Genomic DNA, 461,373 nt, shown 5'->3' on the forward strand with positions numbered 1-461,373 from the left:
GCGTCCTCCAGCGCGAGCGTCGTCCCCGCGCCGGTCGAGTAGTGCGTGGTGTGGGCGGCGTCCCCGAGCAGCACCACGTTGCCGTGGTGCCAGGCGCGGTTGGTGAGCGTGCGGAAGGCCCGCCAGCGCACCGCGCCGCCGCCCTCGTCGCCGGCGATCAGCGGATGCCCGTCGAGCAGCTCCGCGAAGTGCCGCTCCAGCAGGGCCAATGCGGCGTCCGCGCCGAGCCGGTCCAGCCCGAGGCCCCGCCACGTCTCGGGCCCGCACTCGACGACGCAGGTGGAGCGGTCGCCGCTGAACCCGTAGCCGTAGGCCCAGATCCAGCCGTGCTCCGTCTCGGTGAAGGCGAAGCCGAACGCGTCGAGGACCTTGGTCGTGCCGAGCCACGCGTACCGGTTGCGGCCGGTGCGCACCTGAGGGCCGAAGCGCGGCGCGAGGCTCTGCCGGAGGCGGCTGCCGGCCCCGTCCGCGGCCACGACCAGGTCCGCGCCCCGCAGCAGGGGGCTGTCGGCGTCGGCGACCTCCTGCTCGTACACGAGGCGCACCCCCAGGGCGCGCGCCCGCTCGGCCAGCAGCGCGAGCAGCCGGTGGCGGCCGATGCCGAAGCCCTCGTCGCCGCGGTGCACCGTGCGGTGGCCGCGCACGAGCGCGACGCCGTCGCTCCACCGCACCGAGGCCGCCTCGACGGCCCGCGCGGACTCCGGGTCGCCGGCGCGGAGCCGCTCCAGCAGCCCGCCCCAGTAGGTCACGCCCCAGCCGTACGTGGAGCCCGCCGGGTCGCGTTCGACGACGGTGATGTCATGGGACGGGTCCTGCAGCTTCATCAGCACGGAGAAGTACAGCCCGGCGGGCCCCCCGCCGACACAGACGATCTTCATGTGCGGCCCTTCGGTAGCGCTGTGCGTCCGATTCGTCGCGCACGGTAGCATCTGCCCGCGCGATGTCGGTGAGGCGCGCTAGCGTGTGGGGAGTGGTGGTCGAGAACCCACATGGCATACAGAAGTGTGGATCATGAGCGTGACCAACGTGGACCTGGACGACGATGTACTCGCCGAGGCCGCGAGGCTCCTCGGTACGAAGACGAAGAAGGACACGATCAACACGGCGCTTCTGGAGGTGATAAGGCGCTACCGCAGGCGCGCCGCGTGGGAACGCGTCGGCGAACGTGCCGCCCGTGGCGACTTCGACCAGCTGCGCCGAGACTGGGAGGCCCGCAAGGCCGCGCAGCACGGGAGCAGTGAGACGTGATCACGTACCTCCTCGACACCAGCGCTTACGTTCACCTGACGGGTGATCCCGCCGCGCGGCGTCGATGGGACGCCGAGATCGAGACCGGCGCTGTCGGGATGTGCGAAGCCACCCGTACGGAGATTCTCTACAGCGCCACCGGCCTCACACACAGGGATGAGACCGACGAGGAGCTGGAAGAGCTCTTCGAGCCGGTGCGCGTCCCCAAGGACGCCTGGCGCTGGGCCGGCAGCGCCCAGTACAAGTTGACCCAGCGGGGGCAGCATCGCGCGGCGGGGGTGGTCGACCTGCTCCTGTGCGCCACGGCCGTGCACCACGGCCTGGTCGTCCTGCACCGCGACGACGACTTCGCCACGGTCTCCCGGGTCCTCAAGGACGTCGAGCAGGAGGACGTGCGGCGCCTCGACGGCTGAGGGCGCGGCGCGTCAGGCGCGCGGTGCGCAGCCCAGGACATGGGCCTTGACCAGGCTGCCGATCGCCGGGTCCCGGCGGCGGAACGCGTCCACCAGCTCCTGGTGCTCCTCCGCGTACTCCTTCTGGACCGTGCCCAGCCAGCGGATCGACAGCGCCGTGAACACCTCGATGCCGAGGCCCTCCCAGGTGTGCAGCAGGACCGCGTTGCGGGCCGCCCGCACCAGCTCCCGGTGGAACGCCACGGTGTGCCGCACCTGCGCCGTGCCGTCCCCCCGGGCGTCCGCCTCGTACAGCGCCGCCACGTGCGGCTCCAGCGCCGAGCAGTCGTCCGCCAGGCGCCCGGCCGCCAGCTCCGCCGCGATCTGCTCCAGGCCGGCCCGCACCGGGTACGACTCCTCCAGGTCCGCCGCCGTGAGGTTGCGGACCCGCACCCCCTTGTTGGGCGCCGACTCGATCAGCCGCAGCGACTCCAGCTCGCGCAGCGCCTCGCGGACGGGCGTCTGGCTCACCTGGAGCTCCGTCGCGATCCGCCGCTCCACGATCCGCTCGCCCGGCTTCCAGCGGCCGCTGACGATCCCCTCCACGATGTGCTCGCGGATCTGCTCGCGCAGCGAGTGCACGACGGGGGGCGGGGTGGTCATGGAGGGGACTCCTTCGCTGATGCCGGTGAGGCCATTATTCCGCCCTGGGTGACCGGCCGGTACGACGGCGCCCCCGCCCTGGGTGACCGGCCGGTACGACGGCGCCCCCGCCCTGGGTGACCGGCCGGTACGACGGCGCCCCCGCACCGGTCGAGTGCCGGGCGGGGGCGCCGAGTTGCCGTGCGCGAGGAGCGCGGTCCTACAGGCCGAGGTCGACCTCGAACTCGCCGGCCTCCAGGATCGCCTTGACCGCCGAGAGGTAGCGGGCGGCGTCCGCGCCGTCCACCAGGCGGTGGTCGTAGGACAGCGTCAGGTACGTCATGTGGCGCACGGCGATGGTCTCGCCGAGCTCCGGGTGGTCCACGACGACCGGGCGCTTGACCGTGGCGCCGATGCCCAGGATGGCGACCTGGTTCGGCGGCACGATGACCGTGTCGAACAGCGCGCCGCGCGAGCCGGTGTTGCTGATCGTGAAGGTCGCGCCGGACAGCTCGTCCGGGGTGATCTTGCTGGCCCGGACCTTGCCCGCCAGGTCGGCGGTGGCCTTGGCGATGCCCGCGATGTTGAGGTCGCCGGCGTTCTTGATGACCGGCGTCATCAGACCCTTCTCGGAGTCCACGGCGATGCCGATGCTCTCCGAGTCGAAGTACGTGATGGTGCCCTCGGCGTCGTTGATCCGGGCGTTGATGACCGGGTACGCCTTCAGCGCCTGGGCCGCCGCCTTGACGAAGAACGGCATCGGGGACAGCTTCACGCCCTCGCGGGCCGCGAACGCGTCCTTGGCGCGGGCGCGCAGCCGCATCAGCTTGGTGATGTCGACCTCGACGACGGAGGACAGCTGCGCCTGCTCGTGCAGCGCCTTCATCATGTTGTCGCCGATGACCTTGCGCATGCGGGTCATCTTGACGGTCTGGCCGCGCAGCGGGGAGACCTCCAGCGCCGGGGCCTTGGCGGCGGGCGCGGCCTGGGCGGCGGCCGGAGCCGGGGCGGCGGCGGACTTCGCGGCCTCGGCGGCGGCGAGGACGTCCTGCTTGCGGATGCGGCCGCCGACGCCGGTGCCCTTGACGCTGCCGAGGTCGACGCCGTGCTCCGAGGCGAGCTTGCGCACCAGCGGGGTCACGTACGCACCCTCGTCGGTGGCGCGGGCGGCGGCCGGGGCCTGGGCGGCCGGGGCGGGGGCCTGGGCGGGCGCCGGGGCCGGAGCGGCGGGGGCCGGCGCCTGAGCCGGGGCAGCCTGGGCCGGGGCGGCCTGGGCGGGCGCCGGGGCCTGGGCGGCCGGAGCGGCAGCCGGGGCCGGAGCCTCCTGGGCCGGGGCGGCCGGGGCCTCCTGGGCGGGGGCAGGGGCGGGGGCCGCGGGAGCCGGGGCGGCGGCCGGAGCCGCACCCGCGGCGCCGATGACGCCCAGCTTGGCGCCCACCTCCGCGGTCTCGTCCTCGCCCACCGTGATCTCCAGCAGCACACCGGAGGCGGGGGCGGGGATCTCGGTGTCGACCTTGTCGGTGGAGACCTCCAGCAGCGGCTCGTCGGCGTCGACGCTGTCGCCGACGGCCTTCAGCCAGCGGGTGACGGTGCCCTCGGTGACCGACTCGCCCAGCGCGGGCAGCGTGACGTCGGTGCCCTGGGCGCCGCCGGACGGGGCGGCCGGTGCCTCGGCGGCGGGCGCCGGGGCGGCCGCGGCCTCCTGGGCCGGGGCGGGGGCCGCCTCCTGGGCGGGGGCCTCCTGCGCCGGGGCGGGGGCGGCCTCCTGGGCGGGGGCCGGGGCCTCGGCGGGCGCGCCCGTGCCGTCGTCGATGACGGCGAGCTCGGCGCCGACCTCGACGGTCTCGTCCTCGGCGACCTTGATGTGGGACAGGACACCCGAGGCGGGGGCGGGGATCTCGGTGTCGACCTTGTCGGTGGAGACCTCGAGCAGCGGCTCGTCGGCCTCGACGCGCTCACCCTCGGCCTTCAGCCAGCGGGTGACGGTGCCCTCGGTGACGCTCTCGCCGAGCGCCGGCAGGGTTACGGAAACCGGCATGGTTTCACTAGCTCCTAACAGATCTGTGCGGTAAGTGGTCGCGCCCGGTGACTGGTGCGTCAGTCGTGGGAGTGGAGGGGCTTGCCGGCCAGCGCCAGGTGGGCCTCCCCGAGGGCCTCGTTCTGCGTCGGGTGCGCGTGGATGAGCTGGGCCACCTCGGCCGGCAGCGCCTCCCAGTTGTAGATGAGCTGCGCCTCGCCGACCTGCTCGCCCATGCGGTCACCGACCATGTGGACGCCGACCACGGCACCGTCCTTGACCTGGACGAGCTTGATCTCGCCCGCGGTCTTCAGGATCTTGCTCTTGCCGTTGCCCGCGAGGTTGTACTTCAGGGCGACGACCTTGTCCGCACCGTAGATCTCCTTGGCCTTGGCCTCGGTGATGCCCACGGAGGCGACCTCGGGGTGGCAGTACGTCACCCGGGGCACGCCGTCGTAGTCCACCGGGACCGGGTTCAGACCGGCCAGCCGCTCCGCCACCAGGATGCCCTCCGCGAAGCCGACGTGCGCGAGCTGCAGCGTCGGGACGAGGTCGCCCACCGCCGAGATCGTCGGCACGTTGGTGCGCATGTACTCGTCGACCAGGACGTAGCCGCGGTCCATGGCGACGCCCTGCTCCTCGTAGCCGAGGCCCGCGGAGACCGGGCCGCGGCCGATCGCGACCAGCAGCACCTCCGCCTCGAAGGTCTTGCCGTCCGCCAGGGTCACCTTCACACCGCTGTCGGTGTACTCGGCGCTCTGGAAGAAGGTGCCGAGGTTGAACTTGATGCCGCGCTTGCGGAACGCGCGCTCAAGAAGCTTGGAGCTGTTCTCGTCCTCGACCGGCACGAGGTGCTTGAGCCCCTCGATGATCGTGACGTCGGTGCCGAAGGACTTCCAGGCGGAGGCGAACTCGACGCCGATGACACCGCCGCCGAGGATGATCGCGGACTCCGGGACCCGGTCCAGGACCAGCGCGTGGTCCGAGGAGAGGATGCGGTTGCCGTCGATCTCCAGACCCGGCAGCGACTTCGGCACGGAGCCGGTGGCGAGCAGGACGTGGCGGCCCTCGATGCGCCGCCCGTCCACGTCGACGGAGGTGGGGGAGGACAGCCGGCCCTCGCCCTCGATGTAGGTCACCTTGCGGGAGGCGACCAGACCCTGCAGGCCCTTGTACAGGCCGCTGATCACGTCGTCCTTGTACGTGTGGACGCCCTTGATGTCGATGCCCTCGAACACGGCCTTGACACCGAACTGGTCCGCCTCGCGGGCCTGGTCGGCGACCTCACCGGCGTGGAGCAGGGCCTTGGTGGGGATGCAGCCGCGGTGCAGGCAGGTGCCGCCCAGCTTGTCCTTCTCGATGAGTGCGACGTCCAGGCCAAGCTGCGCGCCCCGCAGGGCCGCGGCATAGCCGCCACTACCACCGCCGAGGATCACTAGGTCGAAAACGGTGCTGGCGTCGTTCGCCACGTCACGTCCTCCATGCATGTGCGCCGGTCGCCGGTCCTCAGTGACCTGCGGCGGCTGGTGTTCGGCCGCTGTCGATGTTCGGCCCTGTGGTGGGGGCCCTGTCCTGCCGGTCACCCATCTTCGCACTAGTCGGCCCACGCCGGGACGCGGGGCCGGGTCCTGAGACGGAGGATGATCCACCACCCGAGGTGGGGGCGGCGTACGCACGTACGGATTTCGTCGAGAGCGAACGGGGCGCCCATGGCGAAGGCCCCGGACGGGTGACGTCCGGGGCCTCCGCCCACGCTGCGGCCCGTACGGGCGGCTCGGCCGCGGGCCCCGTGCTGCCGGCCTGTCGAACAGGCCGGCAGCCCTCCCCAGGGCGGTGTGCGTCAAGCCGTACGCGGTGCCGGTGCGGGGTCAGCCGAGGTCGCCCGCCGCGGTGCGCTCCGCCAGCCGCACGAGGGTCCGCACGGACGAGCCCGTGCCGCCCTTCGGGGTGTAGCCGAAGGGGCCGCCCTCGTTGAAGGCGGGGCCCGCGATGTCCAGGTGGGCCCAGGTGATCCCCTCGCCGACGAACTCCTTCAGGAACAGGCCGGCCACCAGGCCGCCGCCCATCCGCTCGCCCATGTTGGCGATGTCGGCGGTCGGCGAGTCCATGCCCTTGCGCAGGTCCGCCGGCAGCGGCATCGGCCACGACTGCTCGCCGACCTCCTCCGCGACCTCGTGGATCGCGGTGCGGTAGGCGTCGTCGTTCGCCATGATGCCGAAGGTGCGGCTGCCCAGCGCCACCATCATCGCGCCGGTGAGGGTGGCCACGTCCACGATCGCGTCCGGGTGCTCCTCGGAGGCGCGGGTGATCGCGTCGGCCAGGACCAGGCGGCCCTCGGCGTCGGTGTTCAGCACCTCGACCGTCTTGCCGCTGTACATGCGCAGCACGTCGCCGGGGCGGGTGGCCGAGCCGGACGGCATGTTCTCGGCGAGCGCCAGCCAGCCGGTGACGTTGACGGGCAGGCCGAGGCGGGCGGCCGCGACGACGGCGGCGAACACGGCGGCGGCGCCGCTCATGTCGCACTTCATCGTCTCGTTGTGGCCGGCCGGCTTCAGGGAGATGCCGCCGGAGTCGTACGTGATGCCCTTGCCGACCAGGGCGAGGGTCCGCTGCGCCTCCGGGTGCGTGTAGGCGATCCGGACCAGGCGCGGCGGGTTCTGGGAGCCGGCGCCGACGCCGAGGATGCCGCCGTAGCCGCCCTTGGCGAGCGCCTTCTCGTCGAGGACCTGCACCTTGAGGCCGTTCTCCTTGCCGGCCGCGGTGGCGACGGCGGCGAACGCCTCGGGAGTCAGGTCGTTCGGCGGGGTGTTGATGAGGTCGCGGGCCCGGTTGACCTCCTCGGCCAGCACGAGCGCGCGCTCGGCAGCCGCCTTGTACGCCTTGTCGCGGGGCTTGCCGCCGAGCAGCGCCACCTCCGCCAGGGGGCCCTTCGCGTCCTTGCCCCGGTCCTGGTACGCGGTGAAGGCGTACGCGCCGAGCAGCGCGCCCTCCGCGACGGCCTGCGCGTCCTCCGGGGAGTCGACGGGCAGCCCGAACGCGGCCTTCTTCGTGCCGTGCAGGGCGCGGGCGGCCGCACCGGCGGCGCGGCGCAGCGTCTCCCGCGGGAACGCCGCGTCCTTCTCGGGCACCTGGCCGAGGCCGACGGCCAGCACGAGCGGGGCCTTCACGCCGTCCGGGGAGGGCAGCTTGACGACCTCACCCTCGGCACCTGACGCACCGAGGGTCTCCAGGACGGTGGCGAGCTTTCCGTCGAACGCCGCGTCCACGGCCTCGGCGCCGGGCGCGGCGACGAGCCCCTTCCCGCCGTCGGCGGGCTTGGCGACACCGACGACGAGGGCGTCCGCGCGCAGCGTCGCAGCCCCGGCGGTGCTGAGAGTGAGAGCAGTCACGGTGGTGAGATCTCGCTTCCGTTGAGTCATATGAGCGGTCGAGGGGTGGGCCGACCGTGCCCGCCGCATCGTAGACGGGCTTGCCAGGGCGTCACGGGGCGGCCCGGATGGAGCAGGGCTGAGCCTACGCGTGCCCGTCCGACTCGTTCAGGGGGCCGGATGTTCACTCTTCCGCGGTGTCTGCTTCATGCCGGACGGATAGGCCCCGCGCGGCCCCGGCCGGGGCCGCGCGCTCCTCGCCGTGCCGGGCGCGCGGCCGGCGCTCCGGCGGAGGAGTGCCCGGCCGGCCGGCAGGCGGGCTAACCGAGCGTCAGCGCGACCAGCGCCGCCGTCGCCGCGGTCTCCGCGACCGCGCCGAACACGTCCCCGGTCACCCCGCCGAACCGGCGCACGCAGCGGCGCAGCAGCACCTCCGCCGCGACCAGCGCCACCAGGGCGGCCAGCACGTGCCGCACCGCGTCGTACGCCCCCGGCAGCGCGGCACCGGCCGCCGCGCACCCGGCGAGCACCACCGCGGCGGCCGTGAGCGCGGCCCGCGGCGGGACGGTGCCCGCGACCACCGCGCCGAGCCCTTCCGGCCGCGCCGCGGGGACCGCGGTACGGGAGGCCAGGGTGAGCGCCAGCCGGGCGGCGGTGCCCGCGAGCACCGCGGCGACCGCGCCGCGCGCCCACCCCTGCCCGTACAGCTCGTACAGCGCGGCGACCTGGGCGAGCAGGCACAGCACCAGGGTGAGGACCCCGAACGGGCCGATGTCGGACTGCTTCATGATGCGCAGCGCGTCCTCGGCGGGCCTGCCGCTGCCCAGTCCGTCGGCGGTGTCCGCGAGGCCGTCCAGGTGCAGGCCCCGGGTCAGCAGCGCCGGCACCGCGACCGCCGCGACGGCGGCGAGCAGCGGCCCCGCACCGAGCACCAGCAGCAGCCCGCCGGCGGCCGCCGCGCACAGGCCCACCACCAGCCCCGCGACGGGGGCGCACAGCATTCCGGCCCGGGCGGCCTCCCGGTCCCAGCGGGCGACGCGCGCGGGCAGCACCGTGAGGGTGCCGAAGGCGAAACGCAGGCCGTGGAGGCGCGCGGGGGCGGGGGAAGTCGTCACCGCGCGCACAGTAGTCGCTGTCACCCGCCGCCCTCCGCCGGTAAATTGCGCGTACTGCCGCAAAAGGGACGGAGGTGGCATGGGTCACTGGTTCACCCGGAACATCGTGGAGCCCGGGAAGCTGCCGCTGCTGATCGCGCTCGCCTCCTTCCTCCTCACGTTCTTCGCCACCCGGACCGTCACCCGCATGATCCGCGCCGGCCGGGGCCCCTTCAGGAACATCAGCACCGGCAGCGGCGTGCACATCCACCACGTCGTGCCCGGCGTCGTCCTCACCCTCGTGGGCGGCTTCGGCGGGGTCGCCGCCGACCACCGCGGGGCGGCCGCGACGGCCTGCGCCGTGCTGTTCGGCATCGGCGCCGGACTGGTCCTCGACGAGTTCGCGCTGATCCTCCACCTCGACGACGTCTACTGGACCGAGCAGGGCCGCCAGAGCGTGGAGGCGGTCGTGCTGACCGCCGCCCTGCTCCTGCTCGTCCTGGCGGGCTTCTCCCCGCTGGGCGTGGACGAACTGACACCGGAGGAGCGGCAGAACCGCGCCGGTCTCGTCCTGACGCTCGCCGTGAACTTCGTCTTCGTGGCCGTCGCGTTCCTGAAAGGGAAGTTCCGGCTCGCGGTCATCGGGGTGCTGGTGCCGTTCGTGGCGCTGTTCGCCGCCGTACGGCTCGCCCGCCCCGGGTCGCCGTGGTCGCGCCGCGCCTACCGCCGCCGCCCCCGCGCCCGCGCAAGGGCGGGGCTGCGGGCCTACCGCCACGACCGCCGGTGGACGCGCCTCACCCGCCGTTTCCAGGACCTGATCGGCGGGACTCCCGACTGACGCGGGGCCCGTCGCCCGCGGCGGTGCCTGCCCCGGCCGAGGCCGCGGGCCCAGTTGCCGCCCCGGCCGAGGCCGCGGAGCCAGCCGCCGCCCCGGCCGCGGACCGTCGGCGCCACCACGCCGCCACCGCGTACGCCGCCGCCACGCCCGCGATCGCGGCGAGGTGCTCCTTGCCGGCCAGGTTCGGCTTGACGACCACCTCCACCACCATCGCCGCGACCACCAGCCACGCGGTGAGCCGCGCCCGGTGACGCCAGCAGACGTACACGGCCAGTCCGACCACCGCCGCGGACGGGCCGGTGTCCACCACCCGCGCGTCCGACGCGGGGAGCCCCACCGGGCCCAGCAGGCCGTCCGGGCCCAGCGCGACACCGACGCGGGCGTACAGCGTGCCCGCCAGCGTCGCCGCGTAGGCGACGAGCAGCGTCCGCCGCCGGCCCAGGCAGACCTCGGCGATGCCGAACACCACCAGGATCTGCGCCAGCGCGCCCCATACCGGCAGGTCCAGCGCGGGCACGAACAGCGACAGCGGCGTCCGGACCAGCGCGAGCCACAGGGGCTCCTCCGCCCGCACCGCCCCGACGGCCTGCACCGGGGCGTAGCCCCACGGCTGGTTCTGCACCCATTGGAGGAGCGACGTCAGGCACACCGCGGCCAGCGTCAGCGGGACCGCCCGCCACCCGCGTGCCGCGAGCCCCGCGCGCACCCTCCCGAACAGCGGCCCCCACTCGCGCAGGGCGAAGCCCCGCACGGCCGGCCCCGCGCCCCGCAGCGCACCGGCGCCCCTCTCGAACAGCATGAACCGCGGCTCCCACGTCGGTCGGTACGTCCCGCGGCCCGGCACGGCGACTCGCGACCGGGCGCACGCTCGAAGACCGACCGGGACAGCGCCGAGTTCAGCGCCCCGCGCGTGATCCGCGTCTCCCCGCCCTTCAGCCGCCGGGAAGCGGGCCCGGCGAGGGCGGCCGGGCCGCCGGCTCGGGGCGCGCGGCCGCGTCCCGTCCCTCCGAGGGCGCTCCCAGGCCCCGGCCGGGGCCGTGCGCCGACGGCAGCCGGGGGCGCCGGGCACCTGGCGGGAGGTGCGGCCCGTACGCGGTCCGGGCGGTCGTGTCGGGGAGCGGCCTCTGCGGCACGCCGGGCGGTCGCCGTATCGGGACGGGCCCCTGCGGGTGCTCCGCGCGCCGGGACGCGGCAGGCGCTGCGAGGGTCGCAGCGGGGGAGGCCCCGTCCGTGCAGCCGGCTCCGCGGGCTCCCGCGTACCGCCTACCCGCGCGCGCCCCGGAGGCCGTCAGCCCGCTGCGTCCTCCTCCGGTGCGCCGTCCTCCCGGGGCGCGCCGGGACGCTCCGGCAGTTCCGCCGCGAGCGCCGCGGCGGCCTGGACGAGCGGCAGCGCGAGCAGCGCACCGGCCCCCTCGCCGACGGTGACGCCGTGGTCCAGCAGCGGGACGAGGGCCATCCTGTCCAGCGCCTTCGCCTGCGCGGGCTCGCCGCCCACCTGACCCGCCAGCCACCAGTCCGGCGCCCGGAACGCGGCCCGCTGCCCCACCAGGGCGCACGCCGCCGACACGACGCCGTCCAGGACCACCGGCATCCGCCGCACCGCCGCCTGCAGCAGGAACCCGGTCATCGCCGCGATGTCGGCCCCGCCCACGGCGGCCAGCAGCTCCATCTGGTCGCCCAGCACCGGACGGGCCCGGCGCAGCGCGTCGCGGATCGCCGCGCACTTGCGCATCCACGCCAGGTCGTCGATGCCCGCCCCGCCCCGGCCGGTCACCACCGACGCGTCGGTCCCGCACAGCGCGGCGACGAGGGTGGCCGCGACCGTCGTGCCGCCCACGCTCAGGTCGCCCAGCACCACCAGGTCGGTCCCCGAGTCGGCCTCCTCGTCGGCGACCGCCATCCCGAGCCGCACGGCCCGCTCCGTCTCCTCCGCCGTGAGGGCGTCCTCGACGTCGATGCGCCCGCTGCCCCGGCACACCCGGTACCGCACCACGTCCTTCGGCAGCAGCTCCGGATCGCAGTCGAGGCCCGCGTCGACGACCCGCACCGGGACCCCCGCCCGCCGTGCCAGCACGGCGACCGGGCTCGACCCGTCCAGGACGTCCCGCACCAGCCGGTACGCCGTTCCCGCGGGGCGCCCTGAGACGCCCAGCTCCGCCACCCCGTGGTCGCCGGCGAACAGGACGACCCGCGGCCGCTCCACCGGTCTGACCGGTACGGCCCCCTGGGCGGCGGCCAGCCACTCGCCCAGCTCGTCCAGGCGACCGAGCGCACCGGGGCGCACGGCCAGCCGCTCCCTCCGTTCCTCGGCGTCCCGGCGGACCGTGCTGTCGGGCCGCTCGATGAGGTCGGAGAAGTCGTCGAGATTCAGGCTGCTGCTCATTCGCGGAACAGTACCGGGCACGCACCGGCGCGGGCATGGCCGCAGGTCCGCCGCTGCCTGGACGCGGTCAGGCGCGGTCAGTTGCCCGGACAGCGACCGCCCGCCGCCCGCCGCCCCGGCCGTACGCGCCCCTCCGCCCGCCGGCCGTACGCGCCCCTCCGCCCGCGCAGCGAACGCCGCTTACGCCCGGCGCACCTCCCGCACCTTTCGGCCCCACCCGCCCCACCCGTCCTACCCGCCCCGCCCGCCCCGCGTGCCGCCGGCCCGCGCACGCCCGTCAACCGCGGAGCACCAGCGCCTGCCCCGACACCACCAGCAGCACCTGCTCGCACTCGTCGGCGAACGCCGCGTTCAGCCGCCCCAGCTCGTCCCGGAAGCGCCGCCCCGCCGCCGTCGCGGGAACCACCCCCGCGCCGACCTCGTTGGTGACCGCCACGACGGTCCTGGAGGTGGTGCGCACCGCCGCCACCAGCTCCGCGACCCGCTCGCGCAGCGCCTTCCGGCCTTCCCGCGCCCATGTGTCGTCGTCCCAGGCCCCCACCCGGTCCATGGCGTCCGTCAGCCACAGCGACAGGCAGTCGACCAGCAGCGGCGGCCCGTCCTCCCGCAGCAGCGGCGCCAGTTCGCAGGTCTCCTCGGTACGCCAGGACCCCGGGCGCCGGTCCCGGTGGGTGCTCACGCGGTCCGCCCACTCGGCGTCCCCGTCCCGGGTGCCGCTCGTCGCCACGTACACGACGTCGGGGAAGGACGCGAGGCGCCGCTCGGCCTCCAGCGACTTCCCCGACCTGGCGCCGCCGGTGACCAGGGTGCGCCGCGGCACCCGCGGCAGCTCCCGGGACGCGCCCGCCACCAGCGTCGTCCCGTCCGGCACGGCCCGCGCCCCGGCCGCCGCGAGCCGCCGCGCCAGCTCCGCGCCTGGCGGCACGTCGTGGTCCAGGTGGACGGCCACGACGTCCGTGTCCGGGCCGACCGCCCCCAGGGCCCGCAGCCGCGCGAGTCCGTCGGGCCGCCCGCCACGTCGGCGACGACCGTGTCGTACGGGCGCGGCGGCGGCGCCATCCCCGCCGGGGCGCCCCCGCGCGGCAGGTACAGCAGCCGGCCGCCCTCCAGCGACACGATCTCGTACCCCGTGCCCGGCGCGTCCATGGGCACGGCACGCACCTTGTGCCCGCTGATGAGGGTCAGCTCGCGCCCGTCCGGCACGCGCCCGGCGTCGGGCAGCCCGGCGGGGACCTCCACCGGCGGCCCGTCGGACGGATGCGTCAGCAGCACCTGCCGGACCCCGGACAGGCTGCGGTCGGCGCGGGCGGCGGCCAGGGCCGCGCCCGGGGTGAGGTCGAGGAGCAGCGCGCCGTCCACGAGCAGCGAGGTCGCGGCCCGCGCGTCCGCGTCCCGCGCGGCGGCGCAGGCGGCGCAGGAGCAGCCGGGGCGGGGCAGCCCCAGGGGGGCGCCGGTGCCGAGCAGAGTCAGTTCCACCCCCCGATCTTCCCGCGAGCCCTCCCGTGCTGCTCGCCCGGCTAGGCTGCGGGCAGGAATGGGCAGGAAGGCCCTGTAGGCACGGCAGCTCGGGAGGCGCACCATGGCATGGACGTGGCGGTTCGAGAAGTCCGACGGCGCGGAGGTGGAACCGGCGGTCGCACCCGAGGAGTTCACCACCCAGGGCGACGCGGAGTCCTGGATCGGGGAGAACTGGCGCGACCTCCTGGACGGCGGCGCCGACCAGGTCACCCTGTTCGAGGACGGCGCGAAGATCTACGGCCCGATGCCGCTGAACGCGGAGGCGTGACGGGGCCGCGGCGGCGTCACATCTCGCCCAGCGTCACCGTCGCCGACCGCGCTTTGCCCTCCCGCAGGTACCGGACCGTCACCTCGTCGCCGGGCTTGCGGGAGGCGAGCGCTTCCAGCAGCGAGGTGATCGTGGTGATGTCGTCGTCGCCGAGGCGCGTGACGATGTCCCCGGCCCTGAGGCCCGCCGCCGCGGCGGCCCCGTCCTCCAGGACCCGTTCCACCGCCACCCCGGCGGGCTGGTAGGCGTCGTCGAGGACCGTGCGGCCCGAGATGCCGAGCGCGGCCCGCCCGGACTCGCGGACCTCGCCGTACTTCACGATCTGGCCGGCCACCGTCTGCACCATCGACACGGGGATGGCGAAGCCGATCCCGGACGCCATGCCGGCGCCCAGCTCGGGGTCGGCCGCCGCCAGGGTGGGGATGCCGATGACCTCGCTGTCCAGGTTGACCAGCGCGCCCCCGCTGTTGCCCGGGTTGATGGGCGCGGACGTCTGCACCATGTTGCCGATCGTGGCGCCCGTGCCGCCGTCGGAGCCGTCCGCGCTGACGGTGCGTCCGATGGCGGACACGATGCCCTGCGTGACGCTGCCGGACAGGCCGAGGGGCGAGCCCATGGCCAGGACGATCTGGCCGACCTCCACCTCCGAGGAGTTCCCGAAGCGGGCCGGCCGCACGCCCTCCGGCAGGGCGCGCTCCAGCTTGATGACGGCCAGGTCCTGCTCGGGGTAGCTGGACACCAGCTTCGCCGTCAGCGGCTGCTCCCGGGTGGCGACGGTGACCCGGAACGTCTCCGCGTCCCCGACGACGTGGGCGTTCGTCACGATGTGGCCCTCACCGTCGTAGACGATGCCGGAGCCGAGGCTCTGCCCCGCCTCGATGGTCACCACCGACGGCAGGACGTTCTCGATCACGGTCTGGTAGTCGTTCTGCAGGTCGTCCGCCTGCCGCCGCGGCGCCGCGGCCTGCGTGCTGGTGGCCCGCGCCTGTGCGCCCGGCCCGGCGGGCACGGGGGCCGGCACGGCCGAGCAGCCGGCCAGCAGAGCGGCCACGACCGCGGCACACGGACCTGACCACCACGGCGTCGGCGGGCGGTGGGGGAGGGCGTCCATGACGGGAGTATCCCCACGGAGGCCGCGCCCCGGCCTCCGGAACGCACCCGTTCAGGGGCGCGCACCCGGTGCCCGGCCGCTGCCGCACCGCGGCGGCGCCCGCGCCGGGGTCGGTCCCCGGCGCGGGCGGAAGCGGTCAGCCGCGCACGCCGCACAGGTGCAGCAGCGACGCCAACCGGCGGTACGGCTCCGTACGCCCCGCCCGGTCCTCGGCCGCCAGCAGCCGCTCCAGTTCCTCCGCGGGGGGCAGACCCTGCTCCGGGGGAACGTTGTCAGTGAAGAGCCGCACCCCGTACCACGCCTGGAGCGGCGCGGCGATGCCCGCGAGCGTGGCCGTCAGCGTGGCCAGCCGGTCCGCCCGCACGGGCTTCCCCAGCCGGCCCGTGTACTGCTCCGACTCGAACGCGGAGAGGGCACCCGACCAGTCCCCGGCCAGCCCCGGCCGCATCGCCAGGGCGTCCGCGTTCCGTACGACCAGGGACAGCAGGCCCCCAGGGGCCAGCATGCGGGCGAGACCGGCCAGCATCGCGTCCGGTTCGTCCACGTACATGAGCACGCCGTGGCACAGCACGACGTCGAAGCTGCCGGGCAGGAAGTGCACGCCCGTGTCCCGGCCGTCGCCCTCGATGAAGCGCACCCGCTCCCGGATCCCGGCGGGCTCCGAGACCAGCGACTCCCGGGCCGCCTTCAGCATCTCCGGGTCGGACTCCATGCCGGTCACGGTGTGCCCGGCGCGCGCCAGCCGCAGGGCCTGCGTGCCCTGCCCCATGCCGACGTCGAGTATCCGCAGCCGCTGCCCCACGGGGTAGCGGGCCGCTATCTGCTCGTCGAGCTGGCGGGCCACCAGCTCCTGACGGACCGTGTTGCGCAGTCCTCCGAGTCCGTCCATCCAGTCGGCCGGCGCCCCCAGAAACCCGGCGGACTCGGTGCTCAGGGTCGCTCTCCCCGTTTGACCTGCGGCTTCGGCAGCCGCAGGCGGCGGAGCTGGAGCGTGCGCATCAGTCCGTACGCCACCGCGCCGCGCTTCGGCTCGTTCGGGAAGCGCTCGTTCAGCTGCTTCTTCAGGCGGACCACCAAGCCGATGGAGTCCACGACGATCATCACGATGACACCCAGCCACAGCAGGGTGGCGATGGTCTGCATCTGCCCGACGCGGATCACCGACAGGACGAGGATCACCACGGCGAGCGGCAGGAACAGCTCGGCGATGAAGAACCGGGAGTCGACGAAGTCCCGTACGAACCGGCGGACCGGCCCCTTGTCCCGGGGCGGCAGGTAGCGCTCGTCGCCGCCGGCCAGCGCCTCGCGCTGGCGGGTCATGTCGGCGCGGCGCGCCTCCCGCTGGCGGCGCATGGCCTCCTTGCGGTCGAGGGGCGGGCTGACCGCGCGGCGGCGCTGGGACTGGGCCTCACTCCGCTTGGGAGTGGGCCGGCCCTTGGGGGCCTGCGGGTCACGGGGCTGCTTGGAGAGGTCCATGCCCGCCTGGTCGGCGGCGGCCTTCTCATCCTTCGAACGGCTACGGAACACAAAGCCCAAGGGTACGGGGTGCCGGGTGTGGACCCCACTCCGGTGGGGAACGATCCGGCAACGGCCCGCGTCCCCGGTGGGGAAGGCCCCCTGAGCTCCCCTCTACTCCCTGAGCCGGAGGCGGGCCGCCCGCAGTCGTCCTTGGGGAGGAGCACATCGGGGCTCGAACAGTGCGGTAATGGAAGCAGGGCCCGTACTGTGGGTTCTGTCGGAGAGCTGCAGCAGACTCGGTCAGAAGGGGGCGCGCGAAGCCCATGAGCGGTGTGATGAAGCGTATGGGGATGATCTTCCGCGCGAAGGCGAACAAGGCCCTGGACCGGGCCGAGGACCCGCGCGAGACCCTCGACTACTCGTACCAGAAGCAGCTGGAGCTGCTCCAGAAGGTGCGGCGCGGCGTCGCCGACGTGGCGACCTCCCGCAAGCGCCTGGAGCTCCAGCTGAACCAGCTGCAGAGCCAGTCCGCCAAGCTGGAGGACCAGGGCCGCAAGGCGCTGGCGCTCGGCCGGGAGGACCTGGCCCGGGAGGCGCTGACCCGGCGGTCGGCGCTGCAGCAGCAGGTCACCGACCTGGAGACACAGCACCAGACGCTCCAGGGCGAGGAGGAGAAGCTGACGCTGGCGGCGCAGCGGCTCCAGGCGAAGGTGGACGCCTTCCGCACGAAGAAGGAGACGATCAAGGCCACGTACACGGCGGCGCAGGCGCAGACCCGCATCGCCGAGTCCTTCTCCGGGATCTCGGAGGAGATGAGCGACGTCGGCGTCGCCATCCAGCGCGCCGAGGACCGCACCGCTCAGCTCCAGGCCCGCGCGGGGGCGATCGACGAGCTGCTGGCGTCCGGCGCCCTGGACGACCAGTCCGGCCTCGCCCGCGACGACATCCAGGCCGAGCTGGACCGGCTGTCCGGCGGCTCCGACGTGGAGCTGGAGATCCAGCGTATGAAGGCCGAGCTGGCGGGAGGCACGAGCCCGCAGCAGGCCATCGAGGGCGGCAACGGCACCCAGCAGGGGCAGCAGCAGTCCCCGCAGGAGTCCCGCCCGAGGTTCGACAAGAGCTGACCGCGAGCTGACCGAAGGGCGGCGCGTCATGATCGTACGGATCATGGGGGAGGGCCAGGTGAAGCTGGCGGACAGCCACTTCGCCGAACTGAACACGCTCGACGACGAGCTGCTCGCCGAACTGGAGAACGGCGACGGCCCCGGCTTCCGGCACACGCTGCACGCGCTGCTCGACCGGATCCGCGAGCTGGGCGAACCGCTGCCCGACGACTCCCTGGAGCCGTCGGAGCTGATCCTCCCCTCCCCGGACGCCACGCTGGACGAGGTCAAGTCCCTCCTCTCCGACACCGGCCTCATCCCCCCGGCCTGACCCGGCCCCGCCCCGGACCGCCGCGACGCGGTGCCGGGGCGGTCGCCCGGCGGGGCCCGGCGGGCCCCGTCAGGCGCCACCCCGCCGACGGCGCCACGGCCACCAGCGGCCGCGCGCCGTGCCGGCGGCGCACGGCCTGACGAGTACGGTCGGCCGCAGAGCGCCGTGCCGGCGGCACACGGCCTGACACGTACGGTCGGCCGCACCCGCGCCGTACGGAGGCTGCGGCTCCACCGCCCGGCCGCCGTACCGCCCGGCCGCCGCGCCACCTGGCCGCCGCGCCACCCGGAGGCCGCGGCGCCCCGCCTGCTCCCGCGCCCATGGCGGCGCCCGCCTGCTCCCGCGCCCATGGCGGCGGCGCCCACCTGCTCCCGCGCGGTACAGGGGCGGCGCCTGCGTCACGGTCCGGTGCGCACCCGGCACCCCTCCCGACGAAGGCCCGTCCGCGGCCGTGCGCAGGGGCGGCTGCCGGGCGGCCCCGCACACACGCACCCGCCCGCCCGACACGGGCGCCTCGCGGCCGCGGCCTCCCGCGCATCCGCCGCGCGCCTTCCTCACGCGGTCGGCGGGTGCCCGGTGCCGCTCCTCCCGCCGTGTGCGGCGCGCCACCACCGGGGAGGCCGGGGCCGCGGGCGCTTACGCTCGCGGGTGTGAGGTTTCCCGTCCGTGCCCGCGCCTGGCTGCGCGCCCACCCCCTGGCCGCCGACGCCGCCCTCGCCGTCGCCGTGCTCCTCGCGATGGTCCTCGGCTCCTTCGCGGACCCGCACGGCAGCCGCACCGGTCCCACCTTCGGCACCCGCGCCCCCGGACCCGGAAGCGTCCTCCTCATGGTGCTGGGCGCCGCCGCGCTCGTCCCGCGGCGCCGCGCGCCCCTCGCCGTCCTCGCCGTCACCAGCGCCGTCACCGTCGCCGAGTTCGCGTCGGGCGACCCCGCCGCGCCCGTCGCGATGAGCGCCGTCGTCGCCCTCTACACCGTCGCCTCCCGCACCGACCGCCCCACCACCTGGCGGGTCGGCCTGGCGACGATGACCGTGCTGACCGGTGCCGCCATGTGCTGCGGCTCCGCCCCCTGGTACTCCCAGCAGAACCTGGGCGTCTTCGCCTGGACCGGCATGGCGGCGGCGGCGGGCGACGCCGTCCGCAGCCGCCGCGCCTTCGTCGACGCGATCCGCGAACGGGCCGAGCGCGCCGAACGCACCCGCGAGGAGGAGGCCCGCCGCCGCGTCGCCGAGGAGCGCCTGCGCATCGCCCGCGACCTGCACGACGTCGTCGCCCACCACATCGCCCTCGTCAACGTGCAGGCCGGCGTCGCCGCCCACGTCATGGACAAGCGGCCCGACCAGGCGAAGGAGGCCCTGGCCCACGTCAGGGAGGCAAGCCGCTCCGCGCTGGACGAACTGCGCGCCACCGTCGGACTGCTGCGCCAGTCCGGCGACCCGGAGGCCCCCACGGAGCCCGCCCCCGGCCTGGCCCGGCTCGACGACCTGCTGGACTCCTTCCGCCGGGCCGGGCTCCCCGTGTCCCTCGCCCGCACCGACCAGGGCGTACAGCTGTCCGCGGCCGTCGACCTCGCCGCGTACCGGATCATCCAGGAGTCCCTGACGAACGTCCGGAAGCACGCGGGCCCGGACGCCACCGCCGAGGTCAGCGTGGTGCCGGTGGGCCGCACCATCGAGGTCACCGTGCTCGACAGCGGCAGCTCCGCCGCCGCGGCGCCCGGGCCCGCCGCGTCGGGCGGCCACGGCCTGCTCGGCATGCGGGAGCGCGCCACCGCCCTCGGCGGCGCCCTCACCACCGGACCCCGCTACGGAGGCGGCTTCCGGGTGCGGGCGATACTTCCGCTCAGCGCACGCACAGGGGAGGACGGGCCCGCATGACCATCGACGCCGCCGGGGAGCCGGAGCCCACGGGGCCCATCCGCGTCCTGCTCGCCGACGACCAGGCCCTGCTGCGCAGCGCGTTCCGGGTGCTGGTGGACTCCGAACCGGACATGGAGGTCGTCGGAGAGGCCGCCGACGGCGCCGAGGCCCTCGCCCTGGCCCGGGCCACCGCACCGGACGTGGTGCTGATGGACATCCGCATGCCCGGCACCGACGGACTCGCCGCCACGCGCGCCATCACCGCCGACCCGGCCCTGGACCGGGTGCACGTCGTCATGCTGACCACCTTCGAGGTCGACGACTACGTGGTGCAGTCGCTGCGCGCCGGCGCCTGCGGGTTCCTCGGCAAGGGCGCGGAACCGGACGAGCTGCTGGGCGCCATCCGGGTCGCCGCCGCGGGAGACGCCCTGCTGTCGCCCGCCGCGACCAAGGGGCTCATCACCCGCTTCCTCGCCCAGGGCGGCGGTGGCCCGGGGGACGGCCCCGGCGGCGCCGGGGCCGCGGCGACCCGGGGGACGGAGCGCCTCGCCCCGCTCACCGGCCGCGAACGCGAGGTCCTCGCCCTCGTCGGCGGCGGCCTGTCCAACGACGAGATCGCCGAGCGGCTGACGGTCAGCCCGCTCACCGTGAAGACACACGTCAACCGCACCATGGCCAAGCTCCGCGCCCGGGACCGCGCCCAACTGGTCGTCGCCGCCTACGAGACCGGCCTCGTCACGCCCGGCGCGGACTGACCCACCGGCTGCCCGCCGGGCCGCGGGCGGATTGCCGGCCGGCTGCCTGCCGGGCTGTGGACGGACTCGCCGCCCGCCGGCTGCCCGCAGGGTCATGAGAGGCGCACGATCCGGCGGCGGTCCGCTCGCGTAACTCGACGCGGCGGATCGGACTGCCGCCCGGCTGCCCGCAGGGTCATGGGAGGGCTGCCGCCCGGCTGCCCGCCGGGCCGTGGGCGGACTTGCCGCCCGGTTCCCCACCGGGCCGTGCGTGGAGCGGGGTCGGCTTCCCGCCGGGCCCGGGGACCGCCCCAGGCTCCGGCGGGTCAGGGGCGGACAGCTCCGGCCGCCCGGCCGCCCGGCCGCCCGGCGGGCCGCGGCCCGCCGGGTGACGACGGAGGGCGCCTGGGCGTACACCGACCGGTGTACGCCGAGACGCCCCTCGTAGGCGTACGGCGGCGGCCGCCACCGCGGCGCCGTGGTCCTTACGGCAGCGCCAGCATCCGCTCCAGCGCCAGCTTCGCGTACTCCTCGGTCTCCCGGTCCACCTGGATCCGGTTGACCAGCTTGCCGTCCGCCAGCGACTCCAGCGCCCACACCAGGTGCGGCAGGTCGATGCGGTTCATCGTCGAGCAGAAGCAGACCGTCCGGTCGAGGAACGAGATCTCCTTGCCCTCGTCGGCGAAACGATTCGCCAGGCGCCGGACCAGGTTCAGCTCCGTGCCGATCGCCCACTTGGAGCCCGCCGGGGCGGCCTCCAGCGTCTTGATGATGTACTCGGTCGAGCCCACGTAGTCGGCGGCCGCGACGACCTCGTGCCGGCACTCGGGGTGGACCAGCACGTTCACGCCGGGGATGCGTTCGCGGACCTCGTTGACCGAGTCCAGCGAGAAGCGGCCGTGCACCGAGCAGTGGCCGCGCCACAGGATCATCTTCGCGGCGCGCAGCTGCTCCGGCGTGAGGCCGCCGTTCGGCTTGTGCGGGTTGTAGACGACGCAGTCGTCCAGGGACATGCCCATGTCGCGGACCGCGGTGTTCCGGCCGAGGTGCTGGTCCGGCAGGAAGAGGACCTTCTCGCCCTGCTCGAAGGCCCAGTCCAGGGCGCGCTCGGCGTTCGAGGAGGTGCAGATCGTGCCGCCGTGCCTACCGGTGAAGGCCTTGATGTCGGCGGAGGAGTTCATGTACGAGACGGGCACGGTCACGTCCGCGACGCCCGCCTCGGTCAGCACGTCCCAGCACTCCGCGACCTGCTCGGCCGTGGCCATGTCGGCCATCGAGCAGCCCGCGGCCAGGTCGGGCAGCACGACCTTCTGGTCGTCGCCGGTCAGGATGTCCGCGGACTCGGCCATGAAGTGCACGCCGCAGAAGACGATGTACTCGGCCTCCGGCCGCGCCGCCGCGTCGCGGGCGAGCTTGAACGAGTCACCCGTGACGTCCGCGAACTGGATGACCTCGTCGCGCTGGTAGTGGTGGCCGAGCACGAAGACCTTGTCTCCGAGCCGCTCCTTGGCCGCGCGGGCGCGCTCCACCAGGTCCGGGTCGGACGGCGCGGGCAGGTCGCCCGGGCACTCCACGCCGCGCTCGCTCTTCGGGTCGGCCTCGCGGCCGAGGAGAAGCAGCGCGAGCGGGGTCGGCTGGACGTCCAGGGGCTGGGCGGTGGTCACGTCACGCACCCTTTCTACTGAGCTTCACGTGGCAGGCACTGCGCCTTCTCGTCTAAATGACGCTATCTATCATATCCGGTTCACGTCACTTTGACGATGTCCATAGTGTCGATGTGACACATTCGCCTTCCCCGTGGCGGTGCTTGCCCGACGGCCGGTGTGCGAGCATGAGGAGGGACAAGAGGCAGACGAGAAAGACGAGCGCTCGGCCCGGAATGAATCCGCGGCCCCGCCGGTTGACCTGACCGTCGGCAAGCAGTCTTCGTACAACCCGGGAGAGAAGCAGATGTCCGTATCGGACGAGAAGACCACTGTCAGTGACGGCATCCTCCTGACGGACGCCGCCGCGGCGAAGGTCAAGGCCCTGCTCGACCAGGAAGGCCGCGACGACCTCGCCCTGCGGGTGGCCGTCCAGCCCGGTGGCTGCTCCGGCCTGCGCTACCAGCTCTTCTTCGACGAGCGCTCCCTCGACGGCGACGTGGAGAAGGACTTCGGCGGCGTGAAGGTCGTCACCGACCGCATGAGCGCTCCGTACCTCGGTGGCGCCACCATCGACTTCGTGGACACGATCGAGAAGCAGGGCTTCACCATCGACAACCCGAACGCCACGGGTTCCTGCGCCTGCGGCGACTCCTTCAGCTGACGCCCGCAGGGAGTGACGGCGGCGGCCCCGGACCACCACGGTCCGGGGCCGCCGCCGTTCGCGCCCCGGCGCTGTCGGCCGCGCTGCGGCTGCCGCTGCCGTCTGATGCCCTCCGCGGGCTGCTGCTGCGTCTGATGCCCTCCGCGCCCGCCGCTCGCTGCCCGGCGCCGTCCGCGCCCGAGTCGGCGCACGCCGCTCGCGTTCCGGCGCGGTCCGCGCCTGCGCTGCCGCCCTCTGGCGCCTCCTGCGGACAGACGGCGCACCGCACCACCGGCCCACCGGGGAAACGCCCGAGCGGCCGCCCCGCCGGTCCAGGGCGGAACCGCTGGAGCGCCCCTCCGCCGACTCACCGCGGAAACGCCCGGCCCCTCCCCACCGGCCCACCCGGGCGCTGCCGCCGACGCCCTGCCCGCGGGGCTGCGGTGGTGCCGCCCCGCCGGTCCAGGGCGGAACCGCTGGGGCGCCCTTCCACCGGCCCGACCCGCAGACATCGGGCCCCTCCCGCCAGTCCGCCGCGGAAACAGCCGGTCCCTCCCCGCCGGTCCGCAGTGGGAAGGCCGGACGGCGCCCGCCCGTTCACCGGCGGGAGCGCGGGGCGCCGCCCCCGCCGGCCCGCTGCGAAGAGCCGGTCGCAGGGCCGCACAGGGGCGCCGCCCCGCCGGTCTTCCGCCGAAGCCGCCGGGCTACTTCCGGGGCACCGGCTCGCCGGTCACCGCGTCGACGACCTGGCGGTCGCCCAGCGGGGCCCGCAGCGTCACCGTGTCGCTCAGGTCCACGCCGAGCGCGATGCACGCCCGGTCCAGCTCGACCGGCGTCTCGTACAGCCGCACCTTCACCTGGGTGGCCGTCTCCTCGGCCCGCACCGTGTACCGGCTGCACACCCCGCCGGTGAACCACACCGTCAGCGTGCGGTCCCGCGCTTCGTACCGGTCGACCCGCAGGTGCCCGCCCGCTTCGCCGGGCTCCGGGGCCAGCCGCTCCACCGGCACCGCCGGGTAGGCGAACCGGTAGCGCTCCCCGTTCTCCCGCTCGGCGTCGAACAGCCACGCCGGGACCAGCGCCGGAGCGCCCTTCTCCAGCTGGCCGGCGAGACCGAAGGCCGCACCGCGGATGGTCACCCGCTCCTTCGGCGGCAGCGGTGTGCCGCCCGGCTCGCACGGCGCGGCCGGGTCCGTGCCGCCCGGGTTCGTGGCGCCCGGCTCCGCGCCGGCCGGCTCCGCGGCTCCGCCCATCACGTCCGGGGCCTGCGGCCCGCCGTTCGGCACCGGCGTCGCGCAGCCGCCGATCCGGCCGTCGCGGTGGCCGACGGCCTCGTTCAGCTCCCGCACCGCCTCCTGCGCGGTCATCACCGGGTACTCCGATGCCCGCACCGGCTCCAGCAGCCGCCCGCTGCCGCCGACGACCGCGCCCGCCGCTCCCACCCTGATCCCGGTCGACCAGTCGTACGTGGGCAGCCCGGCCACCACCGGGTCGGCGTTCACCACCCGGACGCCGTCCATGACCTGCGAGGCGTCCAGCCGGGCGTCGTCCAGGCCCAGGCCCTCCAGCACCGGGGCCGCCGCCCGCTTCGCCGCGTCCTCGCCCACCGGCTTCCCGGGCCTGCCCCCGTCCGGCGGGCACGCCTTCTTCCCCTTCGGGCAGTTGTCCGTCACCGGCCCGCCGACGTGGTACGTCCAGGTCGCCGGCGCCTGCGCGTCCACCCGCAGCACCGCGCCCGACCCGTCCTTCTGCGGCCCGACGTGCCAGCCGCCGTGCTCCTCGACCGGAGTGCCCGCGACCCCGAGCAGGTCCGCGAGGCGCGCCACGTCGTCCGCGTCCACCGACCCCTTCGGGCGGTACGTGTACGCCTTGTCGGGGCCGTCCGGCAGCGTGCCCTCCACGCGGTAGGTGGCACCGCCCGGGTCCGGCTCGCCGGGGGCGATCCCCGGGGCCGTGGCGCCGCCGTCACCCGCGGCCGGAGGCGGCGCCCCCGGTTGTCCGCGATGCCCGCCTGCTCGGCCCCTGCCGCGCCGCCCCGCTCGCCGCCCGCCGCGGCCACGGCCAGATACGTGCCCCCGCCCGCGAGCAGCACGGCCGCCGCCACCACGGAGACGGCGAGCGGCGAACGCCGCCGACCGGGGGCGGCGTCGACCTGGCTGACGCCTGTGGGTTCGGTCTCGCTCACCGCAACGCTCCTTCGTCGGTCTCTCCCCTGTCGTATCTCCTTTTGACCGGAGACACCGTTGGGACGGAGCGGACGGGCGAGCGGTTCCGTACATCCGGGGTACGGTCCCGTCCCCGTCCCCCGGGCGGCCCGGGGGACGGGACCGTGCGGCTCAGCCGCCGTACTCCGAAGCGGCGTCCATCATCCGCGCCGACGCCGCGGGCACCACCACGCCGTGGATCGCCGAAGGCGGCACACGGCCGGGCGCGTCCGCCGCGGGGACCACCCAGTGCGGGGCCATCCGTGCCGAGTTCCCGCACAGCTCGGCCAACGTCAACTCGGGCTCACGCCGCTCACGCGGCGCCTTGGTGTTCGACATACGGGCACGGTACGCACGCCCGACCGGACCGACAAAGACCTACTATCGGGTAGTTTCCGCTGTTCTCCGTCACCGGCCGCACCCGGTAGCGTGGACTGCCGCCCGTCGACCACTCGACGATCCCGTACGAGCGCCCTTCGCGCGTCCCGTCCAGCCGCCTCCCCGCAGGAGCATCCCGCCGTGCGTATCGCAGTCACCGGCTCCATCGCCACCGACCACCTCATGACCTTCCCCGGCCGATTCGCCGACCAGCTCGTCGCCGATCAGCTGCACACGGTCTCCCTGTCCTTCCTGGTCGACAACCTCGACGTCCGCAGGGGAGGGGTCGGCGCCAACATCTGCTTCGGCATGGGGCAGCTCGGCGCCCGGCCGGTGCTGGTCGGAGCGGCGGGCTTCGACTTCGGCGAGTACCGCGCCTGGCTCGACCGCCACGGTGTCGACACCGCCTCCGTACGGATCTCCGAGGTGCTGCACACCGCGCGCTTCGTCTGCACCACGGACGCCGACCACAACCAGATCGGCTCCTTCTACACCGGCGCCATGAGCGAGGCCCGGCTCATCGAGCTCAAGGCCGTCGCCGACCGGGTCGGCGGCCTCGACCTCGTCCTGATCGGCGCCGACGACCCCGAGGCGATGCTCCGCCACACCGAGGAGTGCCGGACCCGGGGCATCCCGTTCGCCGCCGACTTCTCCCAGCAGATCGCGCGGATGAACGGCGAGGAGATCCGCACCCTCCTCGACGGCGCCACGTACCTCTTCTCCAACGAGTACGAGAAGGGGCTCATCGAGGCCAAGACCGGCTGGACCGACGAGGAGATCCTCGGCCGTGTCGGCCACCGCGTCACCACCCTCGGCTCGCGCGGTGTCCGCATCGAGCGCGTCGGCGAACCGGCCGTCGAGGTCGGCTGCCCGGAAGAGGACGCCAAGGTCGACCCGACCGGCGTCGGCGACGCCTTCCGGGCCGGATTCCTGTCCGGCCTGTCCTGGGGCGTCGGCCTGGAGCGCGCCGCGCAGGTCGGCTGCATGCTGGCCACGCTGGTCATCGAGACACTCGGCACCCAGGAGTACACGCTGCGCCGCGCCCACTTCATGGAGCGCTTCACGAAGGCGTACGGCGACGAGGCCGCGGCCGAGGTGCAGGCCCACCTCCCCTGACGCCCGCGCCACCCGCCCCGGACCCCACCGCCCTGGCGGAGGGCTCGGGGCGGTGCAGGCCCGCACCCCCACCCGCTGCGCGCCCCGCGCTTCGCGGCCACCGCAGCCGCGGTCCTGACCGCGATCACCTGCGAGCCGCGACGGCCGCCGAACGGCGGACCCCCGCCACCGCGCACCCGGCCGACGGGCTCCGGGCGCCGCGGCGCAGGGAGCTAGGTCCGGCGGCGCACCACGTAGGCCGCGCCCCGCTCCGCGGGCTCCTCGCCGACGTACTCCTGGTCGCGCATCCAGCACCAGGCGCGGATGTCCAGCGCGGCCACCTCGTCATCGGTGACGACGCGCACCGTGCCGCCCACCGGCACGTCCCCGATCGCCTTCGCCAGCTCGATGACCGGCACCGGGCAGCGCTTCCCCAGCGCGTCCACCACCAGCTCCCCGGCCTCCCGCGCCGCCCCGGCCGGTGCGCCCGCCGCCGGGGCGCCCAACTGCTCCCGCACATCCGCGACCACACCCGGCAGCACGTCGAGGAAGCGCTCCACCTCCGCCTCCGCCACGCCGGCGGGCAGCGACACCCGGACGTTGCCCTCCGACAGCACCCCCATGGCGCGCAGCACATGGCTCGGGGTCAGCGTCGAGCTGGTGCAGGAGGAGCCTGAGGACACCGAGAAGCCCGCCCGGTCCAGTCCGTGCAGCAGCGCCTCGCCGTCCACGTACAGGCAGGAGAAGGTGACCAGGTGGGGGAGGCGCCGCAGCGGGTCGCCCACCACCTCCACGTCCGGCACCAGTTCGGGCACCCGCGCCCGGATCCGGTCCACCAGCCCCCGCAGCCGCTCCGCCTCCGCCGCCGCCTCCGCCCGCACCGCCCGCAGGGACGCCGCGGCGGCCACGACCGCCGGCAGGTTGGGGAAGCCGGGCGAGCGGCCCGACTCCCGTTCGTCGGCCGGACCGGGCGCGGCGAACCGCACCCCCTTGCGCACCGCCAGCAGCCCCACCCCCGCAGGACCGCCCCATTTGTGGGCACTTCCGGTCAGGACGGACCAACCGGCCTCGACCGGGCCCCATGCGAGCGACTGCGCCGCGTCCACCAGCAGCGGCACCCCCGCCGCCCGGCAGGCCTCGGCCACCTCGGCCACCGGCTGGACCGTGCCCACCTCGTGGTTGGCCGACTGGAGGCACGCCAGGGCGGTCTCCTCGCGCAGCGCCGACGCGTACGACGCGGGCAGCACCGCGCCCGTGCGCTCCACCGGCACCTCGGTCACCGCGCCCCCGCCCGCCTCATGGGCGGCAGCCGCGTGCAGCAGGGAGGAGTGCTCCACCGCCGACAGCACCAGGTGCCGCCCGTCCGCCGCCGGCCGGCCAGCACGCCCGACACGCCCGTGTGCACCGCGTGCGTGCCCGAGGGGGTGAACGTGAGCTCGTCGGGGCGGCACCCCACCGCCTCCGCCGCGGCCTCCCGCGCCGCGTCGAGCAGCAGCCGGGCGCGCCTGCCCTCCCGGTACAGCCGCGCCGGGTCCGCCCAGCCCTCGTCCAGGGACGCCTGGAGGGCCTGCCGGGCGACCGGGTGCAGGGGGGCTGAGGAAGCAACGTCGAAGTAGGCCACGTGGTCACGCTATCCCCCTCCGGCGGGTCCGGGAGAGGCCCGGAACCGCGCCGTCCGTACGGCTCTCACCTGCGGACACAACCCGAAAGAGGGGCGCGGCGGCGCGTTGGGCACCCTCCCCGCGCGGCGCCAAATAGCGTCCAGTAGGGTTTGGTCCGCATAAACATCCAAACCCCTGCCCGCGTCAGGGCCGGCGACCGACCAGCGAGACGGCCGCAGCCGACCCGCGGGCGAGACTCTCGGGAAGGCGCTACGTGAGTCCCAACGGCTCCGACCGCTCGTCGCGGCGCCCGATGCGGCGGAAGCTGCCGCAGGTGCTGACTGCGGGCCTGATCCTGGCTACCGCCTCCGGTTGCTCGTACAACTGGGAGGACTTCCCCCGCCTCGGTATGCCCTATCCGGTGACGGAAGAGGCGCCGCGGATCCTCTCCCTCTGGCAGGGCTCGTGGGCGGCTGCGCTCGCCACGGGCGTGCTCGTGTGGGGTCTGATCCTGTGGAGCGTCTTCTTCCACCGGCGCAGCCGCACCAAGGTGGAGGTTCCTCCGCAGACCCGGTACAACATGCCGATCGAGGCGCTGTACACGGTCACTCCGCTCATCATCGTCTCGGTGCTCTTCTACTTCACCGCGCGTGACGAGTCCGAGCTCCTCAAGCTCTCCGAGAAGCCCGCCCACACCATCAACGTGGTCGGCTACCAGTGGAGCTGGGGCTTCAACTACATCGAGAACGTGGACGGTGACGCCTCCACGGGCACCGGGGTCCCCGAGGAGCTCGGCGCCATTCCGGACAAGTTCCAGAAGCAGTTCCCGCAGGGTGCCGAGGGCGTCTACGACGCCGGCATCCCGGGCACGCGGGACCCGGAGACGAAGAACCCCGGCCCGACGCTGGTCCTGCCCAAGGGCGAGAAGGTCCGGTTCGTCCTGACCTCGCGTGACGTCATCCACTCCTTCTGGGTGGTGCCGTTCCTCATGAAGCAGGACGTCATCCCGGGTCACACCAACGTCTTCGAGGTGACCCCGAACCAGGAGGGCACCTTCCTGGGCAAGTGCGCCGAGCTCTGCGGCGTCGACCACTCCCGGATGCTCTTCAACGTCAAGGTCGTCTCCCCCGAGGAGTACCAGCAGCACCTGGAGAAGCTGGCGGAGAAGGGGCAGACCGGCTACATCCCGTCGGGCATCGAGCAGACGGACCCGGCCAGGAATGCGGAGAAGAACCAACTGTGAGCATCCTCAACGAACCCCAGGGTGCCGACAAGGCAGCTGACGGCTCGCGGGAGCCGTACGAGAACGAGCTGCCCGTCCGGCGCAGGCAGCCAGGCAACGTCGTCGTCAAGTGGCTCACCACCACGGACCACAAGACGATCGGCACGCTCTACCTGGTCACCTCGTTCGCCTTCTTCTGCATCGGCGGCCTCCTGGCGCTCTTCATGCGCGCCGAGCTGGCCCGGCCGGGTACGCAGCTCATGTCGAACGAGCAGTTCAACCAGGCGTTCACGATGCACGGCACGATCATGCTGCTGATGTTCGCGACGCCGCTGTTCGCCGGATTCGCGAACTGGATCATGCCGCTGCAGATCGGCGCGCCCGACGTGGCGTTCCCGCGGCTGAACATGTTCGCCTACTGGCTGTACCTCTTCGGCTCGCTCATCGCGGTGGCGGGCTTCCTCACCCCGCAGGGCGCCGCGGACTTCGGCTGGTTCGCGTACACCCCGCTGTCGGACGCGATCCGCTCGCCGGGTGTCGGCGCCGACATGTGGATCATGGGCCTCGCCTTCTCCGGCTTCGGCACCATCCTCGGCTCGGTCAACTTCATCACCACGATCATCTGCATGCGCGCCCCCGGCATGACGATGTTCCGCATGCCGATCTTCACGTGGAACGTGCTGCTGACCGGTGTCCTGGTCCTGCTCGCCTTCCCGGTCCTCGCCGCCGCGCTGTTCGCGCTGGAGTCGGACCGCAAGTTCGGCTCGCACATCTTCGACCCGTCCAACGGCGGCGCCCTGCTGTGGCAGCACCTCTTCTGGTTCTTCGGCCACCCCGAGGTGTACATCATCGCCCTGCCGTTCTTCGGCATCGTCTCGGAGATCGTGCCGGTCTTCAGCCGCAAGCCGATGTTCGGCTACATCGGCCTGATCGCGGCCACGATCGCCATCGCCGGCCTCTCGGTGACGGTGTGGGCGCACCACATGTACGTCACGGGCGGTGTGCTGCTGCCGTTCTTCGCCTTCATGACGTTCCTGATCGCGGTGCCGACCGGTGTGAAGTTCTTCAACTGGATCGGCACGATGTGGAAGGGCTCGCTGTCCTTCGAGACCCCGATGCTCTGGGTCGTCGGCTTCCTGATCACCTTCACCTTCGGTGGTCTGACCGGTGTGATCCTGGCGTCGCCCCCGATGGACTTCCACGTCTCCGACTCGTACTTCGTCGTCGCGCACTTCCACTACGTCGTCTTCGGCACAGTGGTCTTCGCGATGTTCGCCGGATTCCACTTCTGGTGGCCGAAGTTCACGGGCAAGATGCTGGACGAGCGCCTCGGCAAGATCACCTTCTGGACGCTGTTCATCGGCTTCCACGGCACGTTCCTCGTCCAGCACTGGCTGGGTGCCGAGGGCATGCCGCGCCGGTACGCCGACTACCTCGCCGCGGACGGCTTCACCGCGCTGAACACGATCTCCACGATCGCCTCGTTCCTGCTCGGCCTGTCGATCCTGCCGTTCTTCTACAACGTCTGGAAGACGGCCAAGTACGGCAAGAAGATCGAGGTCGACGACCCGTGGGGCTACGGCCGCTCCCTGGAGTGGGCCACCTCGTGCCCGCCGCCGCGGCACAACTTCCTCACGCTGCCGCGCATCCGCTCCGAATCGCCGGCGTTCGACCTGCACCACCCTGAGATCGCCGAGATCGACCAGCTGGAGAACCAGGGTCGTACGGAAACCGCGCTGGTCGGTGGCAAGGAGGCCGGCAAGTGAAGATCCAGGGCAAGATGTTCATCTGGCTGAGCTTCTTCATCCTCGCCATGGCCGTCCTGTACGGCGTGTGGGCGAAGGAGCCGGTCGGCACCACGGCGCTGTTCATGGCCTTCGGCCTGGCGATCATGGTCGGCTACTACCTGGCCTTCACGGCCCGGCGGGTGGACGCCATGGCGCAGGACGACAAGGAGGCCGACGTAGCGGACGAGGCCGGCGAGGTCGGCTTCTTCTCGCCGCACAGCTGGCAGCCGCTCTCGCTGGCCCTCGGCGGTGCCCTCGCGTTCCTGGCCGTCGCCCTCGACTGGTGGCTCATCTACTTCTCCCTGCCGATCATCCTGATCGGCGTCTGGGGATGGGTGTTCGAGTACTACCGGGGCGAGAACCAGAACCAGTAGGCGCCACGCGCCCCTGAAGGGCCCGGTGTCCTCCGTAAGGAGGCCGCCGGGCCCTCTTTCGTGGTCATCCTTTTGCAGTCATCCGGCGTGCCAGGGTCGACAGCCGTTCCTACGGTGTGCTTATGAGCCACACGCCAAGCATGCGCACCGTCCTCAGCTGCTCCCTGCTGGTCGTCGTCGCGGGTGCGGGCGCGACCGGCTGCAACGGCCCGGAGGGGCACCCGCTGTCCGCCCGCCCCTACGACGCCGCCGGCCAGATCACCTTCAACGGGCCCGGGGACGACCGCAAGGCGCCCCTGGACCGGCCCCTGGAGGTCACCAGCAAGGACGGCGGCGGCCGCATCACCGACGTCACGGCCGTCGACGAGGCAGGCCACTACCTGGCCGGCGAACTCGCCGCGGACGGCAGCCGCTGGCGCTCCACGGGCCCGCTGGCCGCAGAGGCCCGCTACACCGTCAGGATCGCCACGGAGAACGGCGACGGCGCCCCCGGCGTCCGTGTGCTGACGTTCGAGACCGCGGCGGCCCGGCAGCGGATGAAGGTCGAGTTCGGGCCCGAACCGGGCACCTACGGGGTCGGGCAGCCCCTCACGGCCGCACTCAGCCACCCCGTCACGACCAAGGAGGGCCGCGCCGCCGTCGAGCGGGGCCTCAAGGTCCGCTCCACGCCCGCCGTCACCGGCGCGTGGCACTGGGTCGACGACAAGCAGCTCCACTACCGGCCCAAGGAGTACTGGCCGGCCGGCACCCGGATCAACCTCACCAGCAACCTCGCGGGCGTCCGCGTCGCCAAGGGCGTCTACGGCACCCCCACCGACCCGCTCGTCCTCACCATCGGGGACCGCGTCGAGGCCGTCACCGACGCCGCCGCCCACCAGATGGTGTTCAAGCGGAACGGGAAGGTGATCAACACCATTCCCGTGACCACCGGCAAACCCGGCTTCTCCACCCGCAACGGCACCAAAGTGGTCCTGGAGAAGCAGTACTTCGTACGGATGCGCAGCACCACCGTCGGCATCGCCGAAGGCAGCAGCGAGTCCTACGACCTGCCGGTGTACTACGCGACGAGGGTCACATGGAGCGGCGAGTACGTGCACGCCGCGCCCTGGTCCGTCGGCTCGCAGGGGTACGCCAACGTCAGCCACGGCTGCGTGGGCATGTCGACGGGCAACGCCGCCTGGTTCTTCGAGAACATCCGCCGCGGCGACCTGGTCACGGTCGTCAACAGCATCGGCCAGGACATGGCCCCGTTCGGGAACGGCTTCGGCGACTGGAACCTGCCCTGGGACGAGTGGCGCCAGGGCAGCGCCGTGCTGGGCGGCACGCGGGACGGCGCCACGCCCGCGGACGGCGCCCGGCTCAGGCCGCGCGCCGCGTAGCCCGCCGGACGCCCGCGGCAGCCCGCGGGCGCCGCCCGCCGGGCCCCGCGGGGGCCCGGCCGCTACGCCTCCACCGACAGGCGGCCGCGCACCAGTCCGGCCAGCGCGTCCGCCAGCTCCGCCGGGTCCACCGGCAGCGTCACCGCCGCGTCCGCGCGGCTCCACGTGGCCAGCCACGCGTCCTGCGGGCGCCCCATCAGCAGCAGCACCGGCGGGCAGTCGAAGACCTCGTCCTTGAGCTGGCGGCACACGCCCATCCCGCCCGCGGGCACGGCCTCGCCGTCCAGGACGCACACGTCGATCCCGCCCTGGTCCAGGCGCTCCAGCACCGCGGGCAGCGTCGCGCACTCGACGTACTCGATCGGGGGGACGTCCGCCGCCGGCCGCCTCCCCGCCGCCATCCGGACCTGCGCGCGGGTGTTCGCGTCGTCGCTGTAGACCAGTACGGTGGCGGTCGACTGCATGCTGGGTCCCTCCGAGTTTCGTACGGCGTCGTACACGGTGAGTTGCTCGGTAACCGACGCCGCGGATGCTACTCCCTCCCGGGCCCCGTCAACACCGGGCAGACGGCTGTTCGGGGCGGTTGCCGCTGGGCCGTTCGGGTCGGCCGGGGCGCCCCGCCGGAGGGGGGACACTCCGAACGGCACCCCCCGGAGTGAGGGCGAGATAAGCGACCGACATAATGTCGGTCGTGGCGACAGCAACGACAGTAGATACCGGGCACGCGCACCCGCCGGTCAATCGACCGAACCTCACCAGCGTCGGAACAGTCATCTGGCTGAGTTCCGAGCTGATGTTCTTCGCGGCCCTCTTCGCGATGTACTTCACCCTGCGTTCGGTGACGGGTCCCGAATACTGGGCCGAGCAGGCGGGACACCTGAACTTCTGGTTCGCGTTTTCCAACACCACGATCCTGGTGCTCTCCTCCCTCACCTGCCAGCTCGGCGTGTTCGCCGCCGAGCGCGGTGACGTGAAGAAGCTGCGTGCCTGGTTCATCGTGACCTTCATCATGGGCGCGGTCTTCATCGGCGGCCAGGTCCTGGAGTACACCGAGCTGGTCAAGGAGGCGGGCATGTCCCTGTCCTCCGGTCCGTACGGCTCCGTGTTCTACCTGACCACCGGCTTCCACGGCCTCCATGTGACGGGCGGCCTCATCGCCTTCCTCCTGGTACTCGGCCGGACGTACGCCGCGAAGCGGTTCACCCACGAGCAGGCGACGGCCGCCATCGTCGTGTCCTACTACTGGCACTTCGTCGACGTGGTCTGGATCGGCCTCTTCGCCACGATCTACATGATCAAGTAGTCGGGTCCCACCCGACACGTCCAGCAAGCATCGACGCAGAAGATCCTGACACCGGGGTAATCCGTGAAAAAGCTCTCCGCACGACGACGCCATCCGCTGGCGGCGCTCGTCGTCCTACTTCTCGCGCTGGCGGCCACAGGGGGGCTGTACGCCGCGTTCGCGCCCGCGGGCCAGGCACAGGCCGACGAGACCGCCCAGTCCCTCGCCATCGAGGAGGGCAAGAAGCTCTACACCGTCGGCTGCGCCACCTGTCACGGCACCAACGGTCAGGGCACCTCCGACGGCCCGTCCCTGATCGGTGTGGGCTCGGCCGCGGTGGACTTCCAGGTCGGCACCGGCCGTATGCCCGCCATGCAGCCGGGCGCGCAGATCCCGCGCAAGCCGAAGGTCTACACCCAGGCGCAGATCGACCAGCTGGCCGCGTACATCGCGTCGCTCGGCCCCGGCCCGGTCACGCCGACCGAGGAGCAGTACAGCCCGGAAGGCGCGGACATCGCCAAGGGCGGTGAGCTGTTCCGCAACAACTGCGCGCAGTGCCACAACTTCACCGGCGAGGGCGGCGCGCTCACCAAGGGCAAGTACGCCCCGAGCCTCGAAGGCGTCAGCGAGAAGCACATCTACGAGGCCATGCAGACCGGCCCGCAGAACATGCCCTCCTTCCCGGACACGATCATGCCGGAGCAGGAGAAGAAGGACATCATCGCGTACATCAAGGCCGTCAATGGTGACGAGACCCCGAGCCCCGGCGGTTTCGCACTCGGCGGTCTGGGACCGGTCGCCGAGGGCCTCTTCGGCTGGATCTTCGGTCTCGGTTCGCTGATCGCTGTCGCCGTCTGGGTCGCGGCCCACACCGCTAAGGCCAAGAAGTCATGAGTAGCCAAGAGATTTCCGAAGAGAGCCTGCCGAGCGGGCAGGACAGCGCGCACGGCAAGGCGGTAGCCGAGAACCCGTTCGCAGACCCGGGGCTCCCGCCCCACAAGCCCCGCATCCAGGACATCGACGAGCGGGCCGCCAAGCGCTCGGAGCGCACGGTCGCCCTGCTCTTCACGGTGTCGATGCTCGCCACGGTCGGCTTCATCGCCTCGTTCGTCGCCTTCGACGTCGACCAGATCGTGTACATCTGGCCCCTCGGCCACGTGAGCATCCTGCACGTGATGCTGGGCCTGACGCTGGGCATCGCCCTGTTCTGCATCGGCGCGGGCGCGGTCCACTGGGCCCGCACCCTGATGTCCGACGTGGAGGTCGCCGACGACCGCCACCCGATCGAGGCGAGCCCCGAGGTCAAGGCCAAGGTCATGGCCGACTTCCGGGAGGGCGCCGCCGAGTCGGCGATCGGCCGCCGCAAGCTGATCCGCAACACGATGTTCGGCGCCCTCGCGATGGTGCCGCTCTCCGGTGTGGTCCTGCTGCGCGAGCTCGGCCCGCTGCCCGGGGACAAGCTGTTCAAGACGTCCTGGGCCAACGGCAAGCTGCTCATCAACATGAACACGAACGAGCCGCTGCGCCCCGAGGACGTGGTGGTCGGGTCGCTGACCTTCGCCAAGCCCGAGGGCCTGGAGGAGAGCGACCACGACTTCAACACCTTGATCGCCAAGGACGCCCTGATGATCGTCCGGATCCAGCCGGAGGACATCAAGGACAAGCGCGAGCTCGAGTGGTCCCACGAGGGCATCGTGGCCTTCTCGAAGATCTGCACCCACGTGGGCTGCCCGATCTCCCTGTACGAGCAGCAGACGCACCACGTCCTCTGCCCGTGCCACCAGTCCACCTTCGACCTCTCCGACGGCGCCCGCGTCATCTTCGGCCCTGCCGGCCACGCCCTCCCGCAGCTGCGGATCGGCGTGAATGACGAGGGCTTCCTCGAAGCGCTCGGCGACTTCGAGGAGCCGGTCGGTCCTGCATTCTGGGAGCGCGGATGAGCACCGCAACCACGCACACATCAGGCGCTGACGCACCGGGACAGCAGAAGGCGCCCGCCGGCGAGCGGGTCGCGGACTGGGCGGACGGCCGGCTGGGGATCTACTCCCTGGCCAAGGCCAACATGCGGAAGATCTTCCCGGACCACTGGTCCTTCATGCTGGGTGAGGTCTGCCTCTACAGCTTCATCATCATCATCCTGACGGGTGTCTACCTGACGCTGTTCTTCCACCCGTCGATGAACGAGATCGAGTACCACGGCGCGTACGTGCCGATGCACGGCGTCCGCATGACGGAGGCCTACGCCTCGACGCTGGACATCAGCTTCGACGTCCGCGGTGGCCTGCTGATCCGCCAGATCCACCACTGGGCGGCGCTGATCTTCATCGCCGGCATGTTCGTGCACATGATGCGCGTCTTCTTCACCGGCGCGTTCCGCAAGCCGCGCGAGATCAACTGGCTGTTCGGCTTCCTGCTGTTCGTCCTGGGCATGTTCACCGGCTTCACCGGCTACTCGCTCCCGGACGACCTGCTCTCCGGCACCGGTGTCCGCTTCACCCAGGGCGCGATCCTGTCGACGCCGATCGTCGGCACGTACATCTCGATGTTCCTGTTCGGCGGCGAGTTCCCCGGCCACGACATGGTGGCCCGGTTCTACTCGATCCACATCCTGCTGCTGCCGGGCATCATGCTCGGCCTCGTGGTGGCGCACCTGATCCTGGTCTTCTACCACAAGCACACGCAGTTCCCGGGGCCCGGCCGGACGAACAAGAACGTCGTCGGCATGCCGCTGCTGCCGGTCTACATGGCCAAGGCGGGAGGCTTCTTCTTCCTGGTCTTCGGCGTCATCGCGATCATCTCGGCGCTGTTCACCATCAACCCGGTGTGGGCCCTCGGCCCGTACCGCCCGGACATGGTGTCCACCGGCGCCCAGCCCGACTGGTACATGGGCTTCGCCGAGGGCCTGATCCGCGCCATGCCCGGCTGGGAGATCAACCTGTGGGGCCACACGCTGGTCCTGGGCGTGTTCATCCCGCTGGTCCTCTTCGGCGTGATGCTGGCCGCGATCGCGGTCTACCCGTTCATCGAGTCGTGGATCACCGGCGACAAGCGCGAGCACCACATCCTGGACCGCCCGCGCAACGCCCCGACCCGCACCGCGCTGGGTGTCGCCTGGGTCACGGCCTACATGGTCATGCTGGTCGGCGGCGGCAACGACATCGTCGCCACGCACTTCCACCTGTCCATCAACGCGGTCACGTGGTTCGTCCGGATCTTCTTCTTCGTCGGACCGGTCATCGCCTTCGTGGTCACCAAGCGGATCTGCATGGGCCTCCAGCGCCGCGACCGCGACAAGGTGCTGCACGGCCGCGAGACGGGCATCATCAAGCGGCTGCCGCACGGTGAGTTCGTCGAGGTCCACGAGCCGCTGAGCCAGGCCAAGCTGCACACGCTCACCGCGCACGAGCAGTACACCCCGGCCGAGATCGGCCCGACGGTCGACGAGAACGGCGTCGAGCGCAAGCCGGGCCGCATGGAGAAGCTCCGCGCCAAGCTCAGCAAGGGCTACTACGGCGAGGACAACCAGGTCCCCAAGGCCACCGTCGAGGAGTACAAGGAGATCAGCGCCGGCCACGGCCACCACTGATCCCCTGCCCCCTGACCGGGGGACCTGACAGACAGGTCGCACCCGCAGGTCGCCTCGGCGAGAGCCCCGTCCACACCACGGACGGGGCTCTTCGCCGTACCGGGGGATGGATAGGCTGGGAGCCGACGGAACCTCACACCACGTGAGCCCCACGACCCAGGAGCGACCATGAGCGCTGTGACCCCCGCTGGAGGACCGACCGCGGCGGGCCGCTCCTGGCCCCGGGTCCTGGACGCGCTGCTGACCGGGCAGGACCTCGACGCGGACGCCACGGCCTGGGCGATGGAGCGCATCCTCAGCGGCGAGGCCACCGACGCGCAGATCGCCGGCTTCGCCGTGGCGCTGCGCGCCAAGGGGGAGACCGTCGAGGAGATCACCGGCCTCGTCCGGACGATGTACGCGCACGCCCGCACCATCGAGGTGCCCGGCCCGTCCGTCGACATCGTCGGCACGGGCGGCGACGGCGCCAAGACCGTGAACATCTCGACGATGTCCGCGATCGTCGTCGCCGGCACGGGCGCGAAGGTCGTCAAGCACGGCAACCGGGCCGCGTCGTCCGCGTCGGGCGCCTCCGACGTCCTGGAGAAGCTCGGCGTCAACCTGGATCTCGCGCCCGGCCGGGTGGCCGAGGTCGCGGAGGAGGCGGGCGTCACCTTCTGCTTCGCCGTCAGGTTCCACCCGGCGCTGCGGCACGTCGCCGCCGCCCGCAAGGAGCTCGGCATCCGCACGACCTTCAACTTCCTCGGCCCGCTGACGAACCCCGCCCGCGTCCGGGCCCAGGCGACCGGTGTCGCCGACGCGCGGATGGCGCCCATCATGGCGGGCGTCCTCGCCGAGAGGGGCTCGTCGGCGCTGGTGTTCCGCGGCGACGACGGCCTCGACGAGCTGACCACCACGGCCACCTCCAAGGTGTGGGTCGTCCGCGACGGCGCCGTCCGCGAGGAGTCGTTCGACCCGAGGGACGTGGGCATCGAGCCCGTCCCGGTGGAGGCCCTGCGCGGCGCCGACGCGTCGTACAACGCGGACGTGGCCCGCCGCCTGCTGGCCGGGGAGGCCGGGCCCGTACGGGACGCGGTGCTGCTCAACTCGGCCGCGGCGCTGGTGGCCCTGGAGCCGACGGACGCGCCCCTGGCGGAGCAGATCCGGGCGGGCATGGCGAAGGCGGCGGAGTCCATCGACTCGGGCGCGGCGCGCGAGGCCCTGGACCGCTGGGTGGCCGCGAGCCACCGGTAGGCCCCTGCCCGCGCGGCTCCGCCCCGTGCCACCGCGCCGGCCCGTAGCGCAGCATCGGGCCCCTGTACGCGCGGCTCCGCCCCCGGCCCCTCCTCGCAGGCGCCGGGGGCGGAGCCGTCCTGCCGCCGTGTGCGCCGTCCGCTATCCGGACCGGGGACTTGCGCCACCGGGCGGGTGTGGCAGGATGCTGCACCAAGGTCATGAGTGACAGCGACCACGGCCCCGGCCCGCTGTCCGGCAACCCTCCGTCCGTGGCGGGGTGCCCCGGGTGAAGACCAGGCCGCAGGCAGCGAGGTCTACGGCAAGCGCGGACCCCTGCGACGCCCTGGGGTCCTGGTCCCGAGGGAGTTGTCCCGTGAGCAAGCGAATGCGTTAGGGCCTGGCCCCTTCTTCGGGCCGAGGCCCTTTTCCGTACCCGTGTGCGGGCGCCCGTCCGGGCAGCCCCGCGGGTTTGACCACCCTCGTTCGCCGTGACTCCCGGGAGAGTTCGCCATGTCCGCGTACCCGAACACCGCCACTGCCGCCGTCGCCGCCACTGCCCCTGCCGCCGCCACTGCCGCAGCCCCTGCCACCGCCGCCGGCACCTGTACCGAGCCGCTCCCCGTCCTCGGCCGGGACGTCACCGTCCCGCTCGTCACCGGCGGCGAGGTGACCTACGCGGCGCTGGACTACGCGGCCAGCGCGCCCGCCCTGCAGCGGGTCTGGGACGACGTCGCCGCCTACGCGCCCTACTACGGCAGCGTGCACCGGGGCGCCGGGTACCTCTCGCAGCTCTCCACCGACCTGTTCGAGCGCAGCCGGAGCACCGTCCACACGTTCCTCGGCTGCCGCCCCGGCGACCAGGTGGTCTTCACCCGGTCGACCACCGACTCACTGAACCTGCTGGCCAGGGCGCTTCCCGAGGGCTGCGAGGTGTTCGTGTTCGAGACCGAGCACCACGCCGCGCTGCTGCCGTGGCGCGGGCACCGCGTGACCTGCCTGGACGCCCCCCGTACGCCGGGCGAGGCGGTCGACACCCTGGAGCGGGCCCTGGCCGCCCGCGAGCCGTACGGTCCGGCCCTGGTGTGCGTCACCGGCGCGTCCAACGTGACCGGGGAGCTCTGGCCCGTACGGGAGCTGGCCGCCGCCGCCCACGCGCACGGCGCGCGGATCGTGCTGGACGCCGCACAGCTCGCGCCGCACCAGCCGGTGGACGCGGCCGCGCTCGACGTGGACTGGGTGGCGCTGTCCGGGCACAAGCTGTACGCCCCGTTCGGCGCGGGCGTGCTGGCCGGGCGGGCCGACTGGCTGCGCGCGGCGGAGCCCTACCTGGCGGGCGGCGGGGCCTCCGCAGCGTGGTGCGGCGCCCCGGCGGCGGGCTGGAGGCGGCCTGGCACGACACCGCGGCGCGGCACGAGGCCGGCTCCCCGAACGTCATCGGGGCCTACGCCCTGGCCTCCGCCTGCAGGGCGCTCACCGAGGCCGGGTTCGAGGCGCTGGCGGCCCGGGAGCGGGAGCTGGTGGCACGGCTGCGGGCGGGCCTCGCCGAGGTGCCGCAGGTGCGGGTGCTGTCGCTGTTCGGCGACGACGCCCCGCGGGTGGGTGTGCTGTCGTTCGTCGTGGGCGGCTGGAACAGCTCGCACTTCGCGGCGGCGCTGTCCGCCGAGTACGGCATCGGGGTGCGCGACGGCCTGTTCTGCGCCCACCCGCTCGTCCGCAGGCTGCTGGGCGGCGCCCCGCAGGCTCCCGCGGAGTGCGGTGCGCCGGACGCCGCGCCGGAGGACCGGCCGCTGAACGCGGTCCGGGTCAGCTTCGGCGCCGGCACGCCGGACGAGCACGTCGACCGGTTCCTGCGGGCGGTGAGGGAGCTCGTACGGGACGGTGCCCGGTGGACGTACCGCACGGAGGACGGACGCTGCGTACCGGACCGTGGCTGAACTGCGTTCGCTCGTACGGGTGATTCGGCCCTGGGGGCGGGACGCGCGGCGGCGCTACGCGTCGAGCCCGATCGCGAAGGCCGCCTCCAGGTCGTGCTGCGAGTAGGTGCGGAAGGCCACGTGCGTGTCGGTGGCCCGCACGCCAGGGATCTTGCTGATGCGGCCCGGGATGACGTCCGCCAGGTCGTCGTGGCGGCCCACCCGCACCATGGCGATCAGGTCGTACGTACCGGTGACCGAGAAGACCTCGCTGACGCAGTCGAGCGCGGCGATCTCCTCGGCGATCTCGGGGATCCGGTCCACGCTGGTCTTGATGAGCACGATCGCGGTGATCACGGTTGTCCCTCTCCCTCGGTGGCCGCTGCTGGCGCCTTCACTCTAATGCCCCGGTAGCGCGCCCACGCGTAGAGGAAGCCCAGGCCGAAGCCGATCAGGTGCGCCAGGTAGGCCACGCCGGGACCGCTGCCCGCGCCCCGCGCCGCGAGCCACTGCAGGGCGAACCAGAAGACGAGCACGATCCAGGCGGGGAAGCGCAGCGGCAGGAAGAAGAGGAAGGGGAACAGGCTCGTCACCCGGGCCCTCGGGAAGAGGTACAGGAAGGCGCCGAGGACTCCGGAGATCGCGCCCGACGCCCCCACGAGCGTCTGGTCGCTGCCCGCGTGCGCCACCGCGTAGCCGAACAGCGCCAGGTACCCGCAGCCCGCGTAGAACAGCCAGAACCGCAGGTGCCCCATCCGCTCCTCGGCCATCGCGCCGAACACGAACAGGAAGAGCATGTTGCCCAGCAGGTGCAGCCAGTTGCCGTGCACGAACAGCGCGCTGAACGGCGTGAGCAGCGCCGCGGGCGCCCCGCCCAGCAGCTCCGCCGGGATCACGCCCCAGCGCTCGAAGTAGGCGCTCTGCGCCGCGATGAGGGCGTCCCCGGTGCCGTAGGAGGTGCGCAGCCCGGAGGCCGGGCCGAGCACGAAGACCAGGGTGCACACCCCGATGACCCCGTAGGTCACCGAGGGGCCGGTGACGACCGTACGGACTGCTCCCCGCCAATCGATCATGCACAGATCATGACGTAAAGGGAGTGAGCAGGACAGAGCGCCTCGCCGGGCCGTCACCGACCGCGCCAGGCCGTAGGGTTACGGGCATGCCCAGGCCCGGGCCGGACGGCCGCGGCCCTGGGCGCCTCCGCAGTTCGACGGCGCACCGCGGACCCCCGCTCCGGCACGACACGGCCGGCCCGGCCCGGACCGATCACGAGAAGGACGACGGCACCCATGACGACGGTTCCCCTGCCGACGGACACCACCCGCTGGCGCTGCACGCTCTGCGGCAACCTGACACGCTTCGACGTGACGCGCTCCTCCAAGGTCGTGGAGTACGTCCATCTGGACCTGGCCGGCGAGCCCGCGGTCGAGGAGCGCGAGGTGGTCTCTGAGACCATCGAGTCGGTCCGCTGCCGTTGGTGCAACGCGGTGGACCAGGTCGAACTGGTGGACCGGCCCGGAGCCGGTGCCTGATCGAGACCTGATCGAGACCCGGGTGCGTGCGCACGGGTAGTACGCCTGATACGGCTGGAGCCGGTGATGCCGGCAGGCCGGGACGTGATGGGTAGTGGGGTGACGGATCGTGGCGGAGCCGGACAGCGGCGCCGAGTCGGCCGGCGCGGCCGGTGACGCCGCCGAGGCGCTCGACCGCCCGCTTCCCGAGGCGGTGCGGCGCCGGGTCGTCGCCCTCGTGTCGGACGCGTTCGGCGGCCTGACGGTCGCCGAGCTCCCGGCGCAGCTGCGGCAGTACGCGCGCTTCACCCCGACCCGGCGGGCCCGGTTCGGCGGCAACGCGATGGCGTCCGCGCTGGAGACCGACGCCGCGTTCCGCCGGCGGATCGCCGAGCGACTGCGCCGCGCCCAGCCCGAGTTGGCCGACGCCGTCGAGTCGGGCACGCCCCCGGCCGCCGCCGACCCGGTCGACGTGGCCGCCGCCGCCTGCGTGCTGCGCCCGCCCGGCTGGGTGAAGCTGGTCGCCGCCGCGGGCGAGGAGGTGCAGCGCGCCGACGCCGAGCGCGCCGGCGAGGAGGGCCGCCGCGAACTGGACCGCCTGCGCGAGGAGCTCGCCGAGGCGCGGGCCCACACCAAGGCGGAGACCGAGCGGCTGCGCACCGAACTGGAGGCCGCGCGCAAGGAAGCGGAATCGCTTCACCGCAAGCTGCGCAGCGCCCAGAGCGACGTCAAGCGCGGCGAGGCCGCACTGCGCCGGGTCCAGGCCGACGCCGAGGCCGCCAAAGCGGAGGCGGCGGCGCGGGTGTCGGCGGCCGAGAGCGAGACCCGCCGCCTCAAGGCGCGGCTCGGTGAGGCCGAAGCCGCGCTGGAGGCGGCCGCCGGGCCGTCCGCGAGGGCCGCTCGGCGGAGGACGTACGGCTGCGGCTGCTGCTGGACACCGTCCTGGAGGCGGCCCAGGGCCTGCGCCGCGAACTGGCGCTGCCGCCCGTGTCCGCGCGGCCCGCCGACTCCGTCGACGCGGTCGAGCCCGGCCGGCTCTCGCCCAAGGACGTCGCGGCCCGCGCGCTGTCCGAGACCGATCCGGCGCTGCTCGACCAGCTCCTCGCGCTGCCGCAGGCCCATCTGGTCGTCGACGGCTACAACGTGACCAAGACGGGCTATCCGACGATGCCCCTGGAGAAGCAGCGGCTGCGGCTGCTCGGCGGGCTCTCGGCGCTGGCCGCCCGCTCGGGCGCCGAGGTCACCTGCGTCTTCGACGGCGCGGAGCTGGCCGCCCCGGTGCTGCTCGCCCCGCCCCGAGGGGTGCGGGTGCTCTTCTCCAAGCCCGGGGTGACCGCCGACGAGCTCATCCGGCAGCTCGTACGGGCCGAGCCGCCGGGTCGCCCCGTCGTCGTGGTCTCCAGCGACCGGGAGGTGGCCGACGGGGTCGCCAGGTCGGGTGCCAGGCCGGTGCCGTCGGTGATGCTGCTGAAGCGGCTTTCGCGGCCGACGTGATGTTCTCGCCTGGAAAGCAACTCCTGCGCCGGATGTCTGCTTTGGGGAAGCGTGCGGGGGACGGTGCGTCAACTGCCCATGACGCAGGGTGGGACACGCGTAACGAATGCGGCTCCGCGGCGAGATTTTTCCTATGAGGATTTGAACTGATCACAACTTGGTCACTAGGGTCTGGCCTCGAACCTTCGCGCGGTTGACCGCTCACCCGGAGCGGCAGCGAAGGAACCGCCTAATCCGTGCAGTCCGGCCGAGTTCGCGGGGGATCCGGACGTGATGCGCGGAGCCGGGGCGCGACCCCAGCCCGGCCGGCGGCGTTGAGGAAGAAGGAGCTCGCCTCCGTGGCGTCCCACCGTCGACCCAAGCAGCCGAGCCGCGCCCGCGTGACCGTGCTCACCGCGACCGCCGCAGCGGCCGTCGCGCTCACCTCCCAGACCGCGTCGGCCACCCCGAAGCCGGCCGTGGAGGAGGTCAAGGCCAAGGTCGACAAGCTCCACCACGAGGCCGAGGAGGCCACCGAGCAGTACAACCAGGCCGACGAGCGCCGCGAGAAGCTCCAGGAGGAGATCGGCGCGCTCCAGGACCAGGTGGCCCGCGGCCAGGAGGAGCTCAACACCCTGCGCGACGGCATCGGTTCGGTCGCCGCCGCGCAGTACCGGGGCGGCGGTCTCGACCCGGCCGTCCAGCTCTTCCTCTCCTCCAACCCGGACGACTACCTCGACAAGGCGTCCGCGGTCGACCAGCTCACCGCCAAGCAGGCCGAGACACTGGAGTCCATCCAGGTCAAGCAGCGCACCCTCGCCCAGCAGCGGGCCGAGGCCACCGCGAAGCTCGCCGACCTCGAAGACGTCCGCAAGACCCTCGGCGAGAAGAAGAAGAAGTTCCAGGGCAAGCTCGCCGAGGCCCAGAAGCTCCTCAACACGCTCACCGCCGAAGAGCGGCGGAAGATGCAGGAGGAGGAGGACCGCAAGGCCCGCGAGGCGCAGCAGCGCGCCAGCCGCGCCACCGGCGGCGACCGCCCCGAGCTCGGCAACGAGGTGCCCGCCTCCCAGCGCGGCGCCGCCGCCCTCAACGCCGCCGCCACGCAGGTCGGCAAGCCGTACGTCTCCGGCGCCGAGGGCCCCAACTCGTACGACTGCTCCGGCCTCACGCAGTGGGCCTACCGCCAGGCCGGCGTCAGCATCTCGCGCACCACCTACACCCAGCAGAACGACGGCGTGAAGATCGGCCGCAGCCAGCTCAAGCCCGGCGACCTGGTCTTCTTCAACAACCTCGCCCACGTGGGCCTGTACGCCGGCAACAACACCGTGCTGCACGCCCCCAAGCCGGGCGCCAGCGTCCGCTACGAGTCGATGAACTACCTCGGCACGTTCCAGTTCGGCGTGCGCATCTGACGCCGGGCCGTCCGGCCGCAGCCGACCCGGACGCGTTGCGCGGGTCCCGCAAGCGGCCGCTCCCGGGCGGCCGTTGACCGCGGCTCCCGGCATCGGAGGGCGCGGGCGTCGGCCGTACGCGACCGTGCGGTCCTTCCTGGTCCGTGCCGTGAGGCCCGGACCCGTGCCACGCGGTCCGGGCCTGCCGTGCGGACCGGGCCCGCAGCGCCCGCCCGTTCGGCCCGAGGTCCGGGCCCGCAGCGCCCGCCCGTGCGGGTCCGTTCAGTCCGGTGCCCGGGCCACCCGTTCAGCCCGGAGCCCGGGCCCGCGGCTCCCGTGCTGCCTGACGCCCGCCGTCCGGGCGGCACATGGCCGGGCCGGTCGCCGTGCGTCCCGGTGGGCGGCGGCACATGGCCGGGCCTGCCCGCCGCGCATCTGATATGCGCGGCGCGTGCTCCAGACGCGCGAACCGCCCGCCACACGCGCCCGATCGGGCGAAATACCCGCCCCCGAAGTGACGCCCCGCCCCGCCGGTGACCTGTGTTTCCCGGCGGGGCGTCACTTTGTGCCCATTCTGAGGTCTTTGGCCCGGACGTCACCGCCCGGCTACTGTCTGCCGCGCACCAGCCCGCACCAGGCACCCGCCTGCGTACCGCTGAAGGGAGCGCGGTTCGTGGCGTCCCATCGCCGTACCTCACCCTCGGGCCTCGCCCAGAGCGCCAAGGCCGCCAGGGTCACCGTCCTGTCCGCGGCCGCCGCCACCGCGGCCGCCGCCTTCGGCGCCACCCCCGTCGCCGCGGAACCGGCCGAGCCCTCCGCCGACGCGACCAGGGCCCGCGTGGACCGGCTCTACACCGAGGCCGAGCAGGCCACCGAGAGCTTCAACAAGGCCGGCGAACGCACCGCCGAACTGCGCGCCCAGGTGGCGCGGGCCCAGGACAGCGTGGCCCGCGGCCAGGAGCGCATCAACCACATGCGGGGCGCGCTCGGAGCCGTCGCAGGCGCCCAGTACCGCTCGGGCGGCCTCGACCCGACCCTGGCGCTGCTGCTGTCCAAGGACCCCGAGTCCTTCCTCGACCGGGCCGCCGCCCTCGACCGGATGAGCGAACGCCAGAGCGGCGCCCTCGTCGAACTGCGCCGCGCCCAGCAGCGGCTGGACCAGGAGCGCGCCGAGGCGACCCGCGCCCTCGGCGAACTCGAGCGCAGCCGGGCCGCCGTGGCCCGCCACAAGCGCGCCGTCGAGAAGAAGCTCGCCGAGGCACGTGCCCTCCTCAACTCGCTGAACAGCGAGGAGCGTGCGGACTACGACCGCGCCTCCCGCTCCGGCGACCGCGGCGACGGCCCCGTGCCCGCCCCCTCCGGGGCCGCCGCCTCCTCCCGGGCCGCCCTCGCCGTCCAGGCCGCCCGCTCCGCGCTCGGCAAGCCGTACGTCTGGGGCGCCAACGGCCCCAACGGCTTCGACTGCTCCGGCCTCATGCAGTGGTCGTACGCCCAGGCCGGCGTCGGCCTGCCGCGCACCTCCCAGGGGCAGCGCAACGCCGGCCGGCACGTCCCGCTCTCCGAGGCCCGCCCCGGCGACCTCGTCACCTACCGCTCCGACGCCAGCCACGTCGCGATGTACATGGGCAACGGCCAGGTCATCCACGCCCCCTACCCGGGCGCGCCGGTCCGCTACGACCCGGTCGGCATGATGCCCGTCTCGGCGGTCACCCGCGTCTGACACCGGTGTCCGGCTCCCGGCCCCGGGCGGCCCGCCGGGCCCGTACGATCGGGGCGTGGCCGGCCGGGAACGCGGAGGTGGTGGCGGAGTGCGCCGAGGACGGCTCGTGGCGCTGCTCGCCGCACTGGTGTGCCTGTCCGCCGCCCTGGGGCTGACCGGCTGCACGGCACCGGGCACGGCCCCCGAGCGGGGCGCCGCCGACCGCGAGGACGTGCAGGCCGCACTCGACCGGCGGGGCGCCGACGTGCTCGCCGGGCGGGTGCCGCCCGACGACCCCGCGGCCCACGAGTTCGCCAACCTCGCCGGAGTGCCCCTCGGCTCGTGGTCGTACCGGGTCCTGCGGGTACGGCGGGACGGGCCCGACGCCGCCGCCGTCCGGGCCGAACTGGCCTACACGCTGGAAGGCCACGACACGGCCGGCCCCGTCACCGGGGAGCGCGACCTGGAACTGCGCCGCGACCCGGACGGCACCTGGCAGGTCCGCGAGGACCGGCGCGCCGGGGGAGCGGCGGCCCAGCTGTGGGAGCAGGGGCGCGTCGACGTGGTGCGCGGCGCACGCAGCCTGGTGCTCGGCGTCGGCCACGCCAAGGCCAGGCTGCGGGAGATCGCCGCCGAAGCCGACCGGGCCGTCCCCGGGTCGCGGACGCCTGGCCCGAACCGTGGGACCGGCGGGTCGTGGTGCTGGTGCCGCCGTCGCTGGACGCGATGGGGGAGCTGCTGGGGCAGCCGGCCGACGGCTACCGCGGCACCGCGGCCGTCACGACCGGCCGCACCGGGGACCGGGGCGCGGCGCCCGCCGACCGCGTGGTCGTCAACCCCGAGGCGTACGCGTCACTCGGCGCCTTCGGCAGGCGCTTCGTCCTCGCCCACGAGACCACGCACGTGGCCACCCGGGCGCACACCTCCGCGGCCACGCCCCTGTGGCTGTCCGAGGGCTTCGCCGACTGGGCCGCGCACCGGGGCGGCGACCGGGCGCCCCGGGACATCGCGCCCGCGCTCGGGCGCGCCGTGCGGGCGGGGGACGTGCCCGACGCGCTGCCCGCCGACGCGGACTTCGCCTTCGGCGGCGACCAGGAGGCCGTCGCCCGTGCCTACGAGGGTGCCTGGCTGGCCTGCGAGCTGATCGCGGACCGATGGGGCGAGGCGGAACTCGCCGCGTTCTACCGGGCGGTGGGCGCCCACCCGCAGCGGGAGGGAGCCGTCGAGGAGGCCCTGCGCACGGTCCTGTCCACCACGCCCGAGGCGTTCACCCGGGCCTGGCAGGACCGGATGCGTCAGGACTTCAGCAGCGCCCCGTCCCGCTGAGCCGCCGCCTGCGCGGGCACGGCGGCCGCCGCCTCCCGCAGGGCCGGCTCGGTCACGGTCTGCCGCCACAGCTCGCGGCACGCCAGCAGGGAGGCCGCCACCAGCAGCCCGTTGCGCACCAGCAGCAGGAGCAGGCCCAGGGCGTCGCTGGCCACCACGTGGGAGAACCAGATCGGGAACTCCAGCAGCGTCACCCCGGTCGCCACGAGCACCAGCACCGCGGGCTGCAGCATCCGGCTGCCCCGCCACACCAGGCACGCCGCCGCCAGACCCACCAGCCACAGCATGTACTGCGGGCTGATCACCCGGCTCGTCGTGGTGAACAGCAGCACCGCCGTGAACGCCGCGTCGCACAGCGTCGTCCTGCCGAACTCCCGCGCCCGCAGCCGCCACAGCACCAGCCACGCGAACGCCAGCACGGTCAGCGCCAGCGCGGCCCTGCTGACCAGCGGCACGTACGGGCCGAGGAACTCCACCGACCCGTAGTTGAGCCGCACCTCGCCGTCCCAGGAGCCGAAGAACCGCGCCATGTGGAACACCAGCGCGCCCAGCGACTCCACCTCGGTGCCGCGGTCCCGCTGGAAGGTGAGGAACGCGAGGGCCCCGGGGGCCGCGGCGAGGCAGGCCAGCAGCACGGCCGCACCCGTCGCGGCGGCCGCCGCCCACGACGTGCGGGTCACCCGGCCGCGGGCCGTGCCCGCCAGCAGCAGCACCGGCCACACCTTCAGCAGCGCGCCGAACCCGGCCAGCGCGCCCAGGACGCCCGGCCGGCGGACGCCCGCCAGCAGCGCGGCCACGGCCACCGCCGTCACCATCACGTCGTACCGGGCGTACGAGGTCGGCCCGAGCAGCGGCAGACCGACCACCCACACCCACGCGCCCGCCAGGCTCTTGCCGGGCCGCCTGCCCGCGTACATCAGCAGCCCGAACACCGCCGCGTCGCAGAGCAGCGCCAGCACGAAGAACGCGTGCGCGTACTCCAGGAACGGCAGCAGGGCGGGGGAGAGGATCGCGAGCGCGGCGGCCGGAGGGTACTGCCACGTCACGTCGTTCATCGGGTACGTGCCGCGCTGGAGCACCTCGTACCACTGGTGGTAGATCACCGACACGTCCGTGGTGACGTCCGGTCCCGGCACGAACACGACCCGGAAGGTGTAGAGCAGCAGCACGGCTCGGGAGGCGAGCCACAGGGCCGCGGGGAGCCGTCGTCCGCTCGTGTGCGTCATCGGTACCTCGTCCGGGTTCGGTTGGTGCTGATCGGCGGTGTCAGGGTGCCTCGCGGGGCGCCGCGGTGCGCGAGCGGAGTGCCGGGCCGTGCGGTCCTTCGGTACTGTTTCGGCCACGATGCACAAGACGCTGATCGTAACCAACGACTTCCCGCCGAGGCCCGGCGGGATCCAGGCATTCCTGCACAACATGGCGCTGCGGCTGGATCCCGACCAGGTCGTCGTCTACGCGTCCACGTGGAAGCGGGACGCGGAGGGTGTCGCGGCCACGGCGGCGTTCGACGCGCGGCAGCCCTTCCCGGTGGTCCGCGACCGCACGACGATGCTGCTGCCGACGCCCCGGGCCACCGCCCGCGCGGTGTCCCTGCTGCGGGAGCACGGCTGCTCCTCCGTGTGGTTCGGGGCGGCCGCGCCGCTCGGGCTGATGGCGCCCGCGCTGCGCCGGGCCGGGGCCCGCAGGATCGTCGCCACGACGCACGGCCACGAGGCGGGCTGGGCGCAGCTGCCGGGCTCCCGGCAGCTGCTGCACCGCATCGGGGAGACCACGGACACGATCACGTACCTCGGCGAGTACACCCGCTCGCGGATCGCCGCGGCGCTGACCCCGCAGGCGGCGGCGCGCATGGTGCAACTGCCGCCGGGCGTCGACGAGAAGAGCTTCCACCCCGAGTCCGGCGGCGCCGACGTGCGCGCCCGCCTCGGCCTCACCGACCGCCCCGTCGTCGTCTGCGTGTCCCGGCTGGTGCCGCGCAAGGGCCAGGACACCCTGATCGCCGCCATGCCCCGGATCCTCGCGCAGGTGCCGGACGCCGTCCTGCTGATCGTGGGCGGCGGCCCGTACGCGAAGGCCCTGCGCCGGCTCGCCGACGAGACCGGGGTGGCCGGTTCTGTGCGGTTCACGGGCGCTGTGCCGTGGGAGGAACTGCCCGCGCACTACGGGGCGGGGGACGTCTTCGCGATGCCCTGCCGCACCCGGCGCGGCGGCCTGGACGTCGAGGGCCTCGGCATCGTCTACCTGGAGGCCTCCGCGACCGGCCTGCCCGTCGTCGCCGGCGACTCGGGCGGCGCCCCCGACACGGTCCTGGAGGGCGAGACGGGCTGGGTGGTCCGCGGCGGGTCCCCCGAGGAGGCGGCGGAGCGGATCGTCCCGCTGCTCAAGGACCCCGCCCTCCGCCGCCGCATGGGCGAGCGGGGCCGCACGTGGGTCGAGGAGCGCTGGCGCTGGGACCTCCTGGCGGACCGCCTGCAGCACCTGCTGTAGGAGAACGGGCGCGCCTACCGCCCGGGCTCCGGTCGGGCGTCAGCCCCGGGGCGCGGCGGCCCGGCGGTGCGGACGCGGCGGGCGGGGCGAGGGCTGCGCCGCGTCGGCGGCCCGCGACACGGCACGGACCCCGCCCCCGTGACACGGCCCCCGCGACACGGACCCCGCCCCCGCGGCACGGGGGCGGGCGGACGGGCCCTACGAGCGGTAGATCGCCTCGATCTCGTCCGCGAAGTCCTTCGCCACCACGTTGCGCTTCAGCTTCAGCGACGGCGTGATGTGCCCGGCCTCCTCCGTGAACTGGGACGGCAGGATGCGGAACTTCCGCACCGACTCCGCCTTCGACACGGCGGCGTTGCCGTCGTCCACGGCCTTCTGCACCTCGGCCAGCAGTTCGGGGTCGTCCCGCAGGGACGCTGCCGTCGACCCGGCCGGCTTGCCGTGGTCGGCGGCCCAGCGGCCGAGGAACTCCTCGTCGAGGGTGACCAGCGCGCCGACGAACGGCCGCCCGTCGCCCACCACCATGCACTCCGCGACCAGGGCGTGGCCGCGGATCCGGTCCTCGATCACCGCCGGGGCGACGTTCTTGCCGCCCGCCGTGACCAGGATCTCCTTCTTCCGGCCGGTGATGGCCAGGTAGCCGTCCTCGTCCAGCGTGCCGATGTCACCGGTGTGGAACCAGCCGTCCGTCAGCGCCTCCGCCGTCGCGGCCTCGTTCTTCCAGTAACCCGTGAAGACCTGCTCACCGTGCAGCAGCACCTCGCCGTCGTCGTCGATGCGCACCTTCGAGCCCGGCAGCGGCTGCCCGACCGTGCCGATCTTCTGCCGGTCCCACGGGTTGAACGCGGTCGCCGCGCAGGACTCCGTGAGGCCGTAGCCCTCCAGCACGGTGAAGCCGATGCCGCTGTAGAAGTGGCCGAGCCGCTCGCCCAGCGGAGCGCCGCCGGAGATCGCGTACTGGCAGCGGCCGCCGAGCACCGCCCGCAGCTTGCCGTAGACCAGCACGTCGAACAGCTTGTGCTTCAGCCGCAGGCCCAGCGACGGGCCGCCCGGCCCGGCCTTGGCGCGGCTGTAGTCGATCGCCGTCTGCGCGGCCCGGTCGAAGATCCGGCCCTTGCCGTCCGCCTGCGCCTTGGCGCGCGCCGAGTTGTACACCTTCTCGAAGACCCGCGGCACGCCCAGGATCAGCGTCGGGCGGAACGTCGCCAGGTCGTCGGTGAGGTTCTTGATGTCCGGGACGCAGCCGAGCCTGATCGGCGCCAGCACCGACGCGACCTCGACCATCCGCCCGAAGACGTGCGCCGCGGGCAGGAAGAGCAGCACGGACGACTCGCCCGTCCTAAACAGCGGCTTCAGCCGCTCCACCACGTTGCCGCACTCCGCGAAGAAGTTGCGGTGCGTGAGCATGCAGCCCTTGGGGCGGCCCGTCGTGCCGGAGGTGTAGACGATGGTGGCCAGGTCGTCCGCCTTCGCGGTGGATCCGGCCGCGTCCACCGCCTCGTCGGAGACGTCCGCCCCGGCCGCGGTCAGCTCCGCCACGGCGTCGCCCTCGATGATCCACACGTGCTTCAGGTCGGGCAGCTCGGCCTGCACGGAAGCCACCGCCTTGGCGTGCGCGTCGCCCTCCACGATCGCCGCGACCGCGCCGGAGTCGCCGAGGATCCACCGGATCTGCTCGGGCGAACTGGTCTCGTACACCGGCACGGTCACCGCGCCCGCGCTCCAGATCGCGAAGTCGAGCTGCACCCACTCGTAGCGGGTGCGGGAGATCAGGGCCACGCGGTCGCCCGGCCGGACGCCCCGGGCGATGAGGCCCTTGGCGGCGGCGCGCACCTCCTCCAGGAAGCGGGCGGCGGTGACGTCCGTCCACGTACCGCCCGCCGCGTCCTCCTTGCGGGCCATCACGGCGACATCTGGGTGCTGCGCGGCGTTCCGGCGGATGAGATCCGTCAGGTTGCCGTCCGCGGGGACCTCGTACAGGGCCGGAAGGCTGAACTCGCGCAAGACTGCTGCTCCTCATCGGGCGCCGACGCCACGGCTCTGTGTGAGTGCGCCGGTTTGCGGTCCTTGACAGGCCGCGCTCAGTGGGGGTGAGCACGACTGGACTGCCCGGACGTTACCCAGCAGTAGGCGGTTCCCGATAGGGGGTCCTGGCCAGATGTTCCGTGCGTCACACGTGGTGGTCGTACTGCGCGCACAGTAGTCCACACCGGTCACAACGGAAAAGTAACCGCAGGTCCGGCCGGTGGGCGCGCACCCGTAAGGTGAGGCGGCATGCGACTTCATGTGGTCAGTGACGTGCACGGCAACGCCCGGGACCTGGCCAAGGCGGGGGACGGCGCCGACGCCCTGGTCTGCCTCGGCGACCTCGTCCTCTTCCTCGACTACGCCGACCACTCCCGCGGCATCTTCCCGCAGCTCTTCGGCGAGGCGAACGCCGACCGGATCGTCGAGCTCCGCACCGCGCGCCGCTTCGAGGAGGCCCACGCCTTCGCCCGCGGCCTGTGGGCCGAACTGGCCGAGCGGGGCGTCGACCGGGCCACGGCCATCGAGTCGGCCGTCCGCGCCCAGTACGCCGAACTCTTCGCCGCCTTCCCCACCCCCACGTACGCCACCTACGGGAACGTGGACATACCGGCCCTGTGGTCCGAGTACACGCAGCCGGGCACGACGGTCCTCGACGGCGAGCGGGTGGAGATCGGCGGCCTCGTCCTCGGCTTCGTCGGCGGCGGCCTCCCCACGCCGATGCGCACCCCGTACGAGATCCCCGAGGAGGAGTACGCGGCGAAGGTGGAGGCGCTGGGCGAGGTCGACATCCTGTGCTCGCACATCCCGCCGGACGTCCCGGAACTCACCTACGACACGGTGGCCCGCCGCTTCGAACGCGGCAGCGGCGCCCTGCTGGACGCCATCCACCGGGTGCGGCCCCGCTACGCGCTCTTCGGCCACGTCCACCAGCCGCTGGTGCGGCGCATGCGGGTGGGGGCGACGGAGTGCGTGAACGTGGGCCACTTCGCCTCCTCCGGGACGCCCTGGGCCCTGGAATGGTGACGGAGGGCCACGCGGTAGCCTTCCCCCACGTACCGAGCCCCCGGAGGAGCCACAGCGATGGCCGAACACACCAGCTCAAGCATCACGATCGAGGCCGCGCCGGCCGACGTCATGGGCGTGATCGCCGACTTCGCGCGCTACCCGGAGTGGACGGGTGAGGTGAAGGAGGCCGAGGTCCTGTCCCAGGACGGCGGCGGCCGCGCCGAGCAGGTGCGCCTGGTGCTGGACGCCGGGGCGATCCGCGACGACCACACGCTGGCGTACACGTGGTCCGGCGACCGCGAGGTGAGCTGGACGCTGGTCAAGTCGCAGATGCTGCGGGGCCTCGACGGTTCCTACCGGCTGGCCCCGCTGGACGGCGGCGCCCGCACCGAGGTCACCTACCAGCTGACGGTCGACGTCAAGATCCCGATGCTCGGCATGATCAAGCGCAAGGCGGAGAAGGTCATCATCGACCGGGCGCTCGCGGGTCTCAAGAAGCGCGTCGAGTCCCACCCGTAACACCCGCCCCCGGACCGGGGCAGCCCGGCCCGTCCTCTCCGCCGGCCCCCTTCCACCACCGGCCCCGGCTCCTCGCCGGCCCCGGCTCCTCGCCGGCCCCGGCTCCTCGCCGGCCCCGGCTCCTCGCCGGCCCCGGCTCCTCGCCGGGGCCGGACCGGAGCCGGAAGCGCGGCCCGTCCCAGGCCATGGCCGCGCGGCCTACCGGACCGGCGGCCCCGCGGGACCTGCCTGCCGGGGAGAGGCCCCCGTTCAGCGGCGCCGCACCACCGGTAGCGTGCCGCTATGCGCATGCTCCTCGTCACCGGGACGGGCGGCGCCGGCCGTACCACCCACGCCGCCGCCACCGCCCTCGCCGCCGCCCGCCAGGGCCGCAAGGTCCTGCTCGTGTGCGGCGACCCGGTCGACTGGCTGCCGCAGCAGGACGGGCTCGACGTCCGGTGCGTCGACCCCGGCGCCCACTTCCGCGCCGAACTCCTCGCCCTCCAGGAGCACGCCGCCCCCGCCCTCGAACTGCTCGGCGCGGCCCGGCTCGACGGCGAGGAGCTCACCGAACTCCCCGGCAGCGACCGGTACGCCTTCCTCAAGGCCCTCCGCGAGGCAGCCGACGCCGACGCGGACCTGGCCGTCGTCGACCTCCCGCCCCTGCACGACGCCGTCGCCCTGCTCGCACTGCCCGGACAGCTGCGCCGCTACCTGCGCCGGCTCCTGCCGACCGAGCGCCAGGCCGCCCGGGCGCTGCGCCCCATGCTGGCGCAGCTCGCCGGCGTCCCCATGCCCGCCGAGTGGCTCTACCGCACCGCCGCCCGCTGGGACGCCGACCTCGCCGCCGTACAGGAGCTCATCGACGCCCCCGCCACGGGCGTACGCCTCGTCGTCGAGCCGGGTCCCGCCGCCGCCGAGGCCCTGCGGACGGCCTCCGCCGGGCTCGCCCTGCACCGGCTGCCCCTCGACGCGGTCGTCGCCAACCGCGTCCTGCCCACGGCCTCCCCGACCCGTGGCTCGCCGCCCTCGCCGCGCGCCAGCAGGACCACCTCAAGGAGCTGCGCGACGCGCACGCCGTGCTGCACGAGGTGCCGCACACCGGGCGCGAGCCGCGCTCCGCCGACGAGCTCGCCGCCCTCGGGGACGTCCCGGACCTGCCGCCCGCCCCCGCGCCGAGTGGACCGTCGAGGACCGCCGCGCCGACGACGGCGTCCTCGTGTGGCGCATCCCGCTCCCCGGCGCCGCCAGGAGCGACCTCGGGCTGGTCCGCCGCGGCGACGAACTCGTCCTCACCGTCGGCCGGTTCCGGCACATCGCCCCCCTGCCGTCCGCGCTGCGCCGCTGCACCGTCTCCGGCGCCGCCCTGCGCGGCGGCGTGCTCAGCGTCCGCTTCACGCCGGACCCGGGGCTGTGGCCCCGCACCCCCTGAACAGCGCCCCGCCCTTCGGGTACCGTCGAGTGCATGAGCGACCCCACGACCGACCGCCCCGGACCCGACGCGGACGCCTGGGCGCGGGCCTGCGCCGAGGACCTGGCCGCCGAGCGCGCCCGGCGCCGGGGGGACGGGACGCCGCCGCCCGGCACGGCGGCCGAAGAGCTGCGCAGGCTCGTCGACGCCGTCGCCGGCAAGGTGGCCGAGCTCGGCGGCCCGCTGCTCGGCGAGGGGGCCCAGGGCGCCGTACGGCACTTCGTGGACCAGGCCAGGTCCGCCGTCGAGCCGGTCATCGAACGCAACCCGCAGGTCTTCGACCACCTGGCCGCCGCCGGCAGCGAGCTGCTCGCCGCCTACCGCTCCGCGGTGCAGGGCCACGAGCACCGCTGGACCCACGGCACCGCGGGCACCACCGGCACCACCGGTGACTCGGGTACCACCGGCACCACCAGCGCTCCCGGAGGGAAAGACGACGGGAACGGCGGGGACCCTTCCGGGAACGAGCGGATCGACCTCGACTGAACCCGCGGGGAACAGGGCGGCACCCGCCCTCGGGTACGGTTGGCCATAGCGGGGCTCGACCGAATACTGAGGGACACATGGGACTCACCATCGGCGTCGACATCGGCGGTACGAAGATCGCGGCCGGCGTGGTCGACGAAGAGGGCACCATTCTCGACATCCACCGGGTGCCCACCCCGCCGACGCCCGAAGGCATCGTCGACGCGATCTGCACGGCCGTCTCCGAGGCGGGCAGGGGCCATGACGTCGAGGCCGTCGGCATCGGCGCCGCCGGCTACGTCGACGACAAGCGCGCCACCGTCCTCTTCGCACCCAACATCCACTGGCGCCACGAGCCGCTCAAGGACAAGGTCGAGCAGCGCACGGGCCTGCCCGTCGTCGTCGAGAACGACGCCAACGCCGCCGCGTGGGGCGAATACCGCTTCGGTGCCGGCCAGGGCCACGACGACGTCATCTGCATCACCCTCGGCACCGGCCTCGGCGGCGGCATCATCATCGGCAACAAGCTGCGCCGCGGCCGCTTCGGCGTCGCCGCCGAGTTCGGCCACATCCGCGTCGTCCCCGACGGCCTGCTGTGCGGCTGCGGCAGCCAGGGCTGCTGGGAGCAGTACGCCTCCGGGCGCGCCCTCGTCCGGTACGCGAGGCAGCGCGCCAACGCCACCCCCGAGAACGCCGGCATCCTGCTCGGCCTCGGCGACGGCACCCCCGAGGGCATCCAGGGCAAGCACATCAGCGACGCCGCCCGCCAGGGCTGCCCGGTCGCCGTGGACTCCTTCCGGGAGCTGGCCCGCTGGGCGGGCGCGGGCCTCGCGGACCTCGCCTCCCTCTTCGACCCGTCCGCGTTCATCGTCGGCGGCGGCGTCTCCGACGAGGGCGAGCTCGTCCTCGACCCCATCCGCAAGTCGTTCCGCCGCTGGCTCGTGGGCGGCAACTACCGCCCGCAGGCCCAGGTGCTCGCCGCCCAGCTCGGCGGCAAGGCCGGCCTCGTGGGGGCCGCGGACCTGGCCCGCCAGGGCTGAGGACACGCACCCGCGCGCCCGCCGCGTCCCCTGGGGACGCGGCGGGCGCTGCCGTATCGTGCCCGGCATGGCGTCGCCGCTCCCCCCGCTGCCCGACTCCCGCACCGAGCCCGACGGTTCGGCCGTGATCCGCGTCCTCGGCTACAACATCCGGTCCCTGCGCGACGACGAGGACGCCCTGGCCCGGGTCGTCCGCGCCTGCGCGCCGGACGTGGTCTTCGTCCAGGAGGCGCCCCGCTTCTTCCGCTGGCGCAAGCACGCCGCCCGGCTCGCCGCCAAGAGCGGTCTGCTCGTGCTGGGCGGCGGCGCCACCGCGGCCGGGCCGCTGCTGCTGTGCTCGCTGCGCGTCACCGTCGAACGGGCCGAGGACCTGCTGCTGCCCCTCACCCCCGGCCTGCACCGCCGCGGCCTGGCCACCGCGGTCGTCCGGATCGGGCGCGCCCGGCTGGGCCTGGTCTCCTGCCACCTGAGCCTGCGCCGCGACGAGCGGTACACCCAGGCCGGCCTGCTGCTCGACCGGCTGGCCGCGCTCGACGTGCCGCACGCCGTCGTGGGGGGCGACATCAACGAGCGGCCCGGCGGCCCCGCGTTCCGGCGGCTGGCCGGCGAACTGCAGGACTGCCGGGCCGTACGGCCGTGGGGAGGCGAGCACACCTGGCCCGCGCACGCCCCCGACCGGCGGATCGACGCCCTCTACGCCACCAAGGGCGTCGAGGTGCTGGGCTGCGGCGTGCCCGCGGGTCTGCCGGGCGTCACCGGCGCGGACCTGGCGGCCGCCACCGACCACCTGCCCGTGCTGGCCGCCCTCCGCATCCCCGCGGGCCCGTGACCGCTAGACGACCGCGCCGCGCCCCGGGTCGTCGTACTCGTCGTCGTCGCCGCGCTTCATCCGGGCGACCAGGGTCGCGAAGCCGCCCAGGAAGCCGCCCACGCACAGCGTGGTCAGCCACCACGTCATCTCCCACTGGAGCAGCACCGCGAGCAGCATGAGCACCGGGCCGCCCACCACGCCCAGCCAGCCGAACTTGGTGGCCGCGTCGGCCTCCGGCAGCGGCGGCGGCTCCGGCGGCACGAAGTGCCCCTCGTCGCCCTCGCCGCCCTGGCCGGGCCCGTCGTCCTCCCGCTCCTCCGCCAGCTCGTAGTCGCGCGGCCCCGCGGGGCCCACACCCGGAGCGAACACGACCGAACTGCCCGGCGCGGGCTTCTGGCCGCCGGCCGGTGCGCCGCCCCCGCCGCGCCGGTCGCCGTCATGCCCGTCGGGGTCGTCCTCCTCCAGCAGGGCGAGGTCCTCCACCGAGCGGAACGGCCGGGCGCCCGGCGGGTCCGGGGCTCCTGGCCGTAGGCCGCCACGATGGCGGCCCAGGCCGCGTCCTCGTCCAGCGGCGACCCGCCGGAGCTTTCCCCGGACTTCCCGGAGGGCTTCCCGGCGGGCTTCGCGGACGGCTCCCCGGCAGGTTTCGCGGACGGCTCCCCGGCCGGCCCCCGGCGGGGCGGTCCTCCCGCTGCGCCCGCCCCTCGCCCTCGCCCCGGGCGCCGCCCTCGGCCGGGGCGCCGCCCTCCGGCAGCGCCTCGCCGTCCGGCTGCGCGCCGCCCGCGGCCGGGGCGGTCCCGCCGCCCTCCACGCGGTCCTCCCCGCGCTCCTCGTCGCGGTCCGCGCCGTGCTGCTCAGACAACGCTCTCGTTCCCCTCGCGGCTCACGCCCGCGCTGAGGCGCTCGATGAAGGCGTGGCTCTCCTCGAAGATCCGCTCGGCGTCGTGGTCCAGGGTCGCCACGTGGTAGCTGCGCTCCAGCAGGACCTCCGTGACGTCCGTCGAGGAGATGCGGCTGAGGATCCGGGCCGAGTCGGAGGGCGGCACGACGTGGTCCTGCGGGCTGTGCAGCAGCAGCACCGGCTGCGTCACCTGCGGCAGCTCGCCGTCGACCACCCGGAAGAACTGCCGCAGGGAGTGCGCGGCGTGCAGCGGCACCCGGTCGTAGCCCACCTCCTGCACCCCCTCCTTGGCGATGTCGCTGGCGATCCCCTCGGTGGACGCCACGAAGTGCCGCACCACCGGCAGCGCGTGCGCCATCACGCCGTGCACCTTGTTGCCCGGGTTGACCAGCGCGATGCCGCGGACCGCGTCGCCGTGCCTGGCCGCCAGCCGCAGCGTGAGCGCCCCGCCCATGGACAGGCCGAAGACGAACACCCGGCCGCACCGCTCCAGCATCACCCGCAGCTCGCGGTCCACCTCGGCGTACCAGTCCTGCCAGCTGGTGACCTGCATGTCCTGCCAGCGCGTACCATGCCCGGGCAGCAGCGGCAGCGACACGGTCAGACCGCGCTCCGCGAGGAACTCGGCCCAGGGGCGCAGCGACTGCGGCGAACCGGTGAAGCCGTGGCAGAGGAGCACGCCGACATCGCCGCCCTCGTGGCGGTACGGCTCGGCTCCGGGGAGGACCGGCACGGGGGTCTCCTGTTCGGGGTCGATGGACGGTCGGTGGACGCGGAACGTCCGGTGGTGTCCGGGGACTACGGGAAACGGGAACTGTGTGGTTCACCGTACGCGACCGCGCTGACACCGACCAGGTCCGTCGCCCCGCCCGGGCGGGCGGCGACCGCCGAAGGGGTTATGGTCTGATCGACGGACCAGAGGACGAAGAGGGACCCAGTTGATCTACGGCGCCATGAAGTTCTCCATCGGGGGGCCGCTGAAGCTCGCCTTCAGACCCTGGGTGGAGGGCCTGGAGAACATCCCTGCCGAGGGCCCCGCGATCCTCGCGAGCAACCACCTCTCGTTCTCCGACTCCTTCTTCCTGCCCGCGGTCCTCGACCGCAAGGTCACCTTCATCGCCAAGGCCGAGTACTTCACGACGCCCGGCGTGAAGGGCAGGCTCACCGCCGCCTTCTTCAAGGGCGTCGGCCAGCTGCCGGTGGACCGCTCCGGTGCCCGCGGCGCCGGGGAGGCGGCCGTCCGCAGCGGTATCGAGGTCATCGAGCGGGGCGAGCTGTTCGGCATCTACCCCGAGGGCACCCGCTCCCCGGACGGCCGCCTCTACCGCGGCAAGCCCGGCGGCCTCGCGCGCGTGGCGCTGGCCACCGGCGCGCCGGTCATCCCGATCGCCATGATCGACACGGAGAAGATCCAGCCGCCCGGCAAGGTCGTCCCCAAGCTGATGCGCCCGGGCATCCGGATCGGCAAGCCCCTGGACTTCAGCCGCTACCAGGGCATGGACGGCGACCGCTTCATCCTGCGCTCGGTGACCGACGAGGTCATGTACGAGATCATGAAGCTGTCCGGGCAGGAGTACGTCGACATCTACGCGACGGTCGCCAAGCGGCAGATCGCGGAGGCGCAGAAGGCCGCCAAGGAAGCCGCGAAGGGGCGTGCGGCCAAGGGCGCCGGCGACACGCCCTCCGGCGCCTGACCGCGTCCGCGTCCGCAGGACGGAGTGGGGGGCACATGGCCAGGCGTGAGCGTGTCGTGCGCATGTCGGTGGAGCAGCCGCTGTGGCGTGCGCTGACCGGGTACCGCGTCCTCACCATGGGCTACGCGGTGCTCATCCACGTGCTGGGCCGGGACGAGCTCGAACGGCCCTGGCTGGCCTACGCCTTCCTCGCGGTGCTGGCCGTCTGGACCCTGGCCACCCTGCCCAGGGTGTCCAGTGCCGCTCGGTGCACCAAGCGGTTCCTCGTCGCCGACCTGGCCATCGCCCTCACCGGCATCCTCCTCACCCCGCTCGCCGACGCCCACGCCCAGCTGGAGGACCGGCCCACGCTGCCGAGCATCTGGACGGCCGGCGCGGTCCTCGCGTACGCGATCAGGGGCGGCTGGCGCTGGGCGGGCTTCGCGTCCTCCCTGGTCGCCGTCGCCAACCTGATCGCGCGCGGCGCGCCCACCGCGGACACCGTCCACAACGTGCTGCTCGTGTGGGTGGCCTCCATCGCCATCGGCTACGTCGTGGAGGTCGCCCGGGCCTCCGAGCGCACCCTCGCCCGCGCCCTGGAGATCGAGGCGGCGACCCGCGAGCGGGAGCGGCTGGCCCGGGACATCCACGACTCGGTCCTCCAGGTGCTGGCCATGGTGCAGCGGCGCGGCACCGCCCTGGGCGGTGAGGCGGCCGAGCTCGGCCGCATGGCGGGCGAGCAGGAGGTGGCCCTGCGCGCCCTGGTGGCCGGCGGCCTGGACCGCCCGTCCCCGGACGCGGCCGCGCGGGTGCCCGGCGCCCGGCGGGACGCGGCGGCACGGGAGGCGGACGCCGCGGCGGAACTCGACCTGCGCGCGCTGCTCACCGCGCACGCGGGCTCCCGGGTGACCTTCGCCGAGCCGGGCGCACCGGTCCTGCTGCCCGGCCGGGCGGCGCGCGAGGTGGAGGCCGCCGTCGGCGCCGCCCTGGACAACGTCCGCAGGCACGCCGGGGCGGACGCCAGGGCGTGGATCCTGGTCGAGGACTGGCCCGACGAGGTGACCGTGACCGTACGGGACGACGGGCCGGGCATCCCCGAGGGCCGCCTCGCCCAGGCGGAGAGCGAAGGACGCCTCGGCGTCGCCCAGTCCATCCGCGGACGCCTCCGCGACCTGGGCGGGACGGCCGAGTGGATCTCGGTGCCCGGGCAGGGCACGGAGGTGGAGTTGAAGGTTCCCCGGGGGAAGGCGGCGCAGCAGTGACGGAACAGCCGATCAAGGTGATGGTGGTCGACGACCACCCCATGTGGCGGGACGCCGTGGCACGGGACCTCGGCGAGGCCGGGTTCGACGTGGTCGCCACGGCCGGCGACGGCGAGCAGGCGGTGCGGCGGGCCCGCGCCGCCGCACCCGACGTGCTGGTCCTCGACCTGAACCTGCCGGGCAAGCCGGGCGTCCAGGTCTGCAAGGAACTCGTCGGACCCGGGTCCGGGCCGCGGGTCCTCGTGCTGTCGGCGAGCGGGGAGCACGCGGACGTGCTGGAGGCGGTCAAGTCCGGGGCGACCGGGTACCTGCTGAAGTCCGCGAGCACCCAGGAACTGCAGGACGCGGTGCGGCGCACGGCGGCGGGCGACCCGGTGTTCACGCCGGGGCTGGCCGGCCTGGTCCTCGGCGAGTACCGCCGGCTGGCCGCGGAGCCCGCCCCCACCCCCGACCGGCCGAAGGCCCCGCACCTCACCGAGCGCGAGACCGAGGTCCTGCGCCTGGTCGCCAAGGGCCTCAGCTACAAGCAGATCGCGGAGCGCCTGGTCATCTCGCACCGCACGGTCCAGAACCACGTCCAGAACACCCTCGGCAAGCTCCAGCTCCACAACCGTGTGGAACTGGTCCGCTACGCGATAGAACGCGGACTGGACGAGGTGTAGCCCCGCGGGCCCCGCCACGGGCGGGCGGCCGCGGGGCTGGGGCGGCTGCCCGCCCGCACCGCTCGGCTGCCTCCGCAGCCTTCCGCGGACCACGTCCCGCCTCCGCGGCCCGTGCCCCTCGGAAACGGCTGCCCGGCGCCTTCGCCCGGTGCCCGCGGCCTCGGTCGGACGGGTGCCCGGCGCCTCGGCCCGGCGCCCGCCGTCTCCGCCGTACCGGCGCCCGCCGTCTCCGCCGTACCGGCGCCCGCCGTCTCCGCCGTACCGGTGCCCGCACTGCCCTTCGGCGCGGCCCCCGCAGCCCCGCAGTCCCAGCGCGCACCTCCGCTCGGCCTCTCGGACCGGCGCCCGCAGCCCCCGTCGCACGGGTGTCCACCCGCACCCGCGCCCGTGGCGGTCTCCGAGCGGCGGGTCCCGCGGGAGCGCTCCGCGGCCGGGCGGCGCGGGACCTTCGGCCCCGGGCGGGGGGTCCGGCGGAGACCTATAGTCGGCTCGTCGGCGTATCGCGTAGGCCCGGCCCTCAGGAGGAGGCCCCGTGGACGTGCTCGCGTTCGGTGTGCAGGCTGACGAGAAGCCCCTGCTCGAAGAGGCGTTCGCGGGGAGGCATGCCGTGCGCTGCCTCGACGTGTTCCTCAACGCGGACACCGCCCCCATCGCGGCCGGTTACGAAGCCGTCTCCACCAGCGTCAACGCCGACCTGAGCGCCCCCGTCCTGCGTACCCTCGCGGCGGGCGGCACGCGGCTGGTCGCGCAGCGGTCGACCGGCTTCAACAACATCGACCTCGACGTGGCCCGCGACCTGGGCCTCACCGTGGCCCGGGTGCGGTCCTACTCGCCGTACTCCGTCGCCGAGTTCGCCTGGGCCCTCGCGATGGCGGTGAACCGCCGCATCGTGCGGGCCGCCACCCGCACCCGCGACTTCGACTTCCGGCTCGACGGGCTGCTCGGCCGGGACATGCGGGGCCGCACAGCGGGCGTGCTCGGCACCGGCAGGATCGGCACCGCGTTCGCCCGGATCGCCCACGGCTTCGGGATGCGGCTGCTCGGCTGGGACCTCGCCCCCAGCCCCGACTGCCTGGAGCTGGGCATGGCGTACGTGGAGAAGGAGGTGCTGTTCCGCGAGGCCGACCTCGTCAGCCTGCACGTCCCCCTCCTGCCCGAGACCCACCACCTCGTCGACGCCGACGCGCTGCGGGCCATGAAGGACGACGCCCTCCTCGTGAACTCCAGCCGCGGCGGCCTCGTCGACACCGACGCCCTCGTCGCCGAGCTGCGCGCCGGTCGGTTCCGCGGCGTCGGGCTCGACGTGTACGAGGCGGAGGCCGGCCTGTTCTACCTGGACAAGTCCCTCCAGGGCGTCGACGACGACACCCTGGCCCGGCTCATGACCTTCCCGAACGTGCTGGTCACCTCGCACCAGGCGTACTACACCGCCGAGGCGCTGGCCGAGATCATCGCCACGACGGTGCAGAACGTCAGCGACTACGCGGAGGGCCGCCGCAGCGGCAACGTGCTGGTGCCCGCCCCGGCCTGAGCCGCCCACCCGGCCACCAGCTCCCGCACGAGGGCGGCGCCGTCCAGCGTCAGCACCGACTCGGGGTGGAACTGCACGGACGCGAAGCCCGCCCCCCGCAGCGCGTGCACCTCGCCGGTCGCCGGACAGCGGCTCACTTCCACCCCGCGCGCCGCGAGGCTCCGCGCCGCCTCGTCGTCGCAGCGCGCCACGAAGCTGTTGTAGAAGCCGACGGTCTCGGTGCGGCCGAACAGGTCGACGGCCGCCTGCGTGCCCTGATAGGGCACCTCCCTCCGGACGATGGGCAGCCCCAGCTCCGCCGCGACCAGCTCGTGCCCCAGGCACACCCCCAGCACCCCGTGGCGGTGGCCGGCCAGCACCTCGGCGGCCAGGCCGCGCAGGAACCGCATCCGCGGGGACGACAGGTCCCCGGGGTCGCCGGGCCCCGGTCCCAGCACCACCGGCCCGGTGTGCGCCGCCACCGCCTCCCGCAGCCCCGGCTCGTCGTACCGCCGCACCGCCACCTCAAGGCCCGCCGCGCGCAGCACGTGCGCCAGCATCGACGTGAAGGTGTCCTCGCAGTCCACGACCAGGGCCCGTCCCCGCAGCTCCGCGCCCGGCTCCTGCATCCGCAGCCAGAACGGCGCCAGGTCCGCACGCCGCGCGTCCAGCGCCGCCCGCACCCGCGGATCGTCCGCCAGTCCGGCGCCTACGGGACCGGTCCCGTAGGCGGGCGGCCCGGCCGCACCCCGAGCGCCGCGAGCACGCCCGCCGCCTTGGCGTGGGTCTCGGCGACCTCGCCCGCCGGGTCGGAGTGCCGCACCAGCGTCGCCCCGACCGGCACCCGCAGGGAGCCGTCGGCACCGATGTCGGCGGTGCGGATCAGAATGGGGGAGTCCAGGGTCTGCGCGCCGCCGTCGCCGGTTCCCAGCAGGGCCAGCGCGCCCGCGTAGTAGCCGCGGCCGCCGCGCTCGTGGCGCCCGATGACCCGGCAGGCGTTCTCGACGGGGGAGCCGGTCACGGTCGCGGCGAACATCGTCTCGCGCAGCACGTCCCGCACGTCCAGCGTGGACCGGCCGCGCAGCTCGTACTCGGTGTGCGCCAGGTGGGCCATCTCCCGCAGCCGCGGCCCGACGACGACCCCGCCCCGGTCGCCGACGGTGCACATCATCTTCAGCTCCTCGTCGACGACCATGGACAGCTCGTCGGTCTCCTTGCGGTCGGCGAGGAAGTCCAGCAGGCCCTCGACCGTCGGGCCGCCGGCCGGGTAGCGGTACGTGCCGCTGATCGGGTTCATGACGACGGTGCCGCCGGACATCCGCACGTGCACCTCGGGGCTGGCCCCGACGAGGGTGCGGTCCCCGGTGTGCACCACGAACGTCCAGTACGCGCCCCGCTCCCCGGCCAGCAGCCGCCGGAACAGCGCCAGGGCGTCGGCCCGCCCGAATCCGGGGATCCGGCCGCCGTAGGTGCGGCGGATCACGAAGTTGGCGCCCTCGCCGTGCCCGATCTCGTCCTCGACGACCCGCCGCACGATCCGGGCGTACTCCTCGTCCGGCACGTCGAAGCCGCCGCCCTCCACCCGCACGCCGTGCGCGGGGAGCCGGTCGAGGGCCTCGGCGAGCGGCAGCTCGTACGACTCCTCGGCGACCAGCACGGACAGCGGGGTGCCGTCGTCCGGTACCTCGAAGCCGCGCTCGCGGAGCTGCCGGAACGGCACGAGGGCGAGCGCGGGCCGCCCGCCGGCACCGCCGACGGGGAGGTCGGCCAGGTGCTGCACCTCCCGGACGGGGCCGGTCAGAACCTCGACCGTGTCGCGGTCCCGGCCGGGCGTGCGGCGGCGCAGCAGGGCGAAGGGCTGCCGCCCCCGGGGGGAGCGGGGGTCGAGCAGATCGCTGAGGTGCATCCGTGGTGTTCCTTCCGAGTGGGGAGGAACGGCCCGCGCACAGCAGGAAGGCCGCCCCTCGGGCGGCCTTCGCGATGTCGGTGGGTACGCGCAGTCAGTGGGCCGCCGGATGAGCGGTCCACCACCAGTCCAGGATCGTCTGCGCGAACACGGGGGGATCGTAACGCAACCGCCCGCGGCGCGCGGCGCGTCCCGGATACCGGGACGGCCGCCGTGCCGCGGGCGGGCAGGGCCTGGGACTGCCAGGCGGGTCGGCTGCTCAGGCCGGATCAGATGACCAGGTCGTAGATGTTCCAGCCGTCGGCGAACTTCTTGCCGGTGGTGAGGGGCGTGGTCGCGTCGCCGGTGCCCGGGTAGAGCCACATGCCGCCGTTCGCGTCACGGGCGACCACGTCGGGCCTGCCGTCGCCGGTGAGGTCGCTCGGCCCGACCAGCGAGGTGAACCCCTGCCAGCCGCTGCCGATCTTCCGGCCCTTGGTGAGGGGCGTCGTCGCGCTGCCGCTGCCCGGGTAGATCAGCAGGCTGCCGTCGGCCGAGCGGGCGAGCATGTCCGGGATGCCGTCTCCGGAGAGGTCGCCGGCGGGGAAGAGCGCGGTGTAGCCCTGCCAGCCGCTGCCGATCTTCGTGCCCCGGGTGAACGGGGTCGTCCGGTCTCCGGTCGCCTTGTACAGCCACAGGCCGCCGTCGGAGGAGCGGGCGATGATGTCCGGGTGGCCGTCGCCCGTGAGGTCGCGGGCCCCGGTGAGCAGGGTCCAGGTCTGCCAGCCGCTGCCGATCGAGACGCGCGAGCGGAAGGGCGCGTCCGGATTGCCGGTGCCCCAGTAGATCCAGAGCGTGCCGTTGCTGTCACGGGCCACCAGGTCGCCGGTGCCGTCCGCCCGCAGCACGGACAGCGGCGTCACGTCGTAGCCCTTCCAGCCGCTGCCGACGCGGTAGCGGCTGAGCAGCGGCGCCGCGGCGTCGCCGGTGCCCTGGTACTGCCACAGCACGCCGGAGGAGTCGCGGGCGACCATGTTGTAGCGGCCCTCGGTGCCGACGGGAGCGGTGCCGGGAACCTCCACGATGTCGCTCTGCTTCACCCAGGTGATCTTGTGGTGGAAGCGGATCGGCACGAACATCGTGCTGCCGATGACGTTCTTCTGGGCGGAGCCGAACCAGTCGTCGCCCTTCACCGCGGGGCCGGCCGTCGCGTAGGCCTGGCCGGAGGCGAAGGTGAACTTCGACAGCGGGTCGTTCTCGTCGCCCGGGTTGTCCAGCCCGGCCGCGGTGTACGCGGCGGTCTCGGGGAAGGAGCGGCCGAAGACCTTGGTCGAGGCCAGCCCCGCCCGCAGCTTCACGGCCGTGGCGCCGGCCACCGGCACGGTGTACTGGCCGCCCGGGTTGTGGAACCAGGCCTTCTGCCCCGCGTACCAGATCGCCGTCCAGTCGTTGCGGGCCTCGGCGACCACGTACCTGCCGCCGGCGCGGACCTTGTTGCCGTAGTTCGAGCCCTCGCTCCACAGGGAGGTGAAGTAGGGGTCCTTCAGGGTGCTCGCGCCGGTCGACGGCGACGTGTAGAGGTAGCCGAAGTTCGACGGGCGCGGCGTGACGGCGTTCCCGCCGACGGTCAGCTTCGGCTGGTTCGCCGTGGTGAAGGGCGGCACCACGCGGACCACCTGGCCGGCCTTGAGCAGGCCGCCCGCCCCCTGGTCGCCCTGCGGGGCGCCCAGCAGCTTCATGTAGTGGTTCCAGTCCCAGTACGGGCCCGCGTCCCAGTGGAGCTTGCTGACGCCCTTGTCCGTCTGGAGCGCCACCTCGTCGTGGCCGATGATGTGCTCACGGTCCAGCGGCACGCCGTACTTGGCGGCCAGGAACTTCACCAGCTCCGCGGAGGACTGGTACTGGGACTCCGTGTACCACTTGCCCTCCTTGATCGCGTAGCCCTCGTGCTCCACGCCGATCGAGTGCATGTTGTGGGTCCAGTTGCCCGCGTGCCACGCCAGGTGCTTGTTCTCGATCATCTGGGTGACGAGACCGTCCGAGGCGCGGATCAGGTAGTGGGCGCTGCCCGGGACGTCCGGGTTGGTGAGCGCCGCGAGGGAGCCGTCGTAGCCGCCCTCGGTGTCGTGGATGACGATCTGGCGGATGTCGACGCCCTGGTGGGGGCGGTCGCCGAGCGTGTAGTTGCGCTTGCCCGTGCTCGACGTGCGGGACGGCACGAAGTTGCAGTTCAGGCCGGTGGGGCAGTCGGGCGTCGGGGTCTGCGTCGTGGTGGCGTGCCGCACGGCCAGCGGCACCTTCGCCGGCTTCACCGGCTCGACCGACGGGTCGGCGGGCAGGCTGACCTGCTCGCCGTCCAGCGTGAGCTCCTTCTCGCCCGTCTTGATCGACTCGAAGACGCGCTCGGCGAAGAGGTCCGCGCCCTTCTTGTCGGGCGACTGGCTGTAGCGCGCCACGGCCGGGTACCAGTCGCCCGGCTCGTCGGACAGCGGTCCGCCGGCCTGCTTCTGGTACTCCGCGAGGAGCGCCGCGCCCGCCCGGATGGACTGGGAGCTGTCGTTCTGGACCTCCTCGGTGGAGGCGTCGATCAGCTTGGCGGCCTTGTCCAGGGTGTGCAGCCGGGGGTCGCTGGTGTCGACCTCCGCCTTCTCCAGGATCCGGCGGACCTTGGCGGGGTCGAAGGTCTTCTCGATCTCCCGCTTGCCGCTGCCGTTGAAGTGGGCGATGGCCTCGTCGTCGTGGTGCTCGTCGTGCCGGATGTCCTCGGGGTCGACCTTCGTCAGCCCCATGACGTTGTACGCACCGGTCACACTCGGCTCGCCGTCGTGCGACTCCCAGCGGGTCTGCCGGTACGACACGGCCATCAGCACGCTCTGCGGCACGTCGAACTCGCGCGCCGCCTCGGCGAACCGGGCCTGCAGCGGGACGTCCTCCCGGCTCTTGCCGGCCGGGGAGTCCAGAAAGCCCGGTGACGCCACCGCGATCGTGCCGACCACGGCCGTGGCGACGACACCCGCCGCCGTGCCGAAGAGCAACCGTTTCCTCTTCAGATCCCTGCGGTGCCTGCGTGCCACGCCCCACCCCCTGGTTGAAACTCTTAAGTTCTTGTAAGGGCCGCACGTTAGCAGCACGGCCCACGCTGCCCTGCACCCAGGGACGGCCGAGGCGCCGTCTCAGCCTCTGGTCACCGACAGGGATGCGCCTGCGGACCCCGTAATGTGGTGGTGTGACCGTGAACGCTGATTCCCACGCCGTCGCCGCCAAGGCGACCTGGCGAGACCTGCCCGCGGCGCAGCAGCCCGAGTACCCGGATGCCGAGGCTCTGCGCGATGTGATCGCGGACCTCGAATCGTATCCGCCGCTCGTCTTCGCGGGCGAGTGCGACCAGCTGCGCGCCCGGATGGCGGCCGTCGCCAGGGGTGAGGCGTTCCTCCTCCAGGGCGGCGACTGCGCCGAGTCCTTCGACGCCGTCGGCGCCGACGACATCCGCGCCAAGCTGAAGACGCTGCTTCAGATGGGCGCCGTGCTGACGTACGCCGCCTCGGTGCCCGTCGTGAAGGTCGGGCGGATCGCGGGGCAGTACTCCAAGCCGCGCTCCAAGCCCACCGAGACCCGCGACGGGGTGACCCTGCCGACGTACCGCGGCGACTCGGTCAACGGCTTCGCCTTCACCGAGGAGGCCCGCGTCCCGGACCCGCAGCGGCTGAAGCGGATGTACCAGGCGTCCGCGTCGACGCTCAACCTGGTGCGCGCCTTCACCACCGGCGGCTACGCCGACCTGCGCCAGGTGCACGCCTGGAACCAGGACTTCGTGAAGTCCTCGCCGTCCGGTCAGCGCTACGAGCAGCTCGCACGCGAGATCGACAACGCCCTCAACTTCATGAAGGCGTGCGGCACCGACCCGGCCGAGTTCCGCACGGTCGAGTTCTACGCCTCCCACGAGGCGCTTCTGCTCGACTACGAGTCCGCGCTCACCCGTGTCGACTCCCGCACCGGCGACCTGTACGCCACCTCCGGCCACATGCTGTGGATCGGTGAGCGCACCCGCCAGCTGGACCACGCGCACATCGAGTACGCCTCGAAGGTCCGCAACCCCGTCGGTATCAAGCTGGGCCCCACCACGACGGTCGACGAGGCGCTCACCTACATCGACCGCCTGGACCCGGAGCGCGAGCCGGGCCGGCTGACCTTCATCGTCCGCATGGGCGCCGACAAGGTCCGCGACCGGCTGCCGGAGCTCGTGGAGAAGGTCACCGCCTCCGGCGCGACGGTCGCCTGGGTCACCGACCCGATGCACGGCAACACCTTCGAGGCCGCCTCCGGCCACAAGACGCGCCGCTTCGACGACGTCCTGGACGAGGTCAAGGGCTTCTTCGAGGTCCACAAGGCCCTGGGCACCCACCCGGGCGGCATCCACGTCGAGCTGACCGGCGACGACGTCACCGAGTGCGTGGGCGGCGGCGACGAGATCTTCGTCGACGACCTGCACCAGCGGTACGAGACGGCCTGCGACCCGCGGCTCAACCGCAGCCAGTCGCTGGACCTGGCGTTCCTGGTGGCGGAGATGTACCGCGACCAGTGATGTCGGCCTGAAATCGCCTTGACGCGCATGGGGCGCGGATCCGTGTGATCCGCGCCCCATCGTCGTACGGGCGGGCCTCCCGGGCTTTTGCGTCATCCCCGCTGTGGGTAAGGTTAGGTTAGCCTCACTGATCAGGGCGGGGCGCAGAGCCTGTAGGGAGGTGACCCGCGTGTTCGTCTGCTCGTGCTTCGGTATCACGGAGAAGCAGGTCAAGGAGCACGCCGACGCGGGCGCCTGCACCCCCCGCCAGATAGCCTCCGCCTGCAAGGCCGGCACGGACTGCGGTTCGTGCGTACGCCGCATCCAGGCCATCCTCGGCCGCGGCGCCTGCCCCCGCCGGGACCTGCTGGACCAGGGCGCACCCGCCCTCGCAACCCTCGGGGAGTCGTCCGAGCCCGTCGCCGCCGAGCGCGCCGTTCCCCAGCCCGCCGCGGCGTAGACCGGCTCCGCGCCGCCCCCTGCACCGCCGCCCGGCCGGGCGGTGCCCGGCCGGGCGGAGGGGGTGCTGCGAGGAGCGCTGCCTAGCTCTCCGGCTGCTCGATCACCTGGGCGATGTAGAGCGCCTCACCGAGCTTCTCGACCAGTTCCAGCTGGGTGTCGAGGTAGTCGATGTGGTGCTCCTCGTCCGCGAGGATCGACTCGAAGATGTTCGCCGACGTGATGTCGCCCTTGCTGCGCATCAGCTCGATGCCCCGCTTCAGGCGGTCGATGGCCTCCACCTCGATCTGCCGGTCGGCCTGGAACATCTCGGTGACCGTCTGCCCGATCCGGACGTGGAAGAGCCGCTGGTAGTTCGGCAGGCCCTCCAGGAAGAGGATCCGGTCGGTGAGCACCTCGGCGTGCTTCATCTCGTCGAAGGACTCCGCCCGGGTGTATTTCGCGAGCTTCGTCCAGCCGTTGTTCTCCTGCATCTTGGCGTGCAGGAAGTACTGGTTGATCGCCGTCAGCTCGGCCGTCAGCTGCTCGTTCAGGAACTCGATGACCTCGGGGTCGCCCTGCATCGCAGAGGCTCCTTCCACACGTGAAGGGGGCGGATGCGCGCATCCTCGCACCGGTCCGGGGAGTTCGTCCAGTAAGTGCAGGCTTAGTGGTAGTTGTCCGATTAGGGCTGTCAGGGTGCACGGCGGGTCGGCACCGCACGGACCCGGGTCGTGACCATCCCTTGCCGTCTGTCACCATGGAGACATGGGTCAGCCGGAGAGCGGGGAACACCGGACAGCAGGGGAGTCCACGCTTCCACCGGGGCAGCGGCTGCAGCGCGGCTGGCCGGTCACCCACTACGGACCCGTTCCCAAGTTCCGGCCCGAGCGCTGGGAGTTCCAGGTCTTCGGAGCGACGGCGGACGGCGGCAAGCACAGCTGGAACCACGCGGCGTTCTCCGCCCTGCCGTTCTCCACGGTCGTGGCCGACCTGCACTGCGTGACGAAGTTCAGCATGCTGGGCGCCGAGTGGGGCGGCGTCCTCGCCCGCCGCGTCGTGGAGATCGCGCCCCCCGCCGCCGACGTCACCCATGTGATGGTCTGGGCGGAGTACGGCTTCAGTGCCAACATGCGCCTGTCGGACTTCACCTCCGACCGCACGGTTTTCGCCACCCACAAGGACGGCGAGCTCCTCACCGCGGAGCACGGCTTCCCGGTCCGGCTGATCGTCCCGCACCTGTACGCCTGGAAGGGCCCCAAGTGGGTGCGCGGGGTGGAGTACATGACCGCCGACCGCCGCGGCTTCTGGGAGGAGCGCGGATACCACAACATCGGCGACCCGTGGGCGGAGCAGCGCTACTCGTACCAGGAGGAACCGGGCGACGGCCCGGAGCTGTGAGCGCGGGCGGCGGGCCCCGGCCCTCCTGATGCCCGCCGGCGGGCGGGGCGGCGGGCCCACGTCCTCCTTGCCCGTCGGCGCGGCGGGGCGCCCCTTACGGGGGTGCCTCAGGTGTCCCGCAGCGACTTCAGGCGGGCCACGTCGGCCGCGTGCCCCTCCTTGCCGCCGGGCGTCTCGATGACCAGGGGGACGCCCTCGGCGGCGGGGTGGCGCATCAGGGCGCGGAACGGCTCCTCGCCTATGTGGCCGGCGCCGATGTTGGCGTGCCGGTCCTTGTGGGCGCCCACCACGTCCTTCGAGTCGTTGGCGTGCACCAGCCTCAGCCGGCCGGGCCCCACCGCCCGCACCAGTGCGTCGAGCGTCTCCGCCACGCCGCCCGGGCCCGCGAGGTCGTGGCCGGCCGCGAAGACATGGCAGGTGTCCAGGCAGACGCCCAGCTTCGGATGGGCGTCGAGCGCCTCGAAGTACGGTCCGAAGTCCTCCGCCAGCGAGCAGATCGACGCGCCCTGCCCGGCCGTCGACTCCAGCAGCAGGTACGGGTCGTCGTCGTGCGTGAGCTCCTCCAGCAGCGGCAGCAGGTGCTCCCGCACCTGCGCCAGCGCCTCCTCGCGGGGGCGGCCGCCGGTGGCCGAGCCGGTGTGCACCACCACGCCGAGCGCGCCGATCCGCCGGCCCCGGCGCAGCGAGTGCCGCAGCGACTCCACGGACCGCTCCACGGTCGCCGCGGTGTGCGAGCCGAAGTTGACCAGGTACGGGGCGTGGACGTACGCCGGGATGCCGGCAGCCGCGCACTCCGCGCGGAACAGCTCGTCCTGCGCGGGGTCGCCGGCCGGGGTCGCCCAGCCGCGCGGGTTGGCGACGAAGACCTGCACCGCCTCGGCGCCGATCTCGCGGGCGTACGCCAGGCCGGTCTTGGCCAGGCCGCCGGCCACGGGGACGTGGCTGCCGACAGGGGTGGTGCGCATGTGCGGCTAGATTCCCTTGGTCTTGATGGTGATGGTGCTGCCCTCCGGTGCCGTGTCGCCGCCCGCGACGGACTGGCCGGCCACCGTGTCGCTGAGGAACGGGAAGCTCTTGCTGACCTCCACCGCGAACCCGGCCGCCTCCAGCTCCCGGGTCGCGTCGTCGACGCTCTTGCCGGTCACGTTCGGCACCGGCACCATGCGCGGGCCCTTGGAGAGCGTGAGCGTGATCGTGTCGCCTTGCGCGGCCCGGGAGCCCTCGGCGAGGGACTGCGCGGCGACCGACCCGGCGGGCTGCGCGGAGTGCACCCGCTCCGGGGCGGTCTCGACCACGAGCCCGGCGCCGGTCAGCGTGCGGCGCGCGGCGTCGGCCGGCTGCCCGACGACCCCGGGCACCTCGACCGGGCTGCCCTTGCTGACGACCAGCGCGACGGCGGAGTCGGGCCGGCGCTCGGTCCCGGCGGGCGGGTCGCTGCTGATCACGGCGCCCTTCCGGACGGTGTCGCTGAACTCCTCGGTGACGACCCCCACCGCCAGGCCGGCGCCGCGCAGCGCGTCCTTCGCCTCTCCGAGCTGCCTGCCCTCCAGCGCCGGGACCTTCGCGGTCTCCGGGCCCCGGGAGACGACCAGGGCCACCTCGCCGTTGTCCCGGATGCGCTCCCCGGCCGCCGGGTCGGTGGCCATCACGGTGCCCCGCTCGAAGGCGCTGCTGAACTCCTCGCGGACGGTGCCCACGGCGAGCCCCGCGTCGGCGAGCTTGCGCTCGGCGTCGGCGCGGGTCGCGCCCAGGACGCCGGTCGGGACGCGGGTGAACTGGCCGGAGCCGATGTACCAGACGCCCGCGCCGAGTCCGAGGACGAGCAGGACGGCGGTGACCGCCGCGAGCACGCCGCGCCGGGCCAGGGGACCCGACCGGGGCGGTGCGGGCGCGGGCTGCGGGCGGGCGTCCGGCGGCACGTCGAGCCGGCTGGTGTGCTGGACGTCCCCGCCCCCGTCCGCGGTCGGCAGGGGGCGGGCGATGACACTGGTCACAGCCTCGGAACCGGCCTCGGCACCGGAGTCGCCGCCGGGCGCCCGGCCCTCGGCCGACGGGGGTACGAGGTCCAGCTGGTCGTCCGTGAGCGCGGTGCGCGCCTCGCGGACGAGGGCGAGCAGCGCCACGGCGTCGTGCGGCCGGGCCCCGGCGTCCCGCGCGGTGGCGGCGGCCACGACGCCGTCCAGCCCGGCGGCGAGGCCGGGGACGGCGTCGGAGGGCGGGGGCACGTCCGCGTTGAGGTGCCCGAAGAGGACCTGGGCGGGGGTGTCGCCGGTGTGCGGCTTGGCGCCGGTCAGCATCTCGTACAGCACGACCCCGCACGCGTACACGTCGGTGCGGGTGTCCGCGGTGCCGTGCTCGATCTGCTCGGGCGCGAGGTACGACGCGGTGCCGAGCAGGGAGCCGGTGGTCTGGGTGGCGGAGCCGACGGCCCGTACGAGCCCGAAGTCGGCGACCTTGACCCGCCCGTCGTCGCCTATGAGCACGTTCTCCGGCTTCATGTCCCGGTGGACGAAGCCGGCGCGGTGCGCGGCGCCGAGCGCGGCGAGCACCGGCTCCAGGACGTCCAACGCGGCCCGCGGTGTCAGCGCGGTGCGCTCCCGCAGCACGTCTCGGAGCGTGCAGCCGGCGACGTACTCCATCGCCAGGAACACGTACGGCCCGTCGGCGCCCTGGTCGAAGACGCCGACGACGTTCGGATGGGAGAGCCGCGCGACGGACTTCGCCTCCCGGATGAACCGCTCCACGAACGACCCGTCGGCCGCGAGTGACGGGTGCATGACCTTCAGGGCGACCGCCCGGTCGAGCCGGGTGTCGAGCCCCCGGTAGACCGTGGCCATTCCCCCGACGGCGATGCGCGCGTCGACTCGGTAGCGGCCGTCGAGCATCTGGCCCACCAGCGGGTCGTGAAGGGTCGTATCCACGGCGTCGAGTCTACGAGCCCCTCACGCGCCCCCTGTCGTCCTGTACATGACCGTCCCCGCAGTGCATCCGACTTGTGACACTGGCAGGCCCGCGGCCTGCGGCGGGCCGGGCGCCCGACCGTGCGGGCCCGGGGTCCGCGCTGCGGGGCGGCTCAGAAGGCCGGGCGTTCCGGGTCGAGGGCCGGGCGGCCCTCGGCGGGGGAGGAGGCGCGGGCGAAGTGGCGGCGGGGGATGCGGCCGGCGCGGTGGGCGAGGCGCCCGGCGGCCACGGCGTGCCGCATGGCCTCGGCCATCAGGACCGGCTCCTGCGCGCGGGTGACCGCGGAGGCCAGCATGACCGCCGCGCACCCCAGCTCCATCGCCGACGCCGCGTCCGACGCCGTCCCCGCGCCCGCGTCCAGGATCACCGGCACCCCGGCCTGCTCCACGATGAGCTGGAAGTTGTGCGGGTTGCGGATGCCCAGCCCGGAGCCGATGGGTGAACCCAGCGGCATGATCGCGGCGCAGCCGACGTCCTCCAGCCTCCTGGCCAGGACCGGGTCGTCGCTGGTGTACGGCAGGACCGTGAAGCCGTCGTCGACCAGCGTCTCCGCGGCTTCCAGCAGCTCGACCGGGTCCGGCAGCAGCGTGCGCTCGTCGGCGACGACCTCCAGCTTGATCCAGTCCGTGCCCAGCGCCTCGCGCGCCAGCCGGGCGGTCAGCACGGCCTCGCCCGCCGTGAAGCAGCCCGCCGTGTTCGGCAGGACCCTGATGCCCAGCCTGTCCAGGACGGACAGGACGGAGCCGTGGACCGTCGGGTCGATGCGGCGCATCGCCACCGTCGTCAGCTCGGTGCCGCTCGCCACGAGCGCCCGCTCCAGCACGTCCAGGCTGGGCGCGCCGCCCGTCCCCATGATCAACCGGGAGTTGAACGCGGTGCCGGCGATGGTCAGCCGGTCGTCAGCCATGGTCAGCCTCCTTGTACGGCGGTCAGGACCTCGACCCGGTCCCCGTCGGTCAGTTCCGTCGCGGGCCACTCGGTGCGCGGGACGACCGTCTCGTTCACGGCCGCGGCCACCCCGCTCGGCGCGGTGGTGAGCGTGGCGACGAGGGCGTCCAGCGTCAGCGGCGCGGCGAGCGCACGCGGCTCGCCGTTCACGGACACGGTCACGGTCGGTGCGTGGGCGGTCATGACACTCCTACGGGGGTGAAACGGGCGGGCGTGAAGGCGTGGGCCTCCTCGGGGAGCTCCCCGGTGGCGAGGAGCGCCCCCATCACGTCCCCGGTCACCGGTGTCAGCAGCACGCCGTTGCGGTAGTGCCCCGTCGCCAGCAGCAGGCCGGGCAGCGCCGAGGGCCCCAGCAGCGGCGCGTTGTCGGGCGAGCCGGGCCGCAGCCCCGCCCTGGTCTCGGTCAGCGGCAGCTCCGTGATGCCCGGCACCAGCTCGTGCGCGTCCCGCAGCAGCTCGTACACCCCGCCCGCGGTGACGGTCGTGTCCCAGCCGAGCTCCTCGCTGGTCGCGCCCACCACCAGCTCGCCGCTCTCCCGCGGCACGAGGTACACATGGCTGCCCCGCACCACGGCCCGGACCGTGCGGCTCAGGAACGGCGCGTACGCCTCCGGCACGGACAGCCGGACCACCTGGCCCTTCACCGGCCGCACCGGGGGGAGGACCTCCGGCGGGACGCCGGCGAGGCGGCCGCTGCGGCTGCCCCCCGCCAGCACCACCTGCCCGGCGGCCACCTCCGTGCCGTCCGCGAGGACGCGCCGCGCGCCCGGTCCCCGGCCGCGGACAGCCGCTCCGCCCAGGCGCGGTGGAACACGACCCCGGCCCGCCCGCACGCCGCGACCAGCGCCGCCGCCAGCCGCCGGGGATCCACCTGGTGGTCGCCGTCGACCCGCAGCCCACCCCGCACGCCGGGCGCCAGCATCGGTTCGAGGCGGCGGCACTCCCGCCCGCTCAGCCATTCCGAGCGCAGCCCGCAGCGCTGCTGGAGCGCGTGCAGCTCCCGCAGGTGGGCGCGGTCGTCGGCGTCCAGCGCCACGGCGAGCGTGCCGCACGCCCGGTAGCCGACGTCCCGCCCGGTGGCGTCCTCCAGTTCGGCGACGAAGTCCGGGTAGCGCTCCGCCGAGGCGAGGTTGAGCCGCAGCAGGGTCTCCTCGCCGTAGTGCAGCTCGGTGACCGCAGCGAGCATGCCCGCCGCGACCTGGGCGGCGCCGCCGCCGGGCTCGGGGTCCGCCACGGCGGTGCGCAGACCCCGCTGCGCCGCCCGCCAGGCCGTGACCAGGCCGATGATCCCGCCCCCGATGACGAGGACGTCTGGTGTCGTACCTGCGCTCGTGCGCGACATGGGCGTCCAGCCCCTCCCTTCGCCGGCATGACCCGGATCAGGTTCGTACGGTCGGAGGCGGCGGCAGCCTCCCTCTCAGCCCGGTGCCCCGGGCTCCCGCGAGTGCGTTGGCGGCCAGACTAACCCCACCCGGCCGCGGGCAGTAGGGCCGCCCGCCGCGGGCGCGCCCGCCCGGCGGCACGCCGCCGGCTGTCCTGACGGGCCGTCAGGTGCGTAAGGTGGCGGGGTGAGCGAGCGCCAGAGCGAACCGACGCGGCAGAGCGGGCAGAGGCAGGAGCAGCAGGCCGGGGAGGCCCCGCGGACCGCGGCGGAGAACCCCGCCGAGCGGACCGTCGTCATCGCCGGCGCCGGCATGGCGGGCGTGCAGACCGCCGTGGCCCTGCGCGAGCAGGGGTTCACCGGACCCGTGCGCATCATCGGCGCCGAACCGCACCAGCCGTACGACCGGCCGCCGCTGTCCAAGGCCTACCTCCTCGGCAAGGCCGAGGGTTCCGCCTTCGACGTGGACTTCGAAGCGCTCGGCGTCGAACTCCGCCTCGGCGTGGAGGTGTCCGCGCTGCGCCCGCGCGACCACGAGGTCGACACGGAGGCCGGCCCCGTCCCGTACGACGTGCTCGTCCTCGCCACCGGCGCCGTGCCGGCGACCCTGCCCGGGGCGGCGGGGGTGCCCGGCGTCCACCTGCTGCGCACCCTGGACGACGCGGAGCGGCTGCGCCCGGTGCTGGCGGCCGGGCGCGACGTCGTGGTGGTCGGCGCCGGCTGGATCGGCGCCGAGTTCGCCACGGCCGCCCGCGAGGCGGGCTGCGCGGTGACCGTCGTGGAGGCGGCCGGGCACCCCCTCGCCGGGGCGCTGCCCGCCGAGGTGGCCGCGCCGATGGCCGGCTGGTACGAGGAGAGCGGGGCCCGGCTGCTGACGCACGCGCGCGTGGCGCGGGTCGAACCGGGCCGGGTCGTGCTGGAGGACGGCCGCGAGCTGCCCGCCGAAGCCGTCGTGGTCGGGATCGGCGCCCGACCCGCGACCGGCTGGCTGGCCGGATCCGGCGTCGAGCTCGGCCCGGACGGCTCCGTCACCGCCGACGACCGGCTGCGCACCTTGGTCCCGGACGTGTACGCCGTCGGCGACTGCGCCTCCTTCCCGTCCGCCCGCTACGGGCGGCGGCTGCTCGTCCACCACTGGGACAACGCCCTGCAGGGCCCCCGCACGGTCGCCGCGGACATCCTCGGCGCGACCGGTGCGCCGTACGACCCGGTGCCGTACTTCTGGTCCGAGCAGTTCGGCCGGTTCGTCCAGTACGCGGGGCACCACGCGGGCGCGGACACGGCGGTGCGGCGCGGCGACCCGGCCGACGCCGCCTGGTCGGTGGCGTGGCTGCGCGGGGACGCGCTGGTGGGGCTGCTCGCGGTGGGCCGGCCGCGCGACCTGGCCCAGGGGCGGCGGCTCATCGAGTCGGGGGCGCCGCTCGACCCGGCCCGCGTCGCCGACCCCTCGGTGCCGCTCAAGGCGGCGGTACGCGGCTGAGCCGGGCGCTCGGCGCCGGCGGCGCCCCGGTGCTCCGCGGCCGAGTCCGGTGCCCGGCACGCGGGGGCCGCACCGCCGGCGCGGTCGGCTGCGGAGGGCGGTCGGCTGCGGTGGGCCTCCGGGGTCGCGCTGTGGGCCCCGGTCCGGGGCTGCACGGTGCCCGGGCGGTCATCGGAGGCCTGGCGGGCGAGCGGTGGCCCGGCCCCGGGGTGGGCGTGTGTCCGGCGCGGGAGGGGCGGCCCCCGGGGCGCGGCGGGGCGGGGTGCACGGTCGGCTGCGGAGGGCGGGCAGGGGGCGACGTGCGCCGGGCGGCGGCGGCCTGCGGTCCGGGGCAGCCGGCGCGGTGCCTCGGAAGGCCCGGCCCGGCTACCGGCTGTCAGCGGGGGATGGCAGGCTTGTCGTGTGACCGAGATTGACGCGAACATCGATGCGCTTGTCCCCGCCTGGCTGCACCTTCCCGACATCGCCGAGCTCCTGGGCGTCGAGGTGACCCGGGTGCGGCAGCTCGTCAAGGAGGGCCAGCTGATCGCCGTGCGCCGCGGTGAGAACCGCACGCTCCAGGTGCCCGCCGCCTTCATCAAGGACGGCCGGGTCGTCAAGGGCCTGTCCGGCACCCTGACCCTCCTGAGGGACGACGGTTTCACCGACGAGGAGATGCTGGAGTGGCTCTTCACTCCGGACCCGTCCCTGCCGGGCACGCCCGCGCAGGCCCTGGCGGAGAACCGCGGCACGGAGGTGAAGCGCCGCGCCCAGGCGCTCGCCGTCTGATCCGGAACCGACCCAGCACACACCGACACACCGGGCGGTGCGCGGTCGGGGCCCTGTGCCCCCTGCCCGCGCACCGCCCCACCACCGGGGGGAACACCGCCTGATGTCCACCACCGCCTCCGCCGCAGCCGCCTCCGGCAGCGCCCGCGACCGCCTGGCCGACGCCCGGCTGTACCTGTGCACGGACGCGCGCACCCGGCAGAAGGACCTCCCCGAGTTCCTCGACGCCGTGCTCGGTGCCGGCGTCGACATCGTGCAGCTGCGCGACAAGGGCATGGAGGCGGGCGAGGAGCTGGAGCACCTGGCCGTCCTCGCCGACGCCTGCCGCCGGCACGGCAGACTGCTCGCCGTGAACGACCGCGCCGACGTGGCGCACGCCGCCGGCTCCGACGTCCTCCACCTCGGCCAGGGCGACCTGCCCGTCCCGGCCGCGCGCGCCATCCTCGGTGACCGGGTGCTGATCGGGCGGTCGACGCACGCCGAGGCCGAAGTGGACCGGGCGGTCGCGGAGCCCGGCGTGGACTACTTCTGCACCGGACCCTGCTGGCCCACCCCCACCAAGCCGGGCCGGTACGCCCCGGGCCTCGGCCTCGTCCGGTACGCGGCCTCGCTCGCCCAGGACCGCCCGTGGTTCGCCATCGGCGGCATCGACGCGGGGAACCTGGACGAGGTCCTGGACGCGGGCGCCCGCCGCGTCGTGGTGGTCCGGGCCATCACGGAGGCCGACGACCCGGCCGCCGCCACCGCCGAGCTCGCCCGCCGGATACGGGAGCGCGCCGCCGGGTAGGCGGACCGGCCGCGGTGCCCGTGGATCCCCGGTGTCCATATGGTGGGACGCCGGGGGCTCCGAACTGGCCATTTCGGGCGCTCACCGTCCACTCCGTGGACAAGATTCCGGCAAGTCGGATAAATCCCCCTGCTCTGGTTGGGTGAGCGATCCACCGGTGGCTAACCTGCCGGTATGGCCCTAGGCACACCCTCCACCAGGACGGATCGCGCACGCACCGTGCGCGACCTGCTCGCGAACGGCACCACGTACTCCTTCGAGTTCTGGGCGCCCAAGAACGAGAAGGGCGAGCGGAACCTCTGGAACGCGCTGCGCCGCGTCGAGGCGGTGGCCCCGAGCTTCGTGTCCGTCACGTACGGTGCCGGAGGGTCGACCCGGGAGGGGACCGTCAAGGCCACCCAGGACATCGCCGCCGACACCACGCTCACCCCGGTCGCCCACCTGACCGCCGTCGGCCACTCCGTCGCCGAGCTGCGGAACATGATCGGCCAGTTCGCCGACGCGGGGATCCGCAACATGCTCGCCCTGCGCGGCGACCCGCCCGGCGACCCCATGGGCCCGTGGGTGCCCCACCCTGAGGGCCTCCACTACGCGGCCGACCTCGTCCGCCTCATCAAGGAGGCCGGCGACTTCTGCGTGGGCGTCGCCGCGTTCCCCGAGATGCACCCGAGGTCCGCGGACTGGGACACCGACGTCCGCCACTTCGTCGACAAGTGCCGGGCCGGCGCCGACTACGCCATCACCCAGATGTTCTTCGACCCCGAGCACTACCTGCGGCTGCGCGACCGGGTCGCCGCCGCGGGCTGCGACACCCCCGTCATCCCGGAGGTCATGCCGGTCACCGCCGTACGGCAGCTCGACAGGCTGCCACAGCTCAGCAACGCTCAGTTCCCGGCCGCCGTGAAAGAGCGGATCCTCGCGGTCAAGGACGACGCGGCGGCTGTACGCTCCGTAGGTCTAGAGTTCGCGACGGAGTTCTGCGCACGGTTGCTGTCCGAGGGTGTGCCCGGACTGCACTTCATCACGCTCAACAATTCCACGGCGACGCTCGAGATCTACGAGAACCTCGGACTGCACACGCAGTCCTGACCGGCCGCACCCGTCAGTCCCCCAGGCTGCGGCCGAAGGAGAGGGGCGGGCATGGATTGGTGGACGGTCCTCTACGTCGCGTTCGGCGTCGTCGCGCTGTGGCTGCTCGGCGAGGTGCTCCTGCAGTACAAGGCGCGGCTGCGCTGGAGACTGGTCGCGTTCTTCGGCTTCCTCGGCGTCGTCGCCGGCGTCCTCGCGTCCTCCATCCCGCTGATCATCGCCGGGGCCGTCGCCTTCGGGATCGGCCAGACCTGCGTCACCCTGTCGTTCCTCCGCGGCTTCTCGACCGGCTGGGCGCTCGGCGGCCGTCCCGGCGCCAGCCGCCGCCGCAGGACCAGGCCGAAGGACGCCGGGCCCACCCTGGAGGTCTCCGGCCTGGAGGTCTCCGGCCTGGAGGTCTCCGGCCTGGAGTACGCGGACGACGACCGCGACGGGGCGGACCGGGACTCCCGCCCCGCGCGGGACACCGATGACGACACCCCCGCCCAGGACGCCCCGCCGCAGCCCGAGGACACGGGCGCGTACGGCCCGTACGGTGCCGGCACCGCCGACCCGTCCGCCGCCACGGCCGCCTACGGCGCCTACCCGGACTACGGCACGGGCGAGTACACCGGGGCGTACGGCTACGGCTACGGCGGCGAGCAGCAGGGCTACGCCGCCTACTCCGACCCGTACATCGGCACCACCACGACCGCTGCGGGGCAGCCCTACGGTTCCCCCGCCCACGACGGCTACCCGGTCGGGCAGCAGTACGCCGGCCCCTACACCGGGCAGTACGGCATGGACACCCCGCCCGGCGGGGTCTGGGTGCCGCCGCAGCGCGACGCGGAGCAGCCCTACCCGCCGCAGCCGCAGGACCAGCCGGGCCCGTACGACTACGACCAGACCGGGCACACGTACCGCTACTGACCCCCGGCCGCTGCTGACCGGCGCCTCCGCCCACCCGCAGCCCCGCCCTGGCCGTCGGTGTCCCCGACCGGTGGACCGGCGGGCTGCGGGTGCACGTGCCTCGCTCCCAACGCCCGCCGGGACCGCGCACGCCGGACCGACCGCCCCGCGCTGCCGCGGGCCCCCACCGGAGCGTCCCGCCCGGGGAGGGCGCCGCCGGCAGCGGGACCCGCGGAAGTCCGCGCCCTCCACGATCAGGCCCGCCACCAGCGCCCCCGACATCCCGGCGTGCGCAAGACCGCCGCCCGGGTGGGCCCATCCGCCCGCGAAGTACAGCCCCGGCAGCGGCGCCGGGTTCGCCGCGGGCAGCAGCGCCCCGCCGGCACCCGCCAGGGCCGGGCCCGGCACCGCGTGCTCCCCGTCTCGCGGAAGGTGTCCGCCGGCGTCCGCACCGCGCGCCACAGGATCCGCTCCCGCAGCCCCGGTACCGCCGCCTCGGCGGCCGCCACCATCCGGTCCGCGAACGCCTCGACTGCCTCCGGGGCGAGGCCCCCGCCGTCCCACAGGCCGCCCGCCGGGACCGCCGCCGTCACCGTCACCGCCTCGTGCCCCTCGTCCGGCCGCAGCGCAGGGTCGTCCGGGCGCAGCACCGTCACCGTGGGCCGCTCGGGCAGCCGCCCGCCCTCCGCGAGGGCCGCCGACTCACCGCCCGCCGGCGGCGCGTGGACCACCGTCCTGTGCGCGGCCTGCGCGTCCCGCGCCCCGCGCAGCGCCAGGCACACCACGACCCGCCCGGTCCGCGCGCCCCAGGCGAAGCGCGGCCAGTCGTCCTGCCGCTCCCACGCGGCGACGTGGTCCCGGTACAGCGCCGGCACGGGCGCCCCCGCCACCACGTGGTCAGCTTCGACGAGGGTCCCGTCCGCGAGCTGCACCCCGGCGGCCCGCCCGGCCTTCTCCACGACCTCCGCCACGGCCGCCCCGAACACGAACGCGACCTTCCGGGCCAGGCACCGCCCGTACACCGCGTCGGCCAGCGCCCGCAGGCCCCCGCGCACGTACCACGTGCCGAACGTCTGCTCCATGTACGGCAGGACGGCGGCGGACGGGGGAGCGGAGACCGGGGCCAGACCGTACGCCAGCGCGTACCCCTCCAGCAGCGCCGCGAGCCGCTCGTCACCCAGCTCCCTGCGCCCGACCTCCGCCAGCGTCGCGGCCCTCCGGCGCAGCAGCCCGGTCGGCGGCGCGGGGTACGGGTCGCGGGAGAACGGCGACGGGTCCGCGGGCAGCGGCTCCTCCAGCAGGGGCCGCCGCGACCGGTCCCACGCCTCGCGCGCCCGGTTCAGGAACGCCGCCCACCGCTCGCCGGAGCCGGCACCGAGCGCACCGTCCAGGGCCGCGACGACCCCGGCCCGCGAGGCGTTCGGCAGGGACACCGCCGTGCCGTCGGCGAAGACGTGCCGGCTCGCCGGGTCCACCTGCGCCAGCTCGACGCACGCTTCCAGCGGCTCCTTGCCCGTCTTGACGAACAGGTCCCGGTAGACGGCCGGCAGGTGCAGCAGACCCGGGCCGGTGTCGAAACCGAAACCGTCCCGCTCGAACCGGCGGACCGACCCGCCGTACGTCTCCGTCCGCTCGTACACCGTCACCCGGTGGCCCGCCACGGCCAGCCGGGCGGCAGCCGCCATGGCGCCCATCCCGGCGCCGATCACCGCAATCCGTGCCATGCCAGGACTCTATAAGCCGCCGTCGGCAGCCGGTCCCGGCAGGTGCCGGGAGCGCGGACGGTGCCGGCAGCGCGGATGGAGGCGGGCGGAGGTCGGGCGGCTCAGCCGGCCGGGGAGGCGGGAGCGGCCCGGCCGCGGCCATGCGCTTCTCGGCCCGCCGCTCCGCGCGCCTGCGCCGGAACCGCCGGATGCGGCTGACCAGGAACAGCACCGTGGCCACGCCGAGCACCAGCAGCACGGCGGCGATGACGGCCGCCGCGACCGGGTTGAAGACCGCGAAGGTGATGAGCCCGGCGACGCCGAGGTCCTCGGCGAGGCTGACGGCGATGTTGCTGACCGGCTCGGGGGAGGTGTTGACGGCCATGCGCGTGCCGGCCTTGACCAGATGGCTGACCAGCGCCGTCGAGCCGCCGACCGCGCCAGCCGCCAGCTCCGGGAGTGATCCGCTCTCGCCCGCGAGCAGGGCGGCCACGACGGCGCCCGCCAGCGGCCGGACCACGGTGTGGACGGAGTCCCAGGCGCTGTCGACGTACGGGATCTTGTCGGCCACCGCCTCGACCAGGAAGAGGACGCCGGCCGCGATCAGGACGTCGGGGCGCTGGAGCGTCTCGGGGACGCCCTCCGCGACACCGGTCGCGCCGAATATGCCGAGGAGCAGGACCACCGCGTACGCGTTGATCCCGCTAGCCCAGCCGCTTGTGAAGACCAGGGGGAGTACGGACACGAGCGACGATCGTAGTCAGCGGCGCGGGCACTGAGTATCCGTACTCATTCCGCGGGATGAGTAGCGATGCGGATGGGCCGAGGCCCGCCGGGACGGGAGAGTGGGGACCACGGAAGGACGCGGCGCCGGCACCGCCGACACGGGGCGGCGGAGCAGGCGCCGCGTACCGGCCGCACGGGGGAGACGGGGGAGACGGGGGAAGACCGGGGGAACAGCGCGCCGGTCCGGCGGGGCTCGGGGGGATCGAGCCTCGAAGGACCGGCGCTTTCCCGTACCCGGCAGCGGTGCGCCGGGTCGGCGCCCGACCGCCGGTCAGGCACCGGCCCGGCCGCTGCGCGGCACCCGCGGCGCCCTTCCGGCGCGACCCGCCCGGCGTGCGCCACCCGGCGGTGACCTTCCGGTGCGACCCGGCCGGTGAGCGCCATCCGCGGCGCCGGTCGCCGGTCGGCTGCCCTGCCGGTCGGTGTGCGGTACCGGCGTGCCCTGCCATCGTTCGGACGTCCCGCCGCCGGTGCGGGCGGCACGCGGTACGCGGCCGCAGTGCCCGGCAGCGGTCTCCGCACGCGGGTTCCCGCCTGCGGTCCGCGGTCGGCGGCGGTCCGTCGGCTGTGCCGCCCCGGCGCTCGTCAGCGCCCGCCGCTGACCCGCCCGTGCAGGAGCCGGGACAGCGCGGCGTGGACGTCGTCCAGGGACCGCTCACGCTGGAACGCCTGCCAGTCCAGAGCGGCGACGAGCACCATCCCGACCAGCGCGGCGGCGGTGAGCGGGATGTCGATGTCCCCGCTCAGCTCGCCGTTCTCGACGCCCTCCCGCAGCACGTCCTCCACCACGGCGACCGCCTCCTGGCGCACCACCAGCAGCGTGGACTGCCAGGCGCGGTTCGTGCGCCACAGCTCGGCGACGTAGAGCTGGGTGAAGGCCGGGTAGCGGTCGATGAAGACCAGACCGGCCCTGATCATCGCGTCCAGCGCCTCCACCCGGGTCCCGCCGCGCTCCGCCGTCTCGTCGGCGGCGGAGCGCAGCGAGGCCGTGAGCAGCCCGACGCCGTGCCGCAGCAGCTCCTCGAAGAGCTCGGTCTTGCTCTTGAAGTTGTAGTAGACCGTGCCCTTGGCGACCCCCGCGCGCTCGGCGATCTCGTCGACCGTCGTCGCCGAGAAGCCCTGCTCGGCGATCAGGGTGACAGCCGCCTCGTACAGCTTCGTACGGGTGGCCTGCCGTCTGGGGCTCTGCGTGTCCATGGCGTCGATTCTCACAGCTCGGATGGTCCTTCCTGCACGTGACAGGCTCAGCGGCCTCAGAGGCTCAGCTCGGGGTGCAGCCGGTCGAACGTCCACACCTGCTTGCGCCGGGCCGACAGGGCCGTCAGGGCGAGGGCGCCCACGGTGAACGCGGTCAGGACCGCGCACGCCTGCCAGACCGGGCCCATGCCACCGCCCGTGATGAGCCGCCGCAGCGCCTCGACGACGTATGTCATCGGCAGGTACGGGTGGATCGCGTTGAAGAAGCCCGGGCTCGTCTGCACGGGGTACGTGCCGCCCGCCGACGTGAGCTGCAGCATCAGCACCGCCAGTACGAGGATCCGGCCCGCCGCGCCGAAGCGGGCGTTCAGCCACTGGATGATCGCGGCGAAGCAGCCCGTCACCAGGGCCAGGAAGGCCACCGTCCCGGAGGCGCGGGCCATCTCCAGACCGAGCCCCCAGTGCAGCACCGACATCAGCGCGGCCACCTGGAGCAGCCCGATCGCGGCCACCGGCAGCCAGCCCGCGAAGGCGATCCGCCAGGCGGAGGCGCCCGCGGCGAGAGCCCGCCGGTTCATCGGCTGGATCAGCATGTACGCCACCATCGCGCCCACCCAGAGGGAGAGCGGGATGAAGTACGGGGCGAAGCCGGTGCCGTAGTTGGCCGCCTTGTGCAGCGACTGCGAGGCCAGCTTGACCGGGTCGGCCATGACCTCCGTGCGGCGGTCCCGGTCCTCCTTGCCGTAGTCGGGGATCTGCTCGACGCCCTTGTCCAGGCCGCTGGCCAGCTCGTTGGAGCCGCCCTTGAGCTGGTACAGGCCGCCGCTCAGGTCGTTGGCGCCCTTCTTGATCCTGCCGAGGGCCGAGTCGAGGCCGACGGCGCCGTTCTTACTCTTGGTGATGCCCTTGTGCAGCTCCGACATGCCGGTGGAGACCTTCTGCGCCCCGGTGTTCAGCTCGTTGATCTTCGCGACGGCGTAGTCCACGTCGCTGCTCAGGTGCGGGGCCCGCTTGGCGAGGTCGTCGGCCTTCTTCTGGAGGTCCTTGAGCTGCGCGTCGAGCTTCTTCAGGTCGCCGCCGCTGTCCTTGGCGATCTCCGCGAGGTCGTCGGCGATCACGGCGACATCGGCCGCGGCGACCTTGGCGTCCTTCAGGTCCTCGCACAGCTCGGGGGAGGGGTCCACCACGCCCTCGCCCTTCTCGCAGTACTTCGTGTGCGCGGCGGTGAGCCGGTCGGCGGACGCGTGGGCGACGGTGCGGGCCGCGGGTCCGCGCTCGACGATCCGGTCCAGGTTGTGCTGCGCCGCCTTGGAGGTGTCGGAGACCAGGCGCGCCGTGTCGCCGATCTTCTTGCCGTTGTCCCGCAGGTACGGGCGGGCCTGCGCCGCCGTCCCGTTGACCCGGTCGGCGAGCTGCTGGGTGCCCTGGGCGATCTCGCGGGTGCCGGTCGCGAGCTCGGAGGCGCCGGCGTCGATCTTCTTCAGGCCCGTCGCCAGGTCGCTGCTGCCGTTCTTGGTCTTCCCGACGCCGTCGACGAGGTCGTCCGAGCCCTTCTTGGCCTTGCCGACGCCGTCCTTCAGGTCGTTGGCGCCCTTGGCCGCCTTCTCCGTCGCGTCGTGGATGTCGGAGAACGAGATGAAGATCTTGTCGAGGAACGAGCGGGACGACTTCGTCGAGGCCGCGGTGCGGACCTCGGAGAACACGGAGCGGGAGATCTGCCCGACGATGTAGTTGTTCGCGTCGTTGGTCCGCACCTCCAGCGCCCCCGTCTCGGGGGAGTCGCCCGAGCTGGAGGAAATGCGCGCGCTGAAGTCGGCGGGCATGGTGAGCGACAGGTAGTACGTGCCGTCCTCGACGCCTTCGCGCGCCTTCGCGTCACTGACCTCGTGCCACTCGAAGACCGCGCTCTCGCGCAGGCCCTCGGTGATGTCGTCGCCGGCGTTGACCTCCTTCCCGTCGACGGTCGCACCCCGGTCGTCGTTCACGAGCGCCACCGGGATCCGGTCGAGCCGGCCGTACGGGTCCCAGAACGACCACAGGTACAGCGCGCCGTACAGCAGCGGCAGCAGCAGAATCGCGACCAGCGCGGCGCGCGGCAGCTTGCCCCGCCCGAACCGCCTGAGCTCAAGCGCGGCCAGTTTCGGCGAGCGCATCAGCCGCCCCCTCCTTGGTGTCCCCGGTCTTCTTCGTGTGGGTGCGCCGCCTTCCGGAGGCGCTGCCCCCGGTGTCCTTGGTGCGTGTCTCCGCGGTGCCGGCGGAGGTCTCTGCGCCGTCCCCGGCGCCGCCTTCCGTGCGGATGACGGTGTCGGCCTGCCCGGGGGCCTCCGTGCAGACGGCCAGCACGGTGACGCCGCTGTCGGCGACCGCGCGCAGCGCCGTCCACGCGGCCGCCTCGTCGGCCTCGCCGAGCTTCAGGTCGGTGTCGTCCACGGCGAGCAGGCGCGGTTCGCCGACGAGCGCCAGCGCGAGCGACAGCCGCAGTGCCTCCAGCCGCTCCAGGTCCCGCACGGAGGTCCGCTCGCCCTTCGGCAGGCTCTGCGGGTCCAGGCCCGCGACCTCCAGGGCCGCGTCGATCCGGCGCCGGTTCTCGGCGACGCGCTCGGAGCGCGGTCGCAGCAGCGCGAGCGGGGAGCCGTCGAAGCGCCGCCGCAGCAGCGCCGCCTCCCGCAGGTGCTCACCCACGGTGAACGCCTGGTCCAGGTCGGACACGCCGGGTACGTGCGCGAGGGCGCTGATCCGGCGGACGGCCGCCATCTTGCGGGGCAGCCGCAGCCCGCCGACGTCCGCGTGGCCCTCCTTGATCCGCATCCGCCCGGTGAGGGCGAGCAGCAGGCAGGTCCTGCCCGTGCCCGACGGACCGGCGAGCGCCACCAGCGATCCGGGAGCCGCCGTGCCCGACACCCCGCGGAACGCCCACCCGCGGGGCCCCTGCACCCCGAGTCCCTCCACGCTGACCGCGGCACCCCGCTGCGAGGCGCCGGTGCCACCTGCGGTCCCGGTCCTGCGGAAGCGGCCCTTGCCGCCCGCCCGGCGGGCGGAGACACCGGCGGTGCCACCTGCGGCCGCTGTGCTCTCGGCCGGTGTCCCGGCGGACGCGGTGCCGCCGCCCGGGGCGCGGGTGGCCGGTGCGTCGGCGGCCACTGTGGTCCCGGGTGCGGAGGTGCTGCCGTCCGGGGTGCTCGTGTCCGCCGTGTCCCGGCCGCTGCCGTCCTGTGCGGCGGCCGGCGCCGAGGATCCCGTAGCGGCGCCCCCGCGGTACCCGTGCCCTCGGCGCCCCCTGTGGTGCGCGCGCCCTTGGTGCCCCCTGCGTTGCGCGGGCCCCTGGTGCTTCTCGCAGCGGCGGGGCCGCCGTTGCGGGGAGCGGTGTCCCCAGCGGCGGCGGGACCGGCGGCGGTCTGCCCTGCGGTGGGCTGCCCGGCCGGGCGGTCGGCCGGGGCGGCCGGCGACGTGTCTCCTCCGGCGCGGCCGCCTTCGGCAGGGCTCTCTATGTCCGGGCTCTCCACGGACCTCCCCCAACTGTTTTGAACTGACCAGTCAGTCCAAAAGCTACAGCCTGTCGAAGATCATGGCAAAACCGCAGGTCAGCTGGATTGTCAGTGGTGGGGCGCACCATGGACGCAGACGATCGACGTGCCGTCACCCGACGCCAGGAGGTCCGCCATGGCGAGCGACGTCCACCCCGTGCCGCGCCGCGCCACCGCACCGCCCGCCGCACTCGACCTGCTCGCCCAGGCGCGTGCCGGCCTGGCCGAAGCCGCCGCCCTCGACACCCCGAACGAGCGGTACGCCACCGCGCACCTCGCCGCCCTGCGCACCGCCGCCGCGGTGATCGCCGTACGGGGCCGCCCCGAGCGGGACCCCCGCGGCCGCCGCCGCATCCGCAGCGCCTGGGACGTGCTGCCGGAGACGGCGCCGGAACTCGCCGAGTGGAGCGCGCTCTTCGCGGCGGCGCCGCCCGCAGGGCCCGCGCGGAGGCCGGCATACCCGGCGCGGCCACCGCCAGGGACGCCGACGACCTGATCCGCGACACCGGCATGTTCCTCCGCCTCGCGGAGCGCCTGCTCGCGCCGGGCGGGGCACCGCGGCCGAGGACCTCCCCGGAGGCCATAGGCTGGGACGGTCCGTAGACCGTCACCGAGGAGTCAACTGCCGTGTCGGACCCGCAGCGCCCCCGCGCCTCCCTCCGTACCGCCGTGGTGTGGGACGTTCTTGAGGACGCCCTCGATCGCAGGGTCAAGGCCACCGGCAAGGACAGGCTGGACGTCCTCGACACCGGCGGCGGCAGCGGCCACTTCGCCGTGCCCGTCGCCCGCCTGGGGCACGTCGTCACCGTGGTGGACCCGAGCCCGAACGCGCTGTTCGCGCTGGAGCGCCGCGCCGCCGAGGCGGGGGTGGCCGACCGGGTCCGCGGGGTCCAGGGCGACATCCACGACCTGTTCGACGTCGTCGAGCGCGACGGCTTCGACGTCGTGCTCCTCCACGGCGTGCTGGAGTACGTCGACGACCCGGCCGAAGGCGTCCGCCTCGCCGGCGAGGCCCTGCGCCCCGGGGGCGCCCTGAGCCTGCTCGCCGCGGGCCTCGGCGGGGCCGTCCTCACCAGGGCGCTGGCGGGACACTTCACGGAGGCGCACCGGGCGCTCGCGGACCCGGCCGGGCGCTGGGGCGAGAGCGACCCCGTGCCGCGCCGCTTCACCGCCGAGCAGCTCTCCGAGGCCGTCACGGCCGCCGGGCTGGACGTCGGCCCCGTGCACGGGGTGCGGATCTTCTCCGACCTTGTCCCCGGCGTCCTCGTGGACACGGAACCCGGCGCCCAGGAGGCCCTGCTCCGGCTGGAGGCGGCCGCGGCCGAGCTGCCGGCCTTCCATGCGGTCGCCACCCAGTTGCACGTGCTGGGTGAAAAGCGCGCCTGAACCCGGAAGGCGCCTGATCAGCGGCGCAACCGCAGATGGAGTACGCCACAGGCGCCCCGTTCACGCCAGGATCCCCGTATGATCGAGGGACACCATCCGGCATGACGGTTCGGACGACGGGGAATCAACGCCTCACCAGCCGAACCGGCATCGCGGTCCGATCGGCAATTGGCACCCAGGGCGGGTTTCACGGGGGCGATTCCCTGCCTATCCTGAAAGGGCCGCATACCGGTCGCCCCCCGCGACCGACGATGAGGAGGACGCCGTGCCGCTCTCGGAGCACGAGCAGCGAATGCTCGAGCAGATGGAGCGAGCGCTGTACGCCGAAGATCCCAAGTTCGCGACAGCGCTCGAGGGAACCGGGCTGCGTACGTACCCCCGGCGACGGGTCTACCAGGCCGTCGCAGGTTTCCTGGTGGGTATCGCGCTCCTCATGGCCGGAATGGTCGCCCAGCAGATCTGGATCAGCGTCGTCGGCTTCCTGGTGATGCTGGGATGCGCGGTGCTCGCGGTGACCGGATGGCGCAAGGCCCCGAAGCCGGGCGAGCAGCCCGCTGCCGGAGGCGCACCCCGCGGCCGCGCCCAGCGGCAGCGCCGCTCGGTGATGGACCGGATCGAGGAGCGCTGGCAGCGCCGACGCGACGAGCAGGGCCACTGAGCAGCGGCCCGTACAGACGGACATGAGTGAGGGGTGACCGCCGAAGCGGTCACCCCTCACTCATGTCCGCAGCCGTGCAGGAGACGTACGGGCAAGGGGTACGCCCTGGCATGCTGCCCCGCCCCACCCCCTGGACCCGGCCGGGCTCCCGCAGCACAGCGGCAGCGCCCGGCCGGGCTCGCCGCCTGTCGGCCCGCGGGCCCCGGTCGGACCGGCTCCTGCCCGCCGCAGGGCGCGGCCGGGTGTCCCGTCGCTCAGCCGCGCCGGCGTGACGGGCGTCCCAGCAGGGTCGACCAGGCCGCCGCCGGCCGTGTGCGCAGGGCCGCCGCCCGTCGGGCGAGGGCGGCCCAGCGGTCCCCGAGGGCCCACCCGACGCGGGCCGCCGACCGCGGCGCCAGCACCGCCCGCAGTCTGGCCCCGCGGCCGAGCCGGGCGCCCAGCCCGGCCCGTATCCGAGCGGCGTCCTCCGCGAGGCCGGGCGTGGCCCGCGGCAGCGGCGCGTACAGCACCTGCTCCACCGCGCCCGCCACCCGGTGCACCGCCTCGGCCGCGTCGCCGTCCAGCCCGCCGAGCCGCACCAGCCGGGCGGCGGTACCGCGCGGCGTCAGCGACCCGTCCGGGGGCACCCCGTGGTCCCACGCCGTGTCGACGACCTCCTCCCACACCGCGAGGGTGCGGGCCGCCACGTCGTCGGCGGTACGGCCGCGAGGGCCCAGCCTGCGGGCCCGTACCCGCCGCCGCCACAGCATCGGCAGCAGCGGAAGCAGCACCACGGCCGCGGCACCGGCCGCGACCAGCAGCGCCGGGCTGCCGCCGCACCGGAGTCCTGCCCCGGCCCGCCGCCCTGCGGCGAGGCTCCGGGGCAGGGCACCGCACCGGCCACTGCGGGGACCCCCGCCGGCGCCGCGCAGCTGTCCGAGGGCGACGGCGCCGCCGAGGACGGCGCCGCGGAGGCGGCCGGAGCGGACGACTCCGGCGCCGGGTCCTCACCCGCGGGGGCCTGCGGCCGCGTGTACTCCGGTGCCGAGCCCCGCGACGGCGTGGGCTCGAAGCGGGTCCAGCCCACACCCTCGAAGTACAGCTCCGGCCAGGCGTGCGCGTCGCGGATGCCCACCGACACCGTGCCGTCCGCCGTCGTCCTGCCCGGCATGAACCCCACGGCGACCCGCGCCGGGATGTCCAGCGTGCGGGCCATCGCCGCCATGGCGAAGGAGAAGTGGACGCAGAAGCCCTCCTTGTCCTTCAGGAACCGGGAGATCGCTGTGACGCCCGTGCCCGACGACACCTCGACGTCGTAGCGGAAGCCGCCCTGCGTGGTGAACCAGTCCTGCAGCCGCACCGCGCGCTCGTAGTCGTTCGAGGTGCCCGCCGTCACGCGCAGCGCGGCGGCCTTCACGTCGGCGGGCAGCGAGTCCGGCACCCGGGTGTACTCGCGCAGCAGTGTCCCGGGCGGCTCCGGCGCGGCGGCCAGCTGCTCGGCCGTCGGGTTCACCGCCAGGCTGCTGACGGAGTACCGGACGCCGCTCGTGGTCTGCCCGTCGTCCCCGACGAGCATCCGGCCCACCGGCTCGTACCGCCAGCGGCCGTCGATGTCGACGGCGGTCGCCGGGAACGGCATGGGCAGCCACTTCTGCTCGTACGAACCGGACGCGGAGATGTTCGTGCGGATCTCCGTCGTGCCGATCCGGCCGCTCAGTCCCGTCGGCCCGGGCAGCCGCTGCGGCACGTCCTGCACGGCCCGCACGGAGGTCTTCCAGGCGGTGCCGTCGAACTGGTCGAGTGCCACGAGCCGCAGGTACAGCTCGTCGCGGTCCTCCGCGGTGGTCCGGTAGCGCAGCACCTCGCGGTCCGACGGCTGCTTGAGGCTGTCCTGCAGGGACACCAGCGGGTTGACCGCGGAGATGGTGCCCCCGTTCGCGCCCTCGCCGCTCCCGCCCCGGTCCAGCAGGCCGCCGCCCAGCGACGGCAGGGCCGCTGGCACGGCCACGGCGATCCCGAGCGCGACGGCGCCGATCCGCCGACCGGTGCGCAGCGGGGCCGCCGAGCGGGAGGCCGGCGCGCCCGTCCTGTGCGGGCGGCCCGCGCCGCCGAAGACCCGGCCCCACTGCGTGAGCCGGTCGCGGCTCTCGGCCAGCAGCAGCACGAGGTACCCGGCGGCGGCCAGCAGGAACCACAGCCAGCTGAGCCCGCCGCCGCCGGACAGCCCGGCCGCCACCGAGTACAGGGCCAGCAGCGGCAGCCCGGCCGGGGCCGCGGCGCGGAAGGTCGCCGCCAGCAGGTCCACCGCCAGGCCGACGAGCAGCACCCCGCCGACCAGCATCAGCTCGATGCCGTCCGTCGTGGGCGCCGGGATCGCGTACTGCCCGACATCGTCCGCGCCCCGCGTGAGGAGCGTGCCGAACCACTCGAAGGTCTGCGGGGTGGGCAGCAGCCCGACGAGCGCGTGGTCCCGCGCGAAGACCAGCGTGAGCAGCACCAGCACCACCGCGGCCTGCAGCAGCGCCGTCAGCGGGCGGGCCAGCGGCACCCGGCGCGCCAGGGCTCCCGCCGCGGACACCACGGCGAGCAGCACGCCCGCGAGCACCAGCCAGTCGCCGCCGCTGACCAGCGGGAGCAGGGCGCACGCCGAGGTCAGCGTCGCGATCAGGGCGCACACCGCGAGTCGTATGTCCGTGCTCATGACCAGCCCCCGAGTGGCCCGCCGTCTCCTCGAAACCGCCCTGCGCCCCCGCGGGGCCGCCCGCGGCGCGCCCGGCGTGCCGCCACAGGTCGGCGAGCACGTCGCCCGGCCGCACCGCGACCGCCGTCCACCCCGCCTGCCGCAGCTGCCGCACGGTGCCCGCCCCCGCCTCGGCACCGGCGGCGGAGGGCGCGCCTCCGGTCCCCGCGGACCGCGCACGGGACCAGGCGTCCTGGTCCAGTACGAAGGCGACCGCCGCTCCCGACCGCGTGCGCAGGCCGCCGAGCAGCGCCGCCTGCTCGGCGTCGAGGACGCCGAGGAAGGCCACCAGCAGCCCCTCGCCGCCGCCGCGCAGCACCTCGTACGCCCCGGAGAGGCCCTCCTCGTCGGAGTGGTCGACCTCCGCCAGCATGTCCATCATCAGGCCCGCCGTCTCGGCCGCGCCGAACCCGGAGGCGGTGTGGCCGTCGGAGCCGTCTCCGGGGAGTGTCTCCCCGGTGTCCGTCAGCAGGCGGACCGCGTAGCCCCGCTCCAGCAGGTGCATCACGGCGGAGGCCGCGCCGGAGACCGCCCACTCGAACGGCGCGGTCGGCCCGCCGTCGTCGTCGTAGCCGGCAGCGCGGGTGTCCAGCAGGACGGTGCAGCGGGCCTGGTGGGACTGCTCCTCGCGGCGCACCATCAGCTCTCCGTACCGGGCCGTGGACCGCCAGTGCACCCGGCGCAGGTCGTCGCCGTACCGGTAGCCCCGCGGGATCACGTCGTCCTCGCCGGACTGGGCGAGCGAGCGCTGCCGCCCGTCGCCGTGGCCGGGGGCCGCGCCGGCGAGCCGCACCGGCGGCAGCGCCTCCGTGCGCGGCACGACGGTCAGCATGTCGTGGGCGGCGAACGAGCGGGTGAGCTCGCACATCCCGAAGGGGTCGCCCAGCCGCAGTTGCAGCGGTCCGAGCGGGTAGCGGCCCCGCAGGTCGGAGCGCACCCGGTACGACACCTCGCGTTTGCCGCCGGCCTCCACCCGGTCCAGCACGAACCGGGGCCGCGGCCCCAGCACGTACGGCACCTGGTCCTGGAGCATCAGCAGTCCGGTGGGGAGCCGGGAGACGTTGTCCATGCGCAGTTGCACCCGCGCCTCGGATCCCGCGGGCACCCGCTGCGGTGCCAGCCGCCGTGCCGCCGTGACCCGGTAGCGGGTGCGGTAGAGCACGGCCACGCACACCAGCGGCAGCACGGCCAGCAGCAGCCCGACCCGCAGGAGGTCCGTCTGCCCGAGCACGTAGGCGCAGACCGCCGCCGCCATGCCCGCGGCCAGGAAGGACCGGCCCCGGGTGGTCAGCCCGCCGAGGGCGCCCCGCAGCCCGCCCCTGACCGGGCCGTCCGGCCCGGCGGCGGGCGCCTCGGCCGTCATCACAGCCGCCGCAGGCCGGGGTGCCGCTGGCCGTAGTACGCGCCGACCGGCGGCTGCCCGCCCACCGCGGGCACCGGGGTGCGCTGCAGGATGTCCACCACGACCTGCTCCGCGGTGCGCCGGTTCATCTGCGCCTGCGCGGTGAGCAGCAGCCGGTGCGCGAGGACGGGCACGGCGAGCGCCTGGAGGTCGTCGGGCAGCGCGAACTCGCGGCCGCTCAGCATGGCGGACGCCTTCGCGGCGCGCAGCAGGTGGAGCGTGGCGCGGGGGGAGGCGCCCAGCCGCAGCTCGGGGTGGGCCCGGGTCGCCCCGACCAGGTCCACGGCGTACCGCTGGACCGCCTCCGCGACATGGACCCCGCGGACGGAGTCGATGAGCTTGAGGATGTCGTGGGCGTGCGCGACCGGCTGGAGGCCGTCGAGCGGGGACGCGGAGCCGTGCGACGCCAGCATCCGCAGCTCCGCGTCGGCGCTGGGGTAGCCCATCGAGACGCGCGCCATGAAGCGGTCCCGCTGCGCCTCGGGGAGCGGGTACGTGCCCTCCATCTCCACCGGGTTCTGCGTGGCGACCACCATGAACGGCTCGGGCAGCTCGTACGACCGGCCGTCCACCGTGACCTGGCGCTCCTCCAGCGACTCCAGCAGCGCGGACTGGGTCTTGGGGGAGGCGCGGTTGATCTCGTCGCCGATCACGATCTGCGAGAAGACCGCGCCCGGCTTGAACTCGAACTCGTGGCGCTGCTGGTCGTAGATCGAGACGCCGGTGACGTCGGACGGCAGCAGGTCGGGGGTGAACTGGATCCGGGTCACCGAGCAGTCCACGGACCGCGCCAGCGCCTTGGCCAGCATCGTCTTGCCGACCCCGGGCACGTCCTCGATGAGGAGGTGGCCCTCGGCCAGCAGCACGGTCAGCGCGAGCCGTACGACCTCGGGCTTGCCTTCGATCACCGCCTCCACCGACCGGCGGATCCGCTCCGCCGTGGCGGTCAGGTCCTCCCCGGCGCCCGGCTGCGTCCGTGCGGGGGCGCCCCCACCGTTCGCTCGGTCGTCATAGGTCGTCACCCGGCCCTCCTCGGCCCATCGTCGGGGGCCGTCGCGCGACGCACCGCGGCGGGGCCCAGCTCAGAAACACGGACACCGCCTCCGGACCGGAGACGGTTCGGAGGAGGTGTCACTCCCGCATTCTTGTTGCCGTTCAGCGCGGTGTCACTCGCCTGTGGACAACTGCGGGCGATATGTCGGCTGTCAGTCGTTTCCGTCCCGTGGCTCAGTCCTGCTGAGCCGTCTCCTACTCGCCGGACGGCGCCGGGTCGACCTCGCGGAGCAGGCCGGTGGTCACGTCGAAGACGAAGCCCCGCACATCGCTGGTGTGCTGGAGGAACGGCGACGTCCGCACACGCTGCATGGACTGCCGCACGTCCTGGTCCACGTCCCGGAAGGCCTCCACGGCCCAGGTCGGACGCTGCCCGACCTCCTGCTCCAGCTCGTCGCGGAAGCCCTCGGTGATCTTCTCCAGGCCGCACCCGGTGTGGTGCACGAGCACGATGCTGCGGGTGCCGAGGGCCCGCTGGCTGATGGTGAGCGAGCGGATCACGTCGTCGGTGACCACGCCGCCCGCATTGCGGATGGTGTGGCAGTCGCCCAGGTTGAGGCCGAGGGCGGCGTGCAGGTCGAGGCGTGCGTCCATGCAGGCCACCACGGCGACCTTGAGCACGGGCCGGGCGTCCATCCCCGGGTCGGTGAACTTGGCCGCGTAGCGGTGGTTGGCCTCGACGAGGCGGTCCGTGACCGTGTCGCCCGGACGTCCGGGGTGCGTCGAGTCGGTGGAGAGGTGCGCAGAAGTCGACATGGATACGACGTTAGTGGGCACCTGCCCGCCGGGCGCGCCGTGAGAGTGGGGCAAAGGACACCAAGGGCCCCGGATGTGACGTAACCCACACTCGACGGCAGTCCTGCCGGACGGGTGATCCGCCCGTTTCGTCCCCGCCGTCACGGGGCGCGGGCGACGCGCTGGCCGGTTGATTGACCGGGCCGGGCGGTCGACTAGAGTGGCGCGGAGTTCACGGGAGACCACGGGGATCATCGAGCGGTTCCGCCGGTGGCCGCGGTCCCCGCTCCGCGTGTGCGGGCGGTACGTACCAGCGCGGACCTGGCAGTACGTACGCCGCGCCGGACCTGAGAGGGCAGATGACAGGGCGCGATGGGGGTGCCGCCGGGTTGACCGGGGCGGACCTCCCCGAGGACGACGGCGGCGGCGGACGACCGGACGGGAGCGACCGGCACGTCCCCGTGATGCTGCGGGAGTGCCTGGACCTGCTCGCCCCCGCCCTGGAGCGGCCCGGCGCAGTCGTCGTCGACTGCACCCTCGGTCTCGGCGGCCACAGCGAGGCGCTGCTCACCCGCTTCCCCGAGGCCCGGCTCATCGCCCTCGACCGGGACACCGAGGCGCTGCGGCTCTCCGGCGAGCGCCTCGCCCGGTTCGGTGAGCGCGCCACCCTCGTCCACGCCGTGTACGACGAGCTCCCCGAGGTGCTCGACCGGCTCGGCGTCCCCCGCGTGCAGGGCGTCCTGTTCGACCTGGGCGTCTCCTCCATGCAACTCGACGAGGCGGACCGCGGCTTCGCGTACGCGCAGGACGCCCCCCTCGACATGCGCATGGACCAGACGACCGGCATCAGCGCAGCCGAGGTCCTCAACACCTACCCGCCCGGCGAACTCGTCCGCATCCTGCGCGCGTACGGCGAGGAGAAGCAGGCCAAGCGGATCGTGGCCGCCGTCGTACGGGAGCGTGAGAAGGAGCCGTTCAGCCGCAGCGCCCGCCTCGTCGAACTGATCCGCGACGCCCTGCCGCAGGCCGCCAAGCGCACCGGCGGCAACCCCGCCAAGCGCACCTTCCAGGCGCTGCGCATCGAGGTCAACGGAGAGCTGTCCGTCCTGGAGCGGGCGATCCCCGCCGCCGTCGCCGCCCTGGCCGTCGGCGGCCGCATCGCCGTCCTCTCGTACCACTCTCTGGAAGACCGCCTGGTCAAGCAGGTGTTCGCGGCGGGCGCCGAGAGCACCGCGCCGCCCGGCCTGCCCGTCGTCCCCGAGCAGTACCAGCCCCGGCTCAGGCTGCTGACCCGGGGTGCCCGGCTCCCCGGCGACGAGGAGGTCGCCCGCAACCGCCGCGCCGCGCCCGCGCGGCTGCGCGGCGCGGAACGGATCAGGGAGGACGTGTGACGAAGGCAGGACCCCTGAAGGGGCGGGCGGCCCGGCTGGCCGGTCTCCTCCCGTCCGGGCCGAGCACCGCCGCCCGCACCCCCTTCGTCCTGCTCGTCGTCCTCTTCCTCGGCGGCGGCCTCATCGGCCTGCTGCTGCTCAACACCTCCCTCAGCCAGGGCTCCTTCAAGCTGCTCGAACTGAAGAAGAAGACCACCGCGCTCACCGACGAGGAGCAGGCCCTCCAGCGGGACGTCGACGCGCGTTCCGCGCCCGACGCCCTGGAGCGCCGCGCCCGCGAACTCGGCATGGTCCCCGGCGGCGGCCCCGCCTTCCTGGAGCCCGACGGCACCGTACGCGGCCTGCCGAGTCCGGCCCCCACCCCCGCCCCGTCGCCGACGCCGGACCCTGCGGCGGACGGCACCGCGGACGCCGACCCGGCGCAGGTCCCGGATGCCGGGCCGTCCCCCGCAGGCGGCACCGCGCCCGCCCCGCAGCCCGCAGGTCCACCGCGGGTCCCGGGCGCCGACCCGGCCGCGGGCGGCGCGACGGCCGCCGACCCGGCCCCGGGCGCGCCTGCGTCCGAGGGATCCGAGCCGACGGAACCGGAAGCGCCGGACCCGCAGGCGGCCGAACCGCAGCCTGCCGAGCCTGAGCCGACGGAACCCCGGGCGGCGCGACCGCGAGCGGCGGAACCGGAAGCGACGACACCAGAACCGACGGCACCAGAACCGACGACCTCCGGCAGGTGACGCAGTGCCACCCCAGGAACCTCCGCGCCGCCGCGTCCCCGCCCCGCCGCCGACCGCGGCGGCCCCGCCCGGCGCACGGGAAACGCGGCCCGCGGCCACCGCGACGGCCGCGCAGGCGGCCGCGCGGGAGCCCCCGCCCCGCCGCCCGCCGCCCCCGCCCCTCACCGCCCCGGTCGCCCGCGCGCCCGGCCGAGGCGCTCAGGCTCGGCGACCACCGGCCGCGCCTGCGCCTCGTCAGCATCGGCCTGACCCTCGTCATGCTGGTCTTCACCGTCCGGCTGCTCCAGGTCCAGGCCGTCGACGCCGCCGCGTACTCCGCGAAGGCCGAGAAGAACCGCTACCTCAGCCACAAACTGGCCGCCGAGCGCGGCGTCATCGCCGACCGCTCCGGCGTCGCCCTCGCCACCAGCGTCGACGCCTACGACATCACCGCGGACCCCAAGATGTTCACCCCGGAGGAGGCCAAGGTCCCGGACGCCCCCGAGCAGGCCGCCGCCCTCCTCGCCCCCATCCTCGGCAAGGAGCCCGCCGACCTCGTCCGCACCCTCAAGGCGCCGCCCTCGCCGCGCTACGCCGTACTCGCCCGCAAGCAGACGCCCCAGGTCTGGAACCAGATCAAGGACCTCAAGAACCTCTTCGCCAAGAAGGCCCGCGAGGACCGGGCAGCGGGCGGCCCCGGCACCAGCGTCCTCGCCGGCGTCCTCAGCGAGAAGAGCAGCAAGCGCGTCTACCCGAACGGCACCCTCGCCGCCGGGATACTGGGCTGGGTCAACGCCGAGGGCCGCGGCGCCGGCGGCCTGGAGTCCATGCTCGACGAAGAGCTCGCCGGCCGCGACGGCGAGATCACGTACGCCCACTCGGGCGGCCGCCGCGTCCCCACCGCCGACGCCCGCGAGACGCCCGCCGTACCGGGCTCCGACATCGAGCTCACCATCGACCGGGACATCCAGTGGGCCGCCCAGAAGGCCATCAGCGAGCAGGTCGCCGCCTCCCGCGCCGACCGCGGCTACGTCATCGTGCAGGACACCAGGACCGGAGAGGTCCTCGCCATGGCCAACGCACCCGGCTTCGACCCCAACGACCTGTCCCAGGCCAACGCCGCCGCCATGGGCAACGCCGCCCTCCAGGACGCCTACGAACCCGGCTCCACCTCCAAGGTCATGTCGATGGCCGCCGTCCTGGAGGAGGGCGTCGCCACCCCGTCCACGCACGTGGTCGTCCCCAACCGGCTGCACCGCGGCGACCGGCTCTTCAAGGACGACATCGACCACCCCACCTGGTACCTCACCCTCAACGGCGTCCTCGCCAAGTCGTCCAACATCGGCACCATCCTCGCCACCGGGCAGCTCGGCAGGAACCAGGCGGAGGCCAACCGGGTCCTCGACTCGTACCTCCGCAAGTTCGGCATCGGCAGCCCCACCGGCCTCGGCTACCCCGGCGAGACCCCCGGCATCCTCGCCCCGCCGCAGAAGTGGAACACCTCGCAGCAGTACACGATCCCCTTCGGCCAGGGCCTGTCCGTCAACGCCATGCAGGCCGCCTCGGTCTACTCGACCATCGCCAACGGCGGCGTACGCGTCGAACCCACGCTCGTGCGCGGCACCCGCGGGCCCGACGGCCGCTTCACCCCCGCCCCGGCCCCCGACAGCAAACGCGTCGTCAGCGAGAAGACCGCCACCACCCTGGCCGCGATGCTGGAGTCCGTCGTCGACGACGAGGAGGGCACCGGGACCCGGGCCGCCATCCCCGGCTACCGCGTCGCGGGCAAGACCGGCACCGCCAACCGCGTCGACCCCGAACTCGGCCGCTACAAGGGCTACACCGCCTCCTTCGCCGGGTTCGCCCCCGCCGACGACCCGCGCGTCACCGTCTACTGCGCCATCCAGAACCCCACCAAGGGCGACTACTTCGGCGGCCGGATCTGCGGCCCCATCTTCAAGAAGGTCATGGAGTTCGCCCTGAAGACGCTGCACGTCGCACCGACCGGAAAACAGCCCCCGCGCATGCCGGTCACCTTCACCCCAGGAACCTGACCGAGCGGAGCTGCCAGTGACGACGATCACGCCAGGCCCCGGGAACCGGCCCGGAGCCGGGCCCGACCCGGCCGCCTCATTTAGCCCGATGACGGGTGCGCCCGGTACGCTCACCGCCGTGCCACACCCCGATCAGCCCCGAAACACCGACCAGGACGCCCCCGCGAAGCAGCAGGGAGCGCCCCGCCCGGCCCAGGTACGCCCCACGCCCCTCGGCGTTCTGGCGGCCCGGCTGGACGCCCCCGCCCCGCGCGCGCCGCAGCCGCCCCAGGAGGACGAGGCCCAGGTCACCGGCATCACCCACGACTCACGGGCGGTCCGCCCCGGCGACATCTACGCCGCGCTGCCCGGCGCCCGCCTGCACGGCGCGGACTTCGCCGCCCAGGCCGCCGGCCTCGGCGCCGTCGCCGTGCTCACCGATCCGACGGGCGCCGACCGCGCCGCCGCCACCGGACTGCCGGTCCTCGTCGTCGACGACCCGCGCGGCCGTATGGGCGAACTCGCCGCCGACATCTACGGCCGCCCCGGACACGACCTTCTCCAGATCGGCATCACCGGCACCTCCGGCAAGACGACCACCGCCTACCTGGTGGAAGGCGGCCTCAAGGGCGCGGGCCGGAAGACGGGCCTCATCGGCACCGTGGAGACCCGCATCGGCGACGAGAGCATCAAGTCCGAGCGGACCACCCCCGAGGCCACCGACCTCCAGGCGCTGTTCGCGGTCATGCGGGAACGCGGCACCGAGGCCGTCGCCATGGAGGTCTCCAGCCACGCCCTCGTGCTCGGCCGGGTCGACGGCTGCGTCTTCGACGTCGCCGTCTTCACCAACCTCAGCCCGGAGCACATGGAGTTCCACTCCGACATGGAGGACTACTTCCAGGCGAAGGCGCAGCTGTTCACCGCGCGCCGCTCCCGCCAGGGCGTCGTCAACTTCGACGACGCCTACGGCAGGAGGCTGGTGAAGGAGGCGGAGATCCCCGTCGTGACCTTCTCCGCCGAAGGCCACCCGGACGCCGACTGGCGCGCCGAGGACGTCGAGATCGGCCCCCTCGGCTCCACCTTCACCATCGTCGGCCCCAAGGACGAGCGCGTCAGCGCCAAGGCCCCGCTGGCCGGCCCGTTCAACGTCGCCAACACCCTCGCCGCCGTGGTCACGCTGGCCCTGGCCGGGATCGACCCGCAGGAGGCCGCCGACGGCATCGCCGTCGTGCCCGGCGTGCCGGGCCGCCTGGAGCGGGTCGACGCGGGGCAGCCGTACCTCGCCGTGGTCGACTACGCCCACAAGACCGACGCCGTCGAGTCCGTCCTGCGGTCCCTGCGCAAGGTCACCGAGGGCCGGCTGCACATCGTGCTCGGCTGCGGCGGCGACCGCGACACCACCAAGCGCGGCCCCATGGGCGCCGCCGCCGCACGCCTCGCCGACACCGCCATTCTGACCTCCGACAACCCCCGCTCCGAGGACCCCCTCGCGATCCTCGCCACCATGCTCGCCGGTGCCGCCGAGGTGCCGATCCACGAGCGCGGCGACGTCGCCGTGTTCGAGGACCGCGCCGCCGCCATCGCCGCCGCCGTCGCCCGCGCCCAGCCGGGCGACACCGTGCTCGTCGCGGGCAAGGGCCACGAGCAGGGCCAGGACATCGCGGGCGTGGTCCGGCCCTTCGACGACCGCCGGGTCCTGCGGGAAGCCATCCAGAACAGTCAGGGATGAAGAAGTGATCGCCCTCTCCCTCACCGAGATCGCCGAAATCGTCGGCGGGCAGCCACACGACATACCGGATCCGGCCGTCCAGGTCACCGGCTCCGTCGTCTACGACTCCCGCCAGGTCGAACCCGGCAGCCTCTTCGCCGCATTCGCCGGCGAGCACGTCGACGGGCACGACTACGCGCAGCGGGCGGTCGACGCCGGCGCGGTGGCCGTCCTCGCCACCCGCCCCGTCGGCGTGCCGGCGCTCATCGTGCCCGACGTCACCGCCGCCCTCGGCGCGCTCGCCCGGGCCGTCGTCGAGCGGCTCGGCACCGTCGTCGTCGCCCTCACCGGCTCGGCGGGCAAGACCAGCACCAAGGACCTCATCGCGCAGCTCCTGCAGCGCGTGGGCCCCACCGTCTGGCCGGCCGGCAACCTCAACAACGAGATCGGACTGCCGGTGACCGCCCTGCGCGCCACCGGGGACACCCGGCACCTCGTCCTGGAGATGGGCGCCCGAGGGGTCGGCCACATCCGCTACCTCACCGAGCTCACCCCGCCCCGCATCGGGCTCGTCCTCAACGTCGGCAGCGCCCACATCGGCGAGTTCGGCGGCCGCGACAAGATCGCCCAGGCCAAGGGCGAACTCGTCGAGGCACTTCCCGCCGCCGAGGAGGGCGGCGTGGCGGTCCTCAACGCCGACGACCCGCTCGTGAAGGCCATGGTGTCCCGCACCCGGGCCCGCGTGGTCTACTTCGGAGAGTCGACCGAAGCGGTCGTACGTGCCGAAAACGTCCGGCTCACGGAGACCGGGCAGCCCTCGTTCCGCCTTCACACACCCTCCGGGTGCAGTGACGTGACCCTGCGCCTGTACGGTGAGCACCACGTGTCGAACGCGCTCGCCGCGGCCGCCGTCGCCCATGAGCTGGGCATGCCCGTGCACGAGATCGCCGCCGCGCTCTCCGAGGCGGGCTCCCTCTCCCGCTGGCGCATGGAGGTCACCGAGCGTCCGGACGGTGTGACGATCGTCAACGACGCCTACAACGCGAACCCGGAGTCCATGCGGGCCGCCCTGCGCGCACTGGCCGCCATGGGCGAGGCCGCACGGGACAGGGGGGGCCGTACGTGGGCGGTGCTCGGCCTGATGGCCGAGCTCGGCGACGAGGCGCTAGCCGAGCACGACGCGGTCGGACGGCTCGCCGTCCGGCTCAACGTCAGCAAGCTCGTCGCAGTCGGGGGCAGGGAAGCGTCCTGGCTGCAACTGGGCGCATATAACGAGGGTTCGTGGGGTGAGGAGTCGGTGCACGTGTCCGACGCGCAGGCGGCGGTCGACCTGTTGCGCAGGGAACTGCGGCCAGGAGACGTCGTGCTGGTGAAGGCATCCAGGTCGGTCGGGCTCGAGCGGGTCGCCGAGGCGCTGCTCGGGAACACCACCGAGGGCGAGGTCACCGGCCGATGAGGCAGATCCTCTTCGCGGGAGCCATCGGGCTCTTCCTGACCCTGATCGGCACGCCCCTGCTGATCAAGCTCCTGGCCCGCAAGGGATACGGGCAGTTCATCCGCGACGACGGCCCCCGTACGCATGGCAGCAAGAAGGGCACGCCCACCATGGGCGGCATCTCCTTCATCCTGGCCACCCTCATCGCGTACGCCCTCGCCAAGGTCATCACCGGTGAGAACCCGACGTACTCGGGCCTGCTGGTGCTGTTCCTGATGGCGGGCATGGGCCTCGTCGGCTTCCTCGACGACTACATCAAGATCGTCAAGCAGCGGTCGCTGGGCCTGCGCGCCAAGGCGAAGATGGCGGGCCAGCTGATCGTCGGCATCGCCTTCGCCGTCCTGGCCCTCCAGTTCTCCGACAAGCAGGGGCTGACGCCGGCCTCCACCAAGCTGTCGTTCATCACCGACTTCGGCTGGTCCATCGGCCCGGTGCTGTTCGTCGTGTGGGCGCTCTTCATGATCCTCGCCATGTCCAACGGCGTGAACCTCACCGACGGTCTCGACGGCCTCGCGACCGGCGCCTCCGTGATGGTCTTCGGCGCGTACACCTTCATCGGCCTCTGGCAGTTCCAGGAGTCCTGCCTCAACGCCGAGACGCTGACCAACCCGAACGCCTGCTTCGAGGTCCGCGACCCGCTGGACCTGGCCGTCGTCGCCGCCGCGCTCATGGGCGCCTGCTTCGGCTTCCTCTGGTGGAACACCTCACCGGCCAAGATCTTCATGGGCGACACCGGCTCGCTCGCCCTCGGCGGCGCCCTCGCCGGTCTCGCCATCACCTCCCGCACCGAGCTGCTGCTCGCCATCCTCGGCGGCCTCTTCGTCCTGATCACCCTGTCCGTGGTCATCCAGGTCGGCTCCTTCCGCCTCACCGGCAAGCGGGTCTTCCGGATGGCACCGCTCCAGCACCACTTCGAGCTGAAGGGCTGGTCCGAGGTCCTCGTCGTGGTCCGGTTCTGGATCATCCAGGGCATGTGCGTCATCGTGGGCCTGGGGCTCTTCTACGCGGGATGGGCAGCCGGCAAGTGAGCGACGACAGCAGCAGGACCGAGGACTGGCCGGGCCGGCGGGTCACCGTCGCGGGCCTCGGCGTGAGCGGCGTCCCCGCCGCCCGCGTCCTGCACGGACTGGGCGCGCACGTCACCGTCGTCAACGACGGCGACGACGAGCGCGCCCGCGCGCAGGCCGCCGAGCTGACGGCCGAGGGGATCGCCGTCCGCCTCGGCGACGGGGACACCCTGCCCGAGGGCACCGAACTCGTCGTGACCGCGCCCGGCTGGCGCCCCGACAAGCCGCTGTTCGCCGCCGCCGAAGCGGCCGGCGTCCCCGTGTGGGGCGATGTCGAGCTCGCATGGCGGCTGCGCGGCCACGGCGGCCGCACCCCCGCCCCCTGGCTCGCGGTCACCGGCACCAACGGCAAGACGACGACCGTCCGCATGCTCGCCTCCATCCTGGAGGCCGCGGGGCTGCGCACCGCCGCCGTCGGCAACATCGGCGTCTCCCTGCTGGACGCCGTCCTCGGCGACGAGGAGTACGACGTCCTCGCCGTCGAGCTGTCCAGCTACCAGCTGCACTGGGCGCCCTCCCTGCGCGCCCACTCGGCCGCCGTCCTCAACCTGGCGCCCGACCACCTCGACTGGCACGGTTCCATGGAGGCGTACGCCGCCGACAAGGGCCGCGTGTACGAGGGCAACACGGTCGCCTGCGTCTACAACGCCGCCGACAAGGCCACCGAGGACCTGGTCCGCGAGGCCGACGTCGAGGAGGGCTGCCGCGCCATCGGCTTCACCCTCGGCACCCCGGGCCCGTCCCAGCTCGGTGTCGTCGACGACCTCCTGGTGGACCGGGCGTTCGTGCCGAACCGTCAGAAGCAGGCCCAGGAGCTCGCCCAGGTCTCCGACGTGCAACCGCCGGCCCCGCACAACATCGCCAACGCCCTCGCCGCCGCCGCCCTCGCCCGCGCCTTCGGCGTGGAGCCCGGCGCCGTGCGGGACGGGCTGCGCGCGTTCCGCCCGGAGCCGCACCGCATCGCGTTCGTGGAGGAGGTCGCCGGGGTCTCGTACGTGAACGACTCCAAGGCCACCAACACGCACGCCGCGGAGGCCTCGCTGGCCGCCTACGACCCGATCGTCTGGATCGCGGGCGGCCTCGCCAAGGGCGCCACCTTCGACGAACTGGTCCGGAAGTCGGCGGCCCGGCTGCGCGGCGTCGTCCTCATGGGCGCCGACCGCGCGCTGATCCGCGAGGCCCTCGCGCGACACGCCCCCGAAGTGCCGGTCGTGGACCTCGACCGGACCGACACTGGGGCGATGCCCGCGGCGGTCCGGGAGGCGGCGGCGCTCGCCCGGCCGGGCGACACGGTGCTCCTCGCCCCGGCCTGCGCCTCGATGGACATGTTCGTCAACTACACCAAGCGGGGCGAGGCGTTCGCGGACGCCGTGCGCACCCTGGCCGCCGAGCGCGACGCCTGACCAGCCGCAGGGTCCGGCGCCGCCGGACACGACTGGAGGGGACAGCGACCATGCCGCCCGAGCCGACCGCCGCCGCGCCCGACGGGGCCCGGGCGGCCCCGGACCCCACGGCCCCTCGTCCCGCCGCCGCGGTGGCCCGGCCGACCGGCGGGCCGCGGGCTGCCGCCCAGGCGCCCGCCTCGTCCCGCCGCGGGCCGGCCCCCGGCCTCCCGGCCGGCTCCCCGCCGCCCTGTCCCGCGGGCACCGGTGCGCCGGCCGCACCGACCGGTGCCGCTGCCCCGCAGGGCGAGGCCCGGCCCGCGGTCCTCGCGGCCGCCGCACGGCTGCGTGCGGGCGCGCGGGCGGCGGCGGCCCGGCTCCTGCCGCGCCCGGCCGGGGGGTTCGCCCTCGCCGGGGCGCCCGGCCCGTGGGCGGCGCCCAACCCGTCCGGACTCGCCCTGCGCACCCGTACCGCCGCCCCGCGCAAGGCGCCCGCCCAGCGCGGCGGCGGGGCCGCGGGGGCTCCCGGCCCCCGCGCGGCCGGCAGCTGCGGCGGCTGTACGAGCGGGCGCGGCGGGCCTGGGACCGCCCGCTCACCGCGTACTACGTGATCCTGGGCGCGAGCATGCTGATCACCGTGCTCGGGCTCGTCATGGTCTACTCCGCGTCGATCATCAAGGCGCTGGCCCTGGACCTGCCCGCCACGTACTTCTTCCGCAAGCAGTTCCTGGCCGCCGCCATCGGCGCCGTCCTGCTGCTGGCCGCCTCGCGGATGCCGGTGAGGCTGCACAGGGCCCTCGCGTATCCGCTCCTCATGGGCACCGTCTTCCTGATGGTGCTGGTGCAGATCCCCGGGATAGGGCACGAGGTCAACGGCAACCAGAACTGGATCCACCTGGGCGGGCCCTTCCAGTTGCAGCCCAGTGAGTTCGGCAAGCTGGCGCTCGTCCTGTGGGGCGCCGACCTGCTGGCCCGCAAGCGGGAGAGGCGGCTGCTCGGCCAGTGGAAGCACCTGCTGGTGCCGCTGGTGCCGGTGGCCTTCCTGCTCCTCGGGCTGATCATGCTCGGCGGGGACATGGGCACGGCGATCATCCTCACCGCGATCCTGTTCGGGCTGCTGTGGCTCGTCGGCGCCCCGCCCCGGCTGTTCGTGAGCGTCCTCGCCGTCGCCGCGGCCATCGGGGTGATGCTGATCCGCACCAGCGCCAACCGCATGGCGCGGATCGGCTGCCTCGGCGCCACCGACCCCGGGCCGGGGGACCTGTGCTGGCAGGCGGTGCACGGCATCTATGCTCTGGCGTCCGGCGGATGGTTCGGTTCCGGGCTCGGGGCGAGTGTGGAAAAATGGGGCCAACTCCCCGAACCGCACACCGACTTCATCTTCGCCATCACCGGGGAGGAACTGGGACTGGCGGGGACGCTGTCGGTGCTCGCCCTGTTCGCGGCTCTAGGCTATGCGGGTATTCGCGTGGCCGGACGCACGGAGGACCCCTTCGTGAGGTACGCCGCGGGAGGCGTGACCACCTGGATCACGGCCCAGGCCGTGGTCAACATCGGTGCGGTGCTCGGCCTGCTGCCGATCGCCGGTGTCCCGCTCCCGCTGTTCTCCTACGGGGGTTCCGCCCTGCTGCCGACCATGTTCGCCGTCGGGCTGCTCATCGCCTTCGCGCGAAACGAGCCCGCGGCGAAAGCGGCCCTGGCCGTGCGTCAGCCCCGGTCGGGCGGGAGGACCGGGGTGAGTTGGATGTCGATGCGACGGCGCGTCAAGAAGCGCCCGTCCGGAGAGCGGTGAATTTCGGTGCATGTCGTACTCGCCGGCGGGGGGACCGCCGGCCACATCGAGCCCGCGCTCGCCCTCGCGGATGCCCTGCGCAGGCAGGACCCTTCCGTGGGGATCACGGCCCTCGGCACGGAGCGCGGGCTGGAGACCCGGCTCGTGCCCGAACGGGGCTACGAGCTGGCGCTCATCCCGGCCGTGCCGCTGCCCCGCAAACCCACCCCCGAGCTGATCACCGTGCCCGGGCGGCTGCGCGGCACGATCAAGGCGGCGGAGCAGGTCCTGGAGCGCACGAAGGCGGACTGCGTGGTCGGCTTCGGCGGCTACGTGGCGCTGCCCGGCTACCTGGCCGCCAAGCGGCTCGGTGTGCCCATCGTCGTGCACGAGGCCAACGCCCGACCCGGCCTGGCCAACAAGATCGGCTCCCGGTACGCGGCGGCCGTCGGTGTCGCCACCCCCGACAGCAAGCTCCGCAACGCCCGCTACATCGGCATCCCGCTGCGCCACACGATCGCCACCCTGGACCGCGCCCGGATGCGGCCCGAGGCCCGCGCCGCCTTCGGGCTCGACCCGAACCTCCCGACGCTGCTGGTCTCCGGCGGCTCGCAGGGCGCCCGCCGGCTCAACGAGGTGATCCAGCAGGCGGCGCCGGCGCTGCAGCGCTCCGGTATCCAGATCCTGCACGCCGTCGGCCCGAAGAACGAGCTGCCCCACGTCGAGAACATGCCGGGAATGCCCCCCTATGTCCCGGTATCGTATGTGGACCGGATGGACCTCGCGTACGCCGCGGCCGACATGATGCTCTGCCGCGCGGGCGCGATGACCGTCGCCGAACTCTCCGCCGTCGGGCTCCCCGCCGCGTACGTGCCGCTGCCCATCGGCAACGGCGAGCAGCGGCTCAACGCCCAGCCGGTGGTCAAGGCCGGCGGCGGCATGCTGGTGGACGACGCCGAGCTCACCCCCGAGTGGGTCCAGGGCAATGTCCTCCCGGTCCTCGCCGACCCGCACCGGCTGTACGAGATGTCCCGCGCCGCCGCCGAGTTCGGCCGCCGGGACGCCGACCAGCTGCTGGTCGGCATGGTCTACGAGGCGATCGCCGCCCACCGGGCCTGACCGCCCGGACGCGACAGCACGCCGCCCGGCGTGAGAAGGCAGGGAGCATGGCCGGACCGGCGACCACCGAACGCGGCGCCCAGGGGCCGTCCGCGGGAGCGTCGCCGGGCCGGCCCCCGGGGCCGCGCAGCCCCAGGGCGGGCCCGCGCGCCGGCTGCCGCGCCTCCGGTTGATCTTGTCGGCCCTCGGCGCCCTGGTCCTCCTCGGCGGCGCCCTGTGGGCCCTGTACGGCTCCTCGTGGCTGCGGGCCGACCAGGTCACCGTGTCCGGCACGCGCGTCCTGACCCCCCGCCAGGTCGAGGACGCGGCCCGCGTCCCGCTGGGCGCGCCGCTCGCCTCCGTCGACACCGCCGCCGTCGAGGGGCGGCTGCTGCGGGCGCTGCCCCGCATCGACTCGGTGGACGTCGTCCGCTCCTGGCCGGACGGAATCGGTCTCAAAGTGACCGAACGCACCCCTGTCCTGGTGCTCGAACAAGGCGGGAAGTACGTCGAAACGGACGCCAAGGCCGTCCGTTTCGCCACGTCCGCTACCGCCCCGCGCGACATCCCCGTCCTCCGACTCGACACCTCCGGCGCCCCCGGCCTGCGCCGCTTCGGTGAGGACCGGCTCGTCCGCGAGGCGGTCGGCGTGGTGACCGGACTGCCCGGGAACGTGGCCCGAGAGGTGGTCTCCGTCCGCGTCCGCTCGTACGACTCGGTCACCCTGGAGATGACCGGTGGCCGGACGGTGTTCTGGGGGAGCGGCGAGTACGGCGTGGCGAAGGCCCGTGCGCTCCTCGCACTGATGAAGGCGGCGCCCGGAGCGGTCCGCTTCGACGTCAGCGCCCCGAGCGCCCCCGCCGCGTCGCGGAGTTGACGCACATCTGCGCTGACCAGCACCCTGGTTGGTCAGCAACCCGGGTGATCACATAGGGTGAAAAGAAAAACGGGAGGTTCGGCGTGTTCGTTGAACGTGCGCCGCTTGTCGACTTAGTGTCCTGTTCGGGAGAGTCCAGGGAGCAGGAACACTGGTAACCCTAAACTTCAACGTTAGGGTTTGGGTCGGCGATTGGGACCGTCCCATCGGCATCCGTCGTCGCGGCGCGCCAGGCAGCGCGAAGCGGCGGCCCGTTAATCGAGGCGAGAGGCCTTCGACGTGGCAGCACCGCAGAACTACCTCGCAGTCATCAAGGTCATCGGTGTCGGCGGCGGTGGTGTCAATGCCATCAACCGAATGATCGAGGTCGGTCTCAAGGGCGTCGAGTTCATCGCCATCAACACGGACGCGCAGGCGCTGTTGATGAGCGACGCCGACGTCAAGCTCGACGTCGGCCGCGAACTCACCCGGGGACTCGGCGCCGGCGCCAACCCGGACGTCGGCCGCAAGGCCGCCGAGGACCACGCCGAGGAGATCGAGGAGGTCCTCAAGGGGGCCGACATGGTCTTCGTGACGGCGGGCGAGGGCGGCGGCACCGGCACCGGCGGCGCCCCCGTGGTCGCCCGCATCGCCCGCTCGCTGGGCGCCCTCACCATCGGCGTGGTCACCCGCCCCTTCACCTTCGAGGGCCGGCGCCGGGCCAACCAGGCCGAGGACGGCATCGCCGCGCTGCGCGAAGAGGTCGACACCCTCATCGTCATCCCCAACGACCGGCTGCTGTCCATCTCGGACCGCCAGGTCAGCGTGCTCGACGCCTTCAAGTCGGCCGACCAGGTGCTGCTCTCCGGCGTCCAGGGCATCACCGACCTCATCACCACCCCCGGCCTGATCAACCTCGACTTCGCCGACGTCAAGTCGGTCATGTCCGAAGCAGGTTCGGCCCTCATGGGCATCGGCTCCGCGCGCGGCGACGACCGCGCCGTGGCCGCCGCCGAGATGGCGATCTCCTCGCCGCTGCTCGAGGCGTCCATCGACGGCGCCCGTGGCGTGCTGCTCTCCATCTCCGGCGGTTCCGACCTCGGCCTCTTCGAGATCAACGAGGCCGCACAGCTGGTCAGCGAGGCCGCCCACCCCGAGGCGAACATCATCTTCGGCGCCGTCATCGACGACGCCCTCGGCGACGAGGTGCGGGTCACCGTCATCGCGGCCGGGTTCGACGGCGGCCAGCCCCCCGCCCGGCGCGACACCATCCTGGGCGCGTCGGCCGGCGGCAAGCGCGAGGAGCCGGCGGCCCCGGCGCCGTCCCGCCCCGCCGAGGCCGCCCGCCCGGTGAACGGCGGTCTGGGCACCGTGCCCGTACGCGAGGAGCCCCCGGCCGCCCCGGCCGAGCCCGCTCCCGCCGTCGCGGAGACCCAGCTGCCGCCGATCGCCCCGACCTCCATCCCCACGACCCGCCCGTACCAGGACAGCCAGGCCGAAGAGCTGGACGTCCCGGACTTCCTGAAGTGACACCGGAGTGATAGGGCAGCACGACTCCGCGGACGGCGCGCACTTCGCCTTCACCGACCGGTGGGGCGGGGTGAGCGCCGTTCCGTACGAGGAGCTCAACCTCGGCGGCGCGGTGGGGGACGACCCGGCCGCCGTACGCGAGAACCGGAACCTCGCGGCCAGGGCGCTGGGGGTCGATCCCGCGCACGTCGTGTGGATGCGCCAGGTCCACGGCCGTGCGGTGCACGTGGTCGACGGCCCCTGGCCGGCGGAAGCGGAAGTTCCGGAAGGGGACGCGGTGGTCACCGCCCGACGCGGGCTTCCGCTCGCCGTCCTCACCGCCGACTGCGTTCCCGTCCTGCTCGCCGACCCGGTCGCCGGTGTCGTCGCGGCCGCCCACGCGGGCCGCCCCGGCATGGTCGCCGGGGTGGTCCCGGCGACCGTGGAGGCGATGGTCTCCCTGGGCGCCGAGCCGGCCCGGATCACCGCCAGGACCGGACCCGCCGTCTGCGGGCGCTGCTACGAGGTGCCCGCGGCCATGCGGGACGAGGTCGCCGCCGTCGAGCCGGCCGCCCGGGCGGAGACCGGCTGGGGCACCCCGGCCGTCGACGTCGTCGCCGGGGTCCACGCCCAGCTGGAGCGGCTCGGGGTGCGGGACCGTCGCGCCTCCGCGGTCTGCACCCGGGAGTCAGCCGACCACTTCTCGTACCGCCGCGACCGCACGACCGGGCGGCTCGCGGGTTACGTCTGGCTGGACGCCTCCCAGCCGGAAGGACCGGAAGGAGGCGACGGGTGACGGACCGCAAGGCGGAACTCGCCGAGAACCTGGCGCGGGTGGAGGAACGTATCGCTGCCGCCTGCGCCGCCGCCGGGCGCAGGCGGGAGGACGTGACCCTCATCGTGGTCACCAAGACCTACCCCGCCGACGACGTCCGGCTCCTGCACGAGCTGGGCGTGCGCCACGTCGCGGAGAACAAGGACCAGGACGCCCGCCCGAAGGCGGCTGCCTGTGCCGACCTCGATCTGACCTGGCACTTCGTCGGTCAACTCCAGACGAACAAGGCCAAGTCGGTCGCTGGATATGCCCAGGTTGTGCAGTCCGTAGACCGGTTGAGGCTGGTTTCCGCCCTGTCCGCGGCGGCGGTGCGGAACGGCCGGGAGCTCGACTGCCTTGTGCAGGTGGCCCTTGACGCGGAGTCGGGCGAGCGCGGGGACCGGGGCGGGCTCGCTCCGGAGGGCCTCGGCGAGGTGGCGGACGCGGTGGAAGCGGCCGAGGGGCTGCGGCTGCGCGGCCTGATGACGGTGGCGCCGCTGGCCGGTCCGTACGCGGGACGGCAACGCGCCGCGTTCGACCGGCTGATGGAATTGTCATCCCGCCTGCGCGCGGCACATCCGGCTGCGAACATGGTGTCAGCAGGGATGAGCGCGGACCTTGAGGACGCCGTCGCGGCCGGGGCGACACATGTGCGCATCGGCACGGCGGTACTCGGAGTCCGTCCCCGGCTCGGGTAACGTCGCGAAGCAAGTCGGACCACAGTAGAAAATATGGTCATTTCCGCCAATAGGCGGACAGGCCACGTGGATCGCAGGCGCGACGTGACGTTGCCGATCCACCACAGAGCGGAGGACTCAGAGAATGGCCGGCGCGATGCGCAAGATGGCGGTCTACCTCGGCCTCGTGGAGGACGATGGGTACGACGGCCGGGGCTTCGACCCCGATGACGACTTCGAACCCGAGCTCGAGCCGGAGCCGGAGCGCGACCGGCGACGTCACCAGCCCCCGCATCAGGTGGAGCGCGAGGAGCCGGTCCACACCCCGGTGGCGCAGCCGCCGGCCCAGCGCGAGCCTGTCGCGCTCCCCGCGGACAGTGGCCGACCCGCACGGATCGCCCCCGTGGCGTCCATCACACCTGAACGCCCCAGTCTGGAGAAGAGCGCACCGGTGATCATGCCCAAGGTCGTGTCCGAGCGGGAGCCCTACCGCATCACCACGCTGCACCCGAGGACCTACAACGAGGCCCGTACCATCGGGGAACACTTCCGCGAGGGCACCCCGGTGATCATGAACCTCACGGAGATGGACGACACGGACGCGAAGCGACTTGTCGACTTTGCCGCCGGACTGGTCTTCGGGCTCCATGGCAGCATTGAGCGAGTGACGCAGAAGGTGTTCCTGTTGTCGCCTGCTAACGTCGACGTTACGGCGGAGGACAAGGCCCGCATCGCAGAGGGCGGATTCTTCAACCAGAGCTGAGACCAGAGCACGGACACGAGACCGGAACGGCCCGGCCGGCAGGCCGGTGAGACGAGAGCCAGGGGAGAGGGAAGCACGGCATGGGCGTCGTACTGCAGGTGATCTACATCGCCTTGGCCTGCTTCATGGTCGTGCTGATCTTCCGGCTGGTCATGGATTACGTCTTCCAGTTCGCCCGATCCTGGCAACCTGGCAAGGCGATGGTGGTCGTTCTGGAGGCCACCTACACTGTCACCGATCCACCACTGAAGCTTCTGCGGCGGTTCATCCCACCGCTGCGTCTCGGGAGCGTGGCACTCGACCTGTCCTTCTTCGTTCTGATGATCATCGTGTACATCCTGCTGAACATCGTGGGTAGCCTCGCGATGGGGGTGTGAGCGATAACGGTCCTGCCGACTGCCGACGACTACGTAGAGGTGAAGAAGAGATGCCGCTGACCCCCGAGGACGTGCGGAACAAGCAGTTCACGACCGTCCGCCTCCGAGAAGGCTATGACGAGGACGAGGTCGATGCCTTCCTCGACGAGGTCGAGGCCGAGCTGACGCGCCTGCTCCGCGAGAACGAGGATCTGCGCGCCAAGCTGGCGGCCGCGACGCGCGCCGCCGCGCAGAACCAGCAGCAGGCCATGCGCAAACCACCGGAGCAGCAGGAGCGACCCGCCGGCCCCGGGGGTCCTGGCGGCCCCGGCGGTCCGGGAGCTCCGGTGCCCGCCGGGATATCCGGTCCGCCGGTCCAGCAGCAGCCGCAGATGGGCCCGCCCCAGCTGCCGGGCGGTGCGCCGCAGCTGCCGGCCGGTCCCGGTCACGGTGGCCCGCAGGGCCCCGGCCCCATGCAGGGCGGTCCCATGGGCGGCCCGATGGGTGGTCCGATGGGCGGCCCCATGGGTGGTCCCGGCATGCCGCAGCAGGGCCCGGGCGGTGACAGCGCCGCGCGTGTCCTGTCGCTGGCCCAGCAGACCGCCGACCAGGCGATCGCCGAGGCCCGCGCCGAGGCCAACAAGATCGTCGGTGAGGCCCGTTCGCGTGCCGAGGGCCTGGAGCGGGACGCCCGCGCCAAGGCCGACGCGCTGGAGCGGGACGCGCAGGAGAAGCACCGCGTCGCGATGGGCTCCCTGGAGTCCGCCCGCGCCACGCTGGAGCGCAAGGTCGAGGACCTGCGCGGCTTCGAGCGCGAGTACCGCACGCGTCTGAAGTCGTACCTGGAGAGCCAGCTGCGTCAGCTGGAGAGCCAGGGCGACGAGTCGCTGGCGCCGCCGCGCACCCCGTCCGCGGCCCCGTCGCTGCCGCCGTCCCCGTCGATGGCGTCGGCCGGTGCGAGCGGCCCCTCGTACGGTGGCAACCAGACCATGGGCGGCGCGCCCGGGATGGGCGGTGGCCCGTCCTACGGCGGCCAGCAGCAGATGTCGCCGGCCATGACGCAGCCGATGGCTCCGGTGCGGCCGCAGGCGCCGCAGCCGATGCAGCAGGCGCCGTCCCCGATGCGGGGCTTCCTCATCGACGAGGACGACAACTGACGTAGCCGCCGTCGGCAGTCGGCAGCAGGGCCGGGGCCCGCACACCATCGGTGTGCGGGCCCCGGCCCTTTGCCTGTCCGTGCGCTCGCGGTCCGGTTGCCGACCGGCAGTGGCTCGCGTGAGGCCCGGCCCGCCCGATGCACACCGGCGTGGTGTGGCCACAGGAACGGCGGGCGCGTGCGGCGGAGCCCGAGGCGCGAGGAACCGGGGCTGTCGAAAGCGCGGACGGCAGCAGTACGGGTGCGTGCCCCTTGACCACGCAGAGCGGATCGCGCAGAGCCCCGGCCCGCCGAGGGCGGCGCCGGGGCTCCGGAGCGGGGGCGGGGGAGGGGAGCCCCGCCGGGGTCAGGCCTTGCGGAGGCGGAAGGTGAGGGACAGCGACTCGTCGGTGAACGGCTCGCCGTACGTCCCGTCGGCCTCGCCGCGCGCGAAGTCCGTCGCCAGCACCTCCTCCGCGATGAGCGCCGCGTGCTCGCCGAGCGCGGAGGCGACGTCGCCGTCCGCGGACTCCCAGCGCAGCGCGATCCGGTCCGCCACGTCGAGGCCGCTGTTCTTGCGGGCCTCCTGGATCAGCCGGATCGCGTCGCGGGCGAGGCCCGCACGCCGCAGCTCCGGCGTGATCTCCAGGTCGAGCGCGACCGTCGCTCCGGCGTCGGACGCCACCGACCAGCCCTCACGCGGGGTCTCGGTGATGATCACCTCGTCGGGCGCGAGGGCGACCGTCTCGCCGTCGACCTCGATGGTGGCCTCGCCGTCCCGCAGTGCCCGCGACAGCGCTGCCGCGTCCGCCGCCGCGATGGCCTTGGCGATGTCCTGGACCCGCTTGCCGAACCGCTTGCCCAGCGCCCGGAAGTTGGCCTTCGCCGTCGTGTCGACCAGCGAGCCGCCGTCCGCCGCGCCGGCGGAGTCGGCCAGCGACGCCAGCGACGAGACGTTCAGCTCGTCGGTGATCTGGGCGCGCAGCTCGGGGGAGAGCGCCTCGAACCCGGCCGCGGCCACCAGGGCCCGCGACAGCGGCTGACGGGTCTTCACCCCGGACTCCGCGCGCGTGGCGCGGCCCAGCTCCACCAGCCGGCGCACCAGCGCCATCTGCTGCGACAGCTCCGGGTCGATCGCCGACAGGTCGGCTTCGGGCCAGGTCGACAGGTGCACCGACTCCGGCGCGTCCGGGGTCACCGGGACGACCAGGTCCTGCCAGACCCGCTCGGTGATGAACGGGACCAGCGGGGCCAGCAGCCGCGTGATCGTCTCGACCACGTCGTGCAGGGTGCGCAGCGCGGCCGGGTCGCCCTGCCAGAACCGGCGGCGCGAGCGGCGCACGTACCAGTTCGACAGGTCGTCGACGAACGCCGACAGCAGCTTGCCGGCCCGCTGCGTGTCGTACGCCTCCAGGGCCTGCGTGACCTGGTCCGTCAGCGCGTGCAGCTCGCTGAGCAGCCAGCGGTCCAGCACGGGCCGCTCGGCCGGCGCCGGGTCGGCGTCGGACGGGGCCCAGCCCGCCGTGCGGGCGTACAGGGCCTGGAAGGCGACCGTGTTCCAGTACGTGAGGAGCGTCTTGCGGACGACCTCCTGGATGGTGCCGTGGCCTACCCGGCGGGCCGCCCACGGGGAGCCGCCGGCCGCCATGAACCAGCGCACGGCGTCCGCGCCGTGCTGGTCCATGAGCGGGATCGGCTGGAGGATGTTGCCCAGGTGCTTGGACATCTTCCGGCCGTCCTCGGCCAGGATGTGCCCCAGGCAGACCACGTTCTCGTACGGCGACTTGTCGAAAACGAGTGTGCCGATGGCCATCAGCGTGTAGAACCAGCCGCGGGTCTGGTCGATGGCCTCCGAGATGAACTGCGCGGGGAAGCGCTTCTCGAAGAGGTCCTTGTTCTTGTACGGGTAGCCCCACTGCGCGAACGGCATCGAACCGGCGTCGTACCAGCAGTCGATCACCTCGGGCACCCGCGTGGCGGTGGTGCCGCACTCCGGGCAGTCGAAGGTGACCTCGTCGATGAACGGGCGGTGCGGGTCGAAGTCCGACAGGTCGCGGCCCGCGAGCCCGCCCAGCTCGGCGCGGGAGCCCACGACGGTCAGGTGGTCCTGCTCGCAGCGCCACACCGGCAGCGGGGTGCCCCAGTAGCGGTTGCGGGACAGCGCCCAGTCGATGTTGTTGTTCAGCCAGTCGCCGAAGCGGCCGTCCTTGACGGAGCTCGGGTACCAGTTGGTGGCCTGGTTCTCCGCCAGCAGGCGGTCCTTGACCGCGGTCGTGCGGATGTACCAGGAGGGCTGCGCGTAGTAGAGCAGCGCCGTGTGGCAGCGCCAGCAGTGCGGGTAGCTGTGCTCGTACGCGATGTGCTTGAACAGCAGGCCGCGTGCCTCCAGGTCGGCCGTCAGCGCTTCGTCGGCCTTCTTGAAGAACTGGCCGCCGACCAGGCCGACGGACTCCTCGAAGGTGCCGTCCGCGCGGACCGGGTTCACCACCGGCAGCCCGTAGGCGCGGCAGACCTTGAGGTCGTCCTCACCGAAGGCGGGCGCCTGGTGGACGAGGCCCGTGCCGTCCTCGGTGGTGACGTACTCGGCGTTGACCACGAAGTGGGACCGCTCGGGGGCGGACTCGCCGCCGCCCTCGCCCGGGGCGGGGAAGTCGACCAGCTCGAACGGGCGCTGGTACTCCCAGCGCTCCATCTCCGCGCCGGTGAAGGTCTGCCCGGTGGACTCCCAGCCCTCTCCGAGGGCCTTGGCGAGCAGCGGCTCGGCGACGACCAGCTTCTCCTCGCCGTCGGTGGCGACGACGTACGTGACCTCGGGGTGCGCAGCCACGGCGGTGTTGGACACCAGGGTCCAGGGGGTCGTCGTCCAGACGACGAGGGACGCTTCGCCGGCCAGCGGGCCGGAGGTGAGCGGGAAGCGGACGTACACGGACGGGTCGACGACCGTCTCGTAGCCCTGGGCCAGCTCGTGGTCGGACAGGCCGGTGCCGCAGCGCGGGCACCAGGGTGCCACCCGGTGGTCCTGGACGAGGAGGCCCTTGTCGAAGATCTCCTTCAGGGACCACCACACCGAGTCGATGTACTCGGGGTTCAGCGTCCAGTACGCCTCGTCCAGGTCGACCCAGTAGCCCATGCGGGTCGTGAGCTCCGCGAAGGCGTCGGTGTGGCGGGAGACGGAGGCACGGCACTGCTCGTTGAACTCGGCGATGCCGAAGGCCTCGATGTCCTTCTTGCCGGAGAAGCCCAGCTGCTTCTCGACGGCGAGCTCCACCGGCAGGCCGTGGCAGTCCCAGCCCGCCTTGCGGGCCACGTGGTAGCCGCGCATCGTGCGGAAGCGCGGGAACACGTCCTTGAAGACGCGGGCCTCGATGTGGTGGGCGCCGGGCATGCCGTTGGCCGTCGGCGGGCCCTCGTAGAACACCCACTCCGGGCGGCCCTCGGACTGCTCCAGGCTCTTGGCGAAGATCTTCTGCTCGCGCCAGAAGTCGAGCACGGCGTGCTCAAGGGCGGGCAGGTCGACCTGTGCGGGTACCTGACGGTACTGCGACATCGAATCCTCCGGCGGACAGGTTCGTCGTTCCGTCGGAGGGACGAGAGCCATGCGCTCCCGCGGTACCACCCTCCTTGACCCCGGGCGTCACACCCGTGGTCCCCTCATTCGGGTCGCGAAGCCGGTTCTACTGACCTTGCGCCGCGGGCCGGGCCCGCACGCCGAGGTGTTCTTCCGGCGGCTCCGGGGTGATGTTTCACATCGTGCTCGCCCCCGGGCTCTCACCGTCCCCGGGTCGCTCATGGCCGCTCGCGACGCTACTCGTCCCCATCCACGCCTTTCGCTCCGCCCAGTGTACGGGCCCCCGCCGACACGGGCCGACCGCATTTCTCCGCGCCCCTCCGGCATGCGTGTCGCACACCGCCGAATGGGCATATCAGGACATATTTCCTCTAGAGGGTGAAGTGGGTGGTTATCGCCCCGGGACCTGGGCACAAACCCTCCAGGCTTCCCGCGGGGCGTGCCGGGCCGGTGGAACCGGCGGCGCGCCCCGTTGCCGCCGGACTTGGGTCGATTTATCGTCCCAGCACGATTCGCGAGCAAGATCACAATTTGTGAAGGGGTCGCGGCATGGTGGCGAAGCAGACCGCGAGGGCGACCGGGACGGCCGCGCGCAAGTCCGCGGCGGCCAAGGCCCCCGCCACCGCGCCGACCGGGAAGAAGGCCGCTGCGAAGACGGCTGCGCCGGCGAAGAGGGCGGCTTCCGCCAAGAAGGCGACCGCCACGAAGAGGGCGGCTTCCGCGAATAAGGCGACCGCCACCAAGAAGGCGACTCCCTCGAAGGAGGCGGCTGCCACCAAGCGGGCGGCCGCGAAGAAGGCTGCTCCCGCGAAGAAGGCCGCTCCCACGAAGAAGGCGGCCGAGACCAGGAGGGCGGCTCCAGCGAAGGAAGCAGCTTCCGCTAAAAGGGCGGCCGCCACCAAGAAGGCGACCGCCGCGAAGAAGGCGGCTCCGGTCAAGAAGGCGGCCGCCGTCAAGGAGGCGGCTCCCGCCAAGAAGGCGGCACCCGCCAAGGAGGTGGCCACCAAGAAGGCGGCTGCGAAGAAGGCGGCCCCCGCGAAGAAGGCGGCTGCGAAGAAGGCGGCTCCCGCGAAGAAGGCGGCCGCTGCCAAGAAGGCGGCTGTCGCCAAGAAGGCGCCCGGGAAGAGCGTGGCTGAGGAGGCCGCGGCTCGCGGGGTGGCATCGGAGGGGGGCAGCACCGAGAAGGCGGCCACCGGCAGGGCCGCCTCCGGGAAGTCGGCTGCCGAGCAGACCGCTGCCAGGAAGGCGGCATCCGGGAAAGCCGCCGCCTCCGGAAAGGCGGCCTCCGCCGCAGGTGCCGCCGCGGAGACCGAGGCCGGCAGGCAGTCGGCGGCGGGCTCCGGGAAGTCGGGCGCCAAGAGGGCCGTCTCGAAGGAGGCGCCCGCCCGGCGCGGGGAAGGTGCAGGGGAGGCGGCGGGCGAGGGCGTCACGGGCGCCACGGCGGGGAAAAGGACGGCTGGAAGGACTACGGGCACGCGGATCGAGGGGCCGGCCCGGAGGGCGCCCGCACGGAAGGCCGCCGCGTCCGCGCAGGAGGGCGGGGCACCGGGAGAGGCGGCGGCCTCGGAAAGCGGCGTCATGACGGCTGCGGCGGGGAAGAGGACGGCGGAAGCACGCACGAAGGCCCGCGCGGAGAAGGCGCCCGCCAAGGAGGCGGCCGCCGGGAAGGCCCCGCCAGGCGGGCGGCTGCCGCGGGGGCCGGGAAGCAGGAGCCGGCCGCGCGGGAGGCCGGCGCCGGAAAGGCCGCCTCCGGGCGGACCGCCGCCAAGGAGGCCGCCGCCAAGAGGTCGGCGGCCAGGAAGGCCACGGCCGCCAAGGCCGGGAGGAAGGCCGCACCCGCGGCCTCGGCCGCAGAGCAGACAGGAGACCCGACGGTGGCAGCGAAGAAGACGGCGGACATGGAGGCGACGGCCGGCGCGGGGGTCCCCCCGGCGCGCGGGCTCGCCGAGGCGGCGCCCGAGGACCTCGCCGTACGGCCGGGCGAGGAGCCGTGGACTGCAGAGGAGGTCGCCGAGGCCCGCGCCGAGCTGGAGGGCGAGATCCACCGGCTCCAGCACGAGCTCGCCGCATCCGAGACCGCGCTGACGGGCCTGATGCGCGACTCCGGCGACGGCGCGGGGCACGACGAGGCCGACACCGGTACGAAGAACATCACACGGGAGCACGAGATGGCCCTGGCCGCGAACGCCCGGGCCACCCTGGAGCAGACCGAGCACGCGTTGGAGCGGCTCGACACAGGCACGTACGGCCTGTGCGAGGTGTGCGGCAAGCCCATCGGGAAGGCCCGCATGCAGGCGTTCCCGCGCGCCACGCTGTGTGTCGAGGACAAGCAGAAGCAGGAGCGGCGGGGCTGACCCGCCGGCGGCGCGGCAGGCGGCCGCGGCCGCCGCACGGGACCCGTCCGGACCCGTACGCGTGTGCCGTACCCTCGTCACAGTCAGGCACCTAGGTTGAGGGACTCACGTGACAGAGGCGGAGCACGTCATCGGTACGCCGGATGCGGACGACGCGGCCGGGGCGCCCGCCGAGCCGCGCAAGGGCAGGCGGAGGATCGCGGCGCTCGTCGCCGTGGCCCTTGTGGCGTACCTGCTGGACCTCGGCAGCAAGATGCTGGTCGTGGCCAGGCTGGAGCACCACGAGCCGATCGTGCTGATCGAGGGCCTGCTGAAGCTGGAGGCGGTGCGGAACCCGGGCGCGGCCTTCGGCATCGGCGAGGCCTTCACCGTGATCTTCACGGTCATCGCGGTCGCGGTGGTCGTGGTGATCATGCGCATCGCCCGCAAGCTGTACAGCCTGCCCTGGGCGATCGCGCTGGGGCTGCTGCTCGGCGGTGCTCTCGGCAACCTCACCGACCGGATCTTCCGCGCCCCGGGCGTCTTCGAGGGCGCGGTGGTGGACTTCATCGCACCGGCCCACTTCGCCGTCTTCAACCTCGCTGACTCCGCGATCGTCTGCGGCGGGTTCCTGATCGTGATCCTCTCCTTCCGGGGCCTCGACCCGGACGGCACCGTCCACAAGGACTGACCGTCCGGGGCCGGGGCGTCCGGGCGGTTGTCCACAGGGCCGACCGGGTGAGTGCGCGGACAGGGCATACTCGACGGGTGAGCACGATTCCCGAGATCCGCACCCTGCCCGTTCCCGACGGCCTCGAAGGCGAGCGCGTCGACGCCGCCATCGCCCGTATGTTCGGGTTCTCCCGCACGAAGGCCGCCGAGCTGGCCGCGGCCGGGAAGGTCCTGGTGGACGGGGCCGTCGTCGGCAAGTCCGAGCGGGTCACGGGGGGTGCCTGGCTGGAAGTGGAGATGCCGGCGGCGCCCGCCCCCGTGCAGATCGTGGCCGAACCGGTCGAGGGCATGGAGATCGTCCACGACGACGACGACATCGTCGTGATCGTGAAGCCCGTGGGTGTCGCCGCCCACCCGAGCCCCGGCTGGACGGGGACGACCGTGATCGGCGGGCTCGCCGCCGCCGGATACCGCATCTCGACGTCGGGCGCCGCCGAGCGGCAGGGCATCGTGCACCGGCTGGATGTCGGCACGTCCGGCCTGATGGTGGTCGCCAAGTCCGAGCGCGCGTACACCCTGCTGAAGGCGCAGTTCCGCGAGCGGGTCGTCGACAAGCGCTACCACGCGCTGGTGCAGGGGCACCCCGACCCGCTCAGCGGCACCATCGACGCGCCGATCGGCCGGCACCCGAACCACGACTACAAGTGGGCGGTCACCGCCGACGGCAAGCCGTCCGTCACCCACTACGACCTGATCGAGGCGTACCGGGCGGCCTCCCTGCTGGACATCAAGCTGGAGACCGGCCGGACGCACCAGATCCGCGTCCACATGTCCGCCCACCGCCACCCGTGTGTCGGCGACCTCACCTACGGCGCCGACCCGACCCTCGCCAAGCGGCTGCGCCTGACCCGCCAGTGGCTGCACGCCGTACGGCTGGGCTTCGAGCACCCCTCGGACGGCCGCTGGGTCGAGTTCGAGAGCACCTACCCGGACGACCTCCAGCAGGCTCTGGACACCATCGCCGCGGAGAGCGCATGAGCCCCTTCGCGGTGCGCATAGCCGACGACGAGGCGGACAGGAAGGCCGCCTTCGCCGTCCGGCGCGAGGTGTTCGTCGTCGAGCAGGGCGTGCCCGAGGACCTGGAGTACGACGCGTACGACGCCACCGCCGTGCACGTCCTCGCCGTCCGCGGGCACGACGGGACCGCGCTCGGCACCGGTCGGCTGCTGCACGGACCGGACGCCGCCGGCAGGACGGGCGGCGCCGCGGGCGTCGGGTCCCTGGGCCGCCTCGCGGTCACCCGGGCGGCGCGCGGTCTCGGTGTGGGCGCCGCCCTCGTCCGCGGCATCGAGGACGCGGCGCGGGCCCGCGGACTGACCGCCGTGGACCTCCACGCGCAGACGCACGCCCTGCGGTTCTACGAGCGGCTCGGCTACGTGGCGTACGGCGGCGAGTTCCTCGACGCGGGCATGCCGCACCGGGCGATGCGCCGCACGCTCTGACGGCCCGGCGACCTGCCCCGCGGGCGGCTGCGGACCATGACGTCCGGGGCCGTGACTCCCGGGGCCGTGACGTCCGGGGCCATGGCCCCCGGCGACGGTCCCTCCGGCAGCCGGGAGCGGACCGGCCGTCCCGCCTACCGGCGGCCGTCCCGCATGCCGCCGTGGCGGTACATGCACGGCCGTCCGTCCCGGCACATGCCCGGCCGTCCCGCATGCCGCCGTCCCGGCACGCACACGTCCGTCCGTTCCGGCACATGCACGGCCCGCCCTGCGCGAGGGCTGCTGCTGCGCCGGGCCCGTGGCCGACCCTGTGGCGCTGTGTCAGGTCCCGGGCGGCGCGCGGCCATGGCGGAAGGCGGCGCCACGATGGCAGCGGGTGCGGGGTTGCCGGGCTGCCGCCGTGTGCCGTGGCAGGGTGGGGGCCCGGGGTTCGTCGCGTCGTGAGCGTGCGGAGGATGGCGCACCGTGGACCAGTTGGCGCTGCTGCTCGTCCTGCTCCTCGGCGCGGTCGTGACCGTGCCGCTGGGAGACCGCCTCGGCCTGCCGGCACCGGTGCTGATGACGCTCCTCGGAGTGGCCCTGGCGCTGCTGCCGTTCGTGCCGGACGTCGACATCCCGCCCGAGTTCATCCTTCCGCTGGTGCTCCCTCCGCTGCTGTACGCGACCGTGCAGCGCACCTCCTGGCGGCAGTTCGCCGCGAACCGGCGGCCCATCCTGCTGCTCGCGGTGGCGCTGGTCCTCGTCACCACCGCCGCCGTCGGCGCCGTCGCGCACACCGTGGTGCCGGGCCTGCCGATCGCCGCGGCCGTCGCGCTCGGGGCGCTCGTCGCCCCTCCCGACCCCGTCGCCGCGACCGCCGTCGCCGGCTCGCTGGGGCTGCCCCGCAGGCTGGTGTCCATCCTGGAGGGCGAGGGCCTCTTCAACGACGTGACGGCGATCGTCGTCTACCACGTGGCGGTCGGCGCGGTGGTCGCCGGGGCGTTCTCCTGGGGCGGTGCCGCCGTGGCGCTGCTGCTGTCCGCCGTCGTCGCCGTCGCCGTCGGCTTCGCTTTCGGCCGGCTCGGCGGCCGCCTCATGGACGCCCTCGGCGACGCCACCCTCCGCACCGGCCTCACGCTCCTGCTGCCCTTCGCGGCGTACGCCGTCTCCGAGGAGCTGCACGGCTCCGGCGTGCTGGCCGTGCTGGTCACGGCTCTCACCCTGTCCGCGTACACGGTGGACGCCGACGACGTGCTGGGGCGGCTCACCGGGCGCTCCTTCTGGGAGGTCGTCGACACCCTCGTCACCGGGGTCGCGTTCGGCCTCGTCGGCCTGGAGCTGAGCACCGTCCTCGACAGCGCCGGGGGCCGGCTGCCGGACATGCTCGGCTGGGGCGCGGCGGTCGCCGCCACCGTCGTCGCGGTCCGGCTGCTGTGGCTGCTGCCCGCCACCTGGCTGGCCAAGCGGCTGCACTCGCGGCGCGACACCGCCGAGGAGATCCCCATGACGTGGCGGGAGGCCGTCGTCATGTGGTGGTCCGGCATGCGGGGCGTCGCGACCGTCGCCCTCGCGCTGGCCCTCCCGTACCGCACGGACGCGGGGGAGCCGTTCCCCGGCCGCGACGAGATCGTCTTCGTCGCCTTCTGCGTCATCATGGCCACGCTCGTCGTGCAGGGCCTCACCCTGCCCTGGCTGGTGGGGCGGCTCGGGGTGCGCGCCGACACCGGCGCCGAACGGCGGCTGGAGCGGGAGCTCGCGGTGCGCGCCGCCCACGCCGCCAAGCGGCGCCTGAGGCAGATCGAGGCGGAAGAGGGCCTGCCGGAGGAGCTCGTGGAGCGGCTGCGCGGCACGGCGTACGACATCGGCGCGCTGGTCAGTCCCGATGCCGGGGACGCCGGACGGCAGGCGGGACACGGCGGGCGCAGGGAGCGGATCGGACTCGTCCTGCGCATCCGGCGGGAGCTGATGTCGGCCGCCCGCCGCGAGGTGCTGGCTGCCCGTACGGAGCCGGGCGCGGACCCGGAGGTCGTCGACCGGGTGCTGCACCGGCTCGACGTCCGCAGCCTGCGCTGAGCCTCCCGCCTCAGCCGTCGTCGCGGCGGGCGGCCGTGCCGCCGCCGTCATGGCGGTCGGGCGCCGGCATCGTGGCGACGCGGGGCAGCGCGTACGGGTGCCGGGCGTACAGCCAGGCGATGAGCTCCTCCCGCACGGAGCAGCGCAGCGTCCACAGGTCGTCGGCGTCCTTCGCGGTGACCACGGCCCGCACCACCATCGTGCTCGGCGTCGTGTCGGTGACGACGAGCGACCAGCCGCGCCCGTCCCACACGGGGGACTGCTCCACCAGCTGCCTGAGCCGCTCCCGCATCAGGGCCACCGGCGCCGCGTGGTCGAGGTGGAAGAAGACCGTGCCGGTGATCTGGGCGCCGCCGCGCGACCAGTTCTCGAACGGCTTGCTGGTGAAGTACGACACGGGCATGGTGAGCCGGCGCTCGTCCCAGGTCCGCACGGTGAGGAAGGTCAGCGTCACCTCCTCCACCACGCCCCACTCGCCGTCCACCACCACGGTGTCGCCGATGCGCACCATGTCGCCGAACGCGATCTGGAACCCGGCGAACATGTTGCTGAGCGTGGACTGCGCGGCCACGCCGGCGACGATGCCGATGATGCCCGCGGACGCCAGCATCGACGTCCCGATCGCGCGGAAGTCGGGGAACGTCAGCAGCATCGCCGCGACGGCCACGACCCCGACGACCGCCGTGACGATCCGCATGATCAGGGTGACCTGGGTGCGGACCCGGCGGACCCGTGCGGCGTCGGTCGTCAACGCGGCGTAGCGGGCGTACGTGGCCTCCACGGCGGCGGACGCGATCCGCACCACCAGCCAGGCGCTCGCCCCGATCAGCAGGACGGTCAGCGCACGGCCGATGCCGACCTCGTGGTCCCGGATGATCCGCCACTGCGTCTGCTCGTAGGAGCCGCGCAGGAGGGCGGTCAGCAGCACCGTCTGCAGGGGCAGCCGGCAGCGGCGCAGCATGCCCCACAGCGGGGTCTCGGGGCGGCGGACGTCGACCCTCTGCAGCAGCTGGTCGGCCAGCCAGCCGACGAGCAGGGTCAGGACGACCGAGCCACCGAGCACGATCAACGGACGCAGTACGTTCTCCATGACTCCGACACGCTAGACGGCGAGTGGCACCATGACCGGATGGAGATCATGCTGTTCCACTCGATGTACGGGTTGCGCCCGGCCGTGCACGCCGCCGCCGAGCGGCTGCGGGCCGCCGGGCACCAGGTGCACGTGCCCGACCTCTACGAGGGGCAAACCGCCGGCACGGCGGAGGAGGGCCTGGCGATCAGGGACCGCATCGGCTGGGACGAGCTGGTGCGCCGGGCCGTGCGCGCCGCCGCCCTGCACTCCGAGCGGGGGCTGGTCTACGCGGGCCTCTCCCTGGGCGCCGCGTTCGCGCAGATCCTGGCCACCGGCGACGAGAAGGCCCGCGGGCTGCTCCTGCTGCACGGCACGTACGACGTGGGGGAGGGCCCGTCGCTGGACGGCCTGCCGGTCCGGCTGCACCTCGCGGACCCGGACGTGTACGAGCCGGACGACTGGCTGAACTCCTGGTACCTCGCCATGGAGCGGGCCGGTGCGGACGTGGAGGTGCACCGGTACCGGGGCGCCGGCCACCTGTACACCGACCCGGACCTGCCGGACCACGACGAGGAGGCGGCGGAGGCGACGTGGGCGGCGGTCCTGGCGTACCTGGAGGAGCTGTGAGCCCCGGGCCGGCTCCCGCGGAGCATCGGGCGGGGGCGGCGCCCGCGCTGCGGACGGGCCGCGCGCCCGCCCCGCAGGCGCGCGGGGCACGGGCGAGGTCGGCCTGGAGGATCGCCGCGGTGACCCGCCGCCCCGCACGCGCGCGGGGCACGGGCACGGTGCCGCGTCCCCGCCGCACCGTGCCCGTGCCCGTGGTCCCGTGCCGGTCCCGGAGGGCCGGCGGTGCGCCCGTCAGGCGCGGTAGGCGACCCAGTGGTCCTGCATGCGCTGCACCTGACCGGGGGTGAACTGGTACATGCAGGAGTCGTACGTGTAGTCCATGAAGTTGTGGATCGGGTCCAGGCCCGCCTTGCGGGTGCAGGAGTCCCTGCCCTCGGGGCACTGGTACGCGGGGCTCTTCTCGGCCGCGGTGTCCGCCACGTAGTCGCCGTTGCCGTTGCAGCCGCCCTGGAAGGTGTGGTACAGGCCCATCCAGTGGCCCACCTCGTGGGTGGCGGTGTCGCCCTCGTTGTAGTTGGGGGCGGAGCCGCCCGGCAGGGAGGCGTCCAGGACGACGACGCCGTCCATCTCCGGGTTGGACTTGTACGAGGACGGGAAGGTGGCCCAGCCGAGGAGGCCGTCGCTGAGGTTGGCGGTGTAGAAGTTCAGGGCCCCCGCGCCGCCCTGGCGGAGCGTCGACTTCATCTCCTTCTCCTCCTGCGAGCCGGAGGAGAGGTTGTACCAGGCGGCGTTGTCCGTGTAGGTGGTCCCGGCCAGCGTGAACTGGAAGCCGGAGTCGGCGTTGCCGGAGCCCTGGCCGCCGAAGGCGGAGTTGAGGACCGCCATCTGCGCGTTGATGTCGGTGCTCGACAGCTTGCCCTTGGCGCCGTCGTGGATGACGTGGAAGTAGACCGGGACGGAGGTCGCGGCGGCCTGCGCCCCGGCGGCGTCGAAGCGGCCGCCGTCCAGGCCCTTGACCGCGGCCGCCTTCAGCTTCTTCCTCAGGTCCCGCTCCATGGCCTCGGCCTTGGCGGGGGTCACCTCGTTGGGCTCGTGCTTGTGGACGCCCTCCCCGGGGTGCGCCTCGCGGGCGTGGGCGCTCGTGCCGGTCTCCTCGCACTCCTCGGCGGCGGTGGCGGCCGTGGCGGTGGCGGCGGAGGCGCCGGTGGGCGCGGAGAACGGAGCCAGGGCCAGGGTTCCGGCCAGGACCGTGGCACCCAGGACGCGGTGGGCCGTACGCGGCGATATTCGGGCAAGAGCACGCATGGGTGACTCCTCGCGGGGGGTTGTGGGAGGACCTTCCTCGCCACCGCCGGAGGACATTACGTGGCCATGTCAGATCTGGAAGAGAATCGTTCCAGCCCAATCAATCGTTGAGGAAATGGAGACATCGGTGAGAAAACCTGCGGTCCGTCCCGGAAGTTGAGATGCGGACGTAACGAAGACGCTGACGCGAGCGGGCGGTGTGTCCGGATTCGATCTCCCCGGACGCACCGCCCGCCACACGACTGTGATCTTCGGTTAACAGGGCCGATGTTGGCTGACAATCGCCCTTGCGTCAGCTCAGCGGACCGGCGTGTACACCCGCTCGACCTTCTGCGTTCCGCTCAGCGTCCGGTAGGAGCGCGCCCACCGCGCCGAGGCGGCGGGGTCCTTGCGCTGCGAGATCACGTAGTAGTCCATCTGCGACCGCTCCGCGGTCACGTCGAGGACGCCGTACCCGTGGTGGTCCATGTCCACCCAGTGCACATGGCGGTTGGCCGCCTTGATGGCCGCAGCCGCCACGTACGAGGCGGTGTTCGCCGGGACGCGCAGGATGTCGTCCAGATTGTCCGAGGTCACCGACGTCACCACGAACTCCGTCGCCGCCGACGGCGACTTCGGGTAGGTGGCCGCGGTCACCGGCACGTCGTTCGCCCACGCCATGTGGATGTCCCCGGTGAGGAAGACGGTGTTGCCCACCCCCCGCTCCGTCAGGTGCGCGAGCAGCTCCCTGCGGTCGTCGGTGTAGCCGTCCCACTGGTCCGTGTTGACCGCGAGCCCGCCCGCCGGCAGGCCCAGCAGTTCGGCCACCGGCCCCAGCAGGTGGGCCGGAAGCGACCCGAACGCCACCGGCGAGACCATCACCGACGTGCCGACCAGCCGCCACGTCGCGTCCGAGGACGCCAGCCCCGCCTTCAGCCAGTCGAGCTGGGCGCGGCCCGTGATGGTGCGCTCCGGGTCGTCCGCCTGCCCGCTGCCCGCCCTGGTCTGCTGCGAGCGGAACGACCGCAGGTCCAGCAGGTGCAGGTCGGCCAGCCTGCCGTAGCGCAGCCGACGGTAGACCGTGCCCTCGGTGGACGTGCGCACCGGCATCCACTCGAAGTAGGCGCGCTTCGCGGCCGCCACGCGCTCCGCCCACGCGCCCTCGCTCTCCGGGCTGTGGTTGTCGGCGCCGCCGGACCACGTGTCGTCGGCGAACTCGTGGTCGTCCCATATCGCGATCACCGGGTGCGCCGCGTGCAGCGCCTGCAGGTCGGGGTCCGTCTTGTACGTGGCGTGCCGGACCCGGTAGTCGGCGAGGGTGACGATCTCGTGCCGCGGCTCGTGCGGCCGCAGCACCCTGCCGGTCTTCGGGTACTGCCCGGAGCCGTACTCGTAGATGTAGTCGCCGAGGTGGAGCACCGCGTCCAGGTCGGTGCGGGCGGCGAGGTGGCGGTACGCGGCGAAGTAACCCGCCTCCCAGTTCGCGCAGGAGGCCACGCCGAACCGGATGCCGGGCAGCGCGGCGTCGTACGCGGGCGCCGTGCGCGTACGGCCCGCGGGGGACAGGACCTCCGCGCCGCTCCCCGCGTCCCCGGCCGCGAACCGGAACCAGTAGGAGGTGGCCGGGCGCAGCCCCCGCACGTCCACCTTCACGGTGTGGTCGGAGCCGGCGCCCGCCACAGCGGTGCCGCGGGCGACGGTGCGGGTGAACGACCTGTCCTCGGCGACCTCCCATCTCACCTCCGTCTCCGGCCCCTTCCCGGAGCCGGGGGTGGCGTCCGGGGCCGGGGTCACACGGGTCCAGAGCAGGACGCCGTCGGGCAGGGGGTCACCGGAGGCGACACCGTGGAGGAAGGCGGGGGCTCGGGTGTCCGCGGCGGCGGGCGGGGCGGCGGCGAGCAGGGCGGGCGCGGCGACAGCGGTGGCGGCGGCGGCCTTGACGACCGTACGGCGGCTGGGGACGCGGGTGTGCAGGGTGTTTCGACTGGTCACGGCCGATCAGACTACCCGTCACATTACTCACGGGTACGCCGTAAGTCGGCCTCTTCGCGCGGTGGTTGGCCGGTGTTCGCCGGTCATACACGGAAGGGCCCGCTCCGGTGGAGCGGGCCCTTCCGGGGCAGGGAGGCGTCAGCCCTTGAGGGCCTTGTCGATCGCCGCGGTGAAGTCGGCAGCGGTCATCGGCGTGCCCTGGCCGTCCGCACCCGTCACCTTCTTGCCGTCCATCTTCAGCGTCGGGGTGCCCTCGACGCCGCTCTTGTTGAAGGTCTCCGACATCTTCAGCGCCCACGCGTCGAAGGTGCCGTCCTCGACGTCCTTCTTGAACTGCTCGTTGCTCTTCAGCGCGGGGACGGTGTCCGCGATCTCCAGCAGGTAGGAGTCCTTCGCGAACTTGTCCTCCGACTCCTCCGGGTGGAAGTTCGTGGAGAACAGCGCCGACTTGAACTCCATGAACGCCTCGGGGCTCACGTTGAGCGCCGCCCCCATCGCGGACAGGGCGTTCTTCGAGCCCTCGCCCGGGAAGCTGTTGTCGATGAAGGAGGCGCCCACGAAGCGGAGCTTGTACTTGCCCGCCTCGACGTCCTTCGCGACCGTCTCGCCGACCTGCTGCTCGAACACGGCGCAGACCGGGCAGCGCGCGTCCTCGTAGATCTCCAGCGTCTTCTTCGCCGTCGCCTTGCCGACGACGACCGTGGTCCCGTTCTCACCGGAGGTGTTCTTCGGGGCCTTGACGTCCTTGACCTCGGCCGCCGCCTCCCAGGCCGTGGGCTTGTTGGCCTGGACGACGGCGTAGCCGATGCCGCCGGTCAGCGCCAGCACGCCCACGCCGACCAGGCCGACGGTGAGCTGGCGGCGCAGCTTCTCCTTCTTCGCCTGCCGCTCGCGCTCGAGGCGCAGGCGCTCCCGGGCCGCCGCCTTGTTGGCCTTGCTGTTGCGTGCACTCATGGTGGTGTATCTCCGTCTGCGGAAACGAGGGGTGGGGTGGGGGTCGCGGTGCCCTCCCGAGTCCACGCTGCGCGCTCCCGCCCGTGCCCCGGACGAGAGCGGCCCGCGTCTCAGGCGAGCGCGGCCCCGCGCGGCGGCCCCCGCCGCCCGACGGAGTGCACCAGCAGGCGCGTACGGGACGCCCGGGCCCGCACCCGCGGCCGGGCGGACGGGACCCGGCGCCCGCCGTCGCCCAGGGCGACCGCCACGACGACGGCGCAGGCGGTCAGCAGCGGCCGGAACGTGGAGGTCGCCGCCGCGCGCGCCAGCCGGGCCAACGCCGCCTCGCCGCGCCGCAGCCAGGCGGCCGCGGCCAGCCCGACCGCCACGTGCGCCGCCAGCAGCAGCCACGGCACGGCGGGATCGGGGGAGTGGACCAGCGCGCCCACCGCGGAGTCGGGCGCGGTCACCCCCGGCAGGGGCGCGCCCAGGAAGTCACCGCACAGCACGTCCAGCCCGACCGCGCGCAGGGAGCCGGCGACGGGCCCGCCGGACGGCCCGTAGCAGGTGTGCTGGCCGGCCGTGAACACCGTGTCCGCGGCCAGCTCCAGCGGCACCAGCAGACCCGCGATGGCCCAGAAGCCGCGCTCCCGCCCCGCCAGGGCGTAGGCCGCGGCGAACACGCCGCCCGCCACCAGCAGGACGGCCGTCACGGGGAGCGGCACGCCGGACAGCAGCACATGGGAGGCGACGGACAGCGTCACGACGAGTGCCGTGAAGATCGCTGCCCGCAGCCCCCTCAACCGGGTCCCGGCTATGCCGTCCATCGCGTCCATCGTCGGAGAGTGTGCCACGCCCGCGCGTAAGAGCCCGCTAAACCGACCGCCGGGCCGGTTCCGCCCCCGGCGCGCCGGCGGCCCGCGGCCCCGCCCCACCCACCTCCGCGCGGCACCCGCCACCCCCGCCCGGGGGCCTCCCGGGGCCCGCCGCCCCGGGCTCGCGGCCCCCGCCGACCGCCTCTCCCGCACCCCGCGCGCCCCCGCCCGCCGTACCGGTCCGGGGCGTTCCGCGAGGTGCCGGACGCGCGCCGTGCGCACCCCCGCGCGCTGCGTCGCGCCGTGCCCGGGGGTGTCACCGCGGAGCCGTAGACTTCCCAGCGACCCCCCCTTCCCAGGAACCCCGGAGGCCGCAGCCGTGTCGAAGCCGCCGTTCACGCACCTTCACGTGCACACCCAGTACTCGCTGCTGGACGGTGCCGCGCGGCTCAAGGACATGTTCAACGCCTGCAACGAGATGGGCATGACCCATATCGCCATGTCCGACCACGGCAACCTGCACGGGGCGTACGACTTCTTCCACTCCGCGAAGAAGGCCGGGGTCACCCCGATCATCGGGATCGAGGCGTACGTCGCCCCCGAGTCCCGGCGCAACAAGCGCAAGATCCAGTGGGGCCAGCCGCACCAGAAGAGGGACGACGTCTCCGGCTCCGGCGGCTACACCCACAAGACGATCTGGGCGGCGAACAACACGGGCCTCCACAACCTCTTCCGGCTGTCCTCCGACGCCTACGCCGAGGGCTGGCTGCAGAAGTGGCCGCGCATGGACAAGGAGACCATCTCCCAGTGGTCGGAGGGGCTCATCGCCTCCACCGGCTGCCCCTCGGGCGAGCTCCAGACGCGGCTGCGCCTCGGGCAGTTCGACGAGGCCCTGAAGTCGGCCGCCGAGTACCAGGACATCTTCGGCAAGGACCGCTACTTCCTGGAGCTGATGGACCACGGCATCGAGATCGAGCGCCGGGTCCGCGACGGCCTGCTGGAGATCGGCAAGAAGCTCGGCATCCCGCCGCTGGTCACCAACGACTCCCACTACACGTACGCGCACGAGGCCGGGGCCCACGACGCGCTGCTGTGCATCCAGACCGGCAAGAACCTCTCCGACCCCGACCGCTTCAAGTTCGACGGCACCGGCTACTACCTGAAGTCGACGGACGAGATGTACGCCATCGACTCCTCGGACGCCTGGCAGGAGGGCTGCCGCAACACCCTCCTGGTCGCCGAGCAGGTCGACACCACCGGCATGTTCGAGAAGCGCGACCTGATGCCGAAGTTCGACATCCCCGAGGGCTACACCGAGGTCACGTGGTTCCAGGAGGAGGTCCGCCGCGGCATGGAGCGCCGCTTCCCCGGCGGCATCCCCGAGGACCGGCAGAAGCAGGCCGAGTACGAGATGGACGTCATCATCCAGATGGGGTTCCCCGGCTACTTCCTCGTGGTCGCCGACTTCATCATGTGGGCCAAGAACAACGGCATCGCCGTGGGCCCCGGCCGAGGCTCCGCCGCCGGCTCGATCGTCGCGTACGCCCTCGGCATCACCGACCTCGACCCCATCCCGCACGGACTGATCTTCGAGCGGTTCCTCAACCCCGAGCGCGTCTCCATGCCCGATGTCGACATCGACTTCGACGAGCGCAGGCGCGGCGAGGTGATCCGGTACGTCACGGAGAAGTACGGCGCCGACAAGGTCGCCCAGATCGGCACGTACGGCACCATCAAGGCCAAGAACGCGATCAAGGACTCCGCGCGCGTGCTGGGCTATCCGTACGCGATGGGCGACCGCATCACCAAGGCCATGCCCGCCGACGTCCTCGGCAAGGGCATCCCGCTCTCCGGCATCACCGACCCCACCCACCCCCGCTACAGCGAGGCGGGCGAGGTCCGGGCGATGTACGAGAACGAGCCCGACGTGAAGAAGGTCATCGACACCGCGCGCGGCGTCGAAGGGCTGGTCCGGCAGATGGGCGTCCACGCCGCCGGCGTGATCATGTCCAGCGAGACCATCACCGACCACGTCCCCGTCTGGGTGCGGCACACCGACGGCGTCACCATCACCCAGTGGGACTACCCGAGCTGCGAGTCGCTCGGCCTGCTGAAGATGGACTTCCTGGGCCTGCGCAACCTCACGATCATGGACGACGCCGTCAAGATGGTGAAGGCGAACAAGGGGATCGACATCGATCTCCTGAGCCTCCCGCTCGACGACCCCACGACCTTCGAGCTGCTCCAGCGCGGCGACACCCTCGGCGTCTTCCAGTTCGACGGCGGCCCCATGCGGTCCCTGCTGCGGCTGATGAAGCCCGACAACTTCGAGGACATCTCCGCCGTCTCGGCCCTCTACCGGCCGGGCCCGATGGGCATGAACTCGCACACGAACTACGCCCTCCGCAAGAACGGCCAGCAGGAGATCACCCCGATCCACCCCGAGCTGGAGGAACCGCTCAGGGAGGTCCTGGACGTCACGCACGGCCTGATCGTCTACCAGGAGCAGGTGCAGAAGGCCGCCCAGATCATCGCGGGCTACTCGCTCGGCGAGGCCGACATCCTCCGCCGCGTCATGGGCAAGAAGAAGCCCGAGGAGCTGGCGAAGAACTTCGTGCTCTTCCAGAAGGGCGCCCGGGAGAAGGGCTACAGCGACGAGGCCATCCAGGCCCTGTGGGACGTGCTGGTCCCCTTCGCCGGCTACGCCTTCAACAAGGCCCACTCCGCCGCGTACGGACTGGTCTCCTACTGGACGGCCTACCTCAAGGCGAACCACCCCGCCGAGTACATGGCGGCGCTCCTCACCTCGGTCAAGGACGACAAGGACAAGTCGGCCGTCTACCTCAACGAGTGCCGCCGCATGGGCATCAAGGTGCTCCCGCCGGACGTCAACGAGTCGGAGTCCAACTTCGCCGCCCAGGGCGACGACGTGATCCTCTTCGGCCTGTCCGCCGTGCGGAACGTCGGCACGAACGTCGTCGAGTCGATCATCAAGTGCCGCAAGTCGAAGGGGAAGTACTCCTCCTTCCCCGACTTCCTCGACAAGGTCGAGGTCGTCGTCTGCAACAAGCGGACCGTCGAGTCGCTGATCAAGGCCGGCGCCTTCGACACGATGGGCCACACCCGCAAGAGCCTCGTCGCCCACCACGAACCGATGATCGACAACGTGGTCGCGGTCAAGCGCAAGGAGGCGGAGGGCCAGTTCGACCTCTTCGGCGGCATGGGCGGCGACGAGGGCAGCGGCGAGCCGGGCTTCGGCATGGACGTGGTGTTCTCCGACGACGAGTGGGAGAAGTCCTACCTGCTCGCGCAGGAGCGGGAGATGCTCGGCCTGTACGTCTCCGACCACCCCCTCTTCGGCATCGAGCACGTCCTCACCGACAAGGCCGACGCGTCCATCGCCCAGCTCGCCGATCTCTCCGACGGCTCCATCGTCACCATCGGCGGCATCATCTCCGGCCTCCAGCGCAAGATGACCAAGCAGGGCAACGCCTGGGCCATCGCCACCGTCGAGGACCTGGCGGGCTCCATCGACTGCATGTTCTTCCCCGCCTCCTACCAGCTGGTGTCCACCCAGCTCGTCGAGGACGCCGTGGTCTTCGTCAAGGGCCGGCTCGACAAGCGCGAGGACGTGCCCCGGCTTGTCGCCATGGAGCTGATGGTCCCCGACCTCTCCGACGCGGGCACCAACGCGCCGGTGGTCATCACCATCCCCGCCCTGAAGGTCACCCCGCCCATGGTCGGCCGCCTCGGTGAGATCCTCAGCCACCACAAGGGCAACACCGAGGTGCGGATCAAGCTCCAGGGCCCCCGCAAGACCACCGTGCTCCGCCTCGACCGGCACCGCGTCCAGCCCGACCCGGCGCTCTACGGCGACCTGAAGGGGCTGCTCGGGCCCTCCTGCCTGGCCGGCTGACCGCCCGCCCCGCCACCGGACCGCGCCCGTGCGGTGCGGCGGGCCCCGCGGCTCCCCGCGGCCCCGCCGCCCCGGTCACGGTCACCGCGGATCAGGCGCGCCGGTCGCCACGGCCGCCAGGGAGGGGCGCCTCCGTCGTCACGGGGGCAGAGGAGAGGCGCAGCTTCCCGTCGCGGTCGGAGGGGCAGGCGCTGTCTCCCGTCACGGTGGCAGGGGAGGGCGCAGTTCCCCGTCACGGGGGCAGGGGAGAGGCGCAGTTTCCCGTCGCGGCCGGAGGGGCAGGCGCTGTCTCCCGGCACGGTCACGCGGAAGGGGCGCGCCCGTCGTCACGGGCGCGCCCCTTTCCGTACCGACCGCGTCAGTTGTGGCCGAACCTCTTCTGGCGGCCCTTCTGCGCCACGTCCGCCGGCGTCACCTGCGCCGCCCGCTGCTCCATCGACGTGTCCCGTGCCTGCTGCGTCTCGCGCTCGGACTGCCGCTGCGGCTGGGTGCGGTCGCTCTTCTTGTTCTTGGCCATGGGGGTGCCTCCTGTGGATGAGTGGGGGCCAGGGCCGCGACCAGCCTCACACACCCCCATGAGCTGCGCATTTTGGATCATTGCGGACCGTAGTGGCGCCCGGCCGCCGACCGCGGGCGCCACCGGGCCCGTAGTCAGGAGGCGCCCGAGCGCGTACGGTGAGGCGCCACGCCGAAGATCGCGTTCCGGCCGTTAAGACTCCGGCAGTCGGGCAGACTCGAAGGAAACCCGAAGCAACCTCCGATCCCGAGGTTCCCGAAAGAGGGTGGAACACGTGGACCGCTGCGTCGTGCTCGTGGACGCCGGCTATCTGCTCGGCGCCGCAGCAAGCCTCATCGCCGGAGAACCGGCCCGCTCCCGGATCACCGTCGACCACGCCGCCCTCGTCCAGGCCCTGCGCGAAGGCGCGGAGGCGGACACCCGGCAACCCCTGCTGCGGATCTACTGGTTCGACGGCGCACCCGACCGCGTCCCGCAGCCCGAGCACCGCCGGCTGCGCGTGATGCCCCGCGTCACCGTCAGGCTCGGCGCCCTGACCCGCAGCGACGGACGCTGGGCGCAGAAGGGCGTCGACGCCGCCATGCACGCCGAACTCACCGAACTGGCCCGCAACCGCGCCTGCTCCGACGTCGTGCTCGTCACCGGCGACGGCGACCTCCTGCCCGGTCTGATGTCCGCCAAGGAGCACGGCGTCGCCGTCCACCTGTGGGCCGTCCAGGCCGCCGACGGCGACTACAACCAGTCCGAGGACCTTGTCGCCGAGGCCGACGAGCGCCGCGTCCTCGACCGCGCCTGGATCACCCGGGCCGTCCGCGCCAAGGACCTGACCGGGCCGTGCGCCCCGCCTCCGGCGCCCCGCCCCGAGATCGCCGCGATCCTCGCCGCGCCCCTGCCCGAGGCGGCCCTCGCCGCTTCGGCCGAGCGCTCCTCCGGCAACGGCTCCGCGCCCCACACCCCGGGGAACGGCCAGGGCTCCGGCGCCCCGACCCCGGATTCCGCGGGCACCTCCCGGACCGGCGCCGCCGACGCGCCGACCGGCGGCGCGGCCTCCGGCACCGCCTCCGCGCCCTCCGGGGCCTCCAGGGCCGTCCCCACCCCGAAGGACCTCGCCGGGCTGCGCCCTCCCGGGCACCCCGCGGCCCAGCCCGCCCCCGCCGTGCCCGCCAACGCCACCCTGCGCTGGTCGTCCGACCGCGGCTGGATCGACCGGCCCGGCGGCCCCGTCGGCGAGCCCCCCGAGACCGCCTCCCTGCCCACCCTCGCCCAGCTCACCAGCGCCGAGCAGCGCTGGGCGGACCGGGAGGAGGACATCACGACCGTGGGCGGCGACCCCTTCGAGGTCGGCCAGGTCTTCGCCCGCCGCTGGATGGACCGGCTCCCCGACCCCTCCCACGTCGACAACCTGTCCAGCATGTACCCGCGGATCCCGCACCGCATCGACGGCGAACTGCTCCGCTACGCCGCCCGCTTCGGGCTCCTCGCCCACAAGGACGACCAGATCGACGAGCACGACCGCTACGCGATCCGGGCCGGCTTCTGGCGCGAGATCGACGTCCGCGCCGCCGCCGCGAACCACGCCGCGCACCCGCCGGCCCCCCACGTCGGGCACACCGCGCCCGCCGAGTGACCGCACCGGGCGGCATCCCGACACCGCCCCGGGCTCGGCCCGGCCGCCCCGACCCCTTAGGCTCATCCCTCGTGAGTACGGTGTGCGTGGTGCGGGATCTGGTGAAGACGTACCCCGCCGCGCGCGGCAGACGCGGTGCTCCCGCCACCCCCGAGGTGCGGGCCACCGACGGGGTCTGCCTGGACGTGCGGCGCGGCGAGGTCTTTGGGCTGCTCGGACCCAACGGCGCCGGCAAGTCCACCCTCGTACGCCAGCTCACCGGCCTCATGCGCCCGGACTCCGGCAGCGTCGAGGTCCTCGGCCACGACCTCGTACGCCACCCCGAGCGAGCCGCCCGCCTCATCGCGTACCTCGGCCAGGAGTCCACCGCCCTCGACGAGCTCACCGTGTCCCTGGCCGCCGAGACCACCGGGCGGCTGCGCGGTCTCACCGCCCGCGACGCCCGCGCCGAACGGGACGCCGTGCTCGAAGAGCTCGGGCTCGGCGAGCTCGCCGGCCGCCCCCTGAAGAAGCTGTCCGGCGGCCAGCGCCGACTGGCCTGCTTCGCCGCCGCCCTGGTGGGGGAGCGGTCCCTGCTCGTCCTCGACGAACCCACCACCGGCATGGACCCGGTGGCCCGCCGCGCCGTCTGGGCCGCCGTCGACCGCCGCCGCGCCGAGCACGGCGCCACCGTCGTCCTGGTCACCCACAACGTCATCGAGGCGGAGACCGTCCTCGACCGGGTCGCCGTCCTCGACCGCGGCCGGGTCATCGCCTGCGACAGCCCCGCCGGGCTCAAGCAGCGCCTGGCGGGCGAGGTCCGCGTCGAACTGGTGTGGCGCGACCGCGCCCCCCTGGAGCTGCCCGAGGTGGCCGCCCTGCACGCGGCCGCCCGCGAGTCCGGGCGCCGCTGGGTGCTGCGCCTGCCCCGGACGAGGCCCGCGCCGCGGTCGCCGCCGTCACCGGCGGCTCGGCCTTCGCGGCCCTCGACGACTTCACCCTCGCCACGCCCAGCCTGGAGGACGTGTACCTGGCGCTCGGCGGCGAGACGGCCAAGGGGCTGGTCAAGGCATGACCGCCCCGCACGCCGGCGACGACGACGGGAGCAGGAAACGGTGAGCACTCTGCCCGCGGAGGCGCTGTCGACGAGCGCCGTGCCCGCGCAGGCCCCCGGGGCACGGGAGGACAGGGCCGCGCCGCTGGCCCCCCGCGCCCGGCTGCTGCCCGCGCTCGCCGCGGTCTACCGCGCCCAGCTGTCCCGGGCCCGGGTGGCCCGGATCCCGCTGCTGTTCGTCGCCACCTTCCAGTCCGTCGGGATCATGGTCCTGATGCGCGGAGTCGTCGACGGCGGCAGCGAGGCCCGCGCCGTCGTCGCCGGCTCATCCGTCCTCGTCGTGGCGTTCGTGGCGCTGAACCTGCTCGCCCAGTACTTCGGGCAGCTCCGTGCCAGCGGCGGCCTGGACCACTACGCCACGCTGCCGGTGCCGCCCGCCGCCGTGGTGCTCGGCGCCGCGGGGGCCTACGCCTCCTTCACCGTGCCCGGCACGGCCGTCACGGCGGTCGCCGGCTCCCTGCTGTTCGGACTGCCGCTCACGCACCTGTGGGTGCTGGCCGCGGTGGTGCCGCTGGCCGGTGCCGCGCTCTCCGGCCTCGGTGCGGCGCTCGGGCTGCTCGCACCCCGCCAGGAGCTGGCCACCCTGCTGGGGCAGCTCGGCATGTCGGCGGCCCTGCTCCTCGGCGTCCTGCCGGCCGAGCGGCTGCCGGGGCCGATCGGCTGGGCACGGGACCTGCTGCCCTCGACGTACGGGGTGGAGGCGCTGGCCCGCAGCTTCGACGCCCGGCCGGACTGGGCGGCCGTCGCCGCCGACCTGTCCGTCTGCGCGGTCGTCGGCGTCCTCTCGCTGGCGCTCGCCACATGGGCGTACCGCAGGGCCGCCGTCCGGTGAGGCCGCGGCGCGGCGGCCCCCGGCGGCACCTGGCACGATGACAGGGTGACCCCACCCTTGACCCCACCCCACCAGCCATCGAGTGAGAACGTGTCCCACGACGTACCGGAACACCCGCACCCGGAGCAGCCCGCGCCCGGCGGCCCGGCCGGATGGCCGCCCCGCCACCCCGTGCCGCCGTACCCCTACGCGTACGGGGACGCGGAGCCGACGGCACCGGACGTGGCCGGCGAGGTGCGGCGCGGAGCCCTGGTGCTGCTCGCGGTGGCGGTCCCCGGCATCCTGCTCGGCCTGCTGTGGCTGTGGCTCGCACCGCGCATCCCCCTGGTGTCGGACGGGTCGGCGGTGCTGCTGAAGGAGACGGAAGGGGAGGGCGCGGTCGGCGCGGACGGCACCTTCGCGCTGCTGGCCGCCGCTTTCGGCGCGGTCAGCGCGACCGCCGTGTTCCTGCTGCGGCGGGAGGGCGGCGTGTCCGTGGTCGTCGGGCTCGCGCTGGGCGGGCTGCTGGGCTCGGTGCTCGGCTGGGGCACCGGGACGCTGCTCGGGCCCACGCACGATGTGGTGGCGCACGCGAAGGCGGTCGGCGAGGGAGTCACGTTCGACGCGCCGCTGGAGCTCCAGGCGTACGGGGCGCTGCTGGTCTGGCCGGTCGCCGCGATGTTCGTCCACCTGGCCCTCACGGCGCTCTTCGCACCACGCGAACCCGAAGCGGTGTGGGACCCGGGCCTCCCCGCCGCGCCGCAGGCCCCGCCGCGGCACGAGCCCCGCAGGGCGGCCCCGGCGCCTGACCCCGCGCCGCCGCGGGCGCGGACGCAGGGCGGAGACCGGTCCGGAGCGGCGACCGGCTGATCCGGACGGGTCCGGCTAGCCGCGCCCGATGGGGGCGACCACCGCGTCCGTGAGGGCGGCCAGGTCCTGCGGGGACAGTTCGACCTCCAGCCCGCGGCGGCCCGCCGACACGCAGATGGTCTCGTGGTGCGGCGCCGACGCGTCCAGCACCGTCGGCAGCCTCCTGCGCTGGCCCAGCGGCGAGATACCGCCCCGGACGTAGCCCGTGGTGCGCTCCGCTGCCGCAGGATCCGCCATCGCCGCGCGCTTGCCGCCCACCGCCGCCGCGAGCGCCTTCAGGTCGAGCTGGCCCGCCACCGGCACCACCGCGACGGTCAGCGTGCCGTCCACGTCCGCGACCAGCGTCTTGAACACCCGGTCCGGTGACACCCCCAGGGCCTCGGCGGCCTCCTCGCCGTAGGACGGGGACGAGGGGTCGTGGTCGTACGCGTGCACCGTGAACGGCGTGCCCGCGGCCGTCAGCGCCACGGTCGCCGGAGTGCCGTTCGCCTGCTTCTTCGCCTTCTTCGCCAACGCCTCGCCGTCCTCTTCTCCGCTCGTAGGCGCCCGACCGCCCGTCAGTTCGGGCTGGTCGGGGCCTGGGTCAGGTCCACCGCGGGCAGCGACGGCAGATGGCGCAGCAGCGCCGTCTCCGACCGCAGCATCCGCAGCTCCTCACGCAGCCGGGCCGCCGTGTCCGGGGCCTCCAGCAGCCGCTGCTTGGCCGACGTGTCCAGCACCGCCGCGGCGGCCACCAGATACGACACCACCGACGGCTCGTCCGGCAGCTCCGCCGCCGCCAAGGACCGCTCCCGGGCGCCGGCCAGCCGCTTCTGGTAGGCGCGGAACGCCCTCAGGACACCTTCTGCCAGCGCGCCCGCGCCCTCCCCGCGGCGCTCCTCCAGCTCCTCCAGCTCCGCCGTCAGGAACGGGCCGCCCGCGTCCACCGACAGCAGCCGGACCCGGGTCGTGCCGGTCGCCAGCACCTCGAAGCTGCCGTCCGCCCGCTCCCGGATGCTCGCCGCGTCCGCGACGCACCCCACGCGGTGGAAGGCGGCGGCGGGGTCGGGTCCGAAGCCCGCGGCGGGACCCTTCTCCGGCAGGGCCGTCGGGTCCGGCATGCCCGGGGCGGTCCGCGCCACCTCGTGCCCGTCGCGGATCGACACCACGGCGAAGCGGCGCGGCTGCGACTCGTCGATGGTCAGCAGCTCGCGCATCATCGCGCGGTACCGCTCCTCGAAGACGTTCAACGGCAGGACGAGGCCCGGGAACAGCACCGCGTTCAGCGGGAAGAGGGGCAGGCGAGCGGTGGTCACAGCGGTCAAGCCTAATGGCCGACCGCCCGGCCGCGTCCGGCCCGTCCGCCCACCGCCTCCCCGCCGGCCGCGCAGGGCGCCCGGCCCGGAGCCCGGCCCGCCTCCGCGGCGGCCGCACGGCGCGCCAGTTCCCGCGTGTCCAGGAAGCGGCCCAGCGGATCGCCGCCGCCCACCGACCACGGGAAGGACGTCGCGTACGGGCCGGTGAGCCGGAACTGCTCCAGCGCCGCCGACCACCGCCTGCGCGAGACCAGTACGTACGCGAGCGTGTTGCGGGTCTCCGCGGCCGCCGGGTCGCCCGGCCGCCAGCGTCCGCAGAACGCGGCGGCACGGTCGGCCGCCGCGTCCGTGCGCCCGTCGGACACGGCGCCGGGCCCCCGCCGGTCAGCTGGGCGAGCGCGGCGCGCAGCGGCAGCGTCTGGACCGCCGAGTCGGCGCGGGCGTCGAGCGCGGCCTGCTCGGCGAAGTCGAAGCACACCCGGTGCGAGCCGTACCAGCGGGCCGAGAGATAGGTGAGCGCCGACAGGTGGCACCCGTAGTGGTGGGCCGACCGCCGCAGCGCCTGCTCCCACAGCGCGGCGAACACCTGGTGCGGGATGCGCGCGCCCCGCGCGTGGTCGAGCGCGAGCCGCCAGGGCACCGGGTCGTGCGGCGCGGCCTCCGCGGCCGTGCGGATCGCCGGCTCGATGTCGCGGAGCCGCTCCACCCGGGCGGGCGACCGCCAGGCCAGGTGCACCGCGAGCTGGGCCGACAGCAGCAGCGCGTCGGGGTCGTCCGCCGCCTGGGCGAGCCACCGGGTCAGCCAGGCGTCGCGGCTGCGCGCGAAGAGCGCGAGCCGCAGAGCGTACCGGTCGCGGGCCTCCCAGTCCGCGGACCGCCGCGTCGCCGCCATGAGGGCGGCGGCCGGGGTGTGGTCCCCGCGGGCGGCCGCCACCAGTGCCGGTCCGAGCCGCTCGTCCGGCACGTCCAGCAGCACCGCGTCGTCCGGTGGCAGCCCGGACGCGGGCGGCGCGGCAGGACGGACCGGGCGCGGGCGGCTCAGCAGGGAACGCAGCAGAGACATGGTGCCGCCCATTGAAAGCCGCAGGTGGGGGGTGCGCCAGGGCCGTGCTGTGAAGCTTTGGTGGGAGCAGGGTGGGGAGCCGGCGCCCGTACGCCCGGCGCCAGCACCCTGGGCGCGCGCCCCCGTTGGGCCTTGCCCGCTTGCCCGCTTGCCCGCTTGCCCGCTTGCCCGCTTGCCCGCTTGCCCGCTTGCCCGCTTGCCCGCTTGCCCGCTTGCCCGCTTGCCCGCTTGCCCCGGCCGCCCCGGCCCCCACCCGCCGTCGGCCGCCGGGCCGGAGCCGGGGCGGCCGCCTGACCGGCGGGCTGTTCAGCTGCGCCGCAGGAGGCGCGACGCGCCCGCCGCCACGGTCGTGGCCAGCACCCAGCCGACGAGGATCAGACCGGTCGACATCCACTGCCACGGTCCCGTCAGCAGCCAGTACCCCTCCTGCCCCAGGTTGATCACCGGCACCAGCAGGTCCAGCGCGTACAGGGCCGCGTTCCAGTGCGGGGCCTCGTCGTCCTTGATCGGCACCGGGTCGTACCGCGAGAACGCCAGCGCCCCCGCCGCCCACAGCACCGCCATCCACACGGCCGCCCGGCCCGGCCGGTAGCCGTACGCCACCGCCAGGTCCTGCACGTACCCCCACAGCTTCGCGCCCAGCGGCAGGGTCTCGCGCCGCCGCCGCTGCTTGGCGAGCAGCACCTCGCGGGCATCCGCGTCCTCACCGGTGGCCCGCAGCACCGCCGCGAGCCGCTCGTACGGCTCGGGGGAGTACTCCGGGGTGGCCGCCGCCACCCACTCCAGGCGCCGGGTCAGCGGGAACGGCCCGTACGGCACGAGGTTCTCGTACACGAACCCGTGCAGGGCCAGCCCGCCCGGGCCCGGCCAGCTCGCCGCCTGGTCGACCAGGGTCACCACCTTCGCCCCGTTCAGCACCACCCGGCCCTCCTCGGGCCGCTCGCAGGTGAACCGCAGCTCCGGGGTCACGATCCGGCGCATCGACAGCTCCTCCTTGCGGGCCGAGGACAGAAGGAACCGCGAGTAGCGCAGGTCCACGGCGTCCTGGAACCTCCCGTCGTCCAGCCTCACCCCGCCGTGGCACTCGAAGGGCCGCATCCGCGTCCCCCGCATCGGCGTGTGCACATCACCGAGCCCGTACGGCGGCGTGCCGCCCAGCGAGTCCCCGGGGCCGCCCACCGAGTCGCTCACCCACGCGTACGTCATGTACAGCGTCCGCTCCACCGACAGCTGCGGCGCGTTCAGCGCGCGGCGCCCCTCGGCACCCCGCAGCCGGCTGCCCCGCAGGCTCAGCGAGCCGCCCACCTTGGCGCCCCGCATGCTGAACTCGCCGTATGCCTCGACCAGTTCCGCCTGGAGGTCCTGCGCCACCGACAGGCCGTCCGCCACGATGGCCTGCCCGCGCCGGTCCGGCTCCACGTGGATCTGGCTGATCAGCAGGTCCGTGCCGATCTGCGCGTCGCTCAGCCGCACCCCCCGGTCCACCCGGCAGCGCGGCAGGTGCAGGTCGCCCTCCGTGTGCAGCCGTGCCGCCTCCACCCGGGGGATCGCGCAGCCGATCATCCGCAGGGTGGTGAAGCGCGACTCGGGCAGCACCACCTCGTTCTCGAACCGGCACCCCTGGAGCTCCACATACGGCGCGATCTGGCCACCCGCCAGGTCCAGCGTCCCGGTGATCAGCACCCCGCGCAGCTTCAGCGCGGGCACCCGGCCCGCCACGGCGGGCGGCCCGGACAGCAGCAGCCGCGCCACGACCTCGGCCCGCACCCGGCGCTCCCCGGGCCACACCCGGGGCGAGAACGGATCGTCCAGCACCGGATGCCCGGCGCGCAGGTCGTGCCACGCGCCGACCCGGAACGCCAGCCACATCCCCGACTCGACCGCCGTCAGATCGCCGGGCACCTCGGCGTCGTGCCCGTCCCCTGCCGGCTCCCCGTCCCGACCGTCCTGCGGCTCGGTCACTTGCCACCCCTCGCTTCCCCGATTTTCGTACAGCCGTTCTTCCCGCTGAGTGACGAGGTGAACGCTAACGGTCAGCAGTGACAGTCCGGGGGTGGTGTGGCGTGTATCAGCCAGTGATACGGGCGCCCGGCCCCCCGAAGCGGTCTGCGAGAATTGACCCGTGATCTCTCGAATCGATCTGCGCGGTGACGCCCTCCCGAAGGGCGGCGCCCTGCGCGACCTGCTGCCCCGAGCCGAGTTCGACGTCGAGGCCGCCCTGGAGAAGGTGCGGCCCATCTGCGAGGCCGTCCACCATCGGGGAGACGCCGCGCTGATCGACTACGCCGAGCGGTTCGACGGCGTGAAGCTGGACCAGGTGCGCGTTCCGGCCGCCGCGCTGACCCGCGCCCTGGAGGAGCTGGACCCCGCCGTCCGCGCGGGCTTGGAGGAGTCCATCCGGCGCGCCCGGATCGTCCACCGCGCGCAGCGCCGCTCCCCGCACACCACCCAGGTCGTGCCCGGCGGCACGGTCACCGAGAAGTGGGTGCCGGTCGAGCGCGTCGGCCTCTACGCGCCGGGCGGCCGCTCCGTCTACCCCTCGTCCGTGATCATGAACGCCGTCCCGGCGCAGGAGGCCGGCGTCGAGTCCGTCGCCCTCGCCTCCCCGCCGCAGCGGGAGCACCACGGCCTGCCGCACCCGACGATCCTCGCCGCCTGCGCCCTCCTCGGCGTCGACGAGGTCTACGCGGTCGGCGGCGCCCAGGCCGTGGCCATGTTCGCCTACGGCACCGAGACCTGCGCCCCCGCCAACATGGTCACCGGCCCCGGCAACATCTGGGTCGCCGCCGCGAAGCGCTACTTCACCGGCCGCATCGGCATCGACACCGAGGCCGGCCCCACCGAGATCGCCGTCCTCGCCGACTCCACCGCCGACCCGGTGCACGTCGCCGCCGACCTGATCAGCCAGGCCGAGCACGACCCGCTCGCCGCGGCCGTCCTCGTCACCGACTCCGTCGGGCTCGCGGACGCCGTGGAGCGGGAACTGGCCCCGCAGATCGCCGCCACCAAGCACGTCGAGGACCGCATCGTCCCCGCGCTGAGCGGCAAGCAGTCCGCGATCGTCCTCGTCGACGGCCTCGACGAGGGACTGCGGGTGGTCGACGCGTACGGCGCCGAGCACCTGGAGATCCAGACCGCCGACGCCGCCGCCGTCGCCCAGCGCGTCCGCAACGCCGGGGCAATCTTCGTGGGCCCCTGGTCGCCGGTCTCCCTCGGCGACTACTGCGCGGGCTCCAACCACGTCCTGCCCACCGGCGGCTGCGCCTGCCACTCCTCCGGCCTGTCCGTGCAGTCCTTCCTGCGCGGCGTCCACATCGTCGACTACACGCGCGACGCCCTCGCCGAGGTCGCCCACCACGTGGTCACCCTCGCCGAGGCCGAGGACCTGCCGGCCCACGGCGCCGCCATGAAGGCGCGCTTCGGATGGAAGGTGCCGCAGCAGTGAACGACACCCTCCGCGCCGACGACCTGCCCATCCGCGACGAGCTGCGCGGCAAGTCCGCGTACGGCGCCCCCCAACTCGACGTGCCGGTCCGGCTGAACACCAACGAGAACCCCTACCCGCTGCCGGAAGCGCTCGTCGAGCGCATCGCCGACCGCGTGCGGGAGGCAGCCCGGCACCTCAACCGCTACCCCGACCGCGACGCCGTCGAGCTCCGCACCGAACTGGCCCGCTACCTCACCCGCACCACCGGGTACGAGGTCGGCGCCGCCCAGGTCTGGGCCGCCAACGGCTCCAACGAGGTCCTCCAGCAGCTCCTCCAGGCGTTCGGCGGCCCCGGCCGCACCGCGATGGGCTTCGAGCCCTCGTACTCCATGCACGGCCTCATCTCCCGCGGCACCGGCACGGACTGGATCTCCGGCCCCCGCGGCGACGACTTCCGCATCGACGCGGACACCGCCGCGGCGGCCATCGCCCGGCACCGCCCCGACGTGGTGTTCGTCACCTCCCCCAACAACCCCACCGGCACCGCCGTCGACGCCGGCACCGTGCTCGCCCTGTACGACGCCGCCCAGGCCGCCAAGCCGTCCCTGGTCGTGGTCGACGAGGCGTACGTGGAGTTCAGCCACCGCCCCTCGCTGCTCCCGCTCATCGAGGAGCGCCCGCACCTGGTGGTCTCCCGCACGATGTCCAAGGCGTTCGGCGCCGCCGGGCTGCGCCTCGGCTACCTCGCCGCCCACCCGGCCGTCGTCGACGCCGTCCAGCTGGTCCGCCTGCCGTACCACCTGTCCGCCGTCACCCAGGCCACCGCGCTCGCCGCCCTCGAACACACCGATACCCTGTTGGGGTACGTCGAACAGCTCAAGGCCGAGCGGGACCGGCTGGTCGCGGAGCTGCGCGGCATCGGCTACGAGGTCACGGAGTCGGACGCCAACTTCGTCCAGTTCGGACGGTTCGAGGACACCCAGGCCGTGTGGCGCGGCATCCTCGACCGCGGCGTCCTCGTCCGCGACAACGGCGTACCGGGATGGCTGCGGGTCACGGCCGGCACGCCGGAAGAGAACGACGCGTTCCTCGATGCGGTTCGCGCACTGAAGAAGGAGCAGAGCTCATGAGCCGCGTAGGACGGGTCGAGCGCACCACCAAGGAGACGTCCGTCGTCGTCGAGATCGACCTCGACGGCACCGGCAAGGTCGACGTCTCCACCGGCGTCGGCTTCTACGACCACATGCTGGACCAGCTCGGCCGCCACGGCCTGTTCGACCTCACGGTGAAGACCGACGGCGACCTGCACATCGACTCGCACCACACCATCGAGGACACCGCCCTCGCCCTCGGCGCCGCCTTCAAGCAGGCCCTCGGCGACAAGGTCGGTATCTACCGCTTCGGCAACTGCACCGTGCCGCTCGACGAGTCCCTCGCCCAGGTCACCGTCGACCTCTCCGGCCGCCCGTACCTCGTGCACAGCGAGCCCGAGAACATGGCGCCGATGATCGGGGCCTACGACACGACGATGACCCGGCACATCCTGGAGTCCTTCGTCGCCCAGGCCCAGATCGCGCTGCACGTCCACGTGCCGTACGGGCGCAACGCCCACCACATCGTGGAGTGCCAGTTCAAGGCCCTCGCCCGCGCCCTCCGGTACGCCTCCGAGCGCGACCCGCGCGCCGCCGGGATCCTGCCGTCGACGAAGGGCGCGCTGTGACCGCCGCCCCCACCGGCACACGGCGCCCCGCCCCCGCGAGCGCCCCGTGTCCCGCGGCCGCCGGCACCGCCGTGGCCGCGGAAGCGGACGGGGGGACGCGGTGACCGGGCTGTCCGCCGTCCTGATCGTCGTCGGCCTCTTCCTGGCCGGCGGCGTCTACTCCTTCACCAAGCAGAAGATGCCCAAGAGCCTCATCGGCCTCCTGGCAGGCGCCTCCGCGCTCTGCCTGATCGCGGGCGTCCTGCGGATCCAGGGACTCTGGGAGTGAGCACCGCATGACCGCGAAGAAGGTCGTCGTCTTCGACTACGGCTTCGGCAACGTCCGCTCGGCGGAACGCGCCCTCGCGCGCGTCGGCGCCGACGTCGAGATCACCCGCGACTACGACCGGGCCATGAACGCCGACGGGCTCCTCGTGCCCGGCGTCGGCGCCTTCTCCGCTTGCATGGCCGGGCTCAAGGAGGCCCGCGGCGACTGGATCGTCGGCCGCAGGCTGGCCGGCGGCCGCCCCGTGATGGGCATCTGCGTCGGCATGCAGATCCTGTTCGCCCGGGGCATCGAGCACGGCACGGAGACCGAGGGCCTCGACGAGTGGCCCGGCACCGTCGGCCCCCTCAAGGCGCCCGTCGTGCCCCACATGGGCTGGAACACCGTCGAGGCCCCCGAGGGCAGCGAGCTGTTCGCCGGACTCGACGCCGACGCCCGCTTCTACTTCGTCCACTCGTACGCGGTGACCGACTGGACCCTGGAGAGCGCCAACCCCGCCCTGCGCGCCCCCGAGGTCACCTGGGCGACCCACGGCGAGCGGTTCGTCGCCGCCGTGGAGAACGGCGCCCTGTGGGCCACCCAGTTCCACCCGGAGAAGTCCGGCGACGCCGGAGCCCGGCTGCTGACCAACTGGCTCGCCACCCTCTGACCCGCGACCCCGCTCCGACGATTTCCTTCAGACAGACGCTAGGACCGCTGAGATGACCAAGCTCGAACTCCTCCCCGCCGTCGACGTCCGCTACGGCCAGGCCGTACGGCTCGTCCACGGCGAGTCCGGCACGGAGACGTCCTACGGCTCCCCGCTGGAGGCGGCGCTGGCGTGGCAGCGCGCGGGCGCCGAGTGGCTCCACCTCGTCGACCTCGACGCCGCCTTCGGCACCGGCGACAACCGCGCCCTCATCGCCGAGGTCACCGCCGCCATGGACCTCAAGGTCGAGCTGTCCGGCGGCATCCGCGACGACGCCTCCCTGGCCGCCGCCCTCGCCACCGGCTGCACCCGCGTCAACCTCGGCACCGCCGCCCTGGAGACCCCGGAGTGGGTCGCCAAGGTCATCGCCGAGCACGGCGACCGGATCGCCGTCGGCCTCGACGTACGGGGCACCACCCTGCGCGGCCGCGGCTGGACCCGCGACGGCGGAGACCTCTACGAGACGCTGGAGCGCCTGAACAAGGAGGGCTGCGCCCGCTACGTCGTCACCGACATCGCCAAGGACGGCACGCTCCAGGGCCCCAACCTGGACCTGCTGAAGAACGTCTGCGCGGCCACGGACCGCCCCGTCGTGGCCTCCGGCGGCGTCTCCTCCCTGGACGACCTGCGCGCCATCGCCGAGCTCGTGCCCCTGGGCGTCGAGGGCGCCATCGTCGGCAAGGCGCTGTACGCCGAGGCGTTCACCCTCGAAGAGGCCCTGGCGGCGGTGGCCGCATGACGGCCGGAGCCGTACGGAAGGTCGTCACCGGCGCCCCCTGGGAGGAGCAGTTCGGCTACTCCCGGGCGGTGGAGCTGCCGAACGGCCTCGTCCTCGTCGCCGGCTGCACGTCGGTCGTGAACGGCCAGATCGCCGACGGCGGCCCCTACGAGCAGGCCCTCAACGCCTTCCGCGCCGCCTTCGCCGGTCTTGAGCAGCTCGGCCTCGGACCGGCCGACGTGGTGCGCACCCGCATGTACCTCACCCACGCCCGGGACGTCGAGGAGGTCGGCCGCGCCCACAAGGAGCTGTTCGACGCCGTCCGCCCCGCGTCCTCGATGCTCATTGTCTCCGGCTTCGTCGACTCCCGGCTGCTCGTCGAGGTCGAGGTCGAGGCCTACCGCACGAACGGAGGAGCCGCGTCATGAGCCTCGCGGTCCGCGTCATCCCCTGCCTGGACGTCGACAACGGCCGTGTCGTCAAGGGCGTCAACTTCCGGAACCTGCGCGACGCCGGCGACCCCGTCGAGATGGCCAAGCTGTACGACGCCGAAGGCGCCGACGAGCTGACCTTCCTCGACATCACCGCCTCCTCCGGCGACCGGGAGACCACCTACGACGTGGTGCGCCGCACCGCGGAGCAGGTCTTCATCCCGCTCACCGTCGGCGGCGGCGTCCGCAGCGCCGGGGACGTCGACAAGCTGCTGCGCGCGGGCGCGGACAAGGTCGGCGTGAACACGGCGGCGATCGCCCGCCCGGAGCTGATCCGGGAGATCGCGGAGCGCTTCGGCCGCCAGGTCCTCGTCCTGTCGGTGGACGCCCGCCGCGCGCCCGGCACCCCGTCGGGCTTCGAGGTCACCACCCACGGCGGCCGCCGTGGCACCGGCATGGACGCCGTCGAGTGGGCCCACCGCGCCGCGGACCTGGGCGCCGGCGAGATCCTGCTGAATTCCATGGACGCGGACGGCACGAAGGACGGCTACGACATCGAGATGATCGCCGCCGTGCGCCGGCACGTCAGCGTCCCGGTGATCGCCTCAGGCGGCGCCGGACGGCTGGCGGACTTCCCGCCCGCCGTCGAGGCGGGCGCGGACGCGGTGCTGGCGGCGTCGGTCTTCCACTTCGGCGACCTGCGGATCCCGCAGGTGAAGGCCGCCCTGCGCGAGGCGGGCCACGAGGTCCGCTGACGCCCTGCCGGGCGGGGCGGCTGGCAGCTCCGTTGAGCGCTCTGCCGGGCGGGAAGAGCTGCGCGGGGCCCACTGAGCGCCCCGCCGGGCGGGGGAGGGCTGCGAGAGGCTCGCTCAGCGCCGCCCTGCCGGGGCGGGGGAGGGCTGCCGGGTCCGTGAACCGCCTTGCTTGGCGGGGGCGGGCTGGGAGGTCCGTGGAGTGCTCTGTCGGCGGGGGAGGGCTGAGAGGTCTGTGGACCGCCCTGCCGGGTCGGGAGGGCCGCCTGGTGCGCTGAGTGCCTTGCTCGGCGGGGGTGGGCTGGGACTCCGTTGAGCGCCCTGCCGAGCGCCGCTGACCGCCCTGCCGGGTCGGGAACGCCGCCAGGTGCGCTGAGTGTCCTGCCGGGTCGCGAGCGCCGGCGGTCCGTGGAGCGCGGGCAACGCCCGGCAGGCCGAGAGGCCCGCGAGCGCCGTGCCGTGCGGGCAGGGCTGCGAGGTCCGCTGAGTGCTTACCCGAGCGCTGCGGGCCCGCCGGGGGCTGGGAGCACCGAGAGGCCGCAGCGTGCCCTCCGCGCCTGGCAGGCGCCGACGGCCGTCCGGTGAGCGGGTCGCAGAGCGCCCCGGCGACGGCAGCGGCCCTGCCGGACACGGCGGGACCGCTGCCTGCGCCCGGGGGCGCCCCGGAGGCTAGATGAATGAGTCCGATGTTCGTGCTGGTCGCGACCATGGCGAAGGGCGCCCGTTGGTCAGTGTGTGAAGACAAACCTGGACGCCCTTCTGGCGGCACTGTACGTGTTCATCGACGACCATGTGGCGCCTTGTCGCCGGATCGGGCGACCCCCGAAACTGACGGACGCCGAACTGCTGTGCCTGGCGGTCGCCCAGGTCCTGCTCGGTTTTCCCTCGGCCCGGCACTGGATCCGCTTCGCCCACGCCCGCCTCGGCCACCTGTTCCGCTACCTGCCCCAGCAGTCCGCCTACAACAAGCGCCTCAACGCCGCAGGCCCCCTGATCAGCCGCGTGATCGAGGCACTGGCCCGGCAGGTGCCGACCTGGAACGACGACCTGCGGCTGATCGACTCCACCCCGCTGCCCTGCGCGGCCTCCCGCGAGACCGTCAAACGCTCCGACCTGGCCGGACACTGCGGGTACGGCTACTGCCGCAGCCACTCCCGCTTCTTCTGGGGCTTCCGCCTCTACCTGGTCACCACCGCCGAAGGCATGCCCGTCACCTGGTGCCTGGCCAACCCCAAGATCGGCGAACGGGAGGTGATGGCCGCGCTACTCGAACGCGACCACCACCTCGTCCGCCAAGGACAGGTGATCCTCGCCGACAAGGGCTTCGCCGGGAAGGAGTTCGAAGCGTTCTGCTCCGAGCGGCTCGGGGTTCATCTGGTGCGGCCGGACCGCGAGGACGAACCGGCCCGGCACGGAAAGATCGCCCGGGTCCGGCAGTGGATCGAAGCCGTCATCGACACCCTCAAGGGCCAGCTCAGCCTCGAACAGCACGGCGGCAGAACCCCAGCCGGAGTCTTCGCCCGCACCGGCCAACGACTCCTCGCCCTCGCCGCCGGCATCTGGCACAACTGGGCCACCAACGCCCCCGTCAAGCGATCACTGATCGCCTACGACCACTGAAGACATCGGACTCATTCATCTAGAAGGCCGATGAAGATCTTGTTGGGGGGCTGTCCGGCCGTAGGCCGGGCGGCCCTTTGGTCTATGTGGTGGTGGGGGTGAGGGTCCAGGTGGTGCCGGTGTGGGTGAGTCCGAGGTTGATGAGGCGGCGGAGGTTGAGGGCGGCTGCCCGGTTGTGGAGCCAGGTGTTGTTCTTGAGGACGCCTCGGTAGGGGACGCGGCGGTTGCCTTTGGCGACGAGCCAGGCGATGGCGCGTTCGACGGGTGGTCGCCAGCGGCGGTACTCGTCCTGCCATTCCTGGCTGGTGGCGGCCTGGTCCCGGGCGGTTTTGAGGAGGTCGTACTGGGGATGGACGCTGAAGACGCGTCCGGTCTTGGACCTGGTGCAGCGTTCGCGCAAAGGGCAATCGAGGCAGAGTTTTTTGAACTGGGCCTGGCGGTTGCCGCCCGAGAGGGGGCGGCCGAGGGCTTTGGTGTGGCCGGCCGGGCAGGTGACGTGGCCGGCCTGGGTGTCGACGTGGAAGTCGTCGGTCGTGAAGCCGCCGGGGATGGCCTGCCGCAGGGGCGGGGGCTTGATCACGAGGGTGTGGCCGTCGGCTTCGAGGGCTTCGCGGAGTTCGCCGGTTCCGTAGGCGGTGTCACCGAGGACGGTCAGGTCCTGGTCCTCGTCGGCGAGGAGGTCTTGGGCGACGGCGGCCTCGTGGTTGCCGGCTCCGCTGCCGGCGGTGAGAGCGACCTCGGTGAACAGTCCCGCCTCGGGCTCGAACGCGGCATGCGCACGGAAGCCCTCCTGGTGGCGGGTCCGGTTCTTGTGGATGTGCCGGGCCTCGGGATCAACCGTGGAAACCACGCGGTCGGGTGCGGTCCCCCGGGTGATGCGCCAGCGTCCGTCACGGCCGTCGGACTCCTGGGCCGGTTCGACGTCCTGGCCTGCGACCAGGGCCAGCAGGCCGGCCGCGTTCGCGGCCTTCTCGCCGAGTTCCTGTTCGGGCAGGTGGCCCAGCAGCCGCAGTGCGTCACCGACGAGGGCGTCCACCAGGTCCGCCCTGGCCTGCCGGTCGTTCCAGGCGATCCTCGGTTTGCCAGGGTCGCTGTAGTCGTGGGCGGTGCACTGCACGGCCGCGGCAGGTCCGGCGCCGGGGACCTCACGGATCACCGCCCGCACGGCGGAGATCAGCTGGGTGACGGTGTCCTGGGTGGCCACCGCGTCATCGAGGACGGTGGAGTCCAGTGCCCGCCGGTGCTTTCCCTTCAGCACGCCGGTGGCCTTCACGACCTCGCGCACCGCCTCGAAGACCCGGTTCGGGCAAGCCGAGCGGGCCAGACGACGGCGGAAGTAGGCCAGCAGCGAAGGATCGAACGCCATATCGTGCAAGCCGAGCCCGCACGCGGCCTTCCACCGCAGGTCACAGCGTAATTCCTGGACCGTCTCGAAGTCCGACATCCCATGCAGGGCCTGCAGCGTGATCGCCGCGGCCAGGACCTGCGGAGGCATCGACGGACGGCCGTTCGCCGACGGATACATGTCCTCGAACATCACCGCGGGAAACAGCTGCCCACGATGCTCGGCCAGGAACGCGAAGACACTCCCAGCCGGGATCAACTCCCGGCAGGTCTCCCACACATCCGGCCCGATCGTCTCCCCAACCCACTCCCCTTGCACCACAAGACGAGTCTGGCCCCGCCGCTGACGCGGCGAGGCCAGAACCCAACATTTTCAGCAGTCTTCTAGGGCTGGTCGAGGCGCTGCGCGAGCTGGACCAGATTGCCCACCGTGTCGTCCAGGACGGCCGTCAGGACGGGGCCCTGCTCCACGGGCTCCTGCGTGAACTCGACCCCCAGCCCGCGCAGGCGCTCGTACTCCGCCCGCAGGTCGTCGACCGCGAAGACGATGCACGGCAGGCCCGCCTCCCGCAGGCCCTTCGTGTAGGCGCGGGCGATCGGGCTGTCGCCCGGCTCCAGCAGCAGCTCCACGTCCTGGCCCGGCGCGCCGACGGTGACGAACAGCGCCTCGCCGAGATCGATGTGCGCCCGCGTCTCGAAGCCGAGGACGTCCGTGTAGAAGGCGTGTGCCTTCTGCTCGTCGTCCACGAACACGTTGGTCATCGCGATCCGCATGGCTCAGACTCCCAGTTCCGCTTCCAGGGCCCGCGCCACCGCGTCCTTGTCGCCGTCGAGCTCCACCCGCGCGGCCGCCTGCCGCCCGTACAGGAACAGCACCAGCTCACCCGGCTCACCCGTCACCGTGACCACGGGCGCCCCGCGGCGCGCCACCGCCGTCTGGCCGTTCGGGCGGCGCATCACCAGGCCCACGGGGCACCGGCGGCCCGCCAGCCGCGCCCCCTTCTCCAGCCGGGCCCACAGCGCGTCCGCGAACACCGGGTCCAGCTCGCGCGGCGTCCAGTCCGGCTGCGCCCGCCGCACGTCCTCCGTGTGCACGTAGAACTCCGCCGTGTTCGCGCCCTCGTCCACCTGCTTGATCGAGAACGGCGACATCCGCGGCGGCCCGCTGCGGATCAGCCGGACCAGCTCCTCGTACGGCTTCGCCGCGAACTCCGCCTGCACCCGCTCCAGCCGGTCCCGCAGCGCCCCCACCAGCACGCCCGCCGCAGCGTCCGGGCGCCGCTCCCGCACCACCACGTGGGCCGCGAGGTCGCGGGCGGTCCACCCGTCGCACAGGGTCGGGGCGTCCGGCCCGACCGCCTCCAACAGATCGGCCAGCAGGAGCCGTTCACGCTTCGCATGGGTCGACATGTCGGCCAGCGTACGGCGGGCCGCCCCGGTCCGCCCAGTGGACACGGCCGGGAGCGCCCCGCGGCGCGCGGCACAATGGCGTCATGACCAGCAACCTTGACCCGGCCATCGCCGCCCGTCTCAAGCGCAGCCCCGACGGGCTGGTCCCGGCCATCGCCCAGCAGTACGACACCGGCGAGGTGCTCATGCTGGGCTGGATGGACGACGAGGCCCTGCACCGCACCCTCACCACCGGCCGCTGCACCTACTGGTCCCGCAGCCGCCGCGAGTACTGGGTCAAGGGCGACACCTCCGGCCACGTCCAGCTGGTCAAGTCCGTCGCCCTGGACTGCGACGCCGACACCCTCCTGGTCAAGGTCGACCAGGTCGGCGCCGCCTGCCACACCGGCGCCCGCACCTGCTTCGACGCCGACGTCCTCCCTCTGGGCCAGTAAGGTCGGGCGCCATGGACCTCGAGACCTTCCGCAAGCTGGCGACCGACCGCCGCGTGATCCCCGTCAGCCGCCGCCTCCTCGCGGACGGCGACACCCCGGTGGGCCTCTACCGCAAGCTCGCCGCGGAGCGCCCCGGGACCTTCCTGCTGGAGTCCGCGGAGAACGGCCGCTCCTGGTCCCGCTACTCCTTCGTCGGGGTCCGCAGCGCCGCCGCGCTCACCGTGCGCGACGGACAGGCGCACTGGCTCGGCACGCCGCCCGTCGGCGTGCCCGTCGACGGCGACCCGCTGGCCGCGCTGCGCGCCACCGTCGAGGCCCTGCACACGCCGCGGGACCTGGCCGGCGGCATGCCGCCCTTCACCGGCGGCATGGTCGGCTACCTGGGCTACGACATCGTGCGCCGCCTGGAGCGCATCGGCGAGCACGGCACCGACGACCTGCGGCTGCCCGAGCTGACCATGCTGCTCACCTCGGACCTCGCGGTCCTCGACCACTGGGACGGCACGGTCCTGCTGATCGCCAACGCGATCAACCACAACGCCACGGACTCCGGCGTGGACGAGGCCTACGCGGACGCCGTGGCGCGGCTCGACGCCATGCAGGCCGACCTGACCAAGTCCGCCGAGTCCGCGCCCGCCGTCCTCCCGCCGTCCGAGCTGCCCGAGTCCACCGCGCTGTGGGGCGGGCCGGCCTACCAGGACGCCGTGGAGGACATCAAGGAGCGCATCCGCGCCGGGGAGGCCTTCCAGGTCGTGCCGTCCCAGCGGTTCGAGACACCCTGCACGGCGAGCGCCCTCGACGTGTACCGGGTCCTGCGGGCCACCAACCCGTCGCCGTACATGTACCTCTTCCGCTTCGACGGGTTCGACGTCGTCGGGTCCAGCCCCGAAGCGCTGGTCAAGGTCGAGGACGGCCGCGCGATGGTGCACCCCATCGCCGGCACCCGGCCGCGCGGGGCCACCCCGCAGGAGGACCAGGCCCTCGCCGACGAGCTCATCGCCGACCCCAAGGAACGCGCCGAGCACCTCATGCTCGTCGACCTCGCCCGCAACGACCTGGGCCGCGTCTGCCGGCCGGGCTCCGTGGAGGTCGTCGACTTCATGTCGATCGAGCGGTACTCGCACGTCATGCACATCGTGTCGACCGTGACCGGCCGGGTCGCGGAGGACCGCTCCGCCTTCGACGTCCTCACCGCCTGCTTCCCCGCGGGAACGCTGTCCGGGGCGCCCAAGCCGCGCGCCATGCAGATCATCGAGGAGCTGGAGCCCAGCAGGCGCGGCCTGTACGGCGGCGCCGTCGGCTACCTGGACTTCGCGGGCGACTCCGACACCGCGATCGCCATCCGCACGGCCGTGCTGCGCGACGGCACCGCCTACGTGCAGGCCGGAGCCGGTGTCGTCGCCGACTCCGACCCGGTCGCCGAGGACACCGAGTGCCGCAACAAGGCGGCCGCGGTGCTGCGCGCCGTCCACACCGCCAACCGGATGAACCGGGTCTGACTGCGGCGAGCCGGGAGGCATGGGGGATAGTGGGTGCGTGAGTGCCGCATCCGTACCCCAGCCCCGTCCCGCGCGCGCGGGTGGCGCGGCGGCCGCAGGCGGCGGCCGCCGCAGCCTCGCCGCAGCGCTCCTCCTGGGCGCCGTCGGCGCCGCCGCCGTCCTGCTCGCCTCGGGCCAGACCTGGACCACCGGCACGGTCACCGGCAGCGGCGGCAGCTTCCGCCTCGACGCCTCGGGCGGTGACGTCACCGGCGTCCCGACCGCCCTCGCGGTGGTCGGGCTCGCGGCCCTCGTCGCCGTCCTCGCGGCCCGGGGCACCGGCCGGCGGATCGTCGCCCTGCTCCTCGCCGCCAGCGGCGCGGGAGCGGCCCTGGCCGCCTTCCTGGGCGCCTCCGACAGCGCGGCCCTCGACGCGGAGGCCGCCCGCACCACCGGTGACGCCGCCGCCCGCGTCGAGGGGCTCGCCCAGACCGCCTGGCCGACCGTGGCGGGCACGGCGGCCCTGCTGATCCTCGCCGCCGGACTGATCGCCTTGCGCCACGGCTCGGCGTGGCCCGCCATGTCGGGCCGGTACGAGAGGGACGGCGGCCCGCGCGCCCGTGCCGCCCGCCGCCCTGCCGCGGAGCCCGAGCGGCCGGAGGAGCTGTGGAAGGCCCTCGACCGCGGCGAGGACCCCACGGCCCCCGAGGACCGGCAGGACCCCGCGGCCCCCGAGGACCGGCAGGACCCCGCGGCCCCCGAGGACCGGCAGGACCCCGCGGACTGACCACCGGGACCCCGCCCACCGGCGCTCCGCTGCGGCGGCACCCCCCGGATCACCCGCGGGTGCGCGCGTGCGGGACAATGGCGGCGAGCGACCGCACTCCGCGGGGCCTCACCACAGAGCAACATCAACGAGGAGCAACTCATGGCGGGCAGCGCCCACGGACACACCCCGGCCGCCTGGACCGGTGTCATGATCGCCTTCATCGGCTTCTGCGTCGCCGGTGTCTTCATGGTCGCGGCCAACCCGCTCGGTTTCTGGGCCGGCCTGGGGATCGTGGTGCTCGGCGGCGTCGTCGGCGGCATCATGCGCATGATGGGCATGGGCCAGCAGAAGCCGACCGCGGAGCAGCTGGAGGCCCGCTCCCGCGCCGCGGGCGCCCAGGCGTCCTCCTGACTCTCCGCTCCGCCGCAGGCGGCAGCGCGCGCGAGGCGCGGTCCGGCGGTCCCGGGCTGCGCCTTTCCGCTGCGCGCCGCACCGCCGCGGCACCCTTGCGGACGCACGGGGCTGCGCCGCCCCGCACCCGCGGCGACAATCACCGGATGGACGCCACCCCGCCCGCCGCCGCCCCGCCCCAGCCGGCGCCGCCTCCGCCCGCCCCGCACCAGGCCGCCGTCCCGGCCCACGGGGACCCGCCGCAGGCCGACCCGCCCCACGGACCGGCCGCCGCACCGCCGCACACGCCCCCGTCGCGGGCCGTGCCGCCCCACGGCGCCCCTCCGCCCCTTGCCCGGCGCGTCGCCGCGCCCCTCGGCCTCCTCGCCGGAGCCGCCGCCGCCTTCGCGTTCGTCGCCGCCGTGGACCCCAACGAACCGGGCCACTACCCGGCCTGCCCGCTGCTCCAGTACACCGGCCTGTACTGCCCGGGCTGCGGCGGGCTGCGCAGCGCGCACGCCTTCGCCCACGGGGACCTGGCCACCGCCCTGGGCGCCAACGCCATGGCCGTCGCCGGCTACGCCGTCTTCGCCGCGCTGATGCTCGTCTGGCTCGTCAAGGCCGTCCGCGGCGTACGGTTCCACCTCACCGTCCACCCCGTCGCCTGGTGGGTGCTCGGCACCGGCGCCGCGCTGTTCTGCGTGATCCGGAACCTGCCGTTCGGCGCCTCGCTCGCTCCGTGAGACGGTCCCCCGAACCAGCAGGTCAGCGCCGTAGGGTGGGAGCGAGCCCGAGGCACGGGCCGTGGCCCGTGCGGTTTCCCGCCGCCCGGCCGGATACCATCGAGGTGTCCGGCTGATCAGACATCACACCCTCCGGAAGGGGGCCTCTCGCGTGAGTGTGCTCGACGAGATCATCGAAGGAGTGCGCGCCGACCTCGCGGAGCGGCAGGCGCGGGTCTCCCTCGACGAGCTCAAGGAGCGGGCCGCCAAGGCGCCCCAGGCCCGTGACGGAGCGGCCGCGCTGCGCGGCGAAGGCGTCCAGGTCATCTGCGAGGTGAAGCGGTCCAGCCCCTCCAAGGGCGCCCTCGCCGCCATCGCGGACCCCGCCGCCCTCGCCGCCGACTACGAGGCGGGCGGCGCCGCCGTCATCTCCGTCCTCACCGAGGAGCGGCGCTTCGGAGGGTCGCTCGCCGACCTGGAGGCCGTCCGCGCCCGGGTCGACATCCCCGTCCTGCGCAAGGACTTCATCGTCACCGCCTACCAGCTGTGGGAGGCGCGGGCCTACGGCGCCGACCTCGCCCTGCTGATCGTGGCCGCCCTGGACCAGCCCGCGCTGGTCTCGCTGATCGAGCGCGCCGAGTCCATCGGACTCACCCCGCTCGTGGAGGTCCACGACGAGGAGGAGGCCGCCCGGGCGGTCGACGCAGGCGCCCGCGTCATCGGCGTCAACGCCCGCGACCTGAAGACCCTCAAGGTGGACCGCTCCACCTTCGAGCGGGTCGTCCCGGAGATCCCGTCGGGCATCGTCAGGATCGCCGAGTCCGGTGTCCGCGGCCCGCACGACCTGATCGCCTACGCCAACGCCGGCGCCGACGCCGTCCTGGTCGGCGAGTCGCTCGTCACCGTCCGCGACCCGAAGGCGGCCGTGGCCGACCTCGTCGCGGCGGGCGCCCACCCCGCGCTGCGCCACGGGCGGGACTGACCCCCGCCATGACCGCCCCCGTCACCCGCTGCCCCGCCGCGCCCCCGCGGCGTACGCCCGCCTGGCCCGGGGCTGCCGCCCGCGCGGCTGCCGGGCCCCGGCGCGGCGCGTGCACGGGCGGCGGGTGCGGTACGTCATCGGCGACGAACCGGGCCAGGTCAACGGGATGCGATGGCGCGTGAGGACCGCGTGCCGTTAGCGGTCCCCTCGGGGGGCGCCGTGCGTCCCCCGCACCCCCTGCCGCACGGCGGCCGGGGACGGAGGCGCCGCCTCCGGGAGTGCCCCGCGCTGTGCGGGGAGAGGACCGCCGACGCCACCACGACGTGCACCCACACCCTCGCAGGCCCCCCGCAGGGGCCAGTCCTGGCATAGGAGCATGCGCTGATGTCCAGCGAGTTCTTCATCCCCGACCCGGAACGCCGGGTCCCCGACGCCGCCGGCTACTTCGGCGCCTTCGGCGGCACGTTCATCCCCGAGGCCCTCGTCGCCGCCGTCGACGAGGTCGCCGTCGAGTACGAGAAGGCCAAGGCCGACCCCGTCTTCGCCCGCGAGCTCGACGAGCTGCTGAGGCACTACACCGGCCGGCCGAGCGCTCTGACCGAGGTGCCGCGGTTCGCCGGGCACGCCGGCGGCGCCCGCGTCTTCCTGAAGCGCGAGGACCTCAACCACACCGGCTCCCACAAGATCAACAACGTGCTCGGCCAGGCCCTCCTCACCCGGCGCATGGGCAAGACCCGCGTCATCGCCGAGACGGGAGCCGGACAGCACGGCGTCGCCACCGCCACCGCCTGCGCCCTGTTCGGGCTCGACTGCACCATCTACATGGGCGAGGTCGACACCCGGCGCCAGGCCCTCAACGTGGCCCGCATGCGCATGCTCGGCGCCGAGGTCGTCGCCGTGAAGTCCGGCAGCCGCACCCTCAAGGACGCCATCAACGAGGCGTTCCGCGACTGGGTCGCCAACGTCGACAGCACGCACTACCTGTTCGGGACCGTCGCGGGCCCGCACCCGTTCCCCGCCATGGTGCGCGACTTCCACCGCGTCATCGGCGTCGAGGCGCGCCGCCAGATCCTGGAGCGCGCCGGCCGGCTGCCCGACGCCGCCGTCGCCTGCGTGGGCGGCGGCTCCAACGCCATCGGCCTCTTCCACGCCTTCATCCCCGACGCCTCCGTCCGCCTCGTCGGCTGCGAGCCCGCCGGGCACGGCATCGAGACCGGCGAGCACGCGGCCACGCTCACCGCGGGCGAGCCGGGCATCCTGCACGGGTCCCGCTCGTACGTCCTGCAGGACGACGAGGGCCAGATCACGGAGCCGTACTCGATCTCGGCCGGCCTGGACTACCCCGGCATCGGACCCGAGCACGCCTACCTGAAGGACTCCGGGCGCGGCGAGTACCGGGCCGTCACCGACGACGCCGCCATGCAGGCGCTGCGCCTGCTGTCGCGCACCGAGGGGATCATCCCGGCCATCGAGTCGGCGCACGCCCTCGCCGGGGCCCTGGAGCTCGGGCGCGAACTCGGCCCGGACGGGCTGCTCGTGGTCAACCTGTCCGGCCGCGGCGACAAGGACATGGACACCGCTGCCCGCTACTTCGGGCTCTACGACGGGGAGGGCTCCGAGTGAGCGGCACCATCCACCTGCTGAGCGACACCCTCGCCAAGGCGAAGGCGGAGAACCGGGCGGCGCTCATCGCCTACCTGCCGGCCGGCTTCCCCACCGTGGACGACGGCATCGACGCGATCAAGGCGGTGCTGGACGGCGGCGCCGACGTGGTCGAGGTCGGGCTGCCGCACAGCGACCCGGTCCTCGACGGCCCGGTCATCCAGACCGCCGACGACATCGCCCTGCGCGGCGGTGTGAAGATCGCCGACGTGCTGCGGACGGTGCGGGAGGCCTACGAGGCCAGCGGCAAGCCGATCCTCGTCATGACCTACTGGAACCCCATCGACCGCTACGGCGTCGAGCGGTTCACCGCCGAACTGGCCGAGGCCGGCGGCGCCGGCTGCATCCTGCCGGACCTGCCGGTCCAGGAGTCCGCGCTGTGGCGCGAGCACGCCGAGAAGCACGGCCTGGCCACCGTCTTCGTCGTGGCCCCGAGCAGCAAGGACGAGCGGCTCGCCACCATCACGGCCGCCGGCTCCGGCTTCGTCTACGCCGCCTCCCTCATGGGCGTCACCGGCACCCGCGCGTCCGTGGGCGCGCAGGCCGCCGACCTGGTGGAGCGCACCCGCGCCACCACGGACCTGCCGGTGTGCGTCGGGCTCGGCGTCTCCGACGCCGCGCAGGCCGCGGAAGTGGCGTCCTTCGCGGACGGCGTCATCGTCGGCTCCGCCTTCGTCAAGCGGCTGCTGGACGCCGACGACCGCACGAGCGGCCTGGCCGCCGTACGGGAACTGGCGGGCGAACTCGCCCGGGGCGTGCGACGGGACTCCTAGCGGTTCCCGGGGTTTCGTCGCTCGAACGGGTGGATGTCGGTCCGGGGAGGCACGCGGGTGCCTCCCCGGTTCGTTTGCCGGGCGTGAACGAGAACAGCAGCGCGGGGAAGCGGAGCGCCCGGGAACGGCTCCAGCAGCAGCGCCAGCGGGAGCACGCCCGGGAGAAGCGCCGCAGAGCCCTGCTCGTGACGGCGGCCGTCGTGGGCGTGCTCGGCCTGGCCGCCGTGGTCGGCGTCCTGGCGGCCAACAGCGGCGGCGACGACGGGGACAGCGCCGCGGGCCCCGTCGTCGCCCCCTCCGGCGCCGTCGGCGACGACCGGCTCATCATCCCCGTCGGCGCGTCCGACGCGCCCTCCACGCTGACCGTGTGGGAGGACTTCCGCTGCCCCGCCTGCGCGTTCTTCGAGACCACGTACCGCGACACCATCCACGAGCTGACCGACTCGGGCCAGATCAAGGTCGAGTACCGGCTCGCCACGATCATCGACGGCAACATGGGCGGCAGCGGCTCGCTGAACGCGGCGAACGCGGCGGCGTGCGCGCAGGACGCCGGCCGGTTCGTCCCGTACCACGACGTCCTCTTCCAGAACCAGCCGATGGAGACGGACGACGCCTTCTCGAACAACCAGACCCTCTTCGACCTCGCGGGCAAGGTCCAGGGCCTGGACACTCCCGCCTTCCGCAGCTGCGTCGCCGACGGCACCCACAAGGCCTGGGCGAACGAGTCCAACGAGGCGTTCCTCGCCGGGGACTTCCGCGGCACTCCCACGGTGCTGCTGAACGGAGAACCGATCTTCCCCGCCAAGGGCGGCGAGCAGATCTCGCCGGAGAACCTGAAGAAGTGGGTCACGGAGGCCAACCAGGGCAAGCAGCCCGGCACGGCCACCCCGACCGGCGCCGCCACCGCGACGGGGACCCCGACGGCGTCCCCCGCCGGCTGAGACCGAGCCGGGCAACGCCCGGCGCCGCCACGCCCCCGCGCCGCCCCGCCGGCCGGGGGCCGTACGGACCTCGCGGCGGCCGCGGCGGCGCACCCGGTCCGCGACCGCCCGTGCCGCGGCGGCCGCGGCGCCCGCCGGGGCCGACCCGGGCCCGGCGGGGCCCGGCGGGATCCGGAGGCCCGCGTCCGCCCGCACCTGTCCCGGTGCTCCGGAGGCCCCGCCCGCCGCACCCGCCTCCCGTGCCCGCGCGGCCCCGGTCGGCCCGGCGGGGAGCGGGCGCGGCAGTGACGTTATGCAGTCTTTGCCGGGTGGGCTGCCCTCGGGTCCGCTCGGCAAGGTAGCGTCGGTCCTGCCATGGACCTTGCCTACATTCCCAGCCCGTCGACCGGCGTCCTCGAACTCGGACCGGTTCCGCTGCGCGGCTACGCCTTCTGCATCATCATCGGTGTCTTCGTCGCCGTCTGGTACGGCAACAAGCGCTGGATCGCCCGGGGCGGCAAAGCCGGCACCGTGGCCGACATCGCCGTCTGGGCGGTGCCGTTCGGGCTGGTCGGCGGCCGGCTCTACCACGTGATCACCGACTACCAGCTGTACTTCAGCGAGGGTGAGAACTGGGTCGACGCCTTCAAGATCTGGGAGGGCGGCCTAGGGATCTGGGGCGCCGTCGCCCTCGGCGCGGTCGGCGCCTGGATCGGGGCCCGCAGGCGGGGTGTGCCGCTGCCCGCGTACGCCGACGCCATCGCGCCCGGCATCGCCCTCGCCCAGGCCATCGGCCGCTGGGGCAACTGGTTCAACCAGGAGCTGTACGGCAAGCCGACCGACCTGCCGTGGGCGCTGGAGATCTCCGAGGGCGTGAACCGGGAGGCGGGCCTCTACCACCCGACCTTCCTGTACGAGTCGCTGTGGTGCGTCGGCGTCGCGCTGCTCGTCGTGTGGGCCGACCGCCGCTTCACCCTCGGCCACGGGCGGGCCTTCGCGCTGTACGTCGCCGCGTACTGCGTCGGCCGCGCCTGGATCGAGTACATGCGCATCGACGACGCCCACCACATCCTGGGCCTGCGCCTCAACGTGTGGACCGCGCTGCTGGTGTTCCTGCTGGCCGTCACGTACATCGTGGTGTCGGCGCGGGTCCGGCCGGGCCGCGAGAAGGTCGTGGAGCCGGGCGCCGGCGCACCGGCAGGGGACGCCGGCGGCGCCACCGCGGAGGGCGGCGAGGACGCCGAGGACGCGAAGGACGCCGAGGCTGTGGGGGACGGCACCGCCGCGGGCGGTTCCGGGGACGCGGCCCGCCAGAAGCAGAAGTCGTAGCGACACGGGACGACCGCCGTACGGGGCGGCCGCCGGGGCTCGGGCTCCGGCGGCCGCCCCGTCGCATGCGGCGCGCCCGCCGCCCGCCGCCTCACACGGCGTCGATCTCCGCGCGGTACGGCATCGAGGACGACGCGCCCTGCCGCTGCACCGCCAGGGACGCCGCCGCGCCCGCCCAGGACAGGGCCTCCGGCATGGGCCTGCCCTCCCCGAGCGCCACCGCCAGCGCACCCGCGAACGTGTCCCCTGCGGCGGTCGTGTCCACCGCCCGCACCCGCCGGGCCGGCACGGTCACCGGCCGGGCGCCGCGGGCCGCGTAGAGGCACCCGGCCGCGCCGAGGGTCACCACCACCTCGGGCACCAGGCGCAGCAGCTCCTGCGCGGCGGCCGCCGGGTCGGCCACACCGGTCAGCTCCGCGGCCTCGTGCTCGTTGGGCAGCAGCAGGTCGACGGCGGCGAGCAGCTCGTCCGGGAGGCCCTGCGCGGGCGCGGGCGTGAGGATCGTACGGACCCCGTGGCGGCGGGCCGCCTCCGCACCGGCCGCCACGGCGTCCAGCGGCAGCTCCAGTTGGAGCAGCAGGGCCCCGGCCGCCGCGACGCACTCCTCGTCCGCGGGCGTCAGGTCCCGTACCGCGGCGTTGGCGCCGGGGACGACGACGATCGCGTTGCCCCCCTCGTCGTCGACGACGATATGCGCGGTGCCCGACGGGCCGTCCGCGGTGCGCAGCAGCGCGGTGTCCACGCCGGACGCCTCCAGGCAGGCCCGCAGCCGGGCGCCGAAGTCGTCCGAGCCGACCGCGCCGATCATCGAGACCGCCCCGCCGGCCCGCGCGGCGGCGACGGCCTGGTTGGCGCCCTTGCCGCCGGGCACCGTACGGAACTCCCGGCCGCGGACGGTCTCACCGAGCCGGGGAGCCCGGCGGGCATAGGCGACGAGATCCATGTTGGCGCTGCCGAGCACGGCGATGCGGGGGGCGGACGGCGCGGCGGAGGCGGGCGGGCCCGCGAGCGGTGACGTCATGCCGGGCATTCTCCCCTCCCGCGGCCCTCCGGGCCCTCCCGAGACGCCCGCGAGGCCGTCCGCACCCGCGGCTCCGCAGGTCAGGCGGTCCTCACTAAGTAAAGCCTGCCTTGCTGGCGCGACCCTTACATCGCGCGTACTTTCGACGGCAGGAGGGGCGGCGCCCGTACGGGGCCCGTCCGGGGAGACCTGGGGAGAGCTGTGTCCATCATCGAGACCGAGGCCGCACTGCACGCGGCGCACCGCGACAACCACACCCACCGCGATGTGAACGGCGGCTGGCTGCGGCCCGCCGTGTTCGGCGCCATGGACGGACTCGTCTCGAACCTCGCCCTGATGACCGGCGTCGCGGGCGGCTCGGTGGCCCCCCAGACCATCGTCATCACCGGCCTGGCCGGCCTGGCCGCCGGCGCCTTCTCCATGGCGGCGGGGGAGTACACCTCCGTGGCCTCGCAGCGGGAGCTGGTGCAGGCGGAGCTGGAGGTCGAGCGCCGCGAGCTGCGCAAGCACCCGGTGGACGAGATGGAGGAGCTGGCCGCGCTCTACGCGGCGCGGGGGGTCGAGCCCGCCCTCGCCCGCGAAGTGGCGATGCAGCTGTCCCGCGACCCCGAGCAGGCCCTGGAGATCCACGCCCGCGAGGAGCTCGGCATCGACCCGGACGACCTGCCGTCGCCGCTGCTCGCCGCCGTCTCGTCGTTCGCGTCCTTCGCCCTCGGCGCGCTGCTGCCCGTGCTGCCGTATCTGCTCGGCGCGACCGCGCTGTGGCCGGCGGTGCTGTGCGCCCTGATCGGGCTGTTCGCCTGCGGCGCCCTCGTCGCCCGGGTCACCGCCCGCAGCTGGTGGTACAGCGGGCTGCGGCAGCTCGCGCTGGGCGCCGCCGCCGCGGCCGTCACCTACGGCCTGGGGGCGGCCTTCGGAGCCGTATTCTGAGGCGCCGCGCCGCACTGGTGAAACGCCCGCCGAGCCACCGACCCGGCCCCCTCACCGTGCAGCGCAGGCTGCTGCCCCGCCCGCACCGCACAGGCCGCTGCCCCTGCAGCCCCGTGTGCACCGCACATGCGGCTGCCTCTGCGTTCCGTAGCTCCGCCCACACCGCACAGGTCGCTGCCCTCGCGTCCCGTAGCGTGTGCGCCGCGCAGGCTGCTGCCCCGCCCGCACCGCACGGGCCGACGGCCCGCCCCCGCTGAGCGGTCGCTGTCCCGCCCGCTGCCCGCGCCACCCGGCCCGCACCGCCCCGGCCGTCCTCCGCAGGACGGCCGGGGCGGTCGTGCGACCGTCCTCCGCAGGACGGCCGGGGGCGGTCGGGCGACGCGCGTCTGTGACGAACGTCCAATGGCAGGATCGCCCCGCCGGGTGGGACACTATGCGGAGCGCCACATACGCAGCTGTTACACGGCGGTTTCGAGTCCCTCATCCCAGGGCATGAGTCGTGAGCGCCGCGGGCAACGAAGCCCGCCACCTCGGACGGACCGGCGGACGCCATCCGCGTCCCGCATCCCGCCCCGTCCCCACCCTGTGGGAACCCTTGCAGGACTCCCCGTACGACCCCATCGCACCACCCCCCCAGACCACAGGGAACCCTCGCACCGCGTCACCGCGGTGTCCGCATGCTGGAATGGACTATCCGCTAGCCGAGAACCCCTCCATCATGTAACCTGCACGAAATTTCGCGGAGGGCCAACGTCGTCCCTCTGGCACGTGAACATGCCACGACGACGACGGGAGAGCCGATGCGTTCCGACGCCTGGTCGCCCATGGACGGTCGCCCCGCCCCGCAGGGGATGTACGACCCCCGCAACGAACACGACGCGTGCGGCGTCGGGTTGGTGGCCACCCTCACCGGTGTTCCCAGCCACGAGCTGGTCGAGCAGGCGCTGACCGTACTGCGCAACCTGGAGCACCGCGGCGCCACCGGCTCGGAGCCCGACTCCGGCGACGGCGCCGGCATCCTGCTGCAGGTCCCCGACGCGTTCCTCCGCGAGGTCGCAGGCTTCGACCTGCCCGAGGCCGGCGCGTACGCCGTCGGCACCGCGTTCCTGCCCGTCGGCACCGCCGACGAGGACGCCGCCCGCATCGAGGCGATCGCCGCCGAGGAGGGCCTCACCGTCCTCGGCTGGCGCGACGTCCCCGTCACCCCCGACCTGCTCGGCGCCACCGCCCGCTCCACCATGCCGGTCTTCCGCCAGCTGTTCGTCACCGACGGCGAGACCACCGGCATCGACCTGGACCGCAAGGCGTTCGTGCTGCGCAAGCGCGCCGAGCGCGAGACCGGCGCCTACTTCCCGTCGCTGTCCGCCCGCACCCTCGTCTACAAGGGCATGCTCACCACCGGGCAGCTGGAGCCGTTCTTCCCGGACCTGTCCGACCGCCGCATGGCCTCCGCCGTCGCGCTGGTCCACTCCCGGTTCTCCACCAACACCTTCCCGAGCTGGCCGCTCGCCCACCCGTACCGCTTCATCGCCCACAACGGCGAGATCAACACGGTCAAGGGCAACCGCAACTGGATGCGCGCCCGCGAGTCCCAGCTCGTCTCCGACCTCTTCGGCCAGGGCAAGGACCTCGACCGCATCTTCCCCGTCTGCACCCCCGACGCCTCCGACTCCGCGTCGTTCGACGAGGTCCTGGAACTGCTCCACCTCGGCGGCCGCTCCCTGCCGCACGCCGTGCTGATGATGGTCCCCGAGGCGTGGGAGAACCACGACTCCATGGACCCGGCCCGCCGCGCCTTCTACCAGTACCACTCCACGATGATGGAGCCCTGGGACGGCCCCGCCTGCGTCACCTTCACCGACGGCGTCCAGATCGGCGCCGTCCTCGACCGCAACGGCCTGCGCCCCGGCCGCTACTGGGTCACCGACGACGGTCTCGTCGTGCTCGCCTCCGAGGTCGGCGTCCTCGACATCGACCCGTCCAAGGTCGTCCGCAAGGGCCGCCTCCAGCCCGGCAGGATGTTCCTCGTCGACACCGCCGAGCACCGCATCATCGAGGACGACGAGATCAAGGCCGCCCTCGCCGCCGAGCACCCGTACCAGGAGTGGCTGGAGTCCGGCATCATCGAGCTCGGCGACCTGCCCGAGCGCGAGCACATCATCCACACCCACGCCTCGGTGAGCCGCCGCCAGCAGACCTTCGGCTACACCGAGGAGGAGCTGCGCGTCATCCTCGCGCCGATGGCCCGCACCGGCGCCGAGCCCATCGGCTCCATGGGCACCGACTCGCCGATCGCTGCCCTGTCCGACCGGCCGCGCCTCCTCTTCGACTACTTCACCCAGCTGTTCGCGCAGGTCACCAACCCGCCGCTGGACGCCATCCGCGAGGAACTCGTCACCTCGCTGATCTCCTCGCTCGGCCCCCAGGGCAACCTGCTGGAGCCCACCGCCGAGTCCTGCCGCAGCGTCACCCTGCCGTTCCCCGTCATCGACAACGACGAGCTGGCCAAGCTCATCCACGTCAACGCCGACGGCGACATGCCCGGCATGACCGCCGTCACCCTGTCGGGCCTGTACCGGGTCTCCGGCGGCGGCGACGCCCTCGCCGCCCGCATCCGCGAGATCTGCGCCGAGGCCGACACCGCCATCGAGGACGGCGCCCGCCTGATCGTCCTGTCCGACCGGCACTCCGACGCCGAGCACGCCCCGATCCCGTCGCTGCTGCTCACCGCGGCCGTCCACCACCACCTCATCCGCACCAAGCAGCGCACCCAGGTGGGCCTGCTGGTCGAGGCCGGCGACGTCCGCGAGGTCCACCACGTGGCCCTCCTCATCGGCTACGGCGCCGCCGCCGTCAACCCGTACCTGGCGATGGAGTCCGTGGAGGACCTCGTCCGCGCCGGCACCTTCATCGAGGGCGTCGAGCCCGAGCAGGCCATCCGCAACCTGATCAAGGCGCTCGGTAAGGGCGTCCTGAAGGTCATGTCGAAGATGGGCATCTCGACCGTCGCCTCCTACCGCGGCGCCCAGGTCTTCGAGGCCATCGGCCTCGACCAGGACTTCGTCGACACCTACTTCAACGGCACCTCCAGCAAGCTCGGCGGCGTCGGCATCGACGTCGTCGCCAAGGAGGTCGCCGCCCGCCACGCCAAGGCGTACCCGGCCAGCGGCATCGCCCCGGCCCACCGCACCCTGGACATCGGCGGCGAGTACCAGTGGCGCCGTGAGGGCGAACCGCACCTGTTCGACCCGGAGACGGTCTTCCGCCTCCAGCACGCCACCCGCGCCAAGCGGTACGACATCTTCAAGAAGTACACCGAGCGCGTGAACGAGCAGTCCGAGCGGCTCATGACGCTGCGCGGCCTCTTCGGCCTCACCTCCGACCGCAAGCCGATCCCGATCGACGAGGTCGAGCCGGTCAGCGAGATCGTCAAGCGGTTCTCCACCGGCGCCATGTCGTACGGCTCCATCTCCAAGGAGGCGCACGAGACCCTCGCCATCGCCATGAACCAGCTGGGCGGCAAGTCCAACACCGGTGAGGGCGGCGAGGACCCCGACCGCCTCTACGACCCGGCCCGCCGCTCGTCGATCAAGCAGGTCGCCTCCGGCCGCTTCGGCGTCACCTCCGAGTACCTCGTCAACGCCGACGACATCCAGATCAAGATGGCGCAGGGCGCCAAGCCCGGCGAGGGCGGCCAGCTGCCCGGCCACAAGGTGTACCCGTGGGTCGCCAAGACCCGGCACTCCACGCCCGGCGTCGGCCTCATCTCGCCGCCGCCGCACCACGACATCTACTCCATCGAGGACCTCGCCCAGCTCATCCACGACCTGAAGAACGCCAACCCGGCCGCCCGCATCCACGTGAAGCTGGTCTCCGAGGTCGGCGTCGGCACGGTCGCGGCCGGCGTGTCCAAGGCGCACGCGGACGTCGTGCTCATCTCCGGCCACGACGGCGGCACCGGCGCCTCCCCGCTCACCTCCCTCAAGCACGCGGGCGGCCCCTGGGAGCTCGGCCTCGCCGAGACCCAGCAGACCCTGCTGCTCAACGGACTGCGGGACCGCATCGTCGTCCAGACCGACGGCCAGCTGAAGACCGGCCGCGACGTCGTCATCGCCGCGCTGCTCGGCGCCGAGGAGTTCGGCTTCGCCACCGCGCCGCTCGTCGTCTCCGGCTGCGTCATGATGCGCGTCTGCCACCTGGACACCTGCCCGGTCGGCATCGCCACCCAGAACCCGGTGCTGCGCGAGCGGTTCTCCGGCAAGGCCGAGTTCGTCGTCAACTTCTTCGAGTTCATCGCGGAAGAGGTCCGCGAACTCCTCGCCGAGCTCGGCTTCCGCACCCTGCAGGAGGCCGTCGGCCACGCCGAGCTGCTCGACACGGACCGCGCCGTGGACCACTGGAAGGCCCAGGGCCTCGACCTGGCCCCGCTCTTCCACGTCCCCGAGCTGCCCGAGGGCGCCGTCCGCCACCAGCTCGTCGAGCAGGACCACGGCCTGGAGAAGGCCCTGGACAACCAGCTCATCGAGCTCGCCGCCGACGCCCTCGGCGCCGCCACCGCCGAGGACGCCCGGCCGGTCCGCGCCCAGCTGGAGATCCGCAACATCAACCGCACCGTCGGCACCATGCTGGGCCACGAGGTGACCAAGCGCTTCGGTGGCGCCGGCCTGCCCGACGACACCATCGACATCACCTTCACCGGCTCCGCGGGCCAGTCCTTCGGCGCCTTCCTCCCGCGCGGCGTCACGCTCCGCCTGGAGGGCGACGCCAACGACTACGTCGGCAAGGGCCTGTCCGGCGGCCGGGTCGTCGTCCGCCCGGACCGCGGCGCCGACCACCTGGCCGAGTACTCCACCATCGCCGGCAACACCATCGCCTACGGCGCCACCGGCGGCGAGATCTTCCTGCGCGGCCGCACCGGCGAACGCTTCTGCGTCCGCAACTCCGGCGCGCTCGTCGTCTCGGAAGGCGTCGGCGACCACGGCTGCGAGTACATGACCGGCGGGTACGCCGTCGTCCTCGGCGGGACCGGACGCAACTTCGCGGCCGGCATGTCCGGCGGCGTCGCCTACGTCGTCGACCTCGACCCCGACAACGTGAACTCCGGCAACCTGGAGGCCGTCGAGGCGCTCGACGACGCCGACAAGGCGTGGCTGCACGACGTGGTGCGCCGCCACCACGAGGAGACCGGCTCCACCGTGGCCGAGAAGCTCCTCGCCGAGTGGTCCGTCGCCGCGGACCGCTTCAGCAAGATCATCCCGACCACGTACAAGGCAGTGCTCGCCGCCAAGGACGCCGCCGAGCGGGCCGGTCTCTCCGAGACCGAGACCACCGAGAAGATGATGGAGGCGGCGACCAATGGCTGATCCCAAGGGCTTTCTGAACCACGGCCGTGAGGGCGCGACGTCCCGCCCCGTCGAAGAGCGCGTCAAGGACTGGAACGAGGTCTACGTCCCCGGCTCCCTGCTGCCGATCATCAGCAAGCAGGCGTCCCGGTGCATGGACTGCGGCATCCCCTTCTGCCACAACGGCTGCCCGCTCGGAAACCTCATCCCCGAGTGGAACGACTTCGCCTACCGCGAGGACTGGGGCGCCGCCTACGAGCGGCTGCACGCCACCAACAACTTCCCCGAGTTCACCGGGCGCCTCTGCCCCGCGCCCTGCGAGGCGGCGTGCGTGCTCGGCATCAACCAGCCGGCCGTCACCATCAAGAACGTCGAGGTCTCGATCATCGACAAGGCCTGGGAGTCCGGCAACGTGACGCCCCAGCCCCCGGAGCGCCTGTCCGGCAAGACCGTCGCCGTCATCGGCTCCGGCCCCGCCGGCCTGGCCGCGGCCCAGCAGCTCACCCGGGCCGGGCACACCGTGGCGGTGTACGAGCGCGCCGACCGCATCGGCGGCCTGCTGCGCTACGGCATCCCCGAGTTCAAGATGGAGAAGCGGCACATCAACCGGCGCATCGAGCAGATGCGCGCCGAAGGCACCCGCTTCCGCACCGGCATCGAGATCGGCCGCGACCTGAAGGCCACGGACCTGCGCAAGCGGTACGACGCCGTCGTCATCGCCGCCGGCGCCACCATGGCCCGCGACCTGCCCGTGCCGGGCCGCGAGCTGAACGGCATCCACCAGGCGATGGAGTACCTGCCGCTCGCCAACAAGGTGCAGGAGGGCGACTTCGTCACCCCGCCGCTCACCGCCGAGGGCAAGCACGTCGTCGTCATCGGCGGCGGCGACACCGGCGCGGACTGCGTCGGCACCGCCCACCGGCAGGGCGCGGCCTCCGTCACCCAGCTGGAGATCATGCCGCGGCCGAACGACGACCGCGACCCGATCGGGCAGCCCTGGCCGACCTTCCCCCTGCTGTACAAGGTCACCTCCGCCCACGAGGAGGGCGGCGAGCGGGTCTACTCCGTCTCCACCACCCACTTCGAAGGCGACGAGGACGGCAACGTGCAGTGGCTGCACCTCGTCGAAGTCGAGTTCACCGACGGCAAGTTCGCGCAGAAGCCGGGCACGGAGCGGAAGATCCCGGCCCAGCTGGTCACCCTCGCCATGGGCTTCACCGGCACCGACCAGGAGAACGGCCTCGTCGAGCAGTTTGGTCTGGACCTCGACCCGCGGGGTAACATCGCCCGCGACGCCGACTTCCAGACCAACGTGCCGGGCGTCTTCGTCGCCGGCGACGCGGGCCGCGGCCAGTCCCTCATCGTGTGGGCCATCGCCGAGGGCCGCTCCGCCGCCCGCGGCGTGGACCGCTACCTCACCGGCGCCAGCGACCTGCCGGCCCCGATCCGCCCGACGGACCGCGCACTCGCGGTCTGACGGCCCTGGAACGTCCCGTACAACGGCGTACGGAACACAGCAGCGCCTGCCTCACGTCCCCGACCGGACCGTGGCAGGCGCTGCGCCTTTTCCCCCGCCGCCTTTCCCCCCCCGCCGTGCGGCGCCCGCACGGCGCCGCCGACCGCCTGCACGCGGGAGGGCCGCGGGAGCGGCGGTGCCGCCGCCTGCACGCGGGAGGGCCGCGGGCATGGCGCCGCCGGTGGTAGGGCCGGGGGAGGGCCGCGGGGGTGGCGGTGCCGGGCGGCCTGCACGCGGGACGGTTGCGGGAGGGGCGGTGCCGGTGGTAGGGCCGGGGAGGGCCGCGGGGGTGGCGGTGCCGGGCGGCCTGCACGCGGGACGGTTGCGGGAGGGGCGGTGCCGGCCGTATCCCCGGGGAGGGCCCCGGCAACGGCGGCGCAGCCCCTGCCCCGTGCGGGGCGCCCGGCGGCCGCCCGCGGGCCGGGCGCCGCCCCGCATGGCGTACCGTCGGTGCGTACCGCGCCGGTCACGCAGGGGGGACCACGACATGGCCATCAGCCTCCGCACGGTGGAGGAGTCCGCGCCCGCGCTCGTCAGCCTGTACAAAACCGCGGGGGTGTCCCTGCGCAAGCACGGGCTGGAGGGGCAGCGCGCGGCGGTCTACCTCGTCGTCGACCACTCCGGCTCGATGCGCCCCTACTTCCGGGACGGCAGCGTCCAGGCCCTCGCCGACCGGGTCCTGGGCCTGTCCGCCCAACTGGACGACGACGGCCGGGTCCCCGTCGTCTTCTTCTCCACCGGCATCGACGCCGAGACCACGATCGACCTCGCCGACCACCAGGGCCGCATCGAGCGGATCGCGGCCGGGCTCGGCCACATGGGGAAGACCAGCTACCACCTCGCCATGGACGCCGTCATCGACCACTACCTCGACAGCGGCGCCGACGCCCCCGCCCTCGTCGTCTTCCAGACCGACGGCGGCCCCCTGAGCCGCCTCGCCGCCGAGAAATGGCTGTGCAAGGCCGCCCGGCTGCCGCTGTTCTGGCAGTTCGTCGGCTTCGGTGATCCCGGCAGCCGCCAGTTCGACTTCCTGCGCCGCCTCGACGAACTGCCCGTCCCGGCGAAGCGCCCCCTCGACAACGCCGGCTTCTTCCACGCCGGCCACGACCCGCGCCGCGTCCCCGACGACGTCCTGTACGACCGGCTCGTCGGCGAGTTCCCCGCGTGGCTGGCCGCCGCCCGCGCCCAGGGTGTAATTCGCTCGGCCTGAGCAGCACCGCGATGGCAGGCTGGCGTCCATGACCTCACTCGTGCGACACGTGACGTTCGACTGCGCCGACCCCTACCGCCTCGCCGGGTTCTGGTCCGCCGTCCTCGACGCGCCCCTCGGCGACGACGACAGGCCCGGCGACCCCGAGGCCGTGGTGGAGACGCCCGGCGTGAGCCTGCTCTTCATCGCCGTGCCGGAGGGCAAGACCGTCAAGAACCGCGTGCACCTGGACCTCCAGCCGCAGGACCGCTCCCGCGACGAGGAGGTGGACCGCCTGCTCGCCCTGGGTGCCACCCTCGTCGACGACCGGCGACGCCCCGACGGCACGGGCTGGGTCGTCCTCGCGGACATCGAGGGCAACGAGCTGTGCGTCGAACGCAGCGCCGCGGAGCGGGCAGCGACGGACGCACCCGCGTGAGCAGTACGCCCAGCGGTCCTCGCTGACGTCCGCCCCCCGCCGTGCCCTGCCCGGGGCGGGAATGCCCGCGCGGGCGGGCAGGTACGGGACGACCATGCCGTCACCGGTGCGGGGGAGCGTGTCCGAGGGCGCCTGCCCAACACCCCCGGCATGCAAGGATGTCACCCGTGACCGGATCGTCCTCCCCGCCCGTCGCCGAGGAAACGCCACGCACCTGCGGTCTGGGTCCCCGTGCGGCCGCGGTACTCGTGTTCGGCTCCTCGGCGGCGGTCCTGGTGGTCGAGATCGCCGCTCTGCGCCTGCTGGCTCCGTACCTCGGCCTCACCCTCGAAACCAGCACGATGGTGATCGGCATCGCCCTCACCGCCATCGCCTGCGGATCCTGGCTGGGCGGGGTCATCGCCGACCGAGTCGATCCGCGGCGGCTCATAGCCCCTTCGCTCGGGGTGTCCGGAGCGGTCGTGGCGCTCACTCCGGCCGTGCTGCGCGCCACGGCGGAGTGGGCGCCGGCGCTGCTCGTGCTGCTCGCGTCGCTGACCATCCTCGTGCCGGGCGCGCTGCTCTCCGCGGTGACGCCGTTCGTGACCAAGCTGCGTCTCACCAGCCTCGCCGAGACGGGGACGGTCGTCGGCCGGCTGTCCGGCGTCGGCACCGCCGGAGCCATCGCCGGTACGGTCCTCACCGGATTCGTGCTCGTGTCCCGATGGCCGGTCAGCGGCATCCTGGTCGGCCTGGGAACGCTGCTGCTGGCCGGTTCTGCGCTGACCGGATGGCGGACGCGGGCCTGGCGCGGCACCCCGGCCCTGGCCCTCGCGGTCGTCGCCGGCAGCCTCGCCACCGCGGTCGCGCCGGGCGGCTGCGACACGGAGACCAGATACCACTGCGTACGGGTCGTCGCGGACCCCGACCGGAAGGGCGGCCGCACCCTCGTCCTCGACGGCGTGCGGCACTCCTATGTCGACCTCGACGACCCGACCCACCTGCAGTTCACCTACGTGCGCGCCATCGCCTCCGTGGCCGACGCCGCCTTTCCCGAAGGCCAGGCCCTCTCCGCCCACCACCTGGGCGGCGGCGGGCTCACGATCCCCCGGTACCTCGCGGCCACGCGGCCGGGGACGCGCAGCGTGGTGTCCGAGATCGACAGCGGCGTCGCGCGCGTCGACCGCGACCGACTCGGGCTGCGGTCGCAGCCAGGCGTCACCGTACGCGTCGAAGACGCCCGGCTCGGTCTGCGGCGGCTGGACACCGGCAGCCGAGACCTCGTCGTCGGCGATGCCTTCGGCGGCGTCAGCGTGCCGTGGCACCTCACCACCCTGGAAGCGATGGCCGACGTACGCCGCGTGCTCGACGAGGACGGGCTGTACGTCGCCAACCTCATCGACCACGGTGACCTGGCCTTCGCGCGGGCCGAAGCAGCCACCCTGCGCGCGGCCTTCGCACACGTCGCCCTCCTCGGCAGGCCCGCAGACATCGGCACCGCCCCGAGCGCCACCGCCCGGGGCGGCAACCTGGTGGTGCTCGCCTCCGCCCGGCCCCTCGACCTGCGCGCGGTCCAGGAGGCGCTGGACGCCCGGCGCACGGGCTGGACGATCGCCACCGGCGAGGGCCTCACTTCCTGGATCGGCGACGCCCGACCCCTCACCGACGACTATGCGCCCGTCGACCAGCTCCTCCAGCCCTACGGGTCGCCGGGCGGGAGGTGACGGGGCGTTGTCCGGCCGCGCCGGCCTGCCGCAAGCGAAGGAGTCGCTGTCCGGCCGTCAGGCCGCACCGGCGGCCTGACGGCCGGGCCCGCTTGTGAGCCCCGAGCCCCTGCGCGGCTGGGAAGACGCGGAGCTCTCTCCCTTTGTGGCAGCTGCGGGACAGCCCTCGGGTGGCCGCGCGCCGGGTCTCCTGGAGGCCGGCTGTGTGAGCAGCTTGGTCGTCGAGGATCAGGCGCACCGCAGGGCCGACCGGTACTGCCTCGTCGCGTGTGGTGCGGAGCTTGTCGGGTACAGCGGCTCGGATGTCGTCGGGGGCGCGGTACACAGAGCCGCCGGGAACCGGCATCACCTGCTGAGGACGGTAGGGAAGCCGCACCTGGGACCTCGCGACCGTGCAGAGGGCCAAGGCTTCGTTCGGCGGGCAGGGGCACCGACCGACGACGTCGCTGACCTTGGTCGCACTTTGAACGGGGCGTACACGACTCACGCCGGCGGTCGCCATCCACCTGGCCGGTCAGTACGTGGCAATCTGTGGCCTCTCCTCACACGTCAGGCGATGACGCTCGACGCCCGCATCGGTGAGCCTGGGCGGGACGTCGGCGTGCGGGCCGTCACGCCAGTCACCGAGACCTCGTTCAAGGAAGCGTCGCCTCATGGGTCGGACCGTGTCCGGAGTGCCCTCGCATAGGGGCGGGACACTTCCGTCGGCGAGGGCACTTCGGCACACTGCACCGCGATTCCGGGGGCCGGGCCGAAGCCTGAGCCGTCGTATGGCGATGCCCCCTGTTCTCCGGTGCGGTCGGGTTGGGCATCAGTCCGCATCGAACATCGGATCTCCGGCCCCGGGAACTCCCGCTCCCTGCTGGGGCTTCAGGTCGTTTCCGGGCCCGTCCTGGGGCGCAGCCGGGTGGAGAGTCGGGGTGAGGAAGGCACTGCGTGTACATATAATGCGAACGCCGGTCGCACTCGCGAGCGATTTGCTCCTGTGTTGCGGGCGGTACTGGCGCTCATCAGAGCCGGTACGGGGTAGGAACAGACCGGAGGGGAACATGAACATCAACCGCCACGTGAGCCGGGTGACGACGCTTGCCGTGGGGACCGCTGCTGCGGCGGCCATGGCCGTCAGCCCGGCGTCCGCTGCGACGAATTGGAAGGAAGTGAACACCAACGCCACCTGGAAGTGCGAGCCGACCATGCAGCACAGCGTCTACCCCGGTGTGGGCTTCCAGGGGTGTGTGGTGATGAACGCGCAGGGTGATGCGCAGGTGGTCCTGGTCGTCACCAACAACGGCCCCAAGGGGGTCCGACTCGGTGGTTCCATCGCTTCCGGATTCGGCAGCAGCACCACCTGCGCGGACTCGGTCCTCAACCCCGGGTTCACCCGTGGCTGCTTCGCACCCACCAAGCACGTCACGCCCGGCTACGTGTACGAGAGCCGGGTCACGGTGAAGGTCAACGACTCCGTCCAGCACGGACGCAGCCTGCTGACGGCTCGCGGCTGATCCGTCTGAGGTCCCGGAAGGTGGACTGCGCCCGTTCGGCAGGGCCGGAGGCGCAGTTCGCCCTCTGCGGCGTCTGTTCCGTCGCCCGCTGCGGGAACGGCATTCCGGCCGAGCACACCGAGGCAGTGGCCTGACTGAGCGCTCGGGCAACGCCGGCCACGCCGTCGAGGTGGACCTGCCGATCGAGCAGGTGACCATCGCTGACTCGGTCGAGGCCACCGCAACCGTGCGCTGCCCGCTCGGACCCGCTCGCCGCGGAGCCCGCTTCCACCAGGCCCACGACTGCACAGGAGCCGCCGGTCCGGGGCTGACGCAGTTCCTCGCCTGCCGCTGCTACGTCGAGGCACTCGGCCCTGTCCGCACCGCGCTCGTGACCTCCGGGCAGCGGAGTCCGACACCTCGGGGCAGTCACCGCCAACTTCCGCCGGCAGACGATCGGAGGGACCAACCCGCCACCATCATGAGTCGGCCGTCCACAGGCAGTGCCCGGTGCTCGGACGGCGATGGCGGGACTGCTCCCGTCAGGCGGTGAGCCTGCAGGGCGGCTCCCTCCGGCATGCCGAACGCCCACCGGCCGCTGACTCCCGACGGGTGAAGGTTCCGTCCGCCGCGCGTACCTGCCGTGCGTCACGGGGACCACCCACCGGTGAACGTCCTCGCCCAGGTCTGCGCGCTCGCCGCCGCCGTGAACCACGTGACCGCCGGTGTGCTGGAGAGCTTCTTCTTCCACCGTCCCGCCGTACGCCGCCTCCTCACCCGCACCGACGACCACTCGCCCGCACTGCGCCTGTGGACGTTCAACGTCGGCTTCTACAACATCTTCCTCGCCTGCGGGGTCCTCGCCGGACTCGTCGCCCACTGGACCGGCCACCCCACCACCGGCCGCGCCCTCGTGCTGTATGCCGCTTCCTTCATGGCCGCGGCCGGTGCCGTTCTCCTGGTCTCCGACCGGCGCCTCTGGAGGGGTGCGCTGGGCCAGGGGCTCCTGCCGCTCGTCGCCGTGGTGGCGCTCCTCGTGTGAGGCCGGGAAGGCCTGGCGGGCGGCGGCGCGCTGTCCGGTACGGTCCCCGTCAGGCCGCCCACCCTGACCGTCCTCGGCACCGCCTTGCCCCGCCCCTCCCCGGGCCGCCCCTGATCCGGACACCTGCTGTCCGACACCGGCGTCCGCGTCCGGTGGACGCGGGACCCGGCTCCTTCGCCGAGCTCCAGCGGCCCCCTGGCACCGCTTTCGAACGGCTCGCCGCCGACGCCGACCTGCTGCTGTGCGAAGCCGGCATCGACCGCCACGACGGGCCGGGTCCGCAGGTCCACCTCACCCCGGAGGACGCGGGACGCCTCGCCCGCACCGCCGGCGTCGAGCGGCTGCTCGTCACCCACGCGGGGCCCGCCCTCGGCCGGGAGGCCGACGCCCGCCGCGCCGCCGGGGCGTACGGCGGCCCCACCGCTGCCGCGTACGAGGCGCGTCCACCACCTCGCCCGCTGGCGGCGCCGCCGAGCGAACCCCGCGGTCACCCGACCGGCAGGACCGGGAAGGGGCGCCGCCCGTACGCACCGCCCCCGGGCGGCTCCGCCTCGGCCGAGTGCCCCGCGCGGCGCCGCCCCGCGGCCCGGGGAGGACGGGCGCGGGGCGGGTGGCGCGGGTGGGCGGTCAGCGGCGGGGCCAGGCGAACTCCAGGCGCCTCCTGACGCGTTCGTCCCTGACGTGCTCCAGTGCCTCACGCGCCACCGCGTACGCCCGGCCGTCCGGGTCCCCGCACACCAGGATCCGGTCCAGCGCGTCGACCGCCCGCGGGTCCTGCCGGATCGCCAGGCCCCGTGCCGCCTCCGCCGCAGTGACCGGATCCGGATCCGCCGACGCCTCCGCCAGCACCTCCCGTACGGCGGGGAGTCCTCCGCCGCGACGGCCAGGGCGTGCGCCGCGGCCGCCCGCACCCCGGCGTCCCCGTCGCGGGCCAGCACGGTCAGCGCCGCCACCGCCTCCCGGTGCCCGCGCGGTACGAGCCCGGTCACCGCGACCGCCACCCCGCGCCGCACCCGGGTGTCCGGGTGCACCGCGTGCCGCAGCACGTCCGGCAGGACGGCCGGGTCGCCCTGCGCGCCCAGCGCCCGCACCACCGCCAGGGCCGGCTCCGCCTCGCGCACCTCGCGCCCCAGCTCCCGCAGCACGGGCAGCGCCCGCGCCCGGAACGCGGCGGCCCCGGCGGTCCCGTGGGCGGTGAGCCGCGCGAGCACATCCGCCCCCAGCGCCTGCCGCAGCGGGTCGGACGCCCCGCACCAGCGCACCGCGGCGGTGAACGTCTCCTCGTCCCCCCGCCGCCCCAGTGCCTCCGCGGCCTCCACCCAGTCCCCGAGCCCCGGATCCGCGCACCCCAGCGCCCGCCCCGCCAGGTCCTCGGCCGGCGCCCGCACGCCCAGCGCCTCCTCCAGCAGCGTCACGATCGCCGCGTGCCCCGTCTGCTGCTCGTTCCCCGCAGCCGGCACACCGTCGGCGAGCACCTCCACGACCACCGTCACCCCCTCGTCCTCCGGCAGGCGCCGTACGACGACGTCGGCGGCGCCGGACGCGTACGCCTCCGCCAGCCCCTCCCTCAGCACCGCCTCCACGTCCCGCCCCAGCCACGAACGGGCCTCCGCCAGCGCCTCCTCCCGCCCCGGCGCGCCCCTCTCCAGCAGCGCCCGCACGATCGGCAGCGAACCCCGCCGCGCCGCCGCGACCAGCGGCACCCTCCCGTCCGGGCCGGGCCGCGCCGGATCCGCGCCGTACTCCAGCAGCGCCTCCACCGCGCCGGAGCGGCCCTGCCGCACCGCCCACGCCAGCGCCGTGAACCCGAACTCCTCCCGCTGGTCGGGCCAGGCCCCGGCCGCGAGGAGCGCCCGCACCGCCTCCGTGTGGCCGTTGCAGGCCGCGCCGCACAGGGGCAGGTCGCCCGCGGCCTCACCGCAGGCCCGGCCCGGGTCGGCGCCCGCCGCCAGCAGCAGCCTGACGACGGCGGCACGGCCGTTGACCGCCGCCGTGTACAGGACGGTGACCCCGTCCTCGTCGGTCGCCTCCGCGGGGGCCCCGGAGCGCAGCAGCCGCACCACCGCGTCGACCTCCCCACTCAGGACGGCCTCGAACAGATCCTCGTACACCGGAGCCGGAACCATCGTCATACGTCGACCCTGACCCGCCCGCGAGCCCTTCGCAAACACATTCGCCCCCACGCGTGCCCCGCCCCGTCGCGTGCCCCGCCCCGTCGCGGACCCGCCTACGTGTCGCACTCCAGCACCGCCCGGCACAGTCCGCACCGCACCCGCACGCGGCCCCGCACCGGCACCCGGATGCGCTGCAGGCACGTGGGGCAGGGGAACGACACCCGCAGCTCGCCGGCCCCGCCGCCCTCGAACGCGTACCCGTCCCGGCCGGCGGGGACCGCAGGCCCGGCGCTCCCGCCCGCGGACCGCCGCTTCTCCTTCGCGTACCGGTGCCGCGCGGCCCGCCCGGCCGCCGCCAGCGGAGGCCGCCGCTCGTCGCGCAGCGCCTCCTCCCGGCCCCGTACGTACGCCTCGTACCCCTGGGGGCTGGAGAACCACGGCGAGGGGTCCTCGCCGAAGAGCCGCGCCCGCTTGGCGAGCACGTAGCCGAACTCCTCCGGCGTCAGGTACCCCAGCTTCTGGCTGGACAGCGCGTCCTCGCGGTAGGCGTCCAGCAGCAGCCATCCGGCACCCAGGTACGCGGCCGCGGTGTCCGTGAGGATCTCGTTGTCCCGGGTCCCGCGGAACGCCAGGTCGAGCCGGTGCAGCAGCACATGGGTGATCTCGTGCGCGAGCGCCGCGCCGATGTCCCGCCGGTGGGTCCTGAACCGGTCGTTGAGCTCGATGAAGTACTCCGGCCCGGCCTCCAGTTCCACGCTCGCCGCGTGCTCCATCGCACGGAAGCTCACGATCATCCGCGCCTCCGGCAGCCCGAGCTGCCGTACCAGCGCCGCCGCGACCCGGTGCGTCCCCAGGTGCAGGTCGTCGCCGTCTCCGAAGGCCACCGCGTCGGGGGAGACGCTCACCGCGTACGCGGCCAGGCCCTCGTACGAGATCCTCCGGTGCACGGCGGTGATCGCCGACCGGACCGTGTCCAGGTGGGGGAAGCCGTGGACGACCTCCCCGCCGGGCCTGTTCCCCGCCATGTCCGCACCCCCGTGGACCACAGCCGCCGCGGCGGCCCCCGCGTACGCCGCCGACAGGCTCCACAGTACGGCGCCGGGGCGCCGCGCACGGGCCGCGGCGCGCGGGTGGCCGCGGCGCCGCCGTCCGGACCGTGCGGCGGCCGCGCCGGGCCGGGTGCGGTCCGGGTGCGGTCCTGGCGGCGGAACAGGTGCCGAGGGGGTGCCTGCTGGGTGTGGGAAGGGGTGCCTGTCGGGTGCGCAACAGGTGGCGAAGGGGTGCCGTGCCGAGTGCGGGAAGGGGTGCCTGCCGGGTGCCGAGTGGGTGCCTGCCGGGGGAGGCGGTCGGCGGCCGCGGCCCTGGGTGGGCGGTCGGGCACCCCGGCGCCCCGCTGTCCGAAAGGACGCCTTGCGGGGCCCCGGCGGGCCTCCGGATAATCCGGCACAAGCCTTGACGCGCTCATGCCATTCATGGGTGCTCCCGGGCCAACCCCCCACGAAAGGCAACCAGGTGAACACCACCACGAGCACACTGCCGCGCGCCCTGAAGCGCTGCGCCGCCGCGGCCACCGTCACCCTCGCCGCCCTCAGCCTCCACCCCGCCACCGCCAACGCCCTGCCCAAGCCGCCCACCGCCCCCAACCCCGTCGTCGGCGGCAGCCCCGCCTCCCAGGGCGAGTTCCCCTGGATGGTCCGCCTCTCCATGGGCTGCGGAGGCTCCCTCCTCACCCCGCAGATCGTCCTCACCGCCGCCCACTGCGTCAGCGGCTCGGGCAACAACACCAGCATCACTGCCACCGCCGGCGTCACCGACCTGCAGAGCGGATCCGCCATCAAGGTCCGCTCCACCAAGGTCCTCCAGGCCCCCGGCTACAACGGCCAGGGCAAGGACTGGGCCCTCATCAAACTCGCCCGCCCCATCAACCTCCCCACCCTCAACATCGCCACCACCACCGCCTACGACAACGGCACCTTCACCGTCGCCGGCTGGGGCGCCGACCGCGAGGGCGGCAGGCAGCAGCGCCACCTCCTCAAGGCCCAGGTGCCCTTCGTCTCCGACGCCACCTGCCGCCAGGCATACGGCAGCTCCCTGGTGCCCGCCGAGGAGATCTGCGCCGGACTGCCCCAGGGCGGCGTCGACACCTGCCAGGGCGACTCCGGCGGCCCCATGTTCCGCCGCGACCAGAACGGCGCCTGGATCCAGGTCGGCATCGTCAGCTGGGGCTACGGCTGCGCCCGCCCGCAGTACCCCGGCGTCTACACCCAGGTGTCGACCTTCGCCACCGCCATCAAGCAGGCCGCGGCCACCCTGTAACACCCCGCCGCACCCCTGAGGGGCAGGCCGCCACCCCCACCGCGCGGCCTGCCCCTTCCCCCTGACCTGTGCCGTGCCCCCTGACTTGCACCTTGCCGGGAGTCCGCGCCTGCCTCCCGACTCGCGCCTCCCCAGGGATCTGCGCCTCCCCCGGGGCCTCTGCCTCCCCAGCGGCCGGGGTTCCTGGCGGCCGGGCTTCCATGTGCCGGGGCTTTCCGGGCGGCCTGGTGCTCCCGGCGGCCTGGTGCTCCCGGCCGGCCGGCCCTTCCGGGGAGCCGGGACCTGCCGGCCGGGCAGCTCCTCCCGGGCGCCCTGCCCCGCGCGCTCGGCCCGGCCCGCCCCGGTGACCCGGCCCGCTCCGGTGACTCGGTCCTCCCGGGCGGGCCGCGCCCGTCCCGTATCCCGAACACCCCCCGACGAACCGTCCGCAACCCGTCTAAGCTCGCCGCATGAGCACGAGCGACCCCATCGACGGCACCGTCCGCGCCGAACTGACCCGGCTGCGCGAGAGCATCGACAACATCGATGCGGCGGTCGTCCATATGCTCGCCGAACGCTTCAAGTGCACCCAGCAGGTCGGCCTCCTCAAGGCCCGCCACCACCTGCCCCCGGCCGACCCGGCCCGCGAGGCCCGCCAGATCGCCCGCCTCCGGCAGCTCGCCGAATCCGCCAGGCTCGATCCCGCCTTCGCGGAGAAGCTCCTCAACTTCATCATCGCTGAAGTGATCAGGCACCACGAGCAGATCGCGACCGACCCTTCGACCAGCGACGAAGCCGCCCCGGAGGTCACCGGAGCCGCCCCGCAGTGATCGTGCAGGAGGGATCCCGGCGGCCGGAGCCCCCGCACGCCCGGCGCCCGCGCCACTCTTCCTGACCCCGCACCGCCCTCACCGCACCCCGACCACCCCCGGCTGCCGCGCAGCGCCCGGCCCGCCGGGCCCCCGCGGGCGGCCCCGCGGCCCGTCACCGCGCCGGTCCCCGCCGGGCCGGGCGCCATGCCCGCGGACCCCGCGGCGCGGCCGGTGCCGGCCTGGGAGGCCGCCGTCAGAGCAGGTCGGTACGGGGGTCGACGGCCCAGTGGTTGCTGCGGAGCACCCGGTCGGCAAAGGACACGTCCACCTCGCCGAGCAACGTGAACCCGAGGCTGCGGCAGATGCCGTTCGACGGAGCGTTCGCCGTCGCCGGAAAGGCGTGCACGAGCCCCCACCGACCGTCCTGGCGGGCCAGTTCCAGCAGCATGCGGACACCTCGCTTGGCGAGACCCCGCCCCTGGAACTCCGGCAGCACCATCCAGCCGATCTCCGACACCGGCCCGGCGCCCTCCCCGCAGGAGCGGTCAGCGGAGGACCACAGGGCCACCGTCCCGGCCACCACACCCGGCACCCCCGGGCACGATCATCTTGATCCAGTCCACGTCTTCCTGCGCCCGCCGGACATCGCGGCGGACCTTCGCCGCCATGCCCTCCCGGGGCAGCGGACCGCCCAGCCCGGCCATCATGGCCGGGTCGCACCGCATCCGGACGTACGCACCGAGGTCGCCGTACTCCACGTCACGCAGCAGCATCAGCCACTCCTCACCCAGGTCCGGGACGAGCCTCGCACACGGGCGCCCCCACACCCGCCCCCGCGGCACCACCGCCGAAACGGGCCGATCCTACTCTCCACGGCGCCCTCCCGGAGTCGGCGGCGCAACCCGCTGACCAGCCCGCACCGCATCAGGCAGCATGGGGCCATGCCCGCACTGACGCGCGAAGAGGCGCAGACCCGAGCCCGCACCCTGGACGTCGACCACTACACCGTCGACCTCGACCTGACCACCGGCGACGACACCTTCGACTCCGTCACCCGCATCCGGTTCACCACCCGGACGCCCGGCGACACCTTCGTCGAACTCAAGCCGGCCACCCTTCACAGCGTCACCCTCGACGGGCAGCCCCTCGACCCCACCACCCTCGACGACAACCGCCTCCCCCTCACCGGCCTCACCGAAGGCCCCCACGAACTCCACGTCCACGCCGCCATGCGCTACTCCCGCACCGGCGAGGGCATGCACCGCTTCACCGACCCCGCCGACGGCGAGACCTACGTCTACACCCAGCTCTTCCTCGACGACGTCCAACGCGTCTTCGCCGCCTTCGACCAGCCCGACCTCAAGGCGACCTACGACGTCACCGTCACCGCCCCCCGGCACTGGACCGTCCTCGCCAACAGCACCACCACCCACACCGGCGACGGCCGCTGGACCGCCGCCACCACCCCCCGCATCTCCACCTACCTCGTCGCCGTCGCCGCCGGCCCCTGGCACTCCGTCCGCACCCGGCACGCCGGCCTCCCCTTCGGCATCCACTGCCGCCGCTCCCTCGCCCCCCACCTCGACGCCGACGCCGAAGAGCTCCTCGACATCACCCGGCAGTGCTTCGACCGCTACCACGAGAAGTTCGAAGAGCCCTACCCCTTCGACTCCTACGACCAGGCATTCGTCCCCGAGTTCAACGCCGGCGCCATGGAGAACCCCGGCCTCGTCACCTTCCGCGACGAGTTCGTGTTCCGCTCCGCCGTCACCATCAGCGAACGCCAGCGGCGCGCCATGGTCATCGCCCACGAGATGGCCCACATGTGGTTCGGCGACCTCGTCACCCTCACCTGGTGGGACGACATCTGGCTCAACGAGTCCTTCGCCGAGTACATGGGCTACCAGACCGTCAACGAAGCCACCATCCGCTACCCCGACACGTGGATCGACTACGCCGTCGAACGCAAGGCCTGGGGATACGACGCCGACCAGCGGCCCTCCACCCACCCCGTCGCCCCCGCACCCCGCGACGTCCCCGACACCGCCTCCGCCCTCCTCAACTTCGACGGCATCTCCTACGCCAAGGGCGCCTCCGCCCTGCGCCAACTCGTCGCCTGGCTCGGCGAGAAGGACTTCCTCGCCGGCATCAACACCCACTTCGCCCGCCACAAGTTCGGCAACGCCACCCTCACCGACTTCCTCGACAGCCTCGCCTCAGCCACCGACCGCGACGTCCACGCCTGGGCCGAAGCCTGGCTCCGCACCACCGGCATCGACACCCTCACCGCCGCCGTCACCACCACCCCCGGACGCTGGTCCCTCACCCTCGACCGCACCGGCACCCGCCCCCACCGCATCACCGTCGGCGCCTACGACCGCGACCTCAGCGACGGACGCACCCTCGTCCTGCGCGAACGCTACGAAACCGACGTCCCCCCCACCGAACCCCCCACCCCCCGCACCGGCACCCGCCCCGCCCTCGTCGTCCCCAACGAACACGACTACACCTACGCCAAGATCCGCCTCGACGCCCCGTCCGAAGAGACCGCCCTGCGCACCCTCTCCGGCGTCCCCGACCCCCTCACCCGCGCCGTCCTCTGGAACACCCTCCGCGACATGGTCCGCGACGGCGACCTCGACCCCTTCGCCTACCTCGAAACCGCCCGCGCCCACCTCTGCGAAGAAACCGACGTCGCCATCGTCCAAGCCGTCCTCACCTTCGCCGGCGACCAGATCGCCGACCGCTACCTCCCCACCGAGCAGCGCCCCGAAGCCCTCACCACCCTCGACCACCTCACCCGCGACCTCATCCGGCGCACCGAGGACGGCTCCCACCCCGACCTGCGCCTCACCGCCGTACGCCACTACATCGACACCACCACCCGCACCGGTACCCTCCACGGCTGGCTCGCCGACAACAACGTCCCCGGCGGCCCCGACCTCGACCCCGAGCTCCGCTGGCGCATCCTCAAGCGCCTCGCCGTCCTCGGCGCCGTCGACGACACCCACATCACCGCCGAACTCGACCGCGACCCCAGCGCCACCGGCCAGGAAGGCGCCGCACGCTGCCGCGCCGCCCTCCCCACCCCCGAAGCCAAAGCCGCCGCCTGGGAGCGCATGTTCCACGAGGACACCCTCTCCAACTACCTCTTCACCGCCACCGCCCAAGGCTTCTGGCAGCCCGAGCAACTCGACCTCCTCCAGCCCTACGTCACCCGCTACTACCCCGAAGCCATCGCCCTCGCCGCCCGCCGCGGCCCCGCCATCGCCGCCGCAGCCGGCCGCGACGCCTTCCCCGGCTACACCATCACCCCCGAGAACCTCCGCCTCGGCAACGAACACCTCACCCACCCCGACGTCACCCCCGCCCTCCACCGCAAACTCACCGACCGACTCGACGACCTCCACCGCGCACTGCGCGTACGCGGCCACTGACACCCACCCACACACCCGCACCCACCGCGAGGCGCCCCGGCCACCCCCGGGGCGCCTCGCCGTATCACCCCACCACCCCCCACATCCCCCGATCGGGTTGCGAAACCCCCACACCACCCCCACCCCCCACACACCAGGTACACGCTGACTCACGCAACCCCGCGCGCCCGCGAAAGGCACCACCCGTGACCAGCGCCCACCCCGCCTCCGGCACCCCCGAACACCCCCACGACCTCGTCGGCATCGGCATCGGCCCCAGCAACCTCTCCCTCGCCGCCCTCGCCCACCACCTCCCCCACCCCCTCGACACCGCCTTCTACGACCAGCAGCCCGCCTTCCACTGGCACCCCGGCACCCTCCTCGACGACACCACCCTCCCCACCCCCTTCCTCGCCGACCTCGTCACCCTCGCCGACCCCACCAACCCCTGGAGCTTCCTCAACTACCTCCGCACCCACCACCGCCTCCTCCCCTTCCACCTCGCCCGCCAACTCCACATCCACCGCGCCGAATACCAGGCATACGCCCGCTGGGTCAGCGACCACCTCCCCGGACTCCACTTCCACCACCACGTCGACTCCATCCGCTGGAACCCCGAACTCGCCCTCTTCGAAGTCGACTACGACCGACACGACCCCCACAGCGACACCCACACCCACGGCCGCACCCACACCCGCAACATCGCCCTCGCCACCGGCACCGAACCCCACATCCCCGACCCCCTCAAACCCCTCGTCGACGCCCCCGCCGTCCCCGTCATCCACTCCTCCGACTACCTCCACCACCGCGACCGGCTCCGCACCACCCCCCACGTCACCGTCATCGGCTCCGGCCAATCAGGCGCCGAAATCTTCCTCGACCTCCTCCGCACCCGCCCCCCGGGCCGCGAACAACTCCACTGGCTCACCCGCACCCCCGCCTTCACCCCCACCCCCCACACCCCCCTCAGCCTCGAACACCTCACCCCCGACCACGCCCACTACTTCCACCACCTCCCCGAACACGTACGCAACGACCTCACCCCCCGCCACGCACACCTCCACAAAGCCATCGACCCCACCACCCTCACCGCCATCCACCAGGAGCTCTACCGCCGCACCCTCCACGGAAGCTGGCCCGACACCACCCTCACCCCCGGCGTCCGCGTCCGCACCGCAGGACGCCTCGCCACCACCAAAGTCGAACTCCACCTCGAACACACCGAACAAGGCACCCGCTCACGCCTCACCACCGACGCCGTCATCCTCGCCACCGGCTACCGCGAACGCCCCCACCACCGCCTCCTCGCCGCACTCGACCCCTACATCCGCCGCGACTCCAAAGAACGCCCCCGCACCGACCAACACCACCGCCTCATCCTCGACCCCGCCGTCACCGGAAACGTCTACACCCAGAACGGCACCACCCACACCCACGGCATCGGCGCCCCCAGCCACACCCTCACCGCCTGGCGCGCCGCCACCATCCTCAACCACCTCACCGGCAAGAACCCCTACCCCCAACCAGACCGCACCGCCTTCACCACCTTCGGCCTGGAACGGCGCGAACCCACGCACATCCCCCCACAGGAACGCAGGCTCACGCCACTCACCCGACACACCTGACGGAACACCCGACAGGACAACGCCCGACTAGAACACCGGAGTTCCCGCCCGCGTCAGACGCCACCCCACCGAGGCGAACTCGGCCGGATCCACCACCCCCCGCGCCCTCACCCACTGGATGATCGTGTTGCGGATCTCGTCCGAGTTCGCCCACACCTGCGGCGCCGACGCCACATGCGGAAACGCCCCGCCCCCACTCGCCCGGTAGTTGTTCACCGCCAGCACGAACCGCGCCGCCGGATCCACCGGGACCCCCTCGAACGACAGCCCCACGATCCGCGACCCCACCGGCTGCGCGATGTCGATGTCGTACGTCACCCCGTACACCGCGTCGTAGTTGTAGTCCGGCGTCCCCTCCGCGTTCGTCAGCGCCGCCGGATCCACCGCCGCACCCGGCGCCGTCCGCACGTAGTACTTCGCCGAGTACTCCAGATAGTCCTTCAACTGCGCCCCCGTGAGGACCCGCGCCTCCAGGGTGTTCTCGAACACGTACAGCCCCGCCACCTCGCGGATCGTCACCTCACCCGCAGGAACCGCCGCCGACCGCGAGAAGCACGACGCCTGCGACAGCACCGGAAGCGACCCGTACTCCCCACCCGCCAGCGCCGCCCGCACCGTCTCCGCCTGCACATGGTTGATCAGGTCGATCACCGGCACATCACGCCACGGCGCCTCCGCCGCCGTCATCCCCGCCAGCGACCTGCCGATCACCTGGTTGACATACGCCACGACCCTCCCGTGCTCGTCCCCCAGCAGCCGCACGATCTCCGGATCCTCCTCCACCTCGTTCGAGTTCAGCACCTGCGCACCCACCCGCTCCACCACCCAGCGGCCACGCGACCACACCACGTCGAAATCGAACAGCGTCAACCGCTGCCCCCACTTCAACGGCTCCGACAGCACCACCTCCCGGCCCGTCTCCCGGTTCACCACCCGGTACTCCGCGATCTCCGTGTGCGCGTGCCCCACCAGGATCGCGTCGATCCCCGGCACCTGCTCCGCCACCAGACCGGCCGCGTTCTCGACGTACGGCAGCTGATCCCCGTACGACGACGTGCCACTCGACCCCGAATGCGCCGACACCACCACCACGTCCGCACCCATCGAACGCAGCCTCGGCACCCACCGCGCCGCCTGCTCCTCCAGCCCCGGGAACACCATCCGCCCACCCACATGCGCCTTGTCCCAGATCGCGATCCCCGGATTCGTCAACCCCAGCACCGCCACCCGCACATCCCGCCCGCACGGCGTCCGCAACCGGTGCATGCTGTACGGCGCGAACGCCGGCCGCAACGTCCTCGCATCCAGCGCGTTCGCCCCCAGCAGCGGGAACGCGCACTGCTCCTCGAACTTCCGCAGCACCGGAATCCCGTAGTTGAACTCGTGGTTCCCCAACGCCGCCGCGTCGTACCCGATCGCGTTCATCGCCACCGCCATCGGGTGCACCGGCCCCGACTCCGCCGTGATCGGATCCACTTTCGCGTAGTAGTACGACAACTGGGTGCCCTGGATCGTGTCACCCGCGTCGATCAGCAGCGTGTTCCCCCGCCCCCGCTCCGCGCGGACCCGGTTCACCAGCGTCGAGATCTTCGCCAGCCCGACGTCGTTGCCGCCCTTGTCGTCGTACTCCCGGTCCGTGAAGTAGTCCCAGTTGAAGACATGACCGTGCAGGTCCGTCGTCCCCATCACCGTGAACGAGTACCGCTTCGCCCCCCGGCCCGGCCGCGCCGCGGCGGCGGGTGCGACGGCCGCACCGGTCCCGCCCGCCACCGCCACCCCGGCGCCCACCCCGGCCGACCGCCCGAGAAACGACCTACGGTTCCACGACATGCAAAGCTCCCCTGTGTCCCAAGACGAACGCGCGTAGACACGACGCGCGTAGATTCTGACGCGCACCCGCCCGCCCCGGCACCCCCCGCACATGTCGATCCGGTGACGGCCCGCCGAAACCCGCACAAGCCGCCCCACACCCCCGGCCGCCCCCACCCCGCCACCCTCTGAACACTGCTCATCAGAGCGACCACCCGCACACTTCAACACTTGTCAACCCGCCTTCACCCAAAGGCTGTTGAAAGGCCACTCACACCCCCATCCCTACCCATTGGTAAGCCATAGGCTCACCCCATGCGCCGAGCCAAAATCGTCTGCACGCTGGGACCCGCCACCCACACATACGACCAGATCAAAGCCCTCGTCGAAGCCGGCATGGACATCGCCCGCCTCAACCTCAGCCACGGCACCTACGCCGAACACGAGGAGCGGTACGAGCGCGTCCGCAAAGCCGCCGACGAAACCGGCCGGAACGTCGGCGTCCTCGCCGACCTTCAAGGCCCGAAGATCCGCCTCGGTCGCTTCCACGAAGGCCCCGTGCTCCTCGAACGCGGCGACGACTTCACCATCACCACCGACTACGTCGAAGGCGACCGCACCCGCTGCGGCACCACCTACACCGGACTCCACACCGACGTCACCCCCGGCGAACGCATCCTCGTCGACGACGGCCGCGTCACCCTCCAGGTCACCTCCGTCGACGGACCCCACGTCCGCACCACCGTCCTCGAAGGCGGCCTCGTCTCCGACCACAAGGGCCTCAACCTCCCCGGCGTCGCCGTCTCCGTCCCCGCCCTCTCCGACAAGGACATCGACGACCTCCGCTGGGCCCTGCGCACCGGAGCCGACATCATCGCCCTCTCCTTCGTCCGCAGCGCCCGCGACATCGAGGACGTCCACCGCGTCATGGACGAGGAGGGCCGCAGGATCCCCGTCATCGCCAAGATCGAGAAGCCCCAGGCCGTCGACAACATCGACGACATCGTCGCCGCCTTCGACGGCATCATGGTCGCCCGCGGCGACCTCGGCGTCGAAATGCCCCTCGAACGCGTCCCCCTCGTCCAGAAGCACGCCATCAAACTCGCCAAGCGCAACGCCAAACCGGTCATCGTCGCCACCCAGATGCTCGACTCGATGATCGACAACTCCCGCCCCACCCGCGCCGAGGCCAGCGATGTCGCCAACGCCGTCATCGACGGCACCGACGCCGTCATGCTGTCCGGCGAGACCAGCGTGGGCCGCTACCCCGTCGAGACGGTCCGCACGATGAGCCGCGTGGTCGAGGCCGCGGAGGAGGACGTCCTCGCCAAGGGCCTCCCCCCGCTGACGGAACGCAGCAAGCCCCGCACCCAGGGCGGCGCGGTGGCCAGGGCAGCAGCGGAGATCGGCGACTTCCTGGGCGCCAAGTACCTCGTCGCCTTCACCCAGTCCGGCGACACCGCCCGCCGCCTGAGCCGCTACCGCTCGCCCATCCCCCTGCTGGCCTTCACCCCCGACCCGGCGACCCGCTCCCAACTCAACCTCACGTGGGGGGTCGAGACGTTCCTCGGCCCGCACGTGGAGTCCACGGACGCGATGGTGGCCCAGGTCGACGAGCACCTGCTGGAGATCGGCCGCTGCCGCCCCGGCGACATCGTGGTCATCACGGCCGGCTCCCCGCCCGGCGTCTCCGGCTCCACGAACCTCGTCCGCGTCCACCGCATCGGCGAGGCCGTCCACTAGCCCGCCGCCCGGTTCAGTACTTCGCCCCCACATGGGCGTCCATCAACGCGACGGACGCCCTCCGGGCGACGGAGATGTTGCAGGCGCCTGCCTGCGTCCAGGCGACGCCGAGCCCGTCCAGGGCGTCGGTGAAGAGCCGCCGGATGTCATCGGACCTGTTGGTGAAGAAGTACCGGGGATACTCGTACCGCTTCCGGACGCCGCGGATCACCCGCGTGGTCCAGTTGATGGTCCGGCAGCCGTCGGAATGCACGAGTCCCCGGACGAACTCCCACGGGTGCGCGTCGACCACCGCCTGCTGCCAGGCCTCAAGGGCGATGGGGCGCTCGTGCTTCCGGCCGGGCCCGTGCTGCGGGAAGAGGCAGGTCCAGTGCCGACCGGAGGCCGTCACCGTCACGCAGCCCTCGTTCCGCACCCTGCACACGGTGCCGTCCGGCCGCACGGCGCGCACGGCCGCCTCGCAGGCGTCGATAAGCCCCGGCCAGGCGTCGGCGCAGGCGATGCGCAGATACGCGAGGCCCTTCCGGTGGCGCTGCGGGCTTATGCAGCCGTCCCCCAGGTACAGCCCGAGGAGGTACGCGTACTGGGCCCGGTCGGCGGGCGGGCCGGGGGCCGCGCAGCACCTGGGGCAGGACTCGGGGGAGCGGAGCGGGTCGATACGGCGCTGCCAGGAGCGGATCGTCGAGCGTGAGACACCGGTCTGCCGGCTCACCGAGTGCAGGCTGCGTCCCTGGGCGACCAGGGCGAGGGTGGTCCGGCGCACATGCATGTCGTACATGCGGTCGACGGTGGTGCATGAGGGCGGCGTTGCGGTGGCCGAGCTGCGAGGTTCACCCGGGCGGGTGGCGGCGTTCACGCATGCGGGTGACGGCGACCCGGAAATTCGTGACCTTGGAATCCTTGGAAAAAGTACCCCGGGTGGGATTCGAACCCACGCTAGATGGTGTTTGAGACCATTGCCTCTACCGCTGGGCTACCGGGGCATCCTTTGAAACGAAGGTCACGGGAGACCCTCATGGTTCCTACCTTACAGGAGCTAGGTAGGCTCATGGGGAGCTGTACCGCCCCGCAAAGAGGAGCCTCCGTGACCGCCCCCGAGTCGCCCCAGCCCGTCGCCGACGACGACGCCCCGTCGCACGTCCCGCCGCTGACGACCCGCGTCGTCATCGCCGAGGACGAGGCCCTCATCCGCCTCGACCTCAAGGAGATGCTCGAAGAGGAGGGCTACACCGTCGTCGGTGAGGCCGGGGACGGGCAGCGGGCCGTCGAGCTCGCCCGGGAGCTCAGCCCCGACCTGGTGATCCTGGACGTGAAGATGCCCGTCCTGGACGGCATCTCCGCCGCCGAGAAGATCGCCGGCGAGTCCATCGCCCCCGTGCTGATGCTGACCGCGTTCTCCCAGCGCGAGCTGGTCGAGCGGGCGCGGGACGCCGGCGCCATGGCGTACCTCGTCAAGCCGTTCAGCAAGAGCGACGTCGTGCCGGCGATCGAGATGGCGGTCTCCCGCTTCGCGGAGCTGCGGGCGCTGGAGAAGGAGGTCCAGGACCTCGCGCAGCGGCTGGAGACGCGCAAGCTGGTGGACAGGGCGAAGAGCGTCCTGCAGACGCAGTACGGCCTGACGGAGCCGGCCGCGTTCCGGTGGATCCAGAAGACGTCGATGGACCGGCGCATGTCGATGCAGCAGGTGGCGCAGGCGGTCATCGAGGACGCCGAGGAGAAGAAGGCGGCCAAGGGCGGCGGGCAGTAGGCCGCGTACGACGTGGAAGGGCGAGAGGCCCGCCGCGCGCCGTGGGGCGCGGGGCGGGCCTTTCGCCGTCGGGTCAGTCCTCGCCGAGGTAGGCCTTGCGGACGTTCTCGTCGTGGAGGAGGTCCTGGCCGGTGCCGCTGAGGGCGATTTCGCCGATCTCCATGACGTAGCCCTGGTCGGCCAGGGCGAGGGCGGCCTGGGCGTTCTGCTCGACGAGCAGGATGGTGGTGCCCTGGGCCTTGAGTTCCGCGATGGTCGTCATGATCTTCTGCATCATGATCGGGGAGAGGCCCATGGAGGGCTCGTCGAGCATGAGCAGTTTGGGCTGGGACATGAGGGCCCTGCCCATGGCGAGCATCTGCTGCTCTCCGCCGGAGAGGGTGCCGGCGGCCTGCTTGCGGCGTTCGCCGAGGATGGGGAAGAGGTCGTAGGCCCGCTGGACGTCCTTGGCGATGCCTTCGGTGTCCTTGCGGAGGAAGGCGCCGAGGAGGAGGTTGTCCTCGATGGACATCCTGGGGAAGATGTGCCGTCCTTCGGGGGAGTGGGCGAGTCCGAGGGACACGATCTGGTGCGCGGGGTACTTCTTGAGGGATTTGCCGTTGAACTTGATCTGGCCGCTGACGGGCTTGATGAGGCCGGAGAGGGTGCGCAGGGTGGTCGTCTTGCCGGCGCCGTTGGTGCCGATGAGGGTGACGACCTGGCCTTCCTCGACCTTGAACGAGATGCCCTTGACGGCTTCGATCTTGCCGTAGGCGACGCGCAGGTCCTCGACTTCGAGCAGTGCGGTCATGCGTCGTTCTCCTTGCCGGAGCCGGTGGCCTTGGCGGAGTCGTGGTCGTCGCCGCGGGGGGTCGTGGCCGTGGTGTCCGGGGTGGTGGTGCTGTCGGGGGTGTCACCGGCCGTGTCGCCGCCGGTGGTGTCGTCGGCGGGGCCGTCGGTGTCCGCGTCCGCTGCGTCGTCGGCGCTGTCGCCGGCGGTGGTGGCGGTGGTGGCGGTCTGGTCTTCGGGCGCGGTGTCGCTGCCGGTGTCCGCCGTGTCCGCGTCCTCGGTCGTGTCCGCCGTGTCGGCGTCGGCCGTGCCCTTGCCGTCCGCGGGGTCCGCGTCGGAGGAGTCCGGTGCCTCTGCGTCAGGGGCGTCCGCCTCCGGGGCGTCCGAGGCGGCTGCTCCGGGGTGTCCGGCGCGGCCGACCCGGCGGCCTCGGGGGTCTCGGCGTTCTCGGGGGTCTCGGCGGGGGCCGGGTCCGCCGCGGGTGCGGCTGCGGCGGACGCGCCGTGGGCGTGGGCCTCCGCTGCGGCGACCTCCGCGGCCTCCTCGTCGCCGGGGGCGCCTTCGAAGGGTTCGCCGAGGTAGGCGGCGATGACGCGTTCGTCGCTCTGGACGGTCTGGCTGTCACCTTCGACGAGCTTCTTGCCCTGGACCAGGACGGCGACCCGGTCGCAGAGGTTGAAGATGAAGCGCATGTCGTGCTCGATGACGAGGACGGCGATGCCCATGTCCCGGATGGCGAAGACGAGTTCCTCGGTGGCGCGGGTCTCCTGGGGGTTCATGCCCGCGGTGGGCTCGTCCAGGAGGAGCAGTCCCGGTTCGCTGGCGAGGGCGCGGGCGATCTCCAGCTTGCGCTGCTCGCCGTAGGGGAGGTTGCGGGCGAGGTGCTCGGCCTTGTGGTCGAGGCCGACGAACTCCAGGAGTTCCATGGCCCGGGCGCGGGAGGCGGCTTCGGCGCGGTGGAATCCGGGTCCGCGGAGGAGGGCGGACCAGAGGCCCTCCTTGGTGCGGGTGTGGCGGCCGACGAGCACGTTTTCCAGGACGGTCATGTTGGCGAAGAGCCGGATGTTCTGGAAGGTGCGGGCGATGCCTGCGGCGGTGACCTTGAAGGACTTGGGCGGGAGGACCTGGCCTTTGTAGCGGACTTCGCCCTCGGTGGGGACGTAGAGGCCGGTGAGGCAGTTGAAGAAGGTGGTCTTGCCGGCGCCGTTGGGTCCGATGAGGCCGACGATCTCGCCGCTGTTGACGGTGAGGTCGACGTTGCTGACGGCGGTGAGGCCGCCGAAGCGCATGGTGACGCCGCGTGCGTCGAGGACGGCCTCGCCGGTGGGGGCGGTGGCCTTCGCCGGGGTTTCGGTCTTGGTGGTCATGTGTCAGGCACCTGCCTTGGTGAGGGTGGCGGGCGCTTCCTCGTTCTCGTGGAACTCGAGCTGGCGGCGGCGGTTCGGGATGAGTCCTTCGGGGCGGAACCGCATGAGCAGGATGAGGGCGATGCCGAAGGCGAGGAGCTGGTATTCGCCGAGGAACTGGAGCTTGTTGGGGATGAGGAAGAGCAGGGCGGCGCCGACGAGGGGCCCGCTCATGGTGCCCATGCCGCCGAGGACGACCGCGGCGAGCAGGAAGGCGGAGTTGGGCGGGATGGGTCCGGCGAAGAGGTACTGCTCGGGTGTCACGGTGTAGGTGACGTGGGCCTGGACGGTGCCGGCGAGGCCGGCGAGGGCGGCGCCGAGGGCGAAGGCGATGAGCTTGACGCGGAAGCCGTTGATGCCCATGGCGAGCGCGGCGGTCTCGTCCTCGCGGATGGCGACCCAGGCGCGGCCGATGCGGGAGTCGCCGCTGCGCCGGAAGACGAGGACGACGATGGCCGTGATGACCAGCATCAGGAGCAGGTAGTTGGCGAAGCGTCCGATGGTGAATCCGGCGATGGTGTGTTCGGCGCCGAAGTCGAATCCGAGGATGTTGAGGTTGGGGATGGACGCGATGCCGTTGGAGCCGTTGGTGATGTCGGGGCCGCTGGTGCCGTCGAGGTTCATGACGGTGATGCGGAAGATCTCTCCGAAGCCGAGGGTGACGATGGCGAGGTAGTCGCCGCGGAGCCGGAGGGTGGGGGCGCCGATGAGGACGCCGAAGATGAGGGAGGCGACGGCTCCGACGAGGACGGCGGCCCAGAAGGGCAGCTGGATGCCGAAGGGGGAGGTCGGGGCGCCGGAGACGAGGGCGGCCGCGTAGGCGCCGACGCCGAGGAAGGCGACGTATCCGAGGTCGAGGAGGCCGGCGAGGCCGACGACGATGTTCAGGCCGAGGGCGACGGTGGCGAAGATGAGGATGTAGACGCCGAGGGTGGCGTACTGGTCGTCGGTCTGGGTGAAGGGGAAGAGCGCGGCGGCGATGAAGGCGCCGGCGATGGTGAGGCTCTGGTGCTTGCCGGTGATGTAGGTGGCCTGCTGGAGGAGTCCGGCCTTGTGGACGGCGGCGAAGCCGAGGCCGGCGGTGATGAGGAAGCCGATGAAGAGCTGCTCGTACTCGGTGCCGATGCCGTAGGTGAAGATGCCGAGGGCGGCGGCGAGGAGCGCGGTGATGATGAGGATCTCGGCGTACGAGGGGAGGGGCCGGGGCCGCTTGACGGGGCCGGTGGCGAAGGCGGCGCGGAAGGTGGCGAGGCCGCCCCGCGCGCGGTGCTTGGTGTGCTCCCAGCCGGTGTCGTCGGGGTCGGCGGGGAGGTGCTCGGGGTGGGTGAAGGGGAGGGCGAGGGCGCCGAGGAGGGTGAGGAGGCTGGCGAGGGCGGCGACGTAGGCGCCGGGTTCGAGGTGGGCGAGTCCGCCGAGCTGGACGGCTATGGCGGTGATCGTGTACCAGGCGGTGCCGAAGGCGGCGAGGGCGGTGAGCTTGATGGCCGCGTCGGGTCCTGCGGGGGTGAGCCAGCGGGTGCCCTTGACGCCGTAGGAGGACAGGCCGAAGAGGGTGGTGAGGAGGCCGGCGACGAGGACCTGCCACTGGAGTCCGCCGGGGTAGCCGTAGACGGTGAGGTTGCCGGGGAAGGCGGGGGTCCAGGTCCAGGCGAGGAAGGCGCTGAGTGCGGTGACGGCGCCGCCGCCGGTGGCCAGGGCGCGGGCGGTGCCGGCGGAGGGTACGGGGAGGAGGCCGGCCTGCCGCGGGGCGGCGGGTGCGGTGTCCGCCGTGGTGGTGGTGCTGGTGTCTGTGGTCATGGTGCTCACGCCCTGTCCGCGACGCGCTCGCCGAGGATGCCCTGGGGCCTGGCGAGGAGTACGACGATGAGGAGGATGAAGGCCCAGACGTCGGCCCAGGACTGACCGCCGAGCTGGTGCATGCCGGGGATGTGGCTGATGTAGGCGGTGGCCATGGTTTCGGCGATGCCGAGGACGAGGCCGCCGATCATGGCGCCGTAGATGTTGCCGATGCCGCCGAGGACGGCGGCGGTGAACGCCTTGAGGCCGAGGAGGAAGCCCATGCGGTAGTCGACCTGGCCGTACTTGAGGCCGTAGGCGACGGCTCCGACGGCGGCGAAGGCGGCGCCGAGGGCGAAGGCGATCACGATGATGCGGTCGGTGTTGACGCCCATCAGCTTGGCGGTGTCGGGGTCCTGCGCGGTGGCCTGCATGCCGCGGCCGGTGCGGGTGCGCATGACGAAGTAGCCGAGGAGGGCCATGCAGGCGGGGGCGGCGACGAGGAGGAAGATGTCGCCGGGCTGGATGGTGACGCCGCCGATCTCGAAGGGGCCGCCTTCGAGCTGGGGGAACCGCCGTGCGGAGGTGGCCTCGGGGTAGAAGCCCCAGACGGCCTGCTGGAGGGCGAGGGAGAGGCCGATGGCGGTGATCAGGGGTGCGAGGCGTGGTCCTCCGCGCAGGGGCCGGTAGGCGAAGCGTTCCGCCCCGATGGCGACGGTGGTGGCGACGATGACGGCACCGACGATCATGAGTGGCAGGGCGAGCCACATGCTGACGCCGGTGGGGAGGATCAGCCACACCGTGAGTGCGCCGAAGCCTCCGGTCATGAAGATCTCGCCGTGGGCGAAGTTGATGAGCTGGACGATGCCATAGACCATCGTGTAGCCGATGGCGACCAGCCCGTACATGGATCCCAGGAGCAGGCCGTTGACCAGCTGCTGCGGCAGTTCGTTCACCGCATTGTCCTCCGATACTTGGACGTATGTGACACCGCGCGGGGCGCCTGGTGCGGCGCCCCGCGCGGCGGAAGGGGGGTGAAGCGTTGTGGTGTTTCGGTGGATCAGCCGGTGGGTCAGCCGGTGAAGGTGCCGGACTCGACGTCCTTGAAGGCGTCGCCCTCGACGGTGTAGACCGTCAGCTGCTTGTTGGTGGTGTCGCCGAACTCGTCGAAGGAGACCTTGCCGGTGACGCCGTCGAAGGAGACGCCCTGCATGGCGTCGACGACCTTGGCGCGGGCGTCCTCGGGCAGCTTGCCGTCGTTCTCGTCGACGACCTTCTTGACGGCCTCGATGATGGCCCAGGCGGAGTCGTAGGCGTAGCCGCCGTAGGCCTCGTAGGCCTCCTTGAAGTTGGCCTTCTTGTAGTTGGCCAGGAACTCCTTGGCGGAGTCGAGCTGCTCGATCGGGGCGCCGACGGAGGTCGCGATGTCGCCCTGGGAGGAGGCGCCGGCGAGCTTGATGTACTCGGGGCTGTAGAGCGCGTCGCCGCCGGCGACGACGACCTTGGCGCCGGCTTCCTTGATCTGCTTGCTCAGCGGGCCGCCGGCGGGGTACTCGCCGCCGTAGTAGACGACGTCGGCGCCGGAGCTCTTGACCTTGGTGGCGACGGCGCTGAAGTCCTTGGCCTCGGGGTTGATGTGGTCGGTGCCGACGACCTTGCCGCCGAGCTTCTCGAACTCGGCCTTGAAGGTGGCGGCGAGTCCGGCGCCGTAGGTCTTCTTGTCGTCGATGATGAAGGCCTTGGTCTTCTTGGCCTTGTTGACGATGTACTGGGCGGCGAAGGGGCCCTGGATGGCGTCGGTGGTGGCGGTGCGGAAGTACGCCTTGAAGCCGCGCTTCTTGTCGCCGCTGTTCCAGTTGGGGCCCTGGGAGAGCGCCGGGTTGGTGTTGGCGGGGGAGACCTGGACGAGCTTGGCGTCGTCGAGGACCTTCTGCATCGACTCGGCGACGTTGGAGTTCAGCGGGCCGACGACGCCGAGGACGTCCTTGTTGGCGACGAGCTTCGAGGCGTTCTGCTGGCCGGAGGAGGGCTGGGCCTGGTCGTCGAGGGCTTCCAGCTTGAAGGTGACGCCGTCGACGTACTTCTTCTCGTTCGCCGTGCGGACGGCGAGGTCGACGGAGTTCCTGATGCCGAGGCCGAGGGCGGAGAGGTCGCCGGTGAGCGGGGCGTCGAGGCCGATGACGACGGTGGTGTTGCTGTCGCCGCCGGCGGTGCCGCCGCCGGTGTTGTCGCGCGAACCGCAGGCGGTGAGGGTGAGTGCTCCGGTCAGTACGGTGCTGAGTATGAGCAAGGAACGGTGTCGCACGATGAGTCCTTTCCCTGGCGCGGCCTCCTCTGAGTGAGGTGCCGTTTCCTGCGCCGGGGCGTACGTCTGGTGTGGTGGTGGTGCGGTGGTTCACGCCCGGCGGCGCGGTGACTGGGCGTGACTCTAAGCGCATGCGGGGCGGTCGGGGAGCGCCCTGGGGATGATGTGACGCTCTTGTTATGCCGTGGCCATGGATTGCCGGTTGCGTGTGGCATGCATCGGTCTTCGGGGTGCGGGGCGGCATCTCGCATGGTGAGAATCCCCAGTACTACTAAGGGGCTTGGGGGGTTCTTGGTCCTGACGCCGACGGCGGGGAGGTGTCGGCGGTTTATGGGGGAAGTGTGAGAGCGCCGGGGCGCGCGCGGCGGCGGGCGGACACGGGCGCACACGGCAGGCATGTTGCGGAGAGTGATATTTCCGGCGGTGGGGTGCGCGCCGTCCGTACGGCGCGGCAGGGGGTCGGCTCTGGTCGCGGGCGTCCGGTGCGGTGGTGCCGGCGGGGGTCCGCGGTGCCGGTCGCGGGCGGCTCGGCGCGTGGTCGGCGAGGGCGCCCTCGGCGGGCGGCCGGTCGCGGTCGGGGATGTCTTCTCGCCATCGCTCAGGGGCACTTGGGGGCGGGTCGCCCCGGCCCGGCCCGGCGTCGGCCTCGCGCGTCCCTTCGGTGGGTGGCGGATTGCGCGGTGCGTCCGGCCAACTGGCATGTGCCGCAGGCGGGTTGACGGGGCGACCGGTCGGGTTCCGGTGCGCGGGCGGTCCTGAGCAGCGCGGCGGAGCGGGCGCGGCCGGGCCGCGGCGCCGGTCGGCCGGCCGGCGTCCGGGCCGGTCGCGGCGCGGGACGGCCGTGGCGCGGGGAGTGGCGGGCGCGTGCGGGGGCGCGGCAACTCTCGGTGCGGCGCGGGGCCGTTGCCGGGGCGGGCGGCCGGGGCGGCGGTGGCGTTCCGGTCATCGGGCCGCCGGGGTGCGGGTGCCGGTTCCGCGGGGCCCGGGGGCTGTCCGGTGAACGGTGGCGAGGTGGCGAAAACCGGAGGGGCGCGGCACGGTGCCGCTGCCGGTGGCGGGTCGTCCGGTGGGTGTTCGGGTGGGGTGCGGGGGCGCTGCGGGGCCTCCGGGGCTGGGGGCGTGGAGCGTACGCTGCGTGACCGGCCGGGTCCCGGGTCCGGCCGGTCGCCGGCGGCGCCCGGGGCTCCGCTGCGCGCCCCGCCGGGGGCTGCCGGAGCCCCGGGCCCGGCCGCCGGGTCAGGCGGTGCCGGGTCGGGCCGCCGGGTCAGGCGGTGCCGGGGATCCTCTCGGCGTCCTGCGGCGTGACGTCGCGGAGCATGCAGGTGAGGCGGGCGCTGCACACCCGCTTGTCCTGTTCGTCCGTGATGACGATCTCGTACGTGGCGGTGGAGCGGCCCCGGTGGACGGGGGTGGCGACGCCGGTGACGAGTCCGGAGCGCACCCCGCGGTGGTGCGTGCAGTTGAGGTCGACGCCCACGGCGATCTTGCGGGAGCCGCCGTGCAGCATCGCACCGATGGAGCCGAGGGTCTCGGCGAGGACGGCGGAGGCGCCGCCGTGGAGCAGGCCGTAGGGCTGGGTGTTGCCCTCGACCGGCATGGTGCCCACCACGCGGTCGGGGGCCGCCTCGACGATCTGCACGCCCATGCGGTTGCCGAGGTGGCCCGCGGAGAAGAGGGCGGGCAGGTCGACGCCGAGTGCGGCGTACTCGTCGAGGACCTCCTGCGGGAACTTCACGGTCGTCTGCTCGCCCATGGGGTGCGGCTCCGTTCGTCGTCGTACGGCTGTCCGGGTGGTGCTGCGGTGCGGTACCGCGTGTCCGGGTGGTGCTGCGGTGCGGCGCTGCGATTGAGCGAACGCTCAGTCGGCCGGTGATTGTTCCAGACGGATGACGACGGACTTGCTGGCGGGGGTGTTGCTGATGTCGGCGGTGGCGTCCAGCGGGACGAGGACGTTGGTCTCCGGGTAGTACGCGGCGGCGCAGCCCCGGGCGGTGGGGTAGTGGACGACGCGGAACCCGCGGGCGCGGCGCTCGGTGCCGTCGGTCCACTCGCTGACGAGGTCGGCGTACGCGCCGTCGACGAAGCCCTGCTCAAGGGCGTCGTCGGGGTGGACGAGGACGATGCGGCGGCCGCCCCTGATGCCGCGGTAGCGGTCGTCGAGGCCGTAGATGGTGGTGTTGTACTGGTCGTGGGAGCGCAGGGTCTGCAGGAGCAGCCTGCCTGCGGGCACGCGCGGGTACTCGACGGGGGCCGCGGTGAAGTTGGCCTTGCCGGTGGCGGTGGGGAAGCGCCGCTCGTCGCGCGGGGCGTGCGGGAGCGCGAAGCCGCCGGGGTGGGCGGCGAGGCGGGTGTTGAAGTCCTCGAAGCCGGGGATGACGCGGGCGATGCGGTCGCGGATCGCGGCGTAGTCCCGCTCGAACTCCTCCCACGGGGTGGCCGAGGCGTCGCCGAGGACGGCGCGGGCCATCCGGGCGACGATGGCGGGCTCCGACAGCAGGTGCGGGGAGGCCGGCGGCAGGTTGCCCCGGGACGCGTGGACGAGCCCCATGGAGTCCTCGACGGTGACGACCTGCCGGCCGCTCGCCTGGACGTCCCGGTCGGTGCGGCCGAGGGTGGGCAGGATCAGGGCGCGCGTGCCGGTGACGGCGTGCGAGCGGTTGAGCTTGGTGGACACATGGATGGTGAGGCGGGCGCGGCGCATGGCGGCCTCGGTGACGTCGGTGTCGGGGGAGGCGCTGACGAAGTTGCCGCCCATGGCGAAGAAGACCTTGGCCCGGCCGTCCCGCAGGGCCTGGATGGACCGGACGACGTCGAAGCCGTGGTGCCGGGGCGAGGTGATGCCGAATTCCTTGTCGAGGGCGTCGAGGAAGGCGGCGGAGGGCCGTTCGAAGATGCCCATGGTGCGGTCGCCCTGCACGTTGGAGTGCCCGCGGACGGGGCAGACGCCGGCGCCGGGGCGGCCGACCGCGCCGCGCAGCAGCAGCAGGTTGACGATCTCGCGGATGGTGGGCACGGAGTGCTTGTGCTGGGTGAGGCCCATGGCCCAGCAGACGATCGTGCGCTGCGAGTCGAGGATCATCCGCAGCGCCCGCTCGATGTCCGCGCGGTCGAGGCCGGTGGCGGTGAGGGTCTCCTCCCAGGTGGCGGCCCTGGCGGCGGCGGCGAACTCCTCGTAGCCGTGGGTGTGGGTCCGTACGAAGTCCTCGTCGACGGCGCCGCCCGCCTCGATGACCAGCTTGCCGAGGAGCCGGAAGAGGGCCTGGTCGCCGCCGATGCGGATCTGGAGGAACAGGTCGGTGAGGGCGGTTCCCCTGATCATGCCCCGGGGGGTCTGCGGGTTCTTGAAGCGTTCGAGGCCGGCTTCGGGCAGCGGGTTGACGGAGATGATCCGCGCGCCGGCCGCCTTCGCCTTCTCCAGGGCGGACAGCATCCGCGGGTGGTTGGTGCCCGGGTTCTGACCGGCGACGATGATCAGGTCGGCGCGGTGGAGGTCGTCGAGGGAGACGCTGCCCTTGCCGACGCCGAGGGTCTCGGTGAGGGCGGACCCCGACGACTCGTGGCACATGTTGGAGCAGTCCGGCAGGTTGTTGGTGCCGAACTCGCGGGCGAACAGCTGGAGCAGGAACGCCGCTTCGTTGCTGGTGCGCCCGGAGGTGTAGAAGAGCGCCTCGTCGGGGGAGCCCAGGGCGGTCAGCTCGTCGGCGATGATCCGGAACGCCTGGTCCCAGGTGACCGGCTCGTACCGGTCGGCGCCCTCGGCCAGGTACACGGGGTGGGTGATGCGGCCCTGCTGGCCGAGCCAGTAGCCGCTGCGGGAGGCGAGGTCGGAGACGGGGTGCGCGGCGAAGAAGGCGGGGGTGACGCGGCGCAGCGTGGCCTCCTCGGCGACGGCCTTCGCGCCGTTCTCGCAGAACTCGGCGACGTGCCGCTTGTCGCCCTCCGGCCAGGCGCAGCCGGGGCAGTCGAAGCCGTCCTTCTGGTTGACCTTGAGGAGGGTCCGGGCGGTGCGCGCGAGGCCCATCTGCTGCCGGGAGATCCGCAGGGTGTGGGCGACGGCGGGCAGGCCGGCGGCGGCATGCGGGGCCGCCGTCACGTCGGGGGCGTCCTGGACGGGGTCGCCTGCGGGCGGTTGCGTGGCCATCGCGCTCTCCCTCGAGTCGCTGCGGTCGGGATGCGGGGTGCCGTGCTGCCGAGCGCTCCCCGCGGTCCGGTGTCCTTCGATCCTGTCACGCGCCTCGGACATCGTGTGAGGGGCGTCGGTGGTTGTCAGTGGAGCGTGGCAGGATCGTCTGCGTGGCAGAGACAGCATCGAAGAAGACCGCACAAGACCGTCCGCGTCTGCTCCTCATGGACGGGCACTCCCTGGCGTACCGGGCGTTCTTCGCGCTGCCCGCGGAGAACTTCACCTCGTCGAGCGGGCAGCCCACCAACGCCGTGTACGGCTTCGCGTCGATGCTGGCGAACACACTCCGTGACGAGGAGCCCACGCACTTCGCGGTCGCGTTCGACGTCTCCCGCAAGACCTGGCGGTCGCAGGAGTTCCCTGAGTACAAGGCGAACCGGTCGTCGACGCCGGACGACTTCAAGGGGCAGGTGGAGCTCATCGGCGAGCTGCTGGACGCGATGAACGCGCAGCGCTTCGCCGTCGAGGGGTACGAGGCGGACGACGTCATCGCGACGCTGACCGCGCAGGCGGAGGCCGCCGGCTTCGAGGTGCTCATCGTCACCGGTGACCGGGACTCGTTCCAGCTGGTCAGCGAGCACACGACGGTGCTGTACCCGACGAAGGGCGTGTCGGAGCTGACCCGCTTCACACCCGAGAAGGTGCGGGAGAAGTACGGGCTGTCGCCGAACCAGTACCCGGACTTCGCGGCACTGCGCGGCGACCCGTCGGACAACCTGCCGGGCATCCCCGGGGTGGGGGAGAAGACCGCCACCAAGTGGATCAACCAGTTCGGCTCGTTCGCGGAGCTGGTGGAGCGGGCCGACGAGGTCAAGGGCAAGGTCGGTCAGGCGCTGCGCGACCACTTGGAGGCCGTCAAGCTGAACCGGCACCTCACGGAGCTCGTGCGGGACGTGGAGCTGCCGAAGTCGGTGGCGGACCTGGAGCGCGCCCCCTACGACCGCAAGATGCTGGCGGTGCTGCTGGACACGTTGGAGATCCGCAACCCGTCGCTCCGCGAGCGGCTGCTCGCCGTGGACCCGGGTGCCGCCGAGGAGGAGCCGGTGCCCGCGGCGGGCGTGGAGATCGACGGCACGGTGCTGGCGCCCGGCGCGCTGGCCCCGTGGCTGGAGCGGCACGGCGACCGGCCGCTCGGCGTGGCGACGGTCGACAGCTGGGCGCTGGGTGTCGGCACGGTCACCGAGATCGCGCTGGCGGCGGGCGGCGGGGCCGCCGCCTGGTTCGACCCGGCGGAGCTCGACGAGGCGGACGAGCAGGCGTTCGCGGCGTGGATCGCCGACCCGGACCGGCCGAAGGTGCTGCACAACGCGAAGAGCGCGATGCGGGTGTTCCCCGAGCACGGCTGGAGCGTCGCCGGCGTCACCATGGACACCGCGCTCGCCGCGTACCTGGTGAAGCCCGGTCGGCGCACGTTCGCCCTCGACGCGCTGTCCCTGGAGTACCTCGGCCGTGAGCTGGCCCCGGCGGCCGCCGCGGACGGGCAGCTCGCGTTCGGCGCCGAGGACGCGGCGGAGCGGGACGCGCTGATGCTCCAGGCCAGGGCGGTGCTCGACCTGGGCGAGGCCTTCGCGGCGCGGCTGGAGGAGGTCGGCGCGACGCGGCTCCTGCACGAGGTGGAGCTGCCCACGTCGGAGCTGCTGGCCCGGATGGAGCGGCACGGCATCGCGGCCGACCGGCCGCACCTGGAGGCCATGGAGCAGCAGTTCGCCGGCGCGGTGCAGCAGGCCGTGAAGGAGGCGCACGCCTCGGTCGGCCGGGAGTTCAACCTCGGCTCGCCCAAGCAGCTCCAGGAGGTGCTGTTCGGCGAGCTGAACCTGCCGAAGACCAAGAAGACGAAGACCGGGTACACGACGGACGCCGACGCGCTGGCCTGGCTGGCCGGCCGGACCGAGCACGAACTGCCGGTGATCATGCTGCGGCACCGCGAGCAGGCCAAGCTGCGGGTGACCGTGGAGGGCCTGATCAAGTCCGTCGCGGGTGACGGCCGCATCCACACCACCTTCAACCAGACGGTGGCGGCGACCGGCCGGCTGTCGTCGACCGACCCGAACCTGCAGAACATCCCCGTCCGCACCGACGAGGGCCGGGCGATCCGCCGCGGCTTCGTCGTCGGCGAGGGCTTCGCCTCCCTGATGACGGCGGACTACAGCCAGATCGAGCTGCGCGTGATGGCCCACCTGTCGGAGGACGCCGGGCTGATCGAGGCGTTCACCTCCGGCGAGGACCTGCACACCACGGTCGCGTCCCAGGTGTTCGGCGTGGACAAGTCCGCCGTGGACGCCGAGATGCGCCGCAAGATCAAGGCGATGTCGTACGGCCTGGCCTACGGCCTGTCGGCGTTCGGCCTCTCGCAGCAGCTGAACATCGAGGCGGCCGAGGCGCGGGCGCTCATGGACACGTACTTCGAGCGGTTCGGCGGGGTCCGGGACTATCTGCACCGGGTCGTGGACGAGGCCCGCGCGACCGGGTACACGGAGACCCTCCTCGGGCGCCGCCGCTACCTGCCGGACCTCAACAGCGACAACCGGCAGCGGCGCGAGATGGCCGAGCGGATGGCGCTGAACGCCCCCATCCAGGGCACCGCAGCGGACATCGTGAAGGTCGCCATGCTGAACGTCGACCGGGCGCTGCGGGAGGCCGGTCTGCGCTCCCGCATGCTGCTCCAGGTGCACGACGAGATCGTGCTGGAGCTGGCGCCCGGAGAGCGGGAGCAGGCGGAGGAGCTGGTGCGCCGCGAGATGGCCTCGGCCGTCGAGCTGCGGGCACCGCTGGACGTCTCGGTGGGCGTCGGCGGCGACTGGGAGTCCGCCGCGCACTGACGGCGCGGCCGCCGGAGGAGCCGCGTACGGCGGCGGGGCCTGCCCCGGCAGCGCCCCGCCGTACGCCCTCGGGGCCCCGCGCCGCCGGGGCGTCAGGCACGGGGGCCGGGGCCCCCGGCGCGCAGGCGCATCCCGGCTCCGTACAGGAGCAGCCCGACGGCGAGCCCGGCACCGGCGCCGAAGCAGGCCGTGGGGATGATGTCGAGCGGCGTCTCGATCCTGCCCCAGTACGCGTACCAGCGCAGGCACCGGTGCACCACGCCCGCCACCGTGCAGCCCGCCAGCACCCCGACCGCGAGCCACCGGCCCCGGCGGGTCAGCCCGGCGGGCGCCCCCGCGCCGGCACCCGGCGGAACCCGCCGCAGGCCCCCGTACGCGAACCAGCCGAGGACCATCAGGGCGAGTGCGGAACTGCCGTACTGCACGTACGTGTAGACGGGGAAGCCGCCCACCGTTTCGCCCAGCACCGGTAGCACCCGTGTGCCCCACCGGCCGGGATGGGTGAACAGGTCCCACACGACGTGGGTGGCCGCACCGGCGACCGCCGAGAGGTAGAACCACACCGCCAGCGCCGCCGGCCGCCGTTCCCGCCACGGCCTGCCCCGGAGCAGGCCGTGCACCGGGCCGCGCCACCGGCGGGGCAGCAGCGCCACCAGCGGCTCACGCACCATCAGCCACAGTCCGACCAGCGCCGCGGCGGTCAACGCGTCGACCGTCAGGACGCCCCACGCGCTGTGGGTGACCTCACCGAAGGACATGGCCCCCGGAATCAGGCTGTCCGCGAAATAGGTCATGTCGGGCGCGAACGACCCCATGACAAGGGCGGACGCCACCACCGGACCCCGTCCGGCGCCGCAGCGGCTCATGCCGGGGAGGACGGCGGCGGCATGGCTGAGGGTGAACGGCATGGGGGAGGGGCTCCCGTCGGATGTCAGCAGGACGAGCGGTTTCGCGATCAGTGCTCTGTCACTGTCGATCGCATATGACCGTGTGCGGTTGCGTCAGAACCGTAATCCGGACGGATGACCGGTGACGAAACCGTGAAAACCGGTCACGCATGAGTGTGGTGGGGGCGCGAGGTGACGTAGGGTTTCGCCAGTCCGCGCTGTGGGGAGCGGCGGGCAGTCGTCGGGTCGGGCGCGGCGTCACCAACCCAAGGGGCGCCGTCGGGGGAGGGACACACGCATGGCAGGACATCTCGGGCGGCGGCTGCGCAAGCAGGCCACCACGACGGCGGTGGCGGCGGCAGCCGTGGCGGCGCTCTCCGCGTCGCAGGGACCGGGAGTCACCCCGGTGGGCGGCGAGTCGCCCACCACGGACGGCACGCCGCCGGCCGCCTCGGGGGACACCGCCACCGGCAACTCCCCCTACTACACGGAGCTGCCGCCCCTCAACAGCCCCCACCCCGACCGGCCGGGCGCCGGGACCGGCGACACCCACGGCTCCGCCCCCGCGGGCGGCGCGACGGCGGCCGGCATACCCGCGACCGTCTTCTCCGCGTACCAGCAGGCCGAGCAGCATCTGCGGAGCGTCGACCCGGGCTGCAACCTGCCCTGGCAACTCCTCGCCGGCATCGGCAAGGTGGAGTCCGGTCACGCGCGCGGCGGCCGGGTCGACTCCGGCGGCACCACGACCTCCCCGATCCTGGGCCCGGTCCTCAACGGCGTCGGCTTCGCCAACATCTCCGACACCGACGGCGGCGCCCACGACGGCGACACCCGCTACGACCGCGCCGTCGGCCCCATGCAGTTCATCCCGTCGACCTGGGCCTCCTGGGGCCAGGACGCCAACGACGACGGCCGCAAGGACCCCAACAACATCTTCGACGCGGCCCGCGCGGCCGGCATGTACCTGTGCGCCGGCAGCCGCAACCTCGCCCTCCAGGCGGACCTGGACCGGGCCATCCTCAGCTACAACCAGTCGCGGGAGTACCTGCGCACGGTCCTGTCCTGGTTCGACTACTACAAGAGGGACGGGGCCCACCGGATCCCGGACGGCACCGGCCACGTCCCCACCGAGCGCAGCGACCGGCACTCCGGCAGCGGAGACGGTACGCGGCCCGGCACGGGCGGGACGCACGGGAGCGGATCCGGGAAGGGCGCCGGCACCACCACCGGCAAGGGCGGCGGCCCGGGCACCGGAGGCAAGGGCGGAAGCACCCCGGGCGCCACCCCCGCCACCCCCGACGCGAAGCCCTCCCCGTCGCCCGCGAAGCCGGTACCGCCGTCCGGTTGGCCCGGCCCTTCGCCCAAGCCGAAGCCGAAGCCCACCCCGACGCCGACCCCGACTCCCACCCCCACGCCGACCCCGACTCCCACCCCCACGCCGACCCCGACTCCCACCCCCACGCCGACGCCGACTCCCACCCCGACGCCGACCCCGACGAAACCCGCTGACCGGGTGCACCTCCTGCAGAGCGCGGGCGGCGGTGCCCTCACCGCCACCGCCGGCACCGAGTTCGCCGAGCGCGCCGCCGTCGTGGCCCGCGACGAGCAGGGCGGCGGCGTCGCCGAGGTGGCGGTCGAGTTCCGGATCGTCGGCGACACCGACAGCCGCTTCCCCGACGGCGCCACCACCGCCACGGTCACCACCGGAGCCGACGGCACCGCCACCGCCCCCGTGCTCCTCGCGGGCGAGAGGACGGGCGAGTTCACCGTCCGCGCCACCGTCGTCGGGCGCACCGCGCTGCCGGGCGTCGACCGGCCGGCCACGGTCACGGCGCCGCAGGCCGACACCCTCGCCCGTACCGGTGACACCAAGCCCACCGCCGCGGCCGGCGGCGAGTTCGCCGAGCGCCTCACGGTCAAGGCGACCGAGAAGGGCGCCGCCGCGGCCGGGGTCGCCCTGACCGCCACCCTGCTCGCCGATGCGGACGGCACGCAGGCCGCCGACGCCGGCCCGTACTTCAAGGACGCCCAGGGGGAGCCCGTACGCACCCTCACCGGGCTGAGGACCGGCGCCGACGGCACGTTCCAGCTGCCCCGGATGTACGCCGACGACCGCACCGGCACGTTCCTGCTGCGCATCACCGCTGAGGGTGGCGCGACGCTCACCATCGAACTGCACGTCGGCTGACGCGCCGGGGCCGCCGTCCACCGGGCCGCCTCGGCTCCTCGCCGAGCGGCCCCGCAGGCGGCGTACCCGCCGCGGCCCGTCCGAGGCAGGGCGCTGCCGCAGGGCGGCCCGTACACCACGGGCGCCGGCGGGCCCGCCGGCGGAAGAGCGCGGCGCCGGACCGTCCGGCGCCGAAACCCCGTGCAGGCCCCGGCGGACGTCAGCGCCGGGGGTTCGTCCGCCGTGTGGGCCGGGCGGCCGAAGGGTCCTCGGGCCACGGGTGCTTCGGGTAGCGGCCCCGCAGCTCCGCCCGCACGGCCCGGTAGCCGTCCCGCCAGAACGACGCCAGGTCCGCCGTCACGGCCGCCGGACGCCCCGCCGGCGACAGCAGGTGCACCAGCACCGGCACCCCCGCCACCCGCGGGGTCTGCGCCAGCCCGAACATCTCCTGCAGCTTCACCGCAAGCACCGGCTGCTCGCCCGCGTAGTCGAGGCGCACCCGGGAACCGCTCGGCACCTCCAGCCGCTCGGGGGCCAGCTCGTCGAGGCGCGCCGCCTCACCGCTCGCCCACGGCAGCAGCCGCCGCAGCGCCTCGCCGGCGTCGATCCGCGCGAGGTCCGCCCGCCGCCGCGCCGCGGAGAGCTCCGGTTCCAGCCACGCGTCGGCGCGCGCCGCCAGCGCCTCGTCGGAGACGTCCGGCCACGCGCCGCCCGCCACCCGGTGCAGGAAGGCCAACCGCTCCCGCAGCTGCCGCGCCTCCCGCGACCAGCCCAGCAGACCGAGCCCGTCGCGCCGCAGTCCGTCCAGCAGCGCCGCCCGTACGAGCCCGGGCTCCGGGGCCCGCAGCGGCCGCACGGCCAGCTCCACCGCGCCCAGCCGTTCCGCGGACCGGGCCGCGACATCACCGTCCTCCCAGCGCACCTCGTCGCCGGCGGTCCGCAGATGCCCGGCCGCCAGCCGGGCCACGTCCTCGTCGCAGACCGCCGCGAGCCGCACCCGCGCCGACGCCGCGTGGGCGGGACGGTCCGCCACCGCCACCGCCAGCCACGGCGCCGACCGCAGCCCCGAGCCGTCCTCGACCTCGGCGCCCGTCCCGGAGACCATCAGGAAGGCGCCGCCGCCGCGCGCCCGCGCCACGCGCTCCGGGAACGCCAGTGCGGTGACCAGACCGGCGGCCACGTCGTCGGACGCGTCAGCGGAGCCGTACGGAACGGCGTCGGCCCGCCCGCCGGGAGCGCCGTCGGCGCGGCCCCCGGGGCAGCGGTCCCCGCGGCAGCGGAGGGAAGGCCTCCGAGCCGCTCCGCGGCCGCGCCGCCGTCCCGCCCGGGGCGACCGCGCGCCGCGCCGCCGGACAGGCCGGCCGCGCCCGCCAGCCGCCGGGCCTCCGCGCGCCACCGCGCCGCGTAGGCGTCGCCGCCGCGCCGGGCCGCCCGCCACGCCGCCGCCAGGTCGTCCCCGTACGTCCGCGGCGGCTCCTCCGCCACCAGCGCCACGATTTCCGCCGCCCGCCGCGCCCCCACGTGCGGCGCGCCGTCCAGCAGCGCGCGCCCCAACCGGGGTGCACGCCCAGGCGCGCCAGCGCGCGGCCGCGCTCCGTCGCACGCCCCGCCGTGTTCACCGCGCCGATCGCGCCCAGCACCGCGCGTGCCGCCGCCATCGCCCCGGCGGGCGGCGCGTCCAGCAGCGCGAGGCCCGACGCACCGGGATCGCCCCAGACCGCGGCCTGCAGGGCGAAGGAGGTCAGGTCGGCCACCTGGATCTCCGGCGCCGGGAAGGCGGGCAGCCGCCCGTCCTCCGCCTCCGCCCAGCAGCGGTAGACCGTGCCCGGGGCCTCGCGCCCCGCACGGCCCGCCCGCTGCCTGGCCGAGGCCCGCGACGCGCGCAGCGTCGTCAGCGCGCCCAGCCCGCGGGCGTGGTCCACGCGCGGCTCCCGCGCCAGACCCGAGTCGACGACCACGCGCACCCCCGGCACGGTCAGCGACGATTCGGCCACCGCCGTCGCCAGCACCACGCGGCGCCCCCGCCCCGGGGCCAGCACCGCGTCCTGCACCGCCGCGGGAGCCCTGCCGTGCACCTGGAGCACCTCCACGCCCGGCAGCCCGGCCAGCAGGCCCGCCACCCGCGCGATCTCCCCGACCCCGGGCAGGAAGCACAGCACATCGCCGTCCCGCTCCCCGAGCGCCCGGCGCACGACCCCCGCCACGTGGGCCTGCAGCGCCGGGTCGACGAACATCCCGTGCGGCGGCCGCACCGGACCGGGCGGCGGGGCCCACACCACCTCCACCGGATGCGTCACGCCCGACGCCTCGACCACCGGCGCACCGCCCAGCAGCCGGGCCCAGCCCTCCGCGTCCGTCGTCGCCGACGCCGCGACCAGCCGCAGTTCCGGTCGCAGGGCCTCCCGCACGTCGAGAAGGAAAGCGGCGGCCGTGTCGGCGTCCAGGTGCCTCTCGTGGCACTCGTCCAGCATCACCGCGTCGACCCCGGCAAGCTCCTGGTCCCGCTGGAGCCGCTGCAGCAGTACACCGGTCGTCACGACCTCCACGACCGTGTCCCGCGACACCGCGCGCTCGCCCCGCACGGTGAAACCGACCCGGCTGCCCACCTCCTCACCGAGCAGCCACGCCATGCGCCGCGCCGCCGCCCGTGCCGCGATCCGGCGCGGCTCGGCGACCACCACCCGGGCGCCGCGCTCCGCCAGGACCAGCGGCACCAGCGTGGTCTTGCCGGTCCCGGGCGGCGCGCACAGCACCGCTGCCCCGTGGCCGTCCAGCGCCCGCTCCAGCGCGGGCAGGGCCGTGTGCACGGGAAGCCGCTCGCGCTCCTCCGGGCGGATCACCGCCGACCAGCCGCCTTCGGCGCTCCGCCGCGCGCCGGGCCGCCGGGCGGGCGCCCCCGCACATCAGGCCGGCGTGCCCCAGCCCGTCACGGATCGGAGCGGCATCCGCCGACCCCGCGCCCACCGGTTCCGAACCCGGCCCCGCACCCATCAGTCCCTCACGCACACGAAGATCGCCGTGCCCGGGATGAGGTTGCCGCGCAGCGGGGACCAGCCGCCCCACTCCTGGCTGTTCCAGGCCGGCCACTCGGGCTCCACCAGGTCCACCAGCCGGAACCCGCCGACCACCACGTCCCGCACCCGGTCGCCCAGCGTCCGGTGGTGCTCGACGTACACCGCCCGCCCCCGGTCGTCCTGCTCGACGTACGGCGTGCGGTCGAAGTACGAGGCCGACACCGACAGGCCCTCGGGGCCCGGTTCGTCGGGGAACGCCCAGCGGACGGGATGCGTCACGGAGAACACCCACCGGCCGCCCGGCCGCAGCACCCTGCGCACCTCCCGGAACACCCGCACGGGGTCGGCGACGAAGGGCACCGCCCCGTACGCCGAGCAGGCCAGGTCGAAGGAGCCGTCCCGGAACGGCAGCGCGCCCGCGTCCGCCTCCACCAGCGCCACCCCGTCGCCGCCCGCGCCGATCCGCAGGGCGTGCTGGAGCTGGCGGTGGGAGAGGTCCAGGGCGACCGGCCGCGCCCCCTGGGCCGCCAGCCAGCGCGAGCACTGCGCGGCGCCCGCCCCGATCTCCAGGACGTCCCGGCCCTCCAGCGAGCCGGCGGGGCCCAGGAGCCGGGCCTCCTCCTCGTCCAGCCCCTCGGGGCCCCAGACGAAGCGGTCGTCCCCGAGGAACGAGCCGTGCTCGTCCTGGTACTCGTCGGCGTTCCGGTCCCACCAGCCCCTGCTCGCCCGGCTGCTCTCCGCGTCGCCCGCCGCCCGGCGGGTCGCCTGCGGTTCGTGGTCCTGGATGTCTTGGATCATGTCGCCCGTCGTTGTAGGTTTCCGCGTGCGCACGAGCGCACGTCCCTGTGCACGGCGGCGCGCGGGTGCGGCCAGGGGGAGCGCGGCCCCGGTGGCGTCCGGCCGCCGCGTCCGTTCCGCCCCGCCTCGCCCTGATCTGTGACATGTGTGACACGCGTGCGGCGCCTTCGGCGCCCCAGGCCATCGTGGCCTGCGGCAAGCTTAGTTGCGCCGGGTATACGGCGGTGCGCCCCGGGTGTGCCCCTTCGCGCATTGACCATGCCCCGCGGCGCCCGTATGCTAAAGGTTGCGCTGCGGGCCTGCGCGCCTCAGACGGAGCAGGCCGCGCTCGCATCTGTTGTATGTCCCCTCGGTTGTCGAGGCGCCGCCCGTTCGCCGGGCTCGGCGCTTCCTTGGCTGTCCGGCTTCTGCAGAGGCGATACGGGCCTTCGGCGTGGCAGTACCTACGACTTCAATGTCCGTACCGGAGCCCTTTCCCACATGACGAGCAGCACCGAGACCACCGCCACCACCCCGCAGGTTGCGGTCAACGACATCGGTAACGAGGAAGCTTTCCTCGCCGCGATCGACGAGACGATCAAGTACTTCAACGACGGCGACATCGTCGACGGCGTCATCGTGAAGGTCGACCGGGACGAGGTCCTGCTCGACATCGGTTACAAGACCGAAGGTGTCATCCCGAGCCGCGAGCTCTCGATCAAGCACGACGTCGACCCGAACGAGGTCGTCAAGGTCGGCGACGAGATCGAGGCCCTCGTCCTCCAGAAGGAGGACAAGGAAGGCCGCCTGATCCTCTCGAAGAAGCGCGCCCAGTACGAGCGTGCCTGGGGCACCATCGAGAAGATCAAGGAAGAGGACGGCATCGTCACCGGTACCGTCATCGAGGTCGTCAAGGGTGGTCTCATCCTCGACATCGGCCTCCGTGGCTTCCTGCCGGCCTCCCTCGTCGAGATGCGCCGTGTCCGCGACCTCCAGCCGTACGTCGGCAAGGAGCTCGAGGCCAAGATCATCGAGCTGGACAAGAACCGCAACAACGTGGTCCTGTCCCGCCGCGCCTGGCTGGAGCAGACCCAGTCCGAGGTCCGCCAGACGTTCCTCACCACCCTGCAGAAGGGCCAGGTCCGCTCCGGCGTCGTCTCCTCGATCGTCAACTTCGGTGCGTTCGTGGACCTGGGCGGTGTCGACGGCCTGGTGCACGTCTCCGAGCTGTCCTGGAAGCACATCGACCACCCGTCCGAGGTCGTCGAGGTCGGCCAGGAGGTCACCGTCGAGGTCCTCGACGTCGACATGGACCGCGAGCGTGTCTCCCTGTCGCTGAAGGCGACGCAGGAGGACCCGTGGCAGCAGTTCGCCCGGACCCACCAGATCGGTCAGGTCGTCCCGGGTAAGGTCACCAAGCTCGTTCCGTTCGGCGCGTTCGTCCGCGTCGACGAGGGCATCGAGGGCCTGGTCCACATCTCCGAGCTGGCCGAGCGCCACGTGGAGATCCCGGAGCAGGTCGTCCAGGTCAACGACGAGATCTTCGTCAAGGTCATCGACATCGACCTGGAGCGTCGCCGGATCTCGCTGTCGCTGAAGCAGGCCAACGAGTCCTTCGGCGCCGACCCGTCGGCCGTCGAGTTCGACCCGACCCTGTACGGCATGGCCGCGTCCTACGACGACCAGGGCAACTACATCTACCCCGAGGGCTTCGACCCGGAGACCAACGACTGGCTGCCCGGCTACGAGAAGCAGCGCGAGGAGTGGGAGCGGCAGTACGCCGAGGCCCAGCAGCGCTTCGAGCAGCACCAGGCGCAGGTCATCAAGTCCCGCGAGGCCGACGCCGCCGCCGCTGCCGAGGGTGGCCCCGCTGCTCCGGCCGCCGCGCCGACCGGTGGTTCGTACTCCTCGGATTCGGACGACAACTCCGGCGCCCTGGCGTCGGACGAGGCGCTCGCCGCCCTCCGCGAGAAGCTGGCCGGCGGCCAGAGCTGACACCCCACGCGCGGCCTTCACCTGAGGCCGCCGCGCGGTTGACGCTCGGACCCGCTCCGGCTCCTGGCTGGTGACACTGGGGCCCGTCCCGAAAGGGACGGGCCCCAGTGCCGTTTCCGCACGGTGCACCCCGCTCAGGACACGGTCCCGCGGTACGCCCGGACCGACGTGCTCCGCCCGCGAGCCGACGGACCCCGATTCCGTTCCCTGGAGGCGCTCAGGCCCCCGCGCGGCAGCGGAACGGGAATGTCAGTGGTGCATGCGACGTTCTTCCGTAGGAACACGAGGAGGAGCGGTAAACGTGCTTGATCCGCAGGACTTGTACGCATGGGAGCCAAAGGGCCTGGCGGTGGCCGACATGGCGCTGGCCCAGGAGTCCGCCGGCCTGATCTTGCTCTATCACTTCGACGGATACATCGACGCGGGAGAGGTCGGCGAGCAGATCGTCGACGGCCTGCTGGAGGCCCTGCCCCACCAGGTGGTGGCCCGCTTCGACCATGACCGCCTGGTCGACTACCGGGCACGGCGGCCCCTGCTCACCTTCCGCCGCGACCGCTGGACGGGATACGACACACCCGCCATCGAGGTCCGCATCGTCCAGGACGCCACCGGCGCGCCCTTCCTGCTGCTGTCCGGCCCCGAGCCGGACGTCGAGTGGGAGCGGTTCGCCCAGGCCGTACGGCAGATCGCCGAACGCCTGCGCGTCCGGCTCGCCGTCAACGTCCACGGCATCCCCATGGGCGTCCCCCACACCCGCCCCGTGGGCCTCACCCCGCACGGCAACCGCACGGACCTGGTGCCCGGGCACCGCAGCCCGTTCGACGAGGCCCAGGTGCCGGGCAGCGCGGAGGCGCTGGTCGAGTACCGGCTGATGGAGGCCGGCCACGACGTCCTCGGCGTGGCGGCGCACGTGCCCCACTACGTGGCCCGCTCCCCGTACCCGGACGCCGCCCTCACCGCGCTGGAGGCCATCACGGGCGCCACCGGGCTCGTCCTGCCCGGTATCGCCCACGGGCTGCGCAACGCCGCCCAGCGGACCCAGACCGAGATCGAGCGCCAGATCCGCGACGGCGACGAGGAACTGGTCGCCCTGGTCAAGGGCCTTGAGCACCAGTACGACGCACTCGCCGGAGCGGAGACCCGAGGCAGCCTGGTCGCCGAACCCGTGGACCTGCCGTCGGCGGACGAGCTGGGCCGGCAGTTCGAGCGGTTCCTCGCCGAACGCGAGGGCGACACCCCGTAGGCGCCGTCCCGGTCCCAGGGCATAGGCTGCCGCCATGCTGACCGTGGGGCTGACCGGTGGAATCGGAGCCGGCAAGAGCGAGGTGTCGCGGCTGCTCGTCTCGTACGGGGCCGTACTGATCGACGCCGACAGGATCGCCCGCGAGGTCGTCGAGCCCGGCACGCCCGGGCTCGCGGCCGTCGTGGAGGCGTTCGGGCGGGACGTCCTGACGCCCGACGGGGCTCTCGACCGCCCGCGGCTCGGTGCTGTCGTCTTCGCGGACCCGGAGCGCCTCGCCACCCTGAACGGCATCATCCACCCGCTGGTGCGGGACCGTTCCGCCGAGCTCCAGTCCGCCGCGGCACCCGACGCGGTCGTGGTCCACGACGTCCCCCTCCTCACCGAGAACGGCCTGGCCCCCCTCTACGACATCGTCGTGGTCGTCGACGCCTCTCCCGAGACCCAGCTGGACCGGCTCGTACGGTTCCGGGGCATGACCGAGGACGAGGCCCGCTCCCGCATGGCCGCCCAGGCGACGAGGGAGCAGCGGCACGCCATCGCGGACTACGTGATCGACAACGACGGACCGCTGGAGGCGCTGGAACCGCAGGTCCGCAAGGTGTGGCAGGCGCTGACCGAGAGGGCTGCGGCCGCGGACCCCGGCCACCGCGACTGACCAGGCCGGGCTCGGGCGAGGGCGCCCGACGGGACACACCGCGCCGCCCGGCGTTTCACCTGCCGACGCGCGCGGGTTCCCCTTCCGCCCCGTGGTCCTCTTCCGCCCCGCGGTCTCCTCCGCTCCCGCTGCGGAATACCACCGTCGGAGGCGCTGTTGAACGGCCGCAGCAGAGGGGAAGGATGGAAGCGTGCCCGACAGCGACCCGGAAACCCACGTCATCGACTACCGGGCGGCCGAGCAACTGCTCGCCGCGCGGGACCCCCGCGGGGCCGTCAAGCTGCTCGACTCGGTGATCGCGGCCCACCCGGAGAACACCGCCGCACGCCTGCTGCGCGCCCGCGCGTTCTTCATGGCGGCCCAGCTGCGCTCCGCCGAGCTGGAGTTCGAGCTCGTCGTGGAGCGCGAGCCGGACAACGCCTACGCCCACTTCGGGCTGGCCCGCACCCTCCAGCGGGCGGGCCGCCCGCAGCACGCGCGGCGCCACTTCCGGCTGGCCGCGGCTCTGGACCCGAGGCCCGAATACCGCGAGGCCGCCGGTTTCGCCGACGAGGAATGACACCCCGAAGCCCGCTGTCAGTCCCCCCGCGTAACGTCCTGCTTGCGTAGCGTCACGAGCGAGGGGGTGGGCCATGACGGTCCGGGGTGTACGGAGGGACGTCGCGGCCGGGCTGGTACCGGGGGCCCTGGCGCATCCGGTGGACGACCATCACCAGGTCCGCCAGCACGACCAGCGCCAGTACCCCGCAGATGACGGCCCAGCTCCTGACGCCGATCACGGCGAAGGCGACGGTGCCGCCCACGGCCCAGACGAGGCCCCACACACTCAGCCAGAACCGCAGCCTCAGCGGGCTGCGTGCGGTGACCGGTTCGTTTCCACTGCGCATGATCATGGTCATCGTTCTCCTTCCCGCCGTGTACCCGCGAACCGCCCGCCGACCCCGGCCGGCCGCAGGGCATCGGAGGACAGCACAGGATCCGGCGCCGCGCAGTGTCACACCCCCGCCGTAAGGTCGGAGACCCGGAGGCCGGACCCCCGGCACCGCACCCGGAAGGAGGTCGCCCCGGTCATGGACACATCGCGTACGGCAAGCGCCGCGCACGGCGTGCCTGGCTCCGCCGAGGCGCACCCCCTTCACACCTGCCCCGCCGTGTTCCTGCCGGACGCGCTGCCGCGCGCGGGACGGGTCGCGTTCTGGGCGCCCGACGGCCGCACGCTGCCGCCCGCCCCCGGTGCGGCGACCGCCACCGAGCAGCTCACGGTCGTCCGGCGCCACGGCACCGGAGCCCGCACCCGTACCGTGCCGGCCGTGGTCCTGTCCGTGGACGACGCGCTTCCGGTGCTCACCGCCGCCCGGCACGCCCCGGGCGCCCACCCGGCCACCGCCTGCTGGGGCGCGGCCGCGCTGCACGGGCTCCACCTGGTGGCGCGGGGGCGGCTGCTCCCGGGGCTCACCGCCGACGACCGCGACGCCTGGCGGGCCGGCCCGCTGGACGCCGACGACATCGCGCACCTCCGGGCGGTCGCCGCCGCCATGCCGTACGAGGCGCACGCCGTGCCGGTGCCCGGCCGCGGTCCGCTGCGCCTGCCGGAACCCGAGGCGCTCGTGCGGGCCTTCCTCGACGCGGTCGCCGACACCCGGCCGCGCACCCCGGCGGCGCCGCACGCCGCCGGGCGGCCCTTCGCCGCGCGGGAACCGCAGCGGCTCCCCGGAGCCCGGCCCTGGGCCGCGGAGGTGGCCGCGGGCATGGACGCGGGCGTCCGCGTGTCCCTGCGGCTCGACCTCTCCCCGTTCGAGCTCTTCGACCCGGACCCCGGGATCCCGGGCGAGGGCGGCAGCGCGGAGGAGCGGCAGGCCGCCGCCGCGGTCGTGCAGGTGCACAGCCTCGCCGACCCGGCCCTGGTCGCCGACGCGGCGGAGCTGTGGTCGGGGGACGCGGAGCAGCACTTCGGCGCCCGCGCCCGGGTCGACACGATGCTCGCCCTGCGCCGGGCCGCCCGTGTCTGGCCGCCGCTCACCCGGCTCCTGGAGCGGCCCGTGCCCGACGTCCTCGCCGTCACCGAGCGCGAGCTGTACGAGCTGCTCGGCCCCGCGGCGGGCCGGCTCGGCTCGGCGGGAGTCAGCGTGCACTGGCCCCGCGAACTGGCCCGATCCCTGACCGCGGCCGCCGTCGTCCGCCCCGCACCCGGCTCGGCCGCCGACGGCACCCCGTTCTTCGACAGCACCGACCTGCTCCGTTTCCAGTGGCAGCTCGCCCTGGACGGCGACCCGCTCACCGAACGCGAGATGGACGCGCTCGCGGAGGCGCACCGCCCCGTGGTCCGGCTCAGGGACCGGTGGGTCGTCGTCGACCCCGCGCTCGTCCGCAAGGCCCGCAAACGCCAGCTCGGCCTGCTGCAACCGGTGGACGCCCTCGCGGCCGCGCTCACCGGCACCGCGGACGTGGACGGCGAGACCGTGGAGGCCGTGCCGGCCGGCGCGCTCGCCGCGCTGCGCGACCGGCTGCTGGCCGGACCCGCCCCCGTGCCGCCCCCGCCCGGCCTCGACGCCACGCTGCGCGACTACCAGCTGCGCGGGCTGGCCTGGCTCGACCTGATGACCTCCCTCGGCCTCGGCGGCTGCCTCGCCGACGACATGGGTCTGGGCAAGACCGTCACGCTGATCGCGCTGCACTTGCGGCGCGCCCACCGGGCGCCCACCCTCGTGGTGTGCCCCGCGTCCCTGCTCGGCAACTGGGAGCGGGAGATCCGCCGCTTCGCGCCCGGCGTGCCGGTGCGGCGCTTCCACGGCGCGGGCCGGAGCCTGGACGGGGCGGCGGGCGGCTTCGTCCTCACCACGTACGGCACGATGCGCACCAGCGCCGAGGAGCTGGCCGACCGGTCCTGGGGGATGGTGGTCGCCGACGAGGCGCAGCACGTGAAGAACCCGTTCTCCGCCACGGCGAGGGCGCTGCGCACCATCCCCGCTCCGGCACGGGTCGCCCTGACCGGCACCCCCGTCGAGAACAACCTGTCCGAACTGTGGGCGCTGCTCGACTGGACCACGCCGGGACTGCTCGGCCCCCTCAAGGCGTTCCGCGCCCGCCACGCGCGCGCCGTGGAGAACAGCGGCGAGCTGGGCGACACCGAGGCCGCCGAACGGCTCGCCCGGCTCGTCCGCCCCTTCCTCCTGCGCCGCCGCAAGTCCGACCCCGGCATCGTGCCGGAGCTCCCGCCCAAGACGGAGTCGGACCATCCGGTGCCGCTGACCCGGGAGCAGGCCGCCCTGTACGAGGCGGTCGTCAGGGAGACCATGGCCGCCATCGCCGGCGCGGAGGGCATCGCACGCCGCGGCCTGGTCATGAAGCTGCTCACATCCCTCAAGCAGATCTGCAACCACCCGGCGCAGTTCCTCAAGGAGGAACCGGCCCGGCTGTCCGGCCGCTCCGGCAAGCTGTCCCTGCTCGACGAACTGCTGGACACGATCGTGGCGGAGGACGGCGCGGTCCTCGTCTTCACCCAGTACGTGTCCATGGCCCGGCTGCTCACCCGCCACCTGGCCGCCCGGGCCGTGCCGTCCCAGCTGCTCCACGGCGGCACGCCCGTCGCCGAACGGGAGCGCATGGTGGACCGCTTCCAGGCCGGTGAGGTCCCGGTGTTCGTGCTGTCGCTGAAGGCCGCCGGCACCGGCCTCAACCTGACGCGGGCCGGCCACGTCGTCCACTACGACCGCTGGTGGAACCCCGCCGTCGAAGAGCAGGCGACCGACCGCGCGTACCGCATCGGCCAGACCCAGCCCGTGCAGGTGCACCGGCTCATCGCCGAGGGCACCGTCGAGGACCGCATCGCCGGACTGCTCGCTTCCAAGCGCGCCCTCGCCGAAGCGGTCCTCGGCTCGGGTGAGGCCGCCCTGACCGAGCTGACGGACCGGGAACTGGCGGACCTGGTGTCCCTGAGGAGGCCGCGGTGAGCCCCGCACGGCCGGGCAGGCCCCCGGCGTACCACGACGACCGGCGGCGCTCCTTCCCGCCGCTGCCGCCCCCCGGCACGGGAGACGGCGGGCTCGCCGGGAGCTGGTGGGGAAACGCCTGGGTGGCGGCTTTGGAGAGCGCGGCGCTCGACCCCGCCCGCCTCGCCCGCGGCCGTGCCTACGCGGGCCGGGGCCTCGTCGACGCGATCACCGTGACGCCGGGACGCGTCACGGCGTACGTCCACGGCAGCCGGGCCCGGCCGTACCGTACGGAGATCAGGCTGCGGGTGCTCGGCGACGACGCGTGGGAGCGGCTGCTGGACGCGGTGGCGGAGCGCCCCGACCACATCGCCGCCCTGCTCGACAAGGACGTGCCGCAGGCGCTGGCCGAGGTCGGAGGGCTGCTGCCCCGGGCGGGGGACCTCCTGCCGGACTGCTCCTGCCCCGACCACGGCCATCCCTGCAAGCACGCCGCCGCCCTGTGCTACCAGGCGGCGCGGCTGCTGGACGAGGACCCGTTCACGCTGTTCCTCATGCGGGGCCGGGGGGAACAGGAGATCCTCGCCGCACTCGGCCGGCGCAATACCGCGCGCACGGCCGCGGAGAGCGCCGCGGCGCCACCGCCCCTGCCGACGGTCCCCGCACGGGCCGCCGTCACGGCCGACCCGGTGGTCGCCCTGCCGCCTCCGCTGCCGCTGCCGGCCCGTCCCGGGCGGCCCCCGTCTTCCCCGAGGCTCCCGCGGCCCCCGACCCGCTCGCCCTGGAGATGCTGGCCACGGAAGCGGCCGCCCGCGCCCACGCCCACCTGGCCACCGGCCGCGACCCCGTCGCCGCGCTCACCCCTGGCAGGACGCGGTCCGCCTGGCCGCCGCCCACCCCGGCTCCGGGCTCACCGCGGCCACCCGCGCCCTCTACCGCGACCTCGCCACCGCCCTCGACCGCAGCCCCGCCGACCTGTCCCGCGCCGTGGCCGCGTGGCGCCAGGGCGGACCGGCCGGGCTCGCCGTGCTGGAAGAGCCGTGGGATCCGCCCGCGGGGCCGTTCGACCGGGCGCGACCGGCTCTGATCGCCGCCGACTTCCCGCACTTCCGGCCCTGGCGCAACCGGCTGTCCACCGCCTCCCTCCAACTGCGCTTCGGCCGGGACGGCCTCTGGTACGGGTACGAGTCCGACGCGGGCCGCGAGGACTGGTGGCCGCGCGGCACCCCTGACGCCGACCCCGTGGGCGCGCTCGCCGGGCTCCTCGGGCAGTGACGGACCGGGGCCTCCCGCCCGTCCCGGTTCACCCGCAGGTGCGAGCAGATGGAGAGGTGATGTGAAAGGTCTATGAGATCTCCACCGATCGGGTGAAAGCGAGAGGCGTCATAACCCGCCCAGGAGGTAGGGCGTTATGCCCGGTGCGGGTGAGTGCCCGTGAACGTCTCCGGAAGGCAGGAAGCCATGAGGCATACGCGCCGAAAAGGTCTCGTCACTCTGATGGCCACGGGCGGCGCCCTCGCCCTGGCGGCGGGCTCCGCGCAGGCCGACGCCGACGCGTCGGGCGTTGCGGCCGACTCACCCGGCGCGGTCTCCGGCAACACCGTGCAGTTGCCGGTCCACGTCCCGGTCAACGCCTGCGGCAACACCGTGAACGTGGTGGGGCTGCTGAACCCCGCGGCCGGCAACACGTGTGTGAACCAGGGCGGTCAGGGGCACCGCGACGAGGCGCCCGGTGGGCACGGCCCCGGCCACGACGGCGGCAGCGGCCATGAGGGCGGCAGCGGCGGTCACGGCGGCGGCGGTCACGGCGGCGGCAGCCACGGCGGCGCCCATGAAGGCGGCGGTCACGGTGGCGGCCACGGCGGCGGCCACGGTGGTGGGCACGCACCCGGCGACGGGGCGGCGTCCGGCAACGGCGGCGGCGCTTCCGCCGACGCGGGCATGCAGGGCTCGCCCGGTGTCATCTCCGGCAACGGCGTCCAGCTGCCCGTCGACCTGCCGGTGAACGTCTCCGGCAACCAGGTCAGCGTCGTCGGACTCGGCAACCCCGTCTTCGGCAACACCTCCGTCAACGACAGCGGCGAACCGCCGACCCACACGGAACCCCCCGCGGCCGAGAAGCCCGAGGCGCCGCAGCCCGTCGACCGGACCGTGCCGCCCCAGCACGACGAGACGGCGCCGCCGCCGCCGACGCCGACCCGGACCGGCCCGCCGAGCCCGGCAGCACGCCCGCGCTGGCCGAGACCGGTGCCGGGGACCTGGCCGGCGCGGTGCTGCCCGCCGCCGCGGGCCTGATCCTCGCCGGCGGCATGCTGCGCCGCCGCCTGCGCTCCGCGGCCGACGCCTCCTGAACCGGCCGTCACCGCCACCGCGGCCCCGTCACCGTCGCCAGGCCGCCAGCACCGCGTCGATCGCCGGTGCCACCCGCATCCGGGCTTGGCGGCGGGGGACGCCGCTCATCAGCAGGGCGTCGTACTCGGTGTCCCGATGCCGCACCGACGCCCGCACCGCGGCCGTCACGGCGCCTTCGTCGAGCGCCCGGCCCGCTGCCGTACGCCCCACCCGGCCGCTTCCGCGGACCGACGCGTGGGCCGCGATGTCCGCCGCCCGCTCCGCCGGGCAGCCCGGGAAGAGCCGGCCTATCTCAGCCGCCAGCTCCGCCGTGAACCGCACGTCCTGGGCCGCCCGGCGCCGCGCGTCCCGGTCCCGGCGCCTGGCCCGGGCCTCGGCGTCCCGCAGGCACGCCGCCTCCGCCCGGGCCAGAGCCGCCTCCTCCACGAGGATCCCCTGGCGCTCGTAGCGCGTACGGCGCCTGTCGTGCCGCACGACGACCGCCCACAGCCCCCCGGCCTCCCGGGCCCGCCGGGTCAGCGCGGCGTCCCCGCGCGGCAGGTACACGAGGTGCCCGAGGTCCGCGCACGCCAGGCAGAGCGGCGCACCCGACTCCAGCACCATCCGCCGCAACGGCCCCCGGCGGCACTCCGCACAGCGTGCCGCACTCCGGGGCTCCACCACGACGATCGGCTCCACCGCCACCACGTCTCACGCCTCCCCGGGGACTGACGGGGCGTCTCACACGGAAAGCTACCCGCCTCGCCGGGGCCCGATCCGCCCCGGCTCCTACTGCCGGTAGCCGCTGAGGAAGCGCCCGATCCGGCTGATCGCGGCATCCAGGTCGTCGACGTGCGGGAGGGTCAGGATCCGGAAGTGGTCCGGACGCGGCCAGTTGAAGCCGGTGCCCTGCACCACCTGGATCTTCTCGCGCAGCAGCAGGTCGAGGACGAACTTCTCGTCGTCGTGGATCGCGTGCACCTCCGGATCGATCCGGGGGAACGCGTACAGCGCGCCGCGCGGCTTCACGCACGACACCCCCGGGATCTCGTTCAGCTTCTCCCAGGCGCGGTTGCGCTGCTCGTACAGCCGCCCGCCGGGCGCGGTGAGGTCCTTGATGGACTGCCGCCCCCCGAGCGCGGCCTGGATGGCGTACTGGGCGGGCGCGTTGGGGCACAGCCGCATGGAGGCCAGCATCGTCAGCCCCTCCAGGTAGCTGCGCGCGTGCTGCTTCGGGCCGGTGACGACGAGCCATCCGGAGCGGAAGCCCGCCACCCGGTACGTCTTGGACAGCCCGCCGAAGGTGAGGACCACCAGGTCCGGGGCCACCGTCGCCACCGGGTGGTGCACTGCGTCGTCGTAGACGATCTGGTCGTAGATCTCGTCGGCGAACACCATCAGCCCGTGCCGGCGCGCCAGGTCGAGCATGCCCTCCAGCACCTCGCGCGGATACACGGCGCCCGTGGGGTTGTTGGGGTTGATGATGACGAGGGCCCGGGTGCGGTCGGTGATCTTCGCGGCCATGTCGTCGAGGTCCGGGTACCAGTCGGCGGCCTCGTCGCACACGTAGTGCACCGGCCGCCCGCCCGCGAGTGTCGTCACCGCCGTCCACAGCGGGTAGTCGGGAGCCGGGACGAGGACCTCGTCGCCATCCTCGACCAGAGCCTGCACGGCCATGGAGATGAGCTCCGAGATGCCGTTGCCGAGGAACACGTCGTCCACGTCCACGTCCGTGAGGCCGAGCGCCTGGTAGCGCTGGGCGACCGCCCGGCGGGCGGAGAGGATGCCGCGCGAGTCGGTGTAGCCGTGGGCCTGCGGCAGCATCCGGATCATGTCCTGGACGATCTCCTCCGGGGCCTCGAAGCCGAAGAGGGCGGGGTTGCCGGTGTTGAGGCGGAGCACGCTGTGACCCGCCTCCTCCAGTGCGTTCGCGTGCTCGATCACGGGACCGCGGATCTCGTAGCAGACCTCGCTCAGCTTGCTCGACTGCCGGAACTCCATGGCGGCCACCCCGAATTCTCCTGGGAACTGTGATGCTTGGTTTTACCAAGTGTGAGCTTGGAAAGTCCAACAACCGGTCTAGACTGCGGCGTATGCCACGTCCCAGCCAGCGCTCGACCACCGCCCGCCGCCGCACTTACGACCAGTACTGCGCCGCCGCCCGCGCCCTCGACGCCGTGGGCGACCGCTGGACCCTCCTGATCGTCCGTGAACTCCTCGCGGGGCCGCGGCGCTACACCGACCTGCACGCCGACCTCCCCGGCGTCAGCACCGACATGCTCGCCGGACGGCTCAAGGACATGGAGCGCGACGGCCTCGCCACCCGCCGCCGACTGCCGCCGCCGTCCTCCGCGTCCGTGTACGAACTCACCGCACGGGGGCGCTCCCTGCTGCCCCTGCTGCGGGAACTCGCCCGCTGGGGCGCGGACGCGCTGGACACCCCCCGCCCGACGGACGCGGTCCGCGCCCACTGGTTCGCCGTCCCGCTCCTGGACGCCCTGCACCCGCTGGAGGGCGCCGGCCAGCGGACCGTCGTGGAAGTGCACGTCGACGAAGGGGTGTTCCACCTCGCCGCAGGCGGACCCGGCGACCCCTCCTACGGGGACGGCCCCGCCGAGGACCCCCACATCCGGCTGCACATGGACACCGCGACCTGCGCCGCCGTCAGCCGCGGCGACCTCTCCCTCGCGGACGGGGTGAAGACCGGACGCGTCGACGTCGCGGGCCTCGGACCCGCGGCCGCCGCGCTGAGGGGTGAGACGGGACGCGGCTGAACCGGCAGGATGGAGGAGTGGCACTGGAACCGATCACCTGGGAGCGGCTGGCCGACCGGATCGCGGCCTGCGCGGACACCCGCACGCCGGGGGACGGCGGGCCCTGGCTGAAGGTCGCCGTCGACGGGGCCCCGGCGGCGCGTCCCGGCGCACTCGCCGACCGGGTGGCCGAGGAGCTGCGGCTCCGCGGACGCGCGGTCCTCGCCATCGCCACCTCCGGGTTCCTGCGACCCGCGTCGCTGCGCTACGAGTCCGGGCGCGAGGACCCCGACGCGTACTACAGCGGGTGGTTCGACACGGGGGCGCTGTGGCGGGAGGTGTTCCGACCGCTGGAGCCGGGCGGCGACGGGCGGGTGCTGCCCGACCTGTGGGACCCGGTCACGGACCGGGCGACCCGCAGCCCGTACCGGGAACTGGCACCCGGCGGGGTGCTGGTGCTGCACGGCCCGTTCCTGCTGGGCCACTGGTTCCCGTTCGACCTGACCGTCCACCTCCGCTTGTCGCGGGCGGCGCTGGAGCGGCGCACGCACGAGGGATGGACCCTGCCGGCCTACGCGCGCTACGAGACGGAGGTCGCCCCGGCGGACGCCGCGGACGTCGTCGTACGGGCGGACGATCCGCGCCACCCCGCGTGGACCGGGCTGCCGTAGCCGACCTCCGCAGTCGACCTCCGCAGTCGGCCTCCGCCGCCGATCTCCGCCGCCGGCCTCCGCAGTCGGCCGGAGCGCCGTGCGGGTGCGTGCGGGGCCGGTCAGGCGGGGCGGGCGCCCACGCGGGCGACCGCTTCCGCCGCCGTGCGGCAGCCCGCGGCGGCCGCCTCCACCGGCGAGGCCCCGCCAGGGAGGCCGCCAGGAAACCGCCGGTGAAGGCGTCGCCCGCGCCGGTGGTGTCCACAGCGGCCACGCGCGGCGCGGGCACACGGGCGAGGACCGCGCCGGCCGCCGCGACCAGCGCGCCGCCGCGCCCCAGGGTCACCACGGCCAGCGGAAAGGCGCGGCTCAGCGCCGCCGCCGCCGCTTCGGGGCCCGCCGCACCGGTCAGCAGCCGCGCCTCGTCGGCGTTGGGCAGCAGGACGGACGCGCCCGCCACCGCGCCGAGGAAGCGGTCGGCGCCCAGCTGCCCGAGGAAGCCCGCAGAGGCGGGGTCCACGCTGACCGGTATGCCCCGCTCCCGCGCCGACGCCAGGGCCGCCGCCGCGGCGCCCCGGCTCGGCTCGCCGAAGAACAGGTAGCCCGACAGGTGCAGCCGCCCACGCCGTCGAGGAGCGCGGGCGACCAGTCGGCGGGGAGAGCCGCAGCACCGCCCCGCTGTCCGTCAGGAACGTCCGCTCGGCCCCCGCCGCCGCGTCGACCAGGGCCACCACCGTCCCCGTGGGGGCCTCGGCGTCCCGTACCAGCAGCGGCCGCACCCCCGCCCGGCGGAGCTCCGCCTCGTGCCACGACGCCCGGTCGGCACCCACCCGCCCGAGGAGCCGCACGTCCCCGCAGCCGGAGCGCGCCGCCCAGCACGCCGCGTTCGCGCCCGCGCCGCCCGGAAGGACGCGGATCCGGGCGGGCGTGTCCGTGCCGGGCGCGAGCGGCTCGCCGTGCAGGGCCACCACGTCGGTGACCACGTCCCCCACCACGAGCAGTCCGCTCACCGGGCGCTCGCCACCGCGATCCGCGCCGCCAGCCGCACGTTGCCGCGCACCGCCGCCAGGTTCGCCTCCAGGGACGCGCCGCCCGTGCGCCGCATCAGGTAGTCCAGGAGGAACGGCGTGACCGCCTGCCCCGTGACACCCCGGTCCCGGCACTCGGCGAGGCCCTCGGCCAGCACCCGGTCGTGCAGCGCGGGGTCCAGCTGCTCGGCTTCCGGTACGGGATTGGCGACGATCAGCGCGGCCGCGGGCCCGCCCAGCGCGTCCTGCGCCCGCATCACCGCCGCCACCTCCTCCGGCGACCGGACCGTCCAGTCCACCGGTTCACCGGACGACGCCAGGTAGAAACCCGGGAACCGGTCCGTCCCGTAGCCCAGCACCCCCACGCCCAGGGTCTCCAGCCGCTGCAGCGTCGCCGGTACGTCGAGGATCGACTTGACGCCCGCGCACACCACCGCGATCCGCGTGCGCGCCAGCAGGCCCAGGTCCGCCGACTCGTCCTGCGTCGTCGTCCACTCCCGGTGGACCCCGCCGAGACCGCCCGTGGCGAACACCCGGACGCCCGCCCGGGCCGCGAGGAACGCCGTCGCCGACACCGTCGTCGCCCCGCTCGCCCGCGCCGCCACCGCCGGCGCGAGATCCCGGTGGCCCAGCTTCCGCATCGCCGGGTCCTCGGCCACCCGTCCCAGCTGCCCCTTGTCCAGCCCGACGTGCGGCACACCGTCGAGCACGGCGACCGTCGCCGGAACGGCGCCCCCCGCCCGTACGAGCTCCTCCAGCTCCTCGCCGACGGCCAGATTGCGCGGCCGCGGCAGCCCGTGCGCGAGGATCGTCGACTCCAGGGCGACCACGGCCCGGCGCGCCGCCAGGGCCTCCCGCACCTCTTCGGACAGCACCGGCACCGAGGTCTCAGACATGCCCCATCCCTGGCGCGCCCGGGCCGCGGCCAAACCTGCGGGCACCGGGAACGGCTCAGAACAGCGGCTGCGGAAGCACCCCCTCCAGCACCAGCAGCCGCCGCTTGGTCTCCAGGCCGCCGCCGAAACCGCCCAGCCCGCCGTCGCTCTCCACCACCCGGTGGCAGGGCACGACCACCGGCAGCGGGTTGGCGCCCATCGCCGCGCCCACCGCCTGCGCGGCGCCCGGCTGACCGACCCGCGCGGCCAGCTCCCCGTACCCCACCAGCGTCCCGTAGGGCACGCCCGCCGCGAGCTCGCGCAGCACCTGGCGGGTGAAGCCGCCCGTCAGCGACCAGTCCAGCGGCAGCCGGAAGTCCCGCAGCCGACCGTCGAAGTACGCCTCCAGCATCCGTATCGGCTCGGCCAGGCGCCGGGAGCCGTCCGGGACCGGCTCCGGGCCGCCCAGCCGCTCCACCAGCCGCGGCAGCGCCCGCTCCCGTATCGCACCCTCCGCGTGGAAGACGACATTGACCAGCCCCGTCTCCGTGGCGGCCAGGAACAGCGGGCCGACGCCGCTGTCGACGACGGCCCACTCGACGGTCCGTACGGTGCTCTCCATGCCGCCACGGTACGGCCCGCCACTGACAACGCGGCCGGGAAAGCGGCCCCGCCGCCCGGGGGGAGCAGCGGCTTTCCGCGTCGACTACCCTCCACGCAACGGTCCGGCGCGGGAACGAGGGGTGAGGGGCGCTACGGATATGCAGGGCACAGTCGACGGTTTCAGCTACGGTCTCGTCACTCCCGTCGTGGCCTACCTGATGGCCTGCATCGGCGGGGCGCTCGGCCTGCGCTGCACGACCCGGGCGCTGCGGCACCCCGGCGCGTTCCGCCCCGGCTGGCTGGCCCTCGGCGCCACCTCGATCGGCGCGGGCATATGGACCATGCACTTCATCGCGATGATGGGGTTCCACGTCGCGGAGGCGCCCGTCGACTACGACCGGCCCGTGACGTACGCGAGCCTCGCCATCGCGATCCTCATGGTCGGTATCGGGGTCTTCATCGTCGGCACGCGGGGGCCCACCGTGATGGCGCTGGGCACCGGCGGCACGATCACCGGCCTCGGCATCGCCTCCATGCACTACCTCGGCATGGTGGCGCTGGAGCTGCCGGGCCGGATCGCCTACGACACGCTCACCGTGGCGCTGTCCGTGCTCATCGCCGTCGTCGCCGCCACGGCCGCGCTGTGGGCCGCCGTCGCCGTGCACGGCGTGCTCCCCGCCCTCGGCGCGGGTCTCGTCATGGGCCTCGCGGTGTCCGGAATGCACTACACCGGCATGGCCGCCGTCACCGTCCACCTGCACCCGGGCGAGCAGGCGGACCCCGCCGCCGTGGCCGTGGGCGCCCTCGATCCCGCGAGCGGGCCGGCCGGCGGGGACACGGCCGTCGACGCGGCCGACCTCCTGCAGGCGCCGCCCGCCGGGTCCGGTGACACCGCCGCCTCCCTGCTGGCCCCCATGCTCGTCGGCCCCTCGGCGTTCCTGCTGTTCGCGGGCATCGTCGTGCTCTTCGACCCGCTGCTGGTGAGCGGCGACCAGGGCGCCCGCCACCAGGGCCCCCGCTGCCGGGCATCCCGGCCCAGCGCCACCGCGACCGCCGTCACCGCGACCAGCACCACCGCGACGGCCGCTGACGCCCCGCGCCGGATCCCCGCCCCTGGCCGAAAACCGGCTGAACCACGCCGCGACCTCCGGTTTCGCGCGCTCCGCGGCGGGCCGCGGAGGCGTCCGCGGCGGCCTTCGGCGCCCGACTGTCAGTGGCGGGTCGTACGGTGGTCTCATGCGGCCCGTAACCCAGATCGAACGTGCGGTGGCACCCTTCGAGGTGGTCAGCCCGTACCAGCCCAGCGGCGACCAGCCCGCGGCCATCGACGACCTCGAGCGGCGCATCCGCGCCGGCGAGAAGGACGTGGTGCTGCTCGGCGCCACCGGCACCGGCAAGTCGGCGACCACCGCCTGGATGATCGAGCGGCTCCAGCGCCCCACCCTCGTCATGGCGCCCAACAAGACGCTGGCCGCACAGCTGGCGAACGAGTTCCGCGAACTGCTGCCGAACAACGCCGTCGAGTACTTCGTGTCGTACTACGACTACTACCAGCCGGAGGCGTACGTCCCGCAGTCGGACACCTACATCGAGAAGGACTCGTCCATCAACGAGGAGGTCGAGCGGCTGCGCCACTCCGCCACGAACTCCCTGCTGACCCGGCGGGACGTGATCGTCGTCGCCTCGGTCTCCTGCATCTACGGCCTCGGCACGCCGCAGGAGTACGTCGACCGGATGGTGTCCCTCAAGGTCGGCGACGAGGTCGACCGCGACGAGCTGCTGCGCCGTTTCGTGGACATCCAGTACGCCCGCAACGACCTGGCCTTCACCCGGGGCACGTTCCGGGTGCGCGGCGACACCATCGAGATCTTCCCGGTGTACGAGGAGCTCGCCGTCCGTATCGAGATGTTCGGCGACGAGATCGAGGCCCTGTCCACGCTGCACCCGCTCACCGGCGAGGTCATCAGCGACGACCAGCAGCTGTACGTGTTCCCCGCCAGCCACTACGTGGCGGGTCCGGAGCGCATGGAGCGGGCGATCGACGGCATCGAGCGGGAGCTGGAGGCCCGCCTCGCCGAGCTGGAGAAGCAGGGCAGGCTGCTGGAGGCGCAGCGGCTGCGGATGCGCACCACCTACGACATCGAGATGATGCGCCAGGTCGGGTCCTGCTCCGGCATCGAGAACTACTCGATGCACTTCGACCAGCGGGAGCCCGGCTCCCCGCCCAACACCCTCCTCGACTACTTCCCCGAGGACTTCCTCCTCGTCATCGACGAGTCCCACGTCACCGTGCCGCAGATCGGCGCCATGTACGAAGGCGACGCCTCCCGCAAGCGCACGCTCGTCGACCACGGCTTCCGGCTCCCGTCGGCACTCGACAACCGGCCGCTGAAGTGGGAGGAGTTCCAGGAGCGCATCGGCCAGACCGTCTACCTGTCGGCCACCCCCGGGCAGTACGAGCTGTCCCGCTCCGACGGCTTCGTCGAGCAGATCATCCGTCCCACCGGCCTCGTCGACCCCGAGGTCGTCGTCAAGCCGACCGAGGGGCAGATCGACGACCTCGTGCACGAGATCCGGCTGCGCACCGAGCGCGACGAGCGGGTCCTCGTCACCACGCTCACCAAGAAGATGGCCGAGGACCTCACCGACTACTTCCTCGAACTCGGCATCCAGGTGCGCTACCTGCACAGCGACGTGGACACCCTGCGCCGGGTGGAGCTGCTGCGCGAACTGCGAGCCGGCGAGTACGACGTCCTGGTCGGCATCAACCTGCTGCGGGAGGGCCTCGACCTGCCGGAGGTGTCCCTCGTCGCCATCCTGGACGCCGACAAGCAGGGCTTCCTGCGCTCCGGCACCTCTCTGATCCAGACCATCGGCCGTGCGGCGCGCAACGTCTCGGGACAGGTCCACATGTACGCCGACTCGGTCACCCCCGCGATGGCGCAGGCCATCGACGAGACCAACCGCCGCCGCGCCAAGCAGGTGGCCTACAACGAGGCCCACGGCATCGACCCGCAGCCGCTGCGCAAGAAGATCAACGACATCGTGGCCGCCATCGCCCGCGAGGAGGTCGACACCGAGCAGCTCCTCGGCAGCGGCTACCGCAGCACCAAGGACGGCAAGGGCGCCAAGGCGCCCGTGCCGTCGCTGGGCACCGCCTCCCGCACCGCCAAGGCGGCCAAGACCGGAGGCGGCCAGGCCGCCGTCAAGCCGGTCAAGACCGCCAAGGGAGGCAGGTCCGCCGGTACGGGAGCGGTCACCAGCGACCGCCCGGCAGCCGAACTCGCCGGCATCATCGAGGAGATGACCGAGCGCATGCGGGCCGCCGCGGCCGAGCTCCAGTTCGAGGTCGCCGCGCGCCTGCGGGACGAGGTCGGCGAGCTGAAGAAGGAACTGCGGCAGATGAAGGAGGCGGGCATCGCCTGAGGCAGGCCCAGCCGCCGGCCCGGGGCCCGGACGCCGGTACGCCGCGGACCCTGGGGCGGCCGCCGCGCCGCACCGGCGCCCGCTGTGTTGCAACACCGATACAAAAGACGAAGCGCCCTGATGCCGCCGCCGCGCCCTTGCATAGGCTGCTGGGAACCCCGCAGCCGGGGGCGGTCGCGGGGAGCGCACAGAGAGGGGACAGCGCGTGTCGGTCAACTTGACCAAGGGTCAGGCCATCAGTCTGCAGAAGAGCGACGGGGGGGCCCTGACCGCGGTGCGGATGGGGCTCGGCTGGCAGGCGGCGCCGCGCCGCGGTCTGTTCGGCTCGCGTACCCGGGAGGTCGACCTGGACGCCTCGGCGGTGCTGTTCGCCGACAAGACCGCCGTCGACGTGGTGTTCTTCCGCCACCTCGTCAGCGACGACGGCTCCGTCCGCCACACCGGCGACAACCTGGTGGGCGGCGCCGGCCAGGGCGGCGACGACGAGGCCATCCTCGTGGACCTGCCGCGGCTGCCCGTCCACATCGACCAGATCGTGTTCACGGTGAACTCCTTCACCGGCCAGACGTTCCAGGAGGTGCAGAACGCGTTCTGCCGCCTCGTCGACGAGACGAACGGCCAGGAGCTCGCCCGCTACACCCTGGACGGAGGCGGTCCCTACACCGCCCAGATCATGGCCAAGGTGCACCGCGCCGGAGCCGGCTGGCAGATGACGGCCATCGGCCAGGCGGCCAACGGCCGCACGTTCCAGGACCTGCTGCCGGCGATCCTGCCGCACCTGTAGTCCCGCCCGTACGGCCGCGCAGACCGTACGGCCGCGCACACCGCAGCTCCCGGAGGCATGAGCCCGCCGGGAGCTGCACCGTATCCGTACGCACGATCCGCATCCGTACGCACGGGGACGTCCGCATCCGACCGCGAGGGGGAAGACAGGCGATGAGCGTCGAGCTGGTCCGGGGGCAGAACCACCCCCTGCCGGACACGCGACTGGAGATCCGCGTGGCGGCCGACGTGCCGGTCGTGGCGGGCGTCCTGCTCGCCGGCGCCGATGGCCGCGTCACCGGCCCGGACCGGATCGCCCACCCGGGCTCGCCGCGCCTGCCCGGGGTCGAGGTGCCCCGGCAGGCCGCAGCGCGGCACCGGCTGGCCGTGGACCTGGGAGCGGTGCCCGACGCGGTCCACCAGGCGGCCGTGGTCCTCGCCCTGCCGGCCGGTGCCGGACCCGACCGGTTCGGCACCGTGGCGGCACCCTGCACCGCCGTCACCGGAACCGACGGCTCCGAGATCGCCGGCTTCACCCTCACCGGCCTGGCGGGCGAGTCCGCCGTCGTCGCCCTGGAGCTGTACCGCCGCCAGGGCTCGTGGAAGGTCCGCGCAGTCGGCCAAGGGTACGCGGGCGGACTCGCCGCGCTGCTCCACGACCAGGGAGTGCCGGACGCCGACGGGCTCGCCCGGGACATCCAGGAAGCGGTCGGCCGGGGCATGGGGCGCACGGCCGCCCCGCCACCACCCCGCACCCCCGACGCGGCCCGCGTACGCCAGGGAGCCGCCGGCCCGCACGCCGCGCCCCGCGGCCCGTCGCCGGAAGCGCCGCCTCCGCACTCCGCGGACACCCAGCATCCCGCCCCGCCTCCCGGCCCGCACCCGGCCACGCCCGGGGGCCCGCTCCCGCCCACCGGCCACCACCCGGGCCGGCACCCCGCCCCGCCCGCGGGCCCCCGCGCGGCACCGGTCGGCGGCGCGCCCGCTCAGCCCCCGTCGCACCCGGGCACCGCGCCGGGCGGCGGCACGGCGGCGGGCGGCGCCGGCCGTATCGACTACACGCACCCGGGGCGCCGCCGGAGCACCGCGCCTCCGCCCGCCGCGCCCCCACCGCCTCCGCCCGCCGCGCCTCCCGCGCAGCCCGCCGCCCCGGTCGCGGGCGACGCCGCAGGCTGGTCGATGGACGAGCGCCTCTACAACCAGGTCTGGGGCATGTTCGAGGACCTGGCCCGGGCCACCGCCGCCTACCGCAGCGCCGTCGACTTCGCCGAGACCCGGAGGGAACAGGAACTCGACCGCGCCCTCGCCGACCCCCGCAACCGCGTGGGGGCCGGAGGCGACGCGGCCCGCGCGGCCGCGCGGGCCAGGTGCCAGGAGCTCACCGACCGGGCCCGCGAGGCGCTCGACCGCGACCTGGACCGGCTCGCCGCCGAGTCCGACGTGGTCGAGCCCGCCCTGCCGCCCGCCTTCGCCGGCTGGGACAACCCCGTCTGGCACGCCTACCGGGCCCCCACGGAGATCCCCATGGCCGTGCGCTTGGGCGACCTCCACCTCCCGGAACGGCCCGAGCTGCGCATCCCCCTGCTGGTCCGGCTGCCCCTGGAGCGCGGCCTGTGGATCGACTGCGGCCGCCGCGGCTCCGAGGAGGCCCTGCTCGCGGACGGCGCCCGGTTGCGCCGACTCGCCCTGGACACCGCGGTCGCGCACGCCGCGCGGCTCCTCGCCGTCTACCCGCCGGACGAGTTCGCCGTCCACGTCATCGACCCGGCCGGGGCCGCGGCTGCCGCTCTCGCGCCGCTCACCGCCGCGGGCGTCCTCGCGGCGCCGCCCGCGGCGGGGGCGGCCGGGGTGGCCGCAGCGCTGTCCCGGCTGACCCGGCGCGTGGACCTGGTGCAGATGGCCGTGCGGGCGGGCGCGGGCACCGATGCGCTGCCGCCTGACCTGGACACCGGCGAGCAGCTGCTCATCGTCAACGACTTCCCCCACGGCTTCGACGACCGCGCCGTCAACCAGCTGCGCTACCTCGCCGACGAGGGCCCGCCCGTCGGGGTGCACCTGCTCCTCGTGGCCGACCGGGAGGACGCCCGCGCGTACGGGCCCGTACTGGACCCGCTGTGGCGCTCGCTGCTCCGGCTGACGCCCGTCGCCGGCGACCACCTGGCGGACCCGTGGGTGGGCCACGCCTGGACGTACGAACCGGCGAGGGTGCCCCCGGGCAGCGAGGTGCTGGGCCATGTCCTGCGGCATGCGGCCGGGAAGCGGCGGGGCCGGGGCCGCTGAGGCCGGGGCCCCGGGCCGCTCAGCAGGGCCCTTCTGTGCACTTGCCCTTCTCTTTACCTTTCTTTGGCGCGTCGGGTACGGTGTGCAGTGCGGAGGGGAGTATTCCCGCCTGCGGCGTGCTCGTCAGTACGGACGGTCGGACGGAAGACCGGTCCCGGGACGCCGGCCCAGCGTCGGCCCGTCACCGGGCGGCCACGGGTGGAAGAGACCTCCGGCAGCGACGACGCTGAGCAGTAGCCGTACGACGCCGGAGGCGCAGTGCAAGTCACGACAACCATGTGGGTGGTGACCGTTCTCGGTCTGCTCGCCCTGATCTCGGTCGACTTTCTCATCGGCCGCAAACCCCACGACGTGTCGGTGAAGGAAGCCGGCATCTGGACGGTCGTCTGGGTCGTCCTCGCCGTGCTCTTCGGCGTCGGACTGATCTTCATGGGGGAGAGCCAGGCATCCGGCGAGTTCTTCGCCGGGTACATCACGGAGAAGTCGCTCAGTGTCGACAACCTCTTCGTCTTCGTCCTCATCATGGCGAAGTTCTCCGTGCCCTCCCACCTCCAGCAGCGCGTCCTCCTCGTCGGTGTGCTGATCGCGCTGGTCATGCGGGCCATCTTCATCGCGGCAGGCGCCGCGATCATCTCCACGTTCTCGTGGGTCTTCTTCATCTTCGGCGCGTTCCTGATCTACACCGCCTGGAAGCTCATCAAGGAGGCGTCCTCCGACGAGCCCGAGGAGGAGTTCGAGGAGAACCGCCTCCTGAAGGCCGTCGAGAAGCGCTTCGGCGTCGCCGACCGCTACCACGGGACGAAGCTGTTCATCCGGGTGAACGGCAAGCGCGTGCTGACGCCGCTCATGGTCGTCATGCTGGCCATCGGCACCACCGACCTGCTGTTCGCCCTGGACTCGATCCCCGCGATCTTCGGCCTCACCCAGGACCCGTACATCGTGTTCACGGCCAACGCCTTCGCGCTGATGGGTCTGCGGCAGCTGTACTTCCTCATCGGCGGCCTCCTCAAGAAGCTGGTCCACCTCAGCTACGGCCTGTCCGTGATCCTCGGCTTCATCGGCGTGAAGCTCATCCTCCACGCCCTCCACGAGTCCGGGGTGCACGTCCCCGAGATCTCGATCCCCGTTTCGCTGGGCGTGATCTGCGGTGTCCTCGTCATCACGACCATCACCAGCCTGATCGCCTCCCGCCGCCTGGCGGCCGCCGAGCAGTCCGCCGGCGAGCAGCCTTCCGTCGACGAGGGCGACAAGGACTCCGTGAAGGTCTGACCCCTGCGGAGTACACGCGGACGCCGCCCGGTTGCCGAACGGCACGGGCGGTGTTTGCGTGTCCGCATGAGATTCACGCAGATCCTCGATGTCGAGACGGACCGCATGGACGAGGTCCGCGCCCTGATGGACGAGTGGGGCGCGGAGAACGAACCCCGGGACTACGGACCCAGCCGCAGCATGATCCTCAAAGACCGAGACAACCCGGGGCGCTACTACGTGGTCGTCGAGTTCGACTCGTACGAGGAGGCCATGCGCAACAACGACGACCCCGGCACGAGTGAGATGGCCCAGCGGCTGGAGTCCCTCTGCTCCCGCCCGACGAAGTTCCTCAACTGCGACGTCCTGGAGATCCAGACCGCCTGAGCCCGCCGCCGCGGCCTGGCGCCGTCCCGGGCGTCAGGCCGCCGCCGCGGGTTCCCGGCCCGCTCGCCGGCCGGCTCACCGCCCTCCGGCTCGGGACGCGTCTCCGGCAGCAGGGCGAAGCAGCCCAGGCTCAGCAGTGCGATGCCCGTCAGGTATGCCGCCACGCCCCACGGCGGACCGGAACCCCCCGACACGGCCGTCGCCACCATGGGCGTCAGCGCCCCGCCCACCACACCCGCCAGGTTGTAGCCCACAGCCGCGCCCGTGCACCGCACCCGCGGCTCGTACAGCTCCGGCAGGTACGCGGCGACCACGGCGAACATGGTGATGAACGCGAGCAGCGCCACCACGAGCCCCAGGAACATGGCCGCGGGCCGCCCCGTGTACAGCAGCCACACCATCGGGAACATCCACAGCGCCGACATCGCGCACCCCGCCAGGCACAGCGGCCGCCGCCCGTACCGGTCGCCCAGCATCGCCGCCAGCGGGGTCAGCGCCCCCTTGACGGCCACCGCGGCCATCACCACCAGCAGCATGACGGTGCGGTCCACTCCGCGCTGCTCCGTCCCGTACGCGAGCGCCCACGTCGACACGGTGTAGAACACCGCGTAGCCGACGGCCAGCGCCCCGGCCGTCAGCAGCACCGGCCGCCAGTGGTGCCGCACCACCTCCACCACCGGCGCGGTCGCCCGCGCCCCGCTCTCGGTGAGGTCCCGGAACTGCGGCGTCTCATGCAGCGACGTGCGCAGCAGCAGCCCGCCGACCGCGAGCAGACCCGCGGCCCAGAACGGCACCCGCCATCCCCACTCCCGGAACGCCTCGTCGCTCAGCGACGCCGACAGGGCCAGCACCACGCCGTTCGCCAGCAGGAAGCCGACCGGCGGACCCATCTGCGTGAAGCTCGCCCACAGGGCCCGCCGCCCCGGCGGCGCGTGCTCGGCGGTCAGCAGCACCGCGCCGCCCCACTCCCCGCCGAGCCCGAGCCCCTGCACGAACCGCAGCACCACCAGCAGCACCGGGGCCGCCACACCGATCGTCGCGTACGTGGGGACGAACCCCACCGCGACCGTCGCCGCGCCGGTCAGCGCGAGCGACGCGAAGAGCACCGGCCGGCGCCCGTACCGGTCCCCGACGTGGCCGAAGATCAGCGAGCCGAGCGGCCGGGAGACGAACCCCACGGCGAACGTGCCGAAGGCCGCCAGCGTGCCCGCGAGGGGCGAGAAGGCGGGGAAGAACAGGGGGCCGAGGACCAGGGCCGCCGCGGTGCCGTAGACGAAGAAGTCGTAGAACTCGATGGCCGTCCCGGTGAGGGAGGCGGCGGCGAGCCGACCCATGGACGGCGCCGACTGTGCCGCCGGCGGGAGGTGACGTGCGTGCATGCCGCGCAAACTACCGGGCGGCGGGCCCCCTTGCGGCCGCGCACACGAGGAGGCCCGGTCTCACCAGCCGCGTTCGCGCCATTCCGCGAGGTGCGGGCGCTCGTCGCCGAGCGTGGTGTCCCTGCCGTGGCCGGGGTAGACCCAGGTCTCGTCCGGCAGGGCGCCGAACAGCTTGGTCTCCACGTCGTGCAGCAGGCTCCTGAACGCCTCCGGATCGTTCCGGGTGTTGCCGACGCCCCCCGGGAACAGGCAGTCGCCGGTGAAGACGTGGGGAGGGCCGTGCGGGTCGTCGTAGACCAGCGCGATCGAGCCGGGGGTGTGGCCCACGAGGTGGCGGGCCGTCAGCTCGACCCGCCCCACCCGGATGGTGTCACCGTCCTCGACGAGCACGTCGGTCGGGACGGCCACGCCCTCGGCGTCGTACCGCCCGGCGTAGGTGCGGGCACCCGTGGCGGCGACGACCTCGGCCAGCGCGCCCCAGTGGTCCTGGTGCCGGTGGGTGGTGACGACGGACGCGATGCCGTCGTCACCGATCAGGCTCAGCAGAGTGTGCGGCTCGGCGGCCGCGTCGACGAGCAGCTGCTCGTCGGTCGCGCGGCAGCGCAGGAGGTACGCGTTGTTGTCCATCGGGCCGACGGCGACCTTCGAGACGATCAGGTCCTGCAGCTCGTGCACGTCCGCGGGACCGCCGACCTTCACCACTCCGCTGTACGTCATGGGCTCAGCCTATCGCCGGGTCCTCACAGCGGGGGCAGCTTCGGGAGGGCACCGCCGGAGACCTTCAGGGCGGCGCCGTCGCGGCGCCCGGCCAGCCAGCCGAGGAGGTCGGCGGCGGTGCCGGTGACGGCCGTCTCCGGGGCCCCCGCGCCCTCGGCCGCCGTCCCCGTCCGCCACGTGCTGCCGTCGTCCGCGGTGAGCACGGTGGCGGGGACCGCCGGGTGGCCGGCGAAGCGGTCCGCCAGGAAGTCGATCTCCCGCGCGGTGAACTCCGCGGGCAGGTCCTCCAGCTCGTAGCCGACGCCGAGGTCGACGTGGTGCAGCTCGACCTCCACGAGGCGGCGGAAGGGGACGCGGGCCGCCTGGTCCGTGACGCCGTTGCGGAGCTCCACCGTGCGGCTCCAGTCGGCCGGGGCCTCGCCCTCCGCCTGGAACCGGGCGGCCGTCTCGCGCAGGTCCGCCAGCTGCGCCTCCAGGGGGCGCGGGGCGCCGGCCTCGATGTCGGCTTCGCGGGCCTCTGCGCTTGCGTACATGGGGAGGCCCTGGAGGACGTTCACCAGGGCGTCGGCGTTGCGGGACAGGTGGGCCAGGACGTGCCCGCGGGTCCACCCGGGCAGCCGTGACGGGGCGGCGACCGCCGCGTTGTCGAGAGTGGCGGCCGCGCTGAGCAGCCGCTCGGTCGCCTCGCGTACCGAGGCCAGGTCACGTACGTGGTCGATCATGCCGCCGACCCTAGCGCCGCCACTCGATCGGGTGAAGGTGACGAAGCGCGGACGTAAATCGAATGCACGTGCTATACGCTCGGTGGAGGCATCCTGGAAAGTCAGGGATTCATCCATCCGGCGGCCCCCATAGGCTCGAAGAGTCTGGGACGGGGGCTGTGCCCCCGCTTCTCTCAAGAAAGGTGCGGACCGGCGTGGCCGACCGTCTCATCGTCCGTGGCGCGCGCGAGCACAATCTGAAGAACGTCTCGCTCGACCTCCCGCGTGACTCGCTCATCGTCTTCACCGGTCTGTCCGGATCCGGCAAGTCGTCCCTCGCGTTCGACACGATCTTCGCCGAGGGCCAGCGCAGATACGTCGAATCGCTGTCCTCGTACGCCCGGCAGTTCCTCGGCCAGATGGACAAGCCCGACGTGGACTTCATCGAGGGCCTGTCCCCTGCGGTCTCGATCGACCAGAAATCGACCTCGCGCAACCCGCGCTCCACGGTCGGCACGATCACCGAGGTGTACGACTACCTGCGGCTGCTCTTCGCGCGGATCGGCAAGCCGCACTGCCCGGAGTGCCGCCGCCCGATCTCCCGCCAGTCGCCGCAGGCGATCGTCGACCGGGTGCTGGAGCTGCCCGAGGGCAGCCGCTTCCAGGTCTTGTCCCCGCTCGTGCGCGAGCGGAAGGGCGAGTTCGTCGACCTCTTCTCCGACCTCCAGACCAAGGGCTACAGCCGGGCGCGGGTCGACGGGAAGACCGTCCAGCTGACCGAGCCGCCGAAGCTGAAGAAGCAGGAGAAGCACACGATCGAGGTGGTCGTCGACCGCCTCACCGTCAAGGAGAGCGCCAAGCGCCGGCTCACCGACTCCGTCGAGACCGCGCTGGGCCTGTCCGGCGGCATGGTCGTGCTCGACTTCGTCGACCTCCCCGAGGACGACCCCGAGCGCGAGCGGATGTACTCGGAGCACCTGTACTGCCCGTACGACGACCTGTCCTTCGAGGAGCTGGAGCCGCGCTCCTTCTCCTTCAACTCGCCCTTCGGCGCCTGCCCCGACTGCACCGGCATCGGCACGCGCATGGAGGTCGACCCGGAGCTGGTCGTGCCCGACCCGGACCGGACCCTGGACGAGGGCGCGATCCACCCGTGGTCGCACGGGCACACCAAGGAGTACTTCGGGCGGCTCATCGGCGGCCTGGCCGACGCGCTGGGCTTCCGCACCGACATCCCGTGGGCGGGCCTGCCCCAGCGCGCCAGGAAGGCGCTGCTGTACGGCCACAGGACCCAGGTCGAGGTGCGCTACCGCAACCGGTACGGCAGGGAGCGGGCCTACACGACGCCCGCCTTCGAGGGCGCCGTGTCCTTCGTGAAGCGGCGGCACAGCGAGGCGGAGAGCGACTCCAGCCGCGAGCGCTTCGAGGGGTACATGCGCGAGGTGCCCTGCCCCACCTGCGAGGGCACGCGCCTGAAGCCGATCGTGCTGGCCGTGACGGTCATGGACAAGTCGATCGCCGAGGTGTCGGCGATGTCGATCAGCGACTGCGCCGAGTTCCTCGGGCGCCTCACGCTGACCGCGCGCGACAAGAAGATCGCCGAACGGGTGCTGAAGGAGGTCAACGAGCGGCTGCGGTTCCTGGTCGACGTCGGCCTCGACTACCTGTCGCTGAACCGGGCGGCCGGCACGCTGTCCGGCGGCGAGGCCCAGCGCATCAGGCTCGCCACGCAGATCGGCTCCGGCCTGGTCGGCGTGCTGTACGTGCTGGACGAGCCGTCCATCGGCCTGCACCAGCGCGACAACCACCGGCTGATCGAGACCCTTGTACGCCTCCGCGACATGGGCAACACCCTCATCGTCGTCGAGCACGACGAGGACACCATCAAGGTCGCCGACTGGGTCGTCGACATCGGCCCCGGCGCCGGCGAGCACGGCGGCGAGGTCGTGCACTCCGGGCCGCTCAAGCAGCTGCTCGCGAACAAGGCCTCGATGACGGGGCAGTACCTCGCGGGCAAGAGGGCCATCCCGGTGCCCGACGTCCGCCGGACCGTGGACCCCGCCCGGAGGCTGACCGTCCACGGGGCGCGGGAGAACAACCTGCGGGACATCGACGTGTCCTTCCCGCTGGGTGTCCTCACCGCCGTGACGGGCGTCTCGGGCTCCGGCAAGTCCACCCTGGTCAACGACATCCTGTACACGCACCTGGCCCGCGAGCTGAACGGTGCCAAGTCGGTGCCGGGGCGGCACACGCGCGTGGAGGGCGACGACCTCGTCGACAAGGTCGTGCACGTCGACCAGTCGCCGATCGGCCGCACCCCGCGGTCGAACCCGGCCACCTACACCGGCGTCTTCGACCATGTGCGCAAGCTCTTCGCGGAGACGATGGAGGCGAAGGTCCGCGGCTACCTGCCGGGCCGGTTCTCCTTCAACGTCAAGGGCGGCCGCTGCGAGAACTGCTCCGGCGACGGCACCATCAAGATCGAGATGAACTTCCTGCCGGACGTGTACGTGCCGTGCGAGGTCTGCCACGGCGCGCGCTACAACCGGGAGACCCTGGAGGTCCACTACAAGGGCAAGTCCATCGCCGAGGTGCTGGACATGCCCATCGAGGAGGCCCTGGAGTTCTTCGGGGCGGTCCCGACGATCTCGCGCCACCTGAAGACCCTCACGGAGGTCGGCCTCGGGTACGTCCGGCTGGGCCAGTCGGCGCCGACGCTGTCGGGCGGCGAGGCCCAGCGCGTGAAACTCGCCAGCGAGCTCCAGAAGCGGTCGACGGGACGCACGGTCTACGTCCTGGACGAGCCGACGACGGGTCTGCACTTCGAGGACATCTCGAAGCTGATCAAGGTCCTGTCGAACCTGGTCGACAAGGGCAACACGGTGATCGTCATCGAGCACAACCTCGATGTCATCAAGACCGCCGACTGGATCGTCGACATGGGTCCCGAAGGCGGCAGCGGCGGCGGGCTCGTGGTCGCCGAGGGCACACCGGAGCAGGTCGCCGGGGTGCCGGCCAGCCACACCGGCAAGTTCCTGCGCGAGATCCTCGGGGACCGGGTCAGCGACGCCGCGCCCGTGAAGGCGGCGCCCGCACGGCGCAGCCGCGCCCGCAAGGCGTAGGGCGGCGGCCCGCACGGCATAGGGGCCCGTACGGCGCGCGGGCACGTGGGGCGTGGGCGGTTTCGTGCGGCGTGGGCGGTCCCGTGCGGGGTGGGGTGTTCCGCGTCCGTTCGGCCCCCGGGGAGCCTGGCTGCCCCGGGCCACCGGGCGGGTAGCGCACCGGGCCGCAGGGCCGCCCCGGGGATGCCGGGGCCCAGCGGCTTCAGGGCCGCAGTGCCGTCCCGGGGCTCGGGCCGCAGGTCCCCGGGGCTGCCGGGCCGCCCTGGGGACCCCCGGGCGGGCGGGGTCCGGTGCGTCGGTATCGTCGGCTTCGTCGTTCGCGCACCTGTCTAGTCCTGGAGCAGCCCATGTCCGGCAAGCCCGCCACCCGCCGTACCGTGCTGAAGGGCGCCGCGCTCGCCGGGGCGGCCGGCGTGGGGGTCGCCGCCTGCTCCACCGAGTCCAAGGTCGGCCACGCCGTGACACCCACGCCGACCGCCCCCGTGGACCTCGGCGCGGCCGGTGACGTGCCCGTCGGCGGCACCCGGCTCTACCGGGAGCAGCGGCTGCTCGTGCACTGCCCGGCCCAGGGGCAGTACAAGGCGTTCAGCGCCCAGTGCACGCACGCCGGCTGCGTCCTCGACAAGGTCGAGGACGGCGAGGGCAACTGCCCGTGCCACGGCAGCCGATTCGACGTCACCACCGGCAAGGCCCTCAAGGGCCCGGCCACGGTGCCGCTGCCCGAGGTGCCCGTGACCGTCAAGGACGGGAAGCTCATCGCGGGCCCCCAGGCCTGACGGCCTCCGGAGTCCGCGGGCTGCGGCTTCTGCGGCTCCCGGGGCTTCTGGAGCTGATCTGCGGCTGGGCTTGGCGGCCGGGATGGATCGCCCGCCCCGCCCGCCCCGCCGACTCCGCCGCTCCCCGGCCGGGGCGGACCGCCTGCCCGCCCCGCCCGCGCCTCCGTCCGCTGCCCTGGCCCGGACGCCGTCCGGGACCCCGGGCGTGTCAGCGTCCGCCAGTAGGGTGTGAGGCATGGCAGACCCCTCCAGCTACCGCCCCAAGCCGGGACAGATCCCCGACTCGCCGGGGGTCTACAGGTTCCGCGACGAGCACCGCCGGGTGATCTACGTGGGCAAGGCGAAGTCGCTGCGGCAGCGGCTCGCCAACTACTTCCAGGACCTGGCCGGACTGCACCCCCGCACCCGCACGATGGTCACCACGGCGGCGTCCGTGGAGTGGACGGTGGTCTCCACCGAAGTGGAGGCGCTCCAGCTCGAGTACTCCTGGATCAAGGAGTTCGACCCCCGCTTCAACGTCAAGTACCGCGACGACAAGAGCTATCCGTACCTCGCGGTCACCCTGGGCGAGGAGTTCCCGCGGGTGCAGGTCATGCGCGGCCAGAAGCAGAAGGGCACGCGGTACTTCGGGCCGTACGCCCACGCGTGGGCCATCCGCGAGACCGTCGACCTCCTCCTGCGGGTCTTCCCCGTCCGCACCTGCACGTCCGGCGTGTTCAGGAACGCAGCCCGCACCGGCCGCCCCTGCCTCCTCGGGTACATCGGCAAGTGCTCCGCCCCCTGCGTTGGCCGGATCAGCGCCGAGGACCACCGCGAACTGGCCGAGGAGTTCTGCGACTTCATGGCCGGGCGGACCGGCACGTACATCCGCCGCCTGGAGAAGGACATGATGGCGGCGGCCGACGAGATGGAGTACGAGAAGGCCGCGCGGCTCCGCGACGACATAGAGGCCCTCAGGCGGGCCATGGAGAAGAACGCGGTCGTTCTCGCCGACGCCACCGACGCCGACCTGATCGCCGTGGCCGAGGACGAGCTGGAAGCAGCCGTGCAGATCTTCCACGTCCGGGGCGGACGGGTGCGCGGCCAGCGGGGCTGGGTCACCGACAAGGTCGAGGCCGTCGACACCGCCGGGCTGGTGGAGCACGCCCTGCAGCAGCTGTACGGCGAGGAGCGGGGCGACGCCGTCCCCAAGGAGGTCCTCGTGCCGGCCCTCCCCGAGGACCTGGACGCCATCAGCCAGTGGCTGAGCCAGCGGCGCGGGTCCCAGGTCTCCCTGCGGGTGCCGCAGCGCGGCGACAAGAAGGCACTGATGGAGACCGTGGGCCGCAACGCCCAGCACGCCCTGGTCCTGCACAAGACCAAGCGCGCCAGCGACCTCACCACGCGCTCCCGCGCCCTGGAGGAGATCGCCGACGCCCTCGGCCTGGACGCCGCGCCGCTGCGCATCGAGTGCTTCGACATCTCCCACCTGCACGGCGAGGACGTCGTGGCCTCCATGGTGGTCTTCGAGGACGGTCTGCCCCGCAAGAGCGAGTACCGGCGGTTCCAGATCCGCGGTTTCGAGGGGCAGGACGACGTCCGGTCCATGCATGAGGTGATCGGCCGGCGGTTCCGCCGATACCTCGCCGAGAAGGAGAAGACGGGGGAGTGGGTCGGCAGCGACGGCGAGGTGCCGGACGGGGTGCCGTCCCCCGCGGGCGGCGAGGTGCCGGACGGGGAGCCGCCCTCCACGGGCGGTGAGGTGCCCGCCGAGGTCCCTTCTGCCGCCCTGGACGACGACGGCCGCCCCAGGAAGTTCGCGTACCCGCCGCAGCTCGTCGTCGTCGACGGCGGGCAGCCGCAGGTCGCCGCCGCCCGCCGGGCCCTGGACGAGCTGGGCATCGACGACGTCGCCGTGTGCGGGCTCGCCAAGCGCCTCGAGGAGGTCTGGCTGCCCGGCGAGGACGACCCGGTCGTCCTGCCCCGCACCAGCGAGGGCCTCTACCTGCTCCAGCGGGTCCGCGACACGGCCCACGACTTCGCGATCCGCTACCAGCGCAGCAAGCGCACCAAGCGCCTCAGGACCGGCCCCCTGGACGCCGTGCCCGGGCTGGGCGAGGCCCGGAAGAAGACCCTGATCAAACACTTCGGCTCGGTGAAGCGGCTCCGGCAGGCGACAATCGAGCAGATCTGCGAGGTCCCCGGCGTCGGCCGGAAGACCGCCGAGGCCGTCGCCGCGGCACTCGCCCAGGCCGCCCCGGCCGCTCCCGCCGTCAACACGGCGACAGGAGAGATCATGGAAGACGACAACGGGGACACCGCGCGTGGACGGGGATCCGGACATGAATGACCACACCGACGGCACCGCGCCCGCCGCAGGCGGCGCGGAGCGAGAAGACGGAGCAGCACACGTGAGTACGGGCAGTACGGGCACGACGGCCGACGCCGCCGCCAACGGCGGGAACGGCGGCGCCAACGGTGCGAACGGCGTGAACGGCGCGGTCGGGGCGACCGGCGCGGCGGCCGAGCCCGCCATCCCCGAACTGGTGATCATCTCCGGCATGTCCGGGGCGGGCCGCAGCACCGCGGCCAAGTGCCTGGAGGACCTCGGCTGGTTCGTCGTCGACAACCTGCCGCCGGCCCTCATCCCCACCATGGTCGAGCTCGGCGCCCGGTCGCAGGGCAACGTGGCCCGCATCGCCGTCGTCGTCGACGTCCGCGGCCGGCAGTTCTTCGACAACCTCCGCGACTCCCTCGCCGTGCTCGACGCCAAGGGCGTCAAGCGCCGCATCGTCTTCCTCGAGTCCTCCGACGAGGCCCTCGTCCGCCGCTTCGAGTCCGTGCGCCGCCCCCACCCGCTGCAGGGGGACGGCCGCATCGTCGACGGCATCGCCGCCGAGCGCGACCTGCTGCGCGAGCTGCGCGGCGACGCCGACCTGGTGATCGACACCTCCAGCCTCAACGTGCACGAGCTGCGCGCCAAGATGGACGCCCAGTTCGCCGGCGACGAGGAACCCGAGCTGCGGGCCACCGTCATGTCCTTCGGCTACAAGTACGGGCTGCCCGTCGACGCGGACCTGGTGGTCGACTGCCGGTTCCTGCCGAACCCGCACTGGGTCCCGGAGCTGCGCCCCTTCACCGGCCTCAACGAGGAGGTCTCCGCGTACGTCTTCAACCAGCCCGGCGCCAAGGACTTCCTGGACCGCTACACCGAGCTGCTGGAACTGATCGCCGCGGGCTACCGCCGCGAGGGCAAGCGCTACGTGACCATCGCCGTCGGCTGCACCGGCGGCAAGCACCGCTCGGTCGCCATGTCCGAGAAGCTCGCCGCCCGGCTCGCCTCCGAGGGCGTCGAGACCGTCGTCGTCCACCGCGACATGGGGCGCGAGTGAGGCGCCCGTACCGGCGGCGTACGAGCACCCTGTCCGCCCGTACGCTCCGCCGACGCGGCACCCAGCCCAAGGTCGTGGCCCTGGGCGGCGGCATGGGCCTGTCCGCGTCACTGGCCGCGCTGCGCCGCATCACCGGAGACCTGACCGCCGTCGTCACGGTCGCCGACGACGGCGGCTCCAGCGGCCGTCTGCGCGAGGAGCTCGGCGTCCTGCCCCCCGGCGACCTGCGCAAGGCCCTCGCCGCGCTGTGCGGCGACGACGACTGGGGCCAGACCTGGGCCCGCGTCATCCAGCACCGCTTCCAGTCCAAGGGCGACCTGCACGAGCACGCCGTGGGCAACGTGCTGATCGTCGCGCTGTGGGAGCAGCTCGGCGACCCCGTGCAGGCCCTCGACCTCGTCGGGAAACTGCTCGGGGCGCACGGGCGGGTGCTGCCGATGTCCGCCGTGCCGCTGGAGCTCCAGGCCCTGGTCCGGGGCCACGACCCGGAGCGGCCGCGGGACGTGGACCTCGTACGGGGCCAGGCCACGGTGGCGCTCACCCCCGGTGAGGTGCAGTCCGTCCACCTGGTGCCGAACGACCCGCCGGCCGTCCCCGAGGCGGTGGAGGCCGTGCTGGACGCCGACTGGGTGGTGCTCGGCCCGGGCTCCTGGTTCTCCTCGGTGATCCCGCACCTGCTGGTGCCGGAACTGCTCGACGCGCTGACCGAGACCAAGGCCCGCCGGGTCCTCTCACTGAACCTCGCGCCGCAGCCCGGGGAAACCGCGGGCTTCTCCCCGCAGCGTCATTTGGAGGTTTTGGCCCGACACGCCCCTAAACTCTCGCTGGACGTGGTGCTGGCCGACGAGGCCGCCGTGCCCGACCGCGGGTCGTTGTCCGAGGCCGCCGAAAGGCTCGGAGCCGCGGTCGAGCTGGCGCCGGTGGCCAGGGAGGACGGACTGCCCAGGCACGACCCGGAGCTGCTGGCCGCCGCGTACGACCGTATTTTCCGGATGCATGGAAGGATCGGCCCATGGCGATGACGGCAGCGGTGAAAGACGAGATCTCCCGGCTTCCCGTCACCCGCACGTGCTGCAGAAAGGCGGAGGTCTCGTCGATCCTGCGGTTCGCCGGGGGCCTGCACCTGGTCAGCGGGCGCATCGTGATCGAGGCCGAGCTGGACACCGCGATGGCGGCGCGCCGGCTGAAGCGGGACATCGCGGAGATCTTCGGGCACGGTTCGGAGCTGATCGTGATGGCTCCGGGCGGACTGCGGCGCGGTTCGCGCTTCGTGGTGCGGGTGGTCGCGGGCGGTGACCAGCTCGCCCGCCAGACCGGGCTCGTCGACGGGCGCGGCCGTCCCATCAGGGGCCTGCCGCCGCAGGTGGTCTCCGGCGCCACCTGCGACGCCGAGGCCGCCTGGCGCGGGGCCTTCCTCGCGCACGGTTCCCTGACCGAGCCGGGCCGCTCCTCGTCCCTTGAGGTCACCTGCCCGGGACCGGAGGCCGCGCTCGCGCTGGTCGGCGCCGCCCGCCGCCTCTCCATCGCCGCGAAGGCCCGCGAGGTGCGGGGTGTGGACCGGGTCGTCGTCCGGGACGGCGACGCGATCGGCGCCCTCCTGACCCGGCTGGGCGCCCACGAGTCGGTCCTCGCGTGGGAGGAGCGGCGGATGCGGCGCGAGGTGCGCGCCACCGCGAACCGGCTGGCCAACTTCGACGACGCGAACCTGCGCCGTTCGGCCCGCGCCGCCGTCGCGGCCGGCGCCCGCGTCGCCCGTGCGCTGGAGATCCTCGGCGAGGACGTGCCCGAGCACCTCGCCGCCGCCGGACGGCTGCGCATGGAGCACAAGCAGGCGTCCCTGGAGGAACTCGGGGCGCTCGCGGACCCGCCGCTGACGAAGGACGCGGTGGCCGGGCGGATCCGCCGCCTGCTCGCCATGGCCGACAAGCGCGCGGCCGACCTCGGCATCCCCGGCACGGAGTCGAACCTGACGGAGGAGATGGCGGACGGCCTCGTCAGCTGACCCGCCCCGCCCGCGGCGGCCACGGCGTCCACCGGCCCGCCGGGCGCGCCGCCGCGGTTCCGCGGTGCACGGGGGCGTGCCGGGACGCCGTGCGCGTACGGCCCCGCCTGCGCGGCCGTACGCGCGCGGCCCCTGGCCTCCCGCTGCGAACCGTGAGCGGCCCCCTGGGCCTCCCGCGCCGGGGCGCGTCGCAGCTCCGGCCGCCTGCGCGGTCGTACGGGGCGCTGGGCCTCCCGCTGCGGGCCGTGCCGGGCCCGTACCCGGGCCCGTACCCGGAGGACCGCCGCAGAGCGCTCCGCGGCCGCGCCGTCCGCGGAGCGCCGCGGCACCGCGACGGGAGCGCCACACGATTTCCCCTGCCGGCAGCCACCGGGGCCCGGCCGCACCGCCCCGCGCCGACGCCCCCTTGTGCCGAAGCCGCCTCCACCCGGCCCCCGTACGGTCGTTCACGCCGGCGCGCGGGTCCGGCGGGGCCCGCGCCGGGAGCCGTCGGCAGGGTCGTCATATGCACATTTGACGCTCCCCTGGCACAGTCGTGCAGTCATCACCGTGCTACCCGTCAGTAAGTTGCGCGATAGCGGTCGTACGCGTGCGCTCGATGTCACTCCGGGGGGCCAGGAGAGGTAGGGTCATAACCGGTCGGGGACATCCCATACAGCTCGCCGGCGTCGAAACCCGGCGTACCAACGAGGAGATCGGTTCGTGACGATCCGCGTAGGAATCAACGGCTTCGGCCGCATCGGTCGCAACTACTTCCGTGCGCTGCTGGAGCAGGGTGCGGACATCGAGATCGTGGCTGTCAACGACCTGGGTGACACCGCGACCACCGCCCACCTGCTGAAGTACGACTCCATCCTCGGCCGCCTGAAGGCGGACGTCTCCCACACCGCCGACACCATCACCGTCGACGGCCGCACCATCAAGGTGCTGTCCGAGCGCAACCCGGCCGACATCCCGTGGGGTGAGCTCGGCGTCGACGTCGTCGTCGAGTCCACCGGCATCTTCACCAACCGCGACGACGCCGCGAAGCACCTCGCGGGCGGCGCGAAGAAGGTCCTCATCTCGGCCCCGGCCAAGAACGAGGACGTCACCATCGTCATGGGTGTCAACCAGGACACCTACGACCCGGCCAACCACCACGTCATCTCCAACGCCTCCTGCACCACCAACTGCGTGGCGCCGATGGCCAAGGTCCTCGACGAGAACTTCGGCATCGTCAAGGGCCTCATGACGACGGTCCACGCCTACACCAACGACCAGCGCATCCTGGACTTCCCGCACAAGGACCTGCGCCGCGCCCGCGCCGCCGCGGAGAACATCATCCCGACCTCCACGGGCGCCGCCAAGGCCACCGCGCTGGTCCTCCCGCAGCTCAAGGGCAAGCTGGACGGCATCGCCATGCGCGTCCCGGTGCCGACCGGCTCCGTCACCGACCTCGTCGTCGAACTGGACCGCGAGGTCACCAGGGACGAGATCAACAGCGCCTTCCAGAAGGCCGCCGAGGGCGAGCTGAAGGGCATCGTCGACTACACCGCCGACCCAATCGTCTCCTCCGACATCGTCAACTGGCCGGCTTCCTGCACCTTCGACTCGTCGCTGACGATGGTCCAGGGCAAGCAGGTCAAGATCGTCGGCTGGTACGACAACGAGTGGGGCTACTCCAACCGCCTCGTCGACCTGACCGTCTTCGTCGGCAACCAGCTCTGATCGGAAGCACCACTACGATCAGCAGCAGGGCTGGCACCTCGATGTGAGCACAGGGCTCGGGCAGCGCACGGCAGCGCTGCGCGGGCCCTGTCGCTTGCCCCGACCCGCCGGCCCCCGTCCCTTCCAAGGAGCACGAAAACCGATGAAGACGATCGACGAACTTCTCGCCCAGGGAGTCCAGGGCAAGCGGGTCTTCGTCCGCGCCGACCTCAACGTGCCGCTCGACGGCGGCACGATCACCGACGACGGCCGGATCCGCGCCGTCCTGCCGACCCTGCAGGCCCTCACCGCGGCCGGTGCCAAGGTCGTCGTGGCCTCGCACCTGGGGCGCCCCAAGGGCGAGCCCGACCCGGCGTTCTCCCTCCGCCCCGTCGCCGCACGCCTCGCCGAGCTGCTCGGCCGGTCCGTGGCGTTCGCCGCCGACACCATCGGCAGCGAGGCCCACGCCGCCGTGAACGGCCTGGAGGCCGGCCAGGTCGCGGTCATCGAGAACCTGCGCTTCCACCCCGGCGAGACCTCGAAGGACCCGGCCGCCCGCGCCGAACTCGCCACCCGCCTGGAGGCCCTCGCGGACGTGTACGTCGGCGACGGCTTCGGCGCCGTCCACCGCCGGCACGCCTCGGTGTACGAGCTGCCGCGGCTCATGCCGTCCTACGCCGGCTACCTCATCGCGTCCGAGGTGGGCGTCCTGAAGAAGCTCACCGAGGACGTCAAGCGGCCGTACGTGGTCGTGCTCGGCGGCGCCAAGGTCTCCGACAAGCTGGGCGTCATCGACAACCTGCTCAAGAAGGCCGACCGCATCCTCATCGGCGGCGGCATGGCGTACACCTTCCTCAAGGCCCAGGGCCACGAGGTGGGCATCTCGCTGCTGCAGGAGGACCAGGTCCCCGCCTGCCGCGACTACCTGGCGGAGGCAGGGAAGCGCGGCGTGGAGTTCGTCCTCCCCGCCGACGTGCTGGTCTCCACCGAGTTCCCGGACCTGAAGACCAAGGCCCCGGCGAACCCGGGCACCGTCGCCGCGGACGCCATCCCCGCCGACCAGGAGGGCCTGGACATCGGCCCCCGGACCCGCGAGCTGTACGCCGCGAAGCTCGCCGACGCCGGCACCGTCTTCTGGAACGGTCCCATGGGCGTCTTCGAGCACCCCGACTACGCCGAGGGCACCAAGGCCGTCGCCCAGGCGCTCGTCGACTCCCCGGCCTTCAGCGTCGTCGGCGGCGGGGACTCCGCCGCCGCCGTCCGTACCCTGGGCTTCGACGAGAACGCATTCGGCCACATCTCGACCGGCGGCGGCGCCAGCCTCGAGTACCTCGAAGGCAAGACGCTTCCCGGCCTCGCCGCACTGGAGGACTGAACACCGTGACCACCCGCACCCCGCTGATGGCGGGCAACTGGAAGATGAACCTCAACCACCTTGAGGCCATCGCCCACGTCCAGAAGCTCGCCTTCGCCCTGACCGACAAGGACTACGCGGACACGGAGGTGGCGGTCCTCGTGCCGTTCACCGACCTGCGGTCCGTCCAGACCCTCGTCGACGGCGACAAGCTGAAGATCAAGTACGGCGCCCAGGACCTGTCGGCACACGACTCCGGCGCCTACACCGGCGAGATCTCCGGCGCCATGCTCGCCAAGCTGTCCTGCACGTACGTCGCCGTCGGCCACTCCGAGCGCCGCCAGTACCACGGCGAGACCGACACCACCTGCAACGAGAAGGTGAAGGCCGCCTACAAGCACGGCCTGACCCCGATCCTGTGCGTCGGCGAGGGCCTCGACGTCCGCAAGGCCGGCGACCAGGTCGCCTACACCCTGGCCCAGCTCGACGGCGCGCTGAAGAGCATCCCCGCCGAGCAGGCCGAGTCCATCGTGATCGCGTACGAGCCGGTCTGGGCGATCGGCACCGGCGAGGTCGCCACCCCCGAGGACGCCCAGGAGGTGTGCGGGGCCATCCGCGGCCGCCTGGCCGAGCTGTACTCGCAGGACCTGGCCGACCGGGTACGGATCCAGTACGGCGGCTCCGTCAAGGCCGGCAACATCGCCGCGATCATGTCGCAGCCGGATGTGGACGGCGCCCTGGTCGGCGGTGCCTCGCTGGACACCGAGGAGTTCGTCAAGATCGTCCGCTTCCGCGACCAGTGAGTATGCGGTAAGGCCGATCCGTCGTACCCTTGCGGGGGTCCGGGCAGTGCGCCCGGGCCCCCGTCGTCCATCCAGTCCGAGAGAATTGCCAGGAAGTAGGGTCCAGCCGTGATTATGGGGTTCTCGATCGCCCTGATCGTGTTCAGCCTGCTGCTGATGCTGCTGGTGCTGATGCACAAGGGGAAGGGCGGCGGTCTCTCCGACATGTTCGGTGGCGGCATGCAGTCCTCCGTGGGCGGCTCCTCGGTCGCCGAGCGCAACCTCGACCGCATCACCGTGGTCGTCGGCCTGCTCTGGGTCGCCTGCATCATCGTCGTCGGCCTCCTCATCAAGTTGGAGGCGTAGCCGGGACCTCCCGGCCCCGCGTCCACTGTCCGCGTCCCGTGGCGAAGGGGTAACTCCCCTCACTGGACGCGCGTTGGGCCTTACGTAGACTGGGGCATCCTTGAGCACCGCACGCAGGGAGTGACGACCGTGGCAAGTGGCAACGCTATCCGGGGCAGCCGGGTGGGAGCGGGGCCGATGGGAGAGGCCGAGCGCGGCGAGTCCGCGCCCCGGCTCCGCGTTTCCTTCTGGTGCTCCAACGGGCACGAGACTCAGCCGAGCTTCGCGAGCGACGCGCAGGTCCCCGACACGTGGGACTGCCCGCGCTGCGGCTTCCCTGCCGGCCAGGACCGGGACAACCCGCCGGACCCGCCGCGCACCGAGCCGTACAAGACGCATCTCGCGTACGTGCGGGAGCGCCGCAGCGACGCGGACGGCGAGGCGATCCTGGCCGAGGCGCTCGCCAAGCTCCGCGGCGAGATCTGAGACGGCGCACCGCACCGCGAGGCAAGGGCCCCGCCCGCAGGAACGACAGTTCCGGCGGGCGGGGCCCTTGCCGCTTCCGGCCTGTCCGGCCTGTGGACAACGGGCCTGTGGACAAGTCCGTCGGAGTCTTCCCGATCAATTAGGTTGGAGGGGCAGCGGGGCAATCAGGCAGGTACGAAGAAGAAGTGGGCTGATGTCCAAGATGATGGCGGAACGCACCAGCGGCCGACGGCTCGACCAGTTGCCCGAGTGGAGTGCGCTCGGGAAGCACCGGGAGCAGTTCGGCAGCACGCATCTGCGCGAGTTGTTCGCCGGCGACCCGCAGCGGGGCACCACGCACACCCTGCGCGTCGGCGACCTCCACCTCGACTACTCCAAGCACCTCGTCACCGGCGAGACGCTCGCGCTGCTGCGCGACCTCGCCGCAGCCACCGGCGTCGCCGAGCTCAGGGACGCCATGTTCCGCGGCGACAAGATCAATAACACGGAGGGGCGCGCCGTCCTCCACACCGCGCTGCGCGCCCCGCGCGAGGCCGTGATCGAGGTCGACGGCCGGAACGTGGTACCGGACGTGCACGCCGTCCTCGACCAGATGAGCGCCTTCAGCGAGCGCGTGCGGTCCGGCGGATGGACCGGCCACACCGGGAAGCCCATCAAGAACATCGTCAACGTCGGCATCGGCGGCTCCGACCTGGGCCCGGCCATGGCTTACGAGGCGCTGCGCCCCTACACCCGCCGGGACCTGACGTTCCGTTTCGTCTCCAACGTGGACGGCGCCGACCTGCACGAGGCCGTGCACGACCTGGACGCCGAGGAGACCCTCTTCATCATCGCGTCCAAGACGTTCACGACCATCGAGACCATCACCAACGCCACCTCCGCGCGGGACTGGCTGCTCACCGAGCTGAAGGCCGGCCAGGAAGCCGTCGCCAAGCACTTCGTGGCCCTGTCGACCAACGCCGAGAAGGTGCAGGACTTCGGCATCGACACGGCCAACATGTTCGCGTTCTGGGACTGGGTCGGCGGGCGCTACTCCTACGACTCCGCCATCGGCCTGTCCCTGATGATCGCCATCGGGCCCGACCGGTTCCGCGAGATGCTCGACGGCTTCCGGCTGATGGACGAGCACTTCCGCACGGCCCCGCCGGAGGAGAACGCCCCGCTGCTGCTCGGCCTGCTGGGCGTCTGGTACGGCGCTTTCTTCGACGCGCAGTCGCACGCGGTCCTGCCCTACTCCCACTACCTGTCGAAGTTCACCGCGTACCTCCAGCAGCTCGACATGGAGTCCAACGGCAAGTCCGTCGACCGCGACGGCAACCCCGTCGCGTGGCAGACCGGGCCCGTCGTGTGGGGCACGCCCGGCACCAACGGGCAGCACGCCTACTTCCAGCTCATCCACCAGGGCACGAAGGTCATCCCGGCCGACTTCATCGGGTTCGCCCGGCCCGTCGACGACCTGCCGCCCGGTCTGGTCGCCCAGCACGACCTGCTGATGGCGAACTTCTTCGCCCAGACCCAGGCGCTCGCCTTCGGCAAGACCCCCGACGAGGTGCGGGCCGAGGGCGTCGCCGAGGAACTGGTCCCGCACAAGACGTTCCGCGGCAACCACCCGACGACCACCATCCTCGCGGACGCGCTGACCCCCTCCGTCCTCGGCCAGCTCATCGCGCTGTACGAGCACAAGGTCTTCGTCCAGGGCGCCGTCTGGAACATCGACTCGTTCGACCAGTGGGGCGTCGAGCTCGGCAAGGTCCTCGCCAAGCGCATCGAGCCCGTGCTCACGCAGGGCGTGGGAGGCGAGGACCTGGACAGCTCCACCGCCGCACTCGCCGCCGCCTACCGGGCGCTGAGGGCGCGGTAGACCATGACGGGGGAGGACACGGTGCACGACAACGCCCGGCTGAGACTGCGGACGCCCGCCCACACGCTCCACGAGCGGGCCGTCACCTGGTGGCGCACCCAGTGGCTGCTGACCACGGCCGTCCTGGGCGCCGCCCTCGCCGTGACGGCCTGGCTGGCCGAGCCCGTCAGGGGCTGGGCGGCGGCCGCCGCGGGCGCCGTGGCGGCGGCGGGCCTCGCCGGCACCGTGTTCCTCCCCCGCTGGTGGTACACGGTCCACCGATGGGAGGTCACGGACGAGGCGGTGTACGTCCGTACGGGTTATTTCTGGCAGGAGTGGCGCATCGCGCCGATGTCCCGCATCCAGACCGTGGACACCGTCCGCGGGCCCCTGGAGCAGGTCTTCCGCCTCGCCACCGTCACGGTGACCACCGCGTCGGCCAAGGGCGCGATCACCATCGCCGGGCTGGACCACGAGGTGGCGGCCGACCTCGCCCGCCGGCTGACCCGCATCGCGCAGGCCACGCCGGGGGACGCGACATGAGCACGGAGCAGGGCCCCGCGCCCGGCCCCGGCGAGTGGCAGCGGCTGGACTGGAGGGTGATCCCGCTCTCCGGCCTCTTCGGCGGCGGACTGTCCCTGGGCTCCTTCGTCCCCGTCGCCGTCGTGGTGATGGGCAAACTGCCGCTGTGGTCGGCGCTGCTGGTACTGCCGGCGTGGTTCCTGCTGCCCGTCCTCGGCGGGGCGGGCATCGGGTACGTGCGCTGGCGGCGCACCCGCTACCGCGTCGGGCCCGAACGGGCCGAGCTGCACACCGGCGTCCTGCTGGTGAAACGCCGCTCCCTCGCCCGCGAACGCATCCGCAGCGTCGACCTGACCGCCCATCTCCTGCTGCGCGTCCTCGGACTCGTCAAGGTCCGGATCGGCACCGGCGAGCAGTCCGCCGGCGGCGAGTCCACCCTGGAGCTCGACCCCGTCACCCGCGCGGAGGGGGAGCGGCTGCGCCGCGAGCTGCTCAACCGCCAGGAGGCCGCCGACGGCGTGCCGCGGCAGGACGGCGAGCTCGCCGTCCTCCGGCCCGCCTGGGTCCGCTACGCCCCCCTGTCGTTCGTCGCGCCCCTCCTCGGCGGCGCGGCGGCCGGAGGTGTGATGCAGGTCAGCGAGTGGTTCGGCGCGCAGGGTGAAGTCATCGACTGGATAGGCGGCCTGTTCCGCGACACCCCGCTGCTGTGGCTCGTCGCCGCCCTCGCCGCCGCGGCGCTCCTCGCCGGCGCCGCCGGCGCCCTCGCCGTCTGGGTGGAGATGTGGTGGAACTACCGGCTGGAACGGGAGCCGGGCGGCACGCTGCGGCTGCGGCGCGGGCTGCTCACCGCCCGCTCCCTGACCATCGAGGAGCGGAGGCTGCGAGGCGTCGCGCTCGTCGAACCGCTCGGCATCCGGCTGTGCCGGGCCGCCCGCGTCGACGCGATAGCCACCGGCCTCGTACAGGGAAAGGACGATGAGCGCGACAGCCACCGGACGCTGCTGCCCGCGGTGCCGCGCCCGGTCGCCGAGACCGTCGCCGGACGCGTCCTCAGGGACGGGGGAGGCGCCCTGCGCGCCCCGCTCACCCCGCATCCCCGAGCCGCCCGCGGCCGGCGCCTGCGCTGGGCCCTCACCTCCGCCTCGGTGCCCGTACTGGGCCTCGCCGCTACCGGGGCGTTCCTCCGCCTGCCGGAGCTCCTGTACGCGGCGCTGGGCAGCGCCCTGGCCCTGCTGCCGCTCGCGGTGCTGCTCGCCCTGGACGCCTACCGGAACCTCGGCCACGGCATCGACGGCCCCCACCTGCTGGCGCGCTCCGGTACGGTGCGGCGGTCCACGGTCGTCCTCCAGCGGGGCGGCGTCATCGGGTGGACGGTGAAGCAGTCGTACTTCCAGCGCAGGTCCGGGCTGCTCACCCTCACCGCGACGACGGCGGCGGGTGACGGGGCGTACGAGATACCGGACGCGGACGAGACCGAGGGGCTGCGCTTCGCGGCGGACGCGGTGCCGGGCCTGCTGGAGCCGTTCCTGCAGAAGCCGCCATCCCGGGCCATATGAGGGCAGGGCATACGATGTCCGCCGTGCGGCGGGGGAGGTGCAAGTGCCGCACGCCACCCCAGTCCACCATCGAACGGATGTTTCTTTGAGTGCCACGGCCCTGGTGTCTTCGCGGGAAGCCACTTCACCCCCGAACCGGGAACAGGCGGGTGCCCCCCGACCGGGTGCCCACCTGCCCTCCCTGACAGGGATGAGGTGGGCAGCGGCCCTCGTCGTGTTCCTCTTCCATCTGAAGAACGCCAAGTACTTCGGCGGCGACGACCTCGACCTCGTGGTGTGGGCGTTCGGGCCCGGCGCGGTCGGGGTGACCTTCTTCTTCATCCTCTCGGGGTTCGTGCTGGCCTGGTCCGCGCGGCCGGGGGACAGCGCGGTGTCCTTCTGGAGGCGCCGACTCGCCCGGATCTACCCCGTGCACGTGGTCACCACGCTCGCCGCCCTGGCGCTGGCGTTCACCGTGCTGCCCGAACTCAGGCCGCACGGCCTCAAGGAGACGGCCGCGAACTTCCTGCTGCTGAACGCCTGGAAGGACGCGTGGTGGCACGGCATCAACCCGGTCAGCTGGTCGCTCGTCTGCGAGGCCTTCTTCTACGCCTGCTTCCCCGCCCTCTACGCGGTGCTGCGCCGGCTCGGCCCCCGCGCGCTGTACGCCCTGTCGGCGGTGTGCGTCGGCACGGTGATGGTCCTTCCCGAGGCGAACGCCCATCTGGACCTCGGCGTCGTCCTCTACAACTTCCCGCTCGCACGCCTCCCCGAGTTCGTCCTGGGCGTCGCCCTGGCCCGGCTGGTCCGGCTCGGCGCCTGGCGCGGGCCCGGTCTGGAAGCCGCCACGGCCATCACCCTGATCGGGTACTTCATGACCCCGTACTTCCTCAACGCGTACGCGTCCACCACCGTCCTCGGCTTCGCCCTCCTCATTCCGGCGGGAGCGCTCGCCGACATCGAGGGCAGGAAGACGATGTGGCAGGGACGCCGCACGGTGAAGCTGGGTGAGTGGTCGTTCGCGTTCTACATGGTGCACGTGCTGGTCCTGGAGGCCGGGACGCTGGTGTTCGGCCACCAGCCCCGCTTCGACACCCTCCCGGCGCTGGCGGCCGCCGCCGCCGTCTTCACCGTCACCCTGGGCCTCTCGGCAGCGCTCTACCGGTGGGTGGAGCTGCCGGGCCGCCGCCTCGTCCTCGGCAAGCGCAAGCCCCGTCGCACAGCCGGCGCCACGGGCTGAACCGCACCTGCCCGCGCATACGGGGGAGGCCCGGTCCGCGCACGCGGAAGCGCGCGCGGACCGGGCCTCCGGTGCAGCGGCCAGAGAGGGCTGCACCGACAGGTACAGGGACCGGGGGCCGCCGCGACCCGGCCGACGCGATACGGCGCAGGGGAGACCGAGGCAGCGAGACCGAGGGGCTGCGCTTCGCGGCGGACGCGGTGCCGGGCCTGCTGGGACCGTTCCTCGAACGGCAGCCGTGACGCATGCCACGCCGCAGGCGGCATGCCGCCCCCCGCGGGTCGGTGATCATGGCGCAATGACCTACACCAGCCGTCGTACCGTACTGACCGCTCTCGCCGCGGCTGCCGTGGCCGGCCCCGCCCTGGACGGCCTGACCGCCGCTCCCGCGCACGCCACGGGCGAGTTCGACACCTACAGCTCCAACACCGACCTCTACACCCGGCTCGCCGGACAAGAGGGGGTGGACTTCGCCCGCCGCTACAAGCGGCACGAGTTCCTCGACCACAGCTACACCGAGCGCTACCCCTACAACCGCACCACGATCCTGGCCATGCACGGCGGCGGCATCGAGATGGGCACCTCCGAGCTCTGCCTCGGCATAGCGGGCTACCACCCCGCCACCCTCGCACCGGCCGACGACGGCCTCGGGGTGCACGACTACTGGATGTTCGAGGGGCTGCGCAGCTCCAACAACCGGGAACTGCACGTCACCGCCAAGAACAACGACGACCACGTCTGCCGGTCGATGGTCCGCTCCAGCCTGAACGTGCTCAGCCTGCACGGCTGCACGTCCGCCCAGGCGGGCACCTCCGACCCGCAGGCCGTGGTCGTCGGCGGGCTCAACAAGCGGTTCAGGACGCTGCTCAAGGCCGAGTTCGACGCGGTGGGCATCGCCTGGCGGGACGGCGACGAACTCCCCGACCTGGCCGGGGTGAACCCGAACAACCCCTGCAACCTCACCATGCTGGGCAAGGGCGGCCAGCTGGAGCTCACCACCGAGCTGCGCGCCGCGATGTACTCCGTCAACACCCGGAAGGGCCGAGCCGGCAGCACCACGCAGAAGTACTGGGACTTCGTCGGCGCCTGCCGCGCCGCGATCGCCGCCCTCCACGGGGACCCCGACCAGATCGTCCTCTGATCCGGATGATCCGGAGCGGGCCACCGGGCCCCACGGGAAAGGCCCGGTCCGCGCACGCAGGAGTGCGCGCGGACCGGGCCTCCGGTACGACGTCCGTCAGGGCTGCGCCGCCGGGTACAGCGTCCGGGGCAGCTGCGAAGCGGCCGCCGCGTCCAGCAGCCACAGCGTGCGGGACCGCCCGTAGGCACCCGCAGCCGGGGCCTGGAGCTCACCCGCACCCGACAGGGCCATGGCCACCGCCTTCGCCTTGTCCTCGCCGGCCGCCAGCAGCCACACCTCACGGGCGGCCCGGATCGCCGGGAACGTCAGCGAGACACGGGTCGGCGGGGGCTTGGGCGCGCCGTGCACGCCCACCACCGTGCGCTCCGCCTCCCGCGCCGCCGGGTGCTCGGGGAACAGCGACGCCACATGCGTGTCGGGGCCCACGCCCAGCAGCAGCACGTCGAACGCGGGCACCGGACCGTGGTTCTCCGGTCGCGCCGCCGCGGCCAGCTTCCTCGGCGTACGCGGCGGCCGCGGCATCCGCGTCCGCGCCGTACGGCCCGTCCGACACCGGCATCGGATGCACCCGCGCCGGGTCCAGCGGCACGCTGTCCAGCAGCGCGGCCCGTGCCTGCGTGTCGTTCCGGTCGGGGTCGCCCTCCGGCAGGAAGCGCTCGTCGCCCCACCACAGGTCGAGCCGCGACCAGTCGACCGCGTCCCGGGCGGGCGCAGCCGCCAGCGCGGCCAGCAGGCCGTTGCCGTTGCGGCCGCCGGTCAGCACCACCGACGCCGAGCCGCGGGAGGACTGGGCGTCGACGATCCGGGTGATGAGCCGGGCCGCGGCGGCCTGGGCCATCAGCTCCTTGTCGCGGTGGACGACGAGCTGGGGCGCGCTCACTTCGCCGCCTTCTTCGCCGGGGACTTCCTCGCGGCTGAGCCCGGCTTCGCGGTGGAGCCCGACTTCGCGGCGGCGTCGGCCGTGCCGCCGGTCTCCGCGCCGTCCTCGGCTCCGCTCTCCGCGTCGGCCGCCGCCGGGGCGCGGGCGGCGCCGCCGGTCCCGGCACCCCTGCCCGTCGGCTCCGCGGCCTGCGCGGCCAGCCGGTCCACACCGAACCGCAGCGCGGAGGCGTAGATGTCGTCCGGGTCGAGCCGCCGCAGCTCCTCGGCGATCAGCTCGGCCGTCTCGCGGCGCTTGAGCGCCACGGCACGGTCCGGCTGCTCGTGGATGGACAGCGTCGCCAGCGAGCCGTTGGGCCGGTCGAGCACGATCGGCCCGCAGTTCGTCGCCAGCCGCACGGCCGTCAGCCCGGGGCCCTTCGACGGGGAGCGCCGCACCGAAACGTCCAGGCGGTCGGCCAGCCACATGGCGAGCAGCTCCACGCTCGGGTTGAACTCCTCGCCCTCGACCTCCGCCGAGGTGACCTCGCACACGACCTGGTCCAGGGCCGCCGCCAGCATCGAGCGCCACGGCGTGATCCGGGTCCAGGACAGGTCCGTGTCGCCCGGCGTGTAGGCGGCGGAGCGGTCCTTCAGCTCCCCGATCGGGTCCTCGGCGTTGTAGGTGTCGGTGACCCGGCGCTGGCCGAGCGCACCCAGCGGGTCGTTGGCCGGGTCGGTCGGCGCGTTCACCGGCCACCAGACCACCACGGGGGCGTCCGGCAGCAGCAGCGGCAGCACCACCGACTGGGCGTGGTCCACGACCTCGCCGTACAGCCGCAGGATCACCGTCTCGCCGGTGCCCGCGTCGGCGCCCACCCGCACCTCGGCGTCCAGCCGCGCCTTGGCCCGGTCGCGCGGCGACCGCGCGACCCGCTTGATCACGACGAGCGTCCGCGACGGGTGCTCGCGGGACGCCTCGCTGGCGGCCTTGAGCGCGTCGTACGCGTTCTCCTCGTCGGTGACGATGACCAGGGTCAGCACCATGCCGACGGCCGGCGTGCCGATGGCGCGCCGCCCCTGCACCAGCGCCTTGTTGATGTTGCTGGAGGTGGTGTCCGTCAGGTCGATCTTCATGGCCGGCGCCAGCTCCGTCCGTCTCGTGCGAGCATCTCGTCCGCCTCGGCCGGCCCCCAGGTGCCCGCCTGGTACTGCGCGGGCCTGCTGGTGCGGTCCCAGTACTCCTCGATGGGGTCCAGGATCCGCCAGGACAGCTCGACCTCCTCCACGCGCGGGAAGAGGTTGGCGTCACCGAGGAGGACGTCCAGGATCAGCCGCTCGTACGCCTCGGGGCTCGACTCGGTGAACGACTCGCCGTACGCGAAGTCCATCGACACGTCCCGGACCTCCATCGAGGTGCCGGGGACCTTCGACCCGAACCGCACGGTCACGCCCTCGTCCGGCTGGACGCGGATGACCAGCGCGTTGTGCCCCAGCTCCTCCGTCGCGGTGTGGTCGAAGGGGGAGTGCGGCGCCCGCTGGAACACCACCGCGATCTCGGTGACCCGGCGGCCCAGGCGCTTGCCGGTCCGCAGGTAGAAGGGGACGCCCGCCCAGCGGCGGTTGTCGATGCCCAGCTTGATCGCGGCGTAGGTGTCGGTCGTGGAGGCCGGGTCGATGCCCTCCTCCTCCAGGTAGCCGACGACCCGCTCGCCGCCCTGCCACGCGGCCGTGTACTGCGCGCGGACCGTGGACGCGCCGAGGTCCTTCGGCAGCCGGACCGCGCCCAGCACCTTGGTCTTCTCGGCGGCCAGCGCGTCCGCGTCGAACGACGCAGGCTCCTCCATCGCCGTCAGCGCGAGCAACTGGAGCAGGTGGTTCTGGATGACGTCGCGGGCGGCGCCGATGCCGTCGTAGTACCCGGCCCGGCCGCCGATGCCGATGTCCTCCGCCATCGTGATCTGCACGTGGTCGACGTACGACCGGTTCCAGATCGGCTCGAACAGGGTGTTCGCGAACCGCAGCGCGAGGATGTTCTGGACCGTCTCCTTGCCGAGGTAGTGGTCGATCCGGAACACCTGGTCCGGGGTGAACACCTCGTGGACGATCCGGTTCAGCTCCTGCGCGGACGCGAGGTCGTGCCCGAACGGCTTCTCGATGACCGCGCGGCGCCAGCACCCGTCCTTCTGGTCCGCGAGCCCGTGCTTCTTCAGCTGCTGCACGACCTTCGGGAAGAACTTCGGCGGCACGGACAGGTAGAACGCGAAGTTGCCGCCCGTGCCCTGCGCCTTGTCCAGCTCCTCCATGGTCGCGCGGAGCTGCTCGAACGCCTCGTCGTCGCCGAAGTCGCCCTGCACGAACCGCATGCCCTGGATGAGCTGCTGCCAGACCTCCTCGCGGAAGGGGGTCCGCGAGTGCTCCTTCACGGCGTCGTGGACGACCTGGGCGAAGTCCTCATTCTCCCAGTCGCGCCGGGCGAACCCGATCAGCGAGAAGCCCGGCGGCAGCAGGCCCCGGTTCGCGAGGTCGTACACCGCGGGCATCAGCTTCTTGCGTGACAAGTCACCCGTGACACCGAAGATGACCAGGCCCGACGGCCCCGCGATACGCGGGAGCCGCCGGTCCGCGGCGTCACGCAGCGGATTGCTGCTCTGCAAGGCCCTACGCCTCCGTAGGAGCGAGGCGCTTCAGCTCCGCCTCGGTCGACTTGAGCAGGTCGTTCCAGGACGCCTCGAACTTCTCGACGCCCTCGTCCTCCAGCAGGCCCACCACGTCGTCGTAGCCGATCCCCAGCTTCTCGACGGCGTCCAGGTCGGCCCGCGCCTGCTCGTACGTGCCGGCGATGGAGTTGCCGCGGATGTCACCGCGCTCGGCGGTGGCCTCCAGCGTCGCCTCCGGCATGGTGTTGACCGTGCCGGGCGCGACCAGCTCGTCCACGTACAGCGTGTCCTTGTACGCCGGGTCCTTCACACCGGTGGAGGCCCACAGCGGACGCTGCTTGTTGGCCTGCGCCCGGTCCAGCGCCTCCCAGCGCTCCGACCCGAACACCTCCTCGTACGCCTGGTAGGCGAGGCGGGCGTTGGCGAGGGCGGCCTTGCCGCGCAGCGCCTTCGCCTCGGGGGTGCCCAGGGCGTCCAGGCGCTTGTCGATCTCGGTGTCCACCCGGGACACGAAGAAGGACGCCACCGAGTGGATCTTCGACAGGTCCAGGCCGCGCTCCTTGGCCTTCTCCAGGCCGGCCAGGTAGGCGTCCATGACCTCGCGGTAGCGCTCCAGCGAGAAGATCAGCGTCACGTTGACGCTGATGCCGAGGCCGATGACCTCGGTGATCGCCGGGATGCCCGCCTTCGTGGCGGGGATCTTGATGAGCGTGTTCGGCCGGTCGATCAGCCACGCCAGCTGCTTCGCCTCGGCGACCGTGGCGCGCGTGTCGTGGGCGAGCCGCGGGTCGACCTCGATCGACACGCGGCCGTCCTGGCCCTGCGTCGCGTCGTACACCGGGCGCAGGATGTCGGCGGCGTCGCGGACGTCCGCCGTCGTGATCATCCGGATGGCCTCCTCGACGGTCACCCTGCGGGCCGCGAGGTCCTCCAGCTGGCGGTCGTAGCCGTGGCCCTCGGAGATCGCCTTCTGGAAGATCGACGGGTTGGTGGTGACACCCACCACGTGCTGCTGGTCGATCAGCTCCTGGAGGTTCCCCGAGGTGATCCGCTTGCGGGACAGGTCGTCCAGCCAGATCGCGACGCCTTCGTCGGAGAGGCGCTTGAGTGCGTCTGTCATGAGAGATGCATCTCCTACTCGTACTCGTACGGGCGTCAGCGTGCCGCGGCCGCGATCGATTCCCGGGCGGCGGCGGCGATGGCCTCGGGGGTGAAGCCGAACTCGCGGAACAGCAGCTTGCCGTCCGCGGAGGCGCCGAAGTGCTCCAGCGACACGATGCGGCCCGCGTCGCCCACGTAGCGGTGCCAGGTCAGCCCGATGCCGGCCTCGACCGCCACACGCGCCTTCACCGACGGCGGCAGCACCGAGTCCCGGTACCCCTGCTCCTGCTCCTCGAACCACTCGACGCACGGCATCGACACGACCCGGGTCGGCACGCCGTCCGCCTGCAGCTGCTCGCGCGCGGCCACGGCCAGGTGCACCTCGGAGCCGGTGGCGATCAGCACGACCTCCGGTGTGCCGCCCTCGGCGTCGAGCAGCACGTAGCCGCCCTTGGCGGTGTCCTCGTTCGGCTCGTACGTCGGCACGCCCTGCCGGGTCAGCGCCAGGCCGTGCGGGGTGCCCTTGCCGAACTCCTTCGTCCAGCGCTTGAGGATCTCGCGCCAGGCGATGGCCGTCTCGTTCGCGTCGGCCGGGCGGACCACGCTCAGGCCCGGGATCGCGCGCAGCGACGCCAGGTGCTCCACCGGCTGGTGGGTCGGGCCGTCCTCGCCGAGACCGATCGAGTCGTGCGTCCACACGTAGGTCACCGGCAGGTGCATCAGCGCCGACAGCCGGACCGCGTTGCGCATGTAGTCGGAGAACACCAGGAAGGTGCCGCCGAAGATCCGGGTGTTGCCGTGCAGCGCGATGCCGTTCATCTCGGCGGCCATCGCGTGCTCGCGGATGCCGAAGTGGATGGTCCGGCCGTACGGGTCGGCCTCCGGCAGCGGGTTGCCCTCGGGCAGGAACGACGAGGTCTTGTCGATCGTCGTGTTGTTCGAGCCGGCCAGGTCGGCGGAGCCGCCCCACAGCTCGGGGATCACGCCGCCCAGCGCCTGGAGGACCTTGCCGGAGGCGGCGCGGGTGGCGACGCCCTTGCCCGGCTCGAAGACCGGAAGCTTGTCCTCCCAGCCCTTGGGCAGCTCGCCCGCGGAGATCCGGTCGAACTCGGCCGCGCGCTCCGGGTGGGCGGCACGCCACTCCTGGAGGTCCTTCTCCCACGCGGCGCGGGCCTCGCCGCCGCGGTCGCCGAGCGCGCGGGTGTGGGCGATGACCTCGTCCGACACCTCGAAGGTCTGCTCCGGGTCGAAGCCCAGCACGCGCTTGGTCGCCGCGACCTCCTCGTCGCCCAGCGCGGAGCCGTGCGCGGCCTCGGTGTTCTGCGCGTGCGGCGCCGGCCAGGCGATGATCGACCGCATGGCGATGAACGACGGCTTGTCCGTGACCGCCTTCGCGGCCTCGATCGCCGCGTACAGCGCCTCGGGGTCGAGGTCGCCGTTCTCCTTCTGCTCCACGCGCTGCACGTGCCAGCCGTACGCCTCGTACCGCTTCATCGTGTCCTCGGACACGGCGGTCTCGGTGTCGCCCTCGATCGAGATGTGGTTGTCGTCCCACAGCATGACCAGGTTGCCGAGCTTCTGGTGCCCGGCCATCGAGGACGCCTCGGCGGCGATGCCCTCCTGGAGGCAGCCGTCGCCGGCGATGACGTACACGAAGTGGTCGAACGGCGAGGTGCCGGGCGCCGCCTCCGGGTCGAACAGGCCGCGCTCGTAGCGGGCGGCCATCGCCATGCCGACGGCGTTGGCGACGCCCTGGCCCAGCGGGCCGGTCGTCGTCTCGACGCCCTTGGTGTGGCCGTACTCCGGGTGGCCCGGCGTCTTCGAGCCCCAGGTGCGGAACGCCTTGAGGTCGTCCAGCTCCAGGCCGAACCCGCCCAGGTAGAGCTGCGTGTACAGGGTCAGCGAGGAGTGGCCCGCCGAGAGCACGAACCGGTCGCGGCCGGTCCAGTCCGGGTCGGACGGGTCGTGGCGCATCACCTTCTGGAAGAGCGTGTACGCGGCGGGGGCCAGGCTCATGGCCGTACCGGGATGGCCGTTGCCGACCTTCTGTACGGCGTCCGCGGCCAGGACACGGGCGGTGTCGACGGCACGCTGGTCCAATGCGGTCCACTCGAAGTCTGTGGTGGTCGGCTTGGTGCTCACCCTAGGTCAGGGCTCCTCTCCACATGTCGCATGCCGATGACGTTCGGTCGCACCGGCCGCTGCCGAGCCTATCCCGTCACCAGGCCCGATTTTCCGGCCTGCGACCGGGTGCCGCCACCCGCGCAGGGCCGTGTGCACCAGGTGTTCAGGGGGGCCGCTCATCCGATCGCTCATCCGTCGGCCATCCCCTTCCGGCCCGCTCATCCGAGCGCTCGTGCGAGGAGGGGAGGCGCCCTTCTGAGCCGTCCGCGCGCGGCCGCCCCCGCGGCGCCGCCCCTGACGCGCCGCCGACGCCGTGCGGTCAACACGACCCACCCCCCGCGGCGGGCGGCCATCGGGCAACGTCTACAGTGGCGTGGTACGCGCGAGTCCTCACCGGTCCTTACACGTCACAGGGCACGGGCTCGCTGGGATGTCTCTGTCAGGGGTGTGCGTGACGGCCGTCGAATCCCGTCCAGCGGGTGGGGGTACCTCCCACGCCCTTGGGGCAGTCGGGGAGCTGGAGGCAAGCCCGGCCCATCGGCCGTTCGGAGCCCGCGTCAAGGCCTTCGTGGCGCTGACCAAGCCGCGGATCATCGAGCTGCTGCTGATCACGACCGTCCCGGTGATGTTCCTCGCCGAGCAGGGCGTGCCGGACCTGTGGCTGGTCCTGCACACCTGCTTCGCGGGCTACCTCTCCGCGGGCGGCGCCAACGCGCTCAACATGTACATCGACCGGGACATCGACGCCCTCATGGACCGCACCTCCCAGCGGCCGCTGGTGACGGGCATGGTGTCGCCGCGCGAGGGCCTCGTCTTCGGGCTCGCCCTCGCCGTGGTGTCGACGCTCTGGTTCGGCGTCTTCGTCAACTGGCTCTCGGCGTGGCTCGCCCTCGGCGCGCTCCTCTTCTACGTCGTCGTCTACACGATGATCCTCAAGCGTCGCACCGCGCAGAACATCGTGTGGGGCGGCATCGCCGGCTGCATGCCGGTCCTGATCGGCTGGTCGTCCGTCACGGACTCCATGTCGTGGGCCGCCGTCATCCTCTTCCTGGTCATCTTCTTCTGGACGCCGCCCCACTACTGGCCGCTGTCCATGAAGGTGAAGGAGGACTACGCGCGCGTGGGCGTGCCGATGCTGCCCGTCATCGCCTCCAACAAGGTCGTCGCCCGGCAGATCGTCCTCTACAGCTGGGTCATGGTGGCCGTCTCCCTGCTGCTCCAGCCCCTCGGCTACACCGGCTGGTTCTACACCGCGGTCGCGCTGGCCACCGGCGGCTGGTGGCTGTGGGAGGCGCACGCGCTGCAGAGCCGCGCCCGGTCCGGTGAGACCGGCGCGGGGCTGAAGGAGATGCGCCTCTTCCACTGGTCGATCACCTATGTGTCGCTGCTCTTCGTGGCGGTGGCGGTGGACCCCTTCCTGAGGTAGCCGAACCGCCCGGGGCTCTCCCGGGCCCCTGACGCGCACCCGCGGGCGGGTCGCGTGGCCAAGGCCACGTGGCCCGCCCGTCGCACGTTGATCTACCCGGAAGTAGCATCGCCCTATGGCAGACACCACCAAGCAGGGCGGCAAGCAGGCCGAGCGTACGGCGGCGAAGCTCGCCAAGCAGATCCAGGCGTTCGCACGGCAGCACGGCGGCGCGGAGGGCCAGCTGTCCTACATCGGCCAGGCCGGCACCCGCATCGTGCTCGTCGGCGCGGACGGCGGCTGGGGCGACCTCGTCGCACCCAGCGGCGCCGTCGCCCAGGCCGCCGCGGAGAAGGCGGGCCTCACCCTGCACGAGTCGTTCGACGGCGAGTTCGCCGCGAAGGTCCGCACCGGCCCGTACGAGTGGAGCCGCATGGCCGGCCTCCAGCTCGGCGGAAAGACGGACGACTGACCCCGGCCAACAACCGACCCAAACGATCAACGGGGCACCGATCCCGTACAACGATCACCAAGGCACCACCTCGCCGGGGCGTCACCCGTTAGGACGTGTGGCACACGACGTAACGACGCACCCCGTGCGGCCGCGAGGCCGCGCCCGGCGGCAGGGAGCCCTCGCGATGATCGACACCCCGGCGCTGGTGGACCACTACTGCCACGGGGTGCTGCGCGCGGAGCTGGGCCTCGGCACCTTCGAGGCGCAGCTCGGCCGGGGCGCCGGGTCACCCGCCTCCGGCACGACGTTCTTCGACACCCGGGACGGTTTCGCGGTACGCCGCTGGTGCCCCCCGCTGCTGGGGCTCGACCCGCACTGCCCGCCCGCCCGCTACCTGGCCCGCCGCCGCGAACTCGGCGTGCCCGAGGTCGCCCGGCGGCTGCTGCGCGCCACCGGCATCGCCACGTACCTGGTGGACACCGGTCTCCCCGGCGACCTCACAGGGCCCGCGGAGCTCGCGGCCGCCGGTGCGGCGCAGGCCCGGGAGATCGTCCGCCTGGAGCCCCTCGCCCAGCAGGTCGCCGACACCTCCGGCACCGTGGACGGGCTCCTCGCGCACCTCGCCGAGGCCGTGCACGGGGCCGCCGCGTCGGCCGCGGCCTTCGCCTCCCGCCGCGCCGTACGGCTCGGTCTGCCGCACGCGGCCGTACCGCCGGGGCCCGGCGAGGTGCGGGGCGCCGCCGGACGCTGGCTGGCCCGCCGCCGGGCCGGCGACCGGCTCACCGACCCCGTGCTCCTGCGGCACCTGCTGTGGATCGCCGTCGCCACGGGGCGCCCCCTGCAACTCCACGCGGGGGCACACGGGCCGCGCCGCTCGGCGACTTCGCCGCCGCCACCGGCGGGCTCGGCACGGACCTCGTCCTCCTGGACGGCAGCCCCGGCAGGCCCGGCCGCCTCTGGCACCTCGCGCACACCTTCCGGCACGTGTACGTCGACGTGGGCCCCACCGGGACCGGGGCGCGCGGCGCCGCCCTGCTGGCCGACGCGCTGGACGCGGCGCCGTTCGGCAAGCTGCTGTTCTCCAGCGGCGCCCAGGGGCTGCCCGAGCTGCACGTGGTGGCCGCACTGGGCTTCCGCGAGGCCCTGGGGCGGGTACTGGCCGACCGGGTCCGCGACGGCGCCTGGTCCGCCGCGGACGCCCGGCGCGTCGCCGCGATGGTCGCCGCGGGGAACGCGCGTCGGGTGTACGGGCTGGATCGGTGGACCGAGACCAGCCGCAGCAGTCGTCCGACCAGGGGGGTCAGGTCCGGTCCTCCGCGTTCAGGACCTGGATGATCTGGCGGAGCGTCGTGCTTGACACATGCACGGTGTAGGGCAAGTAGACGACCTCGACTCCTACTGCGGCGAAGTCGTGTTCCCACTGGGCTCCCCGTGGTGTGCCCTTCCAGTCATCGCCTTTGAACAGGCGGTGGAAACCGACCTGCTCCCACGCCTCCATCTTTTCGAGTGTGGAGTCGACGATTGCCTCGTCCACGCAGTCCACGGCCTGAACGATCTCAAGCCGTTCATGGAGCGGAACGACGGGTGCGTGGCCTTTGTGGCTTGCGGCCTCGTCGGTGAGAACGCCTGCGATGAGGTAGTCGCACCGCGCCTTGGCGTGCCTCAGCAGGTTGAGGTGGCCTATGTGGAAGAGATCGAAGACGCCGGAGGCGTATCCGATGACCTTGGACATGAGGAACTCCGCTGTGACTCGTTCTGGATGGAGAGGGACCACGGTGAGGGGAAGCCGCATCAGCTTCCCCTCACCGCCGGTCGGGGTCAGCTGATGCGCTGGTATCCCGAGAAGTCGGTCGCCGCCACGCTGAACGTGGAGTCCGGATTGGTGAAGTTGGTCAGGAAACGCAGGTCACCGGAGCTCGGCCTGGTGAACCAGAACCCGATCTTGCCGTTGCTGCTCGCCGCCGGTGCGGCGGTGACCAGCGGGGCCGTGGTGGTGCTCCAGTCGTACTGAGCGGCATACTGGCCGCGGTGGGCGGGATCGGCCATGCCGACGCCGTCCTGCTCGCCGCCCCAGTAGATGAAGAGTTTGCCGATGCTGGGGTCCTCGAAGCGGACGCCGAGATCGTTACGGCCGTTGGAGTCGAAGTCGCCGACGGCCATGAGCGTGACCCCGTTCAGGGTGGTGGGGCCAACGGCGATGGGGTCGTCCGGCCCCGCCAGTAGCAGCGGGTCACGTCCGGAGTCCAGACGGTTGTCCGGGGCGCCGTAGTACAGCCAGAGGTGGGTGCCGTCGTTGACCAGCAGGTCCGGGAAGCCGGGGATGTCCGGGGTGCCGTCGGCGTCGACGTCGAGGGGGCCGTCGAGGTCACCGATGGCGAGGATCTGCTTGACGCCGTTCTCCCAGTGGTTGTTGCCGGGGTCGTAGACGCTGAGTTCCTGCCGGGGGTGGGCGGCGCAGTTGGTCGCGCAGACGCCTCCCGATCCATCGTTCTCGTACAGCCACAGCCGGTGCGTTCCGGTCGCGGTGTCCTTCTGCAAGGCAATCAGATCGACGAAGGCGTCTCCAGTCCAGTCGTCGTAGTGCGTGATGTGGGCACCGGAGAAGTTGTCAGCACTGGCGGGCGAGCTGGCCTTGGTGAGGCTGCCGTCGGTGGCCCCGAAGTGGCGGGTGAGCTGACCGGTGGCGCTGATGGCCCACAGGTCGGCCCCACCACTGCCGTTGATGTCGCGGGGCTTGTCGGGCACGGTCGGACCGTTGGCGTAGAACAGGTAGGTCTGCCGGTCGGAGAGGTTTCCGGCCTTGTCATGGCTGACCACGTACAGCCGGTTGGAGCCGACGACGGTCGGGGTGATCGTGACGGTGGTGTTTCCCCCTGCGATGTTCGGGGTGGCGAACCGATGCGTGCCGTCGCTGTCGGACCAGTACTCGTACTTGGTTACGTCACTGACGCCGCCTGAGGTGAAGGTGAAGGTACCCGCGGTGCGCACGGCGGAGGTGTTGACCGGCCAGCCGTTCGAGCCGTCGGGGAACTGGGCGGAGCTCACACCGGGCGGGAGCGACGGCCGGGTGGAGTCGAACAGGAAGCCACAGGCTGTTCCGGGCACCCACGAGGAGTAGGAGCTGCCATCGTACGTGCGGGCCTTCCAGCGGAAGACGCCCTTGGCGATTCCCTCCTTTGCGGCGAGTGTGGTCTTGGGAACCTTGACCTTGACCACCGTGCCCGAGGTGGCGGAGACCGTTTGATCGAAGATCGCGGCAGAGGAGCTGAGATCGTTGTTGCCCCAAAGGCGGAACTGGGTCTGGACCGTTCCGCCATCGGGGTCGGACACCTTGGCGGTGAGGTAGACGTCGGTGTTGCCGATCAGCCCGTAGGGAGCTGTCGTCTTGCAGCCGGCGCTTGGAATGGTGTCCAGGCTGGTGGGGGCGTTCGGGGCGCTGTTGTACGTCGTGGACAGCACGGCCGTACGCGCGTCGAAGCGCTTGTAGGCCAGCTTGTCGCCCTCACTGCTCGGTGGCACCCGAAGCCCGAGCGTGATGTTGTTCCAGCGGCTGGAGGCGGCGTTCTTTGCGGCGGCGGTGGCGTCGAAGGCGAGATTCCCGGCGGGGCAGGACGAGTTGTAACCGCGGGAGTCACTCACCGTGGACAGCCTGCTTGCCCAGGCGGGCTGGTTGTCCCAGGTAGTGGAGGAGCTGATGCTCCCCGTCAGCCACAGTTCCACGGGCCTGTCGTTGCAGGAGTAGGAGTGGGTGTTCTTGATGCGGAACGTGGACTGGGAAATGATCTTGTTGGTGTTCCACAGGTTGTTGGAGTCCATGCGGAAGAACGACCGCGACAGCGTGTCGCCAGGCCATCCGACCCGGGCGTAGTCGGTCCTGGTGTCACCGTCACCCTCCCTCCACCCGTTGCCGTTGTAGTAGGCGGTCTTGGGGTACGCCTGGGTGACGATCGCCCATGCTTCGCGTGCTCCCGACACCGCCGGGTCGATGTAGACGGGGTAGGTGGTGTCCGGGCCCTTCAGCACCTTCGGGTCGGGGGTCAGGGACAGTTCGTCGCCGTCGACCCGGACGTCCATCGCGGCATCCCGGGCACCCAAGGGGGCCTCGAACTCGTTCGTGGACGGCGGGGGCGCGCCCCCGCCGCTCAGGACTGTCGCTGTGCTCGCTCTTGCCGCGGCTGGAGTGCTGTCCCACATCATTGGCGTGGGGGCGGTGAAGACCTCCTGTCCGGCCGGGTTGACCGCGCGCATGTTGCCGTGCGGATCTGTCTTCACGGTCAGGCCGTTGGCCGCCAACGGCAGCTTGATGGTGCTCAGATCCGGGTGCGCTGCGGCCTTTGCCGAGCGCACGATCAGCAGTTGACCGAAGCCTGCGGTGCCAGCCCTGAGCTTCAGATCGACGTCCGGCAGAACGTTCTCATACGTGACGCTGTCGCCGTTCACGGTCGGTTCGGGCAGCGGCTTGGGCCAGCTCCAGGCCATACTGCGGCCGTCACGTTCGACTGTCACCATCGGGCCGGTTCCGCCACCGGAGAACGTCACCTGCACGCCGGTGAGCCGGGGAGAGAACGTTCCGTCGGCGTTGGGCTTGAGCGACGTGTCGAACGGCATCAGCTTGCCATCCTTGCGCACGAACTGCGCGGTCGCGTAGGTGTCCTGGGTGAACGACCCGTCCGGGTTCGCAAAGGTCTGGGCTGTTTCGGAGCGCCGGGAGAGCAGCTCGACCGGCTTGCCGTTCTCGGCCGCAGAGGCGAGCGCGAGCTCCTCTTCGGTCTCCTTCTCGGCAACCGTCGTCGTCTTGGACGGAGCCGTCGCCGCAGGATGCGCGGCGATCAGCGGGGCGGCCAGCGCGACTGCCGCGACGGCGGCAGCGGCGGCCCGGCCAGATCTTCGGCCCCGGGGCCGGACACGATGACGAGAGTCCATCGACATTTCTTCCCCCTCGCAAATTCGACTTCTCGGAGATGCGCAGCACGCAATGAGGGACGCCAACTCCGGATCCCCCTCAGCGCCGCAATATCCCCCATGCCCTTCCCGGGATACAAGGCGGACACGTCCGTGTCGGAATTCGCCCGAACCCGGGGGTGTCTGTGAGCGGCTGCCTGAAGTGGTCCTCGACCCTAATACGGGGAAGGGGTCACTACCCGACACGCTGCCCTCGCAACGTCAATCGGTATGGCTTGAATCATGGAGCCCAAAATGGTCAGGAACGGGCATATTGATAAGGAGGGTCTCATTCCATAGTCGAGGATTGACTGAAACAACCCCTGGGAAATCCGAGCGCTGTCGTTGAGCGCTGTTACCGTCCATCCGTTGCTGTGATCTATGTCAATCAGAGTGGGGAGCTCTGCGCATGCTTCGGGGTAGGGGAATTCGTGCTGCCCGCAGCACGAGACGTGCAAGAGTCAGATCGGTGGCTGTACTCCTGGCCGGCATCCTTTTCGCCGGCCTGCTGGGCGGGCCCGTGGCCGCGGCCTCGCAACTGGCGCTGTCGGCGCTGAACGAGCCCGATCCTGTGCCTGTCGAGCGGGTCAAGCCCGGCAAGGCCGAACCGGTTGACCAGGCGAAGAGCAAGGCATGGCGGGGCGCCCCCAAGGTGTCCTGGCCATCGGCCGCCAAGGTGGTGGTTCCGCTCGGGGCGTCGGCTGCCAAGCAGTCGGCAGCGGCCCGTTCCGCTGTCGACGCCCTGCCGGTTCGGGTGTCGAAGTCCGGTGGCAAGTCCGCCCCGGACGAGCGTGTGAGTGTTACGGTCCTCGACCGCAGCGCCACCGAGGCGCTAGGTGTGGACGGCGTCGTCCTGTCCGTACGGCCACACGGCAAGGCGAAGGGGCAGGTCGACGTCGAGGTCGACTACGACGGCTTCCGCTACGCCTACGGAGGCGACTGGGCGTCCAGGCTTCGGCTTCACGAGCTGCCGGCCTGCGCCCTGACGACCCCGGAGAACAAGGACTGCGCCACCTCGCGGGAGCTTGCCACCACCAACGACGTCAGGGCCGGCACTCTTTCCGCGACTCTCGGGCTGGCGGCCGCGGAAGGTGCCACGGTCCTCGCCGCCACCGCCTCGGCTTCCGGTGCCTCGGGCAGCTTCAAGGCGACCTCGCTCGCTCCGTCCTCCTCCTGGTCGGCAGGCGGCTCCAGCGGCGGCTTCACCTGGAACTACGACATCGCGACGCCCGAGGTACCGGGAGGCGTAGGCCCGCGGTTGAAGCTGGGCTACAGCTCGCAGTCCATCGACGGCCGCACCGCCTCCACCAACAACCAGGGCAGCATTATCGGTGACGGCTGGGCGATGGAGCCCGGTTACATCGAGCGCCAGTACATCTCCTGCACCGACGACAAGACGGGCAGCAACAACACCACCGCCAAGGTGGGCGACCTGTGCTGGAAGAAGGACAACGCCGTCCTCAACCTCGGTGGCCGTACCAACCAGCTCATCCGGGACTCGGCCAGTGGCGAATGGCACCTGGAGAGCGACGACGGCACGAAGATCGTCAAGCACGCCAGCAGCACCAACAACAACGGTGACAACAACGGCGAGTACTGGCACGTCATCACACCTGACGGCACCAAGTACTCGTTCGGAGTCAACCGCGCCCCCGGCTGGTCTTCCGGCAAGGAGGAGACCAACTCGGTCTGGACGCTGCCCGTATTCGGCAACCACACGGGCGAACCCTGCTACAACACCGCGTTCAAGGACGCCTGGTGCCAGCAGGCGTGGCGGTGGAACCTCGACGCTGTCGAGGACCCGCACGGTGACGCCATGACCTACTACTGGGCCAAGGAGCAGAACCACTACGGCCGGAACGTCGACCCGAACACCGGCAACGCCACCGCCACCCCGTACGACCGGGGCGGGTACCTCAAGCGCATCGACTACGGTCTGCGCGCCGGCAACCACCACGCACAGCCCACAGCCAAGGTCGAGTTCACCTACAGCGAGCGCTGCCTCAGCAACTGCGGCACCTTCGACAGCGCCAACGCCAAGAACTGGCCGGACGTGCCGTTCGACCAGTACTGCGCCGCCGGGACGAACTGCAAGGACCGTTACTCGCCGTCCTTCTGGACCCGGAAGCGACTGACGACTATCGCCACCTCGGTGTGGAACGGCTCAGCCTTCAAGCCGGTCGACTCCTGGGCCCTGGCCCACCAGTTCCCGGCCACCGGCGACGGCACCAGCCCGGCCCTCTGGCTGGCGTCGATCACTCGCAGCGGGCACACGGGGACCGGCACCGTCACGCTGCCTTCCGTGACGTTCAAGGGCCAGACCCTCCCCAACCGCGTCGAAGGCGCCACCACCGGAGGCGCCCCCGACCCGGTGCCGCCGATGTGGCGATACCGCGTGTACGGCATCAGCACCGAGACCGGCGGCACGATCGGTATCACGTACTCGCCGCAGGACTGCAAGGCCGGGGACATACCGTCGCCCTCGTCGAACACCCGACGCTGCTATCCGGTGAAATGGTCCCCTCCGGACGCGCCGGGCGACAATTACGAGCCGTATCTGGACTGGTTCCACAGCTATGTGGTCACCCAGGTGCTGGAGACGGACAACACCGGCGGAGCTCCCGCGAAGCAGACCGACTACTCGTACCTCGACGGATTGATGTGGGCCAAGTCGAAGGACGACGAGTTCACGAAGGCCGAGCACCTCACCTACGGTGACCGCAAGGGGTACGGCCGCGTTCAGGTCCGTACCGGTGTCGCCCCCGACAAGCGCACGCTGAAGGAATACCGCTATTTCCGCGGCGTCGAAGGGGCCGCGGTCAAGGACAGCGAGGGCATCGCAGTCACTGACAAGGAGGCCTTCTCGGGTATGACCCGGGAGGAGCTCAGCTACAACGGCGATGGTGGTGCGCTGGAGTCCGCGACCAGTTACGAGCCGTGGCTCTCGGCGGCAACCGCGACCGAGACCCGCCCCGAGGGCCTTCCGGCCCGCAAGGCATACGCCACGGGCGGCAAGAGCGAGAAGACCCGCGTCGCGGTCGAAACGGGCTGGCGCCGCACGCAGACCACCCGCACCTTCGACTCCACCGGTCATGTCCTGACCGAGTCGAGGCTCGGCGACACGGCCGAGTCGGGTGACGAGCAGTGCACGACCACTACCTACGCCCGCAACACGAGCAAGAACATCCTCCACCTGCCCTCCGAGGTCGAGACCGTCGCCAAGCCGTGCGGCACCACGCCGAACCTGCCCGCCGACCTGATCTCGACAGAGCGCCGGTACTACGACAATGCGACCTCCCTCACCACCGCACCCGTCAAGGGTGACGTGACCCGCCTGGAAGAGCAGAACGCGGCCGGCACCGGCTACCTGACCACGGCACGGCACACGTACGACCAGCACGGCCGTGAGCTCACGGACACCGATGCGCTCGGAAACACCACGACCACGGCCTACACCCCGGCGGTCAGCGCCCCGCCGACCAAGATGACCGAGACCAACGCCCTCGGTCACACCACGACCACCGTGTACGACCCCGTGCGCGGCATCGCCGCCGCCGTCGTCGACGCCAACGGCAAGCGTACGGACGCGGTCCACGACGGCCTCGGCCGTGTGCTGAAAGTGTGGGAGCCCGGCTGGCCCAAGGCCGACCACGCGACCCAGCCGTCCGCCGAGTACACGTACAAGATCTCCAAAACACAGGCGAACGCCGTCACAGCCAAGGCGCTCCAGCAGGACGGCTCGTACCGCACGACCCACGCGCTTTACGACGGCCTGCTGCGCGAGCGACAGACCCAGGCACTCGCTCACGGCTCGCCGCACAGCGTCATGACGGAGACCCACTACGACACCCGAGGCTGGGCCTGGCAGACCTACAGCCCCTACTACGCCGAGGTCGCCCCGTCCACGACGTTGTACACCGCCAAGTCGGTCAACCAGATCCCGACGGCGACACAGAACCTTTACGACGGCCTGGGCCGGGTCACCGACGCGCTGTCCCTGAAGAAGGGCGACGAGCAGTGGCGTACCCGGCACCTGTACGACGGTGACCGCACCACCGTCATCCCGCCGAAGGGGGGCACGGCCACGACCGCGATCACCGACGCCCGCGGCCGTAAGACGGAACTGCGCGAGTACACCGACCCCGCCCGCACGGCCTACCAGTCCACGAAGTACATGTACGGCAAGTACAGCGAGCCGACCAAGGTCACCGACCCGGCGGGCAACACCTGGACGTACACCTTCGACCACCGGGGCCGGCAGATCACGGCCGACGACCCGGACAAGGGAACGTCCCAACTCACGTACGACAACGCGGGCCGCGTCACGGCCGTCGAGGACGCCCGCAAGGTGACCCTGACGACCGTCTACGACAAGATCGGCCGCAAGGCCGAGGTGAAGAACGGCAGCAACACGCTGGCCACCTGGACGTATGACACGCTCGCCAAGGGTCTGCTCACCAGCAGCACCCGCCACGCAGACGGCGCTGCGTACACCACCGCCATCGGCGGCTACAACGACCGCTACCAGCCGACAAGCACCACTCTCACCATCCCGTCCGCAGCCGGTGGGCTGGCCGGCTCCTACACGTGGAGCTACGGCTACGACGCGGAGACCGGCGCACTGGAGTGGACCCTGAACCCGAGCATCGGCGACGTTCCCTCCGAGCGGGTCACCACGGTCTACGCCGAGGGCCGCCTGCCGTACAAGACCACCGCCGGGCAGATCACCCTGGTCAACTCCACCCTCTACGACACCTTCGATCGCCCCGTGCGGACCGAGCTCGGCCTCCTCGGCAAGCGGGTTTACAAGACCAGGGTCTTTGACGAACACACCGGCCGCGTGGTCCAGCAGACCACCGACCGTGACCTCGCCCCACAGCGGGTCGACGACACCACCTATCACTACGACCCGTCCGGCAACGTCACCGGCATCACCACGGTGAACGGTCAGGACGCCTCGGCCTCTACCGACCGTCAGTGCTTCACCAACGACGCTCTCGGCCGCCTCACCAAGGCCTGGACAGCGAAAACCGACTGCGCCACCGCCCCGTCCACGACAGCGGTCGGCGGCCCGGACGCGTACTGGCTCAGCTACGGCTACGACAAGCTCGGCAACCGCACCAGCGAGACCAACCACCTGGCCGGCGCCACGACCACCTACACGCACCGCGCCACCAACACCGGCCTCCCGCACGCGGTGCAGCAGGCCACCGTCAGCGGCGGCGCTGACAACGGCCGCGTCAGCAGCTTCCAGTACGACGAGGCCGGCAACACCACCAAGCGCACCATCGGCACCAAGGTCCAAGACCTGACCTGGGACGCGGAAGGCCACCTGGCCACCCTGACCGAGGCCGGCAAGGCCACGGGCTACCTGTACGACGCCGACGGCAACCGCCTGATCGCCAAGAATCCGGACGGCAGCAGTGTCCTGACTCTCCCGAGCGGCGACCAGCTTCGCCTGGCATCCGACGGCACGAAGACCGGCACCCGCTACTACACGCACGGCGGCGAAACGGTCGCGGTCCGCAGTGGATCGGGGATTTCCTTCCTGATCAGTGACCACCAGGGCACGGCCATGACGGCCATCGCGTTCACCACCCTGGCAGTCACCCGTCGCAAGCAGCTTCCCTTCGGGCAGCTCCGCACCGCTCAGTCCGGCGCTTTCGGCTTCCAAGGCTTCGTCGGCGGCACCAACGACCCGACCGGCCTTACCCACTTGGGTGCCCGAGAGTACGATCCGACGCTAGGCCGCTTCCTGTCGGTCGACCCCATCATCGACCACGGCGAACCGGCTCAGATGAACGCCTACAGCTACGCCCACAACAACCCCCTCACCAAGTCCGACCCCGACGGCCTCCGCCCGCTCGGCCCCACCGGCGGCTCGGCCTACGACGACGAGCAGTGGGCGGCGGAACGCGGCATGCGCGCCAGCTTCACAAAGAAGAACGACCAGTGGGTCTGGACAGAGACTCCGAAGAAGGACCCGGACTCCCAGAGGAGGTACAGGGCCTACCGGGCGGACCCCGTCCACTACATGATCGACGACCACCACGCCCGCGCCCGATACGAAGCCAATGTCCAGGCCGTGAAGAATGCCGAGGCCCAGGCCGCCGCCCGCGCCAAGGCAGAGGCGGAACAGCGCAAGAGGGACGGCATCTGGGGTAGCGTCAAGAGCGGATTGGATTGGGTCGGAGAGGTAGGAAAGAACGCGGCCAAGTCGGCGAAAAAATGGGTGAAGAATCACGAGACGTTCCTCGTCGGCGTAGCCGCCGGCGTGGGGTGTGCGGTCGCAATCGCGACCGTTGCCCTGGCAACGGCCTGCGTCGTTATCGCTGGTGCGGCGGTTGGTGTGGGAGCTTGGCAGTACAAGAATCCAGGATCCACCAATACCGACGAAGCGCTTTCATACATAGCGCAGGGATACGCTGGAGCGGCGGTGGGGGCACTCCATGGAGGAGGCGCTGTGGCTGGAATTAGAGGATACTTGGCCAAGCGGGCTGCCACGAAATCTGCCAGGATTGCCGAGCGGGACGCCAAGAGTGCCGAGGATAGGTTCTATGAGCACTACATGTGACCGAGGGGCATCCAGCCTTGTATGTGATGCTGCCCGCTCCTAACGGTCTCGAAGGGATAGGGGATCTGAAATGTCGGGTGCCGTTATGCTTTCCTTCGGGATTGTGATCGGTCTCACCTGCGCCGCTGTCATAGCTGAAGCGTGTGAAAGGAAGGGGAAGCCTCCTCTTCGTCCGATCAGGGTCGCGATGATCCTTAGCGGCTCTGTGCTGCTGTTCTCTTACGTCGCCGACTCGTAGTGAAACGGCCGGGTGGCGAGCCTGTCCAAGGCTGGCCACCCGGCCGCTGGATTCGTGGGGGACGAGTGGTGCTGACTTCAGGGTGGAAATTGCTTTGCCTCGCGCTCGGCCTGCTATGGATGTCTATCGGTGTGTCTGGGATCGTTGCTGGCGAGTTCAGGGGCAGTGAATTCACCGTGCTGATCACTGTGGTCCCTGGGGCGTGGGTCGCGGTGTTGGCGCCCTTTGCCTGTATGCGGGTTGACGATCGAGGCATCCGATATCAAGGGATTGTCAAGTGGAAGGCCGTGTCGTGGTGCGATGTGGCTTCGATATCTGCGGATTATGTAGGCGGCAACGGTCTGCTAGAGGCTGAAATGCCTGTAGTGAAGACGACAGGCGGTAAGGAACTCCCGCTACTTCTGCTGGCTGGCCACACGTCGGGTCGACCTCGCGTCAACGTCAGGGTGCGTCAGCAAGTCGAGATCATGCGGCAGGTGCATGCAAAGGCCGCGTGGCCAATGGGAGTAAGTGATGGGCCGGAGATCCCGTGAGCGGTGGTGCATGATAGGGCGTCAAGCTTGGCGCGGGACGTCGACCTGAATCTGTGTCGCGTGCCACCGAGGAGCTGCCGGCGGCAGTGAAGATGCTTCCGTCGATCTGTGGGTTCACTTTCGTGGTTTTCGATTTTCGATTTCTGAGTCCGGGGCTGGCTGAGGCGGACGCCTCTCCGGGCCCGGGTACCCTGAATGGTTTCGGGTCAAGCTGTTCAGGGTTGTGTGCTCCTTGCAGAAATTCACTTTTGTCGTTCTCTGTGGTGCTCTTCGGTGGCTGACTTCGGTTGTGCTGGGTCGGAGTGAAGAAAGGGGCGGAGGATGGGGCACATACCCGTGTTCCGGTGGCTGCTGGCGGTTGGCCTGGTACTGATCGGGTGTTCGGCGGGTTTGTACATCGCCGCGCCGAGCCGTCCCGAACTCAGGCAGGTCGAGCTGACCGTGCTCGATGAGAAGCCTGATGGGGCGTGTACGGTCCGGTGGGCGGATCCTTTCGAGCACCGTGAGCGCGAAGCGTCGTATCTGTGCGATCCCGAACGGGACCCGATCCTCAAGGCACCGAACCACGACACAGATTCGAGCTTTGGTTGGGAGACCGGCTTCGTGGTCGCTGAAGGTCCGGACAAGGGAGAGCTGTACGCATTGGAGGTCGCCGCCGGGCCCACCGACTGGCGGATCGAGCTCTCCGACCACCTTGTCTTGATCGGATTGCTGCTGACGATCGTTGGTCTCGTCGGTGGGAACTTCCGGGCACTGTCTCGAGCGTATGGCGTGGCGCCGCACGTCATACGCCGGGCGAAGCTGCTCAGGGAGGCCGCCGCATCGGTGGCTCGGGACCATGAGCGTGCCGTGGAGGCGGTGCGTGAGTCATGGGCGCCGTTGCACGGGGAACTGGTGGACGCGGAGCTGGGCCGGATTCCGGTCGCCCGGCTGCAGCGCATGGCTCATGAAGGACTTCAAGGCGCGGAAGAACTGGCGAAGGCCGGGGTACGCACCATCGGGGACGTGCTCAACGCCCAGGTGTGGGGGCTGGTGCATTCCGGGGTGAGGCGGCAGACGGCCGAGAGAGCGGTTGCGGCCGCGCGACGGATCGCGGATGAAGTGGGCGAGACGGTGGGCGTACGCCTTGACGCCGATCGGCAAGAGTCGCGGACCACGGCGCTGGTTGTCGCTCTGTGGGTGCTGGTGGAGGCCGGGCCGCAGGTGCAGAACGCGGTGGCGGAGGGCACGAGGCTGGCCGAGCGACTGGAGTCGCTGCTGGCCGATGCCGCACCAGCCTCGGGGCTCAAGCACATGATGAGTGCGGGGCGTGAACAGCGTTGCTGTGCCCTGGCCGCCGTGGCCGAACTGCGCCTGTTGCTGGACGAGGCAGAACGGGATGGCATCTCGCAGCAGTTCGCGCAGGCCTCGGTCGACCTGTTACGCGGGCCGGACAGTGAGCTCTTTGAGCGTGGCCACCGATCGGGTGACGGCGGCGAGCCCGAGGTGAGGGCCGCAACGCACAAGGCTCCCGTGCCGTCGGGGGAGGTGTTCGAAGTCTCAACCCACCGGCACAGGAGCCTCGTTGGTTCCCCATCCTGCCGCACTCGACCTCCCGCATGCCCTGGTCGAGTGGGTCACCATGCTCATCGTCACCCGCGAGGGTGACCGCAGGTGCAAGCTCCCGCCCCACCAGCGTGCGCTCGTCGCTCTGGTGTACCTGCGCCGCCACGACACACTCACCCGGACCGCGGCCGGCTTCGGGATATCCGTCGGCACCGCCCACGCATACGTCACCGCCGTCACCGGCCTGCTCGCCGACCGGGCGCCGGGCCTGCTCAAGACTCTGCGCGAGCACGATCCGGACTTCGTCCTCCTGGACGGGACCCTCGCCGAGTGCGACCGCGTCGGCGACAGCCGGGCCGACTACTCGGCCAAGCACCGCCGGCACGGCGTGAACGTCCAGGTCGTCACCGACCCCGCGGGCGAGATCCTGTGGATCTCGCCCGCGCTGCCCGGCCGCACCCACGATCTGACCGCGGCCCGCACCCATCGCATCATTCAGACCTGCGAGCGTCAGGGCGTCCCGGTCCTCGCCGACCGCGCATACCAGGGCGCCGGCCCCTGGGTCACCACCGGACTCAAACGATCACCGGGTGGCGAGCTCACCCTCACCCAGCGCACCGTCAACCGGGCTCTGGCCGCAGCCCGGGCACCAGTCGAACGCGGCATGGCACGGCTGAAGTCCTGGCAGATCTTCCGCAGATCCCGCATCAGCCCGAACCGCATGACCGTCATCACCAAAGCCGTCCTCACCCTCGAGAGGCAACGCTGAAAACGCTCAGTGATCCGCCCGGAATATCCGCCTGGGTGGACTTCGAGATCCGGCCCGATGAGTTCCATGCCCTGCTTGAGGAAGTCACAGGCCGCAGCCTCACGTCAGCCGCCGCCCCAAGGGGAGACCAGGTGGAGTCCACAGAACGGGAGGTGGCTCGGGAGCGGTACGTGTCCGACGCGCAGGTGTCTCACGGGGCGTTGCGGGAGTCGGTCACAACCGACCTGTCCAGTGCCCATCTGGGACTGGGGATTGCTGTCGTGGTGAGTGCGCTCGCCGGGCTGTCCACGCCCGCTGCCAGTGCCTTTGTGGCCGGAGCCTTCGCCGTTCTGTTCCTCGCTGCATTGGTGGTCGTGTTTCTGCGAGGCATCCGAGGGCTGGACGCCGGGCGCCGGGCGTATCGCTTCGCCTTCGGGTGGGCGCAGTGGCTCTAGCCGAAGGGGCGGCGCTCCGGGATGTCAGACTGTGGCGGACAGTTCCGGGTTGTCGGAGCGGACCAGGGGCGGGGGCACCGCCGTCTTCGGGCGTTCCCGCATGGTCAGGGCCAGGCGCAGGACCGCGACCCAGAGGAGGGCGGAGCCAAGCATGTGGGCGCCTACCAGGATTTCCGGGACGCCCGTGAAGTACTGGACGTAGCCGATTCCGCCCTGGGCCAGGAGCACCAGGAGCAGGTCCCGTGCGCGGGCGCGGATGTCGTCCGGGGCGTCCACGACGCGCAGCACGAAGAACATAGCGATCGCCAGCACGCACACCAGCCAGGCGAAGGCCGCGTGGACCTGCGCCACCCGTTCGTAGTCGAACGGCATCCGCGGGACGTCGCTGCTGTCGCCCGCGTGCTCGCCGGAGCCGGTGACCCCCGTACCGGCCACGATCAGCACCGCGGACGCCGCCACTAGGGCCCAGCCCAGCTTGCGGACCGGCCCCGGGACCCGCGGTCTGGGCGCCCCGTCGCCCTCGCCGGCGCGGATCCAGGTGAGGGTCGCCACGGTCAGCAGCAGGTTCGCCGCGATGAAGTGCACCGCGACGATCCACGGGTTGAGCTCCATCCAGACCGTGATGCCGCCGAGGACGGCGTTGAGCACCACGACCCAGAACTGCGCCCAGGCCAGCCGGCTGAGGCGCCGCCGCCGCGGCTTCACCGAGCGGCTCGCGACGATGGCCCAGCCGACGGCCGCCGACAGGACGTACGTCAGCAGCCGGTTGCCGAACTCGATGGCGCCGTGGATGCCCTCCTCCGGCGTCGCGAAGAGGCTGTCGTCGGTGCACTTCGGCCAGGTGTCGCAGCCGAGGCCGGAGCCGGTGAGCCGCACGGCGCCACCGGTGACGATGATCAGAACGGACATGGCGACCGCGGCGAGGGTGGCGCGCCGGAGCGTCCTGGGGGAGGGGGTCCAGCGTCGGGCAATCAAGGCGAGGGGGGTCAACACGGGCCTATCGTAGGTGGCGGCTTGTGAGAGCGTTCACGAGGGTCCCCCCGGGTCCTGCTCCCAGCCGGAGAACCGCTGGTCCAGGCGGGAGAACCGCTACTCCCACCGGAAGAACCGCCCCGCCGCGCCCAGGCCCGCCACGGCCCAGGCGCCCAGCACGGCGAGTGCGCCCCACGGCGTCCCGGCCCCGTCCTGGAGCACGTCCCGCAGTCCGCCCGACAGTGCCGAGATCGGCAGCAGTTCCAGCACGCCCCGGGCGGCGTCGGGGAACTTGTCCAGCGGCACGACCACCCCGCCGCCCACGAGCAGCAGCAGGAAGACGAGGTTCGCCGCGGCCAGCGTCGCCTCGGCCCTGAGCGTGCCCGCCATGAGCAGCCCGAGCCCCGAGAACGCCGCCGTGCCCGCCACCAGCAGCAGGACCACGGCGAGCGGGCTGCCCTGCGGCGACCAGCCGAGCCCCAGGGCGATGGCCGTCAGCAGCAGGATCTGGAGCACCTCGGTGACCAGCACGCTCAGCGTCTTCGCGGTCATGAGGGCCCAGCGCGGCAGGGGCGAGGCGCCCAACCGCTTGAGCACCCCGTACCGCCGCTCGAAGCCGGTCGCGATGGCCTGCCCGGTGAAGGCGGTCGACATCACGGCCAGCGCCAGCACGCCGGGGGCGAGGAAGTCCACCGCCCTGCCGTCGCCCGTGTCGACGATGTCGACGGTGGAGAACAGCACCAACAACAGCGAGGGGATCACGACGGTCAGCAGCAGCTGCTCGCCGTTGCGCAGCAGCATGCGCGTCTCCAGCGCCGCCTGCGCGGCGATCATCCGCCCGACGGGCGCGGCGCCCGGCCGGGGGGTGTGGGTACCCGTGCTCATCCGCGCAGCTCCTCGCCGGTCGGTCGCAGGCCGTGGGTCTCCCCGGGGCGGCCCCCGGGCCCCCGGCAGGTCCGGTGGTTCACGCCCGCAGCTCCTTGCCCGTCAGTTCCAGGAAGACGTCCTCCAGGGTGTGCCGCTCCACCGCTATCCGGTCCGGCATCACGCCGTGCTGGGCGCACCAGGTGGTGACCGTGGCCAGCAGCTGGGGGTCGACGGTGCCGCGGATGCGGTACGCGCCGGGGGCCACCTCCGCGGCCGCCGTGCCGTCCGGCAGCGCCTTCAGCAGGGAGCCGAGGTCGAGGCCGGGGCGCCCGGAGAAGCGCAGGGAGTTCTCGGCGCCGCCGCGGCACAGCTCCTCGGGCGTGCCCTGGGCGGCGACCCGGCCGCCGTCGATGATCGCCACGTCGTCGGCGAGCTGCTCGGCTTCGTCCATGAAGTGGGTGGTGAGGACCACCGTCACGCCGTCGGCGCGCAGCTCGCGCACCAGGTCCCAGCCGGCGCGGCGGGCCTGCGGGTCGAGGCCCGCCGTCGGCTCGTCGAGGAACACCAGCTCGGGGCGGCCGACCACGGCCATGGCCAGGGCCAGCCGCTGCTGCTGGCCGCCGGAGAGCCGCCGGTAGGGCGTGCGGCCGCAGGAGCCGAGGCCGAGGCGCTCGATGAGGGCGCCCACGTCCAGGGGGTGGGCGTGCAGCCGGGCCATGTGGCGGAGCATCTCGTCCGCGCGGGCGCCCGAGTAGACCCCGCCGGACTGGAGCATCACGCCGATGCGGGGGCGCAGCTCACCCGCTTGGCGCACCGGGTCGAGGCCCAGGACGGAGACCGTGCCGGCGTCGGGTTTCCGGTAGCCCTCGCAGGTCTCGACGGTGGTGGTCTTGCCGGCCCCGTTGGGGCCGAGGACGGCGGTGACGGTGCCCGCGCGGACGTCGAGGTCGAGCCCGTCCACCGCGGTCTTCGTTCCGTACCGCTTGACCAGGCCCCGTACCCGGACGGCGGACTCGTATCGCATGGCTATGCAGTCTAAGGAGGCGCGGGGGGTGCCCGGCCCGCAGGTTCCGGCCACGGGGCGGCGGCCCGGCGGGGCCTGTGGGGCGGCCGCGGGGTGGCCGACGGGCGGCTGCCGGAGTGTCTCCGGCCTGCTCAGAGCGGTCGCGGGGGGTCGGGCGGCGGGGTCGCCGACCGGTTCGCGCCGGGTGCCGGAGCTGCCGAACGTGATCGTTTCCGCAGGTCAGGTTAGGTTTCCCTAAGTGATGCACGGCACGATGGGCCCCGTCCGGCCTGGCTTGTCACCCTCTTCTGAATTACGCAACAATGGCGTTGTGAAAAACGTCGGTGCGACCCCCGCTGCCGCTGGGGAGGAGCTCGCGACCGGGGAGCGGTCCACCCGCAACCGGGTCGCGCGGTCCATCCTGGACCACGGGCCGTCCACCGTGGCGCAGCTCGCGGAGCGGCTCGGCCTCACCCAGGCCGCCGTGCGCCGGCATCTCGACGCCCTGGTCGCCGACGATGTCGTGGCCCCGCGGGAACAGCGCGTGTACGGCGCGCGTTCACGTGGCAGGCCCGCCAAGGTGTTCGCGCTCACCGACTGCGGCCGGGACGCCTTCGACCAGTCGTACGACAGGCTCGCCGTGGACGCCCTGCGCTGGATCGAGCAGAACGCCGGGGGCGAGGCTGCCGTGGCCGCCTTCGCCCGCGATCGCGTGGAAGCCCAGATGGAGGGCTACCGCGAGGCCGTCGAGTCGGTGCCGCCGCAGGAGCGCGCCGCGGCGCTGGCCAAGGCCCTGAGCGCCGACGGGTACGCTGCGACGGCACGCAAGGCGCCGGCCGGTCAGGTCGGGCAGCAGCTGTGCCAGCACCACTGCCCCGTGGTCCATGTCGCGGAGCGCTACCCGCAGCTGTGCGAGGCCGAGACGGAGATCTTCTCCCGTCTGCTCGGCACGCACGTGCAGCGCCTGGCGACCATCGCGCACGGCGACGGGGTCTGCACCACCTTCATCCCGCACGGCGACCCGCAGCAGCAGCCGCGGACCGCGCCACGCAGCACGACGAAGACCTCTTCACCAGCATCAGCATCCGTAAGCACGGCCGGGAGGAACCCCGCATGACCACCGAGATCAGCCACCCCGAGCTTGAGGGCCTGGGTCGGTACGAGTACGGCTGGGCCGACTCCGACGCGGCCGGCGCCACCGCCAAGCGCGGCCTCAACGAGGACGTCGTCCGCGACATCTCCGCCAAGAAGAACGAGCCGGAGTGGATGCTGAAGCTGCGGCTGAAGGGTCTGCGCCTCTTCGGCAAGAAGCCCATGCCGACCTGGGGCTCCGACCTGTCCGGCATCGACTTCGACAACATCAAGTACTTTGTCCGGTCCACCGAGAAGCAGGCCGCCTCCTGGGACGACCTGCCGGAGGACATCAAGAACACCTACGACAAGCTCGGCATCCCGGAGGCGGAGAAGCAGCGCCTCGTCGCCGGTGTCGCCGCCCAGTACGAGTCCGAGGTCGTCTACCACCAGATCCGCGAGGACCTGGAGAGCCAGGGCGTCATCTTCCTCGACACGGACACCGCGCTGAAGGAGCACCCGGAGCTCTTCCAGGAGTACTTCGGCACGGTCATCCCGGTCGGCGACAACAAGTTCGCCTCGCTGAACACCGCCGTCTGGTCCGGCGGCTCCTTCATCTACGTCCCGCCGGGCGTCCACGTGGACATCCCGCTCCAGGCCTACTTCCGGATCAACACCGAGAACATGGGCCAGTTCGAGCGCACCCTGATCATCGTCGACGAGGGCGCCTACGTGCACTACGTCGAGGGCTGCACCGCGCCGATCTACTCCTCCGACTCGCTGCACAGCGCCGTCGTCGAGATCATCGTCAAGAAGAACGCGCGCTGCCGCTACACGACCATCCAGAACTGGTCGAACAACGTCTACAACCTCGTCACCAAGCGCGCCGTGGCCTACGAGGGCGCGACCATGGAGTGGGTCGACGGCAACATCGGCTCCAAGGTCACCATGAAGTACCCGGCCGTCTACCTGATGGGCGAGCACGCCAAGGGCGAGACCCTGTCCATCGCCTTCGCGGGCGAGGGCCAGCACCAGGACGCCGGCGCCAAGATGGTCCACATGGCCCCGAACACCTCGTCCAACATCGTCTCCAAGTCGGTGGCGCGAGGCGGCGGCCGCACCTCCTACCGCGGCCTTATCGAGATCGGCGAGGGCGCCCCGGGCTCCAAGTCGAACGTGCTCTGCGACGCCCTGCTCGTCGACACCATCTCCCGCTCCGACACGTACCCGTACGTCGACGTGCGCGAGGACGACGTGTCCATGGGCCACGAGGCGACCGTCTCCAAGGTCTCCGAGGACCAGCTCTTCTACCTGATGAGCCGCGGCCTGTCCGAGGACGAGGCCATGGCCATGATCGTGCGCGGCTTCGTCGAGCCGATCGCCAAGGAGCTGCCGATGGAGTACGCCCTGGAGCTCAACCGGCTGATCGAGCTGCAGATGGAGGGTGCGGTCGGCTGACGCCGCCGCACCCGCCGCCGGGCGCGGCCCCGCCGCGCCGCGCCCGCGCGGCCGCACGACTTGACGACGTACGCACGTAGGAAGAGAAACCACGACAGCCATGGCTGACAACATCCCGGTCGGTTCGACCACCGCCGGCTCCATCGCGGTGGCCGCAGAGTCGACCGTCGCCACCCGCATGAGCGCCCCGCCGTCCTTCGACGTCGCGGACTTCCCGGTCCCGCACGGCCGCGAGGAGGAGTGGCGGTTCACCCCGCTGGAGCGCCTGCGCGGGCTGCACGACGGCACCGCGACCGCCACCGGGGAGGGTGTCCGCGTCGAGGTGGCCGCGCCCGACCCCGTCACCGTCGAGACCGTCGGCCGCGACGACGCCCGGCTCGGCAAGGCCGGCACCCCCGTCGACCGGGTCGCCGCCCAGGCGTACTCCGCGTTCGAGAAGGCCACCGTCGTCACCGTGCCCAAGGACGCCGTGCTCACCGAGCCGGTCCGTATCGGCGTGCACGGCCAGGGCGGCACCTCCTTCGGCCACCTGGCCGTCGAGGTCGGCGCCTTCGCCGAGGCCGTCGTGGTCCTCGACCACACCGGGGACGCCGTCCTCGCCGCCAACGTCGACTTCCGCCTCGGCGACGGCGCCAAGCTGACCGTCGTCTCCGTGCAGGACTGGGACGACACGGCCGTCCACTGCGCCCAGCACAACGCGCTCGTCGGCCGCGACGCCTCCTTCAAGTCCGTCGTCGTCACCTTCGGCGGCGACCTCGTCCGCATCCACCCGCGCGTCGAGTACGCCGGGACCGGCGGCAGCGCGGAGCTGTTCGGCCTGTACTTCACGGACGCCAAGCAGCACCAGGAGCACCGCCTCCTCGTCACCCACAACGTGCCGCACTGCTCCTCGAACGTCGCCTACAAGGGCGCCCTCCAGGGCGAGGAGGCGCACGCGGTGTGGATCGGCGACGTCCTCATCCAGGCCGCCGCCGAGGGCACCGACACCTACGAGCTCAACCGGAACCTCGTCCTCACCGACGGTGCCCGGGTCGACTCGGTGCCCAACCTGGAGATCGAGACCGGCGAGATCGCCGGCGCCGGCCACGCCTCCGCCACCGGCCGCTTCGACGACGAGCAGCTGTTCTACCTGATGTCCCGCGGCATCCCGGAGGTCGAGGCCCGCCGCCTCGTCGTCCGCGGCTTCTTCGCCGAGCTGGTCCAGCAGATCGGCCTGGCGGACGTCGAGCAGCGGCTCATCGAGAAGATCGAGGCGGAACTGGAGGCATCCGTCTGATGGCCTTCGTCCGCGCCTGCTCGCTCGGCGAGCTCGAGGAGGACACCCCCAAGCGGGTGGAGATCGACGGCACGCCGGTCTCCGTCGTCCTCACCGAGGGCGAGGTCTTCGCGATCAACGACATCTGCTCCCACGCGAACGTCTCCCTCTCCGAGGGCGAGGTCGAGGACTGCGCCATCGAGTGCTGGCTGCACGGCTCCAGCTTCGACCTCCGCACCGGCAAGCCGTCCGGCCTTCCCGCGACGCGCCCCGTCCCCGTCTACCCCGTACAGATCGAAGGGGACGATGTGCTCGTCTCCGTCACCCAGGAGTCCTGAGTCACCCATGGCAACGCTTGAAATCCGCGACCTGCACGTCTCCGTCGAGGCCGACAACACCACGAAGGAGATCCTCAAGGGCGTCGACCTGACCGTGAAGCAGGGCGAGACCCACGCCATCATGGGCCCCAACGGCTCCGGCAAGTCGACCCTCGCCTACTCCCTCGCCGGTCACCCCAAGTACACGGTCACCGGCGGCACCGTCACCCTCGACGGCGAGGACGTCCTGGAGATGTCCGTCGACGAGCGCGCCCGCGCCGGCGTCTTCCTCGCCATGCAGTACCCGGTCGAGGTCCCCGGCGTCTCCGTCTCGAACTTCCTGCGCACCTCCGCCACCGCGATCCGCGGCGAGGCCCCCAAGCTCCGCACCTGGGTCAAGGAGGTCAAGGAGGCCATGCAGCGCCTCAACATGGACCCCGCCTTCGCCGAGCGGAACGTCAACGAGGGCTTCTCCGGCGGTGAGAAGAAGCGCCACGAGATCCTCCAGCTGGAGCTCCTCAGGCCGAAGATCGCGGTCCTCGACGAGACCGACTCCGGCCTCGACGTCGACGCGCTGCGCATCGTCTCCGAGGGCGTCAACCGCGTCCGCGAGACCGGCGAGGTCGGCACCCTGCTCATCACGCACTACACGCGTATCCTCCGTTACATCAAGCCGGACCACGTGCACGTCTTCGCCGGCGGCCGCATCGTCGAGTCCGGTGGCCCCGAGCTCGCCGACAAGCTGGAGTCCGAGGGCTACGAGGCGTACACGAAGGGCGGCGCATCCGAGTGACACAGCTTCCGGGCCTCCTCGACACAGAGGCGATCCGCAAGGACTTCCCGATCCTCGACCGGGTCCTCCACGACGGCAAGAAGCTCGTCTACCTGGACAACGCGGCGACGTCCCAGACGCCGCGCCAGGTGATCGACGCGGTGAGCGAGTACTACGAGCGGCACAACGCCAACGTCCACCGCGGCGTGCACGTCCTGGCCGAGGAGGCCACGGAGCTGTACGAAGGCGCCCGCGACAAGGTCGCGGCCTTCATCAACGCGCCCAGCCGCGACGAGGTGATCTTCACCAAGAACGCCTCCGAGTCGCTGAACCTCGTGGCGAACATGCTCGGCTGGGCCGACGAGCCCTACCGCGTGGACGCGGACACCGAGATCGTCATCACGGAGATGGAGCACCACTCCAACATCGTCCCGTGGCAGCTGCTGTCGCAGCGCACCGGCGCGAAGCTGAAGTGGTTCGGGCTGACCGACGACGGCCGCCTCGACCTGTCCCGGATCGACGAGGTCATCACGCCGAAGACGAAGATCGTCTCCTTCGTGCTGGTCTCCAACATCCTCGGCACCCTGAACCCGGTCGAGGCGATAGTCCGCCGCGCCCAGGAGGTCGGCGCGCTCGTCCTCGTCGACGCCTCGCAGGCCGCCCCCCACATGGCGCTGGACGTCCAGGCCCTGCAGGCCGACTTCGTCGCCTTCACCGGCCACAAGATGTGCGGCCCGACCGGCATCGGCGTGCTCTGGGGCCGCCAGGAGCTCCTGGAGGACCTCCCGCCGTTCCTCGGCGGCGGCGAGATGATCGAGACCGTCTCGATGCACTCCTCCACCTACGCCCCCGCGCCCCACAAGTTCGAGGCGGGCACGCCGCCGATCGCCCAGGCCGTCGGCCTCGGCGCGGCCGTGGACTACCTCGACTCCATCGGCATGGACAGGATCGCCGCCCACGAGCACGCGCTCACCGCGTACGCGATCCAGCGCCTCCAGTCGCTGCCGGACCTGCGCATCATCGGCCCCTCCACGGCCGAGGACCGCGGCGCGGCGATCTCCTTCACGCTCGGCGACATCCACCCCCACGACGTGGGCCAGGTGCTCGACGAGCAGGGCATCGCGGTCCGCGTCGGCCACCACTGCGCCCGACCCGTCTGCCTGCGGTACGGAATTCCTGCGACCACGCGAGCGTCGTTCTATCTGTACTCCACGCCCGCCGAGGTCGACGCCCTGGTGGACGGCCTGGAGCACGTCCGTAACTTCTTCGGATGAGGGGCTGACGCTTCGGTGAAGCTGGATTCGATGTACCAGGACGTCATCCTGGACCACTACAAGCACCCGCACGGGCGGGGCTTGCGGGACGGGGACGCCGAGGTGCACCACGTCAACCCGACGTGCGGCGACGAGATCACGCTCCGCGTGAAGTACGACGGGACCCGCGTCGCGGACGTGTCGTACGAGGGCCAGGGCTGCTCCATCAGCCAGGCGTCCGCGTCGGTGCTGAACGAGCTGCTCGTCGGCAAGGACCTGGCGGAGGCGCAGCGGATCCAGGGCACGTTCCTGGAGCTGATGCAGTCCAAGGGCCGGATCGAGCCGGACGACGCGATGGAGGACCTCCTGGAGGACGCCGTCGCGTTCGCCGGGGTCTCCAAGTACCCGGCCCGTGTGAAGTGCGCGCTGCTGAGCTGGATGGCGTGGAAGGACGCGACCGCCCAGGCGCTGGGCGAGGGGAAGACCGCATGAGTGAGAACGAGACCTCGGTGCCGATGAAGCCCGCGACCGAGGAAGAGGTGCGCGAGGCGCTGTACGACGTCGTCGACCCCGAGCTGGGCATCGACGTCGTCAACCTCGGCCTCATCTACGGCATCCACGTCGACGACTCCAACGTCGCCACCCTGGACATGACGCTCACGTCCGCGGCCTGCCCGCTGACCGACGTCATCGAGGACCAGGCGAAGGCGGCGACCGACGGCATCGTCAACGACCTGCGCATCAACTGGGTCTGGATGCCGCCGTGGGGCCCGGACAAGATCACGGACGACGGCCGCGAGCAGCTGCGGGCCCTGGGCTTCAACGTCTGACCGCCGCCGCGACGCAGGAGACGGCCGTGCCCGCCGGGAGCGATCCCGGCGGGCACGGCCGTCTCCGCAGCCGTCGTCAGCCCGCGGGCGGCGGACCGTACGGGCCCGTGTACGGGCTGGTGTACGGCGCCGTGCCGGGCGCGGGCAGGGTCACGCCCGCGGACTCCGCCAAGGACGCGGCCAGGTTCTCCGTACGGATCCGGCGGTCGATGTAGATCAGGCCCTGGACCAGCGAGGGGAACACGGAGCCGACGATCTGGGACAGCGCGAAGCCCACCGTGAACAGCGCCACCATCACCAGGATCCCCGCCACGGGCACGTCCGAGCTGTCGCTCGGCAGCATCACGAGGAAGGGCACCACGGCGACCAGCTGGAACACCGTCTGGATCACCCAGGACACGGCGGCCGCGATCAGCCAGCCCACCACGGAGAACCCGAGCACCCTCCACCACGCGCCCTCCACCAGGCGCGCCGAACGGCGCATGGCCTGGACGGGGCCGAGCCGCTCCAGGACGGCCGCCGACGACGCCAGGCTGAACCGGACCCCCACCCAGGCGGCCAGCGCTATCGCACCCAGGACCGCGGGCACCCCGATGGCCCACACCCAGGGTGCGCCGTCGGAGGCCGCCCCCAGGAACGCGACCGCGGCGATCACGGCGACCATGGGGAGCATCGCGCACAGCCAGCTGAGCACGAGGGCGCCCAGGACCGCCCATACCCGCGCCCACGCCTGGCGCCACAGCATCCCGAACCGCACCGGTCCGCCCACCACGGCCATCCGCAGGGCCGCGGGGCCGACGGCGTAGAGGAGCGAGACGGCGATCCCCGACCCGAGGAGCACGCACAGGTAGAAGACGACGAGCAGCAGGATCACCGGCGTCGCGTCGAAGGCGGTGTCGTCGGCTTCCAGGATCAGCACGTCGCCGACTGTCGCCCCGAGGGTCAGGAAGCCGATCAGGACGACGATGCCGAGCAGTGCCAGCAGCAGCCCGAACACGGAGCAGCAGAAGCCCGTGAAGGCGGCCCACGCGCGCCACAGCGTGGTGAAGGCGCCGCCGATCACGTCGCCGAGCCCCAGCGGGCCCAGCGGGATCACGCCGGGCTTCGGCGGTGCGGGCGGCCCCGTCCAGCCCGCCCAGCCGCCGTGGCCGGGCGCGCCGTACGCCCCGTGGGGGCCGGGCCCGCCGTACGTGCCGTGGCCGGCGTACCCGCCGGGTCCCGGCCGGTCCTGTCCGCCCGCTCCCTGCGGGGCCGGTGCGGCGGCCGCGGGACCGGACCGCGGGTCGCTCGGGCCGGTCGGTTCCGGTGCGGCGGGGTGCTGCGACGGGTCGGGTCGGTCGGCGGGCTCCGGTGCGGCCGGGCCCTCCGCTCCGTCCGGTCTCCTGTCGTCTCCGTGCGCCCCCGTGGAGTCCTGCGTCATACGGATGTGCTCCTGTGTTCGATCCCCCGGATTGACCGGGACACGTTAACCGGGGGGCGTCCGCGCAGGGCAGGCGGGGCAGCGCGGGCGGCCGGGCGCAACGCCGACCGGCTCCTGAGACCGGTTCGCACAGGGCGCGCCCCGCCGGTTAGGTTCGGGTCATGACTTCTGCACCTCGCACCACCGGGGCCGTCGCCGCCGGCCTCGCCACCATCGCCGGCGACGGCACCGTCCTGGACACCTGGTACCCCGCCCCCGAGCTCGCCGAGGCCACCGGCCCGGCCGGCACCGAGCGCCTCACGCCGGACGAGGCCGTGCGGCTCCTGGGCGACGGGGCCGCCAAGGCCCTCGGCGTGGACGCCCGCCGCGGCGTCGAGGTCGTCGCCGTCCGCACCGTGATCGCCTCGCTGGACGACAAGCCGCTCGACGCGCACGACGCCTACCTGCGTCTGCACCTGCTCAGCCACCGGCTGGTCCGGCCGCACGGGCAGAACCTGGACGGCATCTTCGGGCTGCTCGCCAACGTCGCCTGGACCAGCCTCGGCCCCGTGGCCGTCGACGACGTCGAGCGGGTGCGGCTGAACGCCCGCACCGACGGCCTGCACCTCCAGGTGACCAGCATCGACAAGTTCCCGCGCATGACGGACTACGTCGCGCCGAAGGGCGTCCGCATCGCCGACGCCGACCGGGTCCGGCTCGGCGCCCACCTGGCCGCCGGCACCACCGTGATGCACGAGGGCTTCGTCAACTTCAACGCCGGCACCCTCGGCACCTCCATGGTCGAGGGCCGGATCTCCGCCGGCGTCGTCATCGGCGACGGCTCCGACATCGGCGGCGGCGCCTCCACCATGGGCACGCTGTCCGGCGGCGGCAACGTCGTCATCTCCATCGGCGAGCGCTGCCTGGTCGGCGCCGAGGCGGGCGTCGGCATCGCGCTCGGAGACGAGTGCGTGGTCGAGGCCGGCCTGTACGTCACCGCCGGGACGCGCGTCACCATGCCCGACGGGCAGGTCGTCAAGGCCCGCGAGCTGTCCGGTGCCTCGAACATCCTCTTCCGCCGCAACTCGGTCACCGGCGCCGTCGAGGCCCGCCCGAACAACGCGGTCTGGGGCGGACTGAACGACATCCTGCACAGCAACGACTGAGCCGCCGTCACCTTTCGTGTGACCTCGCGTGACCTCCGGGCCGCTGAACCGATGAACAGGTCGACGCAGGGTCACATGAAACGGTCAGGTGAGGAGCGGACATGAGGATAGGCCGGGTCGCCTCGGTCGCCGGAGCGGTCGCCCTGGGGGCGGCGCTCACGTGCGGAAGCGCCCACGCCGACGAGAGCAACGCGCAGTCCCACAACGGGCCGCGCGTCGCACTCGTCAACGCGGGGCAGATCGACGACCCGATGGAGGACGTGCTGGAGCACGTCGCCATCCTCGGGCGGAACCTCATCATCGACTGACGGCCGCCAGCTCCCCGTACGCCTGCCGCAGCCCGTCGACCGCGTCCTGGTCGGCGGGCTGCAGCGGTTCCCGCACGGGGCCCGCGTCCAGTAGCGCCTTCGCGGTGACCGCGCCCGGCAGTCCGGCGGCCATCATCCGCTCGACCAGCGGCAGCAGCCGCTGGTTGCGCCGGGCCGCCTCCGCGGTGTCGCCCGCGTCGAAGGCGTCCAGCACCGCGCGCACAGCGCCGGGAGCCACGTTCGCCACCGTGCTGACGCAGCCCGCGCCGCCGACCGCGTACAGGGGCAGGTTCAGCTCCTCGCACCCCGAGTAGACGGCCAGGGAGGAGCCCGCGATGACCCTGGTGGAGCCGAGCAGGTCGTACGCGCAGTCCTTCACCGCCGCGATCCTCGGGTGCTCGGCCAACCGCAGCATGGTCTCCGGCTCGATGCGCACCCCTGTGCGGCCGGGGATGTCGTAGAGCATGAGCGGCAGGCCCGTCGCGTCCGCCACGCGGCGGAAGTGCGCCTCCACCGCGGCCTGCGGCGGTCGGCTGTAGTACGGGGGGACGACGAGGAGCCCGTCGGCGCCGGCGTCCTCCGCCTGGCGGGCCAGCTCCGCGGTGTGGGCCGTGTCGGCGGTGCCGACCCCGGCCAGCAGCACTGCCGAGGGGCCCACCGCGTCCCGTACCGCCCGGATCAGCGCGCTCTTCTCCGCGTCGGTCGTGGTGGGCGACTCGCCCGTGGTCCCGGAGAGGACGAGGCCGTCGCAGCCGTCCGCCAGCAGCCCGGCGGCGAGCCCGGCGGCCCGGTCGAGGTCCAGCGCCTCGCCCGTGGCGGTGAAGGGCGTGACCATCGCGCACAGGACGCGGCCGAAGGGGGTGCTCTCGTTCGTCATCCGCGCAGTCTTCCCCCGGGGACGCTCCACGTCCACTTAGATGTGCTCCGGCAAGGGTGAAGCGTTGCTGAACTGTAGTGGCGCCCCGCATGCAGCGGACAGCGGGGGGTACCCGGTCGTCCCTCATGTGACGACGAAGGGAGGCGGTCGGTCGTGGCCGGAGAACCCTCGGTCGGCGAGCTGGTCAAACGGGCGTCGGAGCAGTTGGCCGACCTGGTCAGGCTGGAGGTGCGCACCGCGCGGGCGGAGCTCACGCAGAAGGGCCGTCGCGCCGGCGTCGGCGGCGGGCTGCTCGGCGCGGCGGGAGCCGTCGCCTATGTCGGCCTAATCGCCCTCGCCGGCACCGCGGTGGCGCTGCTCGCACTAGCCCTGGACGTCTGGGCGGCCGCGCTCATCGTGACCGGCGTGCTCTTCCTCTGCGCGGGTGTGCTGGCGCTGCTGGGGCGCGCCCAGGTGCGCCGCGCGGTGCCACCGGTGCCGGAGCGCGCCCTTGACGGCGTCCGCTCCGACATCGACGAGATCAAGGAGAGGGTGCACCGATGACACGGCCCGACGAACTGCGCCTCGAAGCGGCGCAGAAGCGGCAGGAGCTGGTCGAGACCCTCGACCAGCTCATCGCCAGGACGGACCTGCGGGCCCGCGCCGCCCGCGCCGCGCACGGCGAACGGCGCCCCGCGTTCCTCGCCGCGGCCGCCGCGGCGGGCGCGGTGGTGGTGCTCGCCGCGGTGCTCGCCGGACGCGCCGCACTGCACGGTGCGGGCGCCTCCGCGGTCCGCCGGGGAGGGCCGCGGGCCCGGTGGGGAGGGTGGCGATGAGCCGCAGGCCCCCGCTGCCGAAGGGCAAGCGGAAGCAGAAGCAGAAGGTGCTGTACCGGCCGGTCGGGCTGCTGCTCGGCATGGCGGCCGGCGCGGTGGCCAGTGCGCTGTTCACGCAGATCTGGAAGGTGGTCGGACACGGCAGCGACGCCCCCGACGCGCTGGACGAGGACCGCGACTGGCAGGAGGTGCTGCTCGCCGCGGCCCTGCAGGGCGCCGTCTTCGCGGCGGTCCGGGCGGCCGTGAACCGCAGCGGCGCGGTCGGTGTGCGCAGGCTCACCGGGACGTGGCCTTCCGGGTCTTGACCTCAAGTCCGCTTCAGGTCGGAGGGTGGGGGATGTCCGGCCGCGCCGCGAGGGCGCGGCCGGACCCGACCGAGAGGCAGACCCGTGACCGTCCACGTCCAGCCGCACGCTCGCCCCGACCTCACCCGCCCGGACGCCGGGCTGGTCATCGCGACCACCTGGCGCGTCGGCACGCCGGAGCGGCAGCAGGCCGCGGTGGACGCCATCGCCCGTACCTGGGAGCGGCGGCCCTGGCCGGTCGCGGGCCTGCTCTCGTACAGCGTGCTGGTGGGGGAGGACGGGGACCGGCTGCTGCACTACTCGCAGTGGGGCGGTGAGGACGACTACCACGAGATGGTGCGGACCCAGCGCGGGCCGAGGAACGCCGAGATCGACGCCGCGGTCCCCGGCATCGACCGCGCCTCGTTCCGGATGTACGAGCGCTACCGCAGCAGTGCGGCGGTGCCCGGTGACCGGCGGGTGCCCGGCTGCGTGGCCGCCGTGGAGGTCGAGTTCGACGGTCCCGACCCGGCGCGGCAGCGGGCCTGGGTGGACGCGGTGTTCGAGGCGCTGTCCGCGGACCCGGCCCCGCACCCGGGCGGTGTGTCCGGCCACTTCCACCTCAGCCTGGACGGCACGCACGTCCTCGACTATGCCGAGTGGGAGACCGCGCGGGCCCACGAGGAGGCGATGGCCTCGCCGGGGGACGGCATCGGGGCGGCCACCCCGCAGTGGCGGCGCGTGCAGCACTACCCGGGGCTCGTGCGCAGCACCGTGCGGCGCTACACGCCCGCGCTCGCCATGAGCCCGGGCGTGTAGCGGAGGGCGTCACGGCCGGAAGCGCAGCACCTGCGGGTCGTGGTCGCTGTTCTGGTCGGCGAACTCGGCGTTGATGTGCACGCTGTCGTACTCGAAGCGGCGGATCGCCGGGCTGGTCAGGATCTGGTCCAGCACCTGGCTGTTGCCCTGGTAGACGTACGAGTACCGCTCGGCGGCCGGCAGGGACAGGATCGCCGGGTACAGCGCCCCGCCCTCGGTGAGGATCCGCGTGGTGTCCGAGAACTCGAAGTCGTTGATGTCGCCGAGGACGACGACCTTCGCGTTCCGCTGCACCGCGAGGACGTCCCTGACGAAGGAGTTCACGACCCGCGCCTGCTGGTGGCGCTCCACCTCGGAGGAACGGTTCGGCGGCTGCTGGTGGGAGACGATCGACTGGTCGCCGCCCTTGGAGCCGAAGTGGTTGGCGACCACGATGACGCGCTTGCCGCGGAAGAAGAACTCGCCGGCCAGCGGCTTGCGGCTGTTCTCCCAGGCGGCGTCCGCCGGGGCGATGCGGCCGGGGGAGTGGGTGAGGGTCGCCTTGCCGTACCGCTTCACGACACCGGTCGCGGTCGTCGCGTCGCCGCCCCTGCGGTCCACGAAGGCCACGCGCTCCGGGTTGAACAGGAACACCTGGCGGATGTTGCCGCCGGGCTGGCCGCCGTCCTTCTTGTCCTCTGGGTCGATGCCCCGCCACTCGTACGCGGGGCCGCCGGCCGCGACGATCGCGTCAGTGAACTTCTTCAGCGTCCCGTCGGCGGCGACCGTGCCGTCGTCCTTCGGGCCGCTGTTGTCCTGGATCTCCTCCAGGGCCACGATGTCGGGCGAGGCGAGGTTCTCGACGATGCCCTTCGCGAGCGCGTCGAACTTGGCCTGCGGGTCGCCCGGGTCGAGGTTCTCCACGTTGTACGTGGCGACCGCGAGCTCCTTGTAGTGCTGCTCGCGGGTCCGCTCGGGGCGCAGCGCGCGGTCCTCGACGGTGACGGCGGCGCGGGAGGCGAGGGTGTAGCCGCCGTACTGGTTGAAGTCCAGCGGGCCCTCGGCGCCCCCGCTGAGCAGGTCGCCGACGTTGGCGTCGGGGAAGGGCTGCTGGGCGGTGGGGACCAGCGACTGGACCTTCAGCCGGCCGGTGTTCTGCGCGTCGTACGAGCCGTAGCGGGTGCCGCCGCGCCGGGTGGGGTTCTCGTGCGGCTTCACGGTGACCCAGAGTTCGTTGTACGCGCTGGCGCCGACGATCCGCGACTCCCCGATGCGGACGTTGACGCCCTCCAGGGACTCGTAGTAGTCGAGGGCGTAGGCGGACGGCTTGAGCGGCAGGCCGTTGACGGAGCCGCCGGCGGCGGGGTCGCCGTCCGGCGTGTACGCGGCGGGGACGCTGTCCGCGGTGATGACGACCGGCTCGGGGACGGCGTGGCCGGAGGACACGACGGTGACCTTGGGGCGGGAGATCTGGGTGATCGACTGGTTGCCCGAGCGGAGTCCGCCGGGCACGTACTCGGTGACCGTGCCCGAGACGGTCACCGCGTCGCCGACGGACACGGTCGGCGCGGAGCCGGTGTAGACGAACAGGCCCTCACTGGTGGCCGGGTTGTCATCGGCCTCCGGGTCCTGGAACCAGAACCCCTTCGACCCGTACGTGCGCACGCCGGTGACGATGCCCGGCACGTCCGCGACCTGGTTGCCCACCAGAGGGGATATGCGCGTGACGCCCTGGATGTCGTGGATGCGGGTCGAGCCGGTGGTCTCTGCCGCCGAGGTGGTGGCCCCGGCGAGCAGGCCGGCGGCCAGCGCGGTGGCGAGGACGGCCGAGACGGCTGCGGTTCTCGGCAAGGAGGAAGCCATGGATGAAGCTCCAAGGGAGGGTGGGAGGTGAGGTGTTGAGTGGCGGAAAGCAGTGGGGTGACCCTGCGGCCGCTCTACGCGCGTCAATCTCTGCGGAGAGCCCCCAACTTGTCAAGGGCTTCCGGGTGTAATGGGCCTGACAGGCGGATGAACCGTCGGAGATGCCCCCGAATGCGTCTACGCTGGGATCCGTTTGGCCCGTCCGCGCCTGCGTGGGGGGTGATGCGCGGCCGCACACGTGCGGTCGGCGCGCCCGCACGCCGACGTGCTCCGAGGAGAGTCCCTGATGCCCGCAAGCCCCCCGACCCTGCCGCCGGTGCGGCTGCCCTCGGACGCCGTACTGGCCCGGGACGCCCTGGCCGCACCGCTGCTGACCCGCGCGGTGCGGCTCGCCCGCTGGGCGGGGCCGGCCACCCGGGTCGGCGCGGGCGGCGCTCGTCGACGCGCAACTCGCCGAGGCCGCGCGGGTGCTGGGCCTGCCGGACGGCGAGGACGGCGAGGCCGGTGCCAGCGAGGCGTGGCGGGTCGCCGTCGACACGGGGCTCGTGACCGTGCGCGACCCGGAAGCCGGCGCGGAAGCGGACGAGGAGGGGACCGTCGAGCCCGGCGGGATGCTGCCGCTGGTGACCGGCGGCACCCCGCGGGACGTCCTTGGCCTCTGGCTCGACGGCCTGGAGACCGTCTGCGCCGACGCCGCCACCCCCTTCTTCGACGACCCCGAGGCCCTCAGCGCCCTCGTCGGCGAGGACGGGGAGATCGACTTCGACGCCCTGGACTGGGACCCCGAGGCGGAAGCCGAGTTCCTCGACGGGGTCCTCGCCAACCTGTACCTGCTCACGGTCGCGGAAGGCGGCTCCGGGGACGCCCCCGTGCCGCTGCCCGCCCTCGCCGCGTCGATGGTCGTCCCGCCCGACGACATGGGGGAGCCCTCCGACGCCGTCCTGGAGCAGGTGTCGGAGGTGATGATGCGGCTCGACGACCAGTTCCGGCTGCTGGAGCCGATGGGAGTCGTCGAGTACCGGCCGGTCGACGAGGCCCTGCTCGGCGAGGACGCGCAGGAACCGGGCGCGGGCGCGGCCGGGGCGGCCGCCGAGATGGACGACGAGGACGTCGCACGCTACGGCCTGGTCCGCCTGACCCCGCTCGGGCTGTACGGCATCCGCAACCGGCTGCTGGAGTCGGGCGTCGACGCCCCGGCCGTGGGCGACCTCGCCGAGCGGGACGCGGCCGCGCTGCTCACCGCGGTGGCGGCGTTCCCGCCGGACGCGGCCCGGGCGGAGACCGAGCTGTGGCTGGCCGGGCGGGCCCCGCTGGCGGCGGCCCGGGGCTGCTCGCCGGGGCGAAGGGCGCCGACGCCGCCGCGCCGCTGCGGCGGCTCCACTGCCAGCAGGCCCTGGCGCTGGTCGGCGCGGACGCCGAGCCCGCGGTGCGGGAGGTGCTGGACGACCCGGAACTGGGCGGCCTCGCCCGGGTGTGGCTCGTCGAGCGGGGCGCGGCCCAGGTGCCCGCGCCGCCGGAGGAGATGGTGTTCTGGCTGACGGTCGACACGATCGCGGCCCAGCTGGCCGCGGACGGGGACCTGACCGAACTGCAGGACCTCATCGAGGGGCTGACCGGCCGGCACAGCGGGTTCTTCGAGCAGGCGTGGCGGGTGGACCACCCCGCGACCGCGCAGGTGCTGGAGGCCGTGGGGCGCCTGCACCGGGACCGGCGCGTGGCGAAGGACGCGCGGAAGGCCGCGTTCAAGGCCCGCTCCCGCGCCTGAGCCCGGCGCCGCGGCCGGGGTGCGCGCACGCCGGTGCCGCGCCCGGCACCGGCGCCGGACACTGGCGTTCAAGGCATGCTCCCGCGCCTGAGCCCGGCGCCGGACACGGTGACCGCTGCCTCTGCCGCACGGGCTGCGCTGCACGTCCCACGACTCCCGGAGGCCGCCGCTGCGGGCGGCCTCCGGTGCCTGCCGTCGAGGCGGCGACCTCCGGCAGGACCGGCTCGCCCGACGGGGCGTCGGTCGTCCGCGAGCCCCCGTGCTCCGCCCTCCCGCGCCGGCCACCGAGGGGCGTATCAGGAGGCACCCCTCCGCCGGCGCACGCGTCCGCCGCGCGTCCCGGAACTGCACCGGGCGAGCCTGAGGCGTGGACGGGGAGCTCGCAGTGCCCGTAAAGGCATCCCCGGTCCCGCGCCGGTGCGCCGCCTGACCGCTACCGAGCGCTGCCACCCCCTCCCGTCGGCCCTCCCGCCCGCGGGAACCATGCACTCCGGAGGTGGTGGCGATGCCGACGATCCGCCCTGAGGACTTCGGCGCTGTGCCCGGCAAGGACGCGACCGAGGCGTTCCGGAAGATGTTCGCCGCGGTCGACAAGGGCCTCCGGCGGGATGCCGGCGGCGGTGTGCCGGTGGCAACGGCGGAGATCCTCCTTTCCGGCAGCTACAGCGTGTCGGGCAGCGTCATGCGGCCGGCCCCGGGTCGGGCGCAGGGGCTGACGATCCGCGGCACCGGCAAGCGGGCGTCGGAGATCGTGATGACGGGCCCGGCGCCGCTCCTGGTCAACCAGGACCGGTGGATGGGCGTCCGCTGGTACGACTGCAGCTTCCGGTCGACGAACCAGAAGGCGAGCTACCTGTACTCGTCGAGCACCGGCGCCTGCCAGGACTGGGGCTGGACGAACTGCGAATGGCGCGGCCGCTGGCAGTACGGCATCGGTCTCGACGGACCCGAGAACAGCAACACCAACTCGGAGATGCGCTTCACCGGCTGCCACATCAACGGAGGCTACGACAAGGCCTTCCTGTGGTCCGGCATGACCCCGGCCCACGCGCAGCAGGACCAGTTCCTCAACCACTGGTTCAGCGACTGCAAGGTCGAGTACGACCACGGGGACTTCCTCCGCTTCGACAAGGGCGGGTTCATCCGCGTCGAGGGCGGCAGCTTCATCATCAAGGGCCGGCGGCCCGACGGCGGGGTCAGCAGGTTCTTCCACTTCCCGACGGCCGGGCACTACGACTCCGTGCAGCACCTCACCGTCCGCGCGGTGCGCTTCGAGCTCCGCAACGCAGAGAGCCAGGTCATCCGGTCCCAGTGGGCGGGGCACGTCGTCTTCGACGCCTGCTCCGACACGGCGATGGGCTTCCAGAAGCACAGCGCCGGCCTGGTCGCCCACGAGTACACCAACCCCGGCGTCGTCGTCTACCGGCACTGCGACCTCGTCGGCAAGCACGCCTACCACCTCACCGCGGCCAACCCGAGGCGGCGGGTGGTCTACGACGCCTGCACCCGCAAGAACAACCGGACCGCCGCGTCGTTCCTCGTCATCGACGGCAGCGGGGCGAGCGCGGCGCCACCGATCACCCACACCAACGACGCCGACGGCATCACCTAGGAGGATCGCCGGCCGGCCCCGGGTGTCAGCCGGGGGACGCGCCGTACCCCTCGGTCTCCGCGCCGGCGGCCTCGGAATCTTCCCGCGATGCCTCACTTCCGGCGCGGCACCACCGGCTGCGCGGGGACGAGCGCGACGCGAGGGCCGGCGCGGAGCCCCGGCGGCGCCCGTGAAACGGCGGGCCGGCGCGGAGCGGCGTCACCCTTCCCGGTGGTCCGCCCCGCTCCGGCCCGCCCTGCTCACAGGGCCTCTGCGCCCGGCTTCACCATGCCGCGGACCGTGCGGGACTTCACGAAGTCCCCGAGCGCCGTCATCTCCCACTCGCCCGAGAACTGGCGGATCAGTTTGCACATCATCAGACACAGGGCTGTGAAGGCTACTTGACCTGCGGTTTCTCCGCCTCCCTATGATCAACTGGGAGAGGAGTGGGAAACGGCGGCGCCCACAGGCCCCCAGCAGCCTGGTGGAACTTGTCCCACCTCTCCTGCTGTGACTCCATGATGCCAGCCTCCATCTTCGGCGTCAGATTGCTGTACAGGCCCCTCACCCCGGCGATCTCGTGGCCCATGCGGGTCTCCACAGCGATCTCGGGGTGGCCGTCCTCGTCCAGGCACTCCTTCATCCAGTGCCTCAGGCGGTAGATGGGGAGGCCCGCGAAATCCGCGACGGCGGGGATGGCCGGCCTCGTGAAGTCGCGCCGAGCCTCGCGGGCGGGGGAGCCGTCCCGGATCGGAGCCCAGTAGTCCCGGTCGAAACGTGCCCCCAGTAGGTCACCACCGGACATTGAGGGGAACGTCCACGGCGACGAGTGACTGGTCGCAAGGGCGGCGTGCATCTCACTGAGGAACGGGGGCAGCACCAAAGTGCGGTGCGACTCGTACTTCGGCTCCGTGAGCGTCTTCTTCCCGTCGACCCACTGCAGCTGGTACTCAACGCGCACCGCGGGCATGGACGCGTACCGCTCTCGCGACTCGGCCCTCCGGTCGGCGTCCGGGTCCGCCGCCGGCCACTGCGGCCACGTGAACGTCTTCTGCAGCCCGTACATCTCGCCCGGCCGCATGCCGGTGAACGCCGCATGCCAGATGTACGTCCACCCGGGGTAGCCCCACACCGTGTAGGCGTTGACCGCCAGCTGGTAGACGGGGCCCATGGCCAGCGGGCGCTTCTTCCTGACGGCCTTCTTCACGTACCGGCCGCGTCGGGGCGTCGATGGCGGCACCGGGCTGTCCGTGCGGTACTTGTACCGGGTGACCGCGTCGAACATCAGCATCCCGAAGAGCATGAGGATGTCGTCGACGTACGTGCGGGACAGCTCCCCCTTCGCGACCTTCTGGGTCAGGGAGTTTTTCCACGCCAGGTACTCGGGGGTCGTGATCTCTCCGACTTTGCGCCGCCCCCAGTGCCGGTTGATCTGGGCCTTCAACATCGACCGGTAGCTTTTGACGGACTCGGGCCGCAGGTCCTGGTCGGGGAGCCAGACCGGCAGCGTGTAGTCCTTCATCAGGATGTCGCCGCTGCTCTTGGGGATGTGCTTGTTGTGCCGCACCTCGTACTCGCGGTCGAGGCCGTAGTCGTAAGCCTCGTCGTAGGTCTCGAAGCCGGACGCGCCCTCGTATTTTTTGTTGCCGTTGTCCAGGTACTCGCCGGCCCACCACTTGACCCGGTATTTGTAGCCGCGCTGCTCGACGTATGGGATACGCCATCCCCCCTTGGATGACTGTGGGTTCAGGTTCGCCGTGACCGGCAGCTCCCCTTGGCGGACCCTGGGGGCTACCCCGCCTCACCAACTGGGCAGCCACCGCATGCCAGGCAGTCGACTCCCGCACCGCGCATGAGCCTGCGCACGAGGGCCTGATGCTCAGGATGGGTAGTGGCTGTCGACGGCAGTACGCAGGTGAGTTCACCGTTGATCGTCAGGGCCTGGCCGATGAAGTCAGGTTCGTCGTACGTGATCACCGTTGCCATCGTGCGCCCCTTACTCGGCTCTCGGAGAACCCCAAGTGGAAGTTCAGGGTTACACGTGCGGGAGGTGTGAAGTCAGGGTGGGTGTCCAGATTTTTGGCCACCTGTGGTCACGATTTGATAACGCGGAAAGAGTTGTGCGCGTAGATCAGTCCAGACCCCGCAGCACCCCCCGCCTCCTGAGTACTTCCAGGGCGTACTCCGCTGCGCGCCGACTGATCTCCTGAGCTTCGCCTCCCGAGATGTGTGGGCTGACCATGGTCACCAGATCCATGTTGCCCCGGCGTAGCTCCTCGGAGAGTTCGGCGGCCTCCGTGCTCCGGTCGATCTGGGCGCCCGCGACGAGTTCCGTGCCGTCCGTCAGCGTGATGGAGTCCGCGCCGGCCAGTACGGCGTCGCAGGAGCCAGCTCGCATGCCGAACCCGGCCTCCAGCTTCGCGTACGAGGTGGCGCTGACCCTCTCGCCCCGCTCGATCTTGGTGTACGTCGTGACGGTGAATCCGCAGCGTTCTGCCGCGACCACCTTGTTGGTGATGCCCAGCTGGATGCGCCGCTGGGTCGCAAGCGCCCCGAGTCTCTGTCGGTGGCTGGCGAGGTCATCACTGGTAGGCACCATGCCGCACATGATGGCAGCTACCTCTAGCTACCGCCATAAACACCTAAGGCTGCGGCCGAATCTCTACGCAGTGCTGCAAGGCGGCGGGGGGTCGCACCTCGGGGAAGGTAGAGATTTCTAGAGGCTACTGGCAAGTATCTCTAGAAATCTCTACCAAGCGGCGCTAGGTTTCTCCACATGCACAGACCCCCAGCCACCTTCCAGGTGGACGGGGCGGCCATCCGCATCCGCCGCAAGCAGCTCGGACTCACCCGCAACCAGTGCGCCGAGGCCGCGGGCATCACAGGCCCCTACCTCAGTCAGCTGGAGAACGGGGTCAGACGCGACATGCGGCCTCCCACATACACGCGCCTGCGCACCGCCCTACAGATCCAGCCAGACGATCAACAGCTCCTCGCGCCTACTGAGGACCCGTACGGAATGGACACTCATGCCCGCCACGAAGGCGTCGACCGCCCGGGCCAAGCCCAGCCCGAGTGAACCGATCCTGGAGCGCTACTACAACGTCAAGCAGGCCACCGTCCGCCTCGGCCTCGCCACCGAAGCCGAGGACGACACCCGCGGACAGAAGTGGCTCCGCGACGGCTTCAACCGCCCGCACGACGGAAGCAAGGGGACGCCGTTCCCCGGCCAGTACATGGCACAGCAGCTGATGTTCAGTGAGTCGGATCTCGCCGCCATCGCTGCCATCGCGCGTGACGAGACGAGCATCCGCAGCCGTCGCCGTATGAGCACCCGGCGTCAGCGGCGGAAGCCGACCTCTCTCAACGCCGCCTGACCACATGAAGCGGGGCCGCGGGGCCATGCCCGGCCCGCAGCGACCCCTCGGCACCTCTACCACGCACAGAGAGAAGAGGACACCGTGGCTACACAGCCTACCGACCTCCCCGGCCAGGCCGGGTTCACCAGCTCCATCCCCCTCATCCCGACCCCAGCGCTGTCCCCGCTGAGCGCGCAGTTGCGCGGCTACATGGCGGCGCTCTCGGCCGCGGAGCACGTGCTGTCGTCCTCGCCCGTCCTGCCCGCGTCCGTGTCGGTTGAGCGAGCGTCGTGGGCGGAGTCGCCGATCGTGCGCGTCTACTTCCACTACGACCCGGAGGCGGTCCGCGTGTTCGCGGAGCGGTTCGGGTGCGCGGTGTCGGTGGAGGAGCGCGGCAGGAGCGTGTACACCGCGGCGACCGGTGTGGTCTGCGGCGTGCGGTTCGAGGCGTGGGCGCTGACGCCCGCCGAGGCGGTGGCGGAGTGAACGCGCGGCGGGTGAGTACGGCGGCTGGCGTGATCTTGGCCGCGATGAAGACGCGGCAGACGGCGGCGGGGATCGCGGCGTCGCTGGAGGCGGCGTGCATGCTCCAGTCGCCGGAGACCGCGGCGGAGATGCGCCGGTTGCGGGAGCGGGTGGCGGAGCTGGAGGCGCGGGTCGGGGACGGGTCGACGCGGTGCGTGGACGAGGACCCGGTGGTGTACACGCTGACGGACGCCGCGGTGGAGATGCTCGCCGAACGCTCCCCGTCCGCCGCTGAGCGGCACGCCCCGGGCGCGTGCCAGTGCCGTACGGACCGGGACGGCGACGGCCGGGGCTGGATCAAGTACCGGGGCCGGGACGGGGAGTTCGTCGGGCTGCGGTGCCGGGACCACGGCGAGCCGGGGGTGGGGTCGTGACCGTCGTCGCCTGGCTGCTGCTCCTCGCCGGCCTCACGGCCGTCTACCTCGCCCTTCAGGTCCTGCTCGGGGGTACCCGGTGAGCGCCGAGCGTCTTCAGCTGCTGCGGGCCGCGGTCCGCGACTACCAGGGCGAGTGGACCACCCACCGCGTGCAGCACTTCTACCGGGCCCGCGGTGTCGACGCGCCGAAGCGCGCGACGGCCCGTGCTGGCCTGGCCCAGCTCGTCCGTGAGGGGCTACTGCTCCTGGACGACACGACCCCGTGGCGGCGAGTGTTCCGCCTCAACCGCATCTCCACGAGGGGAGCCGCGTGATGGCCCGTTGGCCGAAGCGTCCCCACGCCGACCACATCACGAGTGCCGCCCGGATGCTGCGGCAACCCGGGGAGTGGGTGCGGGTGCACAGCTACCGGGCGTCGTATACCGCGGACAGCACCGCTCACCGGATCCGTACGGGGGACTTGATCCTGCCGTACCAGCCCGCGGGGGCGTTCGAGGCGCGGGTGCTGCTGTCGGACGACGAGTGCGTGGTGTACGGCCGGTACGTCGGTCTGGACCGGGTGTGGGCGGACGCGGTGCGGTCCCTGGCCGCGGGGGCCGGTGAGGTCCGGTGATCGGCCGCTTCTGTGACTGCGGCGAGTGGCCGCACGCCCTGGGCTGCATGGCCCTGACTCTGCCGGCCGCGACGGACGCCGACCTCGGTGACCTGGTGGCGGCGGAGGACGGCTACCCCGCCTGCCTGGCCGCGATCCGGCACCCCTCCCACGCCGCGACCCGCCGCTACTTCGCCGCCCACCCGCTGCCCCACCAGACCGACCGGAGGACCGCGTGACCATCGACTTGTCTGTACTGACCCTCGGCCAGGGGCAGCACGCTACCCGCGACGACGGGGTGTGCCTGCTGGAGGCTGTCGCCTGGTGGGCGGGCGAGAGCCACAGCGACGCCCCGCAGTGCGTGAGCCCCGTCCTGGGGGCGTTCGGCCGCAACCTGAACGACGCCCTGCCGCACAGCCTGCGGCAGGAGCTGGTGCCGCTGGTGCCGCTGATGGCCGGTACCGCCGGCGACGGCCGAGACGAGAAGCGCGGCTACCTGGCGGTGGACTGGCTGATCCGCACGTATCTGCCGGCATGGCTGGATGTGGCGGGCCTGGATGTGGAGGCGGCACAGGTGCGGGGGCTGCCGCAGATCGTGGACATCGGGTCGGCCGAGGCGGCTGGTCTGGTGGTCCGTGCGGTGCGCGAGAAGGCACGCATCGCCAGGGCCGCCGCCAGGGCCGCTGCCAGTGCCGCTGCCTGGGCCGCTGCCTGGGCCGCTGCCTGGGACGCCGCCAGGGCCGCCGCCAGTGCCGCCGCCTGGGACGCCGCCAGGGCCGCTGCCTGGGACGCCGCCAGGGCCGCCGCCGGGACCGCTGCCTGGGACGCCGCCAGGGCCGCCGCCAGTGCCGCCGCCAGGGCCGCTGCCTGGGACGCCGCCGGGACCGCTGCCTGGGACGCCGCCAGTGCCGCACTCCAGCCCACCGTCACCACCCTCCAGCGCAGTGCCATCACCCTCCTCCACCACATGACCACCGGGAGCCACATCGACGTGATCGGCGGTGGTGCCGGATGACGACCGCACCCGTGCAGGCCGGGGCCGCGCAGGCCCCGGCCGCCGGGCCCGACCCGATCGAGCCCGGCATCCACTACGACCTCCCCGCCGACCAGTACCACGCCGACCCCGGCTCCCTTTCCTCCACTGGCGCCCGCCGTCTGCTGGCCGCGTGCCCGGCCGTGTTCCGGTACGAGCAGGACCACCCCCAGCCCCACAAGCCGGCGTTCGACCTGGGGACAGCCGCGCACCGGCTCGTTCTCGGCGACGGCCCCAAGCTGGTGTGCGTCGACGCCGACGACTGGCGCACCAAGGCCGCCCGCGCCGAGCGGGACGAGGTGTACGCCGCCGGCGGGGTGCCGCTCCTGCCCCCGGAGTACGAGCAGGTCCACGCGATGGCCGACGCGCTGCGCCGCCACCCGCTCGCCGCGGCCCTGTTCGCCCCCGGAAGCGGGCGGCCGGAGGTGTCGCTGTTCTGGCGGGACGAGCCGACCGGCGTGATGCGGCGGGCCCGCCTGGACTGGCTGCGCCACCGCCGGGACGGGCGGCTGATCGTGCCGGACTACAAGACGGCCCGCGACGCATCCCCCGAGGGGATCGCCCGAGCGGTGGCGGACCACGGCTACCACCAGCAGGCCGCCTGGTACCTCGACGGGGTCCGCGCGCTCGGCCTCGACCAGGCACCCGCGTTCGTGTTCGTGGTGCAGGAGAAGACGCCGCCGTACGTCGTCACCGTCGTCGAGCTGGACTCGATCGCGATGCGGATCGGCGCCGCGAAGAACCGCCGCGCCATCGACACCTACGCGCGCTGCGTCAAGTCCGGGCACTGGCCCGGCTACGCCGACACCGCCACCCCCCTCTACCTCTCCCTGCCCACCTGGGCGCAGATCCGCGACACCGAGGAGTACCTGTGAGGCGCATAACCCCCCTCGCGGACCGCCTCTTCCCCCGCGTCGAACTGGCCGGCTCCTGCTGGGTTTGGACCGGCGCCAGCAACCGCGGCGGATACGGCGTCATCAGCCGCGGCCGGCGCGACGGAACAACCGTGGTGCACCGCGCGGTGTGGGAGCTTCTCGTCGGCCCCATCCCCGACGGGCTGGAGCTCGACCACCTGTGCCGTGTCCGGTCCTGCTGCAACCCCGACCACCTGGAGCCGGTGAGCCGCGCGGTGAACGTCGCGCGCGGCGCCCAGGCCGCCGGGGTCCCGCGTCGGTCCGCCTGCCGGAACGGCCACCCGTTCACGCCCGACAACACCCTGCCGAACGGCAGCCACGGCCGAGCCTGCCGCGCCTGCCACAACGCCGCCAACCGCCGGTACCGCGCCCGAAAGAAGACCGCCGCATGACCGAGATCGCCATCCACGAAGACCAGACCATCGCCACCCGCGCCGACGTGCCGCTGGCCGACCGACCGGAGCCCATGACCAGCGAGCTGCTGCTGTGGGTGCAGGAGGCGCGGCAGGCCGCGCAGATCGCTACATCGCTGGCGAAGACGTCGTTCGTCCCGGCTTCCCTGCGGGGGAAGCCCGAGGACATCACGGCCGCGATCCTCGCCGGGCAGGAGCTGGGTCTCCGGCCGATGGCGACGCTCCGTTCGATGGACGTCATTCAGGGGACCCCGGCGCTGCGGGCCCACGCGATGCGGGGCCTGGTCCAGTCTCACGGGCACAGCGTCCAGCTCGTCGAGTCCACGCCGCAGTACTGCCAAATGCGGGGCCGCCGCAAGGGCGAGGAGGAGTGGCAGGTCGTCGAGTGGGACCTGGACCGCGCGGGCGGGCTCGGACTCCTCAGTAAGTCGGAGTGGAAGAAGCAGCCGAAGACGATGCTCGTCGCCCGCGCGACGGGGGAGATCTGCCGGCTGATCGCCTCCGACGTGCTGCACGCCATGCCGTACGCCGCCGAGGAACTGGCGACGGCGGGCGACGGAGAGTTCGCCGAGCGCGTGGCCGCGCCCCGAGTCAGCGCCGACGAGATCCTCGGCCCGGACGCCGAGGCCGCCAGCCCCGGCGGCGCCCCGCGCGTGACCGCCGACGAACTCACCGCCGGGGGTGAGCAGTCCGACTGGCCGTCGGCCGCCGAGCCGGGCTCGAAGGGCGGTGACCGGTGATGCGTCTCATCCGCCGCCTCCGTACCGCCCAGACCGTCATCACCGCCCAGGCTGCCCGGATCCGGGAGTTGGAGCAGCAGCTCGCCGCCGAGCAGGACCGGGCCCGGACCCTGGCCCGCACCGGTGACCCGCACCTCGTCGACGACCTGGACCGGCAGATCCGCGTCCTGCACTCGACGGTGGCCGAGCTGCGTGCCGGCCGCCCCGACGACGCGCAGACCGCGGAGCTGCGGCGCCGCCTGCACCTGGAGCGCCGGACTGCCCGCGAGCTGCACGACCGGCTCGCCCTGCTACAGGCCGCGAACGAGGCCGCCGCGCGCGCCAGCTACGACCGGCGGTGGGCCGCGTGACCGCCACCCAGACCCCCGCGGCCGGGACGAGCCTGACTCTCCCGGCCGCGGCCGGGGCCACCCGCAGCGCTGCGTGGCAGGACCGCGCGGCCTGCCGCGGGCTGGCCGACGACACCATGTACCCCCATCCCACCGACGCCGCCGGCATCGAAACCGCCCGCCGCGACTACTGCAACCTCTGCCCCGTCCGCATCGAGTGCCTGACCGCCGCCCTCGATAACGAGGGCTCGGCCGCGGCCAGGCACCGGCACGGAATCTGCGCCGGCACCACGCCCGAACAGCGCGCCTACATGCACACCCTGCTCCGGCAGGGCCGCTCCCGGGCGGAAGTGTTCGCCTCCGCCCTGATGCCGCCGCGGCGCCGCCGTCGGTCCTTGGACGGGATCCGGGAGTACTACGAGGAGCACGCGGCCCCGGCCGACCTCGACGGGCACCGGGTGTGGTCGGGGAAGAACGGGCTGGACCTGGCCGGACGGGTCTACACCCCTAACCAGGTCGCCTTCATGGTCACCCGCCGCCGTGCTCCGCAGGGGTGGGTTCGCCGCACCTGCGACGTGGCCCGCTGTGTCGCGCACCTCGCGGACGAGCGGGACCGCGTCCAGCAGGACGGGAGGGCCGCCGCATGAGGCTCATGAACCGCCGCACGCTCGCCGCGGACACCACCGACGGGTTCGCTGGTGCCGGTGGCTCCTCCACGGGCGCCGTCCAGGCAGGCGTCATCGTCCGTACCGCACTGAACCACTGGCGCCTCGCGGTCGACGTCCACAACGCCAACCACCCCGACACCGCCCACGACTGCGCCGACATCTCCCAGGTCGACCCCCGCAGGTACCCGACCACCACGTTCGCGTGGTTCTCCCCGTCGTGCACGAACCACTCCATCGCGCAGGGCAAGCGGCGCCACCAGGACGCGACGCCGGACCTGTTCGGGGAGATCCTCCCGGACGAGGCCGCCGAACGCTCCCGGGCGACGATGTGGGACGTCGTCCGGTTCGCGGAGTACCACCGCTACCGGGCGATCATCGTCGAGAACGTCGTCGATGCCCGCCAGTGGGTGCTGTGGCCCGCGTGGATCGCCGCGTTCCAGGCCATGAACTACCGGCTCCGTGTCGTCTACCTCAACTCCATGCACGCCCAGGCCCTCGGCCCCGGCGCCCCACAGTCCCGCGACCGCATGTACGTGGTGCTGTGGCTCGACGGCGAACGCGCCCCGGACTTCGAGCGCTGGACCCGACCCATGGCGCACTGCGCCCGCTGCGACCGCACCGGACGGGCGATCCAGGCGTGGAAGAACCCCGACCGCCGCTACGGCAAGTACCGCGCCCAGTACGTGTGGCGCTGCCCCACGGCCCGCTGCCACGCCGAAGTGCACCCCACCGTTCGGCCCGCCGCCGACGCCATCGACTGGACCCTCCCGGCCCAGCGCATCGCCGACCGGACCCGGCCCCTCGCCGCCAAGACCATGCAGCGCGTCCGCGACGGGTTCAACGCGTACGCCCAGCTGCTCCTCGTCCCCGTCGAAGGCCGCGACGGAAAGACCGCCCGGCCGGCGGACGAGCCGATGCGGACCTGCACGGCCAGGAACGAAACCGGGCTCGCGGTGCCGCCGTACGTGGTCGAGCTACGCGGCGGCGGCTCCAAGCACCGGCCCGTCACCGCTCCGCTGGCGACCGTGTGCGCGTCCGGCAACCACCACGGCCTCACCGTCCCGAACCTGGTCGTGCCCTACTACGGCAACGCCACCCCGCGCCCGGCCGCCGAGCCGCTCCCCACGGTCACCGCCGTCGACCGGCACGGCCTCCTCCAGGGCGCCACCGTCACGGCCGTAGAGGAGCTGGGCTTCCGGATGCTGGGGCCCGCCGAGTACGCGCGGGCCATGGAGTTCCCCGAGGACTACATCTGGCTCGGTAACAAGCGCGAGCGCGTGCGGATGGCCGGGAACGCCGTCACCCCGCCCGCGGCCCGGGACCTGTTCGCCATGGTCGCCTCTGCGGTTCTCGGCGCCGACTACGAGCCCCCGAGCTCCCGGTGACCGCCCGCCGTCCGCCGCCGGTGTGCGGCGACTGCCGGCCCGGCCACGCGGGACGGGTCCGGCTGTACCCCGCGGGCTGGCGCTGCGACCACCACGCACCCCGACCACGGCCCCGGCCGCCTACCTGACCGCCCCTGGCCCGGGGCCACCACGCCCCGGGCCCCCACACCGCACCGACCGCACGCTGAACGACCGGAGAGAAGGCCCGATGCCCTGGTTCAAGATCGATGACGCGTCCCACAGCCACCCCAAGTTCGTGGCCGCGGGCAACGCCGCCATCGGCTTGTTCGTCCGGTGCGGCGCCTACTCCGCCCAGCACCTCACCGAGGGCATCGTGCCCGGCGTCATCGCCGGCCTGTACGGCACCGCCCCGCAGGCCCGGAAGCTCGTCAAGGTCGGCCTGTGGCACGAGCCGGGCCACGACTGCCCGCGCTGCCCGCAGCCGAAGCCCGGTGACTACGTCGTCCACGACTTCTTCGAGGGCGGCCGGAACGCCACCCGCGCCCAGGTGGAGGCGAGCCGGAAGGGTGCCGCGGAGCGGGCCGCGAAGAGCCGCCAAGCCAGAAAGCGCACCGAAAACGCCAACGAATCGAAGAACATTCACGATACAACCGGCGACGATTCGAGCGCGGATCGAGACGGAAACGAACCCCAGTTTCCCGACTCCGCCGCAGGCCAGGGGGGCCTGTCACACCGCACGGGCCTGCCAGGCGTCACGCCTGCCCAAGCCACATCCACGCCATACCAGGTACCTCCTACGGAGGTACCTCCTCCCCCTCCCCCCTCCGCAGCCAAGCCCGCCGCCGAGGTCGCTCCCGTCAGCGGACGAGGAGAGATCCAACCCCTCATCGACGCCATGGGCGCCCGCGGCATGCGCGTCACCTGGACCTTCAGCGGCAGCGAATGGCTCGACCTCCGCGACGCCGTCCGCCGCGTCGGCATCAACGACCTCGTCGACTACGCCGCCCGCTCCTGGCAAGCCGCCCGCGACAAGCCCCACAGTGCCCGCTACTTCCTCCGCGGCTGGATCGGCCTCCAAGCCCCCGCCGCGCCCAGCACGCCCGGCGCCTTCACCGGCCCCCCGTCCCCCGCCCAGACCTACCTGACCGAGATGCAGGCCATCGCCGCCGAACTCCGCGCCGCCGAAGGAGGCACCCCGTGAACCCGTCCGAAGTGCCCCAGCTCCTCGCCCAGATCGCCCTCGCAGACCCCCGCGTCCGCCGCACCGACCACATCGAACTCCGCGCCCAAATCCACATGTGGGCCGGGATCCTCGCCGACGTGCCCTACGACGCCGCCATCCGCTACGCCCAGCAGCACTACGAGCGAGCGACCTACCCGATCCTCCCCGCGGACATCGCCACGCGCTGGCACGCGGATGTCCGCGACCGCCTCACCCGCCACACCGGCACTTTCGAGCCGCTGAAGCACCCCCAGCTCGACCCCGACGACGAAGCCGGCTACCGGCGGGCCCTCGCCGCCGAGCGCCACGCCGTCGCCACCGGCATGCAGCAGCCGGACACCACCCGGGCCATCACCGCCGGCCCCGCCGCCGCAGAGGTCACCCGACGCCTGGAGCAGCTCGGCGCCTACATGCCGCAGCACGTCCGCGACGCCCTCACCCCCCGCACCAGTGAGCAGCCGCCCAGCCCGACCTGGCGCGCCGTGCCCTGCCCGTACTGCCGGGCGGAACCGCGCCGCCCGTGCACCACCGCCACCGGCCGCCGCCTCACCCACCCCCACCCGTCCCGCATCGACACCGCCGCCCAGCCCGCCGCGTGACCGGCGACCCGGTTCCACCACCCACCCGACACAAGGAGACCCGCCGTGAAGAGCCCGGTCCCGTACTTCGGCAGCAAGCAGCGCATCGCCCCGTGGATCGCGTCGCTGCTCCCCGAACACGGCCACTACGTTGAGCCGTACTGCGGCGGCCTGTCCGTCCTCCTCGCCAAGCCGGCCGCGCCGATGGAGACCGTCAACGACCTCGACGGCGAGCTGATGACGTTCTGGCGCGTCCTGCGCGACCGGCCCACCGAGCTCATCCGGGCGTGCGCGCTCACCCCGCACTCCCGCACCGAACTCGCGGCCGCCCACGAGGCCGCTGGCGACGAATTGGAGCTCGCCCGCCGGATCTGGTGCCGCCTCGCCCAGGGTCGCGCCGGCACCCTCCGCCAAACCGGCTGGCGTCACTACATCGCCCCCGCCGGTTCCACCCTCGGCATGCCCGGCTACATGGACGCCTACGTCGACCGGCTCGCCGCCGCGGCAGAGCGCCTCCACCACGTGTCCCTGGAGGCCCTGCCCGCTCTCGACATCATCGCCAAGTACGGCGCCAACTGTGACGTGCTGCTGTACGTCGACCCTCCCTACCTCGGCAGCACCCGCCCGTGGTCGAACTACCGCGTCGAGATGAAGGGCGAGGCCGAGCACCGCGAACTCGCGGCCGCACTCCACGCCTGCCGCGCCACGGTCGTCCTCTCCGGCTACGACAGCCCCCTGTACGCCGAGCTGTACGCAGGCTGGCACCGGTACGAGCAGCAGACCATGACCGGCAACGCGCAGGCCTCGAAGGGACGCACAGAGGTCCTGTGGGCCAACCGGCCCCTCGCAGGACAGGACGAGCTGTTCGCCGTCCACGCCACCGCCTGACCCAGCCGGTCCCACCCCGAGGCAAGCGGGGCGGGACCGCTCCCAGCATCCACCACCTCACCCCAGGAGACCACCGTGCCCGCCCGTATCCAGCGCCGCCGCGCCCGCGGTTGGCGCGCCCCCGCAGGCGCCGTCTACGTCGGACGGCCCACCCGCTGGGGCAACCCTTTCCCGACCTACAGCAGCACCGAGCAGGAGCGCCGGACCGCCACAGGGCTGTTCATCAACCTCCTCGGCACCCGCCACGACGCACCCCACCCGGAACACCTCGCCGCGTACCCGTCCGACGACGAGATCCGCCGCGACCTCGCCGGCCGCGACCTCATGTGCTGGTGCCCGCTCGACCAGCCCTGCCACGCGGACGTGCTGCTGCGCTACGCCAACGCCACCGAGGAGCGCCCGTGACCCTCAGAGCGCTCGCCACGGTCCTCGCCTACTGGACCGCCACCACCGACAGGAACGCCCGTGATCACCCCCGGCCAGACCTACCGCTCCGCCACCCCCCGCGGCGGACCCCGCATCCTCATCCAGAGCTACACCCCCGGCCGCACCCACGCTTGGGCCGTCGACGCCGCCACTGGTCAGCGGGGCCGCTGGATCCTCGTCACCGCCCTGCACCAGACCCCCGTCACCCGCACCGGCCAGCCCCGCCGCACCGGATACGTCCTGGAGGCGCTGTGACCCCCGCCGACGAACTCCGCACCGCCGCCGCCCTCCTGCGCGACCTCGCCGAGCGCGCCACCCACGAGAACCGCCCGCACTGGCACACCGGCCACACCCTCGGCAGCCGCAGCCCCGTCGTCATCGACCACCCCGACGAGCCGAGCGTCCTCATCGAGACCTACGCCGCCCGCCTGGAGGCCGTGAACCGGTACGTGGTCGCGATGGCCCCCGCCATTGGGACCGCGCTCGCCGACTGGCTGGAGCACACGGCCAAGCTCGCCTCCCTGTACGCCGACCTCCACCACGCCGAGACCGGCACCCCCGTGGCCGAGCCCCACCCCGACGGGGCGATCCGCAACGCCCTCGCTGTGGCCCGCGCCATCCTCCACACCCAGCCCGAGGAGGCGCTGTGAGCACCCCTGAGCCGCCCCGCAGGCCCCGCCTGGACCAGATGGCCGACAACGACCTCGACGCGCTCTACGCACGCCTGGAAGCCCTTGAGGGGCGTGCCTGCGAGGCGTCACTCGTCGGCCCGTTCAACACCCCGATCGGTCCGTGCACCCTCCGCCACGGACACGGCGGCCCCGTCCACCGGGCGCCCGACGGCGCCACGTGGTGGCGCCACCCCGAGGAGCCTGCCCCGGACAGCCTCCGCGACCAGTACGCCACCGCCATCAGCCGCGTCCTTCTCGACAGCGCCGGGCGCCTCGTCCCCCAGCACATCGCGGAGACCGCGCAGGCCGTCCGCGACACCACCGACGCGATCCTCGCCGTGCGCGACACCGAAATACAGCAACTCCGCGACGAGCTGGCCGCCGAGCGGGACGTGAGCCGTCGCCTCCTCGACCAGCGGCAGGAGATGGCCGCCGAACGGTACGCCTGGCAGGAACGCGGCGACCGCGCCGAGCAGCGCGCCGAACGCGCCGCCGCCGAGTGCGACCGGATCGAAGAAGAAGTTCGCACCCACCTCCAGGGCCACGCCTACAGCGGCGCGTACCTCGCCGCGATCCGCCGCATCCGCGCCGCCCTCGACGAGCCCACCCACACCAAGGAGCAGTGCGACTGCCCGCCCACACAGGCCGGGCTCGAACTCTGCCCCCGCTGCCCCGACCACACCACCCCCTGACGACGAAGGGGCGCGCCCACACCTCCCCAGGCCCGGCGCGCCCCCGGCGCTCCGCCCACCCTACGCACCCGCACCACAGGAGCCCGCGTGACCACCACCGCCACCGCGCACAACCTCCGCACCACCGCACTCCACTGGACCGACCTCCGCCAGACCCTCGGCACCACCCCCACCACCTGGCCCCCCACCGGCCTCCGCACCTACCTCACCGCCCTGGAGCAGTACGACGCCGACGAGGCCCGCCAGCTCCGCTCCCTGGAGCGGTCCCCCGAGCAGCTCGGCCACACCGCGGCGCCCCTCTCCATCCGCGTCCTCGACACCATGCGCACCGTCGAGACCGCCCTCGTCGCCACCGCCGACCAGATCGCCGACGCCGTCCAGCGACCCGTCATGAGCCCCCTCCCCGCCGGCTACCCCGAGGCCGACCGGCGCCGACGCGAACTCCTCGTCCTCCAGGACCGCCGCGACCCGCGCCGCTGGCGGTGGACCGGCACCCGCCCAGGCGCCCCCTACGCCGCCCTGTGGCTCCTCGCCCGCATCCAGGGCGCCCCCGGCCCGTTCCGGCCCCTCACCGAGGCACACAGCCGCCACATCGCCCGCGTCGCCGCCGAGGCCGCCCGCCGCGTCGAGCACACACTCGACCTCGCCGACCACCGCCGCACCCTCACCGACACCCACCCCTGCCCCTGTGGAGGCCACATCGAGGTCTACGGCGGCGCCGGCGCCCAGCCCGTCGCCCGCTGCCGCGGGTGCGGAGCCCTGTGGACCGAGTCCGGCGTCGTCGCCGCCTGACCCGCACCCGATCCGGACCGGGTCCGGACACGACGAGACCCCCGACCCGACAAGCGGGCGGGGGTCTCGCGTGCGGCGCGGCTACTCGGCGGGCTTCGCCTTGCGGCCCCGTTCGCCAGCCTCGATCTGCTGCACTCGGGCCAGGGAGATGCCCAACGTCTTCGCGATCTGCCGGTAGCTGACGTTCTGCTCCCGCAGCGCTACCACGGCGGCCTGCCGGATTTCCCGGAGCCGTGAGCCCTGCACGGGCCACTCAGCCAGCAGCGCGCCCGCGCGCTTCGCTCGCTCGACCGGATCGGTCATCCGCTCCAGTGCGTCGACGGTCTCAATCACGAGCCGCACCTCCTTCTCGTCGTCCGGCTGTTCGGCCAAGGCTGCTCCCTTCTCGGGGGAGCGCGTCCACTCTGGACAACCGTACAGCTCCCGCTGTACGGTGACAATCGTCCGCTGTACGGCGGAACGAGCGCGTCCCCGTGCTCCAACAAGACGGCCCCGGTCGGGCTTCCACACACCGACCGGGGCCAGCCATCCCACCTGCCTACCAGGAGGAACAGCCATGCCAGAGCGTACCCAGACCACCCAGCAGGACGAAGCCCTCCAACGCGTCCGCGCCCTCCAGCAGCAGGCCGCCGCCGACTACGCCGCCGCCCAGAACCCGGCCCGCCGCGCCGCCGCACGCAACCAGCACGCCCTCGCCATCGCCCACGCCCACGACTCCGCCACCGCTAACACCCCCCGCTAAGGAGCACCCCATGCAGAACACCGCCTTCCCCACCGCCTGGCCGAAGAGCGTCATCGCCCGCTACCTCACCGTCGCCGGCGCGACCGTCGACCTCACCGGCTGCGGCGACCACACGTACTACCGCTGCACCGGATGCGGCTACACAACCCACGGAATCTCGGTCATCGAGCGGGTCGCCCGCGAGCGCGCCCAAGGCCACGCCGAGACCTGCCGCGCCCTGCCCCGCCCCGCCTGACCGACCCGTCACCCGGCCGGGCCCACACCCCGCGGGCCCGGCCCCCACACGCCCGGAGCAGCACCATGCGCCTCCGCACCGAACGCCGCGACCGCTGGGTGCCCCACACCATCGACGGCCGCACCACCCTCGTCAACGACCCCGTCGACATCACCGTCCCCGCCCCGCCCCGCGACTGGGACACCACCATCCGCCGCGGCGTCGACACCCTCCTCGTCCTCATGCTCACCGCAGCGATCGTCTGGTCGACCGCCTCCATCGGCAGCCTCCTCGACCGCCGCGTCGACGAACTCCCCGCCTACGCCGCCGCCGCCACTTTCGACGCCGCATGGATCGCCTGCATAGCCCTGGAATGGCTCGCCCGCTACGACCCCAAGCGCGCCGCCCCGCCCCGCCGCGCCGGACACATCGCCCTCCTCCTCGCCATGGCCGCCATCGCCTCCGAGCACGTCATCGACGACCAGTGGGCCGTAGGTCTCGTCGGCGCCGCGGTGTCCCTCATCGCCAAAGCCCTGTGGACCCTGCGCCTCCAGCACACCGCGCTCCCGCTCGGCACCCGCGATCAGCAGTGGGTCGACCAGCAGCGCGCCGAGCTCCAGGCCCGCCGCGCACTCGGCCTCGTCCGCCGCGAACTCGCCGGGATCGAGGAGACCGCCGCCCTCACGGCCGGGCGCCACACGGGCGCATCACCTGATGCGGACGCCGATGCGCCGCATGATGCGCCCGCTGATACGCCTGATATCCCGCAGGTCAGCGCCGTGTGGGCGCCGCCCGCCGGGACGAACAAAAGCGAGCTGATCCTCGCCGCCGCATCATCGCTGCCCCCCGGCGCAGCACCGCGCGACATCGCGGACCACCTCGCGCGTCACGGCCACACCGTGGACGTCGGCTACGTCCGCACCGTGATGTCCCGAGCGAAGAAGCCGAAGCGGACGCCGCCGCGGCAGCCGACGCTTCCCGAGCCGGGCCCGGACACCGTCGGCCGCGGCGGCGGGGGGTACAACTGATGGCCGTCCTCACCGTCCTGGCATACGGGACGCTCGCCCTCACCGCCGGCGCCGCGCTCATCGCGCTCGCCCCCGCGACCGCCCGCGGCGCCTACGTCCTCCCCGCCGTGCGCACCCTCGCCGCCCTGCTCACGATCGCCGCACTCGCCGCGGCCCTCCTCACCTGAGGCATCCCATGACCATCGTCACCCTCGGCGGCGTCACCATCGGACTCGCCATCCTCGCCATCGCACTCATCAGCTGGTGGCCCGGCCTCAAGCCCCTCAAGAGCGACCCCCTCGGCCACACCTCCCGACTCCTCCCCTTCCTCGCCGCCTGGGCCTACGGCGCCCTCGCCATCCTCAGCCTAGGCGGCCTCATCGGCTGGATCGCCGACACCGCCGTCTGGATCAGCAACTGGCTCGGCGACGCCGCACTGGTCTGGGGCGTCGGCGGCACCACCGGCCCCGCCGGCCGCGTCGCCTACCAGCCCCTCACCCAGACCGGCATCGCCCTCATGGCGATCCTCACCGCCGTCGTCATCGTCGCCGCGAAGAAGTCCAGCCGCGGCCCCGCCATCAAGGCGGGCGCCTGGTGCGGATTCTGCCTTGGCAGCTCCGCCGGCATCGCCGGGACCGCCGCCGTCCCTCTCGCCGAGGCCGTGAACTGGGCCGGGGGAGCGCTGTACGGGGCCATCGGATGACCACCGTCGACCCGACTTCCGCCACCCCGGAGACCTCACCGGAACCCGCCCTCGGGGCGCGGATCGCCGGAGGATGCGTCATCGGCACCCTCGGCATCGGGACAGCCGCGTGGATCGTCCGCACCGCCCCCGAAACCGCGTACGTCGTCGTCGGGGCCATGCTCACCGTCGGCTGGCAGCGCGCCCACGCCTGGCACGACCGCCGCCGCCAGGCCGCCGACGACTCCCCGCAGGCCCCCGAGGAGCCCGCCGACCCGCCCGCCCCGGACATCGCCGCCGCGCTCCGCAACCTCGCCCAGGAAGGCGGCAGCGGCGTCCTCCTCACCCGACTCCGCGACTACCTCGGCGCCCCCGACACCAAGACCATCAAGGCCCTCCTCGACGCCGCCGGCATCCCCACCCGGGCGGGTGTGCGCACCGTCCACGGCAGCGGGCCCGGCGTTCATCGGGACGACATCCCGCCCGCTCCCCCCACCAGCGACAGCACCCACGCGGACGGTTGTTGTTGCAGGTCAGGAGCCAACACCAACGCCAACAACACCCCGCAGGCGGACCCCCGAGAGGGGATCCGTGTAGAGCGCATCGGCGCCTCCGGCCACATCATCCGCGACCCCGCCGACACCACCCGCCACCACACCACCACCGCCTGAAGGAGACCCAGCCGTGCCGTTCCAGAGGACCATGTCCCTCGACGAACTCCGCCGCCGCAACGAAGCCAGCCAGAACGCTCGACAGACCCAGAAGAACACCACCGCGCCCACCCCGGGCACACCCAAGAAGGGATGACCACCATGAACGAACGATGCGGAGAAGGCATGTGCCAGTGCCACTGCGGCGAGCACCACGCATGCGGCTGCGACTGCTGGCGCTGCGACGAATGCATGCAGCACGCCGACTACTGCCAGTGCGACTGACCGCCTGCCACACTGACCCCGGGCCCCGCCGTGCAACCCCCCGACACGGCGGGGCCGCCCGCGAGAGGATGACCCCATGGACGAGCACGTGACCCTCTTCAGCTCCAGCCTGCTGTCAAAGTGGGGGTTCAACGACGGCGACGAGCCTGAGGCATGGCTGAACTGGTGCGACACCCATGGCATCGACTACACCCGTCTGGACTACCCCCTGGCGGCCCTGGTCCGCGAGCACCTGCTGCCGGTGATCGAGCAGCCCGTGACCGCTGTTGACATTGAGACCTGCCACAACCCCATCCGGATCGACACCCTGCACGGAGTCGACGTCACCAACTACTGGCGAGACACCAGCGTTGAAGGCCTGCTGACCCCGGAGAAGGTCGACGTACCCATGACCGAGGTTCTCCGCCTCGCGCTGGCTGAGGCGGGTCTCACGGAGGCACCACGGTATGAGGGTCCGTTGGCCCACAGCTGACCGCCCTGCTGTCAGACCTCCGCCGTACCGTAGACGTGTCCCATCCGCGCTGCTGGCTGCACGCGGCACCCGGACCCGCCCCGGCCGGAACAGCGCCCGGCACGGGCGGGACTTGCACACCACCCCACCACTCGTGTCATCATGAGGGCGCGTTCGGCATGCCCGGACACAACACCCAAGCCCCGCCACCGCGCGGGGCTTCGCTGTTTCCCGGACACGCGCACACCCCACCCGGCACCATGACCCCCAACACCCGCACCGCCCTCGGGGGGACACCATGCGCACCCGCACCACCACCACCGCCATCGCGCTGCTGCTCGCCACACTCACCGGATGCAGCAGCGCCAGCGAGCCCGAGCAGCCTGCCGCCGCAGCCAGCCCGAGCATCACAACCTCCACGCCCGCGTCCTACACCTTCCAGGACTGCGTCGACCTGCTGGAGTACGACTACAAGGCCGGCACCCCCAAGGACGCCAAGCACGACCCCGAGTGCTCCCACCTCTCCGAAGACGAGTACGTCAAGGCCGTCGGCCAGGTCCTCACAGCACACAAGGACGAGATCATCGGTCAATGAGGAGGGGGAGCGCCCGTGGCCGGCAACCCGCGCAACGGGCGCCCCTACCGCCGCCTCTGCGAGCAGCAGCGCGCCCTCGCCCTCCCCTGCTGGTGGTGCGGCCGAGACATCGACTACACCCTCACCGGAGCCGAAGGGCAGCGCTCCCCCTGGGCGTTCACCCTCGACCACGCCACCCCACTCTCCCGTGGCGGCGACCTCCTCGACCCCGCCAACGCCCGCTCAGCGCACCGACGGTGCAACAGCCAGCGCGGCAACCGCACGACAGCACGACCCCAGGAACGCGCATCACGGAGGTGGTGACCATGACAGCGGACGAGGCGATCAGCAACGCCGTCCGGGTCCTCCAGGCCGCAGAGGCCGAGACGAACCTGGCCCTGATGGAACGCCTGGACGAACTCGCCTGCTCCTGGCTGACCGTGGCCAACCTTCTGATGGAACGCGAGCGGGCCTGAGGCCCCTCGGAAGGTGACCTCGCATGGCGCTCTACGTCGTCACCGGCCCCCCGGCCGCAGGCAAGTCCTCGTGGATCGCCGCCCGCGCCCGGCCGACCGACATCGTCATCGACCTCGACCGCATTGCCCTCGCACTCGCCGGCCCCGGCGCCCCCAGCTGGCAGCACGACGAGACCCTGCTCAAGGTCGCGCACCGGGCGCGGTTCGCCGCGATCGACGAGGCCGTCAAGCACCGCGGCGCCGTCGACGTGTACCTCATCCACACCATGCCGTCCGCCAAGGCCATCGCCCGCTACCGACGACTCGACGCCCGCATCGTCACCGTCGACCCCGGACGCGACATCGTCATGCAGCGCGTCAGAGACATGCGGCACGACGGCATGACGGCCGTCGCCACCCGCTGGTACAACCAGCAGGCCAAGCGCGACTCACACACGGTGACACGCCAAGCGTCACGCTCGTGGTGACCACAGCCCGTGATGCGTACGCAGCGTGCACACCCCGTACTCGCGGACGGTGACCCCGCCATGGCCCACCACCCTGCGTAGATACGCACCCAGCGTGAGGAACCACGCAGCAGCAGTGACCGTTGGCAACCACCACCACGACCAGCACCGCTAACTCCGTCACGCGATGCGAAATCGTCACGCAAACGACGGCTCGATCGCCCAGGTCGGAGGCAAGGGCGGGGGGCCCATGAACATCGAGGATCCCGAAGGCACGGGCGACCCAAAAGCCCTTCTCGCCCAGATTTTTGCGTGATCGATTTCAAAGATCATTCCGCGAGGTCGTGGCTCTAGCGTGATTACGGAGCGTCACCCCTCCCGTTGTCACGTTGAGTCACCTTTCTGCTGTCACGGAACGTGAGGGGGTGTCGTGATCTCCAGCGAGATCCGCGCTGAGCTCGACCAGCTCGGCGCCCACACCACCACCCCCGGACTGGCCGCCCTGGCCCTCGCGCTCGCCGAGTCGTTCGACGACACCGACGCACCCACCTCCCGGGCCGTGGTCGCCCGCGAGCTCAACGCCCTGATGAAGACCATCCGCGCACACGCGCCCGTCGGCGAGGAGGGGGACGCAGTTGACGACCTCGCAGCTCGCCGTGCGCAGCGGCGCGGAGCCTGACCAGATCCCCGACGCCCGCGGCGCCCAACGCCCCCGGGTGTGCACGTTTCCGCCGTTCACCTCGTCCTCGGGCCAGGAGGCCGTGGAGCTGGCGGCCGAGGCCGGTCTCATCCTGGACAACTGGCAGCAGTTCGTCCTCCACGTCGGCCTCGGTGAACGGGATGACGGCTCGTGGGCAGCGTTCGAGACCTGCGTGAACGTGCCCCGTCAGAACGGCAAGGGCGGCATCATCGAGGCCCGCGAGCTGGCCGGCCTGTTCCTCCTCGGCGAACGGCTGATCCTGCACTCCGCGCACGAGTTCAAGACCGCCAAGGAAGCGTTCCTCAGGGTCGAGCGGCTCATCGCCAACACGGACTCGCTGCGAAAGCGTGTGCGGGCCGTGCGGCGCACGACCGGCGAGGAGGCCATCGAACTCCTCAACGGCGCCCGACTGCGGTTCCTGGCCCGCTCCGGCGGCTCCGGCCGCGGGTTCACGGGGAACTGCAACATCCTCGACGAGGCGATGGTCCTCGGCGACGACGCAATGGGCGCCCTGATGCCCACCATGGCCGCCGTGAAGAACCCGCAGGTCTGGTACCTCGGGTCCGCGGGCATCGGGCCGCCGTCGATGCAGCTCGGGCGTCTGCGGGCCCGGGCGCTGGAGGCCCTGGAGACAGGCGTGCCGGACCCGTCCCTGGCCTACCTGGAGTGGTCGATCAACCCGCACGTGACGGAGTGCCCACAGGGCTGCACCGAGCACGACGACCCGCGCTCTGCGGTGTCGGTGGCGCGCGCGAACCCGGCGCTCGGCTACCGGCTCAGCCTTGAGCACACGGAGCGGGAGCGGCTGACGATGGGCGAGCACATCTTCGCCCGGGAGCGGCTGGGGGTCGGTGAGTACCCGTCGGACTCGGCGGACACGTGGTCGGTGATCGGTGAGGACGCGTGGCGGGCCCTCACGGACAGCGACAGCCAGGCGGCGGACCCGGTGGCGTTCGCCATCGACATGACGCCGGAGCGGTCGCACGCCTCGATCTGCGTGGCCAGCGCGAACGGGCCAGTGGTGCACGTGGAGGTCGTCGACAACCGGCCCGGCGCCGACTGGATCATTCGGCGGGCCGCTGACCTGCATGAACGCTGGAACCCTCGGTGCTGGGTGGTGGACGCGGGCGGCCCCGCGGGGTCGCTGATCCCGGACCTGGAACGGGAGCTCGGTATCACGGTCGTCTCGCCGAAGGTGCGGCAGTACGCGCAGGCGTGCGGGTCGTTCTTCGACGCGGTCACGTCCGGTGACCTCGTCCACCTCGACCAGGCGCCGCTGGCGACCGCGCTCGCAGGCGCCCGGAAGCGGGACCTCGGTGAGGCGTGGGCGTGGGCCCGGCGCGGGGTCGGGGTCGACATCTCCCCGCTGGTCGGGGTGACGCTGGCCCGCTGGGGCCTGACAGCCGAGGTGGAAGAGCCGGAGGAGGAGGTGGAGCCGTGGGTCGCGTTTCGGTGACAGCCGCTCGCGCGCGGGCCGGGGTCCTCCTCGGCGCGTTGATTGCGGCGGTGGGCGTGGCGCTCGCCGCTGGGGCCGCGTACGGGCTGATGGCCGCGGGGGTGTCCCTGGCGGCGTGGTGCCTGTTCGTGGTCGATGTGAGCCCTGCTGAGGGCGGCGGGAAGGAGGGGCGCCCGTGACGAGTCTGTGGCGGGCCGTGCGCGGGCGCCCCTCACATAGTGCCCGTTCGATCAGCAGCCTGGAGGACTACGCGTACGCGCTGCAGCAGGCGCTGGGGTACGGGTCGTGGTCGACGCTCGGCGTGACGCAGTCGCAGCCGGGCCAGGTGGCGGAGAAGACGCCGAGCGACTTCCCCGGCTACGCCACGCTGTTCGCGACGAACCCGGTGATCTGGGCGTGCATGGTCGCCCGGCAGGACGTGTTCGCGTCCACCCGGTTCATCTGGCAGCGCCTCAACAACGGCCGCCCGTCGGAGATGTTCGGGACGACGGACCTGCGGCTGCTGGAGCAGCCGTGGGTGGGCGGGACCACGCAGGACCTCCTGGCCCGGGTCATCCAGGACGCCGACCTGGCGGGCAACTCCTACTGGGTTCGGGACGGGGATGAGCTGGTGCGGCTGCGGCCGGACTGGACATCGATCGTGCTGGAGCGCCGAGTGCGGCTCGGTGGGGCGCTGGGGTGGCGGAGGCTCGGCTACCTGTACCAGGAGCCCGGCGAGGAGCCGGTGCCGCTGCTGCCGGACGAGGTGATGCACTTCGCGCCGCGACCGGACCCGCTGGCGACGTACCGCGGGATGTCGTGGCTGACGCCGGTGCTGCGGGAGTCCACGAACGACAACCTCATGGCGGCGCACAAGAAGCGTTTCATGGAGAACGCGGCCACCCCGAACATGGTCGTGCGGCTGGCGCGAGAGGTGAGCCCGGAGGCGTTCGAGAAGTTCGTCGCCAAGATGGACTCGACGCACAAGGGCGTGGAGAACGCGTACAAGACGATGTACCTGGGCGGTGGCGCCGATGTCACCGTGGTCGGCAAGGACTTCCAGCAGCTGGACTTCAGCACGGTGCAAGGCGCGGGCGAGACCCGTATCGCGGCGGCGGCCGGAGTGCCGCCCGTCATCGTGGGCCTCTCGGAGGGCCTGAAGGCCGCGACGTACTCGAACTACGGGCAGGCACGGCGGCGGTTCGCGGACGGCACGATCCACCCCTTGTGGCAGAACGCCGCCGGGTCGCTTCAGCGGCTGGTGGCGCCGCCGGGCGGCTCTGGCGCGGTGCGGCTCTGGTACGACGCGCGGGACGTTCCGTTCCTGCGGGAGGACCGTAAGGACGCGGCCGAGATCCAGCGGATGCAGGCGACCACGATCCGGCAGCTCACAGACGCCGGTTACACGCCGGAGTCCGCGACGGCCGCGGTGCTGGCGGAGGACTGGGGGCTCCTGGTGCACACCGGTCTGTTCTCCGTGCAGCTCCAGCCACCGGGCGGTGACGGGCCGCCTACGACGCCCACACCACCTGAGGAGGGGACCTGATGGGCACCCTGCACCCCACGGCGCGCGACCTGGAGAGGTCCGCGCCGTTCCAGTTTCAGCGGTCCGACGACGAGCCGGGCGACGGCCGGTCGCTCAGCGGGTACGCCGCGGTGTTCGGGCAGGACACCGAGATCGACTCGTGGGAAGGGCACTTCGTCGAGACGATCCGCAAGGGCGCGTTCCGCAAGACGATCCGCGAGACCACCCCCGTGATGCAGTTCGACCACGGCCGGCACCCGCTGATCGGGTCGCTGCCGATCGGGCAGATCACCGACCTGCGCGAGGACGAGCAGGGCCTCTGGGTGGAGGCCCGGATCACGGACAACTGGCTGATGCAGCCCGTGCGGGACGCGATCGCCGAGGGCTCCGTGAACGGCATGTCGTTCAGGTTCGAGGTTGTGCGCGAGGAGTGGCGTGACACGAACGGCAAGCTCGTCACGCCGGACGAGGTGCTCGACCTGCTGTGGATGCCCGGTGACCGCGGCCCGCTGCGGCGGGAGCTGGTCGAGGTCCGCATGCGCGAGCTCGGCCCCGTCGTGTTCCCGGCCTACGCCGGCACCAGCGTGTCCGTCCGTGCCCGCGGAATGGCGAGCGAGCTGGTCCGCAGCGGCGACATGGCCCGCTCGATCCGGCAGTCCCTCGCCCGGGACGCCGCCGTCGCGCAGGTCCCCGACGACCCGGAGTTGCGCCGCGAAGTCGCGGCCGCGCTCCTCTTCCAGCGAGACACCGACTCGGCCGCGCCGCTCCCTGCTGAGCACCCGGCCCCCGAGACTTCCCCCGATGGCGCGCCGCTCCGCAGCGAGCACCCGCCAGCCCAGAGCACGACCGACGCGCCGCCCGCCGATGGGCACCCGTCGCCCTCCCCCCGCACAGCACGCATGCGGTCCCAGCTCGCCGAGATCGGCCAGCTGATGGACGGCGTACTGGCGTCCATCGACACGAAGGAGAAGGGCTGATGCCCAAGAAGCTCGACATGTCCCACGGCCAGGCGGTGATCCGGCTGCGCGACATCCGTGCCCAGCTCGAGGACCTGGAGAAGCGCGACGACCTGACGGCGGAGGACGAGCAGACCTTCGACGAGCTCACCCGCGAGTTCGCCGAGGTCGACGACCACCGCCGCCAGCTGGAGCGCCGCAGCACCCTGGAGCGGGTCCGCGCCGCCACCCAGGCCACGGAGCGCGGCCCGGCCGCCCTCGCGGTAGAGCGCGGAACCCCGGTGAACTCCCGGGACTCCTACGACCTGGACCCGATCCTCAACCCCGACAGCGTGGAGGACCGCCGGTTCCGCAACCCGTGGGACCTCGGCGAGATGCGGACGTTCGGCCAGTCCAAGGGGCAGGTCTCCCAGGAGCTCCGCGCCCGCGCCCTGTCGGCCATCGAGAAGATGGGCGGCGCCAACGACCGCGTCCGCTCCGCGGCGACCAGCATCATCGAGCGGTGGGACGACGGTGACGCCCGCATCGCCCGCCTGTGTCTGGCCACCAGCTCCCCGGAGTACCTGCGGGCCTGGTCCAAGGTCGCGGCGGGCAAGGGGCACATGATCAGCCCCGAGGAGCAGCGGGCCCTGGAGCGGGCCATGTCGCTCACCGACTCGGCGGGCGGCTACCTCGTGCCGTTCCAGCTCGACCCGACGGTCATCATCACCGCCAACGGGTCCCGCAACCAGATCCGGCAGGTCGCCCGGCAGGTCGTCGCGACCGGCGACGTGTGGAACGGTGTCTCCTCCGGCGCCGTGTCGTGGTCGTGGGACGCGGAGGGTACGCAGGTGTCCGACGACACCACCACGTTCGCGCAGCCGACCGTGCCCGTTCACAAGGCGGCCGGGTTCGTGCCGATCTCGATCGAGGCGCTGGAGGACGAGGCCAACGTCACCCAGGAGGTGGCCAGGCTGCTCGCGTTCGGCCGGGACACCCTCGAGGCCGCGGCGTTCACCACCGGCACCGGGTCCGGGCAGCCGACCGGCATCGTCACCGCCCTCGCGGGCGGCGCCTCGGAGGTGGCCCCGACCACCGCCGAGACGTTCGCCGCCGCGGACATCTACAAGCTGGACAACGCGCTGCCGGCCCGGTACCGGGCCATGGCCTCGTGGCTGGCCAACCGGTCGATCTACAACCTGGTGCGGCAGTTCGACACGGGCGGCGGCGCGCAGATGTGGGAGCGCATCGGCGCCGACGTGCCGCCGGAGCTCCTGGGCCGCCCGGCCCTGGAGGCCGAGGACATGGACGGGTCGTTCGACGCCGCGGCGACGGCGAACAACTACCTCATGGTCTACGGCGACTTCAGCAACTACGTGATCGCCGACCGGGTGGGCATGACCGTCGAGTTCATCCCGCACCTGGTCGGCGCGAACCAGCGTCCGACCGGGCAGCGTGGCTGGTACGCGTACTACCGCGTGGGCGCCGACAGCGTCAACGACGGGGCGTTCCGCATGCTCAACGTGGCCACCACTGCGTAGCAGTGACGAGCGCCGTCGGGGCCCGGTCGCGCCGGGCCCCGACGTGCGGAGAGGAGTTGAGCTGTGGCTATCAAGCGGTGCAAGGCGTCGTTCGCGGTCATGGTGAACGGCGCGCCCCGGGTCATCCCTGCGGGGCAGCTGGTCGACGAGAGCGACCCCGTGGTCAAGGGCCGCGAGGCGAATTTCGAGGACGTCGAGACGTACGTGACCGACAAGGCCGCTCGCCGTGCCCCTCTCGTGGAGCGGGCGACAGCCGAGCCGGGTGAGCGTCGCTCGCTGGCGAAGCCGGCACGGCGGGTGACAAAGAAGGGCGGCGACGAGTCGTGAGGCACAGCCTGTACAACGTGGCGCTGGCGCAGTCGACGATCCTGCCGGCCGCCGCGCGCACCACGAACACGACCGGCGCCACCGTGGACCGGATGGTCGACGAGGGCGGGTTCCGCTCGGCGATGGTCATCGTCCACGCGGGCACGGTCACGGACGGCACGCACACCGTGGAGGTGCAGGACTCACCGAACGGGTCGGACTGGACTGCGGTCGCGGACGAGTACCTGCAGGGCTCCGAGCCCGCGCTGACCACATCGAACGACGAGCAGGTCCACGAGATCGGTTACACCGGGCACCAGCGGTACCTGCGGGCTGTGGTGACCGTGTCCGGGTCTCCGGCGACGGGCGGCGTGTACGGGGTGTCGGTGCTGCTGGGCTGGCCGCGCCGGATGCCTCCGGCACGCGCGTAGCAGGGGGTGAGCGGTGCCCTACGACCTCGGCGCCACGGTGCGCCTGACCGCGGAGTGCCGGGACCCGGACGGCACCCTCACCACCGCGGCGACGGCCGTGGTGACCGTCACCCTTCCCGACGGAACGACCGCCACGCCGACGGTGTCGGAGACATCGACAGGGGTCTACGAGGCCGAGCACGTCACGACGGCTGCGGGCCGGCACACGGTGCGCTGGGTGTGGACCGGGCCTGCGGCGGCGTACACCGACGTGCTGGACGTACGTCCCGAGGCCCCTCCGGCGGTCATCTCGCTGGCCGACGCCCGGGCCCATCTGAACCTCACCGGCACGCGGGACGACGATGAGGTCCGCTACTGGAACACGGTTGCCACCCGCGTGGTGGAGTACTACGTCGGGCCGGTCGTGGTCCGCACGGTGGTGGAGCAGCACACGCTGCGCAGCGTTCCGACGGTGGTGCTGCGGCGCACCCCCGTGCTGGAGCTGACGGCCGTCGACCCGGTACTCACGGCGGGCAGCGGCTACGACCCCGGCGACCTCGGTGTGGACACCGCGACGGGGGAGGTGTACCGGCTGGACGGCGGCCGCCTCACGGGGCGGCTGCGGTTCACCTACACCGCCGGGCGGACCGTCATCGGGGAGAACATCACCGGCGCGGCTCGGATCATCCTGGAGCACCTGTGGCGCACGCAGCGTGCCGGGCGGCGCGGCGGGCTCGCCGGGGGTGGGGAGGACTACAGCGTGACCGAGCCGATCCCGGGCCTCGGCTACGCGGTGCCGAACCGGGCGCTGCAGCTGCTGGAGCCGGACCGGCTGCCGCCGGGGGTGGCGTAGATGGCGGGGTCCAGGGTGCCGGACGTGATCGATGCTCTGGTGGCACTGGGGCAGGCAGATTCGGAGCTGTCCGGTGTGGTGGTGTCGGACGGCCCGGAGGTGACCGAGACGAGCGCGTCGGACTGGCTGATCGTGGGGTTCGACGGCGACCCGTCCGGTGACTTCCAGGCCGCGCAGACGGTAGGCGGCTGGGCCGGGCTCGGCACCGGCCGCGAGGAACAGTTCCAGATCACCGTGGCGGCGATCGCGTCCCGGGGCGACACCGACGTGCGGGCCGCACGAACCCGCGTGTACGAGATCGGGGCCCGCGTGGAGGAGTGGCTGCGCGCCGATCCACGCCTCGGGCTGGAGTCGCTGGAGGCGGCGATCGAAGCGTCTCAGCTGACGCAGGACCAGACAGATCAGGGCGTGCAGGCGGTGCTGCTGCTGACGGTGGCCGGCCGCGCCTTCACCTAGGAGGGATTCCAGATGGCTGCTCTCACGACGACGGTCGTGCCGATCGACGGTACGGCCGTCTCCTTCACTGCGGCGGCGGGTGGCGGGGACGACTGCCAGACGGGGGCCGGTGTGCTGCTGCTGGTCCGCAACGACGACGCCAGCCCGCACACGGTGACGCTGGAGACGCCCGGCGTGGTCGACGGTGACCTCGCCATCGGGGACCGGGCGGTCGCGGTGGCGGCGGGCGCTCAGGTCGCGATCCCCGTCACGAACCGCTACCGGGACCCGTCGACCGGGCGCGCCTCGATCACCTACGACGCGGTCACCAGCGTCACGGTGGCCGTGGTGCGGGTGCCCCTGTCGTGACCCGCGTGAGGATGACCCACCCTGGCCTGCCGCAGGAGCAGCAGATCGAGGTGGACGAGGTGTCCGTGCCGCACTACCGGGCGGCGGGCTGGCGCGCCGTGACAGGCGACACGACCGATACGACCACGACGCCTACGGCTCGGCGCCGTCGGCAGACCCAGACAGGAGATGAGGGCTGATGGCTACGCCGATCAACGCCTCCACCCGCTACTACCGCCGCGGCATCACGAAGGTGCTGTGGGTGCCGAGCATCGCGTCGAAGAGCGCGCCGACCCGCGCCGAGCTCGACGCGGGCACGGCGCTGGAGGGCGAGACCGGCGCGATGGCCGGCTGGCAGACCACCTCGGCTACGGTCCCCACGCCGGCCCTCGGCAGCCGGTTCACGCCGGTCGTGGGCGGCGAGATCACCGCCGCGGACAGCTCGCTGACGTTCTGGGCGTCGCGGGACGGCGACGACGTGCGCACCCTGCTGACGCGGGAGGCTACGGGGTTCATCGTGTGGATGGACGAAGGCGACGTGGCCACTCAGACGATGGACGTGTTCCCGGTGACGGTGACCTCGCAGGCCAAGGTCCGCGAACTGGACACGGCAGCGCAGATCATGGCCCAGTTCGCGATCACGAGCGAGCCGGCCGAGAACGTCACCATCCCGGCCTGAGGGGGCGCGATGCCGCGGTCGGTACAGATCCTGGGCACGGGTCAGCTGGTGGACGTGTCACGGCGGCTGCGGCGGGCTGGGGGGCCGCGGCTGCGGCAGAACCTCGCCCGACGTATCCGCCGGGCAGCGGAGCCGCTGCACCGCGACCTCCAGCAGTCGATCCGCAGCGTGCAGCTGCCGGGCCCCGGCCGGAGGGTGCGCGGGGGCTCGTCGCCGACGACCCGGCCGCTGCGAGCCACGATCGCGGGCGCCGTACGGATCAGCGTCCGCTCGGGGGCGGCGCCAGGCGCCCGGGTGTGGCTGGACCGGTCCCGGCTCCCGACGGACCTGCGGAACATGCCGTACGTCATCGAGGAGGGCCGCGTGCGGCACCCGGTGTTCGGCAACCGCCGCAGGTGGGTGACGCAGTGGGCCCGGCCTACTGGCTGGTGGTCGAAGACGGTGCAGGCCGGTATGCCGCGGATGCGGGCCGAGGTGGAGCGGGTCCGGGGCGATGTCCGCCGGGACCTGCTGTAACGGACAGGACACAGGGATGATCATTTCGTACACGCAGGACGACGGCACCGTAGAGCGGGTGTCGACCGACGACCTGTCGGCGATCGAGTCGGCCGCCATCGAGGAGGCCATGGGCGACGTGCCGTGGCGGGTCATCGAGGACCGGCTGCGCGCCCAGGACCCCACCGCCATGCGGGCCGTGCTGTGGGCCGCGCGCCGAAGGGGCCAGCCGGACCTGGCGTTCGCCACGTTCGACGTGCCCGGCTGGCGCCGGCGGCTGACGGCCCGTATCGAGCGGGCCGAGATCGACGAGGTCCTCACCAACATCCTCACCGAGGCCCTCGCCAAGGGGGAGGACTCGGCGATCGACGCAGTCACCCCGCACCTGCGGAAGCTCGCCGACCGGCGGGAGGACGTGGACGCGGCGCTCGACGCCGTGGGAAAAGGCCACCTGGCGCGGGCCCGCAAGGGCTCCGGGGCCTGATCCAGGAGTACCGGTGGCTGCTCGCGCACTACCTGCACATCCGCCCCTGGGAGATCCGCCACCTGTCCGCCGCCGACCTTGAGTCCGCGGTCGCCTGGATCCACCAGCACGTCACAACGAGATAGGGGGTGCCCGTGGCCCGGCTCACCTTCACCCTCGCCGGTCGCGACGAGCTGTCCCGGGTGCTGGACGGCACCGCCGACAGCGCCGACCGCCTGCGGCTGCGGATGGCCGGGATCGCCGCGGAAGCAGACGGGTCGCTGCGGGACCTGCAGGGCCGCTACCTGTCCGCCGAGGAGGCGCAGCGCCGCCTCGGGGATGGCGCCACGCAGGTCCGCGGCAGCCTCGACGCGCTGTCGGAGTCCTCCAGCAAGCTGGGCGACGCGCTCCGCGCCAACTTCATCTCCCTCGCCCCAGCGGCGATCCCGGCGGCGGCCGGCCTGGCGGGCACGGCGGCCACGCTCGCGGCGCAGCTCGGCGCGGTCGCAGTGGCGGCCGGTGTCTACGCTCTCGCACTGGGCCCGCAGATCGGCGCCATCAGCGATGCGGCTGACGCGCAGGAGAAGTACGAGGACGCTGTCGAGGCGTCCGGCGCCGCATCGCAGGAGGCCGTCAAGGCGGAGCAGGAGTACCAGCGGCAGCTCGCCAAGATGCCGCCCGCGACGCGTGAGGCCGCGGTCGCGGTCGGCCTGCTGAAGGACAACTACCAAGAGTGGTCGGACTCCCTGGCCGGTGACGTGATGGGCCCGTTCACCAAGGGCATCGCCGTCACCAACGCCCTGCTGCCGAAGACCACCGGTCTGGTCAAGGGCGCCTCGACGCAGTTTGACCGGCTCATCACCATGGTCGGCGGCGCCATCAGCACGCCCGGGTTCGACCGGCTCACCGACCAGTTCACCGCGTTCTCCGAGCGGACGCTGCGCGGCGCCGTCGACAGCCTCGCCCTGTTCTTCGCCAAGCTGGAAGCGGGCGAGATCGACGACAGCGGGTTCCAGCGGTTCATGGACTACGCCCGCGCGAACGGGCCGCTGGTCTGGGACACCCTGCAGAACGTCGGCGATGCGCTGCTGAACGTCCTGGAGGCGGGCTCTGGCGTAGGCGTCGGCATGCTGGAAGTCGTCAACGCCCTGTCGAGCATTGTGTCGGCGGTCCCGCCCGAGGCGATCTCTACCCTGCTGCAGCTCGCCATCGCCATCAAGGCCGTGCGGCTGGCCGCGGCCGGTGGAGCGGCGGCGCAGGCGGCGGTGGCCGCGCTGGGCGTGCAGATCGGCGCGATGTCCGCGGCGGCGGCCGGGGCCCCGGCCGGATCGGCGCGGTGACGGCGGCGATCGGCAGCCTGTCCCGCGGAGCGAAGCTGGCCCTGGCCGGGACCGGGATCGGTCTGCTGGTGATCGCCCTGTCGGAGCTTTCCTCCCGCAGCCGTACAGCGTCGCCCGATGTCGACCGGCTCACCACGTCCCTGGAGAACCTGGCCGCCACCGGCAAGTTCACCGGCGAGCTGCGCAAGAGCTTCGGTGACCTGGACGGCCTCATCAGCAAGATCCAGAAGGTGGGCGAGGCCGCCCGCGACCAGGAGGAGTACGTCGAGTCGTTCGGCAACAGCGGCATCGGTGTCCTCGACGACCTGCGACGCAGCGTCAACGACCTGTGGCAGGACCTCACCCGGGGCGAGGACTCCCTGCAGTCGCTGTCAGCCGACTTCAAGGGCCTGGACGAGGCTCTCGCGGGGATGGTCAGCGCCGGGCACGGCGAGGAGGCCGCCCGCAACTTCAACCTGATCCGGGACGCAGCGGTGAAGGCCGGCCACTCGACCGAGGAACTCGCGGCTCTGTTCCCGCAGTACCAGGCAGCGGTGGCCGCGGCGGACGCGGAGCAGCGCCTGGCCGCGCAGTCGATGGGCCTGTTCGGGCAGCAGGCGCAGGAGGTGCAGGCCAAGCTCGACGCGCAGAAGAAGAGCACGGACGGGCTGCGGCAGTCGATCCAGGCTCTCAACGAGGTCAACCGGCAGGGCCTCAACGGGATGATCGGGTTCGAGGCAGCGATCGACGCGGCGTCCAAGGCGGCCGAGGAAAATGCCGGCGTGCTCGACATGCACGGCGGGACGCTGACGCTGAACACGGAGAAGCAGCGGGCAGCGGCAACGGCCCTCACCGATCTCGCGGCGAAGACCGACTCCGCCACGGCGGCCGCCCGCGAGTCGGGCGCCTCGTGGAGCGAGGTCAGCGGCATCTACGAGCGCGGCCGCCAGCAGCTCATCGCGAACGCCATACAGATGGGCCTCAACGAGAAGCAGGCCCGGGCGCTGGCCGACCAGATCCTCAAGACTCCCGACAAAACCGCGAAGCTGCGCGGTGACATGGAGGACCTGCAGAAGAAGCTCGACAGTGCGAAGGCGAAACTGAAGCGGGTGCCAGACTCCCGCAAGGCACAGGTGCGCGCGGAAATCGCGGACCTGGAACGAAAGATCGACAGGGCCAAGGCGTACCTGGGCACGTTGCGTGACAAGACCGTCTACATCAACGCGCACATGTACATCACCGGGTCCCAGCAGGCGCGGGCTGCGGTGTCCAAGACCGGCGCGGGTCGGATCTTCGAGTACGCGCACGGCGGCCGGATCCGCGGCTACGCCTCCGGCGGAGAGGTCCAGGCGTTCCCGGACGGAGGACTTGTGCGCGGGCCCGGCAGCGCCACGAGCGACAGCGTCCTCGCCCTCTTCGGATCAGGTGCTCGTGCTCGTGTCTCGGACACCGAGTACGTCGTGAACGCGGCGGCGGTCAAGGAGTACGGCGTCCCGTTCCTCGACGCGGTCAACTCGCGGCTGCTGAAGGTGGGGCGCGCCGCGGCGAAAGCGGGGCGTGCCGCGGCGCCGATGGTCTCCCGGGCGGACGCCGGTGAGCGGCCGCAGGTCACATACAACGTGTACCCGCGCCAGTCGGTGATCAACGTGGAGGACCTGCGGCTGCTGCAGCGGCAGGAGGAGGCGCGGCAGCGCGTGGGGAGGCCCCGATAGATGCCCCTGATCACAGCACAGGACACGCCGCCACCCATCGAGGTCCCGGAGATCGGGTACGCGAGCATCACGTACATCGACCCGGCCGGGACCCGGTGGCCGATGACCGATCTGACGGCTGACTGGTACACGCTCGCCGAGGGGGTCAGTGGGCTGGGGGCGGCGCCGTACTCGCTCACCTCTGACCCGCATCCCCGCGGCGGGGCGCGGCTGCGGCATGTGCAGGCGGAGCCGCGGACGATTGTGTGGCCGGTGCTGGTGAAGGGTGCCACCCATAGCGAGTTCACGGTGAACTGGCGGGCCCTGGGCAGGGCGTTCACGCGGACGCTGCAGGCGACGGGCGGGGTGCGCGTGCCGGGCACGCTGGAGGTGGCGCGTCCGGACGGGAGCCGGCGCACGATCGCCTGCTACTACCAGAGCGGGTGGGACGGGCGTGGGCAGACGGCCACGGGCATCACGTGGGACTCGGCCGTGGTCACGCTGTGGTGTGAGGATCCGTACTGGGTGGACGCCCGGACGGTCCGCGTGCACCGCGAGTCCGGCAGTGGTGAGGACTACCTGCAGCCGTACCCGTCGGTGTCGTCCTCGCAGGTCCTCGGCGCGACGACGGTGAAAAACCCGGGCGACATCTTGGTGTGGCCGGAGTGGACGATCACCGGACCGGCGTCGCTGATCACGTTCACCCGCAGCGACACGGGCGACGAGTTCGTGCTGGACCCGTCGCTGGTGTCGGGGTCGCTGCTGGCGACGGAGCAGGTCGTCGTGACCACTGACCCGCCGCGGGTTCGGAAGCTCACGGCGGAGGTGCAGACGGTCGACCTGGGCGCCGCGTCCGCGGGCAGCATCACGATCACCTTCGATGGGGAGACGACGGGCAGCATCGCCTACGACGCGGACGCCGCGACCGTGCAGGCCGCGCTGGAGGCCCTGCCCAACGTGGAGGCGGGGGACGTGACGGTGAGCGGCGGGCCCCTGCCCGCGGCTGTGAGCCTGTCGTTCGCTGGGCAGTATCTCGGCGTGGACGTGCCGGAGGTGACTGTCACTCCGACCGGTCTGACCGGCGGCACTGTCACCGTCACCACCGTCACCGAGGGCGGCACCGCGAACTGGGTGGGCGCCCTGAACTGGCCGGCGGCGACGTTGTGGCCGCTGGACCCCGGCGACAACGACGTGGTGTTCCAGCTCGACGGCGCCGGGGCCGGCTCGGCCGTGGACCTCGCGTTCAACCCCCGCTACGAGACCGCATGAGGGGAGGCCCTGGTGGCGATACAGATCCTGGTCACCGATGAGGACCTCACCGTTCAGGGCGACCCCCTCGACGACTGGACCAGCCTGGACGTGACGCAGCGTTTCAACGAGCCCGGGTCCGGCAGCATCCAGCTTGTCGCTCACCCGTACGTCATGGAGCAGCTGCAGCCCGGGCGGCGGCTGGTCGTCATCCGCGACGGCGCCGTGTGGATGGCAGGCCCGGTCGAGGTCCCGCAGCAGTACTCATGGGGAGTCGGCAGCGGGGGCGAGCGGCCGCCCGGTACGGTCACCGTCTATCTCAGCGACGACCTCGCCCGGGTGGCCGGCTACCTAACGTGGCCAGACCCGGCGGCGGCCTGGTCCGCGCAGCCGGACACCGCCCGGCAGATCACCAGCACCAACGCCGAGACCATCATCCGCACCCTGATCAGCGAGAACTGCGGGCCGGCTGCGGCGGCGGCCCGGCAGATCCCGAACTTCGCGCTCGCGACCGCGGCAGGGGTGGGCACGACCACCAGCGTCACCACCCGGTTCGAGGGACTCCTCGCCGCCTGCCGGCGGGTGGCCATCGACGGCGGCAACCTCGGGTTCCGCACCCGGCAGACCAGCAGCCAGATCGAGTTCGAGGTGTACGCGCCGCAGGACCTGACGGCGACCGCCCGGTTCAGCGAGGGCCTGGGCAACCTGCGCGCCCTCACCTACAAGCAGTCCGCGCCGACGGTCACACACGCCCTGGTCACGGGCTCCGAGCAGGCCACCCCCCGCACCTACGTGGAAGTCGCGGACAGCACGGCTGCCTCCACGTGGTGGCGCGTTGAGCAGCTCGTCAACGGCACCGCCGACGACGACACCAACGGGGAGCTCAGCCAGGACGGGACGGAGGCGCTCGCCGAGGGAGCCCAGCCCGTGGAGCTGTCGACGGAGACCGTCGACACGGCGGACCTGCGGGCGGGCCGGGACTACGGGCTCGGGGACCAGGTGACAGTGGTCCTGCCGACCGGGCTGGAGGTAGCGGACATCGTGCGGTCGATCCGGCTGCAGGCCACGCCCGAGACGGGCGAGTACGTGACATCGCTGGTGGGGTCGCCGGAGGCCACATCCGACCCGCAGATGGTGCGGCTGGTACGCGAGCTGGGCCGCAGGCTCGGCCGCCTGGAAGCGAGGTAGGTAGCAGCATGGCTCAGGACTCCTGGCCGTCCCCGAATCACAACAGCAGGAACGTCACCGACAGCGAGTACGAGCAGATCGCCGCCCGCTTCTCGGACGACGGGGTGGACGGGTCACCGGCGGACACTGCGGTCGTGTCGGCCGGGGTCGGCCTGCAGGTGGTAGTGCGCTCGGGGGTGTACGCGTCGGTTCGCGGCCACGCCTGGTACTCGGGGGCGGTCGATGACACCCTCGCCATCGCCTCCAACAGCAGCGGGTCGACGCGGGTGGACCGGGTGGTGCTGCAGCTGGACCGGGCGACGTGGGACGTGCGCGCGGTCGTGGTGCAGGGCACGCCTGGGTCCGGGGCTCCGGCGCTGACGCAGGACACGGGCTCGTCGGGCGAGTACGAGATCCCCCTCGCGCAGGTCACGGTGCCGGATGCTGCGGCGTCGGTGACGGTGGCCCGGGATGAGCAGTACGTCGGCGGCCGGTCGCGGCCGTGCACGTCGTCGACTCGGCCGCCGCACCCGCGGCGCGGGGACCAGATCTACGAGACGGACACGGGCCGCTGGTACGGGTGGACGGGCGCGTCGTGGGTGCTGACCTACGAGGACACGGGCGAGGTCGCGCTGGGGGCGGGCTACTCGTCGTGGCAGGACCAGGGCAGCGCGGTGGGCCGGCGGATCGGCAACACGGTGACGCTGCGCATCTCGAAGATCCGGAAGAACGCCTACCTGCGGCGGGACGATGCGGCGTCGCTGCTGGCTCAGGTGCCCGCGACGCTCCGGCCGGTGGCCAGGAACCACTACTACGCGTGCCAGTTCTCCAACGGCGCCTCGGGCCGGGTGGAGGTGCTGACCGACGGCGGCATGTGGGTGCACTACCTGTCCGCGGATGTCAGTCCGGACATCACGTTGAGCCTGACCATGACCTACCTGCGGTACTGAGAGGTGACGATCTGTGGCTAGGCATCGGTTCGGCGGCATCGCCGACTACGTGATCTCCCGCGGTACCGACGACGTGGCGACACTCGAACCCGGCACCGTAGTGACCTGCTGGAACGCCTCGTCCGGCGGGACGCAGTACACCGACCTCACCGAGGTCGACGGGGTCACACCGATCGTGACCCTCACCGCCGATACCGAGGGCGCGGTGCCCGAGTTCATGGGCCCGGACGGGGTGCGGTCGCTGTACCTGGACGCCAACGGCGGGTCCGGGCCGCGGCGACGCAGCGTCGCCACGGACATCGGCGAGGACCTGACGGACGTGGAGTCCGACATCACCGCCCTCCAGGGCAGCCTGCTCGACAAGACCACGATCGCCGCGAAGGGCGATCTGCTGGTCGGTACGGCGGCGGCGACGGCGGCCCGGGTGGGTGTGGCGTCGGACGGGATGCTGCTGGTGGCGGACTCGCTCCAGGCGGCGGGGGTGCGGTGGGGGGCGGGGTGGCGGCGCCGGGACCTGCCGGATCCGCTGCTGGCGGACGCGGTGTCGGCGGAGGCGCCGACCATCACGGTGACGCAGCAGTCGACCTCGACGATCGCGTCGGCGCAGGCGCTGCTGCCGCCGGACACGGGCCCGTTCCTCTACCTGGGCGCGGGCGACTTCGAGTTCGGGGCGGCGTTCCCGGACACGACGCTGTACCTGCCGACTTCGAGGTACCCCAACACGTACTCGTCCGGACAGTCGAACTGGGCGGTCGAGTTCGCCACCGACGCGGCCGAGTTCGAGATCATGTTCAAGTACATCTCCTCTGCCACGAAGTACCGGCTCACCGTCGATGGGCGGAAGGTCACCGATCTCGCACAGCTCACCGGGGCAAGCTCCGCGGGATCCCGCCACGTGCTGAAGGTCGCGTTCGCAAGCGCCACCCCGCGGCGCATCCGGTTCGACTTCACGACGATGCCGTTCGGTGGCCTCTACCTGGAGCCGGGCGCGACGGCGTGGCGGCCGACCTCGCAGGGCGGCCGGCTCGGGGTCCTCGGGGACAGCATCAGCGACGGCTCGTCGGAGAACACCGGCGCGGGCATCGGCACCTGGGTCTACCGGGCCGGGCGGCTGCTGGGCTGCACGGACGTGTGGGACCAGGCCCGGGGCGGCACCGGCTACATCACCCCCGGCAGCTACACGACGTTCGCGAACCGGGTCGCCGGGGACATCACACCCTACGACTTCGACCGGCTGATTGTGTGGGGCGGCTACAACGACTCCGGCGGCGACCAGGGTGCAATCGGTACCGCGGCGGAGGCGCTGTACGGACAGCTGCTCGGCGAGGTCGTGCCGGGTGGTGAGGTGGTCGTGATCGGCTGCTGGTCGCCGGTCGGGAGCCCGCCGGACCCGGGGACGCTGCGGAGCACGGACGCGACGCTGAAGGCGGCGGCGCTGGCCGCGGGGGTGCCGTTCATCTCGCCGATCACCGGGGAGGTCTACAGCGCGACGGGCGTGCTGCTGGATTCCCAGGGCGAGTGGATCACCACGGAGAACGCGTCCTCGTACGTCGGTGGGGACGGGGTCCACCCGACCGACAACGGCCACGCCTACCTGGCGCGCCGGATCGTGGAGGCCCTCAAGGTCCTCATGCCCGCCTGAGCCTCGCCCAACTGCCGCCCCGCCGCCACCCGAGCGCCGGGGCTTCCTCATGCCCCAAGGAGGGCCTCATGGCCTACGACCTCGACATTCCGAACCGGTTCACCTACCACCCGCCGCACGGCGACCAGGCGCAGAGGTACGAGCGCCTGCGCGCCGCTGGCCGTGAGTTCGCTGAGCTGCTGGCCGAGCTGTGTCCCTCGTCGTCGGAGCTGTCGCGTGCGGTGGCACACGTGGACGAGGCAGTCATGAACGCCAACGCCGGCATCGCACGGCACAGCTGAGGAGGGCCCATGGACTTCGTCTCACGCTCAGATCTGGGGCTCCCCCCGACCAGTCCCGCGGCGTACCTCGCGTCGACGCGGGGGGTGAAGGTCCACTACCTCGGCACGGCCTACACCTCCCGGGCGCACGACGGGTGCGCGGCCTACGTGCGGCAGGTGCGGTCCGCGCATCTGGCGAACACCGCCGAGAACTATGTGGACGTGGCGTACAACCTGCTGGTGTGCGAGCACGGCGCGGTGTTCGAGGGGCGGGGCGCGCACCGCCGCTGCGGGGCCAACGGCAGCGCGGAGCTCAACCGCGCGCACTACGCGGTGTGCGCGCTGCTCGGCTCCTCCGGCCTCACCGAGCCGCCCGACGCGATGCTGCGCGGCCTGCGGGACGCCATCGACTACCTGCGCCGCGAGGGCGACGCGGGCGACGAGGTCCTCGGCCACCGCGACGGGCACCCCACCTCGTGCCCCGGGGAGCCGCTGCACGCGTGGGTGCGGGCCGGGGCCCCGCGACCTGCCGACCCCACACCCGCCCCGGCCCCGCCGCCGGACCCTGACCCTGTCGAGGAGGACCTGATGCCCGTACCCGCTGTGCTGCTGGAGTCCCTGCCGGGCGGCCCCGAACTCCCCGGGGGTGAGTGGCTGGAGCTGCCGGCCGCGAAGGACACCGTGATCCTGCGGGGGCCGTGCGTGTACGCGGTCACCGCCACGGTCGCCCTCACCGGGGTGCCGGCGGGCGCCCGGCCGCGGCTCATGTTCAGCCACGTCGACATCGCGACGCGGCGCCGGTACCGGCGGCTGGCGGTGGATCTGCCGCAGCGCGCGGGGGAGGTGACAGGGCAGGTGTCGGCTTCCGGCCGACTGCCCCGCGGCCAGTACCTGAAGGTCCAGGCCCTCGCCGAGCTGGGCGGGGTGTCTGTGTCGCATCGCACGATCGAGGGCCTGTACTGGCCGGAAGGATGACCATCATGAATCTGCTCGCATCCGCACTTCGCACCCTGGTCCCGCTGCTGGTGGGCTGGGTAGTGACCGTGACCGAGGCGCTCGGTATCGAGGTCGACTCGGTGGCGGTGGCCGGCGGCGTGATGGCCGCGGTGACCGCGGCCTACTACCTGCTGCTCCGCCTCGCCGAGCAGCTGGCCGAACGGCTGGAGTGGGAACCGCTGCGGCTGGCGGCGGGGGTGCTGTTGGGCTGGGCCCGGCCGCCGTCCTACGAGGCGCCGCCGCCCGCGGGGACTATGCGCGTGCACCTCAACGCGGACACGTTCGCTGAGGAGCTGCGCGAGGCGATCCGCCGCAACATCTACCTCGGGGACCGCTCGTGACGCCGTCCCCAACCGGGATACCCGCGGTGGATTTCCTGCTGGTGTGGGGTGGTGCGGCGACGGTGCTGGGCGGGGCGGCGACGATGGCGTGGCGGTCGGTCGCGGGCGCCCGCCGTCTCGCCGGCCGCCTGAACGAGGTGATCGACGACTGGTCCGGCACGCCGCCGCGACCCGGGGTCCCGGCCCGGCCGGGGGTGATGGAGCGGCTGGGCGGGATCGAGCAGCGCCTCACCGCGGTCGAGCACGAGCTGAACCCCAACTCCGGGGCGAGCCTGCGGGACGCCGTGGACCGCGTGGACATCCGCACCGCCCGACTCTGCCCCGAGGAGGCCGATTAGGCGTGGAGTGGTCCTCGGTCGGCCCTCTCCGCGCGAGCGGAGGTGACCCGGACTGCCGCGACAGGACGTGCGGTGCACACGAGGGGCCGGCCTGCGTGACCTGTTGCCCGCGCGAGCGGTGTGATTCCGCCCCCTGCCCTCCCCTCATGGGGAGAGTGGGGGCGGTTTCGTCATGTCGGTGCCTGGCCGGATCGTGCGCCCTGCCCGGGGCGGCCGCGGTGGGCGGACTGGACGTCGTCGGCCGGGTACAGGGCCTGTGCGCGACGGCTGACCGGGTGCGGGCGGAACTCGGCCGGGCCGATGCCCCACCGGCCGAGCTGGCGCCGGGCGCTGGCCGGCTTGATGCCGAGGTACTCGCTGACCTGGTCGATGGTCCACAGCTCAGGCATAGGTGGCGGCCAGGGCGTCGCGGATCTCCTGGGCGGTCTCGTCGGAGATGACGAGCCAGTGGTCGCGGTCGAGGTCGCTGGGGTTGTAGGCGTCGAGCTCGGGGCGGGCGGGGCGGCGGTGGAGGATGATGCCCTCGCCGTCGGCGGCGATGAGGTCGTCGAGCATGGCGTGGATGGCGTTGTGGGCGTCCTGGCGGCTGAGGTTGTGGGCCTCCTGGATGTCGTCGAGGAGGTCGTAGGTGGCGATGGTGCGGCCGTGGGTCTGGGCGTAGATCTCGGTGGTCATGGTGTCTCCCTGGTGGGCGGTGGTCCCTGACACCCATAACTTTGCCGCACGTGCGGCAAAGTGTCAAGGCGTCACATCACCGCCACCTTCAGTGCTACCGTCGACTCGGCCCCCGCAACGGGGCACTGCTCCCCGCACGCGCGGGGATGACCCGTCGATGACCTCGGCTGATGCGCTGAGTCCCGACTGCTCCCCGCTCCCGCGGGGATTCGCTTCGCCCCCTGTCCTCCTTCGGGAGGGCAGGGGGCGGTTTCGTCATGCCCGGACACCCCCTGACAGTGCCGCGCGCTACGCTGTCGGCATCGCCTCCGGGTCCCGACACCCGGAGGCGCCTCTACTGTCGGGAGTAGATCATGGAACGCTGGAAGCTCACGTACGTCAACCGCAGCGCCATGCTCGGCGAGGTCCCCGCCGTAGCGCGCGTGCACGAGACGGACGCCGCCACCGAGGGACTCGACGAGCAGACCATCGTCGACATGCTGCACCACATCATCGACGAGCACACCGACGGCGCCGGGGTCCTCACCGAAGCCGAGAAACTCGGGACCTAGGACCGTCTCTCCGCGTCCTCCAGTCGCGCCCGGTAGTAGGCGTGGTCCCGCGGGTATTCCGCCAGCACGTCAAGGACGTCCCGGATCCCCGCCGCCGCGGTCGCCCAGTCCCGGCACGCGTAGGCCACGTCCGCGGCCTGGAGGCGAGCCCGGGCGGGGGTAAGCCAGTACAGCCAGCCCGGCCGCTCCTCCACATCCGGCGCCCGCTCGGCCGCCGCCACCGCCTCATCCGCCAACGCGCGGGCACGGTCCCGCTCGCCAGCCGCGGCCGCCGCCATCGCCGTCGTGTGGGCGGCCACCGCCGCCGCGGCCGGCGACAGCCCGGGGTGCTGGCGGGCGGCCTCCGCGGTGCGCAGCGCCCGCACGGGGTCGGTGCGCTGGAGGCTGTAGTGGGCGCGGATCCGGTACACCCAGGACGCCATGTCGGTGTGCCCGCCGTCGACGGCCCAGCCGTGCGCCATGTCGACCCAGGCGAGCGCCGCGGCGTGCTGCTGCTCGCGCCAGGCGACCCAGGACAGCCAGTGGGCGTGCTCGGCGGCGAGGAGGAGCAGCCGGTCCGCGGCAGGTCCGGAGGCGCCGGGGAGGAGGCGGGTGACGGCGTCGAGCTGGGAGCGGACGACCGGCCACAGCACGGCGCCCTCCTCATGGTCGTCGGCCCTGCGTTGGGTGGCGAGGACCTCGCTGATCCAGCGGGCCGTTCGGAGGTCGGTCCGTCCTGCCTGGTGCGCGTGCGCGATCCTGGCGCGGAGTTCTCCGGATGGCTCCCACTGCCCGTACAGGTCGCTCTGGCCTGCGTCGACGAGTTCTCTCGGCACCTGTAGCCCCTCGGTGATGCGGGCCCGTACCGCCGCGGTCTTGACCTGGCGGCGGCCGGACTCGATGGCGGAGATGTGGGGCTGCGGCATCCCGACGAGCGTCTCCAGGGCCTGCTGGGTGAGGCCGGCGGCGCGTCTGTACTCGCGGAGGATCGCAGCCCAGTCCGCGCGGGCCCATGCGGCTCGGAGGCGGACGTCCGTCCAGGGTGCCTGACCTGCCATGCCGGGAATATACGCCCGCGGCGCCCGGGACTGTATGGGAACCGGCCCAGCTCACCCCGACGATGGCGGAGTCGGTTTCCGAGTCGGGTCGGAGAGAGCCATGACGATGATGCTGGCGGTGCACCAGGTGCGCCGCGATGGACGTGCCCTGCGGCTGCGGGGGGTGAGTGTCCGATGACGGTGCCGCCGCCTGTGGGCCCGCCCGTGACGTGGCTGGCCGCCCGCGCCCTGGCCGGGCCTCCGGAGCCGCCGCTGTCGGAGCGGCAGCGCCGCGGCCGGCAGTGCGCGGACTGCGCTGTCGAGCTGACCGCTGCCACCGCCCGGCCGTTGCCACGCCGCTTCCCGCTGCGGGTGTGCGTCCGCTGCCACAGCGTGAGGTACGGCGGATGACCGTCCCCGCGGCCGCCGTGCCGCTCCCCGCCTACGAGACGCTCACCAACCTCCAGCGGTACGGCTTGGACTGCGCCTTCTGCGGCGCGCAGCTCCGGCCGGGGACCGCGGTGTCGCTCGGCTGGCACCGCCACCAGGCCGCACCCGGCACCCGAGTCGCGTGGACGCCCCGCGCCTGCCGCGGCTGCCACACCGCAAGGAGCAGCCGGTGACCGCGGATGCCGAGCCCCTGCCCGCCCTCCCGCGGACCGTCTCCGGCCTGTCCTGGGACGTGTACCACGGCCGCGCCTGCGTGTGGTGCGAGGTCCTGCTGATGGAGCCCGGCGCCCTGCCGGTGGCCCGCATTGAGCACCGCGACGGCGTCCACGACCTGTCGACCACCGTGTGGGGCTGCGCCCCGTGCTGCACGGCCCGCGGCGTCGGGGAGGCGCCGTGACCTACCCGGTGCGCCGCTGGTGCGTGCACTGCGGCCGGCCGATCGAGGGCGAGGCGGTGGTGATCCCGGGGTTCTCCGCGTCGGGCGCCCGCCCGGACGCCTACCGGCACCCCACCTGCCGACCCCCGGCCGCCCCGCGGCCGCACACCTACCCGACCGGCCCCACCGGCCGCTGACCCCCGCTACCGAACAGAGAGTCCGCAGACGCATGATCCAGACTGTCCACCCGGGCGACCTGCGCCCCACCGACACGGTCCTCTGCGAAGCGTGCTGGACCGAGCAGGTCCAGTGCCTTCGCCTGCACCCGCACGGCCGTGACCTGCTCTGCCGGGCCTGCGCCGAGAGCGGCTGCCCGCCCAGGGTCGAGCTGTTCCCGCCGCTGGGGATCTACGGCGTGACGTACCGCAGGCTCGGCGAGCCGTACCTTGCGGACAAGCACCGCGGCCCGGGCGCGCCGCAGACGCCTCCGAACCCGGGGCCGCCCCTGCCGAGCCCGGCACCGCAGCCGACTCCGGGCCGCCCCCCGGTGTAGCAGACCGCCCCGGCCGGCATCCGTCCCCCTGGCCGACCGGGGCCCTACCGCACCAGCTCCGCGAGGTCGACGCCGACCGCGTCGGCGATCAGGATCAGGGTGTCGATACGGGCGGCGGCGTGGCCCTGCTCGATGCGGTTGAGGGTGTGCCGGGCCATGCCGATGCGGAGGGCGAGCGTCTCCTGCGTGAGGTTGGCGTGGAGGCGGGCCGCGCGGATCTGGTCGCCGATGGCCCGGCGGCGGGCGAGGACCCAGGCGGGGCTGTCGGTGGGGCGTGGCACTGGTCCACGCTCGCGGCGCCCATGATCGTTTGTCTGTACAGCAAGCTGTACTTTTTGCGATCAAGGAGATCGTTGACATATAAACGGAACGGATCGTTCCGCGAGCTGGCGCGGCGGCAGCACTCACCCCCCAGGTGAGCCTCCGCGCCAAAGAGCCCCGGCAGGCCTGCCTGCCGGGGCTCACCCCTGCTCAGCGGTCTCCGAGTTCCCCAGCCCCGCGCTGGATCCAGACCTCGCTGCGCACCATGCGCGTGAGGAGCCACGTCATGTCCGCGGTCAGCAGGAAGCTGGCGTGGTTCTCGTGGACGAGCCACTGGTGCTCGTTGGGCCGTTCGAGGGACAGGCACAGCAGGCCCTCGGGCAACTTCCCGCCCGGGTCCAGCTCCCAGCTGGCGCGAAGGATCCGGCGAGGGTGTGTGCGGTTCTCGGGGGTGTCCGGTAGCCGGTACCACTGCCCCGTGGCGAACATCGGCGCCTGCGCCCCGCCAAGGGCGTCCAGTAGCTCCTGCGTTGCGTGGCCGCGCTCGACGACGACAGCGACGCTGTTGGGTTCGGAACCGGGCCGAATGTCCGCAACGCGGCCCTTGAGCTCGCCAGGTTGCGCGAACCGGTAGTACGAGGTGATCAGGTCAGACACCGCAGCCCTCCGATCCGAAGCGGGCCCACACGCCGGCGCGGACGAGGGCGGTGAGGCGCTCGGTCATCTCGGCGACGAGCTCGGGGCTGGCTTCCCCGTCGCGGATCAGCCAGACGTGCTCCCCGTTGCGCTCGACCGGGAGGCAGAGGCGGCCGTCGGGCAGCTTGTGGGCCGGTACGAGCTCCCATCGGGCGCTGTGAACAGTGGGTGCGGGTTCGTCGGTGTCGCCGGGGCTCTGCCGCATCCATTCGCCCGTTTCCAGAATGGCGGTCTGCTCGCGCGCAAGGGCGTCGAGAAGGCGCTGGCGGGCGTGGCCGGGGCGCACGACGACGGTAGCGATGCCGGGGGTGTCGAGGATGGTGACAACGTGTCCTGGGGGGATCTCGTCGTCGTGTTCAGCGAATCGGTAGACCGCTTTGGTGACCTGGTACAAGGCACTCCTCCCCGTTCCGGCGCAGCTCGCAATAGGCACGCCAGTTCGATCCAGCGTGCGGCCGGAACCTTCGTCCACCCCCCAGGTGGAGCACCATCATGCACAGGTAGTTGGCTGATTTCATCCGGTGACAGGCGAGAATTTGCTGACACCCCATCAAGTTCCGCTCAGCGGTTGCGGAACTCCTCGATAATCTCCAGAACCTTCCGCCTGTCTTCCTCGCTCAGCTCCTCGGCGTGATGGACAATCGTCCTCACCGTCGCGTCCGACGTGTAGAACACATCACGCTCGAACCACTGCCCGATCGCCGCATCCTGGACCGCCCGCATCGGCAGCTCGAGACCCGCTGCCAGCGCGCGCAGCTCCGCCGGCGTCGGAGCCTTCGCCTTCGTGCCACTCAGTAGGTTCTGGAGGGTGGCGCGAGTCCAGAGCGGTCCAGTCCTGCTCTCGCCTTTGGGCTGGAGTTCGGGGTGTGGATCGATGGTGCGTGCGGCGAGGGTGCGGACGCTGATCCCGAGTTCTGTCATGCGCTCACGGGTGAGGTCCGTCAGGTCGGTGCGCGCTGCCTCGCGATCGGTCGTCATCTTCCAGCCCCTCGTCGTGACCCGTTCAGTGATGCTGTCAGTGTCCAGGTTTTTGGCCACTGTGCGCTACCCCGGGTGTGGGCCGCTGGGGCTGGCGGGTCCACCGCTGGGAAACAAATGGGAAATGATCAAGGTGAGGGATCTTCAGGTGCCTCTAGATATCTCTAATAATCTCTACCCTGTGCATCCCCTCCCGGATCGCAGTCCCCCCTGCGGACGTGATCGTGCCGCACTGACCTCTGAGCCTCGCCAGTGCGGCACGACGCCGGAGAATCGGGTCTGACCTGCGTATTTGCTACAGGGCCTCTGCGCCCGGCTTCACCATGCCGCGGACCGTGCGGGACTTCACGAAGTCCCCGAGCGCCGTCATCTCCCACTCGCCGGAGAACTGGCGGATCAGTTTGCACATCATCACGCCCGTCTGGGGCTGGGCGCTCGTGAGGTCGAAGCGGACCAGTTCCTCGCCCGTCGCGGTGTCCATCAGGCGGCAGTACGCCTTGGCCACCTCCGTGAACTTCTGCCCCGTGAAGGAGTTCACGGTGAACACCAGACCCGTGGCCTCCGCCGGCAGCCGGCCCAGGTCGACCGTGATGACCTCGTCGTCACCGGCGCCCTCGCCCGTGAGGTTGTCACCGGAGTGCCTGACGGAACCCCCCAGGATGGTCAGCTTCCCGAAGTAGCAGCTGTCCAGGTGGTTGCGCTGCGGCCCGTACGCGATGACCGACGCGTCCAGGTCGATGGCCTTGCCCCGGTACGCGGGCTCCCAACCGAGGCCCATGCTCACCTGGGACAGCAGGGGGCGGCCGCCCTTCACCAGGGACACGGTCTGGTTCTTCTGGAGGTTCACCCGGCCCTTGTCCAGGTTGATCTTGCCCGAGCCCGGCGGCGGGGCCGGTGCCTGAGCCGGCGCGGGGGCGGCGGGGGCGGCCGCAGGCGCGGGCGCCGCCACCGGTGCGGGCGCCGGGGCGGGCGCGGCCGCTGGGGCCTCGTCCACCGTCACGCCGAAGTCCGTGGCGATCCCGGCCAGCCCGTTCGCGTACCCCTGGCCCACCGCACGGGCCTTCCACGCCCCGCCCCGCCGGTACACCTCCATCACGACCAGCGCCGTCTCCGCGCCGAGCTGCGGCGGGGTGAACGTCGCGAGGACGGCGCCGGTGTCCGCGTCCCGCAGGGTCGCCGTCGGCTCGATGCCCTGGAAGGTCTGACCGGCCGCGTCGGGGCTGGCGGTGACGACGATCCTGTCGATGTCGGCCGGCACCGCCGCCGTGTCGACCGCGATCGCGTCGGGAGCCGCGCCGCCGCCCGGCCGGTGGCCCACGCCGGGGCCCGACGGCTGGTTGTAGAAGATGAAGTCGCCGTCGGAACGCACCTTGCCCGCGGGTGTGAGCAGCAGGCCCGACACGTCGAGCCGTACCGGGGCGGACACGTCGACCACCACGCGCGCGGAGGACAGGGGGATGTTCGAGCCTGGGGTCATAGCTGTCATGTGAGGCGTAACGATCGGGTCCGCTTTGCCGTTCCCTTACCCTGGCGACCCGTGACTGGAAGGACCACTTTTCATACGGGGGACGTGGACGAGGCGCGGCGGGAGATCGCCGCGCGGTTCTACGCCAATTTCATGGACGTGATCGAGGAGGGCGGCGGAGCGGGGGGCCGGCGGTTCGCGGCGCACTTCGACACGGTCCGGTACGGGCCCCTGGTGGTCGGCGACATGCGCTGCGGCGCCGACGTGCGGATGCGGTTCGGGGACCTCGGCGCCTACCACGTGAACGTGCCGCTCACCGGGCGGCTCGAACTGCGGCAGGGGCGCGGCCCGGCGCTGGTGGCGACCCCGGAGTGCGGCACCGTGCTGAACCCGTCCGGCTGCGTCGTCGTGGACCGCTGGGCGGGGGACTGCCGGGTGGTCGCCGTGAAGGTCGAGGCGGCCGCGCTGCGGTGCCGGCTGGAGGAGCTGCTGGGGCAGGTGCCGCGGCGCGGCCTCGCCCTGGCGTCCGCGCTGGACCTCACGCACGGGCACGGGCGGGACTGGGCGGCGCTGGTGCGGCGGCTCGCCGCCGACGCGGGGGACCCGCACGGGCTCGCCGGGCACCCCTGGTCGCCCGGCCCCTCCAGGACGCGCTGCTGACCGGGCTGCTGCTGGCGGCCGGGCATCCGTACCGGGACGAGCTCGACCGGCCCGCGGCGCCGCTGCGCCCGGCACCCGTCAAGCGGGTGATGGACGCGGTGCGCGACCGGCCGGAGCACCCCTTCACCACGACCGAGCTGGCCGCCCTCGCCCGCGTGAGCGCCCGGCGGCTCCAGGAGTCCTTCCGCGCCCACGTGGGGACCACGCCGATGGGGTACGTCCGCGACATACGGCTGGAGCGGGTGCGCGACGAGCTGCGCGCGGCCGAACCGGGCGGCGGGCTCACGGTGAGCGAGGTGGCGTGGCGGTGGGGGTTCACGCACCTGGGCCGGTTCGCGGCGAGTTACCGCGACCGGTTCGGTGAGGCCCCGTCACAGACCCTCCAGGCCCGGCCGCCCGCCCGCTGACCCGCTCCGGGGTCCGGCTGCGCCCCCGTGCCGGACCGCACGGACCTCCCCGGACCCGCGGGGCCGTACGCCCGCGGCGACGCGTGTTCGCGGGCCCTCAGATCCTCACATCCTCAGGTCCTCAGGTCTTCAGGGCCTCAGGTCCTCAGGTCCTCAGGTCTTCAGGGCCTCAGCTCTTCAGCTCGTCAGGTCTTCAGGGCCTCAGGGCCGCGGATTCGCGGGGGCTGTACGCCCCCGGTGAGGCGCGCCCGCGGGGTGGGGCCGTGTCCCCGCCTTCGGAGGCACACCGCGGGGGGCCGTGCACGCACAGGGCCGTGCCTCCGGGCCCGTGCGCCCGAGGTCTGCGCGCCCCGCCATCGGGCCACGTGCCGCAGGGTCGTGCGGCCGTACGCCGACGGGGGCGCCCTTCCGTACGCCCCGTGTGCTTCGACCTGCCGCGCTTTGCGGACCGGGTACCGCGTGAAGTGGATCAACGGGTGCCGTCCGGGCCTCTAGGGTCACTTGCGACGCGGGCGTGGTTGTGTCTGTCCCCCGTGGGTGCACCGCCCCCGCGCCGCAGGTCCGGCCGGGCCGACCCCCCGAGCAGCCCGGCCGGACCCGTCTCCCCGTCAGTGCGGCCACAGGTCCGGCGCGGTGCAGAAGTGCCCGCCCACGCGGGTCTGGCCGGGATCGGCGTCGTCGAGTTCGCCCTGCTCCGCGAGGAGCCTCTCCGCGTACCGCTCCGCATCGTCCTGCGGTTCGTACCCGAGCGCCCGCGCCGACGACAGGTCCCACCACAGGCGGGTGTTGGCGGACGAGCCGTACACGACGGTGTGGCCGACGCCCTCCGCCGTGAGCGCCGCGTGGAAGAGCCGGGCGGCGTCGGCGGGGCTGAGCCAGAGCGACAGCATCCGCACCGACGTCGGCTCCGGTTGGCAGGAGCCGATGCGCACGGAGACGGTCTCCAGGCCGTGCCGGTCCCAGTAGAGCTGGGCGAGGTCCTCGCCGAAGCACTTGGACAGGCCGTAGAACGTGTCCGGGCGGTGCGCGGTGCCGACGGCCACCAGCGGGTCGCCTGGGCGGGGGCGGGGGGTGAAGCCGACCGCGTGGTTGCTCGACGCGAAGACGATCCGGCGGACGCCCTCCTCGCGGGCGGCCTCGTAGAGGTGGTGGACGCCCTCGATGTTGGCGCGCAGGATCTGTTCGAACGGGGCTTCCAGGGATATCCCGGCGAGGTGGAGGATCGCGTCGACGCCGCGGACGGCCTCGCGCAGGGCGGCGCGGTCGGCCAGGTCCGCGGTGACGGCGTCCGGCGCGCCGTCGACGGGCACGAGGTCGAGCAGGCGCAGCTCGTGGCCGTAGGCGGGCAGCAGCTCCCGCATGTGGGTGCCGAGGCGGCCGGCGGCGCCGGTCAGCAGGACGGTACGGGGGTGGCGGAAGCAGCCATGGACGGGGTCTCCTCGCGGAAGGTCGGGGCGGCCCGGCTCCGGGACGCGGGCGGGCGGGGCCGTTCGGGCATGGCGCCGGACCGCGGCGGCGGCCGGACCGCGGCGCGGCGGCTTTCGGTGGCGTGCGGCCGTCGCGGTGCGTCGCCGGAGGCGGGGGTGCGCCACCGGGTGCGCGTGCCGGCCGAGCAGCGCCGGCCGGTGCCGCGGGCGGGCAGCCAGCGCGGTGCGGTGCCGCCGGGTGCGCCGGCCGCGTGCGACCGCCAAGCACGACGCCGTGGCCGTCGCCGCAGTCCTGGAGCGACGGCCCGGAGCGACGGCCTGAGTCCGGGCGCCGACAGGCGGTTCAGGCACGTGGACGGGATTCACCTGCGTGGGCACGGTATTGAGCGGCGCTCCGTACCGTCAAGAGCCGCAGCCGTACGACCTCGCCGTTGCGGTTGACCCGCGGTCCAGCGCTGTCCTAGCGTGACGCGCGTTCAGATACCTGGACATTGGTCACCGTCGTGTACGAGTCGATGGTTGCATCCGGGAGAAGCCCGTGACCGCCCCGCCCCTCCAGGCCTCCGCCTTCGTCTACCCCTGGGACGTCCTCGGCGACCCCGCCGCCCCCGACCGCATCGCCGGTCTCGGCGTCCGCCGGGTCGTGCTCGCCTCCGCGTACCACTCGACCCGCGCCCTCACTCCGCGCCACCGCGTCGTCACCGCCGAGTACGCCGCGGTCCTCTACCCGCCGGACGGCGCCCGCTGGGCCGGGCGGGCCCTGCGGCCGCACCCGGCGGGCGACTGGGCCCCGGGCGACGCCTACGGCCGGGCGGCGCGGGCGCTGGAGGCCGCGGGCCTGGAGGTCCACAGCTGGGTGGTCCTCGCGCACAACTCCCGCCTCGGCGCCGAGCACCCCGCGACCTCCGTCGTCAACGCCTACGGCGACCGCTACCCGTGGGCACCCTGCATCGCCCGGCCCGAGGTGCGCGCCTACCTCGTCGACCTCGCCGCGGAGGCGGCCGTGCGGCCCGGGGCGCGCGGCACCGAACTGGAGTCCTGCGGCTGGTACGGCATGGCGCACCTGCACGCCCACGACAAGACCGGCGGCGTCGGGCTCGGGGACACCGCGCAGTACCTGATGTCGCTCTGCTTCTGCGGGGTGTGCCGGGAGGGGTACGCCTCCGAGGGGCTCGCCCCGGACACCCTGGCCGCCGCCGTGCGCGCCGCCCTGGAGCCCGTCTGGGCGGGCGGCGGCGGGACCGGCGCGGGCGGGCCCCACGCGGCGGAGCTGCTCGGCGCCGGCACCGCGGCGGCCGCCCTCGCCTGGCGCACCCGCGCGGCGCGCGCCTTCCAGGAGGCCGCGGTGGCGGCGGTGCGGGCGGCCGCGGAGCCGGGGTTCCGCGTCCTGCTGCACGCCGACCCCGTCCCGTACCGCACGGGTGCCAACCCCGGCGTGGACCCGGCGCACATCCTGGGCGTCGCCGACGGGGTGGTCCTGCCCTGCACGGGCGGCGGCGCGGAAGCCGTGCTCCCGCCGTTCGTCCCGCACGCCCGCCCCGGCACCGTCCTGGCGGCCAACTTCACCGTCGTCACCGGCATGGGCGGCGACCCGGGGAGGCTCGCCCGGGACGCCGCCCGCGCCGCCGCCCTCGGCGCCACCGAACTGCGCCTCTACCACGCGGGCCTGGCCTCGGACCCGGACCTGGCCGCGGTCCGGCGCGCGCTGACCGCCCCCTCCTGAGGGCTCCGCGCGCACCGCCGCCCCGCGTCGGCGGGCCTCCGGCGCCCCGCCCTGCCCGGCTCGGGCGGCGGCGCTTCCTGCGCGGCCTCTGGCACGGCCTGACCCGGCAGGCACCGCCTGGCCCGCCTGTCCGCCGGCGCCCCGCCCCGCCCGGACCCCGTCCCGGTGCCCCGCCCGGCCCCCGTCCCGGTGCCCCGCCCGCGCATGCCCTGGCGCGGGCCGGGCCGCCGCGTGCGGGTCGGCCCGCCGGGCTCCGGTCAGTGCCGCCGCGCCCCGGGTGCCGCCTCCCGGGCCCGGAACGCCCCGGCCCCCCCGCGCCCTGGTCCTCCCGTCCCCTCCCGCCTCCGCCCGCAACTCGCGGGCGGCGCCGGGCTGTTCCGGCCCGGCAGGCCCGTCCGTCGAGTTTTGTCAGAAGCGTTGACGAATACCGGTTGCCGCCCTACGTTCGTCGCCGTCGTACTTCGTACGTCATATATGAGACGCGATACGCGAGATATGAGAGCCGCCCGTATGGCCTTTGCCGCCCCCAGCCCCGTTCCCTCCCGCACCCAGTACGTGCTGGAGGCGATCAAGCACGCCATCCTCACCGGGCAGCTCCCGCCCGGCAGAGCGCTGGTGGAGGCCGAACTGGCCGCGCACTACGGGGTGTCCAAGACACCCGTACGGGAGGCGTTGAAGACCCTCGCCGGGACCGGGCTCGTCGTCATGAGCCAGTACAAGGGCGCCACCGTGCGCACCGTCGACGCCGCCATGGCCCGCGAGGTGTACGACGTGCGGCTGCTCCTGGAACCGGAGGCGCTGCGCCGCACCATCGCGCGGCGCGCCTCCCTGGACGCCGCGGGGGAGGCGCTCGCCACCGCGGACGCCGCCGCCGACCAGGCGGAACGCTCCCTCGCCAACCGGGAGTTCCACCGCGCCCTCTACCTGCCCTGCGGCAATCCGCTGCTGGCCAGGATGCTCGACGAGGTGCGCGACCAGGCCGCGCTGGTCTCCACCGTCGCCTGGAGCGCCCAGCCCTCGTGGCGGCGCGAGGCCGACGAGCACCGCGAGATCCTGCGGCTCGCCCGGGAGGGCGACGCCGACGCGGCCGTACGGGCCCTGCACGACCACATCGCCGGGTTCGTGCGGCAGGCGTTCCCCGACGAGCCCGGGGACGGCGAGGGCGGCGTGCCCGCCCAGCGGTCCTGAACCGCCGGCCGCGCCACCGCACCGCGCACCACCCCGGTGCCGCCCGCCGCGACCCTGCGGGCGCCCCGTCCCCGTGACCCGACCACGTGACCCACACAGCCTCCGGAAAGGCCGGTACGCATGGACCACTCAGCGCTGAGGGCGGCGCTCGCAGACGTCGTCGCGATCCCCGTGACCCCGTTCGACGCCGAAGGGAACGTCGACGGGGGCGCGTACCGCGCCCTGCTGCGCAGGCTGCTCGACAGCGGAGTACGGGCCGTGACCCCCTGCGGCAACACCGGCGAGTTCTACACCCTCACCCCGGACGAGCGCCGCCTCGTCACCGAGCTCACCGTCGAGGAGACCGCCGGCCGGGCCGCCGTCCTCGTGGGCGTCGGCCACGACGTGCCCACCGCCACAGACTCGGCCCGGCACGCCAGGGACGCCGGGGCCGACATGGTGATGGTCCACCAGCCCGTCCACCCGTACGTCTCGCGGGACGGCTGGATCGACTACCACCGGGAGATCGCCGGCGCCGTCCCCGGCCTGGGCGTCGTCCCCTACATCCGCAACCCGCTGCTGGACGGCGCGGCCGTCGCCCGGCTCGGCGAGCTGTGCCCCAACGTCATCGGCGTCAAGTACGCGGTCCCCGACGCCGCCCGGTTCGCCGCCGTGGCGCGGGACGCCGGCCTGGAGCGCTTCGTATGGGTCGCCGGCCTCGCCGAGCTGTACGCCCCCTCCTACTGGGCCATGGGCGCCACCGGCTTCACCTCCGGCCTGGTCAACGTCTCGCCCGCGGCCTCCCTCGGCATGCTGCGGGCCCTGCGCGCCGGCGACTACCCGGCGGCCCTGGAGGTGTGGGAGCGGATCCGCCGCTTCGAGGACCTGCGCGCCGCCGACCAGGCCGCCAACAACGTCACCGTGGTCAAGGAGGCGCTGGCCGCCCTCGGCCTGTGCCGCCGCGACGTCCGCCCGCCGAGCCGCCTGCTGCCCGAGCCCGGCCGGGCCGAGATCGCCGACATGATCAAGGAGTGGGACGCATGAGCAGCGAGCCGCGGGCGACCCGCCCGCTGCGCAGCCACCAGTGGTACGGCAGCGCGCCGACCGCCGGGCTCCGGCAGTTCAGCCACCGGGCCCGCACCCGGCAGCTCGGCTACCTGCCCGAGGAGCACCTCGGCAAGCCGGTGATCGCCGTCCTCAACACCTGGTCCGACATCAACCCCTGCCACGTGCACCTGCGGGACCGCGCGCAGGCCGTGAAGCGCGGGGTGTGGCAGGCGGGCGGCTTCCCGCTGGAGTTCCCGGTCTCCACGCTGTCCGAGACCTTCCAGAAGCCCACCCCGATGATGTACCGCAACCTGCTGGCCATGGAGACCGAGGAACTCCTGCGGTCCTACCCGGTGGACGGGGCCGTGCTCATGGGCGGCTGCGACAAGACCACCCCCGCCCTGCTGATGGGCGCCGCCTCCGCGGACCTGCCCGCCGTCTTCGTCCCGGCGGGGCCCATGCTGCCGGGCCACTGGCGCAACGAGGTCCTGGGCTCCGGCACCGACATGTGGAAGTACTGGGACGACCGGCGCGCCGGGCTGATCGGCGACTGCGAGCTGGCCGAGCTGGAGAGCGGCCTCGCCCGCTCGCCGGGCCACTGCATGACCATGGGCACCGCGTCCACGCTGACCGCCGCCGCCGAGGCGCTCGGCGTCACCATGCCGGGGGCCTCCTCCATACCCGCCGTGGACTCCGGCCACGACCGGATGGCGGCCGCGGCCGGCCTGCGGATCGTCGAGCTCGTACGGCAGGACCTGAGGCTGTCGCGGATCCTCACCCGGGAGGCGTACGAGGACGCCGTCACCACCGTCCTCGCCCTCGGCGGCTCCACCAACGCCGTCATCCACCTGACCGCGATGGCGGGGCGCTCCGGGGTCGGGCTCACCCTCGACGACTGGGACCGCACCGCGCGGCGGGTGCCGGTGCTGGCCGACCTGCGGCCCGGCGGGCGGTACCTGATGGAGGACTTCCACTTCGCCGGCGGACTGCCCGGCTTCCTGTCCCGCATCACCGACCTGCTGCACCTCGACCGGCCGACCGTCGGCCACGCCACCCTGCGCGAGCAGCTCCAAGGCGCCCGCGTCCACGACGACACGGTGATCCGGCCGCGCGGCAACCCGCTGGCCGCCGAGGGCGGGCTCGCCGTGCTGCGCGGCAACCTGTGCCCGGACGGGGCGGTCGTCAAGCACATCGCCGCGGAGCAGCACCTGCGCAAGCACACCGGCCCCGCCGTCGTCTTCGACGACTACCGCACCATGCAGCGCACGATCAACGACCCGGCGCTGGGCATCACCGCCGACCACGTGCTCGTCCTGCGCGGCGCCGGGCCCAAGGGCGGCCCCGGCATGCCGGAGTACGGGATGCTGCCGATCCCCGACCACCTGCTCAAGCAGGGCGTGCGCGACATGGTGCGGATCTCCGACGCCCGGATGAGCGGCACCAGTTACGGCATGTGCGCCCTGCACGTCGCGCCCGAGTCCCACGTCGGCGGGCCGCTGGCCCTGGTCCGCACCGGCGACCTGATCACCCTGGACGTCGACGCGCGCTCCCTGCACCTGCACGTCGGCGAGGAGGAGCTGGCGCGGCGCCGGGCCGCCTGGACGCCGCCCGCCCACCCGTACGAGCGGGGCTACGGCGCCCTCTACCAGGAGCACATCACCCAGGCCGACACCGGCTGCGACTTCACGTTCCTGGCCAGGCCGGGGTCCGTGCCCGAGCCGTACGCGGGCTGACCTCCCGACCCCGGCCGCACCCCTCTTGCACCCCTCTTGTCCGGTATCCCGAACGCCATCCGGAAAGCGCTTCATACGGCGCGCACGCGCCCCCACGTACGACCGTACGAACGATGATCGGAGACATGTCATGGCCCAAGCCGCAGCCGTGGCGAAACCACCCCGGGCCGGTCGGCGCGGCACGGGCGCCGCCCCACGTCACCTGCCGTACCTGCTGATCGCCCCCGCCGGTCTGCTGATGCTCGGCTTCATCGCCTATCCCGTGCTCAGCGTCTTCTACTACAGCCTCCAGCACTACAACGTCACCAAGCCCTGGAAGAGCGGCTACGCCGGCCTCGACAACTTCACCCGCATCTTCACCGAGGACCCCCTCTTCTGGTCCACGCTCGGCTTCAGCGCCAAATGGGTCGTCGTCGAGGTCGCCCTGCAACTGGCCTTCGGCCTGGGCCTCGCGCTGATCGTCAACCAGACCTTCGCGGGCCGCGCCCTCGCCCGCGCCCTGGTCTTCTCGCCGTGGGCCGTCTCCGGTGTGCTCACCACGACGATCTGGATGCTGCTCTACAACCCGTCGACCGGCCTCAGCCGCTACCTCGCGGACCTCGGCATCGGCTCGTACGGCACCTCGGTCCTCTCCGACACCGGCACCGTCTTCTGGGCCGCCGTCGTCGCCGAACTCTGGCGCGGGGTGCCCTTCTTCGCGATCCTCATCCTCGCCGACCTCCAGTCGATCCCCAAGGACCTCTACGAGGCCGCCTCCGTCGACGGCGCCGGCCGCGCACGGCAGTTCTTCCACATCACGCTGCCGCACCTGAAGGACGCCATCATCCTGTCCACGCTGCTGCGGGCCGTGTGGGAGTTCAACAACGTCGACCTCCTCTACACCCTCACCGGCGGCGGCCCGGCCGGCGTCACCACCACCCTGCCCCTGATGATCGCGAACACCGGGATCGAGGGCCACGACTTCGGCTACGCCTCGGCCCTCACCACCGTGGCGTTCGTGATCCTCCTCTTCTGCTCCATCCTCTATCTGCGCCTGAGCAAATTCGGAGGCGACCGCTGATGACCGCCGCCCTCGCGGAGCGCACCGACGCGCGCACCCCCGCCCACGGCAGCCCCGCCCCGCCGGCCGCGCCGCGCCGCAGGACCCGGCGCGAGCGCTCCTTCGACGACCCGCCGCGCTGGCAGATCCACCTGCCGCTGGCCGTGTACCTGCTCTTCACGCTGGTCCCGTTCTACTGGATGCTGCTGTTCGCGCTCCGGCCGGCCGGTTCCACCTCGCTGGTGCCCTGGCCGATGACCTTCGAGCACTTCGACAAGGTCTGGAACGAGCGCGCTTTCGGGGTGTTCTTCCAGAACAGCATGCTCGTCGGGCTGGCCACCCTGGCCGCCACCACCGTCGTCGCCCTCGCCGGCGGCTACGCGCTGGCCCGCTTCGACTTCCGGGTCAAGAACGGCTTCATGCTGGCGCTGCTGTGCTCCCAGTTCATCCCGGGCGCCCTCATGCTGGTGCCGCTCTTCGAGATCTTCCGCAACCTCCGGATGATCAACTCGCTGGGCAGCGTCATCATCGCCGAGACGGTCTTCCAGCTGCCCCTGTCGATCATCCTGATCAGCGGCTTCATCAAGAACGTCCCGGTCTCCCTGGAGGAGGCCGCCTGGGTGGACGGCTGCTCCCGCTTCACCGCCTTCCGCACCGTCGTGCTCCCGCTGCTGCGGCCGGGCCTCGTCGCCGTCGGCTCCTTCGCCTTCGTCCACAGCTGGAACCACTTCCTCTTCGCGCTGATGTTCCTCAGCGCGCAGGACAAGCAGACGATCCCCGTCGGCCTCAACACCCTCATCGGCGCCGACAGCGCCGACCTCGGCGCCCTGGCCGCGGGCGGGGTCATCGCCGCGGTGCCCGTCGTGATCGTCTTCGCCTTCATCCAGAAGTGGCTCATCACCGGCTTCAGCGCCGGCGCCGTGAAGGGCTGACGACCGTGCACCCGCCGACCCCGCCGACCCCGCCGACCCCGCCGCCACCATCCGCCCCGGCGGGCCTCCCGGCCCCGCAGGGCCCCGCCTCCCCGGCCCCGCAGAGTCCGACCCCGCTCAGCGCCGAGCGGCCCCGCCCGCCCGCCCCGCCCGCCCCGCCCGCGTCCGCCGAGGAGCCCGCCGTGACCGCCGCAGACGGCCGCCCCGCCCCACCGGTCCCCGTCGTCCTCGCCGGGGCCCGGGGCCACGGCCGCTGGCACCTGGACAACCTCCGCCGCCTCACCGGCGCCGGCCTCGTCCGCCTCGCCGGGGTCTGCGAACTGCGGCCCCTGGACAGCGCCGAACTCGACGGCTGCGGCGACCCCGCCCAGTCCGACGACTTCGCCGCCCTGCTCGACACCACCGGCGCCCGCGTCGCCGTCGTCTGCACCCCCATCGACACCCACACCGACCTCGCCCTCACCGCCGCCCGGCGCGGCGTCCACCTCCTGCTGGAGAAGCCGCCCGCCCCCTCCGAAGCCGACTTCCGGCGCATCGCCGCGGCCGTACGGGACGCCGGGACCGCCTGCCAGATCGGCTTCCAGTCGCTCGGCTCCCACGCCCTGCCCGCCATCGCCGCCCTCGTCGCCGACGGCGCCCTCGGTGAGGTCACCGGCGTCGGGGCCGCCGGCGCCTGGGCCCGCGACGAGGCGTACTACCGCCGCTCCCCGTGGGCGGGCAGGCGCCGCATGGGCGGAGCCGACGTCGTCGACGGCGTCCTCACCAACCCGCTCGCCCACGCCGTGGCCACCGCCCTCGCCCTCGCCGGCAGCACGCACGCCGACGACGTCGCCGGCATCGAGCTGGAGCTCGCCCGCGCCAACGACATCGAGTCCGACGACACCTCCTGCGTACGCGTCACCACCCGCGGCGGCATCCCCGTCACCGCCGCCGTGACCCTCTGCGCCGAGCAGCCCGGCGAGCCGTACGTGATGGTCCACGGCAGCCGCGGCCGCATCACCTTCTGGTACAAGCAGGACCGGGTCCTGCTGCAGCGCGCGGGACACGGGCCCGTCGAGACCGAGTACGGCCGCACCGACCTGCTGGAGAACCTCGTCCGCCACGTCACCCGCGGCGAGGAGCTGCTCGTCCCGCCGGAGCGCACCGGCGCCTTCATGAGGGTCGTCGAGGCCGTCCGCACCGCCCCCGACCCGCGGCCGCTGCCCCCCGACCGCTGGTACCGCGACGAAGCCGGAGCCCGCCGGATCGTCAAGGGCGTCGACAGCCTCGTCCACGCGAGCGCCGACACCCTCTCCCTCTTCTCCGAGCTGGAGGCGACCGACTCATGACGCACAGCCTGGACCTGCGCTGCGGCGGCCGGACCGTCGCCCGCTACCTCCAGCGGCCGGACCTGCCCGCGCGGTTCTCCCCACGCCCCTACCTGCACCCCGTCACCACCCTCGGCGGCACACCCGTCACCGAGGAACTGCCCGACGACCACCCGCACCACCTCGGCGCCGGCATCGCCGTGCCCGACGTGGCAGGGCTGAACTTCTGGGGCGGCCGCACCTTCGTCCGCGGCCGCGGCCCGACCGCGCTCGACAACCACGGCGAGCAGCGCCACGACGGCTTCAAGCTCTGCGACCCCGACGGCTTCGTGGAGGACCTGACCTGGACCTCCGGGGGTACGGAGGTGCTGCGGGAGCGCCGCACGGTCGCCGCCACCGCACTCACCGCCGGCGCCTGGGCCCTGGACGTCGCCTTCTGCCTCACCAACCCCGGCCGCCGCGACCTGACCATCGGCTCCCCGGCCACCAACGGCCGCCCCGGAGCCGGCTACGGCGGCTTCTTCTGGCGCGCCCCCAAGGAACCGGCCGCGCCCGACGTGTTCACGGCCGACGCCGAGGGCGAAGACGCCGTCCACGGACGGACCGCCGACTGGCTCGCCCTGCGGGGCGGCGGCTCCTCCCCGGACGCCGGCTGGACCCTGGTCTTCGCCGGGGCGACCGGCGCGACCCGCGCGGACCCGTGGTTCGTGCGCACCTCCGACTACCCGGGCGTCGGCTCGGCCCTGGCCTGGGACGCCCGCCTCCCGCTGCCCGCGGGCGGCACCGTCGTACGGCGCGTGGCCACCGTCGTCGCCGACGGCCGCCTGGACCGGGCCGCCGCCGCCGCGCTCGTACGGAAGGCGCTGTCATGACCCCCGGCCCCCGCCCGGCGGCGCACCCCCTCGGGACCGCCGACCTCGGCGACGGCACCTACCGCAACCCCGTGCTCCACGCCGACTGGTCCGACCCGGACGTCCTCGCCGTCGGCGGCGACTTCTACCTCACCGCGTCCAGCTTCGGCCGCGTCCCCGGGCTGCCCCTGCTGCACTCCCGCGACCTCGTCAACTGGACCCTCGTCGGCCACGCACTGGAACGGCTCACCCCCGAGGCCGCGTTCACCGCGCCCCGCCACGACGGCGGCGTGTGGGCGCCGTCCCTGCGCCACGCCGACGGCCGCTTCTGGATCTTCTGGGGCGACCCCGACCACGGCGTCTACCAGATCAGCGCCGAGGACGTCCGCGGGCCGTGGACCACCCCCCACCTGCTGAAGGAGGGCAAGGGCCTCATCGACGCCTGCCCCCTGTGGGACGAGGAGACCGGCGAGGCGTACCTGGTGCACGCGTGGGCCAGGTCCCGCGCCGGCATCAAGAACCGCCTCACCGGCCACCGCATGAGCCGCGACGGCCGGACCCTCCTCGACGAGGGCAGGATCCTGGTCGACGGCGACCGCATCCCCGGCTGGTTCACCCTCGAAGGGCCCAAGCTCTACCGGCACGACGGCTGGTTCTGGATCCTGGCGCCCGCCGGGGGAGTGGAGACCGGCTGGCAGGGCGCCTTCCGCTCGCGCGACTTCGCCGGCCCGTACGAGGAGCGCACCGTCCTCGCCCAGGGCCGCACCGGCGTCAACGGCCCCCACCAGGGCGGCTGGGTGCGCACCCCGGCAGGCGAGGACTGGTTCCTGCACTTCCAGGCCCGCGGCCCGTACGGCCGGGTGGTGCACCTCCAGCCCATGACCTGGGACGAGGACGGCTGGCCCGTCATGGGGGACGCGGGCGAGCCCGTGGCGCGGCACCGCAAACCGGCCGCCCCGCCCCAGCCCCCCGCGGCGCCGGCGACCGACGACACCTTCCCCGGCGGCCGGTTCGGCCCGCAGTGGCAGTGGACCGCCAACCCGCCGGCCCCCGACCCGGTCCGGACGGCGTCGACCGGGACCGCACCGCCGGATGGGCCGTCGAGCACGGCGGGGAGGGGCTGCGCCTGAGCTGCGTCCGCTCGGCCGCCGCCCACGACCTGCGGCTGCTGCCCCACGTGCTCACGCAGCGGCTGCCGGCCGAGACCTTCACGGCCGAGGTGGCGCTGGCCCTGGCCGACGACGCGCTGCCGGGGGCGCGGGCCGGGCTCGGCGTGCTCGGCGACGCCTACGCCTGGCTCGGCCTGGAGCGCGGCGCGGACGGGGCGGTGCGCGTGGTGCACCGCTTCGCCGAGGCCGTGGCGGACCGGGAGCGGGACGCCGCGCACCCGGGCCCGGCGCCGTCCGGCGGCCGGGTGCGGGTGCGGGTCGAGGTGTCGGCGGGCGCCCGCTGCCGGTTCGCCTACGACGCGGGCGGCGGCTGGCAGCCGTCGGGCCCCGTCTTCGCCGCCGCGCCGTGGCGGTGGGTGGGCGCCCTGCTGGCGCTGTTCGCCGCCGCGCCCGAGGGACCGGGCGCGGCGGGGACGGCCGCGTTCACCGGCTTCCGCGTCACCCCGTCACGCCGTAGGACCTGCCCTTTTCCGCGATGAGCCCGTGGGGAGCCGCGCCGATGCACCCCCTCAGCAAGCGCTTACCGCCCGGGGTCGGGCCCGGGCCCCGTACCGGACCGGGAACCGGCCCCGGCACGCGGCCGGCCACCGCCCCCACCGCCGCCGCACCGGGCACCCCGCTCGACCCGCACCCGCACCCGCATCCGCATCCGCATCCGCATCCGTATCCGCATCCGTATCCGCACCCGCACCCGCACCCGCACCCGCATCCGCATCCGCACCCGCAGAGAAGAGAGCCGACCATGACCACCACCCCCAGCACCAGCCGCAGAGGACCCGGACGGCGGGCCCTGGCCGCCGCCCTGGCCGCCGCCTTCGCCCTGACCGCCACCGCCTGCGGCGACGACGGCAGCGGCGCCGCCGGCCAGGAGGGCCCCGGCACCGGCACCATCACCTTCTGGGACAACAACGGCGGCGTGCGGACCGCCGTCTGGCAGGAGATCATCGAGGACTTCGAGAAGCAGCACCCCGACATCGAGGTCACGTACGTCCCCATCCCCAGCGAGGACGTCCAGTCCAAGTACGACACCGCCATCGCGGGCGGCGGCCTGCCCGACGTCGGCGGCGTCGGCGCCGCCTACCTCGCCAACATGGTGGCGCAGAACGCCCTCGACCCGGTCGGCGAGCGCATCGAGGGCTCCTCCCTGAAGGGCAAGCTGGTGCCCGGCATGGTGGAGTCCGTGAAGACGGCGGGCGGCCGCGGCGACGAGATGTACACCGTGCCGACCTCCGCCAGCAACGGCGTCCTCTACTACCGCACCGACCTCTTCGAACAGGCCGGCCTGGCCGCCCCCACGACGTGGGACGCGTTCTACACCGCGGCCGAGAAGCTCACCGACGCCAAGGCGAACAAGTTCGGCTACACCATCCGCGGCGGGTCCGGCTCCATCGCGCAGGCCCTCGACGCGATGTACGGGCAGTCCGGCATCACGGAGTTCTGGAACGGCGACACCACCACCGTCAACGACCCGAGGAACGTCGCCGCGCTGGAGCGGTACGTCGGCCTGTACAAGAAGACCACGCCCGAGGCCGACGTCAACAACGACTTCAAGAAGATGAACGCCCAGTTCGACTCGGGCAGCATCGCCATGGTGCACCACAACCTCGGCTCCTACGCGGACCACGTGAAGGCGCTGGGCAAGGACAAGTTCGCCGGCATCCCCAACCCGTCCGCCGCGGACGGCAAGCGGGTGACGGTCTCCAACCCGGTCGACGGCCTCGGCCTCTTCCGCACCAGCAAGAACAAGGCTGCCGCCTGGAAGTTCATCGAGTTCGCCGTCTCCCACGAGTCCAACAGCAAGTGGAACCGCTCCGCCGGCGCCATCCCCGCCAACACGGAAGCCGCCGGGGACCCGTGGCTGGAGGAGGCCGAGGCCACCAAGCTGGGCGCCCAGGCCCTCACCGACGGCTCCACCGCCATCGTGCAGCTGCCGTACTACCTGCCCGACTGGAACAAGATCAGCAAGTCGGAGAACGAGCCCGGCTTCCAGAAGGTACTGCTCGGCACGATGAGCGCGAAGGACTTCCTGGACACCCTGGCGAAGCAGCTCGACGCCGCCCAGGCGGAGTGGAACGAGCAGTTCAAGAAGGACTGACGCCCGCCGCCGAACCCACCGAACCGGCCGGCGGCGGTCCGGGTCGCGCCCCGCCGCCGGCCGCCCTCCCCCTATGAGAGCGAGGCACGTCGACGTGTCCCCGAGCCGCAGGCAGACCATGGCGGCGCTCGCCGCCCTTCCCCTGGCAGCCGCCGCCCCCCGTACGGCGGCCGCCGCCCCGCCGAGGACCCGCACCCTGTACCTCGCGGGCGACTCCACGGCCGCGCAGAAGACCGCGGCCGCCGCCCCCGAGACCGGCTGGGGCATGGCCCTGCCCTTCTTCCTCACCCCCCGCCTGAAGGTGGCCAACCACGCGGTCAACGGCCGCAGTTCCAAGAGCTTCCTCGACGAGGGTCGCCTCGAACCGATCCTGGCCGCCCTCCGCCCCGGCGACCTCCTCCTCGTCCAGTTCGGCCACAACGACCAGAAGGCCGCCGACCCCTCCCGCCACACCGAGCCCTGGACGACGTACCAGGAGCACCTCCTGCGCTACGTCCGGGGAGCGCGGGAGCGCGGCGCCCGACCGGTCCTCCTCACCTCCGTGGAGCGGCGCCGCTTCGACGCGGCCGGCAACGCCCTGCCCACCCACGGCGCCTACCCCGCCGCCATGCGCGCCCTGGCCGCGGAGCACGGCGTGCCACTGGCCGACCTCCAGGCCGCCTCGCTCGCCGCGTGGCAGCGGCTCGGCCCCGAGGCGACCAAGGACCACTTCCTCTGGCTGGCGCCCGGCGAGTCGCCCCACCACCCGGACGGCAAGCAGGACAACACCCACTTCCGCCCGCGCGGCGCCGTCGAGGTGGCCCGCATGGCCGCCCGCGCCCTGACCGAGGCCGGCGTGCTGCACCCCGGCGAGGTGCGCCGCCTCGACGACCCCGTACCGGCCGAGTGGATCACCTGGCCGCAGGGCTGACCCGCAACCACCGCACCCCAAGGAGCCGCACATGCGTACCCGTACCCCCTCCGCAGCACGGCGCAGGATCACCGGCACGGCCGCGGCCGTGGCCGGCTGCACCGCCCTCACCCTGTCCCTCTCCGCCCCCGCGAGCGGTGCCCCCGGCGGCGGCCGGGACCTCGCCCGCCAGACCCTCCCCGCCTCGGACGGCTGGGCGTCCGCCGAGGGCGGCACCACGGGCGGCGCCGGCGCCGGTGCCGACCACGTCCACACGGTCACCACCTGGGAGGAGTTCCGGGCCGCCCTCGCCGCCGGGGGCGACGCCCCGAAGATCATCCGCGTGGTGGGCACGCTCGACGCCACCCGGGACGGCTGCGCGGCGTTCGAGGCGCCCGGCTACGACTTCGACCGCTACCTCGCGGACTACGACCCGGCCGTGTGGGGCCACGACAGGGAGGTGAGCGGCCCCCAGGAGGACGCGCGCGCGGCCTCCGCGAAGAACCAGGCCGCGGCCATCAAGGCGTTCGTGCCCGCCAACACCACCATCGTGGGCGTGGGGCGCGACGCCGGCATCACCGGCGGCAGCCTCCAGATCAAGGGCGTCGACAACGTCATCATCCGCAACCTCACCCTGGAGAGCCCCCTGGACTGCTTCCCCCAGTGGGACCCCACCGACGGGGCGCGGGGCGCGTGGAACTCCGAGTACGACGCGATGGTCGTGTACGGCTCCACCCACGTGTGGATCGACCACAACACGTTCACGGACGGCCGCCACCCGGACAGCTCGCTGCCCCGCTACTACGGGGAGCTCTACCAGCAGCACGACGGCGAACTCGACATCGTGCGCGGCGCCGACCTCGTCACGGCCTCGTGGAACGTCTTCGCCGACCACGACAAGACCCTCATGATCGGCAACAGCGACGGCGCGGGCGCCACCGACCGGGGCAGGCTCCGCGTCACCCTGCACCACAACGTCTTCAAGGACGTCGTCGAGCGCGCCCCGCGGGTCCGCTTCGGCAAGGTCGACGCGTACAACAACCACTACGTGGTCCCGGCGGAGCGCTACGGCTACAGCTGGGGCATCGGCTTCGAGTCGCAGCTCGTCGCCGAGAAGAACTCCTTCTCCCTGCCGGCGGGCGTGGAGGCCGGCCGGATCCTCAAGAAGTGGAAGGACGCCCCGGTCACGGTGGCCGGCAACCACGTCAACGGCCGGCCGGTCGACCTCCTCGCCGTCCACAACGCGCAGTTCCCGGAGGAGGCTCTGCGGTCCGGCGCGGGCTGGACGCCGACCCTGCGGGCCAGGGTCGACCACCCGCGCGCCCTGCCCGGCCTCCTCACTGCGCGCGCGGGCGCCGGCCGGGTCTGCTGACGGACCCGTGCGGGGGCGGTGCGGCGCCCCCGCACCGCCGCGGCCGCGGCGGCGGACCCCCCACCGTCGCCGCGGCCGCCGCACCCCGCTGCCCTGCGGCGCCGCAGCGCTCGGGGCGGCGGCGGGGTGGGGACGGGATATCTCCAACTTCCCCGGAATGCTGCGGAGTTCCCGGTTCCGGCGGAGACCTGCGGGGTTTCCGCGGTCGGCGAAAGTCGTTGGACACGTTCTGTTGTGCACTGCAAGTGTTCGCGTGCCAGTTCTCATGCAGTTCTTACGTAGCAACTGTCCTGGAGGCTGAAACACGTGCAAGGATCGACCCACCTGCCCGGGGGCAGATCAATGCGGCGAGCCGGTTCCGGCTCGCGACGGGCACGGATCGCCGTTCCGCTCTCCCTGGTCCTGCTCGCGGAGGCAGGGCTGATCGTCTCCGCGGCCGCGCCTGCGGCCGCCGCACCGCACCCCCCGGCCACGACTGCGAAGACCGCCTCCTCGGCGGCCGTCGGCGAGGAGGCCGCCGAGCGGCTGACCGCGGCGGCGCAGGACCGGCGCGTCGAGGTCGTCGGCGCGCGCACCGAGACCACCACCCTGTGGGCCAACCCCGACGGCACCATGTCGCTGGAGACGCACGCCGGCCCCGTCCGCTTCCGCAAGGGCGGGACGTGGGTGCCGGTGGACACCACGCTCGTCCGCGGGGCCGACGGTTCCGTCCGGCCCAAGGGGCACCCGCACGGGCTGCGGCTGGCCGGGCGCACCGGCGCTGCGGGCGGGGACCTCGTCACCCTCGGGGGCGCAGACCACGCCGTGTCCCTCGGGTGGGAGGGCGCACTGCCCGAGCCCGAGCTGAAGGGGCACCGGGCGACGTACGTCGACGTCCGCCCCGGCACCGACCTCGTCGTGGAGGCGACCCGGACCGGCTTCGAGCAGTACCTCGTCGTGAAGGACCGGGCCGCCGCCGAGCGCGCCGCCACCTTCAGCCTGCCGCTCGGCATCAAGGGGCTGAAGGCGAAGAAGAACGCCGCCGACCGCTCCCTCACCTTCACCGACGCGGTCACGAACAAGACCGTGGCCACGATGCCGACACCGGTGATGTGGGACGCCTCCCGCGACGAGCGGGGCCGGGCCGCCACCAACCGGGCGGACGTCGACGTGGAAGTGGTGCCGGCGCAGGGAGAGGACGGGTACAGCCTGTCCGTCTCCGCCGACCGGGAGTTCCTCGCCGACGAGGACACGCGGTACCCGGTCACCATCGACCCCGCGGTCTACTTCGGTACGGACTTCGACACCACGGTCATCGAGGGGGAGACCGCCGACCTGTCCGGCGCCTCCGGACTGCGGGTGGGCCGCGAGTGGCAGAAGAACGAGGCCAGGTCCTTCATCTCCTTCCCGCGCACCGACGCCGTCACCGGTCAGGACATCCTGAACGCCGAGCTCAACCTGTTCGCGGTCTGGTCGGACACGTGCACGCCGACGTCCTGGGAGATCTGGGACACCGGCACGGTCTCCGCGAGCACCCGCTGGAGCAACCAGCCGGCCTGGCGCACCAAGGCGGCCACCTCCACGCAGACGCACGGCAACGCCGACTGCGGGCCGCGGTGGATATCGGAGGACATCACCTCCGTCGTCAAGCAGTGGTCCGGTGTGGACCGCGCCGTGGACACGCTGGGGCTGCGCGCCACGGACGGGACCGACACCGACGCGTTCAAGATCTTCGCGTCCAGCGAGGACGCCGACGCGCCGTCGATCCTCGTGACGTACGAGACCCCGGCCGACCCGGTCAAGGACCACGTCGTGTACTGGAACGACGTGCTGCAGCAGACGTTCCGGGAGGTCGGCGGGGCGCCGGGGCCGCTGGCCCGGGCGGGCGCCATGATGCACGGCGCGATCTACGACGCGGTGAACTCCGCCAAGTGCGCCGAAGGGGAGACGCGGTGCCTCGGCGCGCCGTACCTGACCAAGGCGACGGCCTCGAACGGCGCGGTGCCGGACGTCAACAGCGCCATCGACCACGCCGCGTTCGACGTGCTGCGGGCGGTGTTCCCCGGGATCGACTTCGACGACGAGATCGCGACCGCCCGGTCCACGATCCCCGGCACCGTCACGGCGGAGCAGCGATCCGCGGGCACGTCCGTGGGGCAGCAGGCCGCCGCCGCGATGCTGGAGGCGCGTGAGGGCGACGGTGCGGCGACGGTGGTGCCGTACCCGGGGAGTGAGACGCCCGGCTACTGGCGGCCGACCGACGGGACACCGGCGGCCACGCCGGGCTGGGGGCTGGTGAAGCCGTTCGCGATGACGTCCGGTTCGCAGTTCCGGCCCGCCGGACCCGCCGGGCACACCTCGATGAGCGCGCTGCTGGCGAGCCCGGAGTACGCGGCCCAGGTCAACGAGGTGAAGGAGCTCGGCGGCGCCGAGTCGGCGACGCGCACGGAGGACCAGAAGCAGGCCGCCCTCTTCTGGGCCAACGACCTGGACTCGACGTACAAGCCGCCGGGCCAGCTCTTCGAGTTCACGCAGATCCTGTCGCGGCAGGAGGGGCTGACCGTGGCCGCGAACGCGAAGATGTTCGCGCTGGTGGCGTTCTCCATGGCGGACGCGGGCATCGCCTCGTGGGACAGCAAGTACCTGACGGACATCGATCTGTGGCGGCCGGAGTCGGCGATCCAGCTCGACGGGGACGGCAACGCCGCAACGACCGCCGACCCGAACTGGCAGCCGCTCTCCTACGACCTGCAGGGCACGCACTTCTCCCCGGCGTTCCCCGCGTACACCTCGGGCCACGCCACGTTCGGCGCGGCGTGGGCCAAGGCCATGGAGCAGTGGTTCGGCACGGACAGCAAGACCTTCACCGGGACGACGGAGGATCCGAACGCCCTCGGCGTGACCCGGACCTTCTCCAGCTTCTCCGCGGCCGCAGAGGAGAACGCGATCGGCCGCGTCTGGCTCGGTGTCCACTACAGGTGGGACGGCACGGACGGCGTCACCCTGGGCAACCGGGTCGCGCAGCACGTCGGCGCGACGAAGCTGACGCCGAACTCCGCCGCGGACTGGGTGAAGTACGAGCACCTGCACAACCTGGGCGGCTGCGACGCGCTGGGCGAGCGGCTCGTCGCCGAGCACCGCTGGACCGCGTACCAGTGCGTGGCGGTCAACCCCGTCGAGACACCCGACCACGTCCTGTACGTGAAGTAGCCGAGAGGAGAGCAAAGCGATGCGTCTGTTCACCAGAGCGTCCGGTGCACGGCCCACCCGGTTCGCCGTCGCGGCGGTGGCCGCGCTGGCGGCCGCGGGGATCGCCGCTCCGCTGTCCCTTGCCGCCGGGGGCGGTCAGGGCACGTCGGCCGGGGACCGTACGGTGCCGGCCGCGGCGACCGCCGAGCCCGGTCCCGACCGGCTGCTGAAGACCCCCGCCAACCCGCGGATCTCGGACGGCCCGTACGCGGGCTTCCAGTTCTGCGCCGCGCCGCAGAAGCCGCTCGTGACGTCCGGCTCGGCGACCCTGGCGGCGACGCTGGAGTCCGTCGCACCGCCCGGCACGGTGGAGAAGCCCGGGGCGCCGGATCCCGGCCGCCGGGTGGTGTTCGAAGTCGAGCAGGCGGACGGCACCCGCGTGCTGCGCAAGCAACTGGTCAGCGCCACCAGCCAGAATGCCGCCTTCCAGGTGCCCCAGGACGCTCTGGCCGACGGTGGCTACCGCTGGCGCGTGCGCGTCCAGGACGGCGCGGCCGCCTCCGAGTGGACCGCGTGGTGCGGGTTCACCGTGCGGACCGGCTGAGTCGTGCAGCGGCGTAGGTAGGCGTACGGCCCTCAGGCCCCCGGTGATCCGCCGGGGGCCTGTTCGTGCCGTCCGCGCCGGGCCCGGTGGTCCGGCACGGCGTCGACCCCGTCCTCTTGCTCCTCCCGGGGCTAAGGGGCCGGGGTGCGGCGGCGGTCGTCGTACCGCAGCGCCGCCCACGTCGCCAGCGCGCCCAGCCCCTCCCACGCGCCCACGCCGAGGAATCCGGCGGGGGCGCGCCCCGCGAGTACGGCGGCCGTGAACACGGCGCAGGTCAGCAGCCGGAACGGCACCGTCCATCGGTAGAACGCCCGCCAGTCGGCCAGCGCCGCGAGCAGGTAGTACACCCCCATGTTGACCGCCGCCATCGACGAGGCGGTCAGGAAGACCAGGGTGTGGTCGCCGTCGGCCCGCTGCCCTTCGGGCACCGGCGCGAACCCCATGGACGCCAGCAGGGCGTCCGGAGACAGGAGCCCGACCACGCCCAGTGACGTCGCCAGCAGTCCGAACACCGCCATGGTCCAACCGGACGCGGAGCGGGGGCGGAACCGGAACGGGTCGCGGGCGGGCATCGCGGGGCCTCCAGGGCGTCGGCAGGGGTGCGGCTGGTGCGGCGGCTCGCAGCGCGGCGCGGGAACCGGCGCCCGCCGCCGACGCGCCGCCACCCCCTGCTTATCACCCCGCGACACAACGGCCCATGCCCGCCCCCGACTTGGAGAGCCGGAGCCCCGCGTCGCCGGGCCGTCAAAAGGGCGCGACGTGAAGCGGCCGGCGTTGAGCCGGGGCGGCGGAGGCCCCTGCCGGAGCGGCCAAGCCCCCGGGAGGCGGCGGAGGCGCCCCCAGGGGGCGAGGCTTCCGCGGGCGGCGGCGTGTGCGACCCGGGGGTCAGAGCCGCCGGGTGGCGAGTGTCAGCCGGTCGCGGGCGTCGACCAGAGCGTCCCTGACGCGCTGCTCGTGCGCGGGGGTGAGCCGGGCCGCCGGCACGGAGCAGCTGAGGGCGTCCCGGGCGGGGCTGCGGTAGGGCACGGTGACGGCGAAGCAGCGCAGCCCCAGCGTGTTCTCCTCGCGGTCCACGGCGTACCCGAGCTCCCGCACGGCGGCCAGTTCGTCGACGAGCCGCTCCCGGTCGGTGATCGTGTGCGGGGTGTACGCCGGGAGGACCTCCGGCAGCAGCGTGCGGACCCGGTCGTCGCCGAGCTCCGCCAGCAGCACCTTGCCGAGCGCGGTGGAGTGGACGGGCAGCCGGCGCCCCACCCGGGTGGAGGGGCGCAGGTGGTGCTGGGCGCGGCGGGTGGCGAGGCTGACCACGCTGGTGCCGTCCAGCCGGGCCAGCTGGACGGTCTCGGTGGTGTCGTCGGAGAGCCGGTCGAGTGCGGGGCGGGCGGCTGCCACCGCCTCGTCGCCGTCGATGTACGAGGTGCCGACCAGCAGGGCCCGCACCCCGATGCCGTAGCGGGTGCCGGTCGCGTCGGTCTCCACCCAGCCGAGCTCCACGAGGGTGCGCAGCAGCATGTACAGGCTGGACTTGGGGTAGCCCACCGCCTCCTGCACGGCGGCGAGCGCGTGCATGCCGGGGCTGCCGGCGAAGTACTCCAGCAACTCCACCGTGCGCACTGCCGACTTGACCGGCCCGCCGGCGGATTCGGTCGCAGACATCGCTCTTGACCCCTTCAGACGCCCGTTAATAGAGTTCCCGATGGTTCAGCATCGAGAACCCCGTTCAGAATAGCGAACAGCCGAGCAGCCCGAGAGGACGCCGCGGTGTCAGCAGCACAAGTCTGGAGTGTCGACCCCAGGACCGGGAAGCAGCGGGCGCAGGTCGCCGTCGAGGCGGCGCCCGCGGACGTCGACCGGGCGGTACGGGCCGCGCACGGCGCCCGGTCGCCGCTGGCCGACCGCGGCGTGCGGGCCGCGTTCCTGCGCACCGCGGCGGACCGGCTGGAGGAGGCCCGGGACCGGCTGGCCGCCGAGGCCGACGCCGAGACAGCCCTGGGACTCCCCCGCCTGACGGGCGAACTGGCCCGCACCTGCTACCAGCTGCGGGCCTTCGCTGACGTCGTCGACGAGGGCGCGTTCCTGGACGTGATCATCGATCACCCCGATGAATCGGCCACCCCGCCGGTACCGGACTTGCGCCGGTACAAGATCCCCCTGGGCGTCGTCGCGGTCTACGCCGCCTCCAACTTCCCCTTCGCCTTCTCGGTGGCGGGCGGCGACACGGCCAGTGCCCTGGCCGCCGGCTGCCCGGTGGTCGTCAAGGCCCATCCGGACCACCCGGGCACCTCCGAGGCGGTCGCGGCGGTGCTGCGCGGCGCGGCGGCCGAGCACGGCCTGCCCGAGGCGGTCGTCGGCCTGGTGCACGGCTTCGACGCGGGAGTCGAGCTGGTCCGCCACCCGCTCGTCGCGGCCGCCGGCTTCACCGGGTCGGTACGCGGCGGCCGGGCGCTGTTCGACGCGGCCGCCGCCCGCCCGGTGCCCATCCCGTTCCACGGCGAGCTCGGCTCGCTGAACCCGGTCGTGGTCACCGAGGCCGCGGCGGCGGAGCGCGCGCCCGAGATCGGCCGGGGCCTGGCCGGCTCCATGACGCTGGGCTGCGGCCAGTTCTGCGTCAAGCCCGGCCTGGTGCTGGTGCCGTCCGGCGAGCCGGGCGACCGGCTGGTGGAGTCCTTGGCGGAGGCCGTGGGCGAGGTCGCGGACGGCGTGCTCCTCGACGCGCGCATGCGGGAGACCTTCGTCAAGGGCGTGGCCGAGCGGGCCGCGCTGCCGGACGTGACGGCCCCGGTCGCCCCGGGCGCCGGCGACGCCGACCGCACCGTGGGCGCCGGGTTCCTGACCGTCCCCGCCGCCCGCCTCGCCGCCGAGGGCCCGCACGACCTGCTGCTGGAGGAGTGCTTCGGCCCGGTCACGGTGGTCGCCCGGTACGCGTCCGACGCCGACGTGAAGGCGGTCGTCTCCCGGCTCCCCGGCAACCTCACGGCGACCCTGCACGTGTCGGAGGACGAGCAGCGGGGCGCCGCCGCCGCGCTGCTGGCCGAACTCACGCCCGTGGCGGGCCGCGTCCTCGTCAACGGCTGGCCCACCGGCGTGGCCGTCGCGGCCGCCCAGCACCACGGCGGCCCCTACCCGGCCACCACGTCGACCTCCACGTCCGTCGGCGGCACCGCCATCGAGCGCTGGCTGCGCCCGGTCACGTACCAGAACACCCCGCAGGCCCTCCTGCCCCCGGAGCTCCACGACGCCAACCCCCTGAACCTCCCACGCCGGATCAACGGCCGCCGCGAGCACCCCTGACGGCCGCAGCCGGCACCCTGGCGGATGCTGCGAGCCGCCCAGGGCGGGCGCTGCGAGCACCCGGTACGGCCCTTGTCCGCAGCCCCGGACCCGCCAGTGCGGTGGAGCGCCGCGGCGTGCCGGGCCCGCTGCGGACGGGGCCGGACGGTACAGGCCGCCCCCACCTATAAGCCTTCCTAGGGGGAGTCGCGCAGAATCGCGCAATTGACGGGAGATCGGGTTCGTTCCAGGGTGTCCCTATGGATGCCCTGTCCCCCCTCGGCGGCGCGGAGTTCGCGTCACCGCACACGTACCTGAACACCGCCAGCTGCGGACTGCTCCCGCGCCGTACCGCCGAGGCGGTGAAGAGCCTCGCCGACCAGAACGCCGCCGGGCGGCCGGACGGGATCGGCAGTCACGCGTCGATCGAGGCCGCCCGCGCGCTCTTCGCCCGGCTCGCACGCGTCACACCCGACCGGGTCGCGATCGGCGCCACCGTGAGCAGCCACGTGGCGCTGATCGCGGGTTCCCTCCCGGCAGGAGCCGAAGTGCTCTACCCGGAAGGCGACTTCAGCTCCCTCATCAGCCCCTTCGCGGTGCGCGGCGACCTCAGGACCCGCTCGGCACCGCTCGACGCGCTGGCCGACGCGGTCCGGCCCGGCACGGCACTCGTCGCCTTCTCCGCCGTGCAGTCCGCCGACGGCAGGGTCGCCGACCTGGCCGCGATCCGGCAGGCCGCCGCCGCGCACGGCGCCCGCACCCTGCTCGACGCCACCCAGTCCGCGGGCTGGCTGCCGCTGGACGCCGGGGCGTACGACTACACCGTGACCGGCGGGTACAAGTTCCTGCTCTGCCCGCGCGGCGCGGTCTTCCTCACGGTGACCGAGGAGGCCCAGGACTCCCTGGCCCCGCTGCACGCCGGCTGGTTCGCGGGGGAGGAGCCGTACGACTGCTACGGCCCGGTGCAGCGCTTCGCCGCCGGGGCGCGGCGCTTCGACGAGGGCCCCGTCTTCCACGCGTACCACGGGGCGGAGCAGTCGCTGGCGCTCCTCGACGAGATCGGGATCGACACCGTCCGCGCCCACGCCACCGCCCTCGCGGCCCGCTTCCGCAGCGGGCTGACCGGGCTCGGGTACGCACCCGTCGCCGGCGACTCCGCCATCGTCGCCGTCCCGGGGCTCGGGGCGCGCCAGCCGGAGCTGGCCGCGGCCGGGGTCGTCACCGCCGCCCGCGACGGGAACCTGCGGGCCGCGTTCCACCTCTACAACGGGGACGCGGACGTGGAGCGGGCGCTGGCGGTGCTGGCCGGCTGAACCCCCGCCTTCCGGCGGTCCGTCCCGGCACGCGACACGGCTGCGCCCGGGGCCCGGGGGAACTCCCCGGACCCCGGGCACAGCCGGCCGGACCGCTTCCCGCGCTCACGCGGGCGGGCGGGTCAGTTCACCGGGGTGAAGTCCCGCGCCCCGATGAACTCCGGGCGGCGGACGGGGGCGGCGAAGGGCTCGACCGCCGTGTTCTCCACGCTGTTGAACACGATGAAGACGTTGCTCCGCGGGTACGGCGTGATGTTGTCGCCCGAGCCGTGCATCGCGTTGCAGTCGAACCACGTCGCCGAGCCGGCCCGGCCGGTGAACAGCCGGATCCCGTGCGCGTCGGCGAGCCGCGTCAGCGCCTCGTCCGACGGGGTGCCCGCGTCCTGCATCTGCAGCGACTTCTTGTAGTTGTCCTTCGGCGTCGCGCCCTCGCAGCCCAGGAACGTCCGGTGCGAGCCCGGCATGATCATCAGGCCGCCGTTGGTGTCGTGGTTCTCCGTCAGCGCGATGGACACCGACACCGTCCGCATGCGCGGCAGGCCGTCCTCCGCGTGCCAGGTCTCGAAGTCCGAGTGCCAGTAGAAGCCCGAGGCTCCGAAGCCCGGCTTCACGTTGATGCGCGACTGGTGGACGTACACGTCGGAGCCGAGGATCCGGCGGGCCATGCCCGCCACCCGCTCGTCCCGCACCAGCTTGGCGAAGACGTCGCTGATCCGGTGCACCTCGAACACCGACCGCACGGACTGCGACTTCGGCTCGATGATCGACCGCTCGTCCGCCCTGATCGCCGGGTCGGCGATCAGCCGGTCGAGCTCGGCGCGGTAGACCGCGACCTCCTCGTCCGTCAGCAGGTCCTCGATCGCGAGGAAGCCGTCCCGCTCGTACGACTCCAGGTCGGTGTCCAGCGGACCCCAGACCACCGGGTCGCGTCGGGCCGTCAGGACCTCCGTCGTGCCGCGCGTCGGGTACAGGTCCTCCATGTTGCTCAGTCCTCCTCCGTCAGCAGGGGATACACACCGTTCTCGTCGTGGTCCTCACGTCCCGTCACCGGCGGGTTGAAGACGCACACGCAGCGGAAGTCGGTCTTGGGGCGCAGAGTGTGCTTCTCGTGGCCGTCGAGCAGGTACATCGTGCCCGGCTCGATCCAGTGCTTCTCGCCCGTCTCGTCGTCGGTCAGCTCCGCCTCGCCCTCGACGCACAGCACGGCCTCGACGTGGTTCGCGTACCACATGGAGGTCTCCGTGCCCGCGTAGAGCACGGTCTCGTGCAGCGAGAAGCCGACCTTCTCGCGGGCGAGCACGATCCGCTTGCTCTCCCAGGTACCGGACGCCGACCGCACATGGCGTTCGGTGTTCTCGATGTCCTTCAGTGATCGGATGATCACGTGTCCGTCCTTTCCGTTGGGTCGACCCGGCCGGTGCGGTCGGCGGGTCAGGCCGTCTCGTGGACCGCGCGGGCCAGTGTGCGCAGCCCCTCGTCGAGCTCGTCGGGGGTCACGGTCAGCGGCGGCAGCAGCTTCACGACCTCGCTCTCCGGGCCGGAGGTCTCCAGCAGCAGCCCCAGCTCGAAGGCGCGCCGGCAGATCCGCGTCGCCCGGTCCTTGTCGGAGAACTCCAGGCCCCACACGAGGCCGCGGCCCCGGTAGTGGGCGCCGTGTGCGGAGTTCTCGTCGCAGATGGTCAGCAGGGCCTGCTCGACCTGCTCGCCGCGGGCCTCGGTCTGCTTCTCCATGCCGCCGTCCGCCCAGTAGGCGTCCAGCGCCGCCGTGGCCGTCACGAACGCCGGGTTGTTGCCGCGGAAGGTGCCGTTGTGCTCGCCCGGGCCCCACACGTCGAGCTCCGGCTTGAACAGGCACAGCGACATCGGCAGGCCGTAGCCGCTGATCGACTTGGAGAGCGTCACGATGTCCGGCGTGATGCCCGCCTCCTCGAAGGAGAAGAAGCCGCCGGTGCGGCCGCAGCCCATCTGGATGTCGTCGACGATCAGCAGCATGTCGCGGCGGCGGCACAGGTCCGCGAGGGCGCGCAGCCACTCGGGCCGCGCCACGTTGATGCCGCCCTCGCCCTGCACCGTCTCCACGATCACGGCGGCGGGGCGGTTCAGGCCCGAGCCGCTGTCCTCCAGCAGGCGCTCGAACCACAGGAAGTCCGGCACCTGGCCGTCCAGGTAGTTGTCGAACGGCATCGGCGTGCCGTGCACCAGGGGGATGCCGGCGCCCGCCCGCTTGAAGGCGTTGCCGGTCACGGCGAGGGAGCCCAGCGACATGCCGTGGAAGGCGTTGGTGAACGACACGATGGACTCGCGGCCCTTGACCTTCCGGGCCAGCTTCAGCGCCGCCTCCACCGCGTTGGTGCCCGTCGGGCCCGGGAACATCACCTTGTAGGGCAGGTCGCGCGGCCGCAGCACCACGTTCTGGAACGTCTCCAGGAACGCCCGCTTGGCGGTCGTCGCCATGTCCAGACCGTGGGTGATGCCGTCACGTTCCAGGTAGTCGAGGAGCGCGCGTTTCAGGACCGGGTTGTTGTGCCCGTAGTTGAGCGATCCTGCACCGGCGAAGAAGTCCAGGTAGCTGCCGCCGTCCTCGTCGGTGAGCCGTGCGCCCTGCGCGCGGTCGAACACGGCCGGCCAGCCGCGGCAGTAGCTGCGCACCTCCGACTCAAGGCTCTCGAAGACGCTGAGGGCAGGCGGGGTGATGGTCACAGCAGTCACTCCAGGAGGGAGAGAAGAGGATGGGGGTGGGGGATGGGTGGGTGGGGCGGCGAGTGGGGCGGGGCGAGCGGCGGGTCCGGGCGGGCTGCCGCGGTGCCGGGGCCGCGGCGACGCTGGGGTCGCCGTCAGGCCGCGGGAGCGATCGGCGTGATGCGGTAGAGGACCTCGGGCTCGTGCGTGCCCTCGGGGAACAGGCCCCCGTCGAAGAGCACCCGGCGCTCCAGCGACGCCCCGCGCCGCTCGGCGAACGCCGTGAACAGGCGGTCGGAGGGCACGTTGTCGGGAGTGACCGTCGTCTCCACGGTGTGGACGCCCCGGTCGGCCAGCCGGGAGGCCAGCGCCTCCAGGAGCCCGGCGGCGAGCCCGCGTCCGCGGTGGCCGTGGTCGACGGCCACCTGCCACACCACGAGGGTGCCGGGGCGGTCGGGCCGGACGTAACCGGTCACGAAGGCGACGGGCTCCCCGCCGGGGGACTCGCGGGCCACGAGCGACGTGGCGGCGAAGTCCCGGCACCACAGCAGGTAGCTGTAGGAGGAGTTGAGGTCCAGGACCCGGGAGTCGCGGGCGATGCGCCAGATCGCGGCTCCGTCCTCCACGCGGGGGCTGTCGATCAGAATGCCGGGGATTTCCTGATGGGCACGTGCAAGGTCTGCTTGTGCGGCGGTCATGCATAGTGAATTTACCGAGCAATTTCTTCGATTGCACGGGGCCGGGGTGTTGGGTCACGGCGCGCTTTGTGCTATCACGCGGGCGCGACGCCTCGTCGAAAGCGCGACAGAATGGCCGATTTGAGAGGGAATATCCGGGCAAAACGGGCGCGATGTGGGGTCGGTCACATCGTCGTAACGCCCTTGACAAGTAACCGAATTGCTCCCTGAATCGTATCGAAATCTTGGCGTTTAGGATCGGGGAAGCGGGGCAGAAGCATATGAGTAGTGATTGCGAATGAGAAGGGGAATTCGCCTGAAGAGTAGCTTCTGAAGGTGATCGCAAATGCGGGCGGGTAGTGGGCCCGGCGTTTATCGCTACGCTCACGGCGGTTCTGGCGCGGCTTTGGCGGCCGGTATGTCTGCGGCCCTGAGGCACTGCCGCCTCGTGGTCTACGGTGCGGCTCTGCGGCTCTGCGGCTCTGCGGCTCTGCGGCTCTGCGGCCTTGTGGTCTTCGGTGTGGCTCTGCGGCTCTGTGGACCTTGCGGCCTTCGCCCCTGCCGCCCTGCCGCCTGCCGCCCTGCGGCCTGCTCTCCGAGGGGCCGTGCGGTGCGGCGTTCGCGGCGGGTTCCGCGCCGCCCTTCACCCCCGCGCCTTTGCTTGCCGCGCGGCCCCGCCCCGTGGCCCGGCGCCGGGGCCCCGGCACCGTCGGGTGCCGTGTCCGCCGGGCCAGCTCGCGAGCCGGTTCCGCGTGCCGTTGTGCGGAAAGCGGTCCTCCGCACGTACACATGGGGAAGAACCCGGTACCGCCCGGAGGTTGACCCGTGCGGTACCGGGGTGTGATCGAGGACGCTCAGTGAGGGGCGGGTGGCTGCGGTCGTGGAACTGCGTCAGTTGAAGTACTTCGTCGCCGTCGCGGAGGAGCTCGGGCTCGGGCGGGCGGCCAGGCGGCTGCACCGGAGCGGCTTCCTGGTGGCGACCCAGATCGAGGCGCTGGAGCGCGAGTTGGGCCTCACGCTCTTCACGCGCGCCGGTGACGAGCACGGCGAGGCGTACGGGGACGCGTCCGGTGACCGGCCTGACGGCGGGTACGGCGACGGGCCGCTGCGGCTCACCGCCGCCGGCGAGGGACTGCTGCCCGAGGCGCGCGCGGCCCTGGCCGCCGCGGGCCGGGTACGCCGCACCGCGGCGGCATCGCCGCGGGCACCGACGGGCTGGTGCGCCTGGGCACCAGCCGCGCCTTCGCCGACCGGGTGTACCGCGCGCTCGGCACCCTGTCCGCCCACCGGCCCCGGCTCCGCGTACGGCTGGAGCGCGCCCCGCAGGAGGCCCGCCTGGCGGCGGTGCGCTCCGGCACCTTCGACGCCGCGCTCGTCCGGCTCGTGCGGCGGGCCGACGGGCTGGCGCTGCACCCGGTCTGGACGGAGCCGCTGATCGCGGCCCTCCCCGCCGACCACCCCCTGGCCGCCCAGGGCGGCGACCCCTGCCCCCGGGCGCTGGCCCGGCTGCCGCTGCGGCTCGTCCCCCGGGAGGCGAACCCTGCCCTGCACGACCTGATCGCGTCCGCCGTGCCCGGCTGGACGCCCGGCCCGCCGTTCACCACCCTCGACGACACCCTCGCGGACGTCGCGAGTGCCCGTGAGCCGTCCTGGACGGTGTTCCACCCCGCTGACGCGATGCCGCAGGACCGCGGGCTCGCCTTCCGCGTGCTGCCCGCGCCCCGCGTGCCGGTCGCGCTCGCCGTACGGGACGGTGAGCTCACGCCCCCGCTCCAGGCCCTGCTGGAGGCGCTCACCGGCACGGCTCCGGCCATCGCGGGACCGACGCCCGCCCCGGTGCCGCCGCGGTCGCAGGTGCCGCTCCCGCGGGTCGCGGGCGCCACGTCCCCGTGAGCGCGGGGACGTCCGGCCCGCGGCGCCCTGCGGCGGGCGCCGCCGCCGTACAGTGCAGGGCATGAGCGATCGCATGGTGCTGCATGTGAAGGGGCGGGTGCTCGTCGGCCCGGAGGACGTACGGGACGAGTTGTGGGTCGTCGGCGGCCGGGTCACCTACAGCCGGCCGGTGGCGGCCGCCGACGTCAGGACCGTGACCGGGTGGGCCCTGCCCGGGCTGGTGGACGCCCACTGCCACGTCGGCCTCGACGCCCACGGCGCGGTCGACGCCGAGACCAGCGAGAAGCAGGCCCTCACCGACCGGGACGCGGGCACGCTGCTGATCCGGGACGCCGGGTCGGCGGCGGACACCCGCTGGATCGACGACCGCGACGACCTGCCCAAGATCATTCGGGCGGGCCGGCACATCGCCCGCACCCGCCGGTACATCCGCAACTACGCGCACGAGATCGAGCCGGCGGACCTGGTCGCCTACGTCGCGCGGGAGGCGCGGCGGGGCGACGGCTGGGTGAAGCTCGTCGGCGACTGGATCGACCGCGAGGTCGGCGACCTCAGCGCCTGCTGGCCCCGGGCCGAGGTGGAGGCCGCGATCGCCGAGGCGCACCGGCTGGGCGCCCGGGTCACCGCGCACTGCTTCGCGGAGGACTCCCTGCGGGACCTGGTGGAGGCGGGCATCGACTGCATCGAGCACGCCACGGGGCTGACCGAGGACACGATCCCGCTCTTCGCGGAGCGGGGGGTCGCCATCGTGCCCACGCTCGTGAACATCGCCACGTTCCCGCACCTCGCGGCCGGCGGCGAGGGCAGGTTCCCGCGCTGGGCGGACCACATGCGCCGGCTGCACGCCCGCCGGTACGACACGGTCCGCGCCGCGTACGACGCCGGGATCCCCGTCTTCGTCGGCACGGACGCGGGCGGCTCGCTGGCCCACGGGCTGGTGGCCGAGGAGGTCGCGGAGCTGGTCGCCGCGGGCATCCCGCCCGTGGCCGCGCTGTCCGCGACGAGCTGGGGGCCCGCGCCTGGCTGGGACGCCCCGGCCTGGAGGAGGGCGCCCCGGCGGACCTGGTCGTCTACGACGACGACCCGCGCGCCGACGTCCGCGTGCTGGCCGCACCGCGGCGGGTGGTCCTCAACGGGCGGATCGTCGGGTAGCCCCGGCAGGACCGCCTGGCCCCCCGGGTGGACCGTGCACACCGGAGGCTCTGAAGTGCCTACGGGGCCGAGCGACTCCCGCAGCTCCTGCGGCCCCGGCCCCCGGCTTACCGGCCCACCGGCCCCCGGGCCGCCGACCCCCGGCCCCCGGCGTCACGGACCCCTGGGCGCCCCGCGCGCGGTGCCCCCGGTCGCGCGCAGCACAGCCGGGGCCGCGCCTATGGAGGCATCCGGGCCCTCAGGCGCCGGGGCCCGCGCCCGCGGACGCATCAAGGGCCCGCGCCCGCGGACCCGCGAGGGCACCCGGCCGCGGGCGTCCCCGCGTGCCCCGGCCGGACGGACGGGTCAGCCCGCGTCCTTGGTGAAGAAGGTCAGCCGGGCCCGCTTCTCCACCAGGTGCACCTCGGGCAGGACGACCTCCGGCAGGACCACCTCCGGGCCCAGTTCGAACCCGCTGCGGACCAGCAGCGCGATCGCCTTCTCGTTCGCCGCGTCCGGCTCGGCCACGATCCGCTCGCGGTCCGCCAGCGCGTACGCGGCGAAGGCCTTCACGAGATTGCTGGAGAAGCCCGGTTCGGGAGTGGTCGGCGGGGCCAGCAGCAGGTGCACGCCCAGGTCGCCGGGCCGCACCTCGTAGCACTCGCTGACCCGGTCGGCCTCCGGCTCGTACGTCTGGAACAGCGCGACCGGCACGCCGTCGCGCTCCACCAGGAAGGCGTGGTGCGTCGTGAGCGAGTCCAGGTGCGTGTAGATGTCGCGGACCTCCTCCAGGGTCGCTCCGCACATCCCCCAGAAGCGGGCCCGCTCGGCGGTCACCCACGTGTGCAGCAGCGGGGCGTCGCGGTCCGGGTCCACGGGCACGATCCGGACGGTGCCGAAGCCCTCGACGAACTGCTCGAAGACGGGGGCGGTGGTGGTCATGCGGGTCGCTCCTTGCTGAGGCGGTTCCAGTCGGTGATGACGGGCACCAGCTCGCCGCGCAGCCACAGCGGCAGCTGGTCCCGGTGGTGGGGGTCGCCCGGCACGCCGGAGGCGCCGAACGGCACGACCCACAGGCTGTCCTCGCGGCGGGCGAGGTCCCACACGTAGCGGGCGGCCGGGCCGCGGGCGGCGCGGTCGGTGAGGCCCGGCACGCTGGAGGTGGACAGCACGCAGTCGTGGTCGCCGTCCAGGCCGGGCCACCGGGGCTCGTCCTCCGGGTCGGGCACGGCCGCCCACGGAGCGAGCCGGTGCGTGGCGCCCCAGGGCCCCTCCGGCGGGGCCGCGGCGGCCTCCTCCAGCGCGGCGCGCACGGCGGCCTCCCGGTCGGCGGGCGGCACGGGACCGCTGGTCAGCAGCGTCTCCAGGGCGTACGCGACCCGCGCCGTCAGCGACAGCCACGGCTGGAACAGCGGCGGGTAGGCCGGGGGCGCGGCCAGGTCCGCGAAGACCGGGTGCGCGGCGACGCGGCGCACCACCGCGGCCCGTACGGCGGCGTACAGCGCGGCGTCGGCGCTGTCGGCGTCCATACGGCGGTCCCAGCGCAGCAGCCGGTCGCGCAGGGCCGAGGCCGGCGGGGTGAGCGCGCCGGGGTCCAGTCCGGCCGCGAGCGCGAGCAGCGGGCGGGCGGAGGCCAGCCGGGTGTCGGTGAGCACGGCCCGCATGCCGTCCGCGTCCCAGTCCTCCGACGCGCCCAGCAGCTCCGCGATGCGCCGGGCCCGGTGCGGCGGCGCGAACTCCACGCCCAGGGGCGCGGCGAGCCCGCGCTCGTTCGCCATGACGGCGACACCGTCGACACCGGCCCGGGGAGCGGCTCGTGGCGGCCGCGCCAGGCGTGCCGGGGATCCCAGGCGGGCACGACCCGCAGCAGGTTGGCGCGGTCCCGTACGGGGACGTGGCCGGCGACCCGGTGCAGGGTGCCGCCCCGGGTGTCGGCGGCCTGGACGACGTTGACGGGTTCCACCCACCGGTCGACGGCCCGGTCGATGTCGTCGACGGTCGCCGCGGCGAGCAGCGCGGGCAGCGCGGCGAACCCGAGGTCCCCGGTGACGCGGGGCGGGTAGCGGAGGCTGATCGCGCCCCCGGCGGCGCCTGTGCGGCGCCGCCCGCCGCGGCGTCCCCGCCGGCGTCCCCCGGCAGCGGCGGCGCCCCGGCGGCAGGCCCGCCCGGGGACGCGGATCCGGGCCCGGCGGCGGGGGCGAGCAGCGCGGTGCCCGGCCGGCCGCCGGTCTCCGCCGGAGCCGCCCCGGCACCGGCCGCGGGGATGATCACCGGTCCGCGGTCGGTCTCCACGACCTCCACTGTGACCGGTGCCGCACCCTTGACCTCGACGGTCTCGGTGTGGGCGCGTGCGGGCCGCCAGCCGTCCGGCCCGAGGGCCTCCACCCCGCCGTCAGCGGTGCGGCGCAGCTGCTCCCGGTACAGGTCCTGGTAGTCGGCCATGGCGTTGGTGATGGCCCACGCGACCGTACCCGTGTGCCCGAAGTGGGCGAGGCCGGGCACGCCCGGCACGGCCAGGCCCACGACGTCGTACTGCGGGCAGGCGAGCCGGATCTGCTGGTAGACGCCGGGCGCCTCGATGAACCGGTGCGGGTCGCCCGCGACGAGGGCGGAGCCGGTCGCGGTGCGGGCGCCCGTCACGAGCCAGCCGTTGCTGCCCGAGGTGCCGGGGCCGTCCGTGGCGAAGAGCTCGGCGGAGTCGTCACCGAGGCGGCGGGCGACCTCCTCCCGCCACAGCTTCGTGGGGAAGCCGGCGAAGAGGATGTGGGTCGAGAGCCACACCGCGAGCGGCACCCACGGCTCCCACCCGCCCGGTGCGAGCCCGGTGCGGGCGAACTCCGGGCTGCGGCGGGCCCCTTCGGCCAGTCCGGCGTTGACGCCGTCGACGTACGCGCCGACCCAGGCGCGGGTGTCGCCGTCGAGCCGGTCGAAGCAGCGGCGCGCGGTGTCGGCGAGCCGTGCGCGGCGGGCGAAGACGTCCCACTCGACGGCGTCCGGGCCGAGGAAGGCGGCGGTGGTCCCCTGGGCGCGGTGGCGCTCGACCTCCAGCTGCCAGGCCCGGTCGTGGGCGGTGGTGCGGCCCTGGGCGCGGGCGAGTTCGCGCGGGTCGTCGGCGCGCAGATGCGGGACGCCCCAGGGGTCCCGGTAGACCTCGATGCTCACTCTAGTCCTGATCTCTTTAGGTTAGGCTGACCTAACTTAAAGGACGGTTGTTCGAGAAGCAATCCGCGGAATGCGAACGCGGAGGCGAAGGTGACCCTTTGGGGTGAACTCCCCTTGCGGGGGCCCCGGTTCACCCGTCCGGGGGTCAGGATTCCCGGTGTCCCACGTCACCGCCCCAGGGTGCACACATGTCCCGTGCGCATCCGTTCGGTGACTCATGTCCTTCCCGTGGGGGGATCCACCACCGTGTACCGCACCACCGCCAACCGCCGCCGCACGCCCGCCGCCGCGGCCGCAGTCGCCCTCACCGCGCTCGCCGCCGCTCCCGCCGCGCACGCGACGACCCCGTCCCCGGGTCAGCAGGGCCGCGCCGGCGCCGCCGTCCTGCGCGCCGAGCTCGACGTGTCCCTGCTCGACAAGACCGCACAGGTCCCCGTCCGCGCCACCCTCAACGAAGTCGAGGCCCCCGCCGCCGCCGAGAAGACCGCGCTGACCGTACGGGTCGACGGCGTCGACCGGGGCAGGCGCGTCCACCTGCTGCGCGCCGACGCGGCCCAGGCCGCGGCGACGGCCGACGCCCGGCGCGCCGAGGCGTCGGTGACGCTCGCCCGCGCCCGGGTCCACCTGCCGGGGCTGCCCCTGCTCTCCCTCGTCGAGGCCGAGAAGGCCACCGCCAAGGCCGTCTGCGAGGCCGGTGCCCGGCCCGTCGCCGAAGCGAACCTGCTGGGCCGGGTCACCGTGCTCGGCAAGCGCGTCACGGTCACCCCCGGGGGCCGCAGCACGGTCCGGGTGCCCGGCGTCGGGGAGGTCACCCTGGACCTGTCCGAGCGGACCACCACCTCCGCCACCGCCGCCGCCACCGCGCTGCGGCTGAAGGTCACCGTGAACCCCCTCGACCTGAACGTCGCCGACGTACGGGGCGACGTGACCCTGGCCGAGGCGCACTGCACCGCGCCGGGCGGGCAGGACGCCTCACCGCACCCCTCGGCCCCGGCCGCCAGGCCCGTACAGCCCGCGCACGACACGACCGGGGAGCCCGCAGGCCCGGACGCCGCGGACCCGTCGGAGGCCGCCGCGGCGACGGGCCCGAAGACCCAGTCGGAGGGCGTCGCACCCGCCCGCGCCACGGAAGCCCTCGCCGAGACCGGCGGAGGCTCCCGGGCCCCGTACGTCGTGACGGGCGCCGCGGCCCTCCTCGCGGCGGGCACCACCGCCCTCCTCGTCGCCCGCCGCGCTGCGGCCGGGGCACCCGCGGCTGACGGCGGACCCGGGCAGCGCCGGCGGCACCCTGCCGCCGGCGCTGCCCCGAGCCCCGTAGCCTGCCGCCGGCCCACACGCCGACCACCGCCGGGAGGCACCGGATGACCGCGGCACTGAACCTCTGGCAGCACCGGCTCGGACGGATCCCCGACGCCGTCTGGGAGCGCACCGAGCTCGAAGTCCTCATCCTCGCGGACAACGACCTCACCGAACTCCCGCCCGCCATCGAACGGTTGCACCGCCTCCACACCCTGGACCTCGGCCATAACCGCCTCACGTCGGTGCCGGACGCACTCGGTCGGCTGCCCGCGCTGACCGCCTACCTCTACCTGCACGACAACCGGCTGGCCGACCTGCCGGACGGCCTCGGCGCACTGACCGGCCTGCGCTATCTGAACGTCGGTGAGAACCGGCTCACCGCGCTACCCGGCACGCTGGCCGGGATGACGGGCCTGGTCGAGCTGCGCGCCGCGCACAACCGGCTCGCCGACCTGCCGGACGGCCTCGGCCGGCTGTCCCGGCTCCGCGAACTGCACCTGCGCGGCAACGCCCTGACCAGGCTGCCCGACACCGCCGCGGCCCTCACCGAACTGAGGCTCGCCGACCTGCGGGACAACGCGCTCGGAGAGGTCCCGCCGGCCCTCGCCGGACTGCCCCTGCTGCGCCGCCTCGACCTGCGCGGCAACCGGCTCCGCACGCTGCCCGACTGGCTCGCCGAGCTGCCGTCGCTGGAGAAACTGGACCTGCGGTGGAACGCCGTCGACCCGTCGGCCGCCCCGATCGGCAGCTTGACGGAGCGCGGCTGCGTGGTCCTGACGTGACGGGCGCGGCGGCCTCACCCCGAGGCCGCCGCGCCCGTCACAGGCGCGGGCCGGCCGTCCGGCGACGGGGCTGCTCGGCGAGCGGTGCACGGCGGCCCCCGGGAGGCCGGGCGGGCGGCCCTCCCGGCGGATCAGGGCCGCCCCCATCCGAGCCGACCGCCCGACCCGTACGCCGCCACCGCCTCCACGCCGGGCGGCCCCGACGCCCCGGCCCGCACCGCCGTCGCCGCGGCCCCGGCGCGGGCACCCGTCCCGCAGGACCGCCCGGCCCCGGCGCGGCACCCCGCAGACGCTCAGGCGCCGCCGCGGCCGCCCGTGCAGGGGCCCGCGCAGCCGGCCATCACCAGCGCCTGGTCCAGGGCTTGGAGGAAACGGTTCGTCGTGGCGCGGTCCCGGACCGCCAGCCGCAGCCACTGCGGCCCCAGCCCCGGGAACGTGTCGCCGCGGCGCGCGGCGAAGCCCAGGTCCCGCAGCCGCTCCCGCACCACGTCCGCGCCCTCCACCCGGATCAGCACGAACGGCCCCTCGGCGGCCTCCACCGCCCGGACCTCCTCGAACTCCGCGAGACCGGCCATGAGATGGGCCCGCTCCGCCTCCACCCGCCGCGCGGCCTCCTCCGCCTCCGCCAGCGCCCGCGGCGCCATGCAGGCCTCGGCCGCCACGAGCGCCGGAGTCGACACCGGCCACAGCGGCTGCGCCCGCTCCAGCGCCGCCACCGTCTCCGGCGCCGCGAGCACGTATCCGACGCGCAGCCCCGCCAGGCCCCAGGTCTTCGTCAGGCTGCGCAGCACCACCAGACCGGGCAGGTCCGTACGGCCCGCCAGCGCCTCGCGCTCGCCGCGCACCGCGTCCATGAACGCCTCGTCGACCACCAGCGTCCGCCCCGGCCTGGCCAGTTCGGCGATGACCGCCGCCGGGTGCAGCACCGACGTCGGGTTCGTCGGATTGCCGACCACCACCAGGTCCGCGTCCTGCGGCACCAGCGCGGGATCCAGCCGGAATCCGTCCTCCTCGCGCAGCAGCACCCGCCGCACCTCGTGCCCCGCGTCCCGCAGGGCCGCCTCCGGCTCCGTGAACTGCGGGTGCACCACCACCGGCCGGCGCACCCGCAGGGCCCGCGCCAGCAGCACGAACGCCTCCGCGGCGCCCGACGTCAGCAGGACGTTCCGCACGGGCAGCCCGTGCCGCTCGGCGACCGCCGCCCGCGCGGCCCGCCCGTCGGGGTAGGCGGCCAGACCGGTCAGGGAGTCCGCGATGCGCTGCCGCAGCCACTCCGGCGGAGTGCCCGTACGGACGTTGACGGCGAGGTCCGTCAACTTCTCGTCCCGTACCTCCGCGTCACCGTGGTGCCGCAGGTCGAAACCGCGGCCTTCCGCCTCCGCGCCGTGCCGCGCGTCACCGGAGCCGGGGAAATGTCTGTCGCTGTCTGCGTGGGTGTACATGGCCGCCTGTGGGGATGGGGGGGACAGTGGGGGGTGAGCGCGGCGGACCGACGGCGTCGGCGGCCCACCACGAGGGCCCCGGCTCCGCTTCGGGGGAGCGGAGGCACGGAAGCCATGGTGCTCGGGGCAGCGGATCAGGGCCGCGCCGGTAACCCGAACGCGGCGTCCTCACCGGTGTACCCCGGGCCCCGCACCGGCAACCGCGCCCCGCCGCGCGCCGCCACCGCACACGTCACCCGCGCCCCGGCCCCGTCGCCGGGCACCTGCTTCCGCTTCGGTACGAGGAGGTCGCCCCCGCCCGCCAGCGCCGCGGCCTCGGCCACGGAGGGCGTTCCGGCCGCCGCGCGCGCCGCTCCGACGGGTGCGGCACCACCACCCGCGCCAACTCCTCCGCGGGGCGGCCCCGCAGGGGCACCCCGAGCCGGGCCGCCGCCTCGACCAGCCCCGGCTCGGCCGCCTTGGACGCCACGGTCGCCACCTCGACGACCGCGGCACACGGCAGCCCCGCCTCCCGCAGCACGTCCCGCACCAGCGCCAGCACCTCGTCCGCCGACACGCCCCGCCGGGCGCCCACCCCCACCACCAGCCCCACCGCCCGCGTCACGGCCCGCAGGACCCCACGAACCGCCGGGCCGCCTCCGGGACCGCCGCCCAGTGCGTGTGCAGGTAACTGGCGTGCACCCCGCCCCGCACGAACCCCTCCGCGCGCCGCTCGGGCAGCCGCATCCCCCACGCCGGGGACGGGCCCGCGCCCGGCTCGATCACCGTGCGGTGGAACTCGTGGCCCCGCATCCGCGTCCCGGCCGCCGCGACCGGGCTGTCGTGCAGCGCCACCGCGTCGCGGTAGCCGAGCGTCAGCCGCTCCGACATCCGCGCGTCCGCGTCCAGCACCCCGCACATCGGCTTCCCGTCGAGCGACCGCGCGAGGTACAGCAGCCCCGCGCACTCCGCCGCGACCGGCGCACCCGAACGCGCCAGCTCCGCCACCGCGCCCCGCAGCGCCTCGTTCGCGCTCAGCTCGGGCGCGTACACCTCGGGGAACCCGCCGCCGATCACCAGCCCCCGCGTGCCCGGCGGCAGCGCCTCGTCCCGCAGCGGGTCGAACGCCACCACCTCCGCCCCGGCGGCGGTGAGCAGCCGGCGTGCTCCGCGTACGAGAACGTGAACGCCGCGCCCCCGGCCACGGCCACCACCGGCCGGGCGCCGCCGACGGCCGCCCCCTGCACGGCGGCCCCGGCCGACCAGGGCTCCACGTCCAGCGCGGGAGCGCTGCGCGCCAGCGCGAGCAGCCCCTCCAGGTCGCAGCCCGCCCGCACCTGCGCCGCCTGCGCCCGCACCGCGTCCACCGCGTCCGCGTGCCGCTCCGCCACCGGGACCAGCCCCAGGTGCCGCGACGGCGTCGCCACCGAGGGGGCCCGCCGCAGCACGCCCAGCACCGGCACACCGGACTCCTCCAGCGCCTCCCGCAGCAGGCGCTCGTGCCGGTCCGTGGCGACCTTGTTCAGGATCACCCCGCCGATCCGCACCTGCGGATCCCACGAGGCGAACCCGTGCACCAGCGCCGCCACCGACCGGGACTGCGACGAGGCGTCCACCACCAGCACCACGGGCGCCTTCAGCACCTTCGCCACCTGCGCCGTCGACGCGAGCTCCCCCTCGCCCGCGGCGCCGTCGTACAGGCCCATCACGCCCTCCACCACGGCCAGGTCGCAGCCCGCCGCACCGTGCGCGAACAGCGGCGCCACCAGCTCCGTCCCGCACATGTAGGCGTCCAGGTTCCGCCCCGGGCGGCCGGTCGCCAGCGCGTGGTAGCCCGGGTCGATGTAGTCGGGGCCGACCTTGTGCGGCGACACGGCGAGCCCCCGCTCGGCGAACGCCGCCATCAGCCCGGTCGCGACCGTGGTCTTGCCCGCACCCGACGAGGGCGCGGCGATGACGAGACGGGGAACGGCTACCACTCGATGCCCCGCTGGCCCTTCTGACCCGCGTCCATCGGGTGCTTCACCTTCGACATGTCGGTGACCAGGTCCGCGAAGTCCACCAGCTCCTGCGGCGCGTTGCGGCCCGTGATCACCACGTGCTGCTGCCCCGGCCGGTCCCGCAGCACCTCGACGACCTCCGCCGTGTCCACCCAGCCCCAGTGCAGCAGGTACGCGAACTCGTCCAGCACGTAGAACCGGTACGTCTCGGCGGCCAGGTCGCGCTTGACCTGCTCCCAGCCCTCCCGCGCCTTCTCCTCGTGCGACGGCTCGCCGTCCTTCGGGTCGCGCTGGATCCACGACCAGCCCTCGCCCATCTTGTTCCAGACGACGGTCCCGCCCTTGCCGGTCTCCCCGAGGGCCTTCAGGGCGTTCTCCTCGCCCACCTTCCACTTCGCCGACTTGACGAACTGGAACACCCCGACCGGCCAGCCCTGGTTCCAGGCGCGCAGCGCCATCCCGAAGGCGGCCGTCGACTTCCCCTTGCCGACCCCGGTGTGCACCATCACCAGCGGGCGGTTGCGGCGCTGGCGCGTGGTGAGCCCGTCGTTCGGCACGACGAGCGGCTGTCCCTGCGGCACTATGCGGCCCTCCTTGTTGTACGAGCGTCCTTGACCAGCCCGGCGATGGCGTCCGCCCGCAGCTCGTCCAGCGTCACGGCGGTACCGCCCAACTGCGCTGCCAGCTCGGCCGCGAGGCCCAGCCGCACCGGCCCGGTCTCGCAGTCCACCACCACCGAAGCGGTGCCCTCGGCGGCGTGCAGCCCCGCCGCACGGGCGGCCAGCCGCAGCGGCTCCACACCGCCCGTGGCCCGCCCGTCCGTGACGACCACCAGCAGCGGCCGCCGCGCCGGATCCCGCAGCCGCTCCACCCGCAGCACGTCGTGCGCCTTCAGCAGCCCTTCCGACAGGGGCGTGCGCCCCCCGGTGGGCAGCTGCTCCAGGCGCGCCGCCGCCGCGTCCACCGACGAGGTCGGCGGCAGCGCCAGCTCCGCGCCGCGGCCCCGGAACGTCACCAGCCCCACCTTGTCCCGCCGCTGGTACGCGTCCATCAGCAGCGACATGACGGCGCCCTTCACGGCGCCCATCCGCTGCCGGGCCGCCATCGACCCGGAGGCGTCCACCACGAACAGCACGAGGTTCCCCTCGCGGCCCTCCCGCACCGCCTGGCGCAGGTCGTCGCGGCGCACCACGAGCCCCGGGCCCGACCGGCCGCGGCTGCGCTGGTGCGGGGCGGCGGCCTGCACGGTCGCCGCCAGGTGCAGCTTCGTCAACGCGCCCCGGGGGCGGTGCGCCCCGGTGGTGCGGCCGTGCTCGGTGCGGGCCCGCGAGCGGCGCCCGGCTGCCCCGTCACCCAGGCCGGGGACGGTGAGCACCTTCGTACGGAACGGCTCGGCGGCCTTGGCGGGAGCCTGCTCAGGAGCCGGAGCCGGAGCCGGGGCCGGGCCGGGGAGGGGCGGCGCCGGGGGCCGGGGAGTCCTCGGGCCGCTCCCCGGACTGCTCCTGCTGCTGCCCGTCCTGCCCCGCGTCGGGCCCCTGCGGCTGCGGAGGGACCCCACCGCCCCCACCGCCGCCGTCGGGGCCGCCTTCCGGGCCCTCCGGGTCCGGCTCGGGCCCGTCGTCCCCGCCGCCGAACTCCTCCAGCGTCTCGTCCAGCTTCGTCTCGTCCAGCCCCGGCGCGTCGAAGGGGTTGCGTCGCCGCCGGTGCGGCAGCGCGAGCAGCGCCGCCTGCCGCACGTCCTCGACGGTCACGTCCGTGCGCCCCGCCCAGGCCGCCAGCGCCGTCGCGGTCCTGGCCATCACGATGTCGGCGCGCATGCCGTCCACCTCGAACGCCGCGCACGTGGCCGCGATCCGGCGCAGCGCGCCGTCGCCCAGCACCACCTGCGGCAGCAGCGCCCGCGCGGCCGCGATCCGCTCCCGCAGGGCGGCCTCCTCGCCCGCCCAGCGCGCGGCGAACGCGGCCGGGTCGTCGTCGTACGCGAGCCGCCGCCGCACCACCTCCACCCGCTGCTCCGGGTCCCGGGACGCAGCCACCTCCACGGTCAGCCCGAACCGGTCCAGCAACTGGGGCCGCAGCTCGCCCTCCTCGGGGTTCATCGTCCCGACGAGCAGGAACCGGGCGGCGTGCCGCACGGAGACGCCTTCGCGCTCGACGTGGGAGGCGCCCATGGCGGCGGCGTCCAGCAGCAGGTCCACGAGGTGGTCGTGCAGGAGATTGACCTCGTCGACGTACAGGATCCCCCGGTGCGCCTGCGCGAGCAGCCCCGGCTCGAACGCCTTCACGCCTTCCGCGAGGGCCCGCTCGATGTCCAGCGCCCCGACGAGCCGGTCCTCGGAGGCCCCGACGGGCAGCTCGACCAGGCGCGTCGGGCGGGCAACGCCCGCCCCGGGCTCGTGGGGCCCGTCGGGGCACTCCGGGTCCGGCCCGCCGGGCGCGCAGGAGAAGCGGCAGCCCGGGACGGTGTCCATCGCGGGCAGCAGGGCCGTCAGCCCGCGCACGACCGTCGACTTGGCGGTGCCCTTCTCACCCCGTACGAGCACACCGCCGATGCTCGGTGAGACGGCGTTGAGCAGCAGGCTCAGCCGCATGTCGTCCATGCCGACGACGGCGGTGAACGGGTAGGGAACCGAGGCCATTAGCGGATACCCCTTTCCAGGGAACTGCTGCGATCGGACGTGTCTGTGCGGTGGTGCCGGGGCCGGGCGGAGCGGTGCCCGCCGGGCAGGCGGGAGCGGCCCGCCCCCGGCGCCCGGCTCGTGCGCGGCCGCGGCCCGGCACCCGCGCCCGCGGGGGCGGCCGCGCCGGGGGTGCTCACGGCGCCCCCGGGGCGATGAACGGCAGCCCGCCCGGCGGCCCCGACTCGATGAGCTTCCACAGCGCGTCGGTGTCCGCGTGCCGCTCGATGAGGTCGCCGAGCCGGTCCAGCTGCTCCTCCCGCAGGGCCGCGAAGGACGTGTCGGGCGCCGGGACGAAGCGCCGCCCGGCCGCCGCGGCGACCTCCCGCAGGAACGCCCGGCGGAAGCCGTCGCTCTCCAGCGACCCGTGCCAGTGCGTCCCCCACACGGCACCGACCCGGCACCCGTCGAGGAACGCCTCCCCGCCCCGTACGTCGGCGACGCCGTGGTGGATCTCGTAGCCCTCCACCGGCTCGCCCAGGGCCTCGCCCACAGGCCGCGCGAGGGTCTTCTCGGGCGCGAAGCGCACCCGCACCGGCAGCAGCCCCAGCCCCGCGACCTCGCCGGCCCGGGACTCGACGTCGTCATGGATGTGCTCGCCCAGCACCTGGAACCCGCCGCAGACGCCCAGCACCGGCCGCCCCTCGGCGGCGCGCCGCACCAGTGCGTCCGCCAGGCCCCGCTCCCGCAGCCACGCGAGCGCCTTCACCGTGCCGCGGGTGCCCGGCACGACCACGAGGTCCGCGTCGGCCAGCTCCTCCGGCCGGTCCACGAACCGCACGATCACGCCCGGTTCGGCGGCCAGCGCGTCCACGTCCGTGAAGTTGGACATCAGCGGCACGGCGCACACCGCGACGCGCAGCACGTCCTCGCCGACCGGCGGCGCCACGACCGACTCGCGCACCGCGCCGCGCAGCGAGACCCGCAGCCCGTCCTCCTCGTCGATGCCGAGCCCGTGCGCGTACGGCAGCACGCCGAAGGCCCGGCGGCCCGTCAGGTCGCGCAGCATGTCCAGCCCCGGCTCCAGCAGGGTGACGTCCCCGCGGAACTTGTTGACGAGGTAGCCCGCCACCAGCTCCTGGTCCTCGGCGGCCAGCAGCGCCGTCGTGCCGAAGAACTGCGCGAAGACCCCGCCCCGGTCGATGTCGCCCACCACGAGCACCGGCAGCCGGGCGGCCCGCGCGATGCCCATGTTCACGATGTCGTTGCGCCGAAGGTTGATCTCGGCGGGGCTGCCCGCGCCCTCGCAGACCACGGCGTCGTGCGTGGCGCGCAGCTCTTCCAGGCACTCCACGACCGTGCCGAACAGCGCCTGCTGCCGGCCTCCGTGGTAGCCGCGCGCGCTCAGCTCGCCCACGGGCCTGCCCATCAGCACGACCTGGCTGGACCGGTCGCTGCCGGGCTTCAGCAGCACCGGGTTCATCAGGGCGCTCGGCTCCACCCGGGCGGCCTGCGCCTGCATGGCCTGGGCGCGTCCGATCTCGGCGCCCTCCCGGGTCACGTACGAGTTGAGGGACATGTTCTGCCCCTTGAACGGCGCGACCTTCACGCCCTGCCGGACCAGCCAGCGGCAGATGCCGGCCGTCACGACGCTCTTGCCCGCGTCGGAGGTCGTCCCCGCGACGAGCAGCCCCCCACCCCTCATGAAGCCCTCCGCTTCCGCTTCCACGCGCCGACCGCCAGCCGCCCGGCGGCGCAGGCCACCAGCGCCAGCCCGCTCACCCGACGGGACAGCCGCACCGCCCGCTCGACGTCCGCCACGTCGACGGCCCTCCCCTGCCCGTTGAGGACCGGCCGGTGCTCGACCCGCCCCCCGTACGAGAGGGTGCCCCCGAGCCGTACGCCCAGCGCGCCGGCGAACGCCGCCTCCACGGGGCCCGCGTTGGGGCTCGGGTGGCGGCCCGCGTCCTCGCGCCAGGCCCGGACGGCTCCGCGCCGGTCGCCGCCCGCGACGGCGGCGAGCGCGGCCGTCAGCCGGGCCCCGGGCCAGCCGGCCACGTCGTCGAGCCGCGCCGACGCCCAGCCGAAGCGGCGGTAGCGCGCCGACTTGTGGCCGACCATCGCGTCCAGGGTGTTGACCGCCCGGAAGGCGACGAGCCCGGGCACGCCGCCGACCGCGCCCCACACGAGGGCGCCCACCACGGCGTCGGAGGTGTTCTCGGCGACGGACTCCACGACGGCCCGGGCGATGCCGGGCCCGTCGAGGTGCTGCGGGTCGCGTCCGCACAGGTGCGGCAGCCGCTCCCGCGCCACCTCCAGGTCCCCGGCGGCGAGGGCGCCGGCGACGGCGCGGGCCTCGCGCCCCAGGGTGGTGCCGCCGACGACGGCCCACACGGTGGCGGCGGTCAGTGCGGCGGAGGCGGTGCCGCTGCCGCGCACGGCGCGCGCGGCGAGGGCGGCACCCGCGGCGGCACCACCGGCGCACACCGCGGTGTGCAGCGCGCCCCAGCCGCGGTGGTCGCGCCACAGCGCGCCCTCCACGGCACCGGCGGCCCGCCCGAAGACGGCGACGGGATGGCCGCGGCGCGGATCGCCGAGCAGCAGGTCGGCGAGCAGCCCGGCGGCGGCGCCGTACGCGAAGACTCGATCAGCGCGCATGGGCTCAGCCGTCCGATACGCCTCGCCGACGGCCGGCTGGGAGGGGTCTCGGTGTACGCGCGACGGGGCCGGTCATGGCGGCATGTCCTCACTCAGGGTCCGCGCCCTGGCTCGACGGAACCGGCGGTGAGAGTTCCTGGCTCCCGGCCGCGTCCGTCGGGACGGACTGCGCCGGTGACAGTGGCGGGACCGCGCCGGATTCTCACCGGCTTCCTCTGCTGCCGCCGTAGATGGCTGGGGCAGTCCACCACGCTCCGCGAAGGCCCGTCAACTCACTCTTGACCTGCGGCGGGACAGTGTGCCGAGCCCCACAGAAACGGCCGGCCGGCCGCACCCGCGGGGGGTGCGGCCGGCCGGCCGTGAAGCGAGCGGGCCTGCTCAGGCCACGATCAGATAGATGCCGTAGGCGATGGCCGCCGTGCACAGCGCGAAGCAGGCGTACGCGCCGGTGCGCGCCAGGGCGGCGGAACCGCCATGGGTCGCGGTCTGCTGCTTCGACAGGCCGACGAGGCCCAGGACGAAGAGCCCGACGAGAGCGACGGTGGCGACGAGCCCCACGCCGAAGACGGAACCGAGGGCTACCCAGTCGATGTTCATGCCGTTGCCGATCTTTCCTTACACCGCGGCCGTGGGGGCCGCGTCGGCGGCCTTGGCCGGGGCCGGGGCCGGGATGGTGGTCTTGAGGGCGTCGTCGCCGTCCTCGGCCGGCGTGCCGGCGGGCGGCGGGGAGACGGCCGCGATGGCGGTGGTGACGACACCGGCGGGGTCCTCGGCGGGCGCCTGGTCCGTGCCGTCCACGTCGTTGACGTTGGTGTGGTCGACGACCTGCCGGCGGGAGTACAGCCAGATGCCGGTGCTGGAGACCACGAGGAAGCCGGCCACGACGGCGATGCCCCAGTCGCCCTGGCGGGCGACGAGCTCGGCGAGCGCGGCGACCAGGCCGGCGGCCGGCAGGGTCAGGCCCCACGCGACGAACATGCGGGTGGCCGTGGACCAGCGGACCACGCCGCCCTTGCGGCCGAGGCCCGCGCCCATCACCGCGCCGGAGCAGACGTGCGTGGTGGAGAGGGAGAAGCCCAGGTGGGAGGAGGCCAGGATCACGGTCGCCGCGCCGGTCTGGGCGGCGAAGCCCTGCTGCGGCTGGAGGTCGGTGAGGCCCTTGCCCATGGTGCGGATGATGCGCCAGCCGCCCAGGTAGGTGCCGAGGGCGATGGCCAGGCCGGCCGAGACGATGACCCACATCGGCGGGTTGGAGCCGGGCGCCAGGGCGCCGCCGGCGACCAGGGCGAGGGTGATGATGCCCATCGTCTTCTGGGCGTCGTTGGTGCCGTGGGCGAGGGACACGAGGCCTGCGGAGGCGATCTGGCCGGCCTTGTAGCCCTTGCGGCCCGTCTCGGCGTCGATGTTCGCGCCGATCCTGTACGTGAACCGGGCGGCGACCAGGGAGGCGACGCCGGCGACGAGCGGGGCGGCCAGGGCCGGGATGAGGACCTTGGTGAGGACGACGCCGCCGTTGACGCCGCTGATGCCGATCGAGGCGACGGTGGCACCGATCAGACCGCCCATGAGGGCGTGCGAGGAGCTGGAGGGGAGGCCGACCAGCCAGGTCAGCAGGTTCCACAGGATCGCGCCCACGAGCGCGGCGAGGATGACCTCGGGCTGGATCCCGGTCTCGTCGACGAGTCCCTTGGAGATCGTCTTGGCGACCTCCACGGACAGGAACGCACCCACCAGGTTGAGAACGGCCGACATGGCCACGGCCGCCTTGGGCCGCATCGCACCGGTCGAGATGGTGGTGGCCATCGCGTTGGCGGTGTCGTGGAAACCGTTCGTGAAATCGAACACGAGGGCTGTCACGATCACGATCGCGAGCAGCAGCGTGATGTGTTCCATTTACCCAGGCAATCGTTTGGCGTCAGTAGCCCGCCGACCGTAGGCAACCTGGGTGAACGGAAGGTGAACTGGGAAGGGCTTCACGGTGTCTCAACCCGTGGAACGGAGTTCCGGTTACGCACCCGTCCGCCCGAATGTCCCGGACTCCCCAGTGCTGACGGGCTTGTGCGCTTCCTCCGTCGAACAGCGCGACCCCCGCGGAGGCCCGGAACGAGACGTGCGTCACCTTCTCTCCGACGCGCTCCGCACGGCATGATCGGCCCATGGCGAGCAGCACGCACGGACCACCGCACGAGGACCCCGCGCTGCGGGGCGCCTGGGACGCCCTGGTGGCCACCGCGCGCAGGACCGTCGCCGACGGGCTGGTCGTCGGCACCTCCGGCAACGTCTCCGTACGCGTCGGCGACCTGGTCCTCGTCACCCCGACCGGAGTGCCCTACGACCGCCTGGCCCCGGACGACGCCCTGGCCGTCGACCTGGACGGCCGCCGGGTGCGCGGCACCCTCGCGCCGACCAGCGAACTGCCGCTGCACCTGGCGCTCTACCGCGCCACCGGCGCCGGCGCGGTGGTGCACACCCACGCCGTCCACGCCACCGCCGTCTCCACCCTCGTCGACGAGCTGCCGCCCATCCACTACATGACCGCCGCGCTCGGCGGCCCCGTCCGCGTCGCCCCGTACGCGCTCTACGGCACCCCGCAGCTCGCCGACGGCATGCTGACCGCCCTGGCCGGCGGCCGCACCGGCTGCCTGCTGCGCAACCATGGCGCCGTCACCTACGGCGCGACCCTGGAGCAGGCGTACGACCGCACGGCCCAGCTGGAGTGGATGTGCAGGGTGTGGCTCGCCGCCACGGGGCCGGGCGGCCGGGCCCCGACCCTCCTCACCCCGGGCGAGCTCTCCGAGGCCGCCGCCAAACTCCACGGCTACGGCCAACCGCACTGACCGACCCTTCCCCGCCGCCACCCTCCACGACCCGCCCTCATGCGGCACCCGCCTTCCACCCGGCCCCCGCTTCCACCCGGCCCCCGCTTCCACCCGGCCCCCGCTTCCGCCCGGCCCCCGCTTCCGCCCGGCCCCCGCTTCCGCCCGGCACCCGCCGCGCCCGGCACCCGCCGCGCCCGGCCCCCGCTTCCACCCGGCCCCCGCTTCCGCCCGGCCCCCGCTTCCACCCGGCCCCCGCTTCCGCCCGGCACCCGCCGCGCCCGGCCCCCGCGCGGGGGCGCCGCGCTCGGCTCGGGCCCGTGGGGCACTGCTCAGGCGCCCGATCCCGGCCGGCCCCCTGCGCCCCGCCCGCGGGCTCCCCGTGTGGCGGTACCCGCCCGGCCGCCCCCTGCGCCCCCGCCCGCAGGTGCCCCGTGTGGCGGTACCCGCGGTCGGCTCGGGCCTGCGGCCGGGGCCCGCGGGGCACTACCTGGGCACCCGCTCCCGGGAGGCCCCCGCGCATCCCTGCTCTGCAGGCCCCGCGCGGGCGCCGCGCTCGGCGCGGGCGCATAGGGCACTGCTCAGGCACCTGATCCCGGCCGGCCCCCTGCGCGCCCCAACCCGCGCGCTCCCCGTGTGGCCGTACCCGCGGTCGGCCCGGGCCCGCGGCCGGGGCCCCTGGGGCAGGGGCCGCGCGGCGCACCGACGGTACGGCGCCGTGCCCGCCTGCGAGCCCGGTCCGCTGCGGCGGGGGTGCACTGTGCGGGGATCAGGGAGGGAGGCCGTCCGCCCCCGGCTCGGCAGGTCCCCCTGGGGCCGCCCGTGCTGCGGACCCGCCGTGTCCGATCCGGCCCGGAGGCCGTGGCCGCATCGCCTGCTGGACCCCGCGGGCGCCTGGGCGGCGGTGGTGGCGCTGAGGCCGCCGGGATGCCGGCCGCCGCTGCCCGCCTCGCGGGGCCTGCCTGCGGCCGGAGGGCCGGGCACGCTCGCCTGCGGGCGCTGGCATCAGGGTCCTGCCGAACACGGCGGGCTGCGCCGGGCGCGCACGCCTGCGGGCGGGCCTCGCGCGCCCGCCCCTGGGCGGCGACCGAGGTCCGCCGCGGTGGCGCGGCGGGCTCCGCTGCCGCCCGCCGCGGCGGGGCCCGCGGACGAGGGGGCCGCGCGGACGGCCGGAACGCCGGAAGCCGGCCGGCACACCCCCGTCACCGCCCGCCGCGCCCACGGGGTGCCGGCCCGGCGGTCGGGCGGATCGTTCCGGAGCCGGGGCACCGCCACGGCGGCCGACCGCGCGCCCCCGGCGTTCCGCGGGCCGTGCGGGCCAGGGAAGCGGCGCGGGCACCTGCGGGTGGGGCCAGGATGCGGCAGGGCCGCACCGCGCGGACCCGGGGCGCCGGAACCGCCGGCAGGCGCACACCCCGCGGCCTCCGCGGGCGGCTGCGGAAGGCGGCGGGACCGGGCCGGGCGGGCGGCGCCGCGAAGCGCGGGAGCACCCGGCGCCGCGGTCCCGCTGGCAGGCGCCCGCGCGGGTGCGGACACTGGAACGATGCGCCCGGCTACAGCGACGGCGACCGCCGTCACCTCGGTCCTCGGTCTCGGCGCGGCCACGGTCGCCGCAGGCCGCTACGCGAGCGGCATCGCGCTCACACCCCGCCCCGGCCACCCGCTGCCCGGCGAGCCGCGCCTCACCGTGCACGCCGCCGGACCCGGCCGTATCGCCCTGACCCGCACCCTCGCCTCCCTCAGACCCGGCGTCTACGGCCTGGACGGCCCGGGCGTCCACGCCGTCGTCGGCCCGGTCCTCGACCAGGTGCCGCACGCCCCCGACACCGTCGTGCGCCGACTGGAACGCGTCGAGCGCGGATTCCTCGACGCCGGATCCCGCGTCCGCCTCACCCCCCTGCTCCACACCGGGGACCCCTCCTCCGCGCTCGGCCTCGACCACCGGGACCTCGACGTGCCCGGCGACCTCGGCCCGCTTCCCGCCTGGTACGTCCCGGGCCCCCGCTCCACCTGGGTCGTCGCCGTCCACGGCCTCGGCACCACCCGCGAGCACACCCTGAACCTGCTCGGCTTCCTCGCCGACCGGCGGCTCCCCGTTCTCGCCGTCTCCTACCGCGGCGACCCGGGGGCGCCCCGCCCCGCCGACGGACTGGCCCACCTCGGCGACTCCGAATGGCGCGACGTCGACGCCGCCCTCCGCTACGCCGTCCGGCACGGAGCCCGACGCGTCATCCTCTACGGCTGGTCCAGCGGCGCCGCCATGGCCCTGCACACCGCCGCCCGCAGCTCCCTGCGCGACCGGGTCAGCGGCCTGGTGCTGGACTCGCCGGTCCTGGACTGGGAGGCCACCGTGCGGGCCCTCGCCGCCGCCCGCCGGGTGCCGGCCGCCCTGCTCCCGCTCGCCGTACGCGCCGCCCAGGGCAGGCTCGGCCGGGACGGCGACACCCTCGCGGACGCGGCCGACCCCCGCGCCCTGCGGGTGCCGGTGCTCGTCTTCCACGGGCCCGACGACCACCTCGCGCCCTGGGACGCCTCCCGCGCCCTCGCCGCCCGCCGCCCCGGGCTCGTCACCCTCCGGACCGTCCGGCACGCCCCCCACGGCGCGATGTGGAACGCCGACCCCGACCGCTACGAGGAGGCCCTGCGCCGCTTCCTCGTGCCACTGGTCTGACACCGCACCCGCACACCCCGCGCACGGGCCCCGCACGCCCCGTCCCCACCGCCCCCGCCCGGCGACCGGCCGGTTCCGTTTGGGCTTTCGGCCTGTCAACGGGAAGACTGCCCCCGTGACGTCTCGAAAGCCTGATGAGCAACTGGCGCGCAACTCCAGACTCCGACTCGTCCGACCGAGGGCGCTGGCGACGGCCCGGCGGGCCGTGGCCACCCGGCGCACCAGGCCGGCGCCGCGCCCCCGGAGGGGACGCCGCCCCGGCAGGAACTCGCCCGTCAGGCCCGTCGGGTCCTCGCGGACGCCGTCCGCGTCGCCCACTGGGCCGCCGAGCACCGCGGCCGCGTCACCGAACCGACCTCCGCCACCGAGCGGGAACGGGCCGCCGAAGCGCTCGACCTGACACCGGCGCAGGTGCGGGTCGCGTGGGACCGGGCCCGCCTCGCCGGCCTCGTCGAGCTGCACGGCGACACCGCCCGCCCCGGCTGGCGCCTGCGCGCCTGGGACAGTGACGACTCCGCCGCCCTGCGCGGCTGGGTCGCGCTCCTGGACGCCTGGTCCCTCGCCCACCCGGCACCCCGGGACGCCGAGCCCGCGGCGGTCGCCGAGGTGGTGGAGGCGGTCCCGCAGGTGCTGTCCCTCCTCCAGCTGTCCGCCGGCCCCGTGCCCGTGCCGGCCCTGCTGGACCTGCTGGGGCAGCGCGTCGCCGAACTGCGCGAGCAGCGCTGCGAGGTCCCGTACGGCCCGGTGCAGGACGCCCCCGCCCGCCTCGGGCCGCCCGGCGCGGAGGCGCAGGACGTGCTCGCGGGGCTGCTCGACTGGGCGCTGGACGGCCTGGCCGCCGTGGGTGCCCTGACCCTCGGCGAGGGGCACGCCACGCTCACCCCGCTCGGCAACTGGGCGGTGTGGGTCAAGCTGGAGCAGATCTGCGTCGCCGCCCAGAGCCCCGCCGGGCACATCGAGCAGTCCGCCGAGGACATGCTGCGCGGCTGCGCCCGCCTCACGCCCGGACCCGCCCGCGACGAGTACCGCGCCTGGCTCGCCGCACGGCCCGCCGGCAGCGCCGTCACCGAAGCTGCTCGCCGTCGCCCGCGGCGACGACGCCCTCCTGCGCGGCCTCGCCTTCGAGGCGCTCCGCGTTGTCGGCGGCGCCGCCGAGACCGAGGTCAGGGCCGCCGCCGCGGAGCCCGCCCTGCGCCCCTACGTGCTGCTGTGGCTGGCCGAGCACGACGGCGCCGACCCGGACGAGGCCGCGGAGGTGCTCACCCGGGAGGAGGCCACCTGGCTGTGGGTCGACACCGCGGCCGCGGTCGTCGACCACGGCGAGAGCGACCTGCTCGTGCGCCACCTGGAGTCGGCCGTGCAGGGCACCGTCCCCGCGCTGCTCGACGAGGTGCGCGCGGTCGGCCACCCCCGGACCGTGCAGGTCCTGGTCGCCCTGGCCGCCGCCCACCCGGACCCGGCCCTCGCCAAGGCGCTGCGCCGCGCGGCCTTCCAGGTGCACACGGGAGGCGTCTGACCGGCCGGCCGCTACCCCGCCGCGCCGGGGGTGTACGTCCCGAAGCTCCAGACGTTGCCCTCGGCGTCCCGCGCCATGTAGTCCCGCGAGCCGTAGTCCTGGTCGGTCGGCGGCATGAGGATCTCGACCCCGTGCCGCACGGCTCCGGCGTGGTGCGCGTCCACGTCCTCCACGACCACGTACACCCCGGTCGGGCCCCCGCCCGCCATGGCCCGCGCGAAGACGCCGTCGCCGCCCCTGCTGCCCAGCATCACCGTCCCGTTGCCGTAGGACAGCTCCGCGTGGACGACCCGGCCGTCCTCGTCCTCGTACAGGCTCCGCCGGGTGAAGCCGAACGCCTCCGTCAGCGTCTCGACGGCGGCCTTCGCGTCGTCGTACAGGACCGTCGGGTAGATACTCGGTGCGGTGCTCATGCCGATCCCCTCACTGAAGGAGCCTCCCGCCGCATCCCTGGCGATGTGACGTGGATCTCACCTGCCGTCAGTCTGGCACCTCCCACTGACAACCGGTGGCCGGACGCGGCGCACCCCCGGCCTGCGCCGCCTGCGGCAGCCTGGCCGCGGAAGGCCGTTCCGGCGCCCCCAGGGCCGGGGCGCGGGCCGGAAAAGCAGTTGCATGTGCCCGTTAGACTGGCCCGTATGGCCATTCTCCCTGCGCATTAGACGGCGTCGAAGCCACCGCGCCCGCGCGAGCCGCGCACTCTGCCGTCCTTCCGCCGTCCACCCGCCCTGGAGTCTGTCCGTGATCACCGCCACCGGCCTCGAGCTGCGCGCCGGCGCCCGCGTCCTCATCGAGAACGCGTCCTTCCGTATCGCCAGGGGCGACCGCATCGGCCTCGTCGGCCGCAACGGCGCGGGCAAGACCACGCTGACCAAGTGCCTCGCCGGCGAGGGCATCCCCGCCGCGGGCGCCATCGCCCGCTCCGGGCAGGTCGGCTACCTCCCGCAGGACCCGCGCACCGGCGACCTCGACGTGCTGGCCCGCGACCGCATCCTCTCCGCCCGCGGCCTCGACGTCCTCATCCGCAAGATGCGGCAGAACGAGGAGCGCATCGCCACCGGCAAGGGCTCCACCCGCGAGAAGGCGCTGAAGCAGTACGAGCGGCAGGAGACCGAGTTCCTCACCAAGGGCGGGTACGCCGCCGAGGCCGAGGCGTCCACCATCGCCGCCGCCCTCGGACTGCCCGACCGGGTGCTCGGCCAGCCGCTGCACACCCTCTCCGGCGGTCAGCGCCGCCGGATCGAGCTGGCCCGGATCCTCTTCTCGGACGCCGACACGCTGCTGCTGGACGAGCCCACCAACCACCTGGACGCCGACTCGATCACCTGGCTGCGGGACTACCTGAAGACCTACCGCGGCGGCTTCGTGGTCATCTCCCACGACGTCGACCTTGTCGAGACGGTCGTCAACAAGGTGTTCTACCTGGACGCCAACCGCTCCGTGATCGACGTCTACAACATGGGCTGGAAGCTCTACCAGCGCCAGCGCGAGGACGACGAGAAGCGCCGCAGGCGGGAGCGGCAGAACGCCGAGAAGAAGGCCGCCGCCCTCAACGCCCAGGCCGACAAGATGCGCGCCAAGGCCACCAAGACCGTCGCCGCGCAGAACATGGCACGGCGTGCCGAGAAGCTGCTCGCCGGCCTGGAGGAGGCGCGCCAGTCCGACAAGGTCGCCAAGCTGCGCTTCCCCGAGCCCGCACCCTGCGGCAAGACCCCGCTCATGGCGGAGGGCCTGTCCAAGTCGTACGGCTCGCTGGAGATCTTCACCGACGTCGACCTGGCCATCGACAAGGGGTCGCGGGTCGTGATCCTCGGCCTCAACGGCGCCGGCAAGACGACGCTGCTGCGGCTGCTGGCCGGCGTGGAGCAGCCCGACACCGGCCGGGTCAGCCCCGGCCACGGACTGAAGCTGGGCTACTACGCCCAGGAGCACGAGACGCTGGACCCCGACCGCACCGTCCTGGAGAACATGCGCTCCGCCGCCCCCGACCTGGACCTGGTCGAGGTGCGCAAGGTCCTCGGATCGTTCCTGTTCTCCGGCGACGACGTCGACAAGCCCGCCGGGGTGCTGTCCGGCGGCGAGAAGACCCGCCTCGCCCTGGCCACCCTGGTGGTCTCCTCCGCCAACGTCCTCCTCCTCGACGAGCCGACGAACAACCTGGACCCGGCCAGCCGCGAGGAGATCCTCGGCGCGCTGCGCACCTACAAGGGCGCGGTCGTCCTCGTCACGCACGACGAGGGCGCCGTGGAGGCCCTCCAGCCGGAGCGCATCATCCTGCTTCCCGACGGCGTCGAGGACCTGTGGGGCGCGGACTACGCCGACCTGGTCTCCCTCGCCTGACCGCCTGACCGCCCGGTAGCCGGATCGGCAGCCCGGGAGCCGGCGGAACGGGGCAGCCGGCGGAACGGGGGAGCCGGCGGAACGGCGCCGGGCGGGGCCTGGCGGGGCCTGGGCGGAGCGGCCCACCACAAGGGCCTCACCGTCCCCGCGCGAGGCGGTGATCGTCCCCCTCTGGATCATTCGGCGGAGCCGTGATCCATCATCTGAGTGAGGCGATCTCATATTGCGGCGTGGCATCCCGCCGATTTTCCGGTGCGGGCGCCACGCCGCACGCCTCTTTCCGGTGCCCCCCTGACCTGGCACTTCACCGAGCCGTACCCGGCGCATCCGGCAATCCGTACGGAAGGGACGCCGCCGCCCGCGGCGATCTCGTGTCACAGACCTTGTCGAATGGCTGGCCATGTGGCCCCGGAGGGGTGATCATGAGAAGACCAGAGCGCACTTCCCATGAGGAGGCACGGGTGGCCGAGACTCTGAAGAAGGGCAGCCGGGTGACCGGCGCCGCGCGCGAGAAGCTCGCGGCAGACCTGAAGAAGAAGTACGACGCCGGTGTGAGTATCCGGGCTTTGGCCGAGGAGACGGGCCGGTCCTACGGATTCGTCCACCGGATGCTCACCGAGGCCGGAGTCACGCTGCGCGGACGCGGCGGAGCGACGCGAGGCAAGAAGGCGCCCGCTCCGCCGGCCTGATCCCGCAGGACGACTCGTCGACACGGCGCCCACTGGTTCCGGCGGGAGCCGCCCGGTCGACCCCGGGGCGTGCGGCCGAGGCCGTTTCGCCCAGACGGTCGACCGGGTGGTTACCGTGCAGTAATTTGTCGGTCGGGGCGGCAGGCGTGCGCAGCAGGTCCGCACTGCGGACCGGGTGCGCACGGCGCTGCCCTCCGATCGCTCTGCACCGGACCCGGAGGCCCGTATGACCTCGCTCGACCCTGCCCTCGACGTACTCGACAAGGACGGTGTACGGCTCACCGTCGAGGACGCCGTCGCCACGGTGACCCTCACCTGCCCCGGCAAGCGCAACGCCCAGTCGCCCGCGATGTGGCGCGCGCTGACCGAGGCGGGGCGCATGCTGCCGGGCAGCGTCCGGGTCGTCGTGCTGCGCGGTGAGGGCAAGTCGTTCTCCGCCGGCCTCGACCGGCAGGCGTTCACCCCCGAGGGCTTCGACGGCGAGCCGTCGTTCCTCGACCTGGCGCGCGGCTCCGACGCGGAGCTGGACGCCGTCATCGCCGAGTACCAGGAGGCGTTCACCTGGTGGCGCCGCAACGACCTCGTGTCCGTCGCGGCCGTCCAGGGCCACGCCATCGGTGCCGGGTTCCAGCTCGCCCTCGCCTGCGACCTGCGGGTCGCCGCGCAGGACGCGCAGTTCGCGATGCGCGAGACCAGCCTCGGCCTGGTGCCCGACCTGACGGGCACCCACCCGCTGGTCACCGCGGTCGGCTACGCCCGCGCCCTGGAGATCTGCGCCACGGGCCGCTTCGTGCACGCCGACGAGGCCGAGCGGATCGGCCTCGCCAACCTCGTCGTGCCCCGCGAGGACCTCGACGCCGCCGCGCGCGACCTCGCCGCCGCGCTGCTCGCCGCCCCCGGGACGCCGTCATCGAGACCAAGGCCCTGCTGCGGGGCGCCGCCGAGCGCACGTACGAGGAGCAGCGCGTCGCGGAGCGCGCCGCCCAGGCCCGCCGCCTGCGCGACCTCGCGGGCCTTGCGGACTGACCGGACACGGCAGGGCTGCGGCGGCGCCCCGTCGCAGAGGCAGCGCGGGCGCCGGGTCAGAAGCCGTGCCGGGCGCCGCCGTCGACCGGGAGCATCACGCCCGTGACGTACGACGCGGCGGGCGACAGCAGGAAGGCGGCCGCCCGGCCGAACTCCTCGGGGGTGCCGTACCGGCGCAGCGGGACCTTCGCCTCCGACGCGGCCCTGGCCGCCGCCGGGTCGCCCGACAGCGCGTCCAGCTCCCGTACCCGGTCCGTGTCGATGCGGCCCGGCAGCAGGCCCACGACCCGGATGCCCTGCGGCCCCACCTCGTTCGCCAGCGACTTGGCGAAGCCCGCCAGCCCGGGGCGCAGCCCGTTGGAGATGGTCAGGCCCGGGATCGGTTCGTGCACGGAACCCGACAGCACGAAGCCGATCACGCCCCCCTCGGGCAGCGCTGCCGCCGCCGCCCGGGCCAGCCGCACCGCTCCGAGGAACACCGACTCGAAGGCCGCCCGCCACTGGTCGTCCGTGTTGTCCGCCGCCCACCCGGGGGCCGGGCCGCCCACGCTGATCAGAACGCCGTCGAAGCCCCCAAAGCGGCTGCGGGCCGTCCCGATCAGCGTGTCGGCGGCCGCCGGGTCGGCGTTGTCCGCGGCCACGCCGACCGCCGCCGGGCCCAGCTCGGCGGCCGCGGCCTCGGCCGCCTGCGCGTCCCGCGACGAGACGACGAGCCTCGCCCCCTCCGCCGCCAGGGCCCGCGCCGAGGCGCGCCCCAGGCCGCGGGACGCGCCCGTCACGACGTACACACGGTCCTTCAGTCCAAGATCCATGGGCTCATCCTGCCGCCTCCTCCTCCGCCAGCGCGAGTGCCGTCACGACGAGCGCGACATGGCTGAACGCCTGGGGGAAGTTCCCGAGCTGCCGGCGCGTCACCGGGTCGTACTCCTCCGCCAGCAGGCCCACGTCGTTGCAGAGGTCCACCAGCCGGGCGAACATCTCCCGCGCCTGGTCCCTCCGCCCGATCAGGCGCAGGGCGTCCGCCATCCAGAAGGAGCACGCGAGGAACGTTCCCTCACCGCCCGGGAGCCCGTCGACCGCCATGCCCTCCTGGCCGTAGCGGCGGACGAAGCCGTCCTGACCCAGCTCCCGCCACACCGCCTCCACGGTGCCCACGACCCGCGGGTCGTCCGGCGGCAGGAATCCGGCGCGGGGGATCAGCAGCGTCGCCGCGTCGAGCTCGCGTGAGCCGTACGACTGCGTGAAGGTGTTCCGCACCGGGTCGTACCCGCGCTCGCACACCTCCCGGTGCACCTCGTCCCGCATCGCCCGCCACCGGGCGGGGTCGCCGGGGAGGGACGGGTCGGCCTCCAGGGTGCGCACCGCACGGTCCGCGGCGACCCACGCCATGACCTTCGAGTGCACGAAGTGGCGGCGCGGCCCCCGCACCTCCCACAGCCCCTCGTCCGGCTGGCGCCACGTCGACTCCAGGAAGCCCAGCAGGCTCAGCTGCAGCGCCCAGGCGTGCCGCTTCGGCGGCATCCCCGCCGCCCGCGCCAGGTGCAGGGCGTCCAGCACCTCGCCGTACACGTCCAGCTGGAGCTGGTCCACGGCGGCGTTGCCGATCCGCACCGGCCGTGCGCCGCCGTAGCCGCGCAGCCACGGGATCTCCAGCTCGGGCAGCCGCCGCTCGCCCCCGAGCCCGTACATGATCTGGAGGTCCGCCGGATCCCCGGCGACCGCGCGCAGCAGCCAGTCACGCCAGGCCACGGCCTCCTCGCCGTAGCCCCCGGCGACCAGGGCGCGCAGGGTCAGCGTCGCGTCCCGCAGCCAGCAGAACCGGTAGTCCCAGTTCCGGACGCCGCCCAGTTCCTCCGGCAGGGACGTGGTCGGCGCGGCCACGATGCCGCCCGTCGGCGCGTACGTGAGGGCCTTCAGGGTGATCAGCGACCGCATCACCGCGTGGCGGTACGGGCCCTCGTACGTGCAGCGCGACGCCCAGGTCTTCCAGTCCTCCAGGGTGTGCTCCAGCGCCTCGACGGGGTCCACCAGCGGCGGGCACGACTCGTGCGAGGGGTGCCAGGTGAGGCTGAACGACACCCGGTCCCCGGGGCCGACCGTGAACGACGAGCAGGTGCTGTACTGCTGACCCCACGTCTTGACCTGCGGCACCGACCGCAGCCACACGGCGTCGGGCCCCGCGACCGCGACGCGGTGCCCGTCGACGCGCCGCACCCACGGCACGATCGAGCCGTAGTCGAAGCGCAGCCGCAGCACCGAGGACATCTCGACCCTGCCGCTCAGCCCCTCCACGACCCGCATGAGGTCGGGGGAGCGGTCGCGCTGGGGCATGAAGTCCACGACGCGGACCGTGCCGGTGCGGGTCTCCCACACGGACTCCAGGACCAGGGACTCACCCAGATAGCCGCGTCGGGCGCAGGTGCGGGCCCCGGCGGGCGCGATCCGCCAGTGGCCGTTGTTCTCGTCGCCGAGGAGGGCGGCGAAACACGCGCCGGAGTCGAAGCGCGGCAGGCACAGCCAGTCGACCGAGCCGTCCTTGCCCACCAGGGCGGCGGTCTGCAGATCGCCGATGAGGGCATAGTCCTCGATACGTTGGGTCACGCTCTGGCGTGTTCCCGCCGGGGAGAAGCGCCAATCAGTCAGGTCGGGCGACCCGCCGACCGCCGCACCGCCGGCACCCGCCGCCGGGACGGCGCCTTCCGGTGTCCTGCCGCGCCCCTCCGGTGGGTCCGTGCCCGCACGTCAGGTCGTCGCGTGCTGCGTCCGGGACGCCGCTCCGTCCGCGCCGCCCGCCCCGCCGGGGCCCTCCCCGCCGTCCGGGCCGCCCTCGGCAGCCGCCTCCGCGGACTGCGTCCGGGCGGCGGCTTCCGCCTCGGCGCGGTCGCGCCTCTCGCGGCGCACCAGGACCACCCAGCCCACCGGCACACCCGCCGCGAACAGCCACCACTGGACGGCGTACGCCATGTGGGCGCCGATCGAGTCGTGGTCCGGCTCGGGCACCGGCTCCGGCGCACCGCCGGACGGCTCGGGCGCCGTCAGGTCCAGGTAGCCGCCGAGGACCTGCCGGCCGAGCAGCTCCGCCTGCTGCTCGCTGTTGATCAGCATCACCTGGCGCGGCGGCAGGCCCTTCAGGTCCCTGATGCCGCTGCTGCCCGTCGTCTGGTCCGCCATGAGCCGGCCCGTCACGGTGACCTCGCCGCGCGGCGGGGGCGGCACCTCCGGGTACGCACGCTGGTCGGCGGCGGCCGGGACCCAGCCGCGGTTCACGAGGACGACCCGGCCGTCGGCCAGGACGAGCGGCGTCAGCACGTGCATGCCGACGCGGTCGTCGGCGTTGGTGCGGCGCCGCACGACGACCTCGTGGTCCGTGTCGAACGTGCCCGTGGCGGTCACATGGCGCCAGAGGTCCTCACGCGGCACGCTGTGCCCGGGTGAGGTGAGCTCGGTCACGGGGACCGGCTCCGCCCTGAGGTTGTCCGCGATCAGCGCGTTCTGGGCGACCCGGCGCTCGTGCCGGTGGAACTGCCAGAAGCCCAGCTCGACCATCACGGGGATGAGGACGAGGGCGACGAGGGTGAGGATCACCCACTGCCGGGACAACAGGAAGCGGTACACCCCATGACCGTACCCCCGGTCCGTCGGGCGGCCGCCGCCGGGTCACCCGGTCGCCCCGCGCGGCGGGCCCCGCGGCATCCGACCCGGGACCCAGCCCCTCGGCCGCCGGCGGTGCCGCCCCGCCGCTGTGGCGCCGCACGGCGGGTTCCGGCTGTTCCCGTGCTGGTCGCCGCGGTGCCGCATGGTGGGCGCAGGCGTCCCCGTTGCCGCGGTGCCGCGCGGCGGGCACCGCGGGCCGCGCCGCCACCGGAGGGACCGGCGGGAGCACCGGCGACCGCGGGGACGTCACCCGTTCGTCGGCGATCCCACCTTGTCGACGATGCCCGCCCGGCCCTCGGCCCGGGCGCAGTGCGCGCCGCAGTACCAGTGCCCGTCCGCCTCGACGCCCTGCCCGATGATCTGCACCCGGCAGTGCTCGCAGATCGGCGCCATGCGGTGGATGGCGCAGGCGAAACAGTCGAAGACATGCACGGCGCCCTGGGCGTGCACCTCGAAGCTCATGCCGTAGTCGTTTCCGCAGACCTCACAACGTGCCATGCGCCACAGGGTGCGGGGCGCGGCGCCCGGGAGCGGTGGCGGCGCGCCCGGCCGTCACCCGTTCGCCGACGCGTCGGCCGGTGCGACATCCCGCAGCAGCTGCGTGAAGGCGGCCTCGTCGACGACCGGCGTGCCGAACGCCTTCGCCTTGGCCACCTTCGAGGTGCCCGCCTCGGGGTCGTTGGTGACGAGCAGGCTGGTCAGCCGCGACACACTGGTCGCGATGTGCAGTCCCGCCTCCACGGCCCGGTCCTCCAGGAGCTCCCGCTCGACCGACGTGTCACCGGAGAACGCCACCCGCATGCCCTGCTTGAGCGGCTTGTCCGGTTCGTAGCGTCCCGGGTTCGGGTACGGGCACGGCGGCCGCTTCCGCGCCGGGCGCCAGCCGCCCCCGCCGTACGACGCCTGGCGGCCGATGCGCGGCGTACCCGCGGAGGCGGCCGCGGGCTCCGACCACTCGGTGAGCGGGCGGCACTCCAGCAGCGGCAGCCGCACCCCGCGCTCCGCGGCCGTGCGCAGACTCGGCCGGAACGCCTCCGCCAGGACCCGGGCGTCATCCAGGGCGTTGTGCGCCTGCCGCTGGACGACACCGAAGTGAGCGGCCAGCGTCTCCAGCTTCATGTTCGTCAGCGGCAGCCGCAGCTCCCTTGCCAGGGCGATGGTGCACAGCCGCTGCCGCACCGGCGCGGTGCGCTCCGACCTGGCGTACTCGCGGGCGATCATCGACCAGTCGAAGAAGGCGTTGTGCGCGACGAGGACCCGGCCGTCGAGCCGCGCCGAGAACTCGGCCGCCACCTCCGCGAACAGCGGCGCCGACTCCAGCACGTCGGCCGTCAGCCCGTGGATCCACACCGGGCCCGGGTCGCGCTGCGGGTTGACCAGCGTGTACCAGTGGTCCTCCACCTCGCCCCGGGCGTCGAGCCGGTAGACGGCAGCGGACACGATCCGGTCGTGCGCGGACAGGCCGGTGGTCTCCACGTCGACCACCGCGTACCCCTGCGGGTAGGCGGTCGGCCACGCTGCTGTCGTACGGTCGTCGAGCATGGTCAACGAGGATAGAGGCCGCCGCCGACACCCCGGGACGCGGGAGCCCCGGCCGCAGCCGCCCGGTTGACGCCGCGGCCGTCCCCGGGACACCGCCACGGCCATCGGCGGCCCGCCGCGGGCCGGTTGGCGCGTCCGCCGGGCGGGCGGCCCGCAAGTCAGCCGAGCCGCGCCGCCAAGTCCTGCGCCGTGAGCGGCTCCAGGCCGCACCCGTCGACCGGGCCCGGCAGCAGCCGGTACACCGCGCCCGACGCCCCCTCCGGTGCCACGGAGCCGTCGGCCAGGGCCAGCAGCACCCGCATGCCCGACGCCGCCCGGCCCGCGGCGGCCGCCGGGTCGGCCGCCTTGCGGCGCGCGTCGGGCTCCCCGCCCGTGCGGATCCGGCGCGCGAAGCCGGGCAGGGTCTCGCCCAGGCGCCGCGAGTAGCGCAGCAGTCCGCCGTCCCGCAGGACGAGCGTCTCCTCCGCTCGCGCGGCGGCGTGCCAGACCGCCAGGTCCCAGAGCGTCGTGCGGCCCGAGGAGAAGTACCCGGACAGGTCCTGGGCGATCCGCCCCAGGCCGCCGCGGTGCCGGCCGGCGCTGTGGTGCCCCGGGAGGGCGGACAGGTGCACGTCGGCCCACAGGAAGGTGCGCTGCTCCAGGTCCACGACGAGCGGGACGTGGATGCGCGAGTCACCCGTGAGGTCGTACCGCTGCCGCACCGTCCGCGGGTCGTAGGCGGCGCCGCGCGCGTCCTCCGGGCCGTCCAGGGCCATGAACCCGGCGAAGGCGTCGGGGAGCCGCTCGAACGGCACGTCGTTGAAGCTGAGGACGGTCGGCACGACGAACCGCACCCCCGCCGCGGTGAGCGCGGCGAGGTCGAGGTCCACGTACTCCGTGGCGCCGTCCGGGGCGGGCGCCGACGTCAGGTCGCCGGAGTGGACGGCGGCCCGCTGCCCGAACACCAGCCGCGTGTAGTCGCACAGCCCGCGGTACGACCAGTCGGCGCCGTACAGCACCGCCGACAGGTCCAGGTCGACCCGGGTGTCCGGAGGCTGGGTCCAGTGCAGGAACAGCCGCAGCACCCCGCCTTCCGGCAGCGGCCGCACACTGCCGCGCGCCACGGGGACGAGCGCTTTGGCCGCCGCGCCCTCGGCGGACGGCACCGCGAGGCCGGCGAGTCCCCGCGTCGAGCACGGCGAGGCGGTAGCGCCCCCGTCCGCGCCCCGGCTCGCGCTTCCGTCCGTGCCGACCTGCGCCCCCGCGTCGCAGTCCCCGCCCGCGCCCGCGCCGGTGCGGGCGGGGCCGGAGGCGAGCCGCCGCAGGGCCTCCGCCTCCGGCAGCGCGCACACCTGCCGGGTGACGGCGGCGGGCAGCGGCGGCCTGGTGTCGTCGACCGCGTACGACCGGGCGACCTGCCCGCGCGGGAAGAACACCCGCCGCCGCCGGGCAGGTGCCGCTCCGCAGCCGCCCGTACGCGGCGAGCAGCGGGCCGGGGCGGCGGAGGGGAGGGCGAGCGCGAGGGTCCGCAGCGCGGCCGGGCCCGGCCCCTCCTCCCCGTACAGCCGGAGCAACCGGTCGAGCTGCCGCAGCAGTTCACCGGGCCGCTCGGCGAGCAGGGCGAGCGCCGCGTCCGGTGCCGCGCCCGGTCCGTGCAGCACCTCCTCGACCCGCGCGCCAGGTGCACGGCCGGATGCGCGCCGGCGACCCGTACGGTGCCGGGGTGCGCGGCAGCGGTCGCGAGCAGGGCCGTGCGCAGGGACGGCGACGCGGCGTCCAGGTCCGTCCCGCGCACCACGGCGAGCGCGAGCGCGGCCCGGGGGTGCCGGGTGTGCCCCTCGAACGGGTGAAGGACCTCGGCGGCGCGCCGCCACGCGGCCGGGTGCCGCAGCACGTCCTCGACCAGCGACGCGGCGGGCAGCCCGTCCAGGACGCCGAGCAGGACGCGGCGCAGGGTGCGCGGCACCGACCGCAGCCGGGGCCGCGCCGACAGGTCCGCCGCCCCGCCCGACAGGACGCACAGCAGCCGCAGCACGTCCGTGGCGGTGGTCAAACGGCGCGGCAGCAGCGCCTCGGCGGCCCGCCGCGTGCCGGGAGCGGCGAGCAGCCGCCCCAGGACGAGGGCCTTCGACTCCCGTACGGGCACGTCGTCCGGCAGCCAGTCGAGCGCGGCCGGAGCGTGCCCCACGAGGACCTCCAGGTCGTCCCGGTCCTGCGGCGACAGGGGGTACGGCGCCCGAGCAGGTCGGCGAGGGCCCGGGCGGCTTCGGCGGACCGGTCCGTCCCGAGGTCGAGCAGCCGCAGCGGCCCGGCGGGCGGCTCGGGCGCGCGGGCGGCGGGGGAGGGCCGCAGGAAGGGGTCGCCGCCGTCGATCCGCCGGTGGCACAGGGGGCAGCCGGAGTAGTCGGCGCCGTCCCAGCAGCGGCGGCACACCAGGTGCGCGCACGGCGAGACCGGTCGGACGGCCCCCACCGTGCCGCACAGCACGCACGGCTGCTCCGGCGACTGGAGCAGCAGCGTGAACACCCGGTCCACGTACAGCCGGAACGTGTCGTCGGGGGTGGAGCGCGGGAAGTCCCGGAAGAGCGGGGTGTGGGTGCGGTCGGCTCCCAGGTCCGCGTCCAGCTGCCGCAGCAGCCGCTTCCCGGTCCGCGCCAGCCCGCTCGGTCCCGACTGCGCCAGCGCGTCCCGCAGCCGGCGCGTCGGCGCGAAGCCGCGCTCCAGCAGCTCGGCTTCCAGGGCGGCGAGCCCCTCGGCGGTCGACGCGCCGCCGGGGCGCGCCTCGGCCGGGTCGACGTGGACGGTGCGCAGGCGGCGGAGCAGCACGGACTCCAGAACGGACAACCGTCCCCCCAGGCTGGAAGCGAGAAGCGAGAAGCGAGAAGCGAGAAGCGAGAAGCGAGAAGCGAGAAGCGGGGACGGAGAGTGGACGCGCTACGGCCTGTGGGAAGAGGAGAGAAGGAAGCACGCCGCGGAGCCGTCCCCGCCGGTGCGCGAGTCTAGGGAACGCGCGTGCGAGTCCGCTACGCATTAAGTCCGGGCGGGGCGTGCCGCCGGCCGCGGGGCCCGGCCTCGGTGAGACCCTCACCCTCGTGATGGAACCGACCCCCGACGAGGCCCCCTCGCACGAACCCCACGACGCCGCCTTCGGCGTCCGCCTGAACTGGCTGCGCGCCGCCGTCCTCGGCGCCAACGACGGCATCGTCTCCACGGCGGGCCTCGTCGTGGGCGTCGCGGGTGCCACGACCGAACGCGCCACGCTGCTGACGGCGGGACTGGCGGGCCTGCTCGCCGGCTCCCTGTCGATGGCGGTGGGGGAGTACGTGTCGGTCTCCACGCAGCGCGACTCGGAGCGGGCCGCACTGGCCGTGGAGCGCCGCGAGCTGCGGGAGCAGCCGGAGGCCGAACTGGACGAGCTCACCGACCTCCTCGCGGCACGCGGACTCACCCGCGACGTGGCCCGTGAAGCGGCCGAGCAGTTGACGGAGCGGGACGCGCTGCGCGCCCACGCGCGCGTGGAGCTCGGCATCGATCCGGACTCCCTGACGAACCCCTGGCACGCGGCGGCCGCCAGCTTCCTCGCCTTCACGGCGGGCGCGCTGCTGCCGCTGCTGGCGATGGTGCTGCCCCCGGCGGACGCCCGGCTCTGGGTGACGGTGCTGTCCGTCCTGGCGGCCCTGACCGTCACCGGCTGGTCGAGCGCCCGGCTGGGCGCCGCCGCCGCCCGCCCGGCGGTGGCGCGGGTCGTGGGCGGCGGAGCCCTGGCCATGGGGGTGACCTACGCGGTGGGGTCGCTGCTCGGCGCGGTCGGGGTCTAGCCGGCGGGTGCCGCCGTGGCGGCGTCGACCGCGCGAAGGCGGCCCGGGCGCCGGCAGCGGAACGGGGCAGTGCGGGGGCCGCCCGCCCGCCCGTCAGCGGCCGGCCGTCCAGCAGGCCAGGTCGGTGCCCCACCGGCCGGCCGGCCGCGCCCAGTCCTTGGGGCCGCCCTCGTACCGGACGGGGAGCGGGCGTAGCGCAGCCGCCCCAGCGGACCGGCGCGCTCCGCGAGCCAGGGTTCCGGGGCGTACGGTTCGCCCGCCGCCTCCGCGGGAGGCGCCGCGTCCAGCTCGTGCTGCAGCCAGTGCGCCGTCCTCGCCAGGGCGGCCCGCACCACCCAGGTCCCGCCGTCCAGGTGGCGTTCCGTCAGGGCCCGCAGGACCGCCGCCGCCAGCAGGTAGCCCGTGCCGTGGTCGAGCGCCTGCGCCGGCAGGGCGCCCGGGCGCAGGGAGGAGCCCTCGTGCAGGGCGATGCCGGTGGCCGCCTGCACCAGGCTGTCGAAGCCGCGCCGCCCGCCCCACGGGCCGTACCGGCCCCACGCCGACAGCTCGGCGACCACCAGGCCGGGGCGGCGCGCCGCGAGCGCCTCCGCGGAGAGGCCGAACCGGTCCAGGGCGCCCGGCCGGTAGCCGGTCACCACGACGTCGGCCCGGGCCAGCAGGTCCTCGAACGCCTCCCGGTCCACGCTCCGGGCGAGGTCCAGCAGTGCCGACCGCTTGCCCATGCCGGTGTCGTTGTGCACGTCCTGGCTCTCCGGCAGCCGCGGGGAGTCGACCCGCAGCACGTCGGCGCCCAGCAGCGCGAGCGTCCGGGTGGCGACCGGCCCCGCCAGCACCCGTGTCATGTCCAGTACGCGCACGCCTGCGCAGGGCAGCGCCGCCCGGCCCGGCGGCTCCTGGACCGGTCCCGGTCCCGGCGCCCCGCCCGCCCGCTCCAGCGTCAGCAGGGGCTGCCCCGCGACCAGGGCGCCCTGCGGGTGCGCCGCCCACTCGGCGGCGCCGCGCACGGCGACCGCCAGGCCGCCCGCGCCGTACACCTCCTCCTCCACGTCGAGGGCCCGCCGCCGGCCGAGCTCGGCCGCCACGGCGTCGACGCCCGCCCCGGAGGTCAGGCCCAGCGCGGTGAGCAGCCGCTCCCGGTGGTGCGGGTAGTTGGCGTGCGTGCGCACCCACCCGTCGGCCGTCCGCCAGAACCGGGACAGCGGGGCGAAGGCCGCCGCCGGGCGGCCGTCCAGGTGCACGTACCGCTCGCTGTGGAAGGCCGTGGCGACCGCCCCGTCGTCCACCCGCACGCGCGGCACCCCGGCCCCCGCACCCCGGCCCCCTGCGCACCGGCCCCCTGCGCACCGGCCGCCGCGCCATGGGCGCGCGCCGCGCGGTCGGCGCGGACCGCCGTCAGCTCGGCCGCCGCCAGCGCGCACGCGGCGACGGTCGCCCGCGCCAGCACCATGACGGGGAGCCGCGCGGCCGGCGCTCCGGGCGCCTCGGGGCCGTAGGTGATCCGCTCCAACAGCCTCGGATCGGCACCCAGTGCCGCCCAGACCCCATGAACAGCCTTCTCCATGCCCACACTGTGGCACTCAGTGCCATTCATGGGAAGGGGGCGGGCACAGAAAGAGCCCGGGCACGCGCCGCCGCGCACCCGGGCTCCCCTCCCCGGTGGATCCGGTCAGTCCCCCTGAGGACCGGGCCCTACCACCGCACCGCGTCCAGCGCGTCGACCATGCCGCGGCCGTAGAAGCCGTTGCGGAAGGTGCCGCCCTCGCACACCGCGTCGGCCGTGCCGTCGCCGTTGATGTCGTACGGGTCGGTGCACGCCGTCGCGTCCGCCTGCGCGTACAGCAGCGCCTTCACCAGGCCGGGCGAGGCATAGGGGTGCTTCGACTTGATCAGCGCGACGACACCCGCCGCGTGCGGGGACGCCATGGACGTGCCCGCCTTGTAGCTGTAGCCGCCCTTCACCGTGGTCGACAGGATCAGACCGCTGATGGCCGGCCCCTCCGGCGCCTGGTAGCGGGTGGAGTCGCCGCCGGGCGCGGCGATGTCGACGACGCCCTGGCCGTAGTTCGAGTACGAGGACTTCAGCCCCTTCGCGCCGGTCGCCGACACGGTGACCAGCCCCGGCAGCATGGCCGGTATGTCCGGGCACTCGGCGGGGTTCACGGTCCGCTCGACCGCCGTCGAGTCGTTCGGGCTGGAGGTGTCGGTGACCTCGTCCGCCGCCAGGTCGGTACGGGTGTTGCCGGCGGCCGCGACGTTCACCGCGCCCTTGCGCTCGGCGTACCGGGTGGCGCGCGTCAGCGCCTCCACCAGGGCGCCCTGGTCGGGGTCGTGCTTGCAGTTGTACAGCCACGGGTCCACGTAATAGCTGTTGTTGGTGACCTCGACGCCGTGCGCGGCCGCCCACATGAAGGCGCAGACCACGGCCTCGGTGTAGAAGAAGCCGTCAGGGTTGGACACCTTGATGCCGGAGACCTTCACCCCCGGGGCGACACCGGTGACGCCGACGCCGTTCTTGGCGGCCGCGATGGTGCCGGCGACGTGCGTTCCGTGGTCGCTCTCGCCGGGGAGGGGACGCCACGCGCCCTCGGCGGTGTCCGCCTTGCCGGTCGCGCAGTTCGCGGACGCCGCGCGGTCGAAGTTCGGCGCCAGGTCCGGGTGCGTGTCGTCCACGCCCGTGTCGATGACGGCGACGGTCACCTTCCGGCTGCCGAGGGTCCGCTCGTGGGCCTGGTCCGCCTTGATGGCGGGCAGGCTCCACTGCAGCGGCTCCAGGGGGTCCTGGCCGTCCTCGGCGTCCGCGGCCGCCCGGCGCGCCTCCTGCGGCGTCAGCGGCTCCGCGGCCTCCGCGACGTCGGTCGTCGCGAGCGGCGTCAGCGGAGCGGTCCGCGTCGCACCCGCGGACGCGACGCCCCGGACGCCCCGGATCGTCTCCGCGAAGCGCGGGTTCCCGGAGTGGACGACGAGGACGCCGATCGCGTCGTACGACTCCACCACCGTGCCGCCGGCCCTCTCCACCGCCCGCCGCACGGCGCCGGCATGGCGGCCGCCGTCGACGTTGACGACGTACGACAGCACCGGGCCGTCCCCGGCGACCTGCGCCGCAACGTCGTCCGCCGGCGCGGCCGAGGCCGCACCGGCGGGAAGGAAGCCGAGTGACGCCACGAGCGCCAGGCCGACGGGCAGGGCGAGTGCGCGCCCGCGCCCGGAACGCAGATGAGCCATGGGTTCTCCACATCATCCATCGGGACACCCGGCGGTACCGGCGGTACGGCCGGGTACATGACGAGCGAAGCTATCGCTGATCATCCCCGCACAGCAATGACTCCGGCGGCGAAAAGGCCGAGGCGCGCCGGTGGCTGACGGGGCGTCGGCTCACGGGGGGACGCGCAGCGGTCCGGAAGGCGCGCACCCGCCGCCCGCCGGCCGTCTGTCCGGAAGGCACCCATCCGCCGCCCGCGCGTCCCGACGAGGTGCAGCAGGTCGTGCTGGTGCTGGATGTCGAGGTGGTTCGTCGGCTCGTCCAGCAGCAGTTCGCGCGGTTCCTGGGCGAGGGCGCGGGCTATCTGGACGCGTTGGCGTTCGCCGCCGGACAGGGTGTGCCAGGCGCGGTCGGCGCGGTCGGCGAGACCGGTGCGGTCCAGGGCGTCGCGGACGGCCCGTTCGTCGGCCGCGGACGGCGGTGCCCACGCCCGCCGGTGCGGGATGCGGCCGAGCCGTACGACCTCCGCGACGGTCAGCTCGACGAGGGTGTCGGCCTGCTGCTCGACGACAGCCACGCGCCGGGCGATGTCCCGGCGGCGCAGCGCGCCGAGCGGGGTCCCGTCGAGGGTGACCACGCCCGAGGCGGGGGCCAGGACGCCGCACAGGACGCGCAGCAGGGTGGACTTGCCGGAGCCGTTGGGTCCGAGGAGTCCCGTCATGGCGCCCGGCGGCGGGGAGATGCCGACGCCGTCGAGGACGAGCCGGCCGTCGGCGGTGCGGGTGACGCGGTCGGCGGCGAGGGTCATCGGCGGCTCCTCCTGGTCCGGTACAGCACGAGGACGAAGGCCGGCACGCCGACGAGCGAGGTCATGACGCCGACCGGGACCTCCTGGGGGTCGATGACGGTCCGCGCGGCGGTGTCGATCCACACCAGGAAGACGGCTCCGCCGAGCGCGGAGGCGGGCAGCAGCCTGCCGTGGCCGGGCCCGACCAGGGCGCGGGCGGCGTGCGGCAGCACCAGCCCGACGAAGCCGATGGCGCCGGCGGCGGCGACGAGGGCGGCGGTCAGCAGGGCCGTCACGCAGAGCAGGACCAGCCGGGCGCGGCCGGTGTCGACGCCGAGGGTCGCCGCCGCGTCCTGTCCGAAGGCGAACGCGTCCAGCGTCCTGGCGTGGCCGAGGCAGGTCCCGAGGGCCGCCACCAAGACGGCGGAGCAGAGCCACACGTCGGTCCATCCGGCGCCGCCGAGCGAGCCGAGCAGCCAGAACAGCACGCCGCGGGTGGTCTCCGCGTCGGCGGACGTCACCACGATGAAGGAGGTCAGCGCGGAGAACAGCTGCATCGCCGCGACCCCGGAGAGGACCACGCGGTCGGTGGTGCCGCCGAGGGTGTGGCTCAGCAGGAGCATCGCGGCGAACGAGCACACGGCGCCGGCGAACGCGCCGCCGGACAGCGACAGCACGCCGCCGCCCGCGCCGAGGACCACCACGGCCACGGCGCCGGTGGAGGCACCGGAGGAGACGCCGAGGACGAACGGGTCGGCGAGCGGGTTGCGCAGCAGCGACTGGAGCACCGCGCCGCACACCGCGAGACCGGCGCCGCACACGGCGGCCAGCAGGGTGCGCGGGAGCCGCAGGTTCCACACGATGCCGTCGCGGATCGGGGTGAGCCCGGAGGGCTCGCCCCCGAGGTGGGCGGCCACGACGGACCAGACGTCGGTGACGCCGATGTCCGCGGGGCCGACGGTGATCGCGAGGGCGACGGAGAGCGCGAGGACGCCGAGCCCCGCCGCCGTGCGCAGCAGGGCCGTGGTCATCCGGCGAGGCCGAAGGCGCGCAGGCCGGCGGCGACCTGCTCGATGCCCTCCACCGTGCGGATGGTGGGGTTCATGGACTGGCCGCTGACCAGGACGTACCGCTTGTGGCGCACGGCGTCCATGTTCCGGGTGACGGGGTGGGACTCCAGGAACTCGATCTTCTTCTCGGCGCTCTCCCCGCTCTGCGCCTTGCGGGTGAGGTCGCCGATGACCAGCACGTCCGGGTTCCGGTCGGCCACCGTCTCCCAGTTGATCTGGGGCCATTCCTCGGTGGTGTCGTCGAAGACGTTCTTCGCGCCGAGTTCGCGGGTGATGACGCCCGGTGCCCCGCAGCAGCCCGCCATGTAGGGGGACTCGGCGTCGGAGAACCAGTAGAGGAGGGTGACGTCGGAGGCGTCCAGCCCGGTCTTGGCCTTGGCGACGCGGGCCTGGAGGCGGGCCGTGAGCTCCTCGCCGCGTTCCTCGACGCCGAAGACCTGCGCGAGGTCCCGCACTTCTCCGTAGACGGTGTCCATCGTGAGGGGCTTGGTGCGGACGCCGTCGCCGTCGCCGCTGTTGTCCTTGCCGACGCAGTCGGACGGGGAGAGGTAGGTGGGCACGCCCAGCTTCTCGAACTGCTCGCGCGTGGCGACGCCGCCCTTGCCGAGCGTGGAGGCGAAGGAGGCGGTGACGAAGTCGGGTTCGACGGAGAGGACCTTCTCGAAGGACGGGTTGTTCTCGGCGAGGCGCGGCACGCCGGCGTTCGCCTTCTCCAGGCCCTTCATCACCGGGTCGGTCCAGGTGGCCGTGCCCGCCATGCGGTCGGCGAGGCCGAGGGACAGCAGGATCTCGGTGGTTCCCTGGTTGAGGGACACGGCCTTGCGGGGGCCGTCCCCGGTGATCTGCACCGTGCGGCCGCAGTTGTCGAGTGCGCGTGCCGGCTGCTTCGCCGGGTCGGCCGGGGCGGTGGCGCCGCAGCCGGTGAGGAGGAGCGCCCCGCACAGGAGCGCGGGCAGGGGCAGGGTGGAGCGCGTGGCGTTCACGGCGTGGTCCTCGGCGTCGCGGGCCCATGCGCGGGGCCCTTCCGTACGGATGCGCCAGCAGGTCTTCGGACTCGGGGTCGTCCGGGCGGGGCGCCTTCCCGGGCCGTGGTGCGGCCCAGTGGCTTCGTGCCCCGCCCGTCGCCCTCACCGCTGCGCGTCAGTTCCGGGTTCGCACCGGATTCCCTGACTCGCCCGCGCCCGGGGGGCGTAGGGAGTGCGACTGGCCTGCGCAACCTACCACAGCGGTCCGTATAAAAGATCATCAGACGAGATTGACAATCATTTTCACATCGGGGATGCTGCTCACCGCCCCGCATCCCTCCGCCCCGTCCTGCGGCCGTGGTGCGGGGTCCGCCACGTGAGCCCTGGGAGCAGCATGTCCATCTTCCGTAACCGTCGAGAGTTCCTCGCCCTGTCCGGCGCCGCCGCCGGCGCCATAGCCCTGACCGCGTGCGGCGGCGGCGCGGGCGGCGGCGAGCGGTCCGCCGGCGCCGCAAGGGGCAGCCGCGGCGCGGCGGGCAGTTCCGGGCCCTGTTCACCGGCGGCGGCGAGCAGGAGACCCTCGACCCGCACGCGGAGTCCCTGGCCATCGACATGGCGCGGACCAAGGCGCTGTTCGACCGGCTGGTGGAGCTCGACGCCGGTATGGCGCCCGTGCCGCGCCTCGCCGAGAAGTGGGAGCCCAACGCCGACGCGACAGTGTGGCGGTTCACCCTCCGCAAGGCCCTCTTCCACGACGGCAAGCCCCTCACCCCCGAGGACGTGCTCTTCACCTTCTCGCGCATCCTCGACCCCAAGGCGACGACCCACTTCGCGCAGGGCCTGCTCTCCGTCATCGACCTGAAGAAGAGCCGCGCCGTCGGCGGGAACGTCGTCGAGGTCGCCCTGAAGCGGCCCGCCGCCGAGTTCCCCGCGCTGCTCGGCACGCTCGGCACGGCCGTCGTCAGCTCCCGGTACGCCGACCCGGCGAAGCCCGTGGGCACCGGCGCGTTCCGGCTGACGTCGTTCCAGGCCGGCCGCTCCTTCGTCGCCGAGCGCTTCGACGACCACTGGGACGGCGGCGCGTACGTCGACGAGCTGCGGATCCTGTCCGCCGACGCGGACGCCCGGGGCAACGCGCTGCGGGCCGGCGAGGCCGAGTTCGGCTACGAGATGACCCCGACCTTCGCCCGGACCGCCCAGGCCGACACCTCCGTACGGATCCTGGCCGCCAAGGGCAGCACCGCCCACGCCATCGTCATGAAGTGCGACCAGGAGCCCTTCGACGACCCGGACGTCACCCTGGCGTTCAAGCTGCTCGCCGACCGCGAGAAGCTCGTCCAGGTGGTGCTGGCAGGACAGGGCGTGGTCGGCAACGACATGTTCGGCAAGGGCTTCCAGTACTACCCCGAGGACGTCCCGCAGCGGACCCGGGACGTCGCGGAGGCGCGCTCCCTGCTGAAGAAGGCCGGCGTGCTGAACAAGACACTCTCCCTCTACACGTCGTCCGCGGCCAACGGCTTCGTGGAGGCCGCGACCCTCTTCGCCGAGCAGGCGGCCGACGCGGGCCTGCGCGTCAAGGTCACCACCGGCTCGTCCGAGACGTACTTCAAGGACCAGCTCACCAAGGGCGTCATGGGCAGCCACCGCTCCGGCGCCATGACCATCCCCAACTACCTCAACGACCGGCTGCTCAGCACCTCCCCGTTCAACGCGTCCGCCTGGCGCCGCAAGGACTTCGACGCGACCTTCGCCAAGGCGCAGGCGACCACCGACGAGGCCGAGCGCACGGAGCTCTACGGCCGGCTGCAGCGCACCCTGCACGACGAGGGCGGGCTGCTCGTGTGGGGCCACCCGGACTGGCTCAACGCCGTGTCGTCCCGGGTCCGCGGCATGGAGGCGGCTCCGCCCAACACCATGGACTCCGCCCGCTTCGACAAGGTGTGGCTGGCCTGACGATGCGCGGGTACGCCCTGCAGCGCCTCATCCTCGGCGTCGCGCAGCTCGCCCTGCTGGCGGTGCTGGTCTTCGTCCTGACCTCCCTCCTGCCGGGCGACGCCGCCGACGTCCGCAACAACGAGGACGCCACGGACGCCCAGGTGGCGGCGCTGCGCGAGCAACTGGGCCTGGATGAGCCGGCGGTGGAGCGGTTCGCCGACTGGGCGGCGGGGCTGGCGACCGGCGACCTCGGCACCTCCCTGGTCAGCGGCGGGCCGGTCAGCGGCATCCTCGCCGGCTCGGTCGGCACCACCCTGGTGCTCGGCGCGGTGACCCTCGCCCTCGTGCTGCCGCTGGCCGTGCTGCTCGGCGTGGCGTCCGGGCTGCGCGAGGGCGGCCGCCTGGACCGTGGAGTCACCTCCGCCACGCTCGCGCTGAACGCCGTACCGGACTTCGTGCTGGCCCTGCTGCTGGTCGCCGGGCTGTCCCTCAAGCTGGGGCTGCTCCCGGCCACCTGGGTGGGCGTCGAGGCGGCCGACCTGCTCGCGGAGCCCGCGCTGCTGGTGCTCCCCGTCACGGTGGTGGCCGCCCGCATGGTGTGCCTGCTGTCCCGCCAGGTGCGGGCCGGCGTGGTGTCGGTGCTCGGCACGCCGTACGTCGTCCAGGCGCGGCGGCTGGGCGTGCCGCGCCGGACGCTGCTGCTGCGCCACGTCCTGCCCAACGCGGCCGTCCCCGGTGTGCAGGAGCTGGCGCGCGTGGGCGACAACCTCGTCGGCGGCGTCCTGATCGTCGAGGCGGTGTTCGCCGTGCCCGGTGTCGCCACCGCCCTGGTCCGCGCCGTCGAGGCGCGGGACGTGCCCACCGTGCAGGGCCTCGCCCTGGTGGTGGCCGCCGCCGCGCTGCTGTTCAGTCTCGCGGCGGACCTGCTGTGCCACCGACTCGTACCACGGACGGAGGTCCTCCGGTGACGCCCCCGAAGCCCCGCGCGGCCGCCAGCGTCCTGCGGGCGCCGCTCAGCGCGCTCCTGGTGGCCGTGCCCCTCGGTGCGGCCGTGCTGGGGCCGCTGCTCGCTCCGCTGCCCGCCGCGGGGCTGGCCGCCCCGTACGCGGCGAGCGGCGGCGCGCACCCGCTCGGCACGGACGCGCTCGGCCGCGATGTGCTGGCCCTGCTGCTGCACGGCGGCCGCAGCGCGCTCGGCATGGCCCTGGGCGCGGTTCTCCTCGCGTACGCGGTCGGCGGGATCGTGGGCCTGGTGGCGGCGTCGGCCCGCAGACGGTGGCTGGACGAGCTGCTCATCCGGCCGCTGGACGTGCTGCTGCCGCTGCCCACACTGCTGGTGATCAGCGTGGTCGCGGTCGGCTGGCGCGGCTCGCCGCCCGCCATCGCACTCGCCGTCGCGGCCGTCAACGTGCCGCCCGTGGCCCGGCTGGTCAGAGCGGCCGCGCTGGACGCGGCGAGCGGTCCCGTCGCGGAGGCCCTGCGGCTGCAGGGCGAGTCCTGGGCGCGGATCCAGCTCGGCCTCGTCGCGCGCTCGGCGCTCGGCCCGGTCGCCGCCGACGTCGGGACCCGCGTCACCCTCGCGGTGTTCCTGGTCGGCTCGGCGAACTTCCTCGGCCTCGGGCTGAGCCCGACGGCGCCGGACTGGGCGGTCAGCATCGCGCGCGGCCGCGAGGGGCTGCTGCTCCAGCCGTGGGCCGCGCTGGCGCCCGCCCTGATGCTCGTCATGTTCACCGTGGGGCTGAACCTGCTCGCCGACCGCGTGCTGGCCCGCTCCCGCAACCACACCCAGGAGGCGGCCCGATGACCGCGCTCGTCACCGTCCGCGGGCTGACCGCGCGCGCCGGGGACGCGCTGCTCCTCGACGCGGTCGGCTTCGACCTGGAGGAGGGCCGCGTCACCGCCCTCGTCGGACCGTCCGGCAGCGGCAAGACCACCGCCGCCCTGTCGCTCCTCGGCGAGGCCGGCCCCGGGGTGCGGCTGACCGGGCACGTCAGCGTCGGCGGCACCGCCGTCGTGGACGAGCAGGGCCCCACCGCGGAGGCGGCCGCGCTGCTCGGGCGCGTCGTCGCCTACATGCCCCAGCATCCCGGGAGCACGCTGAACCCCGCGCGCCGCACCGGCTCCGTGCTGGCCGAACTGGCCCGGCTGCACCACCCGGGGGCCGCGCCGCGGGACGCGGCGGCACAGGCGCTGGCAGCCGCCCAGCTTCCCCGGGGCGGGACCTCGAACGGCGCTTCCCGCACCAGTTCTCCGGCGGGCAGCGCCAGCGCGTCGCGCTCGCCCAGACCCTGGTGTGCCGGCCGCGGGTGCTCGTGCTCGACGAGCCCAGCACCGGACTGGACACCGTGGCCCGCATGCGCCTGGCGGACGAGCTGGCCTCGCTCGCCCGGCGGGGCCTCGGCATCCTGCTGCTCAGCCACGACCACGACCTGGTCCGGGCGCTCGCCGACCACGTGGTCGTGCTGAGCGGCGGCAGGGTGACGGCCTCGGGCACCGCGGCCGGGGCGCTCCCCGCCGCTCCCCGCCGAGGACCGCGCGGCACGGCCCCGCCGACGCCGGCCGGCCGCCCGTGCTGGAGGTGCGCGGGCTGACGGCGCACCTGCGCAGCCGCGGGCGCGGCCCCGTCCTGCACGCCGTGGACCTGGAGCTGCCCGCCGGGGCCTGCGTCGGGGTCGCGGGTCTGTCCGGCAGCGGCAAGACGACCCTGGCCCGCTGCGTCGCCGGCCTCCACGAACGCCACCGGGGCCGGGTGCTGCTGGACGGCGCGGAGCTGCCCGTCCTGCGGAAGCGGACCCGCGAGCAGAAGCGGCGCGTGCAGTACGTGTGGCAGGAAGTGCGCGGTTCCTTCGACGAGCGGCACGCGGTCGGCGAGCAGGTGGCCCGCACCGCCGTACGGCTCCGCGGCCTGGCCCCGGACGAGGCCCGCGCCGAGGCGCTGCGGCTGCTGGAGCGGCTGGGGCTCGACGGGGCGACCGCAGCACGGCTCCCCGGCGGCCTGTCCGGCGGCGAGTTGCAGCGGGCGGCCCTCGCCCGGGCGGCCGTCGCGCTCCCCGACGTGCTGGTCTGCGACGAGATCACCACGGCCCTGGACCCCGCCGCCACCGCGGCCGTCCTCGCCGAACTGGCGCGGCTGCGCGAGGAGCACGGCACGGCCCTCCTCTGGGTCAGCCACGACCTCGAACTGCTCGCCGCCGTCGCCGACCACGTCGTCGTCGTGGACGACGGCCGCGTCGTCGAGACCGGCGCGCCCGACGAGGTGCTGCGCGCCCCCGGGCCGCGCTGACCCGGCGGCTCGTCGACGCCGTGGACCTCGGTACGGGCCGGGGGGCGGCGGACCTGGCCGCGCCGGCCCCGTCCGGCTCCTGAACCACAGCTTCCCCTTCCCGTATCCGACCCATGGAGGATCGATGACCGACCGGACCGCCGGCGGCACCGCCGCGTCCCAGGACGACGTGCGCGCACTGCTGGACTCGCTGCCCGAGACCCTGCCCCGCGACGAGATCCTGGCCATCAACAGCGGCTCGAAGTCCGACATCCACACCGAGCGGACCTACCAGTACAACGGCTGGACCTTCACCCTGCCCCCCGGAGTCTTCAAGCCGGGCGACACCAGCCGCATCATCCACGACCGCCTCCTGGACGGCACCATCCCCCTCAAGGGCCGCACCTACGCAGCGATCGGCGTCGGCCTCGGCGTCGAAGCCGTCATCGCCGGCACCCTCGCAGCCCGCGAGGTCTACGCCGCCGACATCCACCCCGACAGCGTCGCCACCGCCACCGCCCACTACCAGCGCATCGTCGGCCACCGCCCCGACACCCTCTTCCGACCCCTGGTATCCAACCTCTTCGAACAGTTCCCCGACTCCGCCCGACTCGACGTCATCACCTTCAACCCGCCCGCCGTCAGCACCCGCACCAGCGACGACCCCACCGTGGTCCGCAACGTCTGCGTCGGCACCGACATCGTCCTGCGCTTCTTCGACCAACTCGCCACCCGCAACCTGCTCGCCCCGCACGGCGAAATCCACCTCACCGTCTCCAACACCGCCGAACTCACACGCATCATCCGCCACGGCATCGACGCAGGATTCCACCCCGCCATCCAGCACCGCCAGACCTGGGACGGCGACAACTGCCAGGCATACCTGTTCAAACTCACCCGCCACAACGCCGCCTGACCCGGGAGCACGACGACATGCACGAGCACATAGCCGAGGCCGTCAAGGAACCCGACGTCGTCACCGTCCCCCCCGGCGCGATCTGCCTGCGCTTCGAAACCATGAAGCTCTACTCGGCACTCGGCGCAGTACGCCACCTGCTGGACACCGGACAGGTCAAACCCGGCGACACCCTCATCGACAGCTCCAGCGGCATCTACGCCCACGCCCTCGCCCTCGCCTGCCACCGCCACGGCCTCAACTGCCACATCGTCGGCTCCACCACCATCGACCGCACCCTGCGCGTCCAACTGGAGATCCTCGGCGCCACCCTCGAACAAGTCCGCCCCTCCCAAAACCTCCGCCTCGACCAGAACCTCCGCGTCCAGCGCATCGGCGAACTACTCCAGCAAAACCCGCACTACCACTGGATGCGCCAATACCACGACGCCATCCACTACCTCGGCTACCGCGACATCGCCGACCTCATCCGCAAAGAAGTCCCCAACGGACCCCTCTCCCTCGTCGGAGGCGTCGGCACCGGCGCATCCACCGGCGCCATCGCCACCTACCTGCGCGAAGCCGGCCGCGACGTCACCCTCATCGGCGTCCAACCCTTCGGCAGCGTCACCTTCGGCGCCGAACACGTCTCCGACCCCGACATGATCATCGCCGGGATCGGCAGCTCCATCCCCTTCCACAACGTCCGCCACCACCTCTACGACCGCATCCACTGGATCAACTTCGACTACGCCATGTCCGGCGCCATCGAACTCCTGCGCGCCAGCGGCATCTTCGCCGGCCTCTCCGCAGGCGCCGCCTACCTCACCACCCTCTGGGAACAGAAACAAGACACCGACCCCACCTACATCTTCCTCGCCGCCGACACCGGCCACCGCTACGTCGACACCGCCTACGCCCACCACACCGCAGCACCAGGCCTCGGCACCATGCGCCCCCACGAAGTCACCACACAAAACGAACTCAAGCACCCCTGGTCCGCCATGAACTGGCCCCCACCCGACAACGGACTCCTACACGACGCACCCGCCCTCATGGCCGAACCGGCCTAGCGTCCCCCGCGTGCGGCCCGCCGCACCCCGTACCCGCCCCGTCCGACCGGAAGGTGCCTCCCATGTCCCTCGACGCGCAGACCGCCCGCGGCTTCGTGCTCCTGCCCCGCCTCCTCGGCCCCGCCGAGACGGCGGCCGCGGCCCGGTCGGCGGAGTCCGTGCTCGCCCGCGTGACGGCGAAGGCACTGGACGGAACGGACGACGCCGCCGTGTGGCCGGACGGGCACCGGCTGGAGAAGGTGGACGGCACCACCGTCCACTGGGAGCCGGACGCCCGTCCGCCCGCCGTGCGCAGCCTGTCCCCCGTCACCCACCTGGACCCGGTGCTGGACGCCCTGTGGACCGACGAACGGATCACCGCGCCCATGCGCCGGATCGTGGGCCGCGACGACCTGGGGAGGTTCACGTCGAAGCTGAACTTCAAACGGGCCGGGGTCGGTTCGGAGTTCCGCTGGCACCAGGACTACCCCTACTGGTACTGCTGCGCGGGCCCGGACGCCCGGGACGTCGCCACCGCGATGGTCTTCCTCGACGATGTCACGGCCGACAACGGCGCCCTCCAGATCGTGCCGGGCAGCCACCTGGCGGGGCCCGCGCCCCGCGACCGCGCCGAGCCGACCGGCCTGCTGGTCGACACCGCGCGCACCGACGTGCGCGGCGCCGTGACCGTCGAGGCCCCGGCCGGATCGGTGCTGATGTTCCCGGGGCTCATCGTGCACCGCTCCGGCCCCAACCGGACGGCCCGCGACCGGCGCTCCCTGCTGCTGTGCTACCAGCCGGCGGGCCGCCCCGAGCTGGCCGGCCTGCCCTACCGGCCCGAGCGCCTGGACGACCTCCCCTGACACCCCTCGCCTCCCGCCCCCTCCGTACCGCGCGTCCCGCGCCCGTACCCGTCCCGGAAAGAACACCCATGCCTCCTGCCCAGCCGCAGTCCGTCCCGGACCTCCAGCAGGCCGTCCTGGAAGGCGCTTTCGGGCCGCTTCCGAGCAAGCTGGCCGTCACCAGCGCCTTCTGGCTGCACCACACCACACGCCTGGCCGGCAGCCGGGTCACGTACCACAACCAGTACGTGCTGCTCCGCTCCGGCGACGCCTTCGGCGCGTGCGCCTTCGAAGCCGGGGAAGTGGACCCGGACTTCTGCGCCGACGCCTCCGGGCACACCCTCGACACCCTGATCCGCCACGAGTCGGCCCCCGTGCGCATCGCCGCGCTCGACGCCTACCTCGGGCGGGTACAGCCCCACCGGGGCGCCGCCGGCGCCGAGACCGTCGTCCTGCCCACCGGAGCGCCGGAGGAGCGCGCGCAGGCCAGGGATGCGGCCGTCGCCGGACTCCTCGACATCGCGCCCGGCGCGAAGGTGGCCCTGGTCGGGGTGGTCAACCCGCTGGTCGCGGCGATCCGCGAGCAAGGCGGCCACCCGCTGCCCTGCGACTTCAACCTGCGCACCACCCACTGGGGCGACCCCGTCGCGGACGACATGGCGGACGTGCTCGCCGAGGCCGACGCGGTCGTGGCGACCGGTATGACGCTCACCAACGGCAGCTTCGACCACCTCCTGGAGCACTGCCGCAAGCAGGAGGTCCCCCTCGTGGTGTACGCGCAGACCGGCAGCGCGGTCGCGCGGGCCTTCCTCGGTTCCGGTGTGACCGCCCTGTCCGCGGAGCCGTTCCCGTTCTCCCAGTTCAGCGCCGACGCGACCGCGCTGTACCGGTACCGGGCGGAGCGGGTGTGAGCAGCGAGACCAAGGGGGCCGCGGCGTCCCCGCAGACCTCCGGCACCGCCCCGGAGCCGGCCGGCACGGCCCCGAAGTCGGGGGCCGTGCCCGGGGACCTGGCGATGACCCGGGTCCTCTGGCCGTTCATGCTGGCCTCCGCCGCGGGGCTGGTGCCCTTCACCGTCTACAGCACGTTCCTCGTCCCCATCTCCGAGGCCTCCGGCGGCAGCGTGGCGGCGCTGGGCCAGCTGCGCGGCCTCGGCGGGCTGGCCGCCCTCGCCGTGGGCACCGCGCTGGCGCCGCTGATCGACCGCGTGCGCAGGGAGTGGGCGGCCGCGGGCGGCCTGGCCGTGCTCGCCGTGTCGGCGGCGCTCGGTGCGAGCGGCGGGTTCCTGCTGCTGGCGGCGTTCTGCCTGCTCGTGGGCGCGGGGACAGCCGTGCTGAACCCGGCGCTGACCGCCGCCGCGGCCGACCGGTTCGACGACGACGCGGCGGCGGGCCGGGCCGCCACCCTGATCACGGCGACCCAGTCGCTGACCGCGCTCCTCGCGGCGCCGCTCGTCGCCCTGCCGGCGCTGGTGTGGGGGTGGCAGGGCGACCTGTGGGCCATGGCGGCCCTGTGCGCGGTGCTCGCCCTGTACTTCCTGCTGCGCGGCCGCCGCAAGGCAGGGCCCGGCGCCGAGGCGCCCGGTGGTGCGGCCAGGCCCGGCTACCTGGAGTCGTTCCGGCTCCTGGCGGGTCTGCCCGGCGTGGTGCCGCTGCTCCTGGTCGCCATGTTGCGGACGGCCGCGTTCATGGGGTACCTCGCCTACCTGGCGGCCTTCTACGACGAGCGGTTCGGGCTCGCGCCGGAGCCGTTCGCGCTGGTGTGGACCCTGAGCGGGACGTCGTTCTTCCTCGGGAACCTCTTCGCCGGACGGCTGCTGAGCGCCGAGCGGACGAAGCTCCCCGCGGAGGCGCTGATGACGATCGCACTGCTGCTCGCCCTGGCCGCGCTGGTCGGCGTGTTCTTCACGCACACGCTCTGGCTGGCCCTGCCCCTGACGGCGCTCGTCGGCGCCGGGCACGCCACGGTCGCGGCCTGCGTCACCACCCTGCTGGTACGGCGCTGCGGCTCCCTGCGCGGCACCGCGCTGAGCGTGAACGCGGCCGGGATGAGCTTCGGCGTCTTCGCCGGCGCCGGGCTGGGCGGTGTGGGCCTGGCGCTCGGCGGGTTCGCGGGCGCCGCGGCCGCCCTGGGCGGGGTGACCCTCGCCGCCCTCGTCTGCGCCCGGCTCGTCGCCCGCTCCTCCCCCGCCGCCGCCGGGGCGTGACCCGGCGCGGACGGGTGCGCCCGCCCGGTCGGGGCTGACCGGGCAGGCGCACCAGCTTCACGACGGGCATGTTCGAGTGGGCCGACTACGGCGGCGGTCGTCCACGACTCCCGCTTCGTCGCGCGCGGCCGCATGGGCCGGACCATGGCCTTCGTCGCCCGCGCGGTGCAGCACGGCCTCACCGCGGGCGGGGGCGGCCTGCGGCGTGGGGCCTCCGGCACCGGGGCCTACGACGTCGACGGGCCGGGCTACGGCGACGCCGCCGGGGCCCCCGCCGTGCGGACCGCCGGTGCCGCGGGCTCCGTGAGAGCGGCGAGGATCACGTCCACGGCCTCGCCGACCGTACGCCCCCGGGGCAGGGCGGGCGGGGCGCCGGCCACGGCCCGCTCCGCGAACCCCGACTCCACGTGCGGCAGCCTGATGTCCAGAACGGCCGGGCCGGTGCGCCGCCGCTCGCGGCGCACCGCGGCCAGCCAGGCGGCCAGCGCGGCCTTCGACGCCGCGTAGTCCGCCATGCCCGCCGGCGCGGCGTCCACCACGACCCCGGTCACCGCGGCGAGGGCGCCGCCCGGCGGCACGGCGGTGAGCGCCGCGCGGAGGACGGCCGCGGGGGCCAGTGCGTTGACCGTCAGCAGGTGCTCGGCGACCGCGTCGCCGACCGACTCGGCCGGGCCGAAACCGGCGACTCCGACGCAGACCACCACCGCGTCGAGGCCGCCGAGCTCGTCCACCGCCCAGGGGACCGTACGGGCGCAGCCGTCCAGGTCGTAGGCGTCGAACCGGCGGGCCGGCGCGCCGCCGCAGGCCGCGGCGACCCGGGCCAGGGAGTCCGGGTCCCGGCCCGCCACCGCGACGCGGGCGCCCTGCCCGTGCAGCCGCCGCGCCAGGGCGGCGCCGATGGCTCCGGTGGCGCCGGGTACGAGCACGCGCGCGCCTTCCACCTCCATGATCATCCTCCTCTCCCGCGGTCTCGGCCGCCGGTGCGTCCCGGTCGTCGGTGCGCCCTGGTCGCCGGTGCTTCTCGGCTGCCGGCGGGTTCCGGGTCATCGATGCGCCCCGGTCGTCGGTGCGCTTGGGGCGCCGGTGCCCCCGAGCACCGGGGGTGACGGCCGCCGTGTGTCCCGCCGGGCCGGGTCAGTCCCGGCCGGAGGCGACGGCCCGGGAGGCGTCCGGGGCCTGACCGGACCGGGCACCCGGCGCGCTCGCGTCCGCTGACGCGGCTTCGGGCGCCCGGCGTCCCCGCGCCTGGCCGAGGGCCTCCTGCCGGGCCCGGCGCCGCGCCGCGAGGGCCTCGCGCGCCGCCTCGCGGGGGTGCCGGCGCCGCCAGTAGGGGTTGTCGTGCGGCAGGGTGCCCGACACCCGCCCGTACATGCCGAAGCAGGCGATGAGCAGGCCCATCACGAAGCTGAACATGACGTTGGTCATGCCGAAGCCGAGGACGTTGGCGGGGCGGTCCAGGGTGAAGACGTGGAAGAAGCCGCTGAGCACGAACAGCGTGCCGACGGTCATGTTAAGGGTCGACGCGACGTTGCCCCCGATCACGGCCCCGCCGATGAGGACGAGTCCCACGACGACCGAGAGCAGGCTGAGCACACCGTTGGTCGTCATCCCCGCGATGCGAGTGCCGTCCGTGTCGAAGGGGCTCAGCCGGTCCGCGAAGCCCAGGCAGCCGAACACCAGCAGGACCACTCCGCACAGCCCGGCCCCATAGCGGTACACCCGGGCAAGCCGGTGGTCCACGGGCAGTTCCTCGCGCAGCCTCATGACGCGTCCTCTCCGTCGCTCGGAAGCGCCCCCGCGACGAAGCCGATGCTCCGTCCGCCTTCGTCCGCTTTTCTCCGCGGACACGGGGATCGGTTGCAGGGCCGTCCGGGGCCGAGGCGAAGCACGTCGTGCGGGCGGCATCCGGAGCAGGCCCGGCGGCGGGACCGGGGCGGCGGGCGCCGCGGGACGGCGGGACCGGCCGGCCGGCGCGGCCGTGCACGCGGTGCAGGCGTGACCGGCCAAGAGCGAGGAGGCGCTGTCGTGACGGTTCCCCACTGACTGCTCGGCGACCGGCTCGGTCCGCACTTCCTGACCGCCGGGCCGGAGGGCCCCGCACGGGACGCGCCCGTGGTCATGATCGAGGCCCGCTCGGTGTTCCGCCGCCGGCGCTTCCACCGGGCGAAGGCGCACCTGGTGCTCTCCGCCATGCGGCACCACGCCGCGGAGCTCGGCGACCGGGTGCGCTACGTCCGCGCCGAGACCTACCGGCAGGGGCTGCGCGAGGCCGTCGGGGACGGCCCGGTCACGGTGCACCACCCGACCTCGTACGCGGCGCTGCGGCTGGTACGGTCCCTCGGCGCCGTCACGGTGCTGCCGGCGCGCGGCTTCCTCGTCGCCCGCGACGACTTCCGCGCCTGGGCGGACGGGCACGGTAATGAGCGGCTGCGGCAGGAGGACTTACCGGTGGGTGCGGCGCACGCACGGTCTGCTGGTGGACGGGGACGGCCCCGCGGGCGGACGCGGGAACCACGCCACGACAACCGCGAGCCGCCGCCCCGCGGCGCGCCCTCCCTGGGCGCGCCCGCGCCGAATTGGCCGCGGGAGGACGGCATCGACGCGGAGGTGCGCCGCGGCCTCGACCGCTGGGAGCGGGAAGGGGCGGTCCGCTTCGTGGGCCGGGACGGGCCGCGCCTCTTCCCCGCCTCCCGGCGGGAGGCGCCGGCCGCGCTGCGCCGGTTCGCCGAGCGCCGCCTCGCCGGGTTCGGGCCGTACGAGGACGCGATGCCGGCGCGGGACCCGGTCATGAGCCACAGCCTGCTGTCGTCGTCCCTCAACCCTCGGCCTGCTGCGTACTGGGCCTTCCTGCACCGGCACCGCGCCCGGCTGGAGCGCAATCCGCGGATGACGCGGGCGGTGCGGGGCCTGGACCGGCTCGGGGACCTGGACGGGCTGCTGGACCGGGAGCGGCGGCGCGGCGACGGCCCGCCCTGACCCCCGGGCGGTCACCGCCGCAGGTCGCGGAGCACCTCCCGCGCGGCCCGCGCCCCGGACGCGAGCGCGCCCTGCACCGATCCGGTGGCGCGGTGGTCGCCGCACACGTACCGGCCGGGGCCACCCGCGCGGGGCGGGTCAGCGGCTGCGGCGGCGCCATGGCCGGCAGGGCGTCGTCGACGGTGCGCACGGCGAGCAGGTCCCAGCCGTCCGTGCCGGTGCCGTACGCCTCGGCGAGCGCCGCCCGCACCCCGCGCTCCCCGCCCTCCTCGTCCCGGCCCAGGACGGAGGTGGCGACGAGCGCGTGGCCGGGCGGGGCGCAGGAGGGCACGACGTCGCTGAGGACGCATGTGTCGAGGAAGCGGCGCCGGGTGTCCACGAGCAGCGTCGGCTCGCCGAGGGGGGAGCGCGGCGCGACGTGGCAGTACGTCGTCACGACGCGGTAGTCCGGCACGCCGACGCCGGGCAGCAGCGCGGCGACGGGTCCGGGGCCGGTGGCGACGACGACGGCGCGCGCGGGGACCTCCCGGCCGTCGGCGGTGGCCGCGCCGTCGGCCGTGAGCCGCTCGACGGGGGTCTCCAGGCGCACGGTCCCCGCGGGCAGGGCGGCGGCCAGGGCGCGGGGACGGCCGCGATGCCTTCGGCGGGCAGGCACAGGGTGCCGCGCAGCATGCTCCGCCACACGAGGTGGAACACGCGGCTGGAGGTCTCCAGCCGGTCCTCCAGGAAGACGCCCGACAGGAACGGGCGGAAGAACGTCTCCACGAACGCGTCGGACACCCCGGCGTCGGCGAGGGCGGCCCGGGTGGTGGTGTCGGGCAGCCGCTTCAGCAGGCGCGGCGGGGCGAGCATGTCCCGGGCGGAGAGCAGGCCGGTGGCGGCGAGGTCGCGGGCGCCGGCGAGGCGGCCCGGCAGCAGGTCGGGCAGCGTGCGCGGGCGGCGCGTGGGATCGGTGAACCGGAGGCGGCCGGACGGGCTGTGGATCAGGACGCCGGGGGTGGAGGGCCGCAGCCGCAGGTCCTTCAGGACCAGTCGGCGCCGCACCTGCGGATAGGAGGTGTTGAACACCTGGAACCCGCGGTCCACCACGAAGCCGTCGACGCGGTCGGAGCGCATCCGGCCGCCCACGTCGTCGGACGCCTCCACGACCCGGACGCCGACGCCGGCCGCCAGCAGGTCGCGGGCGCAGGCCAGCCCGGCGACCCCGGCCCCGACCACCAGCACGTCCGTCGCTTCCCGCGCTGCGGACACATGACCACCTCTTCCCCTCGTCGGTGCGGGCCGTGCCGCCCGCCGCTCGTGCCGTTCGGGCTCCACGGCCCCGGCCGGCGCTCCCGTCCCGTCCGTGTTCCACGCCGCGCCCCGGGCCACGCCGGTCGCCCGCGCCGCCCCGGGCGCCGGTGGTGTGCCGGCTCCGGGGCGGCCGCTTCACCGCCCGGCCCAGGCGGCGAGTTTCGGCAGCACGGTGCCCCGCCCGCGGTCCGGTACGGTCCACAGCGTCTGCCCGCGCACGCCCCACCGCTGCAGCAGCGCGTTCGCGGCGAGGAACCCGGTCGTGGCCGCCCGCTCCATGAGCGCCACGGGAAGGTCGGTGCGCACGGTGTCCCCGGCCACGACGAGGGCGGGGTCCGGGGTGCGGACGGCGGGCCGGTCGGCGTAGCCGCCCACGGGGAACAGCGGGCAGTCCTCGCGCCACTCGTGCCGGACGTCGACGACCGAGGCCGTGCGCGTCTCCGGGTACACGCGGCGGAGCTGCTCGACGAGGCGCCGCTCCTCGGCGCCGCGGTCGGCGCCCGGATCGACCGCGTAGGCGTGGAGCTCGACGACGGACCCTCCCGTGCGCGCCGCCCAGCGGGCCGCCTCGTCCTCCCAGCGGTCCAGCACGCTGATGTTGTCGAGGCCGCCGAAGCCGCTGGTGCCGAGGAAGCCGGGCCGGTCGGCGGCCACGGGGCGGTCCAGCCACAGCCGGGTGACCAGGAACGGCGGGGCGGTGCGCAGGCGGGCGACCCGTTCCCGCCACGGGGCGTCGCCCAGCCGGTCGGAGCGGCCGACGAGGGACCGCAGGCCGCCGGGGTCGAGGGCGAGGACCACGGCGTCGTACCGGCGCTCGCCGCCCCCGGCGGCGACGTCGTGGCCGCCGCCCCGTACGGGCGCGACGTGCTCGACGACGGTGCCCGTGCGCAGTTCGACGCCGAGGCCCTTCAGGTACCCGGCCAGGGGGTCCCAGAGGGCCTGCGGGAAGGGCGAGCGGGGCACGTCGAACAGCAGGCCCTCGGCGGAGCCGAGGAAGTAGATGTGGAACATCAGCGCCATCTCGGCCGCCGACAGCTGCCGCGGGTCGGCGAAGAAGCTCCGGGAGAACACCTCGAACGCCAGGTGCCGGGCGCGTTCGGGGAAGCGCACCGCGTCCAGGAAGGCGTGCGCGGAGGTGCCGTCGAGGCGGTCGTACACGCCGGGGACGCGGACGTCGAGCAGGGGCAGGGCCGCGACCAGGTCCATGGCGCGCAGGTCCCGCAGCCGGAAGGACGGGCTGAGCGCGACGAAGCCCAGCGCGCTCCACGGCGGGGTGCGGGGGACGTGCCGGAAGCCGTCCCGCATGCCGTCGGCGTGCAGCAGCGGGTAGTCGGGCAGGCCGGTCAGCCGGTCCAGCCCCGGGTCGGTGCGGCGCAGCAGGCCCCGCAGGTTGTAGTACTGCCGGAAGAACGCGTGGAAGCCCCGGCTCATGGTGACGGCGGTGCCGTCGCTCAGGCGGGTGGGCCAGCCGCCGACCCGCCCGCCGACGTACGCCTCCCGCTCGTACAGGGTCACCGCGACGCCCCGCTCGGCCAGGGCGGTGGCGGCGGCGAGCCCGGCGATCCCGGCGCCGACCACGGCGACCGAGGGCGGCCGGTCGCGTGCCCGGCTCCGTGGTGGGCGGGCAGGACGCGGGCCCGCCGGTCGCGGCCGCGGCGGGCCGCTCCCCTGCGCGGGGCGGGGAGCGTCATCGGGGCTCCTCCCCGCGGCGGGCCACGAACGTGTGGGTGATGCCGGTCTGCCAGCCGGGCAGGGGCAGGGTGCGGACCCGGTCGAAGCCGGCGTCGCGGAGGCGTTCGGCGAACCGCCCGGCGGTGTCGAAGCCGACGACGCTGCGCCACAGGTGGCGGTACAGCGGCCCGTCCCCGAGGAGGGTGGCCGCCGGCTGGACGACGCCGCGGCACACCAGGGTCCACACCGCCCGGTCGGCGCGGCGGCCGCTGAGCGTGTACTCGTGGACGCCGAGCCGTCCGCCGGGCCGCAGCAGGCCGCGGACGGCGGTGAGGACGGCGTCGGGATCGGAGACGTTCCGGAACAGGTAGGCGGCGAACACCGCGTCGAAGGGCCCGTCCACGCCCGCGGCGGCCAGCCGCTCGACCGGGGCGTGCACGAACCGCACCCCGCCCGCCCACGGCTTGGCGGCGGCCCGCTCCAGCATGCCGGCGGAGGCGTCCACGGCCGTGAGGTCGGCGGCCGGGAGGAGGGAGCGGAGCGCGGCCGTCGAGGCGCCGGTGCCGCAGCCGAGGTCCAGGACGCGCAGTCCCTGCCCGTGCCCGGGCAGGCCGAGGCGGCACACCGAGCGCCGCAGGTGCGCGTGGTAGCCGGGATTGGCGGCCACCAGCGTGTCGTAACTGCGGGACGCGTGGTCGAACGCGGCGGCGAGGTCTTCGTCGCGCAGCAGGGTCATACGGCCTCCAGGGACGGGGCGAGAAGGGACTCGGGGTCGGGTCAGTCGGAGGGGCGGCGCGGCAGGCGCGGCAGTTCGGCGGCGCTGCGGAGCATCGGGCCGATCGGGGTGCGGAGTCCCACGGACAGGTCCTCGAACAGGCCGGTACGGCCGTCGAGGAAGCGCAGCAGCCTCCGCATGGGGACGTCGGCGAACAGCCGGGCGAACAGCGCGGGCCCGTCGACCCGGCCGCTGTCCAGGGCCCTGAGGAGGACGGCGTCCATGGCGCGGGCCCGGGCGGAGTGGGCGGCGGGCGGCACCGGGGTGCGCGCCCCTGCCGGAGCGCGGCGGCGACGGCCCGCGTCTGGCGCTGGAGGCCGGCGAAGGTGTAGCCGGTGGACGGGCGGGTCGCGGCTCCGGCGGCGCCGATCCGGAACACCGAGGCGCCGACGCGCCGCGCCATGGGGGCGTCCGTCATGGGGATCACACCGGTCTCGGTGGCGACGACCTCCGTGTCGCCGAGCCGCAGCACGTCCTCGACGTAGTGCCGTACGGCCGCCGCGTATCCGCTCGCTGTGAGGACCTCGCGGGAGAACTCGGTGTACTCCACGAGGGCTTCGCACGGTCCGGTGGGCAGGACGTAGCCGAAGGACAGTCCGTCGCGGGGCTGCGGTGTGCGGAAGTCCATGAGTTCGGCGGTCCTGGGGTCGAAGGCGGGCCGCGCGGTGCGGACGAACCAGCCGTGGAAGTGCTGGAGCAGGGTGGTGCGGGCGGCCGGGAGGCTGCCGAGGGGGCGCGAGTCGAACACCCAGCGGGCGTCCACGATGCCCTCGCCGCCGTCCGGGCCGGTGGTCAGGACGCGGGCCCCGCCCGGGTACTCGTCCACGGTGTCCACGACGGCCTCCACCCGCCGGACGTTGGGGCTGCCCGCCAGGTCCCGGCCGACGAGGGACTCGAAGTCGTCGGAGCGGATCATCTTGTAGCGCAGCGGCGCGATGTCGCCGCCGATCGGCGGCCCGGCGGGCGGCCGTACCCGCAGGTGCCGCCACTGCGACCGCACGGCCGCGTCGAAGCGGCCGCGGCCGGACTCCCAGAAGCACCACGTCCGCGGCGGGGGCCGCAGCGGCCCCGGGGGCGCGTCGACGAGGACCACGGACGGCGTCCGGGCCCCCGGCACCCGTCCGCTCAGGCGGTGGGCCAGGGACAGCCCGGCCGCTCCCGCCCCGATGACGGCCACATCCACCTCCGGCACCCCGGCTCCCTCCGTCCCTCGTCCGCGTGCGCGCACCTGACGCCCTTTCCCGTCCCGCACCCGCATCGGATGCCGTCACCCGGGCGGGCGCGTCCACCCGGTGGCTTTCCGGGGGTTTCGGGGACCGGGCACGATCCGCATCCGTATCACGGGGGATGGCCGAAGGACGATGAAGAAGGCATCGACACCACGACGAGAGGAACCGGGATGCGGCCCACTCAGGCGAAGGACCATCCCGCGGCCGCGCCGCCGCCCGTCCCCCGCCTGGTGGCCCCGCAGGAGCCTCCCCGGCACGAGCGCCCCGGCCGGTCCGCCGCCGGCCGGGCGCACGGCCACGGGTCTTCCGGGGCCGCGACTCCCCAGCACGCGGCCGCCCCGCACACCCCGGACCCGCACGCCACCGCCCCGCACGCGACTCCCGGGCACCTCGCGGCCCCGCACACGGCCGCCCCGCACACCGCGGACCCGCGCGCCCCGCACGCCTCCGCCCCGCACACGGCTCCCGGGCGCCTCGCGGACCCGCACACCACCACCCCACACGCCACCGCCCCACGCACGGCCGCCCCACACACCCCGGACCCGCACGCCTCCGCCTCGCACGCGGCTCCCGGGCACCTCGCGGACCCGCGCACCGCGCCCCGGCACGCGGCGCCCGCGCACCCCGCGGATCCGGACGCCGCCGGTACGGTCACCGCGGGCCGGGACAGCGCGGGAACGGCCGCCGCGGACCCCCGCGCCCCGGGTCCGGACGCCTCGGGTGCGGCGGCCGTCGACGCGGACGTGCCCGCCGCGGTCGGCCGGGTGCTGGAGCAGGTGCTCGCCGACCGGCTCGCACGGGCCCGCGCCCTGGACGGCCGGTTCGCCCAGGAACTCGCCGCGCACGTGGCCCGGTTCACGCAGGAGGGCGGCAAGCGCACCCGGTCGCAGCTCGTCTGGTGGGCGATGCGTGCCTGCGGCGGGGCCGGCGAGGACTCCGTCGCCGCCGCCCTGCGGATCGGCGCGGCACTCGAACTGCTGCAGACCTGCGCCCTCGTCCACGACGACGTGATGGACGGCTCGACGCAGCGGCGCGGCCGTCCCGCCCTGCACGCCGAGGTACGCGACCGGCACGCCGAGGCCGCGCCGCCGTCCCGCGCCGCCCGCTTCGGTGAGGCGGCCGCGATCCTCGCCGGGGACCTCGCGCTCGCGTGGGCCGACGACGTGGTGGCCGAACTGGCGCTGGACCCGTGGACGGCGACCGTGGTGCACCGGCTGTGGAGCGACATGCGGACGGAGATGGTGGCCGGCCAGTTCCTCGATCTCCAGGGCCAGCTCACCGGATCGCGCTCCCAGCCGCGCGCGCTGCGGGCCGCTGGCCTCAAGAGCGCGCTCTACTCGGTGGAGCGGCCCCTCGCGCTGGGGGCCGCCGTCGCCGGCGCCGAGGCCCGCACCCTCCAGGCGCTGTGCTCGGCGGGGCGCTGCGTGGGCATGGCCTTCCAGCTACGCGACGACCTGGACGACGTCTTCGGGGACCCCGCCCGCACCGGCAAGCCGTGCGGCGGCGACATCCGCGAGGGCAAGCCGACGTATCTGGTCGCCGTGGCGACGGCGCGCGCGGCGGCCGCCTCCGACCGGCACGCCCGGGACGTGCTGGAACGGGCCCTCGGCGACCCGGAGTTGACCCCCGCGGGGTTGGAGGAGGTACGCGACGTGCTGGTGCGCACCGGCGCCCGGGCCGCGGTCGAGGCCAAGATCGGCCGGCTGGCGGCGCAGGGCCTGCGCCACTTCGACGGCGCGCCGCTCGCCCCGGACGCCGGGGGCAGGCTGCGGGAGCTGCTGGCCGCGGCGGCGGGATCCCGCGCTCCAGGCGAGCCGCCGGCCCGCCCGCATCCCGAGCCGTCCCCCGCCCCCGTCGGCCCCGGCACGCCGGAGGTGCGGCGATGACCCGCACGGTGAAGGGCCGCACGGACCATGTGGTGGTCGTCGGCGCGGGGTTCGCCGGCCTGTCGGCCGCGCTGCACCTCCTGGGCGCCGGGCGCCGGGTCACCGTCGTCGAGCGGGACCCGCTGCCCGGCGGACGGGCCGGCCGCATGGACCTCGGCGGCTACCGCATCGACACCGGACCGACCGTGCTGACCATGCCCGACCTCGCCGACGAGGCCTTCGCGGCGGTCGGCGACAGCCTGTACGACCGGGTGGAGCTGATCCCGCTGCACCCGGCGTACCGGGCGTCGTTCGCGGACGGCAGCGCACTCGACGTGCACACCGACGGCGACGCGATGGCCGCCGAGGTCGAGCGGTTCGCCGGGGCCGCGGAGGCGGCGGGCTACCGGCGGCTGCGGACCTGGCTGGAGCGGCTGTACCGGGCGCAGATGCGCCACTTCATCGACGCGAACTTCGACTCGCCCCTCGACCTGCTGACCGGCGACCTCGCCCGCCTCGCGGCGCTCGGCGGCTTCGGCCGGCTCGACCGGCGCATCGGCCGCTTCCTGAAGGACGAGCGGCTGCAGCGGGTGTTCTCCTTCCAGGCGCTGTACGCGGGCGTCCCGCCGGCCCGGGCCCTGGCGGCGTACGCCGTCATCGCCTACATGGACACGGTCGCCGGGGTGTACTTCCCGCGCGGCGGCATGCACGCCCTGCCGCAGGCCATGGCGGACGCCGCCGCCGACGCGGGGGCCGAGCTGCGGTTCGGCCAGGAGGCCGCCCGGCTGGAGCGGTCGGGTGACCGGATCACCGCCGTGGTCACCGGCGAGGACCGCATCCCGTGCGACGCGGTCGTGCTCACCCCCGACCTGCCCGTCGCGTACCGGCTCCTCGGCCGCCGCCCGCGCAGGCCCGTGCGGCTGCGGCACTCGCCGTCCGCGGTCGTGCTGCACGCCGGCACGGACCGCACCTGGCCGCACCTCGCGCACCACACGATCTCGTTCGGCGCGGCGTGGCGCACCACGTTCGACGAACTCACCCGTGAGGGGCGGCTGATGAGCGACCCTTCGCTGCTGGTCACCCGGCCCACGGCAACCGATCCCTCGCTCGCCCCGCCGGGCCGCCACCTGCACTACATCCTCGCGCCCTGCCCCAACACGGCCCTCGGTCCCGGCGCCGCCGCGTGGGGCGAGCTCGGCCCGCGCTACCGGGACTCCCTGCTGCGGGAGCTGGAGCGGCGCGGCCTCGACGGGATCGGGGCGGCCGTCGACGAGGAGTGCCTCGTCACCCCGGCCGACTGGCTCGGGCAGGGGCATGCGGCCGGCACGCCGTTCTCGGCGGCCCACACCTTCCTGCAGACGGGCCCCTTCCGGCCGCGGAACCTGGTGCGCGGCACGGAGAACGCCGTACTCGCCGGGTGCGGCACCACCCCGGGTGTCGGGGTGCCGACCTCCCTGGTGTCGGGGAAGCTGGCGGCGGCCCGCATCACCGGCGGCACCGTGCGCCCCGCCAACCGCCCGGCGCCCGCACGAGCCGAGGAGGCCCCCGCATGACCGGCCGCGAACTCGACGCCGCGGGCATCACCGACCCGGCGCTGCGGGCCGCCTACCGCCGCTGCCGGGCGCTCAACGCGGCGCACGGCAGGACGTACTTCCTCGCGACCCGGCTGCTGCCCGCGGACCGCAGGCCCGCCGTGCACGCGCTGTACGGGTTCGCCCGGTGGGCCGACGACATCGTCGACTCCCTCGACTCCGGGGCGGATGGCCCGGCGCGGGAGGCGCGGCTTGCGGAGCTCCAGCGGCGGCTGGACAGGGGTCTGCGGGAAGGCGCCGGCGACGAGCCGGTGGTGCTGGCCGTCGCGGACACCGCGCGCCGCTACGCCATCGAGCACGGCCACTTCCGCGACTTCATGGCGGCGATGCGGTCCGACCTGGTGGTGGCGGACTACCCGACCTACGCCGACCTGCGCCGCTACATGCACGGCTCGGCCGCCGTGATCGGGCTGCAGATGCTGCCGGTGCTGGGCACGGTGGTGCCGCGCGAGGAGGCCGCGCCCCACGCGGCCGCCCTCGGCGTGGCCTTCCAGCTGACGAACTTCCTGCGGGACGTGGGCGAGGACCTCGACCGGGGCCGCGTGTACGTGCCGGGCGACCTGCTGGCCGGGCACGGAGCGGACCGGGAGCTGCTGCGCTGGTGCCGCGACACGGGGCGCGACGACCGCCGTGTGATCGCCGCCCTGCGGGAGTTCGAGGCGCTCACCCGCCGGGTCTACCGGGAGGCGGAGCCCGGTCTGGGGATGCTCGACCCGGTGGCGCGGCCCTGCATCCGCACCGCGTACGTCCTCTACGGCGGGATCCTCGACGCCGTGGCCGGGGACGGCTACGCGGTGCTGCACCGCCGCGCGGTGGTGCCGCGGCGGACCCGCGCGGCGGTCGCGGCGGACGGGCTGGTCCGGGTGGCCGCCGCGCGGCTGCGGCACCGCCGCCGGTCCCGTACCGCTCCGCCCGCCCCGTCCGCCGCCCCTGCCCGTCCGGTCTCCGAGGAGGTCGCGTGAACCCCCGGCCCCGCGCCCGTCTGCCCCTGTCGCTGCGCCGCCGCCCCGTCCCGTGGGACCGGCAGCGGCCCACCTGGCGCGACGCCAAGCCGGGCGTCATCGCGGCCGCGTTGAAGCGCGCCCAGGCCCGCCCGTCCGGCAACTGGTACGTCCTCGGCGCCACCGGCGCGGTGCGGCCCGACCGCCCGCTGGCGGCACGGTGGCGGGCCGGGAGGTGGTCGTCTGGCGCGGCGCCGGCGGGCGCCTCCACGCCGGTCCCGGTGTCTGCCCGCACCTCGGGGCGCCGCTGGCGGACAGTCCCGTCCGGTGCGGCACGCTGGTGTGCCACTGGCACGGACTCGCCCTGGACGGGTCGCCGTTCGCGGGCTGGGAGCCGCTGCCCGTCTTCGACGACGGGGTCCTGGTCTGGGTGCGGCTGGACGAAGTCGGCGGTGAGGAACCGCTCGACGCGCCCGTGGTACCGGTCCGCCCGGCGCTCGGCGGCGGGTTGGCGGCCGTGTACACGGGCACCGGGGTCTGCGAGCCCGAGGACGTCGTGGCCAACCGCCTGGACCCCTGGCACGGGGCGTGGTACCACCCGTACTCGTTCGTCGACCTGACGGTGGTCGGCACCCCGGGTGAGGACGGTGACGGCTTCACCGTCGACGTGTCCTTCAAGGTGGCGGGGCGGCTGGTGGTGCCGGTCCGGGCGGTGTTCACCGCTCCCGAGCCGCGGACCGTCGTCATGCACATCACGGAGGGGGAGGGGGCGGGTTCCGTGGTGGAGACCCACGCCACCCCGCTCGGCGCCGACGACCGGGGCCGCCCGCGCACGGCGGTGACGGAGGCCGTGGTGGCGGCGTCCGACCGGCCGGGGTTCGCCTTCGTCCGCAGGGCCGCCCCGCTGCTGCGGCCCGTGGTGCAGGCCGCGGCGGGACGCCTCTGGCGCGACGACCTCGCCTATGCCGAGCGCCGCTGGGCACTGCGGTCGTCGGGCCGGTTCCCGGGCTGACGCCGGGCCCGCGCCCGCGGGAGCAGGGTGCGGGCGCGGGGCGCGGGGGCGCGGGCTGTCCCCGGCGGGCGGCCGCCCCGCGTCAGAAGGCGTACCGGACCTCCAGCCAGGGGGCGCGGCGGCCGATCAGGTCGCGCAGCGCGGCCACCGCCTCGGCCTTCACCCCGTTGCGGTAGCGGACGTTGAGGGCTCCGTTCTCGGAACGCTTGGCCTGCTGGAGCTCCGGCCGCCACAGCACGTCCTCCGCGCGGGGGTGCCAGCCGAGGTTGACCTCGTGCAGGTCCTGGTTGTGCGTCAGCATGACGACCTCCGCGGCGGCCTGCCGCTTCACCCGCTGCGGCAGGACGTCGTCGAGGTGCCGCAGCAGCTCCGCCCAGGCGTCCTGCCAGCCGGGGCGGAGGACCACGGGCGAGAGGTTGAAGTGCACTTCGTAGCCGGCGTCCAGGAAGTCCGCGGCGGCGGCGACGCGCTCGGCGACGGGCGAGGTCCGCACGTCGAGGAGGCGTGAGTCGTCCGGCGGCATGAGGGAGAAGCGGATCCGCGTCCGTCCGCGCGGCTGGAGCGCGAGCAGGTCGGGGTTGACGAACTTGGTCGCGAAGGACGCCTTGGCGGTGGGCCACCGCGTGAAGGCGCGCACGAGGTCGGCGGTGTTGTCGGAGATCAGTGCGTCCACCGAGCAGTCGCCGTTCTCCCCGATGTCGTACACCCAGGACCGGGCGTCGCACTGGTTCGGTTCCGGCTTGGGCCCCTGGCGTGCGATGTGGCGGGCCAGGTGGGCGATGATCCGGTCGATGTTGGTGAAGACGGTGATCGGATTGGCGTAGCCCTTGCGGCGCGGGACGTAGCAGTAGGCGCAGGCCATCGCGCAGCCGTTGGAGGCGCCGGGGGCGATCCAGTCGGCGGACCGGCCGTTGGGGCGGGTGGTGAGGGTCTTCTTCTCCCCGAGAACGAGCGTCTCGCCCTTGATCCGGACCCAGCGGTCGACGTTGCCCTCGTTGCCGTGCAGTCCGGGGATGCGCCAGTGGGAGTCCACGGTGACCAGCCGGGCGTCGGGGAAGCGGCGCAGGACCTGCCGGCCCCGCGGGGAGGCCGCCGCGGCGGGTTCCGCGTGGATCTCCCGTACGGGCAGCAGCCGGCGTGCCGCCGCCGAGTCCCGAAAGAGCGGCCCGTCCCGCGGCCCGGCCGGCTGTGCCCCCGTGTCGAGGGCGTCCAGTCCGAACAGCGCGCCGGAGTCGTCGTCCGGCCCGGTGGGCGGGTGGTGCATGAGCGCTCCGCTACGGGTGGTACGGGGTGCCGAAGGCATCCGGCCCTCCCACTTTACGGCGCCGGCCACGGCCGCGGACCCGCCGCAGGACGGGCCCCTAAGGGCCGGCAGCAGGCGGGAACCAGCGGCCGGCGCGTGCCTGCCGACCGGCGGCGGGAGGCCCCGGCAAGCGGGCGCCGTCCCTCACCCCCGGGCCCCGTCCCCGGCCCCCGGCCCCGGGCTCGGCCTCGCCGAGGGCGCGGCGGCGGGGACGGGGCTGTCCGCCGTGCGGGGCGCGGCGCCGGCCGGCGCGGCGGAGGGGGCGGCCGACAGTTCGGGGGCCGGTTCGGCGCGGGGCGTCGGGTCGGCGGCGACCGAGGGGGCGGCCGCGGCGGTGTCGGGCACCGGGGACGGGGAGGCCCCATCGGCGAACGCGGGCGCGGCGCCCGCCAGCAGGGCGGTGCAGCCGAGTGCCGTGAGGCTGAGGACGGTACGGCGCATGGTGGTTGCTCTCCTTCGTCGGCGGCCTGTGACGGACCGGGTGGGAGGTCGAGCGGAGAGACGACGCGGCGGCAGGGCGGATTGCAAAGAGATGGCAAAGCCATCGGCTGACCTTTCCGGCCGCAGGAACCCCGCCGCCGGCCCGCCCGAGGAGGGCGCCGGGGGCCGTGTGGGCCGGCACGCCGGCTGCCTGCCCGGTCCCGGGCGCGCGCGACCGGACGGCGGAAGCCGCCGCGCGGCGCAGGGTGTGGCCGCGCGTGCCCCGTCCTGAGGCGCCCTCCCCGTGCACCCGGCAGGAGCCGTGCGGCGGGGGGGCCGGGGGGCGACGGCGCTGCGGTGGCGGCGGACTGCCGGCAGGTCGGCGGAGGAGTCGGAGATCACCTCGGCCCGCTCCCCCGCTAACGTGGGGGGTATGAGTCACCCGCACCCCGGACTGAAGCCCGCGGCACCGCTGCCCCGAGGAGGGCTCAGGGTCGTCGCCCTGGGCGGCCTTGGCGAGATCGGCCGCAACATGACCGTGTTCGAGCACGCCGGCAAGCTGCTCGTCGTCGACTGCGGGGTGCTGTTCCCCGAGGAGACGCAGCCGGGCGTGGATGTGATCCTGCCGGACTTCACCTCCATCCGGGACCGGCTGGACGACATCGTGGCCGTGGTGCTGACCCACGGGCACGAGGACCACATCGGCGGGGTGCCGTACCTGCTGCGGGAGCGGCGGGACATTCCGGTCGTCGGGTCGAAGCTGACCCTGGCCTTCCTGGAGGCCAAGCTGAAGGAGCACCGCATCCAGCCGCGGTCGGTGCGGGTGAAGGAAGGCGACCGGCGGAAGTTCGGGCCGTTCGAGTGCGAGTTCGTGGCGGTCAACCACTCGATCCCGGACGGGCTCGCGGTGGCGATCCGCACGGCGGCCGGCCTCGTACTGCACACCGGCGACTTCAAGATGGACCAGTTCCCGCTCGACGACCGGATCACCGATCTGCGGGCCTTCGCCCGGCTGGGTGAGGAGGGCGTCGACCTGTTCCTCACGGATTCCACCAATGCGGAGGTCCCCGGCTTCACGACGTCCGAGCGGGAGCTGAACCCGGCCATCGAGCAGGTGATGCGGACCTCGCCGCGGCGCGTCATCGTCTCCAGCTTCGCCAGCCACGTGCACCGCATCCAGCAGGTCCTGGACGCCGCCCACCAGCACGGCCGCAAGGTCGCGTTCGTGGGCCGCTCGATGGTCCGCAACATGGGCATCGCCCGCGAGCTGGGCTATCTCAACGTCCCGCCCGGCCTCGTGGTGGACGTGAAGGAGCTGGAGAAGCTCCCCGACCACCGGATCGCCCTGGTGTGCACCGGCTCGCAGGGAGAGCCGATGGCCGCGCTGTCCCGGATGGCGAACCGCGACCACATGATCCGCATCGGTGAGGGCGATACCGTCCTGCTCGCCAGTTCCCTCATCCCGGGCAACGAGAGCGCCATCTACCGGGTGATCAACGGGCTGACCCGGTGGGGTGCCAACGTCGTCCACAAGGGCAACGCCAAGGTGCACGTGTCCGGTCACGCCAGCGCCGGCGAGCTCGTCTACTGCTACAACATCGTCAAGCCGCGCAACGTCATGCCGGTGCACGGCGAGTGGAAGCACCTGCGGGCCAACGCCGACCTCGCCATCCGGACCGGCGTCGACCCCGACCGGGTCGTCATCGCCGAGGACGGCGTCGTCGTCGACCTGGTCGACGGCCGCGCCTCGATCACCGGCAAGGTGCCGGCCGGGTACGTCTACGTGGACGGCATGACGGTGGGCGGCGCCACCGAGGCGTCCCTGAAGGACCGGCGCACCCTCTCCGAGGAGGGCGTCGTCACGGTCGTGGCGATCGTCGACGCCGACAGCGGCGCCCTCGCCGAGCCGCCGGACTTCCTGGCCCGGGGTTTCGTCCACGACGAGGCGACCTTCGAGTCGGCGGTCCCCGTCATCGAGAAGACCCTGGCGCAGGCGGCGGAGGAAGGCATCGGGGACGCGCACCAGCAGGAGCAGCTCATCGCGAGGGCCGTCGCGAACTGGGCGTTCCGCACCTACCGCCGCAAGCCCCTGATCATCCCCGTCATCATCGACGCCTGACGGCCCGCGCCGGCCGCGCCGGCGGCCCCCTCCCCCACCTCCACCCCGGCGGCCCGGGTGCGTGCGCGCACCCGCCCGTCCGGCGACCCGGCAGAGGCGAAACCCGGATGAGCGTACGTTTCGAGGAGATCGACTGGCGTCCGACGCCGCTGGGCGACATCAGCCTGCGGCGCCGCCGGGACCCGGCGTCGGGGTCGGACGTCTACGAGGTGAAGCTCGGCGACGAGTTCCTCATGTCCAGCCTCTTCACGGCCGGCGAGACCGAGCTCGCCCGCCTCGGCCTGGCCGGCCTGCCCGGCACCGGGCCGAGTACCACCGGTGTGCCCGGTGCCGGGCACACCGGCACCGGGCTGGACGTCGCGGTGGGCGGGCTCGGCCTCGGATACACCGCCCGCGCGGCCCTGGACGACCCCCGGGTCCGCTCGCTGATCGTCGTGGAGGCACTCGGCGAGGTGGTCGACTGGCACCGGCGCGGACTGGTCCCGCTGGGTGCGGGCCTGGCCGCCGACCCGCGCTGCCGGTTCGTGCAGGGCGACTTCTTCGCGATGGCGGCGGACCCCGGCGGCTTCGACCCGCGGACGCCGGGCCGCCGCTTCCACGCCGTCCTGCTCGACGTCGACCACTCCCCGCGCCACGTGCTGCACCCCCGGCACGCCGCGCTGTACGAGCCCGCAGGGCTCCGCGCCCTCACCGAGCACCTCCACCCCGGCGGGGTCTTCGCCCTGTGGTCGAACGACCCGCCGGACGACGCGTTCACCACCGCACTCGCGGGCGTCTTCGAGGAGGCGACGGCCACGGTCGTCGACTTCCCCAACCCCCTCCAGGGCGGCACGTCGGCGAACACCGTCTACGTCGCCCGCACACCCTCCGGCACGGGCGGGGCGCAGGAGCACCAGGGCAGGGCCTGACCGCCGGTGCGAAGGATCGCGGCGCACCCGGCCTGGCGGGCCACAAGGAACAATCCACACGACACGCACGAGCACTCGGCCGTTCGCCGGGCCTGCGGTCCTCGCGCCGCCCTCTCGGCACACCTCACCGCGCTCCGCGTCCCCCGGTCCTGCCGAGCCCCATCGCGCTCGCCCGCCGACGCGGTCACGGCGGGTGGGTCCCCGAGCTGTCCCCGAAACGATCAAGGGGCCGTTTCAGATTGCTCTGAAACGGCCCCTGACCTGCGACTTCGCAAAGTCGGGACGACAGGATTTGAACCTGCGACCCCTTGACCCCCAGTCAAGTGCGCTACCAAGCTGCGCCACGTCCCGTTGCCCGTCTGACCTGGGGTTTCCCCCGGCCCGGCGTGCACGAGAACAATACCGCACTCGGGGTGGTGATCACGAACCGCTTACCGGGCGGGCCGGGTCCCGTGTCAGACCGCCGGTGGTGTGCCGTCCTCGTACCGGTGGATCTTGTCCACCAGCTCCGCGGCCATGGCCTTGATCGTGTCCAGCCCCGCCCGCCCCCAGGGGCGCGGCCGGGTGTCGGCCACGCAGACCGTGCCGAGCACCGTGCCCGTGCGGTCGATGAGCGGCGCACCGAGGTACGAGCGGATGCCGATCTCGTCGACGACGGGGTTCCCGGCGAACCGCGGGTAGTCGCAGACATCCTCCAGGACCAGCGCCTTGCGGCGGACCACGACGTGCGGGCAGTAGCCGTGGTCGCGGGCCAGGAAGCGGGGCAGGCCGCCCTCCGCGCCCGCGGAGCGGCCTCCGGGGTACGTGCCGGTGAACGTGCCGGTCGGGGTGTGCAGGCCCGCGAAGAACTGCCGGTGCTCGTCGATGAAGTTGACCATCCCGTAGGGCGCCTGGGTGACCTGGGTCAGTCGCTGCGCGAACGCGTCGAACTCCGGGTCGGGGCGCTCCCCGAGGCCGAGCCGGCGCAGCCGCTGCGCGCGGCGGGGCGCCTCCTCGTCGACGGGGGTGAGGCGCAGGTGCCCTGCGGGGCGGTACGTCATCGCGGTGCTCCGTGGCTGGGTGCCGGGGCGGGGGCGGGGTGCGCGGCGAGCAGGTACCGGACCAGGGTGACCAGGGTCCGGATCCCCGAGCCGGGGCTTCTGGCGTCGCACAGCACGACGGGTACCTCCTGGGCCAGGCCCAGGGCGGCGCGCACCTCCTCGGGGTCGTAGTGGTGGGAGCCGTCGAACTCGTTCACGGCGACGGCGAACCGGATGCCGCGCCCCTCGAAGAAGTCGACGGCGGAGAAGGAGTCCTGGAGGCGCCGCGTGTCGGCGAGGACCACCGCGCCAAGCGCCCCTTCGGAGAGCTCGTCCCAAAGGAACCAGAAGCGCTCCTGCCCGGGCGTGCCGAACAGGTACAGCACATGCCGCCGGTCGAGGGTGATCCTGCCGAAGTCCATGGCGACGGTGGTGGTCGTCTTGGTCTCGACGCCGTCCAGGCGGTCGGTGCCGGCGCCGGCCTGCGTGAGCAGTTCCTCGGTGCTGAGCGGCGGGATCTCGCTCACCGCGCCGACGAACGTCGTCTTCCCCGCGCCGAAGCCGCCCGCGACGAGGATCTTGACGGCGGTGGGGAAGGCGTCGCCGCCGCCGTCGGCCCGGCGGTCAGAGCCGTCGTCGTAGCCCATCGAGCACTGCCTCCAGTAGGGAACGGTCGGTGGGGTGGTCGTGGTGGCGGGGCGAGCGGGCCGTCAGGGCGCCGCAGTCCACGAGGTCCGACAGGAGGACCTTGGTGATGACGGCGGGCAGCCTCAGGTGGGCGGCGATCTCCGCCACGGAGGTCGGGCCGCCGCACAGCCCGAGGGCGGCCGTGTGCTCGGGCCCGAGGGGCGAGGCCGGCAGCCGCCCGGTCGCCCTCACGAGGGAGAGCAGGTCCAGCGCGGTCGACGGCCGGGTGCGGCCGGCGCTCACCGTGTACGGGCGGACGAGGCGGCCGGCCGCGTCGTCGAGCCACGGTCCCTCCTGCCGGGGCGGCACGTTCAGCGCCCCGCGGCGCCCGGCGCGGCGGCGGCCCGCCGCGGCGGGGTGGCGAAGTAGGGCCGGACGCTCTTGACCAGCATGGTCATCTCGTAGCCGAGGACGGCGGTGTCCGTCTCCCGGCCCGCGATGACGGCGAGGCAGGAGCCGGAGCCGGCGGCGGCGACGAACAGCAGGGCCGCGTCGAGCTCCACGACGACCTGCCGCACGTCGCCGCCGTCGCCGAAGCGGCTGCCCGCGCTGCGGCCGAGCGAGTGCAGCCCGGAGGCGAGGGCCGCCAGGTGGTCGGCGCTGTCGGTGTCGAGTCCGTGCACCGACTTGACGAGGCCGTCGGAGGAGAGCAGGACCGCGCTGCGGGCGTGCGGGACGCGCCGTACCAGTCCGTCCAGCAGCCAGTCGAGGTCGGGGGCGTTGCCGGTCTGCACATCGGTCGTCATGGTGCGTCACTCCTCGGGTCGTGCGTCGTGTCGCCATGGTGTGGGGCGGGTCTCGGGTGCGGCGCCGGGGCCGGCGGGCGGGTCGGGGGCGGGCATGGCCTCGGCGAGGGCGATGCCGCGCTGGAAGGCCGCCATGAGCCCGGGGTCGTGCAGGGTGTCGTCGTCGTGCGCCGGGTCGCCGTGCCGGGCGGGCCGTACGGGGCCGCCGCGCAGCTGGGGCGCCAGGTGCTCCTGCGCCCGGCGCTTGGGGAGCCGGGGCCGGTCCTCGGTTTCGCCGCCGCCCCTCCGGGCGTGGCGGGGCTGCGACGGGCGGCCCGCCCGCCGTCCGGACCCGGCTGGTCCGGGGCGCCGGCGCGGCCGTCCGCGGAGGGAGGCGACGCGGCGCCCGCCCCGGGGTCGGCAGCGTACGGCGACCCGGCGGCCGCCCCGTGGTGCGCGGAGGACCGTGATGCGGTGCCCGTTGCGTGGTCCGCGGGGTACAGGCCGGGCTGACCGGTCGTACGGTCAGGCGGGTACGGCTCCAGGGCCCCGGTCCACTGATCCGCCGGGTACGGCTCGGTGCGTCCGCTCCGGGGGCTCGCGGAGGGGTACGACTCCAGCGCCCCGGTCGCCTGCTCCGCGGAAGACGGCTCGGGCTGCGCGGTCCGCCGATCCGCCGGGTACGGCTCCAGCGCCCCGGTCCACTGGTACGGGGAGGGGGGCTGCGGGGCGGGTGGGAGGTCCTCGGGGAGTTCCGGCCGGCCGGTGGGGGCCTCGGGTACGGGGAGCGGCGGTGTCCGGAGGTCGGGGGCGGTCGCGGGGTGCGGGATGCCCGGTGGGGGCGCGGCGGTGGGCGCCGGGCCGGGTGCGGCGGGCCGGGACGGCGGGGCCGGGGCCGCGTGGCGGGGCCCGGACGGCCGTACGTCGGTGCCGGCCGGCGGGGCGTGCCGCAGGACGGGCTCCGGCACGGGGACCAGGGGCGGCCCGGGGGCCCGGCGGGGGCGGGCGCGCCATAGGCGGCAGCGTCGGGGCCGCCGTACCCGGCGGGCTCCTGGTCCGGCGTCCCGTAGCCGGCCGATTCCGGGTGCGCTGCCCCGTACGGGACCGGTGCCGGGCCCGGCGTTCCGTGAGCGGCGGGCTCCCGGTCCGACGGGCCGGATGCGGCCGGTCGCGGGTGCGGCGTGCCGTGACCGGCCTGGTCCGACGGGTGGTGGGCGGCCGGCGCCGGGTACGGCGGACCGTACGCGGACGGTTCCGGGGAACCGGGCGCGGAGTCGGCGGCGGGCTGCGGGAGTCCGGTGGACGGGAGATGGTCGGGGTCGGCGCCGAGGAGGCCCTGCGGGATGACGGCGACGGCCTGGACTCCGCCGTAGATGTTCGACTGGAGCCGTACGGCGATGCCGTGCCTGCGGGCGAGGGCGGCGACCACGTACAGGCCGATGCGGCCGTCCTGGAGCAGGTGGGCGACGTTGACCTGGTCGGGGTCGGAGAGCAGGGCGTTCATCTTCGCCTGCTCCGGCTGCGGCATGCCGAGGCCCCGGTCCTCGACCTCGACGGCGAGGCCGGAGGTGACGTACTGGGCGCGCAGCAGCACGGACGTGTGGGGGGCGGAGAAGAGGGTGGCGTTCTCGACGAGTTCGGCGAGGAGGTGGATCACGTCGGCGACGGCGTGGCCGCGCAGCGTGCCCTCGACGGGCGGGACGAGCTTGACGCGGGGGTACTGCTCCACCTCCGCGATGGAGGAGCGGAGCACCTCGGTCAGGGTGACCGGGTGCGACCACTGGCGGCGGGGCACGGCGCCGCCGAGGACCGCCAGGTTCTCCGCGTGGCGGCGGGTGCGGGTGGCCAGGTGGTCGACGTGGAAGAGGCCCT

General features: G+C 73.5%; 380 protein-coding genes, 2 tRNA genes, 46 pseudogenes and 4 riboswitches (1 of these 432 only partly in view). Of the genes and pseudogenes, 276 read left to right on the plus strand and 152 right to left on the minus strand.

Features of this window, described 5'->3' with window-relative positions; all coding sequences use genetic code 11:
* On the minus strand, positions 1 to 878 hold an 878-nt coding region (locus L6E17_RS12815; protein WP_236240913.1), incomplete at its 3' end, for an FAD-dependent monooxygenase.
* Positions 879 to 1,011: 133 nt separating this feature from the next.
* Between L6E17_RS12815 and L6E17_RS12820 the strand changes: the two genes are divergently transcribed.
* Together L6E17_RS12820 and L6E17_RS12825 are read left to right on the plus strand one after the other, a co-directional pair.
* Positions 1,012 to 1,248: a type II toxin-antitoxin system VapB family antitoxin gene (locus L6E17_RS12820; protein ID WP_236240914.1), complete on the plus strand. Its 237-nt coding sequence runs from the start codon at positions 1,012 to 1,014 to the stop codon at positions 1,246 to 1,248.
* Positions 1,245 to 1,661, plus strand: a complete 417-nt coding sequence (locus L6E17_RS12825) for a PIN domain-containing protein (protein WP_236240915.1) — start codon at positions 1,245 to 1,247, stop codon at positions 1,659 to 1,661. The genes L6E17_RS12820 and L6E17_RS12825 overlap by 4 nt, the downstream gene beginning before the upstream one ends.
* A 12-nt stretch (positions 1,662 to 1,673) precedes the next feature.
* On the opposite strand, the gene L6E17_RS12830 is transcribed toward L6E17_RS12825, so the two are convergent.
* The 5 genes from L6E17_RS12830 to L6E17_RS12850 form a co-directional block, all read right to left on the minus strand.
* Positions 1,674 to 2,303, minus strand: coding sequence for a GntR family transcriptional regulator (locus L6E17_RS12830; RefSeq protein WP_236240916.1), 630 nt, complete (start codon positions 2,301 to 2,303; stop codon positions 1,674 to 1,676).
* 199 nt (positions 2,304 to 2,502) lie between these two features.
* Positions 2,503 to 4,320: a 2-oxoglutarate dehydrogenase, E2 component, dihydrolipoamide succinyltransferase gene (gene sucB / locus L6E17_RS12835; RefSeq protein WP_236240917.1), complete on the minus strand. Its 1,818-nt coding sequence runs from the start codon at positions 4,318 to 4,320 to the stop codon at positions 2,503 to 2,505.
* A gap of 59 nt (positions 4,321 to 4,379) precedes the next feature.
* Positions 4,380 to 5,768 (minus strand): dihydrolipoyl dehydrogenase, encoded by a 1,389-nt coding sequence (gene lpdA / locus L6E17_RS12840; protein ID WP_236240918.1) that lies wholly within the window; start codon positions 5,766 to 5,768, stop codon positions 4,380 to 4,382.
* 399 nt (positions 5,769 to 6,167) lie between these two features.
* Positions 6,168 to 7,688 (minus strand): leucyl aminopeptidase, encoded by a 1,521-nt coding sequence (locus tag L6E17_RS12845; protein ID WP_236240919.1) that lies wholly within the window; start codon positions 7,686 to 7,688, stop codon positions 6,168 to 6,170.
* Between the two features lie 299 nt (positions 7,689 to 7,987).
* A complete protein-coding gene (locus L6E17_RS12850) occupies positions 7,988 to 8,791 on the minus strand; it encodes an adenosylcobinamide-GDP ribazoletransferase (protein ID WP_236241335.1) in 804 nt (267 codons plus the stop codon).
* Positions 8,792 to 8,861: 70 nt separating this feature from the next.
* Here L6E17_RS12850 and L6E17_RS12855 point away from each other — a divergent pair, with 70 nt between their 5' ends.
* Complete coding sequence (locus tag L6E17_RS12855; RefSeq protein WP_236240920.1) at positions 8,862 to 9,599, plus strand: hypothetical protein; 738 nt, start codon at positions 8,862 to 8,864, stop codon at positions 9,597 to 9,599.
* On the opposite strand, the gene L6E17_RS12860 is transcribed toward L6E17_RS12855, so the two are convergent.
* The 3 genes and pseudogenes from L6E17_RS12860 to L6E17_RS12870 form a co-directional block, all read right to left on the minus strand.
* Positions 9,556 to 10,398 (minus strand): hypothetical protein, encoded by an 843-nt coding sequence (locus L6E17_RS12860; RefSeq protein WP_236240921.1) that lies wholly within the window; start codon positions 10,396 to 10,398, stop codon positions 9,556 to 9,558. The two genes, L6E17_RS12855 and L6E17_RS12860, sit on opposite strands and share 44 nt — an antisense overlap.
* 489 nt (positions 10,399 to 10,887) lie before the next feature.
* A complete protein-coding gene (cobT, locus tag L6E17_RS12865) occupies positions 10,888 to 11,970 on the minus strand; it encodes a nicotinate-nucleotide--dimethylbenzimidazole phosphoribosyltransferase (protein ID WP_236241336.1) in 1,083 nt (360 codons plus the stop codon).
* Between the two features lie 289 nt (positions 11,971 to 12,259).
* Positions 12,260 to 13,458, minus strand: a pseudogene (locus tag L6E17_RS12870) (bifunctional adenosylcobinamide kinase/adenosylcobinamide-phosphate guanylyltransferase).
* 103 nt (positions 13,459 to 13,561) lie between these two features.
* Here L6E17_RS12870 and L6E17_RS12875 point away from each other — a divergent pair.
* Positions 13,562 to 13,768, plus strand: coding sequence for a hypothetical protein (locus L6E17_RS12875; protein WP_236240922.1), 207 nt, complete (start codon positions 13,562 to 13,564; stop codon positions 13,766 to 13,768).
* 16 nt (positions 13,769 to 13,784) lie between these two features.
* Here the strand turns inward: L6E17_RS12875 and L6E17_RS12880 are convergent, their stop codons facing one another.
* From L6E17_RS12880 to L6E17_RS12890, 3 genes are all read right to left on the minus strand, one after another.
* Positions 13,785 to 14,879 (minus strand): S1C family serine protease, encoded by a 1,095-nt coding sequence (locus tag L6E17_RS12880; RefSeq protein ID WP_236240923.1) that lies wholly within the window; start codon positions 14,877 to 14,879, stop codon positions 13,785 to 13,787.
* Between the two features lie 136 nt (positions 14,880 to 15,015).
* Positions 15,016 to 15,768 carry a bifunctional 2-polyprenyl-6-hydroxyphenol methylase/3-demethylubiquinol 3-O-methyltransferase UbiG gene (locus L6E17_RS12885; protein ID WP_236240924.1) on the minus strand — a complete coding sequence of 251 codons (753 nt, stop codon included), beginning with the start codon at positions 15,766 to 15,768 and terminating at the stop codon, positions 15,016 to 15,018.
* Positions 15,769 to 15,809: 41 nt separating this feature from the next.
* On the minus strand, positions 15,810 to 16,406 hold the full coding sequence (locus L6E17_RS12890; RefSeq protein WP_236240925.1) for a DUF3043 domain-containing protein: 597 nt from the start codon (positions 16,404 to 16,406) through the stop codon (positions 15,810 to 15,812).
* Positions 16,407 to 16,660: 254 nt separating this feature from the next.
* Between L6E17_RS12890 and L6E17_RS12895 the strand changes: the two genes are divergently transcribed.
* From L6E17_RS12895 to L6E17_RS12910, 4 genes are all read left to right on the plus strand, one after another.
* The gene (locus tag L6E17_RS12895) at positions 16,661 to 17,461 is read left to right on the plus strand and encodes a PspA/IM30 family protein (RefSeq protein WP_236240926.1); all 801 of its coding nucleotides are present in this window, start codon (positions 16,661 to 16,663) and stop codon (positions 17,459 to 17,461) included.
* Between the two features lie 28 nt (positions 17,462 to 17,489).
* Positions 17,490 to 17,771, plus strand: a complete 282-nt coding sequence (locus tag L6E17_RS12900; RefSeq protein ID WP_236240927.1) for a hypothetical protein — start codon at positions 17,490 to 17,492, stop codon at positions 17,769 to 17,771.
* Positions 17,772 to 18,421: 650 nt separating this feature from the next.
* Positions 18,422 to 19,648, plus strand: a complete 1,227-nt coding sequence (locus L6E17_RS12905) for a sensor histidine kinase (protein WP_236240928.1) — start codon at positions 18,422 to 18,424, stop codon at positions 19,646 to 19,648.
* Positions 19,645 to 20,385, plus strand: coding sequence for a response regulator transcription factor (locus L6E17_RS12910; protein ID WP_236240929.1), 741 nt, complete (start codon positions 19,645 to 19,647; stop codon positions 20,383 to 20,385). Before L6E17_RS12905 ends, L6E17_RS12910 begins: the two co-directional genes overlap by 4 nt.
* A gap of 464 nt (positions 20,386 to 20,849) precedes the next feature.
* Here L6E17_RS12910 and nadA read toward each other — a convergent pair whose 3' ends face one another.
* On the minus strand, positions 20,850 to 22,028 hold the full coding sequence (nadA, locus tag L6E17_RS12915) for a quinolinate synthase NadA (RefSeq protein WP_236240930.1): 1,179 nt from the start codon (positions 22,026 to 22,028) through the stop codon (positions 20,850 to 20,852).
* Positions 22,029 to 22,314: 286 nt separating this feature from the next.
* Here nadA and L6E17_RS12920 point away from each other — a divergent pair, with 286 nt between their 5' ends.
* Positions 22,315 to 22,671: an iron-sulfur cluster assembly accessory protein gene (locus L6E17_RS12920; RefSeq protein WP_236240931.1), complete on the plus strand. Its 357-nt coding sequence runs from the start codon at positions 22,315 to 22,317 to the stop codon at positions 22,669 to 22,671.
* 683 nt (positions 22,672 to 23,354) lie between these two features.
* Here the strand turns inward: L6E17_RS12920 and L6E17_RS12925 are convergent.
* Both L6E17_RS12925 and L6E17_RS12930 read right to left on the minus strand, forming a co-directional pair.
* Positions 23,355 to 24,551, minus strand: a complete 1,197-nt coding sequence (locus L6E17_RS12925; RefSeq protein ID WP_236240932.1) for a hypothetical protein — start codon at positions 24,549 to 24,551, stop codon at positions 23,355 to 23,357.
* Between the two features lie 435 nt (positions 24,552 to 24,986).
* Positions 24,987 to 25,193 carry a hypothetical protein gene (locus tag L6E17_RS12930; protein WP_236240933.1) on the minus strand — a complete coding sequence of 69 codons (207 nt, stop codon included), beginning with the start codon at positions 25,191 to 25,193 and terminating at the stop codon, positions 24,987 to 24,989.
* A 180-nt stretch (positions 25,194 to 25,373) separates the two neighbouring features.
* Here L6E17_RS12930 and L6E17_RS12935 point away from each other — a divergent pair, with 180 nt between their 5' ends.
* Positions 25,374 to 26,348 carry a carbohydrate kinase family protein gene (locus L6E17_RS12935; RefSeq protein WP_236240934.1) on the plus strand — a complete coding sequence of 325 codons (975 nt, stop codon included), beginning with the start codon at positions 25,374 to 25,376 and terminating at the stop codon, positions 26,346 to 26,348.
* A gap of 212 nt (positions 26,349 to 26,560) precedes the next feature.
* Here L6E17_RS12935 and L6E17_RS12940 read toward each other — a convergent pair.
* A pseudogene (locus L6E17_RS12940) lies at positions 26,561 to 27,948 on the minus strand (cysteine desulfurase/sulfurtransferase TusA family protein).
* A gap of 254 nt (positions 27,949 to 28,202) precedes the next feature.
* Here L6E17_RS12940 and coxB point away from each other — a divergent pair.
* From coxB to L6E17_RS12960, 4 genes are all read left to right on the plus strand, one after another.
* Positions 28,203 to 29,171: a cytochrome c oxidase subunit II gene (gene coxB, locus L6E17_RS12945; protein ID WP_236240935.1), complete on the plus strand. Its 969-nt coding sequence runs from the start codon at positions 28,203 to 28,205 to the stop codon at positions 29,169 to 29,171.
* Positions 29,168 to 30,916 carry a cytochrome c oxidase subunit I gene (ctaD, locus tag L6E17_RS12950; protein ID WP_071267477.1) on the plus strand — a complete coding sequence of 583 codons (1,749 nt, stop codon included), beginning with the start codon at positions 29,168 to 29,170 and terminating at the stop codon, positions 30,914 to 30,916. Before coxB ends, ctaD begins: the two co-directional genes overlap by 4 nt.
* Entirely contained in the window at positions 30,913 to 31,311 is a 399-nt protein-coding gene (locus tag L6E17_RS12955; protein WP_236240936.1) for a cytochrome c oxidase subunit 4, read from the plus strand. The genes ctaD and L6E17_RS12955 overlap by 4 nt, the downstream gene beginning before the upstream one ends.
* A 122-nt stretch (positions 31,312 to 31,433) precedes the next feature.
* Positions 31,434 to 32,690 carry an Ig-like domain-containing protein gene (locus L6E17_RS12960; protein ID WP_236240937.1) on the plus strand — a complete coding sequence of 419 codons (1,257 nt, stop codon included), beginning with the start codon at positions 31,434 to 31,436 and terminating at the stop codon, positions 32,688 to 32,690.
* Positions 32,691 to 32,752: 62 nt separating this feature from the next.
* Here the strand turns inward: L6E17_RS12960 and L6E17_RS12965 are convergent, their stop codons facing one another.
* Positions 32,753 to 33,154: a hypothetical protein gene (locus L6E17_RS12965; RefSeq protein WP_236240938.1), complete on the minus strand. Its 402-nt coding sequence runs from the start codon at positions 33,152 to 33,154 to the stop codon at positions 32,753 to 32,755.
* Positions 33,155 to 33,372: 218 nt separating this feature from the next.
* Between L6E17_RS12965 and L6E17_RS12970 the strand changes: the two genes are divergently transcribed.
* The 6 genes and pseudogenes from L6E17_RS12970 (at position 33,373) to L6E17_RS12995 (ending at position 40,707) form a co-directional block, all read left to right on the plus strand.
* Complete coding sequence (locus tag L6E17_RS12970) at positions 33,373 to 33,993, plus strand: heme-copper oxidase subunit III (RefSeq protein ID WP_236240939.1); 621 nt, start codon at positions 33,373 to 33,375, stop codon at positions 33,991 to 33,993.
* A gap of 63 nt (positions 33,994 to 34,056) precedes the next feature.
* Positions 34,057 to 34,866: a c-type cytochrome gene (locus L6E17_RS12975; RefSeq protein ID WP_236240940.1), complete on the plus strand. Its 810-nt coding sequence runs from the start codon at positions 34,057 to 34,059 to the stop codon at positions 34,864 to 34,866.
* Positions 34,863 to 35,912 (plus strand): ubiquinol-cytochrome c reductase iron-sulfur subunit, encoded by a 1,050-nt coding sequence (locus L6E17_RS12980; protein ID WP_236240941.1) that lies wholly within the window; start codon positions 34,863 to 34,865, stop codon positions 35,910 to 35,912. The genes L6E17_RS12975 and L6E17_RS12980 overlap by 4 nt, the downstream gene beginning before the upstream one ends.
* Positions 35,909 to 37,558, plus strand: a complete 1,650-nt coding sequence (locus L6E17_RS12985; RefSeq protein WP_236240942.1) for a cytochrome bc complex cytochrome b subunit — start codon at positions 35,909 to 35,911, stop codon at positions 37,556 to 37,558. The genes L6E17_RS12980 and L6E17_RS12985 overlap by 4 nt, the downstream gene beginning before the upstream one ends.
* Positions 37,559 to 37,726: 168 nt before the next feature.
* On the plus strand, positions 37,727 to 38,791 hold the full coding sequence (trpD, locus tag L6E17_RS12990) for an anthranilate phosphoribosyltransferase (protein WP_236240943.1): 1,065 nt from the start codon (positions 37,727 to 37,729) through the stop codon (positions 38,789 to 38,791).
* A 196-nt stretch (positions 38,792 to 38,987) separates the two neighbouring features.
* Positions 38,988 to 39,105, plus strand: a riboswitch (SAM riboswitch).
* A 178-nt stretch (positions 39,106 to 39,283) separates the two neighbouring features.
* A pseudogene (locus L6E17_RS12995) lies at positions 39,284 to 40,707 on the plus strand (aminotransferase class V-fold PLP-dependent enzyme).
* A gap of 54 nt (positions 40,708 to 40,761) precedes the next feature.
* On the opposite strand, the gene L6E17_RS13000 reads toward L6E17_RS12995, so the two are convergent.
* A complete protein-coding gene (locus L6E17_RS13000) occupies positions 40,762 to 41,043 on the minus strand; it encodes an Lrp/AsnC family transcriptional regulator (protein WP_236240944.1) in 282 nt (93 codons plus the stop codon).
* Positions 41,040 to 41,759: a rhomboid family intramembrane serine protease gene (locus L6E17_RS13005; protein ID WP_236240945.1), complete on the minus strand. Its 720-nt coding sequence runs from the start codon at positions 41,757 to 41,759 to the stop codon at positions 41,040 to 41,042. Before L6E17_RS13005 ends, L6E17_RS13000 begins: the two co-directional genes overlap by 4 nt.
* Before the next feature lie 216 nt (positions 41,760 to 41,975).
* Here L6E17_RS13005 and L6E17_RS13010 point away from each other — a divergent pair, with 216 nt between their 5' ends.
* From L6E17_RS13010 to L6E17_RS13030, 5 genes and pseudogenes are all read left to right on the plus strand, one after another.
* Positions 41,976 to 42,218 carry a hypothetical protein gene (locus L6E17_RS13010; RefSeq protein ID WP_236240946.1) on the plus strand — a complete coding sequence of 81 codons (243 nt, stop codon included), beginning with the start codon at positions 41,976 to 41,978 and terminating at the stop codon, positions 42,216 to 42,218.
* 109 nt (positions 42,219 to 42,327) lie between these two features.
* Positions 42,328 to 43,691, plus strand: a pseudogene (locus tag L6E17_RS13015) (NYN domain-containing protein).
* A 338-nt stretch (positions 43,692 to 44,029) separates the two neighbouring features.
* Complete coding sequence (locus L6E17_RS13020; protein WP_236240947.1) at positions 44,030 to 45,082, plus strand: C40 family peptidase; 1,053 nt, start codon at positions 44,030 to 44,032, stop codon at positions 45,080 to 45,082.
* 652 nt (positions 45,083 to 45,734) lie between these two features.
* Positions 45,735 to 46,781: a C40 family peptidase gene (locus L6E17_RS13025; RefSeq protein WP_236240948.1), complete on the plus strand. Its 1,047-nt coding sequence runs from the start codon at positions 45,735 to 45,737 to the stop codon at positions 46,779 to 46,781.
* 106 nt (positions 46,782 to 46,887) lie between these two features.
* Positions 46,888 to 48,086: pseudogene (locus L6E17_RS13030) on the plus strand (hypothetical protein).
* Here L6E17_RS13030 and L6E17_RS13035 read toward each other — a convergent pair.
* Entirely contained in the window at positions 48,056 to 49,312 is a 1,257-nt protein-coding gene (locus tag L6E17_RS13035; RefSeq protein WP_236240949.1) for a glycosyltransferase 87 family protein, read from the minus strand. The pseudogene L6E17_RS13030 and the gene L6E17_RS13035 overlap by 31 nt on opposite strands.
* Positions 49,313 to 49,430: 118 nt before the next feature.
* On the opposite strand from L6E17_RS13035, the gene L6E17_RS13040 reads away from it, so the two are divergent.
* Positions 49,431 to 50,573, plus strand: a complete 1,143-nt coding sequence (locus tag L6E17_RS13040) for a glycosyltransferase family 4 protein (RefSeq protein WP_236240950.1) — start codon at positions 49,431 to 49,433, stop codon at positions 50,571 to 50,573.
* Positions 50,574 to 50,771: 198 nt separating this feature from the next.
* Here the strand turns inward: L6E17_RS13040 and L6E17_RS13045 are convergent, their stop codons facing one another.
* The gene (locus L6E17_RS13045) at positions 50,772 to 52,577 is read right to left on the minus strand and encodes a long-chain fatty acid--CoA ligase (RefSeq protein WP_236240951.1); all 1,806 of its coding nucleotides are present in this window, start codon (positions 52,575 to 52,577) and stop codon (positions 50,772 to 50,774) included.
* Positions 52,578 to 52,847: 270 nt separating this feature from the next.
* Here L6E17_RS13045 and L6E17_RS13050 point away from each other — a divergent pair, with 270 nt between their 5' ends.
* The 6 genes and pseudogenes from L6E17_RS13050 (at position 52,848) to L6E17_RS13075 (ending at position 57,909) form a co-directional block, all read left to right on the plus strand.
* The gene (locus L6E17_RS13050) at positions 52,848 to 53,624 is read left to right on the plus strand and encodes a metallophosphoesterase (RefSeq protein WP_236240952.1); all 777 of its coding nucleotides are present in this window, start codon (positions 52,848 to 52,850) and stop codon (positions 53,622 to 53,624) included.
* 57 nt (positions 53,625 to 53,681) lie between these two features.
* Positions 53,682 to 54,125, plus strand: a complete 444-nt coding sequence (locus L6E17_RS13055; protein ID WP_236240953.1) for an SRPBCC family protein — start codon at positions 53,682 to 53,684, stop codon at positions 54,123 to 54,125.
* Between the two features lie 282 nt (positions 54,126 to 54,407).
* Positions 54,408 to 55,536: pseudogene (locus tag L6E17_RS13060) on the plus strand (ArsA family ATPase).
* 33 nt (positions 55,537 to 55,569) lie between these two features.
* On the plus strand, positions 55,570 to 56,061 hold the full coding sequence (locus tag L6E17_RS13065; protein WP_236240954.1) for a DUF5304 domain-containing protein: 492 nt from the start codon (positions 55,570 to 55,572) through the stop codon (positions 56,059 to 56,061).
* A 77-nt stretch (positions 56,062 to 56,138) separates the two neighbouring features.
* Entirely contained in the window at positions 56,139 to 57,080 is a 942-nt protein-coding gene (locus L6E17_RS13070; RefSeq protein ID WP_236240955.1) for an ROK family glucokinase, read from the plus strand.
* Between the two features lie 67 nt (positions 57,081 to 57,147).
* Positions 57,148 to 57,909: an endonuclease/exonuclease/phosphatase family protein gene (locus L6E17_RS13075; RefSeq protein WP_236240956.1), complete on the plus strand. Its 762-nt coding sequence runs from the start codon at positions 57,148 to 57,150 to the stop codon at positions 57,907 to 57,909.
* Positions 57,910 to 57,912: 3 nt separating this feature from the next.
* On the opposite strand, the pseudogene L6E17_RS13080 reads toward L6E17_RS13075, so the two are convergent.
* Both L6E17_RS13080 and L6E17_RS13085 read right to left on the minus strand, forming a co-directional pair.
* Positions 57,913 to 58,460 (minus strand): annotated as a pseudogene (locus L6E17_RS13080) (hypothetical protein).
* A gap of 285 nt (positions 58,461 to 58,745) precedes the next feature.
* The gene (locus L6E17_RS13085; protein WP_236240957.1) at positions 58,746 to 59,525 is read right to left on the minus strand and encodes a carboxylesterase; all 780 of its coding nucleotides are present in this window, start codon (positions 59,523 to 59,525) and stop codon (positions 58,746 to 58,748) included.
* Positions 59,526 to 59,745: 220 nt separating this feature from the next.
* Between L6E17_RS13085 and L6E17_RS13090 the strand changes: the two genes are divergently transcribed.
* From L6E17_RS13090 to L6E17_RS13105, 4 genes are all read left to right on the plus strand, one after another.
* A complete protein-coding gene (locus tag L6E17_RS13090) occupies positions 59,746 to 60,486 on the plus strand; it encodes a 1-acyl-sn-glycerol-3-phosphate acyltransferase (protein ID WP_236241337.1) in 741 nt (246 codons plus the stop codon).
* Between the two features lie 35 nt (positions 60,487 to 60,521).
* Entirely contained in the window at positions 60,522 to 61,727 is a 1,206-nt protein-coding gene (macS, locus tag L6E17_RS13095; protein WP_236240958.1) for a MacS family sensor histidine kinase, read from the plus strand.
* 20 nt (positions 61,728 to 61,747) lie between these two features.
* Entirely contained in the window at positions 61,748 to 62,389 is a 642-nt protein-coding gene (locus tag L6E17_RS13100) for a response regulator transcription factor (protein ID WP_236241338.1), read from the plus strand.
* A 532-nt stretch (positions 62,390 to 62,921) separates the two neighbouring features.
* Positions 62,922 to 63,920: a 2-hydroxyacid dehydrogenase gene (locus tag L6E17_RS13105; RefSeq protein WP_236240959.1), complete on the plus strand. Its 999-nt coding sequence runs from the start codon at positions 62,922 to 62,924 to the stop codon at positions 63,918 to 63,920.
* Here the strand turns inward: L6E17_RS13105 and L6E17_RS13110 are convergent.
* The 3 genes and pseudogenes from L6E17_RS13110 to L6E17_RS13115 all read right to left on the minus strand — a co-directional run bounded on the left by L6E17_RS13110 (position 63,869) and on the right by L6E17_RS13115 (position 68,858).
* Positions 63,869 to 65,805: pseudogene (locus tag L6E17_RS13110) on the minus strand (anthranilate synthase family protein). The gene L6E17_RS13105 and the pseudogene L6E17_RS13110 sit on opposite strands and share 52 nt — an antisense overlap.
* A gap of 94 nt (positions 65,806 to 65,899) precedes the next feature.
* Positions 65,900 to 65,956: a trp operon leader peptide gene (locus L6E17_RS31455; RefSeq protein WP_374109055.1), complete on the minus strand. Its 57-nt coding sequence runs from the start codon at positions 65,954 to 65,956 to the stop codon at positions 65,900 to 65,902.
* 118 nt (positions 65,957 to 66,074) lie between these two features.
* Complete coding sequence (locus tag L6E17_RS13115; RefSeq protein ID WP_236240960.1) at positions 66,075 to 68,858, minus strand: N-acetylmuramoyl-L-alanine amidase; 2,784 nt, start codon at positions 68,856 to 68,858, stop codon at positions 66,075 to 66,077.
* A 152-nt stretch (positions 68,859 to 69,010) separates the two neighbouring features.
* Between L6E17_RS13115 and L6E17_RS13120 the strand changes: the two genes are divergently transcribed.
* Both L6E17_RS13120 and L6E17_RS13125 read left to right on the plus strand, forming a co-directional pair.
* Positions 69,011 to 70,366, plus strand: a complete 1,356-nt coding sequence (locus tag L6E17_RS13120; RefSeq protein ID WP_236240961.1) for a class II 3-deoxy-7-phosphoheptulonate synthase — start codon at positions 69,011 to 69,013, stop codon at positions 70,364 to 70,366.
* A 160-nt stretch (positions 70,367 to 70,526) separates the two neighbouring features.
* Positions 70,527 to 70,805 (plus strand): bacterioferritin-associated ferredoxin, encoded by a 279-nt coding sequence (locus tag L6E17_RS13125; protein WP_236240962.1) that lies wholly within the window; start codon positions 70,527 to 70,529, stop codon positions 70,803 to 70,805.
* Positions 70,806 to 70,887: 82 nt separating this feature from the next.
* Here L6E17_RS13125 and bfr read toward each other — a convergent pair whose 3' ends face one another.
* Positions 70,888 to 71,367: a bacterioferritin gene (gene bfr / locus L6E17_RS13130; protein ID WP_236240963.1), complete on the minus strand. Its 480-nt coding sequence runs from the start codon at positions 71,365 to 71,367 to the stop codon at positions 70,888 to 70,890.
* Between the two features lie 184 nt (positions 71,368 to 71,551).
* On the opposite strand from bfr, the gene L6E17_RS13135 reads away from it, so the two are divergent.
* Positions 71,552 to 72,184: a sulfite oxidase-like oxidoreductase gene (locus L6E17_RS13135; protein WP_236240964.1), complete on the plus strand. Its 633-nt coding sequence runs from the start codon at positions 71,552 to 71,554 to the stop codon at positions 72,182 to 72,184.
* Between the two features lie 107 nt (positions 72,185 to 72,291).
* On the opposite strand, the gene L6E17_RS13140 is transcribed toward L6E17_RS13135, so the two are convergent.
* The 5 genes and pseudogenes from L6E17_RS13140 to thiO form a co-directional block, all read right to left on the minus strand.
* Positions 72,292 to 73,149, minus strand: a complete 858-nt coding sequence (locus L6E17_RS13140) for a deoxyribonuclease IV (protein ID WP_236240965.1) — start codon at positions 73,147 to 73,149, stop codon at positions 72,292 to 72,294.
* 6 nt (positions 73,150 to 73,155) lie between these two features.
* Positions 73,156 to 75,105, minus strand: coding sequence for a Stk1 family PASTA domain-containing Ser/Thr kinase (gene pknB / locus L6E17_RS13145; protein WP_236240966.1), 1,950 nt, complete (start codon positions 75,103 to 75,105; stop codon positions 73,156 to 73,158).
* 152 nt (positions 75,106 to 75,257) lie between these two features.
* A complete protein-coding gene (locus L6E17_RS13150; RefSeq protein WP_236240967.1) occupies positions 75,258 to 76,052 on the minus strand; it encodes a thiazole synthase in 795 nt (264 codons plus the stop codon).
* Positions 76,053 to 76,054: 2 nt separating this feature from the next.
* Positions 76,055 to 76,276, minus strand: coding sequence for a sulfur carrier protein ThiS (gene thiS, locus L6E17_RS13155; protein WP_236240968.1), 222 nt, complete (start codon positions 76,274 to 76,276; stop codon positions 76,055 to 76,057).
* Positions 76,273 to 77,435 (minus strand): annotated as a pseudogene (gene thiO, locus L6E17_RS13160) (glycine oxidase ThiO). The gene thiS and the pseudogene thiO overlap by 4 nt, the downstream one beginning before the upstream one ends.
* Positions 77,433 to 77,545: riboswitch (TPP riboswitch) on the minus strand. Its footprint overlaps the pseudogene before it by 3 nt.
* A 242-nt stretch (positions 77,546 to 77,787) precedes the next feature.
* On the opposite strand from thiO, the gene L6E17_RS13165 reads away from it, so the two are divergent.
* The 5 genes from L6E17_RS13165 (at position 77,788) to L6E17_RS13185 (ending at position 82,507) form a co-directional block, all read left to right on the plus strand.
* The gene (locus tag L6E17_RS13165) at positions 77,788 to 78,954 is read left to right on the plus strand and encodes an NAD(P)/FAD-dependent oxidoreductase (RefSeq protein ID WP_236241339.1); all 1,167 of its coding nucleotides are present in this window, start codon (positions 77,788 to 77,790) and stop codon (positions 78,952 to 78,954) included.
* A gap of 402 nt (positions 78,955 to 79,356) precedes the next feature.
* The gene (locus L6E17_RS13170; protein ID WP_236240969.1) at positions 79,357 to 79,722 is read left to right on the plus strand and encodes an Rv2175c family DNA-binding protein; all 366 of its coding nucleotides are present in this window, start codon (positions 79,357 to 79,359) and stop codon (positions 79,720 to 79,722) included.
* A 103-nt stretch (positions 79,723 to 79,825) separates the two neighbouring features.
* Positions 79,826 to 80,509: a thiamine phosphate synthase gene (gene thiE / locus L6E17_RS13175; RefSeq protein WP_236240970.1), complete on the plus strand. Its 684-nt coding sequence runs from the start codon at positions 79,826 to 79,828 to the stop codon at positions 80,507 to 80,509.
* Between the two features lie 174 nt (positions 80,510 to 80,683).
* The gene (gene metF, locus L6E17_RS13180) at positions 80,684 to 81,598 is read left to right on the plus strand and encodes a methylenetetrahydrofolate reductase [NAD(P)H] (RefSeq protein ID WP_236240971.1); all 915 of its coding nucleotides are present in this window, start codon (positions 80,684 to 80,686) and stop codon (positions 81,596 to 81,598) included.
* A 51-nt stretch (positions 81,599 to 81,649) separates the two neighbouring features.
* Complete coding sequence (locus L6E17_RS13185; protein ID WP_236240972.1) at positions 81,650 to 82,507, plus strand: hypothetical protein; 858 nt, start codon at positions 81,650 to 81,652, stop codon at positions 82,505 to 82,507.
* 201 nt (positions 82,508 to 82,708) lie between these two features.
* Here the strand turns inward: L6E17_RS13185 and L6E17_RS13190 are convergent.
* The 5 genes and pseudogenes from L6E17_RS13190 to L6E17_RS13210 form a co-directional block, all read right to left on the minus strand.
* Positions 82,709 to 84,210 (minus strand): annotated as a pseudogene (locus L6E17_RS13190) (phytoene desaturase family protein); the annotation flags it as partial.
* Positions 84,211 to 84,325: 115 nt separating this feature from the next.
* A pseudogene (locus L6E17_RS13195) lies at positions 84,326 to 84,934 on the minus strand (DUF4126 domain-containing protein); the annotation flags it as partial.
* A gap of 626 nt (positions 84,935 to 85,560) precedes the next feature.
* Positions 85,561 to 86,172, minus strand: a complete 612-nt coding sequence (locus tag L6E17_RS13200) for a TetR/AcrR family transcriptional regulator (protein WP_236240973.1) — start codon at positions 86,170 to 86,172, stop codon at positions 85,561 to 85,563.
* A 56-nt stretch (positions 86,173 to 86,228) separates the two neighbouring features.
* Positions 86,229 to 88,325 carry a YhgE/Pip domain-containing protein gene (locus L6E17_RS13205; RefSeq protein ID WP_236240974.1) on the minus strand — a complete coding sequence of 699 codons (2,097 nt, stop codon included), beginning with the start codon at positions 88,323 to 88,325 and terminating at the stop codon, positions 86,229 to 86,231.
* Entirely contained in the window at positions 88,297 to 89,121 is an 825-nt protein-coding gene (locus L6E17_RS13210; protein ID WP_236241340.1) for an ATP-binding cassette domain-containing protein, read from the minus strand. Before L6E17_RS13210 ends, L6E17_RS13205 begins: the two co-directional genes overlap by 29 nt.
* A 711-nt stretch (positions 89,122 to 89,832) precedes the next feature.
* Here L6E17_RS13210 and L6E17_RS13215 point away from each other — a divergent pair.
* From L6E17_RS13215 to L6E17_RS13225, 3 genes and pseudogenes are all read left to right on the plus strand, one after another.
* Positions 89,833 to 90,299: pseudogene (locus L6E17_RS13215) on the plus strand (SAV_6107 family HEPN domain-containing protein).
* Between the two features lie 24 nt (positions 90,300 to 90,323).
* The gene (locus L6E17_RS13220) at positions 90,324 to 91,082 is read left to right on the plus strand and encodes a methyltransferase (protein ID WP_236240975.1); all 759 of its coding nucleotides are present in this window, start codon (positions 90,324 to 90,326) and stop codon (positions 91,080 to 91,082) included.
* A gap of 265 nt (positions 91,083 to 91,347) precedes the next feature.
* Positions 91,348 to 91,740: a DUF3040 domain-containing protein gene (locus tag L6E17_RS13225; RefSeq protein ID WP_236240976.1), complete on the plus strand. Its 393-nt coding sequence runs from the start codon at positions 91,348 to 91,350 to the stop codon at positions 91,738 to 91,740.
* A 254-nt stretch (positions 91,741 to 91,994) separates the two neighbouring features.
* Here the strand turns inward: L6E17_RS13225 and L6E17_RS13230 are convergent.
* The 4 genes and pseudogenes from L6E17_RS13230 to L6E17_RS13245 form a co-directional block, all read right to left on the minus strand.
* Positions 91,995 to 94,420: pseudogene (locus L6E17_RS13230) on the minus strand (DUF3488 and DUF4129 domain-containing transglutaminase family protein).
* A 34-nt stretch (positions 94,421 to 94,454) separates the two neighbouring features.
* A pseudogene (locus tag L6E17_RS13235) lies at positions 94,455 to 95,822 on the minus strand (DUF58 domain-containing protein); the annotation flags it as partial.
* Entirely contained in the window at positions 95,822 to 96,883 is a 1,062-nt protein-coding gene (locus L6E17_RS13240) for an AAA family ATPase (RefSeq protein ID WP_374109049.1), read from the minus strand. The pseudogene L6E17_RS13235 and the gene L6E17_RS13240, both read right to left, overlap by 1 nt.
* A gap of 226 nt (positions 96,884 to 97,109) precedes the next feature.
* Positions 97,110 to 97,670, minus strand: a complete 561-nt coding sequence (locus tag L6E17_RS13245; RefSeq protein ID WP_236240977.1) for a carbonic anhydrase — start codon at positions 97,668 to 97,670, stop codon at positions 97,110 to 97,112.
* Positions 97,671 to 98,038: 368 nt separating this feature from the next.
* On the opposite strand from L6E17_RS13245, the gene rsmH reads away from it, so the two are divergent.
* The 16 genes and pseudogenes from rsmH to L6E17_RS13325 all read left to right on the plus strand — a co-directional run bounded on the left by rsmH (position 98,039) and on the right by L6E17_RS13325 (position 116,436).
* On the plus strand, positions 98,039 to 99,040 hold the full coding sequence (rsmH, locus tag L6E17_RS13250) for a 16S rRNA (cytosine(1402)-N(4))-methyltransferase RsmH (protein WP_268985161.1): 1,002 nt from the start codon (positions 98,039 to 98,041) through the stop codon (positions 99,038 to 99,040).
* Positions 99,037 to 99,771 (plus strand): septum formation initiator family protein, encoded by a 735-nt coding sequence (locus L6E17_RS13255; protein ID WP_236240978.1) that lies wholly within the window; start codon positions 99,037 to 99,039, stop codon positions 99,769 to 99,771. The genes rsmH and L6E17_RS13255 overlap by 4 nt, the downstream gene beginning before the upstream one ends.
* Positions 99,772 to 99,775: 4 nt before the next feature.
* Positions 99,776 to 101,804, plus strand: a pseudogene (locus L6E17_RS13260) (peptidoglycan D,D-transpeptidase FtsI family protein).
* Between the two features lie 16 nt (positions 101,805 to 101,820).
* On the plus strand, positions 101,821 to 103,512 hold the full coding sequence (locus tag L6E17_RS13265; protein ID WP_236240980.1) for a UDP-N-acetylmuramoyl-L-alanyl-D-glutamate--2,6-diaminopimelate ligase: 1,692 nt from the start codon (positions 101,821 to 101,823) through the stop codon (positions 103,510 to 103,512).
* A gap of 4 nt (positions 103,513 to 103,516) precedes the next feature.
* Positions 103,517 to 104,947: a UDP-N-acetylmuramoyl-tripeptide--D-alanyl-D-alanine ligase gene (gene murF, locus L6E17_RS13270; RefSeq protein WP_236240981.1), complete on the plus strand. Its 1,431-nt coding sequence runs from the start codon at positions 103,517 to 103,519 to the stop codon at positions 104,945 to 104,947.
* Positions 104,944 to 106,014, plus strand: a complete 1,071-nt coding sequence (gene mraY / locus L6E17_RS13275; RefSeq protein ID WP_236240982.1) for a phospho-N-acetylmuramoyl-pentapeptide-transferase — start codon at positions 104,944 to 104,946, stop codon at positions 106,012 to 106,014. Before murF ends, mraY begins: the two co-directional genes overlap by 4 nt.
* Positions 105,996 to 107,456: a UDP-N-acetylmuramoyl-L-alanine--D-glutamate ligase gene (gene murD / locus L6E17_RS13280; RefSeq protein ID WP_236240983.1), complete on the plus strand. Its 1,461-nt coding sequence runs from the start codon at positions 105,996 to 105,998 to the stop codon at positions 107,454 to 107,456. Before mraY ends, murD begins: the two co-directional genes overlap by 19 nt.
* A gap of 406 nt (positions 107,457 to 107,862) precedes the next feature.
* Positions 107,863 to 109,227, plus strand: a complete 1,365-nt coding sequence (gene ftsW / locus L6E17_RS13285; protein WP_236240984.1) for a putative lipid II flippase FtsW — start codon at positions 107,863 to 107,865, stop codon at positions 109,225 to 109,227.
* Between the two features lie 6 nt (positions 109,228 to 109,233).
* Positions 109,234 to 110,325, plus strand: coding sequence for an undecaprenyldiphospho-muramoylpentapeptide beta-N-acetylglucosaminyltransferase (gene murG / locus L6E17_RS13290; protein WP_236240985.1), 1,092 nt, complete (start codon positions 109,234 to 109,236; stop codon positions 110,323 to 110,325).
* A 47-nt stretch (positions 110,326 to 110,372) separates the two neighbouring features.
* A pseudogene (locus L6E17_RS13295) lies at positions 110,373 to 111,181 on the plus strand (cell division protein FtsQ/DivIB).
* Between the two features lie 279 nt (positions 111,182 to 111,460).
* Positions 111,461 to 112,690: a cell division protein FtsZ gene (gene ftsZ / locus L6E17_RS13300; RefSeq protein ID WP_236240986.1), complete on the plus strand. Its 1,230-nt coding sequence runs from the start codon at positions 111,461 to 111,463 to the stop codon at positions 112,688 to 112,690.
* A gap of 7 nt (positions 112,691 to 112,697) precedes the next feature.
* Positions 112,698 to 113,465 (plus strand): peptidoglycan editing factor PgeF, encoded by a 768-nt coding sequence (gene pgeF, locus L6E17_RS13305; RefSeq protein WP_236240987.1) that lies wholly within the window; start codon positions 112,698 to 112,700, stop codon positions 113,463 to 113,465.
* A complete protein-coding gene (locus tag L6E17_RS13310) occupies positions 113,462 to 114,181 on the plus strand; it encodes a YggS family pyridoxal phosphate-dependent enzyme (RefSeq protein WP_236240988.1) in 720 nt (239 codons plus the stop codon). The genes pgeF and L6E17_RS13310 overlap by 4 nt, the downstream gene beginning before the upstream one ends.
* A gap of 124 nt (positions 114,182 to 114,305) precedes the next feature.
* Positions 114,306 to 114,923: a cell division protein SepF gene (locus L6E17_RS13315; RefSeq protein ID WP_236240989.1), complete on the plus strand. Its 618-nt coding sequence runs from the start codon at positions 114,306 to 114,308 to the stop codon at positions 114,921 to 114,923.
* Positions 114,924 to 115,003: 80 nt separating this feature from the next.
* On the plus strand, positions 115,004 to 115,300 hold the full coding sequence (locus L6E17_RS13320; protein WP_071265473.1) for a YggT family protein: 297 nt from the start codon (positions 115,004 to 115,006) through the stop codon (positions 115,298 to 115,300).
* A 50-nt stretch (positions 115,301 to 115,350) separates the two neighbouring features.
* Positions 115,351 to 116,436: a DivIVA domain-containing protein gene (locus L6E17_RS13325; RefSeq protein ID WP_236240990.1), complete on the plus strand. Its 1,086-nt coding sequence runs from the start codon at positions 115,351 to 115,353 to the stop codon at positions 116,434 to 116,436.
* 345 nt (positions 116,437 to 116,781) lie between these two features.
* Here L6E17_RS13325 and ileS read toward each other — a convergent pair whose 3' ends face one another.
* Both ileS and L6E17_RS13335 read right to left on the minus strand, forming a co-directional pair.
* On the minus strand, positions 116,782 to 119,961 hold the full coding sequence (ileS, locus tag L6E17_RS13330) for an isoleucine--tRNA ligase (RefSeq protein ID WP_236240991.1): 3,180 nt from the start codon (positions 119,959 to 119,961) through the stop codon (positions 116,782 to 116,784).
* Between the two features lie 545 nt (positions 119,962 to 120,506).
* Complete coding sequence (locus tag L6E17_RS13335) at positions 120,507 to 121,175, minus strand: hypothetical protein (protein WP_236241364.1); 669 nt, start codon at positions 121,173 to 121,175, stop codon at positions 120,507 to 120,509.
* 681 nt (positions 121,176 to 121,856) lie between these two features.
* Between L6E17_RS13335 and L6E17_RS31460 the strand changes: the two genes are divergently transcribed.
* The 5 genes from L6E17_RS31460 to L6E17_RS13360 all read left to right on the plus strand — a co-directional run bounded on the left by L6E17_RS31460 (position 121,857) and on the right by L6E17_RS13360 (position 126,541).
* Positions 121,857 to 122,336, plus strand: coding sequence for a TraR/DksA family transcriptional regulator (locus L6E17_RS31460; RefSeq protein WP_374109050.1), 480 nt, complete (start codon positions 121,857 to 121,859; stop codon positions 122,334 to 122,336).
* A gap of 109 nt (positions 122,337 to 122,445) precedes the next feature.
* Positions 122,446 to 123,006, plus strand: coding sequence for a signal peptidase II (lspA, locus tag L6E17_RS13345; RefSeq protein WP_236240992.1), 561 nt, complete (start codon positions 122,446 to 122,448; stop codon positions 123,004 to 123,006).
* Positions 123,007 to 123,083: 77 nt separating this feature from the next.
* Positions 123,084 to 124,025, plus strand: a complete 942-nt coding sequence (locus L6E17_RS13350; RefSeq protein WP_236240993.1) for an RluA family pseudouridine synthase — start codon at positions 123,084 to 123,086, stop codon at positions 124,023 to 124,025.
* On the plus strand, positions 124,022 to 124,489 hold the full coding sequence (locus L6E17_RS13355) for a GNAT family N-acetyltransferase (protein WP_236240994.1): 468 nt from the start codon (positions 124,022 to 124,024) through the stop codon (positions 124,487 to 124,489). Before L6E17_RS13350 ends, L6E17_RS13355 begins: the two co-directional genes overlap by 4 nt.
* 465 nt (positions 124,490 to 124,954) lie before the next feature.
* Positions 124,955 to 126,541 carry a Na+/H+ antiporter gene (locus L6E17_RS13360; RefSeq protein ID WP_236240995.1) on the plus strand — a complete coding sequence of 529 codons (1,587 nt, stop codon included), beginning with the start codon at positions 124,955 to 124,957 and terminating at the stop codon, positions 126,539 to 126,541.
* 10 nt (positions 126,542 to 126,551) lie between these two features.
* On the opposite strand, the gene L6E17_RS13365 is transcribed toward L6E17_RS13360, so the two are convergent.
* The gene (locus tag L6E17_RS13365) at positions 126,552 to 127,631 is read right to left on the minus strand and encodes a mechanosensitive ion channel family protein (RefSeq protein WP_236240996.1); all 1,080 of its coding nucleotides are present in this window, start codon (positions 127,629 to 127,631) and stop codon (positions 126,552 to 126,554) included.
* A gap of 39 nt (positions 127,632 to 127,670) precedes the next feature.
* Here L6E17_RS13365 and L6E17_RS13370 point away from each other — a divergent pair, with 39 nt between their 5' ends.
* Positions 127,671 to 128,240, plus strand: coding sequence for a dienelactone hydrolase family protein (locus L6E17_RS13370; protein WP_236240997.1), 570 nt, complete (start codon positions 127,671 to 127,673; stop codon positions 128,238 to 128,240).
* 231 nt (positions 128,241 to 128,471) lie between these two features.
* Here the strand turns inward: L6E17_RS13370 and L6E17_RS13375 are convergent, their stop codons facing one another.
* The 4 genes from L6E17_RS13375 to L6E17_RS13390 form a co-directional block, all read right to left on the minus strand.
* A complete protein-coding gene (locus L6E17_RS13375) occupies positions 128,472 to 129,485 on the minus strand; it encodes a zinc metalloprotease (protein WP_236240998.1) in 1,014 nt (337 codons plus the stop codon).
* Positions 129,486 to 129,782: 297 nt separating this feature from the next.
* Entirely contained in the window at positions 129,783 to 131,456 is a 1,674-nt protein-coding gene (locus L6E17_RS13380; RefSeq protein WP_236240999.1) for an alkaline phosphatase, read from the minus strand.
* Positions 131,457 to 131,594: 138 nt separating this feature from the next.
* On the minus strand, positions 131,595 to 132,410 hold the full coding sequence (locus L6E17_RS13385; protein ID WP_236241000.1) for a DsbA family protein: 816 nt from the start codon (positions 132,408 to 132,410) through the stop codon (positions 131,595 to 131,597).
* A gap of 110 nt (positions 132,411 to 132,520) precedes the next feature.
* Entirely contained in the window at positions 132,521 to 133,216 is a 696-nt protein-coding gene (locus tag L6E17_RS13390) for a hypothetical protein (protein WP_236241343.1), read from the minus strand.
* A 367-nt stretch (positions 133,217 to 133,583) separates the two neighbouring features.
* Between L6E17_RS13390 and dnaE the strand changes: the two genes are divergently transcribed.
* The gene (dnaE, locus tag L6E17_RS13395; RefSeq protein ID WP_236241001.1) at positions 133,584 to 137,120 is read left to right on the plus strand and encodes a DNA polymerase III subunit alpha; all 3,537 of its coding nucleotides are present in this window, start codon (positions 133,584 to 133,586) and stop codon (positions 137,118 to 137,120) included.
* Between the two features lie 358 nt (positions 137,121 to 137,478).
* Here dnaE and L6E17_RS13400 read toward each other — a convergent pair whose 3' ends face one another.
* Positions 137,479 to 137,637, minus strand: coding sequence for a hypothetical protein (locus tag L6E17_RS13400; RefSeq protein WP_236241002.1), 159 nt, complete (start codon positions 137,635 to 137,637; stop codon positions 137,479 to 137,481).
* Between the two features lie 265 nt (positions 137,638 to 137,902).
* On the opposite strand from L6E17_RS13400, the gene L6E17_RS13405 reads away from it, so the two are divergent.
* The 4 genes and pseudogenes from L6E17_RS13405 (at position 137,903) to L6E17_RS13420 (ending at position 142,038) form a co-directional block, all read left to right on the plus strand.
* Entirely contained in the window at positions 137,903 to 139,264 is a 1,362-nt protein-coding gene (locus L6E17_RS13405; protein WP_236241003.1) for an NYN domain-containing protein, read from the plus strand.
* A gap of 80 nt (positions 139,265 to 139,344) precedes the next feature.
* Positions 139,345 to 140,318 (plus strand): annotated as a pseudogene (locus L6E17_RS13410) (ABC transporter ATP-binding protein).
* 64 nt (positions 140,319 to 140,382) lie between these two features.
* Positions 140,383 to 141,189, plus strand: a complete 807-nt coding sequence (locus L6E17_RS13415; protein WP_236241344.1) for an ABC transporter permease — start codon at positions 140,383 to 140,385, stop codon at positions 141,187 to 141,189.
* Between the two features lie 45 nt (positions 141,190 to 141,234).
* Entirely contained in the window at positions 141,235 to 142,038 is an 804-nt protein-coding gene (locus L6E17_RS13420) for a DUF2567 domain-containing protein (protein ID WP_236241004.1), read from the plus strand.
* Between the two features lie 15 nt (positions 142,039 to 142,053).
* On the opposite strand, the gene ybaK is transcribed toward L6E17_RS13420, so the two are convergent.
* From ybaK to L6E17_RS13440, 4 genes and pseudogenes are all read right to left on the minus strand, one after another.
* On the minus strand, positions 142,054 to 142,551 hold the full coding sequence (ybaK, locus tag L6E17_RS13425; RefSeq protein WP_236241005.1) for a Cys-tRNA(Pro) deacylase: 498 nt from the start codon (positions 142,549 to 142,551) through the stop codon (positions 142,054 to 142,056).
* 44 nt (positions 142,552 to 142,595) lie between these two features.
* A complete protein-coding gene (locus L6E17_RS13430) occupies positions 142,596 to 143,333 on the minus strand; it encodes an LON peptidase substrate-binding domain-containing protein (RefSeq protein WP_236241006.1) in 738 nt (245 codons plus the stop codon).
* Positions 143,334 to 143,344: 11 nt separating this feature from the next.
* Positions 143,345 to 144,396: pseudogene (locus tag L6E17_RS13435) on the minus strand (hypothetical protein).
* A gap of 306 nt (positions 144,397 to 144,702) precedes the next feature.
* Entirely contained in the window at positions 144,703 to 146,265 is a 1,563-nt protein-coding gene (locus L6E17_RS13440; RefSeq protein ID WP_236241345.1) for an oxidoreductase, read from the minus strand.
* Positions 146,266 to 146,518: 253 nt separating this feature from the next.
* Between L6E17_RS13440 and hisD the strand changes: the two genes are divergently transcribed.
* The 9 genes from hisD to L6E17_RS13485 all read left to right on the plus strand — a co-directional run bounded on the left by hisD (position 146,519) and on the right by L6E17_RS13485 (position 154,017).
* The gene (gene hisD / locus L6E17_RS13445) at positions 146,519 to 147,841 is read left to right on the plus strand and encodes a histidinol dehydrogenase (protein ID WP_236241007.1); all 1,323 of its coding nucleotides are present in this window, start codon (positions 146,519 to 146,521) and stop codon (positions 147,839 to 147,841) included.
* Positions 147,838 to 148,953 carry a histidinol-phosphate transaminase gene (locus L6E17_RS13450; RefSeq protein WP_236241008.1) on the plus strand — a complete coding sequence of 372 codons (1,116 nt, stop codon included), beginning with the start codon at positions 147,838 to 147,840 and terminating at the stop codon, positions 148,951 to 148,953. Before hisD ends, L6E17_RS13450 begins: the two co-directional genes overlap by 4 nt.
* Positions 148,950 to 149,543 carry an imidazoleglycerol-phosphate dehydratase HisB gene (hisB, locus tag L6E17_RS13455; protein WP_236241009.1) on the plus strand — a complete coding sequence of 198 codons (594 nt, stop codon included), beginning with the start codon at positions 148,950 to 148,952 and terminating at the stop codon, positions 149,541 to 149,543. Before L6E17_RS13450 ends, hisB begins: the two co-directional genes overlap by 4 nt.
* Before the next feature lie 100 nt (positions 149,544 to 149,643).
* Positions 149,644 to 149,811, plus strand: a complete 168-nt coding sequence (locus L6E17_RS13460; RefSeq protein ID WP_236241010.1) for a hypothetical protein — start codon at positions 149,644 to 149,646, stop codon at positions 149,809 to 149,811.
* Between the two features lie 7 nt (positions 149,812 to 149,818).
* Complete coding sequence (gene hisH, locus L6E17_RS13465; RefSeq protein ID WP_236241011.1) at positions 149,819 to 150,457, plus strand: imidazole glycerol phosphate synthase subunit HisH; 639 nt, start codon at positions 149,819 to 149,821, stop codon at positions 150,455 to 150,457.
* A gap of 52 nt (positions 150,458 to 150,509) precedes the next feature.
* The gene (gene priA / locus L6E17_RS13470; RefSeq protein WP_236241012.1) at positions 150,510 to 151,235 is read left to right on the plus strand and encodes a bifunctional 1-(5-phosphoribosyl)-5-((5-phosphoribosylamino)methylideneamino)imidazole-4-carboxamide isomerase/phosphoribosylanthranilate isomerase PriA; all 726 of its coding nucleotides are present in this window, start codon (positions 150,510 to 150,512) and stop codon (positions 151,233 to 151,235) included.
* Entirely contained in the window at positions 151,232 to 151,642 is a 411-nt protein-coding gene (locus tag L6E17_RS13475) for a RidA family protein (RefSeq protein WP_236241013.1), read from the plus strand. Before priA ends, L6E17_RS13475 begins: the two co-directional genes overlap by 4 nt.
* Positions 151,639 to 152,400 (plus strand): imidazole glycerol phosphate synthase subunit HisF, encoded by a 762-nt coding sequence (hisF, locus tag L6E17_RS13480; RefSeq protein WP_236241014.1) that lies wholly within the window; start codon positions 151,639 to 151,641, stop codon positions 152,398 to 152,400. The genes L6E17_RS13475 and hisF overlap by 4 nt, the downstream gene beginning before the upstream one ends.
* A 732-nt stretch (positions 152,401 to 153,132) precedes the next feature.
* A complete protein-coding gene (locus L6E17_RS13485; protein ID WP_236238908.1) occupies positions 153,133 to 154,017 on the plus strand; it encodes an IS982 family transposase in 885 nt (294 codons plus the stop codon).
* Between the two features lie 82 nt (positions 154,018 to 154,099).
* On the opposite strand, the gene L6E17_RS13490 is transcribed toward L6E17_RS13485, so the two are convergent.
* The 3 genes from L6E17_RS13490 to L6E17_RS13500 form a co-directional block, all read right to left on the minus strand.
* On the minus strand, positions 154,100 to 155,680 hold the full coding sequence (locus tag L6E17_RS13490) for an IS1182 family transposase (protein ID WP_236239647.1): 1,581 nt from the start codon (positions 155,678 to 155,680) through the stop codon (positions 154,100 to 154,102).
* 65 nt (positions 155,681 to 155,745) lie between these two features.
* Positions 155,746 to 156,135, minus strand: coding sequence for a VOC family protein (locus L6E17_RS13495; protein WP_236241015.1), 390 nt, complete (start codon positions 156,133 to 156,135; stop codon positions 155,746 to 155,748).
* A gap of 3 nt (positions 156,136 to 156,138) precedes the next feature.
* Positions 156,139 to 156,771: a TIGR03085 family metal-binding protein gene (locus tag L6E17_RS13500; RefSeq protein WP_236241016.1), complete on the minus strand. Its 633-nt coding sequence runs from the start codon at positions 156,769 to 156,771 to the stop codon at positions 156,139 to 156,141.
* An 83-nt stretch (positions 156,772 to 156,854) separates the two neighbouring features.
* Here L6E17_RS13500 and hisI point away from each other — a divergent pair, with 83 nt between their 5' ends.
* The 11 genes from hisI (at position 156,855) to lgt (ending at position 166,230) form a co-directional block, all read left to right on the plus strand.
* Entirely contained in the window at positions 156,855 to 157,205 is a 351-nt protein-coding gene (hisI, locus tag L6E17_RS13505) for a phosphoribosyl-AMP cyclohydrolase (RefSeq protein WP_236241017.1), read from the plus strand.
* 11 nt (positions 157,206 to 157,216) lie between these two features.
* Positions 157,217 to 158,704 (plus strand): anthranilate synthase component I, encoded by a 1,488-nt coding sequence (locus tag L6E17_RS13510; RefSeq protein WP_236241018.1) that lies wholly within the window; start codon positions 157,217 to 157,219, stop codon positions 158,702 to 158,704.
* 19 nt (positions 158,705 to 158,723) lie between these two features.
* Entirely contained in the window at positions 158,724 to 159,470 is a 747-nt protein-coding gene (locus L6E17_RS13515) for a TIGR02234 family membrane protein (RefSeq protein ID WP_236241019.1), read from the plus strand.
* A gap of 141 nt (positions 159,471 to 159,611) precedes the next feature.
* On the plus strand, positions 159,612 to 159,863 hold the full coding sequence (locus L6E17_RS13520) for an HGxxPAAW family protein (RefSeq protein ID WP_236241020.1): 252 nt from the start codon (positions 159,612 to 159,614) through the stop codon (positions 159,861 to 159,863).
* A gap of 146 nt (positions 159,864 to 160,009) precedes the next feature.
* A complete protein-coding gene (locus L6E17_RS13525) occupies positions 160,010 to 160,585 on the plus strand; it encodes a DUF2752 domain-containing protein (RefSeq protein ID WP_236241021.1) in 576 nt (191 codons plus the stop codon).
* 151 nt (positions 160,586 to 160,736) lie between these two features.
* Positions 160,737 to 161,546: an indole-3-glycerol phosphate synthase TrpC gene (gene trpC / locus L6E17_RS13530; protein ID WP_236241022.1), complete on the plus strand. Its 810-nt coding sequence runs from the start codon at positions 160,737 to 160,739 to the stop codon at positions 161,544 to 161,546.
* Between the two features lie 28 nt (positions 161,547 to 161,574).
* The gene (trpM, locus tag L6E17_RS31465) at positions 161,575 to 161,745 is read left to right on the plus strand and encodes a tryptophan biosynthesis modulator TrpM (protein ID WP_374109056.1); all 171 of its coding nucleotides are present in this window, start codon (positions 161,575 to 161,577) and stop codon (positions 161,743 to 161,745) included.
* Between the two features lie 185 nt (positions 161,746 to 161,930).
* On the plus strand, positions 161,931 to 163,169 hold the full coding sequence (gene trpB / locus L6E17_RS13535; protein WP_236241023.1) for a tryptophan synthase subunit beta: 1,239 nt from the start codon (positions 161,931 to 161,933) through the stop codon (positions 163,167 to 163,169).
* The gene (gene trpA, locus L6E17_RS13540) at positions 163,166 to 163,981 is read left to right on the plus strand and encodes a tryptophan synthase subunit alpha (RefSeq protein WP_236241024.1); all 816 of its coding nucleotides are present in this window, start codon (positions 163,166 to 163,168) and stop codon (positions 163,979 to 163,981) included. Before trpB ends, trpA begins: the two co-directional genes overlap by 4 nt.
* An 83-nt stretch (positions 163,982 to 164,064) precedes the next feature.
* Positions 164,065 to 164,922 (plus strand): thioredoxin domain-containing protein, encoded by an 858-nt coding sequence (locus L6E17_RS13545; RefSeq protein WP_236241025.1) that lies wholly within the window; start codon positions 164,065 to 164,067, stop codon positions 164,920 to 164,922.
* Positions 164,923 to 165,276: 354 nt separating this feature from the next.
* Complete coding sequence (lgt, locus tag L6E17_RS13550; RefSeq protein ID WP_236241026.1) at positions 165,277 to 166,230, plus strand: prolipoprotein diacylglyceryl transferase; 954 nt, start codon at positions 165,277 to 165,279, stop codon at positions 166,228 to 166,230.
* 91 nt (positions 166,231 to 166,321) lie between these two features.
* Here lgt and rbsK read toward each other — a convergent pair whose 3' ends face one another.
* Complete coding sequence (gene rbsK / locus L6E17_RS13555; RefSeq protein ID WP_236241027.1) at positions 166,322 to 167,251, minus strand: ribokinase; 930 nt, start codon at positions 167,249 to 167,251, stop codon at positions 166,322 to 166,324.
* Between the two features lie 201 nt (positions 167,252 to 167,452).
* Between rbsK and L6E17_RS13560 the strand changes: the two genes are divergently transcribed.
* The 8 genes from L6E17_RS13560 to L6E17_RS31470 all read left to right on the plus strand — a co-directional run bounded on the left by L6E17_RS13560 (position 167,453) and on the right by L6E17_RS31470 (position 180,893).
* On the plus strand, positions 167,453 to 168,181 hold the full coding sequence (locus tag L6E17_RS13560; RefSeq protein WP_236241028.1) for a VIT1/CCC1 transporter family protein: 729 nt from the start codon (positions 167,453 to 167,455) through the stop codon (positions 168,179 to 168,181).
* An 800-nt stretch (positions 168,182 to 168,981) separates the two neighbouring features.
* Positions 168,982 to 173,544, plus strand: a complete 4,563-nt coding sequence (gltB, locus tag L6E17_RS13565) for a glutamate synthase large subunit (protein WP_236241029.1) — start codon at positions 168,982 to 168,984, stop codon at positions 173,542 to 173,544.
* Positions 173,537 to 175,000, plus strand: coding sequence for a glutamate synthase subunit beta (locus tag L6E17_RS13570; protein WP_236241030.1), 1,464 nt, complete (start codon positions 173,537 to 173,539; stop codon positions 174,998 to 175,000). The genes gltB and L6E17_RS13570 overlap by 8 nt, the downstream gene beginning before the upstream one ends.
* 526 nt (positions 175,001 to 175,526) lie before the next feature.
* Positions 175,527 to 176,249 carry a VWA domain-containing protein gene (locus tag L6E17_RS13575; protein WP_236241031.1) on the plus strand — a complete coding sequence of 241 codons (723 nt, stop codon included), beginning with the start codon at positions 175,527 to 175,529 and terminating at the stop codon, positions 176,247 to 176,249.
* 28 nt (positions 176,250 to 176,277) lie between these two features.
* Positions 176,278 to 176,667 carry a VOC family protein gene (locus tag L6E17_RS13580; protein ID WP_236241032.1) on the plus strand — a complete coding sequence of 130 codons (390 nt, stop codon included), beginning with the start codon at positions 176,278 to 176,280 and terminating at the stop codon, positions 176,665 to 176,667.
* Between the two features lie 158 nt (positions 176,668 to 176,825).
* Entirely contained in the window at positions 176,826 to 178,370 is a 1,545-nt protein-coding gene (locus L6E17_RS13585) for a fused MFS/spermidine synthase (RefSeq protein WP_374109051.1), read from the plus strand.
* Positions 178,371 to 179,419: 1,049 nt separating this feature from the next.
* On the plus strand, positions 179,420 to 179,872 hold the full coding sequence (locus L6E17_RS13590; protein ID WP_236241034.1) for a hypothetical protein: 453 nt from the start codon (positions 179,420 to 179,422) through the stop codon (positions 179,870 to 179,872).
* A gap of 706 nt (positions 179,873 to 180,578) precedes the next feature.
* The gene (locus tag L6E17_RS31470) at positions 180,579 to 180,893 is read left to right on the plus strand and encodes a DUF1304 domain-containing protein (protein ID WP_374109057.1); all 315 of its coding nucleotides are present in this window, start codon (positions 180,579 to 180,581) and stop codon (positions 180,891 to 180,893) included.
* A gap of 941 nt (positions 180,894 to 181,834) precedes the next feature.
* Here the strand turns inward: L6E17_RS31470 and L6E17_RS31475 are convergent.
* A pseudogene (locus L6E17_RS31475) lies at positions 181,835 to 183,025 on the minus strand (ankyrin repeat domain-containing protein); the annotation flags it as partial.
* A gap of 95 nt (positions 183,026 to 183,120) precedes the next feature.
* Positions 183,121 to 184,032 (minus strand): hypothetical protein, encoded by a 912-nt coding sequence (locus tag L6E17_RS13610; protein WP_236241035.1) that lies wholly within the window; start codon positions 184,030 to 184,032, stop codon positions 183,121 to 183,123.
* Positions 184,033 to 184,519: 487 nt separating this feature from the next.
* On the opposite strand from L6E17_RS13610, the gene L6E17_RS13615 reads away from it, so the two are divergent.
* Both L6E17_RS13615 and L6E17_RS13620 read left to right on the plus strand, forming a co-directional pair.
* A complete protein-coding gene (locus L6E17_RS13615; RefSeq protein WP_236241036.1) occupies positions 184,520 to 185,323 on the plus strand; it encodes a serine protease in 804 nt (267 codons plus the stop codon).
* 449 nt (positions 185,324 to 185,772) lie between these two features.
* A complete protein-coding gene (locus L6E17_RS13620) occupies positions 185,773 to 186,132 on the plus strand; it encodes a chorismate mutase (RefSeq protein ID WP_236241037.1) in 360 nt (119 codons plus the stop codon).
* Between the two features lie 235 nt (positions 186,133 to 186,367).
* Here the strand turns inward: L6E17_RS13620 and L6E17_RS13625 are convergent.
* Positions 186,368 to 186,887 (minus strand): annotated as a pseudogene (locus L6E17_RS13625) (GNAT family N-acetyltransferase).
* A 168-nt stretch (positions 186,888 to 187,055) separates the two neighbouring features.
* On the opposite strand from L6E17_RS13625, the gene pepN reads away from it, so the two are divergent.
* Positions 187,056 to 189,551 (plus strand): aminopeptidase N, encoded by a 2,496-nt coding sequence (gene pepN / locus L6E17_RS13630; protein WP_236241038.1) that lies wholly within the window; start codon positions 187,056 to 187,058, stop codon positions 189,549 to 189,551.
* Between the two features lie 185 nt (positions 189,552 to 189,736).
* Positions 189,737 to 191,155 carry a lysine N(6)-hydroxylase/L-ornithine N(5)-oxygenase family protein gene (locus L6E17_RS13635; RefSeq protein ID WP_236241039.1) on the plus strand — a complete coding sequence of 473 codons (1,419 nt, stop codon included), beginning with the start codon at positions 189,737 to 189,739 and terminating at the stop codon, positions 191,153 to 191,155.
* Positions 191,156 to 191,182: 27 nt separating this feature from the next.
* Here the strand turns inward: L6E17_RS13635 and L6E17_RS13640 are convergent, their stop codons facing one another.
* The gene (locus L6E17_RS13640; protein WP_236241040.1) at positions 191,183 to 192,985 is read right to left on the minus strand and encodes a bifunctional UDP-sugar hydrolase/5'-nucleotidase; all 1,803 of its coding nucleotides are present in this window, start codon (positions 192,983 to 192,985) and stop codon (positions 191,183 to 191,185) included.
* A gap of 294 nt (positions 192,986 to 193,279) precedes the next feature.
* On the opposite strand from L6E17_RS13640, the gene pyk reads away from it, so the two are divergent.
* The gene (gene pyk / locus L6E17_RS13645; protein WP_236241041.1) at positions 193,280 to 194,707 is read left to right on the plus strand and encodes a pyruvate kinase; all 1,428 of its coding nucleotides are present in this window, start codon (positions 193,280 to 193,282) and stop codon (positions 194,705 to 194,707) included.
* Between the two features lie 13 nt (positions 194,708 to 194,720).
* On the opposite strand, the gene L6E17_RS13650 is transcribed toward pyk, so the two are convergent.
* Positions 194,721 to 195,485: a transcriptional regulator gene (locus L6E17_RS13650; RefSeq protein WP_236241042.1), complete on the minus strand. Its 765-nt coding sequence runs from the start codon at positions 195,483 to 195,485 to the stop codon at positions 194,721 to 194,723.
* A 132-nt stretch (positions 195,486 to 195,617) separates the two neighbouring features.
* A tRNA-Leu gene (locus L6E17_RS13655) sits at positions 195,618 to 195,690 on the minus strand.
* Between the two features lie 101 nt (positions 195,691 to 195,791).
* Here L6E17_RS13655 and L6E17_RS13660 point away from each other — a divergent pair.
* Positions 195,792 to 196,454 (plus strand): ANTAR domain-containing response regulator, encoded by a 663-nt coding sequence (locus L6E17_RS13660; protein ID WP_236241043.1) that lies wholly within the window; start codon positions 195,792 to 195,794, stop codon positions 196,452 to 196,454.
* A 73-nt stretch (positions 196,455 to 196,527) separates the two neighbouring features.
* Here L6E17_RS13660 and L6E17_RS13665 read toward each other — a convergent pair whose 3' ends face one another.
* The 7 genes and pseudogenes from L6E17_RS13665 to L6E17_RS13695 form a co-directional block, all read right to left on the minus strand.
* The gene (locus L6E17_RS13665) at positions 196,528 to 197,244 is read right to left on the minus strand and encodes an ABC transporter ATP-binding protein (RefSeq protein WP_071266567.1); all 717 of its coding nucleotides are present in this window, start codon (positions 197,242 to 197,244) and stop codon (positions 196,528 to 196,530) included.
* A 472-nt stretch (positions 197,245 to 197,716) separates the two neighbouring features.
* Positions 197,717 to 198,589: pseudogene (locus tag L6E17_RS13670) on the minus strand (ABC transporter ATP-binding protein); the annotation flags it as partial.
* A 3-nt stretch (positions 198,590 to 198,592) separates the two neighbouring features.
* The gene (locus L6E17_RS13675) at positions 198,593 to 200,425 is read right to left on the minus strand and encodes a branched-chain amino acid ABC transporter permease (protein WP_236241044.1); all 1,833 of its coding nucleotides are present in this window, start codon (positions 200,423 to 200,425) and stop codon (positions 198,593 to 198,595) included.
* A gap of 5 nt (positions 200,426 to 200,430) precedes the next feature.
* On the minus strand, positions 200,431 to 201,360 hold the full coding sequence (locus L6E17_RS13680; RefSeq protein ID WP_236241045.1) for a branched-chain amino acid ABC transporter permease: 930 nt from the start codon (positions 201,358 to 201,360) through the stop codon (positions 200,431 to 200,433).
* A gap of 116 nt (positions 201,361 to 201,476) precedes the next feature.
* Positions 201,477 to 202,709, minus strand: a complete 1,233-nt coding sequence (locus tag L6E17_RS13685) for a branched-chain amino acid ABC transporter substrate-binding protein (protein ID WP_236241046.1) — start codon at positions 202,707 to 202,709, stop codon at positions 201,477 to 201,479.
* A 1,264-nt stretch (positions 202,710 to 203,973) separates the two neighbouring features.
* A complete protein-coding gene (locus L6E17_RS13690; RefSeq protein ID WP_236241047.1) occupies positions 203,974 to 204,462 on the minus strand; it encodes a PaaI family thioesterase in 489 nt (162 codons plus the stop codon).
* A gap of 105 nt (positions 204,463 to 204,567) precedes the next feature.
* Complete coding sequence (locus L6E17_RS13695) at positions 204,568 to 206,850, minus strand: FdhF/YdeP family oxidoreductase (protein WP_236241048.1); 2,283 nt, start codon at positions 206,848 to 206,850, stop codon at positions 204,568 to 204,570.
* Positions 206,851 to 207,002: 152 nt separating this feature from the next.
* Between L6E17_RS13695 and polA the strand changes: the two genes are divergently transcribed.
* Positions 207,003 to 209,711, plus strand: a complete 2,709-nt coding sequence (gene polA / locus L6E17_RS13700; protein WP_236241049.1) for a DNA polymerase I — start codon at positions 207,003 to 207,005, stop codon at positions 209,709 to 209,711.
* Between the two features lie 92 nt (positions 209,712 to 209,803).
* Here the strand turns inward: polA and L6E17_RS13705 are convergent, their stop codons facing one another.
* Positions 209,804 to 210,619 (minus strand): DUF4184 family protein, encoded by an 816-nt coding sequence (locus L6E17_RS13705; protein ID WP_236241050.1) that lies wholly within the window; start codon positions 210,617 to 210,619, stop codon positions 209,804 to 209,806.
* A 277-nt stretch (positions 210,620 to 210,896) separates the two neighbouring features.
* On the opposite strand from L6E17_RS13705, the gene L6E17_RS13710 reads away from it, so the two are divergent.
* Positions 210,897 to 212,786: a lytic transglycosylase domain-containing protein gene (locus L6E17_RS13710; protein ID WP_236241051.1), complete on the plus strand. Its 1,890-nt coding sequence runs from the start codon at positions 210,897 to 210,899 to the stop codon at positions 212,784 to 212,786.
* Positions 212,787 to 212,985: 199 nt separating this feature from the next.
* Here the strand turns inward: L6E17_RS13710 and L6E17_RS13715 are convergent.
* Together L6E17_RS13715 and L6E17_RS13720 are read right to left on the minus strand one after the other, a co-directional pair.
* A pseudogene (locus L6E17_RS13715) lies at positions 212,986 to 215,605 on the minus strand (ATP-dependent RNA helicase).
* A 150-nt stretch (positions 215,606 to 215,755) separates the two neighbouring features.
* Complete coding sequence (locus L6E17_RS13720) at positions 215,756 to 216,577, minus strand: class I SAM-dependent methyltransferase (protein ID WP_236241052.1); 822 nt, start codon at positions 216,575 to 216,577, stop codon at positions 215,756 to 215,758.
* A gap of 480 nt (positions 216,578 to 217,057) precedes the next feature.
* Here L6E17_RS13720 and rpsA point away from each other — a divergent pair, with 480 nt between their 5' ends.
* From rpsA to L6E17_RS13740, 4 genes are all read left to right on the plus strand, one after another.
* Entirely contained in the window at positions 217,058 to 218,551 is a 1,494-nt protein-coding gene (rpsA, locus tag L6E17_RS13725) for a 30S ribosomal protein S1 (RefSeq protein ID WP_236241053.1), read from the plus strand.
* 301 nt (positions 218,552 to 218,852) lie between these two features.
* On the plus strand, positions 218,853 to 219,794 hold the full coding sequence (locus tag L6E17_RS13730) for a PAC2 family protein (protein ID WP_236241054.1): 942 nt from the start codon (positions 218,853 to 218,855) through the stop codon (positions 219,792 to 219,794).
* A gap of 34 nt (positions 219,795 to 219,828) precedes the next feature.
* On the plus strand, positions 219,829 to 220,449 hold the full coding sequence (gene coaE, locus L6E17_RS13735) for a dephospho-CoA kinase (protein ID WP_236241055.1): 621 nt from the start codon (positions 219,829 to 219,831) through the stop codon (positions 220,447 to 220,449).
* Positions 220,450 to 220,639: 190 nt separating this feature from the next.
* Complete coding sequence (locus L6E17_RS13740) at positions 220,640 to 221,008, plus strand: tetratricopeptide repeat protein (RefSeq protein ID WP_236241056.1); 369 nt, start codon at positions 220,640 to 220,642, stop codon at positions 221,006 to 221,008.
* A gap of 52 nt (positions 221,009 to 221,060) precedes the next feature.
* Here L6E17_RS13740 and L6E17_RS13745 read toward each other — a convergent pair whose 3' ends face one another.
* Complete coding sequence (locus L6E17_RS13745) at positions 221,061 to 221,336, minus strand: DUF6343 family protein (RefSeq protein WP_236241346.1); 276 nt, start codon at positions 221,334 to 221,336, stop codon at positions 221,061 to 221,063.
* A gap of 183 nt (positions 221,337 to 221,519) precedes the next feature.
* On the opposite strand from L6E17_RS13745, the gene L6E17_RS13750 reads away from it, so the two are divergent.
* The 3 genes and pseudogenes from L6E17_RS13750 (at position 221,520) to L6E17_RS30510 (ending at position 226,673) form a co-directional block, all read left to right on the plus strand.
* Positions 221,520 to 224,399 carry a DEAD/DEAH box helicase gene (locus tag L6E17_RS13750; protein ID WP_236241057.1) on the plus strand — a complete coding sequence of 960 codons (2,880 nt, stop codon included), beginning with the start codon at positions 221,520 to 221,522 and terminating at the stop codon, positions 224,397 to 224,399.
* Positions 224,396 to 225,653: pseudogene (locus L6E17_RS13755) on the plus strand (SWIM zinc finger family protein). The gene L6E17_RS13750 and the pseudogene L6E17_RS13755 overlap by 4 nt, the downstream one beginning before the upstream one ends.
* Before the next feature lie 222 nt (positions 225,654 to 225,875).
* A complete protein-coding gene (locus L6E17_RS30510) occupies positions 225,876 to 226,673 on the plus strand; it encodes a chaplin (RefSeq protein ID WP_308315876.1) in 798 nt (265 codons plus the stop codon).
* A gap of 84 nt (positions 226,674 to 226,757) precedes the next feature.
* On the opposite strand, the gene L6E17_RS13770 is transcribed toward L6E17_RS30510, so the two are convergent.
* Together L6E17_RS13770 and L6E17_RS13775 are read right to left on the minus strand one after the other, a co-directional pair.
* On the minus strand, positions 226,758 to 227,408 hold the full coding sequence (locus L6E17_RS13770; RefSeq protein ID WP_236241348.1) for a DUF2293 domain-containing protein: 651 nt from the start codon (positions 227,406 to 227,408) through the stop codon (positions 226,758 to 226,760).
* Positions 227,409 to 227,498: 90 nt separating this feature from the next.
* Positions 227,499 to 228,710 (minus strand): pyridoxal phosphate-dependent aminotransferase, encoded by a 1,212-nt coding sequence (locus L6E17_RS13775; RefSeq protein WP_236241349.1) that lies wholly within the window; start codon positions 228,708 to 228,710, stop codon positions 227,499 to 227,501.
* A 92-nt stretch (positions 228,711 to 228,802) separates the two neighbouring features.
* Between L6E17_RS13775 and L6E17_RS13780 the strand changes: the two genes are divergently transcribed.
* Both L6E17_RS13780 and L6E17_RS13785 read left to right on the plus strand, forming a co-directional pair.
* Positions 228,803 to 229,483, plus strand: a complete 681-nt coding sequence (locus L6E17_RS13780; RefSeq protein ID WP_236241058.1) for a helix-turn-helix domain-containing protein — start codon at positions 228,803 to 228,805, stop codon at positions 229,481 to 229,483.
* Positions 229,484 to 229,500: 17 nt separating this feature from the next.
* Complete coding sequence (locus L6E17_RS13785; RefSeq protein ID WP_236241059.1) at positions 229,501 to 230,133, plus strand: uridine kinase; 633 nt, start codon at positions 229,501 to 229,503, stop codon at positions 230,131 to 230,133.
* Positions 230,134 to 230,234: 101 nt separating this feature from the next.
* On the opposite strand, the pseudogene L6E17_RS13790 reads toward L6E17_RS13785, so the two are convergent.
* The 3 genes and pseudogenes from L6E17_RS13790 to L6E17_RS13800 all read right to left on the minus strand — a co-directional run bounded on the left by L6E17_RS13790 (position 230,235) and on the right by L6E17_RS13800 (position 232,637).
* A pseudogene (locus L6E17_RS13790) lies at positions 230,235 to 231,122 on the minus strand (carbohydrate kinase family protein).
* Positions 231,119 to 232,036, minus strand: a complete 918-nt coding sequence (locus L6E17_RS13795) for a pseudouridine-5'-phosphate glycosidase (protein ID WP_236241060.1) — start codon at positions 232,034 to 232,036, stop codon at positions 231,119 to 231,121. Before L6E17_RS13795 ends, L6E17_RS13790 begins: the two are co-directional and overlap by 4 nt.
* Before the next feature lie 55 nt (positions 232,037 to 232,091).
* Positions 232,092 to 232,637 carry a methylated-DNA--[protein]-cysteine S-methyltransferase gene (locus L6E17_RS13800; protein WP_236241061.1) on the minus strand — a complete coding sequence of 182 codons (546 nt, stop codon included), beginning with the start codon at positions 232,635 to 232,637 and terminating at the stop codon, positions 232,092 to 232,094.
* A gap of 139 nt (positions 232,638 to 232,776) precedes the next feature.
* On the opposite strand from L6E17_RS13800, the pseudogene L6E17_RS13805 reads away from it, so the two are divergent.
* The 5 genes and pseudogenes from L6E17_RS13805 (at position 232,777) to L6E17_RS13825 (ending at position 240,355) form a co-directional block, all read left to right on the plus strand.
* Positions 232,777 to 233,708 (plus strand): annotated as a pseudogene (locus tag L6E17_RS13805) (MHYT domain-containing protein).
* 146 nt (positions 233,709 to 233,854) lie between these two features.
* Positions 233,855 to 236,044, plus strand: a complete 2,190-nt coding sequence (gene uvrB / locus L6E17_RS13810; protein ID WP_236241062.1) for an excinuclease ABC subunit UvrB — start codon at positions 233,855 to 233,857, stop codon at positions 236,042 to 236,044.
* A 205-nt stretch (positions 236,045 to 236,249) separates the two neighbouring features.
* Entirely contained in the window at positions 236,250 to 236,828 is a 579-nt protein-coding gene (locus tag L6E17_RS13815; protein ID WP_236241063.1) for a TerD family protein, read from the plus strand.
* Positions 236,829 to 236,980: 152 nt separating this feature from the next.
* The gene (locus L6E17_RS13820; protein ID WP_236241064.1) at positions 236,981 to 239,086 is read left to right on the plus strand and encodes a TerD family protein; all 2,106 of its coding nucleotides are present in this window, start codon (positions 236,981 to 236,983) and stop codon (positions 239,084 to 239,086) included.
* A gap of 276 nt (positions 239,087 to 239,362) precedes the next feature.
* Entirely contained in the window at positions 239,363 to 240,355 is a 993-nt protein-coding gene (locus L6E17_RS13825) for a TerC family protein (protein ID WP_268985206.1), read from the plus strand.
* A 215-nt stretch (positions 240,356 to 240,570) separates the two neighbouring features.
* On the opposite strand, the gene L6E17_RS13830 is transcribed toward L6E17_RS13825, so the two are convergent.
* From L6E17_RS13830 to L6E17_RS13840, 3 genes are all read right to left on the minus strand, one after another.
* Positions 240,571 to 242,055 carry an MFS transporter gene (locus tag L6E17_RS13830; protein WP_236241350.1) on the minus strand — a complete coding sequence of 495 codons (1,485 nt, stop codon included), beginning with the start codon at positions 242,053 to 242,055 and terminating at the stop codon, positions 240,571 to 240,573.
* A gap of 105 nt (positions 242,056 to 242,160) precedes the next feature.
* Positions 242,161 to 242,817: an MBL fold metallo-hydrolase gene (locus L6E17_RS13835; protein WP_236241066.1), complete on the minus strand. Its 657-nt coding sequence runs from the start codon at positions 242,815 to 242,817 to the stop codon at positions 242,161 to 242,163.
* A gap of 23 nt (positions 242,818 to 242,840) precedes the next feature.
* Positions 242,841 to 243,539 (minus strand): maleylpyruvate isomerase family mycothiol-dependent enzyme, encoded by a 699-nt coding sequence (locus tag L6E17_RS13840; protein WP_236241067.1) that lies wholly within the window; start codon positions 243,537 to 243,539, stop codon positions 242,841 to 242,843.
* Positions 243,540 to 243,733: 194 nt separating this feature from the next.
* Here L6E17_RS13840 and uvrA point away from each other — a divergent pair, with 194 nt between their 5' ends.
* The 16 genes from uvrA to L6E17_RS13920 all read left to right on the plus strand — a co-directional run bounded on the left by uvrA (position 243,734) and on the right by L6E17_RS13920 (position 263,720).
* Positions 243,734 to 246,640 carry an excinuclease ABC subunit UvrA gene (uvrA, locus tag L6E17_RS13845; protein ID WP_236241068.1) on the plus strand — a complete coding sequence of 969 codons (2,907 nt, stop codon included), beginning with the start codon at positions 243,734 to 243,736 and terminating at the stop codon, positions 246,638 to 246,640.
* Positions 246,641 to 246,987: 347 nt separating this feature from the next.
* Complete coding sequence (locus tag L6E17_RS13850) at positions 246,988 to 247,416, plus strand: Rieske (2Fe-2S) protein (protein WP_236241069.1); 429 nt, start codon at positions 246,988 to 246,990, stop codon at positions 247,414 to 247,416.
* A 235-nt stretch (positions 247,417 to 247,651) separates the two neighbouring features.
* Positions 247,652 to 249,745, plus strand: a complete 2,094-nt coding sequence (uvrC, locus tag L6E17_RS13855) for an excinuclease ABC subunit UvrC (protein ID WP_236241070.1) — start codon at positions 247,652 to 247,654, stop codon at positions 249,743 to 249,745.
* Positions 249,738 to 250,787, plus strand: coding sequence for an RNase adapter RapZ (rapZ, locus tag L6E17_RS13860; protein WP_236241071.1), 1,050 nt, complete (start codon positions 249,738 to 249,740; stop codon positions 250,785 to 250,787). The genes uvrC and rapZ overlap by 8 nt, the downstream gene beginning before the upstream one ends.
* Entirely contained in the window at positions 250,784 to 251,809 is a 1,026-nt protein-coding gene (gene yvcK / locus L6E17_RS13865) for a uridine diphosphate-N-acetylglucosamine-binding protein YvcK (protein WP_236241072.1), read from the plus strand. The genes rapZ and yvcK overlap by 4 nt, the downstream gene beginning before the upstream one ends.
* Positions 251,800 to 252,789 carry a DNA-binding protein WhiA gene (gene whiA / locus L6E17_RS13870; RefSeq protein ID WP_071274682.1) on the plus strand — a complete coding sequence of 330 codons (990 nt, stop codon included), beginning with the start codon at positions 251,800 to 251,802 and terminating at the stop codon, positions 252,787 to 252,789. Before yvcK ends, whiA begins: the two co-directional genes overlap by 10 nt.
* A 702-nt stretch (positions 252,790 to 253,491) precedes the next feature.
* On the plus strand, positions 253,492 to 254,496 hold the full coding sequence (gene gap, locus L6E17_RS13875; protein ID WP_236241073.1) for a type I glyceraldehyde-3-phosphate dehydrogenase: 1,005 nt from the start codon (positions 253,492 to 253,494) through the stop codon (positions 254,494 to 254,496).
* Positions 254,497 to 254,638: 142 nt separating this feature from the next.
* A complete protein-coding gene (gene pgk / locus L6E17_RS13880) occupies positions 254,639 to 255,850 on the plus strand; it encodes a phosphoglycerate kinase (RefSeq protein WP_236241074.1) in 1,212 nt (403 codons plus the stop codon).
* 5 nt (positions 255,851 to 255,855) lie between these two features.
* A complete protein-coding gene (gene tpiA / locus L6E17_RS13885; protein WP_236241075.1) occupies positions 255,856 to 256,632 on the plus strand; it encodes a triose-phosphate isomerase in 777 nt (258 codons plus the stop codon).
* A gap of 108 nt (positions 256,633 to 256,740) precedes the next feature.
* On the plus strand, positions 256,741 to 256,977 hold the full coding sequence (gene secG / locus L6E17_RS13890) for a preprotein translocase subunit SecG (protein ID WP_236241076.1): 237 nt from the start codon (positions 256,741 to 256,743) through the stop codon (positions 256,975 to 256,977).
* A gap of 129 nt (positions 256,978 to 257,106) precedes the next feature.
* Positions 257,107 to 257,442, plus strand: a complete 336-nt coding sequence (locus L6E17_RS13895) for an RNA polymerase-binding protein RbpA (RefSeq protein WP_078066843.1) — start codon at positions 257,107 to 257,109, stop codon at positions 257,440 to 257,442.
* A gap of 193 nt (positions 257,443 to 257,635) precedes the next feature.
* Positions 257,636 to 259,303 (plus strand): glucose-6-phosphate isomerase, encoded by a 1,668-nt coding sequence (pgi, locus tag L6E17_RS13900; protein ID WP_236241077.1) that lies wholly within the window; start codon positions 257,636 to 257,638, stop codon positions 259,301 to 259,303.
* Positions 259,304 to 259,306: 3 nt separating this feature from the next.
* Entirely contained in the window at positions 259,307 to 259,825 is a 519-nt protein-coding gene (locus L6E17_RS13905) for a PH domain-containing protein (protein ID WP_236241078.1), read from the plus strand.
* The gene (locus tag L6E17_RS13910) at positions 259,822 to 261,360 is read left to right on the plus strand and encodes a PH domain-containing protein (RefSeq protein ID WP_236241079.1); all 1,539 of its coding nucleotides are present in this window, start codon (positions 259,822 to 259,824) and stop codon (positions 261,358 to 261,360) included. The genes L6E17_RS13905 and L6E17_RS13910 overlap by 4 nt, the downstream gene beginning before the upstream one ends.
* A gap of 190 nt (positions 261,361 to 261,550) precedes the next feature.
* Positions 261,551 to 262,579 carry an acyltransferase gene (locus L6E17_RS13915; RefSeq protein WP_236241080.1) on the plus strand — a complete coding sequence of 343 codons (1,029 nt, stop codon included), beginning with the start codon at positions 261,551 to 261,553 and terminating at the stop codon, positions 262,577 to 262,579.
* 298 nt (positions 262,580 to 262,877) lie between these two features.
* Entirely contained in the window at positions 262,878 to 263,720 is an 843-nt protein-coding gene (locus tag L6E17_RS13920) for a poly-gamma-glutamate hydrolase family protein (protein ID WP_236241081.1), read from the plus strand.
* Between the two features lie 96 nt (positions 263,721 to 263,816).
* Here L6E17_RS13920 and pgl read toward each other — a convergent pair.
* From pgl to tkt, 5 genes and pseudogenes are all read right to left on the minus strand, one after another.
* Positions 263,817 to 264,558, minus strand: a pseudogene (gene pgl, locus L6E17_RS13925) (6-phosphogluconolactonase).
* A 38-nt stretch (positions 264,559 to 264,596) separates the two neighbouring features.
* Entirely contained in the window at positions 264,597 to 265,715 is a 1,119-nt protein-coding gene (gene opcA, locus L6E17_RS13930; RefSeq protein ID WP_236241082.1) for a glucose-6-phosphate dehydrogenase assembly protein OpcA, read from the minus strand.
* Positions 265,712 to 267,235, minus strand: coding sequence for a glucose-6-phosphate dehydrogenase (gene zwf / locus L6E17_RS13935; RefSeq protein ID WP_236241083.1), 1,524 nt, complete (start codon positions 267,233 to 267,235; stop codon positions 265,712 to 265,714). Before zwf ends, opcA begins: the two co-directional genes overlap by 4 nt.
* A 4-nt stretch (positions 267,236 to 267,239) precedes the next feature.
* Positions 267,240 to 268,358, minus strand: a complete 1,119-nt coding sequence (tal, locus tag L6E17_RS13940) for a transaldolase (protein ID WP_236241084.1) — start codon at positions 268,356 to 268,358, stop codon at positions 267,240 to 267,242.
* 35 nt (positions 268,359 to 268,393) lie between these two features.
* A complete protein-coding gene (tkt, locus tag L6E17_RS13945) occupies positions 268,394 to 270,481 on the minus strand; it encodes a transketolase (RefSeq protein ID WP_236241085.1) in 2,088 nt (695 codons plus the stop codon).
* Positions 270,482 to 270,914: 433 nt separating this feature from the next.
* On the opposite strand from tkt, the gene L6E17_RS13950 reads away from it, so the two are divergent.
* The 3 genes and pseudogenes from L6E17_RS13950 (at position 270,915) to L6E17_RS13960 (ending at position 273,657) form a co-directional block, all read left to right on the plus strand.
* The gene (locus tag L6E17_RS13950) at positions 270,915 to 271,889 is read left to right on the plus strand and encodes a heme o synthase (RefSeq protein ID WP_374109052.1); all 975 of its coding nucleotides are present in this window, start codon (positions 270,915 to 270,917) and stop codon (positions 271,887 to 271,889) included.
* A 115-nt stretch (positions 271,890 to 272,004) separates the two neighbouring features.
* Positions 272,005 to 272,340: a hypothetical protein gene (locus L6E17_RS13955; protein WP_236241087.1), complete on the plus strand. Its 336-nt coding sequence runs from the start codon at positions 272,005 to 272,007 to the stop codon at positions 272,338 to 272,340.
* Positions 272,341 to 272,506: 166 nt separating this feature from the next.
* Positions 272,507 to 273,657 (plus strand): annotated as a pseudogene (locus L6E17_RS13960) (amidohydrolase).
* Here the strand turns inward: L6E17_RS13960 and L6E17_RS13965 are convergent.
* Positions 273,623 to 274,054: an adenylyltransferase/cytidyltransferase family protein gene (locus tag L6E17_RS13965; protein ID WP_236241088.1), complete on the minus strand. Its 432-nt coding sequence runs from the start codon at positions 274,052 to 274,054 to the stop codon at positions 273,623 to 273,625. The pseudogene L6E17_RS13960 and the gene L6E17_RS13965 overlap by 35 nt on opposite strands.
* Positions 274,055 to 274,140: 86 nt before the next feature.
* Positions 274,141 to 277,251, minus strand: coding sequence for a VCBS repeat-containing protein (locus tag L6E17_RS13970; RefSeq protein WP_236241089.1), 3,111 nt, complete (start codon positions 277,249 to 277,251; stop codon positions 274,141 to 274,143).
* Positions 277,252 to 277,732: 481 nt separating this feature from the next.
* On the opposite strand from L6E17_RS13970, the gene L6E17_RS13975 reads away from it, so the two are divergent.
* The 4 genes from L6E17_RS13975 to L6E17_RS13990 all read left to right on the plus strand — a co-directional run bounded on the left by L6E17_RS13975 (position 277,733) and on the right by L6E17_RS13990 (position 287,356).
* The gene (locus L6E17_RS13975) at positions 277,733 to 283,837 is read left to right on the plus strand and encodes an RHS repeat domain-containing protein (protein ID WP_236241090.1); all 6,105 of its coding nucleotides are present in this window, start codon (positions 277,733 to 277,735) and stop codon (positions 283,835 to 283,837) included.
* A gap of 1,092 nt (positions 283,838 to 284,929) precedes the next feature.
* On the plus strand, positions 284,930 to 286,255 hold the full coding sequence (locus L6E17_RS13980) for a hypothetical protein (RefSeq protein WP_236241091.1): 1,326 nt from the start codon (positions 284,930 to 284,932) through the stop codon (positions 286,253 to 286,255).
* Positions 286,173 to 286,922, plus strand: a complete 750-nt coding sequence (locus tag L6E17_RS13985) for a transposase (RefSeq protein WP_236241092.1) — start codon at positions 286,173 to 286,175, stop codon at positions 286,920 to 286,922. The genes L6E17_RS13980 and L6E17_RS13985 overlap by 83 nt, the downstream gene beginning before the upstream one ends.
* A gap of 35 nt (positions 286,923 to 286,957) precedes the next feature.
* A complete protein-coding gene (locus L6E17_RS13990; protein WP_236241093.1) occupies positions 286,958 to 287,356 on the plus strand; it encodes a hypothetical protein in 399 nt (132 codons plus the stop codon).
* Between the two features lie 24 nt (positions 287,357 to 287,380).
* On the opposite strand, the gene L6E17_RS13995 is transcribed toward L6E17_RS13990, so the two are convergent.
* From L6E17_RS13995 to L6E17_RS14005, 3 genes are all read right to left on the minus strand, one after another.
* Positions 287,381 to 288,349, minus strand: coding sequence for a heme A synthase (locus L6E17_RS13995; RefSeq protein ID WP_236241094.1), 969 nt, complete (start codon positions 288,347 to 288,349; stop codon positions 287,381 to 287,383).
* A gap of 96 nt (positions 288,350 to 288,445) precedes the next feature.
* Positions 288,446 to 289,213, minus strand: a complete 768-nt coding sequence (locus tag L6E17_RS14000) for an ABC transporter permease (RefSeq protein WP_236241095.1) — start codon at positions 289,211 to 289,213, stop codon at positions 288,446 to 288,448.
* 79 nt (positions 289,214 to 289,292) lie between these two features.
* On the minus strand, positions 289,293 to 290,219 hold the full coding sequence (locus L6E17_RS14005) for an ABC transporter ATP-binding protein (protein ID WP_236241096.1): 927 nt from the start codon (positions 290,217 to 290,219) through the stop codon (positions 289,293 to 289,295).
* Positions 290,220 to 290,529: 310 nt separating this feature from the next.
* Here L6E17_RS14005 and L6E17_RS14010 point away from each other — a divergent pair, with 310 nt between their 5' ends.
* The 8 genes from L6E17_RS14010 (at position 290,530) to L6E17_RS14045 (ending at position 297,154) form a co-directional block, all read left to right on the plus strand.
* Positions 290,530 to 291,315: a metalloregulator ArsR/SmtB family transcription factor gene (locus tag L6E17_RS14010; RefSeq protein WP_236241097.1), complete on the plus strand. Its 786-nt coding sequence runs from the start codon at positions 290,530 to 290,532 to the stop codon at positions 291,313 to 291,315.
* Entirely contained in the window at positions 291,312 to 292,727 is a 1,416-nt protein-coding gene (sufB, locus tag L6E17_RS14015; protein WP_236241098.1) for a Fe-S cluster assembly protein SufB, read from the plus strand. The genes L6E17_RS14010 and sufB overlap by 4 nt, the downstream gene beginning before the upstream one ends.
* A 100-nt stretch (positions 292,728 to 292,827) precedes the next feature.
* On the plus strand, positions 292,828 to 294,003 hold the full coding sequence (gene sufD, locus L6E17_RS14020) for a Fe-S cluster assembly protein SufD (protein WP_236241099.1): 1,176 nt from the start codon (positions 292,828 to 292,830) through the stop codon (positions 294,001 to 294,003).
* Complete coding sequence (locus L6E17_RS14025; RefSeq protein ID WP_236241100.1) at positions 294,003 to 294,320, plus strand: non-heme iron oxygenase ferredoxin subunit; 318 nt, start codon at positions 294,003 to 294,005, stop codon at positions 294,318 to 294,320. The genes sufD and L6E17_RS14025 overlap by 1 nt, the downstream gene beginning before the upstream one ends.
* A gap of 7 nt (positions 294,321 to 294,327) precedes the next feature.
* A complete protein-coding gene (gene sufC, locus L6E17_RS14030) occupies positions 294,328 to 295,092 on the plus strand; it encodes a Fe-S cluster assembly ATPase SufC (RefSeq protein ID WP_236241101.1) in 765 nt (254 codons plus the stop codon).
* A complete protein-coding gene (locus tag L6E17_RS14035; protein ID WP_236241102.1) occupies positions 295,089 to 296,345 on the plus strand; it encodes a cysteine desulfurase in 1,257 nt (418 codons plus the stop codon). Before sufC ends, L6E17_RS14035 begins: the two co-directional genes overlap by 4 nt.
* 15 nt (positions 296,346 to 296,360) lie before the next feature.
* Positions 296,361 to 296,816, plus strand: coding sequence for a Fe-S cluster assembly sulfur transfer protein SufU (sufU, locus tag L6E17_RS14040; protein ID WP_236241103.1), 456 nt, complete (start codon positions 296,361 to 296,363; stop codon positions 296,814 to 296,816).
* Positions 296,813 to 297,154: a metal-sulfur cluster assembly factor gene (locus L6E17_RS14045; RefSeq protein ID WP_236241104.1), complete on the plus strand. Its 342-nt coding sequence runs from the start codon at positions 296,813 to 296,815 to the stop codon at positions 297,152 to 297,154. Before sufU ends, L6E17_RS14045 begins: the two co-directional genes overlap by 4 nt.
* Positions 297,155 to 297,230: 76 nt before the next feature.
* Here L6E17_RS14045 and L6E17_RS14050 read toward each other — a convergent pair whose 3' ends face one another.
* Positions 297,231 to 298,574, minus strand: a complete 1,344-nt coding sequence (locus L6E17_RS14050) for a hypothetical protein (protein ID WP_236241105.1) — start codon at positions 298,572 to 298,574, stop codon at positions 297,231 to 297,233.
* A gap of 161 nt (positions 298,575 to 298,735) precedes the next feature.
* Between L6E17_RS14050 and dapD the strand changes: the two genes are divergently transcribed.
* The gene (gene dapD, locus L6E17_RS14055) at positions 298,736 to 299,719 is read left to right on the plus strand and encodes a 2,3,4,5-tetrahydropyridine-2,6-dicarboxylate N-succinyltransferase (RefSeq protein WP_236241106.1); all 984 of its coding nucleotides are present in this window, start codon (positions 298,736 to 298,738) and stop codon (positions 299,717 to 299,719) included.
* A gap of 101 nt (positions 299,720 to 299,820) precedes the next feature.
* Positions 299,821 to 300,027: a hypothetical protein gene (locus tag L6E17_RS14060; protein ID WP_236241107.1), complete on the plus strand. Its 207-nt coding sequence runs from the start codon at positions 299,821 to 299,823 to the stop codon at positions 300,025 to 300,027.
* On the opposite strand, the gene dapA is transcribed toward L6E17_RS14060, so the two are convergent.
* Complete coding sequence (dapA, locus tag L6E17_RS14065) at positions 300,017 to 300,904, minus strand: 4-hydroxy-tetrahydrodipicolinate synthase (RefSeq protein WP_236241108.1); 888 nt, start codon at positions 300,902 to 300,904, stop codon at positions 300,017 to 300,019. The two genes, L6E17_RS14060 and dapA, sit on opposite strands and share 11 nt — an antisense overlap.
* A 153-nt stretch (positions 300,905 to 301,057) precedes the next feature.
* Here dapA and L6E17_RS14070 point away from each other — a divergent pair, with 153 nt between their 5' ends.
* The 4 genes from L6E17_RS14070 to L6E17_RS14085 all read left to right on the plus strand — a co-directional run bounded on the left by L6E17_RS14070 (position 301,058) and on the right by L6E17_RS14085 (position 302,822).
* Positions 301,058 to 301,447 carry a phage holin family protein gene (locus tag L6E17_RS14070; protein ID WP_236241109.1) on the plus strand — a complete coding sequence of 130 codons (390 nt, stop codon included), beginning with the start codon at positions 301,058 to 301,060 and terminating at the stop codon, positions 301,445 to 301,447.
* Entirely contained in the window at positions 301,444 to 301,719 is a 276-nt protein-coding gene (locus L6E17_RS14075; protein WP_236241110.1) for a hypothetical protein, read from the plus strand. The genes L6E17_RS14070 and L6E17_RS14075 overlap by 4 nt, the downstream gene beginning before the upstream one ends.
* Entirely contained in the window at positions 301,716 to 302,024 is a 309-nt protein-coding gene (locus tag L6E17_RS14080) for a DUF4235 domain-containing protein (protein WP_236241111.1), read from the plus strand. The genes L6E17_RS14075 and L6E17_RS14080 overlap by 4 nt, the downstream gene beginning before the upstream one ends.
* A gap of 84 nt (positions 302,025 to 302,108) precedes the next feature.
* Positions 302,109 to 302,822 carry an antibiotic biosynthesis monooxygenase gene (locus L6E17_RS14085; RefSeq protein ID WP_236241112.1) on the plus strand — a complete coding sequence of 238 codons (714 nt, stop codon included), beginning with the start codon at positions 302,109 to 302,111 and terminating at the stop codon, positions 302,820 to 302,822.
* A 9-nt stretch (positions 302,823 to 302,831) separates the two neighbouring features.
* Here L6E17_RS14085 and L6E17_RS14090 read toward each other — a convergent pair whose 3' ends face one another.
* Positions 302,832 to 304,664: an endonuclease/exonuclease/phosphatase family protein gene (locus L6E17_RS14090; RefSeq protein ID WP_236241113.1), complete on the minus strand. Its 1,833-nt coding sequence runs from the start codon at positions 304,662 to 304,664 to the stop codon at positions 302,832 to 302,834.
* Positions 304,665 to 304,950: 286 nt separating this feature from the next.
* On the opposite strand from L6E17_RS14090, the pseudogene L6E17_RS14095 reads away from it, so the two are divergent.
* Together L6E17_RS14095 and L6E17_RS14100 are read left to right on the plus strand one after the other, a co-directional pair.
* Positions 304,951 to 306,429, plus strand: a pseudogene (locus L6E17_RS14095) (hypothetical protein).
* Positions 306,430 to 306,934: 505 nt separating this feature from the next.
* On the plus strand, positions 306,935 to 308,041 hold the full coding sequence (locus L6E17_RS14100) for a hypothetical protein (RefSeq protein ID WP_236241114.1): 1,107 nt from the start codon (positions 306,935 to 306,937) through the stop codon (positions 308,039 to 308,041).
* A 376-nt stretch (positions 308,042 to 308,417) separates the two neighbouring features.
* Here the strand turns inward: L6E17_RS14100 and L6E17_RS14105 are convergent, their stop codons facing one another.
* The 3 genes from L6E17_RS14105 to L6E17_RS14115 all read right to left on the minus strand — a co-directional run bounded on the left by L6E17_RS14105 (position 308,418) and on the right by L6E17_RS14115 (position 310,619).
* The gene (locus L6E17_RS14105) at positions 308,418 to 309,587 is read right to left on the minus strand and encodes an integrase (protein WP_236241115.1); all 1,170 of its coding nucleotides are present in this window, start codon (positions 309,585 to 309,587) and stop codon (positions 308,418 to 308,420) included.
* A gap of 224 nt (positions 309,588 to 309,811) precedes the next feature.
* Entirely contained in the window at positions 309,812 to 310,006 is a 195-nt protein-coding gene (locus L6E17_RS14110; RefSeq protein ID WP_236241116.1) for a hypothetical protein, read from the minus strand.
* 145 nt (positions 310,007 to 310,151) lie between these two features.
* Positions 310,152 to 310,619, minus strand: coding sequence for a helix-turn-helix transcriptional regulator (locus L6E17_RS14115; protein ID WP_236241117.1), 468 nt, complete (start codon positions 310,617 to 310,619; stop codon positions 310,152 to 310,154).
* A gap of 177 nt (positions 310,620 to 310,796) precedes the next feature.
* Here L6E17_RS14115 and L6E17_RS14120 point away from each other — a divergent pair, with 177 nt between their 5' ends.
* From L6E17_RS14120 to L6E17_RS14225, 22 genes are all read left to right on the plus strand, one after another.
* Positions 310,797 to 311,099 carry a helix-turn-helix domain-containing protein gene (locus L6E17_RS14120; RefSeq protein WP_236241118.1) on the plus strand — a complete coding sequence of 101 codons (303 nt, stop codon included), beginning with the start codon at positions 310,797 to 310,799 and terminating at the stop codon, positions 311,097 to 311,099.
* Positions 311,050 to 311,397, plus strand: a complete 348-nt coding sequence (locus L6E17_RS14125) for a hypothetical protein (RefSeq protein WP_236241119.1) — start codon at positions 311,050 to 311,052, stop codon at positions 311,395 to 311,397. The genes L6E17_RS14120 and L6E17_RS14125 overlap by 50 nt, the downstream gene beginning before the upstream one ends.
* Before the next feature lie 84 nt (positions 311,398 to 311,481).
* Positions 311,482 to 311,865 carry a hypothetical protein gene (locus L6E17_RS14130; RefSeq protein WP_236241120.1) on the plus strand — a complete coding sequence of 128 codons (384 nt, stop codon included), beginning with the start codon at positions 311,482 to 311,484 and terminating at the stop codon, positions 311,863 to 311,865.
* Positions 311,866 to 311,894: 29 nt separating this feature from the next.
* Positions 311,895 to 312,278 carry a hypothetical protein gene (locus L6E17_RS14135; protein ID WP_236241121.1) on the plus strand — a complete coding sequence of 128 codons (384 nt, stop codon included), beginning with the start codon at positions 311,895 to 311,897 and terminating at the stop codon, positions 312,276 to 312,278.
* 79 nt (positions 312,279 to 312,357) lie between these two features.
* A complete protein-coding gene (locus tag L6E17_RS14140) occupies positions 312,358 to 312,594 on the plus strand; it encodes a hypothetical protein (protein ID WP_236241122.1) in 237 nt (78 codons plus the stop codon).
* Entirely contained in the window at positions 312,594 to 312,893 is a 300-nt protein-coding gene (locus L6E17_RS14145; protein WP_236241123.1) for a hypothetical protein, read from the plus strand. Before L6E17_RS14140 ends, L6E17_RS14145 begins: the two co-directional genes overlap by 1 nt.
* Positions 312,894 to 312,940: 47 nt before the next feature.
* Positions 312,941 to 313,111, plus strand: a complete 171-nt coding sequence (locus tag L6E17_RS14150) for a hypothetical protein (protein ID WP_236241124.1) — start codon at positions 312,941 to 312,943, stop codon at positions 313,109 to 313,111.
* Entirely contained in the window at positions 313,108 to 313,887 is a 780-nt protein-coding gene (locus tag L6E17_RS14155; RefSeq protein WP_236241125.1) for a hypothetical protein, read from the plus strand. The genes L6E17_RS14150 and L6E17_RS14155 overlap by 4 nt, the downstream gene beginning before the upstream one ends.
* Positions 313,884 to 314,780: a PD-(D/E)XK nuclease-like domain-containing protein gene (locus tag L6E17_RS14160; RefSeq protein WP_236241126.1), complete on the plus strand. Its 897-nt coding sequence runs from the start codon at positions 313,884 to 313,886 to the stop codon at positions 314,778 to 314,780. The genes L6E17_RS14155 and L6E17_RS14160 overlap by 4 nt, the downstream gene beginning before the upstream one ends.
* A complete protein-coding gene (locus L6E17_RS14165) occupies positions 314,777 to 315,211 on the plus strand; it encodes an HNH endonuclease signature motif containing protein (RefSeq protein ID WP_236241127.1) in 435 nt (144 codons plus the stop codon). The genes L6E17_RS14160 and L6E17_RS14165 overlap by 4 nt, the downstream gene beginning before the upstream one ends.
* Positions 315,208 to 315,972: a hypothetical protein gene (locus tag L6E17_RS14170; RefSeq protein ID WP_236241128.1), complete on the plus strand. Its 765-nt coding sequence runs from the start codon at positions 315,208 to 315,210 to the stop codon at positions 315,970 to 315,972. Before L6E17_RS14165 ends, L6E17_RS14170 begins: the two co-directional genes overlap by 4 nt.
* Positions 315,969 to 316,322, plus strand: a complete 354-nt coding sequence (locus tag L6E17_RS14175; protein ID WP_236241129.1) for a hypothetical protein — start codon at positions 315,969 to 315,971, stop codon at positions 316,320 to 316,322. The genes L6E17_RS14170 and L6E17_RS14175 overlap by 4 nt, the downstream gene beginning before the upstream one ends.
* Positions 316,319 to 316,948: a WhiB family transcriptional regulator gene (locus L6E17_RS14180; RefSeq protein WP_236241130.1), complete on the plus strand. Its 630-nt coding sequence runs from the start codon at positions 316,319 to 316,321 to the stop codon at positions 316,946 to 316,948. Before L6E17_RS14175 ends, L6E17_RS14180 begins: the two co-directional genes overlap by 4 nt.
* A complete protein-coding gene (locus L6E17_RS14185; RefSeq protein ID WP_236241131.1) occupies positions 316,945 to 318,354 on the plus strand; it encodes a DNA cytosine methyltransferase in 1,410 nt (469 codons plus the stop codon). The genes L6E17_RS14180 and L6E17_RS14185 overlap by 4 nt, the downstream gene beginning before the upstream one ends.
* 208 nt (positions 318,355 to 318,562) lie before the next feature.
* On the plus strand, positions 318,563 to 319,516 hold the full coding sequence (locus L6E17_RS14190; protein ID WP_236241132.1) for a mucin-2: 954 nt from the start codon (positions 318,563 to 318,565) through the stop codon (positions 319,514 to 319,516).
* Positions 319,513 to 320,136 carry a hypothetical protein gene (locus L6E17_RS14195; RefSeq protein ID WP_236241133.1) on the plus strand — a complete coding sequence of 208 codons (624 nt, stop codon included), beginning with the start codon at positions 319,513 to 319,515 and terminating at the stop codon, positions 320,134 to 320,136. Before L6E17_RS14190 ends, L6E17_RS14195 begins: the two co-directional genes overlap by 4 nt.
* A 45-nt stretch (positions 320,137 to 320,181) precedes the next feature.
* A complete protein-coding gene (locus tag L6E17_RS14200; protein ID WP_236241134.1) occupies positions 320,182 to 321,003 on the plus strand; it encodes a DNA adenine methylase in 822 nt (273 codons plus the stop codon).
* Between the two features lie 75 nt (positions 321,004 to 321,078).
* Positions 321,079 to 321,408 (plus strand): DUF4326 domain-containing protein, encoded by a 330-nt coding sequence (locus L6E17_RS14205; RefSeq protein WP_236241135.1) that lies wholly within the window; start codon positions 321,079 to 321,081, stop codon positions 321,406 to 321,408.
* Between the two features lie 60 nt (positions 321,409 to 321,468).
* Positions 321,469 to 321,684: a hypothetical protein gene (locus L6E17_RS14210; protein ID WP_236241136.1), complete on the plus strand. Its 216-nt coding sequence runs from the start codon at positions 321,469 to 321,471 to the stop codon at positions 321,682 to 321,684.
* The gene (locus L6E17_RS14215) at positions 321,681 to 322,079 is read left to right on the plus strand and encodes a hypothetical protein (protein WP_236241137.1); all 399 of its coding nucleotides are present in this window, start codon (positions 321,681 to 321,683) and stop codon (positions 322,077 to 322,079) included. The genes L6E17_RS14210 and L6E17_RS14215 overlap by 4 nt, the downstream gene beginning before the upstream one ends.
* Complete coding sequence (locus L6E17_RS14220; RefSeq protein ID WP_236241138.1) at positions 322,076 to 322,792, plus strand: hypothetical protein; 717 nt, start codon at positions 322,076 to 322,078, stop codon at positions 322,790 to 322,792. The genes L6E17_RS14215 and L6E17_RS14220 overlap by 4 nt, the downstream gene beginning before the upstream one ends.
* A gap of 87 nt (positions 322,793 to 322,879) precedes the next feature.
* A complete protein-coding gene (locus L6E17_RS14225; RefSeq protein WP_236241139.1) occupies positions 322,880 to 323,584 on the plus strand; it encodes a hypothetical protein in 705 nt (234 codons plus the stop codon).
* Between the two features lie 81 nt (positions 323,585 to 323,665).
* On the opposite strand, the gene L6E17_RS14230 is transcribed toward L6E17_RS14225, so the two are convergent.
* A complete protein-coding gene (locus L6E17_RS14230) occupies positions 323,666 to 323,956 on the minus strand; it encodes a helix-turn-helix transcriptional regulator (protein ID WP_236241140.1) in 291 nt (96 codons plus the stop codon).
* A gap of 184 nt (positions 323,957 to 324,140) precedes the next feature.
* Here L6E17_RS14230 and L6E17_RS14235 point away from each other — a divergent pair, with 184 nt between their 5' ends.
* From L6E17_RS14235 to L6E17_RS14410, 38 genes are all read left to right on the plus strand, one after another.
* Positions 324,141 to 324,326 carry a hypothetical protein gene (locus L6E17_RS14235; protein ID WP_236241141.1) on the plus strand — a complete coding sequence of 62 codons (186 nt, stop codon included), beginning with the start codon at positions 324,141 to 324,143 and terminating at the stop codon, positions 324,324 to 324,326.
* 10 nt (positions 324,327 to 324,336) lie between these two features.
* Positions 324,337 to 324,561, plus strand: a complete 225-nt coding sequence (locus L6E17_RS14240; protein WP_236241142.1) for a hypothetical protein — start codon at positions 324,337 to 324,339, stop codon at positions 324,559 to 324,561.
* 65 nt (positions 324,562 to 324,626) lie between these two features.
* Complete coding sequence (locus tag L6E17_RS14245; protein ID WP_236241143.1) at positions 324,627 to 325,568, plus strand: protein transporter Sec31; 942 nt, start codon at positions 324,627 to 324,629, stop codon at positions 325,566 to 325,568.
* Complete coding sequence (locus L6E17_RS14250; RefSeq protein ID WP_236241144.1) at positions 325,568 to 325,735, plus strand: hypothetical protein; 168 nt, start codon at positions 325,568 to 325,570, stop codon at positions 325,733 to 325,735. Before L6E17_RS14245 ends, L6E17_RS14250 begins: the two co-directional genes overlap by 1 nt.
* An 8-nt stretch (positions 325,736 to 325,743) precedes the next feature.
* Entirely contained in the window at positions 325,744 to 326,250 is a 507-nt protein-coding gene (locus L6E17_RS14255) for a hypothetical protein (protein ID WP_236241145.1), read from the plus strand.
* Positions 326,247 to 326,900 (plus strand): hypothetical protein, encoded by a 654-nt coding sequence (locus tag L6E17_RS14260; protein ID WP_236241146.1) that lies wholly within the window; start codon positions 326,247 to 326,249, stop codon positions 326,898 to 326,900. The genes L6E17_RS14255 and L6E17_RS14260 overlap by 4 nt, the downstream gene beginning before the upstream one ends.
* A gap of 13 nt (positions 326,901 to 326,913) precedes the next feature.
* A complete protein-coding gene (locus L6E17_RS30515) occupies positions 326,914 to 327,036 on the plus strand; it encodes a hypothetical protein (protein ID WP_268985168.1) in 123 nt (40 codons plus the stop codon).
* A 5-nt stretch (positions 327,037 to 327,041) separates the two neighbouring features.
* Positions 327,042 to 327,164 carry a hypothetical protein gene (locus L6E17_RS30520; protein ID WP_268985169.1) on the plus strand — a complete coding sequence of 41 codons (123 nt, stop codon included), beginning with the start codon at positions 327,042 to 327,044 and terminating at the stop codon, positions 327,162 to 327,164.
* A 76-nt stretch (positions 327,165 to 327,240) separates the two neighbouring features.
* The gene (locus L6E17_RS14265; RefSeq protein ID WP_236241147.1) at positions 327,241 to 327,636 is read left to right on the plus strand and encodes a hypothetical protein; all 396 of its coding nucleotides are present in this window, start codon (positions 327,241 to 327,243) and stop codon (positions 327,634 to 327,636) included.
* 277 nt (positions 327,637 to 327,913) lie between these two features.
* Positions 327,914 to 328,210, plus strand: coding sequence for a hypothetical protein (locus L6E17_RS14270; protein ID WP_236241148.1), 297 nt, complete (start codon positions 327,914 to 327,916; stop codon positions 328,208 to 328,210).
* 15 nt (positions 328,211 to 328,225) lie between these two features.
* Entirely contained in the window at positions 328,226 to 328,513 is a 288-nt protein-coding gene (locus L6E17_RS14275) for an HNH endonuclease (protein WP_236241149.1), read from the plus strand.
* Between the two features lie 2 nt (positions 328,514 to 328,515).
* Positions 328,516 to 328,665 carry a hypothetical protein gene (locus L6E17_RS14280; RefSeq protein ID WP_236241150.1) on the plus strand — a complete coding sequence of 50 codons (150 nt, stop codon included), beginning with the start codon at positions 328,516 to 328,518 and terminating at the stop codon, positions 328,663 to 328,665.
* A 23-nt stretch (positions 328,666 to 328,688) separates the two neighbouring features.
* Positions 328,689 to 329,132, plus strand: coding sequence for a hypothetical protein (locus L6E17_RS14285; RefSeq protein WP_236241151.1), 444 nt, complete (start codon positions 328,689 to 328,691; stop codon positions 329,130 to 329,132).
* Between the two features lie 409 nt (positions 329,133 to 329,541).
* Positions 329,542 to 329,790, plus strand: a complete 249-nt coding sequence (locus L6E17_RS14290) for a hypothetical protein (protein WP_236241152.1) — start codon at positions 329,542 to 329,544, stop codon at positions 329,788 to 329,790.
* Positions 329,747 to 331,267, plus strand: coding sequence for a terminase (locus tag L6E17_RS14295; RefSeq protein WP_236241153.1), 1,521 nt, complete (start codon positions 329,747 to 329,749; stop codon positions 331,265 to 331,267). Before L6E17_RS14290 ends, L6E17_RS14295 begins: the two co-directional genes overlap by 44 nt.
* Positions 331,264 to 331,446, plus strand: coding sequence for a hypothetical protein (locus tag L6E17_RS14300; protein ID WP_236241154.1), 183 nt, complete (start codon positions 331,264 to 331,266; stop codon positions 331,444 to 331,446). Before L6E17_RS14295 ends, L6E17_RS14300 begins: the two co-directional genes overlap by 4 nt.
* Positions 331,443 to 332,792 (plus strand): phage portal protein, encoded by a 1,350-nt coding sequence (locus L6E17_RS14305; protein WP_236241155.1) that lies wholly within the window; start codon positions 331,443 to 331,445, stop codon positions 332,790 to 332,792. The genes L6E17_RS14300 and L6E17_RS14305 overlap by 4 nt, the downstream gene beginning before the upstream one ends.
* Entirely contained in the window at positions 332,792 to 333,748 is a 957-nt protein-coding gene (locus tag L6E17_RS14310; protein WP_236241156.1) for an HK97 family phage prohead protease, read from the plus strand. The genes L6E17_RS14305 and L6E17_RS14310 overlap by 1 nt, the downstream gene beginning before the upstream one ends.
* The gene (locus tag L6E17_RS14315) at positions 333,748 to 335,247 is read left to right on the plus strand and encodes a phage major capsid protein (protein WP_236241157.1); all 1,500 of its coding nucleotides are present in this window, start codon (positions 333,748 to 333,750) and stop codon (positions 335,245 to 335,247) included. Before L6E17_RS14310 ends, L6E17_RS14315 begins: the two co-directional genes overlap by 1 nt.
* Positions 335,248 to 335,310: 63 nt before the next feature.
* Positions 335,311 to 335,574: a hypothetical protein gene (locus tag L6E17_RS14320; RefSeq protein ID WP_236241158.1), complete on the plus strand. Its 264-nt coding sequence runs from the start codon at positions 335,311 to 335,313 to the stop codon at positions 335,572 to 335,574.
* A complete protein-coding gene (locus L6E17_RS14325; RefSeq protein ID WP_236241159.1) occupies positions 335,571 to 335,984 on the plus strand; it encodes a hypothetical protein in 414 nt (137 codons plus the stop codon). The genes L6E17_RS14320 and L6E17_RS14325 overlap by 4 nt, the downstream gene beginning before the upstream one ends.
* A gap of 13 nt (positions 335,985 to 335,997) precedes the next feature.
* Positions 335,998 to 336,816, plus strand: coding sequence for a hypothetical protein (locus L6E17_RS14330; protein ID WP_236241160.1), 819 nt, complete (start codon positions 335,998 to 336,000; stop codon positions 336,814 to 336,816).
* 24 nt (positions 336,817 to 336,840) lie between these two features.
* The gene (locus L6E17_RS14335; protein WP_236241161.1) at positions 336,841 to 337,272 is read left to right on the plus strand and encodes a hypothetical protein; all 432 of its coding nucleotides are present in this window, start codon (positions 336,841 to 336,843) and stop codon (positions 337,270 to 337,272) included.
* A gap of 12 nt (positions 337,273 to 337,284) precedes the next feature.
* Positions 337,285 to 337,620, plus strand: coding sequence for a hypothetical protein (locus L6E17_RS14340; protein WP_236241162.1), 336 nt, complete (start codon positions 337,285 to 337,287; stop codon positions 337,618 to 337,620).
* Between the two features lie 11 nt (positions 337,621 to 337,631).
* Entirely contained in the window at positions 337,632 to 337,799 is a 168-nt protein-coding gene (locus L6E17_RS14345) for a hypothetical protein (protein ID WP_236241163.1), read from the plus strand.
* A complete protein-coding gene (locus L6E17_RS14350) occupies positions 337,799 to 338,278 on the plus strand; it encodes a hypothetical protein (protein ID WP_236241164.1) in 480 nt (159 codons plus the stop codon). The genes L6E17_RS14345 and L6E17_RS14350 overlap by 1 nt, the downstream gene beginning before the upstream one ends.
* Positions 338,279 to 338,287: 9 nt before the next feature.
* On the plus strand, positions 338,288 to 338,794 hold the full coding sequence (locus L6E17_RS14355) for a hypothetical protein (protein WP_236241165.1): 507 nt from the start codon (positions 338,288 to 338,290) through the stop codon (positions 338,792 to 338,794).
* Between the two features lie 16 nt (positions 338,795 to 338,810).
* Positions 338,811 to 339,257 (plus strand): hypothetical protein, encoded by a 447-nt coding sequence (locus tag L6E17_RS14360; RefSeq protein ID WP_236241166.1) that lies wholly within the window; start codon positions 338,811 to 338,813, stop codon positions 339,255 to 339,257.
* A gap of 134 nt (positions 339,258 to 339,391) precedes the next feature.
* Positions 339,392 to 340,576: a hypothetical protein gene (locus L6E17_RS14365; protein ID WP_236241167.1), complete on the plus strand. Its 1,185-nt coding sequence runs from the start codon at positions 339,392 to 339,394 to the stop codon at positions 340,574 to 340,576.
* Entirely contained in the window at positions 340,573 to 342,267 is a 1,695-nt protein-coding gene (locus L6E17_RS14370) for a hypothetical protein (RefSeq protein ID WP_236241168.1), read from the plus strand. The genes L6E17_RS14365 and L6E17_RS14370 overlap by 4 nt, the downstream gene beginning before the upstream one ends.
* The gene (locus L6E17_RS14375; protein WP_236241169.1) at positions 342,268 to 343,515 is read left to right on the plus strand and encodes a phage tail family protein; all 1,248 of its coding nucleotides are present in this window, start codon (positions 342,268 to 342,270) and stop codon (positions 343,513 to 343,515) included.
* Between the two features lie 12 nt (positions 343,516 to 343,527).
* Entirely contained in the window at positions 343,528 to 344,682 is a 1,155-nt protein-coding gene (locus L6E17_RS14380) for a siphovirus ReqiPepy6 Gp37-like family protein (RefSeq protein WP_236241170.1), read from the plus strand.
* Between the two features lie 8 nt (positions 344,683 to 344,690).
* Positions 344,691 to 345,611, plus strand: coding sequence for a hypothetical protein (locus L6E17_RS14385; RefSeq protein ID WP_236241171.1), 921 nt, complete (start codon positions 344,691 to 344,693; stop codon positions 345,609 to 345,611).
* Positions 345,612 to 345,624: 13 nt separating this feature from the next.
* The gene (locus L6E17_RS30980) at positions 345,625 to 347,253 is read left to right on the plus strand and encodes an SGNH/GDSL hydrolase family protein (protein ID WP_236241172.1); all 1,629 of its coding nucleotides are present in this window, start codon (positions 345,625 to 345,627) and stop codon (positions 347,251 to 347,253) included.
* Between the two features lie 68 nt (positions 347,254 to 347,321).
* The gene (locus L6E17_RS14395) at positions 347,322 to 347,534 is read left to right on the plus strand and encodes a hypothetical protein (protein WP_236241173.1); all 213 of its coding nucleotides are present in this window, start codon (positions 347,322 to 347,324) and stop codon (positions 347,532 to 347,534) included.
* Positions 347,535 to 347,543: 9 nt separating this feature from the next.
* Positions 347,544 to 348,488 carry a peptidoglycan recognition family protein gene (locus L6E17_RS14400; RefSeq protein ID WP_236241174.1) on the plus strand — a complete coding sequence of 315 codons (945 nt, stop codon included), beginning with the start codon at positions 347,544 to 347,546 and terminating at the stop codon, positions 348,486 to 348,488.
* A gap of 5 nt (positions 348,489 to 348,493) precedes the next feature.
* Positions 348,494 to 348,850, plus strand: coding sequence for a hypothetical protein (locus L6E17_RS14405; RefSeq protein ID WP_236241175.1), 357 nt, complete (start codon positions 348,494 to 348,496; stop codon positions 348,848 to 348,850).
* A 26-nt stretch (positions 348,851 to 348,876) separates the two neighbouring features.
* Positions 348,877 to 349,188, plus strand: a complete 312-nt coding sequence (locus L6E17_RS14410; RefSeq protein ID WP_236241176.1) for a hypothetical protein — start codon at positions 348,877 to 348,879, stop codon at positions 349,186 to 349,188.
* A gap of 170 nt (positions 349,189 to 349,358) precedes the next feature.
* Here the strand turns inward: L6E17_RS14410 and L6E17_RS14415 are convergent, their stop codons facing one another.
* Together L6E17_RS14415 and L6E17_RS14420 are read right to left on the minus strand one after the other, a co-directional pair.
* Complete coding sequence (locus L6E17_RS14415; RefSeq protein WP_236241177.1) at positions 349,359 to 349,577, minus strand: hypothetical protein; 219 nt, start codon at positions 349,575 to 349,577, stop codon at positions 349,359 to 349,361.
* Entirely contained in the window at positions 349,570 to 349,863 is a 294-nt protein-coding gene (locus tag L6E17_RS14420; RefSeq protein WP_236241178.1) for a hypothetical protein, read from the minus strand. The genes L6E17_RS14415 and L6E17_RS14420 overlap by 8 nt, the downstream gene beginning before the upstream one ends.
* 353 nt (positions 349,864 to 350,216) lie before the next feature.
* On the opposite strand from L6E17_RS14420, the gene L6E17_RS14425 reads away from it, so the two are divergent.
* Positions 350,217 to 350,414, plus strand: coding sequence for a hypothetical protein (locus tag L6E17_RS14425; RefSeq protein ID WP_236241179.1), 198 nt, complete (start codon positions 350,217 to 350,219; stop codon positions 350,412 to 350,414).
* Here the strand turns inward: L6E17_RS14425 and L6E17_RS14430 are convergent.
* Positions 350,411 to 351,451: a helix-turn-helix domain-containing protein gene (locus tag L6E17_RS14430; RefSeq protein WP_236241180.1), complete on the minus strand. Its 1,041-nt coding sequence runs from the start codon at positions 351,449 to 351,451 to the stop codon at positions 350,411 to 350,413. The genes L6E17_RS14425 and L6E17_RS14430 overlap by 4 nt on opposite strands.
* 386 nt (positions 351,452 to 351,837) lie before the next feature.
* Between L6E17_RS14430 and L6E17_RS14435 the strand changes: the two genes are divergently transcribed.
* Genes L6E17_RS14435 through L6E17_RS14450 form a run of 4 tightly spaced genes read left to right on the plus strand, consistent with a single transcriptional unit; the run spans position 351,838 to position 352,809 of the window.
* On the plus strand, positions 351,838 to 352,053 hold the full coding sequence (locus L6E17_RS14435) for a hypothetical protein (RefSeq protein WP_236241181.1): 216 nt from the start codon (positions 351,838 to 351,840) through the stop codon (positions 352,051 to 352,053).
* Entirely contained in the window at positions 352,050 to 352,277 is a 228-nt protein-coding gene (locus tag L6E17_RS14440; RefSeq protein WP_236241182.1) for a hypothetical protein, read from the plus strand. The genes L6E17_RS14435 and L6E17_RS14440 overlap by 4 nt, the downstream gene beginning before the upstream one ends.
* The gene (locus tag L6E17_RS14445) at positions 352,274 to 352,453 is read left to right on the plus strand and encodes a hypothetical protein (protein ID WP_236241183.1); all 180 of its coding nucleotides are present in this window, start codon (positions 352,274 to 352,276) and stop codon (positions 352,451 to 352,453) included. Before L6E17_RS14440 ends, L6E17_RS14445 begins: the two co-directional genes overlap by 4 nt.
* 32 nt (positions 352,454 to 352,485) lie before the next feature.
* Positions 352,486 to 352,809, plus strand: coding sequence for a hypothetical protein (locus tag L6E17_RS14450; RefSeq protein WP_236241184.1), 324 nt, complete (start codon positions 352,486 to 352,488; stop codon positions 352,807 to 352,809).
* A gap of 44 nt (positions 352,810 to 352,853) precedes the next feature.
* On the opposite strand, the gene L6E17_RS14455 is transcribed toward L6E17_RS14450, so the two are convergent.
* From L6E17_RS14455 to L6E17_RS14475, 5 genes are all read right to left on the minus strand, one after another.
* Positions 352,854 to 353,090 carry a helix-turn-helix domain-containing protein gene (locus tag L6E17_RS14455; protein WP_236241185.1) on the minus strand — a complete coding sequence of 79 codons (237 nt, stop codon included), beginning with the start codon at positions 353,088 to 353,090 and terminating at the stop codon, positions 352,854 to 352,856.
* 190 nt (positions 353,091 to 353,280) lie between these two features.
* Positions 353,281 to 353,727 carry a hypothetical protein gene (locus L6E17_RS14460; protein ID WP_236241186.1) on the minus strand — a complete coding sequence of 149 codons (447 nt, stop codon included), beginning with the start codon at positions 353,725 to 353,727 and terminating at the stop codon, positions 353,281 to 353,283.
* Entirely contained in the window at positions 353,720 to 354,160 is a 441-nt protein-coding gene (locus L6E17_RS14465; RefSeq protein WP_236241187.1) for a hypothetical protein, read from the minus strand. The genes L6E17_RS14460 and L6E17_RS14465 overlap by 8 nt, the downstream gene beginning before the upstream one ends.
* Positions 354,161 to 354,327: 167 nt before the next feature.
* Positions 354,328 to 354,744, minus strand: a complete 417-nt coding sequence (locus L6E17_RS14470; RefSeq protein WP_236241188.1) for an XRE family transcriptional regulator — start codon at positions 354,742 to 354,744, stop codon at positions 354,328 to 354,330.
* A 295-nt stretch (positions 354,745 to 355,039) separates the two neighbouring features.
* Positions 355,040 to 356,221, minus strand: coding sequence for a TerD family protein (locus tag L6E17_RS14475; protein WP_236241189.1), 1,182 nt, complete (start codon positions 356,219 to 356,221; stop codon positions 355,040 to 355,042).
* A 60-nt stretch (positions 356,222 to 356,281) separates the two neighbouring features.
* Here L6E17_RS14475 and L6E17_RS14480 point away from each other — a divergent pair, with 60 nt between their 5' ends.
* On the plus strand, positions 356,282 to 356,869 hold the full coding sequence (locus L6E17_RS14480) for a hypothetical protein (RefSeq protein WP_236241190.1): 588 nt from the start codon (positions 356,282 to 356,284) through the stop codon (positions 356,867 to 356,869).
* A gap of 89 nt (positions 356,870 to 356,958) precedes the next feature.
* On the plus strand, positions 356,959 to 357,276 hold the full coding sequence (locus tag L6E17_RS14485) for a helix-turn-helix transcriptional regulator (RefSeq protein ID WP_236241191.1): 318 nt from the start codon (positions 356,959 to 356,961) through the stop codon (positions 357,274 to 357,276).
* 608 nt (positions 357,277 to 357,884) lie between these two features.
* Here L6E17_RS14485 and L6E17_RS14490 read toward each other — a convergent pair.
* Positions 357,885 to 358,673 carry an NAD(P)-dependent oxidoreductase gene (locus L6E17_RS14490; RefSeq protein WP_268985226.1) on the minus strand — a complete coding sequence of 263 codons (789 nt, stop codon included), beginning with the start codon at positions 358,671 to 358,673 and terminating at the stop codon, positions 357,885 to 357,887.
* Positions 358,674 to 359,241: 568 nt separating this feature from the next.
* On the opposite strand from L6E17_RS14490, the gene L6E17_RS14495 reads away from it, so the two are divergent.
* The 14 genes and pseudogenes from L6E17_RS14495 (at position 359,242) to L6E17_RS14560 (ending at position 377,799) form a co-directional block, all read left to right on the plus strand.
* Complete coding sequence (locus L6E17_RS14495) at positions 359,242 to 360,426, plus strand: hypothetical protein (protein WP_236241193.1); 1,185 nt, start codon at positions 359,242 to 359,244, stop codon at positions 360,424 to 360,426.
* A gap of 510 nt (positions 360,427 to 360,936) precedes the next feature.
* Positions 360,937 to 361,614 (plus strand): GntR family transcriptional regulator, encoded by a 678-nt coding sequence (locus L6E17_RS14500; protein WP_236241194.1) that lies wholly within the window; start codon positions 360,937 to 360,939, stop codon positions 361,612 to 361,614.
* Positions 361,615 to 361,734: 120 nt separating this feature from the next.
* Positions 361,735 to 362,637: a dihydrodipicolinate synthase family protein gene (locus L6E17_RS14505; RefSeq protein ID WP_236241195.1), complete on the plus strand. Its 903-nt coding sequence runs from the start codon at positions 361,735 to 361,737 to the stop codon at positions 362,635 to 362,637.
* Positions 362,634 to 364,373, plus strand: a complete 1,740-nt coding sequence (araD, locus tag L6E17_RS14510; RefSeq protein WP_236241196.1) for an L-arabinonate dehydratase — start codon at positions 362,634 to 362,636, stop codon at positions 364,371 to 364,373. The genes L6E17_RS14505 and araD overlap by 4 nt, the downstream gene beginning before the upstream one ends.
* A 130-nt stretch (positions 364,374 to 364,503) precedes the next feature.
* Entirely contained in the window at positions 364,504 to 365,433 is a 930-nt protein-coding gene (locus L6E17_RS14515) for a carbohydrate ABC transporter permease (RefSeq protein WP_236241197.1), read from the plus strand.
* Positions 365,433 to 366,344 (plus strand): carbohydrate ABC transporter permease, encoded by a 912-nt coding sequence (locus L6E17_RS14520; protein WP_236241198.1) that lies wholly within the window; start codon positions 365,433 to 365,435, stop codon positions 366,342 to 366,344. The genes L6E17_RS14515 and L6E17_RS14520 overlap by 1 nt, the downstream gene beginning before the upstream one ends.
* Positions 366,345 to 366,526: 182 nt before the next feature.
* Entirely contained in the window at positions 366,527 to 367,672 is a 1,146-nt protein-coding gene (locus L6E17_RS14525; protein ID WP_236241199.1) for a Gfo/Idh/MocA family protein, read from the plus strand.
* A complete protein-coding gene (locus L6E17_RS14530) occupies positions 367,669 to 368,523 on the plus strand; it encodes a PmoA family protein (protein ID WP_236241200.1) in 855 nt (284 codons plus the stop codon). The genes L6E17_RS14525 and L6E17_RS14530 overlap by 4 nt, the downstream gene beginning before the upstream one ends.
* Positions 368,520 to 370,150 (plus strand): annotated as a pseudogene (locus L6E17_RS14535) (family 43 glycosylhydrolase). The gene L6E17_RS14530 and the pseudogene L6E17_RS14535 overlap by 4 nt, the downstream one beginning before the upstream one ends.
* A 263-nt stretch (positions 370,151 to 370,413) precedes the next feature.
* Positions 370,414 to 371,766 carry a sugar ABC transporter substrate-binding protein gene (locus L6E17_RS14540; RefSeq protein WP_236241201.1) on the plus strand — a complete coding sequence of 451 codons (1,353 nt, stop codon included), beginning with the start codon at positions 370,414 to 370,416 and terminating at the stop codon, positions 371,764 to 371,766.
* Positions 371,767 to 371,860: 94 nt separating this feature from the next.
* Positions 371,861 to 372,676, plus strand: coding sequence for a rhamnogalacturonan acetylesterase (locus L6E17_RS14545; RefSeq protein WP_236241351.1), 816 nt, complete (start codon positions 371,861 to 371,863; stop codon positions 372,674 to 372,676).
* A 31-nt stretch (positions 372,677 to 372,707) separates the two neighbouring features.
* Positions 372,708 to 374,027 carry a polysaccharide lyase family 1 protein gene (locus L6E17_RS14550; RefSeq protein ID WP_236241202.1) on the plus strand — a complete coding sequence of 440 codons (1,320 nt, stop codon included), beginning with the start codon at positions 372,708 to 372,710 and terminating at the stop codon, positions 374,025 to 374,027.
* Positions 374,028 to 374,369: 342 nt separating this feature from the next.
* Entirely contained in the window at positions 374,370 to 377,216 is a 2,847-nt protein-coding gene (locus tag L6E17_RS14555) for a DNRLRE domain-containing protein (RefSeq protein WP_236241203.1), read from the plus strand.
* A gap of 19 nt (positions 377,217 to 377,235) precedes the next feature.
* A complete protein-coding gene (locus L6E17_RS14560) occupies positions 377,236 to 377,799 on the plus strand; it encodes a hypothetical protein (protein ID WP_236241204.1) in 564 nt (187 codons plus the stop codon).
* A 131-nt stretch (positions 377,800 to 377,930) separates the two neighbouring features.
* Here L6E17_RS14560 and L6E17_RS14565 read toward each other — a convergent pair whose 3' ends face one another.
* Both L6E17_RS14565 and L6E17_RS14570 read right to left on the minus strand, forming a co-directional pair.
* A complete protein-coding gene (locus tag L6E17_RS14565; RefSeq protein WP_236241205.1) occupies positions 377,931 to 378,371 on the minus strand; it encodes a hypothetical protein in 441 nt (146 codons plus the stop codon).
* 313 nt (positions 378,372 to 378,684) lie between these two features.
* A complete protein-coding gene (locus tag L6E17_RS14570; protein ID WP_236241206.1) occupies positions 378,685 to 379,455 on the minus strand; it encodes an IclR family transcriptional regulator in 771 nt (256 codons plus the stop codon).
* Between the two features lie 105 nt (positions 379,456 to 379,560).
* Here L6E17_RS14570 and L6E17_RS14575 point away from each other — a divergent pair, with 105 nt between their 5' ends.
* Both L6E17_RS14575 and L6E17_RS14580 read left to right on the plus strand, forming a co-directional pair.
* Positions 379,561 to 381,090, plus strand: a complete 1,530-nt coding sequence (locus L6E17_RS14575; RefSeq protein ID WP_236241207.1) for an aldehyde dehydrogenase (NADP(+)) — start codon at positions 379,561 to 379,563, stop codon at positions 381,088 to 381,090.
* Positions 381,091 to 381,329: 239 nt separating this feature from the next.
* Complete coding sequence (locus L6E17_RS14580; protein ID WP_236241208.1) at positions 381,330 to 382,382, plus strand: aminotransferase class V-fold PLP-dependent enzyme; 1,053 nt, start codon at positions 381,330 to 381,332, stop codon at positions 382,380 to 382,382.
* 122 nt (positions 382,383 to 382,504) lie between these two features.
* Here L6E17_RS14580 and thpD read toward each other — a convergent pair whose 3' ends face one another.
* The 4 genes from thpD to ectA all read right to left on the minus strand — a co-directional run bounded on the left by thpD (position 382,505) and on the right by ectA (position 385,759).
* Positions 382,505 to 383,362 (minus strand): ectoine hydroxylase, encoded by an 858-nt coding sequence (gene thpD / locus L6E17_RS14585; protein WP_236241209.1) that lies wholly within the window; start codon positions 383,360 to 383,362, stop codon positions 382,505 to 382,507.
* Positions 383,363 to 383,367: 5 nt separating this feature from the next.
* A complete protein-coding gene (locus L6E17_RS14590; protein WP_236241210.1) occupies positions 383,368 to 383,766 on the minus strand; it encodes an ectoine synthase in 399 nt (132 codons plus the stop codon).
* Between the two features lie 47 nt (positions 383,767 to 383,813).
* Positions 383,814 to 385,082, minus strand: coding sequence for a diaminobutyrate--2-oxoglutarate transaminase (gene ectB, locus L6E17_RS14595; protein ID WP_236241211.1), 1,269 nt, complete (start codon positions 385,080 to 385,082; stop codon positions 383,814 to 383,816).
* A gap of 134 nt (positions 385,083 to 385,216) precedes the next feature.
* Positions 385,217 to 385,759: a diaminobutyrate acetyltransferase gene (gene ectA, locus L6E17_RS14600; RefSeq protein ID WP_236241212.1), complete on the minus strand. Its 543-nt coding sequence runs from the start codon at positions 385,757 to 385,759 to the stop codon at positions 385,217 to 385,219.
* A gap of 859 nt (positions 385,760 to 386,618) precedes the next feature.
* On the opposite strand from ectA, the pseudogene L6E17_RS14605 reads away from it, so the two are divergent.
* The 3 genes and pseudogenes from L6E17_RS14605 to L6E17_RS14615 form a co-directional block, all read left to right on the plus strand.
* Positions 386,619 to 386,714 (plus strand): annotated as a pseudogene (locus L6E17_RS14605) (LysR family transcriptional regulator); the annotation flags it as partial.
* Positions 386,715 to 386,932: 218 nt separating this feature from the next.
* Complete coding sequence (locus L6E17_RS14610; protein ID WP_374109058.1) at positions 386,933 to 387,631, plus strand: LysR substrate-binding domain-containing protein; 699 nt, start codon at positions 386,933 to 386,935, stop codon at positions 387,629 to 387,631.
* Between the two features lie 61 nt (positions 387,632 to 387,692).
* A pseudogene (locus tag L6E17_RS14615) lies at positions 387,693 to 388,783 on the plus strand (amidohydrolase family protein).
* A 345-nt stretch (positions 388,784 to 389,128) separates the two neighbouring features.
* On the opposite strand, the pseudogene L6E17_RS31480 reads toward L6E17_RS14615, so the two are convergent.
* A pseudogene (locus L6E17_RS31480) lies at positions 389,129 to 391,924 on the minus strand (GNAT family N-acetyltransferase).
* A gap of 228 nt (positions 391,925 to 392,152) precedes the next feature.
* On the opposite strand from L6E17_RS31480, the gene L6E17_RS14635 reads away from it, so the two are divergent.
* Both L6E17_RS14635 and L6E17_RS14640 read left to right on the plus strand, forming a co-directional pair.
* A complete protein-coding gene (locus tag L6E17_RS14635) occupies positions 392,153 to 393,289 on the plus strand; it encodes an SCO1860 family LAETG-anchored protein (RefSeq protein WP_236241215.1) in 1,137 nt (378 codons plus the stop codon).
* Positions 393,286 to 394,005 (plus strand): leucine-rich repeat domain-containing protein, encoded by a 720-nt coding sequence (locus L6E17_RS14640; RefSeq protein ID WP_236241216.1) that lies wholly within the window; start codon positions 393,286 to 393,288, stop codon positions 394,003 to 394,005. Before L6E17_RS14635 ends, L6E17_RS14640 begins: the two co-directional genes overlap by 4 nt.
* 293 nt (positions 394,006 to 394,298) lie before the next feature.
* Here L6E17_RS14640 and cobC read toward each other — a convergent pair whose 3' ends face one another.
* From cobC to L6E17_RS14685, 9 genes and pseudogenes are all read right to left on the minus strand, one after another.
* The gene (gene cobC / locus L6E17_RS14645) at positions 394,299 to 395,447 is read right to left on the minus strand and encodes an Rv2231c family pyridoxal phosphate-dependent protein CobC (protein WP_236241217.1); all 1,149 of its coding nucleotides are present in this window, start codon (positions 395,445 to 395,447) and stop codon (positions 394,299 to 394,301) included.
* 134 nt (positions 395,448 to 395,581) lie between these two features.
* Positions 395,582 to 396,051: pseudogene (locus L6E17_RS14650) on the minus strand (cobalamin biosynthesis protein).
* Positions 396,048 to 397,405: pseudogene (locus L6E17_RS14655) on the minus strand (cobyrinate a,c-diamide synthase). Before L6E17_RS14655 ends, L6E17_RS14650 begins: the two co-directional pseudogenes overlap by 4 nt.
* Positions 397,399 to 398,007: a cob(I)yrinic acid a,c-diamide adenosyltransferase gene (cobO, locus tag L6E17_RS14660; RefSeq protein WP_071275200.1), complete on the minus strand. Its 609-nt coding sequence runs from the start codon at positions 398,005 to 398,007 to the stop codon at positions 397,399 to 397,401. Before cobO ends, L6E17_RS14655 begins: the two are co-directional and overlap by 7 nt.
* A pseudogene (locus tag L6E17_RS14665) lies at positions 398,007 to 400,065 on the minus strand (putative cobaltochelatase). The gene cobO and the pseudogene L6E17_RS14665 overlap by 1 nt, the downstream one beginning before the upstream one ends.
* A gap of 175 nt (positions 400,066 to 400,240) precedes the next feature.
* Complete coding sequence (locus L6E17_RS14670) at positions 400,241 to 401,749, minus strand: cobyric acid synthase (RefSeq protein WP_236241218.1); 1,509 nt, start codon at positions 401,747 to 401,749, stop codon at positions 400,241 to 400,243.
* Positions 401,746 to 402,702 carry a cobalamin biosynthesis protein gene (locus L6E17_RS14675; RefSeq protein WP_236241219.1) on the minus strand — a complete coding sequence of 319 codons (957 nt, stop codon included), beginning with the start codon at positions 402,700 to 402,702 and terminating at the stop codon, positions 401,746 to 401,748. The genes L6E17_RS14670 and L6E17_RS14675 overlap by 4 nt, the downstream gene beginning before the upstream one ends.
* 130 nt (positions 402,703 to 402,832) lie before the next feature.
* Positions 402,833 to 402,919, minus strand: a riboswitch (cobalamin riboswitch).
* Positions 402,920 to 403,080: 161 nt separating this feature from the next.
* Positions 403,081 to 403,299 (minus strand): hypothetical protein, encoded by a 219-nt coding sequence (locus L6E17_RS14680; protein WP_236241220.1) that lies wholly within the window; start codon positions 403,297 to 403,299, stop codon positions 403,081 to 403,083.
* A gap of 18 nt (positions 403,300 to 403,317) precedes the next feature.
* Positions 403,318 to 404,595: an inorganic phosphate transporter gene (locus tag L6E17_RS14685; protein WP_236241221.1), complete on the minus strand. Its 1,278-nt coding sequence runs from the start codon at positions 404,593 to 404,595 to the stop codon at positions 403,318 to 403,320.
* Between the two features lie 263 nt (positions 404,596 to 404,858).
* On the opposite strand from L6E17_RS14685, the gene L6E17_RS14690 reads away from it, so the two are divergent.
* From L6E17_RS14690 to L6E17_RS14700, 3 genes and pseudogenes are all read left to right on the plus strand, one after another.
* A complete protein-coding gene (locus tag L6E17_RS14690; RefSeq protein WP_236241222.1) occupies positions 404,859 to 405,539 on the plus strand; it encodes a class II aldolase/adducin family protein in 681 nt (226 codons plus the stop codon).
* A gap of 1,522 nt (positions 405,540 to 407,061) precedes the next feature.
* Positions 407,062 to 408,189: an alpha/beta hydrolase gene (locus L6E17_RS14695; RefSeq protein WP_236241223.1), complete on the plus strand. Its 1,128-nt coding sequence runs from the start codon at positions 407,062 to 407,064 to the stop codon at positions 408,187 to 408,189.
* 205 nt (positions 408,190 to 408,394) lie between these two features.
* Positions 408,395 to 409,705, plus strand: a pseudogene (locus L6E17_RS14700) (hypothetical protein).
* A gap of 11 nt (positions 409,706 to 409,716) precedes the next feature.
* Here L6E17_RS14700 and L6E17_RS14705 read toward each other — a convergent pair.
* Positions 409,717 to 410,118 carry a VOC family protein gene (locus L6E17_RS14705; RefSeq protein WP_236241224.1) on the minus strand — a complete coding sequence of 134 codons (402 nt, stop codon included), beginning with the start codon at positions 410,116 to 410,118 and terminating at the stop codon, positions 409,717 to 409,719.
* A 328-nt stretch (positions 410,119 to 410,446) separates the two neighbouring features.
* Here L6E17_RS14705 and L6E17_RS14710 point away from each other — a divergent pair, with 328 nt between their 5' ends.
* The 3 genes and pseudogenes from L6E17_RS14710 (at position 410,447) to L6E17_RS14720 (ending at position 413,760) form a co-directional block, all read left to right on the plus strand.
* Entirely contained in the window at positions 410,447 to 412,045 is a 1,599-nt protein-coding gene (locus L6E17_RS14710) for an ABC-F family ATP-binding cassette domain-containing protein (RefSeq protein ID WP_236241225.1), read from the plus strand.
* Between the two features lie 461 nt (positions 412,046 to 412,506).
* The gene (locus tag L6E17_RS14715; protein WP_071275231.1) at positions 412,507 to 412,734 is read left to right on the plus strand and encodes a helix-turn-helix domain-containing protein; all 228 of its coding nucleotides are present in this window, start codon (positions 412,507 to 412,509) and stop codon (positions 412,732 to 412,734) included.
* 226 nt (positions 412,735 to 412,960) lie between these two features.
* A pseudogene (locus L6E17_RS14720) lies at positions 412,961 to 413,760 on the plus strand (enoyl-CoA hydratase/isomerase family protein).
* 56 nt (positions 413,761 to 413,816) lie between these two features.
* On the opposite strand, the gene L6E17_RS14725 reads toward L6E17_RS14720, so the two are convergent.
* From L6E17_RS14725 to L6E17_RS14755, 7 genes are all read right to left on the minus strand, one after another.
* Positions 413,817 to 414,572 carry an SDR family oxidoreductase gene (locus L6E17_RS14725; RefSeq protein ID WP_236241226.1) on the minus strand — a complete coding sequence of 252 codons (756 nt, stop codon included), beginning with the start codon at positions 414,570 to 414,572 and terminating at the stop codon, positions 413,817 to 413,819.
* Positions 414,573 to 414,576: 4 nt separating this feature from the next.
* Positions 414,577 to 416,361 carry a glycoside hydrolase family 15 protein gene (locus L6E17_RS14730; protein WP_236241227.1) on the minus strand — a complete coding sequence of 595 codons (1,785 nt, stop codon included), beginning with the start codon at positions 416,359 to 416,361 and terminating at the stop codon, positions 414,577 to 414,579.
* Positions 416,362 to 416,502: 141 nt separating this feature from the next.
* A complete protein-coding gene (locus L6E17_RS14735; RefSeq protein WP_236241228.1) occupies positions 416,503 to 417,375 on the minus strand; it encodes an SURF1 family protein in 873 nt (290 codons plus the stop codon).
* Positions 417,376 to 417,660: 285 nt separating this feature from the next.
* Entirely contained in the window at positions 417,661 to 417,912 is a 252-nt protein-coding gene (locus L6E17_RS14740; RefSeq protein WP_236241229.1) for a hypothetical protein, read from the minus strand.
* A gap of 54 nt (positions 417,913 to 417,966) precedes the next feature.
* Positions 417,967 to 418,956, minus strand: coding sequence for a DEDDh family exonuclease (locus tag L6E17_RS14745; protein WP_236241230.1), 990 nt, complete (start codon positions 418,954 to 418,956; stop codon positions 417,967 to 417,969).
* 158 nt (positions 418,957 to 419,114) lie between these two features.
* Positions 419,115 to 420,596: a TerD family protein gene (locus L6E17_RS14750; RefSeq protein WP_236241231.1), complete on the minus strand. Its 1,482-nt coding sequence runs from the start codon at positions 420,594 to 420,596 to the stop codon at positions 419,115 to 419,117.
* Positions 420,597 to 420,984: 388 nt separating this feature from the next.
* The gene (locus L6E17_RS14755) at positions 420,985 to 421,779 is read right to left on the minus strand and encodes an RING finger family 4 domain-containing protein (protein WP_236241232.1); all 795 of its coding nucleotides are present in this window, start codon (positions 421,777 to 421,779) and stop codon (positions 420,985 to 420,987) included.
* A 248-nt stretch (positions 421,780 to 422,027) separates the two neighbouring features.
* Here L6E17_RS14755 and L6E17_RS14760 point away from each other — a divergent pair, with 248 nt between their 5' ends.
* The gene (locus tag L6E17_RS14760) at positions 422,028 to 422,753 is read left to right on the plus strand and encodes a VIT family protein (protein WP_374109053.1); all 726 of its coding nucleotides are present in this window, start codon (positions 422,028 to 422,030) and stop codon (positions 422,751 to 422,753) included.
* Between the two features lie 93 nt (positions 422,754 to 422,846).
* On the opposite strand, the pseudogene L6E17_RS14765 reads toward L6E17_RS14760, so the two are convergent.
* The 5 genes and pseudogenes from L6E17_RS14765 to L6E17_RS14785 all read right to left on the minus strand — a co-directional run bounded on the left by L6E17_RS14765 (position 422,847) and on the right by L6E17_RS14785 (position 428,792).
* A pseudogene (locus L6E17_RS14765) lies at positions 422,847 to 424,314 on the minus strand (CoA transferase).
* A 128-nt stretch (positions 424,315 to 424,442) separates the two neighbouring features.
* A complete protein-coding gene (locus L6E17_RS14770; RefSeq protein WP_236241233.1) occupies positions 424,443 to 425,975 on the minus strand; it encodes a S8 family serine peptidase in 1,533 nt (510 codons plus the stop codon).
* Between the two features lie 80 nt (positions 425,976 to 426,055).
* Entirely contained in the window at positions 426,056 to 426,760 is a 705-nt protein-coding gene (locus L6E17_RS14775; RefSeq protein ID WP_236241234.1) for an ABC transporter ATP-binding protein, read from the minus strand.
* Positions 426,757 to 427,770, minus strand: coding sequence for an iron ABC transporter permease (locus tag L6E17_RS14780; RefSeq protein ID WP_236241235.1), 1,014 nt, complete (start codon positions 427,768 to 427,770; stop codon positions 426,757 to 426,759). Before L6E17_RS14780 ends, L6E17_RS14775 begins: the two co-directional genes overlap by 4 nt.
* Positions 427,767 to 428,792, minus strand: a complete 1,026-nt coding sequence (locus L6E17_RS14785) for an ABC transporter substrate-binding protein (protein ID WP_236241236.1) — start codon at positions 428,790 to 428,792, stop codon at positions 427,767 to 427,769. Before L6E17_RS14785 ends, L6E17_RS14780 begins: the two co-directional genes overlap by 4 nt.
* A 38-nt stretch (positions 428,793 to 428,830) precedes the next feature.
* A riboswitch (cobalamin riboswitch) is annotated at positions 428,831 to 429,032 on the minus strand.
* Between the two features lie 210 nt (positions 429,033 to 429,242).
* Between L6E17_RS14785 and L6E17_RS14790 the strand changes: the two genes are divergently transcribed.
* The 11 genes and pseudogenes from L6E17_RS14790 (at position 429,243) to L6E17_RS14835 (ending at position 438,966) form a co-directional block, all read left to right on the plus strand.
* A complete protein-coding gene (locus L6E17_RS14790; RefSeq protein ID WP_236241237.1) occupies positions 429,243 to 430,727 on the plus strand; it encodes an ABC transporter substrate-binding protein in 1,485 nt (494 codons plus the stop codon).
* Positions 430,728 to 430,729: 2 nt separating this feature from the next.
* Entirely contained in the window at positions 430,730 to 431,677 is a 948-nt protein-coding gene (locus L6E17_RS14795; protein ID WP_236241238.1) for an ABC transporter permease, read from the plus strand.
* Positions 431,674 to 432,513, plus strand: a complete 840-nt coding sequence (locus L6E17_RS14800; protein WP_236241239.1) for an ABC transporter permease — start codon at positions 431,674 to 431,676, stop codon at positions 432,511 to 432,513. The genes L6E17_RS14795 and L6E17_RS14800 overlap by 4 nt, the downstream gene beginning before the upstream one ends.
* A pseudogene (locus L6E17_RS30530) lies at positions 432,510 to 432,815 on the plus strand (ATP-binding cassette domain-containing protein); the annotation flags it as partial. The gene L6E17_RS14800 and the pseudogene L6E17_RS30530, both read left to right, overlap by 4 nt.
* A 173-nt stretch (positions 432,816 to 432,988) precedes the next feature.
* Positions 432,989 to 433,300 (plus strand): annotated as a pseudogene (locus tag L6E17_RS30535) (ABC transporter ATP-binding protein); the annotation flags it as partial.
* The gene (locus L6E17_RS14810) at positions 433,279 to 433,992 is read left to right on the plus strand and encodes an ATP-binding cassette domain-containing protein (RefSeq protein WP_236241240.1); all 714 of its coding nucleotides are present in this window, start codon (positions 433,279 to 433,281) and stop codon (positions 433,990 to 433,992) included. The pseudogene L6E17_RS30535 and the gene L6E17_RS14810, both read left to right, overlap by 22 nt.
* 124 nt (positions 433,993 to 434,116) lie before the next feature.
* The gene (locus L6E17_RS14815; protein WP_236241241.1) at positions 434,117 to 434,887 is read left to right on the plus strand and encodes a methyltransferase; all 771 of its coding nucleotides are present in this window, start codon (positions 434,117 to 434,119) and stop codon (positions 434,885 to 434,887) included.
* Positions 434,888 to 434,904: 17 nt separating this feature from the next.
* Positions 434,905 to 435,939 (plus strand): pyridoxal-phosphate dependent enzyme, encoded by a 1,035-nt coding sequence (locus L6E17_RS14820; RefSeq protein ID WP_236241242.1) that lies wholly within the window; start codon positions 434,905 to 434,907, stop codon positions 435,937 to 435,939.
* 62 nt (positions 435,940 to 436,001) lie between these two features.
* The gene (locus L6E17_RS14825; protein ID WP_236241243.1) at positions 436,002 to 436,781 is read left to right on the plus strand and encodes a phytanoyl-CoA dioxygenase family protein; all 780 of its coding nucleotides are present in this window, start codon (positions 436,002 to 436,004) and stop codon (positions 436,779 to 436,781) included.
* 68 nt (positions 436,782 to 436,849) lie between these two features.
* The gene (locus L6E17_RS14830; protein WP_236241244.1) at positions 436,850 to 437,671 is read left to right on the plus strand and encodes a Rossmann-like domain-containing protein; all 822 of its coding nucleotides are present in this window, start codon (positions 436,850 to 436,852) and stop codon (positions 437,669 to 437,671) included.
* A complete protein-coding gene (locus tag L6E17_RS14835; RefSeq protein ID WP_308315878.1) occupies positions 437,668 to 438,966 on the plus strand; it encodes an MFS transporter in 1,299 nt (432 codons plus the stop codon). Before L6E17_RS14830 ends, L6E17_RS14835 begins: the two co-directional genes overlap by 4 nt.
* Before the next feature lie 248 nt (positions 438,967 to 439,214).
* Here the strand turns inward: L6E17_RS14835 and L6E17_RS14840 are convergent, their stop codons facing one another.
* Entirely contained in the window at positions 439,215 to 439,913 is a 699-nt protein-coding gene (locus tag L6E17_RS14840) for an SDR family oxidoreductase (RefSeq protein ID WP_236241245.1), read from the minus strand.
* A 187-nt stretch (positions 439,914 to 440,100) separates the two neighbouring features.
* Entirely contained in the window at positions 440,101 to 440,730 is a 630-nt protein-coding gene (locus L6E17_RS14845; RefSeq protein ID WP_236241246.1) for a DUF4383 domain-containing protein, read from the minus strand.
* A 279-nt stretch (positions 440,731 to 441,009) separates the two neighbouring features.
* On the opposite strand from L6E17_RS14845, the pseudogene L6E17_RS14850 reads away from it, so the two are divergent.
* Positions 441,010 to 441,786 (plus strand): annotated as a pseudogene (locus L6E17_RS14850) (cryptochrome/photolyase family protein); the annotation flags it as partial.
* 167 nt (positions 441,787 to 441,953) lie between these two features.
* Here the strand turns inward: L6E17_RS14850 and L6E17_RS14855 are convergent.
* The 4 genes and pseudogenes from L6E17_RS14855 to L6E17_RS14870 form a co-directional block, all read right to left on the minus strand.
* Positions 441,954 to 443,193, minus strand: a pseudogene (locus L6E17_RS14855) (NAD(P)/FAD-dependent oxidoreductase).
* Positions 443,194 to 443,370: 177 nt separating this feature from the next.
* Positions 443,371 to 444,926, minus strand: a pseudogene (locus L6E17_RS14860) (FAD-dependent oxidoreductase).
* Positions 444,923 to 445,642, minus strand: a complete 720-nt coding sequence (locus L6E17_RS14865) for a methyltransferase domain-containing protein (RefSeq protein ID WP_236241247.1) — start codon at positions 445,640 to 445,642, stop codon at positions 444,923 to 444,925. The pseudogene L6E17_RS14860 and the gene L6E17_RS14865 overlap by 4 nt, the downstream one beginning before the upstream one ends.
* A 41-nt stretch (positions 445,643 to 445,683) precedes the next feature.
* Positions 445,684 to 446,873: pseudogene (locus L6E17_RS14870) on the minus strand (lycopene cyclase family protein).
* Between the two features lie 780 nt (positions 446,874 to 447,653).
* On the opposite strand from L6E17_RS14870, the gene L6E17_RS14875 reads away from it, so the two are divergent.
* From L6E17_RS14875 to L6E17_RS14890, 4 genes and pseudogenes are all read left to right on the plus strand, one after another.
* The gene (locus L6E17_RS14875) at positions 447,654 to 448,796 is read left to right on the plus strand and encodes a polyprenyl synthetase family protein (protein WP_374109059.1); all 1,143 of its coding nucleotides are present in this window, start codon (positions 447,654 to 447,656) and stop codon (positions 448,794 to 448,796) included.
* Complete coding sequence (gene crtI, locus L6E17_RS14880) at positions 448,793 to 450,328, plus strand: phytoene desaturase family protein (protein ID WP_236241249.1); 1,536 nt, start codon at positions 448,793 to 448,795, stop codon at positions 450,326 to 450,328. The genes L6E17_RS14875 and crtI overlap by 4 nt, the downstream gene beginning before the upstream one ends.
* The gene (locus L6E17_RS14885) at positions 450,325 to 451,329 is read left to right on the plus strand and encodes a phytoene/squalene synthase family protein (protein WP_236241250.1); all 1,005 of its coding nucleotides are present in this window, start codon (positions 450,325 to 450,327) and stop codon (positions 451,327 to 451,329) included. The genes crtI and L6E17_RS14885 overlap by 4 nt, the downstream gene beginning before the upstream one ends.
* Positions 451,326 to 452,320: pseudogene (locus L6E17_RS14890) on the plus strand (DUF5914 domain-containing protein). Before L6E17_RS14885 ends, L6E17_RS14890 begins: the two are co-directional and overlap by 4 nt.
* An 82-nt stretch (positions 452,321 to 452,402) precedes the next feature.
* On the opposite strand, the gene L6E17_RS14895 reads toward L6E17_RS14890, so the two are convergent.
* Positions 452,403 to 453,584, minus strand: a complete 1,182-nt coding sequence (locus tag L6E17_RS14895) for a spore photoproduct lyase family protein (protein WP_236241251.1) — start codon at positions 453,582 to 453,584, stop codon at positions 452,403 to 452,405.
* Between the two features lie 183 nt (positions 453,585 to 453,767).
* The gene (locus L6E17_RS31485) at positions 453,768 to 454,064 is read right to left on the minus strand and encodes a Tat pathway signal sequence domain protein (protein WP_236241252.1); all 297 of its coding nucleotides are present in this window, start codon (positions 454,062 to 454,064) and stop codon (positions 453,768 to 453,770) included.
* Between the two features lie 412 nt (positions 454,065 to 454,476).
* On the opposite strand from L6E17_RS31485, the gene L6E17_RS14905 reads away from it, so the two are divergent.
* The gene (locus L6E17_RS14905; RefSeq protein ID WP_236241253.1) at positions 454,477 to 456,162 is read left to right on the plus strand and encodes a ribonuclease J; all 1,686 of its coding nucleotides are present in this window, start codon (positions 454,477 to 454,479) and stop codon (positions 456,160 to 456,162) included.
* Between the two features lie 107 nt (positions 456,163 to 456,269).
* Positions 456,270 to 457,070, plus strand: a complete 801-nt coding sequence (locus L6E17_RS14910) for a spermidine synthase (protein ID WP_236241254.1) — start codon at positions 456,270 to 456,272, stop codon at positions 457,068 to 457,070.
* Between the two features lie 277 nt (positions 457,071 to 457,347).
* Here the strand turns inward: L6E17_RS14910 and L6E17_RS14915 are convergent.
* From L6E17_RS14915 to L6E17_RS31490, 7 genes and pseudogenes are all read right to left on the minus strand, one after another.
* A tRNA-Pro gene (locus L6E17_RS14915) sits at positions 457,348 to 457,421 on the minus strand.
* A 104-nt stretch (positions 457,422 to 457,525) separates the two neighbouring features.
* Positions 457,526 to 458,110: a GAF domain-containing protein gene (locus tag L6E17_RS14920; RefSeq protein ID WP_236241255.1), complete on the minus strand. Its 585-nt coding sequence runs from the start codon at positions 458,108 to 458,110 to the stop codon at positions 457,526 to 457,528.
* Positions 458,107 to 458,736: an ATP/GTP-binding protein gene (locus L6E17_RS14925; protein ID WP_236241256.1), complete on the minus strand. Its 630-nt coding sequence runs from the start codon at positions 458,734 to 458,736 to the stop codon at positions 458,107 to 458,109. Before L6E17_RS14925 ends, L6E17_RS14920 begins: the two co-directional genes overlap by 4 nt.
* Positions 458,714 to 459,085, minus strand: coding sequence for a DUF742 domain-containing protein (locus L6E17_RS14930; protein ID WP_236241353.1), 372 nt, complete (start codon positions 459,083 to 459,085; stop codon positions 458,714 to 458,716). Before L6E17_RS14930 ends, L6E17_RS14925 begins: the two co-directional genes overlap by 23 nt.
* Before the next feature lie 2 nt (positions 459,086 to 459,087).
* Positions 459,088 to 459,522 carry a roadblock/LC7 domain-containing protein gene (locus tag L6E17_RS14935; protein ID WP_236241257.1) on the minus strand — a complete coding sequence of 145 codons (435 nt, stop codon included), beginning with the start codon at positions 459,520 to 459,522 and terminating at the stop codon, positions 459,088 to 459,090.
* A gap of 6 nt (positions 459,523 to 459,528) precedes the next feature.
* Positions 459,529 to 459,657, minus strand: a complete 129-nt coding sequence (locus L6E17_RS30540) for a hypothetical protein (protein ID WP_268985171.1) — start codon at positions 459,655 to 459,657, stop codon at positions 459,529 to 459,531.
* A gap of 1,243 nt (positions 459,658 to 460,900) precedes the next feature.
* Positions 460,901 to 461,373: pseudogene (locus L6E17_RS31490) on the minus strand (hypothetical protein); its annotated part runs 1,330 nt beyond the window's last position; the annotation flags it as partial.

Origin of the sequence: Streptomyces sp. CC228A (assembly GCF_021390935.1) — a bacterium.
Taxonomy (GTDB): domain Bacteria; phylum Actinomycetota; class Actinomycetes; order Streptomycetales; family Streptomycetaceae; genus Streptomyces.

Excerpts from the sequence above, each read along its gene's own strand:
- L6E17_RS13500 (WP_236241016.1), bottom strand. The coding sequence starts at position 156,771 with ATGTCGACCCATGCGAAGCGTGAACGGCTCCTGCTGGCCGATCTGTTG.
- L6E17_RS13245 (WP_236240977.1), bottom strand. The coding sequence starts at position 97,670 with ATGTCGACTTCTGCGCACCTCTCCACCGACTCGACGCACCCCGGACGT.
- tal (WP_236241084.1), bottom strand. The coding sequence starts at position 268,358 with ATGACAGACGCACTCAAGCGCCTCTCCGACGAAGGCGTCGCGATCTGG.
- L6E17_RS13650 (WP_236241042.1), bottom strand. The coding sequence starts at position 195,485 with ATGTACGACATGCATGTGCGCCGGACCACCCTCGCCCTGGTCGCCCAG.
- L6E17_RS13400 (WP_236241002.1), bottom strand. The coding sequence starts at position 137,637 with ATGGCCAAGAACAAGAAGAGCGACCGCACCCAGCCGCAGCGGCAGTCC.
- L6E17_RS14415 (WP_236241177.1), bottom strand. The coding sequence starts at position 349,577 with ATGCCTGAGCTGTGGACCATCGACCAGGTCAGCGAGTACCTCGGCATC.
- L6E17_RS14430 (WP_236241180.1), bottom strand. The coding sequence starts at position 351,451 with ATGGCAGGTCAGGCACCCTGGACGGACGTCCGCCTCCGAGCCGCATGG.
- L6E17_RS14265 (WP_236241147.1), top strand. The coding sequence starts at position 327,241 with ATGGACGAGCACGTGACCCTCTTCAGCTCCAGCCTGCTGTCAAAGTGG.
- L6E17_RS13780 (WP_236241058.1), top strand. The coding sequence starts at position 228,803 with ATGCCACGTCCCAGCCAGCGCTCGACCACCGCCCGCCGCCGCACTTAC.
- L6E17_RS30510 (WP_308315876.1), top strand. The coding sequence starts at position 225,876 with ATGGCCACGGGCGGCGCCCTCGCCCTGGCGGCGGGCTCCGCGCAGGCC.
- L6E17_RS14420 (WP_236241178.1), bottom strand. The coding sequence starts at position 349,863 with ATGACCACCGAGATCTACGCCCAGACCCACGGCCGCACCATCGCCACC.
- L6E17_RS14345 (WP_236241163.1), top strand. The coding sequence starts at position 337,632 with ATGACCCACCCTGGCCTGCCGCAGGAGCAGCAGATCGAGGTGGACGAG.
- L6E17_RS12920 (WP_236240931.1), top strand. The coding sequence starts at position 22,315 with ATGTCCGTATCGGACGAGAAGACCACTGTCAGTGACGGCATCCTCCTG.
- L6E17_RS14740 (WP_236241229.1), bottom strand. The coding sequence starts at position 417,912 with ATGGCACGTTGTGAGGTCTGCGGAAACGACTACGGCATGAGCTTCGAG.
- L6E17_RS14145 (WP_236241123.1), top strand. The coding sequence starts at position 312,594 with ATGGCCCGTTGGCCGAAGCGTCCCCACGCCGACCACATCACGAGTGCC.
- L6E17_RS13365 (WP_236240996.1), bottom strand. The coding sequence starts at position 127,631 with ATGGAGAACGTACTGCGTCCGTTGATCGTGCTCGGTGGCTCGGTCGTC.
- L6E17_RS14520 (WP_236241198.1), top strand. The coding sequence starts at position 365,433 with ATGACCGCCGCCCTCGCGGAGCGCACCGACGCGCGCACCCCCGCCCAC.
- L6E17_RS12895 (WP_236240926.1), top strand. The coding sequence starts at position 16,661 with ATGAGCGGTGTGATGAAGCGTATGGGGATGATCTTCCGCGCGAAGGCG.
- L6E17_RS13745 (WP_236241346.1), bottom strand. The coding sequence starts at position 221,336 with ATGCGCAGTGGAAACGAACCGGTCACCGCACGCAGCCCGCTGAGGCTG.
- L6E17_RS14045 (WP_236241104.1), top strand. The coding sequence starts at position 296,813 with ATGAGTGAGAACGAGACCTCGGTGCCGATGAAGCCCGCGACCGAGGAA.
- L6E17_RS13705 (WP_236241050.1), bottom strand. The coding sequence starts at position 210,619 with ATGCCGTTCACCCTCAGCCATGCCGCCGCCGTCCTCCCCGGCATGAGC.
- L6E17_RS14745 (WP_236241230.1), bottom strand. The coding sequence starts at position 418,956 with ATGCTCGACGACCGTACGACAGCAGCGTGGCCGACCGCCTACCCGCAG.
- L6E17_RS13675 (WP_236241044.1), bottom strand. The coding sequence starts at position 200,425 with ATGACCACAGACACCAGCACCACCACCACGGCGGACACCGCACCCGCC.
- cobC (WP_236241217.1), bottom strand. The coding sequence starts at position 395,447 with ATGTACACCCACGCAGACAGCGACAGACATTTCCCCGGCTCCGGTGAC.
- L6E17_RS13475 (WP_236241013.1), top strand. The coding sequence starts at position 151,232 with ATGACGGCCGGAGCCGTACGGAAGGTCGTCACCGGCGCCCCCTGGGAG.
- trpB (WP_236241023.1), top strand. The coding sequence starts at position 161,931 with ATGTCCAGCGAGTTCTTCATCCCCGACCCGGAACGCCGGGTCCCCGAC.
- L6E17_RS14580 (WP_236241208.1), top strand. The coding sequence starts at position 381,330 with ATGGATGCCCTGTCCCCCCTCGGCGGCGCGGAGTTCGCGTCACCGCAC.
- L6E17_RS13495 (WP_236241015.1), bottom strand. The coding sequence starts at position 156,135 with ATGCGGATCGCGATGACCAACGTGTTCGTGGACGACGAGCAGAAGGCA.
- L6E17_RS13910 (WP_236241079.1), top strand. The coding sequence starts at position 259,822 with ATGAGCACGGAGCAGGGCCCCGCGCCCGGCCCCGGCGAGTGGCAGCGG.
- L6E17_RS12960 (WP_236240937.1), top strand. The coding sequence starts at position 31,434 with ATGAGCCACACGCCAAGCATGCGCACCGTCCTCAGCTGCTCCCTGCTG.
- coaE (WP_236241055.1), top strand. The coding sequence starts at position 219,829 with ATGCTGACCGTGGGGCTGACCGGTGGAATCGGAGCCGGCAAGAGCGAG.
- L6E17_RS13185 (WP_236240972.1), top strand. The coding sequence starts at position 81,650 with ATGGATTGGTGGACGGTCCTCTACGTCGCGTTCGGCGTCGTCGCGCTG.
- L6E17_RS14080 (WP_236241111.1), top strand. The coding sequence starts at position 301,716 with ATGAGCCGCAGGCCCCCGCTGCCGAAGGGCAAGCGGAAGCAGAAGCAG.
- L6E17_RS14355 (WP_236241165.1), top strand. The coding sequence starts at position 338,288 with ATGCCGCGGTCGGTACAGATCCTGGGCACGGGTCAGCTGGTGGACGTG.
- L6E17_RS31485 (WP_236241252.1), bottom strand. The coding sequence starts at position 454,064 with ATGCGCCGTACCGTCCTCAGCCTCACGGCACTCGGCTGCACCGCCCTG.
- lgt (WP_236241026.1), top strand. The coding sequence starts at position 165,277 with ATGGACCTTGCCTACATTCCCAGCCCGTCGACCGGCGTCCTCGAACTC.
- L6E17_RS12855 (WP_236240920.1), top strand. The coding sequence starts at position 8,862 with ATGGGTCACTGGTTCACCCGGAACATCGTGGAGCCCGGGAAGCTGCCG.
- L6E17_RS14435 (WP_236241181.1), top strand. The coding sequence starts at position 351,838 with ATGACCGTCCCCGCGGCCGCCGTGCCGCTCCCCGCCTACGAGACGCTC.
- L6E17_RS14705 (WP_236241224.1), bottom strand. The coding sequence starts at position 410,118 with ATGAGCACCGCACCGAGTATCTACCCGACGGTCCTGTACGACGACGCG.
- L6E17_RS14100 (WP_236241114.1), top strand. The coding sequence starts at position 306,935 with ATGCCGACGATCCGCCCTGAGGACTTCGGCGCTGTGCCCGGCAAGGAC.
- L6E17_RS14160 (WP_236241126.1), top strand. The coding sequence starts at position 313,884 with ATGACGACCGCACCCGTGCAGGCCGGGGCCGCGCAGGCCCCGGCCGCC.
- L6E17_RS14895 (WP_236241251.1), bottom strand. The coding sequence starts at position 453,584 with ATGCACCACCCGCCCACCGGGCCGGACGACGACTCCGGCGCGCTGTTC.
- L6E17_RS13515 (WP_236241019.1), top strand. The coding sequence starts at position 158,724 with ATGGGGGATAGTGGGTGCGTGAGTGCCGCATCCGTACCCCAGCCCCGT.
- L6E17_RS13970 (WP_236241089.1), bottom strand. The coding sequence starts at position 277,251 with ATGTCGATGGACTCTCGTCATCGTGTCCGGCCCCGGGGCCGAAGATCT.
- L6E17_RS14680 (WP_236241220.1), bottom strand. The coding sequence starts at position 403,299 with ATGAACATCGACTGGGTAGCCCTCGGTTCCGTCTTCGGCGTGGGGCTC.
- L6E17_RS13710 (WP_236241051.1), top strand. The coding sequence starts at position 210,897 with ATGGCAGGACATCTCGGGCGGCGGCTGCGCAAGCAGGCCACCACGACG.
- L6E17_RS12820 (WP_236240914.1), top strand. The coding sequence starts at position 1,012 with ATGAGCGTGACCAACGTGGACCTGGACGACGATGTACTCGCCGAGGCC.
- priA (WP_236241012.1), top strand. The coding sequence starts at position 150,510 with ATGACCAAGCTCGAACTCCTCCCCGCCGTCGACGTCCGCTACGGCCAG.
- L6E17_RS13050 (WP_236240952.1), top strand. The coding sequence starts at position 52,848 with ATGCGACTTCATGTGGTCAGTGACGTGCACGGCAACGCCCGGGACCTG.
- hisH (WP_236241011.1), top strand. The coding sequence starts at position 149,819 with ATGACCGCGAAGAAGGTCGTCGTCTTCGACTACGGCTTCGGCAACGTC.
- rbsK (WP_236241027.1), bottom strand. The coding sequence starts at position 167,251 with ATGACGTCACCGCTCGCGGGCCCGCCCGCCTCCGCCGCGCCGTCCGCC.
- L6E17_RS14515 (WP_236241197.1), top strand. The coding sequence starts at position 364,504 with ATGGCCCAAGCCGCAGCCGTGGCGAAACCACCCCGGGCCGGTCGGCGC.
- L6E17_RS13775 (WP_236241349.1), bottom strand. The coding sequence starts at position 228,710 with ATGGAGTTCCGGCAGTCGAGCAAGCTGAGCGAGGTCTGCTACGAGATC.
- L6E17_RS13150 (WP_236240967.1), bottom strand. The coding sequence starts at position 76,052 with ATGGCTGACGACCGGCTGACCATCGCCGGCACCGCGTTCAACTCCCGG.
- pepN (WP_236241038.1), top strand. The coding sequence starts at position 187,056 with ATGCCCGCACTGACGCGCGAAGAGGCGCAGACCCGAGCCCGCACCCTG.
- L6E17_RS14450 (WP_236241184.1), top strand. The coding sequence starts at position 352,486 with ATGATCCAGACTGTCCACCCGGGCGACCTGCGCCCCACCGACACGGTC.
- sucB (WP_236240917.1), bottom strand. The coding sequence starts at position 4,320 with ATGCCGGTTTCCGTAACCCTGCCGGCGCTCGGCGAGAGCGTCACCGAG.
- L6E17_RS14695 (WP_236241223.1), top strand. The coding sequence starts at position 407,062 with ATGCGCCCGGCTACAGCGACGGCGACCGCCGTCACCTCGGTCCTCGGT.
- L6E17_RS14560 (WP_236241204.1), top strand. The coding sequence starts at position 377,236 with ATGCGTCTGTTCACCAGAGCGTCCGGTGCACGGCCCACCCGGTTCGCC.
- L6E17_RS14405 (WP_236241175.1), top strand. The coding sequence starts at position 348,494 with ATGAATCTGCTCGCATCCGCACTTCGCACCCTGGTCCCGCTGCTGGTG.
- L6E17_RS14260 (WP_236241146.1), top strand. The coding sequence starts at position 326,247 with ATGACCACCGTCGACCCGACTTCCGCCACCCCGGAGACCTCACCGGAA.
- L6E17_RS14005 (WP_236241096.1), bottom strand. The coding sequence starts at position 290,219 with ATGCGATACGAGTCCGCCGTCCGGGTACGGGGCCTGGTCAAGCGGTAC.
- L6E17_RS13070 (WP_236240955.1), top strand. The coding sequence starts at position 56,139 with ATGGGACTCACCATCGGCGTCGACATCGGCGGTACGAAGATCGCGGCC.
- L6E17_RS13610 (WP_236241035.1), bottom strand. The coding sequence starts at position 184,032 with ATGGCGGGGAACAGGCCCGGCGGGGAGGTCGTCCACGGCTTCCCCCAC.
- murD (WP_236240983.1), top strand. The coding sequence starts at position 105,996 with ATGGGCAGCCGGCAAGTGAGCGACGACAGCAGCAGGACCGAGGACTGG.
- L6E17_RS13850 (WP_236241069.1), top strand. The coding sequence starts at position 246,988 with ATGTCCGGCAAGCCCGCCACCCGCCGTACCGTGCTGAAGGGCGCCGCG.
- L6E17_RS14865 (WP_236241247.1), bottom strand. The coding sequence starts at position 445,642 with ATGACCCTGCTGCGCGACGAAGACCTCGCCGCCGCGTTCGACCACGCG.
- L6E17_RS13520 (WP_236241020.1), top strand. The coding sequence starts at position 159,612 with ATGGCGGGCAGCGCCCACGGACACACCCCGGCCGCCTGGACCGGTGTC.
- ileS (WP_236240991.1), bottom strand. The coding sequence starts at position 119,961 with ATGTCGCAGTACCGTCAGGTACCCGCACAGGTCGACCTGCCCGCCCTT.
- uvrC (WP_236241070.1), top strand. The coding sequence starts at position 247,652 with ATGGCAGACCCCTCCAGCTACCGCCCCAAGCCGGGACAGATCCCCGAC.
- hisB (WP_236241009.1), top strand. The coding sequence starts at position 148,950 with ATGAGCCGCGTAGGACGGGTCGAGCGCACCACCAAGGAGACGTCCGTC.
- L6E17_RS14315 (WP_236241157.1), top strand. The coding sequence starts at position 333,748 with ATGCCCAAGAAGCTCGACATGTCCCACGGCCAGGCGGTGATCCGGCTG.
- L6E17_RS14570 (WP_236241206.1), bottom strand. The coding sequence starts at position 379,455 with ATGTCTGCGACCGAATCCGCCGGCGGGCCGGTCAAGTCGGCAGTGCGC.
- L6E17_RS14350 (WP_236241164.1), top strand. The coding sequence starts at position 337,799 with ATGGCTACGCCGATCAACGCCTCCACCCGCTACTACCGCCGCGGCATC.
- whiA (WP_071274682.1), top strand. The coding sequence starts at position 251,800 with ATGGCGATGACGGCAGCGGTGAAAGACGAGATCTCCCGGCTTCCCGTC.
- L6E17_RS13010 (WP_236240946.1), top strand. The coding sequence starts at position 41,976 with ATGACGACGGTTCCCCTGCCGACGGACACCACCCGCTGGCGCTGCACG.
- L6E17_RS13200 (WP_236240973.1), bottom strand. The coding sequence starts at position 86,172 with ATGGACACGCAGAGCCCCAGACGGCAGGCCACCCGTACGAAGCTGTAC.
- L6E17_RS12985 (WP_236240942.1), top strand. The coding sequence starts at position 35,909 with ATGAGCACCGCAACCACGCACACATCAGGCGCTGACGCACCGGGACAG.
- L6E17_RS12970 (WP_236240939.1), top strand. The coding sequence starts at position 33,373 with ATGTCGGTCGTGGCGACAGCAACGACAGTAGATACCGGGCACGCGCAC.
- L6E17_RS13440 (WP_236241345.1), bottom strand. The coding sequence starts at position 146,265 with ATGTGGCTGGCGTTCCGGGTCGGCGCGTGGCACGACCTGCGCGCCGGG.
- L6E17_RS14110 (WP_236241116.1), bottom strand. The coding sequence starts at position 310,006 with ATGGCAACGGTGATCACGTACGACGAACCTGACTTCATCGGCCAGGCC.
- hisI (WP_236241017.1), top strand. The coding sequence starts at position 156,855 with ATGACCAGCAACCTTGACCCGGCCATCGCCGCCCGTCTCAAGCGCAGC.
- L6E17_RS14250 (WP_236241144.1), top strand. The coding sequence starts at position 325,568 with ATGGCCGTCCTCACCGTCCTGGCATACGGGACGCTCGCCCTCACCGCC.
- rpsA (WP_236241053.1), top strand. The coding sequence starts at position 217,058 with ATGACGAGCAGCACCGAGACCACCGCCACCACCCCGCAGGTTGCGGTC.
- L6E17_RS12900 (WP_236240927.1), top strand. The coding sequence starts at position 17,490 with ATGATCGTACGGATCATGGGGGAGGGCCAGGTGAAGCTGGCGGACAGC.
- thpD (WP_236241209.1), bottom strand. The coding sequence starts at position 383,362 with ATGGAGGACCTGTACCCGACGCGCGGCACGACGGAGGTCCTGACGGCC.
- L6E17_RS13835 (WP_236241066.1), bottom strand. The coding sequence starts at position 242,817 with ATGACGTACAGCGGAGTGGTGAAGGTCGGCGGTCCCGCGGACGTGCAC.
- L6E17_RS13005 (WP_236240945.1), bottom strand. The coding sequence starts at position 41,759 with ATGATCGATTGGCGGGGAGCAGTCCGTACGGTCGTCACCGGCCCCTCG.
- L6E17_RS14025 (WP_236241100.1), top strand. The coding sequence starts at position 294,003 with ATGGCCTTCGTCCGCGCCTGCTCGCTCGGCGAGCTCGAGGAGGACACC.
- L6E17_RS14910 (WP_236241254.1), top strand. The coding sequence starts at position 456,270 with ATGAGCGTACGTTTCGAGGAGATCGACTGGCGTCCGACGCCGCTGGGC.
- L6E17_RS14845 (WP_236241246.1), bottom strand. The coding sequence starts at position 440,730 with ATGAGGCTGCGCGAGGAACTGCCCGTGGACCACCGGCTTGCCCGGGTG.
- pgk (WP_236241074.1), top strand. The coding sequence starts at position 254,639 with ATGAAGACGATCGACGAACTTCTCGCCCAGGGAGTCCAGGGCAAGCGG.
- L6E17_RS12965 (WP_236240938.1), bottom strand. The coding sequence starts at position 33,154 with ATGCAGTCGACCGCCACCGTACTGGTCTACAGCGACGACGCGAACACC.
- L6E17_RS13840 (WP_236241067.1), bottom strand. The coding sequence starts at position 243,539 with ATGATCGACCACGTACGTGACCTGGCCTCGGTACGCGAGGCGACCGAG.
- L6E17_RS30540 (WP_268985171.1), bottom strand. The coding sequence starts at position 459,657 with ATGGCGGCCTTCCAGCGCGGCATCGCCCTCGCCGAGGCCATGCCCGCC.
- L6E17_RS13920 (WP_236241081.1), top strand. The coding sequence starts at position 262,878 with ATGACCTACACCAGCCGTCGTACCGTACTGACCGCTCTCGCCGCGGCT.
- hisF (WP_236241014.1), top strand. The coding sequence starts at position 151,639 with ATGAGCCTCGCGGTCCGCGTCATCCCCTGCCTGGACGTCGACAACGGC.
- L6E17_RS13620 (WP_236241037.1), top strand. The coding sequence starts at position 185,773 with ATGAGCACGAGCGACCCCATCGACGGCACCGTCCGCGCCGAACTGACC.
- L6E17_RS13035 (WP_236240949.1), bottom strand. The coding sequence starts at position 49,312 with ATGACGCACACGAGCGGACGACGGCTCCCCGCGGCCCTGTGGCTCGCC.
- L6E17_RS14920 (WP_236241255.1), bottom strand. The coding sequence starts at position 458,110 with ATGACGTACCGCCCCGCAGGGCACCTGCGCCTCACCCCCGTCGACGAG.
- L6E17_RS14500 (WP_236241194.1), top strand. The coding sequence starts at position 360,937 with ATGGCCTTTGCCGCCCCCAGCCCCGTTCCCTCCCGCACCCAGTACGTG.
- dapD (WP_236241106.1), top strand. The coding sequence starts at position 298,736 with ATGACTTCTGCACCTCGCACCACCGGGGCCGTCGCCGCCGGCCTCGCC.
- L6E17_RS14340 (WP_236241162.1), top strand. The coding sequence starts at position 337,285 with ATGGCTGCTCTCACGACGACGGTCGTGCCGATCGACGGTACGGCCGTC.
- sufC (WP_236241101.1), top strand. The coding sequence starts at position 294,328 with ATGGCAACGCTTGAAATCCGCGACCTGCACGTCTCCGTCGAGGCCGAC.
- bfr (WP_236240963.1), bottom strand. The coding sequence starts at position 71,367 with ATGCAGGGCGACCCCGAGGTCATCGAGTTCCTGAACGAGCAGCTGACG.
- L6E17_RS13750 (WP_236241057.1), top strand. The coding sequence starts at position 221,520 with ATGGACACATCGCGTACGGCAAGCGCCGCGCACGGCGTGCCTGGCTCC.
- L6E17_RS12930 (WP_236240933.1), bottom strand. The coding sequence starts at position 25,193 with ATGTCGAACACCAAGGCGCCGCGTGAGCGGCGTGAGCCCGAGTTGACG.
- L6E17_RS14310 (WP_236241156.1), top strand. The coding sequence starts at position 332,792 with ATGGGCACCCTGCACCCCACGGCGCGCGACCTGGAGAGGTCCGCGCCG.
- L6E17_RS13165 (WP_236241339.1), top strand. The coding sequence starts at position 77,788 with ATGGCGGGCGTGCAGACCGCCGTGGCCCTGCGCGAGCAGGGGTTCACC.
- L6E17_RS14485 (WP_236241191.1), top strand. The coding sequence starts at position 356,959 with ATGGACGCGGTGCGCGACCGGCCGGAGCACCCCTTCACCACGACCGAG.
- L6E17_RS14170 (WP_236241128.1), top strand. The coding sequence starts at position 315,208 with ATGACCGAGATCGCCATCCACGAAGACCAGACCATCGCCACCCGCGCC.
- L6E17_RS14185 (WP_236241131.1), top strand. The coding sequence starts at position 316,945 with ATGAGGCTCATGAACCGCCGCACGCTCGCCGCGGACACCACCGACGGG.
- L6E17_RS14190 (WP_236241132.1), top strand. The coding sequence starts at position 318,563 with ATGCCCTGGTTCAAGATCGATGACGCGTCCCACAGCCACCCCAAGTTC.
- gltB (WP_236241029.1), top strand. The coding sequence starts at position 168,982 with ATGCGTTCCGACGCCTGGTCGCCCATGGACGGTCGCCCCGCCCCGCAG.
- L6E17_RS13390 (WP_236241343.1), bottom strand. The coding sequence starts at position 133,216 with ATGGACGGCATAGCCGGGACCCGGTTGAGGGGGCTGCGGGCAGCGATC.
- L6E17_RS13065 (WP_236240954.1), top strand. The coding sequence starts at position 55,570 with ATGAGCGACCCCACGACCGACCGCCCCGGACCCGACGCGGACGCCTGG.
- L6E17_RS13090 (WP_236241337.1), top strand. The coding sequence starts at position 59,746 with ATGAAGTTCTCCATCGGGGGGCCGCTGAAGCTCGCCTTCAGACCCTGG.
- L6E17_RS14360 (WP_236241166.1), top strand. The coding sequence starts at position 338,811 with ATGATCATTTCGTACACGCAGGACGACGGCACCGTAGAGCGGGTGTCG.
- L6E17_RS13915 (WP_236241080.1), top strand. The coding sequence starts at position 261,551 with ATGAGGTGGGCAGCGGCCCTCGTCGTGTTCCTCTTCCATCTGAAGAAC.
- L6E17_RS14285 (WP_236241151.1), top strand. The coding sequence starts at position 328,689 with ATGGCGCTCTACGTCGTCACCGGCCCCCCGGCCGCAGGCAAGTCCTCG.
- L6E17_RS13590 (WP_236241034.1), top strand. The coding sequence starts at position 179,420 with ATGAACATCAACCGCCACGTGAGCCGGGTGACGACGCTTGCCGTGGGG.
- L6E17_RS13100 (WP_236241338.1), top strand. The coding sequence starts at position 61,748 with ATGGTGGTCGACGACCACCCCATGTGGCGGGACGCCGTGGCACGGGAC.
- L6E17_RS13580 (WP_236241032.1), top strand. The coding sequence starts at position 176,278 with ATGACCTCACTCGTGCGACACGTGACGTTCGACTGCGCCGACCCCTAC.
- L6E17_RS14565 (WP_236241205.1), bottom strand. The coding sequence starts at position 378,371 with ATGCCCGCCCGCGACCCGTTCCGGTTCCGCCCCCGCTCCGCGTCCGGT.
- L6E17_RS14425 (WP_236241179.1), top strand. The coding sequence starts at position 350,217 with ATGGAACGCTGGAAGCTCACGTACGTCAACCGCAGCGCCATGCTCGGC.
- L6E17_RS14815 (WP_236241241.1), top strand. The coding sequence starts at position 434,117 with ATGACCGACCGGACCGCCGGCGGCACCGCCGCGTCCCAGGACGACGTG.
- thiS (WP_236240968.1), bottom strand. The coding sequence starts at position 76,276 with ATGACCGCCCACGCACCGACCGTGACCGTGTCCGTGAACGGCGAGCCG.
- L6E17_RS13955 (WP_236241087.1), top strand. The coding sequence starts at position 272,005 with ATGGCAGACACCACCAAGCAGGGCGGCAAGCAGGCCGAGCGTACGGCG.
- L6E17_RS13315 (WP_236240989.1), top strand. The coding sequence starts at position 114,306 with ATGGCCGGCGCGATGCGCAAGATGGCGGTCTACCTCGGCCTCGTGGAG.
- L6E17_RS12875 (WP_236240922.1), top strand. The coding sequence starts at position 13,562 with ATGGCATGGACGTGGCGGTTCGAGAAGTCCGACGGCGCGGAGGTGGAA.
- pyk (WP_236241041.1), top strand. The coding sequence starts at position 193,280 with ATGCGCCGAGCCAAAATCGTCTGCACGCTGGGACCCGCCACCCACACA.
- L6E17_RS13665 (WP_071266567.1), bottom strand. The coding sequence starts at position 197,244 with ATGACCGCACTGCTCGAAGTCGAGGACCTGCGCGTCGCCTACGGCAAG.
- L6E17_RS14935 (WP_236241257.1), bottom strand. The coding sequence starts at position 459,522 with ATGACGACCGATGTGCAGACCGGCAACGCCCCCGACCTCGACTGGCTG.
- L6E17_RS14725 (WP_236241226.1), bottom strand. The coding sequence starts at position 414,572 with ATGGATCTTGGACTGAAGGACCGTGTGTACGTCGTGACGGGCGCGTCC.
- L6E17_RS13830 (WP_236241350.1), bottom strand. The coding sequence starts at position 242,055 with ATGGGTCGGCTCGCCGCCGCCTCCCTCACCGGGACGGCCATCGAGTTC.
- L6E17_RS13140 (WP_236240965.1), bottom strand. The coding sequence starts at position 73,149 with ATGCGCACCACCCCTGTCGGCAGCCACGTCCCCGTGGCCGGCGGCCTG.
- L6E17_RS13055 (WP_236240953.1), top strand. The coding sequence starts at position 53,682 with ATGGCCGAACACACCAGCTCAAGCATCACGATCGAGGCCGCGCCGGCC.
- L6E17_RS14670 (WP_236241218.1), bottom strand. The coding sequence starts at position 401,749 with ATGAGGGGTGGGGGGCTGCTCGTCGCGGGGACGACCTCCGACGCGGGC.
- L6E17_RS14505 (WP_236241195.1), top strand. The coding sequence starts at position 361,735 with ATGGACCACTCAGCGCTGAGGGCGGCGCTCGCAGACGTCGTCGCGATC.
- araD (WP_236241196.1), top strand. The coding sequence starts at position 362,634 with ATGAGCAGCGAGCCGCGGGCGACCCGCCCGCTGCGCAGCCACCAGTGG.
- L6E17_RS14475 (WP_236241189.1), bottom strand. The coding sequence starts at position 356,221 with ATGACCCCAGGCTCGAACATCCCCCTGTCCTCCGCGCGCGTGGTGGTC.
- opcA (WP_236241082.1), bottom strand. The coding sequence starts at position 265,715 with ATGAAGATCGACCTGACGGACACCACCTCCAGCAACATCAACAAGGCG.
- L6E17_RS12860 (WP_236240921.1), bottom strand. The coding sequence starts at position 10,398 with ATGCTGTTCGAGAGGGGCGCCGGTGCGCTGCGGGGCGCGGGGCCGGCC.
- L6E17_RS13510 (WP_236241018.1), top strand. The coding sequence starts at position 157,217 with ATGGACCTCGAGACCTTCCGCAAGCTGGCGACCGACCGCCGCGTGATC.
- L6E17_RS13355 (WP_236240994.1), top strand. The coding sequence starts at position 124,022 with ATGAGCCCCTTCGCGGTGCGCATAGCCGACGACGAGGCGGACAGGAAG.
- L6E17_RS13075 (WP_236240956.1), top strand. The coding sequence starts at position 57,148 with ATGGCGTCGCCGCTCCCCCCGCTGCCCGACTCCCGCACCGAGCCCGAC.
- L6E17_RS13965 (WP_236241088.1), bottom strand. The coding sequence starts at position 274,054 with ATGTCCAAGGTCATCGGATACGCCTCCGGCGTCTTCGATCTCTTCCAC.
- L6E17_RS14925 (WP_236241256.1), bottom strand. The coding sequence starts at position 458,736 with ATGGGCTACGACGACGGCTCTGACCGCCGGGCCGACGGCGGCGGCGAC.
- L6E17_RS14075 (WP_236241110.1), top strand. The coding sequence starts at position 301,444 with ATGACACGGCCCGACGAACTGCGCCTCGAAGCGGCGCAGAAGCGGCAG.
- L6E17_RS14400 (WP_236241174.1), top strand. The coding sequence starts at position 347,544 with ATGGACTTCGTCTCACGCTCAGATCTGGGGCTCCCCCCGACCAGTCCC.
- L6E17_RS14000 (WP_236241095.1), bottom strand. The coding sequence starts at position 289,213 with ATGAGCACGGGTACCCACACCCCCCGGCCGGGCGCCGCGCCCGTCGGG.
- L6E17_RS30520 (WP_268985169.1), top strand. The coding sequence starts at position 327,042 with ATGAACGAACGATGCGGAGAAGGCATGTGCCAGTGCCACTGCGGCGAG.
- L6E17_RS14280 (WP_236241150.1), top strand. The coding sequence starts at position 328,516 with ATGACAGCGGACGAGGCGATCAGCAACGCCGTCCGGGTCCTCCAGGCC.
- L6E17_RS14385 (WP_236241171.1), top strand. The coding sequence starts at position 344,691 with ATGGCTCAGGACTCCTGGCCGTCCCCGAATCACAACAGCAGGAACGTC.
- L6E17_RS12980 (WP_236240941.1), top strand. The coding sequence starts at position 34,863 with ATGAGTAGCCAAGAGATTTCCGAAGAGAGCCTGCCGAGCGGGCAGGAC.
- L6E17_RS14905 (WP_236241253.1), top strand. The coding sequence starts at position 454,477 with ATGAGTCACCCGCACCCCGGACTGAAGCCCGCGGCACCGCTGCCCCGA.
- L6E17_RS14375 (WP_236241169.1), top strand. The coding sequence starts at position 342,268 with ATGCCCCTGATCACAGCACAGGACACGCCGCCACCCATCGAGGTCCCG.
- L6E17_RS13040 (WP_236240950.1), top strand. The coding sequence starts at position 49,431 with ATGCACAAGACGCTGATCGTAACCAACGACTTCCCGCCGAGGCCCGGC.
- L6E17_RS13905 (WP_236241078.1), top strand. The coding sequence starts at position 259,307 with ATGACGGGGGAGGACACGGTGCACGACAACGCCCGGCTGAGACTGCGG.
- L6E17_RS14255 (WP_236241145.1), top strand. The coding sequence starts at position 325,744 with ATGACCATCGTCACCCTCGGCGGCGTCACCATCGGACTCGCCATCCTC.
- L6E17_RS14685 (WP_236241221.1), bottom strand. The coding sequence starts at position 404,595 with ATGGAACACATCACGCTGCTGCTCGCGATCGTGATCGTGACAGCCCTC.
- L6E17_RS14830 (WP_236241244.1), top strand. The coding sequence starts at position 436,850 with ATGCCTCCTGCCCAGCCGCAGTCCGTCCCGGACCTCCAGCAGGCCGTC.
- thiE (WP_236240970.1), top strand. The coding sequence starts at position 79,826 with ATGTCCACCACCGCCTCCGCCGCAGCCGCCTCCGGCAGCGCCCGCGAC.
- L6E17_RS13695 (WP_236241048.1), bottom strand. The coding sequence starts at position 206,850 with ATGGCCACGCAACCGCCCGCAGGCGACCCCGTCCAGGACGCCCCCGAC.
- L6E17_RS14245 (WP_236241143.1), top strand. The coding sequence starts at position 324,627 with ATGCGCCTCCGCACCGAACGCCGCGACCGCTGGGTGCCCCACACCATC.
- L6E17_RS14885 (WP_236241250.1), top strand. The coding sequence starts at position 450,325 with ATGACCGGCCGCGAACTCGACGCCGCGGGCATCACCGACCCGGCGCTG.
- crtI (WP_236241249.1), top strand. The coding sequence starts at position 448,793 with ATGACCCGCACGGTGAAGGGCCGCACGGACCATGTGGTGGTCGTCGGC.
- L6E17_RS13525 (WP_236241021.1), top strand. The coding sequence starts at position 160,010 with ATGGACGCCACCCCGCCCGCCGCCGCCCCGCCCCAGCCGGCGCCGCCT.
- L6E17_RS14240 (WP_236241142.1), top strand. The coding sequence starts at position 324,337 with ATGCAGAACACCGCCTTCCCCACCGCCTGGCCGAAGAGCGTCATCGCC.
- L6E17_RS13720 (WP_236241052.1), bottom strand. The coding sequence starts at position 216,577 with ATGATCCAAGACATCCAGGACCACGAACCGCAGGCGACCCGCCGGGCG.
- L6E17_RS14690 (WP_236241222.1), top strand. The coding sequence starts at position 404,859 with ATGGCGAGCAGCACGCACGGACCACCGCACGAGGACCCCGCGCTGCGG.
- sufD (WP_236241099.1), top strand. The coding sequence starts at position 292,828 with ATGGCTGACAACATCCCGGTCGGTTCGACCACCGCCGGCTCCATCGCG.
- L6E17_RS14780 (WP_236241235.1), bottom strand. The coding sequence starts at position 427,770 with ATGACCACGGCCCTGCTGCGCACGGCGGCGGGGCTCGGCGTCCTCGCG.
- L6E17_RS14115 (WP_236241117.1), bottom strand. The coding sequence starts at position 310,619 with ATGGTGCCTACCAGTGATGACCTCGCCAGCCACCGACAGAGACTCGGG.
- L6E17_RS14825 (WP_236241243.1), top strand. The coding sequence starts at position 436,002 with ATGTCCCTCGACGCGCAGACCGCCCGCGGCTTCGTGCTCCTGCCCCGC.
- L6E17_RS13690 (WP_236241047.1), bottom strand. The coding sequence starts at position 204,462 with ATGGGCGAGCAGACGACCGTGAAGTTCCCGCAGGAGGTCCTCGACGAG.
- L6E17_RS13205 (WP_236240974.1), bottom strand. The coding sequence starts at position 88,325 with ATGCGCTCGCCGAAACTGGCCGCGCTTGAGCTCAGGCGGTTCGGGCGG.
- L6E17_RS13575 (WP_236241031.1), top strand. The coding sequence starts at position 175,527 with ATGGCCATCAGCCTCCGCACGGTGGAGGAGTCCGCGCCCGCGCTCGTC.
- L6E17_RS14150 (WP_236241124.1), top strand. The coding sequence starts at position 312,941 with ATGGCCCTGACTCTGCCGGCCGCGACGGACGCCGACCTCGGTGACCTG.
- sufB (WP_236241098.1), top strand. The coding sequence starts at position 291,312 with ATGACCACCGAGATCAGCCACCCCGAGCTTGAGGGCCTGGGTCGGTAC.
- L6E17_RS14840 (WP_236241245.1), bottom strand. The coding sequence starts at position 439,913 with ATGGAGGTGGAAGGCGCGCGCGTGCTCGTACCCGGCGCCACCGGAGCC.
- L6E17_RS12830 (WP_236240916.1), bottom strand. The coding sequence starts at position 2,303 with ATGACCACCCCGCCCCCCGTCGTGCACTCGCTGCGCGAGCAGATCCGC.
- L6E17_RS13570 (WP_236241030.1), top strand. The coding sequence starts at position 173,537 with ATGGCTGATCCCAAGGGCTTTCTGAACCACGGCCGTGAGGGCGCGACG.
- L6E17_RS14470 (WP_236241188.1), bottom strand. The coding sequence starts at position 354,744 with ATGACGACCGATCGCGAGGCAGCGCGCACCGACCTGACGGACCTCACC.
- L6E17_RS14235 (WP_236241141.1), top strand. The coding sequence starts at position 324,141 with ATGCCAGAGCGTACCCAGACCACCCAGCAGGACGAAGCCCTCCAACGC.
- L6E17_RS13795 (WP_236241060.1), bottom strand. The coding sequence starts at position 232,036 with ATGTCTGAGACCTCGGTGCCGGTGCTGTCCGAAGAGGTGCGGGAGGCC.
- L6E17_RS14795 (WP_236241238.1), top strand. The coding sequence starts at position 430,730 with ATGCGCGGGTACGCCCTGCAGCGCCTCATCCTCGGCGTCGCGCAGCTC.
- L6E17_RS14090 (WP_236241113.1), bottom strand. The coding sequence starts at position 304,664 with ATGGCTTCCTCCTTGCCGAGAACCGCAGCCGTCTCGGCCGTCCTCGCC.
- L6E17_RS14540 (WP_236241201.1), top strand. The coding sequence starts at position 370,414 with ATGACCACCACCCCCAGCACCAGCCGCAGAGGACCCGGACGGCGGGCC.
- L6E17_RS13385 (WP_236241000.1), bottom strand. The coding sequence starts at position 132,410 with ATGAGTGCACGCAACAGCAAGGCCAACAAGGCGGCGGCCCGGGAGCGC.
- pgi (WP_236241077.1), top strand. The coding sequence starts at position 257,636 with ATGTCCAAGATGATGGCGGAACGCACCAGCGGCCGACGGCTCGACCAG.
- L6E17_RS14125 (WP_236241119.1), top strand. The coding sequence starts at position 311,050 with ATGCCCGCCACGAAGGCGTCGACCGCCCGGGCCAAGCCCAGCCCGAGT.
- L6E17_RS13640 (WP_236241040.1), bottom strand. The coding sequence starts at position 192,985 with ATGTCGTGGAACCGTAGGTCGTTTCTCGGGCGGTCGGCCGGGGTGGGC.
- L6E17_RS14270 (WP_236241148.1), top strand. The coding sequence starts at position 327,914 with ATGCGCACCCGCACCACCACCACCGCCATCGCGCTGCTGCTCGCCACA.
- L6E17_RS13980 (WP_236241091.1), top strand. The coding sequence starts at position 284,930 with ATGGGGCACATACCCGTGTTCCGGTGGCTGCTGGCGGTTGGCCTGGTA.
- L6E17_RS14530 (WP_236241200.1), top strand. The coding sequence starts at position 367,669 with ATGACGCACAGCCTGGACCTGCGCTGCGGCGGCCGGACCGTCGCCCGC.
- macS (WP_236240958.1), top strand. The coding sequence starts at position 60,522 with ATGGCCAGGCGTGAGCGTGTCGTGCGCATGTCGGTGGAGCAGCCGCTG.
- L6E17_RS14770 (WP_236241233.1), bottom strand. The coding sequence starts at position 425,975 with ATGGCTCATCTGCGTTCCGGGCGCGGGCGCGCACTCGCCCTGCCCGTC.
- L6E17_RS12885 (WP_236240924.1), bottom strand. The coding sequence starts at position 15,768 with ATGGACGGACTCGGAGGACTGCGCAACACGGTCCGTCAGGAGCTGGTG.
- L6E17_RS14820 (WP_236241242.1), top strand. The coding sequence starts at position 434,905 with ATGCACGAGCACATAGCCGAGGCCGTCAAGGAACCCGACGTCGTCACC.
- L6E17_RS13375 (WP_236240998.1), bottom strand. The coding sequence starts at position 129,485 with ATGCGTGCTCTTGCCCGAATATCGCCGCGTACGGCCCACCGCGTCCTG.
- rapZ (WP_236241071.1), top strand. The coding sequence starts at position 249,738 with ATGAATGACCACACCGACGGCACCGCGCCCGCCGCAGGCGGCGCGGAG.
- L6E17_RS12880 (WP_236240923.1), bottom strand. The coding sequence starts at position 14,879 with ATGGACGCCCTCCCCCACCGCCCGCCGACGCCGTGGTGGTCAGGTCCG.
- L6E17_RS14640 (WP_236241216.1), top strand. The coding sequence starts at position 393,286 with ATGACCGCGGCACTGAACCTCTGGCAGCACCGGCTCGGACGGATCCCC.
- L6E17_RS13370 (WP_236240997.1), top strand. The coding sequence starts at position 127,671 with ATGGAGATCATGCTGTTCCACTCGATGTACGGGTTGCGCCCGGCCGTG.
- L6E17_RS12910 (WP_236240929.1), top strand. The coding sequence starts at position 19,645 with ATGACCATCGACGCCGCCGGGGAGCCGGAGCCCACGGGGCCCATCCGC.
- L6E17_RS13325 (WP_236240990.1), top strand. The coding sequence starts at position 115,351 with ATGCCGCTGACCCCCGAGGACGTGCGGAACAAGCAGTTCACGACCGTC.
- L6E17_RS14120 (WP_236241118.1), top strand. The coding sequence starts at position 310,797 with ATGCACAGACCCCCAGCCACCTTCCAGGTGGACGGGGCGGCCATCCGC.
- L6E17_RS13585 (WP_374109051.1), top strand. The coding sequence starts at position 176,826 with ATGTCACCCGTGACCGGATCGTCCTCCCCGCCCGTCGCCGAGGAAACG.
- ectA (WP_236241212.1), bottom strand. The coding sequence starts at position 385,759 with ATGACCGCCGCACAAGCAGACCTTGCACGTGCCCATCAGGAAATCCCC.
- L6E17_RS14555 (WP_236241203.1), top strand. The coding sequence starts at position 374,370 with ATGCGGCGAGCCGGTTCCGGCTCGCGACGGGCACGGATCGCCGTTCCG.
- L6E17_RS14060 (WP_236241107.1), top strand. The coding sequence starts at position 299,821 with ATGAGGATAGGCCGGGTCGCCTCGGTCGCCGGAGCGGTCGCCCTGGGG.
- L6E17_RS13820 (WP_236241064.1), top strand. The coding sequence starts at position 236,981 with ATGAGCGTCGAGCTGGTCCGGGGGCAGAACCACCCCCTGCCGGACACG.
- metF (WP_236240971.1), top strand. The coding sequence starts at position 80,684 with ATGGCCCTAGGCACACCCTCCACCAGGACGGATCGCGCACGCACCGTG.
- L6E17_RS13800 (WP_236241061.1), bottom strand. The coding sequence starts at position 232,637 with ATGGAGAGCACCGTACGGACCGTCGAGTGGGCCGTCGTCGACAGCGGC.
- L6E17_RS14050 (WP_236241105.1), bottom strand. The coding sequence starts at position 298,574 with ATGACGCAGGACTCCACGGGGGCGCACGGAGACGACAGGAGACCGGAC.
- L6E17_RS14550 (WP_236241202.1), top strand. The coding sequence starts at position 372,708 with ATGCGTACCCGTACCCCCTCCGCAGCACGGCGCAGGATCACCGGCACG.
- L6E17_RS14675 (WP_236241219.1), bottom strand. The coding sequence starts at position 402,702 with ATGCGCGCTGATCGAGTCTTCGCGTACGGCGCCGCCGCCGGGCTGCTC.
- uvrB (WP_236241062.1), top strand. The coding sequence starts at position 233,855 with ATGCGGCCCGTAACCCAGATCGAACGTGCGGTGGCACCCTTCGAGGTG.
- L6E17_RS14395 (WP_236241173.1), top strand. The coding sequence starts at position 347,322 with ATGGCCTACGACCTCGACATTCCGAACCGGTTCACCTACCACCCGCCG.
- L6E17_RS13825 (WP_268985206.1), top strand. The coding sequence starts at position 239,363 with ATGTGGGTGGTGACCGTTCTCGGTCTGCTCGCCCTGATCTCGGTCGAC.
- dapA (WP_236241108.1), bottom strand. The coding sequence starts at position 300,904 with ATGACGAACGAGAGCACCCCCTTCGGCCGCGTCCTGTGCGCGATGGTC.
- L6E17_RS13320 (WP_071265473.1), top strand. The coding sequence starts at position 115,004 with ATGGGCGTCGTACTGCAGGTGATCTACATCGCCTTGGCCTGCTTCATG.
- trpD (WP_236240943.1), top strand. The coding sequence starts at position 37,727 with ATGAGCGCTGTGACCCCCGCTGGAGGACCGACCGCGGCGGGCCGCTCC.
- mraY (WP_236240982.1), top strand. The coding sequence starts at position 104,944 with ATGAGGCAGATCCTCTTCGCGGGAGCCATCGGGCTCTTCCTGACCCTG.
- L6E17_RS13135 (WP_236240964.1), top strand. The coding sequence starts at position 71,552 with ATGGGTCAGCCGGAGAGCGGGGAACACCGGACAGCAGGGGAGTCCACG.
- L6E17_RS14775 (WP_236241234.1), bottom strand. The coding sequence starts at position 426,760 with ATGACCCTCGCCGCCGACCGCGTCACCCGCACCGCCGACGGCCGGCTC.